331 protein-coding genes, 2 tRNA genes, 4 pseudogenes and 1 riboswitch are annotated in these 387,943 nt (G+C 71.8%); of the genes and pseudogenes, 196 read left to right on the top strand and 141 right to left on the bottom strand.

The genetic code is table 11. From position 1 onward, the window contains the following. A pseudogene (locus IE140_RS25285) lies at nt 1-115 on the bottom strand (electron transfer flavoprotein subunit beta); the annotation flags it as partial. Nucleotides 116-284: 169 nt separating this feature from the next. Here IE140_RS25285 and IE140_RS25280 point away from each other — a divergent pair. Together IE140_RS25280 and IE140_RS25275 are read left to right on the top strand one after the other, a co-directional pair. After that, the gene (locus IE140_RS25280) at nt 285-1,007 is read left to right on the top strand and encodes a TetR family transcriptional regulator (protein WP_189460723.1); all 723 of its coding nucleotides are present in this window, start codon (nt 285-287) and stop codon (nt 1,005-1,007) included. Between the two features lie 125 nt (nt 1,008-1,132). Beyond that, entirely contained in the window at nt 1,133-1,501 is a 369-nt protein-coding gene (locus IE140_RS25275; protein ID WP_010072666.1) for a Zn-ribbon domain-containing OB-fold protein, read from the top strand. A 24-nt stretch (nt 1,502-1,525) separates the two neighbouring features. Here IE140_RS25275 and IE140_RS25270 read toward each other — a convergent pair whose 3' ends face one another. Beyond that, nucleotides 1,526-2,221: a type 1 glutamine amidotransferase domain-containing protein gene (locus tag IE140_RS25270; RefSeq protein WP_150197086.1), complete on the bottom strand. Its 696-nt coding sequence runs from the start codon at nt 2,219-2,221 to the stop codon at nt 1,526-1,528. A 115-nt stretch (nt 2,222-2,336) separates the two neighbouring features. On the opposite strand from IE140_RS25270, the gene IE140_RS25265 reads away from it, so the two are divergent. After that, a complete protein-coding gene (locus tag IE140_RS25265; RefSeq protein WP_150197087.1) occupies nt 2,337-3,302 on the top strand; it encodes a LysR family transcriptional regulator in 966 nt (321 codons plus the stop codon). Nucleotides 3,303-3,678: 376 nt separating this feature from the next. Here the strand turns inward: IE140_RS25265 and IE140_RS25260 are convergent, their stop codons facing one another. Further along, nucleotides 3,679-4,335: a fasciclin domain-containing protein gene (locus IE140_RS25260; protein ID WP_150197088.1), complete on the bottom strand. Its 657-nt coding sequence runs from the start codon at nt 4,333-4,335 to the stop codon at nt 3,679-3,681. A gap of 694 nt (nt 4,336-5,029) precedes the next feature. Here IE140_RS25260 and IE140_RS25255 point away from each other — a divergent pair. From IE140_RS25255 to IE140_RS25235, 5 genes are all read left to right on the top strand, one after another. Next, on the top strand, nt 5,030-5,875 hold the full coding sequence (locus IE140_RS25255) for an inositol monophosphatase family protein (protein ID WP_150197089.1): 846 nt from the start codon (nt 5,030-5,032) through the stop codon (nt 5,873-5,875). Between the two features lie 177 nt (nt 5,876-6,052). After that, nucleotides 6,053-7,471 (top strand): phytoene desaturase family protein, encoded by a 1,419-nt coding sequence (locus IE140_RS25250; RefSeq protein WP_093438001.1) that lies wholly within the window; start codon nt 6,053-6,055, stop codon nt 7,469-7,471. A 93-nt stretch (nt 7,472-7,564) separates the two neighbouring features. Further along, nucleotides 7,565-8,098, top strand: coding sequence for an O-acetyl-ADP-ribose deacetylase (locus IE140_RS25245; protein ID WP_006128683.1), 534 nt, complete (start codon nt 7,565-7,567; stop codon nt 8,096-8,098). Nucleotides 8,099-8,209: 111 nt separating this feature from the next. Continuing rightward, on the top strand, nt 8,210-9,682 hold the full coding sequence (locus IE140_RS25240; RefSeq protein WP_032777013.1) for an AlkA N-terminal domain-containing protein: 1,473 nt from the start codon (nt 8,210-8,212) through the stop codon (nt 9,680-9,682). Nucleotides 9,683-9,695: 13 nt separating this feature from the next. Then, nucleotides 9,696-10,223 (top strand): methylated-DNA--[protein]-cysteine S-methyltransferase, encoded by a 528-nt coding sequence (locus IE140_RS25235; RefSeq protein WP_088573897.1) that lies wholly within the window; start codon nt 9,696-9,698, stop codon nt 10,221-10,223. A gap of 129 nt (nt 10,224-10,352) precedes the next feature. Here IE140_RS25235 and IE140_RS25230 read toward each other — a convergent pair whose 3' ends face one another. After that, nucleotides 10,353-10,937 (bottom strand): TMEM165/GDT1 family protein, encoded by a 585-nt coding sequence (locus IE140_RS25230; protein ID WP_030722252.1) that lies wholly within the window; start codon nt 10,935-10,937, stop codon nt 10,353-10,355. Between the two features lie 381 nt (nt 10,938-11,318). Between IE140_RS25230 and IE140_RS25225 the strand changes: the two genes are divergently transcribed. Then, a complete protein-coding gene (locus tag IE140_RS25225) occupies nt 11,319-11,723 on the top strand; it encodes a (2Fe-2S) ferredoxin domain-containing protein (protein WP_150197090.1) in 405 nt (134 codons plus the stop codon). Between the two features lie 28 nt (nt 11,724-11,751). On the opposite strand, the gene IE140_RS25220 is transcribed toward IE140_RS25225, so the two are convergent. Both IE140_RS25220 and IE140_RS25215 read right to left on the bottom strand, forming a co-directional pair. Next, nucleotides 11,752-13,653, bottom strand: a complete 1,902-nt coding sequence (locus IE140_RS25220; RefSeq protein ID WP_150197091.1) for a helix-turn-helix domain-containing protein — start codon at nt 13,651-13,653, stop codon at nt 11,752-11,754. An 88-nt stretch (nt 13,654-13,741) separates the two neighbouring features. Beyond that, nucleotides 13,742-15,130 (bottom strand): MFS transporter, encoded by a 1,389-nt coding sequence (locus IE140_RS25215; RefSeq protein ID WP_150197092.1) that lies wholly within the window; start codon nt 15,128-15,130, stop codon nt 13,742-13,744. Between the two features lie 195 nt (nt 15,131-15,325). Between IE140_RS25215 and IE140_RS25210 the strand changes: the two genes are divergently transcribed. After that, complete coding sequence (locus tag IE140_RS25210; RefSeq protein WP_093437992.1) at nt 15,326-15,916, top strand: TetR/AcrR family transcriptional regulator; 591 nt, start codon at nt 15,326-15,328, stop codon at nt 15,914-15,916. A gap of 25 nt (nt 15,917-15,941) precedes the next feature. On the opposite strand, the gene IE140_RS25205 is transcribed toward IE140_RS25210, so the two are convergent. After that, a complete protein-coding gene (locus tag IE140_RS25205; RefSeq protein WP_150197093.1) occupies nt 15,942-16,970 on the bottom strand; it encodes an SMP-30/gluconolactonase/LRE family protein in 1,029 nt (342 codons plus the stop codon). A 190-nt stretch (nt 16,971-17,160) separates the two neighbouring features. Between IE140_RS25205 and IE140_RS25200 the strand changes: the two genes are divergently transcribed. Then, nucleotides 17,161-18,969, top strand: coding sequence for a flavin-containing monooxygenase (locus IE140_RS25200; RefSeq protein WP_150197110.1), 1,809 nt, complete (start codon nt 17,161-17,163; stop codon nt 18,967-18,969). 56 nt (nt 18,970-19,025) lie between these two features. Beyond that, nucleotides 19,026-19,814 (top strand): SDR family NAD(P)-dependent oxidoreductase, encoded by a 789-nt coding sequence (locus tag IE140_RS25195; RefSeq protein WP_150197109.1) that lies wholly within the window; start codon nt 19,026-19,028, stop codon nt 19,812-19,814. A gap of 38 nt (nt 19,815-19,852) precedes the next feature. Here the strand turns inward: IE140_RS25195 and IE140_RS25190 are convergent, their stop codons facing one another. The 9 genes from IE140_RS25190 to IE140_RS25150 form a co-directional block, all read right to left on the bottom strand. Continuing rightward, on the bottom strand, nt 19,853-20,662 hold the full coding sequence (locus IE140_RS25190) for an SAM-dependent methyltransferase (RefSeq protein ID WP_150197108.1): 810 nt from the start codon (nt 20,660-20,662) through the stop codon (nt 19,853-19,855). 100 nt (nt 20,663-20,762) lie between these two features. Continuing rightward, a complete protein-coding gene (locus IE140_RS25185; RefSeq protein ID WP_109180715.1) occupies nt 20,763-22,412 on the bottom strand; it encodes a PP2C family protein-serine/threonine phosphatase in 1,650 nt (549 codons plus the stop codon). A gap of 220 nt (nt 22,413-22,632) precedes the next feature. After that, on the bottom strand, nt 22,633-23,544 hold the full coding sequence (locus IE140_RS25180; protein WP_150197107.1) for a LysR family transcriptional regulator: 912 nt from the start codon (nt 23,542-23,544) through the stop codon (nt 22,633-22,635). Nucleotides 23,545-23,658: 114 nt separating this feature from the next. Beyond that, nucleotides 23,659-24,438 carry a S1 family peptidase gene (locus IE140_RS25175; RefSeq protein ID WP_032777024.1) on the bottom strand — a complete coding sequence of 260 codons (780 nt, stop codon included), beginning with the start codon at nt 24,436-24,438 and terminating at the stop codon, nt 23,659-23,661. 244 nt (nt 24,439-24,682) lie between these two features. Beyond that, nucleotides 24,683-25,480, bottom strand: a complete 798-nt coding sequence (locus IE140_RS25170; protein ID WP_093437972.1) for a 3-hydroxybutyrate dehydrogenase — start codon at nt 25,478-25,480, stop codon at nt 24,683-24,685. Between the two features lie 139 nt (nt 25,481-25,619). Continuing rightward, complete coding sequence (locus tag IE140_RS25165; protein WP_229826898.1) at nt 25,620-27,104, bottom strand: 3-hydroxybutyrate oligomer hydrolase family protein; 1,485 nt, start codon at nt 27,102-27,104, stop codon at nt 25,620-25,622. A gap of 89 nt (nt 27,105-27,193) precedes the next feature. Then, a complete protein-coding gene (locus tag IE140_RS25160) occupies nt 27,194-28,501 on the bottom strand; it encodes an extracellular catalytic domain type 1 short-chain-length polyhydroxyalkanoate depolymerase (protein WP_150197106.1) in 1,308 nt (435 codons plus the stop codon). A 239-nt stretch (nt 28,502-28,740) separates the two neighbouring features. Beyond that, nucleotides 28,741-29,403, bottom strand: coding sequence for a 3-oxoacid CoA-transferase subunit B (locus IE140_RS25155; protein WP_150197105.1), 663 nt, complete (start codon nt 29,401-29,403; stop codon nt 28,741-28,743). Between the two features lies 1 nt (nt 29,404). Further along, the gene (locus IE140_RS25150) at nt 29,405-30,196 is read right to left on the bottom strand and encodes a CoA transferase subunit A (RefSeq protein WP_150197104.1); all 792 of its coding nucleotides are present in this window, start codon (nt 30,194-30,196) and stop codon (nt 29,405-29,407) included. Between the two features lie 184 nt (nt 30,197-30,380). Between IE140_RS25150 and IE140_RS25145 the strand changes: the two genes are divergently transcribed. Further along, entirely contained in the window at nt 30,381-30,581 is a 201-nt protein-coding gene (locus IE140_RS25145) for a type II toxin-antitoxin system VapB family antitoxin (protein WP_093437965.1), read from the top strand. A gap of 34 nt (nt 30,582-30,615) precedes the next feature. On the opposite strand, the gene IE140_RS25140 is transcribed toward IE140_RS25145, so the two are convergent. Beyond that, entirely contained in the window at nt 30,616-31,113 is a 498-nt protein-coding gene (locus IE140_RS25140; protein WP_109180722.1) for an NUDIX domain-containing protein, read from the bottom strand. A 138-nt stretch (nt 31,114-31,251) separates the two neighbouring features. Between IE140_RS25140 and IE140_RS25135 the strand changes: the two genes are divergently transcribed. Beyond that, on the top strand, nt 31,252-32,370 hold the full coding sequence (locus tag IE140_RS25135) for a glycerate kinase (protein WP_150197111.1): 1,119 nt from the start codon (nt 31,252-31,254) through the stop codon (nt 32,368-32,370). A 48-nt stretch (nt 32,371-32,418) separates the two neighbouring features. Here the strand turns inward: IE140_RS25135 and IE140_RS25130 are convergent, their stop codons facing one another. After that, nucleotides 32,419-33,171 carry a PucR family transcriptional regulator gene (locus tag IE140_RS25130; protein ID WP_189460712.1) on the bottom strand — a complete coding sequence of 251 codons (753 nt, stop codon included), beginning with the start codon at nt 33,169-33,171 and terminating at the stop codon, nt 32,419-32,421. 251 nt (nt 33,172-33,422) lie between these two features. On the opposite strand from IE140_RS25130, the gene IE140_RS25125 reads away from it, so the two are divergent. From IE140_RS25125 to IE140_RS25105, 5 genes are read left to right on the top strand one after another with little or no spacing between them, the layout of a single operon-like run. Continuing rightward, nucleotides 33,423-34,220, top strand: a complete 798-nt coding sequence (locus tag IE140_RS25125) for an ABC transporter ATP-binding protein (RefSeq protein WP_032777033.1) — start codon at nt 33,423-33,425, stop codon at nt 34,218-34,220. After that, nucleotides 34,208-35,017: an ABC transporter ATP-binding protein gene (locus IE140_RS25120; RefSeq protein WP_176725667.1), complete on the top strand. Its 810-nt coding sequence runs from the start codon at nt 34,208-34,210 to the stop codon at nt 35,015-35,017. Before IE140_RS25125 ends, IE140_RS25120 begins: the two co-directional genes overlap by 13 nt. Then, nucleotides 35,014-35,904 carry a branched-chain amino acid ABC transporter permease gene (locus tag IE140_RS25115; RefSeq protein WP_032762899.1) on the top strand — a complete coding sequence of 297 codons (891 nt, stop codon included), beginning with the start codon at nt 35,014-35,016 and terminating at the stop codon, nt 35,902-35,904. Before IE140_RS25120 ends, IE140_RS25115 begins: the two co-directional genes overlap by 4 nt. After that, entirely contained in the window at nt 35,897-37,099 is a 1,203-nt protein-coding gene (locus IE140_RS25110) for a branched-chain amino acid ABC transporter permease (protein ID WP_150194654.1), read from the top strand. Before IE140_RS25115 ends, IE140_RS25110 begins: the two co-directional genes overlap by 8 nt. Next, entirely contained in the window at nt 37,096-38,349 is a 1,254-nt protein-coding gene (locus IE140_RS25105) for an ABC transporter substrate-binding protein (RefSeq protein ID WP_150194652.1), read from the top strand. Before IE140_RS25110 ends, IE140_RS25105 begins: the two co-directional genes overlap by 4 nt. 142 nt (nt 38,350-38,491) lie before the next feature. Here IE140_RS25105 and IE140_RS25100 read toward each other — a convergent pair whose 3' ends face one another. Then, nucleotides 38,492-40,267, bottom strand: a complete 1,776-nt coding sequence (locus IE140_RS25100; RefSeq protein WP_229826897.1) for an AfsR/SARP family transcriptional regulator — start codon at nt 40,265-40,267, stop codon at nt 38,492-38,494. Between IE140_RS25100 and IE140_RS25095 the strand changes: the two genes are divergently transcribed. From IE140_RS25095 to IE140_RS25060, 8 genes are all read left to right on the top strand, one after another. Continuing rightward, complete coding sequence (locus IE140_RS25095; RefSeq protein WP_167533483.1) at nt 40,169-43,654, top strand: CHAT domain-containing protein; 3,486 nt, start codon at nt 40,169-40,171, stop codon at nt 43,652-43,654. The genes IE140_RS25100 and IE140_RS25095 overlap by 99 nt on opposite strands. Nucleotides 43,655-43,681: 27 nt before the next feature. Continuing rightward, entirely contained in the window at nt 43,682-44,038 is a 357-nt protein-coding gene (locus tag IE140_RS25090; RefSeq protein ID WP_093437946.1) for a CATRA system-associated protein, read from the top strand. Further along, a complete protein-coding gene (locus IE140_RS25085; RefSeq protein WP_150194648.1) occupies nt 44,035-45,780 on the top strand; it encodes a CATRA conflict system CASPASE/TPR repeat-associated protein in 1,746 nt (581 codons plus the stop codon). Before IE140_RS25090 ends, IE140_RS25085 begins: the two co-directional genes overlap by 4 nt. Before the next feature lie 210 nt (nt 45,781-45,990). Next, a complete protein-coding gene (locus IE140_RS25080; RefSeq protein WP_150194647.1) occupies nt 45,991-47,004 on the top strand; it encodes a helix-turn-helix transcriptional regulator in 1,014 nt (337 codons plus the stop codon). Between the two features lie 134 nt (nt 47,005-47,138). Next, nucleotides 47,139-47,552 carry a hypothetical protein gene (locus IE140_RS25075; protein WP_141720270.1) on the top strand — a complete coding sequence of 138 codons (414 nt, stop codon included), beginning with the start codon at nt 47,139-47,141 and terminating at the stop codon, nt 47,550-47,552. A gap of 20 nt (nt 47,553-47,572) precedes the next feature. Then, nucleotides 47,573-47,881 (top strand): hypothetical protein, encoded by a 309-nt coding sequence (locus tag IE140_RS25070; RefSeq protein WP_032762888.1) that lies wholly within the window; start codon nt 47,573-47,575, stop codon nt 47,879-47,881. Between the two features lie 5 nt (nt 47,882-47,886). Continuing rightward, nucleotides 47,887-48,168: a hypothetical protein gene (locus IE140_RS25065; RefSeq protein WP_150194646.1), complete on the top strand. Its 282-nt coding sequence runs from the start codon at nt 47,887-47,889 to the stop codon at nt 48,166-48,168. Further along, nucleotides 48,165-49,394, top strand: coding sequence for an ATP-binding protein (locus tag IE140_RS25060; protein WP_150194645.1), 1,230 nt, complete (start codon nt 48,165-48,167; stop codon nt 49,392-49,394). Before IE140_RS25065 ends, IE140_RS25060 begins: the two co-directional genes overlap by 4 nt. A 105-nt stretch (nt 49,395-49,499) precedes the next feature. On the opposite strand, the gene IE140_RS25055 is transcribed toward IE140_RS25060, so the two are convergent. The 12 genes from IE140_RS25055 to IE140_RS25000 form a co-directional block, all read right to left on the bottom strand. After that, nucleotides 49,500-51,695 carry a bifunctional serine/threonine-protein kinase/ABC transporter substrate-binding protein gene (locus tag IE140_RS25055; protein WP_150194644.1) on the bottom strand — a complete coding sequence of 732 codons (2,196 nt, stop codon included), beginning with the start codon at nt 51,693-51,695 and terminating at the stop codon, nt 49,500-49,502. Nucleotides 51,696-51,750: 55 nt separating this feature from the next. Next, complete coding sequence (locus IE140_RS25050; RefSeq protein ID WP_150194643.1) at nt 51,751-52,599, bottom strand: hypothetical protein; 849 nt, start codon at nt 52,597-52,599, stop codon at nt 51,751-51,753. 263 nt (nt 52,600-52,862) lie between these two features. Further along, a complete protein-coding gene (gene pssA, locus IE140_RS25045; protein WP_176725639.1) occupies nt 52,863-53,690 on the bottom strand; it encodes a CDP-diacylglycerol--serine O-phosphatidyltransferase in 828 nt (275 codons plus the stop codon). A gap of 22 nt (nt 53,691-53,712) precedes the next feature. Continuing rightward, nucleotides 53,713-54,360: a phosphatidylserine decarboxylase gene (locus tag IE140_RS25040; protein WP_006128707.1), complete on the bottom strand. Its 648-nt coding sequence runs from the start codon at nt 54,358-54,360 to the stop codon at nt 53,713-53,715. Nucleotides 54,361-54,540: 180 nt separating this feature from the next. Beyond that, nucleotides 54,541-55,746, bottom strand: a complete 1,206-nt coding sequence (locus IE140_RS25035; protein ID WP_032777046.1) for an acyl-CoA dehydrogenase family protein — start codon at nt 55,744-55,746, stop codon at nt 54,541-54,543. 49 nt (nt 55,747-55,795) lie between these two features. Then, the gene (locus IE140_RS25030; RefSeq protein WP_010072684.1) at nt 55,796-56,299 is read right to left on the bottom strand and encodes a MaoC family dehydratase; all 504 of its coding nucleotides are present in this window, start codon (nt 56,297-56,299) and stop codon (nt 55,796-55,798) included. A 2-nt stretch (nt 56,300-56,301) separates the two neighbouring features. Then, nucleotides 56,302-57,276 carry an HpcH/HpaI aldolase/citrate lyase family protein gene (locus tag IE140_RS25025; RefSeq protein WP_010058361.1) on the bottom strand — a complete coding sequence of 325 codons (975 nt, stop codon included), beginning with the start codon at nt 57,274-57,276 and terminating at the stop codon, nt 56,302-56,304. Further along, nucleotides 57,273-59,285: an ethylmalonyl-CoA mutase gene (locus IE140_RS25020; protein ID WP_150194642.1), complete on the bottom strand. Its 2,013-nt coding sequence runs from the start codon at nt 59,283-59,285 to the stop codon at nt 57,273-57,275. The genes IE140_RS25025 and IE140_RS25020 overlap by 4 nt, the downstream gene beginning before the upstream one ends. A gap of 9 nt (nt 59,286-59,294) precedes the next feature. Beyond that, entirely contained in the window at nt 59,295-60,632 is a 1,338-nt protein-coding gene (gene ccrA, locus IE140_RS25015; protein ID WP_150194641.1) for a crotonyl-CoA carboxylase/reductase, read from the bottom strand. Between the two features lie 353 nt (nt 60,633-60,985). Beyond that, the gene (locus tag IE140_RS25010) at nt 60,986-61,780 is read right to left on the bottom strand and encodes a GNAT family N-acetyltransferase (protein ID WP_150194640.1); all 795 of its coding nucleotides are present in this window, start codon (nt 61,778-61,780) and stop codon (nt 60,986-60,988) included. A 76-nt stretch (nt 61,781-61,856) separates the two neighbouring features. Continuing rightward, nucleotides 61,857-62,672 carry a TetR family transcriptional regulator gene (locus IE140_RS25005; protein WP_109180739.1) on the bottom strand — a complete coding sequence of 272 codons (816 nt, stop codon included), beginning with the start codon at nt 62,670-62,672 and terminating at the stop codon, nt 61,857-61,859. 91 nt (nt 62,673-62,763) lie between these two features. After that, nucleotides 62,764-64,545, bottom strand: coding sequence for a 3-hydroxyacyl-CoA dehydrogenase family protein (locus IE140_RS25000; protein WP_150194638.1), 1,782 nt, complete (start codon nt 64,543-64,545; stop codon nt 62,764-62,766). Nucleotides 64,546-64,905: 360 nt separating this feature from the next. On the opposite strand from IE140_RS25000, the gene IE140_RS24995 reads away from it, so the two are divergent. Continuing rightward, nucleotides 64,906-65,490, top strand: coding sequence for an adenylosuccinate lyase (locus IE140_RS24995; RefSeq protein WP_225682170.1), 585 nt, complete (start codon nt 64,906-64,908; stop codon nt 65,488-65,490). On the opposite strand, the gene IE140_RS24990 is transcribed toward IE140_RS24995, so the two are convergent. The 3 genes from IE140_RS24990 to IE140_RS24980 form a co-directional block, all read right to left on the bottom strand. Further along, nucleotides 65,468-66,055, bottom strand: a complete 588-nt coding sequence (locus IE140_RS24990) for a GNAT family N-acetyltransferase (protein ID WP_150194636.1) — start codon at nt 66,053-66,055, stop codon at nt 65,468-65,470. The genes IE140_RS24995 and IE140_RS24990 overlap by 23 nt on opposite strands. Nucleotides 66,056-66,116: 61 nt before the next feature. Further along, entirely contained in the window at nt 66,117-67,703 is a 1,587-nt protein-coding gene (locus tag IE140_RS24985) for an alpha/beta hydrolase (RefSeq protein WP_150194634.1), read from the bottom strand. 182 nt (nt 67,704-67,885) lie between these two features. After that, nucleotides 67,886-68,926, bottom strand: coding sequence for an Rv2578c family radical SAM protein (locus IE140_RS24980; RefSeq protein WP_109180742.1), 1,041 nt, complete (start codon nt 68,924-68,926; stop codon nt 67,886-67,888). A 123-nt stretch (nt 68,927-69,049) separates the two neighbouring features. On the opposite strand from IE140_RS24980, the gene IE140_RS24975 reads away from it, so the two are divergent. The 3 genes from IE140_RS24975 (at nt 69,050) to IE140_RS24965 (ending at nt 72,673) form a co-directional block, all read left to right on the top strand. After that, nucleotides 69,050-69,442: a VOC family protein gene (locus tag IE140_RS24975; protein ID WP_150194632.1), complete on the top strand. Its 393-nt coding sequence runs from the start codon at nt 69,050-69,052 to the stop codon at nt 69,440-69,442. A 114-nt stretch (nt 69,443-69,556) separates the two neighbouring features. Beyond that, nucleotides 69,557-70,000, top strand: coding sequence for an SRPBCC family protein (locus IE140_RS24970; protein ID WP_006128721.1), 444 nt, complete (start codon nt 69,557-69,559; stop codon nt 69,998-70,000). Nucleotides 70,001-70,219: 219 nt separating this feature from the next. Then, nucleotides 70,220-72,673 carry an MFS transporter gene (locus IE140_RS24965; protein WP_150194630.1) on the top strand — a complete coding sequence of 818 codons (2,454 nt, stop codon included), beginning with the start codon at nt 70,220-70,222 and terminating at the stop codon, nt 72,671-72,673. 84 nt (nt 72,674-72,757) lie between these two features. Here IE140_RS24965 and IE140_RS24960 read toward each other — a convergent pair whose 3' ends face one another. Next, nucleotides 72,758-73,669, bottom strand: coding sequence for a LysR family transcriptional regulator (locus tag IE140_RS24960; protein ID WP_189460710.1), 912 nt, complete (start codon nt 73,667-73,669; stop codon nt 72,758-72,760). Between the two features lie 117 nt (nt 73,670-73,786). Between IE140_RS24960 and IE140_RS24955 the strand changes: the two genes are divergently transcribed. Further along, nucleotides 73,787-74,791 carry an aldo/keto reductase gene (locus IE140_RS24955; RefSeq protein ID WP_150196834.1) on the top strand — a complete coding sequence of 335 codons (1,005 nt, stop codon included), beginning with the start codon at nt 73,787-73,789 and terminating at the stop codon, nt 74,789-74,791. Between the two features lie 6 nt (nt 74,792-74,797). Here IE140_RS24955 and IE140_RS24950 read toward each other — a convergent pair whose 3' ends face one another. From IE140_RS24950 to IE140_RS24940, 3 genes are all read right to left on the bottom strand, one after another. After that, nucleotides 74,798-76,483 carry a purine-cytosine permease family protein gene (locus tag IE140_RS24950; protein ID WP_093437892.1) on the bottom strand — a complete coding sequence of 562 codons (1,686 nt, stop codon included), beginning with the start codon at nt 76,481-76,483 and terminating at the stop codon, nt 74,798-74,800. 136 nt (nt 76,484-76,619) lie between these two features. Next, complete coding sequence (locus IE140_RS24945) at nt 76,620-78,104, bottom strand: alpha/beta hydrolase family protein (protein WP_150196835.1); 1,485 nt, start codon at nt 78,102-78,104, stop codon at nt 76,620-76,622. Between the two features lie 236 nt (nt 78,105-78,340). After that, nucleotides 78,341-79,609 carry a pyroglutamyl-peptidase I gene (locus IE140_RS24940; RefSeq protein ID WP_150196836.1) on the bottom strand — a complete coding sequence of 423 codons (1,269 nt, stop codon included), beginning with the start codon at nt 79,607-79,609 and terminating at the stop codon, nt 78,341-78,343. Between the two features lie 169 nt (nt 79,610-79,778). Here IE140_RS24940 and IE140_RS24935 point away from each other — a divergent pair, with 169 nt between their 5' ends. From IE140_RS24935 to IE140_RS24905, 7 genes are all read left to right on the top strand, one after another. Continuing rightward, nucleotides 79,779-80,612 carry a M55 family metallopeptidase gene (locus IE140_RS24935; protein ID WP_150196837.1) on the top strand — a complete coding sequence of 278 codons (834 nt, stop codon included), beginning with the start codon at nt 79,779-79,781 and terminating at the stop codon, nt 80,610-80,612. Beyond that, a complete protein-coding gene (locus IE140_RS24930) occupies nt 80,605-81,948 on the top strand; it encodes a M20/M25/M40 family metallo-hydrolase (protein WP_093437881.1) in 1,344 nt (447 codons plus the stop codon). Before IE140_RS24935 ends, IE140_RS24930 begins: the two co-directional genes overlap by 8 nt. 65 nt (nt 81,949-82,013) lie before the next feature. Further along, nucleotides 82,014-84,023, top strand: coding sequence for a S9 family peptidase (locus IE140_RS24925; protein ID WP_167533546.1), 2,010 nt, complete (start codon nt 82,014-82,016; stop codon nt 84,021-84,023). After that, nucleotides 84,020-84,982 (top strand): S66 peptidase family protein, encoded by a 963-nt coding sequence (locus tag IE140_RS24920; RefSeq protein WP_150196839.1) that lies wholly within the window; start codon nt 84,020-84,022, stop codon nt 84,980-84,982. Before IE140_RS24925 ends, IE140_RS24920 begins: the two co-directional genes overlap by 4 nt. Before the next feature lie 220 nt (nt 84,983-85,202). Further along, the gene (locus IE140_RS24915) at nt 85,203-86,960 is read left to right on the top strand and encodes a CocE/NonD family hydrolase (RefSeq protein WP_150196841.1); all 1,758 of its coding nucleotides are present in this window, start codon (nt 85,203-85,205) and stop codon (nt 86,958-86,960) included. A gap of 142 nt (nt 86,961-87,102) precedes the next feature. Continuing rightward, a complete protein-coding gene (locus IE140_RS24910; RefSeq protein WP_032762854.1) occupies nt 87,103-87,342 on the top strand; it encodes a LapA family protein in 240 nt (79 codons plus the stop codon). Between the two features lie 218 nt (nt 87,343-87,560). Further along, nucleotides 87,561-89,546: a DUF5107 domain-containing protein gene (locus IE140_RS24905; RefSeq protein WP_150196840.1), complete on the top strand. Its 1,986-nt coding sequence runs from the start codon at nt 87,561-87,563 to the stop codon at nt 89,544-89,546. 48 nt (nt 89,547-89,594) lie between these two features. Here the strand turns inward: IE140_RS24905 and IE140_RS24900 are convergent, their stop codons facing one another. From IE140_RS24900 to IE140_RS24890, 3 genes are all read right to left on the bottom strand, one after another. Further along, complete coding sequence (locus tag IE140_RS24900) at nt 89,595-89,948, bottom strand: VOC family protein (RefSeq protein ID WP_093437868.1); 354 nt, start codon at nt 89,946-89,948, stop codon at nt 89,595-89,597. A gap of 69 nt (nt 89,949-90,017) precedes the next feature. Further along, entirely contained in the window at nt 90,018-90,827 is an 810-nt protein-coding gene (locus IE140_RS24895) for a methyltransferase domain-containing protein (protein ID WP_093437866.1), read from the bottom strand. Nucleotides 90,828-90,953: 126 nt separating this feature from the next. Further along, nucleotides 90,954-92,468 (bottom strand): bifunctional phosphatase PAP2/diacylglycerol kinase family protein, encoded by a 1,515-nt coding sequence (locus tag IE140_RS24890; protein ID WP_176741683.1) that lies wholly within the window; start codon nt 92,466-92,468, stop codon nt 90,954-90,956. Nucleotides 92,469-93,279: 811 nt separating this feature from the next. Here IE140_RS24890 and IE140_RS24885 point away from each other — a divergent pair. Beyond that, on the top strand, nt 93,280-94,431 hold the full coding sequence (locus tag IE140_RS24885; protein ID WP_150193014.1) for an aminotransferase class I/II-fold pyridoxal phosphate-dependent enzyme: 1,152 nt from the start codon (nt 93,280-93,282) through the stop codon (nt 94,429-94,431). Between the two features lie 104 nt (nt 94,432-94,535). Here the strand turns inward: IE140_RS24885 and IE140_RS24880 are convergent, their stop codons facing one another. Together IE140_RS24880 and IE140_RS24875 are read right to left on the bottom strand one after the other, a co-directional pair. Next, a complete protein-coding gene (locus IE140_RS24880) occupies nt 94,536-95,174 on the bottom strand; it encodes a DedA family protein (RefSeq protein ID WP_150193009.1) in 639 nt (212 codons plus the stop codon). Then, nucleotides 95,171-95,953: an MBL fold metallo-hydrolase gene (locus tag IE140_RS24875; RefSeq protein ID WP_229826896.1), complete on the bottom strand. Its 783-nt coding sequence runs from the start codon at nt 95,951-95,953 to the stop codon at nt 95,171-95,173. Before IE140_RS24875 ends, IE140_RS24880 begins: the two co-directional genes overlap by 4 nt. Nucleotides 95,954-96,218: 265 nt before the next feature. Here IE140_RS24875 and IE140_RS24870 point away from each other — a divergent pair, with 265 nt between their 5' ends. Next, nucleotides 96,219-98,387, top strand: a complete 2,169-nt coding sequence (locus IE140_RS24870; RefSeq protein WP_093444323.1) for a phage holin family protein — start codon at nt 96,219-96,221, stop codon at nt 98,385-98,387. Here IE140_RS24870 and IE140_RS24865 read toward each other — a convergent pair. The 3 genes from IE140_RS24865 to IE140_RS24855 form a co-directional block, all read right to left on the bottom strand. Then, complete coding sequence (locus IE140_RS24865) at nt 98,375-99,427, bottom strand: LacI family DNA-binding transcriptional regulator (RefSeq protein ID WP_032777077.1); 1,053 nt, start codon at nt 99,425-99,427, stop codon at nt 98,375-98,377. The two genes, IE140_RS24870 and IE140_RS24865, sit on opposite strands and share 13 nt — an antisense overlap. 34 nt (nt 99,428-99,461) lie before the next feature. Then, on the bottom strand, nt 99,462-100,103 hold the full coding sequence (locus IE140_RS24860) for a DUF305 domain-containing protein (protein WP_189460708.1): 642 nt from the start codon (nt 100,101-100,103) through the stop codon (nt 99,462-99,464). A gap of 111 nt (nt 100,104-100,214) precedes the next feature. Then, nucleotides 100,215-101,153 carry a DUF1996 domain-containing protein gene (locus tag IE140_RS24855; protein WP_088573848.1) on the bottom strand — a complete coding sequence of 313 codons (939 nt, stop codon included), beginning with the start codon at nt 101,151-101,153 and terminating at the stop codon, nt 100,215-100,217. Between the two features lie 216 nt (nt 101,154-101,369). On the opposite strand from IE140_RS24855, the gene ligA reads away from it, so the two are divergent. The 4 genes from ligA (at nt 101,370) to secD (ending at nt 107,858) form a co-directional block, all read left to right on the top strand. Then, a complete protein-coding gene (ligA, locus tag IE140_RS24850) occupies nt 101,370-103,496 on the top strand; it encodes an NAD-dependent DNA ligase LigA (protein WP_167533410.1) in 2,127 nt (708 codons plus the stop codon). A 560-nt stretch (nt 103,497-104,056) separates the two neighbouring features. Beyond that, complete coding sequence (locus IE140_RS24845; protein WP_150193006.1) at nt 104,057-104,773, top strand: rod shape-determining protein; 717 nt, start codon at nt 104,057-104,059, stop codon at nt 104,771-104,773. Between the two features lie 32 nt (nt 104,774-104,805). After that, nucleotides 104,806-105,399: a hypothetical protein gene (locus tag IE140_RS24840; protein ID WP_093443138.1), complete on the top strand. Its 594-nt coding sequence runs from the start codon at nt 104,806-104,808 to the stop codon at nt 105,397-105,399. Between the two features lie 35 nt (nt 105,400-105,434). Then, nucleotides 105,435-107,858 (top strand): protein translocase subunit SecD, encoded by a 2,424-nt coding sequence (gene secD / locus IE140_RS24835; protein ID WP_150193005.1) that lies wholly within the window; start codon nt 105,435-105,437, stop codon nt 107,856-107,858. 22 nt (nt 107,859-107,880) lie between these two features. On the opposite strand, the gene IE140_RS24830 is transcribed toward secD, so the two are convergent. Further along, the gene (locus IE140_RS24830; protein WP_150193004.1) at nt 107,881-108,714 is read right to left on the bottom strand and encodes a helix-turn-helix domain-containing protein; all 834 of its coding nucleotides are present in this window, start codon (nt 108,712-108,714) and stop codon (nt 107,881-107,883) included. A 106-nt stretch (nt 108,715-108,820) separates the two neighbouring features. On the opposite strand from IE140_RS24830, the gene IE140_RS24825 reads away from it, so the two are divergent. Next, on the top strand, nt 108,821-109,126 hold the full coding sequence (locus tag IE140_RS24825) for a 4a-hydroxytetrahydrobiopterin dehydratase (protein WP_032762831.1): 306 nt from the start codon (nt 108,821-108,823) through the stop codon (nt 109,124-109,126). A 42-nt stretch (nt 109,127-109,168) separates the two neighbouring features. Here the strand turns inward: IE140_RS24825 and IE140_RS24820 are convergent, their stop codons facing one another. Together IE140_RS24820 and IE140_RS24815 are read right to left on the bottom strand one after the other, a co-directional pair. Next, nucleotides 109,169-110,131, bottom strand: coding sequence for a LysR family transcriptional regulator (locus IE140_RS24820; protein WP_010072705.1), 963 nt, complete (start codon nt 110,129-110,131; stop codon nt 109,169-109,171). A gap of 116 nt (nt 110,132-110,247) precedes the next feature. Beyond that, a complete protein-coding gene (locus tag IE140_RS24815) occupies nt 110,248-111,138 on the bottom strand; it encodes a Rossmann-fold NAD(P)-binding domain-containing protein (RefSeq protein ID WP_150193003.1) in 891 nt (296 codons plus the stop codon). Nucleotides 111,139-111,228: 90 nt separating this feature from the next. On the opposite strand from IE140_RS24815, the gene IE140_RS24810 reads away from it, so the two are divergent. Together IE140_RS24810 and IE140_RS24805 are read left to right on the top strand one after the other, a co-directional pair. After that, a complete protein-coding gene (locus IE140_RS24810; RefSeq protein ID WP_150193002.1) occupies nt 111,229-112,239 on the top strand; it encodes an AraC family transcriptional regulator in 1,011 nt (336 codons plus the stop codon). After that, complete coding sequence (locus IE140_RS24805) at nt 112,236-113,123, top strand: class I SAM-dependent methyltransferase (protein WP_150193001.1); 888 nt, start codon at nt 112,236-112,238, stop codon at nt 113,121-113,123. Before IE140_RS24810 ends, IE140_RS24805 begins: the two co-directional genes overlap by 4 nt. A gap of 49 nt (nt 113,124-113,172) precedes the next feature. On the opposite strand, the gene IE140_RS24800 is transcribed toward IE140_RS24805, so the two are convergent. The 4 genes and pseudogenes from IE140_RS24800 to IE140_RS24785 form a co-directional block, all read right to left on the bottom strand. Then, the gene (locus tag IE140_RS24800) at nt 113,173-113,640 is read right to left on the bottom strand and encodes an RICIN domain-containing protein (protein WP_032777089.1); all 468 of its coding nucleotides are present in this window, start codon (nt 113,638-113,640) and stop codon (nt 113,173-113,175) included. A 106-nt stretch (nt 113,641-113,746) separates the two neighbouring features. Further along, a complete protein-coding gene (locus tag IE140_RS24795; RefSeq protein ID WP_093443124.1) occupies nt 113,747-114,583 on the bottom strand; it encodes an aldo/keto reductase in 837 nt (278 codons plus the stop codon). A 109-nt stretch (nt 114,584-114,692) separates the two neighbouring features. Then, nucleotides 114,693-116,492 (bottom strand): AMP-dependent synthetase/ligase, encoded by a 1,800-nt coding sequence (locus IE140_RS24790; RefSeq protein ID WP_093443122.1) that lies wholly within the window; start codon nt 116,490-116,492, stop codon nt 114,693-114,695. Between the two features lie 370 nt (nt 116,493-116,862). After that, nucleotides 116,863-117,795, bottom strand: a pseudogene (locus tag IE140_RS24785) (LysR substrate-binding domain-containing protein); the annotation flags it as partial. A gap of 119 nt (nt 117,796-117,914) precedes the next feature. Here IE140_RS24785 and IE140_RS24780 point away from each other — a divergent pair. Then, nucleotides 117,915-118,973: a bile acid:sodium symporter family protein gene (locus IE140_RS24780; protein ID WP_150193000.1), complete on the top strand. Its 1,059-nt coding sequence runs from the start codon at nt 117,915-117,917 to the stop codon at nt 118,971-118,973. A gap of 70 nt (nt 118,974-119,043) precedes the next feature. After that, the gene (locus tag IE140_RS24775) at nt 119,044-119,259 is read left to right on the top strand and encodes a helix-hairpin-helix domain-containing protein (protein WP_032762818.1); all 216 of its coding nucleotides are present in this window, start codon (nt 119,044-119,046) and stop codon (nt 119,257-119,259) included. A 43-nt stretch (nt 119,260-119,302) separates the two neighbouring features. Here the strand turns inward: IE140_RS24775 and fdhD are convergent, their stop codons facing one another. Then, nucleotides 119,303-120,151: a formate dehydrogenase accessory sulfurtransferase FdhD gene (fdhD, locus tag IE140_RS24770; protein WP_150192999.1), complete on the bottom strand. Its 849-nt coding sequence runs from the start codon at nt 120,149-120,151 to the stop codon at nt 119,303-119,305. A gap of 240 nt (nt 120,152-120,391) precedes the next feature. On the opposite strand from fdhD, the gene IE140_RS24765 reads away from it, so the two are divergent. The 16 genes from IE140_RS24765 (at nt 120,392) to IE140_RS24690 (ending at nt 141,896) form a co-directional block, all read left to right on the top strand. Then, nucleotides 120,392-121,351: a beta-ketoacyl-ACP synthase III gene (locus tag IE140_RS24765; protein ID WP_150192998.1), complete on the top strand. Its 960-nt coding sequence runs from the start codon at nt 120,392-120,394 to the stop codon at nt 121,349-121,351. A gap of 215 nt (nt 121,352-121,566) precedes the next feature. Then, complete coding sequence (locus IE140_RS24760; RefSeq protein WP_150192997.1) at nt 121,567-122,748, top strand: ROK family transcriptional regulator; 1,182 nt, start codon at nt 121,567-121,569, stop codon at nt 122,746-122,748. A gap of 216 nt (nt 122,749-122,964) precedes the next feature. Next, the gene (locus IE140_RS24755) at nt 122,965-124,488 is read left to right on the top strand and encodes a sugar ABC transporter ATP-binding protein (RefSeq protein WP_189460705.1); all 1,524 of its coding nucleotides are present in this window, start codon (nt 122,965-122,967) and stop codon (nt 124,486-124,488) included. Continuing rightward, a complete protein-coding gene (locus tag IE140_RS24750) occupies nt 124,485-125,537 on the top strand; it encodes an ABC transporter permease (RefSeq protein ID WP_150192996.1) in 1,053 nt (350 codons plus the stop codon). Before IE140_RS24755 ends, IE140_RS24750 begins: the two co-directional genes overlap by 4 nt. 88 nt (nt 125,538-125,625) lie before the next feature. Then, nucleotides 125,626-126,660 (top strand): substrate-binding domain-containing protein, encoded by a 1,035-nt coding sequence (locus IE140_RS24745; protein WP_093443156.1) that lies wholly within the window; start codon nt 125,626-125,628, stop codon nt 126,658-126,660. A gap of 71 nt (nt 126,661-126,731) precedes the next feature. After that, a complete protein-coding gene (locus IE140_RS24740) occupies nt 126,732-127,961 on the top strand; it encodes a Gfo/Idh/MocA family protein (protein WP_150192995.1) in 1,230 nt (409 codons plus the stop codon). Between the two features lie 13 nt (nt 127,962-127,974). Beyond that, nucleotides 127,975-128,979, top strand: a complete 1,005-nt coding sequence (locus IE140_RS24735; protein ID WP_032777102.1) for a sugar phosphate isomerase/epimerase family protein — start codon at nt 127,975-127,977, stop codon at nt 128,977-128,979. Nucleotides 128,980-129,268: 289 nt separating this feature from the next. Further along, on the top strand, nt 129,269-132,988 hold the full coding sequence (locus tag IE140_RS24730; protein WP_150192994.1) for a ThuA domain-containing protein: 3,720 nt from the start codon (nt 129,269-129,271) through the stop codon (nt 132,986-132,988). A gap of 92 nt (nt 132,989-133,080) precedes the next feature. Next, nucleotides 133,081-134,337, top strand: coding sequence for an inositol-3-phosphate synthase (locus tag IE140_RS24725; protein ID WP_189460703.1), 1,257 nt, complete (start codon nt 133,081-133,083; stop codon nt 134,335-134,337). Further along, on the top strand, nt 134,334-135,692 hold the full coding sequence (locus tag IE140_RS24720; RefSeq protein WP_150192993.1) for an SCO3242 family prenyltransferase: 1,359 nt from the start codon (nt 134,334-134,336) through the stop codon (nt 135,690-135,692). Before IE140_RS24725 ends, IE140_RS24720 begins: the two co-directional genes overlap by 4 nt. Then, nucleotides 135,689-136,561 carry a sugar phosphate isomerase/epimerase family protein gene (locus IE140_RS24715; protein ID WP_150192992.1) on the top strand — a complete coding sequence of 291 codons (873 nt, stop codon included), beginning with the start codon at nt 135,689-135,691 and terminating at the stop codon, nt 136,559-136,561. The genes IE140_RS24720 and IE140_RS24715 overlap by 4 nt, the downstream gene beginning before the upstream one ends. Further along, a complete protein-coding gene (locus IE140_RS24710) occupies nt 136,555-137,271 on the top strand; it encodes an EboA domain-containing protein (RefSeq protein ID WP_229826895.1) in 717 nt (238 codons plus the stop codon). The genes IE140_RS24715 and IE140_RS24710 overlap by 7 nt, the downstream gene beginning before the upstream one ends. Next, nucleotides 137,271-138,119, top strand: coding sequence for a TatD family hydrolase (locus IE140_RS24705; RefSeq protein ID WP_093443099.1), 849 nt, complete (start codon nt 137,271-137,273; stop codon nt 138,117-138,119). The genes IE140_RS24710 and IE140_RS24705 overlap by 1 nt, the downstream gene beginning before the upstream one ends. A gap of 7 nt (nt 138,120-138,126) precedes the next feature. Beyond that, entirely contained in the window at nt 138,127-139,302 is a 1,176-nt protein-coding gene (gene eboE, locus IE140_RS24700) for a metabolite traffic protein EboE (protein ID WP_150192991.1), read from the top strand. After that, nucleotides 139,299-140,717 carry an alkaline phosphatase family protein gene (locus IE140_RS24695; protein ID WP_150192990.1) on the top strand — a complete coding sequence of 473 codons (1,419 nt, stop codon included), beginning with the start codon at nt 139,299-139,301 and terminating at the stop codon, nt 140,715-140,717. Before eboE ends, IE140_RS24695 begins: the two co-directional genes overlap by 4 nt. Nucleotides 140,718-140,795: 78 nt before the next feature. Further along, on the top strand, nt 140,796-141,896 hold the full coding sequence (locus IE140_RS24690) for a sugar phosphate isomerase/epimerase family protein (RefSeq protein ID WP_150192989.1): 1,101 nt from the start codon (nt 140,796-140,798) through the stop codon (nt 141,894-141,896). Nucleotides 141,897-141,962: 66 nt separating this feature from the next. Here IE140_RS24690 and IE140_RS24685 read toward each other — a convergent pair whose 3' ends face one another. Further along, nucleotides 141,963-143,267, bottom strand: coding sequence for a DUF2254 domain-containing protein (locus IE140_RS24685; RefSeq protein ID WP_109180779.1), 1,305 nt, complete (start codon nt 143,265-143,267; stop codon nt 141,963-141,965). A 164-nt stretch (nt 143,268-143,431) separates the two neighbouring features. On the opposite strand from IE140_RS24685, the gene IE140_RS24680 reads away from it, so the two are divergent. Continuing rightward, a tRNA-Leu gene (locus tag IE140_RS24680) sits at nt 143,432-143,519 on the top strand. Nucleotides 143,520-144,325: 806 nt separating this feature from the next. After that, nucleotides 144,326-146,251 (top strand): GmrSD restriction endonuclease domain-containing protein, encoded by a 1,926-nt coding sequence (locus IE140_RS24675; RefSeq protein ID WP_150192988.1) that lies wholly within the window; start codon nt 144,326-144,328, stop codon nt 146,249-146,251. A 1,503-nt stretch (nt 146,252-147,754) separates the two neighbouring features. Here the strand turns inward: IE140_RS24675 and IE140_RS36670 are convergent. Continuing rightward, nucleotides 147,755-147,946, bottom strand: a pseudogene (locus IE140_RS36670) (hypothetical protein); the annotation flags it as partial. Nucleotides 147,947-148,002: 56 nt separating this feature from the next. Between IE140_RS36670 and IE140_RS36665 the strand changes: the two are divergent. After that, a pseudogene (locus IE140_RS36665) lies at nt 148,003-148,218 on the top strand (hypothetical protein); the annotation flags it as partial. 12 nt (nt 148,219-148,230) lie between these two features. Continuing rightward, nucleotides 148,231-148,761, top strand: a complete 531-nt coding sequence (locus tag IE140_RS24660) for an Hsp70 family protein (RefSeq protein ID WP_150192987.1) — start codon at nt 148,231-148,233, stop codon at nt 148,759-148,761. A 111-nt stretch (nt 148,762-148,872) separates the two neighbouring features. Here the strand turns inward: IE140_RS24660 and IE140_RS24655 are convergent, their stop codons facing one another. Continuing rightward, nucleotides 148,873-149,232 carry a hypothetical protein gene (locus IE140_RS24655; RefSeq protein ID WP_078654661.1) on the bottom strand — a complete coding sequence of 120 codons (360 nt, stop codon included), beginning with the start codon at nt 149,230-149,232 and terminating at the stop codon, nt 148,873-148,875. 152 nt (nt 149,233-149,384) lie between these two features. Next, complete coding sequence (locus IE140_RS24650) at nt 149,385-153,305, bottom strand: DEAD/DEAH box helicase (protein WP_150192986.1); 3,921 nt, start codon at nt 153,303-153,305, stop codon at nt 149,385-149,387. Between the two features lie 337 nt (nt 153,306-153,642). Between IE140_RS24650 and IE140_RS24645 the strand changes: the two genes are divergently transcribed. The 5 genes from IE140_RS24645 to rbsD are packed head-to-tail and all read left to right on the top strand — an operon-like array spanning nt 153,643 to nt 159,539. Next, entirely contained in the window at nt 153,643-154,659 is a 1,017-nt protein-coding gene (locus tag IE140_RS24645) for a LacI family DNA-binding transcriptional regulator (protein ID WP_109180793.1), read from the top strand. Next, a complete protein-coding gene (locus tag IE140_RS24640) occupies nt 154,656-156,227 on the top strand; it encodes a sugar ABC transporter ATP-binding protein (RefSeq protein WP_150192985.1) in 1,572 nt (523 codons plus the stop codon). The genes IE140_RS24645 and IE140_RS24640 overlap by 4 nt, the downstream gene beginning before the upstream one ends. Beyond that, on the top strand, nt 156,217-158,172 hold the full coding sequence (locus IE140_RS24635; RefSeq protein WP_150192984.1) for an ABC transporter permease/substrate-binding protein: 1,956 nt from the start codon (nt 156,217-156,219) through the stop codon (nt 158,170-158,172). Before IE140_RS24640 ends, IE140_RS24635 begins: the two co-directional genes overlap by 11 nt. A gap of 57 nt (nt 158,173-158,229) precedes the next feature. Then, complete coding sequence (locus tag IE140_RS24630) at nt 158,230-159,153, top strand: ribokinase (RefSeq protein WP_150192983.1); 924 nt, start codon at nt 158,230-158,232, stop codon at nt 159,151-159,153. After that, nucleotides 159,150-159,539, top strand: a complete 390-nt coding sequence (gene rbsD, locus IE140_RS24625; RefSeq protein WP_093812616.1) for a D-ribose pyranase — start codon at nt 159,150-159,152, stop codon at nt 159,537-159,539. The genes IE140_RS24630 and rbsD overlap by 4 nt, the downstream gene beginning before the upstream one ends. A gap of 25 nt (nt 159,540-159,564) precedes the next feature. On the opposite strand, the gene IE140_RS24620 is transcribed toward rbsD, so the two are convergent. From IE140_RS24620 to IE140_RS24605, 4 genes are all read right to left on the bottom strand, one after another. Then, on the bottom strand, nt 159,565-160,191 hold the full coding sequence (locus IE140_RS24620) for a hypothetical protein (RefSeq protein WP_150192982.1): 627 nt from the start codon (nt 160,189-160,191) through the stop codon (nt 159,565-159,567). After that, nucleotides 160,188-161,732, bottom strand: coding sequence for an ATP-binding protein (locus IE140_RS24615; RefSeq protein WP_150192981.1), 1,545 nt, complete (start codon nt 161,730-161,732; stop codon nt 160,188-160,190). The genes IE140_RS24620 and IE140_RS24615 overlap by 4 nt, the downstream gene beginning before the upstream one ends. After that, a complete protein-coding gene (locus IE140_RS24610) occupies nt 161,729-162,412 on the bottom strand; it encodes a response regulator (RefSeq protein WP_093443046.1) in 684 nt (227 codons plus the stop codon). The genes IE140_RS24615 and IE140_RS24610 overlap by 4 nt, the downstream gene beginning before the upstream one ends. An 84-nt stretch (nt 162,413-162,496) precedes the next feature. Continuing rightward, entirely contained in the window at nt 162,497-163,699 is a 1,203-nt protein-coding gene (locus IE140_RS24605) for a lipid II:glycine glycyltransferase FemX (protein ID WP_150192980.1), read from the bottom strand. Nucleotides 163,700-163,965: 266 nt separating this feature from the next. On the opposite strand from IE140_RS24605, the gene IE140_RS24600 reads away from it, so the two are divergent. Beyond that, nucleotides 163,966-165,177: a L,D-transpeptidase gene (locus IE140_RS24600; RefSeq protein WP_150192979.1), complete on the top strand. Its 1,212-nt coding sequence runs from the start codon at nt 163,966-163,968 to the stop codon at nt 165,175-165,177. A gap of 102 nt (nt 165,178-165,279) precedes the next feature. On the opposite strand, the gene IE140_RS24595 is transcribed toward IE140_RS24600, so the two are convergent. Both IE140_RS24595 and IE140_RS24590 read right to left on the bottom strand, forming a co-directional pair. Further along, nucleotides 165,280-167,415, bottom strand: coding sequence for a UvrD-helicase domain-containing protein (locus tag IE140_RS24595; RefSeq protein WP_150192978.1), 2,136 nt, complete (start codon nt 167,413-167,415; stop codon nt 165,280-165,282). A 77-nt stretch (nt 167,416-167,492) separates the two neighbouring features. Further along, on the bottom strand, nt 167,493-169,085 hold the full coding sequence (locus IE140_RS24590) for a serine/threonine-protein kinase (protein WP_150192977.1): 1,593 nt from the start codon (nt 169,083-169,085) through the stop codon (nt 167,493-167,495). Nucleotides 169,086-169,395: 310 nt separating this feature from the next. Between IE140_RS24590 and IE140_RS24585 the strand changes: the two genes are divergently transcribed. The 3 genes from IE140_RS24585 to IE140_RS24575 all read left to right on the top strand — a co-directional run bounded on the left by IE140_RS24585 (nt 169,396) and on the right by IE140_RS24575 (nt 173,433). Further along, complete coding sequence (locus IE140_RS24585) at nt 169,396-170,847, top strand: hypothetical protein (RefSeq protein WP_150192976.1); 1,452 nt, start codon at nt 169,396-169,398, stop codon at nt 170,845-170,847. A gap of 82 nt (nt 170,848-170,929) precedes the next feature. Then, the gene (locus tag IE140_RS24580; protein WP_150192975.1) at nt 170,930-172,186 is read left to right on the top strand and encodes an AAA family ATPase; all 1,257 of its coding nucleotides are present in this window, start codon (nt 170,930-170,932) and stop codon (nt 172,184-172,186) included. Next, entirely contained in the window at nt 172,183-173,433 is a 1,251-nt protein-coding gene (locus tag IE140_RS24575; protein ID WP_150192974.1) for a vWA domain-containing protein, read from the top strand. Before IE140_RS24580 ends, IE140_RS24575 begins: the two co-directional genes overlap by 4 nt. On the opposite strand, the gene IE140_RS24570 is transcribed toward IE140_RS24575, so the two are convergent. Together IE140_RS24570 and IE140_RS24565 are read right to left on the bottom strand one after the other, a co-directional pair. Beyond that, nucleotides 173,430-174,707 carry a hypothetical protein gene (locus IE140_RS24570; protein WP_229826894.1) on the bottom strand — a complete coding sequence of 426 codons (1,278 nt, stop codon included), beginning with the start codon at nt 174,705-174,707 and terminating at the stop codon, nt 173,430-173,432. The genes IE140_RS24575 and IE140_RS24570 overlap by 4 nt on opposite strands. Nucleotides 174,708-175,055: 348 nt before the next feature. Next, nucleotides 175,056-175,526 (bottom strand): ATP-binding protein, encoded by a 471-nt coding sequence (locus tag IE140_RS24565; RefSeq protein WP_189460699.1) that lies wholly within the window; start codon nt 175,524-175,526, stop codon nt 175,056-175,058. Between the two features lie 113 nt (nt 175,527-175,639). Here IE140_RS24565 and IE140_RS24560 point away from each other — a divergent pair, with 113 nt between their 5' ends. Both IE140_RS24560 and IE140_RS24555 read left to right on the top strand, forming a co-directional pair. Next, complete coding sequence (locus IE140_RS24560) at nt 175,640-176,515, top strand: helix-turn-helix domain-containing protein (RefSeq protein ID WP_150193885.1); 876 nt, start codon at nt 175,640-175,642, stop codon at nt 176,513-176,515. Next, a complete protein-coding gene (locus IE140_RS24555; protein WP_150193887.1) occupies nt 176,512-176,715 on the top strand; it encodes a DUF397 domain-containing protein in 204 nt (67 codons plus the stop codon). The genes IE140_RS24560 and IE140_RS24555 overlap by 4 nt, the downstream gene beginning before the upstream one ends. Before the next feature lie 71 nt (nt 176,716-176,786). Here IE140_RS24555 and IE140_RS24550 read toward each other — a convergent pair whose 3' ends face one another. The 4 genes from IE140_RS24550 to IE140_RS24535 all read right to left on the bottom strand — a co-directional run bounded on the left by IE140_RS24550 (nt 176,787) and on the right by IE140_RS24535 (nt 185,565). Then, nucleotides 176,787-179,966, bottom strand: coding sequence for a type I restriction endonuclease subunit R (locus tag IE140_RS24550; protein WP_150193889.1), 3,180 nt, complete (start codon nt 179,964-179,966; stop codon nt 176,787-176,789). A 2-nt stretch (nt 179,967-179,968) separates the two neighbouring features. Continuing rightward, a complete protein-coding gene (locus tag IE140_RS24545; protein ID WP_150193891.1) occupies nt 179,969-181,252 on the bottom strand; it encodes a restriction endonuclease subunit S in 1,284 nt (427 codons plus the stop codon). Beyond that, nucleotides 181,249-183,261: a type I restriction-modification system subunit M gene (locus tag IE140_RS24540; protein ID WP_150193893.1), complete on the bottom strand. Its 2,013-nt coding sequence runs from the start codon at nt 183,259-183,261 to the stop codon at nt 181,249-181,251. Before IE140_RS24540 ends, IE140_RS24545 begins: the two co-directional genes overlap by 4 nt. Before the next feature lie 90 nt (nt 183,262-183,351). Then, on the bottom strand, nt 183,352-185,565 hold the full coding sequence (locus tag IE140_RS24535; protein WP_150193895.1) for an N-6 DNA methylase: 2,214 nt from the start codon (nt 185,563-185,565) through the stop codon (nt 183,352-183,354). A 253-nt stretch (nt 185,566-185,818) separates the two neighbouring features. Between IE140_RS24535 and IE140_RS24530 the strand changes: the two genes are divergently transcribed. Together IE140_RS24530 and IE140_RS24525 are read left to right on the top strand one after the other, a co-directional pair. Then, complete coding sequence (locus IE140_RS24530) at nt 185,819-187,045, top strand: DNA sulfur modification protein DndB (protein WP_150193897.1); 1,227 nt, start codon at nt 185,819-185,821, stop codon at nt 187,043-187,045. A gap of 275 nt (nt 187,046-187,320) precedes the next feature. Further along, complete coding sequence (locus IE140_RS24525; RefSeq protein WP_150193899.1) at nt 187,321-187,758, top strand: Rv1352/Rv1906c domain-containing protein; 438 nt, start codon at nt 187,321-187,323, stop codon at nt 187,756-187,758. Here IE140_RS24525 and IE140_RS24520 read toward each other — a convergent pair. The 6 genes from IE140_RS24520 to IE140_RS24495 form a co-directional block, all read right to left on the bottom strand. Next, on the bottom strand, nt 187,718-188,554 hold the full coding sequence (locus tag IE140_RS24520) for an N-formylglutamate amidohydrolase (protein WP_150193901.1): 837 nt from the start codon (nt 188,552-188,554) through the stop codon (nt 187,718-187,720). The two genes, IE140_RS24525 and IE140_RS24520, sit on opposite strands and share 41 nt — an antisense overlap. Nucleotides 188,555-188,662: 108 nt before the next feature. Beyond that, the gene (sph, locus tag IE140_RS24515) at nt 188,663-189,643 is read right to left on the bottom strand and encodes a sphingomyelin phosphodiesterase (RefSeq protein ID WP_150193903.1); all 981 of its coding nucleotides are present in this window, start codon (nt 189,641-189,643) and stop codon (nt 188,663-188,665) included. 151 nt (nt 189,644-189,794) lie between these two features. Then, nucleotides 189,795-190,430 (bottom strand): class F sortase, encoded by a 636-nt coding sequence (locus IE140_RS24510; protein ID WP_150193905.1) that lies wholly within the window; start codon nt 190,428-190,430, stop codon nt 189,795-189,797. A 101-nt stretch (nt 190,431-190,531) separates the two neighbouring features. Continuing rightward, nucleotides 190,532-190,948 (bottom strand): hypothetical protein, encoded by a 417-nt coding sequence (locus tag IE140_RS24505; RefSeq protein WP_150193907.1) that lies wholly within the window; start codon nt 190,946-190,948, stop codon nt 190,532-190,534. A gap of 104 nt (nt 190,949-191,052) precedes the next feature. After that, nucleotides 191,053-193,125, bottom strand: a complete 2,073-nt coding sequence (locus IE140_RS24500; RefSeq protein WP_189460697.1) for a sensor histidine kinase — start codon at nt 193,123-193,125, stop codon at nt 191,053-191,055. Next, nucleotides 193,118-193,828 (bottom strand): response regulator transcription factor, encoded by a 711-nt coding sequence (locus IE140_RS24495; RefSeq protein WP_150193909.1) that lies wholly within the window; start codon nt 193,826-193,828, stop codon nt 193,118-193,120. The genes IE140_RS24500 and IE140_RS24495 overlap by 8 nt, the downstream gene beginning before the upstream one ends. Before the next feature lie 434 nt (nt 193,829-194,262). Between IE140_RS24495 and IE140_RS24490 the strand changes: the two genes are divergently transcribed. From IE140_RS24490 to IE140_RS24455, 8 genes are all read left to right on the top strand, one after another. After that, nucleotides 194,263-195,564 carry a cytochrome P450 gene (locus IE140_RS24490; protein WP_150193911.1) on the top strand — a complete coding sequence of 434 codons (1,302 nt, stop codon included), beginning with the start codon at nt 194,263-194,265 and terminating at the stop codon, nt 195,562-195,564. Next, nucleotides 195,561-196,814, top strand: a complete 1,254-nt coding sequence (locus IE140_RS24485; RefSeq protein WP_093443597.1) for a cytochrome P450 family protein — start codon at nt 195,561-195,563, stop codon at nt 196,812-196,814. Before IE140_RS24490 ends, IE140_RS24485 begins: the two co-directional genes overlap by 4 nt. 38 nt (nt 196,815-196,852) lie before the next feature. Next, nucleotides 196,853-197,677, top strand: a complete 825-nt coding sequence (locus tag IE140_RS24480; RefSeq protein ID WP_150193913.1) for an ATP-grasp domain-containing protein — start codon at nt 196,853-196,855, stop codon at nt 197,675-197,677. Nucleotides 197,678-198,028: 351 nt separating this feature from the next. Further along, the gene (locus tag IE140_RS24475) at nt 198,029-199,531 is read left to right on the top strand and encodes an aldehyde dehydrogenase family protein (RefSeq protein ID WP_032777141.1); all 1,503 of its coding nucleotides are present in this window, start codon (nt 198,029-198,031) and stop codon (nt 199,529-199,531) included. Nucleotides 199,532-199,629: 98 nt separating this feature from the next. Beyond that, nucleotides 199,630-201,243, top strand: a complete 1,614-nt coding sequence (locus IE140_RS24470; RefSeq protein ID WP_150193914.1) for a GMC family oxidoreductase — start codon at nt 199,630-199,632, stop codon at nt 201,241-201,243. Next, complete coding sequence (locus IE140_RS24465) at nt 201,240-202,397, top strand: quaternary amine ABC transporter ATP-binding protein (RefSeq protein WP_150193916.1); 1,158 nt, start codon at nt 201,240-201,242, stop codon at nt 202,395-202,397. Before IE140_RS24470 ends, IE140_RS24465 begins: the two co-directional genes overlap by 4 nt. Next, nucleotides 202,397-204,382 carry an ABC transporter permease gene (locus IE140_RS24460; RefSeq protein WP_150193918.1) on the top strand — a complete coding sequence of 662 codons (1,986 nt, stop codon included), beginning with the start codon at nt 202,397-202,399 and terminating at the stop codon, nt 204,380-204,382. The genes IE140_RS24465 and IE140_RS24460 overlap by 1 nt, the downstream gene beginning before the upstream one ends. 1 nt (nt 204,383) lies before the next feature. Then, nucleotides 204,384-205,358 carry an ABC transporter substrate-binding protein gene (locus IE140_RS24455; RefSeq protein ID WP_150193920.1) on the top strand — a complete coding sequence of 325 codons (975 nt, stop codon included), beginning with the start codon at nt 204,384-204,386 and terminating at the stop codon, nt 205,356-205,358. Between the two features lie 47 nt (nt 205,359-205,405). Here IE140_RS24455 and IE140_RS24450 read toward each other — a convergent pair whose 3' ends face one another. Continuing rightward, nucleotides 205,406-206,773, bottom strand: a complete 1,368-nt coding sequence (locus tag IE140_RS24450) for a cytochrome P450 (RefSeq protein WP_150193922.1) — start codon at nt 206,771-206,773, stop codon at nt 205,406-205,408. Nucleotides 206,774-206,995: 222 nt separating this feature from the next. Here IE140_RS24450 and IE140_RS24445 point away from each other — a divergent pair, with 222 nt between their 5' ends. Then, on the top strand, nt 206,996-207,721 hold the full coding sequence (locus IE140_RS24445; RefSeq protein ID WP_150193924.1) for a GNAT family N-acetyltransferase: 726 nt from the start codon (nt 206,996-206,998) through the stop codon (nt 207,719-207,721). Here IE140_RS24445 and IE140_RS24440 read toward each other — a convergent pair. The 4 genes from IE140_RS24440 to xylB form a co-directional block, all read right to left on the bottom strand. Beyond that, nucleotides 207,697-208,143, bottom strand: a complete 447-nt coding sequence (locus tag IE140_RS24440; protein ID WP_150193926.1) for a hypothetical protein — start codon at nt 208,141-208,143, stop codon at nt 207,697-207,699. The genes IE140_RS24445 and IE140_RS24440 overlap by 25 nt on opposite strands. A gap of 115 nt (nt 208,144-208,258) precedes the next feature. Next, nucleotides 208,259-209,113 (bottom strand): hypothetical protein, encoded by an 855-nt coding sequence (locus IE140_RS24435; protein ID WP_109180825.1) that lies wholly within the window; start codon nt 209,111-209,113, stop codon nt 208,259-208,261. Then, nucleotides 209,113-210,393 carry a VWA domain-containing protein gene (locus IE140_RS24430; protein WP_150193928.1) on the bottom strand — a complete coding sequence of 427 codons (1,281 nt, stop codon included), beginning with the start codon at nt 210,391-210,393 and terminating at the stop codon, nt 209,113-209,115. Before IE140_RS24430 ends, IE140_RS24435 begins: the two co-directional genes overlap by 1 nt. 170 nt (nt 210,394-210,563) lie before the next feature. Then, the gene (gene xylB, locus IE140_RS24425) at nt 210,564-212,045 is read right to left on the bottom strand and encodes a xylulokinase (protein WP_150193931.1); all 1,482 of its coding nucleotides are present in this window, start codon (nt 212,043-212,045) and stop codon (nt 210,564-210,566) included. A 247-nt stretch (nt 212,046-212,292) separates the two neighbouring features. Here xylB and xylA point away from each other — a divergent pair, with 247 nt between their 5' ends. Further along, complete coding sequence (gene xylA, locus IE140_RS24420) at nt 212,293-213,459, top strand: xylose isomerase (protein ID WP_032762755.1); 1,167 nt, start codon at nt 212,293-212,295, stop codon at nt 213,457-213,459. A 121-nt stretch (nt 213,460-213,580) separates the two neighbouring features. Here the strand turns inward: xylA and IE140_RS24415 are convergent, their stop codons facing one another. The 4 genes from IE140_RS24415 to IE140_RS24400 form a co-directional block, all read right to left on the bottom strand. Next, the gene (locus IE140_RS24415) at nt 213,581-214,828 is read right to left on the bottom strand and encodes an ROK family protein (protein ID WP_150193933.1); all 1,248 of its coding nucleotides are present in this window, start codon (nt 214,826-214,828) and stop codon (nt 213,581-213,583) included. A 90-nt stretch (nt 214,829-214,918) separates the two neighbouring features. Beyond that, nucleotides 214,919-215,572, bottom strand: a complete 654-nt coding sequence (locus IE140_RS24410) for a DUF305 domain-containing protein (RefSeq protein ID WP_093443625.1) — start codon at nt 215,570-215,572, stop codon at nt 214,919-214,921. Then, a complete protein-coding gene (locus IE140_RS24405; protein WP_093443627.1) occupies nt 215,569-216,219 on the bottom strand; it encodes a thioredoxin-like domain-containing protein in 651 nt (216 codons plus the stop codon). Before IE140_RS24405 ends, IE140_RS24410 begins: the two co-directional genes overlap by 4 nt. Before the next feature lie 127 nt (nt 216,220-216,346). Further along, nucleotides 216,347-216,778 (bottom strand): hypothetical protein, encoded by a 432-nt coding sequence (locus IE140_RS24400; protein ID WP_150193935.1) that lies wholly within the window; start codon nt 216,776-216,778, stop codon nt 216,347-216,349. Between the two features lie 135 nt (nt 216,779-216,913). Here IE140_RS24400 and IE140_RS24395 point away from each other — a divergent pair, with 135 nt between their 5' ends. From IE140_RS24395 to IE140_RS24360, 8 genes are all read left to right on the top strand, one after another. Further along, nucleotides 216,914-218,704, top strand: a complete 1,791-nt coding sequence (locus IE140_RS24395) for an FUSC family protein (RefSeq protein ID WP_150193938.1) — start codon at nt 216,914-216,916, stop codon at nt 218,702-218,704. After that, nucleotides 218,701-219,207, top strand: a complete 507-nt coding sequence (locus IE140_RS24390) for a MarR family winged helix-turn-helix transcriptional regulator (RefSeq protein WP_032762750.1) — start codon at nt 218,701-218,703, stop codon at nt 219,205-219,207. The genes IE140_RS24395 and IE140_RS24390 overlap by 4 nt, the downstream gene beginning before the upstream one ends. 466 nt (nt 219,208-219,673) lie before the next feature. Further along, nucleotides 219,674-221,314: a sensor histidine kinase gene (locus tag IE140_RS24385; protein WP_109180831.1), complete on the top strand. Its 1,641-nt coding sequence runs from the start codon at nt 219,674-219,676 to the stop codon at nt 221,312-221,314. Further along, on the top strand, nt 221,311-221,718 hold the full coding sequence (locus IE140_RS24380) for a roadblock/LC7 domain-containing protein (RefSeq protein WP_006128841.1): 408 nt from the start codon (nt 221,311-221,313) through the stop codon (nt 221,716-221,718). The genes IE140_RS24385 and IE140_RS24380 overlap by 4 nt, the downstream gene beginning before the upstream one ends. After that, nucleotides 221,715-222,086 carry a DUF742 domain-containing protein gene (locus IE140_RS24375; RefSeq protein WP_006128842.1) on the top strand — a complete coding sequence of 124 codons (372 nt, stop codon included), beginning with the start codon at nt 221,715-221,717 and terminating at the stop codon, nt 222,084-222,086. The genes IE140_RS24380 and IE140_RS24375 overlap by 4 nt, the downstream gene beginning before the upstream one ends. Then, nucleotides 222,067-222,681, top strand: a complete 615-nt coding sequence (locus IE140_RS24370) for a GTP-binding protein (protein WP_006128843.1) — start codon at nt 222,067-222,069, stop codon at nt 222,679-222,681. The genes IE140_RS24375 and IE140_RS24370 overlap by 20 nt, the downstream gene beginning before the upstream one ends. Nucleotides 222,682-222,825: 144 nt before the next feature. Further along, a complete protein-coding gene (locus IE140_RS24365) occupies nt 222,826-224,403 on the top strand; it encodes a cytochrome P450 (RefSeq protein WP_189460695.1) in 1,578 nt (525 codons plus the stop codon). A gap of 121 nt (nt 224,404-224,524) precedes the next feature. Further along, nucleotides 224,525-225,865 (top strand): 6-phospho-beta-glucosidase, encoded by a 1,341-nt coding sequence (locus IE140_RS24360; protein ID WP_150196302.1) that lies wholly within the window; start codon nt 224,525-224,527, stop codon nt 225,863-225,865. Between the two features lie 90 nt (nt 225,866-225,955). Here the strand turns inward: IE140_RS24360 and IE140_RS24355 are convergent, their stop codons facing one another. Both IE140_RS24355 and IE140_RS24350 read right to left on the bottom strand, forming a co-directional pair. Next, nucleotides 225,956-226,393 carry a hypothetical protein gene (locus IE140_RS24355; protein WP_088573762.1) on the bottom strand — a complete coding sequence of 146 codons (438 nt, stop codon included), beginning with the start codon at nt 226,391-226,393 and terminating at the stop codon, nt 225,956-225,958. Beyond that, nucleotides 226,387-226,863, bottom strand: coding sequence for an ATP-binding protein (locus IE140_RS24350; RefSeq protein ID WP_093437662.1), 477 nt, complete (start codon nt 226,861-226,863; stop codon nt 226,387-226,389). Before IE140_RS24350 ends, IE140_RS24355 begins: the two co-directional genes overlap by 7 nt. 207 nt (nt 226,864-227,070) lie before the next feature. Between IE140_RS24350 and IE140_RS24345 the strand changes: the two genes are divergently transcribed. The 4 genes from IE140_RS24345 to IE140_RS24330 are packed head-to-tail and all read left to right on the top strand — an operon-like array spanning nt 227,071 to nt 229,476. After that, a complete protein-coding gene (locus IE140_RS24345) occupies nt 227,071-227,931 on the top strand; it encodes a Sco1979 family transcriptional regulator (protein WP_150196303.1) in 861 nt (286 codons plus the stop codon). After that, entirely contained in the window at nt 227,931-228,167 is a 237-nt protein-coding gene (locus IE140_RS24340; protein ID WP_010058136.1) for a DUF397 domain-containing protein, read from the top strand. The genes IE140_RS24345 and IE140_RS24340 overlap by 1 nt, the downstream gene beginning before the upstream one ends. 47 nt (nt 228,168-228,214) lie before the next feature. Continuing rightward, nucleotides 228,215-229,024 carry an SAM-dependent methyltransferase gene (locus IE140_RS24335; RefSeq protein WP_150196304.1) on the top strand — a complete coding sequence of 270 codons (810 nt, stop codon included), beginning with the start codon at nt 228,215-228,217 and terminating at the stop codon, nt 229,022-229,024. A 17-nt stretch (nt 229,025-229,041) separates the two neighbouring features. Continuing rightward, on the top strand, nt 229,042-229,476 hold the full coding sequence (locus IE140_RS24330; protein WP_150196305.1) for a YchJ family protein: 435 nt from the start codon (nt 229,042-229,044) through the stop codon (nt 229,474-229,476). Nucleotides 229,477-229,545: 69 nt separating this feature from the next. Here IE140_RS24330 and IE140_RS24325 read toward each other — a convergent pair whose 3' ends face one another. The 8 genes from IE140_RS24325 to IE140_RS24290 all read right to left on the bottom strand — a co-directional run bounded on the left by IE140_RS24325 (nt 229,546) and on the right by IE140_RS24290 (nt 237,275). Then, complete coding sequence (locus IE140_RS24325) at nt 229,546-231,639, bottom strand: MDR family MFS transporter (protein ID WP_150196306.1); 2,094 nt, start codon at nt 231,637-231,639, stop codon at nt 229,546-229,548. Between the two features lie 66 nt (nt 231,640-231,705). Then, nucleotides 231,706-232,560 carry an ATP-grasp domain-containing protein gene (locus tag IE140_RS24320; RefSeq protein WP_150196307.1) on the bottom strand — a complete coding sequence of 285 codons (855 nt, stop codon included), beginning with the start codon at nt 232,558-232,560 and terminating at the stop codon, nt 231,706-231,708. A gap of 92 nt (nt 232,561-232,652) precedes the next feature. Continuing rightward, nucleotides 232,653-232,829, bottom strand: a complete 177-nt coding sequence (locus IE140_RS24315; protein ID WP_024264190.1) for a hypothetical protein — start codon at nt 232,827-232,829, stop codon at nt 232,653-232,655. A gap of 349 nt (nt 232,830-233,178) precedes the next feature. Further along, nucleotides 233,179-233,709: an excalibur calcium-binding domain-containing protein gene (locus IE140_RS24310; RefSeq protein WP_150196308.1), complete on the bottom strand. Its 531-nt coding sequence runs from the start codon at nt 233,707-233,709 to the stop codon at nt 233,179-233,181. A 121-nt stretch (nt 233,710-233,830) separates the two neighbouring features. Beyond that, a complete protein-coding gene (locus tag IE140_RS24305) occupies nt 233,831-235,045 on the bottom strand; it encodes an acyl-CoA dehydrogenase family protein (RefSeq protein ID WP_150196309.1) in 1,215 nt (404 codons plus the stop codon). A gap of 4 nt (nt 235,046-235,049) precedes the next feature. Continuing rightward, nucleotides 235,050-235,523: an SCP2 sterol-binding domain-containing protein gene (locus tag IE140_RS24300; RefSeq protein ID WP_032777171.1), complete on the bottom strand. Its 474-nt coding sequence runs from the start codon at nt 235,521-235,523 to the stop codon at nt 235,050-235,052. Nucleotides 235,524-235,595: 72 nt separating this feature from the next. After that, nucleotides 235,596-235,859, bottom strand: a complete 264-nt coding sequence (locus tag IE140_RS24295; RefSeq protein WP_006128858.1) for a hypothetical protein — start codon at nt 235,857-235,859, stop codon at nt 235,596-235,598. A 201-nt stretch (nt 235,860-236,060) separates the two neighbouring features. After that, nucleotides 236,061-237,275: a PucR family transcriptional regulator gene (locus IE140_RS24290; protein ID WP_150196310.1), complete on the bottom strand. Its 1,215-nt coding sequence runs from the start codon at nt 237,273-237,275 to the stop codon at nt 236,061-236,063. Between the two features lie 796 nt (nt 237,276-238,071). Here IE140_RS24290 and IE140_RS24285 point away from each other — a divergent pair. The 18 genes from IE140_RS24285 (at nt 238,072) to IE140_RS24200 (ending at nt 256,513) form a co-directional block, all read left to right on the top strand. Then, nucleotides 238,072-239,007 (top strand): hypothetical protein, encoded by a 936-nt coding sequence (locus IE140_RS24285; protein WP_032762730.1) that lies wholly within the window; start codon nt 238,072-238,074, stop codon nt 239,005-239,007. A gap of 151 nt (nt 239,008-239,158) precedes the next feature. After that, the gene (locus tag IE140_RS24280) at nt 239,159-239,821 is read left to right on the top strand and encodes a hypothetical protein (protein ID WP_100561112.1); all 663 of its coding nucleotides are present in this window, start codon (nt 239,159-239,161) and stop codon (nt 239,819-239,821) included. Between the two features lie 353 nt (nt 239,822-240,174). Further along, nucleotides 240,175-241,686 (top strand): DUF6801 domain-containing protein, encoded by a 1,512-nt coding sequence (locus tag IE140_RS24275; RefSeq protein ID WP_189460693.1) that lies wholly within the window; start codon nt 240,175-240,177, stop codon nt 241,684-241,686. A gap of 468 nt (nt 241,687-242,154) precedes the next feature. Further along, complete coding sequence (locus IE140_RS24270) at nt 242,155-243,141, top strand: ABC transporter ATP-binding protein (protein ID WP_150198723.1); 987 nt, start codon at nt 242,155-242,157, stop codon at nt 243,139-243,141. Beyond that, nucleotides 243,138-244,007: an MlaE family ABC transporter permease gene (locus IE140_RS24265; protein WP_189460691.1), complete on the top strand. Its 870-nt coding sequence runs from the start codon at nt 243,138-243,140 to the stop codon at nt 244,005-244,007. Before IE140_RS24270 ends, IE140_RS24265 begins: the two co-directional genes overlap by 4 nt. 3 nt (nt 244,008-244,010) lie before the next feature. Then, complete coding sequence (locus IE140_RS24260; RefSeq protein ID WP_032762725.1) at nt 244,011-244,814, top strand: MlaE family ABC transporter permease; 804 nt, start codon at nt 244,011-244,013, stop codon at nt 244,812-244,814. Further along, nucleotides 244,814-246,112 (top strand): MCE family protein, encoded by a 1,299-nt coding sequence (locus tag IE140_RS24255; RefSeq protein WP_150197697.1) that lies wholly within the window; start codon nt 244,814-244,816, stop codon nt 246,110-246,112. The genes IE140_RS24260 and IE140_RS24255 overlap by 1 nt, the downstream gene beginning before the upstream one ends. After that, nucleotides 246,109-247,140 (top strand): MCE family protein, encoded by a 1,032-nt coding sequence (locus IE140_RS24250; protein WP_010072759.1) that lies wholly within the window; start codon nt 246,109-246,111, stop codon nt 247,138-247,140. The genes IE140_RS24255 and IE140_RS24250 overlap by 4 nt, the downstream gene beginning before the upstream one ends. Continuing rightward, nucleotides 247,137-248,156 carry an MCE family protein gene (locus IE140_RS24245; RefSeq protein WP_093437626.1) on the top strand — a complete coding sequence of 340 codons (1,020 nt, stop codon included), beginning with the start codon at nt 247,137-247,139 and terminating at the stop codon, nt 248,154-248,156. The genes IE140_RS24250 and IE140_RS24245 overlap by 4 nt, the downstream gene beginning before the upstream one ends. Nucleotide 248,157: 1 nt before the next feature. Then, nucleotides 248,158-249,342 (top strand): MCE family protein, encoded by a 1,185-nt coding sequence (locus IE140_RS24240; protein ID WP_150197698.1) that lies wholly within the window; start codon nt 248,158-248,160, stop codon nt 249,340-249,342. Continuing rightward, a complete protein-coding gene (locus IE140_RS24235; RefSeq protein ID WP_150197699.1) occupies nt 249,339-250,550 on the top strand; it encodes an MCE family protein in 1,212 nt (403 codons plus the stop codon). Before IE140_RS24240 ends, IE140_RS24235 begins: the two co-directional genes overlap by 4 nt. Next, nucleotides 250,547-251,782: an MCE family protein gene (locus tag IE140_RS24230; protein WP_150197700.1), complete on the top strand. Its 1,236-nt coding sequence runs from the start codon at nt 250,547-250,549 to the stop codon at nt 251,780-251,782. Before IE140_RS24235 ends, IE140_RS24230 begins: the two co-directional genes overlap by 4 nt. Continuing rightward, entirely contained in the window at nt 251,779-252,300 is a 522-nt protein-coding gene (locus IE140_RS24225; RefSeq protein WP_093437616.1) for a hypothetical protein, read from the top strand. The genes IE140_RS24230 and IE140_RS24225 overlap by 4 nt, the downstream gene beginning before the upstream one ends. Next, a complete protein-coding gene (locus tag IE140_RS24220) occupies nt 252,297-252,908 on the top strand; it encodes a hypothetical protein (RefSeq protein WP_225682066.1) in 612 nt (203 codons plus the stop codon). Before IE140_RS24225 ends, IE140_RS24220 begins: the two co-directional genes overlap by 4 nt. Nucleotides 252,909-252,967: 59 nt before the next feature. Further along, complete coding sequence (locus IE140_RS24215; RefSeq protein ID WP_491590465.1) at nt 252,968-253,588, top strand: Rv1363c family protein; 621 nt, start codon at nt 252,968-252,970, stop codon at nt 253,586-253,588. A 49-nt stretch (nt 253,589-253,637) separates the two neighbouring features. Next, nucleotides 253,638-254,345, top strand: a complete 708-nt coding sequence (locus IE140_RS24210) for a hypothetical protein (protein WP_093437609.1) — start codon at nt 253,638-253,640, stop codon at nt 254,343-254,345. Between the two features lie 21 nt (nt 254,346-254,366). Continuing rightward, nucleotides 254,367-255,626, top strand: a complete 1,260-nt coding sequence (locus tag IE140_RS24205) for a lytic transglycosylase domain-containing protein (protein WP_189460689.1) — start codon at nt 254,367-254,369, stop codon at nt 255,624-255,626. 164 nt (nt 255,627-255,790) lie between these two features. Further along, nucleotides 255,791-256,513 (top strand): hypothetical protein, encoded by a 723-nt coding sequence (locus IE140_RS24200; RefSeq protein ID WP_150196413.1) that lies wholly within the window; start codon nt 255,791-255,793, stop codon nt 256,511-256,513. A gap of 101 nt (nt 256,514-256,614) precedes the next feature. Here IE140_RS24200 and ppk2 read toward each other — a convergent pair whose 3' ends face one another. Next, the gene (ppk2, locus tag IE140_RS24195; RefSeq protein ID WP_050505521.1) at nt 256,615-257,580 is read right to left on the bottom strand and encodes a polyphosphate kinase 2; all 966 of its coding nucleotides are present in this window, start codon (nt 257,578-257,580) and stop codon (nt 256,615-256,617) included. Between the two features lie 130 nt (nt 257,581-257,710). Next, nucleotides 257,711-258,772: an ATP-dependent DNA ligase gene (locus IE140_RS24190; RefSeq protein ID WP_150196414.1), complete on the bottom strand. Its 1,062-nt coding sequence runs from the start codon at nt 258,770-258,772 to the stop codon at nt 257,711-257,713. 76 nt (nt 258,773-258,848) lie between these two features. Here IE140_RS24190 and ligD point away from each other — a divergent pair, with 76 nt between their 5' ends. Beyond that, nucleotides 258,849-259,877, top strand: a complete 1,029-nt coding sequence (gene ligD, locus IE140_RS24185) for a non-homologous end-joining DNA ligase (protein WP_202467594.1) — start codon at nt 258,849-258,851, stop codon at nt 259,875-259,877. Continuing rightward, nucleotides 259,874-260,962 carry an ABC-2 transporter permease gene (locus tag IE140_RS24180; RefSeq protein WP_150196415.1) on the top strand — a complete coding sequence of 363 codons (1,089 nt, stop codon included), beginning with the start codon at nt 259,874-259,876 and terminating at the stop codon, nt 260,960-260,962. The genes ligD and IE140_RS24180 overlap by 4 nt, the downstream gene beginning before the upstream one ends. A 29-nt stretch (nt 260,963-260,991) precedes the next feature. Here the strand turns inward: IE140_RS24180 and IE140_RS24175 are convergent, their stop codons facing one another. Both IE140_RS24175 and IE140_RS24170 read right to left on the bottom strand, forming a co-directional pair. Beyond that, the gene (locus IE140_RS24175; RefSeq protein ID WP_150196416.1) at nt 260,992-263,232 is read right to left on the bottom strand and encodes an OmpL47-type beta-barrel domain-containing protein; all 2,241 of its coding nucleotides are present in this window, start codon (nt 263,230-263,232) and stop codon (nt 260,992-260,994) included. Beyond that, complete coding sequence (locus tag IE140_RS24170; protein WP_229826893.1) at nt 263,229-265,733, bottom strand: ThuA domain-containing protein; 2,505 nt, start codon at nt 265,731-265,733, stop codon at nt 263,229-263,231. Before IE140_RS24170 ends, IE140_RS24175 begins: the two co-directional genes overlap by 4 nt. Before the next feature lie 281 nt (nt 265,734-266,014). Here IE140_RS24170 and IE140_RS24165 point away from each other — a divergent pair, with 281 nt between their 5' ends. Further along, entirely contained in the window at nt 266,015-267,079 is a 1,065-nt protein-coding gene (locus IE140_RS24165) for a multicopper oxidase domain-containing protein (protein ID WP_150196417.1), read from the top strand. Between the two features lie 55 nt (nt 267,080-267,134). On the opposite strand, the gene IE140_RS24160 is transcribed toward IE140_RS24165, so the two are convergent. Beyond that, nucleotides 267,135-269,366, bottom strand: a complete 2,232-nt coding sequence (locus tag IE140_RS24160) for a DEAD/DEAH box helicase (RefSeq protein WP_150196418.1) — start codon at nt 269,364-269,366, stop codon at nt 267,135-267,137. A 336-nt stretch (nt 269,367-269,702) separates the two neighbouring features. Between IE140_RS24160 and IE140_RS24155 the strand changes: the two genes are divergently transcribed. The 3 genes from IE140_RS24155 (at nt 269,703) to IE140_RS24145 (ending at nt 274,279) form a co-directional block, all read left to right on the top strand. Continuing rightward, a complete protein-coding gene (locus IE140_RS24155; RefSeq protein ID WP_150196419.1) occupies nt 269,703-270,497 on the top strand; it encodes a VOC family protein in 795 nt (264 codons plus the stop codon). Nucleotides 270,498-270,581: 84 nt separating this feature from the next. Further along, a complete protein-coding gene (locus tag IE140_RS24150) occupies nt 270,582-270,836 on the top strand; it encodes a WhiB family transcriptional regulator (RefSeq protein WP_006128884.1) in 255 nt (84 codons plus the stop codon). A 68-nt stretch (nt 270,837-270,904) separates the two neighbouring features. Then, nucleotides 270,905-274,279: a hypothetical protein gene (locus IE140_RS24145; protein ID WP_150196420.1), complete on the top strand. Its 3,375-nt coding sequence runs from the start codon at nt 270,905-270,907 to the stop codon at nt 274,277-274,279. Nucleotides 274,280-274,322: 43 nt separating this feature from the next. Here the strand turns inward: IE140_RS24145 and IE140_RS24140 are convergent, their stop codons facing one another. Both IE140_RS24140 and IE140_RS24135 read right to left on the bottom strand, forming a co-directional pair. After that, entirely contained in the window at nt 274,323-275,297 is a 975-nt protein-coding gene (locus IE140_RS24140; RefSeq protein ID WP_032762700.1) for an acyl-ACP desaturase, read from the bottom strand. 187 nt (nt 275,298-275,484) lie between these two features. Beyond that, nucleotides 275,485-277,812 carry an ATP-binding cassette domain-containing protein gene (locus tag IE140_RS24135; protein WP_150196421.1) on the bottom strand — a complete coding sequence of 776 codons (2,328 nt, stop codon included), beginning with the start codon at nt 277,810-277,812 and terminating at the stop codon, nt 275,485-275,487. A 185-nt stretch (nt 277,813-277,997) separates the two neighbouring features. On the opposite strand from IE140_RS24135, the gene IE140_RS24130 reads away from it, so the two are divergent. Beyond that, nucleotides 277,998-278,819: an alpha/beta fold hydrolase gene (locus tag IE140_RS24130; protein ID WP_150196422.1), complete on the top strand. Its 822-nt coding sequence runs from the start codon at nt 277,998-278,000 to the stop codon at nt 278,817-278,819. 93 nt (nt 278,820-278,912) lie between these two features. Further along, nucleotides 278,913-279,668 (top strand): helix-turn-helix domain-containing protein, encoded by a 756-nt coding sequence (locus IE140_RS24125; RefSeq protein WP_093437687.1) that lies wholly within the window; start codon nt 278,913-278,915, stop codon nt 279,666-279,668. A gap of 69 nt (nt 279,669-279,737) precedes the next feature. Here IE140_RS24125 and IE140_RS24120 read toward each other — a convergent pair whose 3' ends face one another. After that, entirely contained in the window at nt 279,738-281,369 is a 1,632-nt protein-coding gene (locus tag IE140_RS24120; protein ID WP_189460685.1) for an ABC-F family ATP-binding cassette domain-containing protein, read from the bottom strand. A 216-nt stretch (nt 281,370-281,585) separates the two neighbouring features. Next, a complete protein-coding gene (gene ssgD, locus IE140_RS24115; RefSeq protein ID WP_150198415.1) occupies nt 281,586-282,002 on the bottom strand; it encodes a spore wall synthesis regulator SsgD in 417 nt (138 codons plus the stop codon). Between the two features lie 208 nt (nt 282,003-282,210). On the opposite strand from ssgD, the gene IE140_RS24110 reads away from it, so the two are divergent. After that, nucleotides 282,211-283,338: a WD40/YVTN/BNR-like repeat-containing protein gene (locus IE140_RS24110; protein WP_093437571.1), complete on the top strand. Its 1,128-nt coding sequence runs from the start codon at nt 282,211-282,213 to the stop codon at nt 283,336-283,338. Between the two features lie 13 nt (nt 283,339-283,351). On the opposite strand, the gene IE140_RS24105 is transcribed toward IE140_RS24110, so the two are convergent. Together IE140_RS24105 and IE140_RS24100 are read right to left on the bottom strand one after the other, a co-directional pair. Beyond that, nucleotides 283,352-284,218: an alpha/beta fold hydrolase gene (locus IE140_RS24105; RefSeq protein WP_150198413.1), complete on the bottom strand. Its 867-nt coding sequence runs from the start codon at nt 284,216-284,218 to the stop codon at nt 283,352-283,354. A 62-nt stretch (nt 284,219-284,280) separates the two neighbouring features. Continuing rightward, nucleotides 284,281-284,577, bottom strand: coding sequence for a YciI family protein (locus tag IE140_RS24100; protein ID WP_088573724.1), 297 nt, complete (start codon nt 284,575-284,577; stop codon nt 284,281-284,283). 70 nt (nt 284,578-284,647) lie between these two features. Here IE140_RS24100 and IE140_RS24095 point away from each other — a divergent pair, with 70 nt between their 5' ends. The 3 genes from IE140_RS24095 (at nt 284,648) to mmpA (ending at nt 286,034) form a co-directional block, all read left to right on the top strand. After that, nucleotides 284,648-285,340, top strand: coding sequence for an endonuclease V (locus IE140_RS24095; protein WP_189460683.1), 693 nt, complete (start codon nt 284,648-284,650; stop codon nt 285,338-285,340). 22 nt (nt 285,341-285,362) lie between these two features. Continuing rightward, a complete protein-coding gene (locus tag IE140_RS24090; protein WP_150198585.1) occupies nt 285,363-285,800 on the top strand; it encodes a glutaredoxin domain-containing protein in 438 nt (145 codons plus the stop codon). Nucleotides 285,801-285,890: 90 nt separating this feature from the next. Next, nucleotides 285,891-286,034, top strand: coding sequence for a morphogenic membrane protein MmpA (gene mmpA / locus IE140_RS24085; protein ID WP_006128898.1), 144 nt, complete (start codon nt 285,891-285,893; stop codon nt 286,032-286,034). A 13-nt stretch (nt 286,035-286,047) separates the two neighbouring features. Here the strand turns inward: mmpA and IE140_RS24080 are convergent, their stop codons facing one another. Continuing rightward, on the bottom strand, nt 286,048-287,238 hold the full coding sequence (locus IE140_RS24080) for a saccharopine dehydrogenase family protein (RefSeq protein ID WP_150198583.1): 1,191 nt from the start codon (nt 287,236-287,238) through the stop codon (nt 286,048-286,050). Between the two features lie 209 nt (nt 287,239-287,447). Between IE140_RS24080 and IE140_RS24075 the strand changes: the two genes are divergently transcribed. The 4 genes from IE140_RS24075 to IE140_RS24060 all read left to right on the top strand — a co-directional run bounded on the left by IE140_RS24075 (nt 287,448) and on the right by IE140_RS24060 (nt 293,389). Next, nucleotides 287,448-288,587, top strand: a complete 1,140-nt coding sequence (locus IE140_RS24075; protein WP_189460681.1) for a CaiB/BaiF CoA transferase family protein — start codon at nt 287,448-287,450, stop codon at nt 288,585-288,587. A gap of 8 nt (nt 288,588-288,595) precedes the next feature. Next, nucleotides 288,596-289,738, top strand: a complete 1,143-nt coding sequence (locus tag IE140_RS24070; RefSeq protein WP_109180874.1) for an acyl-CoA dehydrogenase family protein — start codon at nt 288,596-288,598, stop codon at nt 289,736-289,738. 44 nt (nt 289,739-289,782) lie between these two features. Further along, nucleotides 289,783-290,997 (top strand): acetyl-CoA C-acetyltransferase, encoded by a 1,215-nt coding sequence (locus IE140_RS24065; protein WP_150197400.1) that lies wholly within the window; start codon nt 289,783-289,785, stop codon nt 290,995-290,997. A 214-nt stretch (nt 290,998-291,211) separates the two neighbouring features. Next, complete coding sequence (locus IE140_RS24060; RefSeq protein WP_150197397.1) at nt 291,212-293,389, top strand: 3-hydroxyacyl-CoA dehydrogenase NAD-binding domain-containing protein; 2,178 nt, start codon at nt 291,212-291,214, stop codon at nt 293,387-293,389. A gap of 36 nt (nt 293,390-293,425) precedes the next feature. Here the strand turns inward: IE140_RS24060 and IE140_RS24055 are convergent, their stop codons facing one another. Further along, nucleotides 293,426-294,157 carry a MerR family transcriptional regulator gene (locus IE140_RS24055; protein ID WP_150197395.1) on the bottom strand — a complete coding sequence of 244 codons (732 nt, stop codon included), beginning with the start codon at nt 294,155-294,157 and terminating at the stop codon, nt 293,426-293,428. 131 nt (nt 294,158-294,288) lie between these two features. On the opposite strand from IE140_RS24055, the gene IE140_RS24050 reads away from it, so the two are divergent. Both IE140_RS24050 and IE140_RS24045 read left to right on the top strand, forming a co-directional pair. Beyond that, the gene (locus IE140_RS24050; RefSeq protein WP_150197393.1) at nt 294,289-294,765 is read left to right on the top strand and encodes a macro domain-containing protein; all 477 of its coding nucleotides are present in this window, start codon (nt 294,289-294,291) and stop codon (nt 294,763-294,765) included. Nucleotides 294,766-294,886: 121 nt separating this feature from the next. After that, a complete protein-coding gene (locus IE140_RS24045; RefSeq protein WP_150197391.1) occupies nt 294,887-295,834 on the top strand; it encodes an oxygenase MpaB family protein in 948 nt (315 codons plus the stop codon). A gap of 45 nt (nt 295,835-295,879) precedes the next feature. On the opposite strand, the gene IE140_RS24040 is transcribed toward IE140_RS24045, so the two are convergent. After that, on the bottom strand, nt 295,880-297,445 hold the full coding sequence (locus IE140_RS24040; RefSeq protein ID WP_150197389.1) for a M1 family metallopeptidase: 1,566 nt from the start codon (nt 297,443-297,445) through the stop codon (nt 295,880-295,882). 263 nt (nt 297,446-297,708) lie between these two features. On the opposite strand from IE140_RS24040, the gene IE140_RS24035 reads away from it, so the two are divergent. Together IE140_RS24035 and IE140_RS24030 are read left to right on the top strand one after the other, a co-directional pair. Next, the gene (locus IE140_RS24035) at nt 297,709-299,094 is read left to right on the top strand and encodes a M14 family metallopeptidase (protein ID WP_150197387.1); all 1,386 of its coding nucleotides are present in this window, start codon (nt 297,709-297,711) and stop codon (nt 299,092-299,094) included. Between the two features lie 73 nt (nt 299,095-299,167). Continuing rightward, nucleotides 299,168-300,970: a BCCT family transporter gene (locus IE140_RS24030; protein ID WP_150197385.1), complete on the top strand. Its 1,803-nt coding sequence runs from the start codon at nt 299,168-299,170 to the stop codon at nt 300,968-300,970. A 167-nt stretch (nt 300,971-301,137) separates the two neighbouring features. Here IE140_RS24030 and IE140_RS24025 read toward each other — a convergent pair whose 3' ends face one another. Beyond that, complete coding sequence (locus tag IE140_RS24025) at nt 301,138-302,076, bottom strand: FAD-dependent oxidoreductase (protein WP_189460679.1); 939 nt, start codon at nt 302,074-302,076, stop codon at nt 301,138-301,140. A 259-nt stretch (nt 302,077-302,335) separates the two neighbouring features. Between IE140_RS24025 and IE140_RS24020 the strand changes: the two genes are divergently transcribed. Together IE140_RS24020 and IE140_RS24015 are read left to right on the top strand one after the other, a co-directional pair. Beyond that, nucleotides 302,336-303,532 carry a glycoside hydrolase family 64 protein gene (locus IE140_RS24020; protein WP_189460677.1) on the top strand — a complete coding sequence of 399 codons (1,197 nt, stop codon included), beginning with the start codon at nt 302,336-302,338 and terminating at the stop codon, nt 303,530-303,532. A 159-nt stretch (nt 303,533-303,691) separates the two neighbouring features. Further along, the gene (locus IE140_RS24015; RefSeq protein WP_150195495.1) at nt 303,692-305,329 is read left to right on the top strand and encodes an ABC-F family ATP-binding cassette domain-containing protein; all 1,638 of its coding nucleotides are present in this window, start codon (nt 303,692-303,694) and stop codon (nt 305,327-305,329) included. Nucleotides 305,330-305,444: 115 nt separating this feature from the next. On the opposite strand, the gene IE140_RS24010 is transcribed toward IE140_RS24015, so the two are convergent. Beyond that, a complete protein-coding gene (locus tag IE140_RS24010) occupies nt 305,445-307,880 on the bottom strand; it encodes a Tex family protein (protein WP_150195493.1) in 2,436 nt (811 codons plus the stop codon). Between the two features lie 199 nt (nt 307,881-308,079). Continuing rightward, nucleotides 308,080-308,949 carry an SCO6745 family protein gene (locus IE140_RS24005; protein ID WP_150195491.1) on the bottom strand — a complete coding sequence of 290 codons (870 nt, stop codon included), beginning with the start codon at nt 308,947-308,949 and terminating at the stop codon, nt 308,080-308,082. A gap of 134 nt (nt 308,950-309,083) precedes the next feature. On the opposite strand from IE140_RS24005, the gene IE140_RS24000 reads away from it, so the two are divergent. Together IE140_RS24000 and IE140_RS23995 are read left to right on the top strand one after the other, a co-directional pair. Beyond that, the gene (locus tag IE140_RS24000; protein ID WP_425281898.1) at nt 309,084-310,046 is read left to right on the top strand and encodes a GlxA family transcriptional regulator; all 963 of its coding nucleotides are present in this window, start codon (nt 309,084-309,086) and stop codon (nt 310,044-310,046) included. 58 nt (nt 310,047-310,104) lie between these two features. After that, complete coding sequence (locus IE140_RS23995) at nt 310,105-310,740, top strand: DJ-1/PfpI family protein (RefSeq protein ID WP_032762667.1); 636 nt, start codon at nt 310,105-310,107, stop codon at nt 310,738-310,740. Nucleotides 310,741-310,745: 5 nt separating this feature from the next. Here IE140_RS23995 and IE140_RS23990 read toward each other — a convergent pair whose 3' ends face one another. After that, entirely contained in the window at nt 310,746-311,522 is a 777-nt protein-coding gene (locus tag IE140_RS23990; RefSeq protein ID WP_093437522.1) for an enoyl-CoA hydratase/isomerase family protein, read from the bottom strand. Nucleotides 311,523-311,602: 80 nt separating this feature from the next. Between IE140_RS23990 and IE140_RS23985 the strand changes: the two genes are divergently transcribed. Continuing rightward, entirely contained in the window at nt 311,603-312,226 is a 624-nt protein-coding gene (locus tag IE140_RS23985) for an HdeD family acid-resistance protein (RefSeq protein ID WP_093437519.1), read from the top strand. Between the two features lie 146 nt (nt 312,227-312,372). Beyond that, nucleotides 312,373-312,828: an ATP-binding protein gene (locus tag IE140_RS23980; protein ID WP_023609104.1), complete on the top strand. Its 456-nt coding sequence runs from the start codon at nt 312,373-312,375 to the stop codon at nt 312,826-312,828. Nucleotides 312,829-312,880: 52 nt separating this feature from the next. On the opposite strand, the gene idi is transcribed toward IE140_RS23980, so the two are convergent. From idi to galE, 3 genes are all read right to left on the bottom strand, one after another. Continuing rightward, nucleotides 312,881-313,474: an isopentenyl-diphosphate Delta-isomerase gene (gene idi / locus IE140_RS23975; protein WP_088573708.1), complete on the bottom strand. Its 594-nt coding sequence runs from the start codon at nt 313,472-313,474 to the stop codon at nt 312,881-312,883. A gap of 140 nt (nt 313,475-313,614) precedes the next feature. Continuing rightward, the gene (locus IE140_RS23970) at nt 313,615-314,556 is read right to left on the bottom strand and encodes a cation diffusion facilitator family transporter (RefSeq protein ID WP_032762659.1); all 942 of its coding nucleotides are present in this window, start codon (nt 314,554-314,556) and stop codon (nt 313,615-313,617) included. 181 nt (nt 314,557-314,737) lie between these two features. Continuing rightward, a complete protein-coding gene (galE, locus tag IE140_RS23965; RefSeq protein WP_150195487.1) occupies nt 314,738-315,715 on the bottom strand; it encodes a UDP-glucose 4-epimerase GalE in 978 nt (325 codons plus the stop codon). A 317-nt stretch (nt 315,716-316,032) separates the two neighbouring features. On the opposite strand from galE, the gene IE140_RS23960 reads away from it, so the two are divergent. From IE140_RS23960 to IE140_RS23880, 17 genes are all read left to right on the top strand, one after another. After that, complete coding sequence (locus tag IE140_RS23960) at nt 316,033-317,787, top strand: DUF5941 domain-containing protein (RefSeq protein ID WP_150195485.1); 1,755 nt, start codon at nt 316,033-316,035, stop codon at nt 317,785-317,787. After that, nucleotides 317,784-318,521 carry a phosphocholine cytidylyltransferase family protein gene (locus IE140_RS23955; RefSeq protein ID WP_030711519.1) on the top strand — a complete coding sequence of 246 codons (738 nt, stop codon included), beginning with the start codon at nt 317,784-317,786 and terminating at the stop codon, nt 318,519-318,521. Before IE140_RS23960 ends, IE140_RS23955 begins: the two co-directional genes overlap by 4 nt. Next, nucleotides 318,509-319,570 (top strand): iron-containing alcohol dehydrogenase family protein, encoded by a 1,062-nt coding sequence (locus IE140_RS23950; RefSeq protein WP_010072789.1) that lies wholly within the window; start codon nt 318,509-318,511, stop codon nt 319,568-319,570. The genes IE140_RS23955 and IE140_RS23950 overlap by 13 nt, the downstream gene beginning before the upstream one ends. Further along, nucleotides 319,548-320,327, top strand: coding sequence for a CDP-alcohol phosphatidyltransferase family protein (locus IE140_RS23945; RefSeq protein ID WP_093437507.1), 780 nt, complete (start codon nt 319,548-319,550; stop codon nt 320,325-320,327). The genes IE140_RS23950 and IE140_RS23945 overlap by 23 nt, the downstream gene beginning before the upstream one ends. A gap of 8 nt (nt 320,328-320,335) precedes the next feature. Then, nucleotides 320,336-321,208, top strand: coding sequence for a glycosyltransferase family 2 protein (locus IE140_RS23940; protein ID WP_189460718.1), 873 nt, complete (start codon nt 320,336-320,338; stop codon nt 321,206-321,208). Nucleotides 321,209-321,309: 101 nt separating this feature from the next. Next, nucleotides 321,310-322,239: an ABC transporter permease gene (locus IE140_RS23935; protein ID WP_093437502.1), complete on the top strand. Its 930-nt coding sequence runs from the start codon at nt 321,310-321,312 to the stop codon at nt 322,237-322,239. Then, nucleotides 322,232-323,017 carry an ABC transporter ATP-binding protein gene (locus tag IE140_RS23930; protein ID WP_006128931.1) on the top strand — a complete coding sequence of 262 codons (786 nt, stop codon included), beginning with the start codon at nt 322,232-322,234 and terminating at the stop codon, nt 323,015-323,017. Before IE140_RS23935 ends, IE140_RS23930 begins: the two co-directional genes overlap by 8 nt. Nucleotides 323,018-323,430: 413 nt before the next feature. Beyond that, on the top strand, nt 323,431-324,342 hold the full coding sequence (hpnC, locus tag IE140_RS23925) for a squalene synthase HpnC (protein ID WP_100561063.1): 912 nt from the start codon (nt 323,431-323,433) through the stop codon (nt 324,340-324,342). 29 nt (nt 324,343-324,371) lie between these two features. Further along, on the top strand, nt 324,372-325,292 hold the full coding sequence (hpnD, locus tag IE140_RS23920; protein WP_189460716.1) for a presqualene diphosphate synthase HpnD: 921 nt from the start codon (nt 324,372-324,374) through the stop codon (nt 325,290-325,292). 118 nt (nt 325,293-325,410) lie between these two features. After that, nucleotides 325,411-326,796, top strand: a complete 1,386-nt coding sequence (gene hpnE, locus IE140_RS23915; protein ID WP_150195482.1) for a hydroxysqualene dehydroxylase HpnE — start codon at nt 325,411-325,413, stop codon at nt 326,794-326,796. Further along, nucleotides 326,793-327,896, top strand: a complete 1,104-nt coding sequence (locus tag IE140_RS23910; RefSeq protein ID WP_189460675.1) for a polyprenyl synthetase family protein — start codon at nt 326,793-326,795, stop codon at nt 327,894-327,896. The genes hpnE and IE140_RS23910 overlap by 4 nt, the downstream gene beginning before the upstream one ends. 107 nt (nt 327,897-328,003) lie before the next feature. Beyond that, nucleotides 328,004-330,004 carry a squalene--hopene cyclase gene (gene shc, locus IE140_RS23905; RefSeq protein WP_150195480.1) on the top strand — a complete coding sequence of 667 codons (2,001 nt, stop codon included), beginning with the start codon at nt 328,004-328,006 and terminating at the stop codon, nt 330,002-330,004. Continuing rightward, nucleotides 330,004-330,651: a phosphorylase family protein gene (locus IE140_RS23900; protein ID WP_032777246.1), complete on the top strand. Its 648-nt coding sequence runs from the start codon at nt 330,004-330,006 to the stop codon at nt 330,649-330,651. Before shc ends, IE140_RS23900 begins: the two co-directional genes overlap by 1 nt. A gap of 5 nt (nt 330,652-330,656) precedes the next feature. Continuing rightward, on the top strand, nt 330,657-331,676 hold the full coding sequence (gene hpnH, locus IE140_RS23895; protein ID WP_010058015.1) for an adenosyl-hopene transferase HpnH: 1,020 nt from the start codon (nt 330,657-330,659) through the stop codon (nt 331,674-331,676). Continuing rightward, entirely contained in the window at nt 331,673-333,070 is a 1,398-nt protein-coding gene (locus IE140_RS23890; protein ID WP_150195478.1) for an aspartate aminotransferase family protein, read from the top strand. The genes hpnH and IE140_RS23890 overlap by 4 nt, the downstream gene beginning before the upstream one ends. 66 nt (nt 333,071-333,136) lie before the next feature. Further along, the gene (locus IE140_RS23885) at nt 333,137-333,745 is read left to right on the top strand and encodes a helix-turn-helix domain-containing protein (RefSeq protein WP_150195476.1); all 609 of its coding nucleotides are present in this window, start codon (nt 333,137-333,139) and stop codon (nt 333,743-333,745) included. Nucleotides 333,746-333,809: 64 nt separating this feature from the next. Continuing rightward, nucleotides 333,810-333,983, top strand: coding sequence for a DUF6126 family protein (locus IE140_RS23880; RefSeq protein ID WP_167533510.1), 174 nt, complete (start codon nt 333,810-333,812; stop codon nt 333,981-333,983). 24 nt (nt 333,984-334,007) lie between these two features. Here the strand turns inward: IE140_RS23880 and IE140_RS23875 are convergent, their stop codons facing one another. Then, a complete protein-coding gene (locus IE140_RS23875; protein ID WP_150195773.1) occupies nt 334,008-334,820 on the bottom strand; it encodes a tyrosine-protein phosphatase in 813 nt (270 codons plus the stop codon). Between the two features lie 445 nt (nt 334,821-335,265). Beyond that, a riboswitch (cyclic di-AMP (ydaO/yuaA leader) is annotated at nt 335,266-335,426 on the top strand. Between the two features lie 3 nt (nt 335,427-335,429). On the opposite strand from IE140_RS23875, the gene IE140_RS23870 reads away from it, so the two are divergent. Together IE140_RS23870 and IE140_RS23865 are read left to right on the top strand one after the other, a co-directional pair. After that, nucleotides 335,430-336,377: a M23 family metallopeptidase gene (locus IE140_RS23870; RefSeq protein WP_150195775.1), complete on the top strand. Its 948-nt coding sequence runs from the start codon at nt 335,430-335,432 to the stop codon at nt 336,375-336,377. Nucleotides 336,378-336,539: 162 nt separating this feature from the next. Beyond that, nucleotides 336,540-337,379, top strand: a complete 840-nt coding sequence (locus tag IE140_RS23865; RefSeq protein WP_006128944.1) for an SGNH/GDSL hydrolase family protein — start codon at nt 336,540-336,542, stop codon at nt 337,377-337,379. Between the two features lie 20 nt (nt 337,380-337,399). Here IE140_RS23865 and IE140_RS23860 read toward each other — a convergent pair whose 3' ends face one another. The 6 genes from IE140_RS23860 to IE140_RS23835 are packed head-to-tail and all read right to left on the bottom strand — an operon-like array spanning nt 337,400 to nt 343,638. Next, the gene (locus tag IE140_RS23860) at nt 337,400-338,317 is read right to left on the bottom strand and encodes an STM4011 family radical SAM protein (RefSeq protein WP_150195777.1); all 918 of its coding nucleotides are present in this window, start codon (nt 338,315-338,317) and stop codon (nt 337,400-337,402) included. Nucleotides 338,318-338,324: 7 nt separating this feature from the next. Then, nucleotides 338,325-339,716, bottom strand: a complete 1,392-nt coding sequence (locus IE140_RS23855; protein WP_150195779.1) for an STM4012 family radical SAM protein — start codon at nt 339,714-339,716, stop codon at nt 338,325-338,327. Further along, a complete protein-coding gene (locus tag IE140_RS23850) occupies nt 339,713-340,543 on the bottom strand; it encodes an STM4013/SEN3800 family hydrolase (protein ID WP_150195803.1) in 831 nt (276 codons plus the stop codon). The genes IE140_RS23855 and IE140_RS23850 overlap by 4 nt, the downstream gene beginning before the upstream one ends. 34 nt (nt 340,544-340,577) lie before the next feature. Beyond that, complete coding sequence (locus IE140_RS23845) at nt 340,578-341,735, bottom strand: STM4014 family protein (protein ID WP_150195782.1); 1,158 nt, start codon at nt 341,733-341,735, stop codon at nt 340,578-340,580. Next, the gene (locus IE140_RS23840; protein ID WP_150195784.1) at nt 341,716-342,675 is read right to left on the bottom strand and encodes an STM4015 family protein; all 960 of its coding nucleotides are present in this window, start codon (nt 342,673-342,675) and stop codon (nt 341,716-341,718) included. The genes IE140_RS23845 and IE140_RS23840 overlap by 20 nt, the downstream gene beginning before the upstream one ends. 6 nt (nt 342,676-342,681) lie before the next feature. Beyond that, nucleotides 342,682-343,638: an STM4015 family protein gene (locus IE140_RS23835; RefSeq protein ID WP_032777256.1), complete on the bottom strand. Its 957-nt coding sequence runs from the start codon at nt 343,636-343,638 to the stop codon at nt 342,682-342,684. 175 nt (nt 343,639-343,813) lie between these two features. Here IE140_RS23835 and IE140_RS23830 point away from each other — a divergent pair, with 175 nt between their 5' ends. Further along, the gene (locus IE140_RS23830; RefSeq protein WP_010057996.1) at nt 343,814-344,140 is read left to right on the top strand and encodes a DUF8820 family protein; all 327 of its coding nucleotides are present in this window, start codon (nt 343,814-343,816) and stop codon (nt 344,138-344,140) included. An 85-nt stretch (nt 344,141-344,225) separates the two neighbouring features. Continuing rightward, on the top strand, nt 344,226-345,227 hold the full coding sequence (locus tag IE140_RS23825; protein ID WP_032762631.1) for a DUF6745 domain-containing protein: 1,002 nt from the start codon (nt 344,226-344,228) through the stop codon (nt 345,225-345,227). 90 nt (nt 345,228-345,317) lie between these two features. Here the strand turns inward: IE140_RS23825 and IE140_RS23820 are convergent, their stop codons facing one another. Further along, nucleotides 345,318-345,959 (bottom strand): TetR/AcrR family transcriptional regulator, encoded by a 642-nt coding sequence (locus tag IE140_RS23820; RefSeq protein ID WP_093437465.1) that lies wholly within the window; start codon nt 345,957-345,959, stop codon nt 345,318-345,320. Nucleotides 345,960-346,157: 198 nt separating this feature from the next. On the opposite strand from IE140_RS23820, the gene IE140_RS23815 reads away from it, so the two are divergent. Together IE140_RS23815 and IE140_RS23810 are read left to right on the top strand one after the other, a co-directional pair. Continuing rightward, nucleotides 346,158-346,598: a PPOX class F420-dependent oxidoreductase gene (locus tag IE140_RS23815; RefSeq protein WP_150195786.1), complete on the top strand. Its 441-nt coding sequence runs from the start codon at nt 346,158-346,160 to the stop codon at nt 346,596-346,598. 102 nt (nt 346,599-346,700) lie between these two features. Next, nucleotides 346,701-347,912, top strand: a complete 1,212-nt coding sequence (locus tag IE140_RS23810; protein ID WP_150195788.1) for an MBL fold metallo-hydrolase — start codon at nt 346,701-346,703, stop codon at nt 347,910-347,912. Between the two features lie 63 nt (nt 347,913-347,975). Here IE140_RS23810 and IE140_RS23805 read toward each other — a convergent pair whose 3' ends face one another. After that, nucleotides 347,976-348,737 carry a MerR family transcriptional regulator gene (locus IE140_RS23805; RefSeq protein ID WP_093437460.1) on the bottom strand — a complete coding sequence of 254 codons (762 nt, stop codon included), beginning with the start codon at nt 348,735-348,737 and terminating at the stop codon, nt 347,976-347,978. 141 nt (nt 348,738-348,878) lie between these two features. Next, a complete protein-coding gene (locus IE140_RS23800) occupies nt 348,879-349,376 on the bottom strand; it encodes a hypothetical protein (protein ID WP_093437457.1) in 498 nt (165 codons plus the stop codon). A gap of 63 nt (nt 349,377-349,439) precedes the next feature. Between IE140_RS23800 and IE140_RS23795 the strand changes: the two genes are divergently transcribed. From IE140_RS23795 to IE140_RS23780, 4 genes are all read left to right on the top strand, one after another. Further along, nucleotides 349,440-349,925, top strand: a complete 486-nt coding sequence (locus IE140_RS23795) for a hypothetical protein (RefSeq protein WP_093437455.1) — start codon at nt 349,440-349,442, stop codon at nt 349,923-349,925. A 90-nt stretch (nt 349,926-350,015) separates the two neighbouring features. After that, nucleotides 350,016-350,444: a pyridoxamine 5'-phosphate oxidase family protein gene (locus IE140_RS23790; RefSeq protein WP_006128959.1), complete on the top strand. Its 429-nt coding sequence runs from the start codon at nt 350,016-350,018 to the stop codon at nt 350,442-350,444. 47 nt (nt 350,445-350,491) lie between these two features. Then, entirely contained in the window at nt 350,492-351,421 is a 930-nt protein-coding gene (locus tag IE140_RS23785) for an oxidoreductase (RefSeq protein ID WP_150195790.1), read from the top strand. A gap of 61 nt (nt 351,422-351,482) precedes the next feature. Then, nucleotides 351,483-352,022, top strand: a complete 540-nt coding sequence (locus IE140_RS23780; RefSeq protein ID WP_150195792.1) for a nuclear transport factor 2 family protein — start codon at nt 351,483-351,485, stop codon at nt 352,020-352,022. Between the two features lie 83 nt (nt 352,023-352,105). On the opposite strand, the gene IE140_RS23775 is transcribed toward IE140_RS23780, so the two are convergent. After that, nucleotides 352,106-353,551 carry a glyceraldehyde-3-phosphate dehydrogenase gene (locus tag IE140_RS23775; RefSeq protein WP_032762620.1) on the bottom strand — a complete coding sequence of 482 codons (1,446 nt, stop codon included), beginning with the start codon at nt 353,549-353,551 and terminating at the stop codon, nt 352,106-352,108. Nucleotides 353,552-353,893: 342 nt separating this feature from the next. Between IE140_RS23775 and IE140_RS23770 the strand changes: the two genes are divergently transcribed. From IE140_RS23770 to IE140_RS23750, 5 genes are read left to right on the top strand one after another with little or no spacing between them, the layout of a single operon-like run. After that, complete coding sequence (locus IE140_RS23770) at nt 353,894-356,092, top strand: sensor histidine kinase (protein WP_150195795.1); 2,199 nt, start codon at nt 353,894-353,896, stop codon at nt 356,090-356,092. A 5-nt stretch (nt 356,093-356,097) separates the two neighbouring features. After that, nucleotides 356,098-356,532 carry a roadblock/LC7 domain-containing protein gene (locus tag IE140_RS23765; RefSeq protein WP_006128963.1) on the top strand — a complete coding sequence of 145 codons (435 nt, stop codon included), beginning with the start codon at nt 356,098-356,100 and terminating at the stop codon, nt 356,530-356,532. 2 nt (nt 356,533-356,534) lie between these two features. Further along, the gene (locus IE140_RS23760; RefSeq protein WP_006128964.1) at nt 356,535-356,906 is read left to right on the top strand and encodes a DUF742 domain-containing protein; all 372 of its coding nucleotides are present in this window, start codon (nt 356,535-356,537) and stop codon (nt 356,904-356,906) included. Then, nucleotides 356,884-357,507: a GTP-binding protein gene (locus tag IE140_RS23755; RefSeq protein WP_010057974.1), complete on the top strand. Its 624-nt coding sequence runs from the start codon at nt 356,884-356,886 to the stop codon at nt 357,505-357,507. Before IE140_RS23760 ends, IE140_RS23755 begins: the two co-directional genes overlap by 23 nt. Next, nucleotides 357,504-358,088 carry a GAF domain-containing protein gene (locus tag IE140_RS23750; RefSeq protein ID WP_109180912.1) on the top strand — a complete coding sequence of 195 codons (585 nt, stop codon included), beginning with the start codon at nt 357,504-357,506 and terminating at the stop codon, nt 358,086-358,088. The genes IE140_RS23755 and IE140_RS23750 overlap by 4 nt, the downstream gene beginning before the upstream one ends. 27 nt (nt 358,089-358,115) lie before the next feature. Here the strand turns inward: IE140_RS23750 and IE140_RS23745 are convergent, their stop codons facing one another. Further along, nucleotides 358,116-359,138 (bottom strand): LacI family DNA-binding transcriptional regulator, encoded by a 1,023-nt coding sequence (locus tag IE140_RS23745; RefSeq protein ID WP_150195805.1) that lies wholly within the window; start codon nt 359,136-359,138, stop codon nt 358,116-358,118. Nucleotides 359,139-359,393: 255 nt separating this feature from the next. Between IE140_RS23745 and IE140_RS23740 the strand changes: the two genes are divergently transcribed. Genes IE140_RS23740 through IE140_RS23730 form a run of 3 tightly spaced genes read left to right on the top strand, consistent with a single transcriptional unit; the run spans nt 359,394 to nt 362,140 of the window. Then, nucleotides 359,394-360,257: an ABC transporter permease gene (locus tag IE140_RS23740; protein ID WP_093437442.1), complete on the top strand. Its 864-nt coding sequence runs from the start codon at nt 359,394-359,396 to the stop codon at nt 360,255-360,257. A 36-nt stretch (nt 360,258-360,293) separates the two neighbouring features. Beyond that, the gene (locus IE140_RS23735) at nt 360,294-361,313 is read left to right on the top strand and encodes an ABC transporter substrate-binding protein (protein WP_150195798.1); all 1,020 of its coding nucleotides are present in this window, start codon (nt 360,294-360,296) and stop codon (nt 361,311-361,313) included. Next, on the top strand, nt 361,310-362,140 hold the full coding sequence (locus tag IE140_RS23730; RefSeq protein ID WP_150195800.1) for an ABC transporter ATP-binding protein: 831 nt from the start codon (nt 361,310-361,312) through the stop codon (nt 362,138-362,140). Before IE140_RS23735 ends, IE140_RS23730 begins: the two co-directional genes overlap by 4 nt. A gap of 93 nt (nt 362,141-362,233) precedes the next feature. On the opposite strand, the gene IE140_RS23725 is transcribed toward IE140_RS23730, so the two are convergent. Then, entirely contained in the window at nt 362,234-362,743 is a 510-nt protein-coding gene (locus tag IE140_RS23725; protein WP_093437677.1) for a GNAT family N-acetyltransferase, read from the bottom strand. Nucleotides 362,744-362,841: 98 nt separating this feature from the next. Then, nucleotides 362,842-363,270, bottom strand: coding sequence for a ribosome small subunit-dependent GTPase A (locus tag IE140_RS36660; RefSeq protein ID WP_150196315.1), 429 nt, complete (start codon nt 363,268-363,270; stop codon nt 362,842-362,844). 418 nt (nt 363,271-363,688) lie between these two features. Here IE140_RS36660 and IE140_RS23715 point away from each other — a divergent pair, with 418 nt between their 5' ends. Continuing rightward, nucleotides 363,689-364,639: an NAD-dependent epimerase/dehydratase family protein gene (locus IE140_RS23715; protein WP_150196314.1), complete on the top strand. Its 951-nt coding sequence runs from the start codon at nt 363,689-363,691 to the stop codon at nt 364,637-364,639. Nucleotides 364,640-364,700: 61 nt separating this feature from the next. On the opposite strand, the gene IE140_RS23710 is transcribed toward IE140_RS23715, so the two are convergent. Continuing rightward, nucleotides 364,701-365,429, bottom strand: a complete 729-nt coding sequence (locus tag IE140_RS23710; protein WP_229826899.1) for a sugar phosphate isomerase/epimerase family protein — start codon at nt 365,427-365,429, stop codon at nt 364,701-364,703. 167 nt (nt 365,430-365,596) lie between these two features. Next, a complete protein-coding gene (locus tag IE140_RS23705; protein WP_150196313.1) occupies nt 365,597-369,097 on the bottom strand; it encodes a ThuA domain-containing protein in 3,501 nt (1,166 codons plus the stop codon). A gap of 312 nt (nt 369,098-369,409) precedes the next feature. Here IE140_RS23705 and IE140_RS23700 point away from each other — a divergent pair, with 312 nt between their 5' ends. After that, the gene (locus IE140_RS23700) at nt 369,410-369,799 is read left to right on the top strand and encodes an MmcQ/YjbR family DNA-binding protein (protein ID WP_150196312.1); all 390 of its coding nucleotides are present in this window, start codon (nt 369,410-369,412) and stop codon (nt 369,797-369,799) included. Nucleotides 369,800-369,854: 55 nt separating this feature from the next. Here IE140_RS23700 and IE140_RS23695 read toward each other — a convergent pair whose 3' ends face one another. Both IE140_RS23695 and IE140_RS23690 read right to left on the bottom strand, forming a co-directional pair. Continuing rightward, entirely contained in the window at nt 369,855-370,757 is a 903-nt protein-coding gene (locus IE140_RS23695; protein ID WP_150196311.1) for a transketolase family protein, read from the bottom strand. A 34-nt stretch (nt 370,758-370,791) separates the two neighbouring features. Further along, nucleotides 370,792-371,529 (bottom strand): thiamine pyrophosphate-binding protein, encoded by a 738-nt coding sequence (locus IE140_RS23690; protein ID WP_189460673.1) that lies wholly within the window; start codon nt 371,527-371,529, stop codon nt 370,792-370,794. Nucleotides 371,530-371,656: 127 nt separating this feature from the next. On the opposite strand from IE140_RS23690, the gene IE140_RS23685 reads away from it, so the two are divergent. Continuing rightward, nucleotides 371,657-371,730 (top strand) — tRNA-Pro (locus IE140_RS23685). Nucleotides 371,731-371,900: 170 nt separating this feature from the next. Continuing rightward, complete coding sequence (locus tag IE140_RS23680) at nt 371,901-372,278, top strand: hypothetical protein (protein ID WP_167533585.1); 378 nt, start codon at nt 371,901-371,903, stop codon at nt 372,276-372,278. A 72-nt stretch (nt 372,279-372,350) separates the two neighbouring features. Here IE140_RS23680 and IE140_RS23675 read toward each other — a convergent pair whose 3' ends face one another. After that, a complete protein-coding gene (locus tag IE140_RS23675) occupies nt 372,351-373,532 on the bottom strand; it encodes a serine hydrolase domain-containing protein (RefSeq protein WP_150197708.1) in 1,182 nt (393 codons plus the stop codon). Between the two features lie 248 nt (nt 373,533-373,780). Here IE140_RS23675 and IE140_RS23670 point away from each other — a divergent pair, with 248 nt between their 5' ends. The 3 genes from IE140_RS23670 to IE140_RS23660 all read left to right on the top strand — a co-directional run bounded on the left by IE140_RS23670 (nt 373,781) and on the right by IE140_RS23660 (nt 377,203). After that, nucleotides 373,781-374,449, top strand: a complete 669-nt coding sequence (locus IE140_RS23670) for an alpha/beta hydrolase (protein ID WP_150197707.1) — start codon at nt 373,781-373,783, stop codon at nt 374,447-374,449. A gap of 33 nt (nt 374,450-374,482) precedes the next feature. Next, on the top strand, nt 374,483-374,989 hold the full coding sequence (locus tag IE140_RS23665) for a GNAT family N-acetyltransferase (protein ID WP_093437410.1): 507 nt from the start codon (nt 374,483-374,485) through the stop codon (nt 374,987-374,989). Nucleotides 374,990-375,136: 147 nt separating this feature from the next. After that, complete coding sequence (locus IE140_RS23660; RefSeq protein ID WP_150197706.1) at nt 375,137-377,203, top strand: phosphocholine-specific phospholipase C; 2,067 nt, start codon at nt 375,137-375,139, stop codon at nt 377,201-377,203. Nucleotides 377,204-377,290: 87 nt separating this feature from the next. Here the strand turns inward: IE140_RS23660 and IE140_RS23655 are convergent, their stop codons facing one another. The 3 genes from IE140_RS23655 to IE140_RS23645 all read right to left on the bottom strand — a co-directional run bounded on the left by IE140_RS23655 (nt 377,291) and on the right by IE140_RS23645 (nt 379,981). Next, nucleotides 377,291-378,202, bottom strand: a complete 912-nt coding sequence (locus IE140_RS23655; RefSeq protein WP_150197710.1) for a DUF2510 domain-containing protein — start codon at nt 378,200-378,202, stop codon at nt 377,291-377,293. 121 nt (nt 378,203-378,323) lie between these two features. Beyond that, the gene (locus IE140_RS23650) at nt 378,324-379,016 is read right to left on the bottom strand and encodes a response regulator (RefSeq protein WP_150197705.1); all 693 of its coding nucleotides are present in this window, start codon (nt 379,014-379,016) and stop codon (nt 378,324-378,326) included. Nucleotides 379,017-379,018: 2 nt separating this feature from the next. Continuing rightward, nucleotides 379,019-379,981: a HAMP domain-containing sensor histidine kinase gene (locus tag IE140_RS23645; RefSeq protein WP_093437402.1), complete on the bottom strand. Its 963-nt coding sequence runs from the start codon at nt 379,979-379,981 to the stop codon at nt 379,019-379,021. Nucleotides 379,982-380,336: 355 nt separating this feature from the next. Between IE140_RS23645 and IE140_RS23640 the strand changes: the two genes are divergently transcribed. From IE140_RS23640 to IE140_RS23620, 5 genes are all read left to right on the top strand, one after another. Further along, nucleotides 380,337-380,624, top strand: a complete 288-nt coding sequence (locus tag IE140_RS23640; protein ID WP_093437398.1) for a DUF3040 domain-containing protein — start codon at nt 380,337-380,339, stop codon at nt 380,622-380,624. 164 nt (nt 380,625-380,788) lie between these two features. Beyond that, the gene (locus tag IE140_RS23635; protein ID WP_032762593.1) at nt 380,789-381,550 is read left to right on the top strand and encodes a FadR/GntR family transcriptional regulator; all 762 of its coding nucleotides are present in this window, start codon (nt 380,789-380,791) and stop codon (nt 381,548-381,550) included. A 154-nt stretch (nt 381,551-381,704) separates the two neighbouring features. Next, nucleotides 381,705-382,472: a (Fe-S)-binding protein gene (locus IE140_RS23630; protein ID WP_150198173.1), complete on the top strand. Its 768-nt coding sequence runs from the start codon at nt 381,705-381,707 to the stop codon at nt 382,470-382,472. Next, complete coding sequence (locus tag IE140_RS23625; protein WP_093437393.1) at nt 382,469-384,031, top strand: lactate utilization protein B; 1,563 nt, start codon at nt 382,469-382,471, stop codon at nt 384,029-384,031. The genes IE140_RS23630 and IE140_RS23625 overlap by 4 nt, the downstream gene beginning before the upstream one ends. Further along, on the top strand, nt 384,028-384,660 hold the full coding sequence (locus IE140_RS23620; RefSeq protein WP_150198172.1) for a LutC/YkgG family protein: 633 nt from the start codon (nt 384,028-384,030) through the stop codon (nt 384,658-384,660). Before IE140_RS23625 ends, IE140_RS23620 begins: the two co-directional genes overlap by 4 nt. A gap of 35 nt (nt 384,661-384,695) precedes the next feature. On the opposite strand, the gene IE140_RS23615 is transcribed toward IE140_RS23620, so the two are convergent. From IE140_RS23615 to IE140_RS23605, 3 genes are all read right to left on the bottom strand, one after another. Further along, nucleotides 384,696-386,675 carry a DUF2264 domain-containing protein gene (locus IE140_RS23615; RefSeq protein WP_150198171.1) on the bottom strand — a complete coding sequence of 660 codons (1,980 nt, stop codon included), beginning with the start codon at nt 386,673-386,675 and terminating at the stop codon, nt 384,696-384,698. Between the two features lie 101 nt (nt 386,676-386,776). Next, nucleotides 386,777-387,184, bottom strand: a complete 408-nt coding sequence (locus IE140_RS23610) for a hypothetical protein (protein ID WP_150198169.1) — start codon at nt 387,182-387,184, stop codon at nt 386,777-386,779. An 87-nt stretch (nt 387,185-387,271) separates the two neighbouring features. Next, a complete protein-coding gene (locus IE140_RS23605) occupies nt 387,272-387,751 on the bottom strand; it encodes a DUF309 domain-containing protein (protein ID WP_109180934.1) in 480 nt (159 codons plus the stop codon). Between the last annotated feature and the right edge of the window lie 192 nt (nt 387,752-387,943).

Here is a 387,943-nt window from a genome sequence, read left to right as displayed (position 1 = left end):
GCTCCGACAGCAGACCGTCGACATCCTCACGGTCCAGCGTCAGGTCATCGGCGAAACGCCGGTCACCGGTCGCGTCGGGCACGTACTTCACACAGACAACGATCCTCAAGCTCACGCCGGCTCTCCTGCCTACCTGGGTGTGGTCCCACCTGGGTGTCATTCGTACTGATGAAGAGACTATGGCACTCAGTACCCTCTGTAAAGGTACCCAGTGCCAAACCCCCTCTTCCGGTGCTACGTTTCGCCGCATGAGCGAGGCGCGAGGACCCGAGAAGAAGGCACCCATGCGGGAGGTGCTGGCGCAGGCGGCCTTCCAGCTCTTTCTGGAGCGGGGCTTCGAGCGGACGACCGTGGACGACATCGTGGCGCGGGCCGGCGTGGGCCGGCGTTCGTTCTTCCGCTACTTCCCGTCGAAGGAGGACGCGGTCTTCCCGGACCACGAGCGCTGCCTGGCGGAGATGACCGAGTTCCTGGCCGCCGCCGACGACGGCGATCCGGTCGGCGCGGTGTCCGACGCCGCGCGCATCGTGCTGCGGATGTACGCGGCCAACCCCGAGTTCTCCGTGCAGCGCTACCGCCTCACCCGGGAGGTGCCGGGGCTGCGGACGTACGAGCTGTCCGTGGTGCGCCGTTACGAGCAGACCCTCGCCGGCCATCTGCGGAGCCGGTTCGGTGCGGACGGCGACGGGGCGTTGCGGGCCGAGGTGATCGCCGCGTCCGTGGTCGCCGCGCACAACAACGGGCTGCGGCTGTGGCTGCGTTCGGGCGGGGAGGGGGATCCCGAGGTGGCGGTCGACCACGCGCTCGCGCTGGTGCGCGAGGTGTGGGGGCGCCCCACTGCCCCCGCCGCCCCGGCTGCCCCCGAGGCCTCAGTCGTCCCCGCTGCCCCTCTTGCGGTCTCCGGTGGAAGTGGCGGCGACGGTGAGGTGGTCGTGATGGTGGCGAGGAAGGGCACCCCGATGTGGCGCGTCGTGCAGCAGATCGAGTCGGCCGTCGGCGAGAACTGAGTATCAATGGGCACTCAGTGCCTAGACTGTCCGGCACTCAGTGCCATATGGTGCGGACGCGCCGGCAGTGCAGGTGCGGCGCGTCCGAGTCGAGCGCAGGGGGTCGAGCCGTGTCCCAGACAGGAATGGGTACCGTCCAGAAGGCGCACGAGGAGTGCGGCCTTGCCTACCACCGCTGCCGCTGGTGCGGCACCGCCTCCTTCCGGCGGCTGCTGTGCCCGGTGTGCGCGTCCAGCGAACTGGAGCCCGAACGCACCACCGGCGACGGCGTGATCGTCCGGACCGCCGTCATCCACCGCTACACCGAGGCGGCCCGCAACGAGTCCCTGGTCCGGTTCTCCGAGGGCTTCGTCTTCCGCTGCCGGATCGTGGGGGCGGCCCCCCACCTGGTGACGGTCGGCGCACGCGTCCGGCCCGTCTCCGGCGACGAGCCGGAGACGGGCGAGGTGGTGCTGGAACTCTGCGAGCCGCCCGCGCGGCAGGACTGGATCTGAGAGGCCCGGCCGCCGAGTGGGCGGTCAGCCGAGCCGGTTGACCAGTTCGGTGGCCAACGGGGCGGACGAGGCAGGGTTCTGGCCGGTGATCAGATTTCGGTCGGTGACGATGAACGGCGCCCAGGGCTCACCCTCCTGGAACTCCGCGCCCGCCGCCACCAGCCGGTCCTGGAGCAGCCACTTCGCCTTCTCGGCGAGTCCCGCCTGGGTCTCCTCGGTGTTGGTGAAGCCGGTCAGCCGGTAACCGGCGAAGGCGTTCTTGCCGTCGGGGCCGGTCGCGGCCAGCAGCGCCGCCGGACCGTGGCAGACCACGCCCAGCGGCTTGCCCGAGGCGAGAGCGGCGGTGAGCAGCCGGCCGGAGGCCTCGTTCACCGCGAGGTCCTCCATCGGGCCGTGGCCGCCGGGGTAGAACACCGCGTCGTAGGCGTCCAGGTCCACGTCCTCCAGCGCGACGGGCCGCCGCAGCTCCTCGAACGCGTCCAGTGCGGCCGCGACCCGGTCGGCGCCTTCCTGGCCGCCGTTGAACTCGGGCGCCAGGCTGCCGCGGTCCACGCTCGGGACGACGCCGCCCGGGGTGGCGACGACCACCTCGTGGCCGGCGGCGGTGAGGGTCTCGTACGGGGTGACGGCCTCTTCGGCCCAGAAGCCCGTGGGGTGCTTCGTGCCGTCCGCCAGGGTCCAGTGGTCCGCGCCGGTCACCACAAAAAGGATCTTCGCCATGTCGTACGTCTCCGTAGATCAGAGGGGTGTCGAGGGGTCGGTCGGGGGATCGGGTAGTGCTGACCTCTGCGACGGTAGGCGGGGTCACCCATAGGTTTCCAATAGGCTGGCAGCTATGAGAAATAAGGATCCTGATGGGTTCGCGGGGCTGGGCCGTACGGCGGACGCGCCACCGGGTCCGGCCGATCTGAATCTGCTGCGGACCTTCCTCGCCGTGCACCGGTCGGGGTCCTTCACCGCCGCCGCCCGGCTGCTCGGCCTCTCCCAGCCGACCGTCACCGCCCAGATGCGCTCCCTGGAGCGGCAGGTGGGCCGGGAGCTGTTCGAGCGGCTGCCGCGCGGGGTCGCCCCCTCGCCGTACGCGGACGAGCTGGCGGCCCGGGTCGTCGCCCCGCTGGACGCCCTCGCCGAGGTCACGGGCGACACGGTCCCGGCCGGGGAACGCCCGGCCGACCCCGTCCACCTGGCGGGCCCCGCCGAGCTGATGTGCCTGCGGGTGCTGCCCGCGCTGGCTCCGCTCGTCGCGGACGGGCTGCTGCTGCGCGCCGCGACCGGGCTCACCGATCCGCTCCTGGACGAGCTGCGGGCGGGCCGCCACGACCTGGTCGTCGCGACGGCCCGGCCGCGCGGCCGGGCGCTGTCCGCGGTGCCGCTGATGGACGAGGAGTTCGTGCTGACGGCCGCCTCGCACTGGGCCGCCCGTACCGGGGGGCCGGAGAACCTCGCGACCCGGGGGCCGGGCGCGCTGCACGGCGTGCCCCTGGTGACGTACGCCGAGGACCTGCCCATCGCCCGCCGCTACTGGCGCCACGTCTTCGGCCGCCGCCTCGACTGCCGGGCCGCCGTCACCGTGCCCGATCTGCGCGGAGTGCTCGCCGCCGTGGTGGCGGGGGCGGGCTTCTCGGTCCTGCCGCGCTATCTCTGCGCGGCCGAACTGGCCTCGGGCGCCCTCGTCGAGCTGTACGCCCCCGAGGACCCGCCGATCAACACCGCGTACCTCGTGCAGCGCCCCGGTTCCGCCGTCAACCCTCAGGTGGCGCGGGTGCGCGATCTGCTGATCGGGGCCGCCCGGGCGTGGTGAGCGGCTGCCGATCCCCGGACTGCCGCCCCCGAGGCCGTCACTCGCCGGGGTGGTGTCGGTGCTGCGTACGTCGTGCAGCCCTGGTCTCCCCGCACACGGCGGCACGGCAACGGGCGTGCACCGGCGTGGCGGCTCCGCCCGCCTCCGGACATCGGCGGGGCCCTCGTGCGGCTGCGGGCCGGATGGTCCCGCACAGCGGGCGGCTCGGGAGCGCGCCAAGGCTCACCAGGTCACCGACGTGGCCCTGCCGCTGAACCAGAGCTGACGCGTACACACCACCAGCACCAGCCACCGGGCTGACGGAGGCCCCGAGTCGGTGAAGACGACTCGGGGCCCGGCCCGTTCGGAGTCTTCCGCGCGGTGCGTGGGGTGTGCGTCAGCTCTTGGGCATGAGGACGGTGTCGACGATGTAGACGGTGGCGTTGGCGGTGGGGACGTTGCCGCAGACGACCTTGGAGGTGTCGTTGACGGTGTAGTTCTCGCCGGAGCCCTTGGTGGTGAGCGAGGACTTCTGGAGGGTGTCGTAGGTGCCGCTCTCCAGCTGCATGGGGGAGAGCTTCTCGCCGACGACGTGGTAGGTGAGGATGTTGGTGAGCATCTCCTTGTCGGCCAGGACCTTGTCGAGGTCGGCCTTGGGGATCTTGGCGAAGGCGTCGTTGGTCGGCGCGAACACGGTGATGTTCTGGGCGTTGTTGAGCGTGTCGACGAGACCGGCCTTCTTCACCGCGGTGACCAGGGTGGACAGGGCCGGGTTGTTGGAGGCGGCGGTGGCGACCGGGTCCTGGGCCATGCCGTCGAAGGAGCCCGCACCGTCCTTGGGGACGGTGGCGCAGGCCGGACCGAACGGGCCGTCCGCGGGGGCGGCGCCGTCGGCCGGCGCGCTCGACTTCTCCTCCGCGGGGGCGGAGGACGAGGCCTTGTCCGCGGCGGCGTCGGAGGAGCTGTCGTCCCCGCCGCAGGCGGTCAGCGTGAGGGGAAGGACGGCGGCGGCGGCGAGGGCGAGGGCGGCGCGGCGGTAGCGGAAGGCAGTCACGAGATATCTCCTGCGTGTTCGTTTGGTGGCACTGCGTGTTCGCCGAGGGGTGTGATTCGGCGATCAGATGCTGATGATCCGCAGTGCTGACGTCGGGTCAGGCGTCGCCCCGGTGCGGGGCGACTCGGGTCAGAGCGCTCGTCCGTGGAGCGGGTCGGGGGCGATGTCCGCCGGCGGGCGGATCGGTTGTGCCGCTCTGATCGTCATGTCTGCTATCCGGAGCCGCCGCGCGGCCGGATTGGTCGGCGGGGAAGAAACTTCATCCGGTCGCGTCACGGCGTCCGGTGGTCCACCCCCGGGATTAGCCCGACCGGGTGCGGTCCCGGGGCTGACCAATCCGACGTCCTGGCGGTGGCGAATACCCGATGTGAGCGGCTGTCAGGAGGAGGCACCGCGCACGACGAGGTTCCCCGGCGGCTGCGGGGATCCTCACCTCGCTCCCGCGGTGGAAGGCCCGCGGAGGGCGGCTGTTGTGGGGCGCCACTCTCCTGGGCGCCCCACAACAGATGGACCGGTTCTCAGCTGCGGCCGGCGGCGAGAGTGGCGTGGGCGACCACGTTGCCGCGGGAGCCGGGGCGGTGTCCCGGTCGCCGGCGGTGCGCGACGCTGCCGGCCGGCGCCTTCGCACCGAGCTGACCAGGGCCCTCGAACGCCCGGCGGCAGCCTCGCCGGGCGACCGTGATTGGGTGGAGCCATGATCGATGACTTCCTGTACGGGACCGCCGGGGACACCGGACCGCTGGCCGAGGTCGAGGCCGCCGTGCGCGCCGCCGCCGCGGCCGAGATCGTGCCCCGCCACCGGAAGCTCGCCGCCCACGAGATCATCGAGAAGAGCGGCCCGCACGACCTGGTCACCGCCGCCGACCGGCTGGCCGAGGAGCACCTCACCGCCGCCCTCACCAAGCTGCTGCCCGGCTCGGTCGTCGTCGGCGAGGAGTCCGTCCACGCCGACCCGGCGGTCTACGACGCCCTCGGCGGCGACGCCCCCGTCTGGATCGTCGACCCGGTCGACGGCACCCGCCAGTTCGTCCGGGGCGAGGCCGGCTTCTGCACGCTGGTCGCCCTCGCCCAGCACGGCGAGATCCACGCCTCCTGGACGTACGCACCGGTCCTCGGCGAGATGGCCGTCGCCGTGCGCGGCCGGGGCGCCACGCTCAACGGCGCCCCGATACGCTCCGGGTCGCCTGCCCCCGGCGCCGTCCTCAACGTGGCGACGTCGCACCCCGACTACACCACCGACGCCCAGAAGCGGGCCCTGCTCGGCCTGCGTACCGACGGCATCGCGCCCCGGCCCTGCGGTTCGGCGGGCCTGGAGTACCTGGCGGTGGCACGCGGGGAGCTGGACGCCATCGCGTTCAACTGGGAGTACGCCTGGGACCACGCGGCCGGACTGCTTCTGGTCACCGAGGCGGGCGGCGCGCAGGCGACCCTTGCGGGCGTCCCGTTCCGGATCGCGGGCGGCAACGACCTGCCGTTCACGGCGGCCCGGGACGAAGCCACCGTCGAACGGATCCTGACGGCGCTGCGCGCGGGCGGCTGACGGGGAGGGGCGTCCGGGCCCGCCGAGGACCTGACCGGCGGACGCGCGGCTCCGGGCCCGACCGGCGCGCGGCTCCGGGCCGATCGGCACGCGGGACCGCGGGGGTCCGCGTGCCGCGCTGTCGGTGGGGCCGCATACCCTGGGGGTCCGACTGCCGGCCGACGAAGGAGTCCCAAGGTGCCGTCGATGCTCGATGCGGTCGTGGTGGGCGCCGGACCCAACGGACTGACCGCCGCGGCCGAACTGGCGCGCAGGGGCTTCTCCGTGGAGGTCCACGAGGCGCACGACACCATCGGCGGCGGAGCCCGCACCGAGGAGCTGACCCTCCCCGGGTTCCGGCACGACCCGTGTTCCGCCGTGCACCCCCTCGGGATCGGCTCGCCCGCGTTCCGGGCGATGCCCCTGGCCCGGCACGGCCTGGAATGGCTGCACCCCGAGGTCGACCTCGCCCACCCCTTCCCGGACGGCACGGCTGCCGCCCTCACCCGGTCCGTCGGCGAGAGCGCCATGACGCTGGGGGCCGCCGACGCCGGCGCCTACCGCCGCCTCATGGCCCCCTTCCTCGGCCGCTGGGACACCCTGGCCGCCGACTTCCTGCGCACCCCCTGGGAGAGCCTGCCCCGCGACCCGTACCGGCTGGCCCGCTTCGGTCTGCTCGGCCTCCAGCCCGCCACCTGGGTCTCCCGGCGCTTCCAGGGCGAGAAGGCCCGCGGCCTCTTCGCCGGGCTCGCCGCCCACGCCATAGCGCCCACCAGCGGCTTCGCCACCTCGGCCATCGCCCTCGTTTTCGCGCTCGCCGCCCACGAGAACGGCTGGCCGGTGCCGCGCGGCGGCTCCCAGGCCATCTCCGACGCCCTCGCCTCCCTGCTCCGGGAACACGGCGGCACCATCCGCACCGACAGCGAGGTCAAGCGGCTGGACGAACTGCCGCCCGCCCGCGCCTACATCTTCGACACCTCGCCCTCCGCTCTCGCCCGCATCGCCGGACTCGGCAGCGCCTACCACCGCTACCGCTACGGCGCCTCCGCCTTCAAGATCGACTACGCGCTGTCCGGCCCCGTCCCCTGGACCGCGCCCGAGGCCCGCCGCGCGGGCACCGTCCACATCGGCCCCACCGCCACCGCCATCGACACGGCGCTGCGGGCCGCCGTCGACGGCCGCGACCCCAGCACGCCTTTCCTCATCACCGCCCAGCCCACCCTGACCGACCCCTCACGGGCCCCCGAAGGGCGCCACGTCTTCTGGGTGTACGGACATGTCCCGGCCGGCTGGGAAGGCGACGCCACCGACGTCATCGAACGCCAACTGGAGCGCTTCGCCCCCGGATTCCGCGACCTCGTCCTCGCCCGCGCGGTCGCCGGACCGCCCGAACTCGCCGCGCGCAACGCCAACTACGTCGGCGGCGACATCGCCTGCGGCGCCTTCGCCGGCCTCCAGACCCTCATCCGCCCCAAGCTCGCCCGCGTCCCGTACGCCACCGCGCACCCCGCGGTGTTCCTCTGCTCCTCGGCCACCCCGCCCGGGCCGGGGGTGCACGGCATGTCCGGTCACCACGCCGCCAAGGCCGTATGGCGGCGGCTGCGGGCGGCCTCCTGAAGCGGCCGCCCGGCCCGGAGCGCACTGCGGGTCCGCCCGGCGGGTCGCCCCGACCGGGCGGCGCAGGCCCCCGGCGCGCGGCATGATGTCCGCATGAGCACCTCTGTCTCTCCCGCCGTACGTCTGGTCCGCGGCGACATCACCGACCAGTCCGTCGACGTCATCGTCAACGCTGCGAACTCCTCGCTGCTCGGCGGTGGCGGAGTCGACGGCGCCATCCACCGGCGCGGCGGACCCGACATCCTCGCCGCCTGCCGTGAACTGCGCGCCTCGCAGTACGGAAAGGGGCTGCCCACCGGACAGGCCGTCGCCACCACCGCCGGACGCCTCGACGCGCAGTGGATCGTGCACACGGTCGGGCCGGTCTTCTCCGGCGCCCAGGACCGGTCCGCCCTGCTCGCCTCCTGCTACCGCGAATCCCTGCGCCTGGCAGCCGAGTTGGGGGCCAAGTCCATCGCGTTCCCGGCGATCTCCACCGGTATCTACGGCTGGCCGATGGACGACGGGGCCCGGATCGCGGTGCGCACGGTCCTGGCGGAGACCGTCGAGCCGGTCGAGGAGGTGCGCTTCGTGCTCTTCGACGCGCACGCGTACGTGGAGTTCGAGGAAGTCCTCGCGATGCGCTGACACCGCGCCCGGCGGCTGCCGCCAAGGGGCGCACGGCTGTCGGATTTCCGCGCGACCTCCGTGTCGGATTTCCGCCAGCCAAGCCCCTGACCGGTGCACCATCCTGGAACCATGCACACCGACACCGAGCGCTGCGTGCGGGCCGTCCAGTCGAAGGACGCCCGCTTCGACGGCTGGTTCTTCACCGCGGTCCTCACCACCCGGATCTACTGCCGCCCCAGCTGCCCCGTCGTGCCGCCCAAGACCCGCAACATGACCTTCTACCCGAGCGCCGCCGCCTGCCAGCAGGCCGGATTCCGGGCCTGCAAGCGGTGCCGCCCCGACACCAGCCCCGGATCCCCGGAGTGGAACGCCCGCGCCGACTCGGTCGCCCGCGCGATGCGTCTCATCCAGGACGGGGTCGTCGACCGCGAGGGCGTGCCCGGGCTCGCCGCCCGGCTCGGCTACTCCGCCCGCCAGATCGAACGCCAGCTGCTGGCCGAGCTCGGCGCCGGACCCCTGGCCCTGGCCCGCGCCCAGCGGGCACAGACCGCCCGCCTCCTCATCGAGACGACCGAACTGCCGATGGCCCAGGTGGCGTTCGCCGCCGGTTTCGCCTCGATCCGCACTTTCAACGAGACGGTCCGCGAGGTCTTCGCCCTGGCCCCCGGCGATCTGCGCACCCGCGCCGCCCGGGGCCCGCAGACCACCGCCGTACCCGGCGTCATCGCACTCCGCCTGCCGTACCGGGCCCCGCTCAACCCCAGCAACCTCTTCGGTCACCTCGCCGCGACCGCGGTCCCCGGCGTCGAGGAGTGGCGCGACGGCGCGTACCGGCGCACGCTGACCCTCCCGTACGGGCACGGCGTCGTCGCCCTGACCCCGAAACCCGACCACATCGCCTGCCGGCTCTCCCTCACCGACCCCCGCGACCTCACCCGGGCCATCAGCCGCTGCCGCTGGCTCCTGGACCTGGACGCGGACCCGGTCGCCGTCGACGCCCAGCTGCGCACCGACCCGCTGCTGGCCCCGCTGGTCGACGCGGGCCCCGGCCGCCGGGTGCCGCGCACCGTGGACGGCGCGGAGTTCGCCGTACGCGCGGTGCTCGGCCAGCAGGTCTCCACCGCCGCCGCCCGCACCCATGCGGCCCGGCTGGTCACCGCCCACGGTGTCCCGGTCGACGACCCCGAGGGCGGGCTCACCCACCTGTTCCCGACCCCCGAGGCACTGGCGGGGCTCGACCCGGAGGCCCTCGCGCTGCCGCGCACCCGCCGCACCACCCTCACCACTCTCGTCGCCGCCCTCGCGGAGGACCGGCTGCGGCTCGACACCGACACCGACTGGGAGCGGGCCCGCGCCGAACTGGCCGCGCTGCCCGGCTTCGGCCCCTGGACGGTCGAGTCCATCGCCATGCGGTCCCTCGGCGACCCCGACGCCTTCCTCCCCACCGACCTGGGCATCCGCCGCGCCGCCGAACGGCTCGGCCTGCGGGCCACCCCCGCCGCCCTCACCGCACGGGCCGCCGACTGGCGCCCCTGGCGGGCGTACGCCGTGCAGTACCTCTGGACGGTGGACGACCACCCCATCAACCACCTGCCCGCCTGAAGGAGGCTTCTCCATGACCCCCGCAACCCCCACGACCCCGGCCAAGCAGCACACGGTCGTCGACAGCCCCTACGGCCCGCTGACGCTCGTCGCCACCGACGGCGTCCTGTCGGCCCTCTACATGACCGACCAGCGTCACCGCCCGCCCGAGGAGACCTTCGGCGTACCGGACCCGGAGCCCTTCGGCGAGGTGATCCGGCAGCTCGGCGAGTACTTCGCCGGCGACCGCACCGCCTTCGACCTCCCGATGAACCTGGCGGGCACCCCGTTCCAGCGGAGCGTCTGGGCGGAGCTGCTGAAGATCCCGTACGGCGAGACCCGGACGTACGGCGAACTGGCCGAGGAGCTCGGCAAGCCGGGCGCCTCGCGGGCCGTCGGCCTGGCCAACGGCAAGAACCCGGTCGGGATCATCGTCCCGTGCCACCGCGTGATCGGCGCCTCCGGGAGCCTCACCGGATACGGCGGCGGCCTGGACCGCAAGCAGCGGCTCCTCGCCTTCGAGAGCGGCGGTACGGGGGAGGAGGCGCCGGCCCTGTTCTGAGCGCGGGGCGGGGGCGCACCGAAAGCTGCGAGCGGGGGCACATCGAAGACCGCGCGCGGAGGCGCACCGAGAACCCGCCGGGCGGGGGCGCCCGGAACCGGAACGCCCCCGCCCCGCCGCGCGCCGGCCTCAGCCGGTGAAGATCTCCACCGCCGTCCAGATGGCGAGGCCCAGCATGCAGAGACCGCCGATGCGCTGTACGGTCTTCAGCGGTACGCGCTTCGCGATGAACTTGCCCGCCAGCAGCGCCAGGGCCGACACCGACATCAGGGCCGCGGCCGAACCGATCGCCGTGGACCAGGTGCCGTTGCTCGCCGCGAGGTTGGCGGTGGTGATCTGCGTCAGATCGCCCCACTCGCTGATGAAGACCGCCATGAACGCGGTCGAGTAGACCGGCCAGAAACCGGTCACCGTCTTCACCTCGGTCTCGTCATCGTCGTCCCCGCCGCTGCCGCGCAGCAGGAGGAACGCGCCGAGCGCGAAGAGCGAGGCCGAGACGAGCTTGACGATCCAGTCGGGCAGCAGCCCGATGAGGCTGCCCGCACCGACGGCGATGGCGACGTGCACGATGAACGCGGACGACGTGCCGAACCACACGTAGAGCGGGCGCATCCGCGTGCCCATGGCCAGCGAGGCGAACATCGTCTTGTCGGGGAGCTCCGCGAGGAAGATCAGCCCGAAGGCGGTGAGGATCGCCAGGAGGTCGAGATGCATTCCGGGTGGCTTTCTGTGCGAGCCGGGCCCCGGATCTTCGCGAAGCGCCGCACGGGCTTTTCGGAGGACCACTCGGCCCGGCATGACGGCATCGCCCACAGGGTGTGGGCGTGTCATACAGGACCGAAGGTCTCGCCCGCCCGTGAAGTCCTTCGCAGGATCCACGAGCCCGGCCACCGGGAACCCGAGGGCTCCAGTGTGTCGACGACCGGTTTGCGGGGCTACTCCCCTTCGCAGCCGTCAACGATACCGCACCCGGCTCGGCGAGGGTGCTGGTGTTCGAACGGCGGACGTCTCGGTAGAGTCGTGGTGATCACCCGGACCGGCGGTGGTCCTCACCAGACATCACCCCCTCCTCTCTCCGTGACGGGAAGTGCCCCGATGAGCCGCCGCCCCCGCAAGGACGTGCCCGCCCAGGGCGCCGGCCGCCCCACCGTCAGCGTCTGCCGGGGCTGCTGCTGCGGCACCGAGAAGATCCCGGGCATCGACCACGCGGCCCAGCTGGCCCGGCTGCGCTCCGGTCTCGAGGGCGCCGCCACCGTACGGGCGGTCGAGTGCCTGGACGCCTGCGAGCAGGGCAACGTGATCGTCGTCCAGCCCTCCGCGGAGGGGCGCAGGGCCGGTGGCCGGCCGGTCTGGCTGGGCCTGGTCAACGACGAGCACGCCGAGCAGGACATCGTGACCTGGGCGGCGGCGGGCGGCCCGGGAGTCGCGGACGCCCCGGACATCCTCGACCTGTACGTCTTCAAGCCCTCGCGCCGGGTCTCGGCGGGCCTGGACGGCTGAGAGCCTTCCCCCGAAGGGATGCGGCCCCTCACAGCCCCCGGGTCAGCCGGTGCAGTCGCAGGGCCAGTTGGATCTCCAGTGTCCGGGCGGGCGAGTTCCAGTCCGGGCCCAGGAGCCGGCCGATGCGCTCCAGCCGCTGCACCACCGTGTTCACATGCACATGGAGCAGCGTCTTGGTCCGGGTCAGGCTCGCGCCCTCGGCGAAATAGGCGTCCAGCGTCGTGACGAGGTCGGTGCCGCGCCGGCTGTCGTAGTCGAGCACGGGCCCCAGCGTCCGCTGGACATAGCCGCCCAGGTCCGCCTGGTCGCCCAGCAGTACGCCGATGAATCCCAGGTCCGCGACGGCCGCGCCGCTCCCGGTGCGGCCGAGGGCACGCAGTGCGGAGAGGCAGCGGTCGGCCTCGCGGTGAGCGTCGGGCAGCTCGGCCGGGCCCGTGGCCGGACCCGCGGCGCCGACCGTCACGGGGAAGCCGACCGCCTGGCCCAGTTCGGCGGCGAGTGCCTGCGCGGACGGCCCCGGCGCGTCCGACGGCGCGATCAGGACCACGTGGTCGTGGTGGAGCCCGGCAAGACCGTTGAGGGCCTGCGCGCTGCGGGCGGACGCGGCCAGCAGCCGGTGGCGGGGGGCCACCTCGCTGTGCGCGACGAACACGCTGTGCCGACGGTTCAGATTGACGCCGAGCCGGCGGGCGCGCGCCGCGAGGGTGCCCGGGTCGCCGGTGCGCGCGAGCAGATCGCCGAGCAGCTCCCCCCGTACCCGGTCCTCCGTCTCGGCGACCGAGCGGCGCAGCAGCATGAGCAGCGCGGTGACGACACTGGCCCGCTCGAACAGCAGCCGGTCGGCGTCCGCGAGCCCGGCCCGGCCGGTCAGGGCGATGGAGCCGAGGAGCTCGGGCCCGGCGAGGACGGCGCAGACCCAGGTGCCGTCCAGCGGCACCGCTCGGCCCCGGGCCCGGGAGGCCGACACCGCCGGGATCGGCTGCGGCAGCGGCTCGGTGCGGGCCCGGGCCAGCTCGGCGCCGTCCGCGTCATGGATGAGGATCCCGCCGTCCAGGATGTCGGCGAGCGCCGCCGCCACGTCGTCGGCGCCGCCGCCCCGGAGCACCAGGTCGGTGAGCTGGTCGTGGGCCTCCTCGGCGCGGCGCATGGCCTCGCTGTGGGTCCGGATGGTCTCCGACGCGGCGTTCAGGTCGACCAGCGCGGCCCGGGTCTCCTCCAGCAGCCGGGCCCCGTCGATGGCGATCGCGGCATGGTCGGCCAGCGAGGACAGCAGCGCCACCTCGGTCGCCGTGAACTCGCGGGGCGACCGGTCGGCCGCGTACAGCACGCCGATGATGCGGGCGCCGAGGCGCAGCGGTACGCCGAGGATCGCCCGCAGCCCCTCGTCCAGGACCGCGCTGTCGATGGTGGTGGTGTGGTGGAACCGGGTGTCGGCCTGGTAGTCCCCGGTCGCGTACGGGCGGGCCGTCTGGGCCACCAGCCCGCCCAGGCCCTCGCCCATGCCGAGCCGCACCCGCTGGAACGCCTCGGCCACCGACCCGTCGGTGACCCGCATGTACGTGTCGCCCGCGGCGTCGTCGTTGAGCGAGAGATACGTGACGTCGGTGCCGAGCAGCAGCTTCGCCCGGTGGACGATGGCCCGCAGCACGGCGTCCAGGTCCCGCAGGGCCGCCAGGTCGCTGGCCGTGTCGAACAGGGCGGTGAGCTGCGCCTCGCGCACCCGGTGCTGGCCGAGCGTGCGCCGGATGCGCAGCGCCACGGCGGCGGCCTCGGCTATCTCGGCCAGCTCGGCGGCGGAGGCACCGGCCTCCCGCGCGGCGGCGGCCGGCCGGTCGAACTCCTCGGCCGCCGCACCCTGCGCCAGCAGGTCGAGGAGGAGCCGCAGGGCGGACGCGGAGTGCTGGGCGGGGCGTGTCACGCCGGTGAGCATACGGTGATCGCCTCCCGGGAGGGGCCTGCGGGAACAGCCCTCCCGCGCACCGCGTACGACGCGGTCCGGCACGCGGGAGGGCGGGGGATCAGCGGCCGAGCGGGACCGAGTCCTTGACGGTCGCGTCCGGCGCGGGCGGGACGGAACGGTTCAGCCCGTCCTTCGTCAGGTCGCGGCCACGGGTCTCCTTGGCCACCCAGACCGTCACCGCGGTGACCAGGGAGGCGAAGCAGAGGTAGACGGAGATCGGGACGGACGACTCGTAGTCCTTGAGCAGTTCGACCGCGATCAGCGGGGCGAGCGCGCCGCCGATGATCGAGGCCAGCTGGGAGCCCATCGAGGCCCCGGAGTAGCGGACCTTCGTGTCGAACAGCTCCGAGATGAACGCCGCCTGCGGACCGTACATCGCGCCGTGCAGCAGCAGGCCGAGGGTGACCGCGAGAACGATGACGGGGAAGGACTCGGTGTCGAGGAGCGCGAAGAACCCGAACGCCCAGGCCGCCATACCGACCGCGCCGATCAGGGTGACCGGGCGGCGGCCCAGCCGGTCCGAGAGCGCACCCCACAGCGGGATGGTGACGAAGTGCACCGCGGAGCCGATCAGGACGGCGTTGAGGGCGTCGCTCTTGGACATCTCCAGGTGCACGGTCACGTAGACGAGCAGGAAGGCGGTGAGGATGTAGTACGAGATGTTCTCGCCGAAACGCGTGCCGATCGCGAGGAGCACCTCGCGCCAGCTCTTGCGGAACACCTCGACGACCGGGGGCTGTTCCTTCTCGCCCCGGTCGGCCGCCTCGGCCGACCGGCGCTGCGCCTCCAGGAAGACCGGGGACTCCTCGACCGAGATCCGGATCCACAGGCCGATCATGACGAGGACGCCGGACAGCAGGAACGGGATGCGCCAGCCCCAGGCGAGGAACGCCTCGTCGGACTGGACGGCCGCGAGCAGCGCCAGGACGCCGGTCGCCAGCAGATTGCCGCCGGGCGCACCGGACTGCGGCCAGGAGGCCCAGAAGCCACGCCGTTCGTCGCCGCCGTGCTCGGAGACGAGCAGCACCGCGCCTCCCCACTCGCCGCCGAGCGCGAAGCCCTGCACCAGGCGCAGGACGGTCAGCAGGATCGGCGCCCACACCCCGATGCTCGCGTGGGTGGGCAGCAGACCCATGGCGAAGGTCGCGCCGCCCATCATGAGCAGGCTGAGCACGAGCAGCTTCTTGCGGCCGATCTTGTCGCCGTAGTGGCCGAAGACGATGCCGCCGAGCGGACGGGCGGCGAAGCCGACCGCGTACGTGAGGAACGCGAGCAGCGTGCCGACCAGCGGATCGCTGCTCGGGAAGAAGAGCGAGTTGAACACGAGCGCGGCGGCCGAGCCGTAGAGGAAGAAGTCGTACCACTCGATGGTGGTGCCGACGAGGCTGGCCGCGACGATGCGCCTGATGGATCCTGAGGATTTCGGGGAGGGAGTTGCGGCGACCATGTGCACCACTTCCAGGCGTGTGCGGGGACGATTCGGTGTCGCCATACCGTAGAAACACGCAGTTCAGAGGCGTATATGGCAGAACACCATAGTTATGGGGGAGAGAGTGAGTGCCCCCACCATGGCGATGCCGCTCCCACGCCGTCGGCGAGGCCGCGGGGGAGGCCGGACGGGGCCCGCCGGTAGGCTGCCGGGGTGGTGGAGCACAGCGAGCAGCACGGGCGACGGCCCGCGAACGACGGGCCGAAGGCCGCCGCCCGGAACCGGTCCGCTCTCGTCACCGCCGCCCGGGAGGTCTTCGCGGAGCACGGCCTGGAAGCCCCGCTCTCGGCGATAGCGCGCCGGGCCGGGGTCGGGCAGGGCGTTCTCTACCGGCACTTCCCCGACCGGGCCGCGGCGGTCGCGGCGGTCCTGGAGGAGAACGTGCGGCAGATCGAGCAGGAGGCCGAGGGCCGGGACGCGACCTTCGCCGGGGTGCTCGGGGTGCTGACGTGGCATCTCGCGGACTCGGCGGCCTTCATCGGCCTCCTCCACGCCGAACGGGCGGGCAGCCGCTCGGGCATCCGCCGTCACGTCCTCGGACTGTCCGAGCGGGTGGAGCGCGCCCTGCGGCGGCACCTCCCCGCCGAGCACCGGCTCGGCGCCGGGGACGACCTCGCGCTCGCCGTCGCCATGGTCTCCGCCGCCGTGATCGGCCCCACCCGCGCGGAGCGTGAACTCCGGGCGCTGGCCGCCTGGCGGCTGCTCGGCGTCGAGGTGGGACCGGTACGGGCCTTCGCCGGGTGAACCGGGGCCCGGCCGGTGGACGCTCTCAGCCGCCGTTGGACTGCCGGGTGCCCTCGGCGAGAGCGTCGAAGGTGTAGAGGTAGCCCCCGGCGGGACCGCTCACCGTCAGGTACGCCTTCGTCCCGCCGGGCGTGATGGCCACGTTCGTCGCCGACTCCAGGCCCTTGGCGTGCGCGGGCAGTTCGACCGTCGCCAGCCGCTCGCCGTGCGGGCTGAAGACGGCCATGGCCGCCCGGCCGTGCAGCCCCTGGTAGAGGTTGCCGTCCGCGTCCACGGCGATGGAGTCGGTCTGGGCGATCCCTCCGTCGACGCGGACGGCGGTGTGCCGGGACGTCACCGCGCCCGCCCCGTCGAGGCGCAGGTAGGTGATCCGGTTCTCTGTGAGCTCGCTGAACCAGAGGCCCCGGTAGTCGGCGTCGAAACTGATGCCGTTCGGCGCTGCCAGGTCGTCGGCCAGCACGGTGGCCTCGCCGCTCTTCCGGTCGATCCGGACCACCCGGCCGCGTGCCGTGCCCTCGGACAGGCCGCGTGAGTCGCTGACGTACAGGTTGCCGCTGGGGTCGAAGGCGATGTCGTCGGGGTTCATCGACGCTCCGTCGACGTCGCCGGAGAAGACGGTCCGCGGGTCACCGCCGCCGGGGGCCAGGCTCACGATCTCGCCGTGCGCGAAGTCGCTTAGGTGGAGCCGCCCGTCGTACGGGCTGAACTGGGCCGAGGTGTAGGTCCCTCGGGCGTCGGTGTGGACCGCCCGGGAGGTCTTCCGCCGGACGTCGACGCGCATGACCTTGGGCTTGCCCTCGGGTGCGGTGACGTCGACGACGTACAGGCCGCCGTCCTCGCCGAACACCGGCCCCTCCAGCAGGGTCATCCCCGTCTCGCCGTGCACTTCGGTCAGTTGCATGAACTGCTGCGCCCGGATCGTCCGGCTTCCGGAGGCGGAGTGGGTCTCCCCTCCGGGCGTGCCGCTCTGGGTGCCGCAACCGGTGAGGAACAGAGCGCCGATGGTGACGAGAGCAGAAAGGGGCCGGGCCGGTCGTCGCTGGGTGAGCCGCATGGGGGATCGCTCTTCCTGTCCAGGGGGAGGGGGAGGGGGGCCGGAGTGCGGAGTACGGGGGCCGGGGAGCCCCTGAGCCGGACAGCGCCGGGCTGCCGGACACCAACCGGACAGTGCTGTCCGGTAGTTGCTACCGTAGCGGACGGCGGCCCGCCCCGGGCTGCTCCACCGCACGGAATGAGGAACCCCCATGACGACTCCTCACACCCCGGACCCCCACGAGCTCGCCGCCCTGCGGGAGCGCTACCGCCTCGAACGGGAACGGCGCGTCCGTCCCGACGGCGCCGCCCAGTACCGGGACGCCGACGCCGAGTTCGGCTACTACGCGGCCGATCCCCACACGGAGGGACCGGCGGACCGCGCCCCCCTCCACGACCTCGTCGACGTCGCCGTCATAGGCGGCGGGTTCGGCGGCATCCTCACCGGGGCCCGCCTGCGGCAGCAGGGGGTGGCCCGGGTCCGGATCGTCGAGAAGGGCGGCGACTTCGGGGGCACCTGGTACTGGAACCGCTACCCGGGCGTCCACTGCGACGTCGAGTCCCACGTGTATCTGCCGATGCTCGACGAGACCGGGTACGTCCCCGAGTGGAAGTACGCCCCCGGGGACGAGATCCGCCGTCACGCGGTACGGATCGCGACCCGGTTCGACCTCTACGCCGACGCCCTGTTCTCCACCGGAGTCACCGCTCTCACCTGGGACGAGGCGTCGGAGACCTGGCTCGTCTCCACGGATCGCGGCGACGACTTCCGGGCGGCCTACGTCGTCAGCGCCACCGGCACCCTCACCGACCCGAAGCTTCCCGGCATCCCCGGCATCGAGGACTTCGCCGGTCACACGTTCCACACCTCGCGCTGGGACTACGCCTACACCGGCGGAACGCCGGAGGGCGGCATGACCCGTCTCGCGGACAAGCGGGTGGGGATCGTGGGGACCGGGGCCACCGGCATCCAGGCCATCCCGATGCTGGCCGAGGACGCCGGACACCTCTACGTCTTCCAGCGCACCCCCTCCACCGTGGACGAGCGTGCCAACCGCCGCACCGTCCCCGGGGACGTGGGCGCCGGCCGCGCGGGCTGGGCCAGCGAACGGCGGGACAACTTCCTGCGCATCGTCTCCGGCGAGAGCGCCGGGCGGGACCTCGTCGCGGACCGCTGGACCACGTCGGCGGGGCTGCTGGAGAAGCTCCTGCCGAGCTTCCGTCGCCACGGCGACCGGCACACCTTCGAAGCGGCCTACGAGGCGGCCGACGCCGCCAAGATGAACGAGCTGCGCGCCCGGGTCGACCGGTGCGTCACGGACCCGGAGGCGGCGGAGAAGCTCAAGCCCTGGTACCGCTACGCCTGCAAGCGGCCCACCTTCTCCGACCTGTACTACCCGGCGTTCAACCGCGACAACGTCACCCTGGTCGACACCGCCGACACCCACGGCATCGAGCGCGTCACCGCGGACGGGGTCGTCGTCGGCGGCACCGCGTACGCACTGGACTGCCTGATCTTCGCCACCGGTTTCAACGTCGGGACCTCCGGCATCCACTCGGGCAGGCTCCCGGTACGCGGCCGGGGCGGCGTCCACCTGCTCGACCGGTGGCGGCGGCAGGGCCCCCGTACGCTGCACGGGTTCACGAGCAACGGCTTCCCCAACCTCATCCAGCTGGGGACCCTTCAGAACGCCAGCAGCGTCAACTTCACCCACATCCTGGACGAGCAGGCCGTCCACGCCGCCGCCCTCGTCGCGGCGGCCGAGGCGGACGACGCCCTCATCGAGCCCTCTCCCGCGTCCGAGGACGCCTGGCTCGCCGTCCTGGCCGAAGGGGCTCCCGACCACGAGTGGTTCCACGCCGAGTGCACCCCCGGCTACTACAACCGGGAGGGCCGGGGCAGGCCCAACGGCCCGATCGCCTATCCGCACGGGGCCGTCGCCTTCCACCGCCTCCTGGGGGAGTGGCGGGAGAAGTCCCTGTCGGAAGTGCTGCGTTCCCGGACCGTTCCGCGAGCCTGACCCGCTCCGTTCCGCCCTCGCCCGGACAACCCCCCGACCATCGAGAGGACTTCACCATGAAAGCAGCAGCATCCGGCAAGGACGCCCCCGCCCGCCCGTACCGCGGCGTGATCGTCACCGGGGCCGCGTCCGGCATCGGCCGCGCCGCCGCCCTGGCCTTCGCCGCCCAGGGGGACCACGTCCTGGCCGCCGACCTGGACGCGAGCGGGGTCGAGGAGACCGTACGGCAGATCACCGCCGCCGGGGGCGCCGCCCTGACGGCGATCGGCGATCTGGCCGAGCAGCGGACGGTGGACTCCCTGGTGGAGCAGGCGGTGGCGGAGTTCGGCGGGATCGACGTCCTGGTCAACAACGCGGGCGTCATGGACCGGATGTCGGCCGCCCACGAGACCGACGACGCGGAGTGGGAGCGGGTGCTGCGGGTCGACCTCACGGCCCCCTTCCTCCTCACCCGCGCCGTCCTTCCCCACATGCTGGCCCGGGGTAGCGGGTCCCTGGTCTTCACCGGCTCCGAGGCCGGCCTGCGCGGCGGTGCGGCCGGAGCCGCGTACACCGCCGCCAAGCACGGGGTCACCGGTCTCGTGAGGAACCTGGCGGTGATGTACCGGGGGCAGGGCATCCGGGCCAATGTCGTCGCGCCGGGCCCCACCGCGACCGGCATCGGCGTCGACGCCCGCCCCGACGCGCACGGCCCCGCCGTCGTCAAGGGCCTCATCGGCGCCGGCATGGGACGGCTCGGTTCGGCGGACGAGCAGGCCGCCGCCATCGTCTGGCTCGCCTCCGAAGCGGCGTCCTTCGTCAACGGCGCGGTGCTGCCCGTGGACGACGGCTGGTCGGCCGTCTGATCCGGCCCGGCGCTCCGGTGGCCGCGGGCGGGGGCAGGTCAGGGCTTGCGGGCGACCGCTCCGTACATGGCGATGTCCCGGCCGTCGATGTTGTTCTGCTCCGGGCCGGGGTGCCACCGGTGCACCTGGGTGATCCCCGGTTCCGCCAACTCCAGGCCGTCGAAGAACGAGGCGGCGGCGGGCAGGTCGCGCAGGACGAAGGGCATGCCCTGCCGGCGGTACTCCCGCGCCACCCGGTTGACCTCGTCCGGTGCGAAGTCCGCCGTGCCGATGGTCATCGCGAGATGGCTGCCCGACGGCAGCGGGTCCAGCAGGTGCTGGACCAGCCGCCGGTCGTCCGGCGGCTCGATGAAGTGCATGATGCCGATGACCATGAGACCGACGGGCCGGTTCAGGTCGATGAGTTCACGGAACTCGGGGCTGCCCAGGATGGCGTCCGGGTCGTGCATGTTCGCGTCCACGTAGGCGGTGGCGCCTTCGGGGGAACTCTGCAGGAGGGCGCGGGCGTGAGCCAGGACGATGGGGTCGTTGTCGACGTAGACCACATGCGACTCCGGCGCCGCCTCCTGGACGATCTCGTGCAGATTCGGTGAGGTGGGCAGGCCGGTCCCGATGTCCAGGAACTGCCGGACGCCGCACTCCTCCGCGAGGAAGTGGGCGGCGCGGTGCATGAACCGGCGGTTCTCCATCATGTGGACGGGAAGGGCGGGCCAGTGCCGGCACATCTCGTCGCCCGCTTCGATGTCCGCGGGGTAGTGGTCCTTGCCGCCCAGGATGTAGTCGTACACCCGGGCGGAGTGGGCGCGGGAGGTCACGAGTCCGGCCGGGGGGTCGTTCGGCGCGTTCATGCGGAGCTTCTTTCGTCCGAGGACGGCTTCGAGGACGGCTTCACCGAGGGTAGGGAGACACTCCGGCGGCCGCAAACGGTGTCGCCGTCGTCCGAGGCGCTCATGCGTCCGGCTCCGCCTGCAGGGCGATGACGGCGATGTCGTCCCGGCGGTGGTGCGGCGAGGGCAGCAGGCCCCGGATCAGGGACGGCAGTGCCAGGCCCCGGCGGACCAGCGCGTCGGAGCGTTCGCGCAGGCGCCGGAGGTTGTCGGTGATGTCCGTGTCCGGCGTCTCCACGAGACCGTCGGTGTAGCACACCAGGATGTCGCCCTTCCGCAGGGCCGCGTGGAGCGTGGTGCGGGACAGGCGGTCGGCGACGCACAGCGGCGGGTCCGGAGCCGTGGGACCGTGCAGGAACCGTGACGGCGCGTCGGCCGGGATCAGCAGGGGCGGCGGGTGGCCGGCGTTGGACAGGGCGATGCGCCAGCCGCCGTGTTCCCTCCGGTGCAGGATCGCGTGCACCACCGTGACCATCGACGGACTGTCGAGCGCCTGGACGATCCGGTCGAGCCGGCTCAGCGTCCTCGCCGGGCTGGCGGCCGGACCACTGTCGTACGCGAGTCCCCGCAGGATGCTGTTGACCCGTCCCATCGCCGTGGCCGCGTCGAGGTCGTGGCCCGCGATGTCGCCGACGGACAGGGCGAGCGAATCGGCCGAGAGCCGGACGGCGTCGTACCAGTCCCCGCCGACCTCCGCCGCCGAGTCCGCCGGGTGGTAGAGCGCGGCGATGGCAAGACCGTCGACGGACGGCGGCGGAGCCAGGAAGGACTGCTGGAGCGCGAGCGCCGTGCCGCGGATGCTCTGCAGCTCCATCGTCCGGCGCAGCGGCCCGCTCATCTGCTGGAAGACGTCCCGAAGCAGGGAGAGGTCGGCCTCGTCCGGCGGCGGGTTGCCCCGGCAGGTCGCGATGGTCGCCAGCGCGACGGTCCGGCCGTCCACCACGACGGGCAGCAGGGCGACGCCGGTCGCCCCGGCCTCGCGCAGCCACCGCACGGAGACCTCGGAGAGTCCCTCGCCGGTGGGCCCGCCGGGCGGGAAGACCAGCAGCCGCGCCTGCTGGCTCTCGATGGCCCGCCGGGCGATGGGCCCGAGCAGGAAGTCGGAGTCCAGCGGGGGAAGGGCGGGCAGCCCGGGAGCGAGGCCCACCCGCTCCGGCAACGCACCGGCCGCTGCCCCGGAAGGGCCGCCGACCGCCTGGACACCGTCCCGTACGCGGAAGACGGCCACGGCGTCGGCGAGTTCCGGCACCACGGCCGCCGCCGTCGTCAGGAAGGCCTCCGAGAGATCGTGGGCCGCGGGCACCGCCGCCATCCTGGCCAGCAGCTTCTCCCGCATACGGCTGCGCCAGTGCTCCTCGGCGTCGGTGGCGGTGCCGACCCATTCCACCTCCCCGTCCCCCTCGACGACGGGCGCGGCGACGATCTTGACGTGGCGGAAGCGGTCGAGGACGCCGTCGAGCCGCACCCGGACGATCGTGTCGAGGGGGGACCGCTGCCGCGTGGCCCCGCGCCAGGCCCGCTGGAACCAGTCCCGGTCCTTGGGGTGCACGGCGTCCATCCACGAGGCGCCGGCGTCGGGGTGCCAGAGCTTCTCGGCGATGCCGCCGCCCGCCAACAGGGTGACCTCACCGCCGGGCGACATCACCCACACGGACTGCGGCACGGCGCCCATGAGCGCCTGGTACCGCCTGAGGAGCCGTTCCTCGTTCACGGCCGCGCCCTCTGCCGCCCGGCCGACGGGCCCTTGGGCCCGGCCGGTGGCACGGCGTGCCCTCCCGCCGTCGCTGCCCGCCTCCGCCCGGCCGGCTCTCCGGCCGGGACCAGGGGATCATCGCCGCTCATACTCCGATGATCCCCCGCATCGGGGACCCCGGCACCCCTGCGCGTCGCCGAGGGCGCCCGGCCCGGCCGGCACACCGGTGCCGGGCGGTTCAGCCCGGTGTGACGCAGCGGGCCTCGAACGCGGCCCGGACAAGATCGAGGAGGAGGGGGCGGGCCCCGAAGAGGGGCGAGTCGCGGTGCACGGCGAGGAGATGTCTCCCGAGCAGCGGGTCGCCCGTGAATCTGCGCATGACCACACCCTCGCGCGCCCGGGCGGCCCCCTGTGCCAGAGAGACGCCGACGCCCTGGGCGATCAGGTCGCAGAGGACACTGAGGTCCCCGATCCGGTGGGGCGACACCCGGGGAGCGAAGCCGGCCGGGGCGCAGGCGTCGGCCAGGGCGCCGTAGTCGTCGCAGCCCGCGTCGTACGGCGGGAGCAGCCAGGTCTCGTCGGTCAGGTCCGCGAGGCCGACACGGTCCTGTCCGGCGCGGGGGTGGCCCGCCGGCAGGATCACCACGACGGGCTCCAGTCCGATGACGTCGACGACGACCCCCTCGGGCAGGGGCACGCCGAAGCCGTCCAGGTCGACCATGCACCCGGCGTCGACGGACCGGTCCGCCACCGCGTTCATCGCGTCCCCCGTGGACGGGAACTGGACGAAGGTCACCGGATTGCTCACGGCGGCGGGCAGGTGCAGCGTCAGATGGCTCAGCATCGGCCCGGAGCTGCCGCCGACCGTCACCGGCTCCGCGCCGTCCGCCGGGCGGAGCCGGTAGCCGCGGATCCGGTCGGCGCTGGCCACCGCCGTCCGCGCGTGCGTGAGCACCAGTTCGCCGGCCCGGGTGGGCACCACGCCCCGGGCCGAGCGCTCGAAGAGCGGCTGACCGAACGACGCCTCGATCCGCCGCAGTTGGGTGGTCATGGCCGGCTGGGAGAGAAACAGGGCGGCGGCCGCCCTGGTCAGGCTGCCCGCTTCGGAGATCGCCAGCAGAATGCGGAGGTGCCGCAGTTCCAGGTCCATGGCTGAATGAGGCTAGTTCACTCGCGCATGTCATGTCCATGTGTGCGGCGTGTGTGGGTCGGGCGGATCGGGCGGGCCGGACAGTCGCTCGCCCGGCCCGCCTCCGCGCCGTGACTACAGCGCGCCGGTGTACTGCTGGATCCAGGACCGCCAGGCGGCCAGGTCCGTGTAGACCGCACCGCCGACACCGCAGGTGCTGCTGTTGCTTCCGCTGCGGCTGGTGGCGCCGGCCAGTTCGAGGCGGCCGTTCCGGTTGACCAGGGCGGGGCCGCCGGAGTCGCCGTAGCAGGCGGTGTTGGCGGTGGTGCCCGCGATGCACAGCTCCCGGCTGTTCACCATGCCGGAGCAGGAGCTGTCGGGCAGCACCTTGGTGTCCAGCTGCTTGAGGTAGCGGGGCGCCGAGGAGGAGCAGCCGCGCTGCGGGCAGGTCTGGCCCCAGCCGAGCAGGCGGGTGGCGGAGTTGTCGGCGGGGGTGGCGCCGGTGATCGGCACGGGCGTGTTGGAGACCTGGCTGCTGAGACGGAGGAGGGCGATGTCCTGACCGGGCATGCTCTGGCTGCTGGACGGGCGGACGATCTGCGAGACGCCGGCGAGGGTGCCCCCGCTGAGGTGGTCGTTGGAGCCGATCCGGACGCGCAGGGCGGAGGCCGGAAGCGGTCCGTTGCCGTACGTACAGTGCAGCGCCGTGACCATCCAGCCCGGGGATATCAGCGAGGCGCCGCAGTAGTGACGGCCGTTGACCTGGATGGAGCCCATGAACGAGTAGGTGGAAGTGGCCTGTTCGCCGCCGACGATGGGTTTCGGGGCGGCCGACGCGGTGCCGGTGAAGGCCGGGGCGGCGACGGCCACGCCGAGGGCGATGCCCGCGGCGACCAGGGAACGGGGCAGGAGCATGGGAGATCCTTCGTGAGGGTGGCATGGGGGGTGCGGGGATGACGGGCCGGTCCTTCGCTCGCGGTTCTTTGTTCGTGAACCGTCAACCTGCCGTCCACAGGAGTATGTGAGGCCGGCGAACCGGCCCGCCAATGTCAGCGGCCCATAACGTCCGGGAGTACCGGGCGGTAGAGGCCTTTCGGTACTCCCGGTCCATCGGACGGTCCCGGTCCTCCCGGCCGAACCGCCCCGTCGCCCGGCCTCGTCAGTGGGCGCCCCAGCCCCCGTCCACGGGGAGCGAGGCGCCGGTGATGTATCCGGTGTGCGGGCCGCAGAGCCAGAGGCAGACCGCGGCGACCTCGGCGGGCTCGATCAGCCGCTTGATCGCGGAGCGCTCCAGGAGGATGCCGGTGACGACCTCCTCCGGAGGGATCCCGTGCGCGGCGGCCTGGCCCGCGATCTGCCCCTCCACCAGGGGGGTGCGGACATAGCCGGGATTGACGCAGTTGCTGGTCACCCCGTGCGGGGCGCCCTCCAGAGCGGCCACCTTGCTCAGTCCCTCCAAGCCGTGCTTGGCGGCGACGTAGGCGGACTTGAAGGCGCTGGCCCGCAGCCCGTGCATGCTGGAGACGTTGACGATCCGGCCCCACCCACCGGCGTACATGTGCGGAAGGCACCGCCGCATCAGCAGGAACGGGGCGGTCACCATCACCTGCTGGATCAGCGCGAAGCGGGCCGGCGGAAACTCCTCGATGGGGGAGACGTGCTGCAACCCGGCGTTGTTGACCAGGACGTCCACCCCGGCCGGCAGCGTCCCGACCGCCTCCGCCTCGGCCAGGTCCACGACATGGGCCACCCCGCCGATCGCGGCGGCGACGGACTTGGCGCTCTCCGCCTCCCGGTCGACCACGTGCACCAGGGCCCCGGCGGCGGCGAGCGCCTCGGCGGTGGCCCGCCCGATGCCGCTGCCGCCGCCGGTGACGAGGGCGGTGCGCCCCCGGAGGTCCACGGCCCCGGCGCCCGGCGCCGGGGAGGCGGAGGCTGCGTGAAATTGACTCGTCATGGCCGGAACGCTAGAGACGCCCGGCCGGACATCCCATGGCGTGAATCTCCACAGTGGGCGGGAAGGAGGTGGTGGACTTCGCCACCAGGCCGGCCACCCGGCCGCCACCCACCCGGCCACCTGGCCGCCACCCGCCCGGTTACCCGTCGAGCGGGCAGCGGGCGAGCCGCTCGGCGGGCGTGGCCTTCGCGGGCAGCTTCAGGGTGCGGCTCGACGGGGGCCGCCGCCCGTCGTCCAGCCACCGTTCCAGCGCTTCGGCCGCCGAACGGTGGCACGGCACGAGCGGACGCAGCCGCTCGGGGAAGGTGTCGACGAGCGAGTCCACATGCGTACCGCCCTCGACGCGGTAGTAGCGGTGCAGCGCGCCCCGGCCCTCCTTCCGCACCATCCGCGCGTACGTGTCCGAGGTCCGGGAGATCGGGAGCAGCACGTCCAGGGTGCCGTGGAAGCTGATCAGCGGCTTCCCGATACGGCCGGTCAGCGCGATCTTCGCGACCGCGTCGCGGACCTCGTCCGGCCGCTCCGCGTACGCGTAGTCGGCGTCGCAGGCGGGGGTCCCGGGGGCGCAGAAGGGCGTGCCGGCCTCGGTCGCGCCGTCGAAGGCGGGGTCGAGCTCCTCCCGGTAGATCCGCTGGGTCAGGTCCCAGTAGTACTGGTGGTGGTACGGCCACAGGAACTCCGAACCGGCCGGATATCCGGCGGCCGTCATGGTCCGGTGCGCTTCCCCGGCGCCGGCGCCGGCGCCCCCGGCCGCGTAGCGCGGGTAGGCGCGCAGGGCGGGCGGCAGGAAGGTGAGCAGATTCGGCCCGTCCGCCCGCCAGAGCGCCCCCTCCCAGTCCACCCCGCCGTCGTACAGCCCCGGATGGTTCTCCAGCTGCCAGCGCACCAGATAGCCGCCGTTGGACATGCCCATCGCCAACGTGCGGGAGGGAGGCCGCAGATAGCGCTGGGCGACCACCAGCCGGGCCGCGCGGGTGAGCTGGGTGAAGCGGGTGTTCCACTCGGCGACGGCGTCACCGGGCGCCCGGCCGTCCCTGTGGAACGCGGCCGAGGTGTTGCCCTTGTCGGTGGCGGCGAACGCGTAACCCCGGGCGAGCGCCCAGTCCCCGAAGGCCCGGTCGTTGGCGTACTGCTCGCGCACCCCCGGCGAGCCGGCCACCACCAGACCGCCGTTCCAGCGGTCGGGGAGCCGGATGACGAACTGGGAGTCGTGGTTCCATCCGTGGTTGGTGTTGCCGGTCGACGTGTCGGGGAAGTGGCCGTCGATCTGGATGCCCGGTACGCCGCTGGGGGTGGCCAGCCCTTCCGGCGTGAGCCCCGCCCAGTCGGCCGGGTCGGTGTGCCCGGAGGCCACCGTCCCCGCCGTCGTCAACTCCGCCAGACAGTCGGCCTCTTGGCGGTCGGCCCCGGGCACGCGGAGGATGTCCTGCCGGGCGCAGTGCCCGTGCCCGCCGGAGTCCCGGTCCGGCGGTGCCGCGGCGGACGGGGCCGCCGTCCAGGCCGTCAGCACGGCCGCCGCGACCGCAGCCCCGCGCAGCCACCGGCCCCGGGGCGGGCGGCGGGCCTCGTCGTGTCGTGGTCCGGCGCGCCGGGGTGCCGGTGGTGCCGGGGGTGGGGTCAGCATGAGAGGTGCCTCCGTCGGGATGGGCGATGTGCGGGTGGCCGGTATGCGGGACGGCGAGACGCGGGTGGCCGATATCCGGGTGGCCGGTATCAGGGGCAGGAGCCGTCGGCGACGGCGTAGTGGCCCGCCGGGGACTCCTGGAGGGTGTGGGTCACGAAGGTGTTGTAGAGCCCCAGGTGCTGGCCGGAGCCCTTGGCGTACACCTGGCCGCCGGTGGTGGTGGCCCGGCCGGCGCGTACGTGCTCGTAGTTGTTCGCCGACCAGCAGGCGGCGGGCTCGGTGGGCGGGTCCACGGGCGGCTCGGGAGTGGTGGTGCCGTCGAGGCCGAAGAACCGGGTGATCCAGTAGGAGGAGCAGACCGAGTCGATGAAGTGCTGGGTGCCGGTCGCGCCGCACTGCTCGGCGCCGCTGCCCGGATCGACCGGGGTGCCGTGCCCGATGCCGGGCACCCGGTTGACCTCGACGGCACTCGCGCCGCCGTCCGCGGCCAGGTACTCGCTCCTGCGGGTGCTGTTGGGGCCGATCGTGGAGGTACGGTCCGGGGTCTGGCCGAGCCCGTGCACCGCGGTCCACTGGTCCCGCAGCTCGTCGGCGTTCCTCGGGGCGACGGTCGCGTCGTTGTCCCCGTGCCAGATCGCCACCCGGGGCCAGGGGCCCGCGAAACCGGGGTGCGCGTCCCGGACGGCCTGCGCCCACGCCGCCGGGGTGCGGTCCACGCCGGGGCTCATGCAGCCGAACGCCGAGACGACGTCGGTCCCGCAGCCGTACGGGATTCCGGCGACGACCGCGCCCGCGGCGAACACGTCCGGGTAGGCGGCCAGCATGACGGAGGTCATCGCCCCGCCCGCCGAGAGGCCCGTGACCTGGACCCGGCCGGTGTCCACCCCGTAGGCGGTCGCGGCGTGCGCGACCATCTGCCGGATCGACGCGGCCTCGCCCTGGCCCCGCCGGGTGTCGCCCGGCTGGAACCAGTTGAAGCACTTGTTGGCGTTGTTGACGGTGGTGGTCTCGGCGTACACGACCAGGAAACCGTGGCGGTCGGCGAAGGTGTTCAGACCGGAGTTGTCGGAGTAGACCTGAGCGCCCTGGGTGCAGCCGTGCAGGGCGACGACCACGGGCGCGTTCGCCGGCAGGGCCGCGGGCCGGTACACGTACATGTTCAGGCCACCGGGGTTGGCCCCGAACGAGGTGACCCGCTCCAGGGCCGCGGCCGCCCGCGCCTGTGCGGGTTCCGCGGCGCTCGCCCCGGCCGCCCCCGGTCCGGCCAGCGCCGCGCCGGTGGCCAGGGCGACGACGGCGACGAGGCGGCGGGCGGTACGGTTCCACCTTCCGCCGCGCCGTGCCCCGGGGGGCCGGGCGCCGGGCGGAGCAGGGTGCGAGGGAACGACGTACGACATGGTGACCTCCCGTGGGACGGTGCACGGGATCGCCCGTGATCCCGTGACCCCGGCCGGGACACGCAGGGTGGCGGCGGATGCGGCCGAGGTGCGGTCACCGTAGGAAGCGGGCGGGAGGCCGGGTAATGGCGATGCCCTCCACAACCGGCCCGGGAGCCGGGGGCCACGACCTGTTGCCGGGAGGACGCCCGGCTGCTACGGGGGAAGCCGAAGGGCTTTCGGGTCAACACGCCGACCGCTCAGGTCACTTGGGTCACCGATGTCAGGCCGGGCGCCACGGTCAGCTCCGCCCCGGTCGCGGCCCGCACCTGATCGACCGTCACCCCGGCCGCCACCTCCCGCAGCAGGAAGCCGTCCGGGGTGACGTCGAGCACCGCGAGATCCGTGATGATCCGGTGCACGACGCCCCGGCCGGTCAGCGGCAGGGAACACTCCGCGAGGAGCTTGGGGGAGCCGTCGCGTGCCGTGTGCTCCGTCAACACGATGACGTGCCGGGCCCCGTGGACGAGATCCATGGCGCCGCCCATCCCCTTGACCATCGAGCCGGGGATCACCCAGTTCGCCAGATCGCCGGAGGCGGACACCTGCATCGCCCCCAGGACCGCGACGTCGATGTGCCCGCCCCGGATCATCGCGAAGGAGAGCGCGGAGTCGACGCAGGACGCCCCGGGCAGCAGCGTCACCGTCTCCTTGCCCGCGTTGATCAGGTCGGCCCTGACCTCGGACGCGACGGGGGAGGGGCCGACGCCGAGGATCCCGTTCTCCGACTGGAACACCACCTCGACGTCGTCCGGCACATGGTCCGGGATGAGCGTCGGCAGCCCGATGCCGAGGTTGACGTAGGAGCCGTCGGGCAGCTCCCGCGCGGCACGGGCCGCCATCTGCGTACGAGTGAGGGGCATCTCAGCCGGTCCCTTCATGAACAGCGGGGGCGGTGCGGACGGTCAGGCGCTCGATGCGCTTCTCGGCGCGTGGGTTGTCCGCGCCGATGGGGACGACCCGCTGGACGAAGATCCCGGGCAGATGGACGTCGTCGGGGGCGAGTTCGCCCGGCTCGACGAGTTCCTCGACCTCCGCCACGGTGATGCGCCCGGCCATCGCGGCGAGCGGGTTGAAGTTGCGGGCGGAGGAGTCGAAGCGCAGGTTCCCGTGCCGGTCGCCCACGGCGGCGCGCACCAGCGCGAAATCGGTCGTGATGCCCTCCTCCAGCAGATGCTCCCGACCGCCGAAGACCCGGGTCTCCCTGGGCGGCGACGCGACCGCGACGGAGCCGTCCGCGCCGTGCCGCCAGGCCAGACCGCCCTCGGCGATCACGGTGCCCGCCCCGGCCGGTGTGTAGAACGCCGGGATGCCCGAACCGCCCGCCCGCAGCCGTTCCGCCAGGGTGCCCTGGGGGACGAGCTCCACCTCCAGCTCCCCCTGGAGGTACTGGCGCGCGAACTCCTTGTTCTCCCCGACGTAGGAACTGGTCATCCGTGCGATCAGCCCCGCCCGCAGCAGGAGCCCCAGGCCCCAGTCGTCCACCCCGCAGTTGTTGGACACCACCCTGAGCTCACCGGATCCCCGCTCCAGCAGAGCGTGGATCAGCACACCGGGTATCCCGCACAGCCCGAACCCGCCCACGGCCAGGGACGCCCCGCGCCCCACGTCCGCGACCGCGTCCGCCGCGTCGGCGACCACCTTGTCCCTGCTCATCCGTACACCTCTCGCCGTATCGACTGCGACGAGACTAGGAATCCGTGACGGCCCCCGGCGATGGTGGACGGCCACACTTCGGGGCCCGCCCGGATGGTGGCGACGGCGGCCCGGCACCTGGTACGACGCGGTGCTCTTCGGGGAACCGGGCCCCGGTCGGAACACGCCGGGGTAAGGTCCGCGCATGGCCAAGGTGACCGTCAGTCTGGATGCCGAACTCGTCGTCGAAGCGATGGTCCTCGCGGGGGTGGGGAACCCGCAGGACGCCGTCGAACTCGTGGTGCGCGACTACATCGCGCGAGGCCACCGCACCGAGGCTCTCGTCGCCGAGAAGGAGAGTGCGGCGCGCGAGGTGGAGATCAAACCCGAGGCGCAGCAGGGCTGACCGCCCGCCCGGCCACCGGTATGCGGCCGACGCCCTACGCGACCGGCTCGCCGTCCTCCAGCTCCGTCGGCCCGCCGCCCGACGTCAGGGCCTCCAGGGCTGCCCTGACCCGGCCGCAGAGCGTGCCCAGCAGGTAGGCGTCCAGGTCGGCGGGGTCCACCAGCCGCCAGGACAGCAGCTCCTCCTCCTGGAGCCGGATCGCCGCCAGCTGCTCAGGGGTGAGCACCCCGCCGTCGTACAGATACGCCACGATCGGCGGGCGGCCGGGGCCCCGCACCCAGTCCACGGCGAGCAGCCGTCCCGGGGCCACGTCGAGTCCGATCTCCTCGGCCGTCTCGCGGCGGGCGCCCTGCCGGGGGCCTTCGCCCGTCTCCGACTCGACGGTGCCGCCGGGCAGCGCCCAGCCCTTGCGGTAGTTCGGCTCGACGAGCAGGATCCGCCCGTCCGCGTCGCGGAAGAGCGAGGCGGCACCGGCGAGGACCCGGGGGAGCCCGGCGATGTACGTGAGGTAGTCGGCATCGGGAGTCGTCACGGCGACAGCGTAGTGGTCCGGCTCCGGACCGTACGGCCGTGGACGGCCATGGGCAGATCAGGGGTCGTGCGGATAGGGTCGGGGCGGCGCGACTGCCTGTTCGAAAGCAAGGGATGCAAGGTGACGGACGGAGCAGATGTGGAGACCGCCCGCGTGCTCGTGGCGGCGGACAAGTTCAAGGGCTCGCTCACGGCCGTACAGGTCGCGGAGCGGGTGACGGCCGGGCTGCGGCGCGTCGTACCCGGCCTGGCGGTGGAGACCCTGCCGGTCGCGGACGGCGGCGACGGTACGGTCGCGGCGGCGGTGGCCGCCGGATTCGAGCGCCGCGAGGCGCGGGTGACCGGTCCTCTCGGCGACCCGGTGACGGCGGCGTACGCGCTGCGCGGGGACACCGCCGTGGTGGAGATGGCCGAGGCCTCGGGGCTCCAGCACCTGCCCGACGGGGTGTTCGCCCCGCTCACGGCCACCACGTACGGCTCGGGCGAGCTGCTGAAGGCGGCCCTGGAGGCGGGGGCGACGACGATCGTCTTCGGGGTGGGCGGCAGCGCCACCACCGACGGCGGCGCGGGCATGCTCGCCGCCCTCGGCGCCCGCTTCCTGGACGCGGACGGCAAGCCCGTCGCCCCCGGCGGCGGACCGCTCGCGACGCTGGCCGAGGCGGACCTCTCGGGGCTCGACCCGCGCCTGAAGGACATCGACCTGGTCCTGGCCAGCGACGTGGACAACCCGCTGACCGGGCCCAAGGGAGCGCCCGAGGTGTACGGGCGGCAGAAGGGCGCGAGCGAGGAGGACATCGCGGTCCTCGACGCGGCCCTCACGCACTACGCCTCGATCCTCGGCCCCGACACCGCCGCGCTGCCCGGCGCGGGCGCGGCCGGAGGCATCGGCTACGGGGCGCTCGTCGCCCTCGGCGCCCGCTTCCGCCCCGGTATCGAGGTCATGCTCGACGTGCTCGGCTTCGCGCCCGCGCTCGCCCGCGCCACGCTGGTGATCACGGGCGAGGGCTCGCTCGACGAGCAGACCCTCCACGGCAAGGCCCCGGCCGGGGTCGCCGCCGCCGCCCGCGCGGCCGGGATCGAGGTCGTCGCGGTCTGCGGCCGCCTCGCCCTGCCCCCGGAGGCCCTGGAGCAGGCGGGCATCCGCCGCGCCTACGCCCTGGCCGAACGGGAACCGGACCCGGCGGTCTCGATGGCCCAGGCGGGCCCGCTGCTGGAGCAGGCGGCGGAGTCGATCGCCCGGGACTTCCTGACGGGCTGACGACGGTGCGACCGGCTGTCGTCGGCCCCGCCCCGTGGCGGCCTCCCCTCACGGCGGGGCTGACGACAGCCGCAGCACCTCCAGCGCCAGCACCAGGTCCACCAGTTCGCGCGGCCGGGACAGCGAGCGTGCGGTCAGTCGTTCCAGGCGGCGCAGCCGGTTGAAGACCGTGTTGCGATGACAGCCCAGCCGGGCAGCCGCCCGCCCCACCGAACCCCCGCACTCCAGCCACGCCTCCAGCGTCTCCACCAGCAGTGACCGCTCCGCCGGTACGAGGGTCAGCAGCGGGCCGAACACCTCCGCCAGCAACCGGGTGGACAGCTCCGGGCGGCTCACCAGCAGGGCCGTCGGAAGCCGCTCGTCCAGCCGGACGATCTCCCGGCTGCCCGGCTCGCACGTCAGCAGCGCCGTACCCGCCAGCCGGCGCGCCGCGCCCAGCTCCGCCAGGGAACCCACCACCGGGCTCACACCCCCCGGCCCGGCACCCAGCTCCCTGAGCCGCGCCACCGCCCGGGCCGCGCCCGCCGGTCCCAGCAGCACCACCGCCACCTCCCGCCCGCCCTCCCGGACCTCCGCCGCGCCCGGGGAACCCTCCGCCGAGCCCCACCACCAGCGCGCCCCGTCCACGTCCGGGCCATCGGCCACCGCCGCGTCCGGCACCGGCGCGCCCAGCACCACCACGGCGTAGCGCCCCCGCTCCGGCAGCCCGAGGCCGCGCGCCGCACGCGTCACCAGGTCCGGCGTGGCCCCGCCCGCCAGCAGCGGGCCGAGCAGCGCCCCGTACCGCGTTCCACGCCGCATCCGCCGCTCCGTCCCCGGGTCCGGGCGCTCCTGATGACCGACGAGGATGCCACCGGCCCCGGCGGTGGGCCCCGGCCCGTCACGGCGTCTGTGCGCGTGCACAACGCGGTCCTTCGTTCGCTGGTCGCCCGCATCGAGTCCGCCCCGCCCCGTGGACGCACGTCCCGCCCGGTGCTGGTCTGTGGCACCACCCCCACAGATGAGCACGACAGACCAGCACGACACACGACTTGGCGGAAGGAGGAGGACGCATGGCAACGCTGGAGATCCGCGCGCTGTCCGTCGGCTACGGCCCGGTCCGGGCACTGCGCGACATCTCGGTCGATGTGCCGGACGGCGGGATCACCGCCGTGCTCGGCGGCAACGGCGCGGGCAAGACCACGCTGCTGCGGGCCGTGTCGCGGACCCTCGGCTTCCACCGCGGGACGGGCACCGGGACCATCCGGTTCGACGGCCGGCCCCTGGAGGGGCTGCGGCCCGCCCAGGTGGTGGCCGCGGGAGTGGTCCAGGTACCGGAGGGCCGGCAGGTCTTCGCCCGGATGACGGTGGCCGACAACCTGCGGGCGGGCGCCCTCGGGGCACGCGGCGGGCGCAGGGAGACCGGCGCGGCGCTCGCCCGGGTGCACGAACTGTTCCCGGTGCTCGCCGACCGCGCGCACCAGCGGGCCGGGCTGCTGTCCGGCGGCGAGCAGCAGATGCTGGCCATGGGCCGGGCCCTGATGGCCGGGCCCCGGCTGCTCCTGCTGGACGAACCCTCGCTCGGCCTCGCCCCGCTGATGGCGGCCAGGATCGCCGAGACCGTGCAGGAGATCAACGCGGGCGGCACCTCCGTCATGCTCGTCGAGCAGAACGCGGCGATCGCCCTGCGCCTCGCCTCCACGGCGTACGTCCTCGACGTCGGCGAGGTCGCCCTGTCCGGGCCGGCCGGTGAACTCGCCGCCTCCGACGAGGTGCGCCGCCGCTATCTCGGCGTCGTCGACGAGGACGCGGCGGCGGACGCCGACCCGGCCGCCCGCACCCGGCGCACCCTGAGCAGGTGGTCCGCGTGACGACCACCACGTCGGCCCGCCAGGACATCACCGCGGCCGCCCTCGCCGTCCAGGACGTCACCGTCCGCTTCGCCGGGCTCACCGCCCTCGACGCCGTCTCCTTCACCGTCGAACCCGGCAGCGTGCACGCCGTCATCGGGCCCAACGGCGCGGGCAAGTCCACCTGCTTCAACGTCCTGTCCGGTGTCTACCGCGCCGCCTCCGGACACGTCCGCCTCGGCGACACCGAGCTCACCGGACTCCCACCGCACGCCATCGCGGACCTCGGGGTCGCCCGCACCTTCCAGAACCTGGCGCTGCCCCCGCACGCCACCGTCGCCGACAGCCTCCTCCTCGGCCGCCACCGGCTGACCCGCTCCGGGTTCCTCGCCACCGGCCTGCGGCTGCCCTCCGCCGTCCGCGAGGAGCGGCGCCACCGCGAGCGGGTCCGTGAGATCGCCGAATTCATCGGGTTGGAAGGGCAGTTGGAGCGGCCCGCGGGCTCGCTGCCGTACGGGCAGCAGAAGCTCGTCGAGCTGGGCCGCGCCCTGTGCATGGAGCCGAAGGTCCTGCTGCTGGACGAGCCGATCGCGGGCATGACCGCCGACGAGCGCCGCCGCACCGCGGCCGTCGTCGCCGACGTACGCGACAGTCTCGGCATCTCCATCGTCATGGTCGAGCACGACATGGGCGTGGTGATGCGGCTCGCGGACGCCGTGACCGTACTCGACTTCGGACGCAGGATCGCGGGCGGCACCCCCGCCGAGGTCCAGAACGATCCGGCTGTCGTCCAGGCCTACTTGGGAGCACCTCAATGACCACGTTCGTCGAACTCCTCCTCGGCGGCCTGTCGATCGGCTCGGTCTACGCACTGATCGCGCTCGGATTCGTCGTCATCTTCAAGGCCACCGAGGTCGTCAACTTCGCCCACGCGTCCCTGCTGTTGGCGGGCGGCTACGTCACCGCCGTGCTCCACGACGACATCGGGTTCTGGCCGGCCCTGCTCGTCGGGATCGCCGGCGCCGCGACCGTCGGGGCGGCCATCGAGTTCTTCGTGATGCGCCGCTACCGGGGCAGCGACCACAGCGTCCTCGCCATCGTCACCATCGGCGTCGACATCCTCCTCATCACCGAACTCACCCGCCGCATGGGCACGGACGTCCTCGCCCTCGGCGACCCCTGGGGCAACGAGGTCGTGAACATCGGCGGCATCACCCTCGCCCAGACCCGCATCGCCGCGTTCCTCGCCGCCGGGCTGCTGATCACCGTGTTCCTCCTCGCCTTCCGCTACACCTCGTGGGGCGTGTCCATGCGGGCCGCCGCCGAGAACCCGCAGACGGCGGCGCTCATGGGCATCAGACTGGGACGGGTCTCGCTCGCCGCCTGGGCGGTCGCCGGGGCGCTCGCCGCCGTCGCCGCGCTCTTCCTCACGGTGTTCCCGACCCCGGGCCTGGAGCGCGCCACCTCGCTCGCCGCACTCAAGGCGTTCCCCGCCGCGATCCTCGGCGGGCTCGACTCCACCACCGGGGCGCTGGCCGGCGGACTCATCGTCGGCGTCACCGAATCGCTCGCCACCGGCTATCAGAGCGATCTCTCCTTCCTCGGCCGGGGCATCGGCGATCTGGCGCCCTACCTGGTGATGGTGGCCGTCCTGCTGATCCGCCCCGCGGGACTCTTCGGCACGAAGGAGCTGGCCCGTGTCTGACACCACAGCCGAAGCCCCCGCCGAAACCCCTGCCGTGACCGCATCCGTACACGGCGGCGGACCCGAGAGCCTCACGGACCGGCTGCGCAGCCCCCGTACGTACGCCGTCCTCGTCGGCTCACTCCTGCTCCTCGCCCTCCCGTTCTACCTGGACCGCTTCTGGCTCCAGGCCGGACTGTTCGCGATGGCTGCGGCGATCGGCGCCATCGGGCTCAACATGCTCACCGGCGCCACCGGCCAGCTCTCCATGGGCCACGCGTTCTTCCTCGCCGTCGGCGCGTACGGTTACTGCGTCCTGGCGGGGGAGAGCAGCACCGAGAACGGCCACACGCTGACCGGCCTCGGTCTTCCCACCTGGCTGGCCGCGATCCTCGCGGTGCTGCTCGCCGGGGCGGCGGGCGGGATCTTCAGCCCCATCGCCGGACGGCTGCGCGGCGCCTACCTCGGAATCGCCACCCTCGCGCTGATCTTCATCGGGCAGCACGTCCTGTTCAACGCGGGCTCCCTGACCGGCGGTTACAACGGCCGGGCCGTACCGCCGCTGTCCGTCTTCGGGTTCACCTTCGACGACTCCGAACTCATCGTCGCAGCCGTCCCGTTCGGCTCCTCGGAGAAGCTCTGGTACGCGGGTCTGCTCGCGCTCCTGCTGAGCGCCCTGTTCGCCCGGGGCGTGCTGCGGGGCCGGCCCGGACGCGCCATGAACGCCATCCGGGACCACCGCATCGCGGCCGGGGTGATGGGCGTGCCGGTGGCCCGCTACCGGGCCGGGGTCTTCGTCCTGTCCTCGATGTACGCGGGCCTCGCGGGCGTCCTGCTCGCCCTGGTCTTCCAGCGGACGGTACCCGAGTACTTCGGCATGATCCTGTCCCTCGAATACCTCGCCATGATCGTCATCGGCGGTCTCGGCAGCGTCGCGGGAGCGGTGATCGGCGCCGCCTTCGTCTCCCTGCTTCCACAGGTGTTCACGCACTACAGCGACTCCCTGCCGCTGGTCTCCGCCCCCGGCACGGGCGGCCTGGCACCCGGTGAGGCGTCCCGCTATCTGTACGGCGCCGCGGTGGTCGCGGTGGTCCTGTTCCTGCCCGGCGGCCTCGCCCGCCTCGGCCTCGCCCGCACGAAGAAGCCGCAGGCTCCGAAGAATCCGGCTGTTCCGAAGCAACCAGCGGCTCCGAAGAATCCAGGGGAGAAGTCATGAAACTGAGAGTGCTCACGGCCGTCGTCGCGGCCCTCGCCGTCACCCTCGTCGGGTGCAGCGGCAAGGCGACCGAAGGAAAGGCGGGCGAGGAGGGCGAGGGCGGGATCAAGACGGGTCCCGGGGTCTCCTCCTCGACGATCTCCCTCGGGGTGCTGACCGACATGACCGGCGTCTACGCCTCGCTGGGCAAGAGCGTCACCCAGGCCCAGCAGCTGTGGGTGAAGCAGACCAACGACGAGGGCGGCATCTGCGACCGGAAGATCGAACTCACGGTCCGCGACCACGGATACGATCCCCAGAAGGCCATCGCCGCCTACACCGAACTGGTCCCTGACGTGGTGGGCTTCGCCCAGTTCATCGGCTCCCCGTTCGTCGCCGCCGTCGAACAGCGCGTCGACGGCCAGGACAAGGGGCTGGTGCTGCCGCAGGCCTGGTCGGCGAATCTGCTGGGTTCCCCGTACATCCGGGTCATCGGCGCCACCTACGACGTCGAGACGATCAACCTCATCGACTACCTCCTCGCCGAGAAGCGCATCGCGAAGGGCGACAAGATCGGTCACGTGTACTTCGAGGGCGACTACGGCGAGAACGCGCTCGTCGGCTCGAAGCACGCGGCGAAGGAGGCCGGGCTCACCGTCGTCGAGCAGAAGATCAAGCCGACCGACAACGACATGACGGCCCAGGTCGCCGCCCTCAAGCAGGCCGGGGTCAAGGCCGTGGTCGTCAGCGCAGGACCCCGCCAGGCCGCCTCGCTCGTCGGCGTCGCCGCGGCCACCGGCTTCAACGTCCCGGTCGTCGGCAACAACTCGGCCTTCGCCCCTCAGCTGTTGAAGACCCAGGCGGGCCCGGCCCTGCTCAAGGACTACTACGTCGCCTCCTCCACGCTGCCCATCGGCGACCCGGGCGACGGTCCGGCCAAGCTCGCCAAGGAGTACGCCGCCCAGTACCCGAGGGACGTCCTCGACAACGGCGTCGTCGCCGGATACACGGCGGCCTCCCTCTTCGGCGAGGCCCTGTCCAAGGCCTGCGACGACAAGGACCTCACCCGCGAGGGCATCGACAAGGCGCTCCTCACGATCAAGGGGTACGGGACCGAGTTCGGGGTGACGCACGACTTCTCGGACCCGAAGGCGCCCTCCACCCGCGAGAGCGTGATCATGAAGCCCGACGCCGGTGCCGCCGGCGGGCTGAAGGTCGTCCGCCCGGCCGAGGTCGCCCCGGCGGCCGAGTCCTTCGCCATCGGCGGCTGAGCACCGCACGGAGAGGGTTGCCGGGAGGTCCGACCGGGGTGCCCCGGTCGGACCTCCCGGCCGTCCATCCCGATGGGCCGGGAGCGTCGGTCACCGGGCGACGTGCTCCGCTGCCATCACACGAGGTGAACCGCAGGCTCCGTCATGATCGCGCATGGCCCTTCGCCGTGAACGTGGCGCTGTCCAGCAGCCGGCCCCGTAGGTCCCCGGGCGCCTGACCGTGGTCGTCCAGCGCCTCCACGAAGCGCGCGACCTCGGAGATGCGGATCGCGTGGAGATCGCCCGGCCGGACGACGATGCGGAGCTCAGGCGTGTGCCGCTCGGACCGGCTGCTGGCCAGGAAGGTGTCGATGATGAGGATCATCAGCTGCTCGAGCTCCAACTCCACCCGGGCCAGCCCCGATCCCACCAGCGGAATCGCCGTCGGCTTGCGCAGGCCGTGCACGGCGACGTCGGCCCACAGGCACTCCAGGCTCAGGCGCAGGGCGTCCCGGTCGGACCGGGTGACGAGGTCGTTGCCCTGTCGGCAGTGCACGAAGGCGAAGACGCGGCGACCGGGCAAGGACAACGGAACGACCGATCCGATCGGGTACCGGATCCGCTTGCCCTTCGGCTTGTCCCGTACGTGTTCCGTCCCGGAGGGTTCGACCCGTTGCAGCCCCTTGCGCAGCGCCCGGTCGAGAAGTCCCCGGTCGCCGCCGTAGACGCGGTCGAGCAGTTGCCCCTGCACGCTGTCGCGACTGATGATCACGTCGTTCTCGGTGGCCGTGTCGAAGGTGTCGCAGAACCCCACGGCCATATTGGCGTCGTGCTGGTCGAACAGGTCGCCCGCCTTGACCACCAGCCTGGTGGAGATCCCGGTGAACTCGCGCCGCAGTATCTCGTCGCCGCGGCGAGCGCGAACCCGTCGGCGCAGTGAACGTACGGCGGCCGCCGCGGCCGAATCGTCGGGCCGGCCCGCAGCCCGCACCTCGGCGACCGGCAGCGCCAGTTCCGGATGTCCCAGATCAGCCTGCGCCCGCACCAGTTCCCCGCGAGCCGTGTCCAGCGTTCCCATGAGCCGACGCACCAGCGGCTCGGCGAAATCCGACTCGGCCACCTCCTGCAGCGGCCTTCCCTTCCAGAGGCCGAGCGCTCGGTTCAGCAGCACGACAGCCGTCGCGGGATCCGAACAGGTGGCCTCGTTCACCAGCTCGATGAACTCCGTGCAGTCCAGCCGGTCACGGTCCGGTACGAGCCGGTACGCCGACTCCGGATACGGGCCGCTCAGCATCTGCTCCGTGCGCACGAGCGGCGAGGCCGAGTCCTCGCCCGCATCAACGGCCTTTCGCAGTTCGCTGATTCGCTGCTGCACCTGGGTACGGTGAGCCCTTGTCACCTGGCCGTCGTGCGGCAGTCCCCACAGCTCGCGATAGAGCCGGGTCACCGGAACGGCTTCCCCCTCGGCCGCGACGAGCCGCAGCAGGAGCTTGGTCGTGAGGGGCGGCATGCGCACCCGCGTACCGCCGACGGTGAGCGCCGTCGAGCCCAACACGCATATCCGGACACGCGTCACCTGGTTCTCCGGCTCCGTCGACTGGCGTCCCGCAGACTCCGCCGAAGGGCGGCAACGTGACTTTAGCAACGAGGCGTTGGGCGTATCCAGAAAAACTGTGAAGCAAGCCTGAAGCACCTGGGAAGCGGAAAGACTCCTCCGTACGGGCACTTTGTCCGATGCAATGGCGGCATGCGGGGGGAACCGGTGGGGGAACGCGAGGATTTGCTCGATGCTCTGTGGGCGCGGGTATTGGCGATCCCCGAAGAAGGATTCGACCAGGTGATGGCCGACGAGGCGCTCGCCGAGGCCGAACGTCTCGCCGCGCTGGTCAAGGCGGACCGCGACGATGTGAAAGCCAGGTACTGCCTCGGCTGGATCCACCTTTCCCGCTTCCCCGGTCTTCCCGAGGAGGAGGGCAGGATCGCCCTGGCAGAGGCCGTGTCCATGTTCGTGCCCTGCTTCCTCAAGGGCGCGACCCCGGACCTGCCCGCCGTCTCCCTTCCCGAGTCAGTGATGCCGCGGGTCCTCATCAGCGCCGCGCTCCATACAGCCGTGCTGGCCCAGGAGAGCAAGGAGGCTGCCGACCCGGACGGCCTGGCGACCGCGGCCACCCAATGGAAGCTGATCGTCGACGCCACCCCGCCCGATGACCACGACCTGCCGTCCTACCTCAACCACCTGGGCACCACCCTGACCGGCCTCTACCGGCTCAACGAGGACCCGGACACCCTGGACGCGGCGATCGAAGCGTTCGAGCGCGCGTCGGCGGTCATGGCCGCCGACGATCCCCAGCGCGCCGTCGCACTGGGCAGTCTGCGCGACGCCCTGCGGCTCAGGTACGAGCGCACGAAGGCCGCAGCGGACCTCGACGCGTCGGTCGAGGCGGCACGGCGTGCGGCGGACGTCCCTCTCTCGTCCGCCACCGGTGACCGGAACCGAGCCCGCCTCGCCGATCAGCTGAGGGGCCTGGCGGACATGTTCCAGAAGAATGCCGAGGGCGAGGGCGAGGACGACACGTCGGAGGTCTACCGCGAGCTCGGCCGCCAGTTCAGGCAGAAGGCCGCCGACCTGGGGTCCGACGACGATCTGCGGGGGGCGAGACGGTGGGAGAGCTACGCGTCGGCATTGGAGTACCGGTTCGATCTGGGGAGCGACCTGGAGAGCCTGGACGCCGCGATCAGCGCCTACGAGCGGGCGCTGGAAGGTACGGCCACGGGCGAGGACGAGCGCGCCGAGCTGATGAACAGCCTGGCAGTGGCCCTGACGAAGCGCTTCCTCCAGACGTCGGTGCCGGCGGATCAAGCGCGCTACACGGAGCTGATACGGCAGTCGCTCGCCACCACGACGGATGCCGTCGACGCGGCGCGCTACCGCGGGAATCTCGCGGTGGCGCTGCTGGTCACGTCGGCGCAGCGAAGTGACCTGGAGGGGGTGGACACCGCGGTCGACATGGCCAGGCGGGCACTGGCCGACCTCCCTCCCGGCCACCCCGCCGAGGCCGACGTCCGGAGCGGCCTGTCGCTGGGGCTGCGCTTCAGGGCGCAACTCATCCAGTCCTTGGCGGACGCGCAGGAGGCGGTCGAACTCGGTCAGGCATCGGCGACCGCCTCCGAGGACCTTCCCAAACAAGCCCAGCGTGTGGCCAACCTCGCGTTCTCGCAGACCCTTCTCGCGCAGAGGACGCTTCAGTCGGCCGGCCTGGACCCGGCCATCTCGGTGGGCAGGGCAGCCGTGGCCGCCTGTCCCGAAGGCGATCCGACGCGCTTTCTGCTGCTGGGGCACCTGGCCCAGTTGCTGCTGATGCGCTACCGGGCGGAGGGCCGGCCGGCCGACCTGGAGGAGGCCATCGGCACCGGACGCCTGGCCCTGGCAGCGGTCTCGGCCTCGCCCCGGCACGGGGAGCTGGGCTCGGCTCTGCTCAACCTCGGCATCGCCCTCCAGACCCGCTTCGAGCAGGAGTCGGACCCGGCGGACCTGGACCAGGCCATCGAGTGCTTCCGGAAGGGACGGAGCAGTCTCCCGATACCGGCGCTGCAGGTCGCCTGCATGGCCCTGCTCGCTTCCGCACTGGAAACGCGCGGAACCCGCGCGGATCGCGCGTCCGCGGTGCGGCTGCTGACCGCCGCCGCCGAAGGGGAGGAGTTTCCGCCGACCGCGCGGATCATGGCGGCGCGCGAGGGGGCGAGGCTTCAGGCGGCGTCGTCTCGGCCGGCGGCGTCCGACCTGCTGAGAGGAGCCGTTCTGCTGCTGCCCCGCGTGGTGCCGCGTCGGCTGGAGCGGGACGACCAGCAGTACGCCATCGGCCAGTTCGACGGACTGGCCGCGGACGCCGCCGCTCTCACCCTTGCCGACCGCACCCTGCCCCCCGGCAAGCGGGCCGTCCGGGCACTGCGCCTGCTGGAGGCCGGCCGGGCCGTCCTGCTGAGTCAGGCGCTGGAGACGCGCACCGACCTGACCGAACTGGGCAGTGAGCACCGTGAGCTGGCCGACCGCTACGTCGCGCTCTGCACCGAGCTGGAGAGAGGTTCAGGAGCAGCTGCCGACCGGACCGCGCGGGCCTTCGCCGAGCTGCAGGAGCAGATCAGGGCCCTGCCCGGCTTCGCGTCCTTCGGGCTGCCGACGAGGGGCGAGGATCTCGTCGCCCAGGCGCGCGGCGGCCACCTGGTGGTGTTCAATGTCAGCCGCTACCGCTGCGACGCCCTGGTGGTCACCCCGAAGGGGGTCAGGACCGTTCGGCTGCGTGGCCTCACATACGACGCCGTGACGCGCATGGTCGACGTCTTCCAGCAAGCGTTGCGGGACTGCACCGACGAGAACTCCGATCCCCGAACCGCTCAGTCGGTCCTGGCCCGGATCCTGCGGCACCTCCACCACCGGGCGACATTCCCGGCGCTCGCGGCCCTGGGCCACGACAGGGTGCCGCGCAAGGGCCTTCCGCTGCCCCGGGTGTGGTGGGCTCCGGGCGGGCGTCTCGGGCAACTGCCGATCCACGCGGCCGGTTACCACGGCGTCACGCCGGGCAGGTACCGCTGGGCCGTGATGGATCGCGTCATCTCTTCCTACACACCGACGATCGGCGCCTTGCAGCATGCCCGGCAGCGGGCCGCGAGGGCCCCGAGCCTGCCGGACCGCGCGCTGGTGGTCGCGCTGGCCACGACGCCCGGACTGCCCGGCACCGCTCGGCTCGCGGCCGTCGCCAAGGAGGCCGCTCTCGTACGGGGGCTGCTGCCTGATCCCGTTCTCCTGTGCGAGCCGGGGCTGTTCACGGGCCCCTCCGCAGGCGCCGCGGACCTTCCGACCACGACCAATGTGCTGGAGAACCTGCCCGGCTGCACGATCTCGCACTTCGTCTGCCACGGGACCAGCGACCCGGCCGACCCGTCCAGGAGCCGCCTGATCCTGCAGGACCCGGACACGCCGCTCACGGTCTCCGCGCTGGCTCCCGTGGACATCGGCAACGCCCGACTCGCCTACCTCTCCGCCTGCAGCACGGCCGCCACCGCGGGCACGGACCTGCTCGACGAGTCCATCCACCTCACTTCCGCCTTCCAGCTCGCCGGATTCCCGCACGTCATCGGCAACCTCTGGGAGGCCAGCGACGGCGTCGCCCAGCGGATCGCCGAACGCTTCTACGCGGGGATCACCACCGGGGACGGCCCCGACCCCGGCCGGTCCGCCGCTTCCCTCCACAACGCCGTCCAGGAGATCCGCTCGGACAACCCGGACCATCCGTTCCTGTGGGCCGGATACCTCCACGCCGGCGCCTGACCGATCCATCAACCGGAAGGACCACGGATGCCGAGAGGACTGTGGAAGCGCGGCAAGGACGACGACCCCGCGCGGGCGTCCGCCGTGCGCGAAGACGCAGCCGAACTGCTGCGCAGAGCCCGCGACTGGGAGTTGTCGCCGACCAGGTGGAGCGTGCTGGACGAGATTCTGGACAGCATCTCGGCGGCCGAGACCGCAGGCGATCTGAAGCAACTCGCCGAAGCGACCGGGGATCTCCGGCTGCTGGACCCCCTGCGGCTCACCCCCCTGGGACCGCCGCCACCGGACGCCCCGGTCAAGACGCAGGCGCCCGAGCGCACCCGGGAACGTCTCAACGTCCTCGTGCACCGGCTGTCGAGCGGCAAGGCAGGGGGGAACCGGTGACCAGGGTGGTCGGCCAGGAGTTCGTCGTGCACCTCTTCGCTCCGTCGGAGGGGCCGCACGCCGCCGAGGCCGCGCACGCGCTGCGGACGGTCTGGCAGGAGTGCCGCAGGCAGTTCAACATGAACGAGCCGGTACCGGGCACCTGGTTGCCGGACGTTCCGCCCGCGGAGTTCGAGGAATCCGTGGAAGCGGACGGCGGGGAGCGGACACTCGCGGCGCAACGGCATCACACGCTCGGCCTGCAGGCCGTCCTCCGCGTCCACCACGACGTACTGAACCTGTCCGTGTGGTGCGCGGCGCCTCCCGGCACCGAGGCTCCCGAGCCGTGGACCTGGTGGCGTGACCTCGATCGCCGGTGGAGCCGTATCGTCGACCGGCACGCACCGTACTTCCTGGGGGAGGCCCGGCTCTACTTCGCGCGGCTCGGCGACGGCCCGGTGTCCGCGGACCCGGCGCTCTACGCCGAGCTGAAGGGCCTGCTGCCGGACACCGCGCACGGACTCTCCTCGGCCGGCGTCGCCTCGCCCGGAGGCTTCGCGCTCTGGGAGACCGCGCTGGAGCCCGACGACCGGGCCCTGCGGCGCTTCGTGGTGGCGCTGACGAGCGAGGCCGACGAGGCCGCCAGCGCCTGGGCCTGGTCCGACCGCGGCGGCACCGAACTGCCCTCGTTGGCCCGCTATCTGCTGCACGCCGCCAAGCTCAGGTACCAACTGCTGGTGTGGCAGCGGGACAGTCGGGCGCGGACCCTGCGGGCGACGTTGGAATCCCTGAGCGCCGGCATCCGTGAACGGCGTGCAGCGCCCGGGGCGAAGGGCGGGCCGGCGACGGCCCAGTGGGCCGAACAGCTGGCGGAGCACCTCGCGGACGCCCGGATCCTCCGGTCCGAACTCGACACGCTGCGGCGGACAGTCGACATCGCCTCAGTCAATCTCGGGCGGTCCTTCGACCTGACCGGCATGCTGGTGCCCCGGGGCCCGTTCACCGACGACCGCGCCCTCGCGCGCTCGATGCTGGAGCGCCTGGACGACGAACTCGGCTACCTGTCAGCGGCGATCGACAAGGCCGAGCAATCGGCACCTGCGAAGAGGGAGACACCCATGAGTGCAGATGACACGTCCACGGCAGACACCAGCGACCGCGCCGACCGCGCCAGGAACGTCTTCGTCGTCCACGGCCGGGACGAGTTCGCGCGACGTGAGATGTTCGCCTTCCTGCGGTCGATCGGACTGAACCCCCTTGAGTGGCCCGCTCTGCGAGCGAGAGGCGGGAACGCCTCTCCCTACCTCAGCGAGGTGATCCGCGGGGGACTGGCCAGTGCGCAGGCCGTGGTGGTCCTGATGACCCCCGACGACATCGTGCGGCTGCACCCGGACCTCAGCAAGCGCACCGCCGAGACCCTCCCGTCCATGCAGGCCCGGCCCAACGTGCTGATCGAGCTGGGCATGGCCCTGATGACCCACCCGACCGGGACGCTGCTTCTCAAGCTGGGCGAACAGCGGACGATCAGCGACATCGACGGACTGAATTACATCGATCTCGACGACTACCAGTCCTGTCGCCAGAACATCGTCAGCGGACTGCGCGCCGCCGGGTGCCCGGTGGACACGATGGGGACGGACTGGCTGAGCCAAGGCGACTTCAAGGGCATGGTGGCCCGGATGCGAAGGCGGGAGGAGCCGCCCGCCCCGGCCCGGTCATCCCGGCCCGCAGCAACCTCGACGTCCACAGCGCAGTCTGTCTGAACATCGCCACCGGAAGCCCCCTGCGATATGCCCGGGTGCAACCTCAGCGATGCGGCCGAACATTCGAGCGACTCTCCATCGGAAAGCCAAGAAAATCCCTCAAGTATCGTCCGCTTTCCCGCCCCGCACACCAATGCGCCTGCGGCCTGAAGCAGGTCTGAAGCGGGGCGGGGCTTTTCCCGGAAGCGCCTTCCGCGATCTCCTGCGAAGGTGATCGGAATTGACGAACCGTCGAAAGCCTCGTCCCCCCTGGAAAATACCGGAACGCCTCTGCACGTCGCCGTCGTGGCCGGTGACCAGGCGCTCCGGCACGGCCTCGTGCGGCTCCTCGCGCAGGATCCCCGTCTGCGACTGCTGGACCCGGTCGCCGACCTGGCCGAGCTCCGGACTGCGGGCCTCCAGTACGACGCGTGTGTCCTCGGCCTGCCGGAGACCGGGTTCAGCGACACGGTGACTGAGTTCATGCGGGCTGTTCCCTGCGTCGTATGGATACCGGCCCTCGGCATACCCGTCCTGGGAGAGCAGGCCGACGGGTGGAGGCACTGGGTGGCCTCGTGGGTCCAGGGGGCCCGTGGCGTCGTCGGGCACGACGTGGCGCGAGTGGCGTTCGCGGACGCGGTGCTGAGTGCGGCGCGCAGTCCCCACGACCTTCACCCCCATATCGCCCGCGCCCTGCTGGAAGCCACGTCTGCCACGGACCTGGGAGTGTCGGCCACGCTCGCCGGCACCCTCGGCGAGGTGGCGAAGGGGCGGCGTACGGCCGCGGCGATGTCCGCGTCGGGGACGTCGGCGGCCACCCACGCTCTCGACCTGGCGCACCTGCGCGACGCCTGTGAACGTGCCGGGCTCGGTGTGCCTCGCCGGAGCGGAGACGGCCGACGTCGCCACGACCGCGGCGACGCGTTCGAGCCCGGGGTCATTCCGCCCGAGGCCCTCATGCTGAGCAGCCGCGTACGCGAAGTGCTCCGGTGCTACGCGGACGGATACGACTACGAGGAGATCGCGCAGCACCTGAACATCTCGGAGACGACCGTCAAGTCTCATGTTCTGTCGGCGATGGACAAATTCGGTATCACGCACAACCGCTCGTCCGAGGTCCGGCAACTGTTCGCGATCTACATCTCGGGGCGTCACAGCCGGCCGGACCTCCTGCTGCGCCGCCTCGACCGAATCCGGAGCAGCACCCCGGCGGTCTCCGCCCGTCTCCCGGTCGTATCGCTGTAGGACGGACGCAGCGGGAATTCACACCGCTGAGGGACGAAATACGACAGGCAACGACGGCATTCTGAACTCCGGGTGCAGGAAAGACGCAACCGCGGGAACCACTCGGCGAGGACCCAGAAGGAGACACCGTGCACGTGGGGCTACGAAAGGCGACGAAGAGCCTGGCCGATCAGGCATCGGTCAGCATCGCGACGATACGTGAGTTGATGGGCGATCTGGTCGACGCTCTCCAGGCCCTCTCGCAGGGACGCGCACCCTACGTCGACGCGTTGACCATGCCCGACGTGGTCCGCTTCTTCGTGGAATCGAAGGAAGCGGTTCCCGCCGCGGCTGCGGCGGCTGTACTGCGGCATCACGAGGGAGGTACCGCACAGCCGGCAGGCGGCGGGCACGGCCCGGACACGTACCTGGTCCACCTGTTCTTCCTCGACGACGCGGGGCGTCCGCTCATCGAGGCCGACCAACCTTGGCGTTCCTATCTGACACAGCGTTTCGACGACGAACTCGCCCGGTCGTTCGGCGCCAACAACGTCATCATCTTCAACTGACTCATCTGCGGGGGATTCGCATGATCGAAATGCTGGTGATCGCCGCCCTCGTCGGGCTGGCCGCGGGTGCTGCCATCGCCATCGCGACACTCACCCTGGGTTTCCTCGTCGACTGGTTCCGCGAACGGGCGGCACAGGTCAAGAACGACCCCGACAAGGTGGCGGTCACCGTCGCCGAGGCCATCGATTCCGGCGAGGTGTCGTTCATCCAGGGCATCTTCGACACCGAGGACGGCAAGTTCAGCGACGTGAGGCGCATCAAGGCGGAGAACGCGGACGGCGACGTCCACCGGGCTCACGCCCGGCACAAGGTCGCGATCTGGGAGTAGTCGCCATGTTGTTCGCATCACTGGCGGTCGTGGGCATGCTGCTCGGCATCGGTGTCATCGCCTGCCTGACGCTCAGCCGGGTCAGGAGCGCACTGAGCCGACGAACCGCCACCCGGTACGGCAGGCTCATCAAGCGTGAACTGGAGAACGGGGATGTGGAGGTCGTCGCGATCGGCCTGACCGACGCCGGAGTCCGCACCGTGGAGAAGACCTACGTGGCGAAGGAACTCGCCCCTGACCTGAACGACGCCTTCAAGCACAGGCAGACAGCGAGGATCGAGCTATGACCCGCCATCAGGCCGATGACACCGCTCCGGACACCGCGTTCCTGCGCGGACTGCGCGCCGGAAGCACGACGTTCCGGGTGCGCGGGCTTCCCGCCGACGCCGACCCGGTGGCTGCGGCGCTGCTGCGCAGCCGGCTCATCTCGGCGGCCGACTCCTTTCTCACGGAGTACACCCGCGCGCCCGGGAGCCGGAGGGGCGGCCCTCTGGGTTTCACCGTGGCGAACGGGGAAACGGCACCCCCCGGTCCGGTCGCCGATCAGCACGACGGGTCGCGCGGCTCGGGTCCCGATGCCCTCTCGTTGGCGGAGCGGGCGTCACACTTCCCTGCCACCGACCCGCTCCACGACTTCGACTTCCTGGTGCTGCCAGAGGCGACGATGGACCAGTTGCTGCTGGCCGTGAACGTGATCGAGGTGCGGACGCTCGTCTTCGGCACGTGGGGTCTCCAGCGAATCGAGCCCCACCCGAGTTCGGCGATCAACCTGCACGGGCCCCCGGGGACGGGGAAGACGCTGGCCGCCCACGCCATCGCCTCCCGCCTGAACAAGAAGATCATCCAGACCAAGTACTCCCAGCTGGAGAGCAAGTACCACGGCGAAGGGCCCAAGAACCTGGACGCCCTGTTCCACGCGGCCCGCGAACACGACGCCGTACTGTTCCTGGACGAGGCGGACGCGCTGATGTCGCAGCGTTTCGAGACGACCGGCCAGGGTTCCGAGCACGCCGTCAACGCCATGCGCAGCGAGCTGGTGATGTCGCTGGACCGGTACGAGGGCCTCGTCGTCTTCGCGACGAACCTGGTCCACAGCTACGACACCGCCTTCGACTCCCGCGTCAGGCACATCGAGTTCCCCGCCCCCGATGCCGCAGCGCGTGCGGTCATCTGGCGGAACCACCTGCCTGCGGAACTCCCCCTGGCCGCCGACGTCTCGCCCCCGGACCTCGCCGCGATCGAGGAGATCACCGGACGCGACATCCGCCGCGCGGTCATCGACGCCGCGACGGCGACAGCGCTCCGCGGTAGTGACCTGGTCACCCAGGCCGATCTGCGCAACGCTGTCGAGCAACTCAAGGCGCAGCGCATCTCCCGGTCCAAGGACGGCCGAACCGCCACCGCGACCCCGATCGAGCCCGGAAGCCCTCTGGAGCGGGCGATCAGCAAGGCCGTCGGCGATGCGAACGTCAGCACCATGAACGACACCGCACCGGCTGCCGTACGGGATTGATCATTCCCGGGCCCGGATCAGGTCCGCCGCAACCCGACGCGCCCGAGTCCGTCACCACCGGCGACTGAGCGAGCTCTGCCGGGAGGTCCGACCGGGGAAGCCCGGTCAGACCTCCCGCCCGTTCATCCCGATGTACCGGAAGCGGCCCCGCTCCACCCGGTAGATGAAGACCCCGGTCCCGGTGTACATCCCGTTGGCGGACTCGAAGGCGTAGCTCTTGGAGACGCCCTTGTACGAGGTCGTCCGCAGCGCGGGCAGCAGGTCCTGGCGGGTCAGCTTCTCCCGGCCCAGCTCCTCGGCGCAGGACGCGATCAGCCCGACCGCGTCGTACGCCTCGGCCGCGAACAGCGGCGGCGCGTGGTCGAACCGCTTGCGGTAGGCGGCGGCGAACGAATGCACCGAGGGTACGGACGCGGGGTCGGCGGCCGTCGAGACGAGGAGCCACCCCGCCGCGTCCTCGCCCGCCTCCGCCAGGAACCGCGGATCGTGCGCGGCCTGGGTGGCGATCTTCGGCCCCAGGAACCCGGCCCGGGTCAGCGACTTCGCGAACCGTCCGGCGTCGCGCCAGCCGCCCCCGTACACCACCGCCCCCGGCCGCTTCGCGGCGATCCGCTCGGCCTCCGCGTCCAGGTCGCGCGTGCCTTCCCGTACGGTCTCCGCGAACACGGTGCGGCCGTTGCCGCGCAGCCCCGCGTCGAGGAAGCGGGTGGTCTGCCGGCCGTACTCGGTGCCGTCGTCGACCAGCGCCACCTGGTCGATCTCGTACGCCCCGAGGAACTCCGCCACCGGCAGCATCTGCATGTCGTTGCGCGGCCGGGCGCACAGGAAGATCCGGTTCAGATGCCGGATGTCCCCGTCGACCACGCTGAGCAGCGGGAGCCCCGCCTCGTCGTACGCGACCAGCGCCTCCCGGGCCGCGTCCGTGCCGGTCGCGCCGATCGCGGCCACCAGGAGCGGGTCCTCGGCGAACCGGCGCACCGCCGCCTTCGCCCGGTCCTCGTCGCCCCCGTCGTCGACCGTGGTCAGCCGCAGCGTGAACGGGGCGTCGCCCCGCGCGTTGTGCTCGGCGACCGCGAGCCGGGCCGCCCGGTCCTGGCCCTTGCCGACGGCCGCCGACGGGCCGCTGAGGTCGGCCTGGAGCCCGATGTGCAGCTCCGGGCGGGCCGTCTTCCCATCCTCTCCCTCGCCCTTGCCGCCCGGGTCCTTGTCGTCGCCGGAGACCAGCCACGCGGTGGAGCCGCCCGTCGCCGCGAGGGCCACGCCCCCGGTGACGTACGCGAGGAAACGACGGCGGCCGGGGGAGGGGGACACGGCTGTCGCGTCCCGGCCTCCGCTCCCGGCCCCGGCACCCGTGTCAGGGCCGCCGAACGAGCCGCTGCCCGGACCGCCGCCCCCGCCCGCGTCCAGGCTCGTCGCGTCGATGTCGGGCAGGGCGAGCATCCGCGCCGAACGCTCGGCGATCAGATGCGTGACCGGGCCGGGCAGCCAGCTGCCGCCCGCCAGGTCCTCGGCGAACGCCTGCCGGATGTCCGCCGCCGCCGGACGGTCCCCGGGCTCCTTGGCGAGGCACGCCCCGACGACCGGGAGCAGCCCGGGCGGCAGCGCGCTCAGGTCCGCCGTGTCGTGCACGGTGCGGAACAGCATCGCCTCCACCGGCCCGGTGCCGAACGGCCGCCCGCCGGTCGCCGCGTACACGAGCACGCAGCCCAGCGAGAACACGTCGCTCGCCGGGCCGATCCGCCGCCCCTGCGCCTGCTCGGGCGAGAGGAAGCCGGGGGAGCCGACGATCACGTCCGTCGCCGTGAGGACGGTGTCGTCCAGGGCCCGCGCGATCCCGAAGTCGATCAGCCGGGGGCCGTCCAGCCCCAGCAGCACGTTGCCGGGCTTCACGTCCCGGTGCACCAGACCCGCCGTGTGGACGGCCTCCAGCGCCTCCGCGAGCATCGAGCCCAGTGCCCGCACCCCGCGCTCCGGCAGCGGCCCCCCGCTGCCCACCGCCTCGCTCAGGGCGGGCCCCGGCACGAACTCGGTGGCCAGCCACGGGGCCGGCGCCTCGGTGTCGGCGTCGACCACCGGCACGGCCCACCGGTTGCGGACCTGCCGGGCGATGGCCACCTCGCGCCGGAAGCGGGCGCGGAAGCCGGTGTCGTCGGCGTACTCCGCGCGGATCAGCTTGATCGCCACCAGTGCGCCGCCGGGCGACCGGCCCAGCAGCACCACGCCCATGCCCCCGGCGCCGAGGCGGCCGAGGACGCGGTACCCGGCGATCCGTGCCGGGTCGGTGGAGCGGAGCGGTTCCATCAGGGGTCAGTGCCTTTCGTCCGGGCCGGCGGTCACTTGGCTTCCGGGCCCGCGGTCACTTCAGTTCCAGTTCGACGCGGTAGAGCACCTTGGCGCCGCCCTCGGCGGCGATCCGCAGCAGGTCGGTGTTGGTGTAGCCCTTGGCGCCCTTGACCGACACGGCCGTCGTCACCGGGCCGATCCGGGACTTGGACCAGACGTAGTCCTGGACGCCGCCCGACTGCGGACCGGTGTACTTCCCCGCCTCGAACAGCGAGGCGTCCGCGTTGCGCACGTCCTTCTGGTCGAACTGGAGGGACATCAGACCGCTGAGCCGCTGACCCCCGCCCAGCTCCTGCTCCGGGCAGCGGAAGCTCTCCTGGACGGTGTCCTTGATCTCCCGGTCGGCCCCCGCCTCGGTCCGGTGCACGGTCACCGTCACCGCACCCTGCACCCGGCCCTTGCCGCCCTGCGCCGGAATGTCGAGCCGCCGCGTGAAGCTGTCCAGGATGCCCGACGGCAGCGCGGAGCGGGTCCAGACGCAGGAGTCCGGAAGCACGGTCCAGCTGCCGGCGCTCTCGTACGGGGTGTGCCGGACCATCCCCGCCGTCCAGTCGTTCTCCCCGAGCGCGGCGTTACGGGTCAGCTTCCGCGCCTGGGCCGCGTTCTTCGGGACCCGGTCCGGGTTCGGCGTGAAGTCGTAGGCGCTGGGCAGCGCGCCCGGCAGCGTGGACTGCTTCGGGTCGGGCTTCTCCGACGCCCCGGTCTTCTCCCCGCCGGTGGCCGGGCCGCCCTGCTTCGCCGATCTGCTCGGCTTCGGGTCGGGCCCGTCCTTGTCCTTCGACGCCGACCCGCCGCATCCGGCCAGCAGCACCCCCGCCGCCGCGACCGCCGCCACGCGCGTCCCCACCAGCATCAGCTTCATCTCGGACCCCCCCGGTCCCCCGGACCGCCCCCTGGCCGAAATGGCCCGGGTGTCGGTTGCGAGGAGATTCTAGAAGCCGGTTCCGGCGGAGGGACGGGAACCTGGTACTCACCCCGATGCCGAAAATTCTCAGCCACGGGGAGGGCATCGCCTCTGGCGGCCGGACGCGCGCGGTGGTAAGGGCCCCCTGCGCGGCGGAAACGCACGAGGGCCCGGATGCCGGGGAGCATCCGGGCCCTCGCCCCTGTGTCGCGTATCCGCCGCTACGGCAGCTGTGCCGCCCGCGCCTCGCGGCGGTTGTCACGGAACGTGTTCACCCGTCGCGCCGTGGCGAACAGCGGGATCACCGCGCCGAGCACCACCTGGAGCGCGCAGCCCGTCTGGAGCAGCAGCTGACCGCCGGGGGCGTCGAACGCCCAGGCGGCGAGCAGTCCCATCGCGGCCACGATCCAGCTGAGCATCGCCACCGCGAGGACACCCCGCGGCTTGGGGTACTCCACCCGGCTCACCATCAGCCACGCCACGCCGATGATCGCGAGCAGGGTCGGCACGAAGGGCAGCTCCAGGAGCACGATCGAGACGACCGTCAGCGCTCCGAAGGGGCTCGGCATGCCCTGGAACATGCCGTCCTTCATGGTCACGCAGGAGAATCTGGCCAGCCTGAGGACCACCGCCAGCAACACGACGATCGCCGCCAGCGCCGAGACCCGCTGATGGGCGTCGTCGGCGACCATGCCGTACACGAGCACGAAGTAGGCCGGCGCGAGCCCGAAGCTGATGAGGTCCGAGAGGTTGTCCAGCTCGGCGCCCATCGGCGAGGAACGCAGCTTGCGCGCCACGAGTCCGTCGAACAGGTCGAAGATCGCGGCCATCAGCATGAGGATCACGGCGGTGGCGGCAGAGTGCCGGGCCATGCCCGTCTCGTCGCTGCCCGTGAGGTGCGGGATCAGAATGCCCGTGGTGGTGAAGTAGACCGCCATGAACCCGCACGTCGCGTTACCGAGCGTGAGCGTGTCCGCTATCGACAGACGCATCGACAGCGGCATGTCCTCCGTGCCGTCGACGTCGTTCTCGTCTTCGGCCTCCGGCACCCAGCCGGCCTTGGTATCAGGATCAATCACGGTCAATTCGAGTCACCCCCGCGGTGGTGGCCTGACCGACCTCGACCGCGACATCGATCCCTTCCGGGAGGTAGATGTCCACGCGCGAGCCGAAGCGGATCAGGCCGATGCGCTCGCCCTGCTCCACCTTCGTGCCCTCGGGGAGGTACGGCACGATCCGACGGGCGACCGCTCCCGCGATCTGCACCATCTCGATGTCGCCGAGCTCGGTGTCGAAGTGCCAGACAACGCGCTCGTTGTTCTCGCTCTCCTTGTTGAACGCCGGAACGAAGCCGCCCGGGATGTGCTCGACCGACGTCACGGTGCCCGCCAGCGGCGCGCGGTTGACGTGGACGTTGAGCGGGCTCATGAAGATCGCGACGCGGGTGCGCCCGTCCTTCCACGGCATGATGCTCTGCACCACGCCGTCGGCCGGGGAGATGACCCGGCCGTCGGTGATCTCGCGCTCGGGGTCACGGAAGAACCACAGCATGCCCGCCGCGAGCGCGGTGGTGGGCACAGCCGCTGCTGCCCAGCGCCCCGACTTGCGGGCGCGGGCCAGGCTGAGGGCTGCGGTGGCGACGGTCGGCAGGAGCCACGGGGAAGCTCCGCGGGCGATGCGGACCCCGCCGCGGGATGCGGAGGAAGTGCTGTCGGGCATGAATGACCTTCGTAGCGGATGATGCCGCGCTGGCAACGGGGGACGGCGGCTTTCCGAAGATGCTATCGGTTGCCGGGCGCAACTGGGCAAGCCAGCAGCCGAGTCGGACTGTCGAACGCCGCCCGTCGAGGGTGACCCGGTGTGATGTTCTTCGCCACCAAATCACCCTGAAACGGACAATCAGCCCTGGAATCGGTACTCCTCCAAGAGGCGCCGGCCAATGATCATTTTCTGGATCTCGGCGGTACCTTCACCGATCAGCAGCATCGGTGCCTCGCGGTAGAGGCGCTCGATCTCGTACTCCTTGGAGAAGCCGTAGCCGCCGTGGATACGGAAGGCGTCCTCGACGACTTCCTTGCAGTACTCGGAGGCGAGGTACTTCGCCATCCCTGCCTCCAGGTCGTTTCGTTCCCCGGAGTCCTTTTTGCGTGCCGCATTCACCATCATCGCATGAGCGGCTTCGACCTTGGTGGCCATTTCGGCCAGTTTGAACTGGATCGCCTGGTGCTGGGCGATCGGCTTGCCGAAGGTGTGGCGCTGCTGGGCGTACGAAACGCCCAGTTCGAACGCACGCTGCGCGACGCCGCAGCCACGGGCGGCGACATTCACCCGGCCGACCTCGACGCCGTCCATCATTTGGTAAAACCCTCGGCCCGTCGTGCCCCCGAGGACGCGATTGGCCGGAATGCGCAGGTCGTCCATGATGAGCTCGGTTGTGTCGACGCCCTTGTAGCCCATCTTGTCGATCTTCCCGGGGATGGTCAGACCGGGCCGGACCTCTCCGAAGCCGGGCTCCTTCTCCACCAGGAAGGTCGTCATCGACTTGTGCGGGGCGGTGCCCTCGGGGTGGCCTTCGTCACTTCGGGCCAGAACGGCCACCAAAGTAGACGTTCCGCCATTCGTCAGCCACATCTTCTGGCCGTTGAGAACGTACTCGTCGCCGTCCTTCACGCCCTTCGACGAGATCGCCGAGACGTCCGAGCCGAGCGCCGGCTCGGACATCGAGAAGGCCCCGCGCACCTCGCCGAGCGCCATCCGCGGCAGGAACGTGTCCTTCTGCTCCTGCGTGCCGTGCTGCTTGAGCATGTAGGCCACGATGAAATGCGTGTTGATGATGCCCGACACGCTCATCCAGCCGCGCGCGATCTCCTCCACGCACAGCGCGTAGGTGAGCAGCGACTCACCCAGCCCCCCGTACTCCTCGGGGATCATCAGCCCGAACAGGCCGAGTTCCTTGAGCCCCTCGACGATTTCCGTGGGGTACTCGTCGCGGTGCTCCAGCTGGGTCGCGACCGGAATGATCTCCTTGTCGACGAAATCCCGGACCGTGGCAAGGATTTCCCGCTGGATGTCGTTCAGACCGGCGGTCTGGGCGAGTCGCGTCATGGCTGCTTCTCCTGTGGCTTCACGCGGATGGCCTCAATGCTTCACTCGGTTACTTGGCGGGCGTCGGGCGGCCGGGCTGCTCGCCGCCGCGCTCCTTGATGTACGTCTCGGTGGGAACCATCACCTTGCGCCGGAACACGCAGACGACCGTGCCGTCCTGCTTGTAGCCCTTGGTCTCCACGTACACGATGCCGCGGTCGTTCTTGGACTTCGACGGGGTCTTGTCCAGCACGGTCGTCTCGCCGTAGATCGTGTCGCCGTGGAAGGTCGGCGCGATGTGCTTGAGCGATTCGACCTCCAGATTGGCGATGGCCTTTCCGGAGACGTCCGGCACCGACATGCCGAGCAGCAGCGAGTAGATGTAATTGCCGACGACGACGTTCTTGCCGAAGTCGGTCGTCTTCTCCGCGTAGTTGCTGTCCATGTGCAGCGGGTGGTGATTCATGGTCAGCAGACAGAAGAGGTGGTCGTCGTACTCCGTGACCGTCTTTCCGGGCCAGTGCTTGTAGACGGCACCGACCTCGAACTCCTCATACGTGCGTCCGAACTGCATGATCAGGCCTCCGGGGCTTCGAACTTGGATGTGCGCTGCATTCCGGCGGCCCGGCCCTTGCCCGCGATGACCAGGGCCATCTTGCGGCTGGCCTCGTCGATCATCTCGTCGCCGAGCATCGCGGAGCCCTTCTTGCCGCCCTCCTCGGAGGTGCACCAGTCGTAGGCGTCGAGGATCAGCTCGGCGTGGTCGTAGTCCTCCTGCGAGGGCGAGAACACCTCGTTCGCCGCGTCGACCTGGCCCGGGTGCAGCACCCACTTGCCGTCGAAGCCGAGGGCGGCGGCGCGGCCGGCCACCTCGCGGTAGGCGTCCACGTCACGGATCTGGAGGAAGGGGCCGTCGATCGCCTGGAGGTCGTGCGTACGGGCGGCCATCAGAATGCGCATCAGGATGTAGTGGTAGGCGTCCGCCGGGTAGCCGGGCGGCTGCTGGCCGACGACCAGGGTCTTCATGTTGATCGACGCCATGAAGTCGGCCGGGCCGAAGATCAGCGTCTCCAGGCGCGGCGAGGCGGCGGCGATCTCGTCGATGTTCACCAGACCCTTGGCGTTCTCGATCTGCGCCTCGATGCCGATCTTCCCGACTTCAAAGCCCATCGTCTTCTCGATCTGGGTCAGCAGCAGATCCAGCGCCACGACCTGCTGGGCGTCCTGGACCTTCGGCAGCATGATGCAGTCGAGGTTGGGGCCCGCGCCCTCGACGACCGTGATGACGTCCCGGTACGTCCAGTGCGTCGTCCAGTCGTTGACCCGCACGACCCGGGTCTTGCCGCTCCAGTCACCGTTGTTGAGCGCGTCCACGATGGTGTGGCGGGCGCCCTCCTTGGCGAGCGGCGCGCAGGCGTCCTCCAGGTCCAGGAAGACCTGGTCGGCCGGGAGGCCCTGGGCCTTCTCCAGGAAGCGCGGGTTGGAGCCCGGCACGGCCAGACACGAGCGGCGCGGGCGCAGACGGTTGACCGAGGGGGTGGGCGTGGTCATGCGGGGACCTCCAGAGGGTCGAGCTTGTTCGCTTTCCGGATCTCGTCGACGATACGGCCGATGATCTCCGTGATGCCGAAGTCCTTCGGGGTGAAGACGGCGGCCACTCCGGCTTCGATGAGTGCGGCGGCGTCGGCCGGCGGGATGATGCCGCCCGCGATCACCGGGATGTCCGGCGCCCCGGCCTCGCGCAGCCGGTGCAGCACGTCGGGGACCAGCTCCGCGTGCGAGCCGGACAGGATGGACAGGCCCACGCAGTGCACGTCCTCGGCGAGCGCCGCGTCGGTGATCTGCTCGGGGGTGAGCCGGATCCCCTGGTAGACCACCTCGAACCCGGCGTCACGGGCCCGTACGGCGATCTGCTCGGCCCCGTTGGAATGCCCGTCCAGGCCCGGCTTGCCGACCAGCAGACGCAGTCGCCCGACGCCCAGGTCGGCGGCGGTCCGGGTGACCTTCTCGCGGACCAGGGCCAGCGTGCTGCCCGGCTCCGCGGTGACCGCGACCGGGGCCGAGGAGACCCCGGTGGGAGCGCGGAACTCGCCGAACACGTCCCGCAGCGCCCAGGACCACTCGCCGGTGGTGACGCCCGCGCGGGCGCACTCGACGGTGGCTTCCATCATGTTCTCGGTGCCCGCGGCGGCCTTCTTCAGCGCGGCCAGCGCCTCCGACGCCCGCGCCTCGTCGCGGTTGTCCCGCCACTCGTGCAGGGCCGCGACGACCCGGGCCTCGTTCTCCGGGTCGACGGTCATGATCGCGCCGTCGAGGTCGGAGGTGAGCGGGTTGGGCTCGGTGGACTCGTAGATGTTGACGCCGACGATCTTCTCGTCGCCCGCCTCGATCCGGGCCCGCCGGGCCGCGTGCGAGGAGACCAGCTCGGACTTGAGATAGCCGGACTCGACGGCTGCCATCGCGCCGCCCATCTGCTGGATCCGGTCGATCTCCGCCAGCGACTCCTCGACCAGGGCGTCCACCTTGGCCTCGATGACGTGCGAACCGGCGAAGATGTCCTCGTACTCCAGCAGATCGCTCTCGTGCGCCAGCACCTGCTGGATCCGCAGCGACCACTGCTGGTCCCAGGGCCGGGGCAGCCCCAGCGCCTCGTTCCAGGCCGGCAGCTGCACGGCGCGGGCCCGGGCGTCCTTGGAGAGGGTGACGGCCAGCATCTCCAGGACGATGCGCTGGACGTTGTTCTCCGGCTGCGCCTCGGTCAGGCCGAGGGAGTTGACCTGGACGCCGTAGCGGAAGCGGCGCTGCTTGGCGTTGGTGATGCCGTACCGCTCGCGGGTGACGCGGTCCCAGATGCGGCCGAAGGCGCGCATCTTGCACATCTCCTCGATGAAGCGGACGCCCGCGTTCACGAAGAACGAGATACGGGCGACCACGTCACCGAACTTCTCCTCGGGCACCTGGCCCGAGTCGCGGACCGCGTCGAGCACCGCGATGGCGGTCGACATGGCGTACGCGATCTCCTGGACCGGGGTGGCCCCCGCCTCCTGGAGGTGGTAACTGCAGATGTTGATCGGGTTCCACTTGGGGATGCGGTTGACCGTGTACGTGATCATGTCCGTGGTCAGCCGCAGTGAGGGCACCGGCGGGAAGACGTGCGTCCCGCGCGAGAGGTACTCCTTCACGATGTCGTTCTGCGTCGTCCCCTGGAGCTTGGAGGTGTCGGCCCCCTGCTCCTCCGCGACCACCTGGTAGAGCGCCAGCAGCCACATGGCGGTCGCGTTGATCGTCATCGAGGTGTTCATCTGCTCCAGGGGGATGTCCTGGAACAGCCGCCGCATGTCACCGAGGTGCGAGACGGGAACACCGACACGGCCCACCTCACCGCGGGCGAGAATGTGGTCCGGGTCGTATCCGGTCTGCGTGGGCAGATCGAAGGCGACCGAGAGACCCGTCTGGCCCTTGGCGAGGTTGCGGCGGTACAGCTCGTTGGACGCCTCGGCGGTCGAGTGACCGGCGTACGTCCGCATGAGCCAGGGCCGGTCCTTCTGACGTTCGTTCATCGGGGAACCTCAGACGTTGCGGAAGCGGTTGATGGCGTCGATGTGCTGCTCGCGCATTTCCTGGTCGCGGACGCCCAGACCCTCGCGGGGGGCCAGGGCGAGGACGCCGACCTTGCCCTGGTGGAGATTGCGGTGGACGTCGTACGCGGCCTGCCCGGTGTCCTCCAGGGAGTACGTCTTGGAGAGCGTCGGGTGGATCTTGCCCTTGGCGATGAGGCGGTTGGCCTCCCAGGCCTCGCGGTAGTTGGCGAAGTGGGAGCCGATGATGCGCTTGAGGGACATCCACAGGTAGCGGTTGTCGTACTCGTGCATGTAGCCCGAGGTGGAGGCGCAGGTGGTGATGGTGCCGCCCTTGCGGGTGACGTAGACGGAGGCGCCGAAGGTCTCGCGGCCCGGGTGCTCGAAGACGATGTCGATGTCCTCGCCGCCGGTGAACTCGCGGATGCGCTTGCCGAAGCGCTTCCACTCCTTCGGGTCCTGGGTGCGCTCGTCCTTCCAGAACCTGTAGCCCTCGGCGTTGCGGTCGATGACCGCCTCGGCGCCCATGGACCGGCAGATCTCTGCCTTCTCCGGGGAGGAGACGACACAGATCGGGTTGGCGCCGCCGGCCAGTGCGAACTGCGTGGCGTAGGAGCCGAGCCCGCCGCTGGCTCCCCAGATCAGCACGTTGTCGCCCTGCTTCATGCCCGCGCCGTTGCGCGAGACGAGCTGGCGGTAGGCGGTGGAGTTGACGAGGCCCGGGGCGGCGGCCTCCTCCCAGCTGAGGTGCTTCGGCTTCGGCATCAGCTGGTTGGACTTGACGAGTGCGATCTCCGCCAGGCCGCCGAAGTTCGTCTCGAAGCCCCAGATGCGCTGCTCGGGGTCGAGCATCGTGTCGTTGTGGCCGTCGGAGGACTCCAGCTCGACCGAGAGGCAGTGCGCGACGACCTCGTCGCCCGGGTTCCAGGCGTTCACGCCGGGGCCGGTGCGCAGGACGACGCCCGCCAGGTCGGAGCCGATGACGTGGTACGGCAGGTCGTGCCGCTTGGTGAGCTCGCTGAGCTTCCCGTACCGCTCCAGGAAGTTGAAGGTCGAGACCGGCTCGAAGATCGACGTCCAGACGGAGTTGTAGTTCACCGAGCTGGCCATCACGGCGACGAGGGCCTCGCCGGGGCCGAGTTCGGGGACCGGGACGTCGTCCAGGTGGATCGACTTGCGGGGGTCCTTGTCGCGGGTCTCCAGACCGGCGAACATCTCCGCCTCGTCCTTGTGCACGGTGACCGCGCGGTAGGACTCGGGGAGGGACAGGGCCGCGAAGTCCGCGGCCGTGCTGTCCTGCGACTGAATGGCGTCCAGGATTTCCTTCACGGTGTTGCCTCCGGTGATGCGGCGTCGAGGGAACGCTTGAGGGGCCCTGCTGGCAGGGGAGTGGTGCGGTGTGGAGGTGTTGCCGTCGGTTCGGCAGATGGAGCGGGCTTTGCTCGGTGGAGCAGAAGGTGCCTGTGACGCAGGCGTCCGGGCGCGCAGCACGGTGGTTGCGGGGACAGCCGGCGTACGTGTGAGTTCGCAGCACGCCGGCCGCCCGGACACCTTCAACGTATGGCACTCCGTGACACCTGGCAAGGCACCCAGTGCCAACAATTTCTCTCACTTGTCATCTCGTGGGCACGCATGAGCAACACGATGGGCGTTACGAGACGTTCTGTCCTGCTGGCAGGCGGTTACCGCCCCGCTCGATACACATACGGCGTCGTCGTCCCGAGCGCCGTGAAGCCGAGCCGGGCCAGGATGGGGGCCGACATGTCGCTCGCGTCGACCTGGAGGTAGCGGTAGCCGCGCTCGGCGGCGATCCGTGCGCGGTACGTCACCAGCGCCCGGTAGACCCCCTTGCCGCGCCACTCCGCGACCGTGCCGCCGCCCCAGAGCCCGGCGAATCCCGTGCCCGGGTACAGCTCCATCCGCCCGGAGCAGACCGGCTCCCCGTCGCCGTCCACCGCCATGACCGCCACGAAGTCCTCGGGCGCCTCCTCCAGCCGCCGCACCATCTGATGGAGGAGGCGGCTCCCGTCCGTGCCGAACGCCCGCTCATGGGCCCGGGCCATCAGCTCGGCCCCCGCCGCGTCCGTCACCGGGCGCAGCGTTACGCCGTCGGGCAGGGCGACCGGGCCGGTCAGCAGCTGCGCCGGGGCCACCAGCAGCGTCTCCGGCGGCTCCGGGACGAACCCGGCCGCCCGCAGCCGGTCGCCCAGATCGGCCGGCCCGTCGTGCGCGTACAGCTTCCACTCGAACTCCGGGAGGCCGAGCGCCGCGCAGTGGCCGATCTGGGCCGCGATCGCCGCGTCGGCCCCCGCCGCGTCCAGGCCGGGGGACGACCAGACGACCCCGTTCCAGTCGTCGGGGCCGCCCACCTGGCGCACGAGGGGCCCGTCCCGCTCGACCCGGACACCCGGGCCGTCGGGACGGGCCCGCTCGCGCATCGTGCGGTCGTACAGGGCACGTACTTCGTCGGTTCGCATGCCGGAACCCCACCACGGGGCCGTGACGGCCGCGAACGGTTTACGGCCCCGTGCGCCGCGGGGCCCGCGTCCGGTCTCAGCGGTCCTTCAGCGCCTGCTGGATCGTCCGCATGACCTCGTCCAGCGGGGCGTCCGTACGCGCCACCGCGACGAGCACCTCGCCGTCCGTGGTCACCGAGGCGGCCTGGGAGCGCTCGGGCTCGGCCTGGGCGGTCCGGCCGGCCCCGATGCCCGTGCCGAAGGTGTCGCGCACGATGGCGAACGCCCGGTCGAGCTGGGCCTCCACATCACCCTGGCCGCCCGCCCGCAGCCAGCGGCGCAGCACATGGTTGTGCGCGGTGACGACGGCGGACGCGGCGACCTCCGCGAGCAGCGGGTCGTCGTTGCCCACATGGTGGTCGCGCTCGTCGAAGTGGCCCAGGAGATAGCGGGTGAACAGCCGCTCGTAGCGGGCCACCGACGCGATCTCGGCCTCCCGGAGAGTCGGCACTTCGCGGGTCAGTTTGTAACGGGCCACGGAGACGGCGGGCTTGGCCGCGTACATCTTCATGACTTCCTTGATGCCGCGGCAGACGGTGTCGAGCGGGTGCTCGTGCGCGGGGGCGGCGTTCAGGACGGCCTCGGCCCTGACGAGGGTGTCGTCGTGGTCCGGGAAGATGGCCTCTTCCTTGGAGCGGAAGTGGCGGAAGAAGGTCCGGCGGGCCACGCCCGCGGCGCCCGCGATCTCGTCGACGGTCGTCGCCTCGTAGCCCTTCGTGGCGAAGAGTTCCATCGCGGCGGCGGCCAGTTCGCGGCGCATCTTGAGCCGTTGGGCGGCCGCCCGCGTTCCCGCGGTGGTCTCCGGGGCGTCGGTCGCGGCGGTGGCACGGGGTGACTTGGCGGGCTGGGACATGGCATGAACGTAACGCATCGGTGCAGGAGAGCGCGCCTGCGGGGGCGGGCCGCCGGAGGATCCCAGCAGCCCGCCCCACCCGGCTCCCGGGTCAGCGACGGGCATATTCGCGGAAGCCGCGCCCCGTCTTGCGGCCGAGGCAGCCCGCGGCGACCAGGTGCTCCAGCAGCGGCGCGGGCGCCAGGCCCGGGTCGCGGAACTCCTTGTGCAGCACCTTCTCGATGGCCAGCGAGACGTCCAGGCCGACCACGTCGAGCAGTTCGAACGGGCCCATCGGGTAACCGCCGCCCAGCTTCATCGCCGCGTCGATGTCGTCCAGCGAGGCGTAGTGCTCCTCGACCATCTTGATCGCGTTGTTGAGGTACGGGAACAGCAGCGCGTTCACGATGAACCCGGCCCGGTCCCCGCAGTCCACCGGGTGCTTGCGGATCTTCGCGCAGACCGCGCGGACCGTGGCGTGCACATCGTCGGCGGTCAGGACGGTACGGACCACCTCGACCAGCTTCATCGCGGGCGCAGGGTTGAAGAAGTGCATCCCGATGACGTCCTCGGGGCGCGCGGTCGCCCGGGCGATGGCGACGACCGGCAGCGAGGAGGTGGTGGTGGCGAGCACCGCGCCGGGCCGGCAGACCTTGTCCAGGGAGGCGAACAGCTGCTGCTTGATCTCCAGGTCCTCGGCGACCGCCTCGACGGCGAGGTCGACCTCGGCGAACGCGTCCAGCGAACCCGCCGCCGTGATCCGCGCCAGCGTCTCGTCCCGGGCCTCGGCGCTCAGCCGTCCCTTGGCCACCGAGCGCTCCAGGGACTTCGCGATCCGCACCTTGGCGAGGTCCGCCTTCTCCTGGGTCCTGGCCGCCAGCACCACGCCGTAACCGGCCTTCGCGAAGACCTCGGCGATCCCGGACGCCATGGTGCCGGAGCCCGCGACGCCCACCGACGCCACCGCGCGCCCCGCGCCCGCCTCGGCGCCGGCCGCCGGGGTCAGCGCGTCGGGCACCACGTCCTGGCCGCCCGGGGCGTCGTACGTGTAGAAGCCGCGCCCGGCCTTCCGGCCGGTCAGGCCCGCGCTGCTGAGCTGCCCGAGGATCGGGGCCGGGGCGTGCAGCCGGTCGTGGGACTCGGCGTACATGGCCTCCAGCACCGTACGCGCGGTGTCGATGCCGATCAGGTCGAGCAGGGCGAGCGGGCCCATCGGCAGCCCGCAGCCCAGCTTCATCGCCGCGTCGATGTCCTCGCGGGACGCGTAGTTCGCCTCGTACATCGCGGCGGCCTGGTTGAGGTAGCCGAAGAGCAGCCCGTCCGCGACGAACCCCGGCCGGTCGCCGACGGCGACGGGCTCCTTGCCCAGCTCCCGGGCGAGCGTGGTGACGGCTTCGACGGCGGGCGGCGCGGTCAGCACCGAGGAGACCACCTCGACCAGCTTCATCGCGGGCGCCGGGTTGAAGAAGTGCAGGCCGAGCACGCGCTCGGGGCGCTGCGACTCGGCGGCCAGCCGGGTCACCGACAGGGCGTTGGTGCCGGTGGCCAGGATCGTGGTGGGGGAGACGATCGCGTCCAGCTCCCGGAACACCTGCTGCTTGATCTCGTACGACTCCGGCACCACCTCGATGACCAGCTCGGCATCGGCGGCGGCCTGGAGCGTGTCCGCGGTACGGAAGCGGGCGAGCGCGGCGGCCCGCTCCTCCTCGGTGATCCGCCCGCGGCCCACGGCCCGTGCGGTGGACGCTTCGAGGGAGGCGACGGCCCCGAGGGCGGCCGCCTCGCTGATGTCGATGCCGATGACCTCGCGGCCCGCCAGGGCCAGGACCTCGGCGATGCCGGTGCCCATGGTGCCGAGGCCGACGACGGCGATGGTGGAGAGAGGGGTGTCCATCACGGGACTCCAGGGTGAGTGACGACTGTGGGAGCACAGCGCGCGCGGCGATGAGGGAGCGGCGCGTGGTGTACGGAAGCTGCGTGTCGTGGAGCGCGGGGCCGGGGCGCGAGGAGCGCGCGCCCGGCCGTGAGGGGTGACGGACTCTGTCCCGGAGTCGCGTCGCACGTAAAGCCGAACCGACAAGCTCTCCGGGTGGCTGCGTCACCAGGCCACCGGAGCCTGCGGGGAGTGTGCCCCGCTCAGATGAGATTAACCGGCGAGTAACGAGCGCGCCACCCCTGGGTTCGTGTGCCCTGGACCACACCGGCTCGGCCGTCCCGCCCCGCACGGAGCGTGTCCGTCGATACGCTGAGCGTCATGGATGACGTGATGGACGAGGAGTTCCGTTCGCTCGTGGACCGGCTGGAGTCCGAGGCGGCCGGATCGCCGCGGTACGCCCGGCTCGTCGCCGCCGAGGACCCCGAGGAGCTGGCCCGGGTCCTGGTGGAGCCGCACCAGCCGCTGTGGGCACGCGAGATGGCCGCCTTCCGGCTCGGCTGCGCGGGCGACCGACGGGCATTCGAGGCGCTGGTCCTCCTGCTCAACCACCGCGACCCCGAACGCTGCGTCTCCGCCGCCCACGCCCTGGCCCGCCTGAACGACCCCCGCACGCCCCGGGCCGCCGCCGCGCTCGCCACCAACGCCCTGCGCACCGCCTACGCCCTGCACCCGGTGCGCCTGCTGACCGACCTGCGGGCCCCCGAGTCGGTGCCCGCCCTCATCGCCACCCTGCGACGCCTGCTGGCCCCGGGCGAACCGCACTGGCGCGTCGCCCTGGCCTGCGTCGAGGGCCTCGGCCGGCTCGCCGACGAACAGGCCCGCCCCGTCCTCACGGCGGCCCTCCCGCATCCACGGCTCGGGGCGGCAGCGGCGGCGGCGCTCAGCCGGCTGCCGGGGGAGTGAGCGGGCGGACGTCCGGGGGAGTGAGCCGGCGGACGTAGCGCACTTCCGTCACCAGGGTCCCGCCCGCCAGGAACGTGTCCTCGCCCCCGTCCGGCCGGAATCCGGCCCGCTCGTAGAACCGGCGCGCCGGAGCGTTCTCCCGGAGCACCCACAGCGCCATGTCCGCGTGACCCGCGGCGGCGGCCCGGGCCGTCAGCTCGGTCAGCAGGGCGCGCCCGGTCCCGGTCCCGATGTGCTCGGGCAGGACGTAGATCGCGTAGAGCTCGCAGCCGGGGAGCCCGTGGTCCTCGGCGCGGTGCGGGCCGACGCAGGCCCAGCCGGTCACGGTCCCGTCGGGCTGCTGGGCGACCACGTTCACGGCCTCGCCGCGTTCCTCGAAGTACCGGCGCCGCTGCCCGGTCTCCTCGGCGACATCCATCGTGTCCAGATACGACTGCGGCAGCAGGCCCCGGTAGGCGTGCTGCCAGCCGCGCACCCGGATCGTGGCGACCGCCCCGCAGTCGTCCAACCGCATGTCGCGGATCATCACGCCGGGCGGGTGCGGGGGAGTCGTGGAGAGCCTCATGCCGGGCCATCCTCGCCGACTCCCGCGCATCCCGCCCGGGGTTTTCCCGTGGCTTACCGGCTCAGGGGCGGAAGCCCAGCAGGCCGTGCAGACGGCTGCCCTTGCTGTTGTCCACCGACTGGGCCGCCGCCTTCTCGGCGGGCAGCGGCTTCGGCTCCGGCAGGGCGGCGCAGACCGCGTCCGCCTCGCCCCGGCCGCGCGGCACCGTGCCGTCGGTCAGATAGGCCGTCAGATGCTTGTCCAGGCAGTCGTTGCCGCTCAGCGTGATGCCGTGGTTGCCGCCGCCCTCCTCCACGACGAGGCTGGAGCCCTTGAGCTTGCGGTGCATGCTGACCGCGCCGCCGTACGGGGTCGCCGCGTCGTCCGTGGCCTGGAGGATCAGCGCCGGGGGCAGCTGCCGGTTGTTCACCGGGAGGGGCCGCAGCGAGGGCACCGGCCAGTTCGCGCACGGCGCGTTGTACCAGGTGTTGTTCCAGGTCATGAACGGCGCCTTCTTGTGGATCCGGCGGCTGTCGTTGCGCCAGGTGCTCCAGTGCTCGGGCCAGCCGGCGTCACGGCACTGGACGGCCGTGTAGACCGAGTAGCCGTTGTCGCCGCTCGCGTCGACCGCGCCGAAGTTCTCGTACACCTCGACCAGCGCCTCGGCGTCCCGGTCCTTCACGTACGCGGCGAACGCCTCGGCGAGGTACGGCCAGTAGCCGTTGTAGTAGCCGCCGGGCAGGAAGGTGTCCTCCAGCTCGCTCGCGCCGACCGTGCCGCCCGCGGGCTTCCGCGCCACGTCCGCCCGCATCCGGTACCAGGCGGCCTCGACCTTCGCGGGGTCGGTGCCCAGGCCGTACGCCGCGTCGTTCTTCGCGACCCAGGCGGCGAAGGCCTTGTGCCGGGCGTCGAACGCGTAGTCCTGGCCGAGGTTGCCCTCGTACCAGACGTCGTCCGGGTCGACCACCGAGTCCAGGACCAGCCGGCGCACGCGCTCCGGGTACAGCTTGGCGTAGACCGCGCCGAGGTAGGTGCCGTAGGAGTAGCCGAAGTAGTTGAGCTGCCGGGAGCCCAGCGCCCGGCGGATCACGTCCAGGTCCTTGGCCGCGCTCACCGTGTCCATGTACGGCAGCACGTCGCCGTGCTTCTCGCCGCAGGCCCGGGCGAAGGACTCGGCCCGGTCGCGGTTGATCCGCTCCGCCCGGTAGGACGTCGGCACCGAGTCCGGGCGCACCGGGTCGAAGTGCCCGGGCAGGCAGTTCAGGGCGGGCGTGCTCTTGCCGACGCCGCGCGGGTCGAAGCCGATCACGTCGTACTGCGCGGCCACCTTCTTCGGCAGCGAGGACGCCACGAACCCGGCCATCGACAGACCGCTGCCGCCCGGACCGCCCGGGTTGACCAGCAACGGGCCCTGGAAGGTCTTCGCGGTGTGCGGGACGCGGGACAGGGCGAGCGTGACCTGACGGCCCGACGGGCGGCGGTGGTCCAGCGGGGCGCGGACCTTCGCGCACTGGAGCGTCGGGTAGCTCTCGGTCGGACAGTCGGTCCACTTCGGCTTCGGGGCCGGCGGCGTGCTCGCCGCGGTGGCGGCGGCCGGGCCGGGCGCCGCGGTCAGCAGACCGGCGACGGTCGCGCCGACGGCGACCAGAATTCCTGCGCGTTTCGTCATGGGGCCTCCCGGAGTGGCGGGACGCGGCTCCGGATCACCGGTCCCCGCCGCATGCTCCCCGAATTCCCCTGCGGAAGGGCCCGTTCCGCGCGGAGTCGCCCCGTACGGTCACGCCATCGGCCCCACAGACCCCACCGGCCACCTGGGCCCCGCCGGCCGCGCCGGTGTCCTTCGGACGGCTCTCAGAGCAGGGTCAGCTGGGTCGGGCCCGGTTCCGGTGCGGCGGCCGGGGCGGGTGGGGCCTGGGCGATCCGGCGGGCCGCGCCCCGGTGCGCCGGGCCGATCCCGAACTCGTCCGCCAGCTCGTGCACCTGACGGGTGATCCGCCGCTGGTACCAGGTGGGGGCGTACGCCCCGCCCGCGTACATCCGCTCGTAGCGCTCCACCAGATGCGGATGGTGCTGCCCCAGCCAGTGCATGTACCACTCGCGCGCGCCGGGGCGCAGATGGAGCACCAGCGGGGTCACCGAGGCCGCCCCCGCCTCCGCGACGGCCGCGACCGTGGCGCGCAGCTGCTCGGGGCGGTCGCCGAGGAACGGAATGACCGGGGCCATCAGGACCGAGCAGCCGATCCCGGCGTCGGTGAGGGCGCGCACCACGTCGAGCCGGCGGTCGGGGGAGGGGGTGCCCGGCTCGACCGTCCGCCACAGCTCCCGGTCGGTGAAGCCCACGGAGACCGAGACGCCGATCTCGGTGACCTCGGCGGCCTGCCGCAACAGCTCCAGGTCCCGCAGGATCAGCGTGCCCTTGGTCAGGATGGAGAACGGGTTCGCCCGGTCGCGCAGGGCGGCGATGATGCCCGGCATGAGCCGGTACCGGCCCTCCGCCCGCTGGTAGCAATCGACGTTCGTCCCCATGGCGATGTGCTCGCCCCGCCAGTGCCGGGAGGCCAGCTCCCGCTGGAGCAGCTCGGCGGCGTTGGTCTTGACGACGATCTGCGAGTCGAAGCCGATCCCCGTGTCCAGGTCCAGATAGCTGTGGGTCTTGCGGGCGAAGCAGTACACGCAGGCGTGTGTGCAGCCCCGGTACGGGTTCACCGTCCATTCGAACGGCATCCGCGAGGCCCCGGGCACCCGGTTCAGGATCGAACGGGCCCGGATCTCGTGGAAGGTGATGCCCCGGAACTCCGGGGTGTCGAACGTGCGCGTGGTCACCGCGTCCGCGGCGAAGAGCGCGCTGTTCCCGGTCGTCGAGTCCTTCTCGACCAGATTGTCCCAGCGCATGGACGCCTCCTCGGTAGCACTCCCCGCAGAATAGAACATGTGTTCCCTTGATCGTGCGGGGCGGACCCCGCGACTACCGTGTGGCTCCTGGAGGAACCGCTACGTGACCGGGAGGCCCCGACCATGGCCAGCAAGTTCACCGAGCTCGCGATCGACTGCGCCGACCCCATGGCCCTGGCCCGCTTCTGGTGCGCGGTCCTCGACTACGAGGTGCAGGACGTCGAGGAGGGGGAGGAGGTCGTCGCCATCGGCTCGCCCGCGGTGCCCGAGGGGAAGAGTCGCCCCGGGCCGGTGCCGCCGACGCTGACCTTCGCGCGCGTCCCCGAGGGCAAGACCGTCAAGAACCGGCTGCACATCGACGTCAACCCCACCGACCGGGAGCAGGGCGAGGAGGTCGAGCGGCTGCTCGCGCTCGGCGCCCGGCGCGCCGACGTCGCACCGGACGGGGCGGGCTGGGTCGTCCTCACCGACCCGGAGGGCAACGAGTTCTGCGTCCTCGGGACCCGCTGCCCCTGATCGCACCCGGCCTCGCCCGGCCGGATCCCCTCCGGACCCCGATTTTGAGCGGCCGTGCCCGAGGTGGTTGGCTCAGCTGACCCCCCGGAACCACGGATTGCTGGAGGAACAGCCATGGCGCAGGTCGAGGCCACCACGGAGCGGATCATCGCGGCGGACGCAGAGGCGGTGTTCGACGCGCTGGCCGACTACAAGGACGTCCGCGGCAAGGTGCTGACCGGGCACTTCAGCGAGTACGAGGTCCGGGAGGGCGGCGACGGCGAGGGCACCCTCGTGCACTGGAAGCTCCAGGCGACCAGCAAGCGCGTCCGCGACTGCCTGCTGGAGGTCAGCGAGCCGACCGACGGGCAGCTCGTCGAGAAGGACCGCAACTCCTCCATGGTCACCACCTGGACCGTCACCCCGGCCGGTGAGGGGAAGTCCAAGGCCGTGGTGGTCACGGTCTGGGACGGCGCCGGCGGCATCGGCGGGTTCTTCGAGCGGACGTTCGCCCCCAAGGGCCTCGCCCGCATCTACGACGAGCTGCTCCAGAACCTCGCCACCGAGGTCGAGAAGTAGGACCCACCGGCGATCCGGGGGCCGGTCCGCCCGGCCCCCGCACGTCGGCCGGCCTCACCGGAACGGGTGGTTTTCCGGGGCGGCCGGTTGTGCGCGGTAGCGGCTCCCACCGGCGCATAAGCCCTCCGTACGCGCCGCGTACGCCCCTCGTCACGTTTGCCCCGCCTTGCCGCGCGATGCGACAAATGGGCGGCGCAGGTGCAACGAGGGGAGCGTTACGTGGTGGGCGGAATCACGCTGGTGAAGGACGGGCCGGACGGCACCGGACCCGACGGCCCGGATCCGGACGGCACGACGGCGACCGTCGAAACCGCCGCACCGCCCCCGCCACCCCCTCCGGCCGGACCCGGCACCGGGCAGACGGCCGTGGAGATCAGCCCCCGCAAGGTCCGCATGGTCTTCCTCGGGCTGATGCTCACCCTGCTGCTCGCGGCGCTCGACCAGATGATCGTCGCCACCGCGCTGCCCCGGATCGTCGGTGAACTGCACGGCCTGGAGAAGATGTCCTGGGCGGTCACCGCCTATCTCCTCGCCTCCACCATCGTCCTGCCGCTCTACGGCAAACTCGGCGACCTCTTCGGGCGCAAGAGCGTCTTCCAGTTCGCCATCGTCGTCTTCATCATCGGCTCCGCCCTCGCGGGCTGGTCGCGGACCATGGACGAGCTGATCGCCTTCCGCGCCCTCCAGGGCATCGGCGGCGGCGGCCTCATGATCGGCGTCCAGGCGATCATCGCGGACATCGTCCCCGCCCGGGAGCGCGGCCGCTACATGGGCCTCATCGGCGCGGTCTTCGGCCTCGCCTCGGTCGCCGGACCCCTGCTCGGCGGCTTCTTCACCGACCACGCCTCCTGGCGCTGGTGCTTCTACATCAACGTCCCCTTCGGCCTGGTCACCCTGGCCGTCATCGCGGTCGTCCTCAAGCTGCCCCGGCCCGCCGTACGCCCCCGGCTCGACGTCCTGGGCGCGGCGCTCCTCGCCGCCGCCTCCACCTGCCTGGTGCTGGTGACCAGTTGGGGCGGCACCGAGTACGCCTGGGGCTCGCGCACCATCCTGGGCCTGACGGCGGGCGCGGTCGTCACGACGGCGCTCTTCGTCGCCGTGGAGCGCCGGGCCGCAGAACCGATCATTCCGCTACGGCTCTTCCGTGACTCCGTCTTCAACGTCACCGGCCTGGTCGGCGCGGTCGTCGGCATCGCGCTCTTCGGGGCCGCCAGCTACCTCCCGACCTATCTCCAGATGGTCGACGGGGTCAGCGCCACCGAATCCGGGCTGCTGATGCTCCCGATGATGATGGGCATCGTCGGCGGCTCCATCGTCTCGGGCCAGCTCGTCACCCGCACCGGCCGCTACCGGATCTACCCGATCGTCGGCAGCGCCGTCTCGGTGGTCGGCATGGGCCTGCTGTCCCTGCTGGAGGCGGACACCTCCCCGCTGGTGTACAGCCTCTACCAGGCCGTTCTCGGCCTCGGGATCGGGCTGGTCATGTCCGTCCTCGTGCTCGCCGTGCAGAACTCCGTACGCCCCTCGGACCTCGGTACCGCCACCAGCGCCAACAACTACTTCCGGCAGATCGGCGGCAGCGTCGGCGCGGCGATCTTCGGCACGCTGCTCGCCGGACGGCTCTCGGACGCGCTCGGTGTCCGGCTGCCCACCGGCGCGGAGCTGCCCGACCCCGAGTCGATCACCCCGCAGATCGTCCACGCGATGGAACCCGCCCTGCGTGACGCCTACATCCAGGCGTACGTCGACGCGATGCCGCGCATCTTCCTCTACCTCGTGCCGGTCCTCGTGCTCGGCCTGATCCTCGCCTTCTTCCTCAAGGAGAAACCGCTGGTGTCCCACCACAGCCCCGAAGCCGCCGCCGAGACCACCACCACGCAGATCCCCGCCGCCCGCGCCGACTCCGGCCACCTCGCCGGGGTCCCGGTGCACGGCAGCGTCCAGCACCCCGACGGCACGACCGTCCCCCGGGCCGCCCTCACCCTCATCGACGTCCAGGGGCAGCAGATCGGGCGTGGGGCCAGCGGCGAGGACGGGCGGTACGCGCTCAGCGTCCCCGGCGCCGGCTCCTACGTCCTGATCGCCGCCGCGGGCGGCCACCAGCCCCAGGCCGTCAGCGTCACCGTCGGCGAACGCCCCGTCGAACTGGACGTGGTGCTCGGCGGCGCCGGACGCCTCGCCGGATCCGTGCTCACGCCCGACGGCGCCCCCGTACGCGACGCGGCCGTCACCCTCACCGACGTTCGCGGCGAGGTCGTCGCCTCGACCCGTACCGGCCGCGAGGGCGGCTATGTCATCGGCGAGCTGATCGCGGGCGAGTACACCCTCGCCGCCAGCGCCCCCGCCTTCCGCCCCGCCGCCCTCCCGGTCAGCGTGCAGGCCGCCCGCGAGACCCGGCAGGACATCGAGCTGGCGGGCGGGGCCGTCCTGCGGGGCGTGGTCCGGGCCACCGGCGGACGGCCCGTCGAGGACGCCCGGGTCACGCTGCTCGACGCGGCGGGCAATGTGGTGGACACCCTCACCACCGGGTCCGACGGGTCGTTCCGGTTCGTCGACCTGTCGTCCGGCGAGTACACCGTGATCGCCGCCGGATACCCGCCGGTCGCCACGGTCCTCCAGGTCGCGGGCGGTGGCCGCACCGAGCGCGACCTCCAGTTGGGCCACGAGGACTGAAGCGTACGGGGACGGGGACCGGCCCCGGGGTCGCCGAGGCTCCGGGGGCCGGTGCGGCTCCGGGGGGCTGGTGGGACCCACGCCTCAGACTTGATCCCGCACCGGCTCCCGCACCGGGTCCTCCCGCACCAGCCGCATCAGCGACCGCGCCCCCGGGCTCAGGCTCCCCGCCCCCGGCAGCACCACCACGCTCTCGTACACCGGCCGGTGCGCGCCCGCCAGCTCCACCGCGACCAGCCGGGCCGCCTCCGGCTTACGGGAGAAGTGGTGCGGCACCACCGCGATCCCCAGCCCCTCCTGCACCAGCTCCAGCAGGCTGTGCACATCGTTGACCTCAAGGCCCACCGTCCGCCGCACCCCCGCCGCCACGAACGCCTCGTCGGCGGCCCGGCGCGGCCCCCAGTCCGGATGGAAGTCGATGAACGACGCCCCCGGCAGCTCCTCCCACCCCACCTCGGCCCGCCCCGCGAACGGATGCCCCGCCGCACACAGCAGCACCATCGGCTCCCGGGCCAGCGGCACCAGCTCCCCGCGCCACTCCGCCGGGCCGACCGTCGCCGCGAACGCCAGGTCGAGCCGGCCGCCCGCCACCCCGTCCAGCAGACTGCTCGTGCCCTCCTGACGCAGCCGCAGTTCCATCTGCGGATGCTCCCGGTGGAACGCCGCCAGCAGCCGCGCCGGACTCACCCCCGCCACACACTGCTCGACCCCCACCGTCAGCGTCCCGCGCAGCAGCCCCCGTACGGCGTCGACCGCGTCCCGCGCCGCCCGCGCCCCGGCCAGCGTGCGCTCCGCCTCCACCAGCAGCGCCCGCCCCGCCTCCGTGAGCCGGACCGTGCGCGTGGTGCGGCTGAACAATGGGGTCCGCAGCTCCTGCTCCAGCGCCCGTACGGAGGCGGAGAGTCCGGACTGCGAGACGGCGAGCCGCTCCGCGGCGCGGGTGAAGTGCTGCTCCTCCGCCACGGCGACGAAGTGCTCCAGCTGACGCAATTCCATGATTGAGCAATGTAGGCGATGAATTCGAGCAGAATCTCCTGTTGGACTGCTGGATCGATCTGCGGAAGCCTGGAGCCGTCTCCCTCAGTCCCCGGATCTCTCCAGCGGAGCCCGCCCATGTACCTGCCGTCCCCCGACCGCTACTCCGGCATGCCCTACCGGCGCACCGGCCGCAGCGGTCTCCTGCTGCCCGCGCTCTCCCTCGGCCTCTGGCACAACTTCGGGGGCGACAGGACGCCCGAGACGCAGGGCGCCATCCTGCGCCGCGCCTTCGACCTCGGCATCACCCACTTCGACCTGGCCAACAACTACGGCCCGCCGCCCGGCTCCGCCGAAGAGACCCTGGGCCGCGCCCTGGCCACCGACTTCGCCGGGCTGCGCGACGAACTCGTCATCTCCACCAAGGCCGGCTACCACATGTGGGAGGGACCGTACGGGGAGTGGGGCTCGCGGAAGTACCTCCGCTCCTCGCTCGACCAGAGCCTCAAGCGCCTCGGTGTCGAGTACGTCGACATCTTCTACTCCCACCGCCCCGACCCGGACACCCCGCTCGCGGAGACCATGGGCGCGCTCGACTCCGCCGTACGGCAGGGCAAGGCCCTCTACGTCGGCCTCTCCAACTACTCCGCCGCCCAGACCCGTGAGGCCGCCGCGATCCTGAAGGACCTCGGCACCCCGCTCCTCATCCACCAGCCCCGCTACTCGATGCTCGACCGCCGCATCGAGGCCGACGGGCTGCCGGACGTCCTGGACGAGCTGGGCGTCGGGTCCATCGCCTACTCGCCGCTGGAGCAGGGCATCCTCACCGACCGGTACCTCGACGGCATTCCGGCCGGGTCCCGGGCGGCGGGCGCGAGCCCCTTCCTGTCCGCCGACGCCGTCACCCCGCAGCTGGTGGAGCGGCTGCGCGCCCTGGACGCGCTGGCGAAGGAGCGTGGCCAGTCGCTCGCGCAGCTCGCCCTCGCGTGGGTGCTGCGCGGCGGCCGGCTCACCTCCGCCGTCGTCGGCGCGAGCAGCGTGACGCAGTTGGAGAACAGCGTCGAGGCCGCCCGGAACCTGGACTTCACCGAGGACGAACTGTCCCGGATCGAGGAGCTGCTGAGGGACGCGAAGGCCGCCTGACGCGGATCAGGTGCCGGAGATCGGGACGGGCGGTGCGGCCGGCAGGACGTGGTCGCCCGCCTTGTCCGTACTCAGGCAGAGCGAGCAGACCACGGCGTCGTGGGCCGGGCAGGCGGCCAGGTCCGGGCGCTCGAAGGTCTGCCGGCAGACGTGGCAGTCGTACGTGACCGCGCTCGGGTTGCCCTCGTCGTCCAGCAGCGGCACCGGGATGCCGTCGTCGCTCCGCCGCAGGTAGTACCGGCCGCGGGTGACGACCGCCATGACCGGGGTGAGGACGAACGCGATCACCACGGCCGCGACGGGGGAGTAGGGCTGGACCGTGTCGCCGAAGGCGTGGAAGTACATCGCGATGGACAGCCCGGAGGCGGCGGTGAACGCGGTCACGCCGACCGGGTTCACCGCGTAGAGCATCCCCCGGCGGAACTCCGGTGCGTGCGGGGAGAGCTTCAGCAGGTACTTGTTGACCCCGATGTCGGTGGCGACGGTGACCACCCAGGCGATGGCGCAGTTGGAGTAGAAGCCCAGAACGCTGTTGAGGAAGCTGAACATGTCGGCCTCCATCAGGATCAGCGCGAAGGCCAGGTTCACCAGGACGAAGATCATGCGGCCGGGGTAGTGCTTGGTGACGCGGGTAAAGGAGTTCGTCCACGCCAGTGAGCCGGAGTAGGCGTTCGTCACGTTGATCTTGATCTGGCTGATGACCACCAGGACCACGGCCAGCGGCACCACCAGCCAGGACGGCATCATCGCGTCGAACGCCCCGCGGAACTGCTGGATCGGCTCGGTCGCGGCCGCCGGCCCCACCTCGGAGAGAATGTAGACGGCGAGGAAGACCCCGATGGCCTGCTTGATCGCGCCGAGCACCACCCAGCCGGGCCCGGCCATGACCATCGCCGTCCACCAGCTGCGCCGGTTCGCCTCGGTCTTCGGCGGCATGAAGCGCAGATAGTCGATCTGCTCACCGATCTGCGCGATCAGCGAGAGGCAGACGCCCGCGCCGAGCAGCACGGAGGCCGTGTTCAGGCTGCCCCCGCCGTCGGTGCCCGCGTAGGCGAGGAAGCTGTCGACCGTGCCGGGGTCGGTGGCGACCAGATGGACCAGCGGGCCGACCATCAGCAGCAGCCAGATGGGGGTGGTCCACACCTGGAGCTTGCTGAGCGCCTTCATCCCGTAGATGACGAGGGGGATGACCATGAGGGTGGAGACGGCGTAGCCGAGCCACAGCGGCAGCCCGAATCCGAGCTTTAGGCCCTGGGCCATGATCGCCCCTTCGAGGGCGAAGAAGATGACGGTGAAGCTGGCGAAGATGACGCCGGTGAGGACCGAGCCGTAGTAGCCGAAGCCGGAGCCCCGGGTGATCAGGTCCAGGTCGATGTTGTAGCGGGCCGCGTAGTAGGCGAGCGGGAAACCGGTGATGAAGATGAGCGCCGCCGCGACCGTGATCGCGACCAGGGCGTTGCCGGTGCCGTGGGCCATGGCGATGCCCGCGCCGATGGAGAAGTCGGCCATGTAGGCGATGCCGCCGAGCGCGGTGGTCGCGACGACCATCGGGGTCCAGCGGCGGTAACTGCGCGGCGCGAAGCGGAGGGTGTAGTCCTCCAGCGTCTCCCGCACCGCCTGTGGTTCGTCGGGTACGGCGGGCGGTGCGGGGTCCGGCGGGGACGGCTCGGCGAGTTGCGTGCGGGTATCCATGGCGGGGGACGCTAGGCAGCCGCCGTTTCCCTTGCGTACGGCCGGTGTGAAGGCGGCGTTACGGTATACCAGCGGGGTGCCAGGGGTGCCAGGGGTGCCAGGGTCGCGGGAGGGCAGCGGTCTCCTTTCCCGCGCCTCAGGGGGCGATGCCCACCCCGTCGATCCGGCTCCAGGCCTGTTCCTGACCGGCCGTCATGGCCGGCCAGTCGAGGCCGCCCGGCCGGGGCAGCACCCGGGAGGCGTACGAGGAGGGCCGGAACCCGGGATCGTAGAAGCACCCCGTGCCGTACGTCCGGTCGAAGGCGGCGCACGATTCGGCCAGCGAACGCGCGGTGGGCTTGCGCCCGGTACGGGACCAACGGTCAAGTGCATCAATGGAGTTGGCGTACTCCGCGCTGCTCAGCCCGCTGTGCTCGCTCTCCCGGGTGAAGGACTGCACGAGCCGGTGCTCCCGGCCCGCGCCCCGCAATGTGGCCCGGTAGGCGGCCTCGTGCTCCACGAACGCCGTGGGGTCGTCGATCGCGTGCAGGGTCAGGACGGGCAGGGACACCCGCCCGGTCAGGTCGCTGTCCCACGAGAGGTCCCGGCGCGCGGTCGGATCCGCCGAGAACCGCTCCACGCCCGCGTTCAGCGCCCGGTCGTCGTGGGAACCGGTATACCGCACGCCCCGGTTGGAGAAGGGGTTACGTCCCTCCAGCCGGGTCGCGACGATGTCGCGGAAGGTGAACGTCGCGAACCGCAGATGCGATTCGAGCGACTGCTCCGGAATCCCGGTGACGGCGAGGATGTCGTCCAGGTTGCGCTGCTGGAGGGCGGTCCGGGCGGCCGGTTCCGCGTCGAACCCCGTGCACTCGCGCAGCCGGGAACTCAGCCCGGCGGACGTCATCGTGGAGTCCGGGCGCAGCCCCTGCCACAGCGGGTACCGCGGCTCTGTGGGGCGCGGGTGGTTGCGGCAGTAGTACTGGTAGACCACGCGCAGGTCGACCCGGTAGTCGTAGCCGCGCGAACCGCCGCCCAGGACGCCGTTGGTCAGCAGCACCCCGTCGTACGCCCCGGGCTTCCTGCCGTACGTCTCCGCGACCTTGGCGGCGACGTTCCCGCCCCAGGACTGGCCGTGCAGATAGGTCCGTTCCGGCTTCCCGAACCGGTCGGCGAAGACCCGGCGCACGTTCTCGGTGTCGGCCGCCGCCATCCGCGTCCCGTAGCCGCCGCGCCGGTACGGGGAGCCCGCCCATGCGTAACCCTCCTCCACCATGACGGCCCAGCGCCCCAGGTCCTCCGTCGAGCGGGCCGGGTCCGACGCGTCGCCCAGGTCGGGCCCGCCGTGCGCGTGCACCACCAGGGAGCCGTTCCAGCGGGTGGGGATGGCGAGCGCGTAGTGCGCCCCGTTCCCGTCCCGGCCCGTGTAACACCGGGCCTTTCCGGCCAGCGCCTCCGGGCAGTCGGCGGCGACCGGGGCGGCGGGCAGGGCGGCGGGCGGGGATCCGGCCGGGCTTTCCGCCGGGGCCCGGCCCGCCGACCCGAGGAGCAGGGCCGCGACCGTGGCGGCCAGCGCGGCGGAGCGCAGCCGGTGGCGGCGGTACAGCGGCAGGGCCCGGACGGGGGCGTGGGGGGAGTTCACGGGGGCGGCTCCTGGCGTTCTGCGCCGGTGGCAGCGCCTGCGGGCGCTGCCACCGGAACGGTCTGTGCGGCTGCTCCGGCACGGGGTGCGCCGGGATGCCGGGATGCTAGGAAGCGCCGCACCCGGGGGAGAAGCCCCGCGCGCATTGCGTTCATAGTGTTCGCCCCGGCGGGCCGCACCGCACCCCTGCGAGCCGCCGCGCCGGGATCCCGCCGCGCAGCTTGCCGCCGCGCCGCTCAGCCGGTGGCCGTCACCGCCGTCCGCACCAGCTCCCTCACCTGGCCCACGATGTCGGCGCGGTTGCGCTCGAAGTCCGGGTCGGTGACCGTGCCCGTCTGCGGGTTCGTGTTCTCCGCGCCGAACTGGAGGACCGGGGTGTGCAGATGGCCGCCCGGCAGGTCCGGCAGACGGAGCCGGTCGCGCAGGAGGGTGACCCGGTAGGCGATCTCGTTGGAGAGGTAGTCGCCGCCGCCCCCGGCCCGCGCCGCCGAGCCCGGGGTGGGGCCGTCGGGCCTGGTCACGGGCTGGGTGCCGCCCGCCGGTATCTCGGTGACCTCGGTGTTGTCGTACACCGGGAAGCGGCCCGTGTCCGCCTCGGTGAGCTGCCGGTACGGGAGGGTCGTGGACGTCCACTGCGGCTGCGTGGCGGGATCGGCGACGGGGACGAGCCCGGTGCTGGAGGCGTTCTCGTTGTCGGCGAAGCCGCCGCGCCAGGCTCCGTTCGTGCGCTCCACGTCGAAACGGCCCTGACGGCCCTGGCTGACCGTGGTGAACAGATCCAGATGGGGCAGATGCCGGGAGAGGGCCCGCTCGACGACGCCCTCGGCGAAGTCCGCCCAGCGCACCGGGAAGACGACGGTCTCGATCCGGGCGGGCCCGTCGGGCGTCTGCACCAGGGTGCCGTCCAGGGCGAGCGCGGTCGCCCCCGAGGGGTTGCCGATCCGGACGTCCCGGTCCAGCGTGAACGGGTCGAAGCCGGTGACCAGGACCCGCTTGGTCCGGTGGCCCTGGTAGTGGATGTCGCTCTGGCCGCGCGACGCGGTCTCCAGGGCGGAGTGCAGGGCTTCGCGCCGCCGGTCGTCGAGGTCGAACCGGGGCGTCCAGGCGCGCAGTTCCCGGCTGAGCGCGAGCCGGGCCCAGTAGAGCGGGCGGTCGTCGCCCCGGCTCAGATCACCCGTGGCCGGTCCTCGCCCCTGAGCCCGGTCCACGGCGCGCCGCCACAGCGCCGAGGCGTGCCGGGTCACGGTGCGCTCGGCCTGCGCATAGCTCTTCGCGTGCTTCAGGGCTCGCTCGAAGCGCGGGGCGAAGGCGTCGAATCCGCTGCGCCGCAGGATCTCCTGCGGGGCGGCCCGGTCGAGGCGCTGCTCCTCGACGGTCGCCTCCACGGGGGTGCGGGAGGTGTCCGCGGGGGAGGCTGCGGCGGGCAGGGCGGAGCCCGCCAGGACGAGCAGGAGCGCCATACCGCCGAGACCGATCCGGGCCGTTGCGGGGAGTTGGTGGGTCACACGGGTCCCTTTCGTTTCACCGGGTGGGGCCCGCAGTATCCCGGGACGGTCCGCAGCGGTGCCATAGGGCAGTGCGCGGCCGGGGCTCGTCCGACGTCACCGGACCAGACCTCTGACGCGCCCGCCCCTCCCTGGCCCGCGCCGCTCACGGGGCGTACGGTGTGGCGGCATGAAGATCCTCATCAGCGCCGACATGGAAGGCGCCACCGGAGTCACCTGGCCGGCCGACGTGCTGCCGGGGACCCCGCAGTGGGAGCGCTGCCGGTCGATGTTCACCTCGGACGTGAACGCGGCCGCGCTCGGCTTCTACGACGGCGGCGCCGACGAGGTCCTGGTGAACGAGGCCCACTGGTCGATGCGGAATCTGCTGCTGGAGCACATGGACGAACGCGTTCAGATGCTGACCGGCAAGCACAAGTCGCTGTCCATGGTGGAGGGCATCCAGCACGGCGACGTGGACGCGGTGGCCTTCGTCGGCTACCACACGGGGGCCGGCACGGAGGGCGTCCTCGCCCACACCTACCTCGCCAACTCCATCACCGGCGTCTGGCTCAACGGCGTCCGGGCCAGCGAGGGCCTGCTCAACGCGCACGTCGCCGCCGAGTACGGGGTGCCCGTCGTCCTCGTCACCGGCGACGACCTGACCTGCGTGGACGCCGAGGGGTACGCCCCCGACGCCCGGAAGGTCGCCGTGAAGGACTACGTCTCCCGGTACGCGGCGGTCTGCCGTACCCCGGCCCGTACCGCCGCCGACATCCGGGCGGCGGCGAAAGCGGCCACTGCGCTCGCGTGCCGCCGGGACCCCGTGACCGGCCCCTCGTTCACCGTGGAGCTGGAGTTCGACGCCGAGCATCTGGCAGCGGCGGCGACCGTCGTCCCCGGCGTGGCGCCGAGCGGCGAGAGGCGCGTCGCCTACACCAGCGCGACGATGTACGAAGGAATCCGCACGTTCAAGGCGGTGACGACGATCGTGTCGGCCGCCGTGGAGGAACAGTATGGCTGAGGCCCCCGACCTGCTCGGACCCGTCGACCGGCAGGCCCTCGACGAGGTGGTGGAGTTCACCTCCGGGCTGATCCGCATCGACACCACCAACCGGGGTGGCGGCGACTGCCGGGAGCGCCCGGCCGCCGAGTACGTCGCCCAACGGCTCGCCGACGCCGGGATCGAGCCGACACTGCTGGAGCGAACCCCCGGTCGGACCAACGTGGTCGCCCGGATCCCCGGCACCGACCCCTCGGCCGACGCGCTGCTCGTCCACGGCCACCTCGACGTGGTGCCCGCCGAGCCCGCCGACTGGACCGTGCACCCCTTCTCCGGCGAGGTGCGCGACGGCGTCGTGTGGGGGAGGGGCGCCGTCGACATGAAGAACATGGACGCGATGGTCCTTTCCGTCGTCCGGGGCTGGGCCCGCGAGGGCTTCCGCCCGGCGCGCGACATCGTCATCGCCTACACCGCCGACGAGGAGGACAGCGCCGCCGACGGCTCCGGCTTCCTCGCCGAGCAGCACGCCGACCTCTTCGAGGGCTGTACGGAGGGCATCAGCGAGTCCGGGGCCTTCACCTTCCACGCGGGCGACGGCCTCGCGCTGTACCCCATCGCGGCGGGTGAGCGCGGCACCGGCTGGCTGAAGCTGACCGCCGAGGGCCGGGCCGGGCACGGCTCCAAGGTCAACCGGGAGAACGCGGTGAGCGCGCTGGCCGCCGCCGTCGCCCGGATCGGCGAGCACGAGTGGCCCATCCGCCTCACCCCGACCGTCCGGGCCGCGATCACCGAGATCGCCGCCCTGCACGGCATCACCGCCGACCTCGACGACCCCGGCTTCGATGTCGCCCAGCTGCTCGGCAAGCTCGGCCCGGCCGCCTCCCTCGTCGAGAACACCATCCGCAACAGCAGCAACCCGACGATGCTGGACGCCGGTTACAAGGTCAACGTCATCCCCGGCCACGCCACCGCCTACGTCGACGGACGCATGGTCCCCGGCGGCGACGAGGAGTTCCACGCCACCCTGGACCGGCTCACCGGCCCGCTCGTCGACTGGGAGTTCCACCACCGCGAGAAGGCCCTGACGGCCCCGGTCGACTCCCCGACGTACGCCAAGCTGCGCGCCGCCGTCGAGCGGTTCGACCCGGGCGCGCACACCGTCCCGTACTGCATGTCGGGCGGCACCGACGCCAAGCAGTTCTCCCGGCTCGGCATCACCGGCTACGGCTTCACCCCGCTGAAGCTGCCCGTCGGCTTCGACTACCAGCGGCTCTTCCACGGGGTGGACGAGCGCGTCCCCGTCGACGCCCTCCACTTCGGCGTCCGCGTCCTCGACCACTACCTGCGCACCGCCTGACCGCCTGCCGACCGACCGTGCCCCGGGGGGGACCGTCCCACGTGAAACCGTCCTACGCGAACACCGTGCCCGCAGCAGCGCCGTACGGCACCTGGCCGTCGCCGATCGACGCGGCGCTCGCCGCCTCGCGCGACGGCCGGCCCGACCATGTCGGCACCGTCGGGGACGAGGTCTGGTGGACCGAGCCGCGCCCCGCCGAGGGCGGCCGCCGCGCGCTGATTCGCCGCCGCGCGGACGGCACCACCGCACCCGCGCTGCCCGCCCCCTGGAACGCCCGCAGCCGGGTGATCGAGTACGGCGGGCAGCCCTGGGCCGGCACGGTCCGCGAGGACGGCGAACTCCTCGTGGTGTTCGTCCACTTCACCGACCAGCGGCTGTACGCCTACGCCCCCGACGGCCCGGACGAGCCCTGGCCGCTCACCCCGGTCTCCGAAGTCGGCGGCGGGCTGCGGTGGGTGGACCCGCAGGTGCGCCCGGAGCAGGGTGCGGCGGGCGAAGTCTGGTGTGTGCTGGAGGAGTTCACCGGACCCGCCCCCACCGACGTACGACGGGTCGTCGCCGCCGTACCGCTGGACGGCTCGGCGGCCGACGACCGGGCGGCGGTGCGTGAACTCTCCGACGGGCGGCGCCGGTTCGTCACCGGACCCAAGGTCTCCCACGACGGGCGGCGGGCCGCCTGGATCGCCTGGGACCACCCGGCGATGCCCTGGGACGGCACGGTGGTCATGCTGGCCGACATCACCGAAGCGGGCGAATTGACCGGCGTCCGGCCCCTCGTCGGGGATCTCGACGAATCGGTCTGCCAGGTGGAGTGGGACCGCGACGGCAGCCTCCTGTTCGTCTCCGACCTCTCCGGCTGGTGGGAGCTCCAGCGCATCCGCCCCGACGCCGTCGCGGGCGGCGTGGTCCCCAGCAGCCGCCTCCTGCCGCCCCGGGGCGAGGAGTTCGGCGGGCCGCTCTGGAAGATCGGGCTGCGCTGGTTCCATCCGCTGGACAACGGGCTGATCGCCGTCCTGCACGGCAGGGGCGACCACCGCCTCGGCATCCTCGATCCGGAGACCGGCGAACTCGCCGACGCCCCCGGCCCCTGGACCGTCTGGTCCGACACGCTCACCGTGCACGGCAGCCGGGTCGTCGGCGTCGCGGCGAGCCCCCGCAGCGCCCCCGAGGTCGTCGAGCTGGACACCACGACCGGACGCACCCGCACCATCGGCGCATTCCACGAGGACGCGGTCGACCCCGCCTACTACCCGGTCCCCGAGCACCGCACCTTCACCGGCCCCGACGGTCGGGAGATCCACGCCCACATCCACGCGCCGCACCACCCCGAACACACCGGCCCCGAGGGCGAGAAGCCCCCGTACGTCGTCTGGGCGCACGGCGGCCCCACGGGCCACTCCCCGCTCGTCCTCGACCTGGAGATCGCCTACTTCACCTCGCGCGGCATCGGCGTCGCCGAGGTGAACTACGGCGGCTCCACCGGCTACGGACGCGCCTACCGCGAACGGCTGCGCGGTGAATGGGGCCTGGTCGACGTGGCGGACTGCGCGGCCGTCGCCTCGGCCCTGGTCGAGGAGGGCGCGGCCGACCCGGACCGACTCGCGATCCGGGGCGGCAGCGCGGGCGGCTGGACCACCGCCGCCTCGCTGACCAGCACCGGCCTGTACGCCTGCGGGACGATCCTCTACCCGATCCTGGACCTCGAAGGGTGGGCCACCGACGAGACCCACGACTTTGAATCGCGGTATCTGGAGTCCCTCGTCGGCCCGTTCGCCGAAGTGCCCGAGCGCTACCGGGAACGCTCCCCGATGAACCGCACCGACCGGCTCGCCACCCCGTTCCTGCTGCTCCAGGGCCTCGACGACGTGATCTGCCCGCCCGCCCAGAGCGAGCGGTTCCTCGCCGCCGTGGCCGGCCGGGGCATCGCCCACGCCTATATCGCCTTCGCGGGGGAGAGCCACGGATTCCGGCGCTCGGAGACCTTGATCCGCGCCCTGGAGGCCGAACTCTCCCTCTACGCCCAGACGTTCGGCTTCGACCGGTCCGACGTACCGCCCCTGGAGCTGACCACGTGACCCGCCAGGACCCCGGCCCGGCCACCCCGCTCGCCCGGCCGGCCCGGCTGCGCCCCGGCTCCCGGGTCGCCGTCGTCGCACCCAGCGGACCGGTACCCGCCGACCGGCTGGAGGAAGGTCTCGCCGTCCTGCGCGACTGGGGCCTCGAACCTGTCGTCGGGCCCCATGTCCGCTCCACACATCCGGAGTTGGACTACCTCGCCGGGACGGACGCGGACCGTGCGGCGGATCTTGGGGCAGCGTGGTGCGACCCGTCCGTGGAGGCTGTGTTCTGCGCCCGGGGCGGCTTCGGCGCGCACCGGATGGTGGACCTGGTCGACTGGGCGGCGATCCGGGCCGCCGGGCCCAAGGCGTTCGTCGGCTACAGCGACATCACCGTGCTGCACGAGGCGTTCGCCCTGCGGGCCGGGTTCGCCACCCTGCACGGGCCGATGATCGCCACCGAGACGTTCCTCAAGGACGCGCCGACCCGTGAGCACCTGCGGGCCACCCTCTTCGAGCCGGAGAGCGCCCGCACCCTCGGCCTCGCATCGGCCGGTGCCCTGGTCCCCGGCCGAGCCGAAGGCGTCCTGTACGGCGGGTGCGTCAGCCTGCTCGCCGCCGACACGGGCACTCCGAGCGGCCGGTCCCACGCCCGGGGCAACCTCCTGGTGATCGAGGACACCGGGGAGGAGCCCTACCGGCTCGACGGCATCCTCACCCGGCTCCTGCGCTCCGGGGCCCTGGCCGGGGTCGCCGGAGTGGCCTGCGGCTCCTGGCAGGAGTGCGGCCCGTACGAGAAGATCCGCGCCGTGCTCGCCGACCGGCTGGGCCCGCTGGGCATACCCGTGGTCGAGGAGCTGGGATTCGGCCACGGGACGACCGCGCTGACGATCCCCCTGGGGCTGCCCGCGGTGCTCGACGCCCCGGCGGACGGCGGGCGTTGCACGCTCACCGTCGAGGCGCCCGCCCTTCTCTGAGCCTCCTCGGCCTCTCCCTGATCCGCGCCCGCACCGTCTTCCGTGCGGGCGCGAACGTGGTGTGTGCTTTCGCGCGCGGAACGTGAACATCCGTCAAGAACCGCTGTCCGATGCTGTGACACAGTTATGACCTGTGTCACAGCATGAGCGCGACCCAATACTTACCGGTCGGTAAGGTGCCCTCGGTGTGGAGGTCTTCGTGTCAGGTGCTGTTTCCAGAGTGCGCGGCCCGCTCGTCGCGGTCGCCGGGGCGGCCCTCGTCGCCCCCCTCGTCCTCGCCGGCCCGGCCCGGGCCGACGCCGCCCCGTACACCGTCACCCCGCTGACGTTCACCGTCGATGCGGGCGACCGCACCTGCACGGTGGACGCCGATCTCTACCGGCCCGCCGGGGCCGACGCCGACAACCCGGCCCCCGCCGTCCTCGCCACCAACGGCTTCGGCGGCAGCAAGTCCGACGGGTCCACCGACGCCATCGGCAAGGCCTTCGCCGAACGCGGCTACGTCGGGCTCGTCTACTCGGGCCTCGGCTTCGGCAGGTCCGGCTGCCTGATCACCCTCGACGACCCCGCCGTCGACGGACAGGCAGCGAGCGAACTCCTCGACTTCCTCGGGGGAGTTCGCGCGGCCGACGACGGGACCGAAGCCGACTTCGTCACCCGGGACGCCGACGGCGACCCCCGCGTCGGCATGATCGGCGGCTCCTACGGCGGCGCGATCCAGCTGGCGACAGCCGCCGTCGACCCCCGCGTCGACGCGCTCGTCCCGCTGATCACCTGGAACGACCTCGCCTACGCGCTCGCCCCCAACAACACCGGGGCGCGCACCGGCGTCACCTCCGACACCCCCGGCGTCTTCAAGTGGCAGTGGGCCAACGGTTTCTACCTGATCGGCGAAGGGCAGCCGCTCCTCAACCCGAGCCTGGACCCCTCCCGGATCAACCGTCTCGACTGCCTTCACTTCGCCACCCGCGCCTGCGAGACCATCCGGCTGCTCAACTCCGGCCGCTACCCGGCCGACAAGGCGAAGGAGATGCTCGCGTACGCGCGCAGCGTCTCGCCCGTCTCCTATCTCGACCGGGTCAAGGCCCCCACCCTCATCGTCCAGGGCCAGGCCGACAGCCTGTTCAACCTCAACGAGGCCACCGCCACCTACCGGACGCTCAAGGACCAGGGCACCGAGACCAAGATGATCTGGCAGTCCTGGGGGCACAGCGGCGGCCAGGTCCCCGGCGAACTCGACCTGAGCCAGGGCAACCTGGAGACCAGCCACGTCGGGCAGCGGGTGCTGGCCTGGTTCGACCGCTACCTCCACCGGGACACGGCCACCGACACCGGCCCCGCCTTCTCCTACTACCGCGACTGGGGGAGCGGCTACGGCACCGCCGCCGACGTCCCCGCCCTCTCGCAGTCCCTCTACCTCTCCGGCGACGGCAAACTCGTCGACAACCGCTCCAAGGTCGCGCGCGGCAGCCGCCAGTACACCAACTGGCTCGTGCCCACCAGCCACTCCGAGAGCTCCATCGCCCCGCTGATCGGACTGCCCGACCCGAAACCGTACGACACGAAGGGCACCTACCTCGGCTGGCGCAGCGAACCCCTCACCGCGCCCCTCGATGTCGTCGGCGCGCCGAAGGCCACCCTCAAGGTCGTCTCGCCGAAGGCGGAGCGCGTCCAGAACAGCGGCGACGCCTCGGACAAGCTCGTCCTGTTCGCCAAGGTCTACGACGTCGCCCCCGACGGCAGCCGGAAGCTGGTGAACCGGCTCGTCTCCCCGGTCCGGGTCCCCGACGTCACCCGGCCCTTCACGGTCGAGCTGCCCGGCATCGTCCACCGGTACGAGAAGGGGCACCGCCTGGAGTTCGTGATCGCCGCCAGCGACACCGCGTACTTCGGCAACCGGGGCATCAAGCCCGTCACCGTCCTCCACGCCCCCGAGGACACCGGCGTACTGGAGCTCCCGGTGGTCCCCGCGGGCTGATCCCCGCCCCCTCCCGCTCACCCGAACGGCCCAACAGCACCGCCCCCCGCCCCCGGCATCCGCTCATGCTGGGACCCCGGGGGGCGGTCGCGTGCACGACGGCGGGCCGGACCGGGCGAGGAACGAGCGAAAGGGCCGGACCATGAGCCCCAAGGACGTATCGAGCGACAGCGGGCGCGCCCAGGGATGGCTCACTCCGGGGCGCATCGCGGTCGGTGTGGTGGTCGTGCTCGTCATCGTGTTCATCTGCGTGAACACCAACGACGTCACCATCCGGGTGCTGATCCCCGAAGTGACGATGCCCCTGTGGTCCGCGCTGGCCGCCATGTTCCTCATCGGGCTCGGCTGCGGCGGCTATCTCTTCCGACGCCGGGGAAAGTGACGCGACGGGGTCACGGCCGTTCCGGACGCCGGACGCCGGACGCCGGACGCCGGACGCCGGACGCCGGACGCCGGACGCCTCCTCGCGCCGCGTCCGCCTCGACGTCGTGGGCGCAAGTGTGACCGACGAGACTCTGGTCCACCCGGCCACCTGCGTGTTCCATGGTCACCGGGGGCGCCCGGACCTGCGGCGGCCCGCCGCGAGGGAACGAGGGTGCCTTGGCCACGACCGTACGACGTACCGTGCTGACCCTGCCCGGCGCGCCGCTCGGGCCGGAGAACCCGCTCCCGCCCCTGCGGACGCCCGCCCCGCCACCCGTGCTCGATCCCCGTGAACGCGCGGGCCTGCCCCGTGACATGGCCCGGCAACTGGGCCACTGGCCGCTGCGTACCCTCCTGCCCACCCGGCTGCTCGACGGCTACGGACGCGAGCGCACTCCCACCGGCCTCGACGCCGTCGTCATCGAGAACGAGCGGCTGCGCGTCACCGTGCTCCCCGGACTCGGCGGCCGGATCCACTCCCTGCACCACAAGCCCACCGGCCGCGAACTGCTCCACCGCAACCCGGTCCTCCAGCCCGCCGCCTTCGCCCTCAACGGGGCCTGGTTCTCCGGCGGGATCGAGTGGAACATCGGGGCCACCGGCCACACCGCCCTGACCTGCGCACCCCTGCACACCGCGCTGGTGCCCGCCCCCGACGGCGGGACGATGGTGCGGCTCTGGGAGTGGGAGCGGCTGCGCGACCTGCCCTTCCAGGTGGACCTCTGGCTCCCCGACGACTCCGACTTCCTGCACGTCGGCGTACGGATACGCAACCCGCACGAACAGAGCGCGCCCGTCTACTGGTGGTCCAACATCGCCGTCCCCGAGACGCCGGACACCCGCGTCCTGGTCCCGGCCGACGAGGCCTGGCACTTCGGCTACGACCACACCCTCACCCGGGTCGCCGTCCCGGAGTCGGGCGGCCTCGACCACACCTATCCGCTGCGCTCCGAGTACCCGGCCGACCACTTCTACGAGCTGCCCGACGGGGCCAGGCGCTGGATCGCCGCGCTCGACGCGGACGGCCACGGGCTCGCCCAGACCTCCACGGACCTGCTGCGCGGCCGCAAACTGTTCCGCTGGGGCCACGGGAAGGGCGGCCGCCGCTGGCAGGAGTGGCTGAACGGGCCCGAGGGCGGCGGCTACGCGGAGATCCAGGCCGGTCTGGCCCGCACCCAGCTGGAGCACGTCCCCCTCGAACCGGGCTCCGCGTTCAGCTGGCTGGAGTCCTACGGCCCGCTCTCCGCCGACCCGGCCGCCGTGCACGGCGACGACTGGGCCACCGCCACGAGGGAGGCCGCCGCACGGCTGGAGGAGGCTCTGCCGCGCGCGGCGGTGGAGGAGGCGTACGCGGCCTGGCTGCCGTACGCTGACGCCGAACCGGGCGAGGTGCTCGCCACCGGCTCGGGCTGGGGCGCGCTGGAAGCGCTGCGGGGCGGCCACCGGCTGCCCGGAACCCCGTTCCCCGCCACCACTCTCGGCGAACAGCAGGAGCCCTGGCGGGAGTTGCTGGAGCAGGGGACACTGCCCGAGCCGGCCCCGGACGGTATTCCCGGCCCGACCCCGGTCTCACCGCCCTGGCGCGACATGCTGGAGACCGCCGACGCCGACCCGCACACCGAGTACCACCTCGGCATCGCCCAGTGGCACGCCGACGACCGGGCCCAGGCCGTCCGCAGCTGGGAACGCGGACTGGAGCTCGGCCCCGCACCGCGCTGGCCGCTGCTGCGCTGCCTCGCCGTCGCCGCCGAGGAGAGCGGCAGGCCGGACCACGCCGCCGAGCTGTACGCCGAGGCCTTCGCAGACCTCGACGCTCCCGGTGCGACGGATCCCGCCGCGCCGGCGGAGGGCGGCGCGCTCCTTGTCGCCCTCGCCCGCGAGACCGTCGAGGCGCATCTGTCCGCAGGCCGGCCCGGTGCGGCCCGGGCGCTCCTCACCGGGCTGCCGGAGGCGGTCCGTGAGCGCGGACGCTTCGGGCTGCTGCTGGCCCGGACACTCGTGGCCGAGGGCGACACCGGGGCGGCCCGCGCGATCTTCGACGCCGGATTCGAGGTCGCCGACCTGCGCGAAGGGGCCGGCGTCCTCGGTGAGCTGTGGGCGCGGATCAGCGACGAACCACTGCCGGACGCCTACGACTTCCGCATGAGCCCACCGGAGGAGTGAACAACGCGCCCGGGCGGCCGATCGGACGGTTCAGTTGGCTCGGAGGGCTCAGACAGTGACCTTGCGGTCCACGTACTCGAAGACCGAACCGTCCGGGTGCAGTGCGATCAGGTTGCGGCCCGCCGGCGTCGGCACCGGCCCCGCGATCACCCGCGCGCCCGCCCGGGTCAGCGCCTCGTTGGCCTCGTCGACATCCTTGACGGCGATGGTCGCCCCCACCTTGCGCAGCACCTCCAGCTCCGACTCCGGCCCGCTCATCAACAGGAAGCAGCCGATCGCGGCCACCGACACCCCACCGCGCTCGAAGCGCAGGGCCGACGTGCCCGTCAGCCCCTCGTAGAAGGCCACCGAGGCCTCCAGGTCGTCGACGCAGATACGCAGCGTGGTTCCCAGGATCTCCATGGGTACGAGGGTAGTTGGCGGCCGCGACCGGTGTGATCGATTCCGGGCGGGCCGGAGCCCCGCTTCACCTCACACCCGGCACAGCACCTCACCGTGCGGGACCATGAACCAGCCGTCGCCCTCCTCGCCCCAGGAGCGCCACGCACCGGCGATCTCCGTGAGCTGCCCTGCGCTCGCATGACCGCCCGCCACCGCCAGCTCGGCGTAGACGGAGTCCGTCGTACGGTCCGCCCACAGGCCGCTCCACCAGGCGCGGCTCTCCGGGGTGGCGAAACACCAGGCGGCCGCGGTCGGGGTGATGTCGGTGAACCCGGCCTGCCGCGCCCAGGAGAGGAGGCGGCGCCCGGCGTCGGGCTCGCCGCCGTTGCCGCGGGCCACCCGCCCGTACACGTCGAGCCATGTGCCGAGGCCGGGTGTCTCCGGATACCAGGTCATCGCCGCGTAGTCGCTGTCCCGGGCCGCGACCACACCGCCGGGCCGGCAGACCCGCCGCATCTCGCGCAGCGCCTGGACCGGGTCGCCCACGTGCTGGAGCACCTGGTGGGCGTGGACCACGTCGAAGGAGTCGTCGGGGAACTCCAGGGCGTGCACATCGGCCACGGCGAACTCGACGTTCTCCAGGCCGCGTTCGTCCGCCACCGCGGCGGCTCCGCCCAGGATGTCGGCGGCGGCGTCCACCGCGGTGACCCGGCCCGGGGCGACCAGCGCGGCCAGATCGGCGGTGATGGTCCCCGGACCGCAGCCGACGTCCAACACGGCCAGGCCGGGGCGGAGTTCGCCGAGGAGGTAGGCGGCCGAGTTGGCGGCGGTCCGCCAGCGGTGCGAGCGCAGGACCGACTCGTGGTGGCCGTGCGTGTACACGGCGGTCTCCTTCGGCATGACGTAACGCCTTCCCTCTCCCGGAAGCCCCGCGCCGACGGGCGCGGCGACGGAACCACCGTACGCCGCGATGTCGGATGATGAGATGGGCGTCTTGCTATGCGGACGGGGTGCTGTTCTGATGTGTCAGACCGGCATCGGGCAGTACACCGTCAGCGCTTCCGGCAGCTTGTCGATCATCAGCTCCGTTCCGGAGTGGGCCACTTCGCCGTCGTACGCGTACGGAGTCCCCGGCGCGAGTCCGCCGATCCGCACCCGGCGCCGCCGCACCGCGGCATGGGCGGGGGAGCGGGTCAGCGGTCCCGCCACCGCCGCCGCCAGCAGGCGAAGCGCGGGTCCCCGGCCGCCGTGGATGACCCGGACGTCCAGCAGCCCGTCCGCCAGGTTGTGGCGGCGGCCCGGGTTGGGGCCCACGCGCCGGAAGAGCCCGTTGCCGACGAAGACCAGCCACAACGGCCGCCTGCGGCCCTGGAATTCGGCCTCCAGGGGGCGCTGCCCGCGCAGCACGTGGAATGCCGCGAGGACGCCCGCCGGCCAGCCGCCGATGCGCGGCGACCAGTGTTCCCGGGTGCGCACCAGGTCCGGATAGACGCCGAGGGAGAAGGCGTTGAGGAAATAGCCGTCGGCACCGTCCGCGCCCTGGGGTCCCGGTCGGAAGCGGCCGAGGTCCACCCGGATGGCGTCGCCCGCCGTGAGGGCGGCGGCGGTGTCGTGGACGGTCTCGATGCCCAGGTCATAGGCGAAGTGGTTGAGCGTGCCGCCGGGGAAGACCGCCAGGGGCAGCCCGTGCGTCGCGGCCACGGAGGCCGCCAGGTTCACCGTGCCGTCGCCCCCGCAGACACCGAGCGCCCGGCCCTGACGGGCCGCCTCGTCGAAGGCCGTCGGCAGATCGGCGGGTGCGACCTCCATGACGGTCGCCATCGGCAGCGCCTCGCGCACCAGCGACGCGGTCGCGGTGGCCGTCCCGGACTCCCGGTTCACCACCACGACGAGATCCTTGCCGGCGGGCAGCGCGGGTGCCTCCCCGGGCGGGCGGCCGGGAGCGGGCAGCTGGCCCCGGGTCGGCACGACCCCGCGCAGGGCGAACGCGGCTCCGACGCCGAGCGCCGCACCCGCGAGGACATCGCTCGGGTAGTGGACCCCGGTGTAGACGCGGGAGGCCGCCACGGCCACCGCGACCGGGGCCACGACCGCGCCCCAGCCCTTGGACTCCAGGGCCACCCCGGTGGCGAAGGCGGCCGCCGAGGCGGCGTGGCCCGAGGGGAAGGAGGTGGTGACCGGCTGCCTCTTGAGCTGCCGCACCACCGGCACCAGGTCCGCTATCGGCCGCTCGCGGCGTACCGCGCCCTTGCCGACCGTGTTGATCGCCGCCGACGCCACGGCGAGGGACGCCACCCCGCGCAGCGCGGCCCGCCGGGAACGCGCGCTGCTCCCGAGGGCCGCGATCCCGGCCGCCGCCCCGAACCAGAGCAGCCCGTGGTTGGCGCTCCGGCTCAGCCGCGGCAGCAGCGGATCGGCACCCGGCCAGTGCCGGTCCGCGACGCTCCGGAAGGCGGCCAGGTCGCGCCCCTGCAGCCAGCCGCGCAGCCGGGCGACGGCGGGGGCTGTGGAGGCGGTGGGTGAGGTTCTCGGTGTGGACATGGGTCAGCGAATACCCCTCCGGGCCACGCTGAACCAGCAGGCGCGCTGAGACTCCGGCCACGCGCCGCCGCCGACCGGCGAAACGGCCGACTCGGCGACGGACTCCGGTGCGGGCGCGCGACTGGGCGGGCGGGCGGCCCGGAACCTCCGTATAAAGAAGCCAGAGGCCGTCTGCCGGGCCCGCGGCACCCCGGGCCCGGACAGGCCGGAGGCCGACCCGCGCCCGGATGCGCCGGACGCCGGACCCCGGCGCCCGGACGCGCCGGACGCCGGATCCCCGGGCGCGGGTCGGCCGACGGGGACGACGACACGGAGCGACGAGCGCCGAGCGGCGGAGGAGGCCCGGATGCAGGGGACCGAGGACACCGGCCCGCCGGGGAGCCGGGCGGGCGGACAGGGCCCGGCTCAGGGGCCGCAGGACCCGGCCCCTGGGCGGGAGCGTTCCCCCGAACGGGAGCGGGCCGGTGAGCGGGAAGGCCGGGCCCACGGCCGGGAGCGGGCCGGCGCCCAGGACCCGCCGCCTGGGCGGGAGCGTGCTTCCGAACGGGAGCGGGCCGGTGAGCCGGAAGGCCGGGCCCACGGCCGGGAGCGGGCCGGCGCCCAGGACCCGCCGCCTGGGCGGGAGCGTGCTTCCGAACGGGAGCGGGCCGGTGAGCCGGAAGGCCGGGCCCACGGCGAGGACCAGGCCCGACGGCCGCACCACCGGGCCCATTCCCGGGAGGACCGGTCCCCCCGGCCCGGTCCCCCGGCCGCCCGGCCGCACGAGGATCACGGCCCCGTCCGGTACGGGCCGCCCGCCCCCGATCCCGGGCTGCCCGTCCTTCCCGAGCTGGCCGCCGTGCTCGCCGCCGCCTCCGCCCGGACCCGCCCCGAGCCGCCAGGCGGCGGGCCGGTCCTGCGGGAGGCGGCCCGTGGCTACTGGGACCGGCGTGGGCTGCACGGCACGGCGGGCGGGATCGCCGCCGCCCCCGGGGCCCAGCCGCTCCTCCTGGCCCTCATCGGCGCACACGGCGGCGACGTCCTCATGCCGCGCCCCTGCCCCGCCGCCTGGATGCCGCAGGCCAGGCTGCTCGGCCACCCCGCCTACCACGTGCCCACCCCGGCCGAATGCGGCGGCATCCCCGACCCGTACGCCCTGCTGGAGACCGTCCGCCGGGTCCGTGCGGAGGGCGGCCGGCCGAAGCTGCTGCTCCTGTCCGTCGTGGACGACCCCACCGCCACCGTCGCCCTGCCCGAGCTGGTCCGCGAGGCCTGCGAGGCGGCCGTCGACGAGGGGCTGCACATCATCAGCGACGAGACCTGGCGCGACACCGTGCACCGCCCGCGCGACACCGTCCTGCTCAGCCCGGCCGAGATGTGCCCGGACGACGTCACCGTGCTCGCCGACCTGTCCGGAGCGCTCCTGCCGGCCGCCTGGCCGGTCGCCGTCGCCCGCTTCCCCGACACCGCCCGCGCCGCCGTCCGGCACGCCCGCACCCTGGACATCCTCACCGCACTCGGCGCCCTCGTCGCCGGTCCGGTCGCCCACGCCGCCGCCCACGCCCTCGGCGAGCCCGACTCCGTACGCGACCGGATCCAACGGGCCGCGGCGCTCAACACCGAGGTCGCCGCGGCCGCCCACCGCGCGGTCCTCGGCTCCGGCGCGCTGGCCCGCCCCCCTGAGGCGGGCTGTCACCTCTACGCCGACCTCGGTCCGCTCCGCTCCCGGCTGGCGGACCTGGGCGTCACGGACTCCATGGAACTGGAGGAGTACCTCACCGACCGGCTCGGCGCTCCGGCCCCCGGCGGCCACCGGTTCGGGGACGAGCTGGGCGCCCTGCGCGTACGCCTGGGCACCGGCCCGCTGCTGGGGGCCACGCCGCAGCAGCGGGCGGAGTCCCTCGCCGCCGCGAAGCCCCTGGAGCTCGCGCATGTGGCACGGGCCCTGGACGACTTCGCGGCGGTCTTCGCCGATCTGCGCTGAGCGGACTGCCGAGCACGGCTGGCGGGTACGGCCGGCGAACATGGCTATGGCTATGGCTATGGCTAAAGCCACTGCCACAGCCACAGCCACAGCCACAGCCACAGCTACGACGCCGCTGGCCCGAACCGCTTCCGCAGCCTGCGCCACACCGCCGGTGCCCCGCTGATCAGCAGCGTCAGAGCGACCGCCGCGACCACGCCCTGCCACGGCTCCGGGAAGAGGGAACCGCCCAGGATCCCGATCAGCTGGTACGTCGCCGCCCAGGCCAGACACGCCGGAACATCGCCCCGGGCGAACTGCCGCAGCGGCATCCGGCCCAGCAGGCACGCCAGCATCACCGGGATCCGCCCGGCCGGCACCAGCCGGGACAGCACCAGCACCGTCCCGCCGTGCTCCGCCAGCTTCTCCTGCGCCTGGGCCAGCCGCTCCGGCGCGGCCCGGCGGGATATCGCCTCCAGCCACTTCGAGCCGTGATTCGAGCGCACTCCGCGCTGCCCCAGCCAGTACAGGCAGATGTCCCCGAGGAACGCGGCGGCCGACGCCACCAGGAAGACGAAGAGCAGTGCGAGAGGCGACGTCTGGTGGAAGGCCACCACCGCCGCCGAACTGACCAGCGCCCCCGTCGGCACCACGGGCACCAGGGACCCCAGCGCCACCAGGGCGAACAGCGTCGGGTAGCCCACCGCCTGCTGGGTCGACTCGGTGGGCAGCTCCCGCACCACCTGCTGGATCTCCTGGATCACCGGCCGGCCTCCGGTCTGACCCGCTCGCCGTGCCCCAGCAGATGCACGGCCACCTCCGGCGCCCGCTTCGCCGCGTGCCGTACGAACTCGTCACCGGGTGCGTGGAACTCGTGCGGGCGCACCGCGTCCATGCCGATCGGCCAGTACGTGCCGTAGTGCACCGGCACCGCCGACCGGGGCGCGAGCCGGGTCAGCGCCTCGGCGGCCCGGGCCGGGTCCAGATGGCTGTGCCCCAGGTAGGGCCCCCAGCCGCCCACCGGCAGCAGCGCCACTTCCACCGGCCCCACCGCGTCGGCCATCGTGTCGAAGAGCCCGGTGTCCCCGGCGAAGTACGTCCGGGCCTCGCCCTCGACGACATACCCGAGCGCGGGCGACCGGTGCGGCCCGACGGGCAGCCGCCGCCCGTCGTGCAGCGCGGGGACCGCCCGTACCCGCACCTCGCCGATCCGCACCGTGTCACCCGGCCGCACCTCGGTGACGTGCAGCTGCCGCACCCGGCGCAGCATCCGCAGCCCCGGCACGGCCGCCACCGCGCCGCTCGGCACGATCAGCCGGCTGCCGGGGGCCAGCCGGGCCAGCGACGGCAGGTGCAGATGGTCGGAGTGCAGATGGGAGACCAGCACCACCTCGGCGACCGCGGCCTCCGGCGGCGGCACCTCGCCCCGGCGGCGGCGCAGATGCGCGAAGCGCCGTACGAACAGGGGGTCGGTCAGCACCCGCACCCCCGAGTCCTCGATCGTGCAGGTGGCATGACCCCACCAGGTGACCTCCACCGGCACGTCCGCCCTCCTCGCTCGATCCCCGGACGACCCTCGTCCGACCCCCGGACGATCTCCGGACGATGTCCGGGGCGATCCTCGTCCGGTCCGCGCGGCCCGTCACCGGGTGCGCTGCCGGTACGAGCCTATGCGCCCCCCGTACCTTCGCGCCGACCCTCCGGGGCTCCCGCCGTAGCCCCTGACCGGGAGCGACGCTGTGAAAAGCTGAAGGGCGGGCCCCGGACATACCGGGCCCGGGGGCGGAGAGGGCGCGAGGTGGACCGGCGTGGGTGACGGGAAGTGGCGGACGGCGGGCAGGGCCCTGATGCGGGTGACCGCGGTCTGGGCGGTGTCCACCCTCACCATGCTCGTACTGGCCGGCGCCCTGCCCGACTTCCAGCTCCAGTCCGACGACGGCGACACGATCACCAAGACGGCGTTCACCGCGGCCTGGGGCGCGGGCGCGTTCGGCCTGCTCTCCGCCCTGGTGTGGCCCGTCCTCGTCCGGTCCCTGCTCATCGTGCCCGCCCTGGTCCTGGGCGCCCTGGTCTTCTTCCTCAACGGTTCGCTGCTGCTGATAGCGCTGCGCCTGATCCCGGACGGCCGCGGCGACGCCGCGCCGGAGACCGCGGTCGTCGTCGCCGCCGTGATGTCCGCCGTCGCCTCCGCCACCTCCACCGCCCTCGCCGTCCGCGACGACGAGGCCTACCGCCGACGGCTGTCCCGGCTCGCCGACCGGCGGCGCAGACGCGGCAGATCCCCGGACCCGGCCGAACCCGGCCGCGACGGACCGCCCGGCACGGTCTTCCTCCAGCTCGACGGCGTCGGCCACGACGTGCTGGTCGAGGCGGCGGCCGACGGCCTCATGCCGACCGTCGCCGGATGGCTCGCCGACTCCTCCGGACACCGCCTCACCCCCTGGCGTACCGACTGGTCCAGCCAGACCGGCGCCAGCCAGCTCGCGATCCTGCACGGCAGCAACCACGACGTGCCCGCGTTCCGCTGGTACGAGAAGGAGACCCGCACCGTCATGGTCTCCAGCCGCCCCGCGAGCGCCCTCGAAATGCAACGGCGGGCCATCCGGCGCACCCACGACGGCGGCCTCCTCACCGTCGACGGGGCGAGCCGGGGCAACCTCTTCAGCGGCGGCGCGGGACAGCTCGCCCTGGTGCTCTCCATGGCCGCCCGGCGCGGCAAGGGCCGCCGCTCCCGGGCCGGATACTTCGCCTACTTCTCCGACCCCGCCAACGCCACCCGGACCGCCCTCTCCTTCGTCGCCGAGGTGTTCCGGGAGATCGGCCAGTCGACCCGGGCCCGCGCCCGTAAGGTCACCCCCCGGATCAAGCGCGGCGGGCTCTACCCCTTCATCCGCGCCTTCGCCACCGTCGTGGAGCGCGATGTGGTCGTCGCCGCCGTCCTCGGCGACATGTTCGCCGGACGCACCGCCGTCTACGCCGACCTCGTCGCCTACGACGAGGTCGCCCACCACTCGGGGCCCCACAGCCGCGACGCCGAGAAGGTCCTCGTACGCCTCGACCGCTCCCTCGCCCTGATCGCCAAGATCGCGGACCACACCCCGCGCGCCTACCGGATCGTGCTCCTGTCCGACCACGGCCAGAGCCCCGGCGAGACCTTCGCGGGGAAGTACGGGCTCACGCTCAAGGACCTCGTCCGGGCGGGCTGCGGACTGCCCGTGCCCCGCCGCGCCCAGCGCACCCGCAGCGCCTCCGAGGCCCGCGACGCGGTGCGCATCGCCCTGCACCGCCCCGTCGAGGGGCAGCAGGACGAACACCCGGCCAAGCTCTCCGACCCGATCGTGCTGGCCTCCGGCAACCTCGGTCTCATCTCCTTCCCCGACATCGAGGGCCGCGCCACCCGCGAACAGATCGAGCGCCGCCACCCGGCCCTGCTCTCCACGCTGGCCAACCACCCGGGGATCGGCTTCCTCCTCGTCGGCGGGGAGGACGGCTCCGTGGTGCTCGGGCGCGGCGGCGAGGAGGTCCCCGTCGCCGAACTGACGGACGGCAAGGGCCCGCTCGCGTCCTTCGGCGCAGGGGCTGCCGACGCCGTACGCCGCACGGACACCTTCCCGCACGTCGCCGACGTCATGGTCAACTCCATGTACGACCCCGCCACCGGCACCGTGCACGCCTTCGAGGAGCAGATCGGCTCGCACGGAGGCCTCGGCGGCGAACAGTCCCGGCCGTTCCTGCTCTGGCCGCGCGGCCTCACGGACCCGCTCGACATCGTGGCCGCCGAGACCGCGGAGGGCGCGCCCCCGCCGCCGGGCGGCGGCCTGGTGGGCGCCGAGGCGGTCCACCGGGTGCTCACCCGCTGGCTCCAGGAGTCCTCGGGGCCCCAGGTCCCGGTGCGCGCGGAGGGCTTCGCCGGGGCCGACCTGGCGGACGAGCCGTTCCCGGCCGGGGCTCCGGTGCCGGACGCTCAGGCCGACTGACGCCGTACCAGCGCCGGCGGGAAGAGCACCGAGGGCGAGGGGCCGCCCGGCTCACCGATCTGCTTCAGCAGCAGCCGGGCCATCTCCGCCGCCATCTCCTCCACCGGCTGCCGGACCGTGGTCAGCGGCGGATCGCAGGCCGCGGCGGCGCTGCTGTCGTCGAAGCCGACCACCGCGACGTCGGACGGTACGTCGCGACCGGCCCGGAGCAGCACCGGCAGGGCCCCCAGCGCCATCAGGTCGGAGGCGATGAACACCCCGTCCAGATCCGGGCGGTCCGCCAGCAGCCGGCGCATCGCCGCCGCTCCGCCCAGATGCGTGAAGTCCCCCTCGGCGCAGGCCACGTCCTCGATGCCGTGGGCGGCACAGGCCTCCAGGAAGCCGGTCAGCCGGACCTGTCCGGCGGGCATGTCCTGGGGCCCCGTGATCGTGCCGATGCGCCGACGCCCCTGCGCGGCCAGGTGATCGGCCGCCAGCCGCGCCCCGGCGTGCTGGTCCACCTCCACATAGGCCAGCGGCGACGGCTTGTGCGGACGGCCCGCGAGGACGGCGGGCATCCGGGTCTCCTGGAGCAGTCCGGGCAGCGGGTCGTCGGCGTGCGTCGTGATCAGCACGACCCCGTCGACATGGCCGTGCCGCAGATAGGAGAGCAGCTGGGTCCGGGACGCCTCGTCGTCGGCCAGCATCACGACCATCTGGATCCCCGCCGGGCGCAGCACCTCCAGCAGTCCGCTGACGACCCGCCCGAAGTACGGGTCGGAGAACATCCGGCCGACGAACGGCTCGGACATCGGCCGCCGTTCCCGCTCGGAGACGACCAGGGCAACCGAGTCGGTCCGCCGGGTCACCAGCGAACGCGCGGCCCGGTTGGGCACGTAGCCGGTGGTCGCCACCGCCTGTTCGACGACGGTGCGCAGGGCGGGGTCCACCGTGGTCGCCCCGTTGATCACCCGGGACACCGTCGCCCGTGACACACCGGCCACGGCCGCCACGTCCTCCAGGGTCGTGGGGCGTACGGGCTGCGGCACTTCGGCTGTCATGCAGCCCTTTATACCCGCAGGCAGGCCGCCCCGTTCAGCCGAGGGCCCGCCCCGCGCCCGGCAGCCGTTCCAGTTCGGCGAGGGACGCCTCGCGCGCCGTCACGAGGGCGGCGGCCAGCTCACGGGCGTCGGCCCGGCCGCCCGAGGTGATCTCCGAGCGCGACACCTGCGCGGACTGCCGCAGATGGTCCCGGATCTGCACGAGGACGAGCCGGTCGAACGCGGGCCCCTCGGCGGCGCGGGCCGCCTCCAGGTCCCGCACCGTCACCATGCCGGGCATGTCGTGCCCCGCGTGCACATCGGTCCCGGGCAGCCCCATGCGGGTCAACAGGGCACGCAGGCGGTCGAGTTCGGCCTTCTGCCCGGTGCGCAGCCGAACCGCGAAGTCGCGTACCCGCGGTTCGGCCGCCCGCGCGGCGGCCAGGGTCAGGAGCTTCACCGCCTGCTGGTTCATGGGGGTCATCAGCTGGACCCAGCCGACGTCGGTGGCGGTCGAGGCGGGGGTCGCGGTGGGGGTGCCGGTCGGCGAGGACTCCCGTGCCTGTTCCTGAGGCGTACGGGGCGCGGAATCCGCCGCCGTCGAACAGCCGGCCGCACCGCCGAGGGCCAGCGCGCCGAGCAGAGCGAGGGCGGCGACCCTGCGGAGCGGCGGGAGCGGAAGGCTGACGGGGTTCATCGGGGTGTCCTCGGTGTCCTCGTACGGGGAGGGTGTCCGCCCCGGAGCCGGCGCTCCGGGGCGGACACGGTGGTGCGTGGGGGGTGGGCCGAGCACGGTGGTGACGGCCGGTCAGGGCTTGCCGTCGAAACCGCACTTGACGATCGCGTTGATGCAGTCGCGGACGCGCTGCGCCATCTCCTCCTCAGGCCATACGTTGAAGAAGTCGCCGTGCATGGTGTAGCCGGGCCCGGACGCCAGCCGGAAGCGGGCCGGGTCACCGTTCACCGGGTAGCGCAGCACCTGACGGAGCTTGGGCACCGGTACCGGGTGGGTGGCGGGGCAGCCGCCGTTCACCGGGTAGGCCATGTGGCTCTTGTGGTCGGGGGAGTCGAGGTCCGTACCGTTCCAGCACTGCGGGAAGTCCAGGTAGGACTCCATCATCGTGCCGGGCGGACAGTTCACGAAGTTCTGCGAGGGGTTCACCTCACCGGCGTGCAGGCACGACCAGCGGGCGATCGTGTTGTCCTGCGGGCCGGTCGCCTTCGCGTTGCCCGCCACGATGCGCAGGCCCCGGGGGAAGGGCTTGATCCGGCGGATGACGTCGTCGCTCACGCCCTCGCCCAGGTAGTAGAAGGTGGTCCCGGTGGGCTCCACCTCCTTGTCGCCGTCGTAGAGGGTGGGCACCCAGTACGACGACAGGTCGGTGTCGGGGGCGCACGAGGTGCGGCCCTTCTCCAGGGAGGCCAGGTCGGAGCCGGCGTGCGTGGTGTCGTTGCCGAAGAAGCTGTGCATGTGGGAGGCGCCCGGCAGTCCGGGGAAGACGATCGGGTCGTCGGGGAGCCGATGGGTGTAGGGGCACTCGGCGAGGAACTCGGCCACCCGCACCACATCCGCGGCGGCCTTCGGCGTGGCGTCGGCGGCGGCCCGCTCAGCCGCGGCGTTGCCGACGTTGGCCTGGAGGAAGGAGAGGGCGAGGGCTGCCGCGGCGAGCCCGGCGATTCTGTACCGCCAGGACGGCAGGGATCGTGGGCGGCGGTGGTCGGGGTTGCGTCGATGGCGGAAGAGCACGGCACTCCTGTTCGGGGAAGTGGGGGATTCCTGGGGCAAGACAGAGAGCGCTCTCTCGAAGGAACGTAGAAGTGCCTCCTGTGCATGTCAAGAGCTTGCGCAGCCTCGCGAAATCCGCACGGTGGAAGAGGAGTTGTATGCGACGACGAGGGAGAGCGCTCTCCTGAGAGTGGCGCGAGAAGGGGATCGGAGCCGTTGTCAGTGGTGGCCGGAAGAATGGTGGTCATGACGAACTCAGCTGCTGTGCTCGCCGATGCCGCCGCCTATGCCGCCGCGGTGGAAGAGGCCTCCGTCGCCGCCGCCGCGTACTACGCCACGGGCGAGAGCGGGTTGGACGACGACGCCTACGACCGGCTGGCGCGCGGCATAGCCGCGTACGAGGCGGACCACCCGGAGGAGGTGCTCGCCGCCTCGCCGACCGGCAAGGTCGCGGGCGGGGCCGCCGTCGGCGACGTGCCGCACACGGTTCCCATGCTCTCCCTGGACAACGTGTTCTCGGCCGAGCAGTTCGCGACCTGGACCGCGTCGCTGGAGCGGCGCATCGGCAGACCCGTGACCGCGTGGAGCGTCGAGCCGAAGCTCGACGGCCTGGCGGTCGCCGCGCGCTACCGGGACGGCAGGTTCGAGCGGCTCATCACCCGGGGCGACGGCACGGCGGGCGAGGACGTCTCGCACGCGGCGGGCGCCGTCGTCGGACTGCCGGAGCGGCTGGCCGAGCCGGTCACCATCGAGGTGCGCGGCGAGATCCTCATGACGAACGACCAGTTCGACCAGGGCAACGCGATCCGTACGGAACACGGCGGCGCCCCCTTCGCCAACCCGCGCAACGGGGCGGCGGGCACCCTGCGCGCCAAGGACCGCGCCTACCGGGTGGAGACGACCTTCTTCGCCTACGGCGCGCTGCCGCTGCCCGACTCCGGGGAGCTCGGTGAGACCCTCGCCGAACTGCCCCACAGCGAGGTCCTGTCGTACGTCGCCGGCCTCGGCGTGCACACGGCCGCGGGCACGGACGTCGCGCCGGTCCTGGCCGCCACGGTCGAGGAGGTCCAGGCGCGGGTGGACGCCATAGGATCCCTGCGCGCCGCGCTGCCGTTCGGCATCGACGGCATCGTGATCAAGGCCGACCTGGCAGCCGACCAGCGCGAGGCGGGCTCCGGCACCCGCGCGCCCCGCTGGGCCATCGCCTACAAGCTGCCCGCCGTGGAGAAGATCACCCGCCTGGTGTCCGTCGAGTGGAACGTCGGGCGCACAGGCATCATCGCGCCGCGTGCCGTCCTGGAGCCCGTGGAGATCGACGGCTCCACCGTCGGTTATGCCACCCTCCACAACCCCGCCGACATCACCCGCCGTGACCTGCGGCTGGGGGACCAGGTCATGGTCTACAAGGCGGGCGACATCATCCCGCGCATCGAGGCCCCCGTCGTCCACCTGCGCACCGGCGACGAGACACCCATCGACTTCCCCGAGAGCTGCCCGCAGTGCGGCTCCGCCATCGACACGAGCGAACAGCGCTGGCGCTGCACCCGGGGCCGCAACTGCCGCCTCGTCGCCTCCGTCTCGTATGCGGCGGGCCGCGACCAGCTCGACATCGAGGGCCTCGGCGCCACCCGGGTCGTCCAGCTCGTCGACGCCGGTCTCGTCGCCGACTTCGCCGACCTCTTCACCCTGGAGCGCGCACAGCTGCTCGCCCTCGACCGGATGGGCGAGACCTCCACGGACAACCTCCTGGCGGCCATCGAAACCGCCCGCACCCGGCCGCTGTCCCGGGTCTTCTGCGCCTTGGGCGTACGGGGCACGGGGCGCTCCATGTCACGCCGCATCGCCCGCTACTTCGCCACCATGGACCGGATCGTCGCCGCCGACGTGGACACGCTCCAGCAGGTGGACGGCATCGGCAAGGAGAAGGCCGCCGCGGTGGTCGCGGAGCTGGTGGAGCTGGCACCGCTGATCGCCAAGCTCGTCGCGGCCGGGGTGAACATGACCGAGCCGGGCGCCACCCCGCCCCCGGAGCCCGGGACGGAGGAGGCGGCCGGGGCGGACGCGGAGGCCGGTGGCGACGGGGGCACCGGCCCCACGCTGCCTCTCGCGGGGATGACCGTGGTGGTGACGGGCGCCATGACCGGGGCGCTGGAGAAGCTGTCCCGCAACCAGATGAACGAGCTGATCGAGCGGGCGGGCGGAAAGTCGTCCTCCAGCGTCTCCAAGCGCACCAGCCTGCTGGTCGCCGGGGACAAGGCCGGGTCCAAGCGCACCAAGGCGGAGGACCTGGGGGTCCGGATCGCGGTGCCGGAGGAGTTCGCGGAGCTCGTCGGCGCGTTCCTGGCGGCGGGGGAGAACGCCTGAGCCGTTGACCGCCGTGCAGGGCGGGTCGGCGCGCCTGTGAATCAGTGAGGAAGTGGCGTTCCACCACCCCGTATTGCATAGTGAGGGCTCGGTCGTGCCTCACTATCAGTGGGCCGACGGGTGCGTGGGCGGCGGAGACGGCCGGCCGGGGGTGAGGGACGATGCGTTCTGTGCACGACGGACAGCGACCGGGGCGCGCCGTCTCCCCGTGGTCCGGACCGATCCGGAACGTTCCGGCCCTGAGCGCCGCCACCGTCCCTTCCACGCCCCGTCGTGCTCCTGCTCCGGCCGTCCCGATCACTTCCGCAACCGGCGAGCGGCGAGGGCCGTTTCGCCCGGGTGCGGGCCCATGGGGGAAGGGCCCCGGACCGCTTCGTGACGGAAGCGGTGCCGGGGCGTTCGGGGCGGAGCGTTCCGGGGATGCCCGAGGGGGACTCCGAACACGTCACCGGCACCAGGACCAGCACCGGGAGCAGAACCAGCACCAGGGGGTCCGGAACGGCGCGCCGGTCGCGCGGGGACTGGCCCTGGACCTCGGCAGCTCACGCACCCGGGCCTGGGTGCCCGGCCGAGGCCTGCTCCCCGACCCGTTCCCGGGCTCCGGCCCGCACGGGCGCGCCGAGCGACCCGTCCGGCGCGGGCGCATCGTCGACCCCGAGTCCTGCGGCCGGCTGCTCGGCCGGATCGCCGACGCGGCGCTGGGCCCCGACCGCAGCGACAGCGTGATCGTGCTCAGCCACCCGGTGCTCGCCGGCGCCGAACACCGCACCGCCGCGCGCGCCCTGCTCGCCGGGCTCGGGACGACGCGCGTCGTGGTCCTCAGCAGCGCCCGGGCGGCCGCCGCGTACGCGGGACCGAGGGAGACGGGCCCTCTTCTCGTGGTCGACATGGGAGCCGAGCTGACGGAGGTCACCCTCCTCGTCGGCGGCCTGGTCGCCGACGCCCGGCAGGCCGAGTGCGGACTCGACGACCTCGACGGCCTCGACCCGGCGACGCTCCCGACCGTCCTTGTCCGTACAGTGCTGGACATGATCACGTCGATGTGGCGCCACGACCGGCACGGCGCGATCCGGGGAGCCCTGCGCAAGGGCCCCGTGCTCGCGGGCGGCGGCGCGCTGCGGTCCGACGTCACCGATCAGCTCGCCCGCTGCCTCGGCACCCGGGTGCGCCTGGCCGACGACCCGTCGACCACGGTCGTCCGTGGCGCCGGGCAGATCCTCAGCTCCGTGCTCCGCCACCGGCCGGCGCCGCCCGAGCGATCCGGCCGCCCGAGGTGACCCCGTACCGGGGACGGCCCCGGGTGCGATGTGTGCTGGCCACGCTCCTCCTCACCGTCCTCACCCTGGTCGGCGGTGCCGCGACGGCGAGCGGTGCGGCGCCCGCCGCCCTGGCAGCCCGAAGCCTCGCGCCCGCCGCCACGGTCGCCGCGGCTCCGCCGCCCGCCGCACCGCAGGTCCACGACAGCGCGCTCGTGTCCCGGTACCGCCCAGGGCATGAGAGCGCACTCGCTTCCCGGGACCGCACCGGCCACGACGGCGCACCCGACTCCCGTCACCACCACGCCGGGCCCGGTACCGCACACGACGTCCGGCACGTCGTGGCGCAGGCGGGGCACGAGCAGCCCAGGGCGGCGGCCGATCCGGCGCAGGCTCCCCGGGCGGGCACCGGCCGGGCGTATCTGCTCGTCCACGCGCCGCCGCCGCACGACGCACTGACCCCCGCTCCGGCAGGGCCCGCCGAGCCACGCGGCGGCGTCCGTCGTGTCGCCGCGGAATCCTTCGACGCACCCGGTAGCCGCCGGGGTGCGCTTCCCGGTGTCCGGGGGCCTCCGGGCAGGACCACCGGTCCCACGACCGGTCATTCGCCGTCCTGTTCTGCCGTTCTGGCGTCGCGTCCTCGCTGAGGTGAGGGCGCTCGACGCCCCACCGGAGGATTTCCATGACTCGCGCCACCGCGGTGCGAGCGGTCCTGGCTGTCGCCGTGCTGCTCGTCTCCGTCTTCATCAGCCTGACCATGTCGCCCAGACTCGGCCTCGATCTCCAGGGCGGCACCCGTATCGTGCTCCAGGCCCGGGACACCGCCACCGTCGAGGCGGACCGGGAGACCACCGACCGCACCCTGGAGGTGCTGCGGCAGCGGATCGACTCGCTGGGCGTCTCCGAACCGACCCTGACCCGTTCCGGCGAGGACCGGATCATCGTCGAACTGCCCGACGTACAGGATCCGCGCCAGGCCGCCGAGGTGATCGGCCGGACCGCCCAACTCACCTTCCACGCGGTGGAGGGCCCGGGGACCGAGAAGCCGGAGGAGAAGACCCCGGACGGAGAGCCTTCGGACGGGAAGACCCCGGACGGAGAGCCTTCGGACGGGAAGACCCCGGACGGAGAGCCCTCGGACGGGAAGACCCCGAAACCTGACACCGTCCCCGACCCGGACCGGCTGACGCTCCCCGACGAGCAGGGCCGTCTCCTCGCCCTCGGCGAACCCCGGCTCTCCGGCGCGGGCGTCGAGGACGCGAAGGCCGCGTTCGACGCGCAGGGGGGAGCGGGCTGGGCCGTGTCGCTGGAGTTCCGCAAGGGCGCCGGCCAGGACTGGAAGAAGCTGACCGGTGAGGCCGCCTGCCATCCTGCCGGGGACGACCGGCGGAGGGTCGCCATCGTCCTCGACGAGAAGGTCATCTCCTCGCCGCAGGTCGACCCCTCGGTCGGCTGCCGGGCCGGACTGCCGTCCGGGGCCACCCAGATCACCGGCTCGTTCAGCGCGGACGAGGCGCGTGACCTGGCACTGCTCGTCAAGGGCGGGGCTCTGCCCGTGCCCGTCGAGATCGTCGAGCAGCGGACCGTCGGCCCGACGCTCGGCGCGGCGGCCATCGACGCGAGCGCACAGGCGGCTCTCATCGGAGCGGCCGCCACCGCGCTCTTCATCACCGTCGTCTACCGCCTCTTCGGCGCGCTGGCCGCCGTGGCGCTGGGTGCCTACGGGGTGATCTCCTACGCCGCGCTCGTCGCCCTCGGCGTCACTCTGACCCTTCCCGGGCTCGCCGGGTTCGTCCTCGCGATCGGGATGGCGGTCGACGCGAACGTCCTGGTCTTCGAACGGGCCAGGGAGGAGTGCGCCGACCGGCCGAAACGCTCCCTGCGCTCCGCGTTGACCACCGGGTTCCAGAAGGCGTGGAGCGCGGTCGCCGACTCCAACGCGACCACGCTGATCGCGGCCGGTCTGCTCTTCTTCCTGGGCTCGGGCCCGGTCAAGGGCTTCGGTGTCACGCTCGCCATCGGGGTCGCCGCCTCGATGTTCTCCGCCCTGGTCATCGCCCGCGCGCTCACCGAGATCGCGGCGAACTCCCGCTTCGTCGGCGACTACCGGAACGTCAACGGCATCGCGCGCCCCGGTGCCGTACGCACGTGGCTGGTCCGCAAGGACCCGAAGCTCTTCCGCAATCCGGGCCGGTGGCTCGTCGTCTCGGCGGCGCTGGTCGCCGTCGCGGTGGCCGGGATCGTGGTGCGCGGGGTCGATCTGGGCGTCGAGTTCACCGGCGGCCGGCTGGTCGAGTACTCCACCAGCCGCCCGGTCGACGTGGAAACGGCCCGGGACAGCATCGCCGCCGCCGGGTTCGGGGACGCCGAGGTCACCACGGCGGGCGACGGCGACCTGTCCGTACGCACGGGAAAGCTCGACAACGACGGCGAACACGCCCTGCGCACCGCCCTCGCCGAGGAGGGCGGTGAGACGACGAAGGTACGGGACGAACTCATCGGCCCGAGCCTCGGCGACGAACTGCGCCGCAACGCGCTGATCGCCCTGGGCGTCGCGGTCGCCGTGCAACTGGCCTACCTGGCCGTCCGGTTCCGCTGGACGTTCGCGGTGGCGTCCGTCGTGGCGATGGCGCACGACGTGATCCTGGTGGTGGGGGCCTTCGCCTGGCTGGGGCGTCCGGTGGACGGCATCTTCCTGGCCGCCCTGCTCACCGTGATCGGCTATTCGGTCAACGACTCGGTGGTGGTCTTCGACCGGGTACGGGAGCTGTGGGGGGCGAACCGGCGGACCCCGCTGGACACCATCGCCCGCAGGGCCGTCCTGCAGACCGTTCCCCGTACGGTGAACACCGGGATGGGCGCGCTGTTCATCCTGGTCGCCCTCGCGGTGCTGGGCGGCGACTCGCTGGCCGACTTCGCGCTCGCCCTGCTCATCGGCATCGTCGTCGGCACCTGGTCCTCGGTGTTCACCGCCGTACCCGGGGCCCTCGCCCTGGAGCGGAGCGCCAAGGCCCCGCCGCCCGCACCGGGGAAGGGGAAGGGCACACCGCGCGGCAAGGCCCGTGCGACACGCCGGGACCCGCTCGACAACGGAGCCCGCGTCTGAGGGATCCGGGGGAGGGGCCGGGTCAGGACGGGACGTGGGCGTGCAGATAGGCGGCGGTCTCCCGGTCCGCCGGGAGGAACGTCTCGATGGCCAGCTCGGCCACCGTCACGTCCATCGGCGTGTTGAACGTCGCGATCGACGACACGAACGACAGGACCCGGCCCCCGTGTTCGAGCAGCATCGGCAGCGCGAACGCGGCGCCGGCCCCCTTCCGGCCCGCACCGCCCGTCCCCTCGGCGGTGCGGGCCGGGCCGTCGGCCCGGGCGGGGGCCGGGTACGCGGCCACCTCGTCGTACAGCTCGCGCAGGGCCGGTGAGCGTACGAGGGCGATCTGGCGGTCCATCTGCGCCAGCAGGTCCGCCCGCCACTCCGGGAGGTTCACGATGCGCGGGGCGAGCCCCTCCGGATGGAGGGTGAGCCGCATGGCGTTCAGGGGCGGGGCCAGCAGCTTCTCCGGTACGCCCTCCAGCAGCAGTGAGACCCCGCGGTTGGCCGCCACCACCCCGTAGGTGCCGTCCACCACGAGCGCCGGATACGGCTCGTACGCCGTGAGCAGGCGCTCCAGGCTCTCGCGCAGGGAGGCCATCGCGGGGTCGTCGAGGGATGTCTGCGGGTAGCGGGGCGCGTATCCGGCGATCACGAGGAGGGCGTTGCGTTCCCGGACCGGGACGTCCAGATGCTCGGCCAGCCGCAGCACCATGTCCTCGCTGGGCCGGGAGCGGCCCGTCTCGATGAACGAGATGTGGCGGGCCGAGGAGTCCGCGCGCAGGGCCAGTTCCAACTGGCTGATGCGCCGCTGTTCCCGCCAGTCCCGCAGCAGTGGCCCTACTCCCGTGTCGGGCAAGACAGTCGTCATGCCCAGACCGTAACGTCACCGGCGGGCCGGGGACGGTGCCGGTACGGGCCGCCCGGGCCGACCGTGACGTACACGCCGATCCACCGAGACCCACGGGAGCCGTCCCATGAGCGCCGAACCGCTGTCGCCGTCCGAGACCGAAAGCCGGCTGGAGAGCCTGCCCGGCTGGGCGCTGGAAGGGGACCGGATCACCCGGACCTTCCGGCTGCCCTCCCACTTCGCCGCCGCCGCGCTGACGGTCCACATCGCGCGGATCCAGGACGAGCTGAACCATCACTCCGATCTGACGCTCGGCTACAACACGGTGGCCCTGGCCGTTCACACGCACTCCGCGGGCGGCGCGATCACCGAGAAGGACCTCACGCTCGCCGCCCGGGTGGCGGCCGCCGCCCCGGCCCACGGGGCCGAATAGCCCGGTGTGTCCTTCGGCGCGGCCCCGCCCGCCCCTTCCCGCTCAGGCCACCGTGCCGAACCGCGGGTGCGCGCCGAGCCACCGCGCATAGCCCGGGCTGCGTGACACCGCCTCCGCGTACGCCTCGCGGGTCGCCCCCGCCACCGTCCCCGCCGCCGCGTCGGCGGCGGGGGAGTGCGGATGCCAGCCCACCAGATGACGCCAGCTGAGCGGGGCGCCGGCCAGCGGCCTCGTCACCAGGCCCGGCGTCGGCGGGAACGTCGCCCGGCACAGTCCGATCGCCCGCCCCACCTGCACCAGATGGACGACGGACGAGGTGTCCGTCTCGAACACCGACACCGGGGTGAAGCCCGACCGCGCGCAGGCCGCGGTGAAGCAGTCGGCGAAGCAGCCGTCCCCCGGCACATCCGCCCAGCTCTCGTCCGCGAGGGCGGCCAGATCCAATTCCGCTTCGGCGGCCAGGGGGTGGTTCTCCGGCAGCATCACGAAGACCGGGTCCACCCCGACGACCTCCCAGACCAGCCGGTCCGCCAGCGGCGGCGCACTCTCGCCGCACGTCCCGATCAGCGCGAAGTCCAGCCGCCCGTCGATCACCAGCGAGGCGATCTCGTCCACCGACCAAGCGGTGTACGTCGACACCGCCGCCGCCGGGTGCGCGGCGGCCATCCGATCCACCAGACCGCCGAGCAGCGGACCGTGCGTGCCGCCCAGCCGGAACCGGTCCAGCGCCCCCCTGGCATTGGCGAACCGTACGGCCTCGGCCTGCAGTTCACTGACCGCGGGCAGCACCACCCGGGCCCGCTCCAGCACCAGTTCGCCGAGCGGCGTGGCACGGGCTCCGGTGTGGTCACGCTCGAAGAGAGCGCCCCCGAGGGCCTTCTCGATCCGCCGCAGCTGAGCGCTGAGAGCGGGCTGGGCAAGCCCCAGCGTGGCGGCGGCCTTGGTGAGGCTGCCCGTGTCGGCTATGGCACGGACCGTTCGCAGATGGCGCAACTCCAGCTCCATAAGGGCAAGTTATGGCCCCTGAAGCACCCCGGCAATATGTGTGCTCCGCCTACCGTTCGGTCGGTGTACACGGCCCGTACGCCGCCGGGCCTGCCCGGCTCGGCGCGAGGTTCCGCTTAGCCGTGCCAGGCGCCGTCCCGGGCGGCCGCGCGGGCGAAGCCGGAGAAGTCCTTCGGCTCCCGCCCCAGCACCCTCTTCACGTCGTCCGTCGTCGCCGCGTTGTGTCCGTCCAGCAGCGTGGCGAACAGCTCGGCCAGGAATCCGGCCTCCGCCTCGGCCACCCCGAACTCCTCCAGCAGCGAGGCGTACGCGGGCCCGGTCACCGGTACGTACCGGACCGGCCGGCCCGTCGCCCGGCCCAGCTTTTCGGCCGCCTGCTCGAAGGTCAGGGACCGCGGGCCCGTCAGCTCGTACACCGCCCCCGCGTGCCCGTCCCCGGTCAGCGCGGCCACCACCACGTCGGCCAGGTCGTCGAGGTCCAGGAACGGTTCCGCCGCCGTGCCCGCGGGGAAGACCAGCTCGCCGCCGATCACCCCGTCCAGCAGCGCGCCCTCGCTGAAGTTCTGGGCGAAGAACGCCGACCGGACGACCGTGACCTCCGCCCGCCCGGCGGCCCCGCGCAGCGCCTCCTCGGCGACGGCCGCCTGCGGTTCGCCGCGCCCCGACAGCAGCACCACCCTGCGCACCCCGCACGCCGCCGCCGTCCGCCCGAAGGCGGCCATCGCCTCCGCCGCCCCGGGCACCGCCAGGTCCGGGTAGTAGGCCACATAGGCGGCCTCCGTGCCGCGCAACGCCGCCTCCCACCCCGTGTCGTCCTGCCAGTCGAACGGCACCTCGCCGGTGCGCGAACCGGAGCGGACCGGCACACCGAGGGCCGTCAGCCGCTCCACCACCCTGCGGCCGGTCTTGCCCGTGCCACTCGTCACCAGAACCGTGCCCGTCATCCGTCCCACGCCCTTGCTTCCGTTGTCGCCGTCGTCTCGTCGTGTGTACGCGTTCTCCGTCATGCCTCCAGACTCCCGGGCACGCCTCCGCCGGGACATGCTCGAAAGGCTCAGGCGCCTACTCGTGCGTCCACACGTCTACGCTGGCGGGCCATGGACGCTCTCGCCGGACTTCTGGACGGACCCCGGGCCCGGGGCGCTTTCCTGCTCCGCATGGTGATGGAGCCGCCCTGGGCGGTGCGGATCGAGGACCGGGCGCCGATCTGCCTCATGTCGGTCCGGCGCGGCGCGGCCTGCCTCGTTCCGTCCGGCGGAGGCGAACCGGTCCGGCTCGGCCCCGGGGACATCGCGGTGGTCCGCGGCCCCGATCCGTACACCGTCGCCGACGCGCCCGGGACGACACCCCACGCGCTCGTCGGACCCGGCGGTGTCTGCACCACGCTGCACGGCCGTCCGCTCGCGCAGGACATGGTGCTGAACGTACGGACCTGGGGAAACGCTGCCCATGGCGGTACGGCCGTCCTCGTCGGCACCTACCTGCTGGACGGGGAGATCAGCCGCCGGCTGCTGGACGCCCTGCCCCCGCTCCTCACGATCCCCGCCGACGCGCGGACCCGGCCACTGCTGGACCTGCTCGACGCGGAGATCGCCCAGGACGAGCCTGGCCAGCAGGTCGTCCTGGACCGGCTGCTGGACCTGCTGCTCATCGCGGTGCTCCGCGCCTGGTTCGCCCGGCCCGGGGCCGACGCGCCCGCCTGGTACCGCGCGCTGGGCGACCCGGTGGTGGGCACGGCGCTGCGGCTGCTCCAGGACGACCCGGCACACCCCTGGACGGTGGCCGCGCTCGCCGCCCGCGCCGGGGTGTCCCGGGCCGGTCTGGCCCGCCGGTTCAACGAGCTGGTCGGGGAGCCGCCGATGGCGTACCTCACCGGCTGGCGGCTCGCCGTCGCGGCCGACCTGCTGCGCGAGAGCGACGCCACGGTGGAGGCCGTGGCCCGGAAGGTCGGCTACAGCACCCCCTTCGCCTTCAGTGCCGCGTTCAAACGGGTCAGAGGAGTCAGCCCGCAGGAGTACCGCGTCAGTCCGCCGGAAGACCCCCTCGATTTGCCGGATCGGCAACGAACCTTGCCGCGCGACCGGCCCGTGGGGAAGGTGGGCCCATGAGCAGCCACGCCGGTCACGGCCACCACGACACGCACGCCGCCGATATCGACTGGGACATTCTGGGTCCCCTGTTGGAGCAGGAAGCCGAACTCAACGGTACGCAGTACGAAGAGGCGGCCCGCTGGATCGCCGCCCTGCCCACCGCCCCGAAGGTCCGCCGGGTCCTCGACATCGGCAGCGGCCCCGGCGTCGTCTCCTGTCTGCTGGCCGAGGTCTTTCCGGAGGCCGAGGTGGTGGCCGTGGACGCCACGCCCGCTCTCCTGGAACGCGCGAGCAACCGGGCGCGCCGCCTCGGGGTGATCGACCGCTTCCGGACACTCGAAGCCGAACTCCCCTCGGACTTGGACCGGTTGGGGGAGGCCGATCTGATCTGGGCGGGCAACTCCCTGCACCACCTGGGCGACCAGCGCGCCGCGCTGGCGGGCTTCGCCGGGCTCCTGCGGCCCGGCGGCACGGTCGCGCTCGTCGAGGGGGGCCTGCCCGCCCGGCGGCTGCCCCGTGACATCGGTATCGGGCAGCCCGGTCTGGAGGCCCGTATGACTGCTGCCGCCGCCACCCGCTTCGAGCGCATGCGGTCCGAACTCCCGGGCGCGAAGCGGGAGATCGAGGACTGGGCCGCGCTCTTCACCGAGGTCGGCCTCGCCCCGCAGGGCACCCGCAGCTTCCTCCTCGACCTGCCCGCCCCGCTCTCCCGGCCGGTCCGCGACCACGTCGTCGCGAGCATCGCCCGCGAGCGCGACGTCCTCGGCGACCTGCTGACGGCCGAGGACAGCGCCGTACTGGACCGGCTGCTGGACCCCGAGGACCCCGAAGGCCTGCACCACCGCCCCGACGTCCACCTGCTCGCCGCCCGCACGGTGCATCTGGGCCGCCGCGGCGACTGAACCAGCGATGCCGGGCCCCGCGAGCCCGGCATGATCCGAACGAAAGGCCCTACCCCACCGGCTCCAACTGCCACCACTGGAAGGGGGAGTCGGTGTCCTCCCACTGCTGAACCGTGCCCCCGGCCTCCGTGGAACCGTCCGCGACCTCCATGACCAGCCCGCTGATGAAACTCACCAGCGTCACCGTCCCGGGCGCCTCCGGATGCTGCTCGATCAGCCACTCCTGGGCGCCGAAGTTGTTCGCCTTCCACTGCTGGATCCGGGTGCCGTTCGACGTGTCGGCGTTCGCCACGTCCAGCCGCTTCCCGCTGTGCTCGTTGACGAGGTGGAAGAGGGCCGCGCCCTCGTGCACCGGGGACAGCCGCCACACCTGCGCGGCCGTCCCGTCGTCCGCGCCCTGCTGGACCCGGGCCCCGCTGCCCTTCGCCGCGCCGTACACCTCCAGCACCAGCCTGCTGCCGACGTTGCGCAGGCGGTACGGGCCCGCCTCGACGACAGGCGCGAGTTCGCCGCTCATGTTCCCCGTCTCCCCGATGGATGCGTGATGCGGGCTGCCGCCCGTCCGGATGCCGACGACGGCGCCCCCACCGGGCGGTGGGGGCGCCGTCGTCGGCCGGGCGCGCTCAGGCGCCGACGTTGAACTGGGCCGGGTCCGGGCCGAGGCGCTTGCCCTCGTCCAGGGCCGCGAGGGCGGCGAGGTCGTCGGCGTCCAGCTCGAAGTCGAACACGTCCAGGTTCTCCTTGATCCGGGACGGGGTCACGGACTTCGGGATCACGATGTTGCCGGTCTGCAGATGCCAGCGCAGCACCACCTGGGCGGGGGTGCGGCCGTGCTTCTGGGAGACGGCGACGACCGTCGGCACCTCCAGCAGGCCCTTGCCCTGGCCCAGCGGCGACCAGGCCTCGGTGGCGATGCCGTGATCGGCGTGGAAGGCGCGGGCCTCGGCCTGCTGGAGCTGCGGGTGCAGCTCGATCTGGTTGACGGCCGGGACCACGGAGGTCTCGGCGAGCAGCCGCTTCAGGTGCTCGGGGTGGAAGTTCGACACGCCGATGGACTTCGCGCGGCCGTCGGCGAGGATCTTCTCGAACGCCTTGTACGTGTCCGTGTACGCGTCCTTCGCCGGGACCGGCCAGTGGATCAGGTACAGGTCGACGTAGTCCAGGCCGAGCTTGTCGAGCGAGGCGTCGAAGGCGCGCAGCGTGCTGTCGTGGCCCTGCTCGCTGTTCCACAGCTTCGTGGTGACGAAGAGCTCGTCGCGCGCGACGCCGGATGCGGCGATGGCCTTGCCGGTGCCCGTCTCGTTCTCGTAGATCGCGGCGGTGTCGATGCTCCGGTACCCGGTCTCGATGGCCGTGGCGACCGCCTTCTCCGCCTCGTCGTCCGGCACCTGCCAGACACCGAAACCGAGCTGCGGCATGTCGAGGCCGTTGTTGAGGGTGATGGAGGGGACCTGGCTCACGAGCGGTCGATCCTAACGTCGTCGGTTGATAACTCCCCACGACAACGACCGGGCGGGTCCAGGCATTCCCGTCGCCGCCGGCCGGTCACAGCATTTCCGTTGCCGCCGGTCAGTGGTAGAGCGCGTCGACTTCGACCGCGTACGCCGTCTCGATCGCCTTCCGCTTCAGCTTCAGCGAGGGCGTCAGCAGCCCCAGGTCCTCGGTGAAGGGATGGGCCAGGATCCGGAACGTACGGATGGACTCGGCCTGGGACACGGCCGTGTTGGCGGCCACCACCGCCCGGCGGACCTCCATCTCCAGGTCCGGGTCCCGCACCAGCTCGGCCGGGCCGAGCGGGGAGCGGCCCTGCATCGACAGCCAGTGGTCCACGGACTCCTGGTCCACGGTGACGAGCGCCGCGATGTAGGGGCGGTCGTTGCCGACGACGATGCACTGCGCCACCAGCGGATGCGCCCGTACGCGTTCCTCCAGACCGGCCGGGGAGACGCTCTTGCCGCCGGACGTCACCAGGATCTCCTTCTTCCGTCCGGTGATCGTCAGATAGCCGTCCTCGTCCAGCGAACCGAGATCCCCGGTCGCCAGCCAGCCGTCCTGGAGCACCGCCCGGGTGGCCTCGGGGTTGCCGAGGTAGCCGGAGAACACGTTCGGCCCGTGCACCCACACCTCGCCGTCGTCCGCGATGTGCACCGACGTCCCCGGGATCGGCTGCCCGACCGTGCCGTACCGGGTGCGCTCGGGCGGGTTCGCCGTCGCGGCGGCGGTGGACTCCGTCAGCCCGTACCCCTCGAAGACCGTCACCCCGGCGCCCGCGAAGAACAGCCCGAGCCGGCGGTCCATGCCGGAGCCGCCCGACATCGCGTGCCGCACCCGGCCGCCCATCGCGTCGCGGACCTTCTTGTACACGACCTTGTCGAAGAACTGGTGCTGCATCCGCAGCCCGGCCGACGGGCCGGGACCGTCCCCGAACGCCTTGAGCTCCAGGGCCTCGGCGTACTTCACCGCGATGTCGACGGCCTTGTCGAACGGTCCGGCCCGCCCTTCCGTCTCGGCCTTGCGCCGGGCCCCGTTGAACACCTTCTCGAAGATGTACGGCACGGCCAGGATGAACGTCGGCCGGAACGTCATCAGGTCCGGCATCAGCGCGTTCGCGGACAGCTCCGGCTGGTGGCCGAGTTTGACCCGGCCACGGATCGCGGCGATCTCCACCATCCGGCCGAAGACATGGGCCAGCGGCAGGAAGAGGAGGGTGGCCGCCTCGTCGCCCGGCTTGGAGTGGAACACCGGCTCCCAACGGCCGACCATCGTGTCGCTCTCGAACATGAAGCTCGCGTGGGTGATCACACACCCCTTGGGGCGGCCCGTGGTCCCCGAGGTGTAGATGACGGTCGCCACGGAGTCGGGCGTCACCGCGCGCCGGTGCCGCTGCACCACCTCGTCGTCGATGCCCACGCCGGCCCCGAACAGCTCGTCCACCGCTCCGGCGTCCAGCTGCCACAGCCGCTTCAGGCGCGGCAGCCGGTCGATCACCGAGCCGACCGTCATGGCGTGGTCCTCGTGCTCGACCATCACCGCCACCACCTCGGCGTCGTGCAGCATCCACAGGACCTGCTCGGCGGAGGAGGTCGGGTAGACGGGCACCGACTGGGCCCCGACGGTCCAGAGCGCGAAGTCGAAGAGCGTCCACTCGTACCGGGTACGGGACATCAGCGCGACCCGGTCGCCGAACCGCACGCCGTGCGCGATCAGCCCCTTGGCCAGGGCCAGCACCTGATCACGGAAGTCCCCGGAGGTCACATCGCGCCACTGGCCCCCGGCGTCCTTGCGGCCGAGCGCGACGCGGTGCGGATCATCCTCCGCGTGGTCGAAGACCACATCGGCCAGACCGCCGACCTGAGGCGGCGCCGCCATGGGTGGGACAGTGAATTCGCGCAATGACATGCTCCTCGTGGCGCTCCGCACAGCGCCGCGACGCTACCCCAAGCGGGGGCCCGGCGGGAGAGGTCCGGAACCTCCGCACACCAGGACGAGCCCCCAGGTCAACCGTCGAAATCCGGCCAGATGGGCAAGGCTCGGGCGCACGGACGCCCAGTTCTGCCGGAGGGGTAACCGGCTCGCGCCGGAATCTCCACCGAATCCGACCGCCGCGAGCACCGGGGCCGATGCCGGTCCGGTGAGCGGCCGGGGCCCCGGCCGCGCCGGCTGTGCCACCGCCGGTCCCACCACGGCAGCCACCAGCGGCCCGGCGGGCCGCTACGGCACCCTCGGTGCTGCCCGTACCGTCCGTACCGCCCGTTCCGCGGTGCAGCCGGTCGCCGCCCGCCAGGATCGCCGAGGCCAGGGCGTCCGCCGCTTCCTGGGCCGGGCCCCGCCGGTTCCCGTGCAGCAGGACGAAGTCGACCCCGCCGAGTTCGGGCAGCCCCGACCTGGCCGGAACCGGCACCAGACCCGGCGGGATCATCCCCCGGGAGTGCGCCATCACCCCCAGGCCCGCCCGCGCCGCCGCGACCAGACCGCTCAGGCTCGTACTCGTACAGGCGATCCGCCAGGCCCGCCCGTGCTCCTCCAGCACCTCCAGGGCGCGGGCCCGGGTGATGGCGGGTGGCGGAAAGACGACCAGCGGTACCGGGCGCTCCGGATCGAGGCGCACCTGCGGCGCGCCGATCCAGTCCAGGGCGTCCCGCCACATCAGTTCGCCGTGGGTGTCCCCGGTCCGCCGCTTGGCCAGCACCAGATCCAGCCGGCCCGCCGCGAGCTGCCGGTGCAGCGTCCCGGACAGCTCCACGGTGAGCTGGAGCTCGACCTCCGGATGATCGCGGCGGAAGGACTCCAGGATCTCGGGGAGCCGGGTGAGCACGAAGTCCTCGGAGGTCCCGAACCGCAGCCGCCCGCGCAGCCGGGTGCCCGCGAAGAACGCGGCGGCCCGCTCGTGGGCCGACAGGATCGACCCCGCGAAGCCGAGCATGGCCTCGCCGTCGTCCGTGAGATCGACGCGATGGGTGTCCCGGGCGAACAACTGCCGCCCGGCCGCCTCCTCCAGCCGCCGCACATGCTGGCTGACCGTGGACTGGCGGATCCCGAGCCTGCGCGCGGCCTGCGTGAAGCTCAGCGTCTGGGCGACGGCGAGGAAGGTCCGCAGCTGGGCGGGGTCGTACGTGGCGTCCGCGCGGTGCACGTTCATCCGGTCCGCGCCCACCCTGTCCGCGTTGTTCATGACTGCACGTTATCGGGATCCATGATGACAGTCAGAATGGTGTGCGGGATTCCCGATGGCGGAGTGCGGGAGCAGGATGGACGCCGTAACGGATCCCGACCGCCGGAGCACCACCGCACATGTCCCGCCGTACCCCGCGCCTGCCGTCCTGGCTGCCGTTCGACGCCTACCTCCTGGCACTGGCCGCCACCGTGGCCCTCGCGGCGCTGCTGCCCGCCCGCGGCACCGCCGCCGAGGTGGCGGGCGGGGCCTCCACCGGCGCCGTCGCCCTGCTGTTCTTCCTCTACGGGGCGCGGCTCTCCACGGCCGAGGCGCTCGACGGGCTCAAGCACTGGCGCCTCCACCTCACCGTCCTGGCCTGCACCTTCGTCGCGTTCCCGCTGCTGGGGCTGGCGAGCGGCGGGCTGGTGCCGTACGTGCTGACGCCCGAGCTCCAGGCGGGCTTCCTCTTCCTGTGCCTGGTCCCGTCCACGATCCAGTCCTCCATCGCCTTCACGTCGATCGCCCGGGGCAACGTGCCCGCCGCGATCTGCGCCGGATCCTTCTCCAGCCTCGCCGGAATCCTGGTGACCCCGCTGCTCGCCGCCCTGCTCCTCGGCTCCACCGGGGGCGGTTTCTCCGCGGACTCCCTGCTGAAGATCGTGTTCCAGCTGCTCGTCCCGTTCCTCGCCGGACAGCTTCTGCGCCGCTGGATCGGCGGCTTCCTCACCCGGCACAAGAAGGTGCTCGGCCTGGTCGACCGGGGGTCGATCCTGCTCGTCGTCTACACCGCGTTCAGCGAGGGGATGGTCGCCGGCGTCTGGCACCAGGTCACCCCCGCCCGGCTCGGCGCGCTGCTCGCCGCCGAGGCGGTCCTGCTGGCGCTGATGCTCACGCTGAGCTGGTACGGGGCACGGAGGCTCGGGTTCGGCCGGGCGGACCGGATCGCCATCCAGTTCGCCGGGTCGAAGAAGAGCCTGGCGGCCGGGCTGCCGATGGCGAGCGTGATCTTCGGGGCGCACGCGAGCCTCGCCGTACTGCCGCTGATGCTGTTCCACCAGATGCAGCTGATGGTCTGCGCCGTGATCGCGAAGCGCCGCGCGCGTGACCCCGAGGAGCCGCCGTTCCGGGACGACCCGGCAGGCGCGGCCGATTCCGGCCCACTGTCCGACCCAGCCGCTACGGTGGGTAGCCGGTAGCCGGTAGCCGGTAGCCGGTAGCCGGTAGCCGTAGCCGGTAGCCCGGGTGGACCCACAGCGAGGACGTGCCATGAGCGACAAGGGCGGGACGCCTGCCGACGACTTTCCGCACGGGGCGGGCAACCCGGCCCGCGGCGCTCTGCGTGCGGCGGGCTACACCCGCCTCGCCCAGCTCACCACCGTGACCGCGGCCGAGGTGCTCGCCCTCCACGGGGTCGGCCCGAAGGCGATCCGGGTGCTCCGCGAGGCGCTGGCCGCCGAGGGCCTGGCCTTCGCGGGGGAGTGAGCGAAGGCCCCGTACAGCCCCGGTCGTGCGGCGGGCCCCGGGCTCAGCCTCGCCGGGCCGTCGCCTCCAGCGCGATCCGGTGCTCACCGGCGTACACGTTCATCGACGGTCCGCGCAGGAAGCCGACCAGCGTCAGTCCGGCCTCCGCCGCCAGGTCCACGGCCAGCGACGACGGTGCGGAGACCGCCGCGAGCACCGGGATCCCCGCCATCACGGCTTTCTGCGCCAGTTCGAACGAGGCCCGCCCCGACACCAGCAGCACCGCCCGCGACAGGGGCAGCCGCCCGTCCGTCAGCGCCCGGCCCACCAGCTTGTCGACCGCGTTGTGCCGGCCGACGTCCTCCCGTACGTCCAGCAGCTCGCCCTCCTCGGAGAACAGGGCCGCGGCGTGCAGGCCGCCCGTCCGGTCGAAGACCCGCTGCGAGGCCCGCAACCGGTCCGGGAGGGCGGACAGCAGCTCGGGCGTGATCCGCACCGGGGGAGCGTCGGCCACCGGGTGCCGGGTCGTGGTGCGCACCGCGTCCAGGCTGGCCTTGCCGCACAGACCGCAGGAGGAGGTCGTGTAGACGTTGCGCTCCAGCGTGATGTCGGGGACCGGGACCCCGGGCGCGAGCTTCACGTCCACCACGTTGTAGGTGTTCACGCCCTCCGCCGTCGCCCCGGCGCAGTAGACGATCGACTGGACCTCGTCCTTCGCGGCGATCACCCCTTCGCTGACCAGGAAGCCCGCGGCCAGCGCGAAGTCGTCGCCCGGAGTCCGCATGGTGATGGCCAGCGGCCTGCCGTTCAGCCGGATCTCCAGGGGCTCCTCCGCCACCAGGGTGTCCGGACGGGAGGAGACGGCACCGTCCCGGATACGGAGGGTGCGGCGGCGTTCGGTGACCCGTCCCATAGAGCTGAACCCGATTCTGTCCGTGTGCGGCTGTTGTTCGTGTACGGCTGTTCGTTTCTCCGGGTCATTGTCCGGCACGCGCACCGGCGTGTCGCAGCGAGCTGTTCAGCACGCTGACCAGGCTGTTGTCAATGCTCCAACGTGTGGGCCCGATTCCTGTGGGATCACGTGCCCTCGTACCCGGCGGTAGCGACCAAGACTGTGTTTGTTTCCTGCCCCCACCCGACGATGGGAACCCGTATGACCGGCTCACGTGTCGTGGCGCTCGGCCACTACCAGCCCGCCAAGGTGCTCACCAACGACGATCTCGCGGCGATGGTCGACACCAGCGACGAGTGGATCACCAGCCGGGTCGGCATCAAGACCCGTCACGTGGGTGGGCCCGACGAGCCGGTGGACGAGATGGCCGCGCACGCGGGAGCCAAGGCGCTGGCCACGGCCGGTCTCGGGCCCTCGGACATCGATCTGGTCCTCGTGGCCACCTCCACCGCCATCGACCGGTCCCCGAGCATGGCGGCCCGGGTCGCGGCCCGGCTCGGCATGGGCTCGCCCGCCGTCATGGACATCAACGTCGTGTGCTCCGGCTTCACGCACGCGCTGGCCACCGCCGACCACGCGATCCGGGCCGGTGCGGCGACCCGGGCGCTGGTCGTCGGCGCCGACAAGATGGCCGACATCGCGGACTGGACCGACCGCTCCACCTGCGTCCTGCTCGGCGACGGCGCGGGCGCCGCGGTCGTCACCGCCGACCCGTCCGCCGACGACGCCCCGGGCGGGCCCGGCATCGGACCGGTGCTGTGGGGTTCCGTGCCGGAGATGGGCAACGCCGTCCGGATCGAGGGGACGCCGCCGCGCTTCGCGCAGGAGGGGCAGTCCGTCTACCGCTGGGCCACGACGCAGCTCCCCCCGATCGCCCGCCGGGTCTGCGAGAAGGCGGGCATCGCCCCGGAGGACCTGGGCGCCGTCGTCCTGCACCAGGCCAACCTGCGGATCATCGAGCCGGTCGCTCGCAGGATCGGCGCGGTCAACGCCGTCATCGCGCGGGACGTCGTGGACTCCGGCAACACCTCCGCCGCCTCCATCCCGATGGCGCTGTCCAAGCTGGTCGAGCGCGGGGAGGTCGCCTCCGGCGCGCCCGTCCTGCTCTTCGGATTCGGCGGAAACCTCTCCTACGCGGGCCAGGTCATCCGCTGCCCCTGACCCCCGCCGCGGACCTCCGCCACCCGTCCCCGTCGATCGCCACGATCCCTCTCCGTCGATCTCCGTGACCCTTCCCCGCCGACCTTTGTCCTGAGTGTGGAAAAAGTTGGGGCGGATTCCCGCGCAACTTCTTCCCACTCCGGGAAAGCGCTGCTACGTTCCCCTCGAAAGCCCGACGGACTGGCCGATGTGGCGGGGAGGGACGCGTGAGACGTATGACGGCACGACCCGCGAACGCGCATCAGGCGCGGCTGCTCCGGCTGTTGCGCGACGGGGGTCCCAATTCCCGTGCGCAGCTGGGCGATCAGGTCGATCTGTCGCGCTCGAAGCTCGCCGTCGAGGTGGACCGGCTCCTGGAGACCGGTCTGGTGGTGGCCGACGGACTCGCCGCATCGCGCGGCGGGCGCCGCTCGCACAACATCCGGCTCGCCCCCGAACTGCGCTTCCTCGGCGTCGACATCGGTGCCACCTCGGTCGACGTGGCCGTCACCAACGCGGAGCTGGAGGTACTGGGACACCTCAACCACCCGATGGACGTGCGTGAGGGGCCCGTCGCCGTCTTCGAGCAGGTCCTGTCACTCGCCGCCAAACTGCGGGCCTCCGGGCTCGCCGAAGGCTTCGACGGCGCGGGCATCGGGGTCCCCGGCCCCGTCCGCTTCCCGGAGGGCGTGCCGGTCGCGCCGCCGATCATGCCCGGCTGGGACGGGTTCCCGGTCCGCGAGGCGCTCAGCCAGGAGCTGGGCTGCCCCGTCATGGTCGACAACGACGTGAACCTCATGGCGATGGGGGAGCAGCACGCGGGCGTGGCCCGCTCCGTGGGCGACTTCCTCTGCGTCAAGATCGGTACGGGTATCGGCTGCGGCATCGTCGTCGGCGGCGAGGTCTACCGCGGTACCACCGGCAGCGCCGGGGACATCGGGCACATCCAGGTCGACCCCGACGGCCGGCCCTGCGCCTGCGGCAACAAGGGCTGCCTGGAAGCCCACTTCAGCGGCGCGGCCCTCGCCCGCGACGCGGAGGACGCCGCCCGGGAGGGCCGCTCACCCGAATTCGCCGCCCGGCTGGAGACGGCGGGCCGCCTCACCGCGGCCGACGTGGCCGCTGCCGCCGCTGCCGGGGACGCCGCGGCGCTCGACCTCATCCGTGAAGGCGGAAACCGGCTCGGCCAGGTGATCGCGAGCCTGGTCAGTTTCTTCAATCCCGGTCTGGTGGTGATCGGCGGCGGGGTCACCGGCCTCGGTCACAACCTCCTCGCCAGTGTCCGCACGCAGGTCTACAAGCAGTCCCTGCCTCTGGCCACCGGCAATCTCCCCATCGTCCTGGGTGAGTTGGGGCCCACCGCCGGAGTGATCGGTGCGGCCCGGCTCATCAGCGACCACCTCCTCTCCCCGGCCTGACCCCAGGCCGTACGCACCCCGCTCCACGCACCACGGAACCACCCCGTCAGCAGCCGTTCGCTCCACGCGCATCGCAAGCACCTCCCGTCAGCAGCCGTTCGCGGTGCCGCCGGCTCCACGGCACCTCCAGCCCTGCGCCCTGTCCGCTCACCGGCCCTCCCCGGCCCTCGGCACCCGCCCGAGCAGGGGAGACCCCATTCGCCGAGGGGATTCGTCATGGCACCAGAACCACCCCTGCTCACCATGTCCGGCATCACCAAGCTCTTCCCGGGCGTCCGCGCCCTGGACGGCGTCGACCTGGAGGTCCAGGCCGGCGAGGTCCACTGCCTCCTCGGCCAGAACGGTGCGGGCAAGTCCACCCTCATCAAGGTGCTCGCCGGAGCCCACCAGCCAGGCGACGGAGAGATCACCTGGCGCGGCGAGAAGGTCCAGCTCAAGTCGCCGATCGCCGCCATGCGCCTGGGCATCGCCACCATCTACCAGGAACTCGACCTGGTCGAGGACCTCTCGGTCGCCGAGAACGTCTTCCTGGGCCACGAGCCGACCAGCGCCGGCTTCATCGTCCGTACGGGCGAGGGGCGCGCCGCCGCCAAGGCGCTGCTGGCCCGCCTCGGGCACCCGGAGATCGACCCCGCCCGGCACGTCGGCGACCTCTCCGCCGCCCAGCAGCAGATCGTCTCCATGGCGCGGGCGCTCTCCCACGAGGTTCGGCTCATCGTGATGGACGAGCCCTCCGCCGCCCTCGACCCCGACGAGGTCGACAACCTCTTCCGCATCGTCGAGGGTCTCACCGCCGACGGGGTGGCCGTCGTCTACATCTCGCACCGTCTCGAGGAGATCCGCCGCATCGGCGACCGGGTCACCGTCATCAAGGACGGCCGGACCGTGGCCGTCGGACTGCCCGCGGCCGACACACCCACACGCGACATCGTTGCCATGATGACCGGCCGTGACGTCGCCTATGTCTTCCCGCCCCGCCCCGAGGAGCCGGCCGCCACCACCGGCGAACCCGTGCTCCGGGTCCAAGGCCTGTCCCGCAAGGGCGAGTTCGCCCCTGTCGACCTCGAACTGCGGCCCGGCGAGATCGTCGGTCTGGCCGGACTCGTCGGCTCGGGCCGCTCGGAGATCCTGGAGACGATCTACGGAGCCCGTAAGGCGAGCACCGGAACCGTCACCGTCGCGGGGAAGCAGCTCCGCCCCGGCAGCGTCCGCGCCGCCGTCGCCGCCGGGATCGGTCTCGCCCCCGAGGAACGCAAGGCGCAGGCCCTGCTGATGACCGAGTCGGTCACCCGTAACGTCTCCGTCTCCTCCCTCTCCCGCTTCGCCCGGATCGGCTGGATCGACCGGGGCGGGGAGCGGAAGGCCACACGGAACGCCACCCGCGAACTGCAGATGCGGCCCGACAACCCGGACGCCGCCGTCCGCACCCTCTCCGGAGGCAACCAGCAGAAGGCCGTCCTCGCCCGCTGGCTGCTGCGCGGCTGCCGGGTGCTGCTGCTGGACGAACCCACCCGTGGTGTCGACGTCGGCGCCCGCGCCGAGCTCTACGCCGTGATCCGCCGGCTGGCCGACGAAGGCCTCGCCGTCCTGCTCGTCTCCAGCGAAGTGCCCGAAGTCCTGGGCCTCGCCGACCGGGTGCTGGTCCTCCGCGAGGGCGAAGTGGTCCACACGGCCCCCGCCCAGGAGCTCGACGAGCACCGCGTACTCGACCTCGTGATGGAAGGGAGCCCGACGCCATGACACAGCCCGCCCCGTCGGCGCAGCACAACGGGCCGGACAAGGGGGCCGTCGCGGCCCCCTCCGACACGCCGCCCTCGAAGTCGGGCGGGGGCATGCCGACTCTCGGTCTGCGGCTCGACGTCCGGATCCTGTCCCTGCTCGGCGTCCTTGCCGCGCTGATCCTGGTCGGCGGCATCACCGAACCGGACACCTTCCTGGACACCGGGAACCTCCAGCTGATCCTGACCCAGGCGTCCGTCATCGGTGTCGTCACCGTCGGCATGACCTTCGTCATCATCAGCGGGGGCATCGACCTCTCCGTCGGGGCGATGGTCGCCCTCGCCTCGGTGTGGGCGACGACCCTGGCCACCCAGGAGTACGGCTTCGCGGGCATCGCGTTCACCGCGGTGATCGTCGGCCTCGCCGCGGGACTCGTGAACGGCGTCCTCATCGCGTACGGCAACATGGTTCCGTTCATCGCCACGCTGGCCATGCTCGCCTCGGCCCGCGGACTCGCGCTCCAGATCACCGACGGCAAGACCCAGATCGTCACCGTCGACTCGGTCCTCGACCTCGGTCTGCCCGACTCCTACATCCTCGGGATCCCGCCGCTGGTCATCATGTTCGCGGTGGTCGTCATCGTCGGCTGGCTGATCCTCAACCGGACCACCTTCGGCCGCCGCACGGTCGCCGTCGGCGGCAACGCGGAGGCCGCCCGGCTCGCCGGGATCGACGTCCGCCGCCAGCGCCTGTACCTCTACCTGCTGTCCGGGCTCTGCTGCGGCATCGCCGCCTTCATGCTGATCGTGCTGGCCGGCTCCGGCCAGAACACCAACGGCAACCTGTACGAGCTCGACGCCATCGCTGCCGCGATCATCGGCGGAACCCTGCTCAGCGGCGGCCGGGGCACCATCGTCGGCTCCGTCCTCGGCGTCCTGATCTTCACCACGATCACCAACATCTTCGCGCTCAACAACCTCCAGAGCGACGTCCAGCAGATCGCCAAGGGCGCCATCATCGTCGCCGCCGTCCTCGTCCAGGGCCGCACCATGCGCGGTCGGGAGACCTGACCGCCCGCGCAACGGCCCCGAGCGCCCCACAACGAACCCCCCGCACCCGCACCTCGTACGCACCCACCGGATGAAGGGTCAGACCGTCATGCCAGAAACCAGCCGCAGAGGGCTGCTGTTCGGAACCGCCGCCGTCTCCGCGGGCGCGCTCCTCACCGCCTGTACCAGCAACGAGCCCAAGAAGACCGAGTCCGCGGCCAACAGCGCCCCCGCCGACGACAAGCCCGGCAAGGCCGTCACCATCGGCTTCGCCGGACCGCAGGCCGACCACGGCTGGCTGAACGCGATCAACGTGAACGCCAAGTCCCGGGCGGAGACGTACTCCGACGTCACCCTGGAGATCACCGAGGGCTCCAACGACACCGCCGCCCAGATCGGCCAGGTCAAGACCCTCATCAACAAGAAGGTCGACGTCCTCGTCATCCTCCCCGCCGACGGCAAGGCGCTCACCCAGGTCGGCCTGGAAGCGATGAAGGCGGGCATCCCCGTCGTCAACCTGGACCGCATCTTCGCCTCCCCGCAGGCCTACCGCTGCTGGGTCGGCGGCGACAACTACGGCATGGGCCTCAACGCCGGGCACTACATCGGCGAACAGCTCAAGGACAAGCAGAACGCCAAGGTCGTCGAGCTCGCCGGAATCGACAACCTGGAGCTGACCAAGCAGCGCAGCCAGGGCTTCGCCGACGCCCTCAAGAACTACTCCAACATCAAGCTGGTGGCCCGTCAGGCGGCCGACTTCACCGTCGAGTCCGGCCAGGCGAAGATGGCCCAACTCCTCCAGGCGCAGAAGCAGTTCGACGCCCTGTGGAACCACGACGACGACCAGGGCGTCGGCGCGCTGCGCGCGATCAAGCAGGCGGGCCGCGACGAGTTCATCATGGTCGGCGGCGCCGGCGCCAAGTCCGCGATGGACGCCATCAAGGCCGACAACTCGGTCATCAAGGCGACCGTCCTCTACCCGCCGACGATGGCCGCTTCCGCCATCGACCTGGCCCGGGCGCTCGGCCAGTCCAAGGGCATCAGCGGGCTCTCCGAGATGGAGATCCCGACCTCCCTGACCCTGTACTCCGCGGTCGTGACGAAGGACAACATCGACCAGTACCTGCCGACGGGCTTCAACTGACCGGGACTCCGGGGGAGGCGGCGAGCGCGTCCCCCGGCCCGTTACCGCACACCGATGAGGAGGAAGTCCGCATGGCCCGTAGTCAAGAGACGGAAACGCAAGCCTCAGCACCGCCGCCGCGGCAGGCGCCGGGAACGCTCGGGGTCGGCATGGTCGGATACGCGTTCATGGGCGCCGCCCACTCCCAGGGGTGGCGCACCGCCGGACACGTCTTCGACCTGCCGCTGCGGCCCGCTCTCGCCGCGATCTGCGGACGCGACCGTGCGGCGGTCGACGCCGCCGCCGCCCGGCACGGCTGGGCGGCGGCGGAGACCGACTGGCGGGCCCTGATCGCCCGGGACGACGTCCAGCTGATCGACATCTGCACTCCTGGCGACAGCCACGCGGAGATCGCCATCGCCGCCCTGGAGGCCGGCAAGCACGTCCTGTGCGAGAAGCCGCTCGCCAACAACGTCGCCGAGGCCGAGGCCATGGTCCGTGCCGCCGAGGCTGCCGCCGCCCGCGGCCAGGTGGCGATGGTGGGCTTCAACTACCGCAAGGTGCCCGCGATCTCCTACGCCCGGCAGCTCATCGCCGCGGGCCGGCTCGGACCGCTGCGCCACGTGCGGGCCACCTACCTCCAGGACTGGCTGGTCGACCCGGCCTCCCCGCTCACCTGGCGGCTCAAGCGCGAGCACGCGGGATCCGGCGCGCTGGGCGACCTCGGGGCGCACATCGTCGACCTCGCCCAGTACCTCGCGGGCGAGTTGCTGACCGGGGTCTCCGCCGTCAGCGAGACCTTCGTACGCGAGAGGCCCCTGCTCGCCGGGGCGTCGGCCGGGCTCTCCGGCGGCGCCGACACGGTGGAGCGGGGAGAGGTGACCGTGGACGACGCTGCGATCTTCACCGGCCGTCTCGCCTCCGGCGCTCTGGCCTCCTTCGAGGCGACCCGGATGGCCGCCGGGCGCAAGAACGCCCTGCGCCTGGAGATCAACGGGGAGCTGGGCTCGCTCGCCTTCGACCTGGAGCGGCTGAACGAGCTGTCCTTCCACGACCACACCGAACCCGCCGCCACCGCGGGCTTCCGGCGGATCCTCGTCACCGAACCCGAGCACCCTTACCTGGAGGCCTGGTGGCCGCCGGGCCACGGCCTCGGCTACGAGCACACCTTCGTCCACCAGGCCCGCGACGTGGTCCGCACGATCGCCGAAGGGGCCCCGCCCGTACCGTCGTTCGCGGACGGCCTCCAGGTGCAGCGGGTGCTCGCCGCCGTCGAGGAGAGCGCCGCCAAGAACTCCGTCCACACCCCGGTCCCCGCCTAGGAGGTCGCCGCCCATGCCCCGCCCCTTCACCCTCTTCACCGGCCAGTGGGCCGACCTCCCGCTGGAGGAGGTCTGCAAGCACGCCCGGGACTTCGGCTACGACGGACTCGAACTCGCCTGCTGGGGAGATCACTTCGAGGTCGACAAGGCGCTGGCCGACCCCGGCTACCTGGACACCCGGCACCAACTGCTCGACAAGTACGGGCTGAAGTGCTTCGCGATCTCCAACCACCTGGTCGGGCAGGCCGTCTGCGACAACCCGATCGACGAACGCCATCAGGGCATCCTGCCCGCCCGCATCTGGGGCGACGGGGAGCCCGAAGGCGTACGGCAGCGGGCCGCCGCCGAGATCGCCGACACCGCGCGGGCCGCCGCCGCCTTCGGGGTCGACACGGTCATCGGGTTCACCGGCTCCTCCATCTGGCACCTCGTCGCGATGTTCCCGCCCGTCCCGCCGCACATGATCGAACGCGGCTACGAGGACTTCGCCGAGCGCTGGAACCCGATCCTGGACGTCTTCGACGCCGAGGGGGTGCGCTTCGCCCACGAAGTCCACCCGAGCGAGATCGCGTACGACTACTGGACCACCAAGCGCGCGCTGGAGGCGGTGGACCACCGGCCCGCGTTCGGGCTGAACTTCGACCCGAGCCACTTCGTCTGGCAGGACCTGGACCCGGTCGGCTTCCTCTACGACTTCCGCGACCGGATCTACCACGTCGACTGCAAGGAGGCCCGCAAGCGCCTCGACGGCCGCAACGGCCGCCTCGGCTCGCATCTGCCGTGGGGCGACCCCCGGCGCGGCTGGGACTTCGTCTCCGCCGGCCACGGCGACGTCCCCTGGGAGGACGTCTTCCGGATGCTCCGGTCCATCGGCTACGAAGGCCCGGTCTCGGTCGAATGGGAGGACGCCGGAATGGACCGGCTGACCGGCGCGCCGGAAGCGCTTGCCAGCCTCAAGCGGTTCGACTTCGACCCGCCGTCCGCCTCCTTCGACGCGGCCTTCGGCGGCGGCGAGTAGCGAGAACGCTTCAGCCCCGGGGGCATGTCGCACCGCGCCATCTCCCGCCCCCGGGGCTGCCTCGCCCTGCCCGGAAACCTCTTTGTCCTGCCGGAAGCAGAAGTTCGACTTACCTGTTGCACAAGGGCTTTCCGTCGAGGACGAACAGGTCTACCGTCCATTTCGTGTACACGACATGACTCGCGTCACCGGGGTCTCTCCTGTCTCCGGTGACGCACGCGCGGCAGTCCCCGCGCGGCACGGCACGGCTACACCCGCCCGTACAACCGGCACTCTCCGGAGGACCTACGTGCACAGAACCAGAAAGCGGCTCCTGGCCCGGACCCGCGTCCGAAAGACCCTCGCGCTGTTCACCGGCGGCCTGCTCGCCGCCGCCACCCTGACCCTCGGCTCCGCCCCCGGCGCCACCGCCCACCCGGGCCACCCCGGGCACGAGGAGCCCGTGGCGGAGGACTTCCAGCAAGTCACCCTGGCCAAGGGCGCCGAGGAGACCGGCGAGCCCATGTCGCTCGCCGTCCTCCCCGACCGCAGCGTGCTGCACACCTCGCGCGGCGGCGAGCTGCGGATCACCGACAGCGCCGGCAACACCAGGATCTCCGGCACCCTCCCCGTGTACACGCACGACGAGGAAGGCCTCCAAGGCGTCGGCGTCGACCCGGACTTCGCCGAGAACCGGGCGATCTACCTCTTCTACGCGCCCCCGATGGACACCCCGGCGGGCGACGCCCCCGAGACCGGCACCGCCGCCGACTTCGCGGAGTTCGACGGCGTCAACCGGCTCTCCCGCTTCGTCCTCAACGAGGACGGCACCCTCGACACCGCCAGCGAGAAGAAGGTCCTGGACGTCCCCACCTCGCGCGGCATCTGCTGCCACGTCGGCGGTGACATCGACTTCGACAAGGACGGCAACCTCTACCTCTCGACCGGCGACGACACCAACCCCTTCGCCTCCGACGGCTTCACCCCGATCGACGAACGCCCCGACCGCAACCCGGCGTTCGACGCCCGCCGCACCTCGGGCAACACCAACGACCTGCGCGGCAAGATCCTGCGCATCAAGGTCGCCGACGACGGCTCGTACACCGTCCCCGAGGGCAACCTCTTCGAGCCGGGCACGGACAAGACCCGCCCCGAGATCTACGCGATGGGCTTCCGCAACCCCTTCCGCTTCTCCGTCGACCAGGCCACCGGCACCGTGTACGTCGGTGACTACGGCCCCGACGCGGGCGCTGCCGACCCGGGGCGCGGACCGGCCGGGAAGGTCGAGTTCGCCCGGGTGACGAAGGCCGCCAACTTCGGCTGGCCCTTCTGCGTCGGCGACAACGAGCCTTACATCGACTACGACTTCGCCACCAAGACCTCCGGCGCCGCCTTCGACTGCGCCGCCCCGAAGAACGAGTCGCCGCACAACACCGGACTCGTCGACCTGCCGCCGGCCGAGGCCGCGTGGATCCCCTACGACGGCGGATCGGTGCCCGAGTTCGGATCCGGCTCCGAGTCCCCGATGGGCGGACCCGTCTACCGCTACGACGCGGACCTCGACTCCCCGGTCAAGTTCCCCGAGGCCTACGACGGCGACTTCTTCGCCGGTGAGTTCGGCCGCCAGTGGATCAAGCGCATCGAGCAGGACGCCGACGGCGCCGTCCAGTCCATCAACGACGTGCCCTGGTCCGGAACCCAGATCATGGACATGGCCTTCGGCCCGGACGGGGCGCTGTACGTCCTCGACTACGGCCTCGCCTGGTTCGGCGGCGACGAGAACTCCGCCCTCTACCGCATCGAGAACGCCACCGGAGGCCGCTCGCCCATTGCCGAGGCCTCGGCGAACAAGACCTCGGGCACCGCGCCGCTGAAGGTGAAGTTCTCCTCGGCCGGCACGGCGGACGGCGACGACGACCCGCTGACCTACTCCTGGGACTTCGGTGACGGCGGCACCTCCACCGCGGCCAACCCCACGTACACGTACAAGAAGAACGGCACGTACGTCGCGACTCTGACCGCCGAGGACCCGACGGGCCGCACCGGCTCCGCCAGCGTCCACGTCACCGTCGGCAACACCGCCCCAACTGTGGAACTGGTGCTCCCCGAGGACGGGCAGCTCTTCGAGTTCGGCGACTCCGTGCCCTTCAAGGTCAACGTCAGCGACCCGGAGGACGGGACCATCGACTGCACCAAGGTCGAGGTCAAGTTCACCCTGGGCCACGACAGCCACGGCCACGACATCACCACCGAGCACGGCTGTGAGGGCACCATCAAGACCGCCATGGAAGGCGGGCACGACCCCAACGCCAACATCTACGGCGGCATTTCGGCCTCGTACACCGACAACGGCGGTGGCGGCCAGGCCAAGCTGACCGGCAAGGACGCCTCCCGGCTCCAGCCCAAGCACCGCCAGGCCGAGCACTTCGACGACTCCTCCGGCGTCACCACACCGAGCAAGTCCAGTGCGCACGGCGGAAAGACCGTCGGCGACATCCACAACGACGACTGGATCTCCTTCAAGACCTACGTCCTCGGCAACACCACCAAGCTCACCGCCCGGATCTCCTCGGCCGGCTCCGGCGGCTTCCTCGAAGTCCGCGCGGGCTCGCCCACCGGCAAGATCCTCGGCTCCGGACCCGTCCCGGTGACCGGCAGCTGGGACACCTTCCAGGACGTCGACATCCCGCTGCGCGGGGCGCCCAAGAAGCAGACCGAGCTCTTCCTCGTCTTCAAGGGCGGCGACGGCGCGCTCTACGACGTCGACGACTTCGAACTGTCCAACACCCCGGTCGACAAGACCGCCAAGCGCGTCCTGGTCTTCTCCAAGACCGCCGGCTTCCGCCACGACTCGATCCCCACGGGCATCGAGGCCCTGAAGGAGATCGGCAAGGACACCAACATCACGGTCGACTCCACCGAGTCCGCCGCCCAGTTCACCACCAGCAACCTGGCCCGCTACGACGCCGTCGCGTTCCTCTCCACCACCGGTGACGTGCTGGGCGCCGAGCAGCAGAAGGCGTTCGAGAACTACGTGGCCACCGGCGGCGGTTACGTCGGCATCCACGCGGCCGCCGACACCGAGTACGACTGGGAGTTCTACGGCGGCCTCGTCGGCGCCTACTTCGACTCCCACCCGCAGATCCAGCCCGCCACCGTCCGCGTCGAGGACCACGACCACCCCGCCACCGCCCACCTGGACGAGGAGTGGGAGCGCACCGACGAGTGGTACAACTACCGCACCAACCCCCGGGACAAGGCCAAGGTTCTCGCCACCCTCGACGAGACCACCTACACCGGCGGGAACATGAAGGGCGACCACCCGATCTCCTGGTGCCAGACCTACCAGGGCGGCCGCTCCTTCTACACCGGCCTCGGCCACACCAAGGAGTCCTACGCCGAACCGGCCTTCCGCAGCCACGTCCTGGGCGGGCTGCGCTACGCCACCGGCCAGGTGAAGGCCGACTGCAAGCCGGACACCGACTACCGGCCGATCTTCAACGGCAAGACGCTGGAGGGGTGGAAGCAGGCGGGCCCGGGGAAGTTCTCCGTCAGTGACGGCGCCCTGCACTCCGAGGGCGGCATGGGTCTCCTCACCTACCAGGCCAAGGAGCTGAAGTCGTACTCGCTGAAGCTCGACTGGAAGATGGCCGGCGACGACAACTCCGGTGTCTTCGTGGGCTTCCCGGAGTCCGACGACCCCTGGTCGGCGGTCAACAACGGGTACGAGATCCAGATCGACGCCACCGACGCCGCCGACCGCACCACCGGCGCCGTCTACGGGTTCAAGTCCGCCAACATCAAGGCCCGCGACCGCGTCCTGCGGCCCCCGGGCCAGTGGAACAGCTACGAGATCAAGGTCCAGGGCGAACGTCTGCAGATCTTCCTCAACGGAGCGAAGATCAACGACTTCACCAACACCGACCCGGCCCGCAGTCTGAAGGACGGCTACATCGGCCTCCAGAACCACGGAGCCGACGACCAGGTGTCCTTCCGCAACATCCAACTGAAGGAGCTGCCCTCGAAGTAGGGCAGCCGCCTCTGCCGACGACGGGCGGGGGAAGCACGCACCTTCCCCGCCCGTCGTCCTCCACCCCGACCCATCCCCCAGGAGGCAGCCCCGTGACCGCACACGCCGATCGTGAAGGCCGAACCGACGCCCCAGGCCGCACCGACGCGCCGCTCACCTCCGGGGCCCCCGGCCTCGCGGGGACCCCGGGCCGTCCGGAGGCCCTGGGCCTGGCCGGTGCCGAGGACCGTGCGCAGGTCGCGGGCCGCACCGGCGTCTGGTTCATCGGAGCACGCGGCTCCGTGGCGACCACCGCCACCGCGGGCTGCGCCGCCATCGCCGCGGGCCTCCACCCGCCGACCGGCATGGTCACCGAGACGCCTCCCTTCGCCGACAGCGGACTGCCCGCTCTGACCGACCTGGTCTTCGGCGGCCACGACACCCTCGACTGCCCGCTGTCGAAGCGGGCCGAGGCGCTGGCCGACGGCGGCGTCCTCCCGCACGGGCTCCCCTCGGCCGTACGCGCCGAACTCGACGCCGCCGACGCCGAGATCCGCCCCGGCGGCCCCCTCCCCGGCGACACCCGCACCGACCAGGAACTCATCGCCGCGTTCGCCGCCGACCTCACCGACTTCGCCCACCGCCACGACCTGGCCCGCACCGTCGTGATCAACGTCGCCTCCACCGAACCCGCCCCAGGACCCGGCGACACCCGGCTGCCCGCCAGCTCCCTCTACGCGGCCGCCGCCCTGCGCGCCGGCTGCTCCTACGCCAACTTCACCCCGTCCACCGGGCTGCGCACCCCCGCGCTCACCGACACCGTCGCCGCCGCCGGACTTCCCCACGCCGGACGCGACGGCAAGACCGGCCAGACGCTGCTCCGCTCCGTGCTCGCCCCGATGTTCCTCCAACGTGCCCTCGCCGTACGGGCGTGGTCCGGGTCGAACCTCCTGGGCGGCGGGGACGGGGCGGCACTGGCCGATCCGGCGGCGGCCGCCGCCAAGAACGCGGGCAAGGAACGCGTCCTCGCCGACACCTTCGGCACCGCCCCCGAAGGCGAGGTGCACATCGACGACGTGCCCGCCATGGGCGACTGGAAGACCGCCTGGGACCACATCGCCTTCGACGGCTTCCTCGGCTCCCGCATGATCCTCCAGACCATCTGGCAGGGCTGCGACTCCGCCCTCGCCGCCCCGCTGGTCCTGGACCTGGCCCGGCTGCTCGCCCGTGCCCACGAGGCCGGGATCGGCGGCCCCCTGCCGGAGCTGGGTTTCTACTTCAAGGACCCGGACGGCGGCACATCGGCGGCACTCGCCGAGCAGTACGCCACCCTGCTCACCTTCGCCGAGCGACTGCGGGACCAGGCGTGAGGCGGCGGGGGCGAGCCGTTCCGGCGGCGCTGGTGGCGGCCCTGTCGCTGCTCCCGGCCGGGCGGCGGAACGGTTTCGCACACGGCGGCCCGCCGGCTGCCGTGACCGAGGACCGCCTGTCCGGTGCGGGTGGGACTGCGCCCGCACCGGACAGGCCCGGACCGCGCCCCACGGGCCGGACCGGAGAACGGGGCGCGGGCACCGGCGGGAGCCGCCCCCACGAGGCCCCCGGCCGTGGCGCCGACCGCGGCACGCCCCGGGAACGCCTGCGGGCCTGGGCCGAACTGCTGCGCGTCTCCGCCCTGTTCTCCGTGCCCGGGGACGCCCTCGCGGGCGCCGCGGCGGTGGGCCGCCGGCCCGGCCGGGGCACCGCCCTCGCGATCGGCGCGTCGCTCTGCCTGTACGAGGCCGGCATGGCCCTCAACGACTGGGCCGACCGCGACGAGGACGCCATCGACCGCCCGCACCGCCCGATCCCCTCCGGCCGCATCAGCCCGGCGGCGGCCCTGGGCGCGGCCGGGGTACTGACCGCCGCCGGCCTCGCCCTGGCGGCCCGGGCCGGCCGCCCCGCACTGACGGTCGCCACAGGCCTGGCCGCCACGGTCTGGGCGTACGACCTGCACCTGAAGCACACGAAGGCGGGCCCGGCGGCCATGGCGGCGGCCCGCTCGCTGGACCTCCTGCTGGGCGCGACGGCCACGGCCGATGTCGCGGTGCCGGGGACCGGTACGCCGGGTGGCGGAGGGCTGTCCGACAACGTTGCCGGGGTGACGGCGGCCGCAGCAGCGGCAGCGGTGCCGACGCCGGGCACGCTGACGGCATCCCTGCCCGCGCTGCCCGCCGCCCTGGTGCTCGGGGCACACACCTACGGCGTCACCGCCGTATCGCGCCACGAGGCGCAGGGCGGTTCCACGGGCGTCCCGCTCGCGGTGCTGGCCACCACGACGGCACTCGCGGCGGCGGTGCTGGGGGGTGGAGAACGTTCCAGCCGGGCCACCGACCGCAATGCGGTCCCACAGCCCGGCGGCACCCCGGGGCAGGACCTGTTCGGGCAAGACCTCTTCGGCCAGGGCATCCTCGGGCGGGGCCTCCCCGGCCGGGCCACCGACCCCCTCCGGCTCCTCGTCATCGGGCTCACCGGCGCCTACCTCCGTACCGCCGGACCACCCCTCCTGCACGCCACGCTGAACCCGTCGCCGCCCCTGACCCAGCGGGCGGTCGGCGGGGGCATCCGGGCCATGATCCCGCTCCAGGCCGCCCTCGCCGCCCGCGCCGGATCGCCCGTCACCGGTCTCGCCGTCATGGGGCTCGTCCCCCTCGCCCGCAGCCTCGCCCGGAAGGTGAGCCTCACATGACCCTCCACCTCGGATACGGCACCAACGGGCTCACCGACCTCCGCCTCGACGACGCCCTGGGCCTCCTCGCCGACCTCGGCTACGAGGGCGTCGGCCTGACCCTCGACCACATGCACCTGGACCCGATGGCCCCGGACCTCACCGAGCGCACCCGCCAGGTCCGCCGCAGGCTCACCTCCCTCGGGCTCCGGGTCACCGTGGAGACCGGCGCCCGCTATGTCCTCGACCCACGCCGCAAGCACGGTCCCTCTCTCCTCGACCCGGACCCCGACGCCCGGGCCGCCCGCACCGCGCTGCTGGTCCGCGCCGTCGACGTGGCGGCCGAACTCGGCGCGCACGCCGTCCACTGCTTCAGCGGCATCACCCCGCCCGGCACCTCGACGGACACCGCGTGGAAACGGCTCACCGAAGCGCTCACCCCCGTACTCGAAGCCGCCGACCGGTCCGGCATCCCCCTCGCGATCGAACCCGAACCCGGTCACCTCCTCGCCACCCTCGCCGACTTCCACCATCTGCGCGGCCTCCTGGGCGACCCGGGACCGCTCGGCCTCACCCTCGACATCGGCCACTGCCAGTGCCTGGAGGACGCCTCGCCCGTCGAGTGCATCAGGGACTCCGCCCCCTGGCTCCGGCACGTCCAGATCGAGGACATGAGGCGCGGAGTCCACGAACACCTGCCCTTCGGCGACGGGGAGATCGACTTCCCACCCGTGCTCGCCGCCCTGGCCGCCTCGGAGTACCGGGGCCTCACCGTCGTCGAACTGCCCCGCCACTCCCACGCCGGCCCCGAACTGGCCCGTACCTCGATCGCCTTCCTGCGCGACGCGGTGACGCGCGGTAGCACGCCGAAGGGAGCCGCCCCGTGCTGACGTCCCGCAACTCGCTCAAGTCCCGCAAGGAACTCGACGCCGAACTCGGCGGGGCCGCCCGCGCCTGGCTCGACGAGGCGCTCGCCGAAGCCGCCCACGACGCGGCCGACGCGACTGCCACGCCCGGCGCACCCCGCCCGGGGGCGAGCCCGTACGCCTCCCCGCCCTGGGAACTGCGCTACGCCGCCGCCGGTCGGCACTGCGGCCAGGAGAACGCCGACTCCGTACGCTCCCTCCTGCTCGTCGAGTCTCGCGCCTCACTGCCTTCCGTCACCCGGCTCTACGACCAGGGCACCGCCGCCGAACGCCGCGCCGTCCTGCTCACCCTGCACCTCCTCGACCTCGGCGACACCGCCCTCCCGCTCATCGAGGACGCCCTGCGCGCCAACGACACCCGGCTGGTCGCCGCGGCCGTCGGCCCCTACGCCGCCGACCACCTCGACCCGCACGCCTGGCGGCACGCCGTGCTGAAGTGCCTCTTCACCGAGGTGCCGGTCGCGGCTGTCGCCCGGCTCGGCGAACGTGCCCACGGCGACGCCGAACTCGCCCGCATGCTGAACGACTTCGCCGCCGAACGCACCGCGGCGGGCCGCCCCGTCCCCGAAGACCTGCGCACGGTCCTCGCCCTCACGGCTCCGGCCGGCGAGGGCGACCACCCGGCACGGCCGAACGCAGCTCCCGCAGCCCCCGCCCCCACGGAGGAGTCCTGATGCGCATCTTCGACCCCCACATCCACATGACCTCCCGCACCACGGACGACTACCGGGCGATGTACGACGCGGGCGTCCGCGCGCTCGTCGAACCCTCCTTCTGGCTCGGCCAGCCCCGTACCTCGCCCGCCAGCTTCTTCGACTACTTCGACGCGCTGCTCGGCTGGGAGCCCTTCCGCGCCTCCCAATACGGCATAGCCCACCACTGCACGCTCGCCCTCAACCCCAAGGAGGCGAACGACCCCCGCTGCACCCCCGTCCTGGACGCGCTGCCCCGCTATCTCGTGAAGGACTCCGTCGTCGCCGTCGGCGAGATCGGCTACGACTCCATGACCCCGGCCGAGGACCACGCGCTGGCCGCCCAGCTCCAGCTCGCCGCCGACCACGCTCTGCCCGCCCTCGTCCACACCCCGCACCGCGACAAGCTCGCCGGTCTCCACCGCACCATCGACGTCATCCGCGAATCGAACCTCCCCCCGGAGTTCGTCCTGCTCGACCACCTCAATGAGACAACCGTAGAGGCCGCCACCGACAGCGGCTGCTGGGCCGGGTTCTCCATCTACCCGGACACCAAGATGGACGAGGACCGCATGGTCACCATCCTCCAGAACCACGGCACCGAGAAGATCCTCGTCAACTCGGCCGCCGACTGGGGCAAGAGCGACCCACTCAAGACCCGCAAGGTCGCCGACGCCATGCTGAAGGCCGGGTTCACCGAGGACGACGTCGACCAGGTCCTGTGGCGCAACCCGGTCGCCTTCTACGGCCAGAGCGGCCGCCTCCAGCTGGACGTGCTCACCCCCGACCCGCTCCACGAGGGCAACTCCATCCTGCGCGGCGGGGAGTGAGGCGGCCATGCGCTTCCGCCACCCCGACGGCTCCACCGTCCACCTCGCCTACTGCACCAACGTCCACCCCGCCGAAACCCTCGACGGCGTCCGCGCCCAGCTCCGCGACCACTGCGAACCCGTCCGCCGCCGACTCGGCCGGGACCGGCTCGGCATCGGCCTCTGGCTCGCCCGGGACGCCGCCCGCACCCTGATCAACGACCCCGCCGAACTGCGCGCCCTGCGCTCCGAACTCGACAGCCGCGGCCTCGAAGTGGTCACCCTCAACGGTTTCCCGTACGAGGGGTTCGGCGCCGACGAGGTCAAATACCGGGTCTACCGGCCGGACTGGACCGAACCCGACCGCCTCTCCCACACCACCGACCTCGCCCGTCTGCTGGCCGCCCTGCTCCCCGACGACGCCACCGAGGGCACGATCTCCACCCTGCCCCTCGCCTGGCGCACCCCCTACGACGGCGACCCCGAGGCGGCCCGCACCGCGCGCTCCGCCCTCACCACCCTCGCCCAGCGCCTCGACGCCCTGGCCGAGATGACGGGCAAGTCCATCCGTATCGGCCTCGAACCGGAACCGGGCTGCACGGTCGAGACCACCGCCGACGCGATCGCCCCGCTCACCGACGTCGGCCACGACCGCATCGGCATCTGCGTCGACACCTGCCACCTCGCCACCTCCTTCGAGGACCCCGCGACCGCCCTCGACGCCCTGGCCGCCGCCGGCATCCGCATCGTCAAGTCCCAGCTCTCCGCCGCCCTGCACGCCGAGGACCCGCATCTGCCCGAGGTCCGCACCGCGCTCGCCGCGTTCGCCGAACCCCGCTTCCTGCACCAGACCCGCACCAGCACGGCGGCCGGACTGCGCGGCACCGACGACCTCGACGAGGCCGTCGCCGGCCGGGCGCTCCCGGACTCCACCCCCTGGCGCGCCCACTTCCACGTACCGCTGCACGCACCCCCGGCGCCCCCGCTGACCTCGACGCTGTCCGTGCTCCGGGACACGCTCGCCCGGCTCGTCGGCGGACCCGCGCCGCTGACCCGGCACCTGGAGGTGGAGACGTACACCTGGCAGGCGCTGCCGGCGGAGCTACGGCCCCGCACCCGCACCCAGCTCGCCGACGGCATCGCCGCCGAACTCACCCTCGCCCGCGACCTCCTGGTCGACCTCGGCCTCAAGGAACTGCCATGAGCGCGCCCGAACCCGGAACGGAATCCGCACAGGGGACCGGTGGCCCCACCCCCCTCCTCGTCCTCGACGTCGTCGGCCTCACCCCCCAGCTGCTGGCCCACATGCCGAACCTCCGGGCCCTGGGGGAGCGGGGTGCACAGGCACCGCTGTCCACGGTGCTGCCGGCCGTCACCTGCGCCGCCCAGTCCACCTTCCTCACCGGTGCGATGCCCGCCGAACACGGCATCGTCGCCAACGGCTGGTACTTCCGCGAACTCGGCGACGTCCTTCTCTGGCGGCAGCACAACGGGCTCGTCGAGGGCGACAGACTCTGGGACGCCGCCCGTCGCGCCCACCCCGGCTACACGGTCGCCAACATCTGCTGGTGGTACGCGATGGGCGCCGACACCGACTGGACCGTCACCCCGCGCCCCGTCTACTACGCCGACGGCCGCAAGGAACCCGACTGCTACACCCGGCCGCCCGCCCTGCACGACGAACTGACCGACAAACTCGGCACGTTCCCCCTCTTCCACTTCTGGGGCCCCGGCGCCGACCTCGTCTCCTCCCAGTGGATCATCGACGCCACCCGGCACATCATCGCCACCCGCACCCCCGACCTCGCCCTCTGCTATCTGCCCCACCTCGACTACGACCTCCAGCGCTTCGGCCCCGACGACCCCCGATCCCACCGGGCCGCCGCCGACCTGGACCGGGCGATCGCCCCGCTGCTGGCCGACGCCCGGGCCGAAGGCCGTACGGTCGTCGCGCTCTCCGAATACGGCATCACCCGCGTGAACCGCCCGGTCGACATCAACCGGGCCCTGCGCCGGGCGGGCCTGCTGGAGGTCCACACCCAGGACGGCATGGAATACCTGGACCCGATGGCCTCCCGTGCGTTCGCCGTCGCCGACCACCAGCTCGCCCACATCTACGTACGCCGTCCCGAGGACCTGGAGGAGACCCGGGCCGCCCTCGCGGACCTGCCCGGCATCGAGCAGCTCCTCGACGACGAGGGCAAGAAGGAGCACCACCTGGACCACCCCCGCTCCGGCGAACTGGTCGCCGTCGCGGAGAAGGACGCCTGGTTCACGTACTACTACTGGCTCGACGACGCGCGCGCCCCCGACTTCGCCCAGCTCGTCGAGATCCACCGCAAACCCGGCTACGACCCCGTCGAGCTCTTCATGGACCCCGAGGACCCCTACGTCCGGGTCAAGGCCGTCTCGGCGGTCGCCCGCAAGAAGCTCGGCATGCGCTACCGCATGGCGGTCGTCCCGCTGGACCCCTCACCCATTCGCGGCAGCCACGGCCGCCTCCCCGAGAGCGACGACGAAGGTCCGCTCATCCTCTGCTCCACCCCCCACGCGTTCACCGACCGGGTCAGGGCCACCGAAGTGAAGTCCCTGCTCCTCCAGCTTGCCGGACTGCACTGACAGATCCCGGTCACGCACCCCGGCACCGCACGCACCGCACCACTCACCCCGTCAGGCCAGCAAGGGAGACATCCGAACATGAGCCGCACCTCCAAGGACACCGAACTCGCCCGCAGACTGAGCCGCCGCAACATCCTCGGTGTCGCCGCAGGAGCCACCGCCGCCACGATCATCGGCACGGCGAGCGCCCAGGCAGCCGACCGGGGCCAGGGCCACGGGAACGGCCACGGGCACGGTCATGGCCACGGTCATGGCCACGGCCATGGGCACGGCCACGGCAAGGGCGAGCCCGTCCTGCCCCCCGGCCGCCTCGGCATCCAGCTCTACAGCCTCCGCGACCAGATCTCCACGCTGGGCTTCGCACCGGTCTTCGCCGAACTGGAGAAGTACGGCTACGACGAGATCGAACTCGCGGGCTACACCCAGGGCTCGGCCGGCCCCATCACGCTGGACCGGCTCAAGCGGCTGGCCCGGGACCACGGCCTCAACCCGATCGGCAGCCACGTCGGCTACTACGACGACAACAACCCCGCCGCGTACACCTTCGCCCAGAACCTGGAGAAGGTCCTCGACGACGCCCAGGCGCTCGGCCTCAAGCACATCGGCACGGCCTCGGGCCCGTTCCGCTACGGCTCCACGGTGGACGGCTGGAAGCGGGCGGCCGACGACTTCAACAAGTACGGCGCCGCCGCCCGCAAGCGGGGCATGAAGTTCTACCAGCACAACCACGCCGAGGAGTTCTCCTTCGCGACCGACAAGCCGAACGTGCGCCTCTACGACGTCCTGCTCGCCGAGACCGACCCGGACCTCGTCTACCTGGAGATGGACATCTACTGGGCGTACTGCGCCCAGTTCCGCTTCAGCAAGCGCGTGGACGGCACCGCGGCCCCGCTCGACCCGCTGAAGTACGTCCTGAAGTACCCGAACCGCTACCCGCTCTTCCATGTCAAGGACGGGGTCCGCGACGAGACGACCCGCGACGGCTACCGCATGTCGGACGTGGGCGACGGGGACATCGACTACAAGACGTTCCTGTCCAAGGTCACCAAGCGCACCCACCACGGCCGGAGCTACCACCACTGGCAGGCCGAGCACGACAACCCGGTGGACTCGCTCGCCTTCGCCCGCAAGTCGAGCGAGCACCTGCACTCGCTGCGTGAGGGCCGCTGCGGCGACTGACGCGCCAGGCCCGGCCCGCCGGAGGGATCCCGGCGGGCCGGGCCGCCCCGCCCCGTGCCTACGGTCCTACCCGATGCCCTGCCGGTCCGGAAGCAGGGCGAACGCGCGGTCGGCGGCCACCGGAACGGCCCGCTCCATGGTCTGGACGAGCAGCTCACGATGGCGGGCCGGCGATTTCCTCCGGTCCTCGGGAACGATCAGCAACAGATCGTCGAGTCCCGCCATGAGCCGCCGCGAGACCTGAGGGCTGCCGGCGACACACCAGCGGATCTCCTCGAAGGCGAGGTCCACCAGGTCGTCCCAGCCCGGACCGTCCTGCACGAGCCGCACCCGCCCGGCCCGGTCCCGGTGGTACACGGTGCCGAGCGGCAGACGCGCCACGGCCGCGAGGAACTGCACGATCCGGTCCAGGCACTGCACAGCGGTGGTCGGATCGTTCACGGACGTGGAGAGCGCCCGCAGCGCGATGTCCGCGAGCTGACGCAGCCCGAACGCCAGATCCTGGTGCAGTGTGCGCTCCACCGAGACGGAGACGGCGGACCGCAGCCGGAGCCGGGGCGGCACGGCCCCGCCGTGAACGGCGAGCATCGGCGTCCCCGGCACGACGAAGTCCCCGATCCGGGGGATCACCCGCAACACCACGCCCTGCCGCCGCGCGGCCCGGACCAGCCGCGCCGTGTTCACGTCCCGCAGCACCCCGGCCCGCCCCTCGTACACGACGCGCGCCGTCTCGGGCCCCACCTCGTCGTCCCCCCGCGGCCCCCGAGGCATCCTGCCGAGGACCCGGAACGAGTCCCGCGCGATCCGGTCGACGACCGGCCCCACCTGCATCAGCCGCAGCGTCGAGCTCACGTAGACGACGAAGAGCAGCAGGCTCATCCCGACGAGCACCAGGATCAGCAGGCTCTGCACCAGCGGGACCGACACCACCCGGCGCGGGTCCGTCTCGCTCTCGTACGAGGAGAGCACCAGCAGCGACACGAGGAACGTCGCCAGGAACACCGTCATCGTGAGCTTGCTGATCCGGCTCCTGACGAAGATCCGCACCACGCGGGGGGTGAGCTGACCGCTGGCCATCTGCACCGCGACCAGCGAGATGCTGAACACGACACCGATGAACGTCATCATCGCCGAGCTGACCGTGGTCACCACGGTCTTCGTGTCCTGGGAGAACCCGATGAGATCCCCCAGCTCGTCGTACGCCTCCTCCCGCTGGAACAGCCGGACGATCGCGTCGTCGAGTTCGGCGGCGACGAACCACAGCACGAACACGCAGACGAACCCCATGGTCGGGGCGAACCAGAACGTGTCGCGCAGATGCTCGCGCAGAGGGGACAGCGGGCGGGGCCGGCGGTAGCCGCGATCACTCATGAACGCGAAGGTAGCCCCGCGACCCCCACGGACCGGGGAGGCCGACCGCCCACCGGCCCGCCGCACCGCACTGACCACCGGATATGCGGGTGAAGGGCACGCCGAACCCCTGGTATTGTTTTCCATGTCGCCGCGGGGAACACACCGCGAACGACAGACACCTTGTCCGGGTGGCGGAATGGCAGACGCGCTAGCTTGAGGTGCTAGTGCCCTTTATCGGGCGTGGGGGTTCAAGTCCCCCCTCGGACACCAGTGCGGGACCTTAGCGAGATCGTCCTGAAGCGTTCACGAATTACCGGTCGAGTCATGTGACTCACCGGTAATTCGGCGTTTCTGGGGCCTCGAGCCTCATGATCGGCTCGATGAGGAGGTGAGGCGGTGGCGGTCCAGGTACTGAGCCTCTCACCTGCGGAAACAGGACATGCCTGCGCGACGGCCGGTAGCCGTGGCGCAGGCATGTGGGGTTTTCAGGGGCGGAGCGCGGCGGAGGTGTGTCACGCGCGTGGCGGAGGCTCGACCTGCTCGGTCGGAAGCGGTCGCGCCAGGGGCGGGTCGGAGGGCTCACCGGGTTGGGTTGCGGCGCTCTGACACCTCCCGGTTGCCCTCCCACCTCGCCGCTGCCGCGCTGACGGTCCACATCGCGCCCGGGCGGGCCTGCGAGAAGGCCGCGGGGACCGGGAATGAAGGGCCGGTGCCTCGCATGCAAGTGGCCGCGGGTTGCCGCCACGCAGGACCGTGAGCGGTAGTGCCGCGATCGCGGGTACTGCGGTTGCGATCGAGCGGTTCCGGGCTTTCTCGCACGTCACTATGACCGCGCACAGGCACCGATCTCCTCGTACGCGGCACCGCCGTCCACCAACTCACGCACCTGCTCGACCCGGTCGTCGCGTTCAGCCTCCTCCATCTCCGCCGCGCGGACGCGTGGCCCGAAACCGTGCAGGGCCGAGCGGGGTACGCGACGCCCCTGGCAGGCGAAGGTGGTTTCGCTCGGCCGCAGTTGGCCCTTCTCGGCAGTTGATAGCGTGTGTGTGGCGGAGCACACACAGGCTGGGGGCAGCATGGGGCTGGCAAACCAAAGGATCGCTTCTCAAATCGAGGACCTGCTGCAGGGCAAGGTCGTCATCCCCTCCATCCAGCGCGACTTCGTCTGGATGAGGCCCGACGTACGCGATCTCTTCGACTCCCTCTACCGCGGCTACCCCGTCGGTGCCCTGCTGTTGTGGAAGACCAATCTGACCGTCCCCTTCAAGACGGCTGCTGTCGTCCAGGCCGACAAGTCGGCGCACCAGCCTCTCTACCTCCTGGACGGGCAACAGCGGTTGACCTCCCTGGCCTGGGTGTACCGGCCGGAGTCAAAGGCGGACGGCCGACTGATCGACCTGCGCTTCGATGTGCGCACCGAGGAGTTCGTCAACCCGAGCGCGATCCAGAGCAAGGACCCGCTCCTGTTCCGTGTTTCCACCTTGCTGCAGGAGAACGTGCAGTACCACGAGGTGCTCAGAGCGGCCGGGGTCGATTACTCCGCCCCGCAGTTCGGCGCATGGATGCAGCGCTTGCAGAAGGTGCACGACATCCGTAAGCAGGAGATCGCCGTCATCACCTACGAGTCCGACGACTACGAGGAAGTCGCCGAACTTTTCGCCCGGTTGAACAAGGGCGGTCGAAGGCTGTCCAAGGGTGACCTCGTCTACAGCGCCATCGCGGCGCGGTGGTCCGACGGCCTGGACACCATGGACGCCTTCCACCAGGAGCTGCAGGACAGCAACTTCGCCCTGAACAGGGAAGCCGTGCTGCGTCTCACGAGCCTCCTCGCGGGAACGGGCGCTCATCACATCAAGCTCATCGGGGCGGACATGGACGAAGCCGCGCTGAAGGAGGCCTGGCACGCCACCGAGAGGGCGCTGCGCTTCGCCATCGACTTCCTGAAGGGCGAGTGCGCGATCCCCCGGTCCGAGGTCCTCTCGTCACCGAACGTCACCATCGTGCCCGCCCTGCTGCTGCACCACCGGGACGGCAAGCTGCGTCCGGGGGAGGCTCAGCTACTGCGTCGCTGGGTGTACACGGCGATGGCGTTCAGTCACTACTCGCTGCAGGTCGAGGGCAAACTCGACTCGGAGGCAAGGCTGATCAAATCGCGTGAGGGAGAGGGCCTGTTCGCCGAACTCATTCGCCGGGCCTCCGGCACCCGGTCCCGGGACAGCGCCCTCCACCCGAGGGACCTGGAGCAGAAGTACTCCACGCACCCCTTCTTCAAACTGCTCTATATCGCCGCGTTGCGGGGCACGGCGCGGGACTGGGCGACCAACATCGCCATCAGCGACCAGCCGATGAACAGCGGCGCCAAGATCGAATTCCATCACGTCTTCCCGCGCGCCCGAGTCCAGGGGACATACGCGAAAGAGGAGTGGAACAGCCTCGCCAACCTTGCCTTCGTCACCGGTCAGACGAACAAGATGATCTCCTCCGGTCTGCCCGTCGACTACATGGCGGGGATCGCGCCGGAGCGCCTGGCCGAACAGTGGATCCCCGGCGACCCAGAGCTGCGGTCCCTGGACCGCTTCCCCGACTTCCTGGCCGCACGCCGGAGTCTGCTGGCCAACGTCCTCAACGAGTTGCTCGGTCTTCCCAGCTACGACGCACAGGTCATCCCCCGGGACATCGACGAGCTGCCTGGCGACGAGCAGCTGATCGTGGAGGGCCCGACCGCACCCACGCTCGTCGGGGCAGAGATCCAAGAACTTCGCACGAAGCGCGGTGTCGAAATCCACGCGGTCTACGAAGGCCAGCGCGTCGACGCCTACTACGATCCCCTGTCGCGCGTCGTGAGGATCCCCTCCGGTCCGGGACGAGGCGAGTACGAGACTCCCAGCGGGGCGGCGGTCGCCGTGGTCCACGCCCTGAACCCGCACGTAAATCCGAATCGGAACGGATGGAACTTCTGGACCGTCACTGCAACGGAACGGTTGTTGCAGAGCATTCGGTAGTGAACGGCACCTCCATTCTCCTACCTACGTCGGGCCTCCGCGCTCGTGAGGTTTGACGTAGGTGTGTCCCTTCGGCAGCTGATGGGTCCCGGTCAGTCCGGCGCTGCGGTGAGCTTCGGCGTACGCGGCCTGGGCCGTAACGCTGGCCTGCTTGCCCAGGTGCTCGATCTTCATCAGGTGCCCCGCGACGCCGTGCTGTGAAGAGGCGCTCGGCAGGTGTACGACCCGCTGGTTCTTCGGCTTGGGCAATACGAAGGGCGTGTAGCAGACGAGGCGGACCGTTCTCTCGCCCGGACGGGCCGGAAAGTGAAGAACGCCGTCGGCCGCACAGCTTCCTGTTTCCCAGGTGAGGCGGCTTCGGTTGATGAGCCCGTTCACCGAAGCGCGGATCGCGTCGCTCGAGTACTGGTGGGACGTGCCACGGCTTCGAACGCCGCGGATCAGGTTCTCCACCGGCAGAAGCGCGCTGCCCAACTCGTCGAGATAGCCGAGTTTGCGGATTGTCTCCTGCACCAGCACATCGAGCGAGACACCGATGCCCGCTGGGCTGTGGGCCAGGCTCATCGGGAGTTCACGGGCGATGATGCGGGGGTCGTACGCGTAAGAGAACCGTTTCGACCCGATGAAGACGGGACGTTCCAGTGGGGTGAGAGACAGACGCAGCCGGCTGCGGTCCAGTTTGGCCGTGATCCGCGTGCCGGGCAGGAGTTCCGCGCCCTGCCAGCGGATCCCTCGGAGGTGCTCTTTGGTGACCTTCTTGCGGAGCGAATCCAATAACACTGTCGGGAAGCCCCCGCCGTGGTCAAGGTGCACGACTTTGGCCGTCCGGATCCGACGTGCGGCCTGCGAGGGGAGCGGACACTGCCCGTGCTCCACGTGATGTCGGCGGATCACGAACGTCCACTGTAGTTCGGAGGCCGTCTCGACTACGTCATGGGGTTGGCCCGGGTCCGGTTGCCGGATCAGTACCGTCTGGTCGGGCCTGGAGGTTGCTGCACCTTTTGCACCGTCAGGAGCCGAGGCAGTGCCGACGACCGGGGCATGAGGCTCATGCGTACTGGCCACGTTGGTGAGTCTATGAAGGTGGCAGTCCGCGCAGTGGGCGAGTTTCCGGCCCGCACTCGTGGTCTTGATGGCGACCACCGTGTCCGTGGTTGCCCTGCCGCATTGATGGCACGAGAACGAAATCGGTGCGGAAAGCTTCTGCAAGGTCCAGCGGACATGAGTACGTGTGCTCTGCAAGATCTCTGCACCCTGGAAGTGCGTTTCCTGAGCACTCACGATCGGCCCCCTTGCCGCGCGAACTCCGCCGTGCCCCGCCTTGCCCCTCCGGTCGCGACGGTGCGCCACGTCAGCGTCGGCGGCGGAGGCGCCACGGGTGGCGATCGCCTTGTTCCATGTCCGTGTCCTGTGCGGGACACGAAGCTCTGACGAAGAGTCTGCCTGACCCATGCCGGCAGAACCAGACAGTGAGGAACTCGCTCTGCACTCCTGCCTCCACCCAAACGGACTGGGCTTGCCCGGCCAGCAGACGTACAGGCTGTCGCGGGCCCTTGTGCAGGCGACGAACAGCAGGCAGCGCTCCGACAGCATGTCCGTCTCGTGTTGCTTGGAGTCCACCTCGGGCGGTGTGACCGCCTTCGGGAACGGCAGCGCGTCCTCGGTGACGCCGATGACCGCGACGCAGCGGAACTGACGGACGGCAACATCGACGGCCTCGGGGTCGCAGCCCAGCTTGAAGAACACCACGTCTGGGTCGGCTCGGAGAAATTCCGCAGCGCGGTCGCGGCGGCCTCCCTCTTCAGCCGGATGAAGGAAGGCGTCTCCGCCCAGCTGCTCGACCTGACCGACTCTTCGGCTGGGGCGGCAGCACCATCGACGTCACCGTCCTCGAATACGGCGACGGCCTCTTCGAAGAGCAGACCTCCCGTGGCATCACTGCCCTCGGAGGCCTGGAGTTCGACAACGCGCTGGCCAAGATGATCGGCGGGGCCTCGCAGATCCCCCAGGCGCGTCATGCCTTGGGCGAGCTCCTCGGCCACGATCGCATCGTCGACAGCGGCCCGTGTCGGCCCATGACCGCCGTCGCCCGAGGCGCACTCATTTGTGCGGCCTCCCTCGACGGCGAACTCGGCGACGACAGAGACTTCTCCTTGGGCACCAGCTACGACCTGGGCACGGCTGTGAGCGCGGGCGAACGGGAGGGCTTCGGCGCCATCATCCGACGCAATGCCACGCTTCCGGCGGAGGGTTCGGCCGACTTCTACCCGCACGCGCCGGGTGCTCTCTTCGTTCGGGTGCCGGTGATCGAGGGCGAGGTCGGCTACTCCGCAGACAGCGACCGTGCCTTCCCCCTGCCCAACGCTGAATCAGCCGGCACCCGCCCCGCACCGATCGACACGTCTGTGCGTGTGGTGGAGGTGCATCCGGCCGTAACGGGCAACGGCGAGTTGCGGGGCGTGGTGACGCGGCCTTGCCGGACGATCAGCCGGCTCGGTGGTACTCATTGATCAGTCCGACGACGGCTTGCCGGTGTTCGATCCACTTCGCATGGGGTCTTCTGCTTTGCCGGACCGGTGGCATGCCCCGGTGGGCAGAGTCCGGATGCGCTGCGGAGCCGATCACCCGATGGAGAACCACGCAGCCGCCGCCAGGACCAGGGGAACCGGACAGGCCAGCGCTCCCAGCAGGAGACTGCGCGCGTCACCGGACATACGCCGCACCGCCGGTGCCCGGCAGACCGCGACGAACATGCCCGCGCCGACGCACAGGACCGCGAAGCAGCACAGCAGAAGGCCGCCGACCGGCGCACCGGCCGCCGCTCCCCACAGCGCTGTCATCCCGACCAGGAAGCACAGCCAGGAGACGGACAGCGACGTGAGCAGCCACAGCACCGCGGACAGCAGCACCACACCGGGGCGGCGAGGCGGAGGTGTGATGCGGGCCGGTCCGTAGAGCGCGTCATAGGTGCGAGAATCCATGCCCTGATCCTCACCGGTTCGCCGCCGCCGGACATGAGACGGATGACTCAACCGAGCGTGGCCCCGTACTCACTCCAATGACGAGGACGCCGTCCCCGAGCTGCCGACGACCGGTGAGCGGGCCCGCGCTCCGAGCGAGGCTCCGGTGCCGGTCATTCGCCGTCCGGTGGCCAGGCCGCCCGGTCACGATGGTGGTCGAACTCCGCCAGTTCGGCGGCGAGGACGTTGAAATGGGGGAGAGTGGCCCACAAGCTGCGCTCCCCGACGACGTAGAGGCGGCGCTTGGCGCGGCTCGCGGCGACGTTGAGCAGATGCGGTGTGCCGGCCGCCCACTCGCGGGCTCCGGGGCGCCCTCCGCCGAGCACGAGGACGACCACGTCGGCTTCCTTGCCCTGCGCACGGTGGACGGTGGCGCAGCGTTCCTCCAGGAGGTCCGCGGTCCAGCCCGCACGGCCGCGGCAGACCTTCTTGCACTCGGCGACGAGCGCCCGGAACGGAGCGATGACGCGAATGCGTTCGACACCGACGCCGTGCCGCTCCAGGAGATCGAGGACGAACTCGAAGGCACGGCGATCGCGCTCGCCCCATGGGGCGTCGGCCGGGCGGGTGGGGTCGTCGGTGTTGAGCCAGCGGCTGGGCAGCAGCCCATCGCGCTCCCTGTCGGGGAACGCCTGTGGGGCGGTGCCGTGGACCATGAGGCCGTCGTAGGCGACGGCATTGCTGACGGTGAACATCGGGTCCTCGCATCGGCGGTGGACGCGCAGAGGTGATCCCACCCAGACATGCTCGTCGCTGCCCGGGGCCGGCAGGTAGGTGCCGTAGCGGTTGGTCCGATCGGCCACGGCCTGGGCGGACGTGGCCGAGGGCAGCCACCGTTCGTCGACGCCGTAGGCGCGCAGCAGCCGCCGCTGCAGAGCCGCGGGCATGGTGACGACAGGCTCCAGTTGGAGGGGGTCGCCGACCAGAACGGCTCGGCGGGCACGCCACAGTGCCCCGACGGCGGCCTGCGGCGTCGCCTGCCCGGCTTCGTCGACGAGCAGCCAGCCGATCGACTCCCGGCCGAGGCGGGCGAACATGCTGCCGACGGACGAGAACGTGGTGGAGACGACGGGCACCAGGAGGAAGAGGGTCTGCCAGGCATGCTCGACCTCCTCGTCGGGGAGCGGCCCGTTGGTGCCCGCCATCAGCTCCACCAGGACCTGGAGATTTCCACGGACCTTCTTGGCTGCCCCGGCGACGAAGGCGCGGTGCAGGTCGAGGGCGCGCAGGAACAGGTCGCTGCGTGCGGTGGACCAGGCCTCGTCGGACCAGGGGGAGCCGAGTTCCTGAGCCGATTCGTCGAGGTGCTGCCAGCCGAGCGGCAGCGAGGGCAGCAGGCCGGCCGCCTGCTGCAGCGTCTGGTGCTGTCCGTCGAGCTCGGCGATGGCGGCCCGCACGTCGTGGCGCGCCGCTTCGGCGGCCCGCCGGGCACGCCGTACGGCGGTGTCCGCCGCGGCCTGCCGGGAGCGCGTGGCTTCTTGACGCGCGCGGGCGGCGGTGAGGCGCGCGGCGGCCTCGTCGACGGCGGTGGCGGCCTGGGCGTTCCGGTCTTCGGCAAGGGCCTCGGCGCGAACAGCCGAGGAGATCTCTGCCAGGGAGTCGTCGAGGGCGATGCGCTGCTGGACGAGCAACTGTGCGATCTCGGCCTGGGTATGCTCCTGCTGCCACTGGGCGGCCTGCCGGTCGGCCGAGCTCTGGAGCAGGCGCCGCAGTCCTCCGCGCAGGCCCCTCTCGACGACAGGCGGAGCGTCCCGGCGGGCAGTGAGCGCGGTGACGTAGTCGCGGTGATACGTGGCCATTTCACGGGCGGCGGAGAGGTCGGCACGGGCAGTGGCCAGCTCCTGCCGGGCCCGTGGCACGTGCGCGGTGGCCGCCCGGTGCAGGGCCTCCGCCCCGGCGGCGGCGCTCCGGGCTCCGTCGGCGGCGGTGATGGCCCGTTCGAAGGCAGTCGTAGAGGCAGTGACCTCTTGGTCCGCGCGGCGCACGGCGGCTTCCAGGTCCGCGATCCGCTGGCCGGCCGACGGGGATTCGACGGCCGCCAGCGCCGAGGCCAGCCGGGCGCGCTCGGTGCGCAGACGCTCGACCTCGGCCTGGGCGGCGCGGAACGCGGCGACGGCGGCAGCCCACGACGGTACGGGCTCGGTGGGTCCGGCCGGCCCGGTCCGATCCGCCGGGGCCGGGGCACGCCGACCGCCGGGCGGAGTCCGCGGCGGGATCCAGTCGGTCAGGACGGCCTGCATGCCGCGCAGAGGAGGCTGTCCTGCCTCGGACCGGGCTTCGGCCTCCTTCTCGGGGAGTCGGCCCCACCAGAAGCGTTCGCTGAACTCCTTGCGGTTGGTCTTGTTCCCGAGCACCGCTGCCACCAGCCCCCACGCGCGGCCGCCGAGGAGGGCGGAGGCGAGGTCGGAGAAGTGACCGGGGCCGTCGCGCCAGTGCTCACCGAGCGCGTCGATGCCGGGCAATTCGGCCGTGATGTTCTCGACCGCGCCGTTGTTGGAGGAGGCGACCACGATCTCGAAACCGGTCAGCCGGGGGTCGAGCCGCGCGACGAACCGCGCGTGTTTGCCCTGCCGGTCCTTCCCCCGCCACGCCGGACCGGTGAATGCCTGTCCGGGACGGTCGAACGTGGCCAGCACCGCTGCCCGCTCGACGACCAGAGCGGCGACCAGGTCACGCAGCATTGTCGTCTTGCCGGTGCCGGGAGGGCCGTTCACGGAGAACATGCCACCCTCGGTGCCCGCCCGGTCGGCCAGCATCCGGTCTACCGCGAACTGCTGGCTCAGGGCGAGCGGGTATTGCGCCGGTGAGGGCCACCGCCCCGACGGAACCAACTCCGGACCGACCCCGGCCAGCACGGCTCCGCGCTCCCGGCGCACATCCGTCCGCTTCCGGACGGAAACAGCATCGTGCTCGGTCAGATACGCCTCCAGAGCAGGTCCGATTCCCTTCCCGGCGGCCTCGGCCACCCGGGCGAGATCAGGAGGGAGCAGGCTGTTCAGGAAGGGCGCCACGGCGGACTTCGTCCGGGGGTCCTTGGGCCGGTAGACCAACGTGCTCCGCACCCGGATCACCTCCGGCCGCAGTCGGTCCCGCACTCCGCACAGATCGGCGATCTGCGCGGTCAGGGCGACGAGATCGGCCAGCCCGAGCGCGCGGCGACCGGAGCTGTCCTCGTCCCGCTCCGACGGTTCCGCCGAGCCGCCCGACGCCCGCTCCGGAACACCGTTGCCACCTTCCGGACCTTCGTGGTCCCTCTGACTCTCGACGAGCTTGCGGGACGCCACCCAGTCCGCGGCGCGACGTACCAGGGGTTCGGCCGCGCCCTGCAGAGCGAGCCCGACGACCTCCCCGAACAGCGCCTCGACCGCGCCGACGGCGGCGCCGCCCAGAATCTCACCGACCAGCCGTTGCCAGCTCCCACTGTCGGCCCCGGCCCCGGCTTCCGGCCCAGGTCCGGAGCGGGGCCGCTGCTCGTCCGTCGTGCCGGGGCGGGCGGCGGAGCCATAGGGAATCGTGGTAGCCGTCAGCTCGTCGATCGCCGCGCCGAACGCGTCGTCGAGATCCTCGAAGCCGTCCAGCCACCCCGGTGTCGAAGGTCCCGGATCGAAGAGACGACCGGTCGCCCAGGCGCAGGCGGAAATCACCGACGTTTCCTCGACCGGACGCCCCTCATCGTCCAGGACCAGGGCGAACATCGCGCTCTGGCCCGACAGCTTCAGCTCGGACTGTGGCACCCCGGGATCCGGATCGGTCCCCGCAGGCAGTACCGAGACCATCGCCTGACGGAGCAGCTCCAGATCGAAGACCCCGCAGTAGATCTCGTGCCGCCACATCCGGCCGCGCGGTGCCCGGCGTGCGGCCGTCTCCGGATGATCGGCGTCCCACGGCAGGCGCGACGGCAGGCGTCCCGGCTGCGGCGTCAGGTCGACGATGTACTCGTCCCGGGGCCCGGACCGTGCGGCGGAGCGCCGTCGGCGCGCCGCCGGGATGCTCGGTGGACCGAACAGCTCGATCGCGCGCCAACACTCCAGCAATGCTCCCCGGTGGTGACCCCGGCCCCGTTCGCTCCGCAACCCGCCCCGCCCCTGTCACACCCGCGGCACCCGTCCGCTTCCGTTACTGATCAGCTGCCCGTCGAATCTACCGGCCCCAACAGGTCGAGCCGCAGCGGAACCGGTGACCTACGAACCGGAAGCTGACCGCCCCCTCCCGTCACGATCCGGTCTCGGCCACGGGAGGGGGTCTTGCTTTCGGCCATGTAATCGATTCCAATCATCCGTGTAATCGATTCCACGGCGTCGTGAACCGGTCCACCACCGGTCGGTCACCGGGTTTCGAGGTGTACGGAAACCACAAGGAGGTGGTCCGGACATGGCGAGCATCAAGGATGTCGCGGCCGAGGCGGGAGTGTCCGTCGCCACGGTCTCGCGCGTGCTGAACAGCCATCCGTCCGTCAGCGCAGAGGCGCGCACCCGTGTCCTCGCCGCCGTCGAGGCGCTCGGCTACCGGCCCAACGCGGTGGCCCGCTCGCTGCGCACCGCCCAGACCCGCACCCTCGGCCTGGTCATCAGTGATGTGCTCAACCCGTACTTCACCGAGCTGGCCCGCTTCGTCGAGGAAGAGGCCCGCGCGCTCGGCTACAGCGTCATCATCGGCAACGCCGACGAGCGGCCCGAGCTCCAGGACCACCACATCCGCACGCTCATCGACCGCAGGATCGACGGGCTCCTCGTCTCGCCCGCCGACGGCGGCTCCCCGCTGATGCGGGACGTCGCCCTGGGCGGTACGCCGATGGTCTTCGTCGACCGCTGGATCCCCGGCATCGACGTGCCCGTCGTCCGGGCCGACGGTACGGGCGCGGTCAAGGATCTCGTCGCCCATCTGCACGGACTCGGTCACCGCAGGCTCGCCATCATCGCCGGGCCCGCCGCCACCACCACCGGCAACGAGCGGGTCGAAGCGTTCCGGGAGGCCCTGCGGGGGCTCGGGCTCGCCCTGCCCGACGCCTACATCGGGCAGGGCGACTTCCAGGCCGCCAGCGGACGCCGGGCCACCGAGCGGTTCCTCGCCCTGGCCGAACCGCCCGAGGTCGTGTTCGCCGCCGACAACCTCATGGCACTCGGCGCCCTCGACGCGATCCGGGCGCGCGGCCTGCGGGTCCCCGACGACATCGCGCTCGCCGCCTTCGACGACATCCCGTGGTTCGTCCACACCGATCCGCCGATCACCGCCATCGCCCAGCCCACCGCCGACCTGGCACGGGCCGCCGTGCGCGCGCTGGCCGACCTGATCGAAGGACGGACCCCGCAGTCCGTCACCCTGCCCGCCCGCCTCGTCGTACGCCGCTCGTCCGGCGGGGCCGCAACGAACCAGAGGAGCGACCGGTGACCGCACCGGAGGAGCAACCCACCACCGCGCCCGACGAGTTGCTGCGCATCGAGGGTCTGCGCAAGACCTTCCCCGGCGTCGTGGCGCTCGACAACGTCGACTTCGACCTCCGCAGAGGCGAAGTGCACGTCCTGCTCGGTGAGAACGGCGCGGGCAAGAGCACCCTCATCAAGATGCTCTCCGGCGCCTACCGCCCCGACCACGGCCGCATCCTCGCCGAGGGCCGCGAGGTCCGCATCGACGGCGCCCAGGACGCCGAACGGCTCGGGATCGCCACCATCTACCAGGAGTTCAACCTCGTCCCCGATCTGACGGTGGCCGAGAACATCTATCTCGGCCGCCAGCCGCGCCGCTACGGGCTCGTCGACCACCGGCGGATGCGCCAGGACGCGGCAGAGCTGCTGCGCCGGGTAGGCGTCGACGTGCGCCCCGACGCCAAGGTCCGGGAACTGGGCATCGCCCGGCTCCAGATGGTGGAGATCGCCAAGGCGCTCAGCCTGGACGCCCGCGTCCTCATCATGGACGAGCCGACCGCCGTCCTCACCTCCGAAGAGGTCGACAAGCTCTTCGCGATCGTCCGCCAACTCCGCGAGGACGGCGTCGGGATCGTCTTCATCACCCACCACCTGGAAGAGATCGCCGCACTCGGCGACCGCGTCACCGTCCTCCGCGACGGCCGCAGCATCGACCAGGTCCCCGCCTCCACCCCGGAGGACGAACTCGTCCAGCTCATGGTCGGCCGCAGCATCGAGCAGCAGTACCCGCGCGAACGCCCCGACACCGGCGACGCGTTGCTGTCCGTGCGGGGGCTGACCCGTGACGGTGTCTTCCACGACATCAGCTTCGACGTGCACGCCGGCGAGGTCGTCGGCCTCGCCGGACTCGTCGGCGCCGGGCGTACGGAGGTGGCGCGCGCGGTCTTCGGCGCGGACCCGTACGACGCCGGCACCGTCGACGTACGCGGCGAACGCCTCGCCCGGCACGACGTCCCCGCCGCCATGAGCGCCGGGATAGGCCTCGTACCCGAGGACCGCAAGGGCCAGGGGCTGGTGCTCGACGCCTCCGTGCAGGAGAACCTGGGCCTGGTCACCCTGCGGTCCGCCACCCGCTCCGGGCTCGTCGACCTCAAGGGCCAGCGCACCGCCGCCGCCCGCATCGCGAAGCAGCTCGGCGTCCGCATGTCCGGCATCGGCCAGCACGTGCGCACGCTGTCCGGCGGCAACCAGCAGAAGGTCGTCATCGGCAAATGGCTGCTGGCCGACACCCGGGTCCTCATCCTCGACGAGCCCACCCGGGGCATCGACGTCGGCGCCAAGGTCGAGATCTACCAGCTCATCAACGAACTGACCGCCTCCGGCCACGCCGTCCTGATGATCTCCAGCGATCTGCCCGAGGTGCTCGGCATGAGCGACCGCGTCCTCGTGATGGCGCAGGGCCGGATCGCCGGGGAACTCCCCGCCGAGGAAGCCACCCAGGACGCGGTGATGGCCCTCGCGGTCTCCACCCCGACGCCGCCCCACGCACACCCCGCACCGAAGAACGAAGAGGAGGGCCCCCGTGGCCACTGAGACACTCAAGAGCGACACGGGCGCAGGGGGCACCTCCGTGATACGCCGCGTCCTGCTCGACAACGGAGCGCTGAGCGCCCTCGTCGTCCTCGTGGTGGCGATGTCGCTGCTCTCCGGAGACTTCCTCACCACCCAGAACCTGCTGAACGTCGGCGTCCAGGCGGCCGTCACCGCCATCCTCGCGTTCGGCGTCACCTTCGTCATCGTCTCGGCGGGCATCGACCTGTCCGTCGGCTCGGTGGCCGCCCTGTCCGCGACGGTCCTCGCCTGGTCGGCGACCTCGGCGGGCGTACCCGTCGTCCTGGCCGTCGTCCTCGCGATCGTCACCGGCATCGCCTGCGGCTTCGTGAACGGCGCCCTGATCTCGTACGGCAAACTCCCGCCGTTCATCGCCACGCTGGCGATGCTCTCGATCGCCCGAGGTCTCTCGCTCGTCATCTCGCAGGGCAGCCCGATCGCCTTCCCCGACTCCGTCTCGCGGCTCGGTGACACGCTCGGCGGCTGGCTCCCCGTACCCGTCCTCGTGATGATCGCGATGGGCCTGGTCACCGCGCTGATCCTCGGCCGCACCTTCATCGGCCGCTCGATGTACGCCATCGGCGGCAACGAGGAGGCGGCCCGGCTCTCCGGTCTCCGCGTCAAGCGCCAGAAGATCGTCATCTACGCCCTGTCCGGCCTCTTCGCCGCCGTCGCGGGCATCGTCCTGGCCTCGCGTCTCGTCTCCGCGCAGCCGCAGGCCGCCCAGGGGTACGAACTCGACGCCATCGCCGCCGTCGTCATCGGCGGGGCGAGCCTGGCCGGCGGCGTCGGCAAGGCGTCCGGCACCCTGATCGGCGCGCTGATCCTCGCCGTCCTCCGCAACGGCCTCAACCTCCTCTCCGTGTCGGCGTTCTGGCAGCAGGTCGTCATCGGCGTCGTCATCGCGCTGGCCGTCCTGCTCGACACCCTGCGCCGCAAGGCCGGTTCGGGGGCGGCCTCCTCGGCCGGTACGGCACCCGGCGCACCGGGGTCGGGCCGCAGGGGAGCACTCAAGTTCGCCGGGGCGGCCCTCGCCGTCGCCCTGGTCGTCGGCGCCGTCTCCTACTTCAACTCCGGTTCGTCCGGCTCCACGAAGAAGATCGGCATGTCCCTCTCCACGCTCAACAACCCCTTCTTCGTGCAGATGAAGGAAGGCGCACAGGCGGAAGCGGAGAAGGCGGGCATCGACCTCACCGTCACCGACGCCCAGAACGACGCCTCCCAGCAGGCCAACCAACTCCAGAACTTCACCAGTTCGGGAGTCTCCTCGATCATCGTCAACCCGGTGGACTCGGATGCCGTCGGACCGGGCGTCCGCAGCGCCAACAAGGCGGACATCCCCGTGATCGCCGCCGACCGGGGCGTCAACAAGGCAGACACCGCCACCCTCGTCGCCTCCGACAACGTGGCGGGCGGCAAGCTCGCCGCCGACGCGCTGGCCGACAAGCTCGGCGGCAAGGGCAGCATCGTCATCCTCCAGGGCACGGCGGGCACCTCCGCCAGCCGCGAGCGCGGGGCCGGATTCGCCGAGGGGCTGAAGGCGTACCCGGACATCAAGGTGGTCGCCAAGCAGCCCGCGGACTTCGACCGCACCAAGGGCCTGGACGTCATGACGAACCTGATCCAGTCGCACCCCGGCGTCACCGGCGTCTTCGCCGAGAACGACGAGATGGCGCTCGGCGCGGCCAAGGCGCTCGGCAGCAAGGCCGGGAAGTCCGTCTCGGTCGTCGGTTTCGACGGCACCCCGGACGGCCTCAAGGCGGTCGAGGCCGGCACGCTCTACGCGTCGGTCGCCCAACAGCCCGCCGAACTCGGGAAGATCGCGGTGCGGAACGCGGTCAAGGCAGCGAAGGACGAGAAGGTCGCGAGCACGGTGAAGGTGCCGGTCAAGGTGGTCACCAGGGAGAATGTCGCCGACTTCTCCTGAACCCACTCCGCGCACCGGCTTGTTGATCCCGGACCGACGAAAGCAGGAAGCACGCCCATGCACGACAACGCCCCCGACGACCGGTACGACCTGCTGGTCGTCGGGTCGGCCAACGCCGACCTGGTGATCGGCGTCGAGCGCCGCCCCGCCCCCGGCGAGACGGTCCTCGGCTCCGACCTGGCCGTCCACCCCGGCGGCAAGGGCGCCAACCAGTCTCTGGCCGCCGCCCGCCTGGGCGCCAGGACGGCCCTGCTCGCCCGGGTGGGCGACGACGACCACGGGCGCCTGCTGCTGGAGACCCAGCGCGCGGCGGGCGTGGACACGGACGGCGTCCTGACCGGCGGAGCCCCGACCGGAGTCGCGCTGATCACCGTCGACCCCTCGGGCGACAACAGCATCGTGGTGTCGCCGGGGGCCAACGGACGCCTCACACCCGAGGACGTCCGGGCGGCGGCCCCGCTGCTGGCCGCCGCCCGGGTCATCTCCGTACAGCTGGAGATCCCGCTCGACACGGTGGCCGAGACGGTACGCGGCCGGGGGCCTGACACCCGGCTCGTCCTCAACCCGTCGCCGCCCGCCCCGCTCCCCGGGGAGGTGCTCGCCGCCTGCGATCCGCTGGTGGTCAACGAGCACGAGGCGCGGTACATCCTGGGCGAGGACGCGGGGGAGGGGCCGCACGACTGGGCCCCGGCCCTGCTCGCGCTCGGCCCCCGCTCGGTCGTGATCACCCTGGGCGCCGCCGGGGCCCTGGTCGCGGACAGCCGTACGGGCTCCCTGGACCACCTCGTCAGCCCGAAGGTCGAGGCCGTCGACACGACCGGCGCCGGGGACGCGTTCACGGCGGCCCTGGCCTGGCGCCTCGGCCGGGGCGACGATCTGCGGGAGGCGGCGGCCTTCGCCGTCCGGGTGGGCGCTGCGGCGGTCACGGCACGAGGGGCGCAGGAGTCGTTCCCGACGCTGGAGGAGGTCGACGCGCTGTGAAGAAGTCGGGCATCCTCAACCGCCACCTGGCGGGCGCGATAGCCGAACTCGGCCACGGCGACACCGTCCTGGTCTGCGACGCCGGCATGCCGATACCGTCCGGCCCCCGCGTCGTCGACCTGGCCTTCCGTGCGGGCACCCCGTCGTTCGCCGAGGTACTGGACGGTCTGCTCGACGAACTGGTCGTCGAGGGCGCGACGGCCGCCGAGGAGATCCGCGACGCCAACCCGGCGGCCGCGGCGCTCCTGGACACCCACTTCCCCTGGCTGGAGTCCGTCCCGCACGACGACCTGAAGGCGCTGACGGCGACGGCCCGCCTGGTGGTCCGTACGGGGGAGGCGCGGCCGTACGCGAACGTGCTGCTGCGGTGCGGGGTGTTCTTCTGACGGGCGCCCGGCCGAGGAGCTGTTCTCAGCCGGGCGAACCCGGGGTGAGCCCGCAGGAACCGGACCTCTCCGCCCCGTCCTGTCCCCTCAGCGTCACGACCCCCCGCCCGTCCTCGGCCTGGTTGTATGCGATCGTGCAGGTCAACTGGCGTACGGCCGTGGCGTCCAGCCCCTGCACGGCGAGGGGCAGGCGGGCGGTGACCCCGCCGTCCGACGAGACCTCCACCTGCACCGCTTCCTTCGCGCGGACAGCGGGAAGCGCCGTGGTCAGACCGGCCGCCCGGTCAGCCTCACCCGGGCCGGCGAGCAGCGCCAGGACGACCTTCTCCGTGGGTGCGGGACCCGCCGGCCCGGAGGGGTCCCGTGTGACGGCACCGGGTTCGATGTACTCGTCGCCGAACCCGGCCGATGGCCTGGCCTCCCGGATCACGGCACTCACCCCGCCGTCCGGGGAACGGAAGAAGAGCAGCATGTCGGCGTCACGGTTGAGGAAGGCCTCGACCGTCGCGGGACCGCCCGCCTCGACCACGTCGGAGTCCTGGATCCCGCAGCCGCCCACCAGCGGTACGCCGACCGCGGCGACGACGGCCGTGGCGAGGCCGCGCCACCCCGTGCGCCTCATCTCGGCACCGCGCCACCCCGTGCGCCTCATCTGCTGGCCTCCTCGGCCCGGAGCGGTATCTCGACGGTGAAGACGGCACCGCCGCCGGGGAGGTTCCCCGCGCGGATCGTGCCGTCGTGCAGAGTCACGTTCTCCAGGGTGATCGCCAGGCCCAGGCCACTGCCGGGCGAACGCGTACGGGCCGCGTCGGCCTTGTAGAAGCGGTCGAAGATGTGCGGCAGAGCGGCGGCGGGGATACCGGGGCCACGGTCCGTGACCTCGATGACGAGCACGAGCGTGCCCGAGGAACTCGCCTCGGTGCGCAGGTGCACGGTCACGGGCGCGCCGCCGTGCCGCAGCGCGTTCCCGACGAGGTTGGCGACCACGACGTCGAAGCGGCGCGGGTCGAGCCGGGCCCGGACCCCTGCGGGGAGCTCGGTGCGGATCCGGTCGTCGTCCGCCCAGTGCCGGGTCTGGAGGGTCTTGCGGATGGCCTCGGCGACATCGATCTCGTCGGAGTTCAGCTCGGCCGCGCGGGCGTCGAAGCGGGAGATCTCCATCAGATCCTCGACGAGGACGGCCAGCTTTCCGGTCTCCGCGCTGACCAGCCGGACCGCCTGGGCGGTGTCGGCGTCCAGCCGGTCCGCGTCCTGGTCGAGGACCTCGGTGACGGCGAGCATCCCGGCGAGCGGGGTCCGCAGTTCGTGCGAGACGTCGGAGGCGAAGCGGCGCGCACGCGCCTCGGCCTCACGCAACTCGCTGACAGAACGCTCCAGTTGGCCAGCCGACTCATTGAACGTGTCGGCCAGGTCGGCCAGTTCGTCACTACCGCGTACCGGGATACGGGTGTCGAGTCTGCCGCTGCCCATGCTCCTGGCCGCACGGCGCAGCTCCCGCACCGGACGCAGCACGCTGCGCGCCGCGAGCAGGGCGGGGACGAGCGCGACCGCGAGGCCGGGCAGGGCGCCGTTCCGGGCGGCGACGAGGAGGGCGTCCACGTTGATCTGCTCGTCGGTCATCCGCATGACGGCGTACAGGACGAGCCCGGTGGGAAGCGTGCTGTCGGGGCCGGTCCTGAAGACCGTGGGCATGCCGATGGTCAGATAGGGGACGCCGTCCTTGACCACCCGCTCGAAGCTGCCGTACCGGTGGGCCGTCGCCGCCCGGCGCAGTTCGGGGGTGATGACGGAGGAGACCGGGTTCTCGCCCGAGGACGCGCGGACCGAACCGTACTCGGCGAACACCACCCAGGGACGCGGCTTGCCCGTGCGGGCGAGGTCGCGCAGGATCTCCTCGATCCCCTCCTCCTCGACGGGCAGCCTCCAGCCCGTCCGCTCGACCTGGTCGCGGAACGTCGAGACGGCCGTGTCCTGGGCCGTCTTGAGCAGCGCGTTACGGGCCTCGCGGTAGGTGAGGGCGGACGTCGTGCCGGCGCTGACCGCGGCGACCAGAAGGAAGGCGGCCAGCAGCCGGGTGCGCAGACCGAACGCCCTGACCCGCGAACGTCTGCGACTCGGTGCGGCGGGCCCCGGGCCGTCCGCTCGCCCGCTTCCGCCGCCGCGCGTACGGCGGGGACGGGGGAGGGCGATCACAGCGGGCCGAAACGGTAGCCGAAGCCCCGCAGCGTCTGGACGTACCGCGGGTTGCCGACCTCGTCCTCGACCTTGCCGCGGAGCCGGGCGACGCAGGCGTCGACCAGCCGGCCGTCGGCGTGGAAGGTGTGCTCCCAGACGTTCTCCAGGAGCTGCTGCCTGCTGAACACCTGCTCGGGAGCGGCGGACAGGTGCAGGAGCAGCCTGAGCTCGGAGGGAGCGAGCGTCAGTGGCCGGCCGGCTTTGGAGACCGTCAGCCCGACCCGGTCGATGGTGAGATCGCCGTAGACCTCGATCGCCGGGCGGCCCGTCGAACCGTCGTCCATGCGGCGCAGCACCGCCCGGATCCGGGCGTCGATCACCTCGGTCCGGGCGGGCTTGACGATGTAGTCGTCGGCACCGGCCTCAAGACCGATGACCACGTCGAAGTCGTCGCCACGCGCGGTGAGCATGATGATCGGCAACTGGCTGTGGGCACGGACCTGCCGGCAGACCTCCACGCCGGTCATGCCGGGCAGCATCAGGTCCAGCAACAGCAGGTCGGGGCGGAAATCGGCCAGCGCGGCGAGGCCGTCCTCGCCGGTTCCGGCTGCGCGTACGTCGTGGCCGCGCCGGCGCAGACCGAGTTGGACCCCCTCACGCACGAAGGGGTCGTCCTCGACGAGGAGCACGCGGGGCATCGGCTTTTCTCCCTGGGCGGTCGGCGGTCGGCGGTCGACCGTGGGTGGCTGGCGGTGGGTGAACCGGTGGGGGACGTCTCGGCGTCATCGGCGGTTCAGGTACGCCTGGAAGGCACGGTGAAGCGCATGGTTGGCGCTGCCGCCCACTGGCCTCTCCCATTCCCCCGACGTCTCGACGACCTGACCACCGGTGCCGAGCTTCCACCGCAGCAATCCGTACTCACGTTCTTCCGGATCGAGAGTGGAGGGTACCCCGCGCATGTCGTAGACGTCCGCTCCGGTCGCGTGGGCGTCCAGCAGCATCCGCCACTGAAGGGCGTTGGAGGGCCGGACCTCGCGGCGGTGGTCGGCCGACGCGCCGGTCTGGTACCAGGTCCGGCGGCCCACGGTGATCATCGTGTGCGCGGCCAGTATCTCGCCCCGGTGGCGGGCGAGGTACAGCTTCATGCGGCCCGGTTCCTCGGCGTTGAGAGCGGCGTACTGACGCTCGTAGTAGGCGAGTGAGCGGCCGAGACGGAATCCGTCGCGACGCTCGGTGAGGGTGAGCAGACGGCTGAACTCGGGAAGGTCCGCCGCACTGCCGACCACCACCTCCACACCCTCCTTCCGGGCCCGGCGCACATTCCGGCGCCACTCCTGGTTGAGCCCGGCCCACAGATCGTCCGGGGTACGTCCGGCGAGCGGCACCTGAAAGACGTGGCGGGGCTGGGCATCCCCGCCCTGCCCCGTCCCGTCTCCACCGCAGCGGCGCCAGCCCCTGGCCCGCAGCCGGTCGGCGACGGCGGAGCCGAGGGGGTCGACCTCGCTGGCCAGGACGTCGCCGATGCGGCGGCCCGGGCCGGCGAGCGGCTTGAGCCGGGCCGCGTCCCAGCGCCGGTGGGCGGGCGACGGGCCGATGCGCACGGCGAAGGCGCCCGCACGGCGCAGGTGCTCCAGCAGCGGATCGAGCCAGTCGTCGACATCGGGGTCGCTCCAGTCGGCGACGGGCCCTTCGGGAAGGTAGGCGAAATACTTCCGCGTACCGGGGAACTGACGCAGCAGCACCAGGGCCGCCCCGGTCAGCGCCCCCGCCTTCGGATCGGGCCCCCAGCCGATCAGCCGGGAGTGCCAGCCCTCCTTGACGCCGGCCCAGGACGGGCACTGGAGGAAGCCGGGGCCGAGGGCCTGGCCTTCGGGGGACGCGAGGAAGGCGCGGTAGCTTTCCGGAGTGATGGTGTCCAGGGCCACGCCCCGGCTCCGTGCGTGGCGCACGGGGCTGGACGACGACGGCACGAGCAGCGCTGACACGGTCTGGCCTCTCCTTCTCCCCGGCCTCTGCCGCGGGGACGGTTCCCCGGAGCTTCCGCGGGGGCGGCTCCCCTGGCTGGGCGGGGATGCCGAGGATGCTCACAGCGCTTCATGACCGCTCGGAGCGGCGAATGTGACCGGACCATGACCGTTCCTCACCAGTCGCCGTCACACCGCTCCACAACGTCTGAGCTGGGGTTTTCCGGCTCTACAGTCGCAGCATCGCCGACTCGTCCGGCACTCTCGCGGCTCTTGTGGAGGTTCCGTTGTCCCGCTCGTCACACATACCCGTACGCATCCACGCCCGCTTCCGGGCCGCCGCGGTCGCCGCCCTCGTGGCACCGCTCGCCGCCTGCTCGTCGAGCCCCTCCTCCGGTGCACCGGCCGCCGCGGCGACGCCGAGCCCCGACGACCGGCCCGTCACCGTCGCCGTCACGCCGACCGGCAAGCAGGCCCCCGCCGGTGAGCCCGTACGGGTCACCGTCTCGGGCGGCCGGCTCACCTCGGTGACCGTCACCGACGCCGAGGGCCACCGGCTCGCCGGAAAGGCCGCGGCCGACGGCCGGTCGTGGGTCTCCGACCGCAAGGCCGTACCCGGTACGGCGTACGAGGTGACGGCCGCGACCCGCAGCGCGGGCGGAACCGCCCGGAACGCCCGGGCCGCCTTCACCACGGCGAAGGCGGACAAGGTCAACAAGGTCGACTGGCGACCGGGCACCGGCACCACCGTCGGCGTCGCCCAGCCCATCTCCCTGGTCTTCGACCACCCCGTCAGGAACCGGGCCGAGGTCGAGAAGCAGCTCAGGATCACCACCTCGAACGACACCGAGGGCTCCTGGGGCTGGATGCGCGACTGGTCGGGCCGGGACCGGGTGGACTGGCGGCCCAGGACGTACTGGAAGCCGGGGACCGAGGTCACGCTGAAAGCCGAACTGAACGGCACCGACTCGGGACCCGGCGGCGGCTGGTTCGTACGCGACTACACGACGGCCTTCACCATCGGTGACGAGCAGATCGCGAAGGTCGACCTCGACCGCCACCAGCTCGCACTCGTCCGCGACGGCGAGACGATCCGCCGGATCCCGGTCTCCGGTGGCACGCCCGGCGGCGACAAACGATCCTGGCGCGGAACCGCCGTCCTCATGTCCAAGGAGGGCACGATCAACATGAACTCCGAGACCGTGGGCCTCGCCGACGCCTACGACAAGATGGTCGACCACTCGATGCGGCTGACCTGGTCGGGCATGTACGCGCACGCCGCCCCGTGGAACGCCCGCCATCTCGGCAGGGCCAACCGGAGTTCCGGATGCATCGGCATGAGCGACGCGGACGCGGCCTGGTTCTACGGGCAGGTGCGGCCGGGGGATCCGTTCGAGATCACCGGCGAGGACACCAAGGGCGTGGTCGCGCCCGGGAACGGATTCGGCGCGTGGAATCTCTCGTGGGCCGAGTGGCAGCGGATGAGCGCGTTGCGCTGACAGGAGCCCCGGCCGGGCACGCGAACCCGAACCGCGATGCGGTCCGGGACGGTGCGGCGAACGTGCCGGGGGTGAAACGACCGGCGTGACACGTCTCGTCGTTCACACCCCGGCCTCCACCAGGAAGACACTGGGCTCCCCGGTCCACGAGACGTACAAGTCGTCCCGGGCTCGTGTGCATGCGACGAAGAGCAGGCAGCGCTCCGCCAGCAGATCCGAGGCGTGCTGAAGGCGGTCGACCTCGACCGGTGTCACCGCCTTGGGGAACGGGAGGGCGCCGACGCTCGCACCGATGACCGCGACGCACCGGAACTCCAGTCCCTTGAAGGCATGCATGGTGCCGACCTGGACGGCATCCGCCTCAGCAACGCTGTCACCCCGCAAACGAGCCGCGGGAATGCCGGCCTGCCTGAGCCGCTCCACCGCCTTGTCGCCGTTCTTGTTGAACCGGGCGCTGACCCCGATATCGCCTGCGGCGATCCCGCTGTCGAGCCAGCCGCGCACCCGCTCCACGAGTCCGTCCAGTTCCGCTGCCTCCGATTCCGCTCCGAGCATCTCGGGCCGTGTGCCGTGAAGAGACGAGCGGTAGCCCAGCAGGGTCTCGTTCCGCGCGTCATCGGCGAGCTGTTCGAAGGGCCGCCCGACCAGCAGAGCCGTCGACCAACTGAGGATCTCGTGGGTGGAGCGGTAGTTCTTGCGCATCTTCGTCGACCGGCCGGCGACCCTCACTCCGACGGCCTTCAGCGACACCTTCGAGTCGTAGATCCGTTGGTGCGGATCGCCCGCGATGAACAGGTCGTCCGGGCGGGACGGGGCGGCCGCCCGCAGCAACCGCCACTGCACGGGGTGCAGGTCCTGCGCCTCGTCCACGACGACGTGCCGATAGCGCGGGCCGCCGGACTCCAGCAGATCCGCTGCCTCCGCACAGGTGCCGAGGTAGGTGCGCAGCCCGTCGGCTGCCAGCCGGCCGGTGAACTCCTCGACTGTGCGCCACACGAGTGCGCGGGAGGCGGTCGGCAGGGCGCTGCCCCGGCCTCGCCGCTCACAGTCCTCGTACTCCTCCAAGGTGCGCAGATTCTGCGCCAGGACGACGTGCTTGTACTCCTGAGCCAGAAACTGTCCCGTCCCCGGGAATCCGGTCGCCCGCGCGGCCTGCTCCCACCGCGGCTCTTCCTCGCCGCCCCGCAGGGGGCGCCGCGAGGTGGACACGACACGACCCGCGAACGCGTCGACCGTCATGATGTCGACACGGTCGCGCAGCGTCTCGTCCTCCACCAGGGAGGCGAGTCCGCTCCGCAGCGCGGCCACGAGTGCGTTGGTGTACGTGGTCAGCAGGATGCGGTCGCCATCGCGCAGGTGCCCCAGGAGATGCCGCACGCGATGCAGCGCGACAACGGTCTTCCCCGTGCCCGGGCCACCGGTGACCTGGGCGGGGCCGGAGTACGAAGCCCGATAGGCGATCCGGTGCTGGGAGGGGTGGAGAAACACCCGCCAGGCCGCGAACGGCTTGCCCAGGATGTCCCGCAACTCCTCGGACGCGGTCACCAGCGCGATGCGGGTACGGGTCCGGTGGATGGCCGTGGCGAAGTCGTCCGTGTCCACAGGAGCGTCACCCGGCGAGACCTGGGCGAGACTGACGGAGACGACATCCCGCCACACCTCCTCCACGCTGAATCCTGCCGCCAGGTACTCCAGGACCTCACGTTGGTCCTGCGGGAAGTAGGGGGCGAAGACCTCCAGCTGCTCCACATCGGTGAGTGCACGGGCCTGACGCAGCGTGGTTTCGTCGATGCCCAGCGCCGCGAGGTCTCCGTCGGACACCTTGGCGAACAGCCGCTGATCGGCAGCCGGAGCGATCCGCTCGTAGGCGGGCGTGAGCTCGTCCAGCATGGCGATGTCCCGGATCTCCACCGCCCGGGTGACGGTGTTGATGCTCGCCTTCTGCTTGATCGCCCAGTCGATCGCCTTGTCGTGTGGCATCACCCGGAGCAGCACGTAGGTGTCACCGCTGTCGGGCGCGAGCACCACGCCCCGCGTCCCCTGGTCGATGCGGATGGTGCGGATGTGCGGATCGCGAGCGCGCTTCAGCGACTCGAGTTTCAGCCCCGGGTCCTTGAACAACTGGTCGAGCGTGAGTCGTTCGAACTTCTCCCAGGCGTCGAACACCCCTTGTTTGACGGTCCCTTGAAGCTTGCCGAGCTGGGAACAGAAACCGATGTCGAACGCGAGGTGGGGCATGGGTGGACTCTCCCGTGGTGCGGGCGGAACGGAGTGAGGGGGTGGGGGCAAGGGGGAAACGACAGAAGACCGGGCCCTCAGCCCGCGGTCCCGTCGAGGTTGAGACGTATCAGGGCCAGGGCCTCGGCTACCTCCTCCGTCATCTCGTCGTCGGAGCCGAACACCAGGCACAGGTCGTCGTAGAGAGGTGTCAGGATCCGCTCGGCGTCGGTCGCCAGTCCCTGGGCGAGCAGCAGCATCCCGATGTCGCGCCGCAGCTCGACGGCCTCGTCGCTCACATCGCCGTCGACGGCCCGGACGACATCCAGCACGCTGCGCAGCGAGACCAGTGCGTCGGTGACCTGCCCGAGCTCCCCCCGGCAGCGGGCAGCCTGTGCGCGGCAGCCGCGCGCCCGTTCGCCCATCGGCCCGTCGGTTCGCGCATAGGCGTCGGCGAGGGCCTCGAACTCCGGCAGCGCTGCCCGGAAGTCTCCGCCGAGCAGCCGGATCGCGGCCCGCTGCCGCCGTAGGCCCAGCACTCTCCTGCTCTCCTCGCCGAGAGCGCGGGCGGCGGGCTCGATCAGCTCTCCGAGCACCTCGGCGGCCTGGGCGTACCGCGCCTCCTCCAGCAGCGCATCGGAGTGCTGGTAGGCCTCCTCGATGTCCGCACGCAGCTGTTCCGGTACGGGGACGGGCGCGGCGGCTGCGACGCCCGGGTCCACGGCGGTCGGCGTGGGGCGGCGGCCCCCACCGGCACGGGCGCGCGGGGCGTACGGATTGCGGAAGATGCCGGTCGGGTCGGGCGCACCGTTCCACTGCTCCTCACCGGGCGAGGGCTTCTCACCTGGAGGCGGCAGGAAGGGACGCAGCCGCTCGTACACCTCCTGCACATCCGCAGGCCGGGCCTCCGGCGCCTTGAGCAGCAGGTGCAGGACGAGGTCCTCCAGTGCCTCGGGTACGTCGGTGCGCAGAGTCCGCAGCGGGGTGGGTGCCGCGTTGACATGCTGAGACATCACCACGTACTCACTGGCACCGCTGAACAACAGACTTCCGCAGAGGAGCTCGTGGAGGATGCAGCCGAGCGCGTACAGGTCGGTCTGCGTGCTCGTGCGCCCGCCCCGCACCTGCTCCGGCGCCATGTACTGGTAGGTCCCGATCGGGGTGCCGGTGGCGGTGAGCTTGGTGGCGTCGCTTCGCAGGATCGCCGCGATCCCGAAGTCCAGGACCTTCACGGTCCCGTCCCGGGCGACCAGAATGTTGCCCGGCTTCAGATCACGGTGAATGACCGGCACTTCGTGTGCGTACGACAACACGGTCGCGACCTGCGCGGCGACTGCGGCCGCCCAGCTGACCGGCAGCGGACGTTCCGGGTGGATGTACGAGGACAGGGCCACCCCGTCGACCAGCTCCATGACCAGGTACAGCTGCTCGAACGAGTCGTCCAGCACCGCGTCGTAGACCTGGGGAACTCCGGGGTGCCGGATCTTCGCGGTGATGCGGGCCTCGCGACGGAAGCGCTTCGCGAACTCCTCGGCCAGTTGCGGCGAGCCGAGAACGGCTTGCTGCCGGATCAGTTTCACCGCGACGGGCCGGTCGAGCACAGCGTCGTAGCCGCGCCACACATCGCCCATGCCACCGCTGTCGAGCCCTTCCAGCAGTTCGTACCGACCGGCGATCGCCTGTGGTGACACCGTTCCCCCGGGGTTGTGCGGATGCGGTCGACGTGCAGGGGGCCGACCACGGCATGGTTGGGGACGAGTCTGGCCGGTGGGGGTGTTCCAGGTCCACCGGAGGCGCGCAGCGAGGGATGAGCCGTCTTGTTCCGGTCACCGAAGTGGCTCGTTAGTGCTGCTCAGGGCCGTGCGGGCGTCCCGCATTCGTCCGGGCGTCGCTCCGTCGGCGAAGAAAGTCCTGGCGGATCCCGGTCACCGGAGCTAAGCTCCCCGCGATGACTCACTCCATGAACAGATTGGGGGACCCGTCCGCGCAAGGTGAGTGCTGATGCTCACTTCGACCGCGAACCGGGATTCCCGCCCGTCCACTCTGCGTTTCCCCTCCTTCTGGCCGCGCGTGCGCGAGTTCGCCGTGCCGCCCTCGATGATCGAGACTGCGACCGCCCGCCGCGAGGCCGGGGACTGGGCAGGAGCGTGCGCCGCGGCAGGCGTCGACGTCGATCTCCAACTCCGTTCCGTGGCACGCAGTCACGGCCGGGCCCTCGCCGCCCGCATCCGGGCGGACCTACGCCACCTGGCACCTGACCTGCTGCGCTGGCACATGCCGAGAGTCGCCCCGCACGGGCTGCTGCGCCCGGGGCTGACGATCGACCTGGCCCGCTACGACCCACCGGAGCGCGACGGGCCGGGCCCGTTGCACCTGGTCGTCCGAACCCCGCCCGCCTGGGCGGACGCCGGGCAGCGGATCAGCCTCGCGCTGTGGGACGGCTCGCACACCGAGCCCACCGCCCGCCGTCACCCCCACCCGCATCCGAACCGCCGCTTCCGCCTCGATCTGCACCGCCACCTGTGGGATGCGCGCAGGGCCGATGAACTGCCGCTCCGCTCCGGGGCCGACGACCCGTCAACCGGAAACTCCGATCAGCCAGTTGACCCGTACCTGTGGGCCGTCGTGCCACCGGACCGCCGCTGTGCCGTCGACCGGTGGGCGGCGGAGGCGGCGACCCTGCTCCGAGCGGAGGGGCGAGGACCGGGCGGGACGGTGAGTGTGCGACTGGGCGGCCGACGCCGACTGCTTCTCCGCGTGGAGGCAGACGAGAACGGCCCTGGCACGCCGGTCGCGCGGATCGCGGCGGCGCTGCCGGACCCGGGTTCGTCCACGGCACCCGTGCTGCCGGACGCGGCCACGTGGGTGCTGCCCGACCTCGACCTGCTCCGTACCGGGGCGATCGAGGCCGGACAACTGCACCCGCTGGTCGCGCGGGCGCTCGTGCCGGACCTCCCGGCACCGGCCTCCGCCCCGGCCCGTTCACGTACCGGCGACCATGCCGGGGCCGTGCGCCTGGTGGACTGCCGGGGATCGCGGCACCGGATCGGCCTGGTCGACGGGGCCCTCGCCCCGCTGGACCACGACCCGGCCGAGATCCGGCGCGAAGAACTGCTGGTCGCCCTCACCGGAACGCCGTTGCCCTGCCTCCAGGCCGTCGACGAAGCTCACCGACGGCCCGACTGCCTCACCGGTGTGCGCGAACGCCTCGATCACGGGGACATCGCCGGCGCGCTCGCCGTCGTCGAGGGGCTCCTCGGTCCCGAGGCGGTGCTGCGCGAGGGCCCCTTGCGGGACGAACTGGAAGCCGCGGCTCTACGGCGGATCACCTACGGACTGTTCCGGGCCGACCTGCTCGGCCCCGGCCCGATCCGCCGCCGCAGGGACCCCCGCCGCATCGTCGACGCCCGACCGCGCAGGGCCCGTCGACCGCGCCACACCACCGTCAGCTGAACCCGGGGCCTCCGCGGCCGCTGCCGCGCTCCCAAGGCTGCCCCCCTCATCCACCCTCTCGCACACCCTCAGGTGATCACCCATGCTCACGAACACCCCGTCCTCCGCACTCACGGACCCCGCTCCCGGCTCCCAACTCGCCGTCGCAGAAGCGCTGATGAACCTCCTCCGCGACACCACCACCGAGCCGCGCCCGGACATCCAGCTGGAGGCGCTGACCCTGGCGGTCTCCGCCGACCTGCCCGTCCTGCTGTGGGGCGAGCCGGGCATCGGCAAGACCGCGGCCCTCACCCAGCTCGCCGCCTCCCTCGACCTGCCGCTCACCACCGTGATCGCCAGCGTGCACGAGCCGTCCGACTTCTCCGGGCTCCCCATCGTCGGCGACGACCCGGCCGAACAGGGCGTGCCGATGGCCCCGCCGGACTGGGCCGTCCGCCTCGTACGGGCGGGAAAGGGCCTGCTGTTCCTCGACGAGCTCTCCACCGCACCGCCCGCCGTCCAGGCCGCGCTGCTGCGCCTCGTCCTGGAGCGGCGCATCGGTGCACTGCGGCTCCCGCCCGGCGTAAGGATCGTGGCGGCGGCCAACCCGCGTTCGTCGGCGGCCGACGGCTGGGAGCTGAGCCCGCCGCTCGCCAACCGGTTCGTCCACCTCCAGTGGACCCACGACCACGAGGTCGTCGTACGCGGCCTCGCCGGCACCTGGCCCCGCGCGACGATGCCCCGCCTCGACCCCGAAAGGCTGCCCGAGGCCGTGGACTTCGCCCGGCGCGCCGTGTGCGGGCTGCTCTCCGCCCGCCCCACGCTCGTCCACCGGCTGCCCACCACGGAGACCCGCCGGGGCGGCCCGTGGCCGTCGCCGCGCAGCTGGGACATGACGCTGAACCTGATCGCTTTCTCCACCGCCGCCGGATCCTCCCGGGAGGTGCTGTCCCTGCTGGTCAGGGGAACGGTGGGAGACGGCCCGGGCCTCGAACTGCTGGCGAGCCTGGACCGGATGGACCTCCCCGACCCCGAGGACCTCCTCGCCGATCCGGCGGGCGCCGTCCTGCCCGAGCGCGGCGATCTCCGGCAGGCCGCACTCGACGGGGTCGTCGCCGCGGTGCGTACCCGCCCGGACCGGGCACGCTGGGACGCGGCGTGGGCGCTGCTCGTCCGGGCGCTGGAGACCGGAGCCCCCGATCTGGTGGTCGTTCCCGCCACCACCCTCGCCTCGCTGCGCCAGGAGGACTGGGACGTACCGGCCGCCATCGAGCACCTCGCCGGAGTGGTCTCCCTGTCCCAGCGGGCGGACCGGGCGGCGGACCGGGTGGCCCGCGTCGGGGCGAAGGCGGGCCGATGACGACGGCGGACGCGCCGGGCGCGCTCGACCTGGACCTGGACAAACTCTTCGCCGCACGTCTGCAGGCCGCCCGAGCCCGCCCCTATCTGGCCACAGCCCTGTTCGCCCTGCACACCGTGGAGTCGCGGGAGGTCCCGACCATGGCCGTCGACCGGTACTGGCGGTGCTACGTCTCCCCGTCCTTCGTCGCCCGCACCCCGGTCGAGGAGCTGGCCGGGGTCTGGGTCCACGAGGTGTCGCACCTGCTGCGCGACCACCACGGGCGCAGCGACCGGGTCGCCCGGCAGCGCGGGCTGACCGGCCCGGGGGACCGGCTGCGGATGAACATCGCCGCCGACTGCGAGATCAACGACGACGTGTACGGCGACGGCCTGGCCCGGCCGAAGGGCGCCGTCTACCCGTCGACGCTGCACCTGCAGTCCGGCGAGCTCATGGAGGACTACCTGTACCAGTTCCGCCTCGGCCCGCGTACCCAGGACCTCGCCTGGCTGGACTGCGGAAGCGGCGCCGACGGCCTGGAGAGGGAATGGGACCTGGGGCCGGACGGCGCGCACGGACTCAGCGCACACGAACAGGACGCCGTCCGCTTCCGGGTCGCGCAGGGCATCACCGGCCGGCCGGGCAACGCCTCGAAGGGATGGAAGCGGTGGGCGGAGGAGGCGTTCCACCCTCCGCAGCCCTGGCGGGAGCTGCTGGGCGCCGCCGTCCGCTCGGCCGCCTCCGGCCCGGGCGCGGGGGAGGACTACAGCTACGGGCGGCCCGCGCGCCGCTCCACCGGACTGCCCGGCGTCGTCCTGCCGAGCCTCCGCCGCAGACCGCCCCGGGTCTCCGTCGTCATCGACACCTCCGGCTCGGTCAGCGACGCCGAACTCGGCAGCGCCCTCCTCGAAGTCGCCGCCATCTCCCGCGCGGTGGGCGGCCGCCGCGACCTGGTCACCGTCCTCGCGTGCGACGCGGCGACCCGGGTGGTCCACCCGCTGTGCCAGGCCGAGGGCATCCCGCTGGTGGGCGGCGGCGGCACGGACCTGCGTACGGGATTCGCCAAGGCGCTGCGGTCCCATCCCCGCCCCGACGCCATCGTCGTCCTGACGGACGGCCAGACGCCGTGGCCGAGCGCTCAGCCGGCGTGCCGCACGGTCATCGGCCTGTTCCCGAGGGACCACAGGCGCGGCTCCTGGAACGAGGACAACCCCGACTACGTTCCTCCCCGGCCGCCGGCGTGGGCGCGGGTGGTGGAGATCGGTTAGCTCGGCGGCTCCGGAAGCCCGTCGGAGGTTGGCTTCGGCGGCGGCTCCGGTGCTGGCTCCGGCTCCGGTGTTGCGTCTGAGGGGGGCGGGATGTTCCCCCTCGTGGCGTTGCTGTTCGGCGGGCCTGTGGTTTCAGAAAGGGCAGGGGTCGAACCGCCCGCCTGCTCGTAGATGTGCACGCCCCCGTGGATGGTGCCGGCTTGGATGATGCTCCTGGCTGCTGCGTGGGCCACGGTGTTTTCCACAGTGCTGGAGGTCGGATTCGAGTGAGAACTCGATGGAGCCCGCTTGGGCCGCGACAGCACCTCGATGGGCCATGCGAGCTCCCGCCAGGCCAGCATGTCCTGGGGACTGAGGGGCGTCAGGTCGAACTCCCGTGCGGCATCGACGATTGCCGCTCCCAAGCTCAGGTGCTGCCCCAGTTCATCGATCTTCGCCTTCAGTTGCCCGATTCTGCTTTCGATCGCGCGCTCTTCCTCGATCAGGGCTGCTAGTCGGACCACTACGCTGTCGCTGTTGGGATATCCAGCGTTCAGTTTGGCAAGGGTGCGTCGCAGCCTTCTCGGCACACGTCCGTGGATTCCGGCTTCACTGAGCAGGCGTACAAGCGTGCGCGCCGACTTCTGTTCCTCGTCCGTGAGTGATGTGTTCTGACCAAGGCGCCGCGCCATCCAGCGACAGAGCGAGGCGTCCTCGTCGTACCGTTCCCCCGCAATGCTGACCAGTTCGGAGGCCAGCCGTGTCACATGCCAGTTCCAGTTCGCGCCCAGACTGTCGGCCCTCCCGCGCAGGTTGCCCAAGGCACCGTCGGAGCGGAGGGCGATCCGGGCCTCCTTCGCCCGGGCCAGTTCCGCGTCCCGCTTGTCGATCTCCGTGGTGACCGGCTCCAGCCCGATCTTGATCTGTTTCAGCAGGACATACAGGCTGGGGACGTCGTTCAGCGCCAGGGCGAACGCCTTTTTCTCCTGCAGGGAGACGATGACGGCACAGGGCAGGAGCTTCTCGGAGACGCCGAAGAACTTCCGCATCTCGGTGGCCGCTGCGGAGAGCGCGTCCTGGTGTTCACGCACGGGGCGGGTCAGAACCGGCATGAGGGTCATATGTTCCTCTGCCGGCCGCGCATCCATCCGGAACGTTGATTCCGCATTCTCCCCCGGTGTGTTGAGCCGCTTCTCCTCCCCGAGGCAGGCGACGCCGTCGACGGCAGAGGCGAACTCCGCCCGCCTCCAGTGACGGTCGTCGATGACTATGACGGACGGAGCCGGTGTGATCACTCCGAGATACCGTCGTGTGACATCGTGCGTGTCAGGCCATTCCCGGAACAATCTTTCATGGAGGTCCGGGTTGTCGGCAGAACGTGCCAGCAAGAAGACGAGACCGGCGTATCCGCCGTCACCCAGGGACCGGAATCGACTACGAAGGAATTGGCCCACCGGCATCCTGCTCATGGCATAGCCCAATGCTGCCCCCTGAAGTCGGCGCCCGTGTCCGACGAATTCTGCCCGAGACCGCGCCGCTACGCGCTCAGTCTGACGTAATCGCAGCCGTCCCGGCGCGAGGAGTCCTGGCCCTGCCATGTCGGCAGGGCAAGTTTCGGCGCCCGTGGGCGATTCGGTAGTGGGTCAGAGCGGTCGTACGTCCAGCGAGGCCCAGACGGTCTTGCCGGGGCTGTCGGGGCGGGGGAACCAGCCCCAGTCGTCGGCCAGGGCGGCTACGAGGAGAAGCCCTCGGCCGCCTTCCTGGTCGGCGGCGGAAGGTTCGGTGAGCGTGGGGAGGCGTTCGCCACGGGTGTCGGTGACCTCCACGCGTACGGTCGTGGCCTCGGCGGAGAGCCGGAGGCGGAAGTCCCGTCCCGGTACGAGGCCATGACTGACGGCGTTGGCGCTGAGCTCCGCCACGATCAGCGTCAACGCGTCGTGGGCGTCACTCCCGTACGGGACGCCCCAGGTGTCCAGCCGCTCGCCGGCCAGGTGCCGGGCGAGGCGTGCACCGCGCGGTGTTGAGCTGAACAGCATCGTGAAGTGGTGCCAGGTGAAACGGGGTTGGGCGGGGCGCGCCATGCGTACGGGGAGGGGTGACGGGTTGCTGGTCATGCCTCCACGGTGACGACTCGTGGCGTAGCGTGACCAGAGGTGACGCGCCGTCGTGAGGTGGTTGTACGCGACGGCGCACGGCGTGTACGTACGTGGGACAGGCGGTGGCGACGATGGCACAGGACGACGAGCCGGGCTCGGGGGCGGGGCGAGCGGCGGGCCCGGAGCACGGGGGACGGCCCGAGGACGAGCCCGGGTCGGGGGTGATGGTCGCGTTCGGCCGGCAGTTGAAGTTGTTGCGGATCCGGGCGGGGATGGACCGGACGGAGTTCGGCAACCGGGTCGGGTACGCGGCACAGTCGGTGGCCTCGTTCGAGCAGGGGAGGCGGATCCCGCAGCCAGGGTTCATCGATCAGGCGGACCCGGTGCTGGACGCGGGTGGATTGCTGCTGGCGATGAAGGAGGAGGTGGCGCGGGCGCAGTATCCGGCGTTCTTCCGGGATGCGGCGCGGTTGGAGGCGAAGGCGGTGGCGCTGTGCGTGTATGCCCTCTACGCCGTTCCCGGGCTGTTGCAGACAGCGGACTATGCCCGAGCAGGGTTTCGCATGGAGCGGCCTTTGCTGGACGACGAGGCTGTCGAGCAGGGCGTCTCGGCTCGGCTGGCCAGGCAGGAGGTCTACGACCGCCGCCCCGCCCCGTTGCTGAGCTTCATCCTGGACGAGGGGGTGCTCCGCAGGCCGATCGGCGGTAAGGCGGTGCTTCGCGCCCAGTTGGAGCAGATCATTCGCATCGGCGAGAAGCGCAACGTCGAGATCCAGATCATGCCGTTCGACCGAGAGGACCATGCCGCGCTGGGCGGCCCCTTCACCCTGATCGACACCGTCCAGGGACAGCGCATTGCCTATGCTGAGGTGCAAGGTGAGAGCCGTCTCTACACGGCTCGAACCATGGTGCGCGACCTTGAAGCTCGCTATGGCATCATCCGGTCTCAGGCGCTCACTCCATGTGAGTCCTTGGAGTTCATCAGGAAGCTACTGGGAGAGCTATGACCGTCCAACGTTCCGTGTCGGCCCTACCTGAGTCGGCGTGGACCAAGAGCAGTCACAGCACGGGCAATGGCGGCGAGTGTGTTGAGGTTGCGTCCTCCAACACGCAGGTGCACGTGCGGGATTCGAAGCAGCTCGGTGGTCCTGTCCTGACTGTAGGCCCTGGGGCTTGGAACGGATTCGTTGGCTTCGTGGCGGGCTGAAGCCACGGACAGGGCCCCACCGCAAACGCCTGGGCGGCGCTCACGGCGGGGCCCCTCCACCTACGGGGCGACTATTCGTCCACGCCCTCGTCGCGGCGGATCATCCGCCAGGCCGCCCGGCGGGCGCTGCGGTCCAGGTTGGACCGGAAGCTCTTGTCGGGGCCGAAGTACTGCCGTCCCATGCCGGCCGTCGACTCGATGTGGTCGGCCATCTTGTCGGCGAAGACCTTGTCGAAGACCTTGCCGAAGTTGTTCTCGTCGTTGACGACGGCGGCGGCCCGCACCTTGCCCTCGGCCAACGCCTCGTTGAACGGCTTCCGCACGTCCTCTTCGGTGAAGTCCGTGCCGAACTTGGCGTTGAACTGGTCGATCAGCTCGGAGAGCAGCGACTTCTCGGCCTCCGCGGCCCCACCCGTACCGTCGCCGAATCCCCTGAGCTCGGCCGGTCCCTCCGGGGAGAGGGAGACGTCGTGCTCGCCCGTCTTCTCGACCCGCAGATGGCTGAGGTCGATCTCGCCGATGTCGACGCCGCCGTCCGCCCGGCGCGGGAGCCGGTTGAGGAGGTAGCGGCCGTACAGGTGCAGGCGTTCCAGCTCGGCGTCGCGGTAGGGCACGATCTGGGCGAGGAAGCCGTACTTGCGCACGTAGTCGTTGAGGTCCGCGCGGAAGTCCTCCGCCGTCTCCACGTCGTCCTCGTCCTCGCTCTCCAGGAGCGGGGTGAAGCGGGCGACGGCGGGTGAGAGGAGCCGGTACAACTCGGCGTGCAGCTTCTCCCACTTGGCCTGCGAACCGGCTGCCTTCTCCTTCGCCTCGAAGTACGCGGCGGCGAATTCGTCCATCTCCGGCTCCGAGATGATCGGCGCCGACATGACCCGGCTCTGCGCGGTGTAGAGCAGGTTCGGGTCGGAGGGGAGGGTCATCGCCTCCTCGAAGTACGGGCGGAACGCGTCCTGGATGTCCTCGGCCTCGTTGGCGAAGTCGAGCACGGCCAGGTCCGCCTGGGTCTTGCGCTCGGCGGTGCGGTTGAGGCGGGAGAGGGTCTGCACGGCGGAGATGCCGGTCAGCTTCTTGTTGACGTACATCGTCGTCAGCAGCGGCTGGTCGAAGCCGGTCTGGTACTTCTCCGCGACCACCAGGATCTTGTACTCCTGCTGGCCACGCCCGCCGGCTTTCGCCGCCTTGTCGTCGGCGCGGGTGTACGCGAACGCCTTCGGCAGGGCGCCCTCCGAAATGCCGCCGTTCTCCTTCGGCTCGGTCGTCTCCTCGCCCTCGATGGTGAGCGAGCCGGAGAACGCGACGAGCACACCCAGGTCCGGGTACTTGGTGTCGTAGTCGAGGTCCTTGATGTAGCTCTTGATGGCCCGGGCCATGTGTGCGGCCGACTCCCGAGAAGCCGTGACCACCATGGACTTGGCCCGCCCGCCGAGCCGGCCGCGCGAGTGGGCGAGGAAGTGCTCGACGATCACCTGGGCGTGCTGGGAGACGGTGTGCTCATGGGTGAGCGCGTACCGGGCGAGCAGGCCGTTCGCCTTCGCGGGGTCGACCTCGCGCTCGTCCGGGTTCTGGTTCACCAGCTTCCAGTACGTGTTGTACGTGACGTAGTTCCGCAGCGGGTCGAGGATGAAACCTTCCTCGATGGCCTGGCGCATGGAGTACGTGTGGAAGGGCCGGTAGACCGCCTTGCCGTCCACTGTGTGTTCCGTGCCGAAGAGTTCGAGCGTCTTGGCCTTGGGGGTGGCGGTGAACGCGAAGTAGGAGAGGTTCGCGGCCCGCGAGCGCTCGATCGCCTTCTTCTTGAGCTTCTCGTCGACCGTGACGGTGGTGGTTCCCTGGTCCTCGGAGTCCGAGTCCAGACCGAGGTCCCGGAGGGCTGCTCGTACGGCGGTGGCGGCGTCGCCCGACTGCGAGGAGTGCGCCTCGTCCACGATGATCGCGAAGCTGGTGCCGGTCAGCTCGGTCGGGTTGCGCTTGATGTAGTCCAGCAGAGCGGGGAACGAGTGAAGGGTGACCGTCACGATCTTGCCGGTGTCCCGGGACAGCGCGCGGGCGAGCTGTTCGCTCTTCGCCCCGTGCTTCTCGTCGACCTTGACGACCAAGCCCTCGGTCTGCGAGAAGCTGCCGACGGTTTCCCGGAGCTGGGCGTCCAGGTTGCGGCGATCGGTGATCACGATGACCTTGTCGAAGACCGGAGCCCCCGGCGTGACCCGCCCGGCCGCGAGGGCCTCGGTGTCGAGGGTGCGCGGGTCGGTGTCGGCGTGCAGGTCGCTCAGGCGGTGGGCGAGCCAGCCGATGGTGTTCGACTTCCCGGAACCGGCCGAGGCCATGACCAGGTAGTTCTGCCCGACACCGTGGGTGGCGGCGTGGGTGGTCAGCCGCTTCACCACGTCCCACTGGTGGAAGCGCGGGAAGATCGTCGCCTTGGTCGTCCCGCCACCGGGCGTCTTGGTCTTCTGCTGGTGCACGAACCGCTGGAGCAGGTCGAGCCAGTTGTCCCGCGCCCAGACCTGCTCCCAGAGGTAGGAGGTGGCGTACGTGCCGTACGCGGTCGGGTCCGGGTTTCCGGCCCCGCCGGGCTGGCCGGCGCCGTTGGAGCCGGTGTTGAAGGGCAGGAAGCGGGTGTTCTTGCCCCGGAGCTGGGTCGCGACGAAGACCAGGTCCGGGTCGACGGCGAAGTTGGCGATGACCCGGCGCGTGAAGATCAGCTCGGTGGGGTCGCGGTCGGTGCGGTACTGCTCCTTGGCCTGTTCGACGCCTTGGCGAGTGAGGGGGTTCTTCAGCTCGGCGGTGGCGAGAGGGATGCCGTTGAGGAACAGGGTCAGGTCGAGCTTGTTGCCCCAGTCGGCCTGCTTGGTGGCGTAGACGAGTTCGCGTACGACGGTGAGGCGGTTGGCCCGGTAGCCGTCGAGGACGGAGTCGGCGGCGACGAGATTCGGCTTGAAGTAGGCCACGCGGAGCCGGACGCCCCGGTCTTTGACGCCGTTACGGAGGACGGTCAGCAGGCCGTCGTCGCTGATGGCCCGGTCGAGGCGCTGGGCGAAGCCGCGCTGGGCCTCGTTGACGTTGTTGCCGTAGACGGCGAGGAGGTCGTTCCACTCGTCGATCTGCGTCTCGCCGATGAACGTGAACAGCTCGTTGGTGTCCAGGCCGAGGTCGGCCTGGTAGTCCTCGGGCCGGGCCTCGCGCCAGCCGCGCTCGCACATGGCGGCGACTATGGCCTCGCCGAAGGCGGACTCGTGGTGGATGGGGGCCATACCTACACTCCGTCCGTTACGTTGCGGCCGCTGGCGGTGGAGACGTCGAACTGGCCGGTTACGGCGGCGGTGATGAGGGCTTGGCGGCGTTCGGCGAGCACACCACTCTGACGTGTCAAGGCTGCCCTCGTGCGAGTAATCGTCGAGCGGAGCTTTCTGTACTCGTCAACGACTGCGGCCTGTTGGGCGAGATCCAGCAGAGGGACGGGGAAAGCGAGCACCTTAGAGCTGCTTGTCGTGGCGATTCCCACCTGATTTGAGGTGAACCGAAAATATCGTCGCCCATGGTTGGAGGCCAGCAAGGCGGACAAGTATTCAGGGATCATCTTGTCCTGGTCGACTCGAATGGCGAAGACGTGATTCTGGTGCACCATATTGGCGACTGCACCGCTCCAGACTGCACCTCGCCCGAGGTTGTCCGGATTCCCGTTTGCTTCCGTCATGACCACGTCTCCGGCGCGGAGTGTCGAACGCCGCGCCATGTTCCGCGGAATGATGATGGTCTTTGTTTCGGTGAGATCCACCCATTCTCCCTGCACGTTGGCCACGCGGAGGTAGGGAAATTCTGCGTCGTCAGGGCCAGGTTCGCGGGCGTTGTGCACCGTGACACCCGTCTGTACCCGGGCCATGTAGCCGAGCCGGGCGGTGGTGAGGGACCGGGGGAGCCAGGGCCAGGTCGTCGAGCGGACCCGGCCCGAGCCGATGCCCGGTGTGGTCAGCTCTGAGACGGCCGAGACGTAGCGCTCGTCCAGAGTGGAGGCCTGTTGAAGCCGAAGAGACGCGAGCTGGTCGATGCGGGCGGTCTCGGCGTCGAGGAAGTCGGCGATGCGGTGTTGTTCCTTGAGCGGGGGCAGTGAGATGGGCAAGTTGCCGATTTCGGACGCGTTGATCGCTGGATAGCTTACTCCGGTCGAGCGAGCGACAACCTCATCAACGAATGGTTGTGAACGGCAGTGATATCCGAGAAATCGTCCGCTGACGCCCGGTTGGGCATCCAAGACTGCGAAACCCGTCGAGAAAACGAGTGGTGATTCATGTTTAGGTGCCACGGCAATCGCGCGTAGATATGTCCTGACCGTCGACACCAGGACGGATCCAGGAAGCGCCTTACGACGTGCGCGGGACGGAGCGGAAGAGAAGATCGAGTCTTCATCTGGGATGGTTACATTCCCGATGTTATCTACTGCTCCGATATCGATGTATCGAAAACGAAAGTTGGGGTCAGTGCTTTCCGGGAGTACATGTTGATTGATGCGTGCAACATCTTTGATGCGTTGTAGTGTCACTGAGTCACCTCGCCCAACAGTGCCTGGATTTCCGCCTCAAGCGCCTTCAGTTCCGCATCGATCTCCGTCAACGGCCGCGGCGGCTTGTACACGTAAAAGTGCCGCGTGAACGGAATCTCATACCCCACCTTCGTCTTCGTATGGTCGATCCACGCGTCCGCCACATGCGGGCATACCTCCCGCTTCAGGTACTCCTCCACGTCCTCACCCAGCGGCACGTTCTCGTTATCCCGAAGCTCCGCGTCCGGCTCCTTCTGCCCCTTCGCCATCTGCACCTCGCCCCCCGGATCCCGCACCCCCACCGCCTCCCGCAACGCCTTGCTGAACGGAGCCCCGGTCGGCCACGTCGTGCCGGCCGCCACCGCCGCGTCCTTCAGCGCCACCCACGCCTCGGATTTCGTCGCCCAGGACCGGGCGCCCTCCATCGCCTTGAAGGCGTCCACCAGCGCCGCCGCGTTCGGCAGCTTCTGGATCGCCTTCGACGCCTCCAGCGCCGCCAGCGTCTCCTCCGTCAGCTCGAACCGGAGCTTCAACGGCCGCTCCACCGTGATCCGCTGGTACCCGAAGGCCGAGTTCTCGAAGACCTTCACCTTCCCGTGCAGCGGGTGATCCGCGTCCGCCGCAGCAGCCACCGCGTCCCCGTACAACCGTGTGATGTCGCCGATGTGGTTCGGCCTGCCACCCGACCCGTCGCCCAGTTCCTTGCGCTTGTCGCCCAGCGACTTCCGCATCTTCACCCACTGGTCGCGCGCGTCCAGCAGCACCACCTTGCCCTTGTGCTGGGCGTCCTTCCGGTTCGTCAGGATCCAGAAGTACGTCGAGATGCCCGTGTTGTAGAAGAGCTGGTCCGGGAGCGCGACGATGGCCTCCAGCCAGTCGTTCTCCAGGATCCAGCGGCGGATCTCCGACTCTCCCGAGCCGGCCGCGCCCGTGAAGAGCGGGGAGCCGTTGAAGACGATGGCGATGCGCGAGCCGCCCCCGCCCTTCGCGTCCACCGGCTTCATCTTCGAGATCATGTGCTGGAGGAAGAGCAGCGAACCGTCGTTGATCCGCGGAAGGCCCGCGCCGAAGCGGCCGGAGTCGCCGAGGTTCGTGTGCTCGTACTCGACATCCTCCTTCACCTTCTTCCACTCCACCCCGAACGGCGGGTTCGCCAGGAGGTAGTCGAACCTCTCCCTCGCGTGACCGTCGTCCGAGAACGAGTTGCCGAACGCGATGTTCTCCGGGTCCTGCCCCTTGATCATCAGGTCGGACCGGCAGATCGCCCACGACTCCGGGTTGAGCTCCTGCCCGTGCACCTCCACCGTGGCGTCCGGGTTGAGTGCCTTGATGTGCTCCTCGGCCGCGCTCAGCATGCCGCCGGTGCCGCACGCCGGGTCCATGACCGTACGCACGACACCCGGCAGGCTCAGCGCGTCGCCGTCCGGGGCGATCAGCAGGTTGACCATGAGCCGGATGACTTCGCGCGGCGTGAAGTGCTCACCCGCGGTCTCGTTGGACTGCTCCGCGAAGCGGCGGATCAGCTCCTCGAAGATGTAGCCCATGTTGTGGTTGGACACGACCTCGGGGCGCAGGTCCAGGTCCGTGAACTTGCCGATCACCTGGTACAGCAGGTTCGCGCTGTCCAGCTTCTTGATCTGCTGCGCGAACTCGTACTTGTCCAGGACCTCGGTCGCGTTCTCCGAGAACGAACCGACGTACACCTGAAGGTTCTTCGCCGCGTTCTGCGGGTCGGCGGCGATCATCTTCAGGGTCAGCGCGCTCTTGTTGTAGAACGAGTGACCCGACGCCTTCCGGAGGAAGTAGTCCCCGTCGATCTCCTGGCTCTCGTACAGGGCCGCCGTCTCGGCGACCTTCGCCCTCGTCGGCTCCAGTACGCATTCCAGGCGGCGCAGCACGGTGAACGGAAGGATGACCTTTCCGTAGTCGGACTGCTTGTAGTCGCCGCGCAGGAGGTCGGCGACGGACCAGGCGTGGTTCGCCAGCTCCGTGTGCTTGTTGCTGTTCAAGGGTTCCCCGGATTCCTTTCGGACTCCCGCCCAACGTGCCGGGACGGGTGCGTACAAGTGTGGTCGGTACGTGGCGTTCTTGGTGCCGATTCAGGCCGAAGCGTCGGATGTGTGCTGAGCCGGGTCCGTGGGCGACGGCCCGTCCGCCCCCGGCGGCGGTACCAGCCCGCCCCCCGTCAGCCCGCCCGCCAGCAGCCCCGCCATGCGCTCGGCCAGTTCTGCGGCGTGCCGTGCCTCCGACCGCAGCTCGTTCACGCGGCGGAACGCCTCGCCGTAGCGGCGCTGTTCCTCCAGAGGCAGGAGCGGTACGCGCAGCCGGCCGGGACTGACGTGCACGATCGTGCTGCCGGTCGACGCCGCGGCGATGTTTTCTTCCGCGCCCAGGAAGCCGGCGAGGAACCAGGCGTCGAGGCGCGACGGATCGGGACGGAACAGGTGGACCTGGGGGCCGAGCAGTGCGCCTTCGTCCGCCTCGTCCGCCACGCGGGCCATCGCTCCGCCGCCGCCTGCGACCGCTCGTACGACCACATCGCCCACCGCCACCACCGGCGCAGATTCCGTACGCAGGCCTGTCGGGTCGCCGGTCGGTCCCGTGCCCCGGGCGATGTCCCCGCCCGTGAGCACGGGGAGCGCCGAGACTGCGGGATCGGGCTCCCGCGTCTCCGGCGCGGTACGGAGCAGGGTGAGCGCGCCGCCTCGGGCCAGGTCCGCCGCCGTGGCCGTACGCCACTCGCGGGGCGACGGGCCGGGGGCGGCGCGCCAGTCGGTCGAGCGCGCCGCCTCGCCCAGGGATTCCGTCCGGGCGATGAGGCGGCGTCGGGCCTCGTCCGCTTCCCGCGCCAGCTCCGCCGGTTCGACGTCGGTCCGTGAGACCCGCACATGCCGGGCGGGGGAGAGGTCGACGACATCGTCGAGCAGGTCGACCACGGGGACCGCGCGCGCTGCGCCCGGCTCATCGGCGAAGTCGTCGGGAGCCTCCGTGAACGCTTCCCAGTGGGTCAGCACGGTCCCCGACAGCGCAGACCAGTCCAACGTGGAGCGGCTGGTTCGAGAGGAGCCAGGGTTCGGGCCTCCGCCACGTCTGCCCGCACTCGTCACGCCGGAAGAGGGGGCGTCGCCAGGGCCGCCCGTCACCCCCGCCACCGTCGTGTCGACGAACAGCACCGACTTGCGTTCGGGGCCCGCCGGTTCGGGGCGTTGCAGCACCCAGATGTGGAGACCGACGTGGAAGGGGGCCGCCGCGCCGGGCGGCAGGGCCACGATGGCTCGTACAGCTCCGCTGCGTACGAGGTCCATACGTACGCGGCGGCCCGACGCCCGGGACGCCGTGGCCGGAGGGAGGATCATCACCGCGTGGCCGCCCGGCTCCAGGTGCGCGAGCGCGTGCTGGACCCAGGCCAGCTCCGACTCGGCGCGCGGCGGCACACCGTAGGCCCAGCGCGGGTCGTAGGCCAGCTCGTCGTGACCCCAGTCCCGGTCCCCGTAAGGCGGGTTGCACAGGACCGCGTCCGCGGTGAGCTGCTCGAAGGCGTCGGCGCGGAGGCTGTCCCCGATGCGGACGGTGACCGTCGTGTCCGGGGCCGCCAGCATCAGAGCGACCGCGCTGCGCCGGGCCTGCACGGGGACGCTGTCCTGACCGTACAGCTCGCTCGCGCCCCGCCGGGACGCCGCCGCGAGCAGGGAGCCGCTGCCACAGGCGGGGTCGAGGACGCGGGCGGGTCGGCCGGGAACCAGCCGGGCCACGAGGTCTGCAAGCCGGAGCGGGGTCACGTACGTGCCACTCGCGGCCGTGTCCTCCAGCTCCCACTCCGCGAGGACGCCGAGGGCCGCCTCGCCGCCCTCGTCCCGTACGCACAGGGCGAGCGCCCGCAGCACCGCCGTGTCCTCCGGCGAGAAGCGGACCGCTTCCGGGCCGGGGACGCTGTCGGCGAGCTGGGCGGCCGAGCCGTCCGCGTGGGTGACGAGGCCGGCGTCCGGCAGTTCGGCCAGCGCGGTCAGCTCATCCGGAGCGCGGCGGGCCGCGGCGAGTACGAGCGGGAGCAGTTTCGCCACCGCGACGCTGCCCCGGGGGTGCAGGCGCAGAGTGGTGCGCAATTCCTCCAGGGCGTTCGTGGCCGCCGCGTGGCCGCGCGTGGCCAGCCAGGCCCGAACCGCCGTCAGGTCGTACAGCGGGCTGCTCTCGTTGCCTCCCGTCGGCGCCGGGAAGTCGTCGTGCCGACGGCGCCAGTTGCTGACGGTGGCGCGCGTGACTCCCGCGATGCGGGAGATCTCGGCCGCTGTGACCTGCGCGGATGGCTGGGGCATGGCGGAATTCCTGGACCTCTCGGTTGCGATCGACAACGGACGACAACGGACGCCCCGTCGGTGATGGGCGGCCCCCTGGCGACGGCCGAAGACGCGGTGGACGACTCCTCGTGATCAGGCGCCGCTTGCTAGCGAACAGCTCACAACCTACACCAGTCCACATGCACGTCAATGTGTTTGACAGTGCTTTCATGGGGATGCTTATGTTGAGATGCTTCCGCAGTGGGAGCGTCCGTCTCAGGGGGGAATCGCCATGCGCATCACCATGCCGACAGCGGTCATCGAGGGGACCCAGCTCACCGTCATGCCGTTCCGGGCCGACGCGGTGATCGGGACCATGTCCGTACCGACGCTCGTCCAGCTCGTTCCGTCGCCTCGCCGCGAGGAGGACGTGAAGATCTTGAAGGCCGCGTCCGGGGCCGTGCGCCGCCATGCCGAACTGCGATCACTGGTCCAGCGGGCGCTGAAGTCCACGCAGAAGGGGAAGAACGTCGGCTCGTACGCCGATTACATCGCCGACGGCGTCAAGGGCGAGCTGGGCGCCGGCTGGTCCACCCCGCCCATCACGTTCTGGCACGCGGGACCGCTCGCCGCCCTCAGTGACGAACTGGTGGCAGGCACCGGACTGCGGACCCTGACGATCGCGCCCGGCACCTCGATCGTCGCCATCGACGGCGAGACGCAGACGACCGCCTGGCACGAGCTGTACGACGATCCGGAGCGCTTCGGCCTCACGTACACCGAACTCGCCCGCGTACGCGTCCCCTTCGAGCTGTACGTGGACCTGTCCGTGGCCGACGCCCGGCAGATCTTCTACGACCGGAACGTGCAGGGCGTCGTGGTGGCCAAGAACCTGGCCATGTCGATGGACCAGCGGGACTTCGCCACACGTCTCTCCCACCGTGTCGCCGACGCCGTGAAGGTTGAGATCGACGACAGGACCTTGCCGTTCGCCAAGCTGGTCAACGCGAGCAAGCGCCAGGTGGGAAGGACCGATCCCGAGGTGATCACCCTCTCCGCGCTCCGGGCCCTCGTGATCACGACGATCTACGGGCGCGGTGGTCTTTCCCGCTCGGCGGAGACCGTGCACGAGGACGAGCTGCCCGCCGGGACGGATGCCCAGCAGGTGGAGGCGTACGTCCAGCCGCTTCTCGCGGGCCTGATCTCAGACCACAGCGCCCACTTCCTCGCGCGGAGCGCCCTCACCGCTCCGGCCGTGCTCGCCGGACTGGGCATCGCGGTGCACCACACAACGCCCTGGGCCGAACCGTCGAACGCGCTCGGTTCCGATCAGCTGAACCGGCTGCTGTCCGGCGTCCGGTGGGAGCGGGACGCGCGCTACTGGGACGGGGTGGCGGCGAAGGCGGGCGCCTCCGGGCGGCTCAACTTCAGCGGTGGCGTCAAGGACTCCGGGGGGCGCGTCGCCGACGCCATCCTCTACCCGGGAACCGAGGCCGGGCGTCGGATCCGCGGACAGTAGGCCGCCCGTCCCAGCCTGCCGTCCGCCGCCCGGCGCAGTGGACGAGGAGTCCCCTGCCTCCCACCTGTTGTCGCATAACCAAGACCTGGAGCGTACGCATGAACCCGCAACAGCCCGACGAGCACCAGCACCAGCACCCGGGGGCGCCCGGTGGGTATCCGGGGCAGCCCGGACACCCCGCTACGCCCTGGGGAGCGCCCACGTCAGGGACTTCGCCCGCGCTCACTTCCCCGCGGAAGCCGTCGCGAGGCAAGGCCTGGGTCACCCATGGTGCCGTGGGGGCCGTCGCCCTGTTCCTCGGAGTCGGCATCGGCATCTCGGACGACGAGGCCCGCGCCGAGGCCTCGGACGCCGGTCCCACCCCGAGGATCACCGTCACCAAGGAGGTGGAGGTGCCCGGGCCGGAGGTCACCGTGACGAAGACAGCCACCGTCACTGCCAAGCCGCCGAAGCCGCCGAAGCCCAAGGGGCCGCCCACCACTGTGGCCGGGGACGGTGAATACCTGGTGGGTGAGGAAATGCGCGCCGGTACGTACAGGACGGGCGGTCCCGGTGACTCCTTCGGGTGTTACTGGGAGCGGGCGAGGAACTCCAGCGGGGAGTTCGACGCCATCATCGCCAACGGCAACCTGGAAGGCAGCGGACGGGTCACCGTCAACAAGGGCGAGGTCTTCAAGTCCAACGGATGCCAGGACTGGAAGAAGGTCGGCTGAGCGATCCCACCAGCTCCGCCAGCCCCTCCGCCAGCGTGTCGAGGCCCGGACCCGCAGGCCCGCCCGGCTCGGTCATGTATGCGTCGCGGCGGATCTCGATCATCAGCGCGGTGACCCGGCGGTCCGACCCGTAGTGCCGGAGAGGGACGTACGTACCGGCGAACGGGCTGTCGTGCCCGATGCCGTCGTGGCCGAAACGGTCACCGAACGCCGTCTCCGCCGCCGCGAGGAGTTCCGGCGGGGTGTGGAACGGGTCGGTGCCCAGGCAGACGGGCGGGCGGGGGCCGGTGCCGTGGAGCTCGTAGGGGAGGGGGTCGGTCGGGTACGAGTGGACGTCGATGATCACCGCGCGGCCGGCGGCGGCGATGCGTGCCTCGACCGCCTCGGTCATGGCGGTGGCGTACGGGTGGAAGTACGCCTCCAGCAGGGGAGTGGGGTCGTCCTCCGGCGGGCGGAGCGGTTCGCGGTGGGTGGTGCGGGTGTAGACGGCGCCCATGCCGACGGCGAGCATCTCCTCCCGTTCGTCCGGGAAGCGTTCGGGGTCGACGACCAGCCGCGACAGGTTGTTGACGAAGCGCCAGGGGGCGACCGGGGCGAGCTTCGCCGCAGCCGCGGCCAGTTCGGCGGTGTGGGCGTCGGTGATGTGGTCGAGCTCGCGCTCCAGGGAGGTGTCGTCCAACGCGATCCCCTCGCGCACGTGGTGGGGGATGCGGCGGGAGCCGTGCGGTACGTGGAGGAGGACCGGGGAGTCGGCGGCGCCCGGGATGAGGGTGAAGGGCTGCTGGGGGTCGCTCACGGGTACTTCTCCTCCGTTGTGCCGTCTTCGTCGCACACCAGTCTCCCGCGCCCGCCCAGGCGGTGGTCCCCCGGCGCCTCACCGGGGGACCACCACGTCAGAGGACGGCTACTGGCCGGAACCGATCACCGGGTAGTGGTCGGAGAGGTTCGTGTACGTGTACTTCTTGCCCCAGCTGGACACCGTCCACGGGGCGCTCTGCTCCTTGACCACATCGTTCTTCCAGTTCGCCGGCTTCGCGTGGCCCGTGCGGTGCAGGACGTGGTCCAGGTCCTCGCGGGGGTCGTCGGGGTAGCGCTCGGAGGCTATGGAGTTGTCGCGGGTGTCGAAGGAGTACGTGTGGCCCGTCCGGGAGTCCGGGGTGGTCAGGCCGGCGTCGGAGAGGAACGACGCGTACTCCGCCGAGTGCCCGTCCACGTTGAAGTCGCCCGCCACGACGACCTGTTCGGAGGCCGGGATGTTCTTCGCGTCGAGGAACGCGTCCATCTGCTTGAACTGCCGGCTGCGCATCTGTGCCGCCTCGCCCGCCGAGCAGCCGGGGTCGGTCGACTGGGCGTGGGTGCCGACGACGTGGACCCGGGCGCCGTTCACGTTCAGAACGGCGTAGGCGAAGCCCTTGTTCGAGAACCAGTCACCACCGCACGCGTCCTTGAAGACGAACTGCTCCTTGCGGACGATCGGCCACTTGCTGAGGATGGTGACGCCGCCGTCCTCCGGCGTCGTCGCCGAGTAGGAGCCGCCCGTCGCGTCCCAGCCGCTCTTGCTCCGGCCGATCACGGGCGTCTGGTGCGGGTACTGGGCGGCGGCGTTGCGCAGCAGCGCGTCGGAGGCGCCGTTGTCGAACGCCTCCTGGAGCACCACGACGTCGTTGCCCTGGAAGAACGACGTCTTCGGGATCTCGGCCGCCCGGTGGTCCTGGCCCCAGTTGGGGTACAGCGTCTTGCTGAAGATGAACGCGTTGTACGAGAGCACCCGCAGCGACGGGGTCTCGGCAGCCGCTGCCTGGGGAGCGTTCGCGGCGAGGGTGGCGGTGGCGAGCGCGGCGGACAGGGTGACGCCGGTCAGGCGGCGGAGCGCGGTGTTCGGCACGAGGTCTCCTGTGGTCGAGTGGGGGGCGTACCGGGCGACCCCCATCCAAGCAGCGGCAGTTACCCACGGGTAGACATCGGATGGCACGAGTCTGTCGGATCGGCTGCCATCCGGATCCCGGCCGGATACGCCGCATCGTGCCCGGCGCCGTTCAGGCGAGGTCGCCGTAGACGATCAGGTTGTCCACCGGGTGGCCCTCCGCGTCGAACTCCCCGTCGCAGGTGATCAGCCGCAGCGTGCTGCCCTTCGTCGGGCCGTAGACCTTCTCCGTGGGGAACGCCTTCTTGCTGACCGCTTCCTTCCCCGTGACTGTGAAGCGCAGGGTCTTCCCCGCCCCGTCGCGGACCAGTACCTCGGCGCCCTCGCGGATGTCCTTCAGGTCGTGGAAGACGGCCCGGCCGAAGCGGGTGTCGTTGTGGCCGATCAGTACGGCCGGGCCCGGTGCGCCGGGTACGGATCCGCCGCGGTACCAGCCCGCCGTCATGCCCTTCTCCGCCGGCGGAACCTCGACCGTGCCGTCCGCGTTGAGGCCCAGTTCCATGAGGGTGCTCCGTACGCCGATGGAAGGGATGGTGACCTCCGTGGGGGCCGACCGTTCCGTCTCGTCGGCCCGGGACCGTGCGGTCGGTCCGGAGCCCGCATCGTCCCGCGCCGACGCGGAGGGAGCGGTGGCCGTGGCTGCCGAGGGCTCGGCGGACGAGCAGCCGGCCAGAGCGACGCAGGCCGCGACGGCGGTCAGCAGGGCGGCGGTCCGCCGGAAGCGGTGGGGCGTACGGGGCGACGGCACAGGGAGACTCCGGAATCGGGGTGGGAGGGGGTGAACTTGCGGCTCGGGAACTGCGTGTGGCGCCGCCCCTGCGCGGGGCGGCGCCACACTCAACGGTCGGGTCAGCCGTTGCGGCCCGCCGCCGAGCGGCGGCGCAGCACGAACGTGCCCGCGCCCGCGAGCAGCGCGGCCCCGGCAGCCGAACCGGCGAGCAGCGCCGTGCTGTTGTCGCCGCTGCCGGCCGGGCGTTCACCGGCGGCGACACCGCCGCGCGGGGTGACCGCCGGTGCGGCCGCCTTCGGTGCCGGTGCCGGGCGGTCGCCCGCCACGTTGACGCGCGGGGTCACCGCCGGTGCGGCGTTCTCCGGGGCCTCCGCGGCGGCCTCGCTCCGCTCCGGGGCCGGTGTGGCCTCGACGGGCGCCGACGGCTTCGGGGAGGCGTCGGCGGAGGCGGCGGCGGACGGGACCAGCACCGCGCCCGCCGCGACAGCGGCGAGGACGGCGGCGCGCAGTGTGGTGCGCGAGGGGAAAGCGGTCATGCGGATGGCTCCATTCCATACTCGGCCCCGTGGCGGTCCCGGATGCCGGTTCGCACCGGGGGCGGGGCATGGAGCCAGGCTGGCGTGGAGATATGAAGAAGCTGTCAGAACGCTGTGGTCATCCCATCAGGGGCCGGACGTCCCCCGGCTCCGGGCAACTGGAGGGCGAACGTCGACCCCTTGCCCTCGGTGCTCGTCGCCTCCACCGTGCCGCCGTGCGCCTCGACCAGTTTGCGGACGATGGCCAGGCCCAGGCCGCTGCCGCCCGTGCGGCGGCTGCGGGACTTCTCGGCGCGCCAGAACCGGTCGAAGACATGGGGGAGGTCGTCCGCGGGGATACCGGATCCGGTGTCCGTCACCTCGATCACCACCGTCCCGCCGCCGGCCACGGCCGTCCCGCGGCCCTCCTCGGAGGCGTTCGGCCCGGGGGCGTGCGGACCGGAAGCGTCCCGCCCCGCGACGTACGCGCGCAGCGTCACCCGCCCGCCCTCCGGCGTGTGCCGTACGGCGTTGGACACCAGGTTTCCCACCGCCTGCCGCAGCCGCACCGGGTCGGCGCTCAGCGCCGGGCCCGGGGCGGGTGCCGTGACGGTGAGCGTGACGCCCGCGTTCTCCGCCCGCGCCTGGTGCGCGGCGGCGACCTGGCCCAGCAGCTCCCGGACCTCGACGGGTTCCGGATGCAGACGCAGCGCCCCCGCGTCGGCCGCCGCCAGGTCCTGGAGGTCGTCGATGATGTGCTGGAGCAGCACCGCCTCCTCCAGCAGCGAGGAGACGAACGCCGGGTCGGGGTCGGCCAGTCCGTCCTGGGCGGCCTCCAGCCAGCCCCGGATGTTGCTCAGCGGGGTGCGCAGCTCATGGGCGACATCGCTCACCATCGCCTTGCGCTGCTCCTCCAGCCGCGCCCGATGGGCCGACATGTCGTTGAACGCCGCGGCCAGCCGCCCGACCTCGTCGTCCCCCGACACGGGCACCGACGCGGGCTGCTCCCCGTCCCGCATCCGCTGCGCGGCGCCGGTTAGGGCGTGCAGCGGGCGTACCAGCCGGGCTCCCGCGAACACCGAAGCGCCCACCGTGAGAGCCAGCACGAGCGCCGCGGCTCCCGCGATCCTGGCCGTGTTCGCGGGGGAGAGGTCGAAGCCCGGCAGCGTCGCGCCGCCCTCGTCGCCGATGAAGAGGAGAGCGGGGGAGGCCACGTACGAACTGAGCTGTTCACTGCGGGCCGTGCCCACACAGGACGCGATGGCCCGGTCCCTCTCCCCGGTCAGCTCCGGCATCTCCACCGACGGCGCGGCCTGCTCCGCCGGGGCGTCGCGCGGCGCGGGCACCGGCCGCGGTACGAGCGCCCCGGGTTCGCCCGGCACGGCCACCGGTGCCGGATCGCCCCAGGACAGATCGTTGTTCAGCGTGACGCCCTCGCGGCCCTGCCGCTTCAGGCAGGCGTCGGCCAGCTCGGTGAGCGCGTCGAGCGCCTTGCGCTCCGAACGGGTGGGCGCGTCCAGGGCGGCGAGATCGCAGCGGGTGCCGAGCGCGCGTTCGGGGTCGTTGCCCACGATCTGCACCCGGGGGCGGCCGCTCGCGCCGACCACCACGTCCGAGGCGATCCCCGCCCGGTTCAGGCACGCCACCTTGTCGTCCGCCGTCCGTCGCAACGCCCGGCTGTCGGCCGCCGAGAGCCGGAACGGACCCACCGCCCGGGGGTCGATCCGGTCGGCGCCCGTACCCTGCCCGTCGGCACCGCGCGCCGCCAGAACCGTGTCCACGGACAACGGGTCGACCACGGCCGACGCCTGCGGCGGCAGGGCCCGCGCGGTCTCCCCGGTGGCGGAGTCCGCGAGCGGCTGCCGGCCCTGCGTGGTCAGGGCGACCCGGCGGCCCGACTCCCGGGCCAGCTTCCGGACCGTCGCCCCGACCCCGTCCCAGGTAGGGTTGCGGGCGGCGTACTCCAGCAGGGTGTCGTAGATGCGGGCGTCCGCGGTGAGGTTCTGCCCCTGCTCCTGCTTGATCGCGCCCGAGGTGGTCTGTACGGCGATCCAGGCGGTGGCCGCCACCGAACAGGCGGCCACCAGCGCCGAGACGGCGAGCAGCCGCCCCAGCAGACTCCGCCGCAGCGGCAGCCGCGCGCGGTGGACCCGTTCCGGCTCCTGCTGCCGGGCGCCGCGCCCGCGTGCCCTAAGCACGCCGGGCCGCGGCCTTCGCCGGGTCGGTCAGTTTGTAGCCGACGCCGAAGACGGTGAGGAGCCGCTCCGGCCGCCGAGGGGCCCGCTCGATCTTCTTGCGGAGGTTCATGACGTGCACGTCGACGGTCCGGGCGCTGATGTAGCGGTCGAACCCGTGGAGTTCCTCCAGGAGCCGCTGCCGGCTGAACACCCGGTCCGGCCCGGCCGCCAGGGCCGCCAGGATCCGGAACTCGCCCGGGGTGCACTCCACGGTCCGGCCGCCCACCGAAACCTCGTGCCGGTCCGGGTCGACCACGAGCCCGCCGACCCGCAGGACCGGGTCCTCGGCCACCGGCTCCGGGGTTGCGGGCCGCCGGGTGCGCCGCAGCAGGGTGCGGACCCGGGCCATCAGCTCGCGCGGGCTGTAGGGCTTGGTCATGTAGTCGTCGGCGCCGAGGTCGAGACCGAGCAGGAGATCGTCCTCGGTCGACCGGGCGGTCAGCATCAGCACGGGCACCTCGCGGTCCTCGGACCGCAGCACCCGCACCACGTCCAGGCCGTCGGCCCGGGGCATCATCACATCGAGGACGAGCAGGTCGGGTTCCCGGTGCCGGACGGCGTCGAGCACCGCGAGGCCGTCGCCCACGATCCGTACGGCGTGTCCTTCCCGTTCCAGATAGCGGCGTACGAGCTCGGCCTGCTTCTCGTCGTCCTCGGCGACCATGACGTCTGCGCACACGCCCCCGATCGTAGAGCGGCGGGACTGCAGTGCGAGGCCGGGGCGGGGTTCCGGTCCACGGCAGCCGGGAAGGGAACCGACGCCTTCACCCCGCGCCAGCGCGCGAGGGGGTCGCACCGGTGGAAGGAGACGGGTTGCGGCCCGTCGTCGACGGGCAGCTCGCGTCGGTCGACACCTCCGGTGAGGTGACGCGGGCCTGCGCCACGAGCACCTCAACGTCCTGGTCGCCCGGCTGGACGAGACCCGCTGGGCTCCGGACCGGGCAGTGGAGCGTCCGGGTGGCCTTCACCCCGCCGACGCCGACCCCGTGATCGCAGATGTGCGAACAGGGCCCAAGAGTGCACGGAATCTCCTTATAGTGGTGCCGCGTTGATCGTATGGTCGCAACGCGCGAAGTCGCCGCCACTGGAGTCCGTACGATGACGAACCCCTCGTCCGCCACGCCCGCGTCCCCGACCGGTACCGGCGGCGGCTGTCCCATGGGCGCCGGTACGGGTGCCGTCGCGCTCGGCGGACCCGGCTTCGACACCGAACCCCAGGAGCTCTACCGCTCCATGCGGCGCGAGCACGGCCCCGTCGTCCCCGTCGAGCTGCCCGGCGGCGTTCCCGCCTGGCTGGTGATCGGCTACCGGGAACTCCACCAGGTCACCAGCGACGGGGAGTTGTTCCCCCGGGACGTCTCCCTGTGGAACCAGTGGGGCAACATCCCCGCCGACTGGCCGCTGTTGCCCATGGTGGGGACGCCGATGCCGTCCATCTACTTCACCGCCGGGGCCGAGCACCGCCGCCATGCCGACATGGTCGTCCCCGCCCTCGAAGGGGCGGACCCCTTCGAAATCCGGCAGCACTGCGAGCAGTTGGCCGACCGGCTCATCGACGCCGTGTGCAGCCGGGGAACCGCCGACCTCGTCGCCGAGTACGCCGAGCCGCTGCCCGTCCTGGTGCTCGCCCGGCTCGTCGGTTTCCCCGACGACGAGGGCGCCGACATCGCGCGGGTGCTCAAGGACCTGGCCGACGGCGGGCCCGGCGCACAGAAGGCGCATCTGCGCTTCGGCGAGCACATGCAGCGGCTCGTCGCGGAGAAGCGGGCCCGCCCCGGCGACGACGTGACCTCGCGGATGCTGGCCCATCCGGGGCCGTTCACCGACGAGGAGTACGCGCTCGACCTGATGGCCATCACGGCCGCCGGGCACCTCACCACCGCCGACTGGATCAGCAACTCCACCCGGCTGATGCTCACCGAGGACCAGTTCGCCGACGCGCTCTCCGGCGGCCGGCACAGTGTCGCCGAGGCCATGAACGAGGTGCTCTGGGAGGACGGCCCCACCCAGATCCTGGCCGGTCGCTGGGCCGCGCGCGACACCCGGCTCGGCGGCCGGAGCATCGCCCGCGGCGACATGCTGCTCCTCGGCCTCGGCGCCGCCAACGCCGACCCCCACATCCGCCAGCAGGTCACCGCCTCCGCCGTCCGCTCCGGGCAGGGCGGCAACAGCGCCCATCTGGCGTTCAGCCACGGCGAGTACCGCTGCCCCTTCCCGGCCCAGGAGATCGCCGAGATCATCGCCCGCACCGGCATCGAAGTGCTGTTGGACCGGCTGCCCGACCTCGAACTGGCCGTCCCCGCCACCGACCTGGTCCGCCGGCCGTCCGCCTTCCTGCGCGGCACGACCGCGCTGCCCGTCCGCTTCACCCCCGTACGCTCGACAGGAGACGCGTTGTGAACTGCCCGCACGCCGAAGCCGCACAAGCCGGCCGGAACACCGGGGTCATCACCATCGACCCCATGGTCCAGGACCTGGACGGCGAGACCGTACGGCTGCGCGACGCCGGGGTCCTCGCCCGGATCGACCTGCTCGGCGTCCCGGCCTGGACGGTCACCCGGCACGCCGAGGCACGCCAACTGCTCGTCGATCCGCGCCTGGTGAAGGACATCGACGCCTGGGGCCTGTGGCAGAGCGGAGTGGTGACACGTGCATGGCCGCTGATCGGCATGATCGACGCCGGGCGCTCCATGTTCACCGTCGACGGGTCCGAACACCGGCGGCTGCGCACCAAGACCTCGCAGGCGCTGACCCCCCGCCGCCTGGAGGCGATCCGCCCGGACATCGAGAAGTTCACCGAAGAGCTGCTGGACGCCCTCGACGCCGCACAGGGCGAGGACGGGGTCGTCGACCTCAAGGCGGTCTTCGCCCAGCCGCTGCCGATGAAGGTCGTCGGCATGCTGATGGGCGTCGACGAGTCCCAGCACGCCATGCTCACCCGGCAGTACAAGGCGTTCTTCTCCATGCTCACCCCGCAGGAGGAACGCCTGGCGCTGCTGGCGGAGTTGGACGTCTTCTACACCGACCTCGTCCGCGAGAAGACCGCCCGGCCCACGGACGACCTCACCAGCGCGCTGATCCTGGCCGATGAGGGCGGCGAACCGCTGACGGAGGAGGAGGTGGTGGGCAACCTCAAGGCCATGGTCGCCGCCGGGCACGAAACCACCATCGGACTCGTCCTCAACGCCGTACGCGCCCTCCTCGCCCACCCCGGTCAGCTGCGCAAGGTGCTCGACGGGGAGATCGGCTGGGACGCGGTGATCGAGGAGACCCTGCGCTGGGACACCCCCACCACCCACCTGCTGATGCGGTTCGCCACCGAGGACATAGCCGTCGGCGACGAAGTGATCCGCACGGGCGAGGGCGTCGTCATCTCCTACCGGGCCATCGGACGGGACTTCGAGCAGCACGGCCCCGACGCCGACGCCTTCGACATCACCCGGCCCACCCGCAACCGTCACATGACCTTCGGCCACGGCCCGCACATCTGCCCCGGCGCCGCCCTGTCGCGCGTCGAGGCGGGTATCGCGCTGCCCGCCCTGTTCGCGCGCTTCCCCGGACTCCGCCTCGCCGTCCCGGACGAGGAGATCACCAAGCTTCCGGTGATGACACAGAACGACATGGCCGCCTTCCCCGTGCTCCTGGGCTGACGGCGAGACCGGCGGGCCGGGGGAGGGGAGGAGCCGTCATGACGTCCGGGCCGGGCTTCCTGGCGCTCGCGCCGCACCGCTCCGGCACGGCCTCCCTCCTGGCCGACGCGGCCGGCCGACGCGGTATGGAGGTCGCCGTGCTGCCCGCCGACGGGGTGCCCGAGAGGTACCGGGAGCGGGCCGACGCGCACTACTACGGGGGCCCGCGCTTCGCCGCCCGGGCCGCCGGTCCGCTCGGGGTGGCGCTCCTGGAACCGCACGACGGATGGCTGGACGAGCTGCCCCTCGCCTTCACCGGTCGCGACGTCCGCCGGGTGCCCCTCTCCGAGGCCCGCCGCCGCACCGGCCCGCTCTTCGCCAAACCGCCCACCGACAAGAGCTTCCCCGCCGCGGTCCACCCGGACGGCACGTCTCTCCCGCCGCCCCCGTCCGGCTCCGGCGACCCACTCGTCCAGATCAGCGAAGTCGTCACCTGGGAGGACGAGTTCAGGCTCTTCCTGCTCGACGGCGAGATCCGCACCGGGTCGCAGTACGCCGTGTACGGGCGGCTCGACGCCGCCCCGCTGGCGGGCCACTCCCAGGAAGCCGCCGCACGGGCCTTCGCCCACCGGCTCATCGAGGAGTGCGGGGACACCCTGCCCGGAGCCGTCGTCGTGGACGTCGGCCGGATAGGCCGGCCCGGACGCGCCCCCGCATGGGCGGTCGTCGAGGCCAACATGGCGTGGTTCAGCACGGTGTACGCCGCCGATCCGGACCGAGCCCTGGACGTGGTGCTCCGGTCGGCCGGCCCCGGCGGCCTGGTGCCCGGACGGGACCTGGAGTTCCGGCGAGACCGCCGCGCGGCGGCCGGTCCGCGGGTCTGAGGCGGAGGCCGAACGGGGCACGACGAGGCCGGGCAGGATCATGGTCGCCGAAGATTCCACCGAAGTGACCCCATGTCTGGCCGTGTGAGGTGGACCGACTCGGCGGGGGCGCGACCGCCCCGACCGGAAACACCCGCCTGACCTGCACCGAGGCCTCCCGGCGGGAGCCCGGGAAGCGCACCGCCGGGGCCGCCGCGCGTGAGGCGTATCACTCTGCGTGAAATTCTCGGCATACATTTCGCCGGACTGGGGAGGGGTCCAGGCCGCTGGTGCGCCGCATGTCGGCCCGCCATGCGCATGCCCTGGCCGAAACCGGAGGGGGCATTTCAGGCACGGAAGGTTAAACACGACATGCTGGAGCTCAGCACCATCCACATCGACGGCACCTGGCGGGCCGCCGTATCGGGTGAGACCCGCACGGTCCTCGACCCCGCCGACGCCACGGTCCTGGCCGTCGTCGCGGAGGGCGGCGTGGCGGACACCGACGCGGCGATCGCGGCGGCCCGGCGCGCCTTCGACGACGGCCCCTGGCCGCACCGGCCCGTCGCCGAGCGGGCCGGGCTGCTGCGCCGGGTCGCCGAGCTCCTCCAGCGGGACCGCGAGGAGATCGCGATCACCGAGAGCCGCGACACCGGCAAGACCCTGGAGGAGGGCCGGGTCGACGTCGACGACGTCACGAACGCCTTCCGCTACTTCGCCGACCTCGTGATGAACGAGAGCGGCGGCCGGGTCGTCGACGCGGGCGACCCCGACGTCCACAGCATCGTCGTCCATGAGCCCGTCGGCGTCTGCGCCCTCATCGCGCCCTGGAACTACCCCCTCCTCCAGGCCAGCTGGAAGATCGCCCCGGCACTCGCCGCCGGCAACACCTTCGTGCTCAAGCCCAGCGAGGTCACCCCGCTCTCCACCGTCCACCTGATCAAGCTGCTCGCCGAGGCCGGCCTCCCCGACGGGGCCGCCAACCTCGTCACCGGCGCGGGCGACCCGGTGGGCGCCCGGCTCTCCGAGCACCCGGACGTCGACCTGGTCTCCTTCACCGGCGGCCTCGCCAGCGGTACGAAGGTGGCCCAGGCCGCCGCGCCGACCGTGAAGAAGGTCGCCCTGGAGCTCGGCGGCAAGAACCCCAACGTGGTCTTCGCCGACGCCTGCGCCACGGACGAGGGCTTCGACACCGCCGTCGACCAGGCCCTGAACGCCGCGTTCTTCCACAGCGGCCAGGTCTGCTCCGCCGGCGCCCGCCTGATCATCGAGGAGAGCATCCGCGACCGGTTCGTCACCGAGCTGGCCCGCCGCGCCGACGCCGTCCGCCTCGGCCGGGGCACCCTCGACGGCGTCGAGTGCGGCCCCCTCGTCTCCGCCCAGCAGCTCGCCAAGGTCGAGGCGTACGTCGCCTCCGCCCGCGAGGAGGGCGCGATCGTCCGGGCCGGCGGCGAACGCCCGAAGCCGAGCGACGTGCTCCCCGAGGGCGGCTACTTCTACCGGCCGACCGTCCTCGACGGCTGCCACCGCGAGATGAAGGTGGTCCGCGAGGAGACCTTCGGCCCGATCCTCACCGTCGAGACCTTCCGTACCGAGGAAGAGGCCATCACGCTGGCCAACGACACCGACTACGGCCTCGCGGGCGCCGTCTGGACGACCGACGCCGGCCGGGCCCGCCGGGTCGCCGGGCGGCTGCGCCACGGCACCGTCTGGATCAACGACTACCACCCCTACCTCCCGCAGGCCGAGTGGGGCGGCTTCGGGAAGTCCGGCACGGGACGCGAGCTCGGCCCGACCGGCCTCGCCGAGTACCGCGAGTCCAAGCACATCTACCAGAACCTCAACCCGCGCCCCCAGCGCTGGTTCGCCGGCTGACGCCTGCGGGGGCCTCGGAAGGAACCGATCCCGGGGCCCCGCCCGGCTGTTCGCAGCACCACGTACACGCACGAACCTTGCAGAAGGAGCAGTGACCGATGCCCTCCACCCCCCGCAGCACCGCAGTCCCCGACGGCCCCGTGACCGACTACGTGATCGTCGGCGGCGGCACCGCCGGATCGGTCATCGCCTCCCGGCTCACCGAGGACCCGGACGTGACCGTCACGGTCATCGAGGGCGGCCCCACCGACATCGACCGCGACGACGTCCTGACCCTGCGCCGCTGGCTCGGGCTCCTCGGTGGCGACCTCGACTACGACTACCCCACCACCGAACAGCCGCGCGGCAACAGCCACATCCGGCACAGCCGCGCCCGGGTGCTGGGCGGCTGCTCCTCGCACAACACGCTGATCAGCTTCAAGCCGCTGCCCGGAGACTGGGACGAGTGGGCCGAGGCGGGCGCCGAGGGCTGGGACGCGGCCGCGATGGACCCGTACTTCGCCAAGCTGCGCAACAACATCGTCCCGGTCGACGAGAAGGACCGCAACGCCATCGCCCGCGACTTCGTCGACGCCGCCCAGGAGGCGGCCGGGGTCCCGCGCGTGGACAGCTTCAACAGCAAGCCGTTCCACGAGGGCGTCGGCTTCTTCGACCTCGCCTACCACCCCGAGAACAACAAGCGCTCCTCCGCGTCGGTCGCCTACCTCCACCCGCACATCGAGGCCGGTGACCGCCCCAACCTCCGCATCCTGCTGGAGACCTGGGCGTACCGCCTGGAGTTCGACGGCACCCGCGCCACCGGCGTCCACGTCCGCACGAAGGACGGCGAGGAGAACCTGCTGCGCGCCGCCCGCGAAGTCATCGTCTGCGCGGGCGCGGTCGACACGCCCCGGCTGCTGATGCACTCCGGGATCGGTCCGCGCGAGGACCTGACCGCCCTCGGTATCGACGTCCGCCACGACCTCCCGGGCGTCGGCGAGAACCTGCTCGACCACCCCGAGTCCGTCATCGTCTGGGAGACCGACGGGCCCATCCCGGAGAACTCCGCGATGGACTCCGACGCGGGACTCTTCGTCCGCCGCGACCCCGGATCCCGGGGCCCGGACCTGATGTTCCACTTCTACCAGATCCCCTTCACCGACAACCCGGAGCGGCTCGGCTACGAGAAGCCCGAGCACGGCGTGTCGATGACCCCGAACATCCCCAAGCCGCGCAGCCGTGGCCGCCTCTACCTCACGAGCGCCGACCCCGAGGTCAAGCCGGCCCTGGACTTCCGCTACTTCACCGACGAGGACGACTACGACGGCCGCACCCTGGTCGACGGCATCAAGCTCGCCCGCGAGATCGCCCGCACCGAACCGCTGGCCCACTGGCTGAAGCGCGAGGTCTGCCCCGGCCCCGAAGTCACCTCGGACGAGGACATCAGCGAGTACGCCCGCAAGGTCGCCCACACCGTCTACCACCCGGCGGGCACCTGCAGGATGGGCGCCACCGACGACGAAGCGGCCGTCGTCGACCCGCAGTTGCGCATCCGAGGCCTTGAAGGCATCCGGATCGCCGACGCGTCCGTCTTCCCGACCATGCCCGCCGTCAACCCGATGATCGGCGTCCTCATGGTCGGCGAGAAGTGCGCCGAACTCCTCGCGGACCAGGCGCGCGGGACCGCGCCGGCCGCCGGAACCAGCACCAGCACCGGAGGCGATGCCCGATGACCGGAACCGAGACCCTCAAGGCCACCGAGCCCACCGGCAGCACCGGAGCCGACGAGAACCCCGTGTTCGCCGTACGCAACCTCTGGAAGGTGTTCGGCCCCAAGGCCGACCGCATCCCCGGCAGCGAGCACGCCTCGCTCCCGCCCGCCGAACTGCGCGAGGCCACCGGCTGCACCGCCGCCGTCCGCGACGTCTCCTTCGACGTCCGCAAGGGCGAGGTGTTCGTCGTCATGGGCCTGTCGGGCTCCGGCAAGTCGACCCTCGTACGCTGTCTGACCCGGCTGATCGAGCCCACCAGCGGCACCCTCGCCATCGACGGCGAGGACGTCCTCGCGATGGACCGGGCCCGGCTGCGTGAACTGCGCCGCCACCGCGCCGCGATGGTCTTCCAGCACTTCGGACTCCTGCCGCACCGCTCGGTGTTGGACAACGTCGCCTACGGCCTGGAGATCCAGGGTCTGAGCAAGGCCGAACGCCGTGCCAAGGCCGCCGAGTTGGTGGCCAAGGTCGGTCTCGCCGGTCTGGAGGACCGCCGCCCCTCGCAGCTCTCCGGCGGCCAGCAGCAGCGCGTCGGGCTCGCCCGCGCGCTCGCCGTCGACCCGTCCGTCCTGCTCTTCGACGAGCCGTTCAGCGCGCTGGACCCGCTGATCCGCCGCGAGATGCAGGACGAGGTGGTCCGGCTGCACCGCGAGGAGGGCCGCACCATGGTCTTCATCACCCACGACCTCAGCGAGGCGCTGCGCCTGGGCACCCGGATCGCGCTCATGCGCGACGGCGGCATCGTCCAGCTCGGCACCCCCGAGGAGATCGTGGGCTCACCCGCCGACGACTACGTCCGCGAGTTCGTCCGCGACGTCCCGCGCGAGCAGGTCCTCACCGTCGCCACCGCCATGCGGCCCGCGCTCGCCGGGGAGAGCGAGCGCGGCCCCGCCGTCCGCCCCGACGCCACCGTCTCCGAGGCCATCGAAGCGGTCTCCCGCTCCGGCGACCCCGTCGCCCGCGTGATGGACGGCGGCCGGCTCGTCGGCGTCGTCGACCACGCGTGCCTGCTCGACGTCGTCGCCGGAACGACCGCTTCCGCCGCCCCGGAGGCTTCCGGCACCCCCCACGACGCGCCGGACGCACCGGACGGCTCCCGCGAGGTGACCGCCTGATGGCCACCGCACAGGCCACCCCGGCCCGCCCCGTCACCACGGGTGCGCGCCGGGGGCCGCTGGCCGCCCTCCGCGACCGCCCCGCCACCGCGAAGCTCCTGCTCCTCGCGCTCGTCGCCGCCGTCGTCGTGCCCCTCGTGCACGGCCGCTGGGGCGGCGGGATCTGGCCCGAGGCGCTGACCGCCGACCTCTCCGCGCCGCTCGGCGACGTGACGGACTGGATCGTCTCCAACCGCGACAGCCACCCGCTGTTCCTCTACTTCTTCGGCCACATCAGCAACGCCGTAGTCCTCTCCGTACGCGGCGTCTATCTCGTCCTCCTGGGGCTCGGCTGGGCCGGCGTCACCGTGTTCGCCGCCGCCGTCGCCTGGCGCGTCGCGGGGATCAGGCTCGCCCTCACCGCAGGCGTGTCGTTCCTGCTCTGCGGGCTGCTCGGCATGTGGGTGCCGACCATGCAGACGCTCGCGCTGATGGTCGTCGCCGTCCTCGCCTCCGTCGTGCTGGGGCTGCTCCTGGGCCTCGCCGCCGGTCTCTCCGACCGCGTGTTCCGGATCCTGCGCCCGGTCCTGGACACCATGCAGGTGCTGCCCGCCTTCGCGTATCTCCTGCCGGTGGTGCTGGTGTTCGGCATCGGCGTGCCCGGTGCCGTCCTCGCCACCGTCGTGTACGCGGCTCCGCCGATGGCCCGGCTCACCGCGCTCGGCCTGCGCGGCGCGGACAGCGGCGTCATGGAGGCCGTCACCTCGCTCGGCGCGACCGGACGCCAGCGACTGCTGAGCGCCCGGCTCCCGCTGGCCCGCAAGGAACTCCTCCTCGGGCTCAACCAGACCATCATGATGGCGCTTTCCATGGCCGTCATCGCCTCCGTGATCGGCGCGGGCGGCCTCGGCGACCGCGTCTACCAGGCGCTGTCCTCCGTGGACGTCGGCGCCGCCCTCGCCGCGGGCATCCCGATCGTGCTGCTGGCCGTCGTGCTCGACCGTACGACGGAGGCGGCAGGCCGCCGCATCGGCGCCGAGCCCACCGGCCCGGCCCTGCTGCGCGGTTGGCGCGGCTGGTCCCTGGCCGCCGCCGTCACCGCGGCCGTCGCGGTCGCCGGACGGGCGGCCGACGGCCAGGTGTGGCCCGACGGCCTGACCGTCGCCATCGCCGGACCGGTCAACACCGCCAAGGACTGGATGGTCGACCACCTCTACACGGGGGTGCCCGTCGTCGGCGGCACCGCCGACCTCGCCTCCCACTTCACCAGCGGCGTCCTCAACCCGCTGCGCAGCGGGCTCACCGGCCTGCCCTGGTGGTCGGTGCTGCTGATCGTCGCCGCCCTCGCCTGGACCATCGGCACCTGGCGCACCGCCGCCACCGCCGTCCTCGCCATGGCCGCGATCGGCGTACTCGGCGTCTGGGAGCCCTCGATGGACACCCTCAGCCAGGTCCTCGCCGCCGTCGCCGTCACCCTGGTCATCGGCTTCGGCGTCGCCGTCGGCGCGGCCCGCAGCGAACGCCTGGAGCGGCTGCTGCGCCCGGTCCTGGACGTCTTCCAGACCATGCCGCAGTTCGTCTACCTGATCCCCGTCGTCGCCCTCTTCGGTGTCGGCCGCGCCCCCGCCGCCGCTGCCGCGGTCGTCTACGCGCTGCCCGCCGTCATCCGCATCACCACCCAGGGACTGCGGGGCGTCGACCCGGCGGCGATGGAGTGCGCCCGTTCGCTCGGCGCGACCCCGGGCCAGCAACTGCGCCAGGTCCAGATCCCCCTGGCCAGGCCGTCCCTGCTGCTCGCCGTGAACCAGGCGGTCGTGCTGGTCCTGGCCGTCGTCATCATCGGCGGACTCGTCGGCTCCGGCGCCCTCGGCTACGAGGTCGTCCTCGGCCTCGCCCAGGGCGACCTGGCCACCGGCCTCGTCGCCGGAGCGGCGATCGTCTGCCTGGGCCTGATGCTCGACCGGGTCACCCAGCCCACCACCCGCCGCCAGCGACAGGAGAGCTGAGATGAACCGCTCCCGTACGCGCCTGATCACGGCGCTGTCGTCGGCCGCCGCCCTGCTCGCCACGGCGGGCTGCGGCGCCGCCGACATGACCAAGCAGGCCTCCCCGTTCGCGGCCCCCGCCGGGGTCAAGACGGTGACGCTCTCCGTCCAGTCCTGGGTCGGAGCCCAGGCGAACGTCGCCGTGGCCGAGCAGCTCCTCAAGGAGGAGCTCGGCTACCGCGTCGACCTCGTCCAGACCGACGAGGTCCCCGCCTGGGACGCCCTCAGCCAGGGCCGCGTCGACGCGATCCTGGAGGACTGGGGCCACCCGGACCAGGAGAAGCTGTACATCGACGAGAAGAAGACCATCGTCCGGGGCGGCGACCTCGGCGTCACCGGCCACATCGGCTGGTACGTCCCGAAGTACTGGGCCGACGAGAACCCGGACGTCACCGACTGGAAGAACCTCAACAAGTACGCGGACGAGCTGAGGACCGCCGAGAGCGGCGGCAAGGGCCAGCTGATGGACGGCTCGCCGTCCTACGTCACCAACGACGTGGCCCTGGTGAAGAACCTGGACCTGGACTACAAGGTGGTCTTCGCCGGCTCCGAGGCGGCCCAGATCACCCAGATCCAGCAGTTCGCCAAGGAGAAGAAGCCCTTCCTCAGCTACTGGTACCAGCCGCAGTGGCTGTTCAACGAGGTGCCGATGGTCGAGGTGAAGCTCCCCGAGTACACGGACGAGTGCGCGGCCAAGGACCCGAAGGACATCGACTGCGCCTACCCGACGACGCCGTTGCAGAAGTTCCTCAACGCGGACTTCGCCGAGCGCGGCGGTGACGCGTCGGCGTTCCTGAAGAAGTTCCACTGGTCGGAGAAGGACCAGAACGAGGTCTCCGAGATGATCGCCTCGCAGAAGCTCACTCCCCAGGAGGCGGCGAAGCGCTGGATCGAACGCCACCCGGACGTCTGGAAGAACTGGCTGCCGAAGGACTGACGCCGTCCGGCGCCCGGCTCCTTGAGGGGAGCCGGGCGCCGTCCCCGCTACCTCGACCGGACCGTCGCCGTGACGTCCCGGTCCGGCTGGAGCGTCAGGCCGGTCACGGGCGTGATCTCACCGGGGTCGACGTCCAGGGTGAAGCGGCGGGCCAGCACGGCCAGCAGGAGGACGGCCTCCACCATCGCGAAGCGCGTACCGATGCAGACCCGGGGCCCGCCGCCGAACGGGAACCACGCGTACTCCGCGATCTCGTCGCCGCTCGCGGGGTCCCAGCGCTCGGGCCGGAACTCCTCCGGCTCCGGGAACCACCGCGCGTCGCGCTGCGTGGCCCACTGGCTGCTCCACACCCGGGTGCCCTCCTCGATCGGCAGGCCGCCGATCGTTGCCCCCTCCTTCGCGACCCCGGTGATCAGCCAGACCGCCGGGTACAGCCGCAGCGTCTCCTTCACCACGGCCTGGGTGTACGTCAGTTGTGCGTAGTCCTCGAACCCGGGCTCCCGGTCGCCGAGCACCCGGTCCAGTTCCTCGGCGAGCGCGTCGCGCACCCGGGGGTTGCGGGCGAGCAGACACCACGCCCACACCAGCGTCGTGCTCGTCGTCTCGTGACCGCCGATGTACAGCGTGACCGTCTCGTCGCGGATCTCGTCGTCGGTGAGACGGGTCCCGCTCTCGTCGACGGCGGTGAGCAACCGGCTGAGCAGGTCGGGGCGTTCCTCCTCACCGTCCCGGTGCCGGGCGACGACCCGGCCCACCTCGGCGTCGATGACGGCGGCGGCCTTCTTGATGCGCGCCCGGCCCGGCGTGGGCACCCAGTCGGGGAGCAGCGCGCCGATCCCGGCGAACTCCTTGCCGATCTCCATCTGGGCGACGTCCATCGCCCGGCCCATCGCCTCGGAGTCCGCCGGGGTGTCCACCCCGAAGATCGTGCGCACGGCGATCTTCTGCGTCAGCGCGGACATCTCCTGCTTGACGTCGATCCGTTGGCCGTCCGACCAGCGGTCGGCCAGCTCCACGGCGGAGGCCGCCATCGTGGCCGCGTACGACGTGACCTGCTTGGGCCGCACCGAGGGCTGCACCAGCGAGCGTTTGCGCCGCCAGTCCCGGCCCCGCGCCACGAGCATCCCGTTGCCCAGGACGGTCCGGAAGGCGATCCCGAGCTTCGGCTGGTCGAAGGTGTGCTCCGTCTCGGTGAGCAACTCGCCTATGCAGTCGGGGTCGGCGAGGAAGACGCACCGGTTGCGGCCGAACCGCCAGCGCACCATGTCCCCGTGCCCGCGCAGGAGTTCGAAGAAGGCCAGCGGGTTCTTCCCGAACTGCGGCAGGTTCCCCACCAGAGGCAGCCCCTTGGGTCCCGGCCTGAACGCGTGGCCGCGAGGCTGGGTGTCGAGCGCCGGGCCGGTCTGCGTGGACATCGAGGAACTCCGCTCACTGGGGCGCGCGCCGCTGTCGGCGCGCAGCCGTTCGAGCCCTATCGAACAGGATGGGGGCGGCGCTCCACCAGGGCGTCGGCAGGGCCTGACCGAAATCCGTCAGATGTCTTATGGGGCAAGCGAGTTGTCGAGGGGAGCCGCAGTCGCCTCCGGATCCGGACAGGAAGCGCAGGCCGACTTTCGTCCCCGTGCGAGAATCCCGCCATGTCGATGGATCCGCTGGTCTCCCGGGCCCGTGCGCTGTGGCAGGAGCTGGCGGCCGAACCGGGCGCCGCCTTCGGAACTCCCGGCCGCCCGACGGTCCTGGTCGCCCCGGGCTCGGCCCTGGCGCCGCCGTCCTGGGTGGGCGTGGTGACGGTCGGGGACGGGGCGCTGATCACCGCGCCGACGGACCGCGCCGCGGATGCGTCACGTTCCGCGCTGACCGGCCTGACGACCGCCGCGCTCACCGACCCCGCCGCCGTCGCCCGACGGCTGCCGGTGGCCGACACGCTCGGCCCGGCGGCCCTGGGCTACCTCGCCCCGGACGCCCTCCGCCCGATCGGGCGGACCACGGCCGCGACGGCGCGTCTGTCTCCCGAACATGCCGCGGTGCGCGCGCTGTTGACGGAGGTGGGCTCGGAGGACGCGGGCGAGAGCGGGCTGGCGGACGTCACCTCACCGGTGTTCGTCGTCCGCGGCGGCACGGAGGTGCTCGCCGCCGCCGGGTACGAGCACTGGCCGCGCGACACCGCGCACCTCTGCGTGCTGACCGCGCCGCACGCGCGAGGCCGGGGCCTGGCCCGGCAGGTGGCGCACGCGGCGACCGCGCACGCCCTCGCCGCCGGACTGTTGCCGCAGTGGCGGGCCCGGCCGCCCGCGTCCCGCCGGGTGGCGCGGGCGCTCGGCTACCGGGAGGTGGGCCGTCAGTTGAGCGTGCTACCGGCCTGAGCGGGCCCGGAGCCGCAGTTCCCCCGGGGAGTGTCCGGCCGGGGCACCACGACGATCTGGACGTCGTCCTCGTACACGATCCTGCCGGGATCCACGGACTCCAGCCGCTCGCACGGCACCCTGTGAGCGGCCAGCAGCGCGAGATAGCCCGGGATCCGGTCGAGCAGATGGGTCGCCGTCCCCTTGAACCAGGCCACCGCCCCGGGGTTGACGTCGGAGTCGTACACCGTCGGGTCGACCCGCGAGGGGTCCGTGTACGCGGCGTCGTACCAGTCGTTCCCCGCCCGCCAGAAGCGGTGCTGCTCCTCGCTCAGGCGCCCCTCCCGCGCCAGCCCGTTGGCCAGGGCGAAGATGCCCGGGAAATGCCCCCGGGGACTGCGCTCGGTGCTCTGGAACCGTACGTACGTCGTCGTCCCGCTCATTCTGTTCCCCTCCGCCGCGGCGTCCCCGGCCTCGACGATCCGGTGCCCCTGTCGGGAGCCAGGATCGCCGAGACCGGGCTGAGCCGCCAAGCGGGCGCGGGGGCCGAAGCGCCTGTCAGACGCCGGGCGGCACGTGGGCCGGGCGGCCCCGGCCCCGCGTCAGCGAGTAGCCGAACACGGCTGCCAGCGCGGCGAGTACGCCACCGCCCACGGTCCACAGCCAGCGGTCGGTCCACCAGCCCGAGGCCCAGCCGTCCTCGGGCTCACCGGCGGCGACGGTCGAAGGCGCGTCCGAAGCGCGCCCGTCGCCCTCGCCCGCCGAGGCGACCGAGACGCCCGGCACCAGCGGCTCGGCGAGGGTGCCGTCCCCGTCGTGGCCCCCGCCGAGCTCCTTGAAGCTCGTCCGCACCTCGACGCCGACCGGCAGTCCGAGGTCGGCGGCGGGCAGGTCCACGACGGTGAGGCGGATGTAGTAGCTCCCGGGCAGGGGGTCGTTCGCCCACGGCTCGGACCAGGCCCGCACGGGGCGCAGGACGCAGGACAGCTCGACGGTGGCCGCGTCGGCCGCCGCCTTACGGGTCTGGTGCCCGTACATACAGGCCTGGCGGCGGCGCAGCCCGTCGTACACGTCGACCTGCCAGGTGGACGCACCACGCCGGGCGGCGCTCTCGGGCAGCTTCACCGTGGCCTCGACGGTGGGCCGCTGACCGGCGTCGGCCGGGAACACCCAGTACAGGTAGTCGCCGGCCGAGGCCTGAGCGGTGCCCGACCGGCCCTGCTTCAGGGCGGTCGCCGTACGGAACGTGGTGCCGGCCTCGGTGGGACCGGCCTCGTCCCCGGCGGGGCTCGCGCTCGCCGACGGGTCGTCCGCCACCGCCGGGCCGGCCGTGGTGAGGAGGGTGAGCCCGGCGAGCAGCGCTCCGGTGAGCGCGCGTCGTACGCCGCGGGCGCGGCGAGGGGTCCTGGTCATCAGTTGGTCCTCCAGACGGCGATGCGCCAGCGCGAGATCCAGCCGGTCAGCAGGCCCGCGACCAGTCCGGTCAGGACGAGCGCGCCGAGCAGCCACCAGCCGCGGCCGAGCCCGAAGGCGGCGACGTCCGAGGCGTTGTCCGGGCCGTCGACCACGTCCACGGTCAGCTCGACCGGCAGACCGGGGGACCGCTTCACCGAGGCGGGCGCGGAGAAGGAGTGGGCGAGCTGGAGGCAGACGGTCTCGGCGGCGGGCTTGCCGTCGCCGTCGTCACCGTCCTCCGCCTCGGGCTTCGGATAGCGCAGCCCGGACGAGATCACGTCCGTGCGGCCGGTCCCGGCCTCGGAACCCCGGACGATCTCGCGCCCGTGCACGGTCACCGCGCGCAGCAGGACCCCGTAGTCGTCGTCCACGGCACGGTCGGCCGCGACGCTCGCCGAGGCGCGCAGCTCCTGACCGGGCAGCACATCGACGCGGTACCAGCGGTGTTGGCCGATCTCCGAGCGGTCGGTGAAGAGCCCCGGCTTCAGCTCGGGAGCCCCGGAACAGCTCTTCGCCCCCTCGGTCGCCACCGGAGTGACGACGGGCTCGGCGGCCCGGTCCACCAACTGCTTGACGCGGTCGGAGAGTTCTTCCTTGTGCTGGACGGCGGTGTACGTGCCGCCGGTGGCCTCCGCGATACAGGTCAGCTGCTGGCGGATCTTGGCGTTGGGCACCAGACCCAGCGTGTCCACGACCAGGTGGGTACCCCGGGCGGCGATCTCCCGGGCCACCTCGCACGGGTCGAGCGGCCCGCAGGTGTCCTCGCCGTCCGTGATGAGCACGATCCGCCGCGAACCGTCCCCGCCCTCCAGATCGTCGGCCGCGCCGAGCAGGGCCGGCCCGATCGGGGTGAACCCGGTGGGGGCGAGGGTGGCGACCGCGGCCTTGGCCTCCGTGCGGTCCAGCGGACCGACCGGATAGAGCTGCCGGGTGTCCTTGCACCCGACCTTGCGGTCCTCGCCCGGATAGTCCGCACCGAGCGTCCGGATCCCGAGCTGCACCTGCTCGGGCACCGCGTCCAGAACATCGTTGAACGCCTGCTTGGCGGCGGCCATCCGGGACTGGCCGTCGATGTCCCGGGTACGCATGGAACCGCTGACGTCGAGCACCAGCTCGACCTTGGGGGAGGGGGCGGCGGGGGCTTCGTCGGCGGCGGCGGGGATCGCGGTGCCGAGCCCGGCGGCCAGGGTGGCGAGCGTTATGCCCACCCCGGTCGTCAGCCGTTTTCTAGTGATCATCGCCGGATCTTATGGAAAATCAGTTCGTATTCCCAACCGGGGGTCTTGGGCCCCGGCGGCGGTGTTCACCGTCGCGCCTCCCGGTCCGGGTTCGGTGTCGCGACTATCGCCGAAGGGCGGTGACCGGGAGCCGCCCATGCGGAGGCCCCCGGCCGCGAGGAGCCTTTCGTTCAGCCGCCCAGCATCGGCCCCGACGCCCGCTCCAGGACCGACGTGACCCGCTCCCAGGTCTCCGTGTCCCTCTCCACCGCCGGTAGCTGACGGTCCGTCCCGGACTGCTGCCAGGCCGTCGCCAGGGCCACCGGGTCGCCGCCGCCCGCGGCCGATGCGGCCAGTGCCGCCGCGCCGAGTGCGACCAGCTCTCCGTTGCCCGGGATGACGACCGGGCGGCCGGAGAGACGGCGTACCGTCTCCACCCACGTCCGGCCCTGCGCCCCGCCGCCGATCAGCCGCAGCGGGCGGGCGGCGACCTCGGGGGCGGCCGGGTCGAGGCCGCAGGCCGACAGGAGTTCGTCCGTGGCGCGCAGTACGGTGACGGCCGCGCCCTCGTAGGCGGCCCCCAGCAGTTGCTGCCGGGTCGTGTGGTGGCGGAGTCCGGTGAGGAGGCCGGAGGCGGTCGGCAGGTCCGGGGTCCGTTCGCCGTCGAGGTACGGGAGCAGGACCGCCTCGCCGCCGGGCGCCGCGTCCTCGCGGTCCAGGCCCAGCAGGGCCGCCACCTTGTCCACGGCGAGCGTGCAGTTGAGGGTGCAGGCCAGCGGGAGGTACGTACCGTCGGCGGCGGCGAACCCGTTGAGCGCGGGGGACGCGGGGCGGGTGCGGGAGGCTGCGAACACCGTGCCGGACGTGCCGAGGCTGAGGGCCGGGTGGTCCAGCAGCCCCGCGCCGCCGAGGCCGAGGCCCACGGCGGCGCTCATGTTGTCGCCGGTGCCGGCCGCCACCGCGATGCCCGCGGGCAGACCGAGCGCCTCGGCCGCCGCTTCGGTGAGCGAACCGATCCGGGCCGCCCCCGTGGGCGCCACCTCCGGGAGCAGCGCCGCGTCCAGGCCGAGGAGTTCCAGCAGCTCCGGGTCGTACGCGCCGGTCGCGGTGGAGTACCAGCCGCTGCCCGAGGCGTCCCCGGGGTCGGTGGCGGCGACCCCCGCGAGGCGCTCGGTGAGGAAGTCGTGGGGGAGCCGGACGCCCGCCGCGTCCGCCGCGCTCGCCGGTTCGTTCTCCCGCAGCCACTGCCACTTGGAAGCGGTGATGGACGCCACCGGTACGGATCCTGTCCGCGCCGTCCAGGCCTCCGGTCCGCCGAGTGCCTCGGTGAGAGCGGCGGCCTGCGGCGCGGAGCGGGTGTCGTTCCACAGCAGCGCGGGGCGCAGCGGCCGGCCCGCCCGGTCGAGCACGACCAGCCCGTGCTGCTGCCCGGCCACCGCGATCCCGGTGACCGCGCGGCCCGGGAGGCCGGACTCCTTCAGCCCGGCGGCCACCGCCTCGCACAGCGCCCGCCACCAGATCTCCGGATCGCTCTCCCGGGCCCCCGCCTCACCGGAGACCACGTGCGGGGCGCGCCCCACGGCGAGCTGCTCGCCGGTCCCGGCGTCGATGAGGACTGCCTTGGTGGACTGCGTCGAACTGTCCACGCCGATGACGACGGCGGGTGACGGCATGGGAAGCCTCTTTCGCGCTGCGGGGCCGGCCAACGGGTGCTGGCCGACGCGTGCTGATCATTCGGCTGCGGCACGAACAAATTACGGGATGCGCGGCCCTCTGCACAGGGGGTCGAAAACGCTCCCCGCGGCAAGGGGGTTCCGTGCCCGGGGTACCGTGTGCTTGATTAGTCATGACACTGAACAAATAGGGGTGCCGGGCTCGCCGCCGGGCGTCCCGACGGCAGGCGAAGGCGGTCGGACGACGATGACGGAACGCTTCACCCCCACCCCCGAGGACAAGTTCAGTTTCGGTCTGTGGACCGTGGGCTGGCAGGGCAGGGACCCCTTCGGCGACGCGACCCGCGCGGCCATCGACCCCGTCGAGTCGGTCCAGCGGCTCGCGGAGCTGGGCGCCTGGGGCGTCACCTTCCACGACGACGACCTGATCCCCTTCGGCGCGCCGGAGACCGAGCGCGAGAAGATCGTCAAGCGTTTCCGGCAGGCGGTCGACAGCAGCGGCCTCGTCGTGCCCATGGTGACGACGAACCTCTTCACGCACCCCGTCTTCAAGGACGGCGGGTTCACGGCCAACGACCGTGACGTACGCCGCTACGCGCTCCGCAAGACCCTGCGCAACATCGACCTCGCCGTCGAGCTGGGCGCGAAGACGTTCGTGGCGTGGGGCGGCCGCGAGGGCGCCGAGTCGGGCGGGGCGAAGGACGTCCGCCTCGCCCTGCACCGGATGAAGGAGGCCTTCGACCTCCTCGGCGAGTACGTCACCGAGCAGGGCTACGACCTCCGCTTCGCCGTCGAACCCAAGCCCAACGAGCCGCGCGGCGACATCCTGCTGCCCACCATCGGCCACGCCCTGGCGTTCATCGAGCGCCTGGAGCGCCCCGAGCTGGTCGGGGTCAACCCGGAGACCGGACACGAGCAGATGGCCGGGCTCAACTTCCCGCACGGCATCGCCCAGGCCATGTGGGCGGACAAGCTCTTCCACATCGACCTCAACGGCCAGTCCGGCATCAAGTACGACCAGGACCTGCGCTTCGGCGCGGGCGACCTGCGCCAGGCGTTCTGGCTCGTCGACCTGCTGGAGAGCGGCTACGAAGGCCCGCGCCACTTCGACTTCAAGCCCCCGCGCACCGAGGACTACGACGGCGTCTGGGCCTCGGCCGCCGGCTGCATGCGCAACTACCTCATCCTCAAGGAGCGGGCCGCGGCCTTCCGCGCCGACCCCGAGGTGCGGGCGGCGCTGCGGGCCTCCCGCCTGGACGAACTGGCGCGCCCGACCGCGGGGGACGGCCTGGCGGAGCTGCTCGCCGACCGCACGGCGTACGAGGAGTTCGACGTGGACGCGGCGGCGGAGCGCGGAATGGCCTTCGAGGCGCTGGACCAGCTCGCCATGGACCACCTGCTCGCCGTCCGCTGACGTACGGGCTGATGCGCGGGGCGAGCCCGGGCCCGTCGGCGTACCGGACGGGCCCGGGCTCACCGGCGTACCGCGTGAGCACGGGCCGGGGCCTTCGGGCCGCCTCGGCCCACGCCCCCAATCACCCGCCCGACGGCTCCGCGTACGCCACCGGATCGTCCAGCACGTCCTGCACCACGAGCGCCGCCGCGCCCCGCGCCGCGTCGCCCGCCACCGACGACGCCCGGAGCCGGCCGCTGCCGGGCGACCAGAGGCCCGACACCACCCGGCCCGTCAGCTCCTCGTCCGCGGGCGGCGCCAGCCACGGCATCAGGCTCCGGTAGATGCCGCCGAGCACCACCGCGTCCGGGTCGACCAGATTGACCGCCCCCGACAGCACCCGGCCCAGCATCCGGCCCGCCTCACCGATCGCGGCCACCGCACGCGGGTCCTCCGCCCCCGCGCGCCGCTCCAGCTCCAGCACCCCGGAGGCGCCGCCGATCCCCTCGATCCCGGCTGACCGCAGCAGCGCCGCCTGTCCGGCGTACTGCTCCAGGCACCCCCGCGATCCGCACCGGCACTCCGGACCCGCCGGGTCCACCACCACATGGCCGATCTCCCCGGCGAAACCGTGCGCACCGCGCAGCAGTTCGCCGTTCAGGACCAGCGCCCCGCCGACCCCGATCTCACCGGTCAGATAGAGGAAGCTGCGGACTTCCCCGAGCCCGCCGAACCACAGCTCGGCCAGCGCCGCGAGATTGGCCTCGTTCTCCGAGGCGACCGGCAGCGCCGGGTGGCCGGGGCGCAGGGCGGCCAGCGCGTCGGCGAACAGCTCCTGCGCCGGGACCTCGTTCCAGCCGAGGTTGGGGGCCTGCCGCACCGACCCGCCGGAGACGAGCCCCGGCAGCGCCAGCGCCGCCCCCACCGGACGCAGCTCCTGCTCGTACGCCGACTCCAGGGTCCGCGCGGCGAGCCGGGCCGCCCGCGCCAGCGCCTCCTCGGCGGGCGTGCCCCGGTTGTCGAGGTGCTCGGTCTGCCGGACCCGGCCGGTGCCCGCCAGATCCACCACGCACACCGAGACGTAATCGATGTTGATCTCCACACCGAGCCCGGCCGGACCGGTGCGGGCCACCTTCAGCGCGGTGCCGGGGCGGCCGGCCTGGCCGCTGAACGTCTTGCCCGACTCGGTGAGGAACCCGCTGTCCATCAGCTGCTCGACGAGCGAGGACACCGCGGCCCGGGTCAGCCCGACCCGGGCGGCCACTCCGGCGCGCGTGGCGTCGCCGCGCTCGCCCTCGTCCCGCACGGCGCGCAGTACCAGGCTCAGATTGTGCCGTCGCACGGTGTCCTTGTCGGCCTTGGGCCCCAGCGGAGTGAGGATGCTCTTCATATCGTCGCCGAGCCTATGTGATGCGGGGCTCCGCGCGAGCGGTGCGAGTAGGGGCGGCCCCGGCCCTCCGGCCGGAACCACCCCTCGTGATCAGGGCTTGGCGCCCCGGTCCTTCAGCATGTCCGCCATCAGTCCGATCTCCGACTGCTGGCCCCGGACCATGCCGTCCGCCAGGTTCCGGATGACGTCCGTCCTCGCCGTACCGGCGGCGGCCTGCGCCATGTCGGCGCCCGCGCGGTGGTGCACGGTCATCAGCCGCAGGAAAAGGACCTCGGCCTTCTCGCCCTTCGCGGCGGTGAGCTCCGCCAGTTCCGCGTCGGTCGCCATGCCCGGCATCAGCGAACCGTCGTCGGTCGGCGTGAAGGTGTGCCCCATCCACTTCATCGGCGGCCCGGCCGCGCTCTTCGGCAGTCCCCACATCTCCAGCCAGCCCAGCATCATGCCGCGCTGATTGGCCTGGGTGTTGATGATGTCGTACGCGAGCCGCCGCACGTCCTCGTCGTCGGTGCGGTCCCGCACGATGAACGACATCTCGACCGCCTGCTGGTGGTGGATCGCCATGTCCCGGGCGAAGCCCGCGTCCACGGAGTCCTCCGCCGGAGCGGACAACGACGACCCCCCGGACGGGGAGGCCGCGGAGGGGCGGACGACCATCAGCGCCACCAGCCCCAGCGCGACGACCAGCACCGCGGCTCCCGCGAGGATCAGCCGACGGGTGGAGCGGGCGGGTGCGAGGGCGGTCATCCGTCCAGCCCGCCGGTGCAGGCGGCCCCGGGCTCAGGAGTCTGCGGGCCCTGCACGTACTTGGTGAAGAACTGGTCGACCCGGTCGTCCGAGGCGCTCTTGACCGTGACCTGCTTGCCCCAGGCGCTGAGCATCAGCGGGTCCTTCTGGTCCTTGACCGGGCTCATCAGCGAGTACGGGGTCGCCTTGACCTTCTTGGTGAGCGCCTCGATGTCCGCGTCCGAGGCCTTGTCGTTGTACGTCACCCAGACCGCGCCGTGCTCCAGCGAGTGCACGGCGTTCTCCTTCGGTATCTCCTCGGTGTAGACGTCCGCGTTGCAGTTCATCCAGACCTGGTTGTGGTCGCCCCCGACGGGCGGGTTCATCGGGTAGTCGACCTTGTTCGCCACGTGCTCCTGCGTCAGCTTGTCCCAGCTGCGCTCACCCGTGACGGGCGAGGTCTTGGCCTGCTCGTCCTTCTTCTCCTTCTCGTTCGCCTGCACCATCAGATAGCCGCCTCCGGCGACCAGGGCGGCGACCACGGCCACCGACGCCCCGATGGTGATGATGCGGACCCGGCGTTCGCGGGCCCGCTCCTTGCGGCGTGCCTCTTCGAGCTTGGCGCGCCGCGCCGCTGCCGGGTTGTTCTGGTTCTTGGCGGAAGCCATGAGAAGTCCTCGTCGTTCAACCGATGCACAAGAGGTCTGTGCATGAGGGGGTAAGGGATGCGGGGCATACGGAAGACCGCTCCCGTTGAACCGGCGCCGGGGCGCGGCGGGAGAGCGGACCCGGCCTCTAGATCCGTTGGACCTGAAGGCGCAGTTGATCGACGGAACGGACACCGTCGTGCGAGGGACCCCTGATGGCCGCGGACCCCGTGAGCGGGGTGGCGGGGACGAAGGCCACGGGCGAGGGAACGGCCACGGGCGCGGACGACACCGGGAGCACGACGGCCACCGTGTGCGTCGAACCCCCGTGGCACGACGTGCCCAGGCCGCGGTCCGGCGAGGAAGCCAGCACGACCGGTTCGAAGGCCGCTTCGGGCGTCGGGGTGAACGCGCGGACGGCGGCCGCTTCGGCCTCACCCGTCGCGGCCGGCACGGCGGCGGACGACGTGGCGGCCGAGCAGCAGAAGAGCATGGCCAGGAGGAAGAAGACCCAGCCGAGGGCGAAGGGCGCGCGGGAGCCGTACCGGTGTCGGTCGGTCCGCGTGCTCACCCTGTTCATCGCCCGTCATCGTAGTAGGTATGTGAACTTTCAAAGACAGTGGGTCGCGCCGTTCGCGGGACAGTGTGCCCGAGTCGCCGCCGCTGGAACAGAGGTCAAACATTTTACAGGTGTAATACCTGTTAACGTATATGGGTGAGTGATACACCTGTCCGCCCCGGGCGGCCCTCCGTCCGCAAGCTCCCGCAGCTCCCGCCGGCTGTCCGCGGCCTCTCGCCGGCCTCGGCCCTGCGGCTCTCGCCGCCCTCGGACACCTGGTTCAAGCCGGCCCTCAGCGTGGTCGTCGCCTCCGCCGTCCCCCATCTGACGCTTCTCGTCCTGGGCCGGCTGGACCTGGCCGTCTACTCCATGGCCGGGTCGCTGTGCGCGCTCTACGGACACGGCCTGCCGTACGCCCGGCGGGCCCGGGCGCTCGCGGGCGTGGTGCTCGGCATGGCCGCCGGACTCGCCGTCTCCCTGGTCACCGCCTCGCTCACCGGCTCGACCGCCGTGCTCATCGCGGTCGGGGCGCTGCTCGCCGCCGTACAGAAAGTGCTGTGCGACGCCACCCGGATCGGGCCGCCCGGCCATGTGATCTTCACCTTCGTCAGCTCGGCGGCCCTCTTCGCCCCGCAACGCCTCGATCAGATCCCCGGCCACCTCGCCCTGACCCTCGGCGCGGGCGCGTTCGCCTGGCTGGTCGCCCTCGCGCCCGCCCTGGTGCGCCGCGAGGGGCCCGAACGCCGGGCCGTCGCCCGCGCCCTGGAGGCCGCGGCGGTCTGCGCCGCGGACCCGGGCCCGCGCAACGGCAATGCCGTCGACCCGGGCTCGCGTAACGGCAACAATGCCATCGACCCCGGCCCGCGAAACCGGCGCGCCGCGGCCGCCGCCGTGCACGCCGCCTGGCGGTGCCTGCTCGCCTCCGGGCGCCCCACCCCCGTGCGCCGGTCGCTGGAACGCCTGGTGGTGCAGGCCGAAGCGGCCTTCGTGGCCCCGGGCCCCGGGGCGGGGGCGGCGGAGCCGGAGCGGCTGCGCGCCTGGGCCGCCCGGACCCGGGGGCGGGGACCCGTGCCCACGCCCTCGCCGGCCCCCGGAACCGCCGACGAGCTCTACGGGATCGACGCCGAACGCGCCGTCCTGCGCGCCCGGGAAGGCCGTCGCGCGGCCCGCCGCGCCCTGCTGCGCCGTCTCGGTCCCGGATCGCCGCTGCTGCCGGTCGCCGTCCGTACCCTGTTCGGCTGCGCGCTCTCCGGGTACCTCTGCGCCGCGCTCGGCGTCGGCCGCCCCTACTGGGCGATCGTCACCGCCGCCTCCCTCTGCCAGGCCAACCTCACCCTGTCGTGGAACCGCGCCCTCCAGCGCACCCTCGGCAACCTCCTGGGCGTGCTCGTCTTCGCCGCCGTGCTGCCGGTGTCGCGGATCGGCCCGCTCGCCCTCGTCTGCTGCTGCCTCTTCTTCGGCTTCGCCGCCGAGGCCCTCATCACCCGCAACTACTGGCTCGGCTCCGTCGCGGTCACCCCGATGGCCCTGCTGGTCCTGGAGTTCGGCGGCACCCACCCGGCCGGGGAGCTGATCGGCGACCGGGTCCTGGACACCGTCCTCGGCGCGGCCGCCGGCTTCCTGGCGGCGACGCTCGTCACCAACCGGCGGGCGGCGGGCCGGGTCGAGCGGGCCCTCGACGCCACCGACCGGGCCCGCGCCGCCGCGGAGCGGACCGGCGCCGACCCCGCGGCCGCGCCCGCCGAGCGGGACCGGGCCCGCCGGACGCTCACCGCGAGCCTCGTCGAACTGCGCGAGGCGGGTGACACGGCCGCGGGCGAATGGTGGCAGCGCGCCCTGCCCGAGCAGCGTCTTCTCGCGGCCGAGCGGGCCGGACACCGTACGCTCGCCGCGACAGCACAACGGCGCGGGCCCACGGCCCACGCCCCTTCGATCGGAGCGGAGTGACCGACGACATCGTTGCCTCGGTGGTCCGGCAGTGGCAGGCCGTCAACCCCGAGCTCGACACCGGGCCGATGGAGATCATCGGCCGGATCAACCGCTGCGCCGCCCTGCTCCAGCAGGCGGAGGACGCCCCGCTGCGCTCCGCCGGGCTGACCCGCGCCGAATTCGACCTCCTCGGCGCCGTACGCCGTACGGACCGGGAGCTGACCCCCGGCGAGCTGGCCCGCGAGACCTTCTCCTCCGGGGCCGCCGTCACCAAACGGCTGCGCGCCCTCCAGGACCGCGCCCTCGTCGAGCGCCGCGGCGACGACCGTGACCGGCGGGTCGCCCATGTCCGTCTCACCGACGAGGGGCGCGCCCTGGTCGACCGGCTGCTGCCCGAGCAACTGGCGTACGAACGCTCGGTGCTGGCCGGTCTCGACCTGCCCGGCCGTGATGAACTCGCCTCCCGGCTGAGCGAGTTGCTCGTCCAGCTGGAAGGGCGCCTCGGGGGAGCCCGCCGCTGACCCCGACGCCACCGTCGGTGGCGGGCTCCGCATACGCGTCAGTGCGCCGAATTTCCCCATCACCCCTCCGTCGGCCGGGAATCTGCTCCTTTCGATCCGGTTCGGTCACCTGTGCCTCTGGCTGATTTTGTGTGCTGACAGGGGGAGGTGATGGGGTTTTTCACTCGATAAATGGCTTGTCCGGTGGCGAAGGTGTCCTCGTCCTGCGCGCCGACAGGCCAGCGGTAGGTCTATTTTCAGCCGCCGCTACTCCCCGCACACGTTCCACAGCGCTCAGTGCAAAAACTGGTGAGTGTATTCCTCCCGGCGGGCTTCCGCAGGGGGTTGGGTGAATATGCCGAAGCACTGTTCTGATCTGGCTAAGCTCACGCGCAGTGAAGTCGAGTTGAGATGAATTCGAGCACTTGTTCCTGAGTCTCCGCTCCCGTGCGCATACATCCCGGAATCAACCGCCAGAGGGTTTTAGATGGTCCGTGTTGAATCACCGCCGACCGACAGAGAAGTCCCCGTCGTCCGCGTAGTCCTGCCGCCCGTGGTCCTGCTCCTCGGCGCGACCGCCGCCGGGTCGGCCCTGGTCGCACCGGCCGCGCGGATACCAGTCGCCGTGTGCGGCGCGATCACCACGCTCGTGGTCGCCGTACTCACCGTGGCGCTCCACCGCGCCCGACGTGCCTCACGCGTCCAGCGCGCCGAGCACGAACAGCGCATCGCCTACCTGGAACACCGCATCCACTCGCACGACGCCGAGACGGTGCGGCTCACCAAGGAAGTCATGCCCGCCGCCATCCGGCGGCTGCGCGTGGGCAATTCGCCCGACGAGGTGATGCGCGACATCGTCGACGCGGACGCCGCCAACCGCCATCTGCCCAAGGCGCTGCGCGAACAGATCCACCAGGTCCTCGAAGTCATCGACAACGAGGAGGCCCGGCGTGACTCCGCCCAGCGCGCCTTCGTCAGCGTCGCCCGCCGCGTCCAGGCGATCGTGCACCGCCAGGCCAGTGAACTGCGGGAGATGGAGGACCACTACGGGCGCAACCCCGAGGTCTTCGACGACCTGCTGCGCATCGACCACGGCACCGCGCTGATCGGCCGCCTCGCCGACTCCATCGCCGTGCTCGGCGGCGCCCGCCCCAGCCGCCAGTGGCCCAAGCCCGTACCGCTCTTCAGCGTGTTGCGCGGCGCGATGTCCCGCATCCTGGAGTACCAGCGCGTCGATCTGCACTCGATCGCCAAGGTCGCCATCGTCGGCACCTCGGTCGAACCGCTCATCCACGCCTGCGCCGAGCTCCTCGACAACGCGACCCGCTACTCGCCGCCCCAGACCCGGGTGCACGTCACCGCGGTCGAGGTGCAGACCGGCATCGCCATCGAGATCGAGGACGGCGGCGTCAGCCTCAGCGAGGAGGCCCGCGCCCGCGCCGAGAACATGCTCGCCCAGGCCCAGGCCGGCATCAACATGAACGACCTCGGGGAGTCCCCGCGCCTCGGCATGGCCGTCGTCGGCCGGCTCTCCCGGATGTACCAGCTCCAGGTGTCGCTGCGTCAGTCGGCGTACGGCGGCGTCCGCGCCGTCCTCATCGTGCCGCGCGAGATGATCACCACCGGACCCGCCCCGGGCATCGCCCACGGCATCGGCGCCACCTCCCGGCCCACCAGCTCCCTGGACATGTCGCAGCTCCAGCACGTGGTGCCGCCGCCCGGCAAGCGCAAGCCCAAGCCCGCCGCCACCGGCCCCGTGCCGTCCGTGGCCGCACCGGTCCCCACCGGGGCCCCCGCGGCCGCCGCGCGCCCGGCCCCTCCCGCGGCCGCCATGGAGGACGACGTTCCCGTGGTCACCGAGTGGACCGAGAACGGGCTGCCGCAGCGCCGCAGCCGGGGCCGGGCCCCGCTCGGCTCGCACAACCTGCCGCAGCAGCCCACGCCGCCCCCGGCCGCCACGAACGGCTTCCAGCCCGGTCCGGGCGACGGCACGGACGGCGGACGCGGCGAGGAGAAGCCCCCCGGCCTCTGGCTGGAGGCCTTCACCAAGGCCGTCAACGGCGTACCGCAGGAACGAAAGCACGGCGAAGACTCCGATGACGCGTGGGACAAGGGAGACCTGAAGTGATCCAGCAGCGGGGAAACATGGACTGGATGCTCAAGGAGCTGGCCGACGACGTTCCGAGCATCCACCAGATCGTGGTGCTCTCGTCGGACGGTCTGCGCATCGCGATGCACGGCGGCGACCCCGACGTCGCCGACCGGCTCGCGGCGGCCTGCGCCGGACTCCAGAGCCTGGCCGCCGCGGTGGCCACCGAGATCCCGTACAGCGACGGACTGATGAAGCTCGTGGTCATCGAGGTCACCGGCGGGTTCTTCTACCTGATGGCGGCCGGCACCGGCGCGTATCTCGCGGTCCTGGCCGGCGAGACCGTCGACGCCGGACTCGTCGGGGCCCGGATGCGGGACATGGTCGTGCGGATCGGAGCCCACCTGACCAGCCCGCCCCGCCACGGCGGGCAGTCCGGATGAGTGGACCTCGACGAGAACGCCGCAAGACCGACCCGGATCTCCTCGATCCGGAACGGCTGTACGTGATCACCGGCGATCTCGACGACAGCGAACGGGCCGCGCTCGACCTGGTCACGATGGTCGTCGCGCAGGCGGAGCCCTCGCCGACGTTCCAGCCCGAACAGGCCGCGATCCTGCGGCTCTGCCAGGCCCCGTTGTCCGTCGCCGAGATCTCGGCCTACCTCGGCCTGCCGTTCAGCGTGGTCACCTCGCTCCTGAGCGATCTCCTCGCCACCGAGCTCATCGAGTCGCGCGCGCCGATCGTCCGCGCCACTCTCCCCGACAGGTCCCTTCTCGAAGCGGTGATGCATGGACTTCAGAAGCTCTGACACGATCACCGGACCCCGCACCGAGGACGTCCTCCCCACCACGGCCACCGCCGCGGTGAAGGTCGTGATCGTCGGAGGGTTCGGCGTCGGCAAGACGACCATGGTCGGCTCGGTGAGCGAGATCCGGCCGCTGACCACCGAAGAGACCATGACCCAGGCCGGCGTCGGCGTGGACGACAACGCCGGGGTGGAGACGAAGACCGCCACCACCGTCGCCATGGACTTCGGACGGATCAGCCTCAGCGAGGAACTGATCCTCTATCTGTTCGGCACCCCCGGCCAGGAGCGCTTCTGGTTCCTGTGGAACGGCCTCTTCGAAGGCGCCCTCGGCGCGGTCGTCCTCATCGACACGAGACGGCTCGAAGTCAGCTTCGACGTCATCGGCCGACTGGAGGAGCGCGGAGTGCCGTTCGTGGTGGCCGTGAACACCTTCCCCGACGCGCCGCACCACCCGGTCGAGGCCCTGCGCAGCGCCCTCGACCTGCCGGACGAGGTCCCGATGATCGACTGCGACGCCCGGCTGCGGGCCTCCAGCCGCGATGTGCTGATGACCCTGATGCGCTACCTGCACAGCCTGGCCGTCCCCCTCGCCTGACACCCCCGCCCCCGGGCCCGGCGACGGGACCGCCCCGGGGGCGCACGCCATCCCCCGGCGTACGCCCCCGGCCCGGTCCGCACCCGGACGCCCCGTCCCGCCCGCCTGCGCACCAGCCCTGGAATCCTGATCCCTGGAGCCCCTGTGACAACCCCGTTCCACCACGAACCCGGCGCCGTGCCCCCGCCCCAGTGCCCGGCCCACAACCTCGACGTCGGCCCCGGCGGACTGCGCCGGCTCTACGGCCCCGAGGCGGAGAACAACCCCGCCGGCCTCTACGACAAGCTCCGCGCCGAACACGGCACGGTCGCCCCCGTCCTGCTCCACGGCGACGTCCCCGCCTGGCTCGTCCTCGGCCACAGCGAGAACCTCCACCTCACCCGTACGCCGTCCCAGTTCTCCCGGGACTCGCGGCGCTGGCGGGCCCTCCAGGACGGCAGCGTCGCCCCCGACCACCCGCTCGCCCCCATCTTCACCTGGCAGCCCGTGTGCGTGTTCGCCGACGGCGCGAAGCACGAGCGGCAGCGCGGCGCGGTCACCGACAGCATGGAGCGGATCGACACCCGCGGGGTGCGCCGCCACATCAACCGGTTCAGTAACCGCCTCGTCAACGACTTCTGCGAGAAGGGCACCGCCGACCTGGTCAGCCAGTTCGCGGAGCACCTGCCGATGATGGTGATGTGCGCGATCTTCGGCATGCCCGAGGAGTACGACGAGCGCCTCGTCCAGGCCGCCCGCGACATGACCCGCGGCACCGAGACCGCCGTGGCCTCCAACGCCCACGTCGTGGCCGTGCTGACCCGCCTCGTCGAGCGCCGCCGCGCCGAACCGGCCCACGACTTCGCCAGCTGGCTGGTCGAGCACCCCGCGACGATGACCGACATCGAGGTCGTCGAGCACCTGCGCCTCATCCTCATCGCCGCGTACGAGTCCACCGCCAACCTCATCGCCAACGTGCTGCGCATGGTCCTCACCGACCCGCGCTTCCGCGCCCGGCTCAGCGGCGGGCACATGACCGTCCCCGAGGCCGTCGAGCAGACCCTGTGGGACGAGCCGCCGTTCACCGCCGTCTTCGGCCGCTGGGCCGTCGGCGACACCGAGCTGGGCGGCCAGCAGATCAAGGCGGGCGACGCCCTCCTCGTCGGGATCGCCCCGGCCAACACCGACCCCTCCGTCCGCCCCGACCTGGGCGCCGACATGGGCGGCAACCGCGCCCACCTCGCCTTCAGCGGCGGCCCCCACGAGTGCCCGGGACAGGACATCGGCCGCGCCATCGCCGATGTCGGCGTCGACGCGCTCCTGATGCGTCTGCCCGACCTGGAACTCGGCGTGGGGGAGAGCGAACTGCGCTGGGTCGGCAACATCATGTCCCGCCACCTGGTCGAGCTGCCGGTGATGTTCGCCCCGAGTCCGCAGCAGAAGCTGGACGCCGATCCGCTCTCCGTGATGGCCCGCACCCCCCGCCCGGCCGATGCCTGGGAGATCTCCTCCCCGGCCAGGACCGTCCCCGAGCCCCGGCACGAGGCGGCGGCCGGAGCGCAACCCGCCCACGCCCCGGGCGCCGCCCCGCAGCCCGCCCCGGCCGCCGCGCCTCCTGCGGACCGTCCGGCTCCCGCCGCCACCCCCGCTCCCGCGCCGGTCGCGACGATCCCGCGCCAGCGCCGCCCGGCCGCCCCCGCCCGGCTCTGGCAGGCCGTCACCCGCTGGTGGAACGGCTACTGACGCACCGACGCTCCGGCCGCGGCGGCCCCGGATCACGCCCACGGGCCCGGGTCCGCCGCGTCGCGCGCCCCGGGCGCGGCCCGCGCGGGCCGGTCCGGACCTGCCCGTACCATCGAGCAGCGTGAAGCTGACAATTCTTGGCGGTGGCGGATTCCGGGTGCCTCTCGTGTACGGGGCCCTCCTCGGCGATCACGCAGAGGGCCGCGTCTCCCGGGTCACGCTGTACGACACCGACGCCGACCGGCTCACCGCCATCGCCCGCGTCCTCGCGGAACAGGGCCGGGACATCGCGGACGCCCCCGCCGTCGTCGCCACCACGGAGCTCGACGAGGCGCTGCGCGGCGCCGACTTCGTCTTCTCCGCCATCCGCGTCGGCGGACTCGCCGGCCGCGCCGCCGACGAACGGGTGGCCCTCGACGAGGGCGTGCTCGGCCAGGAGACCGTCGGCGCCGGAGGCATCGCGTACGGGCTGCGCACCGTCCCCGTCGCCCTCGACCTCGCCCGGCGCATCAGCCGGCTCGCCCCGCGGGCCTGGGTCATCAACTTCACCAACCCGGCGGGTCTGGTCACCGAGGCCATGTCCCGGCACCTGGGCGACCGGGTCATCGGGATCTGCGACTCGCCGGTCGGCCTCGGGCGGCGCATCGCCCGCGTCCTGGGAGCCGACCCGGACCGGGCCTGGATCGACTACGCCGGGCTCAACCACCTCGGGTGGGTGCGCGGGCTGTACGTCGACGGTCACGACGAACTGCCCCGGCTGCTCGCCGACCCGAAGCTGCTCGAATCCTTCGAGGAGGGCCGCCTCTTCGGCGCCGAACTCCTTAGCTCGCTGGGCGCGATCCCCAACGAATACCTGCACTACTACTACGTCAACCGGGAAGCCGTACGCGCCTACCAGGCGGCCGAACAGACCCGGGGCGCGTTCCTCCGCGACCAGCAGGAGGGCTTCTACGCCCGGATGCGGGAAGCCGGCACGCCCGCCTGGGACACCTGGGACCGCACCCGCGCCGAACGCGAGGCGACGTACATGGCGGAGAACCGCGAGGTCGCCGGGGCGGGGGAGCGGGAGGAGAGCGACCTGGAGTCCGGCGGCTACGAACAGGTCGCGCTCGCCCTCATGCGGGCCGTCGCCCGCAACGAACGGACCTCCCTGATCCTCAACGTCCGCAACCGCACCACCCTGTCGGTCCTGGACGCGGACGCCGTCGTCGAGGTGCCCTGCCTGGTCGACGCCAACGGGGCCCACCCGGTGACCGTCTCGCCGCTGCCGTACCACGCGGTCGGCCTCGTCACCGCGGTGAAGGCGGTGGAGCGGGCCGTGCTGGAGGCGGCGGAGAGCGGCTCCCGCGCGGCGGCCGTCCAGGCCTTCGCCCTGCACCCGCTGGTGGACTCCGTGACGGTGGCCCGGCGGCTGCTGGACCGGTACACCGAGGTCCACCCGGGGCTCGCGTACCTCATCTGACCCGGCCGGGAACACGACCGAACGAGACGGGCCCGACCTGACCGGGCCCGGCTCGTTCGGTCGCGGGCTCTCCGCCCGGTCACCGGGGCGCTACGGCGCGGACACGACGCTCCGCGTACCCGGGGCGTCCCAGCTCGGGGCCACTCCCGTCACCTGGCAGACCATCAGGAACAGCGGAATGGGCGGGGTGTACGGGGTGAGGGCGTCCGGTGAGTGGATCAGCCGGGGCCGGCCACCGGGCACGGCCGCGTCCCGTGCGTACGTCACCTGCTCCGGCCAGTCCAGATCCAGGTCGGAGCCGGCCGGGACGATCCACCACCAGCGGTCCGCGTCGGCGAAGACGCAGCCGGTGCGCGGCAGATGGGACATGAGTCGGAAGCCGTGCCGGGCGGGCACCCCCACCGCGTCGCACCCCAGCGTCGCCGACATCGACGCCGGCAGCGCCAGCCGCACCCGCCCACTGCCGGCCTGCTCGGCCGTCCGGCCCCGGTGCGCCGCGCGCAGCCGGGCCAGCGCGTTCCTCAACACGCCCGCTCCGCGTCGGACAGCTGCTCGGCCCCGTGCGGCAGCTCCGCCCAGACGATGCGCCCGGAGGCGTCCCCGGCGTCGTGCGAGCCCCAGGCGCTGCTCATCGCGTCGACGAGGAGCAGACCACGGCCGTGCTCGTCGTCGGACGAGGGGCGCAGCCGCGGACCGCAGGGCTGGTGGCCCTGGTCCTGCACGGCTATCCGCAGTCGTCTGCCGAACCGGCTCAGCTCGCAGACCACCCGGGTGCTCGCGGTGTGCACGACCGCGTTCGTCACCAGCTCGGAGACGATGAGGACCGCCGCGTCACAGGCGTCCCGGCCCAGCTTCCAGGCGTCCAGCCGGGCCCGCGTCAGCTCCCGCGCACCGGCCACCGACTCGGGGTGCGCCGGCAGCGCGAAGCAGTAACGGAGCGCCTCCGTCCCGGGGCTGAGGTCCGTGAGCCGGGGGATGAGCGCACTGCCAGGTGCCACGACCGATTCCTCACAGTGGGGGCTGCGTCACGCGTCGTTCCCCGGGTGCTCGGGGGCGGGCATGACTGAGCGAACTGGTTCGGAAGTCAACTCTCCCCCTGACGATGACACTTGGCAAGGGGCACTCTGAAATTTCCAGAGTGACTGTGTCGTTGGGGGCGCACGCATGGCACACTGCTCGCAAAACAGCGCATGGGGAGGTCTGAAGTGAGCGAACCGCGGTCCGCCCCGACCGTGGGCCAGGTCGTTCTCGGCAAGCGCCTGCAGGATCTGCGCGAGCGTGTCGGCCTCACCCGTGACCAGGCGGCGAAGGTCCTCCGGGTCGCCCCCGCGACGATACGCAGGATGGAGACGGCCGAGGTCGGGCTGAAGATCCCCTACGTCCAGCTGCTGCTGAAGGCGTACGGCGTCGCCGACCAGGAGGCCGAGGCCTTCGTCGACCTCGCCGAGGAGGCGAACCGGCCGGGCTGGTGGCAGCGCTTCCACGACGTGCTGCCCGACTGGTTCAGCATGTACGTCAGCCTGGAGGGCGCCGCGAGCCTGCTGCGCATGTACGAGCCGCACTTCGTGCCCGGCCTGCTCCAGACCGAGGACTACGCGCGCTCCGTCATGCGGACCGGGGCGGTCGGCCAGACCCGGCCCGAGGACATCGAACGCCATGTGGCGCTGCGGATGGAGCGGCAGTCCCTGCTGGCCAAGGACGACGCACCCCGACTCTGGGTGATCATGGACGAGACCGTCCTGCGGCGGCCCGTCGAGAGCGCGCAGGTGATGCGCGGGCAGATCGACAAGCTGCTCGAAGCCACGGAGCTTCCCCATGTCACGCTGCAGATCGCGCAGTTCGCCTCCGGCCACCACCCGGGAACCTACGGCCCCTTCGTCCTCTTCCGGTTCGCCGTCCCCGAACTCCCCGACATGGTCTACAGCGAGTACCTGACCGGCGCCGTCTACTTCGACGCCCGCCCCGAGGTGGCCTCCTACCTCGAAGTCATGGACCGCATGGCGGCTCAGGCCGCAACTGCACAACGCACGAAGGAAATCCTCCGGGACTTCCGCAAGGAGCTGTGATGAACCACATATACAACGGCATGCCGGCCGGTGACCTCGGCTCCGAAGGCTGGTACAAGCCGTGGAGCGGCGGGAACGGCGGCAACTGCATCGAGGCCATGAAGCTCGCCGACGGGCGGGTCGCCGTCCGCCAGTCCGCCGACCCCGACGGCCCCGCCCTCATCTACTCCAACGGCGAGATCGCCGCGTTCATCCAGGGTGCCAAGGCGGGCCAGGCCGACTTCCTGCTCACCTGACAGCCACCCACCTCTTCGTCCACGGACCTCTGACCACGGAGCGCGCCATGACCGGGCAAGAACCCCACTCCATCGAGATCGACACCAGCAAGCCGCACCCGGCCCGCATGTACGACTGGTTCCTCGGCGGCAAGGACAACTACCCGGTCGACGAACAGATGGCGCGGCAGCTGCTCACCCTGGACGCGCGGGGCCGCGACATGGCGCGGGTCAACCGTGCCTTCATGCACCGGGCGACCCGCTGGCTCGCCGAGCACGGGGTGCGCCAGTTCCTGGACATCGGCACCGGCATACCCACCGAGCCGAACCTCCACCAGATCGCCCAGCAGGCCGCCCCCGAAGCGCGCGTCGTCTACTGCGACAACGACCCCATCGTGCTGGCCCACGCGGCGGCCCTGCTCCGCTCGACGCCCGAGGGGGCCACCGAGTACATCCAGGCGGACGCCCGCAGGCCGGAGACGATCCTGGCCGAGGCCGGGAAGGTGCTGGACTTCGATCAGCCGATCGCCCTCTCCCTGCTGGCCCTGCTGCACTTCATCGACGACGAGGACGGCGCGGCCGCCCTGGTCGGCAAGCTGGTCGACCAGCTTCCCTCCGGCAGCTATCTGGTCCTCTCGCACACCACCGGCGACTTCAACCCGGAGGGCGCCGCACAGGCCCGGGCCATGTACAAGGCGCGCGGGATGACCCTGCGCCCCCGCAGCCGCGCCGAACTCACGGCGTTCTTCGACGGCCTCGAACTGGTCGAACCGGGAGTCTCGCTCTCGGCCGACTGGCATCCGGAACTCGGTGAGGTCATCGACGTACCCGGCGACGAGCCGATCCCCGGTTACGCGGGCGTCGCACGCAAGCCCTGACGCGTCACAATGGACTCATGTCACGACGCACCTCCCGGCCCCGGGGAACCGCCGCCCCGCGGATCACCTCCGCCTCCCCGTGCCCCTGCGGTCTGCCCGCCGCCTACGGGGAGTGCTGCGGCCGGTTCCACTCCGGCAGCGCCGCCGCGCCGACCTGCGAGGCACTGATGCGCTCCCGGTACGCGGCCTTCGTCGTCCAGGACGCGGCGTACCTGCTGCGCACCTGGCACCCCGAGACCCGGCCGCCCGGCGTCGACTTCGACCCGTCGATGCGCTGGGTGGGCCTGGACATCCAGGACACCACCGAGGGCAGCGCCTTCCACTCCACCGGAACGGTCACCTTCCGCGCCCACTACACCGACGACGGGCGCCCCGACTCCCTCCACGAGAAGAGCCGCTTCGTCCGGCACGAGGGCGCCTGGGTCTACGCGACGGCGGTCTTCGTCGACTGACCCCGGGGCTCAGCCATCGGACTGGTCCCGGCTCGTACGGGGCAGACCGGCCCCCGGGGGGCGGACGGGTCAGACCGGGGACCCCACCCGCGACGACCCGCCGGAACCGGCCGCCGGGGACAGCTCCTGGGCCAGGTCCTCCGCCAGCAGCCGCTTGGCGATCACGTCCACGGTGGCCCTCAGCTCACGGTCGTCCGGGCGTGCGCCGTCCTCGGCCAGGCGCTCGTTGAGCCAGCGGCCCCAGGCGTCGGAGATCACCGCCGCCTCCCGCCGGCCGGCCGCCGTGTGCGAGAAGATCCGGCCGTCGCCCGTCAGATAGCCCTCCTCGATCATCCGGTCGAAGACGGGCACCAGTACCTCCGGCGGGATGCGGTGACGGGCCGCGATCAGCCCGAGGCCCGCATGACCGACCATCCTGGTGAACAGGTCCACCTGCATCACCGCCCAGGCCCCCGCCATGTCGAGCCGGGTGTCGCACTCGGCGGTGATCCGCCGGGCGGTCTCCGGACCCGCGCTGTGCAGGATCGTGGCCACGGAGTACTCCAGCACCTTCGCCGAGTCCCCGCTGCCCGGCTGGGCGAAGCCCTCGCCCATGTCCGTCGACCCGAGCCGCGCCGAGTCCCGCAGCTTCACCTCCTTGAGGAACAGCGCGATGACGAAGCCGATCAGGGCGACCGGCACCGTCCACAGGAACACCGTGTGCAGGGTGTCCGCGTAGGCCTGGGCCAGCGGCTCCGACTGGGCGGCGGGCAGCGCGTGCAGGGCCTGCGGGCTCTCCGAAGCTTTGGCCAGGACCGCCGGATCGCCGCCCGCGGCGACCGCCCGTGCGACGCCGTCGGTGAGGTTCGGCTTCAGCGCGTTGGCGTAGATGGTGCCGAACACCGCCGTGCCGAAGGCGCTGCCCAGCGTACGGAAGAACGTCACGCCCGAGGTGGCCGTGCCCAGGTCCTCGTAGTCGACGGTGTTCTGCACGGCGATGGTCAGCACCTGCATGGCGAGGCCGATGCCGACCCCCAGCACCACCATGTAGAGGGACTCCAGCCAGACACCGGTCCCCGGCCCCATCCGGGACAGCAGGAACAGCCCGGCCGCCATCACCAGGGTCCCCACGATCGGGAAGACGCGGTAGCGGCCCGTCTTGCTCACCACGTTGCCGCTGAAGATCGAGGCGGCCAGCAGACCGGCCACCAGCGGCAGCGTCCGCACTCCCGAAAGCGTCGCTGAGTCCCCGTCCACGTACTGGAGATAGGTCGGCAGGAAGATCATCGAGCCGAGCATCGCGAAGCCCACGATGAAGCTGAGGATCGAGCAGACGGTGAAGACCGGGTTCCGGAACAGCCGCATCGGCAGCATCGGCTCCTTCGCCCGCGTCTCCACGACGCAGAACAGGGCGAGCGCGATCAGCCCGCCGACGAAGAGGCCGATGATCACGGCCGAGCCCCAGGCGTACTCGTTGCCGCCCCAGCTCGTCGCCAGGATCAGCGCGCTGGCCCCGACGGTGACCAGCGCGATGCCCCGGTAGTCGATGACCGGCCGGCCGGCCGCCTTCACCGACGGGATGTTCCGGGCGGCGGCGATGACCACCACGATGGCGATCGGCACATTGACGTAGAACGCCCAGCGCCACGTCAGATGGTCCGTGAACAGCCCGCCGAGCAGCGGTCCGATTACGGTGGAGATGCCGAAGACCGCCCCGATCGCGCCCTGGTACTTGCCCCGTTCGCGCAGCGGGATCACATCCGCGATCAGTGCCATCGACGTGACCATGAGACCGCCCGCGCCGATGCCCTGCATACCGCGCCAGATGATCAGCAGCAGCATGTCCGAGGCGAGGCCGCACAGGAACGATCCCGTGATGAAGATGATCGCCGAGACCTGGAAGACCAGCTTCCGCCCGAACAGGTCGCCGAACTTGCCGACCAGCACGGTGGCCACCGTCTCGGCCAGCAGATACGCGGTGACCACCCACGACATGTGCGAGGCGCCGCCGAGGTCCGACACGATCGTCGGCAGAGCCGTGCCCACGATCGTCTGGTCCAGTGCCGCGAGCAGCATGCCAAGCACGATCGTCGTGAAGACGATGTTGCGCCGCCGCCGGTCGAGGACGGGCGGCGGCGCGGCGGCACTCTGCGCTGCGGGGGCTTGCTCGCTGGCAGTCGTCACCCCTGCACCCTCACACCGCCCGTACGCCCCCGCACGCGGGAGCGGGCCGGACGGGCGTAGAGGCGTCTAGCGGGGCAGCGAGGCGATCGACGTCTTCAGCCGGGCCACGAAAGCCTCCCGGACGTCCTCCCCGACCCGGTCGAGCGAGAGATACGGATTGAGGTCCTCCAACTCGACGAGCAGCAGCGCGCCGTCCGCCGTCCGGCAGGCGTCGACCCGCTGGATCCCGTGGTCGAGGGTGTTCCAGGCGATGAAGCGCCGGGCGAACTCCAGGTCCTCCGCGCTCGCCGCGTACGGGTCCAGCACCCAGCGCCGCTCCGGGTCGGGGGCGTACAGCGCGTACTGGAAGTCGTGGTCGACGAAGTAGAACGACACCTCGTGCCGGAAGCCGATCCTCGGCTGGACGAGGAGGGAGCCCTCGGCCGCCGCCTCCAGCTCGGCGTGGGCCTCCGCCGCGGTGACGAACCGCAGCCCGACCGAGTCCGCCCCGAGCTTCGGCTTCACCACGTACTGGGTGACGTCGGGCAGCTCGGCCAGATCCGCCGCCCGGTCAACGGTCGGGATGACCGGCAGCCCGGCCGTCGTCATCTCGACCAGATACTCCTTGCCCGCCATGTCGCCGCGCCCGTCCAGCGGGTTGTAGACGGCTGTCCCCAGCTCCCGGGCCCGTACGAGGAAGGCGTCGTAGGCCTCCCGGTAGTGCAGCACCGGACCGCTGTTGCGGACCAGCACGGTGTCGAACCCGGGCAGCAGCGCGGCCGCGTCCCGGGGGTGGCAGAGCGCGACGTCGAACGCCTCGCGGAGCCGGGAGGAGAGGTGGATGTCCTCGTCGCAGTAGCGGCGGCCGCGCGCCTCGTACGCGAGATCGGTGACGAGCAGGAGGGAAGGGCGGCGTTCGCCGGCGGGTGACGCGGCGGTCATGAGGTGCTCCCGGGGGTGAGGACGCGGACGGACGATCACTATCGCCGACACCCGGGCCGGGCTTCGCGGAGGGGGCGCCCTTCGCCGTATCGTCAGACGGCTTCCGTGGAGCTGCCCCGTACGGCCGCCACCCACTCGACGAGAAGCCGCTCGTACTCCCGGCGGCCCTCCGGCGACACCACACCGCCGTCGGCGACCAGAGCGCGGATCTCCGCGTTCAGCTCGACCATTGGGCGGGCAGGCGTCGGCTGGGTCGAAGTGGAGGTCATGTGAAGAGGCTAGTGGCACGGAGGCGGTCCGGCGCCCGGTCTGACGTGTGGGGCCCGCCACGGGCAGCTTTCGCCCCGGCGGCCATGCGGCGCCGGGGCGCTGTCCCGCCGCCCGGTGAGCCTCTTCACTCCGTCGCCACGTCCCGCCGCGACCGGGCGCCCCCGAACCCTCATCGCCGCACGTGGACGGCGTGTGACGGGGGCCGGCGGTCGGCGGCGCACGCCCCGACGGGCCTCGTGAAGGCCAGGGTGCGCCCGGCCGGGAACGCGATGCGCGAGCCTCTCGTGCGATGGCTGCGTGTGCGTCCGGGGCGACGAGAATCACATGTTTGCGGACCCTGCTCGCACCCTATTCGCAGCCCACTCCGTCGCCGTCACGGTCCAAGTGCCGCCCGTAACCGGGCTGGCCGGACCGGATGGGCGCGGCACCGGCGGCACGGACCGCGTCGCAGTTCTCGTAGTACGCCGATGAGCCGCCGGAGCCTCCGCTGCCGCCGGTGGAGTCGTCCCGCGCGGCGGGCTTCTTCGCGGGCTTCGGCTCCGGCTCCGGGGGAGCGGCCGTGACCGTGACCCGCACCTTCTCGACCTTCGTGACGGTCGGGGCCGGTTCCGGCGTCGCGGTCACCGTGACCGTCGCCGTCTCCGTGACGGTGACCGTCGGCCCGGGCTTCGCCTTCGCCGCGACCGTGCGTACTTCCTGGGGCTGTTCACCCGTGGCGCCGATCCCGACACCGAGCAGGAACAACACGCCGGCCGCCGGGAGCACGACACGCTTCCGCGCCCACCGCGGTCCGCCCGTGGAAGGCGGCTGTGGTGTGAAGCCGCCCCCCTGGCCCCAGCCGGGCTGACGCGACGGGTGCTGCGAACTGCTCCAGTCCATGGTCCCCCCAAGGTGCTGTGTGGAGGCCCGACCGTAGCGACCCGTCGGGGCTCGGGGGAGCGACTTGTTCCGGTGGTGATGGATTTGTGACCAAGATGCGGAGGCGAAGTGTGTGGTCCGTTCAGCGGATCTGCCGCCCCGAGATCGCCCGCGCGATGACGAGGCGCTGGATCTCACTCGTACCCTCGAAGATCGTGTAGATCTTGGCGTCGCGGTACATCCGCTCGACCGGGTGCTCCCGGCTGTAGCCCGCGCCGCCGAGGATCTGGACCGCCTTCTCCGTCGCGGCGACCGCGAGTTCGCCGGCCCGCAGTTTCGCCATGGAGCCCTGGCCCGCGTCGAACGTGCGGTCGTTGCGGGCCATCCAGGCGGCCTGCCGGATCAGCAGGCGAACGGCTTCGATCTCGGTGCGGATGTCCGCCAGCGCGAAGGCGATCGACTGGTTCTCGATGATCGGCCTGCCGAACGCCTCGCGCTCACCGGCGTATTCGAGGGCGTATTCGTAGGCGGCCCGTGCGATGCCGAGGGCCTGCGCGGCCACCGTGGGGCGGCTGACCTCGAACGTCGCCATGGCCGCCTGGCCCTTGGCGGTGGAGCCCTCGCGGGCCCGGGCGAGGCGGGCGTCCAGCTTCTCCTTTCCGCCGAGCAGGCAGTGGCCGGGGACGCGGACGTCGTCCAGGAAGAGGTCAGCCGTGTGCGAGGCGCGCAGGCCGAGCTTCTTGACCGTACGGCCCGCCGTCAGACCCTTCGTGCCCGGCGGCACGATGAACGCGGCCTGCCCCCGGGAGCCGAGCGAGGGGTCGACCGAGGCGACGACGACATGGACCTCGGCGATGCCGCCGTTGGTGATCCACGCCTTCTGGCCGGAGATCACCCACTCGTCGGCCGCCTCGTCGTAACGGGCCCTCGTCGTCATCGCGGAGACGTCGGAGCCCGCCCCCGGTTCGGAGACGCAGAACGCGGCGACCTTCGGGTCGTCCTCGTCGCCGTAGCACTGCGGAACCCACTCGGCGAGCTGGTCCGGAGTGCCGGACGCGAAGATTCCGGCGACCGCGAGCGAGGTGCCGAACAGGGCCATGCCGATACCCGCGTCGCCCCAGAACAGCTCCTCGTTGGCGATCTGGAGGGAGAGCCCCGTGGGGTCCCCGTACAGGTCGGCGAGCGACTCGAAGCCGTACAGGCCGATCCGGGCGGCCTCCTGGATCACCGGCCAGGGCGTTTCCTCCCGGGCGTCCCACTCGGCGGCGGCCGGGCGGACCACCTGGGCGGCGAAGCCGTGCACCCAGTCGCGCAGGTCCCGCTGTTCCTCGGTCAGGGCGAGGGAGAAGAAGCTCATGCCCTCACGCTTTCGGGATGTCGAAGTAGCGGGTCAGGCCGGAAGCGAGGCCGACATCGCCGGCGACCTTCAGCTTGCGCGTCATGAACATCGTGACCGGATTGCCGTTGCCGGAGACGAGCTTGAGGAACTCCGCGTCGGCCATCACCAGCGTGGTGCGGGGTTCGGCGTCGGAGCGGCCCGCGGTGACCCGGCAGGCGCCGTCGGCTATCGCGGTCTCGTAGACCGCGTCGCTCTCCCCGGTGATCTTCCAGCGGATCAGCGCGGTGAGGCCGCCGGCCGCCTCGGGCCGGAACTGCTGCCGCATCCGGCCGAAGACCTCGCCGAGGATCCGGGTGCGCAGCTCGCCCCGCATGACCTCGGCGAGCTGCTTGGCGGACAGGCTCTTGACGATCCGTGCGAACTCCTCGGGGGCGACCGCGGCGAAGTCGAGCGCGGACAGGTCGTCGGTGAGGTTGCCGCTGCTGGTTCCGTCCACGCCAATTCCTTACTCCGAAGTAAACTTACTTGAGAGTAAGGTAAGGGGAGTGGTGGCGTCCCGCAAGGCCGGTCAGAAGGGAGAGCCGGGGAGCACGGCGAGGTGGGGGTGGTGCGCGGCGAGCACCTTGTTGGCGCGGGCCAGATCGGACAGGGCCTGTTCGCGGTCGGCCTGGTCCTCCACGCCCAGCCGTGGCCCGCGGAACCTGCGGACCTCCCGGGCCGCGCAGTCGGCGTCGAACTCCGCCTGGAGGATGTGCGACGGAATGCACGAACCGATCAGCGCGGCGACCCGGTCCGGGATCGGTACGGGGACGAGAAGGTGCGAGGCGGTCATGGGGCTTTCCCTTTTCGCTGGTTGGCCAGGAGGAGGTGCAGGGGAGCCGTCGCCTGGTGGGCGGCGGACTCCCTCCTGTGTACGGGACGCGGTTCCGGGTTTCTCTCCGGATACGTCTCCGTGTCGCAACCGTTTGGGACTGACCGTCTATTTCGCCTTACGCGCCGGTAAGTTGACCGGCCGCGCCGAACGTGATCCGGATCAGGGGGATGTGCCGGTGGCACGGGAGCGCAGCCGCAGCGCGCGCAGCACCGCCTCGGTGGCGAAGCGGCTCTCGGGATCGACGAGTTGGTCACCGAAGATGGTCTCCAGGCTGCGCATGCGGTAGCGCACGGTCTGCGGGTGGACAGCGAGCAGCGCGCCCATCTGCGCCGCGGTGCCCCGGGTGTCGAGCCAGATCCGCAGTGTCTCGACCAGCCGTTCCCGACGGGTCGCGCTGATCCCGGCGACGGCGGCCAGTTCCCGCTGGGCGAGCTGGTCCAGCAGGGCGGGGTCGGACAGCAGCCACAGGGTGAGGAGGTGGTCCTCGCAGCGGATCTGCGGGGCGTCGTCGATCACGCCGGAGTCGACGAGCTCCAGAACCCGGCGGGCCCAGCGGAGCGATTCGCAGGCCAGCGCCGTGGGGACGGTCAGCCCGATCGCCAGGCGCCCGGCCGGCAGGGCCTGGGTCAGCATGGATCTTCGCGCGTCGTCCAGCGCCCCGGGGACGAGCAGGTGCGGCTGCGGGGCGCTGAGATCGACGAGAAGGTCACGGCCCGCGCTCAGCCGGTCCAGCTCCGCCGGCGCGCGCACGGCGATCAGGGTGACCTCCTCGGGCAGCGTCCACCCGGTCTGCTCGGACAGATCGGCGATGGCGCTCCCGGGGGCCGGGCGTCCGGCGAGGATCAGATGGAGCAGCCGGCGGCGCAGGGCCTCGCTGTGCTCGCCCGACTGGGACTGCGCCTCCAGGAAGCCTTCCCGGGAAAGCGATTCCAGTTCGTCGACGTAGGCGAAGAGCGCGTCGGCGAAGCTCAGCATCAGCGTGGGGGAGAGGTGGTAGCTCTGCCCGACCTTCTTCGCCCGCCGCAGGGCCACCCGCGCGCCCAGCCGGTAGGCCCCCTGAAGGGTGTCCATGCTCCGGCCCTCGTACGCCTCGAAGCGTCCGAAGCGCCGGCACATGTCGTCCCGGAGTGTGGTCGGGGAGGAGGGCTCGGCCACCAGATCGACGAAAGAGGCGAGGCTCTGCTCCACGCCCACCCTGATGGCCTGCCCGTTCGGCCCGTCCAGCAGCCGGGCGTATTCGGGATAGGCCCGGGTGACCTCGACGCCGATTTCCTTGATGAGGCTGGGCAGTTCGGGCCGCATGATCGCAGCGAATTCCTGCGGGAGCGGCCCGAGCGGGTCTTCGGTATCCAATGGCTGTATGAGATGTGGCATGACAGATCCCCTTGCTCCCGGCGCCCGGTGGTGGGGTGAGACGGTGGGGGAAAGCGCTCCCACGAACCGACAGGTGCGTACCAAGTCCGCGACGAAGATAGACCAAGGAACAGGCACTGCACACCACTTGGACAAGATCGGCGTGCAGGGGGCACACATCTCGGCCGCACTGTGCGACTTCCGTGCAGGTCGGGCGCTGCTGCGCGCTTTCGGACAATGAATTTCGGCCGCCCGCTCAGACGGTGACAACAATGCGGTCCCGTTGCCGTCGCGTTGTTCGCGGCATGGTCCGGTCGGAGCCGGCCGAGCCGGGGTGCGGGCGGCTCACCACGGCGAACGCGGACGGACGCCCGCTCCTGGAGAGGGATTTCCAGCCGCTTGGCCGAATTCCATGGTGCCCGCCGGAGAGCGGAAGCAGGACTTCCGTGTCTCCCGGAGCGTCGGCCCCGCCTGCGCACCCCGCGCGGGGTTCCGGCCGACGGTGCGTAATTCCCTGCCCCCGGGTGCGCATTCCTTGACAAGAGGAGCGTGTCTCGATGCTCATTTACGGATCAAAAAGAGTGCGCTCCAAAGAATCTTAGCCGGACGGATTGTGTCGCCCTGTTTCCCGCGAGTAACATCACGCTTCGATCAATTCGGTCATGAAATCTGCCCGAAATTTGATGCTCCGATCCTCCGCCTCCGGGCCACCCGAGGCCCCAGCGCCGCAGACGGTCGTCGCGGTGCGGGCATGCGTTGCAGAACCGGTCAACTTCGTGCACGAGGCCGCGCCAAGGCGGCCGACAGAGGGGACGACATGAGATCCGTTTCCAATCGAACCCGCGTAGGCCTGCTCGCGGCGTTCACGGCATTCAGTGCTCTGCTCTCCACCGGCTCGGCCACCGCCGCCACCCAGCTCAACGGCGACTGGGCGCCCTTCGACCGCTGTCCGGTCGACGCGCCCGCCATGCTGGCCGCCGACGGTGTGAACACCATCGCCGCCTGCATCGCGTCGAGTTCGGCCACCGGATCCATCACGCTGGGCAAGAGCGTGGTCTCCACCGGCCACACCGATCTGCAGCTCGGCGTCGTCCAGCGCGCCGACGGCACCGCCTCACTGGTGGCCCCGCCGGAGGGAGCGCTGACGGCGGACCCGGCCGAGATACCCGGTGGGCTGCTCGGGCTGATGTGCCCCAGCGGAATTCCCCTCGTATCGGGAATCTGCCGTCAGTTGGCGGACAACAATCTCAACCGGGTGACGGCCACCATCGAACCGGCCGGAGCGCCACGCGACTTCAATATGAGCGCGGCTTTCTCCACCGGTGAGCCCATTCTCACGATCCCGGTTCGTATCCACCTCAAGAATCCGTTCCTGGGTGACAAGTGCTACATCGGGACCACCGCCAACCCGGTCCTCCTCAAGCCGCAGAACGTGACGGCGCCGACCCTCTCGCTCCAGCGGTTCGGAGCCGACGGGACGCCGAACGACGACGAGGGCGAGATGGGGCGCTACACCTTCGCCGGCGCCGACCAGGGCGACGCCACGTTCGCCGTACCGGGCGCAAGCGGTTGCGGAGCCGGGCTCCTGGACTGGGCGGTGAACCTCAAGACCGGTCTCCCGTCCGCCGCCGGGAAGAACAGCGTCACGCTGGACGCCACCAGCACGTACTTCGGCAGCCCCTACGACCCCGCCGGCCTCGCGCCGGACGAGGGCCGGAAGCTGTCCGAATTCTGGCACTCCGCGAAGCGGTAGGCCGTCCCCCTCCACCCGTAGGAGGTGATGCGGCACCTGTCCTTGGACCCGCCGAACGCCGCACCGTCCGGCCCGGCGAACACAGCGCACGAACCACTCTCCAGTCACGTTCAGCCGAATCCCCAACGGGACGAGAAAAGGGAGTACCCCCATGTTCACGTTCAAGCGAAGCGGTGTCCTCACCGCGATCGGTGCCGCCGCGGCATCCGTCGTACTGGCCGCCCCGTCGGCCGTCGCCGCGCCGACCAGTTGGACGATCACCCCGACCGGCAACTTCAACGGCAGCGCCGGAGTGACCGTCCTGACCGACAACAACGGCAACAAGATCCAGTGCGCGACCTCCGCCGCCTCGGGCAACGCGCCGACCTCCCCGGTCGCCGGCAGCCCGGCCAAGCTCGCGTCCATCTCGGCGATCTCGTTCAACTCGCCGTGCACCGGCCCGTTCAGCTCCACCTGGACGGTGACCACCACGCCGCCGTGGGAGATCTGGGGCCTGGACTACACGGCGGGCGCCGGGACCAACTCCACGGGCCAGGTGACCGGTGAGATCAGAGCGATCAAGGCGAAGGTGTCCGGGAGCAGCATCCTCGGCCCCTGCACCTTCGACGTGACCGGCAAGGTCGCGGCCAAGTACAACAACCCGACCGCGGGCGGCAGCAACGGCACCCTGAACACCGCGGGCGGCGGGCTCACCCTGTCCATCGCCAACAAGGTCGGCGGCGGCTGCGGCATCGTCGGCACCACCGCCAGCTTCCAGGGGCTGTACACCATCATCAGCACCGCGACCAACAAGTCCCCGGTCATCAGCGGCTGATCCCGCGCCGATGACGTACCGCTGACCTACCGAGTCCGAACGTCGTGCCCGGCCGTGCGCACCCGACGGCCGGGCACGATTTCGCGCACCCGCCGACAAGGCGCGCGGCGGCGGATTGTCACCCGCTGCCAAAGTCCGCCCGCCGGTGATCCGACCGCGTACCCGGCCCTTCCCAGAGGGTCGTCGGCGTGCGTACCGTACCCGTCGGTAGGGGCCGTCCGACGTCCGAACTCCGCCCCGAAGCCGCCCGCGGCCCGCCCGGGCCGCCGCCCGCAGAGCCGCCGCCGCACCCACCGGGACCCGCTCCGCAGCCGCCCACCCTGGGCCCACGCGCGCCGGAAGGACACACCCGTATGACCGTCGATGCACGCGCCGCAGCGAGACGACCGATCCACTGGGCCGTGGGCGGGGCGCTCGTCGTCGCCACCGCACTCGTTCCCAGCGCCGAATCGGCCGCCGCGGAACAGAAGTCGGAGGTATCCCTCCGCTACACCTGCCCCTTCCCCTCCGGGCCCGAGGAGGTCGACGTCGTCGTCTCGGCGGTCCTCCCCACCTCCGCCCGTACGGGCGAGGAGATCCGCCCCGCCGAGGTGGCGGTCGAGGTGACCCTGCCGCCGACGGCGCTCGCCCGGTTCGCCGGCCTGGACGCCGCCACCCTGTCGGCCGTCGCACGGCTCACCGTCCGCAACACCGTCGGCGACACATCCGCCGACGCCTCCTGGCAGGACCTGACCGCCCCACCGGCGGACCTCCCCACACCGGGCGAGGGCGACAGCCAGGACCCGGGCGCGCTCACCCTCACCGCGACCGGGGACGTGCCGACGGTCGCCTTCGGCAGCCCCGGGCGCGCGACGCTCGCCCCCGGCGCGCTCGCCCTCGCGCTGACCTCGCTCACGGAGTCCGGCGAGCCCACCACGCCCCCGGGACTCGACGTCGCCTGCACCCCGGCCCCCGGCCAGGAGCCGGAACTGGCCGCCATCGCGATCCGCGGCGACCAGGACCCCACCGCCCCCGCACCCCGGCCCGGCGAGAGCGATCCCGCACCGGATCCGACCCCCACCCGCCCGGCCGAGGGGCTGCCGCCCACCGCACGCGAGAAGATCGACGCCCTCACCGAGAAGCGGCGCGAAGCCCTGGAGGACGACCCGGGCAGCTGCCCGATCGAGATCCCGCCCGAGTGGGTGATGACCACCGCCGAGACCTACGCCGCCGGCTACGCCAACGCCGCCAAGCTGGACGGCGCGGCGGCGCTGGGGCCCGCGTTCATGAAGGTGGTGCTCAACAAGCGCTACATCAACGACTCCTGCGCCTCCACCGTCGACGTCAGCTCCGAGGTGAACTTCGACTACGAGGGGAAGCGTCAACTCCCGCCGACGAAGGCCACGTTCCTCAGCTACGGGTTTATGCCGACCACCGCCACCATGACCCTGGAGCAGGTGGGCCCACCGGCCGCGATCCACACCCACACGGTGACCAACACGCCGACCTACCCGGAGGAGACCACGGTCACGGCGCAGCTCGTCATGCGGCTCTCGGACGTCGAGGTGAACGGTGTGCCCCTGGACGTGGGCCCCGACTGCCGCACCGAGCGCCCCTTCGAGCAGGTGCTGAAGGGGTACGGCCAGAGCTATCCGCCGGCCGGCTACCTCGTGGCGTACGGCGGCACGCTGACCGGCTACGCCCACATCCCGCCGTTCGAGGGGTGCGGTGCGACCGAGGACCTCGACCCGATCTTCACCTCGGCCATCTCCAGTCCGGGGAAGAAGGCCGACAACTACACCAAGATGACCCAGGCGCCCCTGTGCGTGGCCACGAACCCGGAGGGCCCCGACTGCCCGCCGAGGGTGCCCGACCCCGAGCGATGACCTGAAAAGCCTCCGAGCCCTTCCGGTTCCACGGGACCGGAAGGGCTCTTTTCACGCCCGCCGGGCCGGTCCGCCGGCCAGGCGTTTCCTCATCAACCGACAGGTTTGACGAGCGGATTGCTCACCCGGTAACAATCCTTCGCTCCGCATGAATTCTTGCCGAGGAAAATCTGTACCCAGTATTGCGAAGTCAGGTTACCGGCCCGTAGCGTCCCAGACGTGCCGACCGGGAAGGCCCGGCCGCATGCGCAGATTTCGACAAGGCCGGAGACCGGCCTTGTCACCGAATGACAAGTACGCCGATCACCACCCCTGATTCGTCGAAATCCGCTGTTCAACGGCTTGCCCCGGCGGTTTCGGCGGACATAACGTGCGCCCCCGGTGCATGCGTGACGAGCCGCCATCGCCTTTCTCAGAGCCGGAGCGTCAACCGATGAAAACGTTCACCGCCACTTCGAGGGAGGGCCGATGGGAATCGAAGTAGTCGTCGAAGGCCTGACGAAATCCTTCGGCAAGCAGAACATCTGGCAGGACGTCAGCCTCACCCTGCCCGCCGGTGAAGTGAGCGTCATGCTCGGTCCTTCCGGAACCGGAAAGACCGTCTTCCTGAAATCCATCATCGGGCTTCTGAAGCCCGAACAGGGACGCGTCCTCATCAACGGCGTCGACATGGTGAACAGCCCGGAACGCGACATCATGGAGACCCGGAAACTCTTCGGCCTCATGTTCCAGGACGGGGCCCTCTTCGGCTCGATGTCGCTCTTCGACAACATCGCCTTCCCGCTGCGCGAGCACACCCGCAAGAAGGAATCCGAGATCCGTCGCATCGTGATGGAACGCATCGACATCGTCGGACTCCTCGGCGCCGAGGGAAAGCTGCCGGGCGAGATATCCGGCGGTATGCGCAAGCGGGCCGGCCTCGCCCGCGCCCTCGTCCTGGACCCCCAGATCATCCTCTGCGACGAGCCGGACTCCGGCCTCGACCCGGTCCGCACCGCCTACCTCTCGCAGCTCCTCATCGACCTCAACGCGCAGATCGACGCGACGATGCTCATCGTCACCCACAACCTCGACATCGCGGCGACCGTCCCCGACAACATGGGCATGCTGTTCTGCCGCAACCTCGTCACCTTCGGCCCCCGCGAGGTGCTGCTCACCAGCGACACCCCGGTCGTCTCCCAGTTCCTCGCCGGACGCCGCGAAGGGCCCATCGGGATGTCCGAGGAGAAGGACGCCGCCACCCTCGCCGCCGAACAGCAGGCCGACACCGCACCGCTGCCCACCGGGCCCCGCACCGTCGTCCCCCAGCTGGAGCCCTCGCCCGGAATGCCCGTACGCCAGGGAGCGCTGCGCCGGCGCGAGCGGGTCATGTCGATGCTGGGCCAGCTGCCGGAGGCCGCCCGTACGGCGATCCTCGACAGCTACGCCCCGGCGGCGGGAGGTGCGCGCGCGTGACCGCCCCGATGCCGGTGCGGCCGCCCGAGCCGCCCGAGAAACCCCCGCCGGCCACCTCCGGGAAGGCCCCCGGGAGGGCCCCCGCCCAGCGCAGGCCCACCCGGCTGCTCGCCCCCCTCCGCGAGACCGGGAAGCTGTTCGCGCTCGCCGTCGCCGTGGCCCGGGCCATCTTCCGCAGACCGTTCCAGGTGCGGGAGTTCATCGAGCAGTTCTGGTTCGTCGCGAGCGTCACCATTCTGCCCGCCGCCCTCGTCTCCATCCCGTTCGGCGCGGTCATCGCCCTCCAGGTCGGCTCCCTCACCCAACAGCTCGGCGCCCAGTCCTTCACCGGCGGCGCCAGCGTCCTCGCGGTGATCCAGCAGGCGAGCCCGCTCATCGTGGCGCTGCTGATCTCCGGCGCCGCCGGCTCCGCGATCTGCGCCGACCTCGGCTCCCGCAAGATCCGTGAGGAACTCGACGCGATGGAGGTCATGGGCGTCTCGCCCATCCAGCGCCTCGTCGTCCCCCGGGTGCTGGCCACCATGCTCGTCGCCGTCCTGCTCAACGGGCTGATCTCGGTGGTCGGCACGCTCGGCGGCTACTTCTTCAACGTGATCATGCAGGACGGCACCCCGGGCGCCTACCTCGCGAGCTTCTCCGCCCTGGCCCAGCTGCCCGACCTCTACATCAGCGAGTTCAAGGCCCTGATCTTCGGCTTCATCGCGGGCATCGTCGCCGCCTACCGGGGCCTCAACCCGCGCGGCGGCCCCAAGGGCGTCGGCGACGCGGTCAACCAGTCCGTCGTCATCACCTTCATGCTGCTGTTCTTCGTGAACATGGTCCTCACGGCGATCTACCTCCAGATCGTCCCCGCGAAGGGGAGCTGACCGATGGCCATGCTGAACTGGCTCGACCGGTCGGGCGACCAACTCACCTTCTACGTACGGGCACTTGTCTGGATCCCGCGTACCCTGCGCCGCTATCTGCGCGAGGTGCAGCGGCTGCTGGCCGAGGTCGCCTTCGGCAGCGGCGGACTCGGCGTCATCGGCGGCACCATCGGCGTGATGATCGCGATGACCCTGTTCACCGGCACGGTCGTCGGACTCCAGGGGTACGCCGCCCTCAACCAGATCGGCACCTCGGCCTTCACCGGGTTCGTCTCCGCCTACTTCAACACCCGGGAGATCGCCCCCCTGGTCGCCGGGCTCGCCCTCTCCGCCACCGTGGGCGCGGGCTTCACCGCCCAGCTCGGCGCGATGCGGATCAACGAGGAGGTCGACGCCCTGGAGGCGATGGGTGTCCGGTCCATGCCCTACCTCGTCACCACCCGGATCATCGCCGGAGTCGTCGCGATCATCCCGCTGTACGCGATCGGGCTGCTCTCCTCGTACGTCGCCTCCCGCTGGATCACCATCTTCTTCAACGGCCAGTCGGCGGGCACCTACGACCACTACTTCAATCTCTTCCTCTCCCCGCAGGACGTCCTGCTGTCGGTGCTCAAGGTGCTGATCTTCAGCGTGCTGGTGATCCTCGCCCACTGCTACTACGGCTTCCACGCCACCGGCGGCCCGGCCGGCGTGGGGGTCGCGGTCGGCCGCTCGGTGCGCAACGCCATCGTGCTCATCAGCGTCACCGACTTCTTCCTCTCGCTCGCCATCTGGGGCGCCACGACGACGGTGAAGGTGGCCGGCTGATGCGCACATCCAGCACCCGCACCATCCGCCGCCGCCTGGCCGGAGTCGCCTTCCTGCTGGTGCCCGCCGTCCTGGTGTGGGTCTCGGTCTCCGTGTACGAGAAGGACTTCACCGACGACGCCACCGTCACCGTCCGCACCGGATCCGTCGGCAACGAGATGCACACCAACGCCGATGTGAAGCTCCGGGGCGTCGTCATCGGACAGGTCCGCTCCATCGCCACCGACGGCGACGGCGCCCGCCTCACCCTGGCCATCGACCGCGACAAGCTCGGCCGGGTCCCGGCCGACGTCACCGCCCAGATGCTGCCGACCACCCTCTTCGGCGCCCGGTTCGTCGCACTCGTCCCGCCCCGCATCCCCGCGGCCACCACGCTGCGGGCCGGGGCCGTCATCCCGCAGGACCGCTCCAGCAACGCCATCGAACTGGAACAGGTCCTCGACAACGTCCTGCCGCTGCTGACCGCCGTGAAGCCCGAGAAGCTCTCCGCCACCCTCAACGCCGTCTCCCAGGCGCTGGAGGGGCGCGGTGAACGCCTCGGCGAGACGCTGACCACGCTGGACCACCACCTGGAGAAGTTCAACCCGCAACTCCCCACCCTCAACGCCGACATCAAGGAACTCGTCAAGGTGAGCACGCTGTACGCGGACGCCGCGCCGGACGTCCTCGACGCGCTGAGGGACGCCACCGTCACCAGCTCCACCCTCGCCGACGAGGAGGCGCGGCTCGCCGCCCTGCACGGCACCACCACGGCCGCCGCCCAGGACGTCACCTCCTTCCTGCGGAAGAACAAGGACAACCTCATCCGGCTCTCCGCCGCGAGCAGGCCGTCCCTCGAACTCCTCGCGGAATACGCCGAGTCGTTCCCCTGCACCCTGCGCACCCTGGCCGGCTTCGTGCCCGCCATGGACAAGGCGCTCGGCAAGGGAACCGACGAGCCGGGGCTGCACGTGTCGGTCAAGTCCGTTCCCTCGAAGGGGAAATACGTCCCCGGCCGGGACGCCCCCGTCTACAACGCCACCGGTGGCCCGACGTGCTACTCGGTGCCGTACGTCGGCAAGCACGCCCCGACCGCCGACACCCGCCGGGCCACCGACGTCACCGCACCCCCGCCCGCCCGGGACGACGACGGCGACGGCAGCGACACCGCGCTCGGACTGCCCAACTCGCCCCAGGAGTCCCAGCTCGTGAACGAACTGGTCGCCCCCTCGCTGAAGGTCCCGCCGGGGGACCTGCCCGACTGGAGCAGCGTGCTCATCGGCCCGGCCTTCCGAGGTGCGGAGGTGAAACTCAAGTGAAACGCCGCTCGCTCGCGGGACCGATCGCCAAGTCCCTCGTCTTCATCGTCGTGACCGTGCTGGCCACCACCGTCCTCGGGCTCTCCATCGCCAACACGGGCGTCGGCGACACCACCACGTACAAGGCACGGTTCACCGACGCCACCGGCCTCATCCCCGGCGACAGCGTCCGGATCGCCGGGGTGAAGGTCGGCCAGGTCGAATCCGTGCGGGTCGCCGACCGGCGCGTCGCCGAAGTCGCCTTCGCCGTACGCAAGGGCCGCGACCTCCCCGCCTCGGTGACCGCGTCCATCAAATACCTCAACATGGTTGGCCAGCGGTACGTCGACCTCGACCAGGGCGCCGGGCCCGTCGGCCGGACCTTCGCGCCCGGCGACACCATCCCGCTCTCCCGCACCACCCCGGCCCTCGACCTCACCCAGCTCTTCAACGGCTTCCAGCCGCTCTTCGAAGGGCTGTCGCCGCCCGACGTCAACCAGCTCGCCGGCTCCATCGTCCAGGTCCTCCAGGGCGAGGGCGGCACCGTCGACAGCATCCTGCGGCACGTCGGATCGCTCACCACGACCGTCGCGGCGAAGGACAAGGTGATCGGTGAGGTGATCACGAACCTCAACACCGTCCTCAAGACGGTCAACGACCGGGAGGAGGGCTTCGACGACCTCGTCGTCACCCTCCAGAAACTCGTCACCGGATTCTCCGGCGACCGCAAACCGCTCGGCGAGGCCATCACCGCGATGGGCGCGCTCACCACCGTCACCGCCGACCTCTTCCAGGACGGCCGGAAGCCCCTCAAGGACGACATCCGCCAACTCGGACGTCTCAGCGGCCAGTTGGAGAAGGGCACCCCGCAGATCGAGAACTTCCTCCAGAAGACCCCGGCCAAGATGGCGGCCATCAGCCGGCTGACGTCCTACGGATCGTGGCTCAACCTCTACCTCTGCGAGGCCAAGGTCAGCGGCGTCACCCACGACGACGGCAGCAAGCCGCCCACCGGCATCGCGATCACCCAACCGAGGTGCCTGGCATGAGAATCACCCCCATCCGGGAACGCAACCCGGTCGCCGTCGCCGTCGTCGGACTCCTCGTCCTGACCCTCGTCGGCCTCACCGCCTGGCGCGCCGACTCCCTGCCCTTCGTCGACAACGGCACCACCTACAGCGCCGACTTCACCGAATCCGCCGGACTCGACGACGGCGACGAGGTGCGCATCGCCGGAGTGAAGGTCGGCGAGGTCACCGGCGTCTCCCTCGACGGCGCGAAGGTCCGCGTCGACTTCCGGGTAAAGGACGCCTGGATCGGCGACTCCTCCACCGTGGGCATCGCCATCAAGACGCTGCTCGGCGAGAAGTACCTCGCCGTCGACCCACTCGGCGACGCCCCGCAGGACCCCGGCTCCCGTATCGCCGCGAGCCGCACCACCTCCCCGTACGACGTCACCCAGGCGTTCAACGGACTCGGCGAGACCATCGGAGAGATCGACACCGACCAGCTCGCCAAGAGCTTCGAGACGATCTCCGCCACCTTCAAGGACTCCCCGCCCCACGTCCGCAACGCCGCGAACGGGCTCTCCGCCCTCTCCCGCACGGTCTCCGAACGCGACGCCCAGCTCGCCACCCTCCTCAGCAGCAGCAAGAAGCTGACGAAGACCCTCGACGGGAAGAAGAGCAGCTTCGAAACGCTCCTGGAGGACGGAAACCTGCTGCTCGGCGAGGTCCAGGCCCGCCGCGACTCCATCCATCTGCTGCTCACCGGCACCCGCGACCTCGGCACCCAGCTCACCGGACTCGTCAAGGACAACGACAAGCAGCTCGGGCCGACCCTGGCCTCCCTCGGCCGGGTCACCGCAGTCCTGGTGAAGAACCGCAAGAGCCTGGACAAGGTCCTCGCCACGACCGGCTCCTACAGCCGGCTCGTCGGCAACACCCTCGGCAGTGGGCGCTGGTTCGACAACTACGTCTGCGGCGTCGTGCCCAAGAACTACCTCCCCGCCGGCACACCCCCGGGGACCGGATGCATGCCACCGAGGCAGCAAGGGGGCCGCTGACATGAGACGCACCCGCATCACCGGCATCGGCGCCGGACTCGCCCTCGTCGCCGTCGTGGCCGCCACCGGCGTGAGCGCCCTGGAGGAGGACGGCAAGACCACCGTCACCGCCTACTTCGACCGGGCCACCGGCGTCTACGCCGGATCAGACCTGCGGATCCTCGGCGTCAGGGTCGGCACCGTCGACTCCGTCGAGCCGCGCGGCAAGGAGGTGAAGGTCGTGCTCCGCCTCGACCGGGGCATCGACGTCCCCAAGGACGCCCACGCCGTCGTCGTCGCCCCCAGCCTCGTCGCCGACCGCTACATCCAGCTCGCCCCGGCCTACGACGGCGGCCCCCGCCTCGCGGAGGGAGCGGTGCTGCCCGCCGCCCGCAACGCCACCCCCGTCGAGGTCGACGAGCTGTACGCCTCCATCACCGAGCTGTCCACCGCGCTCGGCCCCAACGGGGCCAACGCGAACGGGGCGTTCGCCCGGCTCCTCGACACCGGGGCGAAGAACCTCGACGGCAACGGCAAGGCCATCGGCGACTCCATCGAACAGTTCGGCAAGGCCACCAAGACCCTCGACAAGAGCAGCGGCGACCTGTTCGACACCCTGAAATACCTCCAGGGCTTCACCACGATGCTCAAGAAGAACGACGGCAACGTCCGCAGCGCCGAGCAGCAGCTGAACACGGTCACCACCTTCCTCGCCGACGACAAGAAGAACCTCAGCGCCGCCCTCAAGGAGCTCGGGACCGCCCTCGGCCGGGTCAAGACCTTCATCGCCAAGAACCGCGGCTCGCTCAAGAAGAACGTCGAGGCCCTCGTGCCGATCACCCAGACGCTCGTGGACCAGCGCGCCTCGCTCGCCGAGGCGATGGACACCCTGCCGCTCGCCGCGGGCAACGTCCTCAACGCCTACGACCCGGCCAACCGCACCCTCAACGGGCGGACCAACCTCAACGAACTGTCCATGGGCGGACCGCTCGTGGAGCCCGGGGCCGCAGCCGCGGCGAGCCGGCTCACCGGCCTCGCCCCCGTCGACCAGACCCGCCGCAAGGCGCTGCCCGTCCTGCCGCTGCCGGAGGTCGGCACGGTCTACGGCACCCCCGAGAAGCAGCCCGGCAAGCCCGGCAAGGCGGACAAGGCCCCTCAGGCAGGCCCGTCCGGCGAGACCGGCCGGCAGAAGGGGGCAGGGCGATGAACGACGAGATCCGGCGCAGACCCGCCGCACGGGCGGCCGTCGGCGCGGTCGCGCTGCTCGCCACCGGCGCGCTGATCGCCCTGGTCGTGGTCCGCCCCGACGCCCCCTCCTTCACCGGCATCGAGCAGATCCCGCTGCCCGGCGGCGCGGACCTCGGCGACCGGCCGTACGAGGTCACCGCCGAGTTCGGCGACGTCCTCAGCCTCGCCCCGCAGTCCTCGGTCAAGGTCAACGACGTCTCCGTGGGGCGCGTCACGAAGATCGCTCTCGCCCCGGACGGCTGGCGGGCCCGGGTCACCATGCAGGTCAACGGCAAGGTCGAGCTCCCGGCCAACGCCTACGCCCGGCTCGAACAGTCCAGCCTGCTCGGCGAGAAGTTCATCCAGCTCGCCCCGCCCCCCGAGGGCACCGCCCACGGCACGCTCGCGAGCGCCGGCCGCATCCCCGTCTCCCGCACCAACCGGAACCCCGAGGTCGAAGAGGTCTTCGGGGCCCTGTCCCTGCTCCTCAACGGGGGCGGCGTCAACCAGCTCAAGACCATCACCACCGAGCTGAACAAGGCGCTCGCCGGACAGGAACCGCAGATCCGCTCCGTGCTCAACCGGGTCGACACCCTCGTGACGAACCTGGACGAGAACAAGGGCGACATCACCCAGGCGCTCGACGGCGTCAACCGGCTCGCCACCACCCTCGCCACCCGCAAACAGGACGTCGGCACCGTCCTCACCGGGCTCAGCCCCGGACTCAAGGTCCTGGAGAAGCAGCGCGGCTCCCTGCTCACCATGCTGCGCTCCCTCGACACCCTCTCCACGGTCGCCGTCGACACCATCAACCGGAGCAAGGCCGACATGATCGCCGACCTCAAGGCGCTCGCCCCGACCCTCAAGGCGCTCGCCGACTCCGGCCAGGACCTCCCGAACTCGCTCCAGGTGCTGCTGACCTACCCCTTCACGGACGAGGTGCTGCGCGGCGTCAAGGGCGACTACCTCAACGTCTACCTGGACGTGACGGCCATGCCGGGCACGCAGATCATCCCGGCCCTCACCCCGGACCCCCCGGGGATTCCCCAGCCTCCGGCCGAGGGAGAGGAACCGGCCGCCCCGGCCAGGGGCGCGCTGCCACTCCCACTGCCGCTGCCCGCCGTGTCGGGCACGCCGAAGAGCACCGCTCCGGGCACGCCGAAGACCACGAAGGAGGCGACACCGTGATCACCCTCGCCGTCCGGCTGAAAACCCTCGCCTTCCTCGTCATCGCCGTCCTCGTCCTCGGCTACCTGGGCGTCCGTTACGCCGATCTCGGCCATTACATCGGACTGCGCAGCTACTACACCGTCACGGTCCAGCTCCCGCAGACGGGCGGCCTCTACACCCACTCCAACGTCACCTACCGGGGTGTGTCCGTGGGCCGCGTCGGCCCCATCGAGCTGACCGAGGACGGCGTCGAGGCCGAGCTGCGGATCGAGAAGGACGCCCCGAGGATCCCGGACAGCCTCACGGCGGTCGTCGCCAACCTCTCGGCGGTCGGCGAACAGTACGTCGACCTGCGGCCCACCCGCACGGAGGGCCCCTTCCTGGGCAACGGCTCGGTCATCGACGAAGCCGACACCACCATCCCCGCACCCCCCACCGACGTGCTCACGAGCGTCGACGACCTGGCGAGCTCGGTGAACCTGGAGAGCCTGCGGACCGTCGTCGAGGAGTTCGGGGCCGCCTTCGAAGGGCGCGGCGACGACCTCCAGGTCCTGCTGGACACCAGTGGCGACTTCATCGAGGCAGCGGACAAGGCCCTTCCGGTCACCACCCGGCTGATGGCCGACGGCGAGCAGGTCCTGCGCACCCAGGCCGAACAGGGCAAGGCGCTCAAGGGCTTCGCCAAGGGGGCCAAGGAACTGGCCGCCGAACTCAAGGGCTCCGACGGCGACCTGCGCCGCCTCATCGCGACCACCCCGGACGCTGCCCTCCAGATCAGCGGACTGCTGCGCGACGTGGATCCGGCCTTCGGCGTCGTCGTCGCCAACCTCCTCACCACATCGGAGGTGGCCGTCACCCGCCAACGCGGCCTGGAGGAACTCCTTGTGAAACTCCCCGCCGTCGCCGCCGCCGGGGCGAGCGCGGTCGACGACGACGGCGCCCGGTTCGGGATGTCCGTCACCTTCTTCGAACCCCTGCCCTGCACCGCCGGATACGGCGGCACGGTCTACCGCAACGGCCTCGACACCTCGGCCGGGCCCGCCGTGAACACCGCCGCCCGCTGCACGTCCTCGCCCGGCACCGGCATCAACGTCCGGGGCAGCGCCAACGCCCCCAAGGGCGGCCCCGTGCCGAAACCGGCCGTCCCGGGCTCGATGAAGCTGCCCGGAGCCGTGGACGGCGCCGCCGCGACATCCCAGCCTCCGGCCGAGGGCATGGCCCGCCTGCTGGGCCTGGGAGGCGGCTCATGACCCCCCGCACCCGGCACCTGGGCGGCTGGGCCGTCCTGCTCGTCGCCGCCCTGGTCTGCGGCCTGGGAGCCTGGTCGTACGGGCAGGCGCGCGGCGACCGCTCCCTGTCCTACGCGAAGGCCCGCGACACGGCCCTCGCCGAGGGCAGAGCGCACCTGGCGACGCTGAACAGCCTGGACGGCGAGAACGCGCGGCGGGTCGACGACGGGTTGCGGGCCTGGCTGGACTCCTCCACCGGTCCGCTCCACGACGAGCTGGCGCGGACCCGTGAGGCCGACGCGAAGTCCCTCACGGCGGCGGGCGACACGGCCCGCGGCAAGGTCACCTCGGCGGCGCTCACCGCACTGGACGAGCGCACCGGTACGGCGGAGCTGATCGCCACCGTGGACGTCGAGGTCACGCCGCGCTCCGGCGCGGCCGGCACCCAGCGCAAGCGGTTCGGGGCGACCCTCGCCCGTACGGCCGACGGCTGGAAGGTCAAGGCACTCACGGCGATCGGGACGGGTGGCGGCCGATGAGCGCGATCGGAGGAACGACGACGGTGAGCGGCGATGCCGCCCTCGACCCCGAGGCCGAGGAGACCCGAACGGGCACGCCGGACCCGGAAGACGGCACGGACGTGTCCCGCCGCCGGTGGCCGCGCGTCCTCGGCGCCCTGCTGACGGTCGCCCTGATCGCCACGGGCGGCGCCCTGTACGCCGAAGGGCGCCAGCTGCGCGACACCCCGGCCACGGCGAACCTCGCGCTCACCGACGCGGAGGCGACCACCCGCGTCACGGGCGATGTGAGCAGCGCGCTCAGCAAGGTCTTCTCGTACGGTCCCGGGGCCACGGCCACGACGAGGGCGGCAGCGGAAGAGGTCCTGGCGGGCAAGGCGCTCCAGCAGTACGCGGCGCTGTTCGGCCAGGTCGAGCGGCAGTCCGCCGACCAGAAGCTGACGCTCACCACCGAGGTCGTCCGGTCCGGTGTGACCCGGCTGACCGACGACAGCGCACACCTCCTGGTCTTCCTCGACCAGGTCTACGAACGCCGGGGCCGCACCCCCACCACCGCCTCCGCGCAGCTCACGGTGGTCGCCGAACTGCGCGACGGGCGCTGGTGGATCGTCGAGATCGGCTCCACATGACGGCGGCCCGGAGGCGATGGCGGACGGGCCCGGTTCGGCAGGCAGGGGAGAGGCAGCACATGGCACGGCGGCGGACGACGACAGTGAGCACCGGGACGAGCGGGACCAGGGGAACGAGCAGGACCACCGGGACGAGCGGGACCAGGGGAACGAGCAGGACCACCGGGACGAGGAACCCGACTCTGCTCGCCGCCCTGGCCCTGGTGGTCTGCGCGGCCGGAGCCGCGGGCTGGGGCGGCTGGCAGCGCTACGAGGCCTCGCACGACGACGCGGCGTCCTTCGCGCAGGCGCGGGACGACGCGCTGGCGGCGGGGGAGCAGGCCGTGCAGAACATGAACACCCTGGACCACAAGGAGCTGGAGCAGGGGCTCGACAGCTGGGAGCAGTCCACCACCGGCGACCTGCGTCGCCAACTCGTCGACGGGCGGGACGATTTCGCCCGGCAGATCGCCGAGGCGAAGACGGTGAGCACGGCGAAGGTCCTCTCCGGCGCGGTGACCGAACTGGACGAACGGGCGGGCCGGGCAGGGGTGATGGTCGCCCTGCGGGTCACCGTCACCGCGCCCAAGGGTGAACCGGCCGTGAAGGAGAGCCGGTTGCTCGGAACCCTCACCCGGACCTCCGGGGGGTGGAAGCTCAGCGCGCTGGGCCAGGCGCCCGTCGGCTCCACGGGCGGCTGACCTCCGCGCCGCACCCCGCCCACCCGTACGCCCCGGAGAGGACCCACCCATGTCGACGACCCGTCACCTCGTCAACCGCCGCCGCCGGCTGGCCACGACCCCTTCGCGTACGCCGGGAGCCGGGGCGGAACCGGCGTACGGACAGCCCGAGGCCGGTCAAGAACCGGAGGCAGCGGCAAGCGCCGCCCCGAACACCGACACCGCTGACGACAGCCGCGCGGACGAGGCTCCCCGGCCGTCCCGCCTCCGCGTCACCCTGCCCGCCGTGCTCTGCGCGCTCACCGTGCTCCTCGGGGCCGTCGCCGTCTGGGCGTTCGCCTCGGCGAGCAGTCTCCGCGACGAGCCCGCCCGGCAGAACGCCGCGCTCACCGACATCGGCCGCACCAGCGAGGTGAAGGGCCGGATCAGCGAGGCGGTCGGCGCGGTGTTCAGCTACGACTACGCCTCGCCCGCCCGGTCCGACCGCGCGGCGAGCACCTATCTGACCGGGCGGGCCGTGCAGCAGCACAAGGACATGCTCGCCGACGTACGGGAGCAGGCCCCGAAGCAGAAGCTCGTGCTCACCACCACCGTCACCGAGAGCGGGGTCGAGTTCCTCGACGGCGACCGGGCCCGGCTGCTGATCTTCGCCGACCAGAGCAACACCCGTACGGGCAAGGACGAGGAGACGACGTACGCGGCGGCCATGTTCGCCGTGGACGCCGTCCGCCGCGGGGACACCTGGCTGATCGCCGCCATCGACACGTTCACCCGCTGACACCCGGAGAGGGGAGTCCACATGAGGTTCGACCGCACCGTGCGCCGCCGGCTCGGCGCCACGGCCACCGCCGTCGCCGCGATGACCGCGCTCACCGCGTCCCAGGCCCCGGGGTTCGCGGTGCCCGAGCCCCGGAAGGAGAAGGCGGCGGCCTCCGACGACGTGGTGTGGACCGAGGTGCCGGGGGACGACGTCTACCACACGGAGTTACCGCCGTTGCGGTCCCCGAAGCCGCCCGAACTCCTGAAGCCCGGGAAGAAGCCCGACCCCCTCGTGGTCCGCGCATGGTCGGAGGCGGGCGTCCCCGCCACCGTGCTGGCCGCCTACCGCAGGGCCGAGAGCGCGGTGGACCGCAGCGACCCCGGGTGCGGGCTGCCGTGGCAGCTGCTCGCGGCGATCGGCAAGGTCGAGTCCGGGCAGGCGTCCGGCGGGCGGGTCGATACGCGCGGGACGACCCTCGCGCCGATCCTCGGCCCCGCGCTCGACGGCAACGGCTTCGCCCTGATCCGGGACACCGACGGCGGGGCGTACGACGGCGACGGTACCTACGACCGGGCCGTCGGGCCCATGCAGTTCATCCCGTCCACCTGGGCCGCCTGGGGAGCGGACGGCAACGGCGACGGCCGCAAGGACCCGAACAACATCTACGACGCGGCGCTGGCCGCCGGGCACTACCTCTGTGCCGGGTCCCGCGATCTGACCCGCCGCTCCGACCTGGACCGGGCGATCCTCAGCTACAACCACTCCGACACCTATCTGCGGACGGTGCTGTCCTGGCTGGAGTTCTACCGCGACGGCAGCCACCCGGTCGCCGACGGCGAGGGCGTCCTCCCGGTCAGCCCCGGCCCCGGCGGGAAGACCCGTCCCAAGGCGCCCGTCGGCGGCCCCGGTGCTCCGGAGCGCCCCGGCAAGGGCGACGGAGGAGTCGTCGTCGGCCCGCAGCCGACCCGTCCGCCGAGCCCGAGCCCCACCCCTCCGCACCCCACGAAGCCCGGCTCCCCGAGCCCCACCCCGGGCCCGACCGACCCCGGACCCACCGACCCCGGCCCCGACCCCACCGACCCCGGCCCCGACCCGACAGACCCCGGTCCCACGGACCCGGGCCCCAGCCCCGACCCGACCGGTCCCACCGCACCGCCCGACCCCGGCGGGACCGACCCGGGCTGCCCGGGCGAAACGCCGTCCCCGTCCCCGGCGGACCCCTCGCCGTCCGATACGGCCTCGGGCGACCAGGACGAGCCTGACGATCCGTGCGTACCGGGGGAGGAAGCCGCGGTCTGAGTCACGCCCATTCCCTCCCGTCGGCCGGGAGGGCCGAATCCCGCTTCGCTCCCGGAGCCGCCGGCAAAGCCAGCCGGGAAAAGGTGAGTGAATTTCTGCATCCGCTGGGTACCCGGGCTCATGAGGGCCCGGGGAGGCCCTCACCTTTTCTGGGAGGGAATGCGATGAAGAAGGTCATCCTGGCTGCGGTTTCGGTTTCTCTGGGGGCTACGGCACTGGTGGGGTGCGGCGGTGGAGGTTCCGATGAAGCGTTCGACGGAAAGAGTGCGGACACGATCGCTGAGGACGCGGTCAAGGCGACGCGTGACGCGAAATCCCTGCGGATCGTCGGAAAGGCGAAGCAGCCCGGCGGCAACGAGATCGGCATCGACTTCCATGTCGACGACCAGGACCACTGCACGGGCACCATGACCGGACAGGGCGCCAAGGCAGATGTCCTCCAGGTCGGGCAGAGCGTCTACGTACGGGGCGACGAGAAGTTCTGGCAGAACACGCTGCAGGGGAAGCCCGGCACCGAAGAGGTGGTCAAGCAGGTGCAGGGCAAGTGGGTGGCCTCCGATCCGGCGCAGTCCGGCACGGAGGGGATGTGCGACAAGCAGGCGGCCCTCGCCATGCTGGACAGCGACAAGTCCGAACGCAAGGGAATGAAGAAGGGCGAGACCACGGAGGTCGATGGCAAGTCCGCGCTGATCCTGGAGAAGAAGCAGGAGAATGGCGAGAAGATCACCATGTACGTGGCCACCGAGGGCGAGCCCTATGTTCTCAAGGCGGTTTCCGAAGGCGGCGAAGCGCCGAGCGAGACGGTGCTGAGCGATTACAACAAGAAGGTCGAAGCCGAGAAGCCCGCCGCCGATGAAGTGGTGGACCTGGAAAAGATCAACGCCTGACACATTCCGTTTTCGGGCGCTGCGAGGGAGCGGTAAAGGGGGCTCCTCCACCAGCTGGTGGAGGAGCCCCCTTTACCGGCCCCGTGGCGGAAAGGCGCGGCTCAATCCTGGACGGGATGGTCGCCCGGCCCTTGAGCCCGGCCGGTCAGCGGCGTGGGCGAGAGATCCGCCCGCTCCTCGCCCGGCTCCAGCAGCGTGTCCGCCGGTCCGACGATCAGCGGGTCCGGGTTCCCGACGGCCTTCTCGTCCTTGCTGTCGTAGTCGAACCGCGACAGGAGGCTGCGCATCGCCTCCAGCCGGCCGCGTTTCTTGTCGTTGTTCTTCACCACGGTCCACGGTGCGTCGTCGGTGTCCGTGGCCCGGAACATCTCGACCTTCGCGGCCGTGTACTCGTCCCACAGGTCGAGCGACGCCAGGTCGGTCGGCGACAGCTTCCACTGGCGGACCGGGTCCACCTGCCGGATCGCGAACCGGGTCCGCTGCTCACCGCGGGAGACCGAGAACCAGAACTTCACGAGCAGCACGCCGTCCTCCACGAGCATCCGCTCGAACTGCGGTGCCTGGCGCAGGAAGTGCTCGTACTGCTCCGTGGTGCAGAAGTCCATCACCCGCTCCACACCGGCCCGGTTGTACCAGGACCGGTCGAAGAAGACGATCTCCCCGGCGGTCGGGAGCTGGGCCACGTAGCGCTGGAAATACCACTGGCCGCTCTCCCGCTCGGTGGGCTTCTCCAGCGCGACCACGCGCGCACCACGCGGGTTCAGCCGCTCGGTGAAGCGCTGGATGGTACCGCCCTTGCCCGCCGCGTCCCGCCCCTCGCACAGGACCACCAGTCGCTGCCCGCTCTCGCGGACCCAGCGCTGGAGCTTGAGCAGTTCGATCTGGAGGACGCGCTTGGCCGGCTCGTACTCCTTGCGCCGCACCCGTCGGTCGTACGGGTAGTTCTCCCGCCACGTGTCGATCGGACGGCCCCGCTCGTCCAGCAGAACGGGCTGCTCGGGACGGCTGCCGTCCACGGTCAGCCCCTTCAGCAGCTCCGCCGGATCGGTCCCCGGTCCTTCGGTCATCGCCCTGGCCTCCCCGCTCGCCTCGTCGCCCACCGGCCGGTGCGGGAGAGGACCCACCCCGCCGCGGGTGGGTCCTCTCCCGCACCGGAACGTGCCCCCGGGATCGCCGTCCATGCCCGCGGCCCGGGGTTCAGCCCCCCGCCAGCACCTCCGCGAGATCGTAGGAGACGACCTCCTCCAACTGCGCGTACGTACAGCCGGAGGGAGACCGGTCCGGCCGCCACCGGCGGAACTGGGTGGTGTGCCGGAACCGGTCGCCCTCCATGTGGTCGTAGGCCACCTCGCACACCCGCTCCGGGCGCAGCGGCACCCAGGACTGGTCCTTCTTGCCCGACCAGCGGTTCTGCGTGCCCGGCAGCCGGGACTGCTCGTGCGCCGCCGCGTCCGCCCAGGCGCCCCACGGGTGTTCGGCGAACTCGCAGCGCAGCGGGGCGAGTTCCTCGGCCAGCTCGGCGCGCCGCTTCATCGGGAAGGCCGCGCAGACCCCGACGTGCTGGAGCACGCCCTCGGTGTCGTACAGGCCGAGCAGCAGCGAGCCGACGACCGGGCCGCTCTTGTGCTCGCGGTAGCCGGCCACCACGACGTCGGCGGTCCGCTCGTGCTTGATCTTGTACATGGCCCGGGTGTCGGGCCGGTAGGGGAGGTCCATCGGTTTGGCGACGACCCCGTCGAGCCCGGCACCCTCGTAGCGGTCGAACCACTCCCGGGCGATCTCGATGTCCGTGGTGGACGGGGCGAGGAAGACGGGCGCGGACGCGCCGGAGAGCGCCGCCTTCAGCACCTCCCGCCGGTCCGCCTGCCGGGTGGAGAGAAGCGAGGTGTCGTCGACCGCGAGGACGTCGAAGGCGATGAAGCTCGCCGGAGTCTGCTCGGCGAGCATCCGCACCCGGGAGTCCGCCGGATGGATGCGCTCGCTGAGCCGCTCGAAGTCGAGCCGTCCCTCGTGGGCGATGACGATCTCCCCGTCGATGACACAGCGCGGCGGGAGGTTGTCCCGCACGGCGTCCACCAGATCGGGGAAGTAGCGGGTCAGCGGCTTGCCCGTACGGCTGCCGATCTCGACCTCGTCGCCGTCCCGGTACACGATCGCCCGGAAGCCGTCCCACTTCGCCTCGTAGGCCATGCCCGGCGGGATCTTCGCCACCGACTTGGCGAGCATCGGCTTCACGGGCGGCATCACCGGCAGGTCCATGGCCCGATTCTGGACCCCGCACCCACCCATGTCGCCCGATGTGCGGCATATGTGCGACCCGCCTACGGTGGCCGTCATGGGAGCTGCGGTGGAGCTGGACGCGGGTGGACGGGCCGTGAGGCTGTCCAACCCGGACAAGGTGTACTTCCCGGAGAAGGGCTACACCAAGAGGGACGTGGCCGAGTACTTCCTGGCCGTCGGCCCCGGGATCACCCGTGCCCTGAACCACCGGCCGACCACGCTCCAGCGTTTCGTGGACGGGGTCGAGGGCGACTTCTTCTACCAGAAGCGCGCCCCGAAGAACCTCCCCGAGTGGATCCCCACCGCCAGGATCGCCTTCCCCAGCGGGCGTCCCGCCGACGAGATCTGCCCGACCGAGCTCGCCGCCGTGATCTGGGCCGCCAACCTCGGCACCCTCACCTTCCACCCCTGGCCGGTGCGGGCCGGGGACACCGACCATCCGGACGAACTGCGCATCGACCTGGACCCGCAGCCCGGCACCGACTACGCCGACGCCGTCACCGCCGCCCACGAGCTGCGCTCCGTCCTGGAGGACCACGGCGTACGCGGCTGGCCCAAGACCTCCGGCGGGCGCGGGATGCACGTCTTCGTGCCCATCGAGCCCGCCTGGACGTTCGTCGAGGTGCGGCGCGCCGCCATCGCCGCCGGGCGCGAGCTGGAGCGGCGGATGCCCGAGCGGGTGACGACCGCCTGGTGGAAGGAGGAGCGCGGCGAGCGGATCTTCGTCGACTTCAACCAGACCGCCCGCGACCGCACCATCGCCTCCGCCTACTCCGTACGCCCCTTCCCGCACGCCCCGGTCTCCGCACCGCTGCGCTGGGACGAGATCGACGACGCCGAACCCCGCGACTTCGACATCCGGACCCTCCCGGTGCGTTACGCCGAAGTCGGCGACGTCCACGCCGACATGGACCAGGAGGCGTTCCGGCTGGACGGGCTGCTGGAGCTGGCCGACCGGGACGAGAAGGAGCGCGGGCTCGGCGACATGCCCTACCCGCCGGAGTACCCGAAGATGCCCGGCGAGCCCAAGCGCGTCCAGCCAAGCCGCGCCCGCCACGATGACGACGACAGCGGCACGGCGTGAGCGGAGGCACAGAGCAGGGCGGGAGCAGCGAGCGGCACGGCGCGCACGGGCGGCCGCTCACCCTCCGGGAGCGCTGGGAGGCGTACAAGAACAGCCCGTTCCTCCCCGCGACCGTCCTCGTCCTGATCGTCGCCGCCGCGGCCGGTCTCTTCGCCGGCTCCTACACGTACGCGATGGCGAATCCCACCCCGCACCGCATCCCGGCGGCCCTGGTCACCCAGCCGGAGGTGGAGCGCGGTGAGGCGTTCGTCGCGGGGATGGAGAAGGCCCTCGACGCCTCACTCGAACTCCACGACTACCCCGATGCCGCCGACGCCCGCCGTGCCCTGGACGAGCAGAAGGTCTTCGCCATCGTGCGCGCCTCCGCCGACGGCGGTGTGGCGCTCGACGTGGCCGGGGCCTCCGGCGCGTCCGTGGCCGAACTGCTCGGCAAGGCGGGCATCGAGGTGGGGGACGCCACCGGCGTCGAGGTCACCGTCCGGGACGTCAAACCGCTCCAGCGGGGCGATCCGCGCGGGCTCGCCCTGTTCTACATCTCGCTGGCCGCCGTCATCATGGGCTTCCTCGGCGCGATCCAGCTCAGCGTGCACGCCCACGGCCTCAACCCGGCCGAGCGCATCGCCTTCACCGTCGCCTACGCCCTGCTCGGCGGCTTCGCCATCGCGGCGGCCGTGGACTGGTGGCTCGGCGCGGTGGACCTGCCGTTCGTCCAGTCCTGGCTGATCCTGGCGTTCACGATGTTCACGTCCGGCATGGTCTTCACGATGTTCAACACCCTGATGGGCCGCTGGGCGATGATCCCCACCTGGGGTGTGATGGTGCTGCTCGGCAACCCGTCGTCCGGCGGGGCGGTGTCCTGGCCGCTGCTGCCCTCGGCGCTCGGGCACATCGGCCGCTGGCTGCCGCCGGGGGCCTCGGTCAACGCCCAGCACACCGCCGTCTACTACCAGGGCCACCAGTTCGTCTTCCCGTATCTGGTCCTCGCAGCCTGGGCGCTGGTCTCCTGCACGGTCTTCTGGGTGTGGCGGCACCGACACCCAGGTGGCCGCGCCCGCACGCCGGAGCATGCGGCCGCGGCCACCTGAGACCTTCTCCTCACGCGTTACCGCGCGGCTTACAGCTCCTTGATGCGGATGTCGCGGTACGAGATGACGTCGGTGACGCCGTGCACCTGGAGCCCGATGTAACCGGAGGCGAACCGCCGGCCGTCGGTGCCCGGGTCGTCGCCCCGCGGCGGCTCGAAGAGCTGACCGCCGGTGTTGTCGAACTCGTTGATCAGGACACCGTTGCGGTAGATCTCGTAGTGCTGGTCGACCACCTTGATCTCGTAGTCGTTCCAGGTGCCCTTGGGCGTGACCCCGGCGCCGCCGAGACCCACCCGGTCGAAGCCGTACACCGAACCGGTCTTGTACATGTCGCCGTCCGGCCGGTCGTTGACCTGGATCTCATGGCCGTACTTGATGGCGACCCACTCCGGACGGGACTCCTCCGGGTGGTCGTGGACCTTCGGGAAGCGGACGAAGACCCCGCCGTTGGCGTTGCCCGAGCCCGGGGCGTCGTCCCGCCACTGAAGCTTGAGCGAGTAGTCGCCGTAGGCCCGGTTCGGCAGCCACAGCATGCCCATCCCGTCCACCGTGGTGGAGCTGGTGATCGAGCCCTCCTCCTCGTTCAGCTCGAACTTGCCACCGCCCACGTGCTCCCACTTGGCGAGCGAGGCCGCCGTGCCGTCGAAGAGCTTGGTGTAGCCCTCGGACTGGCCCGGCTTGCCGATGCCCGACTGCTTGGCGGCCTGGTTGATCGCCTTGCGCTCGCGCTGGTCGATGACGCCGTCGGTCTTCAGCTTGTCGAGGACCGCCTTCACGTGCTTGAGGAACAGGGCGTGGGAGGACCAGTCCTTCTCGTCCTCGATCAGCTCGTTGATCGTGCAGCGGTTGCGGGTGATCCGGTTCGGGACACCCGTGTCGACCGTGCCGACGAAGACGGTGTGCCGCTCGTCGAACTCCGCGCAGTTGGGCGCGGGGACCCCGCCGCCCTGGGCGATGGTGAACGACGCCTTCTTCGCCTCGGAGGTGTTGCCCGCCTTGTCCGTGGCCCGGTGGGCGATGGTGTGGTGGCCCACCCGGTCGACGATCACCGGGGCGGTGTACGCGAGGTACGGTCCGCCGTCGAGGCTGTACTCCACCTTCTCCACGCCCGAGTCGTCGTCGGTCGCGGTGACGGTCGCCTTGGCGCTGGTGATGAACGCGCCGTCGCTGTTCTTGTCGCCCTCGACCTTCACCGAGGTCTCCGGAGCCGTCTGGTCCTGCGACGGCGGCTCCACCACGGTGAAGTCGACGGACTTCTCGTCCGCGACGTTGCCCGACCGGTCGGTGGCCCGGTAGCGGACGGTGTGCTCGCCCAGCTCGTGGACCATCACCGGTGCGGAGTACGCCTTCCACTCACCGTCCGCGCCGAGCGCGTACTCGATGGTGTTGACGCCGGACCCGGTGTCGGACGCGGTCACGGTGACCGTGGCCATGCCCAGGTACGCGCCCGCGTCGTCCTTCTCCCCGGTGACGGTCGCCGAGGTCTCCGGCGGGGTCTCGTCGTCGGTCGGCGGGGCCGCCACCGCGAAGTCGACGGATTTCTCCTCGGCCGCGTTGCCCGCCTTGTCGGTGGCCCGGTAGCGGACCGTGTGGTCGCCGACCTCGTTCACCACGACCGGTGCGGTGTAGGGCTGCCACTCGCCGTCCGCCCCGAGTGCGTACTCGACGGTGTCGACGCCCGAGCCCGCGTCGGTGGCCTCGACCGTCACCGTGGCCTGGCCGATGTACGCGCCGTCGCCGTTCTGGTCGCCGTCGACCTTCGCCGAGGTCGCGGGGGCCTCGGTGTCGTCCCCGCCACCGCCTTCGGTGACGGTCAGCACGCCCTTCATCTGCCCGTGGCCGGGGATCGTGCAGTGGTAGTAGTACTTGCCCGGCGTCAGCGTGACCTCGACGCTGTGCTTGCCGCCCTCGGCGTCGCTCGGGTTGGCCAGGATGTTGAGCTGGACGTCCTGGTTGTACTCCGGGTCCGACGTACTGAACGTCAGCGTGTGCGGCATGCTCGTCGTGTTGCCGGTCGCCGTGCTGTTCTCGAAGACGATCGTCGCCTTGCCGGCCACCGCCGTCTCGGGCGCGGTCAGGTAGCGGTCGATGGGGTCGCCCGCGGTCCAGGTCAGCACCTGGTCGGCGGCCTTGGCCTCGGGAGCGTCGCCGCCCTTGCCGTACGCGGCCGTCGAGGTCAGCCCGAGGACCATCAGCAGGGAGGCCAGCAGGGCCACCCAGAAACTCCGCGGACGATGCCGCCTGCGTGCGAGGTAGGGATGGTGTCTCACTTCGCCGCCGCCTTCCCGACGAGATCCGCGGCGGCCGGCGTCGCGCCGCCGCCCTTGTACGACACGCGCCACAGCGCGGACTTGGAGTCGGAGGTGAAGAAGCCCCGCCCGTAGTCCAGGACGTACAGCGAACCGTCCGGCGCGAACTTCCAGTCCATCAGATTGCGGATACCGTCCGCCCCGACCGGGATGATCTTCTTCAACGACTCGGCGTGCGTGGGCAGTCCGCCCTTGCCGACCGTCTTCGGGTCGGTGATCACCGCGTGCCGGGGCTGCGTGTCGTCGTAGAAGTCACCGACGAACCACTTGCCGTCCCAGTAGGCCGGCCACTTGGCGGTGGACTCGCTCTGCGCGTCGTACCGGTAGACCGGGCCGTTCATCGTGGCCTGGCCGCCGCCCTTGAGCCAGGGCAGCAGCTGCTTGCCCTCCTCCGGCTTGTAGCTCGGTACGCCGTTGGCGTCGCGCGGGTAGTCGACCCCGCCGCCCTGCGGGGAGTACCAGATGGTGTTCGGGGTCACCGGCGGCAGCTTGACCAGGCCGTCGTTGTTCGGTGACTCGTTCTTCGGGGCGTTGCAGTCGTACCAGCCCAGCGGCTTCGTCGGGTCCGGCAGATTGCGGTCCCGGTAGGGCTGGTTGTTGCCCATGCAGTACGGCCAGCCGTGGTTGCCCGCCTTGGTGATCGCGGCGAACGTGTCGTACTTCGCCGGACCCCAGGTGGTGGACGGCGCGCCCGCGTCGGGGCCGACCCAGCCCGCGTACAGCGTGTCCGTCGACTTGTCGATCGAGATCCGGGCCGGGTTGCGCACGCCCATCACGTAGATCTCGCCCCGCGTCTTGCCGCCGCCCTCGTCCGGCTCCTTGCCGGTGAAGAGGTTGCCGGTGGGCAGGGTGTACGTGCCGTCGTCCTCGGGGTGGATCCGCAGGATCTTCCCGTTGAGGTTGTTGGTGTTGCCCGCGGTGCGCCGCGCGTCGGCGAAGGAGACGCCCTTGTAGTTCGGCTGCGGGTTGTTGCCGGAGTAACCGTCGCTGAAACCGGAGGAGTTGTTGTCACCGGTCGCGATGTACAGGTTGTCCTTCGAGTCCCAGGCCATGCCGCCGCCCGCGTGGCAGCAGCTGTTGATCTGCACCGGCCAGCCGAGCAGCACCTTCTCCGACGCCAGGTCCAGCTTGCCGGTCGCGGAGTCGAAGGTGAAGCGGGAGACCTGACGGGTCGCCATGCGCCTGTCGCGGTCGATCTTGGCGTGCGGGGTGTAGTGCAGATAAACCCAGCCGTTGGACGCGAAGTCGGGGTCCAGCTCGATGCCGAGCAACCCCTCCTCGTTCTTGACGAGTTCGTCGCCGCCGCCCTTGTTGCCGAAGACGTCCAGCGCACCCGCCAGGGTGACCTTCTTGGTCTCCGGGTCGTAGACGTGGATCTCGCCCTTGCCCTTGCCGATGTTCGGGTCGGCCCAGTCGGTGACGACCGGCTGGGAGCTGTCGGCCCCGCCGCGTCCGATGTAGAAGACCCGCCCGTCCGGTGCGGTCACCAGCCCGTGCGGCTCGCCGATCTGGTCGTTCTGGCCCGGCTGGTTGGGCTGGGTGACCCGCTCGGCGGTGTAGTTCGAGGTGATCGTCGCCTTGCAGTCGGCCTGCGAGGTCCGGTTCGTCCAGGACAGCGCACCGCGCAGATGGTCGCGGAAGTCGGTCTCCGCGAAGCTGTCCGCCGTACCGCCCATCGCCGTGTAGAAGGACCGGCCGCCGTCGTAGTCGCGGCACCAGGAGACCGGGTGGTCCCAGCCGTTGGCGCCCTCGCCCGGCTTGTACGTCAACTCCCGTACCCGCGCCACGGTGTGGACGTCACCGGACGGGTTCTTCGTCCAGTTCAGCCACTTGTCGGGGCGCTTCCACTCCAACGGCAGGTTTTTGGTGGCCGGATGGACCCGGTCCCCGATCTCCACGGTCGCCCGCTGGACGGCCGCCGGGCTCTTCGCCGCCGGACGGGCCCCGACCAGACCGGTGAACCAGTCGGAGTACGGTTCGGTGCGCGCCGCGTCATGGATGCCGAGGAAGCCGCCGCCCGCCTCCATGTACGCCTCCAGGCCGGCCTCCTGTTCCGGATCGAGGACGTCGCCCCCGCCGGTCAGGAAGACGACGGCGTGGAAGGAGCCGAGTCGCTTGCCGTTGGTGAAGACCTTCGGGTCGGCGGTGGCCACGGTGGTGAACCGCTGGGCCTCCGGACCGGTGAGCCCGATCTTCTCGATCGCCGCGATCCCGGCGTCGGTGTACGGGGCCTCGTCACCCGCCGACGCATGGAAGACCAGCACCTTCACCTGGTTCCTGGCCCCGGGCGGAGTCGGCAGCGACAACGTTGTCGTCATCTTCTCCACCAGGGCCCGGTCCGGCGATGTGTCCGCGCTGGCCGGGCCTCCGCTGCCCAGCATGGACACGGTCAGCGCACCGGCCGCCACGGCCGCCGCGAGGCCGCGTCGTGATCTGGACCGGTGATGTGATGCGCGCTGCATGTGGTCACCCACCCCTCTGTGGTCACTGCACCTCTCGGTGACTGTGGCTTGCTCACTCTGCGTCAGAACGTTTCAGCAGCTCTTGATTCACTGCGACAGCGCACGAAGCTAGACCTCTTTTCGCGGTCCGCCAATAGCTACGGCAGCAATCGCACGAACTTTGTCCTGAGTGTGGATAAACGGAGTGGCCCCGGCTACGGTGTGGCCCGTTCCGGGATCCCGCGAGCCCTGTTCCGTACCGGCGGCTTCGCCAGTTTCCTTATCGCAGTGGGGAGTTCGACATGGACCGAAGGACCTTCAGCCGGCGGATGCTGGTCGGCGGCGCGGCGGTCGCCGCGACGGGAGTGACATCGTTGTCGCTCGGGGCGGTGGAGGCAAGCTCGGCCGAGAATCCGCCGCGTACGGCCCCGGCGGGCGGTGTCACCCGCCGACTGAAGATGTACGCCGAGAAGTTGCCGAACGGCGAGCTGGGCTACGGCTTCGAGAAGGGCAAGGCCTCGATCCCCGGCCCCCTCATCGAGCTGAACGAGGGCGACACGGTCCACATCGAGTTCGAGAACCTCACCGACGTCGACGCCAGCCTCCATGTGCACGGTGTGGACTACGACATCGCAAACGACGGCACCCGGATGAACAAGAGCCACGTCGAGCCCGGCGGCACCCGGACCTACACCTGGCGCACCCACGCCCCGGGCCGCCGCAAGGACGGCACCTGGGAGCCGGGCAGTGCGGGCTACTGGCACTACCACGACCATGTCGTCGGCACGGACCACGGCACGGGCGGCATCCGCAAGGGGCTCTACGGGCCGGTCGTGGTGCGCCGCAAGGGCGACATCCTGCCCGACCAGACGTGCACGGTCGTCTTCAACGACATGATGATCAACAACAAGACGGCCCACAACAGCGTCAACTTCGAGGCCACGGTGGGTGACCGGCTCGAATTCGTGATGATCACGCACGGCGAGTACTACCACACCTTCCATATCCACGGTCACCGCTGGGCCGACAACCGCACCGGCCTGCTGACCGGCCCCGACGACCCCAGCCGGGTCATCGACAACAAGATCTGCGGGCCCGCCGACTCCTTCGGCCTCCAGATCATCGCGGGCGAACGCGTGGGCGCGGGCGCGTGGATGTACCACTGCCACGTCCAGAGCCACTCCGACATGGGGATGGCGGGACTCCTGCTGATCAAGAAGCCGGACGGCACGATCCCGGGCTACGAACCCCACCACCACACGGCCGGATCCACCGAGAAGAAGACCGGCGAGAAGGCAGAGAAGAAGAGCGCGGAGAAGCCCGCCGCGAAGGACACCGGGGCGGGCGCGGGGGAACACCAGCACTGACCCTGTCCGCCACCGACCCCGGCCGGCGCGGAGTCCGCGGAGGGGGCGGGCCCGGTCACGCCCGGTCCGTGTCGCCCGCCAGCCGCTGCTGCTCCTCCTCGACGATGCGCCGGGCCAGCTCGGCGTCGGACACGTCCACCGCGTCCGGGGTGGTCTCCGCGAGATCGCTGCGGCGGGCGTACGCGTCGAAGAGCCGGTCCTTGCGGGCCAGCAGCTCCACCAGGCGCTGGTCGACGCTGTCGGTGGCCAGCAGCCGGTGCACCTGGACCGTGCGCACCTGCCCCATCCGGTGCGCGCGGGCAACGGCCTGGTGCTCCAGCGTGGGCTTGATCTGCGGCTCGCACAGGATGACCACGGAGGCGGCCTGCATGTTCAGCCCGGTCCCGCCCGCCTGGATCTGGCTCAGCAGCACCGCGTGCCCCTCCACCGAGGAGAAGGAGTCCACCAGCTCCTGCCGCCGGGCCGGCGGGACGCTTCCGGAGAGCGGCCCGAAGACGTCGGGACCCAGGGCGTCGCCGACCGCCGCGAGCACGTCGCGGAAGTAGGAGAAGACGACCACCTTCAGGCCGTTGTCCCGTGCCTCGTCGACCAGTTCGCGCAGCCGCTCCAGCTTGGCGGAGGCCGCGGGCACGGCGTAGGCGGCCCGGCGCATCCGCATGAACCGCCCGGAGGCGACTGCCTCGGCGTAGGCCTCCCGGTCCTCGGCCCCGAACTCCTCCCACTCGTCCACCTGCACCAGCGCCGGGAGTTCGGCCAGCACGTCCACCTGGTTACGGCGCAGATAGGCGGGGGCGACGGCCCGGCGGAAGGCCCGCGAACCGGCCGCGCCGTGCGTCGTGCTCACCGACGGCGCGAGTTCGGGACGCAGTTGGCGCACCAGACTGCGGAACTCCTCCACCCGGTTCTCCATCGGTGTCCCGGTCAGGAACAGCACCCGCTCCACCCGCTCCGCCCACCCCGCGACCGCCCGGGACCGGCGGGCCTCGGGGTTCTTCACGAAGTGGGCCTCGTCCACCACCAGCATCCCGGACCGCACCTCGGCCGCCGTCGCCTCGGGCAGCAGATGCAGCGCGTCGAAGGTGGTCACCGCCACCCCGCCCGTCTCACGCCAGTCCGCGAACGCCGCCACGCGCTCCGCCCCGTGCACCGGAACGGCGCGCAGGGTGGAGCGGGCCCGGATCTCCCGGGTCCAGTTGATCAGCACGCTCGCCGGGCACACCACGAGGAAGTGGGTCTCGCCCCGGGCGGCGAGATGGGCGAGGGCCGCGATGGCCTGGACGGTCTTGCCGAGGCCCATCTCGTCGCCGATGATCACTCGCTTCTGCGCCAGCGCGAAGCGCGCCCCGAACGCCTGGTAGCCGCGCAGGGACACCCGCAGAAACGTGTCGTCGAGCCGCAGCGCCCGCACCCGGTCCGCGATCCCGGCGGGCAGGAACCCCTCGGCGGCATCCCGGTCGGGGCCGCTGCCGGACAGCTCGGCGAGCAGGCTGTAGTACTCGGCGGACCGCAGCTCGAAGTCCACCCAGGCCTCGGCGGGCGATGCCGGGGAGCGCAGCAGGTCGGCCGACGCCTGCGCGAAAAGCACCGGCAGCTCCCGTTCCACCGCGTCCCCCACGGCCGACCGCACCGCGTCGAGCGCCTCCCGCACCCGCGCCCGGGACCGCCGCCCCGTGAACAGCATCCGCAGCCGGCTCCCGCCCGGGGCGGCCGTCTCCACCCGGGGGCCCAGCAGTTCCGCCAGCCGCCGGGCCGCGTCCACCGCGCGCCGCGCGTCCGCACCTGCCACGACCAGCCGGTGCAGGGCGGTCACCAGCGCGGTGCTCGTGTCGTCCGGGGCATCCACGTCGATCCGTACCGAGACGGTGTCGCGCACCGCGTGGGCGATCTGCGCGGCGGCCGCCAGCGCCTGGTCGGCGGTGTGCGCCCCGACCCCGGGAATCTGCCGGAGCTCGTAGCGGTCCGTTCCGTGGACCTGCCCGACCGTGGCGAGCCCGGCCTGCTCCAGCGCCCCGAGCCGCAGCCGCCCCTCCGTGACGTCCTTGAGCCGCGAGACCGGGATGTGGGCCAACTCCTGCCCCACCAGGGAGTCGAGGAGCGGATCGAGCACGGACCGTACGGCGGCCACGGCGTTCGCCCGGTCCGCCGGCACGGCACGGGCGCTCTCCAGCAGCCGCTGCGCCCGCGCGAGCAGCTCACGGGCCGGGCCGCCGGTGGGCACCGGGCTCCCGGTGGCCCCACGCGCGAGTGTTCCGCCGGCCGAGCCGCCCGCCGCCCCGCTCTGGTTCATGTACGTCCTTCTGTTCCCGAGGGTTGTCCCACCCGCCCGGGCCCCGCTGTTCCGGCCTCCCGCCATCGTGCCACGCCCCGCCGACACCTCCGGCCCGGTCCGCCCGACCGCCGCGCGACGCGCCGGTCCAACGCTTCGCCCCGGCAGCCACGCGCTGCCTAGCCTGGGCCGCACGGCGGACGCGACCACCCGCCGGTGGACCGCGCCCCGGTCGGCCCCGCACGGACTGCGGTGGTCAGTGCCCGGTGCAAGACTCGGAACGGAACGAACCACCCGGCCGTACACGACGAGCAGGACCCCCGGACCGGACCCCGGATCGACTGAGGAGAGCACGCCATGATCAGCCCCACCTTCCTCGACGGAGCACCCAACTGGGTCGATCTCGGCACCCCTGATCTCGACGGGGCCACCGCCTTCTACCGGGGACTGTTCGGCTGGGACCTGATCCCCGGCGGCCCCGAGGTGGGGGGTTACGGGATGCTCACCCTGGACGGGCGGTACGTCGGCGGCGTGATGACGGTGTCCGAGGAGGAGGCGCCGAGCGCCTGGTCGGTGTCGTTCAAGTCGCCCGACGTCGACGCCACCGGCCGGGCGGTCACCGAGGCGGGCGGCAGCGCCGCGTTCGAGGCGATGGACGTCCTCGACTTCGGCCGCATGGGCGGCTTCACGGACCCGGCCGGCGCGTACTTCGGGGTGTGGCAGCCGAAGGAGCACCCCGGCTTCGGCGTGATCCAGGAGCCGAACGCGTTCCTCTGGGCCGAGCTCTACACCCCCGACGTCCCGGCGGCGGCCGCGTTCTTCGACAGCGTCTTCGGCTGGGGGACCGACGAGATGAAGGTGGAGGGCTCCGACTACACCTACACCACGGTCCACCCGGCCGGCGCGGGACCGGACGCGTCCTTCGGCGGTCTGGTCCGGCAGGGCGACGTCCCCTCCGAGGCCGCCCGCGGCCCTCACTGGCTGCCGTATTTCGCCGTGGCCGACGTCGACGCCGTCGTGGCGGAGGCGAAGCGGCTCGGCGGCAGGGAGACGCTGGCCGCCATGGAGGTGCCCGGCGTCGGCAAGATGGCCAACGTCGCCGACCCGTACGGCGCGGTCTTCGCGGTCATGAAGCCCGATCCGAGGCAGTAGCGCCTGGCCGCGAGGAGCGCGGCGCCCTCGCCGATTGATGAATCGTTGATCGGTTGTTTATCGCCACCGGGCAGCGTGTGCCCCATGCTGATCAACACCGTGACCGACGACGCACTCGCCTGGCAGGAGACCGCGTTGTGCGCGCAGGCCGGGCCCGAGTTCTTCTTCCCGGCCCCGGGCAGTTCGACCCGTGAGGCCAAGCAGCTCTGCAACGCCTGCGAAGGGCGGCTGGCCTGCCTGGAGTACGCCCTCGCCAACGACGAGCGATTCGGCGTCTGGGGCGGACTGTCGGAGAAGGAGCGCGAGCGGCTGCGCAGAGAAGGACGCGACCGGGGCTGACCTTCCGCCCCGCACGAACGCCCCGTAAACCCCTGGGGCGTTCGGTCCGTGACCGGCACAATCGGGCCATGACCGACGCATCGCCGCTCGCCCTCGCCGCCGCCCTCCTCGACGCGCTCGAACCGCTGCCCCATACGGAGCGCATGGGCGAACTGGCCGTGCGGGCACGCCGGCTGGCCGCCCAGGGGGCCTTGCGCGCCGTCCTCGACGAACTGGAGGACGGCGACCCGTACGAGCGGCGGATCGCGGTCATCGCCGCCGCCGTCGGCCGGGACGCCGAGTGGATCGGCGTACGTCTCGCCGACGAGGACGCCGTCGTACGCGGACACGCCCTGCGCGCGGCCCGGACCCTCGGGGTGCCGGACCCGCCGTACGAGAGGGCCTTCGCCGACGCGCCCGCCGCCGTGCGCCGCCAATTGGTGCGGGCGATCGTGGCCGGCCGCCGCACCGCGCTCGCCGACCGGCTCGTCATCACGGCTCGCGACACGTACGGCGACATCGAGGCGGCCCGCCTGCTGCCCGGCTGCTCGGCCACCACGGTCGCGGCCTTGCTGCCGGAGCTGCGCCGCTCCACCGACTGCTGGTCCTCGCTCGGCCACCACCACCCCGGACCGCTCCTGGACTCCGCCGAGGAGGAGCTGGCCGGCCTGCCCGCGACGGCGCGGGACGTCTGGTGGCAGGACGACGGGCACACCCGGGGCATCGCCGCCGCCCTCCACGCCCATCCCGACCGGGTGCTCGACCTCCTCGAACGGTTCGGCCCCACCCGTCTCCCGGCCGCTCTGCACGGCACCTTCGGCCGTCTCGTCGCCGCCGACCCGGTCCGGGTCGCCCGCCTCGCCATCAGGCCGGACGTCTGCACGCAGCTGCACCGGGCGCTCAGCGGAACCCAGCTGCGCCGCCTCGTCCGTGCCCTGCCCGCCCCGCTCCTCGTCGAACTGGGCCGCAGCGCGCCGGACCAGTTGCCCGCGTTCCTCGGCGCCCTGCCGCCCGCCCGCCGTGCCGAAGTGCACGAGGCGGTCACCGAAGGCCGGGGCGAGGGAGCCTCAGGGACCACCGTCGACACCGGGCTGCTGGACGCGCTGCCCCGCAACCGGGTCGCCCCCGTCGCCCGGCGGCTGGCCGAGCGGGCCCGCGTCCGCGGGGCCGACGCGGCCGTCCTCCTCGCCATTTCCTACCTCCCCTTCGGCGAGGCGCGCGAGCCGCTGCTCGCCGCCACCCGCGGGCCCGACGCCGACGACCGCGCCACGGCCTGGTCGCTGCTCGTCGGCAGCGCCGGCCGTTCCGGAGACCCGGCGGTCGTCGCCGCCGTGCTGGGGGACCTGCTGCGCCTGCGCAACGAGCAGGACCCCGTCCGCTCCGCCGCCCTCACCTCCCTCGCCGGGGTGAAACCCGCTCTCTTCACCGACGCGGTGGAACCCCTGCTCGACCGCGTCGCCGCCGACGCCGTGGAGGCCCGCGACTCGTCCCCCGCCACCCGGTCCGCCCTGGGCCGCCTTGCCGTCGGCGCGTTGCGCGAGCACGCGGTGACCGGCCAGCGCGACCTGCTCAACTGGGCGCTGCGCACCCTGGTCCGCATCACCGGCAGCAGCGGCAGCGCCGACTTCGGCCGGCTGGACCGGACCCTGCGCAGGGGCCAGGAGCACACCGTGTTCGAAGCGCTGCGGCCCTGGCTGGAAGCCGGCGCGGAACGCTCCGACTACGGACTCGTCCTGGCGCTCGCCCGCGCCGTGGGCCGTCGAGCCGACGCCATGCCCGGCCTCCAGGAGCTGTTGTGGCAGGCGGTGAACTACGGCGAGCCCTCGGCCGCCCGGAGCGCCGCGACCCTCTGGCTCCGCGCCCCGGCCGGCCGCGACGAGCGGGTCGAGCGGCTGCTCGCCCGGCATCCGTCGGCCCTCGCGCTCCCGGAGGTCCGGAGCGTCGTGACGTACCGGCGCACGGACCTGCTGGAGGCCTGCCTCGACGGCACACCGCCGCGCGGCCGGTTCCTGGCGCCCGGCACGCCCTGGACGGTCGAGGTCGCGGGGGCCGAGCGCTGGACGCCCGGCCAGCAGCATGTGGCTCGGATCGCGGTGGAGGGCACGGTGGCTGACGAGAAGCTGCCGCTGCACCTGCGCACCGCCGCCCTGGGCCGGCTCGCCCGCATACCCGGGCGGGGAGCCGACGCCGTACGGCCCTGGACCGACGACGAGGACGTGGTGATCGCCGAGGCCGCGCTCGCCGCCCTCCCGCACACCGACCGGCCCGCCGACGCCCTGCCCGACCTGCTCGCCCACGCCGGTGACGACCGGGCGCGCGTCGCGATGTACGCGGCGGGCCGGGCCGCCGCGCACACCCGGCCCTCCCGGCTCGTCCCGCTGCTCGCCGCCCGTACGGCTCCCGGCACCGGCAAGGTCACCAGCCGCAAGGAGGTGGTGCGCCTCGCCGCCGAGCTGCTGCCCCGCGCGGAGGCGGCCGCCCTTCTGGCCGACGCGTACGGGCAGCCGGATCAGCACGTCGACGTACGGGCCGCCTGTGTGACCGCGGGGACGCCGCTGCTCGGCGACGTACGCATGTGGGAGGTCGCCGAGCACGCGGCGGGCGGCGAACGCGCGCTGCGGGTCGCTGTGTTGCGGGCCCACCCGACGGAGCTGGACCCGAACCTGCGGCCGCGTTACGCCCGGCTGATCCAGGACCTGTGCCGCACCGGCGACGACACCCTGGCCGCCCTCGCCCACACCGCGCTCGTCCCCTGGCTGCCGTGGGCCCCGCACGCGGCGGTGGCCCTGGTCGAGGCGATCACCGATCTGGACCGGCGGGGACGGTGGCGCTCCGCCGCCGACGCCCTCGTGGACGCCGCCCTGACCGTCCCGGACACGAACCGGGCCCTGATTCGCGCCCTGTCCCTGCTGTCCACGGGCGAGACGGCGGATGACGCGGGGGCGGAGCGGGACCGGCCGGCCCGCCGCAGGATCGGCCATCTGGCCAGGACGCTGTCGCTGCGCTCCGGGACGAACAACCGGCAGGTGGCGACGGTGCTCGCTGAGGCCGGCCGGACCCTGGCCGCCCAGCGCGACCTCATGCCGGACGCCGTCGCCCTGCTCGCGCGCTCCCTGGACCTGGCGGCGGACCCGGACCCGCTGCACACCGAGCTCGTCGCGCTCGCCGCCCTGCACAGCGGCCGCCCGGCGCTCGCCGCCAGGACGGCGGCGACCGTCGGCAGGCGGGTCGTCGGATACCGGGGAGCGGAGATCGGCGATCCGGAGACCCTGCTGCTCGTCGTCGCACGGCTGGCGGCGGCGGGGGATCCCGCCGAGGGACTGCTCGCCGCCGAACTGACCGTGGCGTGCGGCCTGCGGACCGGGTGGACCGGGCCGTGGCGCACCCAGCTGCGGATGCTCCGCCAGCACCCCTGCGACGACGTACGCGACGTGGCGTACGCGGAGGCCACCGCCGAGGAGTGAGGTGTCCGGGCGCGGCCCCCGGGGTGCGCCCGGACCGGGAGGATCAGGCGCGGCCGCGGGCCGCCATCCGGGCCTTGCGGGCGGCGAGCTTCTCGTCGAACTTCGACGCCTCGCTGTCCAGCCCGCCCATGTACAGACCGAGCTCCTCCTGGGCCTTCGCACCCTCCGGGCCGAGCCCGTCGATGCTCATGACCTTCAGGAAGCGCAGCACGGGCTGGATCACGTCGTCGTGGTGGATGCGCATGTTGTAGATCTCGCCGATCGCCATCTGCGCGGCGGCCCGCTCGAAGCCGGGCATGCCGTGTCCGGGCATCCGGAAGTTGACGACGACGTCCCGCACGGCCTGCATGGTCAGGTCCGGGGCCAGCTCGAAGGCGGCGCCCAGGAGGTTGCGGTAGAAGACCATGTGGAGGTTCTCGTCGGTCGCGATCCGGGCCAGCATCCGGTCGCAGACCGGGTCGCCGGACTGGTGGCCGGTGTTGCGGTGCGAGACGCGGGTGGCCAGCTCCTGGAAGGCGACGTACGCGACGGAGTGCAGCATCGAGTGCCGGTTGTCCGACTCGAAGCCCTCCGCCATGTGCGCCATGCGGAACTGCTCCAGCTTGTCCGGGTCCACGGCGCGCGAGGTGAGCAGGTAGTCGCGCATCACGATGCCGTGGCGGCCCTCCTCGGCGGTCCAGCGGTGCACCCAGGTGCCCCACGCGCCGTCGCGGCCGAAGAGGGAGGCGATCTCGTGGTGGTAGCTGGGGAGGTTGTCCTCGGTGAGGAGGTTGACCACGAGAGCGATCTTGCCGATGTCGGTGACCTTGGACTGGTCCGCCTCCCAGGCCTCGCCGTCCTCGAAGATGCCGGGGAAGTTGCGGCCGTCGGAGAACGGGACGTACTCGTGCGGCATCCAGTCCTTGGCGACCTTCAGATGGCGGTTGAGCTCCTTCTCCACCACCTCTTCCAGCGCGTACAGCAGCTGGGCGTCGGTCCACGCCTTCGAACTGCCGAGGTGGGGAGAGGTGATCGTCACGGGGAGCTCCTGGGGACGGGAGAATTACCTACGGCTTCGTAGGTTACGAGACCGTAGGTTAAGGCGACCGTAAGGGCAAAGCCAAGCCCGCCACCGGCAGGGGTGGGCGACACAGCGTCATACCCGCAGGTGAACGGGTGGGCGAGGAGTGCTTCGGGGCCCTCTCAGGACCCTGCTTCAGCGGCTTTCAGCTTTCCGGATTCGGTGATTCCACCCCTGGATCCCGGCGCAGATACCGGCCCGTGACGGACGTCGGATGCGCGAGCAGCTCGGCGGGTGTCCCCGCGAAGACCAGCTCCCCGCCGCCCTTGCCGCCCTCCGGGCCGAGGTCGATCACCCAGTCCGCCCGCTTGACCACCTCCAGGTTGTGCTCCACGCAGATCACGGTGTTCCCCGCGTCTACCAGCCGGTCCAGCAGATCCACCAGCGTGCCCGTGTCCGCCAGGTGCAGTCCCGTCGTCGGCTCGTCCAGCACGTACACGCTGGAGGTGCGGTGCAGCTGGGTGGCGAGCTTGATCCGCTGGCGCTCACCGCCCGAGAGCGTGCTGAGCGGCTGCCCGAGCGTGAGGTAGGTGAGCCCGACCTCGTCGAGCGTGCGCAGTTTCCGCAGCAGTGCGCGGTCCTCGAACAGTCCGACCGCCCGCGCCGCCGTCATCTCCAGGACGTCCGCGATCGACCGGCCGCCGACCCGGTGCTTCAGCACGTCGTCGTGGAACCGGCGGCCCTCGCACTCCGGGCAGGTCGTGGTGACCGGATCCATGAACGCCAGATCCGTCGAGATCTCGCCACGGCCCGAGCAGCCCGCGCACGCCCCGGCGGAGTTGAAGCTGAACAGCCCCGCGTCCACCCCGTTCTCCCGGGCGAACACCTTGCGGATGGTGTCCAGCGCGCCGATGTACGAGGCGGGGGTCGAACGGGACGAGGCCGTGATCGCGCTCTGGTCGATCACCACCGCGTCCGGGTACGCCGCCGTGAACACCCGCGACACCAGCGTCGACTTCCCGGACCCGGCCACCCCCGTCACCGCGGTCAGCACCCCGGCGGGGAACGACACGTCCAGCCCCTTGAGGTTGTGCAGATCCGCTCCGTGCACCGGGAGCTGCCCGGTCGGGGAGCGCACGGCCCCCTTCACCGGGGTGCGGCGGCGCAGCGACCGGCCGGTGAGCGTATCGGTCTCGCGCAGCCGCTCGAACGGCCCCTCGAAGACGATGTGGCCGCCGTCGGCACCGGCCCGCGGCCCCATGTCGACGACATGGTCGGCGACCGCCATCACATCCGGGTCGTGTTCGACGACCAGCACCGTGTTGCCCTTGTCGCGCAGTCGCACCAGCAGATCGCCCAGCCTGCCCACGTCGCGCGGATGCAGTCCGACGCTGGGCTCGTCGAAGACGAACGTCAGCCCGGTGAGCGAACTCCCCAGGTGCCTCACCATCTTGAGCCGCTGGCCCTCGCCGCCCGACAGGGTCGTGGTCTCCCGGTCCAGGCTCAGATAGCCGAGCCCGATGCCCACCAGCCGCTCCAGCCGTTCCCGGGCCGCGGCGGCGATGGGCCCGCCCACCGGATCGTCGATCCGCTCCAGTACGCCGACGAGTTCGGCGACCTCCATCCGCCCGTAGTCGGCGGGCGAGAGCCCGTGGACCCGGGTGGCGAGCGCCGCCGCGTTCAGTCGTGCCCCGCCGCAGGATCCGCAGACCCGCTCCACGGTGAACCGCGCGGCGGCCTCGCGGCGCTTCTCGGAGAGAGAAGCGGTGTCGCGCTTGAGATACAGGCGCTCGAAGCGGGTCACGACCCCCTCGAACTTCATGTCGGCCGACCCGGTCCGCAGGTCGAGGCGGACGGTGAACCCCGATCCGTACAGCAGGAGCCGGCGTTCCTCCTCGCCGTACTCGGCCAGCGGCAGGTCGTTGTCGAACCGCCCCGACCCGCCGTACAGATTCCACTCCCAGCTGCCCACCGACAGACCGGGCAGCAGCAGCGCCCCCTCGTTCAGCGACTTCGACCAGTCGATCGCCCGGTCCAGATCCAGCTGGACCGTGCGCCCCACCCCGTCGCACTCCGGGCACATCCCGGCGGGATCGTTGAAGGAGTACGCGGTCGCCCCGCCCGCACTCGGGGCGCCGTACCGGGAGAACAGCACGCGGAGCACCGACCAGATGTCGGTCGCCGTGCCCACCGTGGAGCGGACGTTGCCGCCGAGCGGCTTCTGGTCGATCACGATGGCCACCGACAGGTCCTCGACGGACTCGACGTGCGGCCGCTCGTACTTCGGCAGCCGGTTGCGCAGGAACGAGGTGAACGTCTCGTTCAGCTGCCGCTGCGACTCCACGGCGATCGTGTCGAAGACGACCGACGACTTGCCCGAACCCGAGACACCGGTGAAGACGGTGATCCGGCCCTTGGGGATGCGGAGGGATACGTCGCGCAGATTGTTCTCGCGCGCGCCGGTGATGACGATGTCGCGGTGGGCGGCGCCGGGGGTGTACGGCTCCGCGTCGCGGTCGGGGAAGCGATCCATGAGCGCGACGCTAGGCGGGATACCGGACAATTTCTGTCTGCTTTTTCCGGGAGATCCGGGAGATCCGGGAGATCCGGGAGATCCGGGAGATCCGCGGGCGACGTTCGTACCGGGCGGCGACGTTCCTGCCAGTCGGCGACATTCGTACAAGACCGTGGAGGGGCGGCTCGGCCATCCTCGCCCGCATGGGTATCGATGACAGCACGTACGTGCACGGAATACACGTGGTCCACGACGGTCCCCGGGAGGCGCCGCCGCTCGTGCTCGTCCACGGATCAGGCGCCTCGGGCAACTCCTGGGGCCCGGTGGTGCCGGTGCTGGCCCGTCGGCACCACGTCATCCGGGTCGACCTGCCGGGCCACGGCCAGTCCCCGCCCGCGGCGTCGTACGACGTACCCGGGCAGGCGGCGGTCCTGGCCGCGGCGCTCGACGAACTCGCCCTGAGTTCCGTGACCGTCGCCGGGCACTCCAGCGGCGGATACATCGCCACCGCCCTCGCCGAGCGGCGCCCGGACCTGGTGGAAGCCCTCGCGCTGATCAGCAGCGGCCCGAGCCCCGAAGCGCTCCTTCCGCAGCCCGCCGTTCTGCGGGCGCTCATCGCCCCGCCGCTCGGCCCGCTGATGTGGCGCGTCCGGTCCGACGCGATGCTCCGACGAGGCGTGACCGCGGTGTGCAGCCGCCCGGTCACCGTCCCGGACGACCTGGTCGACGACGTACGGGACATCAGCTACAGCACCTTCAGGACGGTCCTGCGCCGCAACACCGAGTACATCGCCGAGCGGAGCGTCCCCACGCGTCTTGGCGCACTCGACGTCCCGGCCCTCGTGGCCTTCGGCACCGCCGACCCCCGCTGGGATCCTGATGCGGTGCGTCTCTACGACAGGACACCGAACACGCGCGTCGAGCGACTGGCCGGCGTCGGGCACTTCCCCATGCTCGAAGCGCCCGCGGAAACAGGTGAGTCGCTGCTGCGCTTCCTGGCGGCGGCGGGCCGCCGGCCCTTCTAGTCTGGCATCGTGAGGCTCACCGAATCACCCCCCGACTGGTCGGCGGTGGACGTCGCGGTGCCCCGGCACTCGGGCCGGCTCCCGGGAGCCGTCATGGCAGGCTTCCGCCAACTCGCCCCGGTCCACGTGGACATCGCCATGGTCGCGCACCCCTCGGTCACCCTGTTCGTGGACCTGAGCGAGGGCAGCGGCATCGTCCACGACTCCGACGGCGGGCGCGCACGCGGCAGTACGGTCGCGGGGCTGGCGCCGGGAGCCCTGCGGCTCGGCGGCCGGGCGACCGGGCGGATCGAGTGCCTGCAGATCCGGCTGCCGCCGCCCCTGGCGGTCGCGGTGCTCGGCGCGTCGGCCGATCTCACCGGGACGGTCGTCTCGCTGGATGACGTCTGGGGTCGCGACGCCGAGCGGACCGAGGACAGGCTGCGGGCGGCCGGGACGTGGGACGAACGGTTCGCGATCGCGGCCGACGCCCTCGGCCGGCGGCTGGACGTCCGCCGGTCGCCGGACCCGGAGGTGACCGCGGTCTGGGAGCTGATCCTCACCGCCCGTGGCCGGGTGGGCGTCGACAGTCTGGCGAACGAGGTCGGCTGGAGCCGCAAGCGTCTCTGGTCCCGCTTCCGGTCCCAGATCGGCCTCGCCCCGAAGCACGCCGCCCGGCTGGTCCGGTTCGACCATGCCGCCCATCTCCTCGCGGCCGGCCGCCCAGCCGCCGAGGTGGCGGCCTTGAGCGGCTACGCCGACCAGGCCCATCTCCACCGCGAGGTCAAGGCGTTCACCGGCGTGACGCCCACGGCGGTGGCCGCCGCCCCGTGGCTGGCCATCGACGACCTCGCATGGCCGACACCGTAGGAGGCCCCGCCGCACGGGGACCGCCCCACCGCCCCTCGCGCACCGCCCGAGCAGCCCTCGCCCACCGCGTCACCCGCCCTCCCGCACCGCCTCCGCCGTCGTGTCCCGCAGCTCGCCGTCCAGCCGGAGCCAGCGCGTGATCCCGATCGACTCCAGAAACGGCACATCGTGGCCGGCCACGATCAGCGCCCCCTCGTACGCCTCCAGCGCCTCGGTCAGCCGCCGTACGCTCGCCAGATCGAGGCTGTTCGTCGGCTCGTCGAGCAGCAGCAGCCGGGGCGCCGGATCGGCCAGCAGCAGCATCGCCAGCGTCGCCCGGAACCGCTCCCCGCCCGACAGGGTCGAGGCCGGGCGGTCCGCCGCCGCCCCCTTGAACAGGAAGCGCGCCAGCCGGGCCCGCACGGCGTTCTCCGTACGACCGGGAGCCGCCCGCGCCACGTTCCGCGCCACCGACGACTCCTCGTCCAGCACATCCAGCCGCTGCGGCAGGAACCCCGTCGCCACCCACGGGCTCGCCTCGCCCGAGAGGGGCTTCAGCTCACCCGCGATCGTCCGCAGCAGCGCCGTCTTACCCGCCCCGTTGCGCCCGGTCAGCGCGATCCGCTCCGGGCCCCGCACCATCAACTCGCCGCGCAGCGGCGGCCCGTAAGGCGGCACCGGATCGCGCAGCAGCAGCACCTCGCTGCTCGGGTGGACCCGGGTGTCCGGCAGCTCGATCCGGATCTCCTCGTCCTCCCGCACCGCCGACTCCGCCTCGTCCAGGCGCTCTTCGGCCGCCGCCAGCCGCTCGGTGTGCAGGATGCGGTGCTTGCCGGCCGACACCTGGGCCGCGCGCTTGCGCTGCCCCATCACGACCTTGGGCTCCCGCTTGGTGTCCCACATCTTCTGCCCGTACCGCTTGCGGCGGGCCAACGTGACGTGCGCGGCGGACAGTTCGCGTTTCTGCCGCTGTACGTCGGACTCGGCGGCCCGCACCATGCGCCGCGCCGCCTCCTGCTCGACGGCGAGCGCCTCCTCGTACGCCGACAGGTTCCCGCCGTACCAGGTGACCGATCCGTCGCGCAGATCCGCGATCCGGTCCACCCGCTCCAGCAGCTCCCGGTCGTGGCTGACGACGAGCAGCGCCCCCGCCCAGGCGTCGACCGCGTCGTACAGCCGCCGACGGGCGTACGCGTCCAGGTTGTTCGTCGGCTCGTCCAGGAGCAGAACCCCGGGCCGCTCCAGCAGCAGCGCGGCCAGCCGCAGCAGGACGCACTCGCCGCCGGACATCTCCCCGACGGTGCGGTCGAGCCCGATGTGCCCGAGGCCCAGGCCGTCCAGCGTGGCGAGGGACCTGTCCTCGATGTCCCAGTCGTAGCCGATCACCGCGAAGTGCTCCGCCCGGACGTCGCCCGACTCGACGGCGTCGAGCGCCGCCCGCCGCTCCGCGATCCCGAGCACCTCGTCGACCCGCAGTGCGGTGTCCAGGACCACGGACTGGGGGAGATGACCGAGCTCGCCACGGATCCTGACCGTCCCGGAGGCCGGGGTCAGTTCACCGGCGATCAGGCGCAACAGGGTGGATTTGCCGCAGCCGTTGAGCCCGATGAGCCCGGTGCGGCCGGGGCCCACGGCCAGATCGAAGCCGGTGAGGACCTCGGTGCCGTCGGGCCAGGAGAAGGAGAGGGAGGTACAGCTGATATGGGTGTCGGTGGATGACATGCGGAACTCCCGTTGAACGTCGGGAACGGGCAAGGACGGCTGAAGGAACCTGAGATCGCACACGGGCGCTCCGGGCCACGACAGGGCGCGGCGGGCTCTGCACGGTGTGCACAGGACCTCAGATCAGCAACGTCCTACTCCGATCGACGACAACAGGGACGTCTCCGACGGTAGGGCCGGGCCGTGGGCCCGGCAACCGGATTTACGGCCGGGGCGTCAGCACGGACCGCCGAGCAGATCGGTCAGACCCCGGTCCAGGTCCAGATACCGGTGCTCGTCGCCCACCGGAACCAGCTCCTGCGCACGCTGGAGGAAGAGCCGCAGCTCCTCGGTGCGCACATGGACCATCGCGATGCCCTCGGGGGCGTGGAACTCCAGGACGGTCCGCTCGTACCCGAACGGCCGTACGCGTACGTCCCCCTGCCCGGCGGGGGAGTCCACCCCGGTGGTCAGCAGCTCGCGGGAGAACTCCCACGACACCTCGGTGCCTTCCAGGGTCGCCGGGGCCGGGAACGCCATGCGGACGGCGAAGGGGTAATGACGGTCGTAACTGAGCATGGCGGGCAAGGTCTCCATCCGCGGTGCGGACGCGACCATGCGAGCCTGCACGGACTGCTCGATAACGCTGGACAAGACCTGCTCCCTCTCGCGGCTGGGTGAACGGTTCCCGGCACTGGAGTAGACGACGGAACTCCTCGTTTCGTGCACCGGCGCGCGGCGTGAGCTGCGTCACCGGTTCCGTCCGGCTCCTGCCCGTGTCCCCGCGCACCCCCGCTCTCCTGCCCGTTCGACGGCGACGCACCCTGGACGGGTCCCGGCCCGTGGGCTAGCTTCCAGCGCCATGAAGGCCATGGGGAACACGAGACGGCTGATGGCACTGGTGACCGGAGGGGCGGCCCTGGCGGCCGTACTGGTCGCACCGGGCGCACACGCGGCGCAGAACACGGAGGGGAAAGCCACCCCAGCGACCTCCCGTGAGGCCGCCGCGCGCGGGTTCCTGCCCGGATGGAAGCTCACCGGCACCGGCACCGACGCCCGCTTCCGGGGGCTCGCGGCGGTCAGCCGCAGCACCGCCTGGGTCGCCGGGTCGAAGGGCACGGTCCTGCGCACCTCGGACGGCGGCCGCACCTGGCGTGACGTGTCACCGCCGGACGCCGCCGAGCTCGAACTGCGGGACATCGAGGCGTTCGACGGCCGCCGGGCCGTCGCCCTGGCCATCGGCGAGGGCGAGGCATCGCGGGTCCTGCGCACCGAGGACGGCGGGGCGACCTGGACCGAGTCCTTCCGCAACACCGATCCCCGCGCCTTCTTCAACTGCCTGACGTTCTTCGACAGCCGGCACGGTCTCGCGGCGGGCGACCCGGTCGACGGGAAGTTCCGGGTCTTGTCCACCGCGGACGGCGGCCGTTCCTGGCGGGTCCTGCCCGATGCCGGGATGCCCGCCGCCCTGCCCGGCGAGGCGGGGTTCGCGGCGAGCGGCCAGTGCCTGGTCAGCTCCGGCGCCAAGGACGTCTGGCTGACCACCGGGGGAGCGGAGACCGCCCGGGTCCTGCACTCACGTGACCGGGGCCTGACCTGGACGGCGAGCGCGTCGACCCTCCCGGCCGGCGATCCGGCCCGGGGCGTCTTCGCCGTCGCCTTCCGCGACCGGGCCCACGGCATCGCCGTCGGCGGCGACTACCGCCCCGACCAGGCATCCCCCGAGGCGTCCGCCGTCACCGGTGACGGCGGACGGAGCTGGCGGCAGTCCGCCACCCCGCCGCCCGCCTACCGCTCCGGCGTCACCTGGCTCCCGTACAGCCGCACCGCCGCACTGGCCGTCGGCCCCACAGGCACCGACCTCACCCTGGACGGCGGGCGCAGCTGGCGGACGGTCGACCCCGGCTCGTACGACACCGTCGACTGCACCCCCGACCTCGGCTGCTGGGCGGCGGGCGAGAAGGGACGGGTGGCCCGGCTGGGATTCTGACCCCGCGCCGGCCTCACGAGGCGTCCAGCACCTCCCGCAGCCGCGCCGCGAACTCGTCGGGCTTCCCGGGGTAACCGAACTCGCCGTCGAGGAAACCGCCGTGATGGCTCGGGAAGACGGTCACCCGCTGCCCGAGCAGTTCGGCGGCCGCCTCGGAGGTCCGCCCGGTCTGCACGGCCCGGGACTCCTCGCCGACGGCGATCACCACACGGGTGGGGGCCGCGTTGATGGCGTCGACGTCCGGCCGGTGGTCGCTGACCGCCCAGGACCGGTCGGACAGCAGCGGGTCGTCCCGCGAGCCGTCGTCCTCGGCCGGCATGCCGAACGCGGCGGGATCGGGCGCGGGCTGTGCGAAGTAGGCGTCGGTGAACTCGCCCTCCCACGAGGTCATGGCCACGAACGCGGCCATCCCGGCGCCCCACCCCCGCTTCTCGTACGCGTCCCGGACCCCGGCCCGGGCCCGGACGGCCGCCGGGCCGTCCGGGGTGATCGTGATGAGCGGCGGCTCGTGCGCGACGAGGGTGGTCACGTCGTCGGGGTGGCGCGCCACCAGAGCGAGGGCGGTGACCGCCCCGCCGCTGCTGGCGAACATCTCGACCGGCCCGGCCCCGAGCTTCGTGATGACGGCGTGCACGTCGTCGGCCAGGATCTCGGGCGTGTAGTCGACCCGCCCGTCCGCACGACTGGAGCGGCCGAGTCCGCGCGGGTCGTACGTGACGACGGTCCGGTCGGGGAAGCGCGCCGCCAGCGCGGCGAAGCCGCTCGCGTCCATGGGGTGCCCGATCAGGAACAAGGGCGGGTGGCCGTCGGCGGTGGGCAGCGGCCCCCGGACGTCGTACACGAGGTCGGCGCCGGCTGTGGTCAGGGTGTAGGTCTCCATACCCGTACAGACCGGCCCCGCCCCGGAAAGTCATCGGTGGCGGCGACCACAGTCCTTCGCCGTTACGGCAGTTGCTGCCGGTACGGCGCGAGCGCGGGCGCCGTCTTGGTGGCGATGAACTCGGTGATCCGGTACGCGCACACGCCGTGCGCGGCGAACGGGTCGGCCGCCGCGATCTTCTCGATTGCCGCCCGGTCCTCCGCGACGGCCAGGATCACACCGCCGTCCCGGGGGTTCTTGCGGCCCGAGGCGATGAAGACGCCCGCCGCGTACTGCTCGTCGAGCCAGGTGATGTGCTCCGCCATCAGCGCGTCGACGCGCTCGACCGGGGCCGTGTAGGTCAATTCGAGTACGAACATGATCGTCAGGCTACGGGATCCCGGCCGCCGGCCGACGGGACAGCCCGCTCCACCGCATAAGCTCCCCGGTATGACGAGCTCACCCGCCCCCGCCCACGAGACCCCCGCCGACGAAGCCGAGGGCCGGGCGATCCAGGACCGGCTGCGCGACCGGGTGATCCTGGACGAGGCGGGGCCGGAGCCCGGAACCGGCCTGGTCACCGGGGTGGACGTGGCCTACGACGACGAGAAGGACGTCGTCGTCGCGGCGGCTGTCGTGCTGGACGCCGCGACGCTGGAGACGGTCGAGGAGGCCACCGCCGTCGGCACGATCGCCTTCCCGTACGTCCCCGGGCTGCTGGCCTTCCGGGAGATCCCGACGGTGCTTGAGGCGCTGGAGGAGCTGAGCGTCGACCCCGGTCTCGTCGTCTGCGACGGCTACGGTCTGGCGCACCCGCGCCGTTTCGGACTCGCCAGCCACCTGGGCGTGCTCACCGGACTGCCGGTGATCGGCGTCGGCAAGAACCCGTTCACGTTCACCTACGAGGCGCCCGGCCCCCGGCGAGGTGACTTCTCCCCGCTGCTGGACGGCGACGAGGTGGTCGGCCGCGCGCTGCGCACCCGGGAGAACACCAGCCCGGTGTTCGTCTCGGTGGGCCACCGCATCAGCCTCGACAACGCCTGCGCCCACACCCTCCGCCTCGCCGGCCGCTACCGCCAGCCCGAGAGCACCCGCCGGGCGGACGCTCTGTGCCGGCAGACCCTGCGGGAAGCGACCGCCTGACGAAGCCGTAGCGTGCGGTGTCATGAGACGCGCGTGGAGGCTGCCGGCCCTGTTCCTGCTCACTGGCGCGTTCGCCGCGACGGGGTCCGCCCTCGGCGGCGACACCGCCATGACGGCGGTCTTCCCGGTGCTGTTCGTGCTGTTGGCCGTCATCCACTCGCCCCTGGTCTTCCCGGCGCCGGTCCCGGCTGCCGAGGCGGCGCGCCGCAGCGCCGTGGACGGCCGCCCGCTCGTCTACTGGCGGCCGGGCTGCACGTACTGCCTGCGGCTGCGCCTCCGGCTGGGCCGCGACGCCTCCCGGCTGCACTGGGTGAACATCTGGCGCGATCCGGCGGGTGCGGCCGCGGTGCGGGCCGCCACCGGCGGGGACGAGACCGTGCCGACCGTCGTCGTCGCGGACCGGCCGCACATCAACCCGGACCCCGCGTGGGTACGCCGACAGCTGCCGCCCCGCAGGTGATCGTCCCGGGCGTGGAACAACCTGGAACAGTCCTGCAACTGAGTACACGTACGGATGGCATGGATCCGTACGACTGGGCAGGCTGAACACATGAACGCCTCTCGTGCAGCCGTCCGTCCCGCGCCCTTCGACCCCGCCCAGCGCCGCATGGCCCTCGGCATGCTCCTCGGCAGCGCCGTCGGTCTCGTCTGGCTGGGGGCGATGCTCTACACACTGGCCGGCTGGATCTTCTAGACCTGCCGCCCGGCTACCGCACCGCCGCGACCCGGAACCGCAGCCCCGCCGCCGTCAGCCGGTCCAGGAGCGCGTCGCCCATCGCCACCGCCGTGGTGACCTGCCCGGAGGTCTCCGGCAGCTCGTCCAGGGCCAGGCACACCGCCGACTCGGCGAGGATCTTCGCCGTCTCGCCGTAGCCCGGGTCGCCGCCGGACACCTCGGTGTAGACGCGTCGCCCGCCGCCCCCGCCGACGAAGCGGACGGTGAACCAGCTCCGTCCGCGGCGCTCCTCGTCCGGCCCCTGCCCCGGCTCGTAACGGCTCATCAGCCACTCCCGTACGCCTTCCACCTGCGCGGCCGCGACCAGCCCGCCGATCGCCACCGGGGCGCCGAGCGCCATGGGCAGCGTCTTGACCGAGGCGAAGTGGCGGTAGCGGAAGTCGGGGCCGTACCGCTCCAGGGCCCGCGCCGAGCGGCCCACGATCGTCGGGTCGACCGTCGGCAGCGGCAGCGCCCAGGCGTCGGTCTCCCCGCTGAAGTGCGGGGAGCCCGCCGGGGTGCGGACCCGTCGGCCCACCAGACGCGGCTCGTGCAGCCGGCGCTCCCGGGCGGCGGCCAGCATCTGCGGGCCCCGGCCCATCGCGGTCAGCGCCGAGGCGAACGTCCCGCCGGAGAACACCGCGTTGGTACGGACGAAGCCGTCGATCGTCAGGGGGACGTCCTCGGGCAGCTGCTTGACGGTGAAGTACGCCCCGAGGTCGTGCGGTACGGAGTCGAAGCCGCAGGCGTGCACGAGGCGCGCCCCCGTCTCCCGGGCCCGGGCGTCGTGCTCCAGATACATCCGGTCGATGAACTCCGCCTCGCCCGTGAGGTCCGCGTAGTCCGTCCCGGCCTCCGCGCAGGCGGCGACGAGCTTCTCGCCGTACCGCAGGTACGGCCCCACGGTCGTGGCCACCACCCGGGTGGAGGCGGCCAGTTCGGCCAGTGCGTCGCCGTCGTCCGCATCGGTCTCCAGCAGCGGCAGCTCCGCGCAGGCCGGGGCGATCGCCGTGAGCCGCTCGCGCAGCTTCTCCAGCTTGGTCCGGCTGCGCCCGGCCAGCGCCCAGCGGAGAGTGGCGGGCGCGTGGGCCGCCAGGTACTCGGCCGTGAGCGCCCCCACGAAGCCGGTGGCACCGAAGAGGACCACGTCCAAGGGGCGTGTCGCGTCGTTCTGCCTGTTCACGAGTACCTCCGGCTGGGAGACGGGTGCCGACGTGGCAGGCAGAGGGTAGCGGAGAGCGCCGTGGCGGCGTGCGGCCGGGCGGGCCGCGTGCGAGAGGATCGGAGCGAAGAGCTAAGCGCTTGCTCGGCCCGAGGGGTTGTGCGGAGCCGGGGACGTTCTTAGCATCACAGGTGTTACATCGGTTGTGTCACACCCCTGGGGGCTCACAGATGGCGAAAGGCCCAACACCCGGGCACGGTCCGCTGACCGGTGTCCGGGTCGTCGAGCTGGCGGGTATCGGCCCCGGACCGTTCGCCGCGATGCTGCTGGCGGACCTCGGGGCCGACGTCGTCCGCGTCGACCGGCCCGGCGGCGCGGGGCTCGGCATCGATCCCGCCCACGACCTCACCAACCGCAACAAACGCTCCGTCGTCCTGGACCTCAAGGGCGACGAGGGGCCGGCCCGCGTCCTGGACCTCGTCGAACGCGCCGACATCCTCGTCGAGGGCTACCGCCCCGGCGTCGCCGAACGCCTCGGTGTCGGGCCCGACGCCTGCCTCGCCCGCAACCCGAAGCTCGTCTACGGCCGGATGACCGGATGGGGCCAGGACGGGCCGCTCGCCGACCGCGCGGGCCACGACATCGCCTACATCGCGCTCACCGGCACCCTGTCCATGATCGGCGGGCCGGACGAACCGCCCACCGTCCCCGCCAACCTGGTCGGCGACTACGCGGGCGGCTCGCTCTACCTCGTCGTCGGCGTCCTCGCCGCCCTCCAGCACGCCCGCGCCCACGGCGCGGGGCAGGTCGTCGACGCCGCCATCGTGGACGGCGCCGCCCACCTCGCCACGATGATCCACGGCATGCTCGCCGCCGGAAGCTGGCAGGACCGGCGCGGTGCGAACCTCCTCGACGGCGGCTGCCCGTTCTACGGCACCTACGCCACCTCCGACGGCGGCCACATGGCGGTCGGCCCGCTGGAAGGCCAGTTCTACGCGGAGTTCGCCCGGCTCCTCGGTATCGCGGACGCCTTCCCCGACCGGTGGGACCTCGCCCGCTGGGACGAACTGCGCGCCGCCGTCACCGAACGCTTCCTGACCCGGACGCGCGCCGAGTGGACCGAGGTCTTCGCCGGCACCGACGCCTGCGTGGCCCCCGTCCTCTCGCTCACCGAGGCCCCGCACCACCCCCACCTCGCCGCCCGCTCCACCTTCGTCGAGCACGGCGGCCGGACCCAGCCCGCCCCCGCCCCGCGCTTCTCGGCCACCCCCGTCTCCGTACGCACCGGGCCCGCGCTGCCCGGCGCGGACACGGAGGCCGTGGCGGCCGACTGGGACGTACCGGGGCTCCGGCCCACCCCCCGAGACTAGGAGACCCCGTGCAACGGCAGATCTTCACCGAGGAGCACGACGCGTTCCGCGAGACCGTCCGGGCCTTCCTGGCCAAGGAGGTCCTCCCGTACTACGAGCAGTGGGAGCAGGACGGCATCGTCTCCCGCGAGGCGTGGCTCGCCGCCGGGCGGGCGGGGCTGCTGGGCCTGGCCGTCCCGGAGGAGTACGGGGGCGGCGGCAGCGACGACTTCCGCTACAGCGCGGTCCTCGCCGAGGAGTTCACCCGGGCGGGGGCGCCGGGCCTGGCGATCGGGCTGCACAACGACATCATCGGCCCCTACCTCACCGGCCTGGCCACCGACGAGCAGAAGCGCCGCTGGCTCCCCGGCTTCTGCTCCGGCGAGACCATCACCGCCATCGCCATGACCGAACCGGGCGCCGGCTCCGACCTCCAGGCGATCCGCACCACCGCCGAGGACAAGGGCGACCACTGGCTGCTCAACGGCTCCAAGACCTTCATCTCCAACGGCATCCTCGCCGACCTCGTCGTCGTCGTCGCCAAGACCACCCCCGAGGGCGGGGCCAAGGGGCTCTCCCTCATCGTCGTCGAGCGCGGTGCCGAGGGCTTCGAGCGCGGCCGCAACCTCGACAAGATCGGTCAGAAGTCCCAGGACACCGCCGAGTTGTTCTTCAACGACGTCCGCGTACCCAAGGAGAACCTCCTCGGGGAACTCGACGGCGCGTTCATCCACCTGATGACCAACCTGGCCCAGGAGCGCATGGGCATAGCGGTCGCCGGGATCGCCGCCGCCGAACACCTGCTGGAGATCACCACCCAGTACGTCAAGGAGCGCGAGGCCTTCGGACGTCCGCTCTCCAAGCTCCAGCACATCCGCTTCGAGATCGCCGAAATGGCCACCGAGTGCGCCGTCACCCGGACCTTCCTCGACCGGTGCATCGTCGACCACTCCGACGGCGCCCTCGACGCCGTCCACGCCTCCATGGCCAAGTGGTGGGCCACCGAACTCCAGAAGCGCGTCGCCGACCGCTGCCTCCAACTCCACGGCGGCTACGGCTACATGAGCGAGTACAAGGTCGCCAAGGCATTCACCGACGGCCGCATCCAGACCATCTACGGCGGCACGACCGAGATCATGAAGGAGATCATCGGCCGCTCGCTGCTCGCCTGACGCACCATCACCGCGTCGACCACCACCCTCGAAAGGCAGCTGTCTTGAGTACCGAAGCATTCGTCTACGACGCGATCCGCACGCCGCGCGGCCGCGGTAAGGCCAACGGGGCCCTGCACGGCACCAAGCCGATCGACCTGGTCGTCGGCCTCATCCACGAGATCCGGGGCCGCTTCCCGGACCTGGACCCGGCCGCCATCGACGACATCGTCCTCGGCGTGGTCAGCCCGCTCGGCGACCAGGGCTCCGACATCGCCCGCATCGCCGCCATCGCGGCCGGCCTGCCGGACTCCGTCGCGGGCGTCCAGGAGAACCGCTTCTGTGCCTCGGGCCTGGAAGCGGTCAACCTGGCCGCCGCCAAGGTCCGTTCGGGCTGGGAGGACCTCGTCCTGGCCGGGGGCGTCGAGTCGATGTCCCGGGTGCCGATGGGCTCCGACGGCGGGGCCTGGGCGATGGACCCGATGACCAGCTTCGAGACCGGCTTCGCCCCGCAGGGCATCGGCGCCGACCTCATCGCCACCATCGAGGGCTTCAGCCGCCGCGACGTCGACGAGTACGCCGCCCTCTCCCAGGAACGCGCCGCCGCGGCCTGGAAGGACGGCCGCTTCGCCCGCTCCGTCGTCCCCATCAAGGACCGCAACGGCCTCCTCGTCCTCGACCACGACGAGCACATGCGCCCCGGCACCACCGCCGACTCCCTCGCCGCCCTCAAGCCCTCCTTCGCCGCCATCGGCGACATGGGCGGCTTCGACGCGGTGGCGCTCCAGAAGTACCACTGGGTCGAGAAGATCGACCACGTCCACCACGCGGGCAACTCCTCCGGCATCGTCGACGGCGCCGCCCTCGTCGCCATCGGCTCCAAGGAGGTCGGCGAGCGCTACGGCCTCACCCCGCGCGCCCGGATCGTCTCCGCCGCCGTCTCCGGCTCCGAGCCCACCATCATGCTCACCGGCCCCGCCCCCGCCACCCGCAAGGCGCTCGCCAAGGCCGGGCTGACCATCGACGACATCGACCTCGTCGAGATCAACGAGGCCTTCGCCGGAGTCGTCCTGCGCTTCGTCAAGGACATGGGCCTCTCCCTGGACAAGGTCAACGTCAACGGCGGCGCGATCGCGCTCGGCCACCCGCTCGGCGCCACCGGAGCGATGATCCTCGGCACCGTCATCGACGAACTGGAGCGCCGGGACCAGCGGTTCGGTCTGGTCACCCTCTGCGTCGGCGGCGGCATGGGCGTCGCGACCGTCGTCGAACGCATCTGACCTCCAGGGCCTGTCGTCAAACTGCCGCCTGCCGCGCGACGCCTGGCACGCGCGCTCGCGGCGTTGCCGAAATGCCCTGGTAGCTCCGCTACAAGACCATTCCAGCGCCTTGCGATCGCACGCACCAGACGCCGCGCGGCCGCCCTCCGGGCGACGACGGCAGTTTGACGACAGGCCCTGGCCGGCCCCACCTGCTTACGGAGAAAACACCGACATGACGACCGAGAGCACCACCATCCGCTGGGAACAGGACGAGACCGGCGTCGTCACTCTCGTCCTCGACGACCCCAACCAGTCCGCGAACACGATGAACCAGGCCTTCAAGGACTCCATCGCGGCCATCGCCGACCGCGCCGAGGCCGAGAAGGACTCCATCCGCGGCATCATCTACACCTCCGCCAAGAAGACCTTCTTCGCCGGCGGCGACCTCAAGGACATGATCAAGGTCGGCCCGGAGAACGCCCAGGCCGCCTTCGACACCGGCACCGAGATCAAGAACTCGCTGCGCCGCATCGAGACCCTCGGCAAGCCCGTCGTCGCCGCCATCAACGGCGCGGCCCTCGGCGGCGGTTACGAGATCGCGCTCGCCTCCCACCACCGCGTCGCCCTCGACGCCCCCGGCTCCCGCATCGGCCTCCCCGAGGTCACCCTCGGCCTGCTCCCGGCGGGCGGCGGCGTCACCCGGACCGTACGCCTCATGGGCATCGCCGACGCCCTGCTCAAGGTGCTCCTCCAGGGCACCCAGTACACCCCGCAGCGGGCGCTGGAGAACGGCCTCGTCCACGAAGTCGCCGCCACCCGCGAGGAGATGATTCTGAAGGCCCGCGCCTTCATCGACGCCAACCCCGAGTCCCAGCAGCCCTGGGACGTCAAGGGCTACCGGATCCCCGGCGGAACCCCGTCCAACCCGAAGTTCGCCGCCAACCTCCCCGCCTTCCCGGCCAACCTGAAGAAGCAGCTCGCGGGCGCGCCCATGCCCGCGCCGCGCAACATCCTCGCGGCGGCCGTCGAGGGCTCCCAGGTCGACTTCGAGACCGCCCTGACCATCGAGGCCCGGTACTTCACCGAGCTGGTCACCGGCCAGGTCTCCAAGAACATGATCCAGGCGTTCTTCTTCGACCTCCAGGCCGTCAACTCCGGTGCCAACCGGCCGGGGGACATCCCGGAGCGTCCGGTCCGCAAGGTCGCCGTGCTCGGCGCCGGGATGATGGGCGCGGGCATCGCCTACTCCTGCGCCAAGGCCGGGATCGACGTCGTCCTCAAGGACGTCTCCACCGAGGCGGCCGCCAAGGGCAAGGCGTACAGCGAGAAGCTGCTCGCCAAGGCGCTCTCCCGGGGCCGCACGACGGAGGCCAAGCGCGACGAACTGCTCGCCCGGATCACCCCGACCGGCGACGTGGCCGACCTCGCGGGCTGCGACGCCGTGATCGAGGCCGTCTTCGAGGACACCGCCCTCAAGCACAAGGTGTTCCAGGAGATCCAGGACGTCATCGAGCCCGACGCCCTGCTCTGCTCCAACACCTCCACCCTCCCCATCACAGTCCTCGCCGAGGGAGTGTCCCGCCCCGTCGACTTCATCGGCCTGCACTTCTTCTCGCCGGTCGACAAGATGCCGCTGGTCGAGATCATCAAGGGCGAGCGGACCGGCGACGAGGCGCTGGCCCGCGCCTTCGACCTCGTACGGCGCATCAAGAAGACGCCGATCGTCGTCAACGACTCGCGCGGCTTCTTCACCTCGCGCGTCATCGGCCAGTTCATCAACGAGGGCGTGGCGATGGTCGGCGAGGGTGTCGAGCCCGCGTCCATCGAGCAGGCGGCCGCCCAGTCCGGCTACCCGGCCAAGGTCCTCTCCCTGATGGACGAGCTGACCCTGACCCTGCCCCGCAAGATCCGCAACGAGACCAGGCGCGCGGTCGAGGAGGCCGGCGGCACCTGGCCCGGACACCCCTCCGACGCGGTCATCGACCGCATGGTCGACGAGTTCGGGCGGACGGGGCGCAGCGGGGGAGCGGGCTTCTACGACTACGACGAGGACGGCAAGCGCACCGGCCTCTGGCCGGGCCTGCGCGAGCACTTCACCACCAAGTCCGACGCGGACGTGCCGTTCGAGGACATGAAGGAGCGGATGCTCTTCTCCGAGGCGCTGGACAGCGTCCGCTGCCTGGAGGAGAACGTCCTCATCTCCGTCGCCGACGCCAACATCGGCTCCATCATGGGCATCGGCTTCCCGCCGTGGACCGGCGGCGTCCTCCAGTACATCAACGGGTACGAGGGCGGCCTGCCCGGATTCGTCGCCCGTGCCCGGGAGCTGGCCGAGCGCTACGGCGACCGCTTCCTGCCGCCCGCGCTGCTCGTGGAGAAGGCGGAGAAGGGCGAGACCTTCCACGACTGAGCCGTCGACGGGCTCGTGTCCGGGCCGCGTTCACCGTCACTCGGCGGTGAACGCGGCCCGCAGCTCCTCCTTCAGCGACCGCTGAAACGCCGTCACCAGCGCCTGGACCACGATCGGTTGCATATGGGCCGACAGCGACTTCATTGCGGCCACATGCTCCGGATCGCCCTCCCGCTCCCGGTACGGATTCCACACCTCGTCCCGGAACAGCCGGGTCATCTCCTGCGCCGCCGAACGGGTGTGCTCCAGCAGCACGGTCCGCGCCGCCAGGATCGTCTCGTGGGCGATCGGCACGTCCAGCAGCTCCACCCCGAGCCGCAGCAGCCCGAGATCCACCCGGTACGGTTCGTTGTCCTCCTGCGGCCGGACCAGCACCCCCATCGCCGCCAGCCGCTCGACATCCGCCTCCGACAGCCCCCGCCCGGCCCGCCGCTCCAGCTCGGCCCGGGAGAAGTCCTCGGTCTTGTCCGGAGCCCAGGACGCGACCAGCGCCCGGTGGATGGCCAGATCATGGACGCTCAGGTCGGGCGGCAGCTGCTCCAGATAGCGTTCGATCGCGGCCAGCGTCATGCCCTGCTGCTGGAGTTCCTCGATCAGCGCGAGCCGCGAGAGATGGCCGGGCCCGTAGTGCCCGACCCGGCGCGGACCGATGACCGGGGGCGGCAACAGGCCCCGGGTGCTGTAGAACCGCACGGTACGCACGGTGACGCCGGCACGGGCCGCCAGCTCGTCCACCGTGAGCGTCGGCTCGTCGGTCCCCGTCGCCATCTCTGCTCCCCGCCGTCGAATCCCGGTATCGGACAGTTCCGCTGTCTCACCACTACTGCGAAAGTCTCCGGCACCATCGCGCCGCCGTCCACCCCGGGCCCGTTGTCAGTGGCGGCCCGTACGGTGGCGTCATGTCGGAGATCACTTACGTACGGGGGGACGCCACCGCCCCGCAGGGCAAGGGCGTCAAGCTGATCGTCCACGTCTGCAACGACCTCGGCGGCTGGGGCAAGGGCTTCGTGCTCGCCCTCTCCCGCCGCTGGCCCGAGCCCGAGGCCGCCTACCGCCGCTGGCACCGGGAGCGCGCGGGCAACGACTTCGCCCTGGGTGCGGCACAGTTCGTGCAGGTGGGGCACTGTCTCTGGGTGGCCAACATCGTCGGCCAGCGCGGTATGCGCACCGGCAGCAAGGGAGTGCCCGTGCGGTACGAGGCCATCGACACGGCGCTCGGCGCGGTGGCCGCCAGGGCGGGCGAGCTGGGGGCATCCGTCCACATGCCCCGGATCGGCTGCGGGCTCGCGGGCGGCACGTGGCCCCGGATCGAGCCGCTGATCGAGCGACGCCTGATATCGGCCGGCGTGCCGGTGACGGTGTACGACCACGACTGACCCGGCGGCCCGCCCGCCGGGGACCGGGCCCGCCATCACGGCTCTCCCGGCCACGAGGGATCATGGAGGGGAAGGGGACGGGCAGCGCACGGCAGGCCCGCCGGGATCGCGGGAGCACCGGATGAGCAGCGCCAAGGACGTGCAGGGCCCCCGGGCCCGCGGACCGGAGGCAGCGCCGGGCTCGGGTCCCGAGCTGCCCGCGCGCGACCGGGGTGCGGACCCCGAGCCGCCCCCGCCCGGCGGGGTGCTCTGGAGCCTGTCCGGCGACATCCGCGCCCTGCTGATGCTGCCCGCCGCTCTCACCCTCCAGGTCGCCCACCCGGCCGTCGGCGCCGGAGTCGACGAGCACTCCGTCTTCCGCACGGACCCCTGGGGGCGCGGCGAACGCTCGCTGCGCTCGCTCCAGCTCTGGGTGTACGGCGGCGAGCAGGCGGCGGAGGAGGGCCGCAGGCTGCGCGTGCTGCACCGCACCATTCGGGGCACCGACACCCGGGGCCGCCGCTACCACGCCCTGACGCCCGCCAACTACGCCTGGGTGCACGCCACCGGCTTCCCCGTCTACCAGCACGCGGCCCGCTATCTGATCCGGCCCATGACCCCGGCCCAGGAGCGCGCCCTGTACCGCGAGTGGCTCCAGGTCGGCCGGATCCTCGGCATCCACGACCGGGACATGCCGCAGACCATCGAGGAGTTCTGGCCGTACTGGAAGAAGATGCTCGCCGAGGAGATCGAGGCGACCACCGTCGTACGGGAACTGGTCGACGTCGACCAGCCCGTACCCCCGCCGGACCGGGGCCCGTGGCCGCTGCGGACGGTCCTGCGCGCCCTGTGGCCGGTGCTGCTGCCGCCGCTGGCCCGCTTCCGGCGGTTCGTCACCATCGGGCTCATGCCGCCCGACGCCCGCGCGGCCGTCGGCCTGCCGTGGAGCGCGGAGCAGGAGAAGCGGCTGCGCCGGATGTGCGCGGTCCTGCGGGTCGTCGTCCCCGTCCTGCCGGAGCGGCTGCGCTATCTGCCCCGGGCGCGGGCGGCCCGGGCGGTGTGGGCCGCCGAGGCGCGTCGGAACGGCTGAACGTCCACCGTTCCGACGCACCCGGCGACCTGGTGCGGGTCCCCGTCAGCGGTGGTCGTGACCCACGTGACCCCGGTCCGGGCGCTCGCCGTGCCCGTGGTCGCCGTGGTCGTGCACGGTGTTCGTCGCCGCGATCTTCTTCCAGGACGCGGGCCGCTCGACCCGCGCCGCCGACCGCGCCGACAGGGCGGCCTCGGCGAGACCCGCGTCGGCCGCGGCCGGGGCCGACGGCCGCGACGGCTGGTACAGCCAGGTGTCGAACAGCGCCGCGAGCGGCTTGTCCGAGACCCGCTCCGCGTACCGGACGAAGTCGCCCACGTTCGCGTTGCCGTGCGCGTGCTCGGCCGGCCAGCCCTTCAGCAGCTCGAAGAAGGTGTCGTCACCGACCTCGTTGCGCAGCGCCTGGAGCGCCAGCGCGCCCCGGTCGTAGACGGCGAGGGCGAACTGGTCGTCCGGACCCGGATCGCCCGGCTTCACCTTCCAGAACGGGTCGTCGGCCGGGTGCTGGGCGTACGTGTAGTCCGCCAGCTCCTGCGCGGTGCCCTCGCCCTCCTTCTCCGACCAGAGCCACTGGCTGTACCGGGCGAAGCCCTCGTTGATCCAGATGTCCTTCCAGCTGTCGACCGACACGCTGTTGCCGTACCACTGGTGCGCGATCTCATGCACGACGACCGAGACGTTGGCGCCGTTCGCGAACTGCTTCGGGCTGTAGAAGGGCCGGGTCTGCGTCTCCAGGGCGAAGCCGCTCGTCACGTTGGGCACGTATCCGCCGAGCGCGTTGTACGGGTAGGGGCCGAACACCCCGGTCAGCCACTCGGCGACCTCGGTGGTCCGCTCGATGCTCGCGCGGGCCGCACCGGCGTTGGCGCCGAGATCCTTGCTGTAGGCGTTCAGCACCGGCAGACCATCGGCGGTCTTGTCCGTCGTGATGTCGAACTTGCCGACCGCGAGCGTCGTCAGATAGGTCGCCTGCGGCTTGTCGGAGCGCCAGTTGAAGCGGGTCCAGCCCAGCTTCGAGCTCTGCGACTGCAGCACCCCGTTGCTGATCGCCTGGGTGCCGTCGGGCACCGAGACCGAGATGTCGTACGTGGCCTTGTCCAGCGGATGGTCGTTGCTCGGGTACCACCACACCGCCGACTCCGGCTCCTGCGCGGCGACACCGCCGTCCGGGGTCCGCGCCCACGCGGTCCAGCCGTTGATCTTCAGCTCGGAGGGCTTCCCGGCGTACCGGACGACGACGGAGACGGCCTTGCCCTTCGCGAGTTTCTCCGCCGGGGTGACCTCCAGCTCGTGGTCGCCGCTCGTGGCGAAGCGGGCCTTCTTGCCGTTCACCCGCACCTCGGAGACGTCGAGCCCGAAGTCGAGGTTGAAGCGGGACAGCTCCTGCGTGGTGGTGGCGAGGATCGTCGCCGTCCCCTCCAGCAGGTCGGTCGTGGGCTGATACTTCAGCCGCAGGTCGTAGTGGGAGACGTCGTAGCCACCGTTTCCGCTGGCCGGGTAGTAGGGGTCGCCGATACCCGGGGCGCCCACGGTGCCCGGTGTGGCCGCTGCCGGGATCGCCAGCAGAAGGGTGGCCGCCAGTGCGCTGGGGACGATGAATCTGCGGTGCACAACAAGCTCCAATTAGTCGGGACGGATGATCTTCCGACCGGTCGTCACGAGGCTATGCAGCCGCCGGGGCGGGACGGGGCATTCCGGGTGCTTCTGTCACACGATCGCCATTCCGTCGACACGGACGGCAGGACGCGCGAACCCGTGGATGGCGGTGATCGCCCCCTGTTGCCCAGGAGTTGACCGGGGTAACGTCCGCACATCGCCGACAGACCGACGGGCGTCACGGCGCCCGCCCCCACCCGTTCCGGAGGCAGCAGCTGATGACCCGTCGTGTCGCTCGCGCACTCCACCTGCTCAGTCCGCACCCGTGGCTGGCACCGGTGCCCGGCCCCGCGCGGCCGGAGTCCGTCGCCCCGCGCCGCTCGGCGCGGACGATGCGCCGGACGGCCGTGGCGGCGACGCTCGCCGCGCTCGCCCTGCCGTTCGCCATCGCACCCGCCGAGGCCGCGCACCGACCGCCGCGCACCGGGTTCGAGACGAGCGAGGGCGCCCGCTGGACCGGGGAGGCGGAGGAGCGGGAGTTCCTCGCCGCGGTGGACCGGGGGAGCGACCGGGTCTCCGTGGACCGCGTCGGTACGACCGGCGAGGGCCGCGCCCTGCGGCTCGTACGCGTCGGCCAGGAGCGGCCCGGCGCCACGACCGTCCTGCTGATCTGCAGTCAGCACGGGGACGAACCCGCCGGGCGCGAGGCCTGTCTGACCACGATCCGCGACCTGGCGTTCGCCGAGGACCGGGCGACCCGCGCGTTCCTGGCCCGTACGACCCTGCTCGTGCTGCCCACAGCCAACCCCGACGGCCGCGCGGCCGACACCCGCGGCAACGCCGACGGGGTGGACATCAACCGCGACCACATCGCCCTGGAGACCGCCGAGGCGCGGACGATCGCCACCGTGGTCCGTGACGAACGGCCGCAGGTGATCTACGACTTGCACGAGTACGGCGCGACCCCGCCGTACTACGACAGGGACCTGTTCACCCTGTGGCCGCGGAACCTGAACGTCCACGACGGGGTCCACGACGCCTCACGCACCCTCTCCGAGCGCTACGTCCGCCCCGCCGCAACGGCGGACGGCTACAGCAGCGGGCACTACGGCATCTGGACCGACCCGGCCACCGGAGAGCCGATCAAGCAGGTCGCCGGGGACGGTCAGGAACGCATCCTGCGCAACACCTCCGGGCTCAAGCACGCCGTCGGCCTGCTCATCGAGTCCCGGGTCGACGCGCTGAGCGACGCGGAGAAGGCCGATCCGGCCCTCAGCCACCGGCGCAGGGTCGACTCCCAGAAGACCGCGCTCGGCGGCCTCTTCGACTTCACCGACGAGCAGCGCGCCCGGCTCCGGACGGCCACCGCCCTCTCCCGCCTGGCCGGTCTCGCCGACCGGGGGCCCGTCTATCTGGGCGGCGCCGACAACGACCCGGCCGAACCGTCCGAGGTCCTGGTCGACCCGCCGTGCGGCTACCGGCTGGACGCCGCCCAGTACGCGGCGGTGAAGGACGAGCTGGCCCTGCACGGGGTCCGGGCCCGGCCGGAGCGGGATGGCGCATTCGTGCCGTTGCGGCAGTCGGCTCGGAGCCTGATTCCCCTGCTCCTCGATCAGCGAGCGACATATCACCTCACAAACGGTCAAGCCGGAACCGCTTGTTGATCCTTCGAGATCCGGGGCAGGTGTGGTACTGCCTACGGAGAGCGTTTTTCAGACTCGGTGAAAGGTGCCATTTGTGTCCCAGGACGACCAGACAGCGGAGGGGCGGGAGGGGCTGGCGGTCACGGCCGACCTTCCCCCCGAACCGGTCAGTACCAGGACCCCCACCACCGACCGAGTGGTGTTCGGTGTCACGGCGGTCCTCACCCTCGCCTTCGTCGTGTGGGGAGCGACCGCGACCGACTCCCTGGAGAGCGTTTCCAGCACGCTGCTCGAAGGACTGATCCACAACGGCGGCTGGGCCTTCATGCTGGCCGCCTCCGGCTTCGTCGTCTTCGCGCTGTGGCTGGCCATCAGCCGGTACGGCAAGATCTGCCTCGGCCAGGAGGGTGAGGAGCCGGAGTTCCGGACCGTCTCCTGGGTCGCCATGATGTTCAGCGCCGGTATGGGCATCGGGCTGATGTTCTACGGCGTGAGCGAACCGCTCGCCCACTTCCGTACCCCGCCGCCCGGCACCGACCCGGCGGACGCGGCCGACGCCATGGGAACGGCGATGGCCACGACGCTCTTCCACTGGACGCTGCACCCCTGGGCGATCTACGCGGTGGTGGGCCTCGCCATCGCCTACAGCGCGTACCGGATGCGCAGGCGGCAGACGATCAGCGCGGTCTTCGAGCCGCTGATCGGCAAGCGGCACGCCTACGGGGGCTTCGGCCGCTTCATCGACATCCTGGCCATCTTCGCCACCCTGTTCGGCTCCGCGGCCTCCCTCGGTCTGGGCGCGCTCCAGATCGGCAGCGGCTTCGAGGAACTGGACTGGATGGAGAAGACCGGCACCGGCCTCCTCGTCGCCATCATCGCCGTCCTGACCGTCTGCTTCGTCCTCTCCGCCGTCTCCGGCGTCGAGAAGGGCATCCAGTGGCTGTCCAACACCAACATGGTGCTGGCCCTGCTCCTGGTGGTGTTCGTCTTCATCGCCGGCCCCACGATCATCGTGCTCGACCTGCTGCCCACCTCCCTCGGCGCCTACCTCAGCGACCTCGGGCAGCTCGTCGGGCGCACCGAGGCGTCCAGCGGCGAGGGCGTCGCGGACTGGCTCGGCAGCTGGACGGTCTTCTACTGGGCCTGGTGGATCTCCTGGACGCCCTTCGTCGGCATGTTCATCGCCCGCATCAGCCGCGGCCGTACGATCCGTCAGTTCGTCGGCGGCGTCATCCTGGTGCCCAGCACCGTCAGCCTGATCTGGTTCGCCGTCTTCGGCGGCTCGGCCATGAAGCTGGACGAGGCCGGCAAGCTCCAGGGCGCCGACACCCCCGAGGCGCAGCTGTTCGGCGTCCTCCAGGAGTTCCCGATCGCCACGGTCACCTGCATCCTCGTGATGGTCCTGGTCGGCATCTTCTTCGTCTCCGGAGCCGATGCCGCCTCGATCGTCATGGGCACTCTCTCGCAGAAGGGCATTCTCGAACCCGGCAAGTGGGTCGTCATCTTCTGGGGTGTGGTGACCGGGGCCGTGGCCGCGATCATGCTGCTGATCGGGGAGGGCAAGGAGAACGCCCTCCAAGGGCTCCAGAACCTCACCATCCTGGTGGCCGCGCCGTTCACCATCGTGATGATCGGCATGTGCGTGGCCCTGATGCGGGACCTGCGCAAGGACCCGCAGATCGTCCGCCAGGAGTTCGGCGTGGAAGCGGTCGAGTCCGCGGTGATCGAGGGGCACGCCAAGTACGACGGCGACTTCGAGATCCGGATCGGCCCCGGGACCACGCCGGTCACGGACGAGCGCCACAAGCACGAGTCGGGCGGCTCGGGTTCGACGGCCACGTCCGTCTCCACCGAGAAGCGGCCATCGGACCCCACCGAGGACCACCCCTCCGACTGACGTCCCGCCACGCGACCGCACGGCATGCCCGTGTGACCGCACAGCCGCACAGCCGCACAACCGCCTGGAGCCCGCGCCCGCCGACCGGTCGCGGGCTCCGGTGTGTGCTGCGGGGCCGGTCGGGGGCCTGCGCACCGGCGGGCCTCCGGGGCGGGCCCGTGCCCCCGTCAGCCCACCAGCGCCGCCGCCGCACGTGCGCAGCCCCAGGCCACCGTCACGCCCGCACCGCCGTGCCCGTAGTTGTGCACCAGCAGGCCGCCGCCCGGCAGGGCCTCCGCCTCGATCCGTACCCCCGCCTCCCGCGCCGGGCGCAACCCCACCCGGTGCCCGAGCACCCGGGCGGCGGCGATCTCCGGTCGTACGCGCGCGCACCGCGCCACGATCTCCCGTGCCGTCGCCGGATCGGGCTCCGTGCGCGGATCGTCCGCCTCCGCCGTACCGCCCAGCACCAGCCGCCCCGGCTGCGGGAAGAAGTACGTCGTCGCGGCCGACGCCGGATCCGCCTCCGTGTACCACTCCTCGATGCCCGGGTTCTCCACCGCGACCAGCTGCCCCCGCACCGGCCGCACCCCGGCGTCGGGCACCAGCTCGCGCGCCCCGAGCCCCGTGCAGTTCACCACCACCGGGCTCACCGCCGCCGCCTCGCCGAACCCCGTCACCGCCCGTCGCTCCACCGCACCGCCCGCCGCCACGAGCCGCCGCTCCAGCCACTCCAGATGGACCGGCATGTCCAGTAGCGGCAGCGTCACCCGCAGTCCTTCGGGCACCTCCACGGCGTCCTTCAGCCCGGCCGCCCACTGGCCCAGCGCCGCGAACCGCTCCCCGCCGTGCAGCCCCGCCACTCGTCGTACGCCGGTCTCCGCCGGGGCGCCGGCCAGCTCCTCGTACACCGCCAGCGTCTCCAGCGACCAGTCGCCCACCCGCTCGGCCGGCTCGATCCGGTACGGCCACCACAGGGCCCCCGCCACCGCCGACGTGGTGGCCCCGGCCGGATCACGCGACCAGACCCGCACCCGCAGTCCGCGCTCCGCCAGCGTCACGGCGGTGGTGAGCCCGACGACCCCGCCGCCCACCACGATCACATCCGCCACCACGGTCACTCCCATCCCTCGGTCCCTCGGCCCTCGCCCGCCGCTGCCCGGACGCTAACCGAAACCGGAATCCCGGGGCCAGGGGAACCGGAATCCCGGGGCCGGGGCAGGACGCGGCCCGCCCGGCGGGGCACGGGGCGTCCCGCGAGTTCAACAAGTTGAGACAGGTTCGTTGACAGGGGTCGCCTCCCGCAGGATTCTGAGAGCGCTCTCACACTCCAGGTGATGTGCCCCCGCGTTCCTTCCCCGCATCCGCCCGAAGAGGAGAACGAGCATGCCCGCTTTACGGAGAAGTCTCGGCGCGCTGACCGCCGCCCTGGCCCTCGCCCTGGGTCTGACCACCGGCTTCGGCCAGACGCCGGCCGAGGCTGCTGTCCCCGCCACCATCCCGCTGACCATCAAGAACGACTCGGGACGCGCCGACCAGATCTACGTCTACAACCTCGGAACGGAGCTCTCCACCGGCCGCCAGGGCTGGGCGGACGCGAACGGCACCTTCCACCCCTGGCCGGCGGGGGGCAACCCGCCCACCCCGGCCCCGGACGCGTCGATCGCCGGTCCGCGGAACGGGCAGTCGGTGACGATCCGGATGCCGAAGTTCTCCGGACGCGTCTACTTCTCGTACGGTCAGAAGCTCGTCTTCAAGGTCACCACCGGCGGTCTCGTGCAGCCCGCCGTGCAGAACCCGAGCGACCCCAACAGGAACATCCTGTTCAACTGGACCGAGTACACGCTCAACGACGCGGGTCTGTGGATCAACAGCACCCAGGTCGACATGTTCTCCGCCCCCTACTCCGTCGGCGTCAGGGCACCCGGCGGTGCCGTCAAGAGCACCGGCAAGCTCAAGCCGGGCGGCTACAACGCGGTGCTCAACAACCTCAGGAACCAGTCCGGCGGCTGGTCCGGCCTCATCCAGACCCGGCCCGACGGAACGGTGCTGCGTGCCCTGTCCCCGGGGCACGGCGTCGGGAGCGGCGCCCTGCCGTCCGGGATCATGAACGACTACATCGACCGGGTCTGGAGCCGCTACAGCAGCTCCGTACTGACGGTGACCCCGTTCGCGCACGAGCCGAACACCAAGTACTACGGCCGGGTCTCCGGCAACGTCATGAACTTCACCAACGGCTCGGGCGCCGTCGTGACCTCGTTCCAGAAGCCGGACTCGGACAGTGTCTTCGGCTGCTACAAGCACCTGGACGCGCCCAACGACCAGGTGCGCGGCCCGATCTCCCGGACCCTGTGCGCGGGCTTCAACCGCTCCACGCTGCTGACCAGCGCGAACCAGCCCGACAACAACGCGGCGAACTTCTACAAGGACTCCGTGACCAACCACTACTCCCGCCTCATCCACGCGCAGATGGTCGACGGCAAGGCGTACGGCTTCGCCTTCGACGACGTGGGCGCCCACGAGTCGCTCGTCCACGACGGCAACCCGCAGGAGGCGCTGATCACGCTCGACGGCTTCAGCTGACCGTCCCGTTTCCCGGCCCGGTGGCCCGGGCTCCCGGGCCACCGGACCCCGGGACCCTGGTCGCCGCACCACCGACGGGGCCGACCACCGTGGGCACCGGCCACCATGGGTATCGCCCGACACGGGCATCGCGCACCGGCGGCTAGGATCGGCTCCCTGATGACTGCCACTCTCGTCGCCAAGGACCTCGCCGCCGGACACGGCGACCGCACGCTTTTCGCCGGGCTCGACCTCGTCGTCGCCCCCGGTGACGTGATCGGTCTCGTCGGAGTCAACGGGGCGGGCAAGTCCTCCCTGCTCCGTCTGCTCGCCGGGCTCGACCGCCCGGAGGAGGGCGAGCTGCGGCTCTCCCCGCCCACCGCAACTGTCGGTCACCTCCCGCAGGAGCCCGAGCGCCGCGACGGTGAGACCGTGGCCGCGTTCCTGGCCCGCCGCACCGGTGTCGCCGACGCCCAGCGCGTGATGGACGAGGCTACGGAGGCCCTGGTCGCGGGAGCCCCGGGCGCGGACGACGCGTACTCCGACGCCCTGGAGCGCTGGCTCGCCCTCGGCGGCGCGGACCTGGAGGAGCGGGCCGAGCAGGTCGCCGCCGAGCTGGGCCTGGCCGTGGGGCTCGACCGGCCCATGACCGCGCTCTCCGGCGGACAGGCGGCCCGCGCCGGACTCGCCTCGCTTCTCCTCTCCCGCTACGACGTCTTCCTGCTCGACGAGCCCACCAACGACCTCGACCTCGACGGCCTGGAGCGGCTGGAGCGTTTCGTGTCCGGCCTGCGCGCGGGCACCGTCGTCATCAGCCACGACCGCGAGTTCCTGATGCGTACGGTCACCAAGGTGCTGGAGCTGGACCTCGCCCAGCAGCAGATCAACCTGTACGGCGGTGGCTACGCGGCCTACCTGGAGGAGCGCGAGACCGCCCGCCGGCACGCCCGCGAGGACTACGAGGAGTACGCCGACAAGAAGGCCTCCCTCGAAGCGCGCGGCCACATGCAGCGTTCCTGGATGGACAAGGGAGTCAAGAACGCCCGTCGCAAGGCCACCGACGGCGACAAGCTCGGCCGCAACGCCCGCAGCGAGGCCAGCGAGAAGCAGGCCGCGAAGGCTCGCCAGACCCAGCGCATGATCGAACGCCTCGATGTCGTCGAGGAGCCCCGCAAGGAGTGGGAGCTGCGGATGGAGATCGCCTCCGCCCCGCGCTCCGGATCCGTCGTCGCCACCCTGCGCGAAGCCCGTCTCGCACGCGGCGACTTCACCTTCGGCCCCGCCTCGCTCCAGATCGACTGGGCGGACCGGGTCGCCATCACCGGAGCCAACGGAGCGGGCAAGTCCACCCTGCTGGCGGCTCTGTTGGAGCGGCTGCCGCTGGACTCCGGGAACGCCGCGCTCGGTTCGGGGGTCGTGGTCGGCGAGGTGGACCAGGCCCGCAAGCTGTTCCTCGGGGCGCAGTCGCTGCTGGACGCGTTCTGCGCGGCCGTGCCCGACATGGAGCCGGCCGACGTCCGCACCCTGCTCGCCAAGTTCGGCCTGCGCGCCGACCATGTGATGCGCCCGGCGACCAGTCTCTCCCCGGGCGAGCGCACCCGCGCGGCCCTCGCCCTGCTCCAGGGCCGGGGCGTGAACCTCCTGGTGCTCGACGAGCCGACGAACCATCTGGACCTGCCCGCCATCGAGCAGTTGGAGGCGGCCCTGGAGACGTACACGGGCACGCTGCTCCTGGTGACGCACGACCGCCGGATGCTGGAGGCGGTCCGCACCACGCGTCGCATCGAAGTGGCGGACGGTCAGATCAAGGAAGTCTGAGGACGGTTACGGGGGTTGAGCGCGTCGCGCACCCAACCCCCGTAACCCTGCGAGGGAGTGGGGAGGAAAGGCGGGCCGCACCTGGCGACCCACCCTCTCCCCGAGGAATACCGGCTCAGCGCCCCCGGCCGCCGCCACCCTGCTTCGGATCCGCCAGCCCGGCCCGCCGCAACGCGTCCGCCATGGCGCTGTTCGCCGGAGCCGGAGCGCCTTGGCCGCCCTGCCGCGACCCGCCACCGCGCCGGTCCCGGCCGCCGCCGCCCTGACGGCCCTGGCCGCCACCGGAGCCCTGGCCCTGGCGCTGCTTCGGCGGACGGCCGCCCCGCTCGCCACGGCCCTGCTGCCCGCCGCCGGAACCGCCGCCCGCGCCGGGCTCGTCGTCGAGGCGCAGCGTCAGCGAGATCCGCTTGCGCGGCACGTCGACGTCCATGACCTTGACCTTCACGATGTCCCCGGGCTTCACCACGTCGCGCGGGTCCTTCACGAACGTCTTCGACAACGCCGACACATGGACCAGACCGTCCTGGTGGACGCCGACGTCGACGAACGCGCCGAACGCGGCCACGTTCGTCACGACGCCCTCCAGCACCATGCCCGGCTCCAGGTCGCCGAGCTTCTCGACGCCCTCCTTGAAGGTCGCCGTGCGGAAAGCGGGCCGGGGGTCGCGCCCCGGCTTCTCCAGCTCCTTGAGAATGTCGGTCACGGTCGGCAGCCCGAACATGTCGTCCACGAAGTCCGCCGCGCGCAGCGCCCGCAGGGCGTCCGTGTTGCCGATCAGCGAGGCGACCTCACCGCCTGCGCTCTTCCCCATCCGCCGCACCACCGGGTAGGCCTCGGGGTGCACGCTGGAGCCGTCCAGCGGGTCGTCGCCGCCCCGGATCCGCAGGAAGCCCGCGCACTGCTCGTACGCCTTCGGGCCGAGCCGCGCCACGTCCTTCAGCGCCTTGCGGGAGCGGAACGGGCCGTTGGTGTCCCGGTGCGCCACGATGTTCTCCGCCAGCCCCGAGCTGATCCCCGAGACCCGGGAAAGCAGCGGTGCGGACGCGGTGTTGACGTCCACGCCGACGCCGTTCACACAGTCCTCGACGACCGCGTCCAGGGACCGCGAGAGCTTCACCTCGGACAGGTCGTGCTGGTACTGGCCGACGCCGATCGACTTCGGGTCGATCTTCACCAGTTCGGCCAGCGGATCCTGGAGCCGCCGGGCGATGGACACCGCGCCGCGCAACGACACGTCCATGTCGGGCAGTTCCTGCGAGGCGAAAGCGGAGGCGGAGTACACCGAGGCGCCCGCCTCCGAGACCATCACCTTGGTGAGCTTCAACTCCGGGTGCTTGTCGATCAGTTCACCGGCCAGCTTGTCCGTCTCGCGGGACGCCGTGCCGTTGCCGATCGCGATCAGGTCGACCGCGTGCTCCTTCGCGAGCTGCGCGAGCTTCGCCAGCGCCTGGTCCCACTTGTTGGCGGGCACGTGCGGGTGGATCACATCGGTGGCCACCACCTTGCCGGTCGCGTCGACGACCGCGACCTTCACCCCCGTACGGAAGCCGGGGTCCAGGCCCAGCGTGGCCCGCGTCCCGGCCGGGGCGGCGAGCAGCAGATCACGCAGGTTCGAGGCGAAGACCCGGACCGCCTCGTCCTCCGCCGCCGTACGCAGCCGGAGCCGCAGATCGATGCCCAGGTGCACCTGGATCCGGGTCCGCCAGGCCCAACGCACCGTGTCACCCAGCCACTTGTCGCCCGGCCGGCCCCGGTCGGCGATCTCGAAGCGGCGGGCGATCATGTTCTCGTACGCGGACGGGCCCGGCCGCTCGGCGGTCTCCGGCTCCTCCGGTTCCAGGACCAGATCGAGCACGTTCTCCTTCTCGCCGCGCAGCATCGCGAGCACCCGGTGCGAGGGCAGGGCGGTGAACGGCTCCGCGAAGTCGAAGTAGTCGGCGAACTTCGCGCCCGCCTCCTCCTGGCCGTTGCGCACCTTCGCCGCCAGCCGGCCGCGGGTCCACATGCGCTCACGCAGCTCGCCGGTCAGGTCGGCGTCCTCGGAGAACCGCTCGGTGAGGATCGCGCGTGCGCCCTCCAGGGCGGCAGCCGCGTCCGCCACACCCCTGTCGCCGTCCACGAACGCGGCGGCAGCGGCGAGCGGATCGACCGACGGGTCCCCGAGCAGGCCGTCCGCCAGCGGTTCGAGTCCCGCCTCCCGGGCGATCTGCGCCTTGGTGCGCCGCTTGGGCTTGAACGGCAGGTAGATGTCCTCCAGGCGCGCCTTGGTCTCGGCCGCCCGGATGCTCGCCTCCAACGCCGCGTCGAGCTTGCCCTGCTCGCGTACGGATTCGAGGATCGCCGTACGCCGCTCCTCCAGCTCCCGCAGATAGCGCAGCCGCTCCTCCAGCGTGCGCAGTTGCGCATCGTCGAGGGATTCGGTCGCCTCCTTGCGGTAGCGCGCGATGAACGGCACGGTCGATCCGCCGTCGAGCAGCTCGACCGCCGCCCTGACCTGTCGCTCACGTACGCCGAGCTCCTCGGCGATCCTGCCTTCGATGGACGTCGTCACGGTTTTCCCGACTCGCCTTCTCGTACTGGCTGTGCTGGCCGTGCTCGGGTCGCGATGAGCACGTTGTTGCTTGCCGGGGGCATCCCCCGGCCTGCATTGTGCCGCGTGGCCGGGGGCCGTGTCGCGTGACCTCGGGCAACACGCCCGGAAGCCCCCACGCCGTACGCGGGGGTCCGAGCCGTGCCGGGATCTTCCCGGGTCAGCCCCGGCCGGTCGCCGAGGCGGGGAACGCGCCCGCCGCCGCGGCCGTGAAGAGGAATCCGCGGGCGAGTTCCGTGAGCCGCTCCACGCCGTCCGCGCCCAGATGCTCGTACGGGGCGACGTCCATGCGGTCCGTCGCCTCCTCGACCTCGGCGCGCAGCGCGGTGCCGGCCTCGGTCAGCGCCAGTTCCTCGCCGGCCTCCAGCAGTCCGCGCTCCCGCAGCCGCTCGGACGCCGACTCCCAGTCGGTGCGGCGCCAGCCCCGGGAGGACAGGATCCAGCGGATCGCCATGCCCTTCCCGGTGGCCGTGTGGCTGACGAGCGACTCCAGCGGGTCGAGACCGGCCGCGAGCAGGGCGGCGAGATGGGCGTCGCCCCGGTGTTCACGGAGCAGCGTTGCGGCGTGCCAGAACGCCAGGTGCGGTTCCTCGGGCACCGGGAGATCCGCGTGCGCTGCGTACAGCGGGCGGGCGTGCGGGGTGCAGGCCTCGGTGGCGCGCAGCGCGAGCCGGGCCGCCTCCGCCATCTCCTCGGAGGCGATGATCTCCTCGCCGAGCAGCCGCCGCAGCGTCGAGTCCGCCGCCCGCAGCCGGGCATCGAGAACCACCTCGGGGGAGGCGGTCTCCCAGACGGCCGGCACATGGCGGGCCACCAGCACGGGGTTGAAGTTGTAGAAGGTGGCGCTGACGGTGCCCGCGCCCACCGTGCCGAACGCGGCGGCGCGGGTCGCGAAGTAGGCGGCGGAGGGGTCCTCGATGCCGATCTTCGCCATCTCCGCACCCAGGTCGGGGGAGAAGAAGAGGCAGGAGTGCAGCGGGTTGACGGCGTTGTGGCAGCGGCGCTCCGCGCGGGCCGGAAGAGTAGTCATACCAGCACGTTACCGACTGGTCGGTACGGAAGATACCCCGGGGGAGGGCCGGCTCCAGGAGAGGAGAGCGATGGCAGGAAAGGTGGGGTACTCGTCGTTGCGGCCATCGCTGCCCGCCGCTGAGGATGGCAGACGTGAAGCAGCGAACCGTCCTCGTCGTCCTCTTCGACGGCGTCCAGGGCCTCGACGTGACCGGCCCGATGGAGGTCTTCGCGGGCGCCTCCCGGTCGCCCGGCGTCTCCTACGACCTGCGGACCGCCTCGCTCGACGGCGGCCCGGTCCGGTCCACCAGCGGGCTGACCCTGGTGCCCGACAGCAGCCTGGCCGACGCGCCCGCCCCGCACACGCTGCTGGTGCCCGGCGGTCACGGCACCCGGGGCTCCCACCCCGAGCTGACCGGCTGGCTGCGGGAGCACGCGCCACGCGCGGAGCGGCTGGTCTCCGTGTGCACCGGGGCGCTGCTGCTGGCCGAGGCGGGCCTGCTGGACGGGCACCGGGTCACCACCCACTGGAACTACTGCGACCGGCTCGCCCGTGACTACCCGGCCGTCCGGGTCGACCCCGAGCCGATCTTCGTACGGGACGGGCGGCTGGCCACCTCGGCAGGCGTCACCGCGGGCATCGACCTGGCCCTCGCGCTCGTCGAGGAGGACCACGGGCGGGATCTCGCGCTGACCATCGCCCGGCACCTCGTGGTCTTCCTGCGCCGCCCCGGCAACCAGGCCCAGTTCAGCGCCCAGCTCAGCGCCCAGACCGCCCGGCGCGAACCGCTGCGCGAGGTCCAGCACTGGATCACCCAGCACCCCGACGCCGACCTCGGCGTCGACGCGCTCGCGGCCCGTGCCCGGCTCTCGCCCCGGCACTTCGCCCGCGCGTTCCGGGCGGAGACCGGCACGACCCCGGGGCGGTACGTCGAACGCGTCCGCCTGGAGCACGCCCGCCGGCTCCTGGAGGACACCGCCGACGGCGTCGAGCGGATCGCCCGCGCCAGCGGCTACGGCACCCCGGAAGCCATGCGCCGGGCCTTCGTGAAGACCCTCGCGACGGCACCGGCCGAATACCGCCGCCGCTTCCGCACCCCCGCGGCCGACACCTGAACCGCCACCGACCGACGGACCGCCACCGACCGAACGAACGAACCGAGAGGCAGCTCCCGTGCAGATCGCCATCCTGCTCTTCGACCGTTTCACCGCCCTGGACGCGGTGGGCCCCTACGAGATCCTCAGCCGCGCCCCCGGCGCCGAGACCGTCTTCGTCGCCGAACGGACCGGCCCCGTCCGCAACGACAGCGGGAGCCTCGCGCTCGTCGCGGAGAAGACGCTCGCCGAGGTGACCTCACCCGACCTGGTGATCGTGCCGGGCGGCCCCGGCCAGAGCGACCAGATGGAGAACGAGGCCCTGCTCGGCTGGCTGCGCACGGTCGACGCCACCACCACCTGGACCACCTCGGTCTGCACCGGATCGCTCCTGCTGGCGGCCGCCGGACTCCTGAAGGGGCGGCGGGCCACCTCCCACTGGCTGGCGCTGGAGCTGCTGGAGGGATTCGGCGCCGAGCCCACGGGGGAGCGCGTCGTCCTCGACGGCAAGTACGTGACCGCCGCCGGGGTCTCCTCCGGCATCGACATGGGGCTGACCCTGCTCGGCCGGATCGCGGGCGACCACGTGGCACGTTCGGTGCAGCTGCTCACGGAGTACGACCCGCAGCCGCCCTACGACTCCGGCTCGCCGCAGAAGGCCCCGGCCGCCCTGGTCGAGGAGTGGCGGTCCAGGAGCCGCCACATCACCCGGTAAGGGCCTCAGCGCGTCGGCGCGGTGGTGTAGGTGAACCGCGGCGCGCGCCGCTCCAGGAAGGCGGCGACGCCCTCCGCCGTGTCCGTGCTGCCCCGCGCCTCCGCGGCCCAGTGGGCGTCCCGGTCCGTCCGTCCCGCGGCGAACTCCTTCGCCGCGGCCTGGGTCAGCTGCGACCGGGACGCCAGCAGCCGTACGTACTCCTCGACCCGCTTGTCCAGGCCGCCGGGCGGAAGCACCTCGTCGACCAGGCCGGTGCGCAGCGCCCGTTCCGTGCCGATCAGCTCGCCGGAGAACAGCAGGTGCTTCGCCGTGCCCGGGCCGACGAGGGCGACCAGCCGCCGGGTCGAGGACGCCGAGTAGACGATGCCGAGGTTGGCCGGGGTGACCCCGAAGGAGGCCCCCTCCTCCGCGAACCGCAGGTCGCAGGCGGCCGCGAGCTGGCTGCCGCCGCCCACGCAGTAGCCGCGCACCGCCGCCAGCGTCGGCCGGGGGAACGCGGCGAGCGCCTCCTCGGCCTCCACCGTCACCCCGGAGGTCAGCCCCGGGGAGCCGTCCGCGCTCTCCCGCAGCGCCGAGATGTCGGCCCCGGCGCAGAAGGTGTCACCGGCTCCGGTCAGCACCAGCACCCGGACCGCCGGATCGGCCGCCAGCCGCTCCAGCAGCTCCGGCAGGCTCCGCCACATCGCGGTGGTCATCGCGTTGCGCTTGGCCGGGTTCGCGATCACGACGGTGGCGATGCCGCGTTCGACGGACGTGATCAGGCGAGGTTCCGTACGGTCCATGCGCCGGATGCTATCCCCACGGTTCGAACCTATGATCAGGAAGGGGTCGCGAGACGGGCACGCACCGTGAGGAGCTGTCGATGAACGGACCCACCACCGAGGGCAGGAAGCTCAGCCGCAGTTTCGGCTGGCTGGTGCTGCTCGGGACGCTGCTGGTGATCGCGGGCATCATCGGGCTCATCTACACCGGCGTGGCCACCCTCACCTCGATGCTGCTCTTCGGCTGGCTGCTGCTCGTCGGCGGTCTGGTGGGGCTGCTGCACGCGATCGAGTCGCGGGGCACCAGCTACTTCTGGCTGGGCGTGGTGGTCGCGGCCCTCAACATCGCCGCGGGTGTCGTCGTCATCAAGCACCCCGAGGGCACGGCCGAGGCGCTGACCATGTTCGCCGCCCTGCTCTTTCTGACCGGCGGGGTCTTCCGGCTCGTCGGCAGCGTCGTGGTGCGCGGCCCGCAGATGGGGTGGACGTTGCTCCAGGGAGCCTTCGGGCTGCTGCTGGGCCTGCTGGTGCTGTTCGACTGGCCGCACAGCAGCCTGTACGTGCTCGGCTGCTTCTTCTCGCTGGCCCTGCTGTTCGACGGGCTCGGCCTGATCGCCATCGGCATCGGCGGCCGACGTATCGTCAGCATGGTCTCGGAGCGGCTCGATGAATCGGTCCCGGCCGAGGACAAGGCGATCACGGCACCGGAAGACGAGCAGAAGTAGTCACTTGGGCGCCAGCGGCCTACAGGTTTGGTCGAATAGCGCCGATACCTGGCTACTTCCGATCAGTGGCACGGTCCGGACCAAGCCATTCCCAACACTCTTTACTCGACGGTCAGTGCAGTGCGAGTGAGAGCTGGTGCCGGACGATGGAGAGCCTCGGGAGTGCCCCTGCCGACCCCGTGTCGTACGAGGGGGTGTGGCGCTTCACCGCCCCCGCGGTGGAGGCGTCCGTGCCCAGCGCCCGGCACGCCGTACGCGATCTTCTCGGCCGGCAGGGCGTGCCGATCGAGGACGACATCCTCCAGGGGCTGCTGCTGATCGTCTCGGAACTTGTCACCAACGCCGTCAAACACGCGGCGCTCCTCTCGCCCGAGCTGGCCGTCGAGGTGGCCATCGCCGCCGACTGGGTCAGAGTCTCGGTCGAGGACAACCACCCCTACCGCCCCACCGCCCTGGAGACGGACTACGCCCAGACCGGCGGCCGGGGCCTGCTGCTGGTCAAGGTGGTCACCGCGGAGGCGGGCGGCACCTGCGACGTCGAGCACACCGCGAGCGGCGGGAAGATCATCTGGGCGGCGCTGCCGTTGAAGACGCAGCTCTGACCGCCCCGTACACCACTGTCCGGCCCGCCCCCGTGCGCGACCGGGCGACGGGTCACCAGCCGGCCGAGGGCCCCGTCAGCTCACGGATCGCCGGCCGCGCCGCGTCCAGCACCGTCATGAACCACGCCGAGAACGGCCCCTCGGCGTGCCGCTTCTCCAGTTCGGCCGCCGTCACGAAGGCGGTCTCGCCGACCTCCTCGGGGTCCGGCTTCAGCGCCTCCTGCGCCATTCCCACGAACAGGTGATTGAACTCCTGCTCCACCAGGCCCGACGCCGGGTCCGGGTGGTTGTAGCGCACGGTGCCCGCCTCGGCCAGCAGCGACGGCGAGATGCCCAGCTCCTCGTACGTACGCCGGGCGGCGGCCGCGAACGGCGACTCGTCGGGGTAAGGGTGCCCGCAGCACGTGTTCGACCAGACGCCGGGGGAGTGGTACTTGCCGAGCGCCCGGCGCTGGAGCAGCAGTCGCCCCTGCTCGTCGAAGAGGAACACGGAGAACGCGCGGTGCAGCTGCCCGGGGGCCTGATGGGCCGCCAGCTTCTCCGCGGTGCCGATGGTGGCGCCGTTCTCGTCGACCAGTTCGAGCATGATCGGTTCGGCGGTGCCGTTCGACGAGCTGTGCGTCGCGGTGGCTGGTGTGGTCGGCATACCCATCCTTCGCTTTGGTCCCCGGCCTCGTGCGCCGGACCCCTGGAGTCCGGTCAAGTCTGCCGTACAAAAGCCGCTTGTCCGTACCACGGGTCCGGGCATGTCCGGCCCCGTGGGTGCGCCACATCCGGCCACGTGACTCAGTGGCAGAGATGCGCCTCGTGCTCCGCGTGACCGCTCGGCTCCAGCTGGAAGGTGCAGTGCTCCACGTCGAAGTGGTCCCCGAGGCAGCCCTGCAGTTCGTGCAGCACCTTCTCGTGCCCTATCGAGTCGAGCATCTCCTGGCGCACCACCACATGGGCGGAGAGCACCGGCATCCCCGAGGTGATCGTCCAGGCGTGCAGGTCATGGACGTCCAGCACCCCGGGCAGCGCCGTGATGTGGGCCCGTACCTCCGCCATGTCGACCCCCTTGGGCGCGGCCTCCAGCAGTACGTTCAGGGTCTCCCGCAGCAGCTTCACCGTCCGGGGGACGATCATCAGGCCGATCACGAGCGAGGCGATCGGGTCGGCGGCCTGCCAGCCGGTCGCCATGATGATCCCCGCCGAGACGATCACGGCGATCGAGCCCAGGGTGTCGGCCATCACCTCCAGATAGGCGCCCCGCACATTCAGGCTCTCCTTCTGCCCGCGCATCAGCAGCGAGAGGGAGACGATGTTGGCCACCAGGCCGACCGCGGCGAACGCGATGGCGAGCCCTCCCTTCGTCTCGGCGGGGGTGATGAACCGCTCCACCGCCTCGAAGATCAGGTAGGCACCCACGCCGAGCAGCAGCAGACAGTTGGCGAGCGCGGCCAGGATCTCCGCGCGGGCGAAGCCGAAGGTGCGGTTCGGAGCGGCCGGGCGGTTGGCGAAGTGGATGGCGAGCAGCGCCATCCCGAGCCCCAGGGCGTCGGTGGCCATATGGGCGGCGTCCGCGATCAGCGCGAGCGAGTCGGAGAGCACCCCGCCGACGATCTCCATGACCATCACGCTCAGGGTGATCCCCAGGGCGATCCGGAGCCTTCCCCGGTACGCGGCGGCCGCCGTTCCCGTCGGGGGCGGCCCGCCGTGCGTGTGCCCGTGATCGTGGCCAGCCCCCATGCGAAACGCCTCCAGGTCCGTAGGACGTGCCGGGGCACAACCGCCCCGGTCAGGCCCAGTGAACTACGGGTGGGGGGTATGGGGCAACACGGGACTGAACACCGTTGTCATGTGCTCTGACCTGCGGAAACGCTTCGCAGGTCAGAGCGTTGACACGATCAAGGGAGCCACCTGGAACCGATCACGGGCGGGCCCCCGGGTGGTGCAGGCACCAGCCCTCCCAGGCCGACTCGACCATCTCGCGCACACTCCGCCGGGCCGTCCATCCCAGCTCCCCGGTGATCCGCGCGGCCGACGCCACCGCCTTCGGCGCGTCCCCTGCCCGGCGCGGCTCGACCACCGGCTTCAGATCGCTCCCCGTCACCTCGCCGATCACGTCCGCGAGCTCGCGTACCGAGACGCCCTCGCCCCGGCCGACGTTCAGCGTCAGATCGCCCGCGCCCGTCTCGTCCAGCCGCCGCGCGACCGCGAGGTGCGCCTCCGCCAGATCGGCGACGTGGATGTAGTCGCGGATGCAGGTGCCGTCCGGGGTCGGGTAGTCGTCGCCGAAGATCCGGGGGGCCTCGCCGTGCGTCAGCCGCTCGAACATCATCGGCACGATGTTGAAGACCCCGGTGTCCGCCAGCTCCGGCGCGGCCGCGCCCGCCACGTTGAAGTACCGCAGGCACGCGGTCGAGAGCCCGTGCGCCTTGCCGGTGGCCCGCACCAGCCACTCACCGGTGAGCTTCGTCTCGCCGTACGGGTTGATGGGGAGGCAGGGCGTCTCCTCCGTGATGAGGTCCACGTCCGGTACGCCGTACACGGCCGCCGAGGACGAGAAGAGGAAGCGCCGCACCCCCGCCGCGACCACGGCCTCCAGCAGGACGGCCAGCCCCCCGACGTTCTCCCGGTAGTACAGCAGCGGCTTCTCCACGGACTCGCCGACCTGCTTCTTCGCCGCGAGGTGCACCACACCGCTCACCGCGTGACCGGCCAGCACCCGGTCCAGCAGGGCCCGGTCGGAGGCGGGGCCCTCCACCAGCGTGACGGCGTCCGGCAGCCGCTCGGCGATGCCGCTGGAGCGGTCGTCGAGCACCACGACCCGCTCGCCCGCCGCGACCATGGCCCGCGCCACGTGTGCCCCGATGTAACCCGCCCCGCCTGTGATCAGCCATGTCATGCCCGCCAGCCTAAGGGCCCCGCTCGGGCGGCCCGCTCCGCGGGTTTGTGGGCCGGGCCCCCGATCGATGATGATGATCGCGAACGGCGCCCGGCTGCGCAGGTCCACCCGAACGGCGCACAAACGGGTGGTGAACTCGGTCTTCCGTTCATCCGATAGCCTCAGCCGACACACCGCCGGTCCGCCATGTGGCCGTGCCGCCGTGTGTCGTCCACGTCAGTGCCAAGGAGTGAGTTCGTCTGTCGACCGCCATCCTCACCGGTACGCCGGTACCCGGGTCGTCGCTCGCGGACGATCTGAGGTCCCTGGGCTTCGACGTGCAGACCGCCGCCGATGCCGGTGACGCCGCAGCCCTCCTGGCCGCCGTCCCGGCCGGCCGTCGGGTCGCCCTCGTCGATCCGCGTTTCGTCGGCCACGTCCACGCGCTGCGGCTCGGGCTGACCGACCCCCGCTTCGCCGCCGCCACCGTGCCCGGTGCGCTCACCGCCCAGCCCGAGGCGCGCGGCGCCCTGCTGCGCGCGCTCCGGCGCACCACGGCCGCCGTCGGCGCGGGCGCCCCCGTCGTCGCCCCGGACACCGACCCGGCGCCCGAGGACCGCACGGTCCCCGGCCGGATCGCCGTGGCGCTGGAGGCCGAGGGCACCGCCGTCAAGCGCCCCGAGCTCGGATCGCTCACCGCCACCGTCCCCACCGACGCCGGAGCGCGGGCGGCCGCCGAGAGCGCCCGCGACGAGGTCGACGACGAGGCGGTCCGGCTGCGCAGCGCGGTCAAGGCCCACGACGGCTTCTTCACCACCTTCGCCATCAGCCCGTACTCCCGCTACATCGCCCGCTGGTGCGCCCGCCGGGGCCTCACCCCGAACCAGGTCACCACCGCGTCGCTGATCACCGCGCTCGTCGCGGCGGGCGCGGCGGCCACCGGAACCCGCGGCGGCTACATCGCCGCCGGCATCCTGCTGCTGGTCTCCTTCGTGCTGGACTGCACCGACGGGCAGCTCGCCCGCTACTCGCTGCAGTACTCCACGATGGGCGCCTGGCTGGACGCCACCTTCGACCGGGCCAAGGAGTACGCGTATTACGCGGGGCTCGCCATCGGCGCCGTACGCGGCGGTGATGACGTCTGGGTCCTGGCGCTCGGCGCGATGGTCCTCCAGGCCTGCCGCCATGTCGTGGACTTCTCGTTCAACGAGGCCAACCACGACGCGGTCGCCAACACCAGCCCCACCGCCGCCCTCTCCGACAAGCTCGACAGCGTCGGCTGGACGGTCTGGGCACGCCGGATGATCGTGCTGCCGATCGGCGAGCGCTGGGCCATGATCGCGGTCCTGACCGCGCTCACCACCCCGCGCATCGTCTTCTACGCCCTGCTCATCGGCTGCTCCCTGGCCGCCTGCTACACCACCGCGGGCCGCCTGCTGCGCTCGCTGACCCGCCGGGCCAGCCGTACCGACCGCGCCGCGCAGGCCCTCGCGGACCTGGCCGACTCCGGTCCGCTGGCCCAGGGGGTCGCGGCGGTCGCCCCCGGCCTCCGGGGCGCGTTCACGGCTCCGGCCGTCGCCCTGCTCGGCACGCTGGTCATGATCGGCGGTGCGCTCCTCCTCCCGTACGGCAGCCCGCTCACCGTCGCCGCCGCCGCGGTGTACGTGGTCCTCTCCGGCCTCGCCGTCGCCCGCCCGCTCAAGGGGGCGCTCGACTGGCTGGTGCCGCCGTTCTTCCGGGCGGCGGAGTACGTCACGATCCTCGTGCTGGCGGCCCGCAGCGACGCCCCGCACGCCGTTCCGGCGGCCTTCGGGCTGATCTCGGCCGTCGCCTACCATCACTACGACACGGTGTACCGCATCCGCGGAGGCACCGGCGCGCCGCCCCGGTGGCTGGTGCGGACGATCGGTGGACACGAGGGCCGCACCACGTTGGTGGCCGTCCTCGCCGCCGTACTCACCCACGCCTCGGATTTCACCACGGCCCTGACCGCGCTCGCGGTCGCCGTGGCTCTGGTGGTGCTCGTGGAGTCCATCCGCTTCTGGGTGTCCTCCTCGGCGCCCGCCGTACACGACGAAGGAGAACTCGCATGATCGGCCTCGTACTGGCAGCCGGTGCAGGACGACGTCTGCGCCCCTACACGGACACGCTCCCCAAGGCGCTCGTCCCTGTCGACGGCGACAAGACGGTCCTCGACCTCACGCTGGCCAACTTCGCCGAGGTCGGCCTCACCGAGGTCGCGATCGTCGTCGGCTACCGCAAGGAGGCCGTCTACGCCCGCAAGGCCGAGCTGGAGGCCACCTACGGCCTCAGCCTCACGCTGATCGACAACGACAAGGCCGAGGAGTGGAACAACGCCTACTCCCTGTGGTGCGCCCGTGACGTCATCAAGCGCGGCGTGATCCTCGCCAACGGCGACACCGTGCACCCGGTCTCCGTCGAGAAGACCCTCCTGGACGCCCGCGGCAAGGGGCAGAAGATCATCCTCGCCCTGGACACCGAGAAGGTGCTCGCCGACGAGGAGATGAAGGTCATCACCGAGGAGGGCAAGGGCGTCCAGCGCATCACCAAGCTGATGGACCCGGCCACCGCGACCGGTGAGTACATCGGCGTCACCCTCATCGAGGCCGAGGCCGCCGAGGAACTGGCGGACGCGCTGAAGACCACCTTCGAGCGCGACCCCGACCTCTACTACGAGGACGGCTACCAGGAGCTCGTGAACCGCGGCTTCACCGTCGACGTGGCCCCCATCGGCACCGTGACCTGGGTCGAGATCGACAACCACGACGACCTCAAGAAGGGCCGGGAGATCGCGTGCCAGTACTGACCCGGCTCATTCCGTCCCCGGTCGTCGTCGACATCCGACGCGGCGCCATGGACGATCTGGCGGGTCTCCTGGCCGATCAGCGGATCTCCTCCTCGGGCAAACTCGCCATCGCGATCAGCGACGGCTCCGGGCGCGCCCTGAAGGAGAGGCTCGCCCCGGTCCTGCCCGGTGCCGACTGGTACCCGGTCTCCGACGGCACGATCGACTCCGCGGTGAAGCTCGCCGACGGCATCAAGGGCAACCGTTACGACGCCGTGGTGGGCCTCGGCGGCGGCAAGATCATCGACGTGGCGAAGTACGCCGCGGCGCGGGTCGGGCTGCCCATGGTCGCCGTCGCGACGAACCTCTCGCACGACGGCCTGTGCTCGCCGGTCGCCACGCTGGACAACGACAACGGGCGCGGCTCCTACGGGGTCCCCACCCCGATCGCCGTGGTCATCGACCTCGACGTGATCCGTGAGGCGCCCGCCCGCTACGTCCGCTCCGGCATCGGCGACGCGATCTCGAACATCTCCTGCGTCGCCGACTGGGAGCTGGCCCACGAGGTCAACGGCGAGGAGATCGACGGGCTGGCGGCCGCGATGGCCCGCCAGGCCGGCGAGGCCGTGCTGCGCCACCCGGGCGGCGTCGGCGACGACGCCTTCCTGAAGGTGCTGGCCGAGGGACTCGTGCTCACGGGCATCTCGATGTCGGTCGCGGGCGACTCGCGTCCGGCGTCCGGCGCCTGCCACGAGATCAACCACGCGTTCGACCTGCTCTACCCCCAGCGCGCGGCCAGCCACGGCGAACAGGTCGGCCTCGGCGCCTGCTTCGCCATGCATCTGCGCGGTGCCCGCCAGGAGTCCCTCCTGATGGCATCGATACTGCGCCGCCACGGTCTGCCGGTCCTGCCGGAGGAGATCGGGTTCAGCGTCGACGAGTTCGTCAAGGCCGTCGACTACGCACCGCAGACGCGCCCGGGACGCTTCACGGTCCTGGAGCACCTCAACCTGTCCACCGATCAGATCAGGGACGCGTACGCCGACTATGTCTCGACCATCAGTAGCTGAACTCCGTCCGGTCGTGCACCCCCCGGGGGTGAAGGACCGGCGCAGCGGCGAGCACTGGGCCGGGCGCATGTACATGCGCGAGGTCTCGCTGCGCGTGGACCGCTACCTGGTCAACACCCGCGTCACGCCGAACCAGGTCACGTACGTCATGACGCTGGCCGGAGCCCTGGCCGCCCCGGCGCTGCTGGTGCCGGGTATCTGGGGCGCCGTGCTCGGCGTGGTGATGGTCCAGCTCTACCTGCTCTTCGACTGCGTGGACGGCGAGCTGGCCCGCTGGAAGAAGCAGTACTCGCTCAGCGGGGTCTACCTGGACCGGGTCGCCGCCTATCTGTGCGACGCGGCGGTCCTGGTGGGCCTCGGCCTGAGGGCCGCCGACATCTGGGGCGAGGGCCGGATCGACTGGCTCTGGGCGTTCCTCGGGACGCTCGCCGCGCTCGGCGCGATCCTGATCAAGGCCGAGACGGACCTGGTGGGCGTGGCCCGTCACCAGGGCGGGCTGCCGCCGGTGAAGGAAGCGGCGTCCGAGCCGCGCTCCTCCGGGATGGCGCTGGCCCGCAAGGCGGCCGCCGCGCTCAAGTTCCACCGGCTGATCCTCGGCATCGAGGCGTCCCTGGTGATCCTCGTGGTGGCCGTCGTGGACGCGGTCGCGGGCGGCCTCTTCTACACCCGCCTGACCGTGGCGGTCATGGCCGGCATCGCGCTGCTGCAGACCCTGCTGCACCTGGTGTCCGTCCTGGCGTCCAGCAGGCTGAAGTGACCCTGCCCATGAAACTGGGCGCGGTGATCATCACCATGGGCAACCGCCCGGACGAGCTCCGCGCCCTCCTCGATTCGGTCACCGCCCAGCACGGTGACCGGATCGAGGTCGTGGTCGTCGGCAACGGCGCCCCGGTCCCCGAGGTGCCCGCCGGGGTGCGCACGGTCGAGCTGCCCGAGAACCTGGGCATCCCCGGCGGCCGCAACGTCGGCATCGAGGCGTTCGGCCCCTGCGGTGCGGACGTGGACGCGCTGCTCTTCCTGGACGACGACGGGATGCTCCCGAACCGGGACACCGCCGAGCTGTGCCGGCAGGCCTTCGAGGCGGACCCGAAGCTCGGGATCGTCACCTTCCGCATCGCCGACCCGGAGACCGGCGTCACCCAGCGGCGTCACGTGCCCCGGCTGCGGGCCGCCGACCCGATGCGCTCCTCGCGCGTCACGACGTTCCTCGGCGGCGCCAACGCCGTACGCACCAAGGTCATCGCCGAGGTCGGCCCGCTGCCCGAGGACTTCTTCTACGCCCACGAGGAGACGGACCTCGCCTGGCGGGCGCTGGACGCGGGCTGGATGATCGACTACCGCGCCGACATGGTGCTGAACCACCCCACCACCGCCCCGTCCCGGCACGCGGTCTACCACCGCATGGTCGCCCGCAACCGGGTCTGGCTCGCCCGCCGGAACCTGCCCGCCCCGCTGGTGCCGCTCTACACCGGGGTCTGGCTGCTGCTGACCCTGGTCAGGCGCCCGTCACCGCCCGCGCTGAAGGCATGGTTCGGCGGATTCCGGGAAGGCTGGACGGCTCCTTGCGGAATCCGGCGCCCGATGAAGTGGCGTACGGTGTGGCGGCTGACGAGGCTGGGCCGACCTCCGGTCATCTGAGACGCTTACCTCTGAGAGCATGAGGCGTATTTTCTTTCCGGAACCTGTCCGCCTGAGCCGCGCCCGCGACTGGCTGCGCGTGAAGACGAGAGTTTCAACTTGTGAGTGAGACGACCCACGACGGTGGGGTAGCCCTCGGGACCCCGCCGTCCGCCGACGAGGGCCTCGACGCGGCCCAGCTGGCCGCCAAGTACGGCCTGACCGTGAGCGGCGCCCGGCCTGGGCTGTTCGCGTACATGCGACAGCTCTGGGGCCGGCGCCACTTCATCCTGGCCTTCTCCCGGGCGAAGCTGACCGCCCAGTACAGCCAGGCCAAACTGGGCCAGCTGTGGCAAGTGGTCACGCCCCTGCTGAACGCCTGTGTCTATTACCTGATCTTCGGCCTGATCCTGGGGACCAGGGAGGGGATCCCCCACGACGTCTTCGTGCCGTTCCTGGTCACCGGCGTCTTCGTCTTCACCTTCACCCAGAGCTCGGTGATGGCGGGGGTCCGGTCGATCTCCGGCAACCTCGGCCTGGTCCGGGCCCTCCACTTCCCCCGGGCCTCGCTCCCCATCTCCTTCTCGCTCCAGCAGCTCCAGCAGCTGCTCTTCTCGATGATCGTGATGGTCGCGGTCACCGTCATCTTCGGCAGCTACCCCTCGCTGTCGTGGCTCCTGGTGATTCCCGCCCTGCTGCTCCAGTTCGTCTTCAACACCGGCCTGGCCCTCGTCATGGCGCGGCTCGGCTCCAAGACCCCCGACCTCGCGCAGCTGATGCCGTTCGTGATGCGCACCTGGATGTACGCCTCGGGCGTCATGTTCTCCATCCCGGTGATGCTGAAGGACAAGCCGGCCTGGATCGCTGACGTGCTCCAGTACAACCCGGCGGCGATCTACATGGACCTGGTCCGCTTCGCCATGATCGACGGGTACGGCTCCGAGAACCTGCCGGACCACGTCTGGGCCGCCGGCCTGGGCTGGGCGTTGCTGCTGGGCGTCGTGGGATTCGTGTACTTCTGGAAGGCGGAGGAGCGGTACGGCCGTGGCTGACGACAACGCGCAGGGGCGCATCCCCACGGTGATCGCCGACGACGTGCACATCGTGTACCGGGTCAACGGCGCGGGCGGCGGCCGGGGCAGCGCCACCGCCGCGCTGAGCCGCATGCTGCGGCGGGGCAAGGGCGAGCCGCGCGGCGTCCGGAAGGTGCACGCCGTACGCGGTGTCTCCTTCACCGCCTACCGCGGCGAGGCCATCGGCCTCATCGGCACCAACGGCTCCGGCAAGTCGACACTGCTGCGGGCCATCGCCGGACTGCTGCCGACCGAATCCGGCCATGTGTACACCGACGGCCAGCCCTCGCTGCTCGGCGTGAACGCGGCGCTGATGAGCGACCTGACCGGCGAGCGCAACGTGGTGCTGGGCGGTCTGGCCATGGGGATGACCCAGGCCGAGATCCGCTCCCGCTACCAGGAGATCGTCGACTTCTCCGGCATCAACGAGAAGGGCGACTTCATCACCCTGCCGATGCGCACGTACTCCTCCGGCATGGCGGCGCGCCTGCGGTTCTCGATCGCCGCCGCCAAGAACCACGACGTCCTCATGATCGACGAGGCGCTCGCCACCGGTGACCGAAAGTTCCGCATCCGCTCCGAGGAGCGGATCCGCGAACTGCGCAAGGAGGCGGGCACCGTCTTCCTGGTCAGCCACAACAACAAGTCGATCAGGGACACCTGCGACCGCGCCCTGTGGCTGGAGAAGGGCGAGCTGCTGATGGACGGCCCCACCGAGGAAGTCCTCAAGGCGTACGAGCGCGAGACGGGCAAGTAGCCCGAGCCCATCCCGTGGCCCCCGCCGGACCGGTCCGGCGGGGGCCGTGCGGTGCCCTTTGCCGGGCAGGCCCTGCGCAGTAGGGGGCCGGGGCCGATCTCCTCCCGGCGGATGACGTCAAGTCAGCCGTGCCCGGGGAAGGTTGACAGGTACGGCCGGGAAGCGGTGGCGGGCGCTCCACCCCGCCGATCCCCTGTGAGCTGTACAACGTAAGCTGGAGCGGTGCTGATTCATGGCCAGTAGGGCGATACGCCGCTCCACCGACGCTCTGCCGCAGTGCACTCGGAAGACTGAGCGGCGTGTCCGAAAAGGGTTGTTTTGGGTCAGCAGTGTAGAACGGGAGATGTGACGGCAATGGCGGAAGATCTCCAGCTCCGACGTGGTTTTGCCGTTCCCGCGCCGGGTGGTCCGCAGTGACCCCGACCCCCGCAGCGCACATCGGCGACGCCACCCTCGGCAAGGCCGCGGACGAGAACTTCCCCGTGGCTCCCTTCTTCCTGCCCCGCGCCTGGCGCGGGGACCTGATGGCGGTCTACGGATTCGCCCGGCTCGTCGACGACATCGGCGACGGCGATCTCGCTCCCGGCGGCGCGGACGCCCGCCACCTCGGCCTGGAGCCGGAGCAGAGCGACGACCGCCTCGCCATGCTCGACGCCCTGGAGAGGGACCTCCGCCGGGTCTTCGCCACCACCGGCGAGGAGCCGCACCACCCCCTGCTGCGCAACCTGCGCCCCACCGCGAGGCGCCGCGCGCTCACCCCCGAACCCTTCCTCGGCCTGATCGAGGCGAACCGCCAGGACCAGAAGGTCCGCCGCTACGGCACCTACGCCGAGCTCGCCGCCTACTGCGAACTCTCCGCGAACCCCGTCGGCCGCCTGGTCCTCGCCCTCACCGGCACCACCAGCCCCGAGCGCGTCCGCCGCTCCGACGCGGTCTGCACCGCACTCCAGATCGTCGAACACCTCCAGGACGTCGCCGAAGACCTGGAACGCGACCGGATCTATCTGCCCGCCGAGGACATGGAACGCTTCCGGGTCACCGAATCCGACCTGGCCGCGCCCTCCGCCGGAGCCTCCGTCCGCGCCCTGATCGCGTACGAGGCCCAGCGCGCGAGCGACCTGCTGGACGAGGGCCCCGCGCTGGTGGGCAGCGTCGACGGCAGGCTGAAACTGCTCCTCGCCGGATTCGTCGGGGGCGGCCGCAGCGCGCTCACGGCGATCTCGGCCGCCGGGTTCGACGTCCTGCCCGGACCGCCCAAGGCCACCAAGCCCAGCCTGCTGCGTGAAGTGGGAACCGTCTTGCGAAGAGCGCGTGGAGAGAGGTGAGCCGGACCGTGGAGGGACAGACGACGTACATGTCGCCGCCGGTGCAGGCCGCATACAGTTACTGCGAAGCCGTCACCGGACAGCAGGCCCGTAACTTCGCCTACGGCATCCGGCTGCTGCCGAACGAGAAGCGGCAGGCCATGTCGGCGCTGTACGCCTTCTCCCGTCGGGTCGACGACATCGGCGACGGGGAGCTGGACGCGGGGACCAAGCGGACCCGGCTGGAGAGCACCCGCGAACTGCTCGACCGGGTCCGGCACGGCAAGGTCGAGGAGGACGACACCGACCCGGTGGCCGTCGCGCTCGCCGACGCCGCCCGCCGCTTCGCGCTCCCGCTCGGCGGCCTCGACGAGCTGATCGACGGTGTCCTGATGGACGTCCGCGGTGCGACCTACGAGACCTGGGACGACCTGAAGACCTACTGCCGGTGCGTCGCCGGAGCCATCGGACGCCTCAGCCTCGGCGTCTTCGGCACCGCGCCGGGCGCCCGCGGGGCCGAGCGGGCCGCGGAGTACGCCGACACCCTCGGCCTCGCCCTCCAGCTCACCAACATCCTCCGCGACGTCCGCGAGGACGCGGGCAACGGGCGCACCTACCTGCCCGCCGACGACCTGGCCAAATTCGGCTGCTCGGCCGGGTTCCACCGCACCACCCCGCCGCCCGGGTCCGACTTCGCCGGCCTCATCCACTTCGAGGTCCGCCGCGCCCGCGCCCTGTTCGCCGAGGGCTACCGACTGCTCCCGATGCTCGACCGCCGCAGCGGCGCCTGCGTCGCCGCGATGGCCGGGATCTACCGCCGCCTCCTCGACCGGATCGAGCGAGACCCCGAAGCCGTCCTGCGCGGCCGGGTCTCCCTGCCCGGCCACGAGAAGGCCTACGTCGCGGTGCGCGGCCTGTCCGGTCTCGACGCCCGCCACATCTCGCGGCTCACCGCCAGGGGGCGAGCCTGATGCGGCTGCGCGGCTCCCGTCCCCGGGCAACCCTCCGGTGGCCCGACGCGTCACTGACTGCGACGATCTGCAGGGTGAGGACCCGGCAGACAGCCACGACCCGGCGGGAGGGGCAGGCATGAGCGACGAGAGCCCGCGCCCCGTCGGCGTGGTCGTCGGCGGTGGCCTCGCCGGGGTGACGGCGGCGCTCCGTCTCGCCGACGCCGGACTCGACGTGACGCTCCTGGAAGGCCGGCCCCGCCTCGGCGGCCTCGCCTTCTCCTTCCAGCGCGGCGACCTCACCGTCGACAACGGCCAGCACGTCTACCTGCGCTGCTGCACCGGCTACCGCTGGTTCCTCGACCGCATCGACGCCGCGCACCTGGCCCCGCTCCAGGACCGCCTCGACGTCCCCGTGCTGGACGTCGGCCGGGCCGCCGGACCGCGCCTGGGACGGATCCGCCGCACCGCCCTGCCCGTACCGCTGCACCTGGCGGGCGGCCTCGCCGCCTATCCGCACCTCTCGCTCGCCGAGAAGGCGGCCGTGGGCCGGGCCGCCCTGGCGCTGGGCCGCCTCGACCCCGCCGACCCCGAGCTGGACCGGATCGACTTCGCCACCTGGCTGCGCCGGCACGGCCAGTCCGAGCGCGCCATCGAGGCTCTCTGGGACCTCGTCGGCGTCGCCACCCTGAACGCCACCGCCCCGGACGCCTCCATGGCGCTCGCGGCGAAGGTCTTCAAGACCGGCCTGCTCTCCGACCCCGGCGCCGCCGACATCGGCTGGGCCACCGTCCCGCTCGGCGACCTGCACGACACCCTCGCCCGCAAAGCCCTGGACACCGCGGGCGTCCGCACCGAACTCCGCGCCAAGGTCGGCTCCCTCACCCGCACCGAGGACGGCCGCTGGAGCGTCGAGAGCGCGGGGGAGCGGATCACCGCCGACACCGTCGTGCTGGCCGTGCCGCAGACCGAGACCCACGACCTGCTGCCCGCGGGCGCGCTGGACGAGCCGGAGCTGCTGCTCGACATCGACAACGCACCCATTCTCAACGTGCACGTCATCTACGACCGCAAGGTGCTGCGCAGGCCGTTCTTCGCCGCGATCGGCTCCCCGGTCCAGTGGGTCTTCGACCGCACCCACTCCTCGGGCCTGAAGGGCCCCGGGCAGTATCTGGCCGTCTCGCAGTCGGCCGCCCAGGCCGAGATCGACCTCCCCGTCGCCGAACTGCGCTCCCGCTACCTGCCCGAGCTGGAGCGCCTCCTGCCCGCCGCCCGCGGCGCGGGCATCCGCGACTTCTTCGTCACCCGGGAGCGCACCGCCACCTTCGCGCCCGCCCCGGGCGTCGGACGGCTGCGCCCCGGCCCCCGAACCCGGCTGCCCGGCCTCCAGCTGGCCGGGGCCTGGACCGACACCGGCTGGCCCGCGACGATGGAGGGTGCCGTGCGCAGCGGCGGAGCCGCCGCCGACGCGGCCCTCCACGACCTCGGCCGCCCCCCAGGACATCCGCTTCAGGAGGCGGCATGAGCAGTACCACCGGAACAAGAGGAGAGTCTGTGACCCCGGCGAATCCGGCTTACGACACCGTGGCTGACACCGCGGACGTCACCGCGCTTCTGGAGCGCGGACGAGCCCTGTCAGCGCCGGTCCTGCGGGCTGCCGTGGACCGGCTCGCGCCGCCCATGGACACCGTCGCCGCGTACCACTTCGGCTGGATCGACGCGGCGGGCCGGCCCTCGGACGGCGACGGCGGCAAGGCCGTGCGCCCCGCGCTCGCCCTGCTGTCCGCCGAGGCGGCGGGCGCCCCGGCCGAGGCCGGCATCCCCGGCGCCGTGGCCGTCGAACTCGTGCACAACTTCTCGCTGCTGCACGACGATCTGATGGACGGCGACGAACAGCGCCGCCACCGCGACACCGTATGGAAGGTGCACGGCCCCGCCCAGGCGATCCTGGTCGGCGACGCGCTCTTCGCCCTCGCCTACGACCTGCTGCTGGAGCTCGGCACGGTCGAGGCGGGCCGAGCGGCCCGCCGGCTGACCACCGCCACCCGCAAGCTCATCGACGGGCAGGCCCAGGACATCTCCTACGAGCACCGCGAGCGGGTCACCGTCGAGGAGTGCCTGGAGATGGAGGGCAACAAGACCGGCGCCCTGCTGGCCTGCGCCGCCTCCATCGGCGCGGTGCTCGGCGGCGCCGACGACCGTACCGCCGACACTCTGGAGGCGTACGGCTACCACCTCGGCCTCGCCTTCCAGGCCGTCGACGACCTGCTCGGCATCTGGGGCGACCCGGAGTCCACCGGCAAGCAGACCTGGAGCGATCTGCGCCAGCGCAAGAAGTCCCTGCCGGTCGTCGCCGCGCTCGCCGCGGGCGGCGAGGCCTCCGAGCGGCTCGGCGAACTGCTCGCCGCCGACGCCAAGAGCAACGACTTCGACAGCTTCTCCGAAGAGGAGTTCGCCGCCCGCGCGGCGCTCATCGAGGAGGCGGGCGGCCGCGAGTGGACCGCCCAGGAAGCCCGTCGTCAGCACGGACACGCCATCGAGGCGCTGCACGCCGTCGACATGCCCCACCGGGTGCGGGAGCAGCTCACCGAGCTCGCCGACTTCGTGGTGGTACGAAAGAGATGATCGCTCTCTCCATATGACTCGCAGTCGCCGGCCGGCGCCCTCACCGGGGCGCCGGCCGACGGAGACCCCAGCACAGCAGAGAACCGACTGCACGTAAGGGGAAGCTCATGACAGCGACGACCGACGGATCGACCGGGGCCGCGAACATCACCGGGGCTCCCGCCGACGATCCGACCGACACGAGAACCGCTGCCAACGATGTCACCGACATCGCGCGGCGGGCCGCGGAACGCTCCGTGGAGCACCTCCTCGGCAGACAGGACGAGCAGGGCTGGTGGAAGGGCGACCTCGCCACCAACGTCACGATGGACGCCGAGGACCTGCTCCTGCGCCAGTTCCTCGGTATCCAGGACCCGGAGACGACCCGGGCCGCCGCCCTCTTCATCCGGGGCGAACAGCTCGGCGACGGCACCTGGAACACCTTCTACGGTGGACCCGGCGACCTCTCCGCCACGATCGAGGCGTACGTCGCCCTGCGGCTGGCCGGGGACCGCCCCGACGAACCGCACATGGCCCGCGCCTCCGGCTGGATCCGGGACCAGGGAGGCATCGCCGCCGCCCGCGTGTTCACCCGCATCTGGCTGGCCCTGTTCGGCTGGTGGAAATGGGACGACCTCCCCGAACTCCCGCCCGAGCTGATGTTCTTCCCCAAGTGGGTCCCGCTCAACATCTACGACTTCGGCTGCTGGGCCCGGCAGACCATCGTGCCGCTCACCATCGTCTCCGCGAAGCGCCCCGTGCGGCCCGCGCCCTTCGCCCTGGACGAGCTGCACGCCGACCCGGACCACCCCAACCCGCCCAGGAAGCTTGCCCCGCGCGCCAGTTGGGACGGTCTCTTCCAGCGCCTCGACAAAGGGCTGCACCTCTACCACAAGGTCGCCCCGCGCCCACTGCGCCGTATCGCGATGAACGTGGCCGCCCGCTGGATCATCGAACGCCAGGAGAACGACGGCTGCTGGGGCGGGATCCAGCCGCCCGCCGTCTACTCGGTCATCGCCCTGCACCTCCTCGGCTACGACCTCGACCACCCGGTGATGAAGGCCGGCCTGGCCTCGCTCGACCGGTTCGCCGTGCGCCGCGAGGACGGCGCCCGCATGATCGAGGCCTGCCAGTCGCCCGTCTGGGACACCTGCCTGGCCACCATCGCACTCGCCGACGCCGGGCTGAGACCCGACCACCCCGCCTTGGTGAAGGCCGCCGACTGGATGCTGGCCGAGGAGATCACCCGCCCCGGAGACTGGTCGGTCCGCAAACCCGAACTGGCCCCGGGCGGCTGGGCGTTCGAGTTCCACAACGACAACTACCCCGACATCGACGACACCGCCGAGGTCGTCCTGGCGCTGCGCCGGGTGCGCCACCCCGACCCCGCCCGGCTGGAGGCCGCGATCGCCCGCGGGGTCCGCTGGAACCTCGGGATGCAGTCCCGCAACGGGGCCTGGGGCGCGTTCGACGCCGATAACACCAGCGCCTTTCCGAACCGGCTGCCCTTCTGCGACTTCGGCGAGGTCATCGACCCCCCGTCGGCCGACGTCACCGGCCATGTCGTGGAGATGCTCGCCGTCGAAGGGCTCGCGAGCCACCCCCGTACCCGCGAGGGCATCGAGTGGCTGCTCGCCGAACAGGAGGCGTGCGGCGCCTGGTTCGGCCGCTGGGGCGTCAACTACGTCTACGGCACCGGATCCGTGGTGCCCGCACTGATCACCGCCGGCCTGCCCGCGGGGCACCCCGCGATCCGCCGGGCCGTCGACTGGCTGGAGTCCGTCCAGAACGACGACGGCGGCTGGGGCGAGGACCTGCGCTCCTACCAGGAGGAGAAGTGGATCGGGCACGGTGAGTCCACCGCCTCCCAGACCGCCTGGGCGCTGCTCGCCCTCCTGGCCGCGGGACGCCGGGACACCGCCTCCGTCACCCGGGGCGTCACCTGGCTGACCGAGGCGCAGCAGGCCGACGGCTCCTGGGACGAGCCGTATTTCACCGGCACCGGCTTCCCCTGGGACTTCTCGATCAACTACCACCTCTACCGCCAGGTCTTCCCCCTCACCGCACTCGGGCGCTATGTGCACGGCGACCCGTTCGCGGACCGCCCGGACGCCGCCGAGGGGGTCTGATGGGCGATCCGCGAGGGTCCGGGAGCCCCGTGACGCCGTTGCTGGTCGCCTGCGCCCTCGGCATCGAGCAGGTGGCCCTGCGCAGCGGCAGGGGCGCCCCGGGTCCGGTCCGGGTCCTGCGCACCGGAATGGGCCCCCGGGCGGCGGAGGCGGCCGTGGCGCGCCTCCTGGGCCCCGGCGGGGTCCCCGACGCAGCGGTGATCGCCTCCGGCTTCTGCGCCGGGCTCGCCCCGGGGATGCACCCCGGGGACCTCGTCGTCGCCGAGGAGACCCGGGACGCGGACGGCACCACCCCCTGCACGGGCACCGGCGTCCTGGTCGCCGCCCTCACCCGCGCCCTCCCCGGCCGCAGGGTCCACACCGGCCCGCTGACCGGCTCCGACCATGTCGTACGGGGGCCCGAGCGGGCCGCGCTGCGGGCGAGCGGGGCCATCGCGGTCGACATGGAGTCCGCCGCGACACTGCGTACCGCTCTGTGTCACGGACCGCGCCCGGTTGCGGCCGTCCGGGTGGTCGTGGACGCTCCTGAGCATGAGCTCGTCCGTATCGGCACGGTCCGCGGTGGAATATCGGCGTTCCGCGTACTTCGCGCCGTCCTTCCGGCTTTCTATGAATGGCACCGATCTTTACTGCTCCCCAGGAGGTGAGCTAGATGGCCATGCCGCTCCGCCAGACCATCAAGGTTGCGACGTATCTCTTCGAACAGAAGCTCCGCAAGCGTGAGAAGTTCCCGCTGATCGTCGAGCTGGAGCCGTTGTTCGCCTGCAACCTCGCCTGCGAGGGATGCGGCAAGATCCAGCACCCGGCCGGTGTCCTGAAGCAGCGCATGCCGGTCGCCCAGGCGGTGGGCGCGGTGCTCGAATCCGGGGCCCCCATGGTGTCCATCGCCGGCGGCGAGCCGCTGATGCATCCGCAGATCGACGAGATCGTGCGCCAGCTCGTCGCCCGGAAGAAATACGTCTTCCTCTGCACCAACGCGATGTTGATGCGGAAGAAGCTCGACAAGTTCACCCCGTCCCCGTACTTCGCGTTCGCCGTGCACATCGACGGACTGCGCGAGCGGCACGACGAGTCGGTCGCCAAGGAAGGCGTCTTCGACGAGGCCGTCGCCGCGATGAAGGAGGCGAAGGCGCGCGGCTTCCGCGTCACCACCAACTCCACCTTCTTCAACACCGACACCCCACAGACGATCATCGAGGTCCTCAACTACCTCAACGACGACCTGCACGTCGACGAGATGATGATCTCGCCCGCCTACGCCTACGAGAAGGCCCCCGACCAGGAGCACTTCCTCGGCGTCGAGCAGACCCGCGAGCTGTTCAAGAAGGCCTTCGCGGGCGGCAACCGGGCCCGCTGGCGGCTCAACCACTCGCCGCTCTTCCTGGACTTCCTGGAGGGCAAGGCGGACTTCCCGTGCACCGCCTGGGCCATCCCGAACTACTCCCTCTTCGGCTGGCAGCGCCCCTGCTACCTGATGAGCGACGGCTACGTACCGACGTACCGTCAGCTCATCGAGGAGACCGACTGGGAGAAGTACGGCCGGGGCAAGGACCCGCGCTGCGCCAACTGCATGGCGCACTGCGGCTACGAGCCCACCGCCGTGCTCGCCACCATGGGATCGCTCAAGGAGTCCCTGCGCGCGGCGCGGGAGAGCGTGGGCGGCAACCGGTGACGGACGGCGGGCCGGGCGGCTTCGACCTCGGACGGCTCCTGGCCGAACGCGGGGCCGAACGGTACGAGCTTCACGCGCGCCACCTGAACCACCAGCTGCCGCGCATGCTGCACACCATCGGCTTCGACAAGGTCTACGAGCGGGCCGAGGGCGCGTACTTCTGGGACGCCGAGGGCAACGACTACCTCGACATGCTCGCCGGGTTCGGCGTCATGGGGATCGGCCGGCACCACCCGGTCGTCCGCAAGGCCCTGCACGACGTGCTCGACGCCCGGCTCGCCGACCTCACCCGCTTCGACTGCCAGCCGCTTCCCGGACTGCTCGCCGAGAAGCTGCTGGCCCACAGCCCGCACCTGGACCGCGTCTTCTTCGGCAACAGCGGCACCGAAGCGGTCGAGACGGCACTGAAATTCGCCCGGTACGCCACCGGGAGGCCCAGAGTCCTCTACTGCGACCACGCCTTCCACGGGCTCACCACGGGCTCGCTGTCCGTCAACGGGGAGAGCGGCTTCCGCGACGGCTTCGCCCCGCTCCTGCCCGACACGGCCGTCCCGCTCGGCGACCTCGACGCGCTGCGCCGCGAGCTGAAGCGGGGCGACGTCGCGGCCCTGGTCGTCGAGCCGATCCAGGGCAAGGGTGTGCACCCCGCGCCGCCCGGCTATCTGCGCGAGGCCCAGGAGCTGCTGCACCGGCACAAGGCGCTTCTGATCGCCGACGAGGTCCAGACGGGCCTCGGGCGTACCGGGGACTTCTACGCCTACCAGCACGAGGAGGGGGTCGAGCCCGACCTCGTGTGCGTGGCCAAGGCCCTCTCCGGCGGCTATGTGCCGGTCGGCGCGACCCTCGGCAAGGACTGGATCTTCCGCAAGGTCTACTCCTCGATGGACCGGGTCCTCGTCCACTCCGCGAGCTTCGGCTCCAACGCCCAGGCGATGGCGGCCGGGCTCGCCGTCCTGACGGTCATGGAGGACGAGGAGATCGTCGCGAACGCCCGGCGCACCGGTGATCTGCTGCGTGAGCGGCTGGCCGCCCTGGTGGACCGCTACGAGCTGCTGCACGAGGTGCGCGGGCGCGGGCTGATGATCGGCATCGAGTTCGGCCGGCCCTCCTCGCTGAAGCTCCGCAGCCGCTGGACCATGCTCCAGGCGGCCCGCAAGGGACTCTTCGCCCAGATGGTCGTCGTGCCGCTGCTCCAGAGGCACCGGATCCTCACCCAGGTCTCCGGCGACCATCTGGAGGTGATCAAGCTGATCCCGCCGCTGGTCATCGGGGACGAGGAGGCGGACCGGTTCGTCGAGGCGTTCACCTCCGTCATGGAGGACGCGCACAGCGGCGGCGGGCTGATGTGGGACTTCGGCCGGACGCTGGTCAGGCAGGCCGTGGCCCATCGCTGACCCGGCGGCGTTTGCCTCTGAGGCAAGTTATTTGCCTCAGAGGAAAGGTCCTGGCCCAATAGAGGCATGAACCCTCCGGACGAAGGGGTGCCGGACGAGCTCCCCGGCGTCGCTCCCCGACTGCGCGATCTGCGCCGTTCCCGCGGTCTCACCCTGGAGACCGCGGCCCAGCGCGCCGGACTCTCCCCGGCCCATCTCTCCCGGCTGGAGACCGGCCGCAGGCAGCCCTCGCTGCCGATGCTGCTGGGACTCGCCCGCATCTACGGTACGACGGTCTCCGAGCTGCTCGGAGAGCAGCCGCCCGAACGGGACGCGATCATCCGCGGCGGCGGCTTCGAGGGGGCGGAGGCGGACGGCTGGATGTACCGGCGGGCGGGCGGTTCCGGCCGCGCGATGCAGGCGCTGCGGGTGCGTGTCCCTTACGGCGCCCAGGACGACCTGGTCCGGGTCCACCCCGGCGAGGAGTGGCTGTACGTCCTGGAGGGCCGGCTGCGGGTCGGGCTCGGCGACACCGTCCATGACCTCGAACCCGGCGACAGTGCCCACTTCGACTCGCTCACCCCGCACCGGATCGCGGCCGTCGGCCGCTGTGGCGCGGAGCTGCTCTTCGTCCACTCCCTGCTGCAGAGTCCCGCCGCCGAGTTCTGCCTCGGCAGCGGACTGCACCCGCGCTGACGGGCTGTTCCCGCCCGCCCCACCCTTCACTCCACCGGCCGCGAGGCCGACAGAGAGGACCGTCATGTCCGATTCCGAACACTACGACCCGCTGGGCCCCGGGCGCCGCCCGGACGAGGACCCGCAGGAGAAGCGGATGCCGCGCGGCGTCATCATCCGGCTCTTCGCCTACCTGGTGGCGGGCCACGTCATCGCGGCCTTCCTCTACCTGCTCTTCGTGGTGGCCGGGAGCAAGTGACGGCGCGCGCCTTCGCCGTAGGGGTCAGCCCTCGTCGAGCAGCCGCTCGCGCAGCCGCTCCCGGGTCTCGGGGGAGATCTTCAGCCCCTCGGACAGATAGCGGTCGGTCGTTCCCCAGTTCTCCTCGATGGCCGCGAAGGCCGCCGCGAGATAGACGGGCCGCGCCCCGAACAGCGGGTCCAGCAGTTCCGTCACCTCGGCCGACATGCCTGCCCCGGACGGGTCCGAGCGCTTCACCTGGTACCGGCGGTGGAGGTCGTTGGACTTGAGGTAGTCCTCCTCGATCGCCTCCGGTACGACACCGACCGCGAGCAGGGCGACCGCGATCGAGAGACCGGCCCGGTCCTTGCCCGCCGCGCAGTGCATCAGGGCCGGGACGCTGTCCTCGGCCAGGGCGTGCAGGACCCGGCTGTGCTCGGCGGTGCGGTCCTCGATCGTCGCGCGGTACATCCGGATCATGCGGTCGACGCCCTTGCCGCCCGCGAGGACCGAGCGCAGCTGCTCGATGTTCCCGCTGCTCACCAGCCGCCAGAACTCCGCGCCGTCGGCCGGGTCCGAGAGCGGAATGCTGACATTGCGGACACCGGCCAGCTCGATGTCGTACCCGTCGAGCCGGTGATCGGCGGAGTGGCGGAAGTCGAAGATCGTGTGCAGTCCGAGACCGCCGAGGAAGGCGGCGTCCTCGGCGGTGGCGTGCGCCAGATGGCCGCTGCGGTAGAGCCGGCCGAAGGCGGTGCGGCGACCGTCCGCGGTGGGGAGCCCACCCACGTCGCGGAAGTTGCGGACTCCGGTCAGCACGGTCTCTGTCGGCGGGATCTGCGGCACCTGCTGCGTCACGGGGACTCCTCGGTTCTCGGGCGTCGGCGCGGCTCTCCGGCGAGGGCGCTCCCGTGACGATACGACATCGATTCGACGGAAAATCATCACGGTTCCCTCCCCCGGGGGCGGGCGCCGGGCGAGCCGGGCTGACCCGGCGTCAGGGGCGCCGTCCGCAGCATGTCCGTATTGGTGCATTTCGCAGAACATGCCCCGCTAATGGGGGAGATGAGATTTCGGGGGTGAGCGGGATCATATCCGTGACGGTCCGTGGTGAGCGCCCCGTCGGGCATTCCCGTTGCCCGTACGGAAATTCAAGATCCGTAATCCACGGAGTGTGACGGGAAATCCGGAGCGATATCGAATCGATGATTCCGCCGGGCAACCGATGGCTTGTTCCGCCCGTCCTGACCGGTTTACGGTCACCGTCAATCCGGACGGATCGCCTAATCCTGCCGCCGCCCGGAATTCGCACCCACCCACTCACGTGTGGCAGGAGCGGGGGAACCAGGTAAGCCGCCGATCCGGAGTGATCCGGACCGGCTAGGGGTGAAGTCGCCGCAACGCGACCGGGCATCTCCAGCCCGAACCCGACAGCTCACCTCGCAGGCGCCGGAGAGGAACTTCCCCATGCCCGCAACGGGTAAGCACCGTCGTCCGAAGTCCGGCCCGATCTCCCGCGGCGTCCTCGCCGCGGGGACCGGTGGCGCCGCACTCGCCCTCCCGCTCATCGGCGCCACCGTCGCGAACGCCGCGGACCAGGCCGCCCCGGCCGCCGCCTCGGTCGCCGCCGCGCACACCGCTCCTGCCGCCGCCCCCGCCGCGTCGAAGGCCGCCCCGAAGACGTACGCCGTCGTCGCCGGCGACTACCTGTCGAAGATCGCCGCCGAGCACCAGCTCAAGGGCGGGTGGGAGAAGCTCTACCAGGACAACCGCTCCACCGTCGGCGACAACCCCAGCCTGATCCACCCGGGCATGAAGCTGACCCTCGGCGCCAAGGGCTCCGCCCCGGCCGAGAAGTCCGCCGCTCCCAAGGCCGCCCCGAAGAAGGCGGAACCGGCCCCGAAGGCCGCGCCGAAGGAAGAGGCCCCGAAGGGCGACACCATCTCCGCCGACGACTCCGAGGGCTCCGGCGCCTCGGCGCAGACCGGTACCTCCGAGGCCACCGGCTCCGGCTGGTCCGCCCCGCTGGCCAACGCCAACGTCACCACGCAGTACCGGGCTTCCGGCGCCAGCTGGTCCAGCGGCTACCACACCGGCTCGGACTTCCAGGCCGCCTCCGGCACCCCCGTCCTCGCCATCGGTCCGGGCACCGTGGTCTCGGCCGGCAACAGCGGCGCGTACGGCAACGAGGTCGTCATCAAGCACGAGGACGGCATGTACTCCCAGTACGCCCACCAGTCCGCGCTGAACGTCTCGGTCGGCCAGACCGTCACCGGCGGCCAGCAGATCGGCCTCTCCGGCTCCACCGGCAACTCCACCGGCCCGCACCTGCACTTCGAGGTCCGCACCGGCCCGAGCTACGGCTCGGACGTCGACCCGATCGCCTACCTGCGTCAGCACGGCGTCTCCCTCTGACCGAGCGGCGACGAGAAGTGTCCGAGGGGCGGTGCGCGGCGGCGTACCGCCCCTCGCTTTATTCCGGGTTTACCAAAAACTGACCGGGTGGTCTATCTCACCACCCGTCAACCCCGTATTACGGTCGCGTAGGTCACATCGGACGATGCAGGATAAGTCCTTGTGGCAGACGATTCGAGAAACAACCAGCAGCACACCATCGGGTCGTACGCGGCGATCGGCGACAGTTTCACCGAGGGCGTCGGCGACCCCGGCCCCGACGGGACCTTCGTAGGCTGGGCGGACCGCTTCGCGGTGCTCCTCGCCGACCGGCTCCCGGCCCCCGACCCGGCCGGCTCCGAGGACGCCCCGCACGAGGACTCCCCGCACGGGGACTTCCGCTACGCCAATCTCGCCGTACGAGGACGTCTCCTCGACCAGATCGTCGAGGAACAGGTGCCGCGCGCCAAGGAACTGGCCCCTGACCTGGTCAGCTTCTGCGCGGGCGGCAACGACATCATCCGGCCCGGCACCGACCCCGACGATCTCGCCGAGCGCTTCGAGCGAGCCGTCGCCGACCTGAGCAACGCCGTCGGCACGGTCATGGTCACCACCGGCTTCGACACCCGGGGCGTTCCGGTGCTGCGCCACATGCGCGGCAAGATCGCCACGTACAACGTGCATCTGCGGGCCATCGCCGACCGCTACCAGTGCCCCGTGCTGGACCTGTGGTCGCTGCGCTCCGTCCAGGACCGCCGGGCGTGGGACGCCGACCGGCTGCACCTGTCGCCCGAGGGCCACACCCGCGTCGCGCTCCGCGCCGCCCAGGTCCTCGGCCACGACGTGCCCGCCGACCCCGACCAGCCCTGGCCGCCGCAGGCCCAGCGCAGCCCCTTCGACGAGCGGCGCGACAACATCCAGTGGGCCCGCGAGTACCTGGTGCCCTGGATCGGCCGACGGCTGCGCGGCGAGTCCTCCGGCGACCACGTCGAGGCCAAGCGCCCGGACCTGCTGCCGCTGTAGCGGGAGCTTCGGCAGGCTCCTCAGGGCTCCAGCAGAGGCAGCGCACGCCGGGACGGGTTCGGCACGACGAGCCCGTCCGGCGGCGTGCCCGTGCCGTACGCCGCCGGTATCCGCTCCAGGACACCGCCGGCGAACACGTCGTACAGCGGCAGCGACTCCAGATGGACATAGCCGATGTGGCAGTCACACACGGCCAGCGGACACGCCCGCGGGCCGAGCGCCCGGCGGTAGCTGCCGTCGTAGAGACTGCCCAGCTCCGCCTTGACGAAGTGGCAGCGCCGCACCGTGCCGTCCCCGTCCACCGAGATCACCGACTCGCCCGTCCGGCAGGGCAGCCCCGCCGAGCGGTGCGGATCACGGCTGTAGGGGAACAGCGGATCCAGCTCCGTCCACCGCGCCGCCTCCTCGTCGGTGTACGTGTGCCCCTCGGCGGCGTTCACCCAGAGATAGACCGCCTCCGGCAGCTCCGCCCGCAGCCGCCGCGCCTCGTGGAGATGCTCGTCGAACCCGACCACCCCCACGCTGTAGCGGATGCCCTTCGCCGACAATTCCCGGCATTTGCCCAGAAACCGGTCGTACGGGGTCTGTCCCGGGTGATACGTGCACCAGAGCGCGATCCGCTCCGGATCGGCGTCCGCCAGCCAGTCGGTGCGGCCGCTGAGGTTCGTCTGGATCGCGACCCGCTGGATGTGCGGCAGCCGCGACAGCTCGGTCAGCGCCCGCCGGTACCAGGAGCGCACCAGCCCCTCGCCCCACGGCGTGAACAGCACCGACAGCCGGTCGTCCGTCTGCTCCGCCGCCCAGCCGGTGAACCGCTCCAGCGCCTCCCGGTCCGCCGTCAGCTGCGCGCGGCTGTCCCGCCGCTTGGCGAACGGGCAGTAGGGGCAGTCGTAGTCGCAGGAGGCGAGCGGCCCCCGGTAGAGAATCGTCAGGTCCACGGCCCGGTCACTTCCTCTCGTACGCGGCCATCGCCGCCCGCACCCCGGGGGAGAACAGGGCGGGACCCAGCGCGTCGGAGTGGGCGAGACCCGACGGGGACAGTCGCAGGAGACCGTCCGGCGCCGACGCGTCGAGCCAGCCCCGGGCCGCGAACTCCGCCAGCTCGGCCGGGAAGTCCGCGCCCGGGTCCGTACCGAACCGGGCCCGGTACTCCGCCACCGGCAGCCCCGCCGCCTGGAGCAGCGACTGCAACAGGTGCCGCCGACGTGCCTCGTCCACGTCGACGTACCGGCCGACCTCGGCCCGGGAGAAGTCCTCTGTGGCGGTGAAACGGTCGATGATCGACCGGATCTCCCGCATGTCCACCGCGTAGTCGAAGGAGTAGTGCAGTGCGGAGGTGTACGAACGGGCACCGCAGCCGAGGCCGATCATGCCGTCGGTCTGGCAGGCGTAGTCCTCCGGGCCCTCCTGCTCACGTAGGGCATCGGTCCGCCGGAACATCCGCATCGACACCTGTTCGTAGCCGTGGGCCAGCAGATGGTCCCGCCCCACCGCGTACAGCCGCAGCCGCTGGTCGTCCCAGGCGGCGTCCTCCAGGGCCTGCGCCTCGGCGTCGGCCGCCGCACCCAGGCGGTGCAGGCCGGTGAGCGGGCGCACGTACAGCGGATAGAGGTACAGCTCCTCCGGCCGCCAGGCCAGCGCCGCGTCGAGCGAGGCGAGCCAGCTGCGCTCGGTCTGCCCGTCGATGCCGTAGATCAGGTCGATGTTCAGCACCGGGATCCGGGCGTCCCGGATCCGGCCGAGCGCCGCTTCCACGTCGGCGCGGCGCTGCGGACGGACGGCCGCCCGGGCCTCCTCGTCCACGAAGCTCTGCACGCCGATGCTCACCCTCGTCGTGCCCCGGCCGGCGAGCACCGCCAGCCGGTCGGCGGTGGCGGTGGAGGGCGAGGTCTCCACGGAGAGCGGGACCGCGCTCAGGTCGGCGCCCATCCGCTTCTCGGCGATGTCGCAGAGCCGCTCCAGCTCGCCCGCCGTCAGGAAGGTCGGCGTCCCGCCGCCGAACGCCGCCGCCGCGAACCGCACCGGTTCCTCGTCACCCAGGGCTTCCCGCACCGCCAGGGCCTGTCGGTCCAGCGCGTCCAGATAGCGCGTCGTCAGCTCCTCGGGCGCGCCGATCCGGGTGAAGAGATTGCAGAAGCCGCAGCGGACCTCGCAGAACGGTATGTGGAGGTAGAGGGAGAGCGCGTCCTTCGGATCCGCCGCCCAGAGCGACCGCAGGGCGGGGCGGTCCGCCAGCGGACGGTAGGCCGTCTTGTGCGGATAGGCGTAGACGTAACTCTCGTACGGCCGGACGGCGGGCGGCGCGGGAGTGCCGGTGGTGCCGGTGGTGATCGTCATCGGGCGGCCCCCGGTTCGGGTGTTGCGGGTGGTTCGAGGAAGAAGTGGGCGTACGGGACGGTCCAGACAGCCGGGTGGCCGAGCCGGTGACCGGTGTAGCCGTCGTCGCCGTAGGCGGTGCCGTGGTCGGAGCAGACGATGGCGAAACACCGGCGGCGGCTGCTCGCGGCGGCGAAGAGCCGGCCGATGTGCCGGTCCACGTACTCCAGGGCCGCCGCGTGCGTGGCCCTGGAGTCGCCCGCCTCGCGGGTCGCACCGGGCAGATGGAACCAGTTCGGCTGGTGCAGGGCGGACACGTTCACGAAGAGGAACAGCCGCTGCTCCCGGGGGAGCGCCGCGACGACCTCCTCCGCCCGTGCCACCTGCTCCTCGAACGAGGTGGGCGAGGCGACGCCGAAGCCGGGCTCCCAGTGGCTCTCCTGGAACATCCCGGGCAGCACCGAACCGAGCGCCCCCTGGCGGTTGAAGAAGCCGACCCCGCCGATACACACCGTGCGATATCCCTCGGCGGCGAGCCCCGACACCAGATCCGGGGTGTCGAACACGAACGTGCCGTCCGCCGTCGTCTCACTGCCCGCGAACCGCGCCGCGAACAGCCGGGGGTGCGGCCCCGGGGAGGCGGGCGTCGGCAGGAACCCGGCGAACATCGCCTGGTGCGAGGCGTAGGTGAAGCTGCCCGGGGCGTGCCGCTCCTCCCAGCCGCCGCCGGGCAGATGCCGGGCGAGGTGGGGGATGCGTCCGGCGGCCGCCAGCTCGACGGCGACATCGTGGCGCAGGGTGTCCAGGGTGACCAGCAGCAGATCGTGGCTGCCCACGACCTCGCCCATGTCGGGCCGGCCGGATTCGGAGGGCGTGGCGGGGTCAGGAAGCGGTGACGGCACGGTGGTTCCTTGCTCGGTCCAGTACGGCGGCGACCTGCGCCGCATAGGTGTCCAGGCCCTCGGCGCCGCTGCCCGGCAGACCGGTGAGCCCGGGCAGCAGATCGCCGAACGCGTTGACCTCGCCGACGGCGAAGCGCCGCCAGCCGGCCGTGGGCAGAAGGTCGACGCCCACACAGGGCGTCCCGGGGAAGCAGGCCGCCGCCCGCTCGCACATCGCCAGCGCCTCGCGCCAGCAGCCGCCCGCCGCCGCGACGGCGCCCCGGACCTCGTCGAGGTCACCGCGCGCGCCGCCGAGATGCAGATTGGTCATGGGGCTCGTGCTCGTCCGCACGACGGCGTGCGTCGCCCGGCCGCCGACCACCACGATCCGCAGGTCCGCGGCCCGCCCCCGCTGGGACGCCTTCGGGAGCCACCGCTCGATGTGCAGCCCGTCCGGGGCCAGCGCGTCCACGACCGCGCCGACCTCCCGCTCCGAGGTGTAGCGCCGGACCCGCAGCGAATTGAACAGCCGGCCCGACGCGTCCCGTTCCACCGATGTGCTCGCCCGGACCCGGCCGGGGCCCGCCGTCTCCACCGCCAGCACCCCGGAGGCGGAGGAGCCGTGCGCGAGCTTCACGAACGCCCGGGGCATCCGGTGCTCGCGCAGCAGTTCCCGTACGTCGGACCAGCCGCGCACCGGGGCCCCCGCCGGTCCGGACGTCGGCGAGGCGGGCACGGGGACCCCCGCCCGGTCGAGCAGTCCGTGGCACAGCCGCTTGTCGAAGAGCACGGCGATATCGGCAGGGGAGCCCAGCACCTCGGCACCCGCCGCTGACGCCGCACCGGCGACCGCCTCCACCGCCGCGGTGAAGTGCGCGTACCACCGGGCCGAACCCTCCACCCGGGTCGGGTCGTCGACACCGCGGAGCAGCCGGTCCACCTCGGCGTCCTCACCGGGCGAATCGATCCGCACGCACTCGCCGGGAGCGAACGCCGCCTCGCCGCGCAGCACCTGGAGCCAGGGTACGACCCGGGCCGCCGGCAGACCGGCGGACCGCACCGCCTCCTCGAAGAAGGCGACCCGCCGGTTGTCCGGGTTGCCGACGACCGCGAAGCTCGGCTCCGGGCCGCCCCCGGCGTTACTCGCTGACCGCGACATAGCGTTCCGGTTCGTCGTCCTCGTCATCCGGGTCGGCGTAGTCGTCCTCGGCCTCGCCGCCCTCGACCACGGCCGGGGCGCAGGCGGTCCTGATGCGGTCCAGCACCGGCCCGGTGAGGTAGTGGTGGCGCAGGTCGAGCGTGGACAGATGGTTCAGGGGCTGACCGGTGAGCAGGGCCTGGCCGCCCGTGTCGCTCAGGGTGCCCATGGACAGCGCCAGGGTCTCCAGCTGGGCCACGACGGGAGCCGAACCCACCGCGACGGCGATCTCGTCCTGGATCTCGCTGTTCTGCAGCCCCAGGTGGCGCAGCCGGGGGAAGGCCCCGCCCGACAGCAGCGGCCGGATGTCGTCGACCGTGGCGTCGCCGCCGTACCACGAACTGCCGAACCACAGGTCCAGCCGCTCCAGCGCGGGCAGTTCGCTCGCGGCGACAGCCCGCGCCAGCGAACCGGGCAGACCGCCGGACTCGAAGCGCAGCGACTTCAGCGCCGCATGACGCAGGGGGCGCATCCCGAGCCCTGCGTGGCCGCAGCCGCGCACGGCGAACTCCTCCAGCGACGGCAGCGCTTCGAGCACCGGAGTGATGTCGCACATGCGCAGCCAGGAGACCTCGCACTCCTCCCTCACCACATCGGCGAGGAAGAGCCCGCGCAGCGCCGGGAAGGCCGACGCGTCGTCGACGAGCAGCTCCAGCACCTCGTCGAACGGCGTGTAGTCCGTACGCCACCAGGGGCCGATGACGAGCGCCCGGACCTGCTCCGTGTCCACCACGTCCTGGAACTGGTCCCACACGGTGGCGAAGTCCGCCCCCTCGCCGTAGTCGCACTCCAGCCGCCAGGCCACGGCGTCGGCGGCGGGCAGCGGCCCGGAGGACGGCGCCGGGGTGTGGACCGGCAGCCCGTGGAAGCGGTCGAAGTGCCGAATTCCGAGGTACGTCATGCCGCTCTACTCCGATACCGCGGTGTAGCGGCCCTCGGCGCCCCGGTCGCCCCACGGCTCGCACTTCTCCGAGAGGTCGACCCGGACCCCGTGCGGCTCCAGGGCGGAACGGACCCGCTCCGCCACGGCGTCGCTGAGGAAGTGGTGGTGGAGGTCGAGGACTTCCAGGTGGGTCAGCGGCTGCCCTTCGAGCAGGGCGGCCGCCCCCTCGTCGCCCAGCGTCCCGTTCGACAGGTCGAGCACCCGTAGTTGGGCGACGACCGGAGCGGAGGCGATGGCGGCGGCGATCTCGTTCTGGATCTCGCTGTTGCGCACGCCCAGATGGTTCAGCCGGGGGAAACGGGTGCCGGAGAGCAGCGGAGCGAGGTCGGCGACATCGGTGTTCCCCTCGTAGGCGGAGACCCCGAGCCAGAGGTCCAGCCGCTCCAGTGCGGGCAGTTCGCTGTCCAGCACGCCGCGCACCACCTCGACCGGCAGCCCGCCCGCCTGGATCGTCAGTGACCGCAGCCGCCCGTGCTTCGTCGGCGGGAACACCAGATCCGTGCCGCCGCGCACCCCGAGCTCCGTCAGCGCCGGGAAGGCGGCCAGCAGCGCGGTGACATCCGACTGCTCGATCCAGGTGATCTCGGCCTCCTCCGCCTCCAGATCACCGACGAACACCGCCTCCAGCGAGGTCAGCCGGTCGGCGGCGGCGATCACCAGGCTGATCGGAACCGAGGACTTCTCCTCGTACGCCTCGCCCCACTGACCGATGATCAGGGCCCGGACCCCGGCCGGGTCGACCTCGCCCAGGAACTGGGCGAACTCCTCCTCCCAGGACCGGTCCTCGTCGTCGCCGTACGGATCGACGGAGACACGCCAGGCCACGGCATCTGCGGCGGGCCGGGGGCCCTCGTCGGTCGTGTGCCGGAAGTCGACGGCCGGAAGGCCGCCGAACTCGTGCAGATGCTGCGCACCGTACATGGCCCTGAGCTCCTGATCCTGGGGACGGCTGTTGTCCGCAAGGTCTATCAAGCCGCACTGACAACGCCGCGACCGGGACCCGTCCACGGCCTCCGCCCGGCCCGGTTGTCAGACCCTGCCCGTAGCGTTTTGCGCAGGGTCGGCACAGCAAGTGCCGCGACGAGGGGAGACGTCTGTGTACCGGCAGGGCGACGTACTGATCATGGAGCTGGACGAGTCGGCGGTGCCCGCCCCCTTCCTGGAAGCCCCGGGCGAACTGCGCGACGGGCGGGGACGGCTCGTGCTCGCGCTCGGCGAGGTCACCGGACACGCGCACGCCGTGCAGGGCCCCGGCCGGCTCATCCGGGAAGCGGGCCAGTTCGGCCCGATGCTGCTTCATCTCCCCGAGGGCGGCCGGGTGGTGCACGAGGAGCACGCGGTGATCCCGCTGCCCAAGGGCTGGTTCCGCGTCGTACGCCAGCGGGAGTACGCACCGGGCGCGGTCCGCATCGTGGCGGACTGACGCGGCCTTCCTGGGCAGCCGAGCCCAACTCTCACGACCGAGCACAGCCTTCCAGAGCAAGCACAGCAGGGGACGGGGACAACCGATGCAGAACGTGAATTCCTGGCGCAGCGTGGCGGCGGCGACCGGCCGGGCGGACCGGGCGGCGGCCGAGGCCGGGGTGCGGCGCGCCTACCGTACCGCCGGACTGGCCGAGCCGGAGAGGATCATCTGGGCCGCATCGCCCCGGGCCGCCGTCGGGACGGTCGAGAAGCTGACCGACGCCGGACGGTCGGTGCGCGAGGAGGTGCGCACCCGCCCCTGGGCGGACGAACGCCGCCGGATGTACGACGAGCTGGGCCCGGCGGGCTGGTCGGCGCTCTGGTCCGCCACCGGGGCCCAGCTGTGGGAGACCACGGCAGCGCTCGCCGAGCGGATACGGGCCGGTGTCGTCGCCGACCTGGCACCCCGGCCCCAGGACGCGGCGGCCGTCAGGCTGGTGCTCCTGGACGCGGTGCTCGGCCAGCACGACGCCGCATGGCTCGCGGCCTTCGACGGGCACGGCGACCGGCTCACGGGTCTCGCGGAGGTGGCCCGCAACGCCGGCTGGTGGTGGCCCTACGAGCAGGCCGTGGTCATCACCGAGCGGCCCGACGTCCTCCACCGCGACGAGGCGGGCCGGCTCGACCACGGGGAGGGGCCGGCACTCGCGTACGGGGACGGGTTCGCCCTGCACGCCTGGCGCGGTATGCCCGTGCCCGCCGCATTCCTGGAGGAACTGTCCTCCCTCACCCCGGAGCGGATCCGCGCCGAGGAGAACGCGGAGCTGCGCCGGGTGATGCTGGAGTACTACGGCTACGACCGGTATCTCTCCGAGTCGGGCGCCGAGCCCGTCCACCGCGACGAGACGGGCATCCTCTGGCGCATCGCCCTCGACGGCGACGAGGACGTGGTGATGGTCGAGGTGGTGAACTCCACCCCCGAGCCGGACGGCACGTACCGCACCTACTGGCTGCGCGTGCCGCCCACCACCCGGACGGCGAAGGACGGGGTCGCCTGGACGTTCGGCCTGGAGGGGGCGGCCTACGCACCGGTGCGCCAGACCTGACGCGGCGGCCGGTCAGCCGTCGGCCGGGGATCAGGGGTGATGAAGACGGTTCGGCCGGGGATCGGGGGTGATGCGGTCGAAGATGAAGGGTCAGCCTTCGGCCGGCGCGTCCTCGACCGCCGCGCCGGTCAGCTCGGCGAGGTCGACGCCCAGCTCGCGGGCGAGCGCCTCGTCGGTCCACCGCAGCATCGTGGTCCGGGAGAGCGGACCCGCGTACGAGGTCGTCTGCACCGCCATCCCGTCCAGCAGGGCGGTGAGCCGCCAGGCCGCCGACCGGGGGTCCTCGCACCGGAACTCTCCGGCGGCGGCGCCCTCCTCGATGACCTGGGCCAGCTCCGTCTTCCACTGCTGGTCGAGGTCGCCCGCGACCTCACGGAGGGCCGGCTCGCGCAGCGCCGCGGCCCAGCCCTCGATCCACAGCCGCCAGCCCTTGGCCGTTCCGGTCGGGGCGTACCACCGCACGGCCGCCCGCAGCCGCCGCAGGGCGGTGGTGCGGCGGGCCAGCAGCTTGCGGAGGTGGGCGAGATCGGCCTCGGCCGCGTACGCGAACGCCGCGGCGACCAGCTTTTCCTTGGTCGAGAAGTGGTAGAGGACGAGCGCGTTGCTCACACCCAGCACCTGGGCAACATCGGCGATGCGCACGGACGAGACCCCTCGGATCTCGATCTGCTCGACCGCGGCACGCAGCAGCTCCTCACGTCGCTCCGCCACGTTCAACCGGACTCTTGCCACCGGGACACCCTAACGAATCGGCCAGGTCAGCGGCGGCACGGACGATGGCCGGTGACCGGCGGCGACCTGGGAAACGGACGTTCACCAGAAGGACGTCGCGGGGGCCGACGGATGTGACACGACCGGGGGAGATGTGACATGAGCGGGGGAGAGGGCCGGCACCGGAATCCTCCGGCCGGCCCGGACGTTGCATTCTGCATGACGCGAATCGAACCGGCTCGGCAAGCGCTGCTCCGACTCCTCGGCGAGCAGGACGGCGGGGTTCTGGTCACCCTGAAGCAGGACGGACGCCCTCAGCTGTCCAACGTCAATCACGCCTTCTACCCCGAGGAGCAGGTGGTCCGCGTCTCGGTCACCGAGGGCCGGGCCAAGACCCGTAACCTCCGGCGCGACCCCCGGGCGAGCTATCACGTCACGAGCGACGACCGGTGGGCCTGGACCGTCGCCGACGGCACCGCCGAGCTGACTCCACCCGCCGAGACCCCCGACGACGCCACCGTGGAGGCCCTGATCACGCTCTACCGCGACGTCAGGGGCGAGCACCCCGACTGGGAGGACTACCGGCGGGCCATGGTCGAGGACCGCAGGGTCCTGCTCACCCTGCGCATCGACCACGTCTACGGGCAGCCGCGTGGCTGACGCCCCCGTCGGCCGGACCGGCTGCCCCGTTCAGCATCTTCTGCTCGCCCTGTCGTACAGGCCGACGATAATGAGACGACACCGACTCCCTCAGGAGATGTTGTGACCGGCGCTGACTACCTGCTTCCGCTCCGCACGAAACTGCGCTCGATGCGTACCGAGTCCTTCGGGGCCGATCCGGCCGGAGCGCGGATGGAGCGCATCCGCCGCTCGCCCCATTTCGTCGACGGAGCCTTCCAGAACCCGGTGGGGGCCCGGATCAGGCCCTCCGGGTCCACCGTCGAATTCGCCAAGACCTATTTCCAGAAGGAGCAGCGGGCCCTCAGGACGCCGAACGGCGCTGTGCCCGTCCACCCCACCACCCTCGCCGATCTGGCGGCACCGCCCGTCAGCGGGCTCCGGCTGACCTGGATGGGCCATTCCAGCGTGCTGGCGGAGATCGACGGCCGACGGATCCTGTTCGACCCGGTCTGGGGCGAGCGCTGTTCCCCGTTCCCGTTCGCCGGGCCCAAGCGGCTGCACCCCACCCCGTTGTCGCTGGCCGCGCTCGGACCCGTCGACGTGGTCGTGATCTCCCACGACCACTACGACCACCTCGACCTGCCGACGATCCGTGCCCTGGCCGGTACCGACACGGTCTTCGCCGTGCCGCTCGGTGTCGGAGCCCATCTGGAGCGCTGGGGCGTGCCCGCGGCCCGGATGCACGAGCTCGACTGGAACGAGACCGCGACGGTCGCCGGGATCAGCCTCACGGCCACTCCCGCACGCCACTTCTGCGGTCGCGGGCTGCGCAACGGGCAGCACACCCTCTGGGCGTCCTGGGTCGTCGCGGGCCCGGAACACCGGATCTACCACAGCGGGGACACCGGCTATTTCCCCGGCTTCCGGGACATCGGCGCCGAGCACGGCCCTTTTGACGCCACCATGATCCAGATCGGCGCGTACTCGGAGTACTGGCCGGACATCCACATGACCCCCGCCGAAGGCATGCGCGCCCACCTGGACCTCCAGGGCGGCCGCCCGCACGGAGTGCTGCTCCCGATCCACTGGGCCACGTTCAACCTGGCGCCGCACGCCTGGGCGGAGCCGGGCGAGTGGACGAAGGACGCCGGCGAGGAGGCGGACCAGCCGGTGGCGTTCCCCCGCCCGGGCGAACCGTTCGAGCCGGCCGGAATCCTGCCCGTGGCGCCGTGGTGGCGAGCACTGTCGCCCACGCTCGCCCACCCGTGGCGCCTCGACGGAGAACAGCCCGCTTCCGGCCGCGGCCCCGCACCGGCGGCGCGGGGTGATCTCGACCTCGCGGGGGAGCGCTGACCGCGCGCAGGACGTACGGCTCGGGGCCGCCGCCGGTTCGACCGACGGCGGCCCTGCGGCGACTCAGCCGCGCCGGGGCACCGCGTAGACCTCGATCGCGTCCCGCTGGTACTCCGCCAGCCCCGGGGCGATGGCCTCGTACACGGCGCGCCAGTCCTCGTTCTCCACGCAGGAGCGCCCGATCGCCCGGTACTCGTCGGCGGACACGGCGTGCAGGGACGTGAGCGCCCGGTACTGCGCGTCGATCTCGGCCTGCACGGGCTCCGCGTCCGCCGGGGCGCCGCCGACCATGTGCTCGGCCAGCCGGATCATCAGCGCCGTACGCTCGCGCTGTCCGGCCTCGGCCTCGGCCGGGGTCATGGCGGCAGCCCTGCGGCCCGCCTCCTCGGCGAGCGCCGGGAAGTCGCCCAGGTTGCCCTCGTACTGGGAGGGCTCGATCCCCTCGAACAGGTTCTCGGGTCGGTTGATGGCGGTCATGGGTGTGCCGTCCCTTCTGGACTGTTCCAGCTCGGCGATCGTGCGGGAGACGGTCCCGGCCAGGGCGTCCAGCCGGTCCCGCTCGGCGAGCAGCCGTCGGTGGTGGCCCCGCAGGGCCTCCACCGTGTCGACCTGGTCGGCGAGGACCCTGCCGATCTCCGGCAGCCCGACACCCAGTTCCCGCAGCACGAGGATCTGCTGCAGCAGCAGAAGCTGGTGCTCCTCGTAGTAGCGGTGGCCGTTGGAGCCGATCCGGGCCGGCGGCAGCAGACCGATCTCGTTGTAGTGCCGCAGTGTCCGTGCGGTCACCCCCGACATGCGCGCGACCTCGGAGATCGGCCAGTCCATCGCCATTCCTTCACTCCCCTCGCGAGCACTCCCTCACGAGCGCCTCACCGGGCCGGTCTCTCCGGCCCTGGTCAGGACCGTAGAAGCTGCCGCAGCGGCAACTTCAAGCCCGGATCCGCTCCGGATCGACGCCGGTCGGACTCAGCACCCGCCCTCCTCGACGGCGATGGAGAGGCTGACCTCGACACTCGTCATCCGCGGCTCGGGTTCCGGCGGCGACACGCTCAGGCAGAACGTGGTGTCGACGTCCTCCGCCGTGACCTCGAACAGGTCGACGGCGGGGTCCGCGTCCTTGTCGTAGGGGTCGTCCGCGTCCTCGACGCGCAGGCCGCCGGTAGAGGGGCCCTCGCCGCTCTTCTCCAGGGCGTCGCGGATCATGCTGTCGTAATCGCCGGTCCATGCGCCCAGCGTTTGCGGCGATGCCTCCAGGTCCCGCACCGCCACGTTCACGGCGTCGCGCAACTCGCCCTCGCTCCAGGAACTGCTCGCGTGCAGGGAGTACATGAAAATGGCGGCGAACAGCAAGGACCCGATGATGAGGCCCGCCCCGACCGGATTTCTCGGGTTGTAGACATAGCGACTTGTTCCCCAGTTCGAGCGGATGAATATCGGCTCGTCGCCGTCTTGGCCCTTGCTCATGCCCGCAGCCTAGTTGTCGCCCCGACGCGCAACGAACGTCGCCCCGTACGCGTCTCATCGAGCATGAACGATCTTCCTGAGAACCCCGTTGCCGCCGTCGGCTCCGACGACTCCGAGGACGCGGAGGTGCGGCCCGGTCCCCTCTGGCGCCATGCGGTGTGGGTCGTGGCCGTCACCGCCGCCGGTGTGGCGCTGGGATGGGTGGGCGCGCTCTTCCGCATCGGACCGGAGGAGTTCGGCCTGCCGCCCGCCGCTCCGGGAGCGCTCTGGCCCTATCTGCTCGCCTGGACCGCGATCGGTCTGGCCCTGGCCGCCGTCCTGCGCTTCGTGGCCGCCAAGGTTCCCGTCTACGAACCGGAGACGGCCGCCATCGGCGTCGTCATGATCGGTACGCGGCTGTCCCTCGGCTGGCGGCCGGAGCCCCTCGAAGTCGCCGGTATCGCCGCCGTCGGACTGCTGCTCGTGGCCGTCTGGTGCGCCGTCGCCCTGCGCGGTGCGGCCGTCGTACGGCGGACCGAGGAGGTCTCCCGCGCCCGGGGAACCGCATAGGACACGCCGACGGCGGAGACCGGGGGCCCGGCCCGGCGCGCGGGGCACACTGGGGCAGCCCTCGCATCCCCGTACGAGAAGGAGCCTCCCGTGGCACTCACCCGTGAAGAGCGCGAACAGTTCCTCGCCGAACCCCATGTCGCCGCACTCGCCGTCGCGTCGGGGAACGGTGACCGGGCCCCGCTCAGCGTGCCGATCTGGTACGAGTACGAAGCGGGCGGCGATGTCCGAATCCTCACCGGCCGCACCTCGCGCAAAGCCGAACTGATCGCCGCAGCGGGCCGGTTCACGCTGCTCGTCGACCGGCTGGAGCCGACCATCCGGTACGTCTCGGTCGAGGGGCCCGTCGTCGACACCCGCCCCGCGACGCGCGCCGACCTGGAGCACGTGTCGGCGCGCTACCTCCCGGCCGAGAAGGTCGCCGGTTACGTGGACTTCGCCTGGGAGAACCACGGCGAGCAGGTGGTGATCACCCTGCGCCCCGAACGCTGGGTCAGCTCGGACCTCGGCCAGGTCTGAGGCCCGGCCGCGCGTGTGGCGACGCCGACACGGGGGAGGCGTGCCCCATGCACTCCTGGACTCTTGACGACATGCCCGACCTCGGCGGCACCACTGCCGTGGTCACCGGTGCCAACAGCGGCATCGGCGCGGTGACCGCTCTCGTACTGGCCCGCTCGGGGGCCCGAACCCTTCTCGCGTGCCGTGATCCCGAGCGCGGCCGACGTGCCGTGGACGCCGTCCGCCGGGCCGCCCCCGCATCGGACGTGCGGCTCGTCCGCCTCGACCTCGCCGATCTGAGCAGCGTGGCCGAGGCCGCGGAGGCCATCGCGAAGGAGACCGACGGGCGGCTCGACCTGCTGGTGAACAACGCCGGTGTGATGGCCCTGCCGCCCCTCCGTACGACGGACGGTTTCGAGATGCAGTTCGGCACCAACCACCTGGGGCACTTCGCCCTGACGCTCCGGCTCCTCCCGGTCCTCGGGGTCCAGGGGCCGGCGCGCGTGGTGACGCTGTCCTCGCTCGGCCACCGCATCGGCCGCATCGACCTGGAGGACCTCAACGCCGAGCGCTCGTACGGCAAGTGGCGGGCCTACGGCCAGTCGAAGCTCGCCAATCTGCTGTTCACGGACGAGCTGGACCGGCGGGCCCGTGCCGCCGGCCGGGACCTGATCGCGCTGGCGGCCCACCCCGGTCTCTCCGCAACGGAGTTGGGGCAGGCCGGGCCCCGGCTGGCCGGGCGGAACTGGGCCGCGAAGCTGGAGCGGGCCTCTCGGCTGTACACCCAGCCGGCCTCGGCGGGCGCCCTCCCCGTCCTGTACGCGGCCACACTGCCGGATGCCCCGGGCGGCGCCTACTACGGCCCCTCCCGCCTCGGCGAGACCCGGGGAGCTCCCGCACCCGCCCGGAAGTCGCACCGCGCCCAGGACCCCTTCATGGCAAGGGCGTTGTGGGACGAGTCGGCCCGTCTGACCGGGCTGGACGCCGACGCCGTGTGACGCGCCCTGCGTCCGTCGAAAACAAGTCGTGGGCCCCGGGGCGCGTTGGTAGAAAGAGGCGATGGACACCACCGATGCGCTGGATCCTCGGGACCGCCGGGACCGCCCGGAGCTCCTCGGCCGCCCGGATCTCCTGGAACCCGTTGGCCGTCTGATCGCCGAGCGTGCCTGCGAGCGGCTGATCGTCGAGTTCGTCCAGACGCTCGACCTGGGTGAACCCGGCGACGTGGCCGAGCTGTTCACCCCGGACGGGGTGTGGGAGTGGGCCGAGGGGGACCGGCGGATCGAGGGCCGGGACGCCTTGCGCGCCTACTTCGCCGGCCGTCCCGCCGACCGGCTCTCGCGCCGCCTGTGCACCAACATCCTGGTGACCCTGACGTCGGCCTCGACGGCGACGGCGAGCACGTACTTCACGACGTACCGCGTGGACGGCCACACCGGTGGCATGCTGCCGCCGCGCCTCCCCGTGCAGGTCGGGCGCTACGAGGACACCTTCCGGGAGGTCGAAGGACGGTGGCTCCTCACCGTGCGGGAGCTCTTCCTCGACTTCGCCGGGCCCACCGAACGGCTGAGCCCGGAGGACGCCCGTGACGGGGCCTGACGCCCGCCCCTGGGCTCACGCCGGTGCCCGGCAGGCGGACCTGCCGGGCACCGGGCGTCGTACGGAAGGGCGTACCGGAGTCGTCAGACCGCCGGGGCCGGGTAGGTCGGGTACTCCACGCCGGAGACGTGCTGGACGACCCGGATGACCTGGCACGAGTAGCCGAACTCGTTGTCGTACCAGAGGTAGAGGATCGCGTTGTCGCCGTCGACCTTGGTCGCGCCCGCGTCGACGATCGAGGCGTGGCGCGAGCCGATGAAGTCGCTGGAGACCGCGTCGGGCGCGCTGATGAAGTCGATCTGGCGCTTGAGCGGCGAGGCCAGCGACACGTTGCGGAGGTAGTCGAGGACCTCCTCGCGGGTGGTCTCGCGCTCCAGCCGCAGGCTGAGGATGGCGATCGAGACGTCCGGCACCGGGACGCGGATCGAGCTGCCGGTGATCGGCGCCTTCAGTTCGGGCAGCGCCTTGGCCACGGCCGACGCGGCCCCGGTCTCGGTGATGACCATGTTGAGCGCCGCCGAACGGCCACGACGGTCGGAGCCGTGGTAGTTGTCGAGCAGGTTCTGGTCGTTGGTGTACGAGTGGACGGTCTCCACGTGCCCGCGCAGAACGCCGTACTCGTCCGCCATCGCCTTGAGCGGCGGGACGATCGCGTTCGTCGTGCAGGACGCGCAGGACAGGATCCGCTCGTCCGGCTTGACCGTGTCGTGGTTGACGCCGTGGACGATGTTCGGGACGTCGCCCTTGCCCGGCGCGGTGAGCACGACCTTGCCGATGCCCGGCTGGAGGTGCTTGGAGAGGCCCTCGCGGTCCCGCCACCGGCCGGTGTTGTCGATCAGGATGGCGTCCTTGATGCCGTACGCCGTGTAGTCGACCGTCGTCGGGTCGTCCGAGTAGATCACCTGGATCTCGTTGCCATTGGCGATGATCTTGTTGTTCGCCTCGTCCACGGTGATCGTGCCCTGGAACTGGCCGTGGATCGAGTCGCGCCGCAGCAGCGAGGCGCGCTTGACGATGTCCTGGCCGGAGCCCTTGCGGACGACGATGGCCCGCAGGCGCAGGCCGTTGCCCGAACCGGCCTTCTCGATCAGCAGGCGGGCGATGAGCCGGCCGATGCGGCCGAAGCCGTAGAGCACCACGTCACGCGAGGCGCGGCGCTCGATCTTGTTGTCGCCCGTCGCGCCGGCGACGGCCTCCGCGGTGAACTCCTCGACGGAGAGTCCGCGCCCGTCGGACCGGTAGGTGGCGGCGAGCATGCCTATGTCGATCTGGGACGGGCCGAGATCGAGCGTCGTCAGAGCCTTGAGGAAGGGCATCGTCTCGGTGACCGAGAGCTCCTCGCCCGCGATCTGCCGGGCGAAGCGGTGGGTCTTGAGGATGCTGACCACCGACTTGTTCACCAGGGAGCGGCTGTGCAGCAGGACGTTCACGTCCTGCTCGCGGTGCAGCTTCCCGATGATCGGGATCATCGACTCCGCGATCTCCTCGCGGTGCATCCAGTTGGTGAACGAGTCGTCATTGACAGTCACAAGTTTATCTTTCGAGCTAGGCGGCGCTCATATGGTAACCGGCTGCCTTCCCGTCTCTTCGGGGGGTGCCCTACCTGCGAGTAAATCCTGGGCCAGGGCTTGGCAATCGGGCGCGCGTACGAGGGCTCATACCAGAGTGGGACGGATGGCGGGCAAGTTCGACAACTGCCCGTCGCGCATACGTCATTGACGACTACCGTGTGTGCCCGGTGATCAACGGTGGGCTCATGACGTTCGGGCCTGCCCGACCGATGACCCGCGCCTGACCGACCACCGTAGGGGCCACCGCATGGACGCCGGCACGACCGCCGATCCCCGGTGCCCCCTGTACCGAGGACGCTGATGTCTCAACTTCGCGCACCCGACGCGCGACCGGACCGCCGTGAGGGCGGGCGGCACGGCCGCCCCGGCACGCGCGCCCACTCGGCCCCGAGCAGGCCGCGCGCCGCAGGGCCTTCCCCCGACGCCCGGATCCGCCCCCAGCTGCTGCGGACCGCGCTGCTCCCGGCCGTCGCCGCGGTGCTCAGCGGCGCGGCGGCCGTCATCTTCACCGTCCGCGCCGGAGGAGTCGGCTCCTCGCCCAGCCTCTGGGCGGCGCTGGGCGGATCGGGCGCCCTGGCGGTCGCCGCCGTCGCGGCCGCCTACCTCGGCGCCAACCGCGTGGCGGGCCAGGTGCTCGACCGGGCCCTCGCCCTCCGGCGCGCCAGCGCCCAGGGCCAGGCCGAACTGCAACGCGTGGTGGAACAGCTCCGCAACGGGGAGACCGTCGCCGCGCGGCGGTCCGCGCCACCCTCCACACCCGGGGCCGACGCCTTCGACCTGCTCGGACAGGAGATGGCCCGGGCCCAGGAGGCCTCCGTCGCCGCCGTCGTCCAGGCCTCCCAGCTCTTCAGCAGGGCCGGCAACGAACAGAAGGTCGAGGTCTTCGTCAATCTCGCGCGACGGCTGCAATCCCTCGTCCACCGCGAGATCCAGATCCTCGACGAGCTGGAGCACGAGGTCGAGGACCCCGATCTCCTCAAGGGCCTCTTCCAGGTCGACCACCTCGCCACCCGGATCCGCCGCCACGCGGAGAACCTCGCCGTCCTCGGCGGGGCCGTCTCCCGGCGGCAGTGGAGCAACCCGGTCACCATGACCGAGGTGCTCCGCTCGGCCATCGCCGAGGTCGAGCAGTACCCCCGGGTCAAGCTGGTCCCGCCGATGGACGGCACCCTGCGCGGCCACGCCGTCGCCGACGTGATCCACCTGCTGGCCGAGCTGGTCGAGAACGCCACGGTGTTCTCCGCCCCTCACACCCAGGTGCTGCTGCGCGTCCAGCAGGTCACCGCCGGACTCGCCCTGGAGGTGGAGGACCGCGGACTCGGGATGCCGGACCACGAGCAGAAGCGGATGAACGCCCTGCTCTCCGACCCCGACCAGGTCAACGTCGCCCATCTGCTCCAGGACGGCCGGATCGGCCTGTTCGTCGTCTCGGCCCTGGCCCGCCGCCACGGCATCGCCGTCCGTCTCCAGAGCAACATCTACGGCGGTACGCAAGCGGTGCTGGTCCTTCCGCAGTCGCTGCTCGGGGCCGATCCCGACGCCCCGCCGTCGCCCGACGCCGTGCCCGTACCGCCCCCCGGCGCCGTGCACCGGCCGCCCGTCGAGGCCGGGAGCCCGGCAGACCCACCGCAGAACAGCACATCCCGGACCGCGCCCCCGGCCCCGATGCCCGCTGCTCAGGCGCCCGGGGACCAGGCCCCCGTACCCGGGGCGACCACGGCCTCATCGTCGCCCCAGGCATCCACCGGCGTCCCGCACCGGACGCCCGGGCCCGCACGGAACGGACGCCCCGGGCCGCCCTCGGGCGAGGCCCCGCCCCTCCCGCTGCGCGCCGAGCGCATCGACCGGCCGGCACCGCCCGCCTCCCCGCCCGAGCGCGGCGGTCCGTCCGCGGCGGCCGGCCAGGAGCGCGAGGACCGTTCGGCCCCGGCGGCCGTCCACGAGCGCGCCCACGCGGCCCCCTCTCCCGCCCGGCCCGAACTGCCCAGGCGGACGAACCAGGAGAGTCTCGTACCGCAGTTGCGCGAGGCGCCCGCCCCGCGCGTCGAGGACGAGCACGCCCTGCACGACCCGGGTCTCATGGCCGCCTTCCGGCGCGGCGTCGACCTCGCCGAGGCCCAGACCGCCGAGGAGGAGGGGGGCGAGGGCGGTTACGGGAACCCCGACGCCACCACCGGAACCGGGGGGCAGACCGCGCTCGACGCCCCCCTGGAATCCCTCTCGCCCCTCCCCGTACGCGGAGCCACCGCACCGCACGACCGGCCGGGACCGGACCGGGCGTCACGGCCGGACCACGCGCTGCCCGCGGCCGGCCTGCCCGTACCGGACACCTACCCGCCCGACGCGTACCCGCACGACACCGCCACGTACCGGCGCGGCAGCTACGCCGAAGACGTTCACGACCGGGGGACGGGCGAGCCCGGAGCGTTCGCGGGCGAGCCCTTCGTGCCGGGCCGGGCCGTCCCGGAACCCCGCAAAGACACCACCTTCAAGGAGTAGACACCATGACGAGCGATATGCCGTCCGGTCAGGTCTCGGACCTGGACTGGCTGCTGAGCGGGCTGGTCCAGCGCGTGCCCTACACCCGCAGCGCGGTTCTGCTCTCCGCCGATGGGCTGGTGAAATCCGTGCACGGCATGGACCCCGACAGCGCCGACCACATGGCGGCCCTGGCCGCCGGTCTGTACTCGCTGGGCCGCAGCGCCGGGGCCCGGTTCGGGGACAACGGCGACGTCCGGCAGGTGGTCGTCGAACTGGACTCCACGCTCCTGTTCGTCTCCACCGCCGGATCCGGCACCTGTCTCGCCGTCCTCGCCGGACGCGAGGCGGACGCCGCGGTGCTCGGCTACGAGATGGCGATGCTGGTCAAGAGCGTCCGTCCCTATCTGACGACCCCGCTGCGGCAGCCGGCCGGCGCGCCGTTCACCCCGGGGATCTGAGGATGCCGGCCCCGCAGGACGGGCCCCTGCTCGACGACGCGGCCGGCCGGCTGATCCGCCCGTACACGATCAGCAACGGCCGGACCCGGCCGTCCACCGCGTTCGACCTGCTCTCCCTGATCATGGCCACGGGCATCGAGCCGGACATCCCGCTCGGCCCGGAACACACCGTCGCCCTCGGCATGTGCGAAGGGCCGATGTCCGTCGCCGAGATCGCCGCACACCTCCGGCTGCCCGCGGTCGTCGCCAAGGTCATCCTCTCCGACCTGGTCGCCTGCGGCGCGGTCACCGCGCACGCTCCCGCTTTCCACGACATGCCCACCGACCGATCCCTGCTGGAGGCAGTGCTCGATGGTTTACGACGACAGCTCTGACCGCACCGGAACCGCCGAGTTCTTTCCCGTGGCCCTCAAGGTTCTGGTCGCCGGAGGATTCGGCGTCGGCAAGACGACGTTCGTGGGCGCGGTCAGCGAGATCGCCCCGCTGTCCACCGAGGAGTTGCTGACCCAGAGCAGTGTGGGGACGGACAACCTGGAAGGGGTCGAGTCCAAGACGGCCACCACCGTCGCCATGGACTTCGGCCGGATCACCCTCTCCGAGCAGCATGTCCTCTATCTGTTCGGCACACCGGGCCAGGAGCGCTTCTGGTTCATGTGGGACGAGCTCTCCCAGGGCGCGCTCGGAGCGGTGGTGCTGGCCGACACCCGGCGCCTCGCCGAATGCTTCGGCGCGATCGACTTCTTCGAACGGCGCGGCATCGGATTCATCGTCGCCGTCAACGAGTTCGACGGCGCCTACCGCTACGAGCCGGACGAGATCCGCGCCGCGCTCGACCTCGGGCCCGAGGTGCCCGTCGTCCTGTGCGACGCCCGGATCGCCAGCTCCGGCACGGGCGCCCTCGTCACCCTGGTCCAGCACCTCATCAACGCCACCTCGGCGCCCGCACCACTCCAGACCTTCGGAGCCCACCCGTGACATCCTTCGCCACCGGCCGGATGCTCCTCACGCCCACCGACCGGCACGGCCCGGCCCGCGCCAAGCGGCTGCGCAAACTGGACCTCGGTGAACGCCCCGACGCCTCCTACGACAGCTTCGACGCCTTCGCCGACAAGGTGGCCGAAGTCACCGCCACACCCTTCTCGATGGTCAACTTCATCGACGAGAACCGGCAGTTCTTCGCGGGACTGCACACCCCGGCGGGCAACCGCGGTGGACAGGACCTCGGTTCGGCCGCGGCGCGCAGCAACCGCAGCAGCCGCTACATGGCCCGCGACCACGGCTACTGCCCGCACGTCCTCGTCCGGCGCAAGGCCCTCGTCCTCGACGACGTATGCGACTACCCGCGCTTCGCGGGCAATCCGGTGGTCGACGACATAGGCATCCGCTCCTACCTCGGGGCGCCGCTGATCGACCGCACCGGCATCGCGCTGGGCACCGTCTGTGCCGTCGACACCGTGCCACGCCCGTGGGGGCGGGCCGGCCTCGACACCATCAAGTCGCTCGCCCATGAACTCGTCCGCCAGATCGACGACCGGGAGGGCCACCGCACCGTCTGACACGGTCACCCCCGCCGGTGAGGGCGCTCAACTCCCGGGCGGCGCACCGGTACTGCCCCGCAGGACCACGTTCCCCTCGATCCGCAGCACCCGGGAGCGCCCCGCCCGCGACGGCGTCCGCAGAGCGAGGGCGATCACCTGCTCGCCCATCTCCGTGAGCGGCAGTGCCACCGTGGTCAGCGGCGGCGACACCTCCCGTACGACGGGGATGTCGTCGAACCCCGCGAGCGACATGTCCTCGGGGACGCGCACGCCGGCCTCCCGCAGCGCGGCCAGCGCGCCGACCGCCATCACATCGGTCACCGCGAACACGCAGGTCGGCCGGGCGTCCCCGGCGGCCAGCAGCTGACGTGCCGCCGCGTGCCCGCCCTCCCGGGTGAACGCGCCCTGCACCACCCGCCGAAGGGTGATGCCCGCTGCGGCGAGCCCCTCACGGAACCCCGCCAACCGGTCGGCCACCGTGGTCAGTTCGGGCGGACCGCTGAGCACCGCGAAGTCCCGGTGCCCCAGCGCCACCAGCGAGGCCGCGAGCGCCGCCGCCCCGGCCCGGTTCTCCGGCTGGACCGTGTCCACCCGCATGGACCGGTGCCGGCTGACCACCGCGACCCGGCCGCCCGCCCGGACGTACGGCTCCAGCTCGGCGTCCATCGCCCGCTCCCAGGCCCGGTCCTGGAAGCCGGAGCCGATGAGGAGGATGGCCCGCGCCCGCTGGGCCCGCAGCATCGAGACGTACGCGATCTCCCGCGCCGGTTCCCGGAAGGTGGAGGCCAGCATCACCAGCAGGTCCTGCTCGGCGGCCGCGCGCATCACCCCGCCGGCGATGCCCGCGAAGTACGGGTCGCCCACGTCGTGGCAGATCAGCCCCACCGTACGGTTGCCCTCGGCGCTGGCGAGGGCCTGGGCATGGGCGTTGGGGATGTAGCCGAGGAGATCGGCCGCCGCGCGCACCCGGCCGCGCAGATCGTCGCGGACCCGGGTGGTGCCGTTGAGGGCCCGGGACGCGGTGGCGAGCGAGACGCCGGCCTCGCGAGCCACCGCGTCCAGCGTCACATGGGCGGCGGGCGCCCGCCGGCGCGTGTCGGGGTGGACCGGTGTTTCCCGTTCACTCAACTCGACCCCCAGGGGTGCGGTGGTGGCAGGGCCCCGAAACTTCGGGACGACCTCTTGACCGTGCGCGGGAGCAGTCATTAGCGTGGCGGCACCTTACCAGAAAGCGCTTTCTGAAAGCGCCTTCACGGTCAGGACCGCAGCATCGCAGCATTGCACAGCTCTCCACAACTGCCCCCGAAGTTCAGGGAGTTCACCGTGAGTCAGAGCGCGCTCAGCAAGCGCCCCGCCGATGTGGCAGGGGTCGCCCGCAGGGCCGGTCCCACGACCGGGGAGCGGCTCGCCCGTGCGGCGGAACAGAGCTGGCGGCCCCTCGCCCTGCTGCTGGCAGCCCTGGTGGTCTGGTGGGCGATCGCGGCCGCCGAGCTGATCGAGGCCTATCTCGTGCCGTCGCCCGGTGCGACACTCGATGTCCTGACCTCGAAGGCCGGATACCTCTGGCAGCACACCTGGGTGACGACGTACGAGACGCTCCTCGGCTTCGCCATCGCGGTCGTCGTCGGGGTGCTGGCCGCGGTGGTGATGGTCTACTCCTCGACGGTGGAGCGCACGCTCTACCCGATCCTGCTCTTCGCCCAGGTCGTGCCGAAGATCGCCATCGCCCCGCTCTTCGTGGTGTGGCTCGGGTTCGGCATCGCGCCCAAGATCCTCATCGCCGTGCTCATCGCCTTCTTCCCGGTGGTGATCTCGATGGTCACCGGGCTCAAGGCCGTCGACCCGGAGATGCTCCAACTGTCCGCCACGATGGGGGCGAAGCCCTGGCAGACCTTCGTGAAGATCCGCTTCCCGGCCTCCCTGCCGCATCTGTTCTCCGGACTCAAGGTCGCCGTCACCCTCGCCGTGACCGGCGCGGTCGTCGGCGAGTTCGTGGGGGCGAACGAGGGACTCGGTTACGTCATCCTCCAGGCCAACGGCAACCTCGACACACCGATGCTCTTCGCGGGGCTGCTGGTGATGTCGCTGATCGGCGTCGTGCTGTTCGTCGTCGTCGAGATCGCCGAGAAGCTGCTCCTGCCGTGGCACGCCAGCCGCCGGGACACCTCGGCCACCACCACTTTCTGAACCACGCACCGACCTCCTCGTGAGAAGGGCCAGCCCATGCATGCGCGCAGACTCCTGATCGGTGTCGTACCCCTCGTCCTGGTGGCCACCGCCTGCGGCGGCGAGGACGCCTCGACCAGCACCAGTGACTCCGGCAAGAAGCTGGACAAGGTCACGCTGACGCTCAACTGGTATCCGTACGGCGAACACGCGCCGTTCTACTACGGCAAGCAGCAGAAGATCTTCGAGAAGCACGGCATCGACCTGGACATCCGGGCGGGCCAGGGCTCCCAGAAGACGGTCCAGGCGACGGCCGCCGGGCAGACCGACTTCGGCTGGGCCGACACGCCGGCCCTGCTCGCCGGTGTCGACCAGGGCGTGAAGGTGAAGAGCCTCGGCGTCTTCCTCCAGACGACCCCGGCCTCCGTTCAGTCCTTCGACGCGAAGGGCATCGAGGGGCCCGGCGACCTGAAGGGGCGGACGATCGCCGGGACGGCCGGGGACGCGCTGTCCAAGACCTTCCCGATCTTCCTGAAGAAGAACGGCATCGGGGAGTCCGATGTCACCGTCCAGAACACCGACCCGGCGGGCAAGATCGCCGCGGTGATCTCCGGAAAGACCGACGGCCTCCTCGGTTACGCCAGCGACCAGGGCCCGACCATGCAGGACAAGGCCAAGAAGCCGGTCTCCTACCTCCGCTTCTCCGAGCACGGCCTGAACTTCTACTCCAACGGGCTGCTCGCCGGACAGAAGATCCTCGCCTCGAAGCCGGCGGTGGCGGAGCGCATGGTGAAGGCGGTCAGCGAGGCCTGGGCGGCCGCCGCGAAGGCGCCCGAGCCGGCGGTGGCGGCCATGGAGGGAGCCTCCGAGCAACTGCCGCCGAAGACCGTGCTGTCCGAGCAGTTCGCGACGACGCTGACCCTGCTCCACACGGCGGCGACCGAGGGCAAGGCGCCCGGCGTCAACACCGAGGCGGACTGGCAGCAGACCATCGACGTGTTCGCCGAGGCCGGCATGGTCACCAAGCCGAAGGCCGTCGGCGAGTACTGGGACACGAGGACGGCGCTGAAGGGATGACGATGCCGAAGCAGCAGACGACACCGCGCGCCCCGGCCGCCGCAGGGGCGGGCCCGGCGGCCGGGGTCCGGCTCGGGGACGTGGCGGTCCGGTTCCGCAGCAAGAAGCGCGATGTCACCGCGCTCAGCGACGTGTCCCTGGACGTGGCGCCGGGGGAGTTCGTCGCCATCGTCGGACCGTCCGGGTGCGGCAAGTCCACCCTGCTCAAACTGGTGGCCGGTCTGCTCACCGCCTCCTCGGGGGACGTCCTGCTCGGTGGCGAGCGCGTCACCGGCCCCCGGCACGACATCGGTTACGTCTTCCAGCGCGCGGCCCTGCTGGAGTGGCGCTCGGCGCTGCGCAACATCCTGCTCCAGGCCGAGATCCGCCGCATGGAGCCGGCCGTGGCGCGCGCCCGGGCCGACGAGCTGATCCGGATGACCGGACTGGGCGGATTCGAGGACGCCTTCCCGCACGAGCTCTCCGGCGGTATGCAGCAACGCGTCGCGCTCTGCCGGGCGTTGCTGCACGAACCGCCGGTCCTGCTGATGGACGAGCCCTTCGGCGCACTGGACGCCCTCACCCGCGAGCAGATGAACACCGAGCTGAACCGCATCTGGCGCACCACCGGCACCACGGTCCTGCTGGTCACCCACTCCATCTCCGAGGCCGTCTATCTGGCCGACCGGGTGGTGGTGATGAGCCCGCGCCCCGGCACCGTCACGGAGATCATCGAGGTGGGCCTGCCCGCCGAGCGCGACTACAGCGAGACGCTGGGCCGACCGGAGTTCCGGGCGGCGGCGGCACACATCCGCGACCTGCTGGGGGCGGTGTCCGCACACGACTGAGGGCGACACGGCGGCCGGTCCACGAACCGCCCCGCCGCTCGCCCGGGTCCCGGGCGCCCCGCGGCGGATGCCGCCGGGGCGCCACGGGCGGGGTCAGACGCCGAATGCGGCGGGGTACTGAATGGTGCCGGTGGGCACCGGGCGGGTGTCGTCCAGCGCCATGGCCATCATGGCCTCGTCGGGTACGTCGAAGGGTGCGCGGATGCCGAAGCGGGAGGCGGGGGTGAAGCCGAACCGCGGGTAGTACTCGGGGTGCCCGAGGACGAGGACGAGGTTCTCGCCCAGGGAGCGGGCGGCGTCCAGGGCGGCGCGGATGGCGGCGGAGCCGGCGCCGGTGCGCTGGGCGGAGGGCCGTACCGCGCAGGGGGCCAGGGCGAGGGCGGGCGCGCCGTCGACGTGGCAACGGGTGAGCAGCGCGTGCCCGGCCAGGGTGCCGTCGGAGCCCTCGGTGACCAGGGACAGTCCGTCGATCCATGCCTTCGGATCGGTGCGCAGGGCGTCGATGAGGTCGGCTTCTTCCGAGGTGGGGAAGGCGGCGAGGTTGATGTCGCGGATGGCGGTGATGTCGTCCGAGGTCTCGGGGCGGGCGGTCCAGGTGGTCATGGAGGTTCCGTTCTCGGGGGTGTGAGGGGTGTGAGGGGTGCGGTTGTGGGGCTGGAGGAGGTGGGCGGCGGGGGCGCGGCCGGGCGTTTCGGTGCTGCTCACGACTGGCGCTCCCGGAACCGGTAGGTGGCGCGCAGATTCTGCGCGATGCCCTTCCTGACCGCCTCGCGTCCGGTCAGCAGCCGCGCGCCGGTGCGCGAAGCGGCGTAGGCGGTCTCCCGGAGCAGCCGCTGATAACTGTCCAGTCGGCGCTGAGGAATCTCACCGGCCTCGATCGCGGCCATGACCGCGCAGCCCGGTTCCCGCCCGTGCGCGCAGTCCGTGAACCGGCAGTCCCCTGTCAGCACCAGGACCGGCCGCGCACCGCTCTCCCAGGCCAGGGCGAGCAGGCCGCGTTCGGCCCGCACGGTCCGGGACGGGATCAGCCCGGCGCGGCGGTGGGGTGTGAAGGCGTGCTCGCACGCCTCGTCCCAGCCGTAGTCCGCGAGGGAGAACGGCTGAGCGGAGAAGGAAGAAAGGTGAGACAACGTAGAGACCCTTGAACAAGGACCCCGATGAGCGCGAAGCTCCGACGCCTTGAGCCGTCAGGCACGGGCGAGGGTGAACGTCAGGTCAGACCGGGGCCCGGGACGTGAGGATGGTCCGGCGGGCACTGCACACGGCAGCAGCCTCTACGACAGTCATCAACTCACCTCCCCCTTCTGGTCCGCATTCGACCCGGTTGTCTCTGCTCTCCCAACGCTAGCACGGGGAGTGCCCACGCTCCGGGCCGCGCTCTCTCATCGTCGTCCTCCGAGGGAGCGATGGAGATGTTCATGTGCGTTAAGGGATCTAACGAAAGTTATTGCAATCGCCACTCTCGAAAGTTACGGTCTCTAACAGAAGCGAGCACTTCAAGCGGACTGCTTCCGCTTCCCTGGCTGCCTCCGCCCGAAGGGACCTGTCATGACCGCCGCCCAGCCCCTCCACGCCGTCCTCGGCTCCGGACCCGCCGGTACCGCCCTCGCCCGCGAACTCGTCCGCCGGGGCCGCCCCGTGCGGCTGGTCGACCGGTCGGCGAGCGGCCCCGCACTCGAAGGCGTCGAGCGGTACGCCGCCGATGTCGCCACCCCCGAAGGCGCCCGCGCCGCCGTGGCCGGGGCCGCCGTCGTGTACCACTGCGTCAATGTCGGCTATCACCTTCAGGTCGAGGTCATGCCGAAGATCCAGGAGGCGGTCCTCGCGGCCGCCGAGGCGGAGGGCGCACGGCTCGTCGTGCTCGACACGCTCTACCCGTACGGGGAGACGCACGGCGCGGTGATGACCGAGGACTCCCCGTGGAACGCCACCACCCGCAAGGGCCGGATGCGTGCCGAGCTGGACGCCCGCTATCTCGCCGCCCACCGCGAGGGCCGGCTCCCCGTCGTCCTCGGGCGCTCCGCCGACTTCGTCGGGCCCGGGGTCCTCAACTCCACGCTCGGCGGGGCCGTCTTCCCCGCCGCGCTCACGGGACAGCCCGTGCCCGCGCTCGGCGACATCGACCTCCCGCACAGCTACACGTACATCGAGGACGTCGCGGCCGGCCTCGCCACCCTCGGCGAACACCCGGACGCCGACGGCCGCGTGTGGCACCTGCCCACCGCACCGGCCCGCACCACCCGGGAGATCCTCGCCCTCGTCGAGCAACGCACCGGCCGGCCCGTCGACTTGACCGTCATCGCCGAACCCCGCCCCTTCGGTCCGTTCGACGAGACCTTCATGGCGGAGTACGCCGAGATGTTCTACCAGCACACCGAACCGCAGATCCTCGACTCCTCCGCCATCGAGAATGCCTACGGACTGACCCCCACCCCGCTGGAGACGGCACTGGACGCCACCCTCGCCTGGTACGGGGAGTTCCTCGCCGCCCGCCCCTGAGACGCGGTCCGGCCCCGGGCGCCGTACCGCACACCCGGGGCCGGACCGCACGGACGGCGGCTCAGTAGCGCAGCCGGGACAGGTACCGGTAGCTGGCCCGCGCCGAGGCGAACGGATCGGCCGGGGCGTCGTGCTCCACCAGCCACTGCCTCACCCCGCCCTGCCGAGCGGTGTCGAACATCGCCGGGAAGTCCAGGATCCCCGAACCGACGTCCGCGAAGTCCCCGTTCGGCGCCATGTCCTTCACATGGAGGGCGGGGAAGCGCCCCCGGTGGCGGACGAACAGTTCGCCCGGATCGGCCGAGCCGCCGTCGGCCGCCCAGTACAGGTCCAGTTCGAAGCCGACCAGCTCCGGATCGGTCTCGTTGAGCAGGATGTCGTAGAGACTGACGCCGTCCACCACCTCATGGTCGCTGCCGTGATTGTGGTAGAGCAGCTTCAGCCCGGACTCCCGGGCCGCGAGACCTGCCCGGTTGAACTGCCGTGCCACCTCCCGGTATCCGTCCGGCGAGTGCAGCGAACCGGGCAGGCTCGGCACCACGATCCACTGGCCGCCGAGCGTGTGGACGTCCTCCAGAGCCTGCGGAAGACCGGAGCCGGTCACGATGTCGTAGCCGACATGCTCCAGCACCGCCTTGAGCCGGGTGCGGTCCAGCATCCGCCGGATCGCGGCAGGGGAGTTGCCGTGCCGGCCTCTGACGCCGACCGTTGCGTACCCGATCTCCGCCAACCGCTCCAGCGTCCCCGCGAAGTCCGCCGCGAGCGGCGTCCGCATGGTGTACAGGTGCATGCCGATCCCCGACGGCGGGATCCGCCGGCAGCCCCGCCGGGCCGTCGCGGCGGCCGGGGCCGCGCCGAGACCGACGGCGGCCACCGCCCCCAACGCCGTACCGAGAAAGGCTCTTCGGGCTCCGTTCGCGTGCTGTGCTCCCACGGGACTCCTCAATTCGCGTCGATTCACTTCACGTCGATGCGGACGGCGCCGGTGGTCGTGTCGCCCTTGTTGTCGGTGACCGTCAGATGCGCCGTGTAGGCGCCCTCGCGGTCGTAGGTGTGCGTCGCCGTCGGCCCCTCGGCGCCGGACGGCTTCACGTTGTCGCCGAAGTCCCAGTGGTACGAGGCGATCGTGCGGCCCTCGGCGGGCTCGACCGTGCTGCTCAGCGACACGGCGAGCGGAGCGGTGCCGGACGCGGGTCCGGCCTTCAGCGCCACCGTCGTGCCGCCCTCCTTCTCCACGCCCGGGCCGTTGAAGTGCAGCCAGTCGACCGAGAGCAGATCGGCCTTGCCGGGACCCCAGTCCGGGTTGGTGAAGACCGCGTACAGCGTGGTCGAGCCGCCCGGGTCCGCCAGCTCCGTCGTCGGGGAGATCAGTCTGTCGTAGCCGCCCGTGTTCGGGATCTCCACCGATCCCAGCAGCTCACCGGTGGGCGAGCCGGCACGGAACTCCACCGTGCCGCCGAGCCCGCCGGACGACGCGCCGACCGTCACCGAGTCGACGTTCTTGAGGTTCACCGGGTCGAAGCTGACCCAGTCGCCGTCCTCGATCTCGAGCAGCCGCTTCCCGCCCGATGCGTCGGCCCGGCTCCCGATGTCCGCACCGCCGTTGGCGCCGCCGGTAGCGGTGCGGTGCTCGGCCTCGCGGAAGGAGGTGCGCAGCGTCAGCGAGGTGGAGCCGGTCAACGCCGGGGCGCCCGGCGCGCCCTTGTCCTCGTACTGGGCGGTGATCCCGTAGTAGAGGTTCTGCCCCGGACCGTGGCTGTCCCCGGCGTCCGTGACGATCTCCCCGGTGCAGCCGGTGTAGTTGTCCAGCGGATGCAGATGCGTGTCATGGCCGAGCTGCGACTGCACCACGACCCGCGAGCAGTCGATCGGCCCGGCTTCGTCGTCCTCCGCGTCGGTCACCTTCACCGTGAAGGGGATCGTGTCCCCGAAGCTGAACATCCCACCTTCCGGCGGCTGTTGGATCGTCACCTCGGGCCGTGTGTTGCCCACGGTGATGTCCTGCACCGCGAGCGCCGTCAGCTCGTCGGGACCGGTGACGGTGAGCCGCGCGGTGTGCAGCCCCTTCGCGGTGTACGTGTGCGAGGGGTCGGCCTCGGTCGAGTCCGTGGTGCCGTCGCCGTCGAAGTCCCAGGCATAGCTGACCGGTTGATCGTCGGGCAGGCCCGAACCCTCGCTGGAGAACCTCACGGTCAGCGGGTCCGGTCCGCTGTCGCGGTCGACGGAGATCTTGGCGTCGGGCAGCCGGCCGTCGCCGACGTGGTCGATCCGGTAGATGCCCGCGCCCTCGTTGCTGCCGCCCCGGCCGGTACCGCTGCCGAGGCCGAAGTCGATGACGTACAGCGCCCCGTCGGGACCGAAGTCCGCGTCGAAGGGCTGGTTCCACTCCATGTCCTCGAAGATGCCGTTGATCGACTGGAGATCGCCCGCCTTCACCGGGTCGAACCGGGGATCGGTGAAGGTCTGGTCCTCGCCCTGGTAGGAGAACGTCTTGAACCAGCGGCGGGTCAGCTCGTAGTTGAACGCCTTCCCCTCGAAGTACTCGGGGAACTTGGTGCGGTAGGTGTTGTCCGGGTCGTAGTCGTAGACCGGACCGCCCATCGGACCGCCGCCCCCGGTGCCCACCTCGGGGAACTCGGCCGATGCGGAGTAGGCGTACCAGACCGTGGCGGGCTGGGCGGGCGGCAGCTCCCGCAGGCCGGTGTTGTTGGGCGAGTCGTTGACCAGCGCCCCGCAGTCGAACTTCGGGCCGGACGTCTTCGTCGCGAAGTCGTAGTCGTTGAACGGGGTGTTGTCGCCGATGCAGTACGGCCAGCCGAAGTTGCCCGCCTCCGTGATACGGGTGTACTCGACGGTGCCCTCCGGCCCCCGGTCCGCCTTTGCCTCGCGGGCGTCGGGGCCGTAGTCCGCGACCATGAGGGCCCCGCTGATCGGATCGGTGGTGATCCGGAACGGGTTGCGCATGCCCATCGCGTAGATCTCGGGCCGTGTCTTCTCCGTACCCGGGGCGAAGAGATTCCCCTCGGGGACGGAGTACGTCCCGTCGTCCTTCGGCGTGATCCGCAGGATCTTGCCCCGCAGGTCGTTGGTGTTGCCCGCGGTCATCTGCGCGTCCCAGGCGCGGCGGCCCTCGCCCTCGTCGATGGGCGTGAAGCCGTCCGAGGCGAACGGGTCGGTGTTGTCGCCGGTCGCCGCGTACAGGTTGCCTTCCTTGTCGAAGGCGAGCGAACCGGCCATGTGTGAGTTGGCCCGACCCTCGCCGCGCAGCGTCGGCACGGTCAGCAGCCGCTTCTCGGAGGACGGGTCGACGGTGTTGCCGTCAGCGGTGAAACGGGACAGGTTCAGCCGCTTCTCGACCTTGTCGGAGTAGAGCAGGTACAGCCAGTTGTTCTCCGCGAAGCCGGGATCGAGCGTCAGGCCCAGCAGACCGTCCGACTGACTGGTCATCTCCGGGGTGTACGCGAAGTCCAGGGCGGTGGAGACCTTCATCGTCTCCTGGTCGATCACCTTCAGCTTCCCGGTCCGCTGGGCGAAGAACACCCGGCGGTCGGGGGCGACGGCCAGCTCGAACGGGTCCGCCAGATCGCTCGTGGCCAGCGGGGTCCGCTGGAACGAACCGGTGCGCGTCGCGGTGCAGTCGCCCTCCGCCGCTCCGGCCGCCCACTGGATGCCGCCGAGCAGGTGCTGGACGAACGCCTCCTCCTCGAAGGCTGCCTTGTCATGCCCGCCCGCCGTGAACCAGGACCGGCCGCCGTCGTAGTTCTGGCACCAGGAGAACGGGTGGTCGACGCCCTCGTCGAGCCCGTCGATGCCGTCGCGCACCTTGATCTGGGCGAGGGTGTGCACCTTGGACGTGGGGTTGGTGCGCCAGTTGTACCACTCCTCCTGACGCTCCCAGAGGTCGGGAAGGTGCTGGGTCGAGGGGTGCGCGTGGTCGAGGACCTTGATCCGGCCGGTCTGCGGGGCGGGGTGCTTGTCGAAGATCGCACCGACCAGGCCCTCGTACCACTCCCAGTCCCGCTCACTGGCGGACGCGGAGTGCAGCCCGACCCAGCCGCCGCCCGCCCGGATGTACCGCTGGAGCGCGGACCGCTGCTCGGCGTTCAGCAAGTCACCTGTCTCCGGTGTGGAGTTGGTGTTGTTGAAGACGACCGCCTGGAAGCGGCCGAGGTCGGTGTCGTTGAAGACCGAGGAGTCCGCGGTGGCCTCCACCGCGAAGCCGTGCTCGGCTCCGAGCTTCTCGATGGCCGCGACGCCCGCCGGGATCGAGGGATGGTCGGAGTTGGTGACCTCGGAGTAGACGAGCACCCGGTACGCGTCGGCCGCCTGCGCGCCGGTCGGCGACGCGACCAGCAGGGCGAGGACCAGCGCCAGGAGGGAGGTGACGGCGATGAGGGGGGAGGGGCCGCCGGGGGATCGGCCGACGCGGCCGGCCCGGCGTAACGAACGGCGTCTCATGGGGCGCTCCCTGTGCGGTAGAAGCCGACGGTGGGGTCAATAGAAAGCGCTTTCTGGAGTACGCCGTTCAGAGTAGGTTCAGCCCTCCGACGCGGTCAATGGGTCTGCAGGGCCCACGGCGCCGGGCGAGGCGCGGGGCAGTGGAGTTACGGACGTGGGGCTGCGGGGGCACGGTCGCGGGGCGCGGGCGCGGTGTGCGGTGTCACGGTCGTGGGGTGCTGGATGCGGGGCCGGTCGCGGGTGGATCTCGGTGCCGGGCGTTACGGTCGAATCCCGGCAGCGCACCGCCGGGCCCTCGAAACGGAGGCCGGAATGCCCGCCGACGCCACGATCACCGCCGCCGACGTCCGCTCGGCCGCGCTCTCCCTGCCCGACACCACCGAGAAGCTCGCCTGGGGGCAGCCCACCTTCCGGGTGGCGGGCAAGATCTTCGCCTCGCTCGGCGACGACGAGGCGTCGATGGGCGTGAAGTGCCCCCGGGAGGACCGTGCCGAGCTGATCGCCGCCGAGCCGGAGAAGTTCTTCATCCGTGAGGGTCACGACGACCACTACGCGTGGATGCGCGTCCGGCTGGCGGCGCTGGAGGACAGGGGCGAGCTGACCGCCATCCTCGCCGACTCCTGGCGGCAGGTCGCCCCGCGCCGACTGGCGGCGGCGCATCCGGAGGTGGCTGCTCCGGAGCCGGACGTGCCGGGGGAGTGAGGCGGCCGATCGCGGCGGCAGGCCGTCACGGTTTTCCCCCGGTGGCAGTCGCCGGTCAGGGGAGCAGGAATCCGCTGATCCGTTCCCTCAGGCCCTGCGGGTCCAGCCCGTGGGCCGCGAGGTGCTCCTCCATCTGCCCGTAACGCCGCAGCTCGGCCCGGCCCACGCCCAGCCCGAGCACCCGATGGGGCAGATCCATGAGCGCTTCCCCCGCGGCGGCGGAGGACGTGCCCGCGAGGTACGGCTCCACGATCACCACGTCCGCGTTCGTGGCCGCACCGGCGGCCCGCCGCACCCCCGCCGCGTCGAAGGGCCGCACCGTCGTCGCGTACAGCACGGTGACGTCCAGCCCCTCGGTGGCGGCGAGGACGTTGTCGAGCATCGGGCCGACGGCGATCACGGTCCCGCGCTTCCCCTCACGCGCCACGGAGAACCCGGAACCGCCGCCGACCGGCCGCGCCTGCCGGTTCTCCTGGAGCGAGAGCCGTACGTACACCCGGTCGTCGCCGCCGACCGCCTCCCGCAGCAGGGCCTCGGCCTCGTCCGGATGGCCCGGCACGTGCACCGTCCAGCCCTCCAGCGTGTCGAGGAGCGCGACATCGCCGGGTGCCATATGGGTGAAGCCCCCGGCCGGCCAGTCGTACGAGCCGGCGGCGCTCACCAGGATGCCGCCGACGTCCTGGTGCCCGAAATCGAGCTTGACCTGCTCGAACGGGCGCTCGACCAGGAAGCTGGCGAAGGTGTGCACGATGGGTCGCATCCCTGTCAGCGCCATGCCGGCACCGGCTCCGACCAGCAGCTGTTCCCGGATGCCGACGTTGATCACCCGGTCCGGGTGGGTGCGGCGGGCCGGGGCGAAGCCGTCGGCGCTGATGTCGGCGAGGACGACGGCCAGCCGTGGTTCCTCGTCCAGGAGTCGCGAGGTGGTGCTGATGAATCGGTCACGCATGGTGTCCATGAAGGGTCCCTCCCGGGTTCTCGGTCTGCTGCGGTCAGTTCTTGGGTTCGACGCGGGCGACGACGGCCAGCGGCTTGCCCGGGTGGGACGTGGTGAACGCCTGGTGCAGGGCTTCGTGGTCGCGGCCGTCCACGGTCACCGCGTCCCATCCGGCGGACGCGAAGCGGGAAGCGATCCCGCCGGGCCAGCCGTGGGTGGCGGACGCGTTGTCGATCACGAGGGTGTGGAGCTGTTCGAGCCCGGCAGGACCCGCGTGGGCGATGGCCTCGTGGTTGCTGCCCTCGTCCAGCTCCGCGTCGCCGATCAGGACCCAGACCCGGGGGTCGGTGAGGCCCTGGGCGCGCAGCCCCAGCACCGTCCCGACCGCGAGCGGCAGCCCGTGCCCCAGCGACCCGCTGCCGATCTCCGCCCCCGGCACCAGCAGCCGGTCCGGGTGGTGGCCGAGCGGCGAGTCGTACGACCCGAAGCCGGGCAGCAGAGCCTTGTCGAAGAAGCCGCGCGCGGCGAGGACGGCGTAGTAGGCCATCGGCCCGTGCCCCTTGGACAGCAGGAAGCGGTCGCGCCCGGGATCGTCGACCGAGTCCGGTGTGACCCGGAGCACCCGGTCGTAGAGGACCCACAGGGCGTCGAGCGTGGAGTGGGCGGCGGGGGCGTGCTTCTCCGCGCCGGTCATCAGGGCGATGAGGCGGGGGAGATCCCGGAAGTCGGGCGAGGGTGCGGGGGTGGGTGCGGCCTGGCGGCCGGGGGCCGGTGCGGCAGTCGTGTGCGTCATGGCCCCGAGCGTTCAACATCAACCATGGTTGAGGTCAAGAGGGGAATGGTGTTGGTGACCACCTGCCGGAGTGCGGTATTGTTCTCATGCGCGTTCGGCCAGGGGAAACCCCAGGTCAGACGGGCAGCGGGACGTGGCGCAGCTTGGTAGCGCACTTGACTGGGGGTCAAGGGGTCGCAGGTTCAAATCCTGTCGTCCCGACTGGAGACAGTCGTAGATCAGGGCCGGTTTCGGAGCAATCCGAAACCGGCCCTTGATCATTTTGGGGACGGTCGGGGACCAGTCGGAGTTCGTGGCGGTGCCGACCGGGGCGGTTCGCCGGCGGGGATACTGGGGTGAGCCTGTGGGGCGGGGATCAGGGGGGCGTGCCGATGATGTTCGGTTACGGGGACGAGTGGTGGGTGCTGCTGCTCGTCCCGGTGTTCCTGTGGATCCCCTTCGGGCCGCTCGTCATGGCAGGCATGGGAGTGTGGTGCGCGCTGCGGCCCGGTCGATGGCCGCGGCTGTGGTCGTTGCTGCTGCCGCTGCTGCCCGTGGCGGTCTCCGCGATCCTGGTGACCTTCCCCACCGACAGCTGGGGCCGGCCCGGCCACACACGCGACGTCGTCCACTACGTTCTCGGATACGTCGGGGGCCTGACGGTGCTGCCCTGGCTGCTCGGCCATGGCATCGCACGCCTCACCCGCGCCGTGCGCGCCCGCCGCGGCCGGACCGGATCGGATGGGACGGGCGTTCCGGACACGCCCTGAAGGCCGGCGCAGAGCGGTGTCCATGCTGAGTTCCTGCCATCGCGGGTCGGACCAAGTGTCCGCGCAGGCGGTTCAGTTGCAGAACGCGGTGTCCGTCGCGGCCATGACTGCCTTTGCGCTCCTCTCCGCGTCGCTGAAGGTTCCGGGGAGTGCGGTGACCGCCAGGCCTACGGAGCGGCCGTCGTCGGTGGCGCCGCCCCGGGTTTCGTAGCCGTCGATGTCGCCGCCGTGCCCCCAGTACGCGCCGCCGCAGCTCAGCGGGATGCGGAGGACGCCGAGACCGTAGCGCCACCCGGGCATGATCGGGGCGTTGACCGTCTTGCGCATCTCGGCCAGTTGCCCGGGTGCGAGGAGCTTTCCGTCGAGGAGCAGGCGCGTGAACTTGGCGAGGTCGCTCGGCGTGGAGATCAGCTGGCCGGCCGCTCCGCCCCAGGAGGGGTCCATCCGGGTGGCGTCGACGACCTTGCCGTTCTCCTGGCTGCTGAGCGCGTAGCCGCGGGCGTGGGGCTCGGGGACGGTCCGGTCGCCGGGCTGCGGCCAGGAGGTGTGGCGCAGCCCCGCCTTCCGGATCACGCGCTCGGTGATCTGCTCCTGTACGGGCCGTTCGGTGACCTTCTCGATCAGCATTCCCGCGAGCAGATAGTTGGTGTTGCTGTACTGCCACTTGGCGCCCGGTGCGAATTCCGCCGGGTGGGCCAGGGCCGCGGTGAGCAGATCATGCGGATGGAAGAACTTGTGCTGGATCCTCGCGAAGTCCTCCAGGCCGATGTGCTCGGTGTAGTTGGGAAGGCCGCTGGTGTGCTGCAGCAACTGCCGCACGGTGATCTTCCTGCCGTCGATGCCCTCGCCCCGCACCACTCCGGGGAGGTGCGTCTCGATGGGCTCGTCCAGCGCGACCCTGCCCTCGGCCACCAGTTGCAGGACCACGACCGCGGTGAACGTCTTGGTGTTGCTGCCTGCCCGTACGTAGCCGTCGTGCGGGACCGGAACCTGTCCGCCGAGCCGCGCGGACCCGGAGACGAACGAGGAGGTCCGGCCGTCCTTGCGGACCCACGCGAAGGCGGCGGGGAACTCGTCCTCGCTCACCAATGCGTCGAGGCTCCTCTGAAGGGCCCTGTCCTTGCTCCCACGCCCTGGCGTGTCCTCGGGAGGATCGGCCACGGCGGCGACGGTGGTGGCGGATCCCACCAGGCCTGCCGCCGCTATGACCGACAGGCACTTGCGCAGCTTCGACGTCGTCGTCCTCGGTGTCATCAACACTCCCTGATATACGGACCGGCACGGGAAATCCTGCCGGGGACCGCAGGTGGGATCAGTAGCGCCGACCCCCGGATTCCGGCTGGTGCGAGCCCCACCGCGCAGGTGCACCTGAGGACACCGCGGTGGCCCGCCCGCCGGGCAGGCGAGCGCGGTCTGCCTGGCGGGAGACGCCTCGATCTCCGGCCGTGCGTGCCCGACGCTTATGATCACCAGCCGGAATCCGGCCCGAGGAGGCGGAGCAATTGCCGACCGTCGTGCTCGTCCACGGTCTCTACCACCGCCCCGAGCACTTCGAGGCGGTGGCGCAACGCCTGCGGTCCTCGGGGGCCGGAGCCGTCGCCCCCGAACTCCACCGAGGCTCGCTGGCGGCCGACACGGAGGCGGTCCAGGCCGTCGTCGACTCGCTGGATGAACCCCCGCTGCTGCTCGGGCACTCCTACGGGGGATCCGTGATCACCGGAGTGCGCGGGGCGCGGCATCTGGTCTATCTGGCGGCCTTCGCCCTGGACGCCGGGGAGAGCGCGGCCGCTCTGGGCGGAGCGTCCGCCCGACTGCGGGACGCGATCAGGCCCGAGCCCGACGGATCGACCAGCCTGCGTCCCGACCGGGCCGCCGACGTCCTCTACCACGACTGCCCCCAACCCCTCACCGCCCGTGCGGTCGGCCTGCTCCGCCCCCAGGCACCCGGCTGCGGCAGAGGAGTTCCGGCGCACCACAGCTGGAAGGACACTCCCTCCACGTACGTCGTCTGCGGGCAGGACCGGGCCATCGACCCCGCCCTGCAACGGACGATGGCCTCACGCTGCACCGAGGTGCGTGAGTGGGAGACCGGCCATTCCCCGTTCGTCGGGCAGCCCGAACTCCTCGTGGAGTTCCTGCGGGAACGGCTGGTACCGGGGTACCGGCCGTAGTCCGCGACGAGTCCGTGGGCCAGAGTGGGAGCCATGTCCACCACATACGCGACCATGCCGTTCCACCTGGAGACGGAGCGCCTGATACTCCGGCCGTGGGCCGAGTCCGACGCCGCCGCGTTCTGTGACCTCCTCGCCGAACGCGGCAACGGGAAGCCCCCGGTGGAGCGCATCCGGACGTCCATCGCGGAGTTCCTCGCCGCGACGGAGACCACGGGCATCGCGCTGCTCCCCATCCAGCGCCGCGAGGAGGGCGACTTCATCGGCTACTGCGGACTGATCGTCGGCCGCACGACCCTGGAGGAGCCCGAGATCGCGTACGAGCTGTTCCGGCATACGCACGGGCGCGGTTACGCCACCGAGGCGGCCGGCGCCGTACTCGAAGCCGCCGCGTCGACCGGGCGCACGCGGCTCTGGTCGACCGTCGGTACCTGGAACACCCCTTCGCTCCGGGTGCTGGAGAAGCTCGGATTCCATCGGGATCGCGTCTCCATGGAAGAGAACGGCGAAGTGGCGTGGCTCACACGTACGTTGTCGTGAGCCGACGCCGCACGTGCCGCGCGTACCGCCGGCGTTAACCGATGCGTCACGGCCCCTTCCGTTCTGTTCGATTCTCTTGGAGCATCCTGTTCGCTTCGGTTCCCCACGCGTCCATCCGTTCCCCACACTCCAAGAGGCCCCTCACTCATGGCAGATATGAATCGGCGCCGCTTCTTCCAGATAGCCGGTGCGACGGCGGGATTCGCCGCACTGTCAAGCAGCATCGACCGTGCTGCCGCCATCCCCGCCCACCGTGCCTCCGGGACGATCAAGGATGTCGAGCACATCGTCGTCCTGATGCAGGAGAACCGTTCCTTCGACCACTACTTCGGCGCGCTGAAAGGCGTCCGGGGGTTCGGCGACCCGCGGCCCGTGACGCTGCCGAGCGGGAAGTCCGTCTGGCACCAGGCCGATGCGGCGGGCAAGGAGACCCTGCCGTTCCACCCGACCGCCGACGACCTGGGGATGCAGTTCCTCCAGGGCCTCAACCACGACTGGGCGGGCGGCCACCAGGCGTACAACGACGGGCGTTACGACCGTTGGATCCCGGCCAAGACGCCGACGACCATGGCCTATCTGACCCGGGACGACATCCCCTTCCACTACGCGCTGGCCGACCGCTTCACCGTCTGCGACGCCTACCACTGCTCGTTCATCGGGGCCACCGACCCCAACCGCTACTACCTCTGGTCCGGTCACACGGGCAACGACGGCACCGGCGGCGGGCCCGTCCTCGGCAACGAGGAGCGGGGCTACGGCTGGACCACGTACCCCGAGCGGCTGGAGGAGGCCGGGATCTCCTGGAAGATCTACCAGGACATCGGCGACGGCCTGGACGGCCCCGGCGGCTGGGGCTGGATCGACGACGCCTACCGGGGCAACTACGGCGACAACTCGCTCCTCTACTTCAACGAGTACCGCAACGCCCAGCCCGGGAACCCGCTGTACGACAAGGCGCGTACGGGGACGAACGTGGCCGACGGCGACGACTACTTCGACGGGATCGCCGCCGACGTCAAGAACGGGAAGCTGCCGCAGATCTCCTGGGTCGCCGCCCCGGAGGCCTTCACCGAGCACTCCAACTTCCCCTCCAACTACGGTGCCTGGTACATCGCCCGCCTCCTGGACGCCCTGACGTCCGACCCCGAGGTGTGGAGCCGTACCGCCCTGTTCATCACCTACGACGAGAACGACGGCTTCTTCGACCACGTCGTGCCGCCCTACCCGCCGACCTCAGCGAACCAGGGCCTGTCCACGGCCGACACCTCCACCGAGGTGTACCCGGGCGGTTCCTCGTACGGCCCCGGCGTCTACGGGCTAGGGCCGCGCGTCCCGATGCTGGTCGTCTCGCCCTGGAGCACCGGCGGATACGTCTGCTCCGAGACCTTCGACCACACCTCGGTGCTCCGCTTCATGGAGCAGCGCTTCGGGGTGCGCGAGCCGAACATCTCACCGTGGCGGCGTGCCGTCTGCGGCGATCTGACCTCCGCCTTCGACTTCGCCCGCACCGAGCCCGCCCCCGGCGACCTGCCGGACACCGCCGCCTACGAGCCGCCGGACCGCGAACGGCACCCGGACTACCGGCCCACCCCGCCCGCGGTCGGCTCGATGCCGAAGCAGGAGCCGGGCAGCCGCCCCACCCGGCCGCTGCCGTACGCGCCGTACGTCGACAGCGCCGTCGACACGGGAACCGGAAAGATCGCGCTCACCTTCAGCCCGGGGACGGCGGCCGGTGCGCAGTTCTACGTCACCTCCGGCAACCGCACCGACGCCCCGTGGACGTACACCGCCGAGGCGGGCAGGACGATCACGGACGCCTGGAACTCCGCGTACTCCGGCGGCACCCACGACCTCACCGTCCACGGTCCGGGCGGCTTCCTCCGTACGTTCAGGAGCCCGGGTTCGACCGCTGGCCCCGAGGTCACCGCCCGGCACAACGACGGGAGCGGCAACCTCGACCTGACCCTCACCAACCCCGGCGACACCGAGGTCCGGCTGACGCTGGCCAACGCCGCCGCCTACGGGGGAGCGGAACAGACGATCACCGTCCGGGCCGGTGCCACGGTGTCGCGCACGATCGACCTGCGGGCGGGCAAACGCTGGTACGACGTGTCCGTCACGGCCCAGGGCGACCCCGTCTTCCTGCGCCGCTTCGCCGGTCATGTCGAGACCGGGGCCGCCGGGGTCAGCGACCCCGCCACGATCACCGGCTGAGAACGGGAACGGCGGGGCCCGGACCGTTTCCGGTCCGGGCCCCGCCGTCGTCCGTTCCGCCCGGTGCGGGGCGGTGCGGTGTCCGGATCAGACCTCGCCGCCGGTCCCTCCACCGCCGACGGACGCGGCCTTGATCCCGCCCGTGATCTCGTCCAGGACGGACAGCTTCGGCGCGTCCTTGTTGATGTCGAACCCGGACCGGACCACGACGAGCATGTTCTTGGTGACGGGGGAGGGGAACACGAGCGATTCCACGTAACCGTCGTCGCCCTTCTCCGTCACCACCTTCCAGCGCACGACATACCCCTTGCCGCCCGCCACCGTGACGGCCTCGGACTTCAGCTCCTCGTGCGAGGTGATCCTCCCGTAGCTCTTGCCGCCGTAGGACTCCGTGGCGTTGACGGTGATGTCCTTCTTCGCCGCCTCCTCCGGAGTCCCCGCGCTGAGCTTCATGGCGGCCGCCGGGGCGGAGAACACGCCGCCGCGCACACAGGTCTCGGCGGTGTCGCCGGGGCACGCGTGCTCGCCGGTCGTCAGTCCGGCGCCGACCGCTCCGGACGTTCCCTTCCACCCCTTGGGCACGGGCATGCTGATCCCGGCGGCCAGGTCCGTGGCGAAGCCCGGCTCGGTCGGCGGGAGCTGCTGCTCCGGGCCCTGGCCTTCGCCGTTCCCTCCGTCGTTCCCCCCGCCGCCCCGGCCGCCGTCCTTGTCGCCGCCGTCCGGCGCGCCGGGCAGTTCGGGGGCGGCGGACGGCGAGGAGGCCGCGGTGTCCGGCCGGCCGCCGCCACGTTCCTCGCCCAGCAGGTACACGCCGCCTCCGATGGCGGCGAACACCACCACGCCGACCGTCACGCCGACGCCGATGCGGATCCCGCGACGGCGTGCCGCGCCGGGCGACGCGCGGACATGGCCGGTCCATTGCGCTCCGTCCCACCAGCGTTCCTGAGCGGGGCCTTTGCCTGAGTGCCCGGGGTCTGGATGCCAACCGGGCGGGGTCATCTGGGTCACGGGGGAACCATATGCGGATCGGGTGAGAATCACATGAACCGACCGGGTGCGCTCGCCCGGGGCCCACCTGCGCTTACCCGTACGCGTACCGCACGCCCGCGCGGCGGCCCGGTCAGGGCTCGATCAGTCCGGCCCTGATCGCGTAGCGGGTGAGCTCCAGGCGGTCCCTGAGGCCGAGCTTCTGGAGCAGGTTGGCGCGGTGCCGCTCCACCGTCTTGACGCTGATGACGAGCAGCTCGGCGATCTCCTTCGACGAGTGGCCCTCGGCGACCAGCTTGAGGATCTCCTCCTCGCGCTCCGTGATGGCCCGCGCCGGCAGGTCCTCGCCGTCCTTCGCCCGGTCGAGGAAGTTGCGGATGAGAGCCGTCACGGCGCCGGGATAGAGGAACGGCTCGTCGCGCATCGCCGCCCGGCAGGCCTCCACCAGGTCCCGGTCCGCGACCGACTTGAGGACGTACCCGGCTGCCCCCGCCTTCAACGCCTCGAAGAAGTACTGCTCGTTGTCGTACATCGTGAGCATCAGGATGCGCACGCCCGGCATGACCCGGGACAGTTCGCGCGCCGCCTGGAGGCCGGTGAGACGGGGCATCGCGATGTCCAGGATGACCAGGTCGGGCTGTTCGCCGCGGGCCATCTCGATGGCCTCGGCCCCGTCGCCGGCCTCGGCGACGACCGTCAGGTCCGGTTCGCCGTCGAGGATCAGCCGGACTCCGCGCCGTACGAGGGCGTGGTCGTCCGCCAGCAGGATGCGGGTCGGGGCGGCCGCGCCCCTGGCAGGCGTGGCGATGGACGGTGAGGTGGGCATGGTCACTTGCTTCCGTTGCTTCCGTTCGGGACGGGCACATCGAGACGTACTTCGGTGCCGCCCTGCGGTCCGGGACCGAGGGAGACCTCGGCGCCGATCAGCAGGGCGCGTTCGCGCATACCGCGCAGACCGGCCCCCTCGGGGGTGTCACCGAGACCGCGGCCGTCGTCGCGGATGAGCAGCTGGACCCCGCCCGGACTGCGCCGCAGTGAGAGTTCGAGGTGTGTGGCTCCGGCATGCCGGACCGTGTTCGTGAGGGCTTCCTGTGCGATCCGGTAGACGACCAGCTCGGCCTCCGCACCCAGCTCCGGCAGGTCCTTCTCCATCCGGCGGCGGATCGTCAGCCCGTCCGGTGTCGGGGTCTCGGTGATCAGCGCCGTCAACGCGCTCACCAGGCCCAGCTCCTCCAGAACGCCCGGCCGCAGCCGACGCGCGATCCGGCGGATCTCGTCGAGCGACCCCCGGGTGATCTCCTGTACCTGCCGCAACTCCCCGCGGAGCGGCTCCGGAGCATGGTCCGCGACCCGCTTCAGCTCCAGCAGTACGGCGGTCAGCGTCTGCCCGACCTCGTCGTGCAGCTCCTGCGCCACGCGGCGGCGCTCGGCCTCCTGGGCGGAGAGCGCACGGGCACTGCTGGTGGCGCGCTCGGCCTCCAGCCGGTCCAGCATCGTGTTGAACGTCTCGATCAGCGCGGCGATCTCACCGTGCCCCGCGACCTCGGGGCGCGGGCTCGGGCGCAGCAGATCGGTGGTCGTCATCGCACGGGTGACCCGTTGGAGCGGGAAGAGGCCGAGCCGGAGCAGGGCCGCGTTGGCCGCGAGCATGAACGCGATGCCGCCGGTCAGGATCATGGCCTCGGTCAGCAGGACCGGGGTCGAGATGGTGATCGGTCCGAGCAGCAGCAGGGCGCCGGCCGCGACCAGCACGGCGGCGTTGAGCAGGAAGATCCGCCAGAACAGGGACAAGGTCGAACGGCTCCTTCAAAGGGTCGGGGCGTACGGGGTCGGGTCGTACGGGCGCGCTGACAGCCTCCACTATCGCCGCTGCGGCCGGGACGTATGCCATCGCCCGGCCACGGTGTGCACGCTGCCCGGCGGCGCCACCGGGCGAGCGTGCGTCGGCCCGGTGTGCCTCCGCCCGGGCCGCGCCGTTCTCGTCTGCATGGTGCGCACCCCCGGATATGGGTGCTCCCCCTGATGGTCCGCACCTGCCCTCTCCGACGACCATGAGGTCCAGGGCCCGGGGGCCCTTCCCGTGCCGAACCGCGGGGACCGGGTCCCGTGAGGAGCCGAAAGGATTCCGTACCGGGAGGGAGACACCATGCCCACGTACGACGAGCGGCTGCGCGATCTGGAGGAGCAGCTGCGTCACGACGATCCCGGGTTCGCCGAAGCGATGTCCGAAGGGACCCCGCGCCCCCCGCGCGAGTACCGTCGCCGAAACGCCTGGCTGTGGCTCGCCGTCGGACTGGCCGCTCTGGGCATGGGCATCGCCGTGGGTCACGGTCTCCTGATCGCGACGGGCCTGGTCGTGACCGGAGCGGCCGCCCACCTCTTCGACCCGCAGCGCGGGCGCCTGCACGGGCGGGACATCCCCACTACGCGATAGCGCGCCCCACTACGCGATAGCGTGCCAGTCGCTCGCCGCCCTCCGTCCTCGTCCTCAGCTCCCGCTGACGCGGGCCTGAACTCCCATCGGCTCTGTGGTCCGACCACATGTTCCGGGTGACATAGGCTGCATGTCCGGATCCGGCCGAAGGCAGGGAGTGACGGATGCCCGTCGAATGGCAGCCCGTGCAGCAGTCGCGTACCCATGAGCTCGTGCTCCGCAGCATCGAGGAACGGGTTGTCGCGGGCGAGCTCCGGGCCGGTGACCGGCTGCCGCCCGAACGGGAGCTGGCTCCGGTGCTCGGCGTCAGCCGCTCCGCCCTGCGCGAGGCGCTGCGGGTGCTGGAGACCGTCGGCGTCCTGGTGGCGCAGCCCGGCCGGGGGCCCGACGCCGGAGCCCGGATCGTACGCAACCCCGACGACGCCCTGGGCCGACTGCTCCGCCTGCACTTCGCCCTCGGCAGCTACAGCCTCCACGACGTACTGGAGGCCCGGGTGGTCCTTGAGCGGTCCAGCTTCGAGGGCGCCGCCTGTCACGCCCCGATCGAGGACCTCGACGAGGCGGCTGAGCTGGTGGCGGGGATGGCGGAACCGGGGATCGGCGTGAGTGCCTTCAACGATCTGGACACCCGCTTCCATGTGCTCATCGCCCGCAGCTCCGGCAACGCTCTGACGTCCACACTGACTTCTGCCGTACGCGAGTCCGTCCGGCCGCTGATCCTGCGTGCCTTGGAAGCCGTCGAGGACTGGCCTGCCACCGCCCGCGCTCTCAACGCCGAGCACCGGACGCTGCTCACCCTGGTCCGGGAGGGGAGCGGCCCGGAGGCCGCGGATTTGGTCGAGTGGCACATCCGAGGGCTGCACGGGACGTTGGTGGACGGCCCCGACGGCCCCGACGGCCCCGACGGCCCCGACGGCCCCCGCTGACCCCGTCGGCCCCACTGGCCCCCACCAACCGTCCGCTTCGCCCGACTTCGGCAGCGCGCCACACGACGCCGGACGTTCCCTTCAGCCACCCGCACCTAGTATGGTCCGACCATAGAAACCTCAACCACAACTGAATCCGACCAGGGAGGCCCCCATGCGCATCGGACTCTTCGCCACCTGTCTGGGAGACACGCTCTTCCCCGACGCGGTGAAGGCAACCGCGATCCTGCTCACGCGCCTGGGCCACGACGTCGTGTTCCCGCCGGGGCAGACCTGTTGCGGGCAGATGCACATCAATACCGGCTACCAGCGTGAACCCGTGCCCCTGGTACGCAACTTCGCGGACGGGTTCGGGGACCCCTCCATCGAGGCGGTCGTGATGCCGTCGGGCTCGTGCGCCGGTTCCGTCCGGCACCAGCACCGGACCGTAGCCGACCGCTACGGGGACGCCGCGCTCTGCGCCGGAGTGGACGCCGTCGCCGCGAAGACGTACGAGCTCTCCGAACTCCTCGTGGACGTCCTCGGCGTGACCGGGGTCGGCGCCTACTTCCCGCACCGGGTGACGTACCACCCCACCTGCCACTCCCTGCGGCTGCTGCGCGTCGGTGACAAACCGCTCCGACTCCTGCGCGCGGTCGAGGGCATCGACCTCGTCGAGCTGCCCGGCGCCGACTCCTGCTGCGGCTTCGGCGGCACCTTCGCGCTCAAGAACGCCGAGACGTCCACCGCGATGCTCCACGACAAGACGGACAGCATCACGGCCACCGGGGCCGAGGTGTGCACCGCCGGGGACTCCTCCTGTCTGATGCACATCGGCGGCGGGCTCTCCCGGATCCGGTCCGGCACCCGCACTCTGCACCTCGCCCGGATCCTCGCCGCGACCCGCACCACGCCCGACGTCCTGACGGAGGCCTCCGTATGAGCACGTTCCTCGGCATGCCCGCCCCGCCGCCCCGCTCCCCGTACGGCACCGGCAACCTCCGCGGCGACCGGGCCTTCCCCCGCGCCGCCCACGACGAACTGGGCAACGACCAGCTCCGCCGCAACCTCGGCCGCGCCACCGGCACCATCCGCGCCAAACGCCTGAACGTCACCGGCGAAGTCCCCGACTGGGAAGCCCTGCGCGACGCCGGCTCCGCCATCAAGACCGACGCCATGAACCGGCTGCCCGAACTGCTCGAACAACTGGAGCGCAAGGTCACCGAGCGCGGCGGCACCGTCCACTGGGCGCGCGACGCCGCCGAGGCCAACGCGATCGTCGCCCGCCTCGTGACAGCCACGGGCAGCGACGAGGTCATCAAGGTCAAGTCGATGGCGACCCAGGAGATCGGACTCAACGAGCATCTGGAGTCCGTCGGCATCACCCCGTACGAGACCGACCTCGCCGAACTCATCGTCCAGCTCGCCGACGACAAGCCCTCGCACATCCTGGTCCCCGCCATCCACCGCAACCGGGACGAGATCCGGCGGATCTTCCTCGACCACATCCCCGGCGTCGACCCGGACCTGGACAACGTCCCCGCCCACCTCGCCGCCGCTGCGCGCAGCTACCTCCGCGAGAAGTTCCTGACCACGAAGGTCGCCGTCTCCGGCGCCAACTTCGGCATCGCCGAGACCGGCACGCTGGCCGTCGTCGAGTCCGAGGGCAACGGACGCATGTGCCTGACCCTGCCCGAGACGCTCATCACCGTCATGGGTATCGAGAAGATCCTCCCGCGCTACCAGGACCTGGAGGTCTTCCTCCAGCTCCTGCCCCGCTCCTCCACGGGGGAGCGGATGAACCCCTACACCTCCCTGTGGACCGGAGTGACGCCCGGCGACGGACCACAGGACTTCCACCTGGTCCTCCTCGACAACGGACGCACCGCCGCCCTCGCCGACGCGATCGGACGGACGGCCCTCAACTGCATCCGCTGCTCGGCCTGCCTCAACGTCTGCCCGGTGTACGAGCGGACCGGCGGCCACGCCTACGGATCGACCTACCCCGGCCCCATCGGCGCCGTCCTCACCCCGCAACTGGCCGGCATGCACGCGGCGAAGGACGACCCCAACAGCTCCCTGCCGTACGCCTCCAGCCTCTGCGGAGCCTGTTTCGACGCCTGCCCGGTCAAGATCGACATCCCCTCGCTACTGGTGGAACTGCGCCACCAGCACACCGAACAGACCGGCGTCACCCCGGAGAAGCTTGCGATGAAGGCGGCCGCCGCCGTGATGCGCCGCCCGGCCCTGTACACCGCTGCACAGAAGGCGTCCGCGCTCGGCCGGGTCGTCGCGGGGCGCGACGGGACCATCTCACGGCTGCCCCCACCGCTCAGCGGCTGGAGCGACAGCCGCGACACCGCGGCCCCGCCCCGGGAGACCTTCCGCTCCTGGTTCGCCTCCGAGGAGGGCCGGGCCGCCCTGCGGGCCGCGGCCGACGAGCAGAACACCGAGCAGAACACCGAGCAGAACACCGACCACGACGATGAGGACGCGACATGAGCAGCGCCCGCGACACCGTGCTGGGCCGGATCCGCGACGCCCTCGCGCTGGCCCCGACGCCCCCCGTCGTCGCCCCGCGCGACTACCGCACCGGCCGCGCCCTGCCCGACGCCGAACGCCTCGCCCTGTTCACCGACCGGCTCCTCGACTACAAGGCACGGGTGCACCCCTGCACGGCGGACCGCACCGCCGAGGTCATCGGCGGGGTCCTGCGGGAGTTCGGCGTGCGTCGCATCGGCGTGCCGGCCGGACTGGACGCGCGCTGGCTCTCCGGGTACGAGGGCGAGGTGCGGCAGGACCACCCCGACGTCCAGCCCGCACAACTCGACGCCCTGGACGCGGTGGTGACGGCATCGGCCGCCGGCTGTGCCGAGACCGGCACGATCTTCCTGGACGGTTCGCCCGACCAGGGCCGCCGGGCGCTGTCCCTCGTTCCCGATCTGCACGTGTGCGTCGTCGACCTCTCCACCGTGGAGGCGGGCGTGCCCGAGGCCGTGGCACGCCTGGCGCCCGAACGGCCGACGACGCTGATCAGCGGACCGTCCGCCACCTCCGACATCGAGCTGGAGCGGGTGGAGGGCGTCCACGGTCCCCGCACGCTGGTGGTGGTGATCCGCACGGACGCGTAGGGAGGCGTAGGGACGCGTAGGGACCGGGGGAGTCCCTAGCCGTGATTGACCGTCACCCCGTGATCGACCGGCACCCCCTGATCGACCGTCACCGGCACCGGCCTCGTGCCCCGACCGAAGGCGATACGCGTCCGCGCCCCGTCCTCCGCCCAGCGCACGGTGACCGTGTCACCAGCCACCTCCACCCCGTCCACCACTCCGTCCCCCACCACCTCGTCCGACGCCCCGGCCGGCAGAGCGGCTTCCGGATCGGCGGTGAGGGAGGCGAGGGCAACCAGAACCGCCGTGCCGGTCACCTCGGCGCCGAGCCGGGGCACGGTCGCCCAGCGCGCGAACGCCGTGCCCAGCGGGGCCCGTACCTCCTCGGGCGCTTCCCACCCGTGCAGGCCCCGCAGCAGTGAACGCACTGGACCGCCCGGGTCGGTCGCCCAGCCCGTCAGCTCGGCCCGCGCCCCGTCCGGCGCGCCCAGCACCCGGTGCACCCGCAGTTCGTGGCGGCCCCGCGCCACGGTCACGCTCTCCACATGCAGCCCGGGGACGGTGGACGGGCCCGCCGGGAACACCGGCAGATGCCAGGAGGCCGCCCACCCCCAGCCGTCACCGTGTCCGGACCCCAGCGGACGGATACGCCTCCGGGCACTGCGCGCCCCGCCGACCGTCACCGACAGATGGTTGTCCGCCGTGTTCTCCACCGAGGTCGGCCCGGCCACGGTCGAGTACGCGAGGCGCGCGTAGTGCGGGTCCTCGTCGGCCGCCGACTCGCCCTCGTCCGGGCGGACATGGTCGCTGCCGTCGTTGTGCAGCCGCACCACGCCGTCCGCCCCCGTCGACTGCACCAGAAGGCCCGCCGCCGGAACGGACAGCACCCGGTCGGGGCCCTCGCTCGGAGCCGCCTCCTCCGGCGACACCCACAAAGGATGCTCGGCCGGTGCCAGGAGAGCCACGAACGCCTTCGACGCCCAATAGGGGGACGCGGGACCGGAATAGCTCTGCAGCGTCGCCGTGTGCGGACCGTGCCAGCCGAGGTTCAGCAGCCCGTCGTTCCCGACCGCGCCGCGCTCCAGGAAGTACCGCAGCGACCCGCTGACCACCCGCCGGGAGACCCCCGGGGCGAGCGGCGTATGCCCGGTGACCGCGCCCAGACCCACCCCCGCGCTCGCCGCGAAACGGTAGGTCAGCGAGCGCCCGAAGTACAGCGGGGCCCCGTCGCCGCCGAACATCAGCGAGAAGCTCTCCAGATGCTCGCGCAGCCGCGCCCCGTGATGCGCCGACTCCTTCTCGTCGCCCGCCAGATGGGCATCCAACAGCGGATACAGGTGCAGCGCCCAGCCGTTGTAGTGGTCGAAGGCGCGCCCGTCCCCGTCGGCGTACCAACCGTCGCCCCGGTACCAGTGCTCCAGCAGCTCCGACGCCCGCTCCCGGGCCCGGACCGTCTCCGCGTCGCCCCGGCCCACCGACTCCAGGAACCCGGCGACGGTGTACGGGAAGAGGTACCAGTTGTTGCCCGCCGGAACATGCCGCAGCGCGCCCCGCAGCCACTGCTCCGCCCGGTCCTGTACGTCCGGTGCCAGCCGGTCCCAGAGCCAGGGCCGGGTGAGCCGCAGGCCGAGGGCCACGGACGCGGACTCCACCATGGGCTGCCCCTGCACATGGTGGTCGAGGATCAGCGGCCAGGACTCCGCGTCCTCCCGGCCGGGCGTCCGCGTCCCGGCGCCGAGTCCGTCCGCGTACCGCTCCAGCAGACCGTTCGGGTCCTTGCCGCCCGCCCCCGCGACCCGGAAACCGGCCGCCAGGAACGTACGCGCGTACCCCTCCAGGCCGTCGGAGCGAACCCCCGAGTGCGACGGCGGTCCGGGCAGGTCGAGCCGGGCGCCGCCCGGAGTGGCCCACTTCCAGGCGGCCTTCAGCAGACCGTCGGCGGCCGCCTCCCAGTGGGCGCGGGTGTATCCGGTGTACGGGCTCGACGTGCGGTCTTCCGGAGGGAGTCCGAAAAGGTCACCAGCTGAGGCGTTCATGCGGGAATCCTGATCGAACGATCAAGGAGGGTCAATGAATCGATCAGAGATGACCTCAATCGATCAAACGATCAGGTTCGGGGCCAGGGTCGCGATCTGGATCAGGGAAGCAGCAGCCAGTCCGTTCCCACGGCGGCCAGCAGACCCGCCCCCAGCAGCCAGCTGGCCAGCCGGGTGCGGCCGTTCCTGCTCAGCTCGATCATCACGCCGCACAGGATGAGCGCGAGCCCGTAGACGCCGACGACGAGCACCGACGAACGGCTCGCGATGCGCAGCGCGAGTACGACGGCCATCGCGGCCATGCCCAGCGCGGAGAGCACGATCCGCAGGCGCCGGGCCTGACGCGGAGTGAGTCTCTCCTCCCTCCGACCGTCCGATGCGTCGAGCCCGTCGCCCTCCGCATCAGCCGCCTGCGCATCAGCAGCCTCCGCGGCGGTGTCGGCGTCGCTGTCGGCTATCGGAACGTCGGCGTCCCGGCGCTGGTCCTGGTCCTGGTCAGAAGTGCTCATGGAGCCGGATCGTAGTAGCTGTACGGACCCCGGGTTCGCGGACCCGGATCTTCCGCCTGCTGCCCGGTCCCGGCGCCGGCCTTCGGGCTACCCCCGCAGGCGCGGTGCCTCGGCCGCCGCGTCCACCGTCGGCCCCGACTCCACCCTGACCGCCAACTCCCGTGCCCAGTCGGACAGCGCGGCGACCTCGATCCCGTACGGCCCGGACCCGGCGAACGGGGCGAGCGCCCCCGCGCCCCGGCGCAGCAGCCGCGCCCCGCCCGCGGTGTTGCCCCGCGCGGAATGGGTCAGCCCCACCGCGAGCTGGGCCAGCCCCCGCCAGAGCTCCCGTTCGTCCTCCGGCCCGGACTTCCAGGCGTCCTCGAACACCTCGTGCGCATGGAACGGCATCCCCGCGTCCAGCAGCCGCTGCGCCTCCGTGAGCGTTTCCGGAGGCGTCCGGACGACCCCCTCCGGCTGTCGCTCGACGCCCGGCGCCCCGTACGGCAGGGGGCGGCCCAGGCCGTCACGGGGGCGCGCATTGCGCGCCCGTCCCTCGGCATCACGGTCTCTGCGCGTCTCGTTCACTACTCGATTGTGCCCCGCACCTGCAAGGAATCGTGCGAACACTGTCGGCGAGCACCCGCGCACGACTAGGAGCTGTCCGGGCGATCACTTCTGGCCGTTGTGTTCGGGCTCCTGTCCCAGGTCCTCGGTATGTTCGCCGGCATGGGAGCGAGTAGCTGGTTGCACTTCACGCCTGTCCTGCAGAGCGAGCAG

The organism is Streptomyces parvus, from assembly GCF_014648875.1.
Taxonomy (GTDB): domain Bacteria; phylum Actinomycetota; class Actinomycetes; order Streptomycetales; family Streptomycetaceae; genus Streptomyces; species Streptomyces parvus.
Note: the sequence above shows the minus strand (reverse complement) of the source record. Positions and strands in the feature narration are given on the sequence as shown.

Excerpts from the sequence above, each read along its gene's own strand:
- IE140_RS25280 (WP_189460723.1), top strand. The coding sequence starts at position 285 with ATGCGGGAGGTGCTGGCGCAGGCGGCCTTCCAGCTCTTTCTGGAGCGG.
- IE140_RS25275 (WP_010072666.1), top strand. The coding sequence starts at position 1,133 with ATGGGTACCGTCCAGAAGGCGCACGAGGAGTGCGGCCTTGCCTACCAC.
- IE140_RS25270 (WP_150197086.1), bottom strand. The coding sequence starts at position 2,221 with ATGGCGAAGATCCTTTTTGTGGTGACCGGCGCGGACCACTGGACCCTG.
- IE140_RS25265 (WP_150197087.1), top strand. The coding sequence starts at position 2,337 with ATGAGAAATAAGGATCCTGATGGGTTCGCGGGGCTGGGCCGTACGGCG.
- IE140_RS25255 (WP_150197089.1), top strand. The coding sequence starts at position 5,030 with ATGATCGATGACTTCCTGTACGGGACCGCCGGGGACACCGGACCGCTG.
- IE140_RS25245 (WP_006128683.1), top strand. The coding sequence starts at position 7,565 with ATGAGCACCTCTGTCTCTCCCGCCGTACGTCTGGTCCGCGGCGACATC.
- IE140_RS25240 (WP_032777013.1), top strand. The coding sequence starts at position 8,210 with ATGCACACCGACACCGAGCGCTGCGTGCGGGCCGTCCAGTCGAAGGAC.
- IE140_RS25235 (WP_088573897.1), top strand. The coding sequence starts at position 9,696 with ATGACCCCCGCAACCCCCACGACCCCGGCCAAGCAGCACACGGTCGTC.
- IE140_RS25230 (WP_030722252.1), bottom strand. The coding sequence starts at position 10,937 with ATGCATCTCGACCTCCTGGCGATCCTCACCGCCTTCGGGCTGATCTTC.
- IE140_RS25225 (WP_150197090.1), top strand. The coding sequence starts at position 11,319 with ATGAGCCGCCGCCCCCGCAAGGACGTGCCCGCCCAGGGCGCCGGCCGC.
- IE140_RS25220 (WP_150197091.1), bottom strand. The coding sequence starts at position 13,653 with ATGCTCACCGGCGTGACACGCCCCGCCCAGCACTCCGCGTCCGCCCTG.
- IE140_RS25215 (WP_150197092.1), bottom strand. The coding sequence starts at position 15,130 with ATGGTCGCCGCAACTCCCTCCCCGAAATCCTCAGGATCCATCAGGCGC.
- IE140_RS25205 (WP_150197093.1), bottom strand. The coding sequence starts at position 16,970 with ATGCGGCTCACCCAGCGACGACCGGCCCGGCCCCTTTCTGCTCTCGTC.
- IE140_RS25200 (WP_150197110.1), top strand. The coding sequence starts at position 17,161 with ATGACGACTCCTCACACCCCGGACCCCCACGAGCTCGCCGCCCTGCGG.
- IE140_RS25195 (WP_150197109.1), top strand. The coding sequence starts at position 19,026 with ATGAAAGCAGCAGCATCCGGCAAGGACGCCCCCGCCCGCCCGTACCGC.
- IE140_RS25190 (WP_150197108.1), bottom strand. The coding sequence starts at position 20,662 with ATGAACGCGCCGAACGACCCCCCGGCCGGACTCGTGACCTCCCGCGCC.
- IE140_RS25180 (WP_150197107.1), bottom strand. The coding sequence starts at position 23,544 with ATGGACCTGGAACTGCGGCACCTCCGCATTCTGCTGGCGATCTCCGAA.
- IE140_RS25175 (WP_032777024.1), bottom strand. The coding sequence starts at position 24,438 with ATGCTCCTGCCCCGTTCCCTGGTCGCCGCGGGCATCGCCCTCGGCGTG.
- IE140_RS25170 (WP_093437972.1), bottom strand. The coding sequence starts at position 25,480 with ATGACGAGTCAATTTCACGCAGCCTCCGCCTCCCCGGCGCCGGGCGCC.
- IE140_RS25165 (WP_229826898.1), bottom strand. The coding sequence starts at position 27,104 with ATGCTGACCCCACCCCCGGCACCACCGGCACCCCGGCGCGCCGGACCA.
- IE140_RS25160 (WP_150197106.1), bottom strand. The coding sequence starts at position 28,501 with ATGTCGTACGTCGTTCCCTCGCACCCTGCTCCGCCCGGCGCCCGGCCC.
- IE140_RS25155 (WP_150197105.1), bottom strand. The coding sequence starts at position 29,403 with ATGCCCCTCACTCGTACGCAGATGGCGGCCCGTGCCGCGCGGGAGCTG.
- IE140_RS25150 (WP_150197104.1), bottom strand. The coding sequence starts at position 30,196 with ATGAGCAGGGACAAGGTGGTCGCCGACGCGGCGGACGCGGTCGCGGAC.
- IE140_RS25145 (WP_093437965.1), top strand. The coding sequence starts at position 30,381 with ATGGCCAAGGTGACCGTCAGTCTGGATGCCGAACTCGTCGTCGAAGCG.
- IE140_RS25130 (WP_189460712.1), bottom strand. The coding sequence starts at position 33,171 with ATGCGGCGTGGAACGCGGTACGGGGCGCTGCTCGGCCCGCTGCTGGCG.
- IE140_RS25125 (WP_032777033.1), top strand. The coding sequence starts at position 33,423 with ATGGCAACGCTGGAGATCCGCGCGCTGTCCGTCGGCTACGGCCCGGTC.
- IE140_RS25115 (WP_032762899.1), top strand. The coding sequence starts at position 35,014 with ATGACCACGTTCGTCGAACTCCTCCTCGGCGGCCTGTCGATCGGCTCG.
- IE140_RS25105 (WP_150194652.1), top strand. The coding sequence starts at position 37,096 with ATGAAACTGAGAGTGCTCACGGCCGTCGTCGCGGCCCTCGCCGTCACC.
- IE140_RS25095 (WP_167533483.1), top strand. The coding sequence starts at position 40,169 with ATGGCCGACGAGGCGCTCGCCGAGGCCGAACGTCTCGCCGCGCTGGTC.
- IE140_RS25090 (WP_093437946.1), top strand. The coding sequence starts at position 43,682 with ATGCCGAGAGGACTGTGGAAGCGCGGCAAGGACGACGACCCCGCGCGG.
- IE140_RS25070 (WP_032762888.1), top strand. The coding sequence starts at position 47,573 with ATGATCGAAATGCTGGTGATCGCCGCCCTCGTCGGGCTGGCCGCGGGT.
- IE140_RS25065 (WP_150194646.1), top strand. The coding sequence starts at position 47,887 with ATGTTGTTCGCATCACTGGCGGTCGTGGGCATGCTGCTCGGCATCGGT.
- IE140_RS25060 (WP_150194645.1), top strand. The coding sequence starts at position 48,165 with ATGACCCGCCATCAGGCCGATGACACCGCTCCGGACACCGCGTTCCTG.
- IE140_RS25055 (WP_150194644.1), bottom strand. The coding sequence starts at position 51,695 with ATGGAACCGCTCCGCTCCACCGACCCGGCACGGATCGCCGGGTACCGC.
- IE140_RS25050 (WP_150194643.1), bottom strand. The coding sequence starts at position 52,599 with ATGAAGCTGATGCTGGTGGGGACGCGCGTGGCGGCGGTCGCGGCGGCG.
- IE140_RS25040 (WP_006128707.1), bottom strand. The coding sequence starts at position 54,360 with ATGCCCGACAGCACTTCCTCCGCATCCCGCGGCGGGGTCCGCATCGCC.
- IE140_RS25035 (WP_032777046.1), bottom strand. The coding sequence starts at position 55,746 with ATGACGCGACTCGCCCAGACCGCCGGTCTGAACGACATCCAGCGGGAA.
- IE140_RS25030 (WP_010072684.1), bottom strand. The coding sequence starts at position 56,299 with ATGCAGTTCGGACGCACGTATGAGGAGTTCGAGGTCGGTGCCGTCTAC.
- IE140_RS25025 (WP_010058361.1), bottom strand. The coding sequence starts at position 57,276 with ATGACCACGCCCACCCCCTCGGTCAACCGTCTGCGCCCGCGCCGCTCG.
- IE140_RS25020 (WP_150194642.1), bottom strand. The coding sequence starts at position 59,285 with ATGAACGAACGTCAGAAGGACCGGCCCTGGCTCATGCGGACGTACGCC.
- IE140_RS25010 (WP_150194640.1), bottom strand. The coding sequence starts at position 61,780 with ATGCGAACCGACGAAGTACGTGCCCTGTACGACCGCACGATGCGCGAG.
- IE140_RS25005 (WP_109180739.1), bottom strand. The coding sequence starts at position 62,672 with ATGTCCCAGCCCGCCAAGTCACCCCGTGCCACCGCCGCGACCGACGCC.
- IE140_RS25000 (WP_150194638.1), bottom strand. The coding sequence starts at position 64,545 with ATGGACACCCCTCTCTCCACCATCGCCGTCGTCGGCCTCGGCACCATG.
- IE140_RS24995 (WP_225682170.1), top strand. The coding sequence starts at position 64,906 with ATGGATGACGTGATGGACGAGGAGTTCCGTTCGCTCGTGGACCGGCTG.
- IE140_RS24990 (WP_150194636.1), bottom strand. The coding sequence starts at position 66,055 with ATGAGGCTCTCCACGACTCCCCCGCACCCGCCCGGCGTGATGATCCGC.
- IE140_RS24985 (WP_150194634.1), bottom strand. The coding sequence starts at position 67,703 with ATGACGAAACGCGCAGGAATTCTGGTCGCCGTCGGCGCGACCGTCGCC.
- IE140_RS24980 (WP_109180742.1), bottom strand. The coding sequence starts at position 68,926 with ATGCGCTGGGACAATCTGGTCGAGAAGGACTCGACGACCGGGAACAGC.
- IE140_RS24975 (WP_150194632.1), top strand. The coding sequence starts at position 69,050 with ATGGCCAGCAAGTTCACCGAGCTCGCGATCGACTGCGCCGACCCCATG.
- IE140_RS24970 (WP_006128721.1), top strand. The coding sequence starts at position 69,557 with ATGGCGCAGGTCGAGGCCACCACGGAGCGGATCATCGCGGCGGACGCA.
- IE140_RS24960 (WP_189460710.1), bottom strand. The coding sequence starts at position 73,669 with ATGGAATTGCGTCAGCTGGAGCACTTCGTCGCCGTGGCGGAGGAGCAG.
- IE140_RS24955 (WP_150196834.1), top strand. The coding sequence starts at position 73,787 with ATGTACCTGCCGTCCCCCGACCGCTACTCCGGCATGCCCTACCGGCGC.
- IE140_RS24950 (WP_093437892.1), bottom strand. The coding sequence starts at position 76,483 with ATGGATACCCGCACGCAACTCGCCGAGCCGTCCCCGCCGGACCCCGCA.
- IE140_RS24935 (WP_150196837.1), top strand. The coding sequence starts at position 79,779 with ATGAAGATCCTCATCAGCGCCGACATGGAAGGCGCCACCGGAGTCACC.
- IE140_RS24930 (WP_093437881.1), top strand. The coding sequence starts at position 80,605 with ATGGCTGAGGCCCCCGACCTGCTCGGACCCGTCGACCGGCAGGCCCTC.
- IE140_RS24910 (WP_032762854.1), top strand. The coding sequence starts at position 87,103 with ATGAGCCCCAAGGACGTATCGAGCGACAGCGGGCGCGCCCAGGGATGG.
- IE140_RS24900 (WP_093437868.1), bottom strand. The coding sequence starts at position 89,948 with ATGGAGATCCTGGGAACCACGCTGCGTATCTGCGTCGACGACCTGGAG.
- IE140_RS24895 (WP_093437866.1), bottom strand. The coding sequence starts at position 90,827 with ATGCCGAAGGAGACCGCCGTGTACACGCACGGCCACCACGAGTCGGTC.
- IE140_RS24890 (WP_176741683.1), bottom strand. The coding sequence starts at position 92,468 with ATGTCCACACCGAGAACCTCACCCACCGCCTCCACAGCCCCCGCCGTC.
- IE140_RS24865 (WP_032777077.1), bottom strand. The coding sequence starts at position 99,427 with ATGACAGCCGAAGTGCCGCAGCCCGTACGCCCCACGACCCTGGAGGAC.
- IE140_RS24860 (WP_189460708.1), bottom strand. The coding sequence starts at position 100,103 with ATGAACCCCGTCAGCCTTCCGCTCCCGCCGCTCCGCAGGGTCGCCGCC.
- ligA (WP_167533410.1), top strand. The coding sequence starts at position 101,370 with ATGGTGGTCATGACGAACTCAGCTGCTGTGCTCGCCGATGCCGCCGCC.
- secD (WP_150193005.1), top strand. The coding sequence starts at position 105,435 with ATGACTCGCGCCACCGCGGTGCGAGCGGTCCTGGCTGTCGCCGTGCTG.
- IE140_RS24830 (WP_150193004.1), bottom strand. The coding sequence starts at position 108,714 with ATGACGACTGTCTTGCCCGACACGGGAGTAGGGCCACTGCTGCGGGAC.
- IE140_RS24825 (WP_032762831.1), top strand. The coding sequence starts at position 108,821 with ATGAGCGCCGAACCGCTGTCGCCGTCCGAGACCGAAAGCCGGCTGGAG.
- IE140_RS24820 (WP_010072705.1), bottom strand. The coding sequence starts at position 110,131 with ATGGAGCTGGAGTTGCGCCATCTGCGAACGGTCCGTGCCATAGCCGAC.
- IE140_RS24815 (WP_150193003.1), bottom strand. The coding sequence starts at position 111,138 with ATGACGGAGAACGCGTACACACGACGAGACGACGGCGACAACGGAAGC.
- IE140_RS24810 (WP_150193002.1), top strand. The coding sequence starts at position 111,229 with ATGGACGCTCTCGCCGGACTTCTGGACGGACCCCGGGCCCGGGGCGCT.
- IE140_RS24805 (WP_150193001.1), top strand. The coding sequence starts at position 112,236 with ATGAGCAGCCACGCCGGTCACGGCCACCACGACACGCACGCCGCCGAT.
- IE140_RS24800 (WP_032777089.1), bottom strand. The coding sequence starts at position 113,640 with ATGAGCGGCGAACTCGCGCCTGTCGTCGAGGCGGGCCCGTACCGCCTG.
- IE140_RS24790 (WP_093443122.1), bottom strand. The coding sequence starts at position 116,492 with ATGGCGGCGCCGCCTCAGGTCGGCGGTCTGGCCGATGTGGTCTTCGAC.
- IE140_RS24780 (WP_150193000.1), top strand. The coding sequence starts at position 117,915 with ATGTCCCGCCGTACCCCGCGCCTGCCGTCCTGGCTGCCGTTCGACGCC.
- IE140_RS24775 (WP_032762818.1), top strand. The coding sequence starts at position 119,044 with ATGAGCGACAAGGGCGGGACGCCTGCCGACGACTTTCCGCACGGGGCG.
- fdhD (WP_150192999.1), bottom strand. The coding sequence starts at position 120,151 with ATGGGACGGGTCACCGAACGCCGCCGCACCCTCCGTATCCGGGACGGT.
- IE140_RS24765 (WP_150192998.1), top strand. The coding sequence starts at position 120,392 with ATGACCGGCTCACGTGTCGTGGCGCTCGGCCACTACCAGCCCGCCAAG.
- IE140_RS24760 (WP_150192997.1), top strand. The coding sequence starts at position 121,567 with ATGACGGCACGACCCGCGAACGCGCATCAGGCGCGGCTGCTCCGGCTG.
- IE140_RS24755 (WP_189460705.1), top strand. The coding sequence starts at position 122,965 with ATGGCACCAGAACCACCCCTGCTCACCATGTCCGGCATCACCAAGCTC.
- IE140_RS24750 (WP_150192996.1), top strand. The coding sequence starts at position 124,485 with ATGACACAGCCCGCCCCGTCGGCGCAGCACAACGGGCCGGACAAGGGG.
- IE140_RS24745 (WP_093443156.1), top strand. The coding sequence starts at position 125,626 with ATGCCAGAAACCAGCCGCAGAGGGCTGCTGTTCGGAACCGCCGCCGTC.
- IE140_RS24740 (WP_150192995.1), top strand. The coding sequence starts at position 126,732 with ATGGCCCGTAGTCAAGAGACGGAAACGCAAGCCTCAGCACCGCCGCCG.
- IE140_RS24735 (WP_032777102.1), top strand. The coding sequence starts at position 127,975 with ATGCCCCGCCCCTTCACCCTCTTCACCGGCCAGTGGGCCGACCTCCCG.
- IE140_RS24715 (WP_150192992.1), top strand. The coding sequence starts at position 135,689 with ATGACCCTCCACCTCGGATACGGCACCAACGGGCTCACCGACCTCCGC.
- IE140_RS24705 (WP_093443099.1), top strand. The coding sequence starts at position 137,271 with ATGCGCATCTTCGACCCCCACATCCACATGACCTCCCGCACCACGGAC.
- eboE (WP_150192991.1), top strand. The coding sequence starts at position 138,127 with ATGCGCTTCCGCCACCCCGACGGCTCCACCGTCCACCTCGCCTACTGC.
- IE140_RS24695 (WP_150192990.1), top strand. The coding sequence starts at position 139,299 with ATGAGCGCGCCCGAACCCGGAACGGAATCCGCACAGGGGACCGGTGGC.
- IE140_RS24690 (WP_150192989.1), top strand. The coding sequence starts at position 140,796 with ATGAGCCGCACCTCCAAGGACACCGAACTCGCCCGCAGACTGAGCCGC.
- IE140_RS24685 (WP_109180779.1), bottom strand. The coding sequence starts at position 143,267 with ATGAGTGATCGCGGCTACCGCCGGCCCCGCCCGCTGTCCCCTCTGCGC.
- IE140_RS24675 (WP_150192988.1), top strand. The coding sequence starts at position 144,326 with ATGGGGCTGGCAAACCAAAGGATCGCTTCTCAAATCGAGGACCTGCTG.
- IE140_RS24660 (WP_150192987.1), top strand. The coding sequence starts at position 148,231 with ATGATCGGCGGGGCCTCGCAGATCCCCCAGGCGCGTCATGCCTTGGGC.
- IE140_RS24655 (WP_078654661.1), bottom strand. The coding sequence starts at position 149,232 with ATGGATTCTCGCACCTATGACGCGCTCTACGGACCGGCCCGCATCACA.
- IE140_RS24645 (WP_109180793.1), top strand. The coding sequence starts at position 153,643 with ATGGCGAGCATCAAGGATGTCGCGGCCGAGGCGGGAGTGTCCGTCGCC.
- IE140_RS24630 (WP_150192983.1), top strand. The coding sequence starts at position 158,230 with ATGCACGACAACGCCCCCGACGACCGGTACGACCTGCTGGTCGTCGGG.
- IE140_RS24620 (WP_150192982.1), bottom strand. The coding sequence starts at position 160,191 with ATGAGGCGCACGGGGTGGCGCGGTGCCGAGATGAGGCGCACGGGGTGG.
- IE140_RS24610 (WP_093443046.1), bottom strand. The coding sequence starts at position 162,412 with ATGCCCCGCGTGCTCCTCGTCGAGGACGACCCCTTCGTGCGTGAGGGG.
- IE140_RS24595 (WP_150192978.1), bottom strand. The coding sequence starts at position 167,415 with ATGCCCCACCTCGCGTTCGACATCGGTTTCTGTTCCCAGCTCGGCAAG.
- IE140_RS24585 (WP_150192976.1), top strand. The coding sequence starts at position 169,396 with ATGCTCACTTCGACCGCGAACCGGGATTCCCGCCCGTCCACTCTGCGT.
- IE140_RS24580 (WP_150192975.1), top strand. The coding sequence starts at position 170,930 with ATGCTCACGAACACCCCGTCCTCCGCACTCACGGACCCCGCTCCCGGC.
- IE140_RS24575 (WP_150192974.1), top strand. The coding sequence starts at position 172,183 with ATGACGACGGCGGACGCGCCGGGCGCGCTCGACCTGGACCTGGACAAA.
- IE140_RS24565 (WP_189460699.1), bottom strand. The coding sequence starts at position 175,526 with ATGACCAGCAACCCGTCACCCCTCCCCGTACGCATGGCGCGCCCCGCC.
- IE140_RS24560 (WP_150193885.1), top strand. The coding sequence starts at position 175,640 with ATGGCACAGGACGACGAGCCGGGCTCGGGGGCGGGGCGAGCGGCGGGC.
- IE140_RS24555 (WP_150193887.1), top strand. The coding sequence starts at position 176,512 with ATGACCGTCCAACGTTCCGTGTCGGCCCTACCTGAGTCGGCGTGGACC.
- IE140_RS24550 (WP_150193889.1), bottom strand. The coding sequence starts at position 179,966 with ATGGCCCCCATCCACCACGAGTCCGCCTTCGGCGAGGCCATAGTCGCC.
- IE140_RS24535 (WP_150193895.1), bottom strand. The coding sequence starts at position 185,565 with ATGCCCCAGCCATCCGCGCAGGTCACAGCGGCCGAGATCTCCCGCATC.
- IE140_RS24530 (WP_150193897.1), top strand. The coding sequence starts at position 185,819 with ATGCGCATCACCATGCCGACAGCGGTCATCGAGGGGACCCAGCTCACC.
- IE140_RS24505 (WP_150193907.1), bottom strand. The coding sequence starts at position 190,948 with ATGACCGCTTTCCCCTCGCGCACCACACTGCGCGCCGCCGTCCTCGCC.
- IE140_RS24495 (WP_150193909.1), bottom strand. The coding sequence starts at position 193,828 with ATGGTCGCCGAGGACGACGAGAAGCAGGCCGAGCTCGTACGCCGCTAT.
- IE140_RS24490 (WP_150193911.1), top strand. The coding sequence starts at position 194,263 with ATGACGAACCCCTCGTCCGCCACGCCCGCGTCCCCGACCGGTACCGGC.
- IE140_RS24480 (WP_150193913.1), top strand. The coding sequence starts at position 196,853 with ATGACGTCCGGGCCGGGCTTCCTGGCGCTCGCGCCGCACCGCTCCGGC.
- IE140_RS24475 (WP_032777141.1), top strand. The coding sequence starts at position 198,029 with ATGCTGGAGCTCAGCACCATCCACATCGACGGCACCTGGCGGGCCGCC.
- IE140_RS24470 (WP_150193914.1), top strand. The coding sequence starts at position 199,630 with ATGCCCTCCACCCCCCGCAGCACCGCAGTCCCCGACGGCCCCGTGACC.
- IE140_RS24465 (WP_150193916.1), top strand. The coding sequence starts at position 201,240 with ATGACCGGAACCGAGACCCTCAAGGCCACCGAGCCCACCGGCAGCACC.
- IE140_RS24460 (WP_150193918.1), top strand. The coding sequence starts at position 202,397 with ATGGCCACCGCACAGGCCACCCCGGCCCGCCCCGTCACCACGGGTGCG.
- IE140_RS24455 (WP_150193920.1), top strand. The coding sequence starts at position 204,384 with ATGAACCGCTCCCGTACGCGCCTGATCACGGCGCTGTCGTCGGCCGCC.
- IE140_RS24450 (WP_150193922.1), bottom strand. The coding sequence starts at position 206,773 with ATGTCCACGCAGACCGGCCCGGCGCTCGACACCCAGCCTCGCGGCCAC.
- IE140_RS24445 (WP_150193924.1), top strand. The coding sequence starts at position 206,996 with ATGTCGATGGATCCGCTGGTCTCCCGGGCCCGTGCGCTGTGGCAGGAG.
- IE140_RS24440 (WP_150193926.1), bottom strand. The coding sequence starts at position 208,143 with ATGAGCGGGACGACGACGTACGTACGGTTCCAGAGCACCGAGCGCAGT.
- IE140_RS24435 (WP_109180825.1), bottom strand. The coding sequence starts at position 209,113 with ATGACCAGGACCCCTCGCCGCGCCCGCGGCGTACGACGCGCGCTCACC.
- IE140_RS24430 (WP_150193928.1), bottom strand. The coding sequence starts at position 210,393 with ATGATCACTAGAAAACGGCTGACGACCGGGGTGGGCATAACGCTCGCC.
- xylB (WP_150193931.1), bottom strand. The coding sequence starts at position 212,045 with ATGCCGTCACCCGCCGTCGTCATCGGCGTGGACAGTTCGACGCAGTCC.
- xylA (WP_032762755.1), top strand. The coding sequence starts at position 212,293 with ATGACGGAACGCTTCACCCCCACCCCCGAGGACAAGTTCAGTTTCGGT.
- IE140_RS24415 (WP_150193933.1), bottom strand. The coding sequence starts at position 214,828 with ATGAAGAGCATCCTCACTCCGCTGGGGCCCAAGGCCGACAAGGACACC.
- IE140_RS24410 (WP_093443625.1), bottom strand. The coding sequence starts at position 215,572 with ATGACCGCCCTCGCACCCGCCCGCTCCACCCGTCGGCTGATCCTCGCG.
- IE140_RS24405 (WP_093443627.1), bottom strand. The coding sequence starts at position 216,219 with ATGGCTTCCGCCAAGAACCAGAACAACCCGGCAGCGGCGCGGCGCGCC.
- IE140_RS24400 (WP_150193935.1), bottom strand. The coding sequence starts at position 216,778 with ATGAACAGGGTGAGCACGCGGACCGACCGACACCGGTACGGCTCCCGC.
- IE140_RS24385 (WP_109180831.1), top strand. The coding sequence starts at position 219,674 with ATGGTCCGTGTTGAATCACCGCCGACCGACAGAGAAGTCCCCGTCGTC.
- IE140_RS24375 (WP_006128842.1), top strand. The coding sequence starts at position 221,715 with ATGAGTGGACCTCGACGAGAACGCCGCAAGACCGACCCGGATCTCCTC.
- IE140_RS24370 (WP_006128843.1), top strand. The coding sequence starts at position 222,067 with ATGGACTTCAGAAGCTCTGACACGATCACCGGACCCCGCACCGAGGAC.
- IE140_RS24340 (WP_010058136.1), top strand. The coding sequence starts at position 227,931 with ATGAACCACATATACAACGGCATGCCGGCCGGTGACCTCGGCTCCGAA.
- IE140_RS24335 (WP_150196304.1), top strand. The coding sequence starts at position 228,215 with ATGACCGGGCAAGAACCCCACTCCATCGAGATCGACACCAGCAAGCCG.
- IE140_RS24330 (WP_150196305.1), top strand. The coding sequence starts at position 229,042 with ATGTCACGACGCACCTCCCGGCCCCGGGGAACCGCCGCCCCGCGGATC.
- IE140_RS24320 (WP_150196307.1), bottom strand. The coding sequence starts at position 232,560 with ATGACCGCCGCGTCACCCGCCGGCGAACGCCGCCCTTCCCTCCTGCTC.
- IE140_RS24315 (WP_024264190.1), bottom strand. The coding sequence starts at position 232,829 with ATGACCTCCACTTCGACCCAGCCGACGCCTGCCCGCCCAATGGTCGAG.
- IE140_RS24310 (WP_150196308.1), bottom strand. The coding sequence starts at position 233,709 with ATGGACTGGAGCAGTTCGCAGCACCCGTCGCGTCAGCCCGGCTGGGGC.
- IE140_RS24305 (WP_150196309.1), bottom strand. The coding sequence starts at position 235,045 with ATGAGCTTCTTCTCCCTCGCCCTGACCGAGGAACAGCGGGACCTGCGC.
- IE140_RS24295 (WP_006128858.1), bottom strand. The coding sequence starts at position 235,859 with ATGACCGCCTCGCACCTTCTCGTCCCCGTACCGATCCCGGACCGGGTC.
- IE140_RS24290 (WP_150196310.1), bottom strand. The coding sequence starts at position 237,275 with ATGCCACATCTCATACAGCCATTGGATACCGAAGACCCGCTCGGGCCG.
- IE140_RS24285 (WP_032762730.1), top strand. The coding sequence starts at position 238,072 with ATGAGATCCGTTTCCAATCGAACCCGCGTAGGCCTGCTCGCGGCGTTC.
- IE140_RS24280 (WP_100561112.1), top strand. The coding sequence starts at position 239,159 with ATGTTCACGTTCAAGCGAAGCGGTGTCCTCACCGCGATCGGTGCCGCC.
- IE140_RS24275 (WP_189460693.1), top strand. The coding sequence starts at position 240,175 with ATGACCGTCGATGCACGCGCCGCAGCGAGACGACCGATCCACTGGGCC.
- IE140_RS24270 (WP_150198723.1), top strand. The coding sequence starts at position 242,155 with ATGGGAATCGAAGTAGTCGTCGAAGGCCTGACGAAATCCTTCGGCAAG.
- IE140_RS24260 (WP_032762725.1), top strand. The coding sequence starts at position 244,011 with ATGGCCATGCTGAACTGGCTCGACCGGTCGGGCGACCAACTCACCTTC.
- IE140_RS24255 (WP_150197697.1), top strand. The coding sequence starts at position 244,814 with ATGCGCACATCCAGCACCCGCACCATCCGCCGCCGCCTGGCCGGAGTC.
- IE140_RS24245 (WP_093437626.1), top strand. The coding sequence starts at position 247,137 with ATGAGAATCACCCCCATCCGGGAACGCAACCCGGTCGCCGTCGCCGTC.
- IE140_RS24240 (WP_150197698.1), top strand. The coding sequence starts at position 248,158 with ATGAGACGCACCCGCATCACCGGCATCGGCGCCGGACTCGCCCTCGTC.
- IE140_RS24235 (WP_150197699.1), top strand. The coding sequence starts at position 249,339 with ATGAACGACGAGATCCGGCGCAGACCCGCCGCACGGGCGGCCGTCGGC.
- IE140_RS24225 (WP_093437616.1), top strand. The coding sequence starts at position 251,779 with ATGACCCCCCGCACCCGGCACCTGGGCGGCTGGGCCGTCCTGCTCGTC.
- IE140_RS24220 (WP_225682066.1), top strand. The coding sequence starts at position 252,297 with ATGAGCGCGATCGGAGGAACGACGACGGTGAGCGGCGATGCCGCCCTC.
- IE140_RS24215 (WP_491590465.1), top strand. The coding sequence starts at position 252,968 with ATGGCACGGCGGCGGACGACGACAGTGAGCACCGGGACGAGCGGGACC.
- IE140_RS24210 (WP_093437609.1), top strand. The coding sequence starts at position 253,638 with ATGTCGACGACCCGTCACCTCGTCAACCGCCGCCGCCGGCTGGCCACG.
- IE140_RS24205 (WP_189460689.1), top strand. The coding sequence starts at position 254,367 with ATGAGGTTCGACCGCACCGTGCGCCGCCGGCTCGGCGCCACGGCCACC.
- IE140_RS24200 (WP_150196413.1), top strand. The coding sequence starts at position 255,791 with ATGAAGAAGGTCATCCTGGCTGCGGTTTCGGTTTCTCTGGGGGCTACG.
- ppk2 (WP_050505521.1), bottom strand. The coding sequence starts at position 257,580 with ATGACCGAAGGACCGGGGACCGATCCGGCGGAGCTGCTGAAGGGGCTG.
- IE140_RS24190 (WP_150196414.1), bottom strand. The coding sequence starts at position 258,772 with ATGGACCTGCCGGTGATGCCGCCCGTGAAGCCGATGCTCGCCAAGTCG.
- ligD (WP_202467594.1), top strand. The coding sequence starts at position 258,849 with ATGGGAGCTGCGGTGGAGCTGGACGCGGGTGGACGGGCCGTGAGGCTG.
- IE140_RS24170 (WP_229826893.1), bottom strand. The coding sequence starts at position 265,733 with ATGCAGCGCGCATCACATCACCGGTCCAGATCACGACGCGGCCTCGCG.
- IE140_RS24165 (WP_150196417.1), top strand. The coding sequence starts at position 266,015 with ATGGACCGAAGGACCTTCAGCCGGCGGATGCTGGTCGGCGGCGCGGCG.
- IE140_RS24160 (WP_150196418.1), bottom strand. The coding sequence starts at position 269,366 with ATGAACCAGAGCGGGGCGGCGGGCGGCTCGGCCGGCGGAACACTCGCG.
- IE140_RS24155 (WP_150196419.1), top strand. The coding sequence starts at position 269,703 with ATGATCAGCCCCACCTTCCTCGACGGAGCACCCAACTGGGTCGATCTC.
- IE140_RS24150 (WP_006128884.1), top strand. The coding sequence starts at position 270,582 with ATGCTGATCAACACCGTGACCGACGACGCACTCGCCTGGCAGGAGACC.
- IE140_RS24145 (WP_150196420.1), top strand. The coding sequence starts at position 270,905 with ATGACCGACGCATCGCCGCTCGCCCTCGCCGCCGCCCTCCTCGACGCG.
- IE140_RS24135 (WP_150196421.1), bottom strand. The coding sequence starts at position 277,812 with ATGGATCGCTTCCCCGACCGCGACGCGGAGCCGTACACCCCCGGCGCC.
- IE140_RS24130 (WP_150196422.1), top strand. The coding sequence starts at position 277,998 with ATGGGTATCGATGACAGCACGTACGTGCACGGAATACACGTGGTCCAC.
- IE140_RS24125 (WP_093437687.1), top strand. The coding sequence starts at position 278,913 with ATGGCAGGCTTCCGCCAACTCGCCCCGGTCCACGTGGACATCGCCATG.
- IE140_RS24120 (WP_189460685.1), bottom strand. The coding sequence starts at position 281,369 with ATGTCATCCACCGACACCCATATCAGCTGTACCTCCCTCTCCTTCTCC.
- IE140_RS24110 (WP_093437571.1), top strand. The coding sequence starts at position 282,211 with ATGAAGGCCATGGGGAACACGAGACGGCTGATGGCACTGGTGACCGGA.
- IE140_RS24105 (WP_150198413.1), bottom strand. The coding sequence starts at position 284,218 with ATGGAGACCTACACCCTGACCACAGCCGGCGCCGACCTCGTGTACGAC.
- IE140_RS24100 (WP_088573724.1), bottom strand. The coding sequence starts at position 284,577 with ATGTTCGTACTCGAATTGACCTACACGGCCCCGGTCGAGCGCGTCGAC.
- IE140_RS24095 (WP_189460683.1), top strand. The coding sequence starts at position 284,648 with ATGACGAGCTCACCCGCCCCCGCCCACGAGACCCCCGCCGACGAAGCC.
- IE140_RS24090 (WP_150198585.1), top strand. The coding sequence starts at position 285,363 with ATGAGACGCGCGTGGAGGCTGCCGGCCCTGTTCCTGCTCACTGGCGCG.
- mmpA (WP_006128898.1), top strand. The coding sequence starts at position 285,891 with ATGAACGCCTCTCGTGCAGCCGTCCGTCCCGCGCCCTTCGACCCCGCC.
- IE140_RS24075 (WP_189460681.1), top strand. The coding sequence starts at position 287,448 with ATGGCGAAAGGCCCAACACCCGGGCACGGTCCGCTGACCGGTGTCCGG.
- IE140_RS24060 (WP_150197397.1), top strand. The coding sequence starts at position 291,212 with ATGACGACCGAGAGCACCACCATCCGCTGGGAACAGGACGAGACCGGC.
- IE140_RS24055 (WP_150197395.1), bottom strand. The coding sequence starts at position 294,157 with ATGGCGACGGGGACCGACGAGCCGACGCTCACGGTGGACGAGCTGGCG.
- IE140_RS24050 (WP_150197393.1), top strand. The coding sequence starts at position 294,289 with ATGTCGGAGATCACTTACGTACGGGGGGACGCCACCGCCCCGCAGGGC.
- IE140_RS24045 (WP_150197391.1), top strand. The coding sequence starts at position 294,887 with ATGAGCAGCGCCAAGGACGTGCAGGGCCCCCGGGCCCGCGGACCGGAG.
- IE140_RS24035 (WP_150197387.1), top strand. The coding sequence starts at position 297,709 with ATGACCCGTCGTGTCGCTCGCGCACTCCACCTGCTCAGTCCGCACCCG.
- IE140_RS24025 (WP_189460679.1), bottom strand. The coding sequence starts at position 302,076 with ATGGGAGTGACCGTGGTGGCGGATGTGATCGTGGTGGGCGGCGGGGTC.
- IE140_RS24020 (WP_189460677.1), top strand. The coding sequence starts at position 302,336 with ATGCCCGCTTTACGGAGAAGTCTCGGCGCGCTGACCGCCGCCCTGGCC.
- IE140_RS24015 (WP_150195495.1), top strand. The coding sequence starts at position 303,692 with ATGACTGCCACTCTCGTCGCCAAGGACCTCGCCGCCGGACACGGCGAC.
- IE140_RS24005 (WP_150195491.1), bottom strand. The coding sequence starts at position 308,949 with ATGACTACTCTTCCGGCCCGCGCGGAGCGCCGCTGCCACAACGCCGTC.
- IE140_RS23990 (WP_093437522.1), bottom strand. The coding sequence starts at position 311,522 with ATGGACCGTACGGAACCTCGCCTGATCACGTCCGTCGAACGCGGCATC.
- IE140_RS23985 (WP_093437519.1), top strand. The coding sequence starts at position 311,603 with ATGAACGGACCCACCACCGAGGGCAGGAAGCTCAGCCGCAGTTTCGGC.
- IE140_RS23980 (WP_023609104.1), top strand. The coding sequence starts at position 312,373 with ATGGAGAGCCTCGGGAGTGCCCCTGCCGACCCCGTGTCGTACGAGGGG.
- idi (WP_088573708.1), bottom strand. The coding sequence starts at position 313,474 with ATGCCGACCACACCAGCCACCGCGACGCACAGCTCGTCGAACGGCACC.
- IE140_RS23970 (WP_032762659.1), bottom strand. The coding sequence starts at position 314,556 with ATGGGGGCTGGCCACGATCACGGGCACACGCACGGCGGGCCGCCCCCG.
- galE (WP_150195487.1), bottom strand. The coding sequence starts at position 315,715 with ATGACATGGCTGATCACAGGCGGGGCGGGTTACATCGGGGCACACGTG.
- IE140_RS23955 (WP_030711519.1), top strand. The coding sequence starts at position 317,784 with ATGATCGGCCTCGTACTGGCAGCCGGTGCAGGACGACGTCTGCGCCCC.
- IE140_RS23945 (WP_093437507.1), top strand. The coding sequence starts at position 319,548 with ATGTCTCGACCATCAGTAGCTGAACTCCGTCCGGTCGTGCACCCCCCG.
- IE140_RS23940 (WP_189460718.1), top strand. The coding sequence starts at position 320,336 with ATGAAACTGGGCGCGGTGATCATCACCATGGGCAACCGCCCGGACGAG.
- hpnD (WP_189460716.1), top strand. The coding sequence starts at position 324,372 with ATGTCGCCGCCGGTGCAGGCCGCATACAGTTACTGCGAAGCCGTCACC.
- hpnE (WP_150195482.1), top strand. The coding sequence starts at position 325,411 with ATGAGCGACGAGAGCCCGCGCCCCGTCGGCGTGGTCGTCGGCGGTGGC.
- IE140_RS23910 (WP_189460675.1), top strand. The coding sequence starts at position 326,793 with ATGAGCAGTACCACCGGAACAAGAGGAGAGTCTGTGACCCCGGCGAAT.
- shc (WP_150195480.1), top strand. The coding sequence starts at position 328,004 with ATGACAGCGACGACCGACGGATCGACCGGGGCCGCGAACATCACCGGG.
- IE140_RS23900 (WP_032777246.1), top strand. The coding sequence starts at position 330,004 with ATGGGCGATCCGCGAGGGTCCGGGAGCCCCGTGACGCCGTTGCTGGTC.
- hpnH (WP_010058015.1), top strand. The coding sequence starts at position 330,657 with ATGGCCATGCCGCTCCGCCAGACCATCAAGGTTGCGACGTATCTCTTC.
- IE140_RS23885 (WP_150195476.1), top strand. The coding sequence starts at position 333,137 with ATGAACCCTCCGGACGAAGGGGTGCCGGACGAGCTCCCCGGCGTCGCT.
- IE140_RS23880 (WP_167533510.1), top strand. The coding sequence starts at position 333,810 with ATGTCCGATTCCGAACACTACGACCCGCTGGGCCCCGGGCGCCGCCCG.
- IE140_RS23870 (WP_150195775.1), top strand. The coding sequence starts at position 335,430 with ATGCCCGCAACGGGTAAGCACCGTCGTCCGAAGTCCGGCCCGATCTCC.
- IE140_RS23855 (WP_150195779.1), bottom strand. The coding sequence starts at position 339,716 with ATGACGATCACCACCGGCACCACCGGCACTCCCGCGCCGCCCGCCGTC.
- IE140_RS23850 (WP_150195803.1), bottom strand. The coding sequence starts at position 340,543 with ATGGGCGAGGTCGTGGGCAGCCACGATCTGCTGCTGGTCACCCTGGAC.
- IE140_RS23845 (WP_150195782.1), bottom strand. The coding sequence starts at position 341,735 with ATGTCGCGGTCAGCGAGTAACGCCGGGGGCGGCCCGGAGCCGAGCTTC.
- IE140_RS23840 (WP_150195784.1), bottom strand. The coding sequence starts at position 342,675 with ATGACGTACCTCGGAATTCGGCACTTCGACCGCTTCCACGGGCTGCCG.
- IE140_RS23835 (WP_032777256.1), bottom strand. The coding sequence starts at position 343,638 with ATGTACGGTGCGCAGCATCTGCACGAGTTCGGCGGCCTTCCGGCCGTC.
- IE140_RS23825 (WP_032762631.1), top strand. The coding sequence starts at position 344,226 with ATGCAGAACGTGAATTCCTGGCGCAGCGTGGCGGCGGCGACCGGCCGG.
- IE140_RS23815 (WP_150195786.1), top strand. The coding sequence starts at position 346,158 with ATGACGCGAATCGAACCGGCTCGGCAAGCGCTGCTCCGACTCCTCGGC.
- IE140_RS23805 (WP_093437460.1), bottom strand. The coding sequence starts at position 348,737 with ATGGACTGGCCGATCTCCGAGGTCGCGCGCATGTCGGGGGTGACCGCA.
- IE140_RS23800 (WP_093437457.1), bottom strand. The coding sequence starts at position 349,376 with ATGAGCAAGGGCCAAGACGGCGACGAGCCGATATTCATCCGCTCGAAC.
- IE140_RS23795 (WP_093437455.1), top strand. The coding sequence starts at position 349,440 with ATGAACGATCTTCCTGAGAACCCCGTTGCCGCCGTCGGCTCCGACGAC.
- IE140_RS23785 (WP_150195790.1), top strand. The coding sequence starts at position 350,492 with ATGCACTCCTGGACTCTTGACGACATGCCCGACCTCGGCGGCACCACT.
- IE140_RS23780 (WP_150195792.1), top strand. The coding sequence starts at position 351,483 with ATGGACACCACCGATGCGCTGGATCCTCGGGACCGCCGGGACCGCCCG.
- IE140_RS23770 (WP_150195795.1), top strand. The coding sequence starts at position 353,894 with ATGTCTCAACTTCGCGCACCCGACGCGCGACCGGACCGCCGTGAGGGC.
- IE140_RS23765 (WP_006128963.1), top strand. The coding sequence starts at position 356,098 with ATGACGAGCGATATGCCGTCCGGTCAGGTCTCGGACCTGGACTGGCTG.
- IE140_RS23760 (WP_006128964.1), top strand. The coding sequence starts at position 356,535 with ATGCCGGCCCCGCAGGACGGGCCCCTGCTCGACGACGCGGCCGGCCGG.
- IE140_RS23755 (WP_010057974.1), top strand. The coding sequence starts at position 356,884 with ATGGTTTACGACGACAGCTCTGACCGCACCGGAACCGCCGAGTTCTTT.
- IE140_RS23735 (WP_150195798.1), top strand. The coding sequence starts at position 360,294 with ATGCATGCGCGCAGACTCCTGATCGGTGTCGTACCCCTCGTCCTGGTG.
- IE140_RS23730 (WP_150195800.1), top strand. The coding sequence starts at position 361,310 with ATGACGATGCCGAAGCAGCAGACGACACCGCGCGCCCCGGCCGCCGCA.
- IE140_RS23725 (WP_093437677.1), bottom strand. The coding sequence starts at position 362,743 with ATGACCACCTGGACCGCCCGCCCCGAGACCTCGGACGACATCACCGCC.
- IE140_RS23715 (WP_150196314.1), top strand. The coding sequence starts at position 363,689 with ATGACCGCCGCCCAGCCCCTCCACGCCGTCCTCGGCTCCGGACCCGCC.
- IE140_RS23710 (WP_229826899.1), bottom strand. The coding sequence starts at position 365,429 with ATGCACCTGTACACCATGCGGACGCCGCTCGCGGCGGACTTCGCGGGG.
- IE140_RS23705 (WP_150196313.1), bottom strand. The coding sequence starts at position 369,097 with ATGAGACGCCGTTCGTTACGCCGGGCCGGCCGCGTCGGCCGATCCCCC.
- IE140_RS23700 (WP_150196312.1), top strand. The coding sequence starts at position 369,410 with ATGCCCGCCGACGCCACGATCACCGCCGCCGACGTCCGCTCGGCCGCG.
- IE140_RS23695 (WP_150196311.1), bottom strand. The coding sequence starts at position 370,757 with ATGGACACCATGCGTGACCGATTCATCAGCACCACCTCGCGACTCCTG.
- IE140_RS23690 (WP_189460673.1), bottom strand. The coding sequence starts at position 371,529 with ATGACGCACACGACTGCCGCACCGGCCCCCGGCCGCCAGGCCGCACCC.
- IE140_RS23680 (WP_167533585.1), top strand. The coding sequence starts at position 371,901 with ATGATGTTCGGTTACGGGGACGAGTGGTGGGTGCTGCTGCTCGTCCCG.
- IE140_RS23675 (WP_150197708.1), bottom strand. The coding sequence starts at position 373,532 with ATGACACCGAGGACGACGACGTCGAAGCTGCGCAAGTGCCTGTCGGTC.
- IE140_RS23665 (WP_093437410.1), top strand. The coding sequence starts at position 374,483 with ATGTCCACCACATACGCGACCATGCCGTTCCACCTGGAGACGGAGCGC.
- IE140_RS23660 (WP_150197706.1), top strand. The coding sequence starts at position 375,137 with ATGGCAGATATGAATCGGCGCCGCTTCTTCCAGATAGCCGGTGCGACG.
- IE140_RS23655 (WP_150197710.1), bottom strand. The coding sequence starts at position 378,202 with ATGACCCCGCCCGGTTGGCATCCAGACCCCGGGCACTCAGGCAAAGGC.
- IE140_RS23650 (WP_150197705.1), bottom strand. The coding sequence starts at position 379,016 with ATGCCCACCTCACCGTCCATCGCCACGCCTGCCAGGGGCGCGGCCGCC.
- IE140_RS23640 (WP_093437398.1), top strand. The coding sequence starts at position 380,337 with ATGCCCACGTACGACGAGCGGCTGCGCGATCTGGAGGAGCAGCTGCGT.
- IE140_RS23635 (WP_032762593.1), top strand. The coding sequence starts at position 380,789 with ATGCCCGTCGAATGGCAGCCCGTGCAGCAGTCGCGTACCCATGAGCTC.
- IE140_RS23630 (WP_150198173.1), top strand. The coding sequence starts at position 381,705 with ATGCGCATCGGACTCTTCGCCACCTGTCTGGGAGACACGCTCTTCCCC.
- IE140_RS23625 (WP_093437393.1), top strand. The coding sequence starts at position 382,469 with ATGAGCACGTTCCTCGGCATGCCCGCCCCGCCGCCCCGCTCCCCGTAC.
- IE140_RS23620 (WP_150198172.1), top strand. The coding sequence starts at position 384,028 with ATGAGCAGCGCCCGCGACACCGTGCTGGGCCGGATCCGCGACGCCCTC.
- IE140_RS23615 (WP_150198171.1), bottom strand. The coding sequence starts at position 386,675 with ATGAACGCCTCAGCTGGTGACCTTTTCGGACTCCCTCCGGAAGACCGC.
- IE140_RS23610 (WP_150198169.1), bottom strand. The coding sequence starts at position 387,184 with ATGAGCACTTCTGACCAGGACCAGGACCAGCGCCGGGACGCCGACGTT.